Source organism: Metasolibacillus sp. FSL K6-0083, from assembly GCF_038630865.1.
Classification (GTDB): Bacteria; Bacillota; Bacilli; order Bacillales_A; family Planococcaceae; genus Metasolibacillus; species Metasolibacillus fluoroglycofenilyticus.
The window spans coordinates 807,401-1,268,773 of the sequence record NZ_CP152046.1 but is presented as its reverse complement, the minus strand read 5'-3'; the positions used below and the strand labels follow the sequence as shown (position 1 = coordinate 1,268,773).

General features: G+C 38.8%; 469 protein-coding genes, 5 pseudogenes, 4 riboswitches and 1 other annotated feature (1 of these 479 running past the window's edge). Of the genes and pseudogenes, 378 read left to right on the top strand and 96 right to left on the bottom strand.

Annotated features, from left to right (window positions below; translation table 11 throughout):
* On the bottom strand, positions 1 to 85 hold the 5' end (the start) of the coding sequence (locus MHB51_RS06100) for an ABC transporter permease (protein ID WP_066171112.1). 257 nt of this gene lie to the left of the window's left edge; only the first 85 of its 342 coding nucleotides appear in the window; its start codon is at positions 83 to 85; its stop codon lies beyond the left edge, outside the window.
* 484 nt (positions 86 to 569) lie between these two features.
* Here MHB51_RS06100 and MHB51_RS06095 point away from each other — a divergent pair, with 484 nt between their 5' ends.
* From MHB51_RS06095 to MHB51_RS06085, 3 genes are all read left to right on the top strand, one after another.
* A complete protein-coding gene (locus tag MHB51_RS06095; RefSeq protein ID WP_066171109.1) occupies positions 570 to 788 on the top strand; it encodes a YneF family protein in 219 nt (72 codons plus the stop codon).
* 217 nt (positions 789 to 1,005) lie between these two features.
* Positions 1,006 to 2,187 (top strand): acetyl-CoA C-acetyltransferase, encoded by a 1,182-nt coding sequence (locus MHB51_RS06090; RefSeq protein WP_342559224.1) that lies wholly within the window; start codon positions 1,006 to 1,008, stop codon positions 2,185 to 2,187.
* A 9-nt stretch (positions 2,188 to 2,196) separates the two neighbouring features.
* Complete coding sequence (locus MHB51_RS06085) at positions 2,197 to 2,454, top strand: YqkE family protein (protein ID WP_066171103.1); 258 nt, start codon at positions 2,197 to 2,199, stop codon at positions 2,452 to 2,454.
* Between the two features lie 164 nt (positions 2,455 to 2,618).
* Here MHB51_RS06085 and MHB51_RS06080 read toward each other — a convergent pair whose 3' ends face one another.
* Both MHB51_RS06080 and MHB51_RS06075 read right to left on the bottom strand, forming a co-directional pair.
* The gene (locus MHB51_RS06080; RefSeq protein WP_066171100.1) at positions 2,619 to 3,086 is read right to left on the bottom strand and encodes a VanZ family protein; all 468 of its coding nucleotides are present in this window, start codon (positions 3,084 to 3,086) and stop codon (positions 2,619 to 2,621) included.
* Positions 3,083 to 3,973, bottom strand: a complete 891-nt coding sequence (locus tag MHB51_RS06075; protein WP_342559223.1) for an aldo/keto reductase — start codon at positions 3,971 to 3,973, stop codon at positions 3,083 to 3,085. Before MHB51_RS06075 ends, MHB51_RS06080 begins: the two co-directional genes overlap by 4 nt.
* Before the next feature lie 69 nt (positions 3,974 to 4,042).
* Between MHB51_RS06075 and MHB51_RS06070 the strand changes: the two genes are divergently transcribed.
* The 12 genes from MHB51_RS06070 to MHB51_RS06015 all read left to right on the top strand — a co-directional run bounded on the left by MHB51_RS06070 (position 4,043) and on the right by MHB51_RS06015 (position 14,866).
* Complete coding sequence (locus MHB51_RS06070) at positions 4,043 to 4,582, top strand: NUDIX hydrolase (RefSeq protein ID WP_342559472.1); 540 nt, start codon at positions 4,043 to 4,045, stop codon at positions 4,580 to 4,582.
* Between the two features lie 76 nt (positions 4,583 to 4,658).
* Positions 4,659 to 5,171, top strand: a complete 513-nt coding sequence (locus MHB51_RS06065) for a hypothetical protein (protein ID WP_107942358.1) — start codon at positions 4,659 to 4,661, stop codon at positions 5,169 to 5,171.
* Between the two features lie 209 nt (positions 5,172 to 5,380).
* Complete coding sequence (locus MHB51_RS06060; RefSeq protein WP_066171088.1) at positions 5,381 to 5,836, top strand: Fur family transcriptional regulator; 456 nt, start codon at positions 5,381 to 5,383, stop codon at positions 5,834 to 5,836.
* A gap of 295 nt (positions 5,837 to 6,131) precedes the next feature.
* Positions 6,132 to 7,034, top strand: coding sequence for a site-specific tyrosine recombinase XerD (xerD, locus tag MHB51_RS06055; RefSeq protein WP_066171083.1), 903 nt, complete (start codon positions 6,132 to 6,134; stop codon positions 7,032 to 7,034).
* Between the two features lie 125 nt (positions 7,035 to 7,159).
* The gene (gene deoB / locus MHB51_RS06050; protein WP_342559222.1) at positions 7,160 to 8,338 is read left to right on the top strand and encodes a phosphopentomutase; all 1,179 of its coding nucleotides are present in this window, start codon (positions 7,160 to 7,162) and stop codon (positions 8,336 to 8,338) included.
* Between the two features lie 13 nt (positions 8,339 to 8,351).
* Positions 8,352 to 9,656, top strand: a complete 1,305-nt coding sequence (locus tag MHB51_RS06045) for a pyrimidine-nucleoside phosphorylase (RefSeq protein ID WP_342559221.1) — start codon at positions 8,352 to 8,354, stop codon at positions 9,654 to 9,656.
* 301 nt (positions 9,657 to 9,957) lie between these two features.
* Complete coding sequence (locus tag MHB51_RS06040; RefSeq protein WP_107942360.1) at positions 9,958 to 10,311, top strand: anti-sigma factor antagonist; 354 nt, start codon at positions 9,958 to 9,960, stop codon at positions 10,309 to 10,311.
* Entirely contained in the window at positions 10,304 to 10,744 is a 441-nt protein-coding gene (gene spoIIAB / locus MHB51_RS06035; protein ID WP_066171071.1) for an anti-sigma F factor, read from the top strand. The genes MHB51_RS06040 and spoIIAB overlap by 8 nt, the downstream gene beginning before the upstream one ends.
* Entirely contained in the window at positions 10,728 to 11,528 is an 801-nt protein-coding gene (locus MHB51_RS06030) for a SigF/SigG family RNA polymerase sporulation sigma factor (protein WP_082799117.1), read from the top strand. Before spoIIAB ends, MHB51_RS06030 begins: the two co-directional genes overlap by 17 nt.
* Entirely contained in the window at positions 11,525 to 12,967 is a 1,443-nt protein-coding gene (locus MHB51_RS06025; RefSeq protein ID WP_342559220.1) for a spore germination protein, read from the top strand. The genes MHB51_RS06030 and MHB51_RS06025 overlap by 4 nt, the downstream gene beginning before the upstream one ends.
* A gap of 76 nt (positions 12,968 to 13,043) precedes the next feature.
* Positions 13,044 to 14,363 (top strand): diaminopimelate decarboxylase, encoded by a 1,320-nt coding sequence (gene lysA / locus MHB51_RS06020; RefSeq protein WP_342559219.1) that lies wholly within the window; start codon positions 13,044 to 13,046, stop codon positions 14,361 to 14,363.
* Positions 14,364 to 14,512: 149 nt separating this feature from the next.
* Complete coding sequence (locus MHB51_RS06015) at positions 14,513 to 14,866, top strand: GNAT family N-acetyltransferase (RefSeq protein ID WP_107942364.1); 354 nt, start codon at positions 14,513 to 14,515, stop codon at positions 14,864 to 14,866.
* A gap of 354 nt (positions 14,867 to 15,220) precedes the next feature.
* Here MHB51_RS06015 and MHB51_RS06010 read toward each other — a convergent pair whose 3' ends face one another.
* A complete protein-coding gene (locus MHB51_RS06010) occupies positions 15,221 to 15,760 on the bottom strand; it encodes a DUF309 domain-containing protein (RefSeq protein WP_342559471.1) in 540 nt (179 codons plus the stop codon).
* Between the two features lie 129 nt (positions 15,761 to 15,889).
* On the opposite strand from MHB51_RS06010, the gene MHB51_RS06005 reads away from it, so the two are divergent.
* From MHB51_RS06005 to MHB51_RS05920, 18 genes and pseudogenes are all read left to right on the top strand, one after another.
* On the top strand, positions 15,890 to 16,672 hold the full coding sequence (locus MHB51_RS06005) for a segregation/condensation protein A (RefSeq protein ID WP_066171054.1): 783 nt from the start codon (positions 15,890 to 15,892) through the stop codon (positions 16,670 to 16,672).
* The gene (gene scpB, locus MHB51_RS06000; protein WP_107942367.1) at positions 16,638 to 17,225 is read left to right on the top strand and encodes an SMC-Scp complex subunit ScpB; all 588 of its coding nucleotides are present in this window, start codon (positions 16,638 to 16,640) and stop codon (positions 17,223 to 17,225) included. The genes MHB51_RS06005 and scpB overlap by 35 nt, the downstream gene beginning before the upstream one ends.
* Before the next feature lie 12 nt (positions 17,226 to 17,237).
* Positions 17,238 to 18,203 carry a D-alanyl-D-alanine carboxypeptidase family protein gene (locus MHB51_RS05995; RefSeq protein WP_066171048.1) on the top strand — a complete coding sequence of 322 codons (966 nt, stop codon included), beginning with the start codon at positions 17,238 to 17,240 and terminating at the stop codon, positions 18,201 to 18,203.
* A 250-nt stretch (positions 18,204 to 18,453) separates the two neighbouring features.
* On the top strand, positions 18,454 to 19,680 hold the full coding sequence (locus tag MHB51_RS05990) for an IS110 family transposase (protein ID WP_342473200.1): 1,227 nt from the start codon (positions 18,454 to 18,456) through the stop codon (positions 19,678 to 19,680).
* 695 nt (positions 19,681 to 20,375) lie between these two features.
* Positions 20,376 to 21,737: a HAMP domain-containing sensor histidine kinase gene (locus MHB51_RS05985; RefSeq protein WP_342559218.1), complete on the top strand. Its 1,362-nt coding sequence runs from the start codon at positions 20,376 to 20,378 to the stop codon at positions 21,735 to 21,737.
* 18 nt (positions 21,738 to 21,755) lie between these two features.
* On the top strand, positions 21,756 to 22,436 hold the full coding sequence (locus tag MHB51_RS05980; RefSeq protein WP_342559217.1) for a response regulator transcription factor: 681 nt from the start codon (positions 21,756 to 21,758) through the stop codon (positions 22,434 to 22,436).
* 25 nt (positions 22,437 to 22,461) lie between these two features.
* A pseudogene (locus tag MHB51_RS05975) lies at positions 22,462 to 22,986 on the top strand (CueP family metal-binding protein).
* A 17-nt stretch (positions 22,987 to 23,003) separates the two neighbouring features.
* Entirely contained in the window at positions 23,004 to 23,735 is a 732-nt protein-coding gene (locus MHB51_RS05970) for a sulfite exporter TauE/SafE family protein (RefSeq protein WP_342559216.1), read from the top strand.
* Positions 23,736 to 24,019: 284 nt separating this feature from the next.
* Positions 24,020 to 24,754, top strand: a complete 735-nt coding sequence (locus MHB51_RS05965; RefSeq protein ID WP_066171043.1) for a pseudouridine synthase — start codon at positions 24,020 to 24,022, stop codon at positions 24,752 to 24,754.
* 96 nt (positions 24,755 to 24,850) lie between these two features.
* On the top strand, positions 24,851 to 25,387 hold the full coding sequence (gene resA / locus MHB51_RS05960) for a thiol-disulfide oxidoreductase ResA (protein WP_066171039.1): 537 nt from the start codon (positions 24,851 to 24,853) through the stop codon (positions 25,385 to 25,387).
* 11 nt (positions 25,388 to 25,398) lie between these two features.
* Positions 25,399 to 27,051, top strand: a complete 1,653-nt coding sequence (locus MHB51_RS05955; protein ID WP_342559215.1) for a cytochrome c biogenesis protein ResB — start codon at positions 25,399 to 25,401, stop codon at positions 27,049 to 27,051.
* On the top strand, positions 27,048 to 28,280 hold the full coding sequence (ccsB, locus tag MHB51_RS05950; protein ID WP_107942374.1) for a c-type cytochrome biogenesis protein CcsB: 1,233 nt from the start codon (positions 27,048 to 27,050) through the stop codon (positions 28,278 to 28,280). Before MHB51_RS05955 ends, ccsB begins: the two co-directional genes overlap by 4 nt.
* 681 nt (positions 28,281 to 28,961) lie before the next feature.
* A complete protein-coding gene (locus MHB51_RS05945) occupies positions 28,962 to 29,678 on the top strand; it encodes a response regulator transcription factor (protein ID WP_066171025.1) in 717 nt (238 codons plus the stop codon).
* Positions 29,671 to 31,443: an ATP-binding protein gene (locus MHB51_RS05940; protein ID WP_066171022.1), complete on the top strand. Its 1,773-nt coding sequence runs from the start codon at positions 29,671 to 29,673 to the stop codon at positions 31,441 to 31,443. Before MHB51_RS05945 ends, MHB51_RS05940 begins: the two co-directional genes overlap by 8 nt.
* 165 nt (positions 31,444 to 31,608) lie before the next feature.
* Positions 31,609 to 32,136, top strand: coding sequence for an RNA polymerase sigma factor SigX (locus MHB51_RS05935; protein ID WP_342472780.1), 528 nt, complete (start codon positions 31,609 to 31,611; stop codon positions 32,134 to 32,136).
* On the top strand, positions 32,136 to 33,353 hold the full coding sequence (locus MHB51_RS05930; protein ID WP_342559214.1) for a hypothetical protein: 1,218 nt from the start codon (positions 32,136 to 32,138) through the stop codon (positions 33,351 to 33,353). The genes MHB51_RS05935 and MHB51_RS05930 overlap by 1 nt, the downstream gene beginning before the upstream one ends.
* A 1,454-nt stretch (positions 33,354 to 34,807) precedes the next feature.
* Positions 34,808 to 34,984, top strand: a riboswitch (FMN riboswitch).
* Between the two features lie 258 nt (positions 34,985 to 35,242).
* Positions 35,243 to 35,827, top strand: a complete 585-nt coding sequence (locus tag MHB51_RS05925; protein WP_066171012.1) for an ECF transporter S component — start codon at positions 35,243 to 35,245, stop codon at positions 35,825 to 35,827.
* Between the two features lie 54 nt (positions 35,828 to 35,881).
* Entirely contained in the window at positions 35,882 to 36,331 is a 450-nt protein-coding gene (locus MHB51_RS05920) for a GNAT family N-acetyltransferase (RefSeq protein WP_342559213.1), read from the top strand.
* 38 nt (positions 36,332 to 36,369) lie between these two features.
* On the opposite strand, the gene MHB51_RS05915 is transcribed toward MHB51_RS05920, so the two are convergent.
* Positions 36,370 to 36,549, bottom strand: a complete 180-nt coding sequence (locus tag MHB51_RS05915) for a hypothetical protein (RefSeq protein WP_342559212.1) — start codon at positions 36,547 to 36,549, stop codon at positions 36,370 to 36,372.
* Positions 36,550 to 36,714: 165 nt separating this feature from the next.
* Positions 36,715 to 38,382 (bottom strand): ABC transporter substrate-binding protein, encoded by a 1,668-nt coding sequence (locus MHB51_RS05910; RefSeq protein ID WP_066171006.1) that lies wholly within the window; start codon positions 38,380 to 38,382, stop codon positions 36,715 to 36,717.
* A gap of 92 nt (positions 38,383 to 38,474) precedes the next feature.
* Here MHB51_RS05910 and MHB51_RS05905 point away from each other — a divergent pair, with 92 nt between their 5' ends.
* The 8 genes from MHB51_RS05905 to MHB51_RS05870 all read left to right on the top strand — a co-directional run bounded on the left by MHB51_RS05905 (position 38,475) and on the right by MHB51_RS05870 (position 45,125).
* Positions 38,475 to 39,665: an MFS transporter gene (locus tag MHB51_RS05905; protein ID WP_342559211.1), complete on the top strand. Its 1,191-nt coding sequence runs from the start codon at positions 38,475 to 38,477 to the stop codon at positions 39,663 to 39,665.
* 114 nt (positions 39,666 to 39,779) lie between these two features.
* Positions 39,780 to 41,033 (top strand): UV damage repair protein UvrX, encoded by a 1,254-nt coding sequence (locus MHB51_RS05900; RefSeq protein WP_342559210.1) that lies wholly within the window; start codon positions 39,780 to 39,782, stop codon positions 41,031 to 41,033.
* Positions 41,034 to 41,107: 74 nt separating this feature from the next.
* Positions 41,108 to 41,458 (top strand): YolD-like family protein, encoded by a 351-nt coding sequence (locus MHB51_RS05895; protein ID WP_342559209.1) that lies wholly within the window; start codon positions 41,108 to 41,110, stop codon positions 41,456 to 41,458.
* Entirely contained in the window at positions 41,433 to 41,780 is a 348-nt protein-coding gene (locus MHB51_RS05890; RefSeq protein ID WP_342559208.1) for an aconitate hydratase, read from the top strand. The genes MHB51_RS05895 and MHB51_RS05890 overlap by 26 nt, the downstream gene beginning before the upstream one ends.
* A gap of 91 nt (positions 41,781 to 41,871) precedes the next feature.
* Positions 41,872 to 42,993, top strand: coding sequence for a helix-turn-helix transcriptional regulator (locus tag MHB51_RS05885; RefSeq protein WP_342559207.1), 1,122 nt, complete (start codon positions 41,872 to 41,874; stop codon positions 42,991 to 42,993).
* Positions 42,990 to 43,190, top strand: coding sequence for a PLDc N-terminal domain-containing protein (locus MHB51_RS05880; protein ID WP_066170990.1), 201 nt, complete (start codon positions 42,990 to 42,992; stop codon positions 43,188 to 43,190). The genes MHB51_RS05885 and MHB51_RS05880 overlap by 4 nt, the downstream gene beginning before the upstream one ends.
* The gene (locus MHB51_RS05875; protein ID WP_342559206.1) at positions 43,187 to 44,080 is read left to right on the top strand and encodes an ABC transporter ATP-binding protein; all 894 of its coding nucleotides are present in this window, start codon (positions 43,187 to 43,189) and stop codon (positions 44,078 to 44,080) included. The genes MHB51_RS05880 and MHB51_RS05875 overlap by 4 nt, the downstream gene beginning before the upstream one ends.
* Before the next feature lie 262 nt (positions 44,081 to 44,342).
* Complete coding sequence (locus MHB51_RS05870; RefSeq protein WP_066170983.1) at positions 44,343 to 45,125, top strand: ABC transporter permease subunit; 783 nt, start codon at positions 44,343 to 44,345, stop codon at positions 45,123 to 45,125.
* Between the two features lie 264 nt (positions 45,126 to 45,389).
* On the opposite strand, the gene MHB51_RS05865 is transcribed toward MHB51_RS05870, so the two are convergent.
* Entirely contained in the window at positions 45,390 to 46,163 is a 774-nt protein-coding gene (locus MHB51_RS05865) for a glucosaminidase domain-containing protein (protein ID WP_342559205.1), read from the bottom strand.
* A gap of 514 nt (positions 46,164 to 46,677) precedes the next feature.
* Here MHB51_RS05865 and MHB51_RS05860 point away from each other — a divergent pair.
* Together MHB51_RS05860 and MHB51_RS05855 are read left to right on the top strand one after the other, a co-directional pair.
* The gene (locus MHB51_RS05860; protein WP_107942383.1) at positions 46,678 to 47,412 is read left to right on the top strand and encodes a polysaccharide deacetylase family protein; all 735 of its coding nucleotides are present in this window, start codon (positions 46,678 to 46,680) and stop codon (positions 47,410 to 47,412) included.
* Between the two features lie 115 nt (positions 47,413 to 47,527).
* Positions 47,528 to 48,388: a YitT family protein gene (locus MHB51_RS05855; RefSeq protein WP_342559204.1), complete on the top strand. Its 861-nt coding sequence runs from the start codon at positions 47,528 to 47,530 to the stop codon at positions 48,386 to 48,388.
* Positions 48,389 to 48,727: 339 nt separating this feature from the next.
* Here the strand turns inward: MHB51_RS05855 and MHB51_RS05850 are convergent, their stop codons facing one another.
* Positions 48,728 to 49,783 (bottom strand): LLM class flavin-dependent oxidoreductase, encoded by a 1,056-nt coding sequence (locus MHB51_RS05850; protein WP_107942385.1) that lies wholly within the window; start codon positions 49,781 to 49,783, stop codon positions 48,728 to 48,730.
* Positions 49,784 to 49,785: 2 nt separating this feature from the next.
* Positions 49,786 to 50,730, bottom strand: a complete 945-nt coding sequence (locus MHB51_RS05845) for a ring-cleaving dioxygenase (RefSeq protein ID WP_342559203.1) — start codon at positions 50,728 to 50,730, stop codon at positions 49,786 to 49,788.
* Between the two features lie 252 nt (positions 50,731 to 50,982).
* Between MHB51_RS05845 and MHB51_RS05840 the strand changes: the two genes are divergently transcribed.
* Positions 50,983 to 51,966, top strand: a complete 984-nt coding sequence (locus tag MHB51_RS05840; protein ID WP_342559202.1) for a ring-cleaving dioxygenase — start codon at positions 50,983 to 50,985, stop codon at positions 51,964 to 51,966.
* 13 nt (positions 51,967 to 51,979) lie between these two features.
* Positions 51,980 to 52,597: a nitroreductase family protein gene (locus tag MHB51_RS05835; protein WP_342472772.1), complete on the top strand. Its 618-nt coding sequence runs from the start codon at positions 51,980 to 51,982 to the stop codon at positions 52,595 to 52,597.
* Between the two features lie 393 nt (positions 52,598 to 52,990).
* On the opposite strand, the gene MHB51_RS05830 is transcribed toward MHB51_RS05835, so the two are convergent.
* Both MHB51_RS05830 and MHB51_RS05825 read right to left on the bottom strand, forming a co-directional pair.
* Positions 52,991 to 53,770 (bottom strand): SDR family oxidoreductase, encoded by a 780-nt coding sequence (locus MHB51_RS05830; protein ID WP_342559201.1) that lies wholly within the window; start codon positions 53,768 to 53,770, stop codon positions 52,991 to 52,993.
* A 169-nt stretch (positions 53,771 to 53,939) separates the two neighbouring features.
* Positions 53,940 to 54,188: a ferredoxin gene (locus MHB51_RS05825; RefSeq protein WP_066171718.1), complete on the bottom strand. Its 249-nt coding sequence runs from the start codon at positions 54,186 to 54,188 to the stop codon at positions 53,940 to 53,942.
* Positions 54,189 to 54,528: 340 nt separating this feature from the next.
* Between MHB51_RS05825 and MHB51_RS05820 the strand changes: the two genes are divergently transcribed.
* The 8 genes from MHB51_RS05820 (at position 54,529) to MHB51_RS05785 (ending at position 63,658) form a co-directional block, all read left to right on the top strand.
* A complete protein-coding gene (locus MHB51_RS05820; RefSeq protein WP_342559200.1) occupies positions 54,529 to 56,886 on the top strand; it encodes a response regulator in 2,358 nt (785 codons plus the stop codon).
* 14 nt (positions 56,887 to 56,900) lie between these two features.
* Entirely contained in the window at positions 56,901 to 57,269 is a 369-nt protein-coding gene (locus MHB51_RS05815) for a response regulator (RefSeq protein WP_066171716.1), read from the top strand.
* 14 nt (positions 57,270 to 57,283) lie between these two features.
* Positions 57,284 to 58,318: an HD domain-containing phosphohydrolase gene (locus tag MHB51_RS05810; protein ID WP_066171713.1), complete on the top strand. Its 1,035-nt coding sequence runs from the start codon at positions 57,284 to 57,286 to the stop codon at positions 58,316 to 58,318.
* A gap of 257 nt (positions 58,319 to 58,575) precedes the next feature.
* Positions 58,576 to 59,598, top strand: coding sequence for a helix-turn-helix domain-containing protein (locus MHB51_RS05805; protein ID WP_342559199.1), 1,023 nt, complete (start codon positions 58,576 to 58,578; stop codon positions 59,596 to 59,598).
* A complete protein-coding gene (locus MHB51_RS05800; protein ID WP_342559198.1) occupies positions 59,599 to 61,035 on the top strand; it encodes an ATP-dependent DNA helicase RecQ in 1,437 nt (478 codons plus the stop codon).
* A 72-nt stretch (positions 61,036 to 61,107) separates the two neighbouring features.
* The gene (locus MHB51_RS05795) at positions 61,108 to 61,773 is read left to right on the top strand and encodes a LysM peptidoglycan-binding domain-containing protein (protein ID WP_066171705.1); all 666 of its coding nucleotides are present in this window, start codon (positions 61,108 to 61,110) and stop codon (positions 61,771 to 61,773) included.
* A 136-nt stretch (positions 61,774 to 61,909) separates the two neighbouring features.
* Positions 61,910 to 62,665, top strand: coding sequence for a metallophosphoesterase (locus MHB51_RS05790; protein ID WP_235616007.1), 756 nt, complete (start codon positions 61,910 to 61,912; stop codon positions 62,663 to 62,665).
* 12 nt (positions 62,666 to 62,677) lie between these two features.
* Entirely contained in the window at positions 62,678 to 63,658 is a 981-nt protein-coding gene (locus MHB51_RS05785) for a YpdA family putative bacillithiol disulfide reductase (protein ID WP_066171701.1), read from the top strand.
* Positions 63,659 to 63,943: 285 nt separating this feature from the next.
* Here the strand turns inward: MHB51_RS05785 and MHB51_RS05780 are convergent, their stop codons facing one another.
* Entirely contained in the window at positions 63,944 to 64,915 is a 972-nt protein-coding gene (locus MHB51_RS05780; RefSeq protein WP_342559197.1) for an asparaginase, read from the bottom strand.
* Between the two features lie 245 nt (positions 64,916 to 65,160).
* Here MHB51_RS05780 and prsW point away from each other — a divergent pair, with 245 nt between their 5' ends.
* The 50 genes from prsW to MHB51_RS05530 all read left to right on the top strand — a co-directional run bounded on the left by prsW (position 65,161) and on the right by MHB51_RS05530 (position 109,998).
* Positions 65,161 to 65,835, top strand: a complete 675-nt coding sequence (prsW, locus tag MHB51_RS05775) for a glutamic-type intramembrane protease PrsW (RefSeq protein WP_066171696.1) — start codon at positions 65,161 to 65,163, stop codon at positions 65,833 to 65,835.
* Between the two features lie 146 nt (positions 65,836 to 65,981).
* Positions 65,982 to 66,779 (top strand): spore cortex-lytic enzyme, encoded by a 798-nt coding sequence (gene sleB, locus MHB51_RS05770; protein ID WP_107942396.1) that lies wholly within the window; start codon positions 65,982 to 65,984, stop codon positions 66,777 to 66,779.
* A 9-nt stretch (positions 66,780 to 66,788) separates the two neighbouring features.
* Positions 66,789 to 68,066 carry a PepSY1/2 domain-containing protein gene (locus MHB51_RS05765; RefSeq protein WP_342559196.1) on the top strand — a complete coding sequence of 426 codons (1,278 nt, stop codon included), beginning with the start codon at positions 66,789 to 66,791 and terminating at the stop codon, positions 68,064 to 68,066.
* A gap of 87 nt (positions 68,067 to 68,153) precedes the next feature.
* Positions 68,154 to 68,804, top strand: a complete 651-nt coding sequence (locus MHB51_RS05760; protein WP_107942397.1) for a flagellar brake domain-containing protein — start codon at positions 68,154 to 68,156, stop codon at positions 68,802 to 68,804.
* 260 nt (positions 68,805 to 69,064) lie between these two features.
* Positions 69,065 to 69,736, top strand: a complete 672-nt coding sequence (gene cmk / locus MHB51_RS05755; RefSeq protein ID WP_066171685.1) for a (d)CMP kinase — start codon at positions 69,065 to 69,067, stop codon at positions 69,734 to 69,736.
* Positions 69,737 to 69,835: 99 nt separating this feature from the next.
* Positions 69,836 to 70,981 (top strand): 30S ribosomal protein S1, encoded by a 1,146-nt coding sequence (rpsA, locus tag MHB51_RS05750; protein ID WP_066171682.1) that lies wholly within the window; start codon positions 69,836 to 69,838, stop codon positions 70,979 to 70,981.
* A 235-nt stretch (positions 70,982 to 71,216) separates the two neighbouring features.
* Positions 71,217 to 72,527 (top strand): ribosome biogenesis GTPase Der, encoded by a 1,311-nt coding sequence (gene der / locus MHB51_RS05745; protein ID WP_066171679.1) that lies wholly within the window; start codon positions 71,217 to 71,219, stop codon positions 72,525 to 72,527.
* A gap of 16 nt (positions 72,528 to 72,543) precedes the next feature.
* Positions 72,544 to 73,557: an NAD(P)H-dependent glycerol-3-phosphate dehydrogenase gene (locus MHB51_RS05740; protein ID WP_066171676.1), complete on the top strand. Its 1,014-nt coding sequence runs from the start codon at positions 72,544 to 72,546 to the stop codon at positions 73,555 to 73,557.
* A 311-nt stretch (positions 73,558 to 73,868) separates the two neighbouring features.
* Positions 73,869 to 74,129, top strand: a complete 261-nt coding sequence (locus MHB51_RS05735) for a DUF2768 domain-containing protein (RefSeq protein ID WP_235616008.1) — start codon at positions 73,869 to 73,871, stop codon at positions 74,127 to 74,129.
* Positions 74,130 to 74,154: 25 nt separating this feature from the next.
* Positions 74,155 to 74,871, top strand: coding sequence for a hypothetical protein (locus MHB51_RS05730; RefSeq protein WP_107942401.1), 717 nt, complete (start codon positions 74,155 to 74,157; stop codon positions 74,869 to 74,871).
* Positions 74,872 to 75,153: 282 nt separating this feature from the next.
* On the top strand, positions 75,154 to 76,632 hold the full coding sequence (gene spoIVA / locus MHB51_RS05725; RefSeq protein ID WP_107942402.1) for a stage IV sporulation protein A: 1,479 nt from the start codon (positions 75,154 to 75,156) through the stop codon (positions 76,630 to 76,632).
* A 190-nt stretch (positions 76,633 to 76,822) separates the two neighbouring features.
* Entirely contained in the window at positions 76,823 to 77,095 is a 273-nt protein-coding gene (locus tag MHB51_RS05720) for an HU family DNA-binding protein (RefSeq protein WP_042477970.1), read from the top strand.
* A gap of 559 nt (positions 77,096 to 77,654) precedes the next feature.
* Positions 77,655 to 78,224, top strand: a complete 570-nt coding sequence (gene folE, locus MHB51_RS05715; RefSeq protein WP_066171665.1) for a GTP cyclohydrolase I FolE — start codon at positions 77,655 to 77,657, stop codon at positions 78,222 to 78,224.
* 56 nt (positions 78,225 to 78,280) lie between these two features.
* Positions 78,281 to 78,505 carry a trp RNA-binding attenuation protein MtrB gene (mtrB, locus tag MHB51_RS05710; protein WP_066171662.1) on the top strand — a complete coding sequence of 75 codons (225 nt, stop codon included), beginning with the start codon at positions 78,281 to 78,283 and terminating at the stop codon, positions 78,503 to 78,505.
* Between the two features lie 51 nt (positions 78,506 to 78,556).
* Positions 78,557 to 79,303 (top strand): heptaprenyl diphosphate synthase component 1, encoded by a 747-nt coding sequence (locus tag MHB51_RS05705; protein WP_342559195.1) that lies wholly within the window; start codon positions 78,557 to 78,559, stop codon positions 79,301 to 79,303.
* Positions 79,304 to 79,318: 15 nt separating this feature from the next.
* Positions 79,319 to 80,023, top strand: a complete 705-nt coding sequence (locus MHB51_RS05700) for a demethylmenaquinone methyltransferase (RefSeq protein ID WP_066171656.1) — start codon at positions 79,319 to 79,321, stop codon at positions 80,021 to 80,023.
* A 19-nt stretch (positions 80,024 to 80,042) separates the two neighbouring features.
* A complete protein-coding gene (gene hepT, locus MHB51_RS05695; protein ID WP_066171654.1) occupies positions 80,043 to 81,017 on the top strand; it encodes a heptaprenyl diphosphate synthase component II in 975 nt (324 codons plus the stop codon).
* A gap of 85 nt (positions 81,018 to 81,102) precedes the next feature.
* A complete protein-coding gene (gene ndk / locus MHB51_RS05690) occupies positions 81,103 to 81,519 on the top strand; it encodes a nucleoside-diphosphate kinase (protein WP_066171651.1) in 417 nt (138 codons plus the stop codon).
* A 548-nt stretch (positions 81,520 to 82,067) separates the two neighbouring features.
* The gene (locus tag MHB51_RS05685) at positions 82,068 to 82,274 is read left to right on the top strand and encodes a hypothetical protein (RefSeq protein ID WP_066171647.1); all 207 of its coding nucleotides are present in this window, start codon (positions 82,068 to 82,070) and stop codon (positions 82,272 to 82,274) included.
* 12 nt (positions 82,275 to 82,286) lie between these two features.
* Complete coding sequence (locus tag MHB51_RS05680; protein WP_342472755.1) at positions 82,287 to 82,532, top strand: hypothetical protein; 246 nt, start codon at positions 82,287 to 82,289, stop codon at positions 82,530 to 82,532.
* Positions 82,533 to 82,542: 10 nt separating this feature from the next.
* Positions 82,543 to 82,800, top strand: a complete 258-nt coding sequence (locus MHB51_RS05675; RefSeq protein WP_066171644.1) for a hypothetical protein — start codon at positions 82,543 to 82,545, stop codon at positions 82,798 to 82,800.
* 77 nt (positions 82,801 to 82,877) lie between these two features.
* Positions 82,878 to 83,648, top strand: a complete 771-nt coding sequence (locus tag MHB51_RS05670; protein WP_107942404.1) for a protein-glutamate O-methyltransferase CheR — start codon at positions 82,878 to 82,880, stop codon at positions 83,646 to 83,648.
* Positions 83,649 to 84,013: 365 nt separating this feature from the next.
* A complete protein-coding gene (aroC, locus tag MHB51_RS05665) occupies positions 84,014 to 85,195 on the top strand; it encodes a chorismate synthase (protein WP_342472752.1) in 1,182 nt (393 codons plus the stop codon).
* A gap of 1 nt (position 85,196) precedes the next feature.
* Positions 85,197 to 86,285, top strand: a complete 1,089-nt coding sequence (gene aroB, locus MHB51_RS05660; protein WP_342559194.1) for a 3-dehydroquinate synthase — start codon at positions 85,197 to 85,199, stop codon at positions 86,283 to 86,285.
* Complete coding sequence (aroH, locus tag MHB51_RS05655) at positions 86,282 to 86,644, top strand: chorismate mutase (protein ID WP_066171634.1); 363 nt, start codon at positions 86,282 to 86,284, stop codon at positions 86,642 to 86,644. The genes aroB and aroH overlap by 4 nt, the downstream gene beginning before the upstream one ends.
* Before the next feature lie 19 nt (positions 86,645 to 86,663).
* Positions 86,664 to 87,764: a histidinol-phosphate transaminase gene (hisC, locus tag MHB51_RS05650; protein WP_342559470.1), complete on the top strand. Its 1,101-nt coding sequence runs from the start codon at positions 86,664 to 86,666 to the stop codon at positions 87,762 to 87,764.
* Positions 87,761 to 88,858 (top strand): prephenate dehydrogenase, encoded by a 1,098-nt coding sequence (locus MHB51_RS05645; protein ID WP_066171631.1) that lies wholly within the window; start codon positions 87,761 to 87,763, stop codon positions 88,856 to 88,858. The genes hisC and MHB51_RS05645 overlap by 4 nt, the downstream gene beginning before the upstream one ends.
* Positions 88,859 to 89,206: 348 nt before the next feature.
* Entirely contained in the window at positions 89,207 to 89,884 is a 678-nt protein-coding gene (locus tag MHB51_RS05640; protein ID WP_066171628.1) for an HAD family hydrolase, read from the top strand.
* 11 nt (positions 89,885 to 89,895) lie between these two features.
* Positions 89,896 to 91,188 (top strand): 3-phosphoshikimate 1-carboxyvinyltransferase, encoded by a 1,293-nt coding sequence (gene aroA / locus MHB51_RS05635; protein ID WP_066171625.1) that lies wholly within the window; start codon positions 89,896 to 89,898, stop codon positions 91,186 to 91,188.
* 325 nt (positions 91,189 to 91,513) lie between these two features.
* On the top strand, positions 91,514 to 92,767 hold the full coding sequence (locus MHB51_RS05630) for a tetratricopeptide repeat protein (RefSeq protein ID WP_342559193.1): 1,254 nt from the start codon (positions 91,514 to 91,516) through the stop codon (positions 92,765 to 92,767).
* Positions 92,768 to 92,782: 15 nt separating this feature from the next.
* The gene (locus MHB51_RS05625) at positions 92,783 to 93,334 is read left to right on the top strand and encodes a ReoY family proteolytic degradation factor (protein WP_066171618.1); all 552 of its coding nucleotides are present in this window, start codon (positions 92,783 to 92,785) and stop codon (positions 93,332 to 93,334) included.
* A gap of 159 nt (positions 93,335 to 93,493) precedes the next feature.
* The gene (locus MHB51_RS05620) at positions 93,494 to 93,943 is read left to right on the top strand and encodes a DUF2487 family protein (protein ID WP_066171614.1); all 450 of its coding nucleotides are present in this window, start codon (positions 93,494 to 93,496) and stop codon (positions 93,941 to 93,943) included.
* Positions 93,944 to 94,212: 269 nt separating this feature from the next.
* Positions 94,213 to 94,716: a ubiquinol-cytochrome c reductase iron-sulfur subunit gene (locus tag MHB51_RS05615; RefSeq protein WP_066171613.1), complete on the top strand. Its 504-nt coding sequence runs from the start codon at positions 94,213 to 94,215 to the stop codon at positions 94,714 to 94,716.
* 22 nt (positions 94,717 to 94,738) lie between these two features.
* The gene (locus MHB51_RS05610) at positions 94,739 to 95,413 is read left to right on the top strand and encodes a cytochrome b6 (protein ID WP_066171610.1); all 675 of its coding nucleotides are present in this window, start codon (positions 94,739 to 94,741) and stop codon (positions 95,411 to 95,413) included.
* A gap of 39 nt (positions 95,414 to 95,452) precedes the next feature.
* Positions 95,453 to 96,250, top strand: a complete 798-nt coding sequence (locus tag MHB51_RS05605) for a menaquinol-cytochrome c reductase cytochrome b/c subunit (protein WP_066171607.1) — start codon at positions 95,453 to 95,455, stop codon at positions 96,248 to 96,250.
* A 295-nt stretch (positions 96,251 to 96,545) separates the two neighbouring features.
* Positions 96,546 to 97,145: a DUF1405 domain-containing protein gene (locus MHB51_RS05600; RefSeq protein WP_066171604.1), complete on the top strand. Its 600-nt coding sequence runs from the start codon at positions 96,546 to 96,548 to the stop codon at positions 97,143 to 97,145.
* A gap of 55 nt (positions 97,146 to 97,200) precedes the next feature.
* Positions 97,201 to 97,881: a zinc metallopeptidase gene (locus MHB51_RS05595; RefSeq protein ID WP_107942410.1), complete on the top strand. Its 681-nt coding sequence runs from the start codon at positions 97,201 to 97,203 to the stop codon at positions 97,879 to 97,881.
* Between the two features lie 123 nt (positions 97,882 to 98,004).
* Positions 98,005 to 98,343 carry a nucleotide pyrophosphohydrolase gene (locus MHB51_RS05590; protein WP_066171598.1) on the top strand — a complete coding sequence of 113 codons (339 nt, stop codon included), beginning with the start codon at positions 98,005 to 98,007 and terminating at the stop codon, positions 98,341 to 98,343.
* Positions 98,340 to 99,134: a 4-hydroxy-tetrahydrodipicolinate reductase gene (dapB, locus tag MHB51_RS05585; protein WP_342559192.1), complete on the top strand. Its 795-nt coding sequence runs from the start codon at positions 98,340 to 98,342 to the stop codon at positions 99,132 to 99,134. Before MHB51_RS05590 ends, dapB begins: the two co-directional genes overlap by 4 nt.
* Before the next feature lie 16 nt (positions 99,135 to 99,150).
* On the top strand, positions 99,151 to 99,555 hold the full coding sequence (mgsA, locus tag MHB51_RS05580; RefSeq protein ID WP_066171593.1) for a methylglyoxal synthase: 405 nt from the start codon (positions 99,151 to 99,153) through the stop codon (positions 99,553 to 99,555).
* Between the two features lie 20 nt (positions 99,556 to 99,575).
* Positions 99,576 to 100,712 carry an N-acetyl-alpha-D-glucosaminyl L-malate synthase BshA gene (bshA, locus tag MHB51_RS05575; RefSeq protein ID WP_342472742.1) on the top strand — a complete coding sequence of 379 codons (1,137 nt, stop codon included), beginning with the start codon at positions 99,576 to 99,578 and terminating at the stop codon, positions 100,710 to 100,712.
* The gene (locus tag MHB51_RS05570) at positions 100,709 to 101,863 is read left to right on the top strand and encodes a CCA tRNA nucleotidyltransferase (protein ID WP_342559191.1); all 1,155 of its coding nucleotides are present in this window, start codon (positions 100,709 to 100,711) and stop codon (positions 101,861 to 101,863) included. The genes bshA and MHB51_RS05570 overlap by 4 nt, the downstream gene beginning before the upstream one ends.
* Positions 101,844 to 102,824: a biotin--[acetyl-CoA-carboxylase] ligase gene (locus MHB51_RS05565; protein ID WP_342559190.1), complete on the top strand. Its 981-nt coding sequence runs from the start codon at positions 101,844 to 101,846 to the stop codon at positions 102,822 to 102,824. The genes MHB51_RS05570 and MHB51_RS05565 overlap by 20 nt, the downstream gene beginning before the upstream one ends.
* Positions 102,825 to 103,452: 628 nt before the next feature.
* The gene (gene panB / locus MHB51_RS05560) at positions 103,453 to 104,289 is read left to right on the top strand and encodes a 3-methyl-2-oxobutanoate hydroxymethyltransferase (RefSeq protein WP_342559189.1); all 837 of its coding nucleotides are present in this window, start codon (positions 103,453 to 103,455) and stop codon (positions 104,287 to 104,289) included.
* Positions 104,290 to 105,141, top strand: coding sequence for a pantoate--beta-alanine ligase (panC, locus tag MHB51_RS05555; RefSeq protein WP_342559188.1), 852 nt, complete (start codon positions 104,290 to 104,292; stop codon positions 105,139 to 105,141).
* A gap of 3 nt (positions 105,142 to 105,144) precedes the next feature.
* Positions 105,145 to 105,528: an aspartate 1-decarboxylase gene (gene panD / locus MHB51_RS05550; protein ID WP_042478024.1), complete on the top strand. Its 384-nt coding sequence runs from the start codon at positions 105,145 to 105,147 to the stop codon at positions 105,526 to 105,528.
* A 116-nt stretch (positions 105,529 to 105,644) separates the two neighbouring features.
* Complete coding sequence (locus MHB51_RS05545; RefSeq protein WP_201261889.1) at positions 105,645 to 105,785, top strand: RAxF-45 family protein; 141 nt, start codon at positions 105,645 to 105,647, stop codon at positions 105,783 to 105,785.
* A 96-nt stretch (positions 105,786 to 105,881) separates the two neighbouring features.
* Positions 105,882 to 107,669 carry an ABC-F type ribosomal protection protein gene (gene abc-f, locus MHB51_RS05540; RefSeq protein WP_342559187.1) on the top strand — a complete coding sequence of 596 codons (1,788 nt, stop codon included), beginning with the start codon at positions 105,882 to 105,884 and terminating at the stop codon, positions 107,667 to 107,669.
* A 112-nt stretch (positions 107,670 to 107,781) separates the two neighbouring features.
* A complete protein-coding gene (abc-f, locus tag MHB51_RS05535) occupies positions 107,782 to 109,236 on the top strand; it encodes an ABC-F type ribosomal protection protein (RefSeq protein WP_342559186.1) in 1,455 nt (484 codons plus the stop codon).
* Between the two features lie 306 nt (positions 109,237 to 109,542).
* Positions 109,543 to 109,998 (top strand): NUDIX hydrolase, encoded by a 456-nt coding sequence (locus tag MHB51_RS05530; protein ID WP_107942419.1) that lies wholly within the window; start codon positions 109,543 to 109,545, stop codon positions 109,996 to 109,998.
* 194 nt (positions 109,999 to 110,192) lie between these two features.
* Here MHB51_RS05530 and MHB51_RS05525 read toward each other — a convergent pair whose 3' ends face one another.
* Together MHB51_RS05525 and MHB51_RS05520 are read right to left on the bottom strand one after the other, a co-directional pair.
* The gene (locus MHB51_RS05525) at positions 110,193 to 110,885 is read right to left on the bottom strand and encodes an AIM24 family protein (RefSeq protein ID WP_342559185.1); all 693 of its coding nucleotides are present in this window, start codon (positions 110,883 to 110,885) and stop codon (positions 110,193 to 110,195) included.
* Positions 110,886 to 110,963: 78 nt separating this feature from the next.
* Entirely contained in the window at positions 110,964 to 111,620 is a 657-nt protein-coding gene (locus MHB51_RS05520; RefSeq protein WP_342559184.1) for a hypothetical protein, read from the bottom strand.
* 127 nt (positions 111,621 to 111,747) lie between these two features.
* On the opposite strand from MHB51_RS05520, the gene MHB51_RS05515 reads away from it, so the two are divergent.
* Both MHB51_RS05515 and MHB51_RS05510 read left to right on the top strand, forming a co-directional pair.
* On the top strand, positions 111,748 to 112,188 hold the full coding sequence (locus MHB51_RS05515) for a MerR family transcriptional regulator (protein WP_066171558.1): 441 nt from the start codon (positions 111,748 to 111,750) through the stop codon (positions 112,186 to 112,188).
* A complete protein-coding gene (locus MHB51_RS05510) occupies positions 112,175 to 112,528 on the top strand; it encodes a DUF4260 domain-containing protein (RefSeq protein WP_066171555.1) in 354 nt (117 codons plus the stop codon). Before MHB51_RS05515 ends, MHB51_RS05510 begins: the two co-directional genes overlap by 14 nt.
* A gap of 32 nt (positions 112,529 to 112,560) precedes the next feature.
* Here the strand turns inward: MHB51_RS05510 and MHB51_RS05505 are convergent, their stop codons facing one another.
* Positions 112,561 to 112,980 (bottom strand): universal stress protein, encoded by a 420-nt coding sequence (locus MHB51_RS05505; protein WP_342559183.1) that lies wholly within the window; start codon positions 112,978 to 112,980, stop codon positions 112,561 to 112,563.
* 13 nt (positions 112,981 to 112,993) lie between these two features.
* Entirely contained in the window at positions 112,994 to 114,412 is a 1,419-nt protein-coding gene (locus MHB51_RS05500; RefSeq protein WP_342559182.1) for a SulP family inorganic anion transporter, read from the bottom strand.
* A 154-nt stretch (positions 114,413 to 114,566) separates the two neighbouring features.
* Between MHB51_RS05500 and MHB51_RS05495 the strand changes: the two genes are divergently transcribed.
* Positions 114,567 to 115,103 carry a DUF2179 domain-containing protein gene (locus MHB51_RS05495; RefSeq protein ID WP_066171543.1) on the top strand — a complete coding sequence of 179 codons (537 nt, stop codon included), beginning with the start codon at positions 114,567 to 114,569 and terminating at the stop codon, positions 115,101 to 115,103.
* 506 nt (positions 115,104 to 115,609) lie between these two features.
* Here MHB51_RS05495 and MHB51_RS05490 read toward each other — a convergent pair.
* Entirely contained in the window at positions 115,610 to 115,999 is a 390-nt protein-coding gene (locus MHB51_RS05490) for an effector binding domain-containing protein (protein WP_342559181.1), read from the bottom strand.
* Between the two features lie 58 nt (positions 116,000 to 116,057).
* Positions 116,058 to 116,948 carry a YafY family protein gene (locus MHB51_RS05485; protein WP_342559180.1) on the bottom strand — a complete coding sequence of 297 codons (891 nt, stop codon included), beginning with the start codon at positions 116,946 to 116,948 and terminating at the stop codon, positions 116,058 to 116,060.
* Positions 116,949 to 117,059: 111 nt separating this feature from the next.
* On the opposite strand from MHB51_RS05485, the gene MHB51_RS05480 reads away from it, so the two are divergent.
* The 7 genes from MHB51_RS05480 to MHB51_RS05450 all read left to right on the top strand — a co-directional run bounded on the left by MHB51_RS05480 (position 117,060) and on the right by MHB51_RS05450 (position 122,846).
* Positions 117,060 to 117,950 carry an acetamidase/formamidase family protein gene (locus tag MHB51_RS05480; RefSeq protein ID WP_342559179.1) on the top strand — a complete coding sequence of 297 codons (891 nt, stop codon included), beginning with the start codon at positions 117,060 to 117,062 and terminating at the stop codon, positions 117,948 to 117,950.
* Positions 117,951 to 118,253: 303 nt separating this feature from the next.
* Positions 118,254 to 119,675, top strand: a complete 1,422-nt coding sequence (gene proS, locus MHB51_RS05475; RefSeq protein ID WP_342559178.1) for a proline--tRNA ligase — start codon at positions 118,254 to 118,256, stop codon at positions 119,673 to 119,675.
* A 404-nt stretch (positions 119,676 to 120,079) separates the two neighbouring features.
* Positions 120,080 to 120,799: an ABC transporter ATP-binding protein gene (locus MHB51_RS05470; RefSeq protein WP_066171528.1), complete on the top strand. Its 720-nt coding sequence runs from the start codon at positions 120,080 to 120,082 to the stop codon at positions 120,797 to 120,799.
* Positions 120,796 to 121,542, top strand: a complete 747-nt coding sequence (locus tag MHB51_RS05465; protein ID WP_342559177.1) for an ABC transporter permease — start codon at positions 120,796 to 120,798, stop codon at positions 121,540 to 121,542. The genes MHB51_RS05470 and MHB51_RS05465 overlap by 4 nt, the downstream gene beginning before the upstream one ends.
* Before the next feature lie 162 nt (positions 121,543 to 121,704).
* On the top strand, positions 121,705 to 122,088 hold the full coding sequence (locus tag MHB51_RS05460; protein WP_342559176.1) for a group-specific protein: 384 nt from the start codon (positions 121,705 to 121,707) through the stop codon (positions 122,086 to 122,088).
* Positions 122,075 to 122,602: an RNA polymerase sigma factor gene (locus tag MHB51_RS05455; RefSeq protein WP_342559175.1), complete on the top strand. Its 528-nt coding sequence runs from the start codon at positions 122,075 to 122,077 to the stop codon at positions 122,600 to 122,602. Before MHB51_RS05460 ends, MHB51_RS05455 begins: the two co-directional genes overlap by 14 nt.
* Complete coding sequence (locus MHB51_RS05450; protein WP_066171517.1) at positions 122,592 to 122,846, top strand: hypothetical protein; 255 nt, start codon at positions 122,592 to 122,594, stop codon at positions 122,844 to 122,846. Before MHB51_RS05455 ends, MHB51_RS05450 begins: the two co-directional genes overlap by 11 nt.
* A 173-nt stretch (positions 122,847 to 123,019) precedes the next feature.
* Here the strand turns inward: MHB51_RS05450 and MHB51_RS05445 are convergent, their stop codons facing one another.
* Together MHB51_RS05445 and MHB51_RS05440 are read right to left on the bottom strand one after the other, a co-directional pair.
* A complete protein-coding gene (locus MHB51_RS05445) occupies positions 123,020 to 123,814 on the bottom strand; it encodes a GNAT family N-acetyltransferase (RefSeq protein ID WP_066171513.1) in 795 nt (264 codons plus the stop codon).
* Positions 123,815 to 124,253: 439 nt separating this feature from the next.
* Entirely contained in the window at positions 124,254 to 125,417 is a 1,164-nt protein-coding gene (locus MHB51_RS05440) for a PLP-dependent aminotransferase family protein (RefSeq protein ID WP_342559174.1), read from the bottom strand.
* A 180-nt stretch (positions 125,418 to 125,597) separates the two neighbouring features.
* On the opposite strand from MHB51_RS05440, the gene MHB51_RS05435 reads away from it, so the two are divergent.
* The 4 genes from MHB51_RS05435 to MHB51_RS05420 all read left to right on the top strand — a co-directional run bounded on the left by MHB51_RS05435 (position 125,598) and on the right by MHB51_RS05420 (position 128,354).
* Positions 125,598 to 125,969, top strand: a complete 372-nt coding sequence (locus MHB51_RS05435; RefSeq protein WP_066171508.1) for a DUF423 domain-containing protein — start codon at positions 125,598 to 125,600, stop codon at positions 125,967 to 125,969.
* 238 nt (positions 125,970 to 126,207) lie between these two features.
* The gene (locus MHB51_RS05430) at positions 126,208 to 126,735 is read left to right on the top strand and encodes a sigma-70 family RNA polymerase sigma factor (RefSeq protein ID WP_342559173.1); all 528 of its coding nucleotides are present in this window, start codon (positions 126,208 to 126,210) and stop codon (positions 126,733 to 126,735) included.
* Positions 126,716 to 127,828: a hypothetical protein gene (locus MHB51_RS05425; protein ID WP_342559172.1), complete on the top strand. Its 1,113-nt coding sequence runs from the start codon at positions 126,716 to 126,718 to the stop codon at positions 127,826 to 127,828. Before MHB51_RS05430 ends, MHB51_RS05425 begins: the two co-directional genes overlap by 20 nt.
* On the top strand, positions 127,821 to 128,354 hold the full coding sequence (locus MHB51_RS05420; protein ID WP_342559171.1) for a hypothetical protein: 534 nt from the start codon (positions 127,821 to 127,823) through the stop codon (positions 128,352 to 128,354). The genes MHB51_RS05425 and MHB51_RS05420 overlap by 8 nt, the downstream gene beginning before the upstream one ends.
* 73 nt (positions 128,355 to 128,427) lie before the next feature.
* Here MHB51_RS05420 and MHB51_RS05415 read toward each other — a convergent pair whose 3' ends face one another.
* A complete protein-coding gene (locus tag MHB51_RS05415) occupies positions 128,428 to 129,417 on the bottom strand; it encodes a M23 family metallopeptidase (protein ID WP_342559170.1) in 990 nt (329 codons plus the stop codon).
* A gap of 1,475 nt (positions 129,418 to 130,892) precedes the next feature.
* Between MHB51_RS05415 and MHB51_RS05410 the strand changes: the two genes are divergently transcribed.
* The 6 genes from MHB51_RS05410 to MHB51_RS05385 all read left to right on the top strand — a co-directional run bounded on the left by MHB51_RS05410 (position 130,893) and on the right by MHB51_RS05385 (position 138,638).
* A complete protein-coding gene (locus tag MHB51_RS05410) occupies positions 130,893 to 132,206 on the top strand; it encodes a nucleotide sugar dehydrogenase (RefSeq protein WP_235616014.1) in 1,314 nt (437 codons plus the stop codon).
* A gap of 11 nt (positions 132,207 to 132,217) precedes the next feature.
* Positions 132,218 to 133,648: a polysaccharide deacetylase family protein gene (locus MHB51_RS05405; RefSeq protein ID WP_342559169.1), complete on the top strand. Its 1,431-nt coding sequence runs from the start codon at positions 132,218 to 132,220 to the stop codon at positions 133,646 to 133,648.
* A 5-nt stretch (positions 133,649 to 133,653) separates the two neighbouring features.
* A complete protein-coding gene (locus MHB51_RS05400; protein ID WP_342559168.1) occupies positions 133,654 to 135,516 on the top strand; it encodes a glycosyltransferase in 1,863 nt (620 codons plus the stop codon).
* Positions 135,513 to 137,264: a polysaccharide deacetylase family protein gene (locus MHB51_RS05395; RefSeq protein WP_342559167.1), complete on the top strand. Its 1,752-nt coding sequence runs from the start codon at positions 135,513 to 135,515 to the stop codon at positions 137,262 to 137,264. The genes MHB51_RS05400 and MHB51_RS05395 overlap by 4 nt, the downstream gene beginning before the upstream one ends.
* A gap of 21 nt (positions 137,265 to 137,285) precedes the next feature.
* Positions 137,286 to 138,326, top strand: a complete 1,041-nt coding sequence (locus MHB51_RS05390) for a glycosyl hydrolase family 18 protein (RefSeq protein WP_066171488.1) — start codon at positions 137,286 to 137,288, stop codon at positions 138,324 to 138,326.
* A gap of 105 nt (positions 138,327 to 138,431) precedes the next feature.
* The gene (locus MHB51_RS05385; RefSeq protein ID WP_342559166.1) at positions 138,432 to 138,638 is read left to right on the top strand and encodes a hypothetical protein; all 207 of its coding nucleotides are present in this window, start codon (positions 138,432 to 138,434) and stop codon (positions 138,636 to 138,638) included.
* Between the two features lie 81 nt (positions 138,639 to 138,719).
* Here the strand turns inward: MHB51_RS05385 and MHB51_RS05380 are convergent, their stop codons facing one another.
* Positions 138,720 to 139,268: a flavodoxin family protein gene (locus tag MHB51_RS05380; protein WP_066171485.1), complete on the bottom strand. Its 549-nt coding sequence runs from the start codon at positions 139,266 to 139,268 to the stop codon at positions 138,720 to 138,722.
* Between the two features lie 147 nt (positions 139,269 to 139,415).
* On the opposite strand from MHB51_RS05380, the gene MHB51_RS05375 reads away from it, so the two are divergent.
* Complete coding sequence (locus tag MHB51_RS05375; RefSeq protein WP_107942436.1) at positions 139,416 to 140,591, top strand: MFS transporter; 1,176 nt, start codon at positions 139,416 to 139,418, stop codon at positions 140,589 to 140,591.
* A gap of 60 nt (positions 140,592 to 140,651) precedes the next feature.
* Here MHB51_RS05375 and MHB51_RS05370 read toward each other — a convergent pair whose 3' ends face one another.
* Positions 140,652 to 141,491, bottom strand: a complete 840-nt coding sequence (locus tag MHB51_RS05370; RefSeq protein WP_342559165.1) for a TetR/AcrR family transcriptional regulator — start codon at positions 141,489 to 141,491, stop codon at positions 140,652 to 140,654.
* Positions 141,492 to 141,583: 92 nt separating this feature from the next.
* Here MHB51_RS05370 and MHB51_RS05365 point away from each other — a divergent pair, with 92 nt between their 5' ends.
* Together MHB51_RS05365 and lpdA are read left to right on the top strand one after the other, a co-directional pair.
* The gene (locus tag MHB51_RS05365; protein WP_066171477.1) at positions 141,584 to 144,673 is read left to right on the top strand and encodes an efflux RND transporter permease subunit; all 3,090 of its coding nucleotides are present in this window, start codon (positions 141,584 to 141,586) and stop codon (positions 144,671 to 144,673) included.
* 244 nt (positions 144,674 to 144,917) lie between these two features.
* Complete coding sequence (gene lpdA / locus MHB51_RS05360) at positions 144,918 to 146,255, top strand: dihydrolipoyl dehydrogenase (protein WP_342559164.1); 1,338 nt, start codon at positions 144,918 to 144,920, stop codon at positions 146,253 to 146,255.
* Between the two features lie 793 nt (positions 146,256 to 147,048).
* Here lpdA and MHB51_RS05355 read toward each other — a convergent pair.
* Positions 147,049 to 148,335: a replication-associated recombination protein A gene (locus tag MHB51_RS05355; RefSeq protein WP_066171463.1), complete on the bottom strand. Its 1,287-nt coding sequence runs from the start codon at positions 148,333 to 148,335 to the stop codon at positions 147,049 to 147,051.
* A 215-nt stretch (positions 148,336 to 148,550) separates the two neighbouring features.
* Here MHB51_RS05355 and MHB51_RS05350 point away from each other — a divergent pair, with 215 nt between their 5' ends.
* From MHB51_RS05350 to MHB51_RS05330, 5 genes are read left to right on the top strand one after another with little or no spacing between them, the layout of a single operon-like run.
* Complete coding sequence (locus MHB51_RS05350) at positions 148,551 to 148,970, top strand: Rrf2 family transcriptional regulator (RefSeq protein WP_066171459.1); 420 nt, start codon at positions 148,551 to 148,553, stop codon at positions 148,968 to 148,970.
* A 12-nt stretch (positions 148,971 to 148,982) separates the two neighbouring features.
* Positions 148,983 to 150,125: a cysteine desulfurase family protein gene (locus MHB51_RS05345; protein ID WP_342559163.1), complete on the top strand. Its 1,143-nt coding sequence runs from the start codon at positions 148,983 to 148,985 to the stop codon at positions 150,123 to 150,125.
* 53 nt (positions 150,126 to 150,178) lie between these two features.
* Positions 150,179 to 151,300 (top strand): tRNA 2-thiouridine(34) synthase MnmA, encoded by a 1,122-nt coding sequence (gene mnmA, locus MHB51_RS05340; protein ID WP_066171452.1) that lies wholly within the window; start codon positions 150,179 to 150,181, stop codon positions 151,298 to 151,300.
* 44 nt (positions 151,301 to 151,344) lie between these two features.
* A complete protein-coding gene (locus MHB51_RS05335; protein ID WP_066171449.1) occupies positions 151,345 to 152,004 on the top strand; it encodes a tetratricopeptide repeat protein in 660 nt (219 codons plus the stop codon).
* Between the two features lie 55 nt (positions 152,005 to 152,059).
* Positions 152,060 to 152,572, top strand: coding sequence for a TraR/DksA C4-type zinc finger protein (locus MHB51_RS05330; protein ID WP_342559162.1), 513 nt, complete (start codon positions 152,060 to 152,062; stop codon positions 152,570 to 152,572).
* 147 nt (positions 152,573 to 152,719) lie between these two features.
* On the opposite strand, the gene MHB51_RS05325 is transcribed toward MHB51_RS05330, so the two are convergent.
* Positions 152,720 to 153,010: a hypothetical protein gene (locus tag MHB51_RS05325; RefSeq protein WP_066171443.1), complete on the bottom strand. Its 291-nt coding sequence runs from the start codon at positions 153,008 to 153,010 to the stop codon at positions 152,720 to 152,722.
* A gap of 23 nt (positions 153,011 to 153,033) precedes the next feature.
* Positions 153,034 to 153,789 carry a phosphoribosylformimino-5-aminoimidazole carboxamide ribotide isomerase gene (gene hisA, locus MHB51_RS05320; protein ID WP_107943085.1) on the bottom strand — a complete coding sequence of 252 codons (756 nt, stop codon included), beginning with the start codon at positions 153,787 to 153,789 and terminating at the stop codon, positions 153,034 to 153,036.
* 493 nt (positions 153,790 to 154,282) lie between these two features.
* On the opposite strand from hisA, the gene MHB51_RS05315 reads away from it, so the two are divergent.
* From MHB51_RS05315 to mtnN, 14 genes are all read left to right on the top strand, one after another.
* A complete protein-coding gene (locus tag MHB51_RS05315; RefSeq protein ID WP_342559469.1) occupies positions 154,283 to 156,691 on the top strand; it encodes an ATP-dependent RecD-like DNA helicase in 2,409 nt (802 codons plus the stop codon).
* Positions 156,692 to 157,320: 629 nt separating this feature from the next.
* Positions 157,321 to 159,981, top strand: coding sequence for an alanine--tRNA ligase (alaS, locus tag MHB51_RS05310; RefSeq protein WP_342559161.1), 2,661 nt, complete (start codon positions 157,321 to 157,323; stop codon positions 159,979 to 159,981).
* A 203-nt stretch (positions 159,982 to 160,184) separates the two neighbouring features.
* Positions 160,185 to 160,457: an IreB family regulatory phosphoprotein gene (locus MHB51_RS05305; protein WP_066171433.1), complete on the top strand. Its 273-nt coding sequence runs from the start codon at positions 160,185 to 160,187 to the stop codon at positions 160,455 to 160,457.
* Complete coding sequence (gene ruvX, locus MHB51_RS05300; RefSeq protein WP_107942446.1) at positions 160,454 to 160,876, top strand: Holliday junction resolvase RuvX; 423 nt, start codon at positions 160,454 to 160,456, stop codon at positions 160,874 to 160,876. Before MHB51_RS05305 ends, ruvX begins: the two co-directional genes overlap by 4 nt.
* A 134-nt stretch (positions 160,877 to 161,010) precedes the next feature.
* On the top strand, positions 161,011 to 161,301 hold the full coding sequence (locus MHB51_RS05295) for a DUF1292 domain-containing protein (protein WP_066171427.1): 291 nt from the start codon (positions 161,011 to 161,013) through the stop codon (positions 161,299 to 161,301).
* Positions 161,302 to 161,467: 166 nt separating this feature from the next.
* Entirely contained in the window at positions 161,468 to 161,983 is a 516-nt protein-coding gene (locus MHB51_RS05290; RefSeq protein ID WP_342559160.1) for a DUF1292 domain-containing protein, read from the top strand.
* A gap of 544 nt (positions 161,984 to 162,527) precedes the next feature.
* Positions 162,528 to 163,646, top strand: a complete 1,119-nt coding sequence (gene mltG / locus MHB51_RS05285; protein ID WP_066171421.1) for an endolytic transglycosylase MltG — start codon at positions 162,528 to 162,530, stop codon at positions 163,644 to 163,646.
* Positions 163,647 to 163,935: 289 nt separating this feature from the next.
* Positions 163,936 to 164,568 carry an O-methyltransferase gene (locus MHB51_RS05280; RefSeq protein ID WP_342559159.1) on the top strand — a complete coding sequence of 211 codons (633 nt, stop codon included), beginning with the start codon at positions 163,936 to 163,938 and terminating at the stop codon, positions 164,566 to 164,568.
* 5 nt (positions 164,569 to 164,573) lie between these two features.
* Complete coding sequence (locus MHB51_RS05275; RefSeq protein WP_342559158.1) at positions 164,574 to 165,506, top strand: peptidase U32 family protein; 933 nt, start codon at positions 164,574 to 164,576, stop codon at positions 165,504 to 165,506.
* Positions 165,507 to 165,524: 18 nt separating this feature from the next.
* Complete coding sequence (locus tag MHB51_RS05270; protein ID WP_342559157.1) at positions 165,525 to 166,802, top strand: U32 family peptidase; 1,278 nt, start codon at positions 165,525 to 165,527, stop codon at positions 166,800 to 166,802.
* Positions 166,803 to 167,438, top strand: coding sequence for a uridine kinase (udk, locus tag MHB51_RS05265; protein ID WP_066171408.1), 636 nt, complete (start codon positions 166,803 to 166,805; stop codon positions 167,436 to 167,438). It abuts the gene before it with no gap.
* Positions 167,439 to 167,943: 505 nt separating this feature from the next.
* Positions 167,944 to 168,435, top strand: a complete 492-nt coding sequence (gene greA / locus MHB51_RS05260; RefSeq protein ID WP_066171405.1) for a transcription elongation factor GreA — start codon at positions 167,944 to 167,946, stop codon at positions 168,433 to 168,435.
* Between the two features lie 132 nt (positions 168,436 to 168,567).
* The gene (locus MHB51_RS05255; RefSeq protein ID WP_342559156.1) at positions 168,568 to 169,383 is read left to right on the top strand and encodes a YrrS family protein; all 816 of its coding nucleotides are present in this window, start codon (positions 168,568 to 168,570) and stop codon (positions 169,381 to 169,383) included.
* Between the two features lie 29 nt (positions 169,384 to 169,412).
* A complete protein-coding gene (gene mtnN / locus MHB51_RS05250; RefSeq protein WP_066171402.1) occupies positions 169,413 to 170,105 on the top strand; it encodes a 5'-methylthioadenosine/S-adenosylhomocysteine nucleosidase in 693 nt (230 codons plus the stop codon).
* 552 nt (positions 170,106 to 170,657) lie between these two features.
* Here the strand turns inward: mtnN and sigK are convergent.
* Both sigK and pssA read right to left on the bottom strand, forming a co-directional pair.
* Entirely contained in the window at positions 170,658 to 171,359 is a 702-nt protein-coding gene (gene sigK, locus MHB51_RS05245; RefSeq protein ID WP_042478132.1) for an RNA polymerase sporulation sigma factor SigK, read from the bottom strand.
* 257 nt (positions 171,360 to 171,616) lie between these two features.
* Positions 171,617 to 172,156 (bottom strand): CDP-diacylglycerol--serine O-phosphatidyltransferase, encoded by a 540-nt coding sequence (gene pssA / locus MHB51_RS05240; protein WP_342559155.1) that lies wholly within the window; start codon positions 172,154 to 172,156, stop codon positions 171,617 to 171,619.
* Positions 172,157 to 172,459: 303 nt separating this feature from the next.
* Here pssA and MHB51_RS05235 point away from each other — a divergent pair, with 303 nt between their 5' ends.
* From MHB51_RS05235 to MHB51_RS05180, 12 genes are all read left to right on the top strand, one after another.
* A complete protein-coding gene (locus MHB51_RS05235) occupies positions 172,460 to 173,242 on the top strand; it encodes a phosphatidylserine decarboxylase (protein WP_066171395.1) in 783 nt (260 codons plus the stop codon).
* A gap of 396 nt (positions 173,243 to 173,638) precedes the next feature.
* On the top strand, positions 173,639 to 174,157 hold the full coding sequence (locus MHB51_RS05230; protein ID WP_066171392.1) for a YqeG family HAD IIIA-type phosphatase: 519 nt from the start codon (positions 173,639 to 173,641) through the stop codon (positions 174,155 to 174,157).
* On the top strand, positions 174,157 to 175,260 hold the full coding sequence (gene yqeH, locus MHB51_RS05225) for a ribosome biogenesis GTPase YqeH (protein WP_066171389.1): 1,104 nt from the start codon (positions 174,157 to 174,159) through the stop codon (positions 175,258 to 175,260). Before MHB51_RS05230 ends, yqeH begins: the two co-directional genes overlap by 1 nt.
* Before the next feature lie 19 nt (positions 175,261 to 175,279).
* Positions 175,280 to 176,104 (top strand): shikimate dehydrogenase, encoded by an 825-nt coding sequence (gene aroE / locus MHB51_RS05220; protein ID WP_066171386.1) that lies wholly within the window; start codon positions 175,280 to 175,282, stop codon positions 176,102 to 176,104.
* 86 nt (positions 176,105 to 176,190) lie between these two features.
* On the top strand, positions 176,191 to 176,496 hold the full coding sequence (yhbY, locus tag MHB51_RS05215; protein ID WP_066171383.1) for a ribosome assembly RNA-binding protein YhbY: 306 nt from the start codon (positions 176,191 to 176,193) through the stop codon (positions 176,494 to 176,496).
* A 12-nt stretch (positions 176,497 to 176,508) separates the two neighbouring features.
* A complete protein-coding gene (locus tag MHB51_RS05210) occupies positions 176,509 to 177,090 on the top strand; it encodes a nicotinate-nucleotide adenylyltransferase (RefSeq protein ID WP_107942453.1) in 582 nt (193 codons plus the stop codon).
* Positions 177,068 to 177,628: a bis(5'-nucleosyl)-tetraphosphatase (symmetrical) YqeK gene (yqeK, locus tag MHB51_RS05205; protein ID WP_342559154.1), complete on the top strand. Its 561-nt coding sequence runs from the start codon at positions 177,068 to 177,070 to the stop codon at positions 177,626 to 177,628. Before MHB51_RS05210 ends, yqeK begins: the two co-directional genes overlap by 23 nt.
* Before the next feature lie 7 nt (positions 177,629 to 177,635).
* Positions 177,636 to 177,980 carry a ribosome silencing factor gene (gene rsfS, locus MHB51_RS05200; protein ID WP_342559153.1) on the top strand — a complete coding sequence of 115 codons (345 nt, stop codon included), beginning with the start codon at positions 177,636 to 177,638 and terminating at the stop codon, positions 177,978 to 177,980.
* The gene (locus tag MHB51_RS05195) at positions 177,980 to 178,717 is read left to right on the top strand and encodes a class I SAM-dependent methyltransferase (protein WP_342559152.1); all 738 of its coding nucleotides are present in this window, start codon (positions 177,980 to 177,982) and stop codon (positions 178,715 to 178,717) included. The genes rsfS and MHB51_RS05195 overlap by 1 nt, the downstream gene beginning before the upstream one ends.
* 423 nt (positions 178,718 to 179,140) lie before the next feature.
* The gene (locus tag MHB51_RS05190; protein WP_342559151.1) at positions 179,141 to 179,752 is read left to right on the top strand and encodes a helix-hairpin-helix domain-containing protein; all 612 of its coding nucleotides are present in this window, start codon (positions 179,141 to 179,143) and stop codon (positions 179,750 to 179,752) included.
* A 70-nt stretch (positions 179,753 to 179,822) separates the two neighbouring features.
* Positions 179,823 to 180,398: a ComE operon protein 2 gene (locus MHB51_RS05185; protein WP_066171365.1), complete on the top strand. Its 576-nt coding sequence runs from the start codon at positions 179,823 to 179,825 to the stop codon at positions 180,396 to 180,398.
* A gap of 118 nt (positions 180,399 to 180,516) precedes the next feature.
* Entirely contained in the window at positions 180,517 to 182,679 is a 2,163-nt protein-coding gene (locus tag MHB51_RS05180) for a DNA internalization-related competence protein ComEC/Rec2 (RefSeq protein ID WP_342559150.1), read from the top strand.
* 216 nt (positions 182,680 to 182,895) lie between these two features.
* On the opposite strand, the gene MHB51_RS05175 is transcribed toward MHB51_RS05180, so the two are convergent.
* Positions 182,896 to 183,066: a YqzM family protein gene (locus tag MHB51_RS05175; protein WP_082799124.1), complete on the bottom strand. Its 171-nt coding sequence runs from the start codon at positions 183,064 to 183,066 to the stop codon at positions 182,896 to 182,898.
* A 205-nt stretch (positions 183,067 to 183,271) separates the two neighbouring features.
* Here MHB51_RS05175 and holA point away from each other — a divergent pair, with 205 nt between their 5' ends.
* Together holA and MHB51_RS05165 are read left to right on the top strand one after the other, a co-directional pair.
* Positions 183,272 to 184,285 (top strand): DNA polymerase III subunit delta, encoded by a 1,014-nt coding sequence (gene holA, locus MHB51_RS05170; protein ID WP_342559149.1) that lies wholly within the window; start codon positions 183,272 to 183,274, stop codon positions 184,283 to 184,285.
* Between the two features lie 287 nt (positions 184,286 to 184,572).
* A complete protein-coding gene (locus MHB51_RS05165; RefSeq protein WP_107942459.1) occupies positions 184,573 to 185,520 on the top strand; it encodes a c-type cytochrome in 948 nt (315 codons plus the stop codon).
* Positions 185,521 to 185,660: 140 nt separating this feature from the next.
* Here MHB51_RS05165 and MHB51_RS05160 read toward each other — a convergent pair whose 3' ends face one another.
* The 3 genes from MHB51_RS05160 to rpsT all read right to left on the bottom strand — a co-directional run bounded on the left by MHB51_RS05160 (position 185,661) and on the right by rpsT (position 187,189).
* Positions 185,661 to 185,948, bottom strand: coding sequence for a YesK family protein (locus tag MHB51_RS05160; RefSeq protein WP_066171353.1), 288 nt, complete (start codon positions 185,946 to 185,948; stop codon positions 185,661 to 185,663).
* Positions 185,949 to 186,126: 178 nt separating this feature from the next.
* Positions 186,127 to 186,822, bottom strand: a complete 696-nt coding sequence (locus MHB51_RS05155) for a response regulator transcription factor (protein WP_342559148.1) — start codon at positions 186,820 to 186,822, stop codon at positions 186,127 to 186,129.
* Positions 186,823 to 186,940: 118 nt separating this feature from the next.
* Positions 186,941 to 187,189, bottom strand: a complete 249-nt coding sequence (gene rpsT / locus MHB51_RS05150; protein WP_066171347.1) for a 30S ribosomal protein S20 — start codon at positions 187,187 to 187,189, stop codon at positions 186,941 to 186,943.
* Between the two features lie 165 nt (positions 187,190 to 187,354).
* Here rpsT and gpr point away from each other — a divergent pair, with 165 nt between their 5' ends.
* The 6 genes and pseudogenes from gpr to MHB51_RS05120 all read left to right on the top strand — a co-directional run bounded on the left by gpr (position 187,355) and on the right by MHB51_RS05120 (position 194,503).
* Complete coding sequence (gpr, locus tag MHB51_RS05145) at positions 187,355 to 188,374, top strand: GPR endopeptidase (RefSeq protein WP_342559147.1); 1,020 nt, start codon at positions 187,355 to 187,357, stop codon at positions 188,372 to 188,374.
* Between the two features lie 53 nt (positions 188,375 to 188,427).
* Positions 188,428 to 189,252, top strand: a complete 825-nt coding sequence (gene spoIIP / locus MHB51_RS05140; RefSeq protein WP_066171339.1) for a stage II sporulation protein P — start codon at positions 188,428 to 188,430, stop codon at positions 189,250 to 189,252.
* 292 nt (positions 189,253 to 189,544) lie between these two features.
* The gene (locus MHB51_RS05135; RefSeq protein WP_342559146.1) at positions 189,545 to 191,113 is read left to right on the top strand and encodes a family 10 glycosylhydrolase; all 1,569 of its coding nucleotides are present in this window, start codon (positions 189,545 to 189,547) and stop codon (positions 191,111 to 191,113) included.
* Positions 191,114 to 191,529: 416 nt separating this feature from the next.
* Positions 191,530 to 193,359, top strand: a complete 1,830-nt coding sequence (gene lepA / locus MHB51_RS05130; RefSeq protein WP_066171333.1) for a translation elongation factor 4 — start codon at positions 191,530 to 191,532, stop codon at positions 193,357 to 193,359.
* A 139-nt stretch (positions 193,360 to 193,498) separates the two neighbouring features.
* Positions 193,499 to 193,597, top strand: a pseudogene (locus tag MHB51_RS05125) (peptidase E); the annotation flags it as partial.
* Positions 193,598 to 193,651: 54 nt separating this feature from the next.
* Positions 193,652 to 194,503 carry a pentapeptide repeat-containing protein gene (locus MHB51_RS05120; protein ID WP_342559145.1) on the top strand — a complete coding sequence of 284 codons (852 nt, stop codon included), beginning with the start codon at positions 193,652 to 193,654 and terminating at the stop codon, positions 194,501 to 194,503.
* A 33-nt stretch (positions 194,504 to 194,536) separates the two neighbouring features.
* Here MHB51_RS05120 and MHB51_RS05115 read toward each other — a convergent pair whose 3' ends face one another.
* The gene (locus MHB51_RS05115) at positions 194,537 to 195,571 is read right to left on the bottom strand and encodes an ElyC/SanA/YdcF family protein (protein WP_342559144.1); all 1,035 of its coding nucleotides are present in this window, start codon (positions 195,569 to 195,571) and stop codon (positions 194,537 to 194,539) included.
* A gap of 170 nt (positions 195,572 to 195,741) precedes the next feature.
* Here MHB51_RS05115 and hemW point away from each other — a divergent pair, with 170 nt between their 5' ends.
* The 7 genes from hemW (at position 195,742) to MHB51_RS05080 (ending at position 203,690) form a co-directional block, all read left to right on the top strand.
* Positions 195,742 to 196,881, top strand: coding sequence for a radical SAM family heme chaperone HemW (gene hemW, locus MHB51_RS05110; protein ID WP_342559143.1), 1,140 nt, complete (start codon positions 195,742 to 195,744; stop codon positions 196,879 to 196,881).
* A 201-nt stretch (positions 196,882 to 197,082) separates the two neighbouring features.
* A complete protein-coding gene (hrcA, locus tag MHB51_RS05105) occupies positions 197,083 to 198,102 on the top strand; it encodes a heat-inducible transcriptional repressor HrcA (protein ID WP_066164132.1) in 1,020 nt (339 codons plus the stop codon).
* A 23-nt stretch (positions 198,103 to 198,125) separates the two neighbouring features.
* Complete coding sequence (gene grpE, locus MHB51_RS05100) at positions 198,126 to 198,659, top strand: nucleotide exchange factor GrpE (protein WP_066164129.1); 534 nt, start codon at positions 198,126 to 198,128, stop codon at positions 198,657 to 198,659.
* A gap of 108 nt (positions 198,660 to 198,767) precedes the next feature.
* Positions 198,768 to 200,600: a molecular chaperone DnaK gene (gene dnaK, locus MHB51_RS05095; RefSeq protein WP_066164127.1), complete on the top strand. Its 1,833-nt coding sequence runs from the start codon at positions 198,768 to 198,770 to the stop codon at positions 200,598 to 200,600.
* Positions 200,601 to 200,764: 164 nt separating this feature from the next.
* Positions 200,765 to 201,880 (top strand): molecular chaperone DnaJ, encoded by a 1,116-nt coding sequence (gene dnaJ / locus MHB51_RS05090; RefSeq protein ID WP_107942467.1) that lies wholly within the window; start codon positions 200,765 to 200,767, stop codon positions 201,878 to 201,880.
* Between the two features lie 21 nt (positions 201,881 to 201,901).
* A complete protein-coding gene (prmA, locus tag MHB51_RS05085; protein ID WP_342559142.1) occupies positions 201,902 to 202,840 on the top strand; it encodes a 50S ribosomal protein L11 methyltransferase in 939 nt (312 codons plus the stop codon).
* 106 nt (positions 202,841 to 202,946) lie between these two features.
* Positions 202,947 to 203,690: a 16S rRNA (uracil(1498)-N(3))-methyltransferase gene (locus tag MHB51_RS05080; RefSeq protein ID WP_066164117.1), complete on the top strand. Its 744-nt coding sequence runs from the start codon at positions 202,947 to 202,949 to the stop codon at positions 203,688 to 203,690.
* 409 nt (positions 203,691 to 204,099) lie between these two features.
* Here MHB51_RS05080 and MHB51_RS05075 read toward each other — a convergent pair whose 3' ends face one another.
* Both MHB51_RS05075 and MHB51_RS05070 read right to left on the bottom strand, forming a co-directional pair.
* Entirely contained in the window at positions 204,100 to 204,531 is a 432-nt protein-coding gene (locus MHB51_RS05075) for a stage III sporulation protein AH (RefSeq protein ID WP_342559141.1), read from the bottom strand.
* 512 nt (positions 204,532 to 205,043) lie between these two features.
* Positions 205,044 to 205,382, bottom strand: coding sequence for a hypothetical protein (locus tag MHB51_RS05070; protein ID WP_342559140.1), 339 nt, complete (start codon positions 205,380 to 205,382; stop codon positions 205,044 to 205,046).
* A 1-nt stretch (position 205,383) separates the two neighbouring features.
* On the opposite strand from MHB51_RS05070, the pseudogene MHB51_RS05065 reads away from it, so the two are divergent.
* From MHB51_RS05065 to MHB51_RS04870, 40 genes and pseudogenes are all read left to right on the top strand, one after another.
* Positions 205,384 to 205,583, top strand: a pseudogene (locus MHB51_RS05065) (IS5/IS1182 family transposase); the annotation flags it as partial.
* Positions 205,584 to 205,863: 280 nt separating this feature from the next.
* On the top strand, positions 205,864 to 207,213 hold the full coding sequence (mtaB, locus tag MHB51_RS05060; protein ID WP_107942471.1) for a tRNA (N(6)-L-threonylcarbamoyladenosine(37)-C(2))-methylthiotransferase MtaB: 1,350 nt from the start codon (positions 205,864 to 205,866) through the stop codon (positions 207,211 to 207,213).
* Positions 207,214 to 208,179: 966 nt separating this feature from the next.
* Positions 208,180 to 210,429 (top strand): excinuclease ABC subunit UvrA, encoded by a 2,250-nt coding sequence (locus MHB51_RS05055; protein WP_342559139.1) that lies wholly within the window; start codon positions 208,180 to 208,182, stop codon positions 210,427 to 210,429.
* Between the two features lie 250 nt (positions 210,430 to 210,679).
* On the top strand, positions 210,680 to 211,348 hold the full coding sequence (gene deoC / locus MHB51_RS05050; RefSeq protein ID WP_066164108.1) for a deoxyribose-phosphate aldolase: 669 nt from the start codon (positions 210,680 to 210,682) through the stop codon (positions 211,346 to 211,348).
* A gap of 265 nt (positions 211,349 to 211,613) precedes the next feature.
* Positions 211,614 to 211,787 carry a 30S ribosomal protein S21 gene (rpsU, locus tag MHB51_RS05045; protein ID WP_004227078.1) on the top strand — a complete coding sequence of 58 codons (174 nt, stop codon included), beginning with the start codon at positions 211,614 to 211,616 and terminating at the stop codon, positions 211,785 to 211,787.
* A 267-nt stretch (positions 211,788 to 212,054) separates the two neighbouring features.
* Positions 212,055 to 213,485, top strand: a complete 1,431-nt coding sequence (locus tag MHB51_RS05040; protein ID WP_342559138.1) for a PAS domain-containing sensor histidine kinase — start codon at positions 212,055 to 212,057, stop codon at positions 213,483 to 213,485.
* Positions 213,478 to 214,056, top strand: coding sequence for a response regulator (locus MHB51_RS05035; protein ID WP_342559137.1), 579 nt, complete (start codon positions 213,478 to 213,480; stop codon positions 214,054 to 214,056). Before MHB51_RS05040 ends, MHB51_RS05035 begins: the two co-directional genes overlap by 8 nt.
* An 80-nt stretch (positions 214,057 to 214,136) precedes the next feature.
* Positions 214,137 to 215,369: an ethanolamine utilization protein EutH gene (eutH, locus tag MHB51_RS05030; RefSeq protein ID WP_066164099.1), complete on the top strand. Its 1,233-nt coding sequence runs from the start codon at positions 214,137 to 214,139 to the stop codon at positions 215,367 to 215,369.
* A gap of 26 nt (positions 215,370 to 215,395) precedes the next feature.
* Entirely contained in the window at positions 215,396 to 215,737 is a 342-nt protein-coding gene (locus MHB51_RS05025) for a BMC domain-containing protein (protein ID WP_066164095.1), read from the top strand.
* 10 nt (positions 215,738 to 215,747) lie between these two features.
* Positions 215,748 to 216,248: a EutP/PduV family microcompartment system protein gene (locus MHB51_RS05020; protein WP_066164088.1), complete on the top strand. Its 501-nt coding sequence runs from the start codon at positions 215,748 to 215,750 to the stop codon at positions 216,246 to 216,248.
* A 17-nt stretch (positions 216,249 to 216,265) separates the two neighbouring features.
* Positions 216,266 to 217,684, top strand: a complete 1,419-nt coding sequence (locus tag MHB51_RS05015; RefSeq protein ID WP_342559136.1) for an ethanolamine ammonia-lyase reactivating factor EutA — start codon at positions 216,266 to 216,268, stop codon at positions 217,682 to 217,684.
* Positions 217,685 to 217,690: 6 nt separating this feature from the next.
* Complete coding sequence (locus MHB51_RS05010) at positions 217,691 to 219,058, top strand: ethanolamine ammonia-lyase subunit EutB (RefSeq protein ID WP_342559135.1); 1,368 nt, start codon at positions 217,691 to 217,693, stop codon at positions 219,056 to 219,058.
* 9 nt (positions 219,059 to 219,067) lie between these two features.
* The gene (gene eutC / locus MHB51_RS05005; RefSeq protein ID WP_342559134.1) at positions 219,068 to 220,048 is read left to right on the top strand and encodes an ethanolamine ammonia-lyase subunit EutC; all 981 of its coding nucleotides are present in this window, start codon (positions 219,068 to 219,070) and stop codon (positions 220,046 to 220,048) included.
* An 11-nt stretch (positions 220,049 to 220,059) separates the two neighbouring features.
* Positions 220,060 to 220,710, top strand: coding sequence for an ethanolamine utilization microcompartment protein EutL (gene eutL, locus MHB51_RS05000; RefSeq protein ID WP_066164072.1), 651 nt, complete (start codon positions 220,060 to 220,062; stop codon positions 220,708 to 220,710).
* A gap of 16 nt (positions 220,711 to 220,726) precedes the next feature.
* Positions 220,727 to 222,220, top strand: coding sequence for an aldehyde dehydrogenase family protein (locus MHB51_RS04995; RefSeq protein WP_342559133.1), 1,494 nt, complete (start codon positions 220,727 to 220,729; stop codon positions 222,218 to 222,220).
* Between the two features lie 15 nt (positions 222,221 to 222,235).
* The gene (locus tag MHB51_RS04990; RefSeq protein ID WP_042478217.1) at positions 222,236 to 222,523 is read left to right on the top strand and encodes a BMC domain-containing protein; all 288 of its coding nucleotides are present in this window, start codon (positions 222,236 to 222,238) and stop codon (positions 222,521 to 222,523) included.
* Positions 222,524 to 222,941: 418 nt separating this feature from the next.
* Positions 222,942 to 223,532, top strand: a complete 591-nt coding sequence (locus MHB51_RS04985) for a phosphate propanoyltransferase (RefSeq protein WP_066164066.1) — start codon at positions 222,942 to 222,944, stop codon at positions 223,530 to 223,532.
* Between the two features lie 12 nt (positions 223,533 to 223,544).
* Entirely contained in the window at positions 223,545 to 224,414 is an 870-nt protein-coding gene (gene pduL, locus MHB51_RS04980) for a phosphate propanoyltransferase (RefSeq protein WP_066164062.1), read from the top strand.
* Between the two features lie 34 nt (positions 224,415 to 224,448).
* Positions 224,449 to 224,733: a EutN/CcmL family microcompartment protein gene (locus MHB51_RS04975; RefSeq protein WP_066164059.1), complete on the top strand. Its 285-nt coding sequence runs from the start codon at positions 224,449 to 224,451 to the stop codon at positions 224,731 to 224,733.
* Positions 224,726 to 225,079, top strand: a complete 354-nt coding sequence (locus MHB51_RS04970; protein WP_342559132.1) for a BMC domain-containing protein — start codon at positions 224,726 to 224,728, stop codon at positions 225,077 to 225,079. Before MHB51_RS04975 ends, MHB51_RS04970 begins: the two co-directional genes overlap by 8 nt.
* Positions 225,079 to 226,023, top strand: a complete 945-nt coding sequence (gene mdh / locus MHB51_RS04965) for a malate dehydrogenase (protein ID WP_066164052.1) — start codon at positions 225,079 to 225,081, stop codon at positions 226,021 to 226,023. Before MHB51_RS04970 ends, mdh begins: the two co-directional genes overlap by 1 nt.
* A gap of 264 nt (positions 226,024 to 226,287) precedes the next feature.
* Positions 226,288 to 227,616: a nodulation protein NfeD gene (locus MHB51_RS04960; RefSeq protein ID WP_342559131.1), complete on the top strand. Its 1,329-nt coding sequence runs from the start codon at positions 226,288 to 226,290 to the stop codon at positions 227,614 to 227,616.
* Positions 227,617 to 227,620: 4 nt separating this feature from the next.
* Positions 227,621 to 228,616, top strand: a complete 996-nt coding sequence (gene floA / locus MHB51_RS04955) for a flotillin-like protein FloA (RefSeq protein ID WP_342559130.1) — start codon at positions 227,621 to 227,623, stop codon at positions 228,614 to 228,616.
* 33 nt (positions 228,617 to 228,649) lie between these two features.
* Entirely contained in the window at positions 228,650 to 229,141 is a 492-nt protein-coding gene (locus MHB51_RS04950) for a hypothetical protein (protein WP_107942480.1), read from the top strand.
* Between the two features lie 313 nt (positions 229,142 to 229,454).
* Entirely contained in the window at positions 229,455 to 229,688 is a 234-nt protein-coding gene (locus MHB51_RS04945) for a hypothetical protein (RefSeq protein ID WP_066164039.1), read from the top strand.
* The gene (locus MHB51_RS04940) at positions 229,660 to 230,778 is read left to right on the top strand and encodes a sporulation protein YqfD (RefSeq protein ID WP_342559129.1); all 1,119 of its coding nucleotides are present in this window, start codon (positions 229,660 to 229,662) and stop codon (positions 230,776 to 230,778) included. The genes MHB51_RS04945 and MHB51_RS04940 overlap by 29 nt, the downstream gene beginning before the upstream one ends.
* Before the next feature lie 11 nt (positions 230,779 to 230,789).
* The gene (locus tag MHB51_RS04935) at positions 230,790 to 231,749 is read left to right on the top strand and encodes a PhoH family protein (RefSeq protein ID WP_107942482.1); all 960 of its coding nucleotides are present in this window, start codon (positions 230,790 to 230,792) and stop codon (positions 231,747 to 231,749) included.
* A 448-nt stretch (positions 231,750 to 232,197) separates the two neighbouring features.
* Positions 232,198 to 234,297 (top strand): HD family phosphohydrolase, encoded by a 2,100-nt coding sequence (locus tag MHB51_RS04930; RefSeq protein WP_342559128.1) that lies wholly within the window; start codon positions 232,198 to 232,200, stop codon positions 234,295 to 234,297.
* A gap of 11 nt (positions 234,298 to 234,308) precedes the next feature.
* A complete protein-coding gene (gene ybeY / locus MHB51_RS04925) occupies positions 234,309 to 234,785 on the top strand; it encodes an rRNA maturation RNase YbeY (protein ID WP_066164027.1) in 477 nt (158 codons plus the stop codon).
* Positions 234,785 to 235,135, top strand: a complete 351-nt coding sequence (locus MHB51_RS04920) for a diacylglycerol kinase family protein (RefSeq protein ID WP_342559127.1) — start codon at positions 234,785 to 234,787, stop codon at positions 235,133 to 235,135. The genes ybeY and MHB51_RS04920 overlap by 1 nt, the downstream gene beginning before the upstream one ends.
* A gap of 22 nt (positions 235,136 to 235,157) precedes the next feature.
* On the top strand, positions 235,158 to 235,577 hold the full coding sequence (locus tag MHB51_RS04915; protein WP_066164022.1) for a cytidine deaminase: 420 nt from the start codon (positions 235,158 to 235,160) through the stop codon (positions 235,575 to 235,577).
* Positions 235,552 to 236,469, top strand: coding sequence for a GTPase Era (gene era, locus MHB51_RS04910; RefSeq protein ID WP_066164019.1), 918 nt, complete (start codon positions 235,552 to 235,554; stop codon positions 236,467 to 236,469). The genes MHB51_RS04915 and era overlap by 26 nt, the downstream gene beginning before the upstream one ends.
* A 1-nt stretch (position 236,470) precedes the next feature.
* Entirely contained in the window at positions 236,471 to 237,157 is a 687-nt protein-coding gene (locus MHB51_RS04905) for a YjjG family noncanonical pyrimidine nucleotidase (RefSeq protein WP_342559126.1), read from the top strand.
* A gap of 154 nt (positions 237,158 to 237,311) precedes the next feature.
* Positions 237,312 to 237,713 carry a cytidine deaminase gene (locus MHB51_RS04900; protein WP_107942486.1) on the top strand — a complete coding sequence of 134 codons (402 nt, stop codon included), beginning with the start codon at positions 237,312 to 237,314 and terminating at the stop codon, positions 237,711 to 237,713.
* Positions 237,714 to 237,976: 263 nt separating this feature from the next.
* Positions 237,977 to 238,738 carry a DNA repair protein RecO gene (gene recO, locus MHB51_RS04895; RefSeq protein WP_066164010.1) on the top strand — a complete coding sequence of 254 codons (762 nt, stop codon included), beginning with the start codon at positions 237,977 to 237,979 and terminating at the stop codon, positions 238,736 to 238,738.
* Positions 238,739 to 238,818: 80 nt separating this feature from the next.
* Positions 238,819 to 239,964: an acyl-CoA dehydrogenase family protein gene (locus MHB51_RS04890; protein WP_342559125.1), complete on the top strand. Its 1,146-nt coding sequence runs from the start codon at positions 238,819 to 238,821 to the stop codon at positions 239,962 to 239,964.
* Complete coding sequence (locus MHB51_RS04885) at positions 239,961 to 240,995, top strand: acyl-CoA dehydrogenase family protein (RefSeq protein ID WP_342559124.1); 1,035 nt, start codon at positions 239,961 to 239,963, stop codon at positions 240,993 to 240,995. Before MHB51_RS04890 ends, MHB51_RS04885 begins: the two co-directional genes overlap by 4 nt.
* Positions 240,996 to 241,008: 13 nt before the next feature.
* A complete protein-coding gene (locus MHB51_RS04880; protein ID WP_342559123.1) occupies positions 241,009 to 241,818 on the top strand; it encodes an enoyl-CoA hydratase/isomerase family protein in 810 nt (269 codons plus the stop codon).
* A gap of 40 nt (positions 241,819 to 241,858) precedes the next feature.
* Positions 241,859 to 242,455 (top strand): dienelactone hydrolase family protein, encoded by a 597-nt coding sequence (locus MHB51_RS04875; RefSeq protein WP_342559122.1) that lies wholly within the window; start codon positions 241,859 to 241,861, stop codon positions 242,453 to 242,455.
* A 205-nt stretch (positions 242,456 to 242,660) separates the two neighbouring features.
* Positions 242,661 to 242,852: a hypothetical protein gene (locus MHB51_RS04870; protein WP_342559121.1), complete on the top strand. Its 192-nt coding sequence runs from the start codon at positions 242,661 to 242,663 to the stop codon at positions 242,850 to 242,852.
* A gap of 231 nt (positions 242,853 to 243,083) precedes the next feature.
* Here the strand turns inward: MHB51_RS04870 and MHB51_RS04865 are convergent, their stop codons facing one another.
* The 5 genes from MHB51_RS04865 to MHB51_RS04845 all read right to left on the bottom strand — a co-directional run bounded on the left by MHB51_RS04865 (position 243,084) and on the right by MHB51_RS04845 (position 246,805).
* Complete coding sequence (locus MHB51_RS04865; protein ID WP_342559120.1) at positions 243,084 to 243,686, bottom strand: response regulator transcription factor; 603 nt, start codon at positions 243,684 to 243,686, stop codon at positions 243,084 to 243,086.
* Positions 243,676 to 244,056 (bottom strand): ATP-binding protein, encoded by a 381-nt coding sequence (locus MHB51_RS04860; RefSeq protein ID WP_342559119.1) that lies wholly within the window; start codon positions 244,054 to 244,056, stop codon positions 243,676 to 243,678. Before MHB51_RS04860 ends, MHB51_RS04865 begins: the two co-directional genes overlap by 11 nt.
* Complete coding sequence (locus MHB51_RS04855; protein WP_342559118.1) at positions 244,016 to 245,743, bottom strand: hypothetical protein; 1,728 nt, start codon at positions 245,741 to 245,743, stop codon at positions 244,016 to 244,018. The genes MHB51_RS04860 and MHB51_RS04855 overlap by 41 nt, the downstream gene beginning before the upstream one ends.
* Positions 245,744 to 245,755: 12 nt before the next feature.
* On the bottom strand, positions 245,756 to 246,463 hold the full coding sequence (locus MHB51_RS04850) for a class 1 isoprenoid biosynthesis enzyme (protein WP_342559468.1): 708 nt from the start codon (positions 246,461 to 246,463) through the stop codon (positions 245,756 to 245,758).
* 177 nt (positions 246,464 to 246,640) lie between these two features.
* On the bottom strand, positions 246,641 to 246,805 hold the full coding sequence (locus MHB51_RS04845) for a hypothetical protein (protein ID WP_342559117.1): 165 nt from the start codon (positions 246,803 to 246,805) through the stop codon (positions 246,641 to 246,643).
* A gap of 338 nt (positions 246,806 to 247,143) precedes the next feature.
* On the opposite strand from MHB51_RS04845, the gene MHB51_RS04840 reads away from it, so the two are divergent.
* Entirely contained in the window at positions 247,144 to 247,830 is a 687-nt protein-coding gene (locus MHB51_RS04840; RefSeq protein WP_342559116.1) for a hypothetical protein, read from the top strand.
* Positions 247,831 to 248,349: 519 nt separating this feature from the next.
* Here the strand turns inward: MHB51_RS04840 and MHB51_RS04835 are convergent.
* Positions 248,350 to 248,754 carry an isochorismatase family protein gene (locus MHB51_RS04835; protein WP_342559115.1) on the bottom strand — a complete coding sequence of 135 codons (405 nt, stop codon included), beginning with the start codon at positions 248,752 to 248,754 and terminating at the stop codon, positions 248,350 to 248,352.
* A 367-nt stretch (positions 248,755 to 249,121) separates the two neighbouring features.
* Here MHB51_RS04835 and MHB51_RS04830 point away from each other — a divergent pair, with 367 nt between their 5' ends.
* Together MHB51_RS04830 and MHB51_RS04825 are read left to right on the top strand one after the other, a co-directional pair.
* The gene (locus tag MHB51_RS04830; RefSeq protein ID WP_342559114.1) at positions 249,122 to 249,736 is read left to right on the top strand and encodes a hypothetical protein; all 615 of its coding nucleotides are present in this window, start codon (positions 249,122 to 249,124) and stop codon (positions 249,734 to 249,736) included.
* Positions 249,737 to 249,746: 10 nt separating this feature from the next.
* The gene (locus tag MHB51_RS04825) at positions 249,747 to 250,301 is read left to right on the top strand and encodes a hypothetical protein (RefSeq protein ID WP_342559113.1); all 555 of its coding nucleotides are present in this window, start codon (positions 249,747 to 249,749) and stop codon (positions 250,299 to 250,301) included.
* Positions 250,302 to 250,367: 66 nt separating this feature from the next.
* Here the strand turns inward: MHB51_RS04825 and MHB51_RS04820 are convergent, their stop codons facing one another.
* The 7 genes from MHB51_RS04820 to MHB51_RS04790 form a co-directional block, all read right to left on the bottom strand.
* Entirely contained in the window at positions 250,368 to 250,781 is a 414-nt protein-coding gene (locus MHB51_RS04820) for a hypothetical protein (RefSeq protein ID WP_342559112.1), read from the bottom strand.
* A gap of 362 nt (positions 250,782 to 251,143) precedes the next feature.
* Positions 251,144 to 251,671, bottom strand: a complete 528-nt coding sequence (locus tag MHB51_RS04815; protein ID WP_342559111.1) for an isochorismatase family protein — start codon at positions 251,669 to 251,671, stop codon at positions 251,144 to 251,146.
* 79 nt (positions 251,672 to 251,750) lie between these two features.
* On the bottom strand, positions 251,751 to 252,767 hold the full coding sequence (locus MHB51_RS04810) for a ThiF family adenylyltransferase (protein ID WP_342559110.1): 1,017 nt from the start codon (positions 252,765 to 252,767) through the stop codon (positions 251,751 to 251,753).
* Positions 252,764 to 253,528 (bottom strand): thiazole synthase, encoded by a 765-nt coding sequence (locus MHB51_RS04805; RefSeq protein ID WP_342559109.1) that lies wholly within the window; start codon positions 253,526 to 253,528, stop codon positions 252,764 to 252,766. The genes MHB51_RS04810 and MHB51_RS04805 overlap by 4 nt, the downstream gene beginning before the upstream one ends.
* A 2-nt stretch (positions 253,529 to 253,530) precedes the next feature.
* Positions 253,531 to 253,743 carry a sulfur carrier protein ThiS gene (gene thiS / locus MHB51_RS04800; protein ID WP_342559108.1) on the bottom strand — a complete coding sequence of 71 codons (213 nt, stop codon included), beginning with the start codon at positions 253,741 to 253,743 and terminating at the stop codon, positions 253,531 to 253,533.
* A 5-nt stretch (positions 253,744 to 253,748) separates the two neighbouring features.
* The gene (gene thiO / locus MHB51_RS04795) at positions 253,749 to 254,858 is read right to left on the bottom strand and encodes a glycine oxidase ThiO (protein WP_342559107.1); all 1,110 of its coding nucleotides are present in this window, start codon (positions 254,856 to 254,858) and stop codon (positions 253,749 to 253,751) included.
* 12 nt (positions 254,859 to 254,870) lie between these two features.
* Positions 254,871 to 255,401, bottom strand: a complete 531-nt coding sequence (locus tag MHB51_RS04790; protein WP_342559106.1) for a thiamine phosphate synthase — start codon at positions 255,399 to 255,401, stop codon at positions 254,871 to 254,873.
* A gap of 72 nt (positions 255,402 to 255,473) precedes the next feature.
* Positions 255,474 to 255,581, bottom strand: a riboswitch (TPP riboswitch).
* A gap of 326 nt (positions 255,582 to 255,907) precedes the next feature.
* Here MHB51_RS04790 and MHB51_RS04785 point away from each other — a divergent pair.
* The 4 genes from MHB51_RS04785 (at position 255,908) to MHB51_RS04770 (ending at position 260,786) form a co-directional block, all read left to right on the top strand.
* Positions 255,908 to 256,456 carry an ATP-binding protein gene (locus MHB51_RS04785; RefSeq protein ID WP_342559105.1) on the top strand — a complete coding sequence of 183 codons (549 nt, stop codon included), beginning with the start codon at positions 255,908 to 255,910 and terminating at the stop codon, positions 256,454 to 256,456.
* A 202-nt stretch (positions 256,457 to 256,658) separates the two neighbouring features.
* Complete coding sequence (locus MHB51_RS04780; RefSeq protein ID WP_342559104.1) at positions 256,659 to 257,261, top strand: hypothetical protein; 603 nt, start codon at positions 256,659 to 256,661, stop codon at positions 257,259 to 257,261.
* A gap of 91 nt (positions 257,262 to 257,352) precedes the next feature.
* A complete protein-coding gene (locus MHB51_RS04775) occupies positions 257,353 to 258,663 on the top strand; it encodes a methyl-accepting chemotaxis protein (RefSeq protein ID WP_342559103.1) in 1,311 nt (436 codons plus the stop codon).
* Positions 258,664 to 259,175: 512 nt separating this feature from the next.
* Entirely contained in the window at positions 259,176 to 260,786 is a 1,611-nt protein-coding gene (locus tag MHB51_RS04770; protein WP_342559102.1) for a glutathione ABC transporter substrate-binding protein, read from the top strand.
* Positions 260,787 to 261,039: 253 nt separating this feature from the next.
* On the opposite strand, the gene MHB51_RS04765 is transcribed toward MHB51_RS04770, so the two are convergent.
* Positions 261,040 to 262,428, bottom strand: coding sequence for a glycine--tRNA ligase (locus MHB51_RS04765; RefSeq protein ID WP_107942499.1), 1,389 nt, complete (start codon positions 262,426 to 262,428; stop codon positions 261,040 to 261,042).
* A gap of 381 nt (positions 262,429 to 262,809) precedes the next feature.
* Between MHB51_RS04765 and MHB51_RS04760 the strand changes: the two genes are divergently transcribed.
* The 10 genes from MHB51_RS04760 (at position 262,810) to MHB51_RS04715 (ending at position 272,994) form a co-directional block, all read left to right on the top strand.
* Positions 262,810 to 263,439: a helix-turn-helix transcriptional regulator gene (locus tag MHB51_RS04760; RefSeq protein ID WP_235616047.1), complete on the top strand. Its 630-nt coding sequence runs from the start codon at positions 262,810 to 262,812 to the stop codon at positions 263,437 to 263,439.
* An 8-nt stretch (positions 263,440 to 263,447) separates the two neighbouring features.
* Positions 263,448 to 264,260, top strand: coding sequence for a pyruvate, water dikinase regulatory protein (locus MHB51_RS04755; protein WP_107942500.1), 813 nt, complete (start codon positions 263,448 to 263,450; stop codon positions 264,258 to 264,260).
* A 409-nt stretch (positions 264,261 to 264,669) separates the two neighbouring features.
* Positions 264,670 to 266,490 (top strand): DNA primase, encoded by a 1,821-nt coding sequence (gene dnaG / locus MHB51_RS04750; RefSeq protein WP_066163960.1) that lies wholly within the window; start codon positions 264,670 to 264,672, stop codon positions 266,488 to 266,490.
* 32 nt (positions 266,491 to 266,522) lie between these two features.
* Positions 266,523 to 267,647: an RNA polymerase sigma factor RpoD gene (gene rpoD, locus MHB51_RS04745; RefSeq protein ID WP_066163957.1), complete on the top strand. Its 1,125-nt coding sequence runs from the start codon at positions 266,523 to 266,525 to the stop codon at positions 267,645 to 267,647.
* Between the two features lie 362 nt (positions 267,648 to 268,009).
* Positions 268,010 to 268,558, top strand: coding sequence for a hypothetical protein (locus tag MHB51_RS04740; RefSeq protein WP_342559101.1), 549 nt, complete (start codon positions 268,010 to 268,012; stop codon positions 268,556 to 268,558).
* Between the two features lie 498 nt (positions 268,559 to 269,056).
* Entirely contained in the window at positions 269,057 to 270,199 is a 1,143-nt protein-coding gene (locus tag MHB51_RS04735) for an acyl-CoA dehydrogenase family protein (protein ID WP_107942503.1), read from the top strand.
* A 142-nt stretch (positions 270,200 to 270,341) separates the two neighbouring features.
* On the top strand, positions 270,342 to 270,671 hold the full coding sequence (locus MHB51_RS04730; protein WP_066163948.1) for a cytochrome c: 330 nt from the start codon (positions 270,342 to 270,344) through the stop codon (positions 270,669 to 270,671).
* A 167-nt stretch (positions 270,672 to 270,838) separates the two neighbouring features.
* A complete protein-coding gene (locus tag MHB51_RS04725) occupies positions 270,839 to 271,537 on the top strand; it encodes a tRNA (adenine(22)-N(1))-methyltransferase TrmK (RefSeq protein WP_066163943.1) in 699 nt (232 codons plus the stop codon).
* On the top strand, positions 271,534 to 272,655 hold the full coding sequence (locus MHB51_RS04720) for a Nif3-like dinuclear metal center hexameric protein (RefSeq protein WP_342559100.1): 1,122 nt from the start codon (positions 271,534 to 271,536) through the stop codon (positions 272,653 to 272,655). The genes MHB51_RS04725 and MHB51_RS04720 overlap by 4 nt, the downstream gene beginning before the upstream one ends.
* A 141-nt stretch (positions 272,656 to 272,796) precedes the next feature.
* Entirely contained in the window at positions 272,797 to 272,994 is a 198-nt protein-coding gene (locus MHB51_RS04715) for a hypothetical protein (RefSeq protein WP_066163937.1), read from the top strand.
* 9 nt (positions 272,995 to 273,003) lie between these two features.
* Here MHB51_RS04715 and MHB51_RS04710 read toward each other — a convergent pair whose 3' ends face one another.
* The 3 genes from MHB51_RS04710 to vrrA all read right to left on the bottom strand — a co-directional run bounded on the left by MHB51_RS04710 (position 273,004) and on the right by vrrA (position 275,765).
* On the bottom strand, positions 273,004 to 273,171 hold the full coding sequence (locus MHB51_RS04710; protein WP_082798956.1) for an aspartyl-phosphate phosphatase Spo0E family protein: 168 nt from the start codon (positions 273,169 to 273,171) through the stop codon (positions 273,004 to 273,006).
* 479 nt (positions 273,172 to 273,650) lie between these two features.
* A complete protein-coding gene (locus MHB51_RS04705; protein ID WP_342559099.1) occupies positions 273,651 to 274,619 on the bottom strand; it encodes a 4-hydroxy-3-methylbut-2-enyl diphosphate reductase in 969 nt (322 codons plus the stop codon).
* Positions 274,620 to 275,315: 696 nt separating this feature from the next.
* Positions 275,316 to 275,765: a VrrA/YqfQ family protein gene (gene vrrA, locus MHB51_RS04700; RefSeq protein WP_154098162.1), complete on the bottom strand. Its 450-nt coding sequence runs from the start codon at positions 275,763 to 275,765 to the stop codon at positions 275,316 to 275,318.
* Positions 275,766 to 275,938: 173 nt separating this feature from the next.
* Between vrrA and MHB51_RS04695 the strand changes: the two genes are divergently transcribed.
* The 3 genes from MHB51_RS04695 to dacB all read left to right on the top strand — a co-directional run bounded on the left by MHB51_RS04695 (position 275,939) and on the right by dacB (position 279,794).
* On the top strand, positions 275,939 to 277,240 hold the full coding sequence (locus MHB51_RS04695) for a DEAD/DEAH box helicase (protein ID WP_066163925.1): 1,302 nt from the start codon (positions 275,939 to 275,941) through the stop codon (positions 277,238 to 277,240).
* A gap of 12 nt (positions 277,241 to 277,252) precedes the next feature.
* Positions 277,253 to 278,140, top strand: coding sequence for a deoxyribonuclease IV (locus MHB51_RS04690; RefSeq protein ID WP_066163922.1), 888 nt, complete (start codon positions 277,253 to 277,255; stop codon positions 278,138 to 278,140).
* Between the two features lie 232 nt (positions 278,141 to 278,372).
* Positions 278,373 to 279,794, top strand: a complete 1,422-nt coding sequence (dacB, locus tag MHB51_RS04685; protein WP_342559098.1) for a D-alanyl-D-alanine carboxypeptidase/D-alanyl-D-alanine-endopeptidase — start codon at positions 278,373 to 278,375, stop codon at positions 279,792 to 279,794.
* Positions 279,795 to 280,118: 324 nt separating this feature from the next.
* Here dacB and MHB51_RS04680 read toward each other — a convergent pair whose 3' ends face one another.
* Positions 280,119 to 280,358, bottom strand: coding sequence for a hypothetical protein (locus MHB51_RS04680; RefSeq protein WP_082798955.1), 240 nt, complete (start codon positions 280,356 to 280,358; stop codon positions 280,119 to 280,121).
* Between the two features lie 104 nt (positions 280,359 to 280,462).
* On the opposite strand from MHB51_RS04680, the gene MHB51_RS04675 reads away from it, so the two are divergent.
* The 10 genes from MHB51_RS04675 to MHB51_RS04630 all read left to right on the top strand — a co-directional run bounded on the left by MHB51_RS04675 (position 280,463) and on the right by MHB51_RS04630 (position 287,196).
* Positions 280,463 to 281,209: an ABC transporter ATP-binding protein gene (locus tag MHB51_RS04675; protein WP_107942508.1), complete on the top strand. Its 747-nt coding sequence runs from the start codon at positions 280,463 to 280,465 to the stop codon at positions 281,207 to 281,209.
* 13 nt (positions 281,210 to 281,222) lie between these two features.
* Positions 281,223 to 282,074: a metal ABC transporter permease gene (locus MHB51_RS04670; protein ID WP_342559097.1), complete on the top strand. Its 852-nt coding sequence runs from the start codon at positions 281,223 to 281,225 to the stop codon at positions 282,072 to 282,074.
* Positions 282,071 to 282,490: a Fur family transcriptional regulator gene (locus MHB51_RS04665; protein WP_107942510.1), complete on the top strand. Its 420-nt coding sequence runs from the start codon at positions 282,071 to 282,073 to the stop codon at positions 282,488 to 282,490. The genes MHB51_RS04670 and MHB51_RS04665 overlap by 4 nt, the downstream gene beginning before the upstream one ends.
* Positions 282,491 to 282,825: 335 nt before the next feature.
* Complete coding sequence (locus MHB51_RS04660; protein WP_342559096.1) at positions 282,826 to 283,479, top strand: bifunctional adenosylcobinamide kinase/adenosylcobinamide-phosphate guanylyltransferase; 654 nt, start codon at positions 282,826 to 282,828, stop codon at positions 283,477 to 283,479.
* Positions 283,480 to 283,491: 12 nt separating this feature from the next.
* Positions 283,492 to 284,259, top strand: a complete 768-nt coding sequence (gene cobS, locus MHB51_RS04655; RefSeq protein ID WP_342559095.1) for an adenosylcobinamide-GDP ribazoletransferase — start codon at positions 283,492 to 283,494, stop codon at positions 284,257 to 284,259.
* Positions 284,232 to 284,822 carry a histidine phosphatase family protein gene (locus tag MHB51_RS04650; protein WP_342559094.1) on the top strand — a complete coding sequence of 197 codons (591 nt, stop codon included), beginning with the start codon at positions 284,232 to 284,234 and terminating at the stop codon, positions 284,820 to 284,822. Before cobS ends, MHB51_RS04650 begins: the two co-directional genes overlap by 28 nt.
* Positions 284,774 to 285,178, top strand: coding sequence for a bifunctional adenosylcobinamide kinase/adenosylcobinamide-phosphate guanylyltransferase (locus MHB51_RS04645; protein WP_342559093.1), 405 nt, complete (start codon positions 284,774 to 284,776; stop codon positions 285,176 to 285,178). Before MHB51_RS04650 ends, MHB51_RS04645 begins: the two co-directional genes overlap by 49 nt.
* Positions 285,175 to 285,666, top strand: a complete 492-nt coding sequence (locus MHB51_RS04640) for an ECF transporter S component (RefSeq protein ID WP_342559092.1) — start codon at positions 285,175 to 285,177, stop codon at positions 285,664 to 285,666. Before MHB51_RS04645 ends, MHB51_RS04640 begins: the two co-directional genes overlap by 4 nt.
* A 3-nt stretch (positions 285,667 to 285,669) precedes the next feature.
* A complete protein-coding gene (locus MHB51_RS04635; RefSeq protein WP_342559091.1) occupies positions 285,670 to 286,350 on the top strand; it encodes a hypothetical protein in 681 nt (226 codons plus the stop codon).
* Between the two features lie 252 nt (positions 286,351 to 286,602).
* Complete coding sequence (locus MHB51_RS04630; RefSeq protein ID WP_342559090.1) at positions 286,603 to 287,196, top strand: DUF3298 domain-containing protein; 594 nt, start codon at positions 286,603 to 286,605, stop codon at positions 287,194 to 287,196.
* A 1-nt stretch (position 287,197) separates the two neighbouring features.
* Here MHB51_RS04630 and MHB51_RS04625 read toward each other — a convergent pair whose 3' ends face one another.
* From MHB51_RS04625 to MHB51_RS04600, 6 genes are all read right to left on the bottom strand, one after another.
* Positions 287,198 to 288,190: a hypothetical protein gene (locus MHB51_RS04625; protein ID WP_066163893.1), complete on the bottom strand. Its 993-nt coding sequence runs from the start codon at positions 288,188 to 288,190 to the stop codon at positions 287,198 to 287,200.
* The gene (locus MHB51_RS04620) at positions 288,190 to 288,525 is read right to left on the bottom strand and encodes a PadR family transcriptional regulator (RefSeq protein WP_066163891.1); all 336 of its coding nucleotides are present in this window, start codon (positions 288,523 to 288,525) and stop codon (positions 288,190 to 288,192) included. Before MHB51_RS04620 ends, MHB51_RS04625 begins: the two co-directional genes overlap by 1 nt.
* A 140-nt stretch (positions 288,526 to 288,665) precedes the next feature.
* Positions 288,666 to 289,415 (bottom strand): peptidoglycan editing factor PgeF, encoded by a 750-nt coding sequence (pgeF, locus tag MHB51_RS04615; protein WP_342559089.1) that lies wholly within the window; start codon positions 289,413 to 289,415, stop codon positions 288,666 to 288,668.
* 15 nt (positions 289,416 to 289,430) lie between these two features.
* Positions 289,431 to 290,342 carry a methyl-accepting chemotaxis protein gene (locus tag MHB51_RS04610; RefSeq protein ID WP_342559088.1) on the bottom strand — a complete coding sequence of 304 codons (912 nt, stop codon included), beginning with the start codon at positions 290,340 to 290,342 and terminating at the stop codon, positions 289,431 to 289,433.
* Positions 290,343 to 290,683: 341 nt separating this feature from the next.
* Entirely contained in the window at positions 290,684 to 291,286 is a 603-nt protein-coding gene (locus MHB51_RS04605) for a hypothetical protein (protein WP_066163883.1), read from the bottom strand.
* 463 nt (positions 291,287 to 291,749) lie between these two features.
* Entirely contained in the window at positions 291,750 to 293,141 is a 1,392-nt protein-coding gene (locus MHB51_RS04600) for an L-cystine transporter (RefSeq protein ID WP_066163881.1), read from the bottom strand.
* A 141-nt stretch (positions 293,142 to 293,282) separates the two neighbouring features.
* Here MHB51_RS04600 and MHB51_RS04595 point away from each other — a divergent pair, with 141 nt between their 5' ends.
* From MHB51_RS04595 to MHB51_RS04575, 5 genes are all read left to right on the top strand, one after another.
* Positions 293,283 to 293,969 carry an O-linked GlcNAc transferase gene (locus MHB51_RS04595; RefSeq protein WP_342472660.1) on the top strand — a complete coding sequence of 229 codons (687 nt, stop codon included), beginning with the start codon at positions 293,283 to 293,285 and terminating at the stop codon, positions 293,967 to 293,969.
* Between the two features lie 20 nt (positions 293,970 to 293,989).
* On the top strand, positions 293,990 to 294,550 hold the full coding sequence (locus MHB51_RS04590; protein WP_342472659.1) for a DNA helicase: 561 nt from the start codon (positions 293,990 to 293,992) through the stop codon (positions 294,548 to 294,550).
* Between the two features lie 12 nt (positions 294,551 to 294,562).
* Positions 294,563 to 295,195 carry an esterase gene (locus MHB51_RS04585; RefSeq protein WP_342559087.1) on the top strand — a complete coding sequence of 211 codons (633 nt, stop codon included), beginning with the start codon at positions 294,563 to 294,565 and terminating at the stop codon, positions 295,193 to 295,195.
* On the top strand, positions 295,192 to 295,623 hold the full coding sequence (locus MHB51_RS04580; protein ID WP_342559086.1) for an HIT family protein: 432 nt from the start codon (positions 295,192 to 295,194) through the stop codon (positions 295,621 to 295,623). The genes MHB51_RS04585 and MHB51_RS04580 overlap by 4 nt, the downstream gene beginning before the upstream one ends.
* 298 nt (positions 295,624 to 295,921) lie before the next feature.
* Positions 295,922 to 299,563: an InlB B-repeat-containing protein gene (locus MHB51_RS04575; RefSeq protein ID WP_342559085.1), complete on the top strand. Its 3,642-nt coding sequence runs from the start codon at positions 295,922 to 295,924 to the stop codon at positions 299,561 to 299,563.
* A gap of 612 nt (positions 299,564 to 300,175) precedes the next feature.
* Here the strand turns inward: MHB51_RS04575 and MHB51_RS04570 are convergent.
* The 3 genes from MHB51_RS04570 to MHB51_RS04560 form a co-directional block, all read right to left on the bottom strand.
* Positions 300,176 to 300,748 carry a hypothetical protein gene (locus MHB51_RS04570; protein ID WP_066163869.1) on the bottom strand — a complete coding sequence of 191 codons (573 nt, stop codon included), beginning with the start codon at positions 300,746 to 300,748 and terminating at the stop codon, positions 300,176 to 300,178.
* 15 nt (positions 300,749 to 300,763) lie between these two features.
* Positions 300,764 to 301,870 carry a flavodoxin-dependent (E)-4-hydroxy-3-methylbut-2-enyl-diphosphate synthase gene (gene ispG / locus MHB51_RS04565; RefSeq protein ID WP_066163865.1) on the bottom strand — a complete coding sequence of 369 codons (1,107 nt, stop codon included), beginning with the start codon at positions 301,868 to 301,870 and terminating at the stop codon, positions 300,764 to 300,766.
* 203 nt (positions 301,871 to 302,073) lie between these two features.
* Positions 302,074 to 302,403: a hypothetical protein gene (locus tag MHB51_RS04560; RefSeq protein ID WP_066163862.1), complete on the bottom strand. Its 330-nt coding sequence runs from the start codon at positions 302,401 to 302,403 to the stop codon at positions 302,074 to 302,076.
* A gap of 103 nt (positions 302,404 to 302,506) precedes the next feature.
* On the opposite strand from MHB51_RS04560, the gene glsA reads away from it, so the two are divergent.
* Positions 302,507 to 303,442: a glutaminase A gene (gene glsA / locus MHB51_RS04555; protein ID WP_066163858.1), complete on the top strand. Its 936-nt coding sequence runs from the start codon at positions 302,507 to 302,509 to the stop codon at positions 303,440 to 303,442.
* Positions 303,443 to 303,732: 290 nt separating this feature from the next.
* Here glsA and MHB51_RS04550 read toward each other — a convergent pair whose 3' ends face one another.
* A complete protein-coding gene (locus MHB51_RS04550; protein WP_066163851.1) occupies positions 303,733 to 304,245 on the bottom strand; it encodes a DUF1189 family protein in 513 nt (170 codons plus the stop codon).
* A 336-nt stretch (positions 304,246 to 304,581) separates the two neighbouring features.
* Between MHB51_RS04550 and MHB51_RS04545 the strand changes: the two genes are divergently transcribed.
* Positions 304,582 to 305,058 carry a DUF456 domain-containing protein gene (locus tag MHB51_RS04545; RefSeq protein WP_107942522.1) on the top strand — a complete coding sequence of 159 codons (477 nt, stop codon included), beginning with the start codon at positions 304,582 to 304,584 and terminating at the stop codon, positions 305,056 to 305,058.
* A gap of 113 nt (positions 305,059 to 305,171) precedes the next feature.
* Positions 305,172 to 305,777: a superoxide dismutase gene (locus tag MHB51_RS04540; protein WP_066163841.1), complete on the top strand. Its 606-nt coding sequence runs from the start codon at positions 305,172 to 305,174 to the stop codon at positions 305,775 to 305,777.
* A gap of 192 nt (positions 305,778 to 305,969) precedes the next feature.
* On the opposite strand, the gene MHB51_RS04535 is transcribed toward MHB51_RS04540, so the two are convergent.
* Positions 305,970 to 307,022: a hypothetical protein gene (locus MHB51_RS04535; RefSeq protein ID WP_342559084.1), complete on the bottom strand. Its 1,053-nt coding sequence runs from the start codon at positions 307,020 to 307,022 to the stop codon at positions 305,970 to 305,972.
* 120 nt (positions 307,023 to 307,142) lie between these two features.
* Here MHB51_RS04535 and MHB51_RS04530 point away from each other — a divergent pair, with 120 nt between their 5' ends.
* From MHB51_RS04530 to phoU, 8 genes are all read left to right on the top strand, one after another.
* A complete protein-coding gene (locus MHB51_RS04530) occupies positions 307,143 to 307,538 on the top strand; it encodes a VOC family protein (protein WP_342559083.1) in 396 nt (131 codons plus the stop codon).
* A 196-nt stretch (positions 307,539 to 307,734) separates the two neighbouring features.
* On the top strand, positions 307,735 to 309,951 hold the full coding sequence (locus tag MHB51_RS04525; RefSeq protein ID WP_342472651.1) for a penicillin-binding protein 2: 2,217 nt from the start codon (positions 307,735 to 307,737) through the stop codon (positions 309,949 to 309,951).
* Between the two features lie 166 nt (positions 309,952 to 310,117).
* Positions 310,118 to 310,531 carry a hypothetical protein gene (locus MHB51_RS04520; protein WP_066163824.1) on the top strand — a complete coding sequence of 138 codons (414 nt, stop codon included), beginning with the start codon at positions 310,118 to 310,120 and terminating at the stop codon, positions 310,529 to 310,531.
* A gap of 440 nt (positions 310,532 to 310,971) precedes the next feature.
* A complete protein-coding gene (locus MHB51_RS04515) occupies positions 310,972 to 311,961 on the top strand; it encodes a PstS family phosphate ABC transporter substrate-binding protein (protein WP_066163819.1) in 990 nt (329 codons plus the stop codon).
* Positions 311,962 to 312,036: 75 nt separating this feature from the next.
* Entirely contained in the window at positions 312,037 to 312,978 is a 942-nt protein-coding gene (gene pstC, locus MHB51_RS04510; RefSeq protein WP_066163816.1) for a phosphate ABC transporter permease subunit PstC, read from the top strand.
* Between the two features lies 1 nt (position 312,979).
* On the top strand, positions 312,980 to 313,858 hold the full coding sequence (gene pstA / locus MHB51_RS04505) for a phosphate ABC transporter permease PstA (protein WP_066163813.1): 879 nt from the start codon (positions 312,980 to 312,982) through the stop codon (positions 313,856 to 313,858).
* Between the two features lie 12 nt (positions 313,859 to 313,870).
* Positions 313,871 to 314,698: a phosphate ABC transporter ATP-binding protein PstB gene (pstB, locus tag MHB51_RS04500; RefSeq protein WP_066163810.1), complete on the top strand. Its 828-nt coding sequence runs from the start codon at positions 313,871 to 313,873 to the stop codon at positions 314,696 to 314,698.
* A gap of 18 nt (positions 314,699 to 314,716) precedes the next feature.
* Entirely contained in the window at positions 314,717 to 315,376 is a 660-nt protein-coding gene (gene phoU, locus MHB51_RS04495) for a phosphate signaling complex protein PhoU (protein ID WP_066164495.1), read from the top strand.
* Between the two features lie 142 nt (positions 315,377 to 315,518).
* Here phoU and MHB51_RS04490 read toward each other — a convergent pair whose 3' ends face one another.
* Positions 315,519 to 317,066: an amidohydrolase gene (locus tag MHB51_RS04490; RefSeq protein ID WP_342559082.1), complete on the bottom strand. Its 1,548-nt coding sequence runs from the start codon at positions 317,064 to 317,066 to the stop codon at positions 315,519 to 315,521.
* Between the two features lie 160 nt (positions 317,067 to 317,226).
* Between MHB51_RS04490 and MHB51_RS04485 the strand changes: the two genes are divergently transcribed.
* The 4 genes from MHB51_RS04485 (at position 317,227) to MHB51_RS04470 (ending at position 320,577) form a co-directional block, all read left to right on the top strand.
* Positions 317,227 to 317,769 carry a biotin transporter BioY gene (locus MHB51_RS04485; protein WP_066163803.1) on the top strand — a complete coding sequence of 181 codons (543 nt, stop codon included), beginning with the start codon at positions 317,227 to 317,229 and terminating at the stop codon, positions 317,767 to 317,769.
* A 39-nt stretch (positions 317,770 to 317,808) separates the two neighbouring features.
* Positions 317,809 to 318,011 (top strand) — a binding site (T-box leader).
* 51 nt (positions 318,012 to 318,062) lie between these two features.
* A complete protein-coding gene (trpE, locus tag MHB51_RS04480) occupies positions 318,063 to 319,427 on the top strand; it encodes an anthranilate synthase component I (RefSeq protein ID WP_342559081.1) in 1,365 nt (454 codons plus the stop codon).
* Entirely contained in the window at positions 319,424 to 319,999 is a 576-nt protein-coding gene (locus MHB51_RS04475; RefSeq protein ID WP_342559080.1) for an aminodeoxychorismate/anthranilate synthase component II, read from the top strand. Before trpE ends, MHB51_RS04475 begins: the two co-directional genes overlap by 4 nt.
* A gap of 152 nt (positions 320,000 to 320,151) precedes the next feature.
* Positions 320,152 to 320,577, top strand: coding sequence for a universal stress protein (locus MHB51_RS04470; RefSeq protein WP_066163795.1), 426 nt, complete (start codon positions 320,152 to 320,154; stop codon positions 320,575 to 320,577).
* Between the two features lie 303 nt (positions 320,578 to 320,880).
* Here MHB51_RS04470 and MHB51_RS04465 read toward each other — a convergent pair whose 3' ends face one another.
* Positions 320,881 to 321,744 carry a helix-turn-helix domain-containing protein gene (locus MHB51_RS04465; protein WP_066163792.1) on the bottom strand — a complete coding sequence of 288 codons (864 nt, stop codon included), beginning with the start codon at positions 321,742 to 321,744 and terminating at the stop codon, positions 320,881 to 320,883.
* A 184-nt stretch (positions 321,745 to 321,928) separates the two neighbouring features.
* Here MHB51_RS04465 and MHB51_RS04460 point away from each other — a divergent pair, with 184 nt between their 5' ends.
* From MHB51_RS04460 to MHB51_RS04350, 23 genes are all read left to right on the top strand, one after another.
* Positions 321,929 to 322,756 carry a serine/threonine-protein kinase gene (locus tag MHB51_RS04460; RefSeq protein ID WP_235616017.1) on the top strand — a complete coding sequence of 276 codons (828 nt, stop codon included), beginning with the start codon at positions 321,929 to 321,931 and terminating at the stop codon, positions 322,754 to 322,756.
* Between the two features lie 434 nt (positions 322,757 to 323,190).
* Positions 323,191 to 325,362, top strand: coding sequence for a transcriptional regulator (locus MHB51_RS04455; protein ID WP_342559467.1), 2,172 nt, complete (start codon positions 323,191 to 323,193; stop codon positions 325,360 to 325,362).
* Positions 325,363 to 325,612: 250 nt separating this feature from the next.
* Positions 325,613 to 326,038: a membrane-associated protease 1 gene (locus MHB51_RS04450; RefSeq protein WP_066163783.1), complete on the top strand. Its 426-nt coding sequence runs from the start codon at positions 325,613 to 325,615 to the stop codon at positions 326,036 to 326,038.
* 277 nt (positions 326,039 to 326,315) lie between these two features.
* Positions 326,316 to 326,738: a DnaJ domain-containing protein gene (locus MHB51_RS04445; protein WP_342559079.1), complete on the top strand. Its 423-nt coding sequence runs from the start codon at positions 326,316 to 326,318 to the stop codon at positions 326,736 to 326,738.
* A 15-nt stretch (positions 326,739 to 326,753) separates the two neighbouring features.
* Positions 326,754 to 327,332, top strand: a complete 579-nt coding sequence (locus tag MHB51_RS04440; protein WP_342559078.1) for an FHA domain-containing protein — start codon at positions 326,754 to 326,756, stop codon at positions 327,330 to 327,332.
* 21 nt (positions 327,333 to 327,353) lie between these two features.
* Positions 327,354 to 327,878: an FHA domain-containing protein gene (locus MHB51_RS04435; protein WP_342559077.1), complete on the top strand. Its 525-nt coding sequence runs from the start codon at positions 327,354 to 327,356 to the stop codon at positions 327,876 to 327,878.
* Positions 327,879 to 327,884: 6 nt separating this feature from the next.
* Positions 327,885 to 328,724 carry a protein phosphatase 2C domain-containing protein gene (locus MHB51_RS04430; protein WP_342559076.1) on the top strand — a complete coding sequence of 280 codons (840 nt, stop codon included), beginning with the start codon at positions 327,885 to 327,887 and terminating at the stop codon, positions 328,722 to 328,724.
* 28 nt (positions 328,725 to 328,752) lie between these two features.
* Positions 328,753 to 330,369 (top strand): serine/threonine protein phosphatase, encoded by a 1,617-nt coding sequence (locus MHB51_RS04425; RefSeq protein ID WP_342559075.1) that lies wholly within the window; start codon positions 328,753 to 328,755, stop codon positions 330,367 to 330,369.
* Entirely contained in the window at positions 330,369 to 331,646 is a 1,278-nt protein-coding gene (locus tag MHB51_RS04420) for a normocyte-binding protein (RefSeq protein ID WP_342559074.1), read from the top strand. Before MHB51_RS04425 ends, MHB51_RS04420 begins: the two co-directional genes overlap by 1 nt.
* A complete protein-coding gene (locus tag MHB51_RS04415) occupies positions 331,643 to 332,332 on the top strand; it encodes an iron-dependent peroxidase (RefSeq protein WP_342559073.1) in 690 nt (229 codons plus the stop codon). The genes MHB51_RS04420 and MHB51_RS04415 overlap by 4 nt, the downstream gene beginning before the upstream one ends.
* 20 nt (positions 332,333 to 332,352) lie before the next feature.
* Positions 332,353 to 334,998: a molecular chaperone gene (locus MHB51_RS04410; protein ID WP_342559072.1), complete on the top strand. Its 2,646-nt coding sequence runs from the start codon at positions 332,353 to 332,355 to the stop codon at positions 334,996 to 334,998.
* A gap of 21 nt (positions 334,999 to 335,019) precedes the next feature.
* Positions 335,020 to 335,793: a DNA and RNA helicase gene (locus tag MHB51_RS04405; protein ID WP_066163759.1), complete on the top strand. Its 774-nt coding sequence runs from the start codon at positions 335,020 to 335,022 to the stop codon at positions 335,791 to 335,793.
* 17 nt (positions 335,794 to 335,810) lie between these two features.
* Positions 335,811 to 336,446, top strand: a complete 636-nt coding sequence (locus tag MHB51_RS04400; RefSeq protein ID WP_342559071.1) for a hypothetical protein — start codon at positions 335,811 to 335,813, stop codon at positions 336,444 to 336,446.
* Positions 336,443 to 337,864: a hypothetical protein gene (locus MHB51_RS04395; protein ID WP_342559070.1), complete on the top strand. Its 1,422-nt coding sequence runs from the start codon at positions 336,443 to 336,445 to the stop codon at positions 337,862 to 337,864. Before MHB51_RS04400 ends, MHB51_RS04395 begins: the two co-directional genes overlap by 4 nt.
* A gap of 11 nt (positions 337,865 to 337,875) precedes the next feature.
* A complete protein-coding gene (locus MHB51_RS04390; RefSeq protein WP_342559069.1) occupies positions 337,876 to 339,006 on the top strand; it encodes a pentapeptide repeat-containing protein in 1,131 nt (376 codons plus the stop codon).
* Between the two features lie 13 nt (positions 339,007 to 339,019).
* Positions 339,020 to 339,568, top strand: a complete 549-nt coding sequence (locus MHB51_RS04385) for a serine protease (protein ID WP_066163749.1) — start codon at positions 339,020 to 339,022, stop codon at positions 339,566 to 339,568.
* Positions 339,569 to 339,594: 26 nt separating this feature from the next.
* The gene (locus MHB51_RS04380; protein ID WP_082798950.1) at positions 339,595 to 340,005 is read left to right on the top strand and encodes a DUF4280 domain-containing protein; all 411 of its coding nucleotides are present in this window, start codon (positions 339,595 to 339,597) and stop codon (positions 340,003 to 340,005) included.
* A gap of 18 nt (positions 340,006 to 340,023) precedes the next feature.
* A complete protein-coding gene (locus tag MHB51_RS04375) occupies positions 340,024 to 341,481 on the top strand; it encodes a contractile injection system protein, VgrG/Pvc8 family (RefSeq protein ID WP_342559068.1) in 1,458 nt (485 codons plus the stop codon).
* Positions 341,481 to 342,791 carry a DNA/RNA non-specific endonuclease gene (locus MHB51_RS04370; RefSeq protein ID WP_342559067.1) on the top strand — a complete coding sequence of 437 codons (1,311 nt, stop codon included), beginning with the start codon at positions 341,481 to 341,483 and terminating at the stop codon, positions 342,789 to 342,791. The genes MHB51_RS04375 and MHB51_RS04370 overlap by 1 nt, the downstream gene beginning before the upstream one ends.
* Before the next feature lie 19 nt (positions 342,792 to 342,810).
* Positions 342,811 to 343,266 (top strand): immunity protein YezG family protein, encoded by a 456-nt coding sequence (locus MHB51_RS04365; protein ID WP_342472638.1) that lies wholly within the window; start codon positions 342,811 to 342,813, stop codon positions 343,264 to 343,266.
* 359 nt (positions 343,267 to 343,625) lie between these two features.
* Positions 343,626 to 343,973: a hypothetical protein gene (locus MHB51_RS04360; RefSeq protein ID WP_342559066.1), complete on the top strand. Its 348-nt coding sequence runs from the start codon at positions 343,626 to 343,628 to the stop codon at positions 343,971 to 343,973.
* Positions 343,973 to 345,160, top strand: coding sequence for a polymorphic toxin type 28 domain-containing protein (locus MHB51_RS04355; RefSeq protein WP_342559065.1), 1,188 nt, complete (start codon positions 343,973 to 343,975; stop codon positions 345,158 to 345,160). Before MHB51_RS04360 ends, MHB51_RS04355 begins: the two co-directional genes overlap by 1 nt.
* Position 345,161: 1 nt before the next feature.
* On the top strand, positions 345,162 to 345,563 hold the full coding sequence (locus MHB51_RS04350) for a contact-dependent growth inhibition system immunity protein (RefSeq protein ID WP_342559064.1): 402 nt from the start codon (positions 345,162 to 345,164) through the stop codon (positions 345,561 to 345,563).
* A gap of 425 nt (positions 345,564 to 345,988) precedes the next feature.
* Here the strand turns inward: MHB51_RS04350 and MHB51_RS04345 are convergent, their stop codons facing one another.
* Entirely contained in the window at positions 345,989 to 346,210 is a 222-nt protein-coding gene (locus tag MHB51_RS04345; protein WP_342559063.1) for a helix-turn-helix transcriptional regulator, read from the bottom strand.
* Between the two features lie 122 nt (positions 346,211 to 346,332).
* Between MHB51_RS04345 and MHB51_RS04340 the strand changes: the two genes are divergently transcribed.
* Positions 346,333 to 346,785, top strand: coding sequence for a DUF4365 domain-containing protein (locus MHB51_RS04340; protein ID WP_342559062.1), 453 nt, complete (start codon positions 346,333 to 346,335; stop codon positions 346,783 to 346,785).
* An 89-nt stretch (positions 346,786 to 346,874) separates the two neighbouring features.
* Positions 346,875 to 347,204, top strand: a complete 330-nt coding sequence (locus MHB51_RS04335; protein WP_342559061.1) for a hypothetical protein — start codon at positions 346,875 to 346,877, stop codon at positions 347,202 to 347,204.
* Positions 347,205 to 347,289: 85 nt separating this feature from the next.
* Here the strand turns inward: MHB51_RS04335 and MHB51_RS04330 are convergent, their stop codons facing one another.
* Complete coding sequence (locus MHB51_RS04330) at positions 347,290 to 347,508, bottom strand: helix-turn-helix transcriptional regulator (protein WP_342559060.1); 219 nt, start codon at positions 347,506 to 347,508, stop codon at positions 347,290 to 347,292.
* A 202-nt stretch (positions 347,509 to 347,710) separates the two neighbouring features.
* Between MHB51_RS04330 and MHB51_RS04325 the strand changes: the two are divergent.
* The 4 genes and pseudogenes from MHB51_RS04325 to MHB51_RS04310 all read left to right on the top strand — a co-directional run bounded on the left by MHB51_RS04325 (position 347,711) and on the right by MHB51_RS04310 (position 350,823).
* Positions 347,711 to 348,493, top strand: a pseudogene (locus tag MHB51_RS04325) (recombinase family protein).
* Positions 348,494 to 348,644: 151 nt separating this feature from the next.
* On the top strand, positions 348,645 to 349,883 hold the full coding sequence (locus tag MHB51_RS04320; RefSeq protein ID WP_342559059.1) for an IS110 family transposase: 1,239 nt from the start codon (positions 348,645 to 348,647) through the stop codon (positions 349,881 to 349,883).
* A gap of 83 nt (positions 349,884 to 349,966) precedes the next feature.
* Entirely contained in the window at positions 349,967 to 350,299 is a 333-nt protein-coding gene (locus MHB51_RS04315; RefSeq protein ID WP_342559058.1) for a hypothetical protein, read from the top strand.
* A 14-nt stretch (positions 350,300 to 350,313) separates the two neighbouring features.
* Positions 350,314 to 350,823, top strand: coding sequence for a hypothetical protein (locus MHB51_RS04310; RefSeq protein WP_342559057.1), 510 nt, complete (start codon positions 350,314 to 350,316; stop codon positions 350,821 to 350,823).
* Between the two features lie 447 nt (positions 350,824 to 351,270).
* Here the strand turns inward: MHB51_RS04310 and MHB51_RS04305 are convergent, their stop codons facing one another.
* Positions 351,271 to 351,474, bottom strand: a complete 204-nt coding sequence (locus MHB51_RS04305) for a helix-turn-helix transcriptional regulator (protein ID WP_066163742.1) — start codon at positions 351,472 to 351,474, stop codon at positions 351,271 to 351,273.
* 438 nt (positions 351,475 to 351,912) lie between these two features.
* Between MHB51_RS04305 and MHB51_RS04300 the strand changes: the two genes are divergently transcribed.
* The 18 genes from MHB51_RS04300 (at position 351,913) to MHB51_RS04215 (ending at position 368,544) form a co-directional block, all read left to right on the top strand.
* On the top strand, positions 351,913 to 352,290 hold the full coding sequence (locus MHB51_RS04300; RefSeq protein WP_342559056.1) for an immunity 22 family protein: 378 nt from the start codon (positions 351,913 to 351,915) through the stop codon (positions 352,288 to 352,290).
* A gap of 68 nt (positions 352,291 to 352,358) precedes the next feature.
* A complete protein-coding gene (gene istA / locus MHB51_RS04295; RefSeq protein ID WP_342559055.1) occupies positions 352,359 to 353,903 on the top strand; it encodes an IS21 family transposase in 1,545 nt (514 codons plus the stop codon).
* On the top strand, positions 353,903 to 354,655 hold the full coding sequence (istB, locus tag MHB51_RS04290; RefSeq protein ID WP_342558633.1) for an IS21-like element helper ATPase IstB: 753 nt from the start codon (positions 353,903 to 353,905) through the stop codon (positions 354,653 to 354,655). Before istA ends, istB begins: the two co-directional genes overlap by 1 nt.
* A gap of 208 nt (positions 354,656 to 354,863) precedes the next feature.
* Complete coding sequence (locus MHB51_RS04285; protein WP_342559054.1) at positions 354,864 to 355,157, top strand: DNA/RNA non-specific endonuclease; 294 nt, start codon at positions 354,864 to 354,866, stop codon at positions 355,155 to 355,157.
* 11 nt (positions 355,158 to 355,168) lie between these two features.
* Complete coding sequence (locus MHB51_RS04280) at positions 355,169 to 355,657, top strand: immunity protein YezG family protein (RefSeq protein WP_342559466.1); 489 nt, start codon at positions 355,169 to 355,171, stop codon at positions 355,655 to 355,657.
* Positions 355,658 to 355,896: 239 nt separating this feature from the next.
* Entirely contained in the window at positions 355,897 to 356,961 is a 1,065-nt protein-coding gene (locus MHB51_RS04275; protein WP_342559053.1) for a polymorphic toxin type 15 domain-containing protein, read from the top strand.
* Between the two features lie 12 nt (positions 356,962 to 356,973).
* Complete coding sequence (locus tag MHB51_RS04270) at positions 356,974 to 357,516, top strand: T6SS immunity protein Tdi1 domain-containing protein (RefSeq protein WP_342559052.1); 543 nt, start codon at positions 356,974 to 356,976, stop codon at positions 357,514 to 357,516.
* 660 nt (positions 357,517 to 358,176) lie between these two features.
* The gene (locus MHB51_RS04265) at positions 358,177 to 359,298 is read left to right on the top strand and encodes a pre-toxin TG domain-containing protein (protein WP_342559051.1); all 1,122 of its coding nucleotides are present in this window, start codon (positions 358,177 to 358,179) and stop codon (positions 359,296 to 359,298) included.
* A 19-nt stretch (positions 359,299 to 359,317) separates the two neighbouring features.
* Positions 359,318 to 359,734: a hypothetical protein gene (locus tag MHB51_RS04260; protein WP_342559050.1), complete on the top strand. Its 417-nt coding sequence runs from the start codon at positions 359,318 to 359,320 to the stop codon at positions 359,732 to 359,734.
* A 12-nt stretch (positions 359,735 to 359,746) separates the two neighbouring features.
* Positions 359,747 to 360,169, top strand: a complete 423-nt coding sequence (locus MHB51_RS04255; RefSeq protein WP_342559049.1) for a hypothetical protein — start codon at positions 359,747 to 359,749, stop codon at positions 360,167 to 360,169.
* Positions 360,170 to 360,595: 426 nt separating this feature from the next.
* Positions 360,596 to 361,648 carry a pre-toxin TG domain-containing protein gene (locus MHB51_RS04250; RefSeq protein ID WP_342559048.1) on the top strand — a complete coding sequence of 351 codons (1,053 nt, stop codon included), beginning with the start codon at positions 360,596 to 360,598 and terminating at the stop codon, positions 361,646 to 361,648.
* Positions 361,649 to 361,678: 30 nt separating this feature from the next.
* The gene (locus MHB51_RS04245; protein ID WP_342559465.1) at positions 361,679 to 362,197 is read left to right on the top strand and encodes a SecY-interacting protein Syd; all 519 of its coding nucleotides are present in this window, start codon (positions 361,679 to 361,681) and stop codon (positions 362,195 to 362,197) included.
* Positions 362,198 to 362,244: 47 nt separating this feature from the next.
* Entirely contained in the window at positions 362,245 to 362,457 is a 213-nt protein-coding gene (locus MHB51_RS04240) for a bacteriocin immunity protein (protein ID WP_342473158.1), read from the top strand.
* 409 nt (positions 362,458 to 362,866) lie between these two features.
* On the top strand, positions 362,867 to 363,289 hold the full coding sequence (locus MHB51_RS04235; RefSeq protein WP_342559047.1) for a hypothetical protein: 423 nt from the start codon (positions 362,867 to 362,869) through the stop codon (positions 363,287 to 363,289).
* A gap of 40 nt (positions 363,290 to 363,329) precedes the next feature.
* Entirely contained in the window at positions 363,330 to 364,712 is a 1,383-nt protein-coding gene (locus MHB51_RS04230) for a pre-toxin TG domain-containing protein (protein ID WP_342559046.1), read from the top strand.
* A 28-nt stretch (positions 364,713 to 364,740) separates the two neighbouring features.
* Entirely contained in the window at positions 364,741 to 365,187 is a 447-nt protein-coding gene (locus MHB51_RS04225; RefSeq protein WP_090919084.1) for an SUKH-3 domain-containing protein, read from the top strand.
* An 821-nt stretch (positions 365,188 to 366,008) separates the two neighbouring features.
* Positions 366,009 to 367,256, top strand: a complete 1,248-nt coding sequence (locus MHB51_RS04220; protein ID WP_066163736.1) for an MFS transporter — start codon at positions 366,009 to 366,011, stop codon at positions 367,254 to 367,256.
* Positions 367,225 to 368,544, top strand: a complete 1,320-nt coding sequence (locus tag MHB51_RS04215; protein WP_342559045.1) for an alkaline phosphatase family protein — start codon at positions 367,225 to 367,227, stop codon at positions 368,542 to 368,544. The genes MHB51_RS04220 and MHB51_RS04215 overlap by 32 nt, the downstream gene beginning before the upstream one ends.
* Positions 368,545 to 368,771: 227 nt before the next feature.
* Here the strand turns inward: MHB51_RS04215 and MHB51_RS04210 are convergent, their stop codons facing one another.
* Genes MHB51_RS04210 through MHB51_RS04200 form a run of 3 tightly spaced genes read right to left on the bottom strand, consistent with a single transcriptional unit; the run spans position 368,772 to position 370,154 of the window.
* Positions 368,772 to 369,242: a glutathione peroxidase gene (locus tag MHB51_RS04210; RefSeq protein ID WP_107942551.1), complete on the bottom strand. Its 471-nt coding sequence runs from the start codon at positions 369,240 to 369,242 to the stop codon at positions 368,772 to 368,774.
* 19 nt (positions 369,243 to 369,261) lie between these two features.
* Positions 369,262 to 369,774 carry a hypothetical protein gene (locus MHB51_RS04205; protein WP_342472602.1) on the bottom strand — a complete coding sequence of 171 codons (513 nt, stop codon included), beginning with the start codon at positions 369,772 to 369,774 and terminating at the stop codon, positions 369,262 to 369,264.
* On the bottom strand, positions 369,771 to 370,154 hold the full coding sequence (locus MHB51_RS04200) for a hypothetical protein (protein WP_066163728.1): 384 nt from the start codon (positions 370,152 to 370,154) through the stop codon (positions 369,771 to 369,773). Before MHB51_RS04200 ends, MHB51_RS04205 begins: the two co-directional genes overlap by 4 nt.
* 267 nt (positions 370,155 to 370,421) lie before the next feature.
* Here MHB51_RS04200 and rpmG point away from each other — a divergent pair, with 267 nt between their 5' ends.
* The 4 genes from rpmG (at position 370,422) to MHB51_RS04180 (ending at position 373,603) form a co-directional block, all read left to right on the top strand.
* Positions 370,422 to 370,571 (top strand): 50S ribosomal protein L33, encoded by a 150-nt coding sequence (gene rpmG, locus MHB51_RS04195; protein WP_008408521.1) that lies wholly within the window; start codon positions 370,422 to 370,424, stop codon positions 370,569 to 370,571.
* A gap of 82 nt (positions 370,572 to 370,653) precedes the next feature.
* The gene (locus tag MHB51_RS04190; protein WP_342559044.1) at positions 370,654 to 371,241 is read left to right on the top strand and encodes a 5-formyltetrahydrofolate cyclo-ligase; all 588 of its coding nucleotides are present in this window, start codon (positions 370,654 to 370,656) and stop codon (positions 371,239 to 371,241) included.
* Positions 371,238 to 371,444 (top strand): YqgQ family protein, encoded by a 207-nt coding sequence (locus tag MHB51_RS04185; RefSeq protein WP_066163724.1) that lies wholly within the window; start codon positions 371,238 to 371,240, stop codon positions 371,442 to 371,444. Before MHB51_RS04190 ends, MHB51_RS04185 begins: the two co-directional genes overlap by 4 nt.
* 260 nt (positions 371,445 to 371,704) lie before the next feature.
* Entirely contained in the window at positions 371,705 to 373,603 is a 1,899-nt protein-coding gene (locus MHB51_RS04180; RefSeq protein ID WP_066163722.1) for an LTA synthase family protein, read from the top strand.
* Positions 373,604 to 373,854: 251 nt separating this feature from the next.
* Here the strand turns inward: MHB51_RS04180 and MHB51_RS04175 are convergent, their stop codons facing one another.
* Positions 373,855 to 374,034 (bottom strand): DUF2759 domain-containing protein, encoded by a 180-nt coding sequence (locus MHB51_RS04175; protein WP_066163721.1) that lies wholly within the window; start codon positions 374,032 to 374,034, stop codon positions 373,855 to 373,857.
* Positions 374,035 to 374,189: 155 nt separating this feature from the next.
* Between MHB51_RS04175 and MHB51_RS04170 the strand changes: the two genes are divergently transcribed.
* On the top strand, positions 374,190 to 374,837 hold the full coding sequence (locus MHB51_RS04170) for an MBL fold metallo-hydrolase (RefSeq protein ID WP_066163719.1): 648 nt from the start codon (positions 374,190 to 374,192) through the stop codon (positions 374,835 to 374,837).
* A gap of 56 nt (positions 374,838 to 374,893) precedes the next feature.
* On the opposite strand, the gene MHB51_RS04165 is transcribed toward MHB51_RS04170, so the two are convergent.
* Positions 374,894 to 375,136, bottom strand: coding sequence for a DUF2626 family protein (locus tag MHB51_RS04165; RefSeq protein WP_066163718.1), 243 nt, complete (start codon positions 375,134 to 375,136; stop codon positions 374,894 to 374,896).
* A gap of 745 nt (positions 375,137 to 375,881) precedes the next feature.
* On the opposite strand from MHB51_RS04165, the gene comGA reads away from it, so the two are divergent.
* The 10 genes from comGA to gcvPB all read left to right on the top strand — a co-directional run bounded on the left by comGA (position 375,882) and on the right by gcvPB (position 384,478).
* The gene (gene comGA / locus MHB51_RS04160) at positions 375,882 to 376,871 is read left to right on the top strand and encodes a competence type IV pilus ATPase ComGA (protein ID WP_342559043.1); all 990 of its coding nucleotides are present in this window, start codon (positions 375,882 to 375,884) and stop codon (positions 376,869 to 376,871) included.
* Positions 376,852 to 377,922: a competence type IV pilus assembly protein ComGB gene (comGB, locus tag MHB51_RS04155; RefSeq protein ID WP_342559042.1), complete on the top strand. Its 1,071-nt coding sequence runs from the start codon at positions 376,852 to 376,854 to the stop codon at positions 377,920 to 377,922. The genes comGA and comGB overlap by 20 nt, the downstream gene beginning before the upstream one ends.
* Positions 377,923 to 377,944: 22 nt before the next feature.
* Positions 377,945 to 378,262, top strand: coding sequence for a competence type IV pilus major pilin ComGC (comGC, locus tag MHB51_RS04150; RefSeq protein WP_066163714.1), 318 nt, complete (start codon positions 377,945 to 377,947; stop codon positions 378,260 to 378,262).
* Between the two features lie 98 nt (positions 378,263 to 378,360).
* The gene (locus MHB51_RS04145) at positions 378,361 to 378,693 is read left to right on the top strand and encodes a hypothetical protein (protein WP_342559041.1); all 333 of its coding nucleotides are present in this window, start codon (positions 378,361 to 378,363) and stop codon (positions 378,691 to 378,693) included.
* Positions 378,694 to 378,790: 97 nt separating this feature from the next.
* Positions 378,791 to 378,985: a hypothetical protein gene (locus MHB51_RS04140; protein ID WP_342559040.1), complete on the top strand. Its 195-nt coding sequence runs from the start codon at positions 378,791 to 378,793 to the stop codon at positions 378,983 to 378,985.
* A 32-nt stretch (positions 378,986 to 379,017) separates the two neighbouring features.
* Positions 379,018 to 379,413 carry a hypothetical protein gene (locus MHB51_RS04135; RefSeq protein ID WP_066163708.1) on the top strand — a complete coding sequence of 132 codons (396 nt, stop codon included), beginning with the start codon at positions 379,018 to 379,020 and terminating at the stop codon, positions 379,411 to 379,413.
* Positions 379,414 to 379,613: 200 nt separating this feature from the next.
* Positions 379,614 to 380,147, top strand: a complete 534-nt coding sequence (locus MHB51_RS04130; protein WP_066163704.1) for a shikimate kinase — start codon at positions 379,614 to 379,616, stop codon at positions 380,145 to 380,147.
* A 148-nt stretch (positions 380,148 to 380,295) separates the two neighbouring features.
* Positions 380,296 to 380,388, top strand: a riboswitch (glycine riboswitch).
* A 169-nt stretch (positions 380,389 to 380,557) separates the two neighbouring features.
* Positions 380,558 to 381,658, top strand: coding sequence for a glycine cleavage system aminomethyltransferase GcvT (gene gcvT / locus MHB51_RS04125; RefSeq protein ID WP_066163701.1), 1,101 nt, complete (start codon positions 380,558 to 380,560; stop codon positions 381,656 to 381,658).
* Positions 381,659 to 381,678: 20 nt separating this feature from the next.
* Complete coding sequence (gene gcvPA / locus MHB51_RS04120) at positions 381,679 to 383,025, top strand: aminomethyl-transferring glycine dehydrogenase subunit GcvPA (protein WP_342472592.1); 1,347 nt, start codon at positions 381,679 to 381,681, stop codon at positions 383,023 to 383,025.
* A complete protein-coding gene (gcvPB, locus tag MHB51_RS04115; protein ID WP_066163697.1) occupies positions 383,018 to 384,478 on the top strand; it encodes an aminomethyl-transferring glycine dehydrogenase subunit GcvPB in 1,461 nt (486 codons plus the stop codon). Before gcvPA ends, gcvPB begins: the two co-directional genes overlap by 8 nt.
* Before the next feature lie 287 nt (positions 384,479 to 384,765).
* On the opposite strand, the gene MHB51_RS04110 is transcribed toward gcvPB, so the two are convergent.
* Complete coding sequence (locus MHB51_RS04110) at positions 384,766 to 385,149, bottom strand: rhodanese-like domain-containing protein (RefSeq protein WP_066163695.1); 384 nt, start codon at positions 385,147 to 385,149, stop codon at positions 384,766 to 384,768.
* Between the two features lie 368 nt (positions 385,150 to 385,517).
* On the opposite strand from MHB51_RS04110, the gene MHB51_RS04105 reads away from it, so the two are divergent.
* The 8 genes from MHB51_RS04105 to MHB51_RS04070 all read left to right on the top strand — a co-directional run bounded on the left by MHB51_RS04105 (position 385,518) and on the right by MHB51_RS04070 (position 393,437).
* Positions 385,518 to 386,621 carry a glycerol dehydrogenase gene (locus MHB51_RS04105; RefSeq protein WP_342559464.1) on the top strand — a complete coding sequence of 368 codons (1,104 nt, stop codon included), beginning with the start codon at positions 385,518 to 385,520 and terminating at the stop codon, positions 386,619 to 386,621.
* A 567-nt stretch (positions 386,622 to 387,188) separates the two neighbouring features.
* The gene (locus MHB51_RS04100) at positions 387,189 to 388,094 is read left to right on the top strand and encodes a zinc ABC transporter substrate-binding protein (RefSeq protein ID WP_342559039.1); all 906 of its coding nucleotides are present in this window, start codon (positions 387,189 to 387,191) and stop codon (positions 388,092 to 388,094) included.
* Between the two features lie 9 nt (positions 388,095 to 388,103).
* A complete protein-coding gene (locus MHB51_RS04095) occupies positions 388,104 to 388,832 on the top strand; it encodes a metal ABC transporter ATP-binding protein (RefSeq protein ID WP_107942560.1) in 729 nt (242 codons plus the stop codon).
* Between the two features lie 11 nt (positions 388,833 to 388,843).
* Entirely contained in the window at positions 388,844 to 389,713 is an 870-nt protein-coding gene (locus MHB51_RS04090; RefSeq protein ID WP_107942561.1) for a metal ABC transporter permease, read from the top strand.
* A complete protein-coding gene (locus MHB51_RS04085; protein WP_342559463.1) occupies positions 389,713 to 390,582 on the top strand; it encodes a metal ABC transporter permease in 870 nt (289 codons plus the stop codon). Before MHB51_RS04090 ends, MHB51_RS04085 begins: the two co-directional genes overlap by 1 nt.
* A 234-nt stretch (positions 390,583 to 390,816) precedes the next feature.
* Positions 390,817 to 391,596, top strand: coding sequence for a biotin/lipoate A/B protein ligase family protein (locus MHB51_RS04080; protein WP_082798973.1), 780 nt, complete (start codon positions 390,817 to 390,819; stop codon positions 391,594 to 391,596).
* Positions 391,597 to 391,608: 12 nt separating this feature from the next.
* Positions 391,609 to 391,980, top strand: coding sequence for a DUF4181 domain-containing protein (locus MHB51_RS04075; RefSeq protein WP_342559038.1), 372 nt, complete (start codon positions 391,609 to 391,611; stop codon positions 391,978 to 391,980).
* A gap of 569 nt (positions 391,981 to 392,549) precedes the next feature.
* Positions 392,550 to 393,437, top strand: coding sequence for a DMT family transporter (locus tag MHB51_RS04070; protein ID WP_066163678.1), 888 nt, complete (start codon positions 392,550 to 392,552; stop codon positions 393,435 to 393,437).
* 65 nt (positions 393,438 to 393,502) lie between these two features.
* On the opposite strand, the gene MHB51_RS04065 is transcribed toward MHB51_RS04070, so the two are convergent.
* Positions 393,503 to 394,387, bottom strand: a complete 885-nt coding sequence (locus tag MHB51_RS04065) for a DUF1385 domain-containing protein (protein WP_201261926.1) — start codon at positions 394,385 to 394,387, stop codon at positions 393,503 to 393,505.
* Positions 394,388 to 394,559: 172 nt separating this feature from the next.
* Between MHB51_RS04065 and MHB51_RS04060 the strand changes: the two genes are divergently transcribed.
* The 5 genes from MHB51_RS04060 (at position 394,560) to MHB51_RS04040 (ending at position 398,243) form a co-directional block, all read left to right on the top strand.
* Positions 394,560 to 395,009 carry a hypothetical protein gene (locus MHB51_RS04060; RefSeq protein WP_107942564.1) on the top strand — a complete coding sequence of 150 codons (450 nt, stop codon included), beginning with the start codon at positions 394,560 to 394,562 and terminating at the stop codon, positions 395,007 to 395,009.
* 32 nt (positions 395,010 to 395,041) lie between these two features.
* Positions 395,042 to 395,470, top strand: coding sequence for a type II 3-dehydroquinate dehydratase (gene aroQ, locus MHB51_RS04055; protein WP_066163672.1), 429 nt, complete (start codon positions 395,042 to 395,044; stop codon positions 395,468 to 395,470).
* Between the two features lie 17 nt (positions 395,471 to 395,487).
* Positions 395,488 to 396,546, top strand: a complete 1,059-nt coding sequence (locus MHB51_RS04050; protein ID WP_066163670.1) for a Xaa-Pro peptidase family protein — start codon at positions 395,488 to 395,490, stop codon at positions 396,544 to 396,546.
* 17 nt (positions 396,547 to 396,563) lie between these two features.
* Positions 396,564 to 397,121: an elongation factor P gene (gene efp / locus MHB51_RS04045; RefSeq protein ID WP_066163668.1), complete on the top strand. Its 558-nt coding sequence runs from the start codon at positions 396,564 to 396,566 to the stop codon at positions 397,119 to 397,121.
* 108 nt (positions 397,122 to 397,229) lie between these two features.
* Positions 397,230 to 398,243: a nitronate monooxygenase gene (locus MHB51_RS04040; RefSeq protein ID WP_342559037.1), complete on the top strand. Its 1,014-nt coding sequence runs from the start codon at positions 397,230 to 397,232 to the stop codon at positions 398,241 to 398,243.
* A gap of 405 nt (positions 398,244 to 398,648) precedes the next feature.
* On the opposite strand, the gene MHB51_RS04035 is transcribed toward MHB51_RS04040, so the two are convergent.
* On the bottom strand, positions 398,649 to 398,810 hold the full coding sequence (locus tag MHB51_RS04035) for a hypothetical protein (RefSeq protein ID WP_342559036.1): 162 nt from the start codon (positions 398,808 to 398,810) through the stop codon (positions 398,649 to 398,651).
* A gap of 732 nt (positions 398,811 to 399,542) precedes the next feature.
* Here MHB51_RS04035 and MHB51_RS04030 point away from each other — a divergent pair.
* The 8 genes from MHB51_RS04030 (at position 399,543) to accC (ending at position 404,319) form a co-directional block, all read left to right on the top strand.
* Complete coding sequence (locus tag MHB51_RS04030; protein ID WP_066163666.1) at positions 399,543 to 399,752, top strand: stage III sporulation protein AC; 210 nt, start codon at positions 399,543 to 399,545, stop codon at positions 399,750 to 399,752.
* Positions 399,753 to 399,754: 2 nt separating this feature from the next.
* Positions 399,755 to 400,129, top strand: coding sequence for a hypothetical protein (locus MHB51_RS04025; protein WP_066163665.1), 375 nt, complete (start codon positions 399,755 to 399,757; stop codon positions 400,127 to 400,129).
* A 3-nt stretch (positions 400,130 to 400,132) separates the two neighbouring features.
* Positions 400,133 to 401,044, top strand: coding sequence for a stage III sporulation protein AE (locus MHB51_RS04020; RefSeq protein ID WP_342472583.1), 912 nt, complete (start codon positions 400,133 to 400,135; stop codon positions 401,042 to 401,044).
* Positions 401,041 to 401,178 carry a hypothetical protein gene (locus tag MHB51_RS04015; RefSeq protein ID WP_161485061.1) on the top strand — a complete coding sequence of 46 codons (138 nt, stop codon included), beginning with the start codon at positions 401,041 to 401,043 and terminating at the stop codon, positions 401,176 to 401,178. The genes MHB51_RS04020 and MHB51_RS04015 overlap by 4 nt, the downstream gene beginning before the upstream one ends.
* A 50-nt stretch (positions 401,179 to 401,228) precedes the next feature.
* Positions 401,229 to 401,630 (top strand): hypothetical protein, encoded by a 402-nt coding sequence (locus tag MHB51_RS04010; RefSeq protein WP_066163661.1) that lies wholly within the window; start codon positions 401,229 to 401,231, stop codon positions 401,628 to 401,630.
* On the top strand, positions 401,627 to 402,163 hold the full coding sequence (locus MHB51_RS04005; RefSeq protein ID WP_066163660.1) for a SpoIIIAH-like family protein: 537 nt from the start codon (positions 401,627 to 401,629) through the stop codon (positions 402,161 to 402,163). Before MHB51_RS04010 ends, MHB51_RS04005 begins: the two co-directional genes overlap by 4 nt.
* Before the next feature lie 285 nt (positions 402,164 to 402,448).
* Positions 402,449 to 402,943 carry an acetyl-CoA carboxylase biotin carboxyl carrier protein gene (accB, locus tag MHB51_RS04000; RefSeq protein WP_066163658.1) on the top strand — a complete coding sequence of 165 codons (495 nt, stop codon included), beginning with the start codon at positions 402,449 to 402,451 and terminating at the stop codon, positions 402,941 to 402,943.
* Positions 402,944 to 402,957: 14 nt separating this feature from the next.
* Positions 402,958 to 404,319: an acetyl-CoA carboxylase biotin carboxylase subunit gene (accC, locus tag MHB51_RS03995; protein ID WP_066163656.1), complete on the top strand. Its 1,362-nt coding sequence runs from the start codon at positions 402,958 to 402,960 to the stop codon at positions 404,317 to 404,319.
* Between the two features lie 232 nt (positions 404,320 to 404,551).
* Here the strand turns inward: accC and MHB51_RS03990 are convergent, their stop codons facing one another.
* Positions 404,552 to 405,037 (bottom strand): hypothetical protein, encoded by a 486-nt coding sequence (locus MHB51_RS03990; protein ID WP_066163654.1) that lies wholly within the window; start codon positions 405,035 to 405,037, stop codon positions 404,552 to 404,554.
* 332 nt (positions 405,038 to 405,369) lie between these two features.
* Here MHB51_RS03990 and MHB51_RS03985 point away from each other — a divergent pair, with 332 nt between their 5' ends.
* On the top strand, positions 405,370 to 405,777 hold the full coding sequence (locus MHB51_RS03985) for an Asp23/Gls24 family envelope stress response protein (RefSeq protein WP_066163653.1): 408 nt from the start codon (positions 405,370 to 405,372) through the stop codon (positions 405,775 to 405,777).
* Positions 405,778 to 405,985: 208 nt separating this feature from the next.
* Here the strand turns inward: MHB51_RS03985 and MHB51_RS03980 are convergent, their stop codons facing one another.
* Entirely contained in the window at positions 405,986 to 406,744 is a 759-nt protein-coding gene (locus MHB51_RS03980; protein ID WP_066163650.1) for an SDR family oxidoreductase, read from the bottom strand.
* Between the two features lie 164 nt (positions 406,745 to 406,908).
* On the opposite strand from MHB51_RS03980, the gene MHB51_RS03975 reads away from it, so the two are divergent.
* The 5 genes from MHB51_RS03975 to MHB51_RS03955 all read left to right on the top strand — a co-directional run bounded on the left by MHB51_RS03975 (position 406,909) and on the right by MHB51_RS03955 (position 412,635).
* Positions 406,909 to 407,469 carry a TetR-like C-terminal domain-containing protein gene (locus tag MHB51_RS03975; RefSeq protein ID WP_066163648.1) on the top strand — a complete coding sequence of 187 codons (561 nt, stop codon included), beginning with the start codon at positions 406,909 to 406,911 and terminating at the stop codon, positions 407,467 to 407,469.
* A gap of 43 nt (positions 407,470 to 407,512) precedes the next feature.
* Complete coding sequence (locus tag MHB51_RS03970; RefSeq protein WP_342559035.1) at positions 407,513 to 408,019, top strand: RNA polymerase sigma factor; 507 nt, start codon at positions 407,513 to 407,515, stop codon at positions 408,017 to 408,019.
* Complete coding sequence (locus MHB51_RS03965) at positions 408,006 to 408,941, top strand: hypothetical protein (RefSeq protein ID WP_066163644.1); 936 nt, start codon at positions 408,006 to 408,008, stop codon at positions 408,939 to 408,941. Before MHB51_RS03970 ends, MHB51_RS03965 begins: the two co-directional genes overlap by 14 nt.
* Before the next feature lie 55 nt (positions 408,942 to 408,996).
* A complete protein-coding gene (locus MHB51_RS03960; protein WP_342559034.1) occupies positions 408,997 to 410,496 on the top strand; it encodes a carboxypeptidase M32 in 1,500 nt (499 codons plus the stop codon).
* 210 nt (positions 410,497 to 410,706) lie between these two features.
* Positions 410,707 to 412,635, top strand: a complete 1,929-nt coding sequence (locus MHB51_RS03955; RefSeq protein ID WP_066163642.1) for a TaqI-like C-terminal specificity domain-containing protein — start codon at positions 410,707 to 410,709, stop codon at positions 412,633 to 412,635.
* Between the two features lies 1 nt (position 412,636).
* On the opposite strand, the gene MHB51_RS03950 is transcribed toward MHB51_RS03955, so the two are convergent.
* Entirely contained in the window at positions 412,637 to 413,323 is a 687-nt protein-coding gene (locus tag MHB51_RS03950; protein WP_066163638.1) for a hypothetical protein, read from the bottom strand.
* Positions 413,324 to 413,327: 4 nt separating this feature from the next.
* Positions 413,328 to 413,552, bottom strand: a complete 225-nt coding sequence (locus MHB51_RS03945) for a helix-turn-helix transcriptional regulator (RefSeq protein ID WP_066163636.1) — start codon at positions 413,550 to 413,552, stop codon at positions 413,328 to 413,330.
* A gap of 243 nt (positions 413,553 to 413,795) precedes the next feature.
* Here MHB51_RS03945 and MHB51_RS03940 point away from each other — a divergent pair, with 243 nt between their 5' ends.
* Positions 413,796 to 414,350 (top strand): hypothetical protein, encoded by a 555-nt coding sequence (locus tag MHB51_RS03940; RefSeq protein ID WP_342559033.1) that lies wholly within the window; start codon positions 413,796 to 413,798, stop codon positions 414,348 to 414,350.
* A 182-nt stretch (positions 414,351 to 414,532) separates the two neighbouring features.
* Here MHB51_RS03940 and MHB51_RS03935 read toward each other — a convergent pair whose 3' ends face one another.
* The 4 genes from MHB51_RS03935 to MHB51_RS03920 form a co-directional block, all read right to left on the bottom strand.
* The gene (locus tag MHB51_RS03935; RefSeq protein WP_154098159.1) at positions 414,533 to 416,200 is read right to left on the bottom strand and encodes a cbb3-type cytochrome c oxidase subunit I; all 1,668 of its coding nucleotides are present in this window, start codon (positions 416,198 to 416,200) and stop codon (positions 414,533 to 414,535) included.
* Positions 416,178 to 416,678 carry a cytochrome c oxidase subunit II gene (locus tag MHB51_RS03930; protein ID WP_066163632.1) on the bottom strand — a complete coding sequence of 167 codons (501 nt, stop codon included), beginning with the start codon at positions 416,676 to 416,678 and terminating at the stop codon, positions 416,178 to 416,180. Before MHB51_RS03930 ends, MHB51_RS03935 begins: the two co-directional genes overlap by 23 nt.
* Before the next feature lie 30 nt (positions 416,679 to 416,708).
* Positions 416,709 to 416,834: a hypothetical protein gene (locus MHB51_RS03925; protein WP_342559032.1), complete on the bottom strand. Its 126-nt coding sequence runs from the start codon at positions 416,832 to 416,834 to the stop codon at positions 416,709 to 416,711.
* A gap of 210 nt (positions 416,835 to 417,044) precedes the next feature.
* Complete coding sequence (locus MHB51_RS03920; protein WP_066163629.1) at positions 417,045 to 417,503, bottom strand: chemotaxis protein CheX; 459 nt, start codon at positions 417,501 to 417,503, stop codon at positions 417,045 to 417,047.
* 535 nt (positions 417,504 to 418,038) lie between these two features.
* On the opposite strand from MHB51_RS03920, the gene MHB51_RS03915 reads away from it, so the two are divergent.
* The 5 genes from MHB51_RS03915 (at position 418,039) to MHB51_RS03895 (ending at position 426,535) form a co-directional block, all read left to right on the top strand.
* Positions 418,039 to 421,647: a dynamin family protein gene (locus MHB51_RS03915; RefSeq protein ID WP_342559031.1), complete on the top strand. Its 3,609-nt coding sequence runs from the start codon at positions 418,039 to 418,041 to the stop codon at positions 421,645 to 421,647.
* Between the two features lie 248 nt (positions 421,648 to 421,895).
* Complete coding sequence (locus MHB51_RS03910; RefSeq protein WP_066163625.1) at positions 421,896 to 422,702, top strand: sulfurtransferase; 807 nt, start codon at positions 421,896 to 421,898, stop codon at positions 422,700 to 422,702.
* Positions 422,703 to 422,805: 103 nt separating this feature from the next.
* Entirely contained in the window at positions 422,806 to 423,621 is an 816-nt protein-coding gene (locus MHB51_RS03905) for an MBL fold metallo-hydrolase (RefSeq protein ID WP_342559030.1), read from the top strand.
* A 67-nt stretch (positions 423,622 to 423,688) separates the two neighbouring features.
* A complete protein-coding gene (locus MHB51_RS03900; protein ID WP_342559029.1) occupies positions 423,689 to 425,131 on the top strand; it encodes a stalk domain-containing protein in 1,443 nt (480 codons plus the stop codon).
* Positions 425,132 to 425,416: 285 nt separating this feature from the next.
* Entirely contained in the window at positions 425,417 to 426,535 is a 1,119-nt protein-coding gene (locus tag MHB51_RS03895; protein ID WP_342559028.1) for an FAD-binding oxidoreductase, read from the top strand.
* Positions 426,536 to 427,163: 628 nt separating this feature from the next.
* Here the strand turns inward: MHB51_RS03895 and MHB51_RS03890 are convergent.
* Both MHB51_RS03890 and MHB51_RS03885 read right to left on the bottom strand, forming a co-directional pair.
* Positions 427,164 to 427,976, bottom strand: a complete 813-nt coding sequence (locus tag MHB51_RS03890; protein WP_107942577.1) for a S1C family serine protease — start codon at positions 427,974 to 427,976, stop codon at positions 427,164 to 427,166.
* Between the two features lie 12 nt (positions 427,977 to 427,988).
* A complete protein-coding gene (locus tag MHB51_RS03885) occupies positions 427,989 to 428,726 on the bottom strand; it encodes a TSUP family transporter (protein ID WP_342559027.1) in 738 nt (245 codons plus the stop codon).
* A gap of 440 nt (positions 428,727 to 429,166) precedes the next feature.
* Between MHB51_RS03885 and MHB51_RS03880 the strand changes: the two genes are divergently transcribed.
* Positions 429,167 to 430,372 carry a malic enzyme-like NAD(P)-binding protein gene (locus MHB51_RS03880; RefSeq protein WP_342472565.1) on the top strand — a complete coding sequence of 402 codons (1,206 nt, stop codon included), beginning with the start codon at positions 429,167 to 429,169 and terminating at the stop codon, positions 430,370 to 430,372.
* Positions 430,373 to 430,635: 263 nt separating this feature from the next.
* Here the strand turns inward: MHB51_RS03880 and pepF (MHB51_RS03875) are convergent, their stop codons facing one another.
* Entirely contained in the window at positions 430,636 to 432,438 is a 1,803-nt protein-coding gene (gene pepF / locus MHB51_RS03875; RefSeq protein WP_342559026.1) for an oligoendopeptidase F, read from the bottom strand.
* Positions 432,439 to 432,923: 485 nt separating this feature from the next.
* Positions 432,924 to 434,729: an oligoendopeptidase F gene (gene pepF, locus MHB51_RS03870; RefSeq protein ID WP_342559025.1), complete on the bottom strand. Its 1,806-nt coding sequence runs from the start codon at positions 434,727 to 434,729 to the stop codon at positions 432,924 to 432,926.
* A gap of 215 nt (positions 434,730 to 434,944) precedes the next feature.
* Between pepF (MHB51_RS03870) and chrA the strand changes: the two genes are divergently transcribed.
* Positions 434,945 to 436,108, top strand: coding sequence for a chromate efflux transporter (gene chrA, locus MHB51_RS03865; protein ID WP_342559024.1), 1,164 nt, complete (start codon positions 434,945 to 434,947; stop codon positions 436,106 to 436,108).
* Positions 436,109 to 436,186: 78 nt separating this feature from the next.
* Here the strand turns inward: chrA and MHB51_RS03860 are convergent, their stop codons facing one another.
* Positions 436,187 to 436,870, bottom strand: coding sequence for a phosphoribosylaminoimidazolesuccinocarboxamide synthase (locus MHB51_RS03860; protein ID WP_066163609.1), 684 nt, complete (start codon positions 436,868 to 436,870; stop codon positions 436,187 to 436,189).
* Between the two features lie 264 nt (positions 436,871 to 437,134).
* Complete coding sequence (gdhA, locus tag MHB51_RS03855) at positions 437,135 to 438,505, bottom strand: NADP-specific glutamate dehydrogenase (protein ID WP_066164476.1); 1,371 nt, start codon at positions 438,503 to 438,505, stop codon at positions 437,135 to 437,137.
* Between the two features lie 180 nt (positions 438,506 to 438,685).
* Here gdhA and MHB51_RS03850 point away from each other — a divergent pair, with 180 nt between their 5' ends.
* From MHB51_RS03850 to MHB51_RS03835, 4 genes are read left to right on the top strand one after another with little or no spacing between them, the layout of a single operon-like run.
* A complete protein-coding gene (locus MHB51_RS03850; protein ID WP_342473154.1) occupies positions 438,686 to 439,153 on the top strand; it encodes a YaiI/YqxD family protein in 468 nt (155 codons plus the stop codon).
* Positions 439,146 to 440,438, top strand: coding sequence for a D-serine ammonia-lyase (locus MHB51_RS03845; RefSeq protein ID WP_342559023.1), 1,293 nt, complete (start codon positions 439,146 to 439,148; stop codon positions 440,436 to 440,438). The genes MHB51_RS03850 and MHB51_RS03845 overlap by 8 nt, the downstream gene beginning before the upstream one ends.
* Before the next feature lie 24 nt (positions 440,439 to 440,462).
* A complete protein-coding gene (locus tag MHB51_RS03840) occupies positions 440,463 to 440,813 on the top strand; it encodes a DUF4181 domain-containing protein (protein WP_066163605.1) in 351 nt (116 codons plus the stop codon).
* A 32-nt stretch (positions 440,814 to 440,845) separates the two neighbouring features.
* Positions 440,846 to 441,478 (top strand): TetR/AcrR family transcriptional regulator, encoded by a 633-nt coding sequence (locus tag MHB51_RS03835; protein ID WP_066163603.1) that lies wholly within the window; start codon positions 440,846 to 440,848, stop codon positions 441,476 to 441,478.
* Between the two features lie 118 nt (positions 441,479 to 441,596).
* Here MHB51_RS03835 and MHB51_RS03830 read toward each other — a convergent pair whose 3' ends face one another.
* Both MHB51_RS03830 and MHB51_RS03825 read right to left on the bottom strand, forming a co-directional pair.
* Positions 441,597 to 442,049 (bottom strand): SRPBCC family protein, encoded by a 453-nt coding sequence (locus MHB51_RS03830; protein WP_066163601.1) that lies wholly within the window; start codon positions 442,047 to 442,049, stop codon positions 441,597 to 441,599.
* A 36-nt stretch (positions 442,050 to 442,085) separates the two neighbouring features.
* Positions 442,086 to 443,714: an FAD-dependent oxidoreductase gene (locus tag MHB51_RS03825; RefSeq protein ID WP_342559022.1), complete on the bottom strand. Its 1,629-nt coding sequence runs from the start codon at positions 443,712 to 443,714 to the stop codon at positions 442,086 to 442,088.
* Between the two features lie 264 nt (positions 443,715 to 443,978).
* Between MHB51_RS03825 and MHB51_RS03820 the strand changes: the two genes are divergently transcribed.
* From MHB51_RS03820 to MHB51_RS03775, 10 genes are all read left to right on the top strand, one after another.
* Complete coding sequence (locus MHB51_RS03820; RefSeq protein WP_066163597.1) at positions 443,979 to 444,650, top strand: adenosylcobinamide amidohydrolase; 672 nt, start codon at positions 443,979 to 443,981, stop codon at positions 444,648 to 444,650.
* Positions 444,647 to 445,600 (top strand): adenosylcobinamide-phosphate synthase CbiB, encoded by a 954-nt coding sequence (cbiB, locus tag MHB51_RS03815; RefSeq protein ID WP_342559021.1) that lies wholly within the window; start codon positions 444,647 to 444,649, stop codon positions 445,598 to 445,600. Before MHB51_RS03820 ends, cbiB begins: the two co-directional genes overlap by 4 nt.
* A complete protein-coding gene (locus MHB51_RS03810) occupies positions 445,575 to 446,648 on the top strand; it encodes an aminotransferase class I/II-fold pyridoxal phosphate-dependent enzyme (RefSeq protein ID WP_342559020.1) in 1,074 nt (357 codons plus the stop codon). Before cbiB ends, MHB51_RS03810 begins: the two co-directional genes overlap by 26 nt.
* A gap of 133 nt (positions 446,649 to 446,781) precedes the next feature.
* Entirely contained in the window at positions 446,782 to 447,636 is an 855-nt protein-coding gene (locus MHB51_RS03805; protein WP_342559019.1) for a hypothetical protein, read from the top strand.
* 176 nt (positions 447,637 to 447,812) lie between these two features.
* A riboswitch (cobalamin riboswitch) is annotated at positions 447,813 to 447,995 on the top strand.
* A gap of 184 nt (positions 447,996 to 448,179) precedes the next feature.
* The gene (gene metE / locus MHB51_RS03800) at positions 448,180 to 450,471 is read left to right on the top strand and encodes a 5-methyltetrahydropteroyltriglutamate--homocysteine S-methyltransferase (RefSeq protein WP_342559018.1); all 2,292 of its coding nucleotides are present in this window, start codon (positions 448,180 to 448,182) and stop codon (positions 450,469 to 450,471) included.
* A 13-nt stretch (positions 450,472 to 450,484) separates the two neighbouring features.
* Positions 450,485 to 450,676, top strand: a complete 192-nt coding sequence (locus MHB51_RS03795) for a hypothetical protein (protein WP_066163586.1) — start codon at positions 450,485 to 450,487, stop codon at positions 450,674 to 450,676.
* Between the two features lie 373 nt (positions 450,677 to 451,049).
* Entirely contained in the window at positions 451,050 to 451,283 is a 234-nt protein-coding gene (locus MHB51_RS03790) for a hypothetical protein (protein WP_066163584.1), read from the top strand.
* 3 nt (positions 451,284 to 451,286) lie between these two features.
* Complete coding sequence (locus MHB51_RS03785) at positions 451,287 to 451,838, top strand: histidine phosphatase family protein (protein ID WP_066163582.1); 552 nt, start codon at positions 451,287 to 451,289, stop codon at positions 451,836 to 451,838.
* A gap of 14 nt (positions 451,839 to 451,852) precedes the next feature.
* The gene (locus MHB51_RS03780) at positions 451,853 to 452,314 is read left to right on the top strand and encodes an NUDIX hydrolase (protein ID WP_066163581.1); all 462 of its coding nucleotides are present in this window, start codon (positions 451,853 to 451,855) and stop codon (positions 452,312 to 452,314) included.
* A 620-nt stretch (positions 452,315 to 452,934) separates the two neighbouring features.
* The gene (locus tag MHB51_RS03775; RefSeq protein WP_066163580.1) at positions 452,935 to 454,359 is read left to right on the top strand and encodes an AAA family ATPase; all 1,425 of its coding nucleotides are present in this window, start codon (positions 452,935 to 452,937) and stop codon (positions 454,357 to 454,359) included.
* Between the two features lie 659 nt (positions 454,360 to 455,018).
* Here the strand turns inward: MHB51_RS03775 and MHB51_RS03770 are convergent.
* A complete protein-coding gene (locus tag MHB51_RS03770) occupies positions 455,019 to 455,963 on the bottom strand; it encodes a rhodanese-related sulfurtransferase (RefSeq protein WP_342559017.1) in 945 nt (314 codons plus the stop codon).
* A gap of 151 nt (positions 455,964 to 456,114) precedes the next feature.
* Between MHB51_RS03770 and MHB51_RS03765 the strand changes: the two genes are divergently transcribed.
* From MHB51_RS03765 to MHB51_RS03755, 3 genes are all read left to right on the top strand, one after another.
* Positions 456,115 to 457,257 (top strand): glycerate kinase, encoded by a 1,143-nt coding sequence (locus tag MHB51_RS03765; RefSeq protein ID WP_342559016.1) that lies wholly within the window; start codon positions 456,115 to 456,117, stop codon positions 457,255 to 457,257.
* 111 nt (positions 457,258 to 457,368) lie between these two features.
* A complete protein-coding gene (locus MHB51_RS03760) occupies positions 457,369 to 457,824 on the top strand; it encodes a Dps family protein (RefSeq protein ID WP_066163574.1) in 456 nt (151 codons plus the stop codon).
* Between the two features lie 232 nt (positions 457,825 to 458,056).
* Entirely contained in the window at positions 458,057 to 458,245 is a 189-nt protein-coding gene (locus MHB51_RS03755; RefSeq protein ID WP_107943090.1) for a hypothetical protein, read from the top strand.
* Here the strand turns inward: MHB51_RS03755 and MHB51_RS03750 are convergent.
* Together MHB51_RS03750 and MHB51_RS03745 are read right to left on the bottom strand one after the other, a co-directional pair.
* A pseudogene (locus MHB51_RS03750) lies at positions 458,240 to 458,427 on the bottom strand (hypothetical protein); the annotation flags it as partial. The gene MHB51_RS03755 and the pseudogene MHB51_RS03750 overlap by 6 nt on opposite strands.
* A 247-nt stretch (positions 458,428 to 458,674) precedes the next feature.
* Positions 458,675 to 459,016, bottom strand: a complete 342-nt coding sequence (locus MHB51_RS03745; protein ID WP_066163573.1) for an ATPase — start codon at positions 459,014 to 459,016, stop codon at positions 458,675 to 458,677.
* A gap of 728 nt (positions 459,017 to 459,744) precedes the next feature.
* Here MHB51_RS03745 and MHB51_RS03740 point away from each other — a divergent pair.
* Together MHB51_RS03740 and bioB are read left to right on the top strand one after the other, a co-directional pair.
* Positions 459,745 to 460,335, top strand: a complete 591-nt coding sequence (locus MHB51_RS03740) for a biotin transporter BioY (RefSeq protein WP_066163571.1) — start codon at positions 459,745 to 459,747, stop codon at positions 460,333 to 460,335.
* 15 nt (positions 460,336 to 460,350) lie between these two features.
* Positions 460,351 to 461,349 (top strand): biotin synthase BioB, encoded by a 999-nt coding sequence (bioB, locus tag MHB51_RS03735; RefSeq protein WP_342559015.1) that lies wholly within the window; start codon positions 460,351 to 460,353, stop codon positions 461,347 to 461,349.
* Positions 461,350 to 461,373 lie beyond the last annotated feature (24 nt).

Below are 461,373 nucleotides of genomic sequence, written 5' to 3'. Positions count from 1 at the left end.
ATAGTAAGCCGAGCATTGGTCCAAGTAACGCTAAGGCAATTAGAAAAGCAATGGAGCCTCCGATAAAGTAAAGAAATTTTTTCATTTTGTTGACCTCCTTTTGTTGATACCTTTATGTTAAAGGAAGTTTGTTTTTTGCATAACGACCTGTAAATGTATCTTTTTCTAGGTCTGGGGACTGAGGTGAGATGAGACCTATTTATGGGGCTATCCGAAAAGTACATTTTGTTTTGCCACCGCATTGAAATCAATGTTTTCATCGCTTCACTTTTACTGAAAGCTAACACCGCTAAAGCCAATGTTCATCCCATTTTTAAAAGAGGCGCTTTCTATTTATATGAACCAACATTTTGTAAAACATCATTGCTACTGTCCAAAATGCCGGCTATGCACGGCTTTTTGGACAGCCTCATTTGTATTTATTTTTCATAATGCAATATAGGAGTATTTAGAATATACTTGTGATAGAAATCAAGAGAAATAACAATAGAAAGCGCAAATAAAGTAGTGTATAATGCTTTGTGGAGAGTTTTCTCGTGAGATAGGTAATGGAGGAGGTAGGTTTAACGATGACATGGGCATGGATTCTTGGAATTATTGTTGCTTTAATTGCTGGGGTTGCATTGGGCTTCTTCCTTGCGCGTCAATATATGATGAAGTACTTGAAAGAAAATCCACCGATAAATGAACAAATGATTCGTGTTATGATGGCTCAAATGGGACGTACACCGTCTGAAAAGCAAGTTCGTCAAATGATGGCACAGATGAATAAAATTCAAACTAAATAAGTAAGAGAGAAGATGTCTGTAAAATAAGCGGGCATCTTTTTTTATTGCTGAAATTACTAATTAAAAATGCAGATAGTCAAAGAAATTCGCAAATACTTCAGATTTGCTTGTGCCCTCTATTTTTAAACCCCTATGTTTCACATATAAATTTGAGAGGGAATTTGGTAAAATAATTATGTGCAAACAAAAGGTCTGATGAATTTAAGGGGGAAATGTGATGACAAATGAAGTAGTAATTGTAAGTGCTGTGCGAACGGCGATTGGAGCTTTTCAGGGGACTTTAAAGGATATACAGGCACAGCAGTTGGGGAGTATTGTTATAAAGGAAGCGATTAAGCGAGCGAATATTGAGCCGCAATTCGTGGATGAGGTTATAATGGGCAATGTTCTTGCAGCGGGGCTTGGGCAAAATCCAGCGCGTCAGGCTGCGTTAAAGGCTGGTTTGCCTTATGCAGTGCCAGCAATGACGATTAATAAAGTGTGTGGCTCAGGGCTGAAGGCAGTGCATTTAGCAGCGCAAGCAATCGCGCTTGGGGATGCAGAAATCGTTGTTGCAGGTGGCTTTGAAAATATGAGCCAAGCACCATATGTTTTGAAAGATGCACGTGAAGGCTTCCGTATGGGCGACCAGAAGATTGTTGATACGATGATTCATGATGGACTATGGTGTGCACAAAATGATTACCATATGGGAATTACCGCAGAAAACTTATGTGATAAATACGAAATTACACGCGAGGAGCAGGATGCTTTTGCAGCGCGTTCACAGGCGAGAGCTGCACAGGCGATTGCTGCTGGCAAATTTGAGGCTGAAATTGTGCCTGTAGAAATACCACAGCGTAAAGGTGAGCCGATTGTTTTCGCACAGGATGAATATGTTAAAGCCAACTCGACAGTGGAAAAGCTCGCAGCGCTCCGCCCAGCATTTAAAAAGGAAGGCTCGGTTACAGCAGGTAATGCATCGGGCATTAATGACGGTGCGGCTGCACTCGTATTAATGTCTAAGAAGCGCGCACTTGAGTTAGGTTTAACGCCGATGGCAACAATTATTTCTAATGCGAGCGTAGGGGTTGACCCACAAGTAATGGGCACAGGCCCAATTAAAGCGGTGCAAAAGGCGTTAGCGAAAGCTAATAAATCATTACCAGACATGGATTTGATTGAAGCGAATGAAGCTTTTGCAGCACAGGCAATTGCTGTTGACCGCGAGCTGCAATTTGACCATGATAAACTCAATGTGAATGGGGGCGCAATCGCATTGGGGCATCCAATTGGTGCGAGTGGGGCGCGTATATTAGTAACATTATTACATGAAATGCAAAAAAGAGATGTTACACTCGGACTTGCTACATTATGTATCGGTGGCGGGCAAGGTGTTGCGACGATTGTACAACGGTAGGTGAAAAAAATGGCTAAAAAGAAATTTGGTCAAAAGCAGGCAGCACAGCCGAGGCTTGAGCAAGAAAAAGCACCGACATTGCAGGAGCAGCTAGGTGGCGATGTGCTTGCAAAGCTAAAGGCAACGAAGCAGGCGCTTGTAGATAAAGAGCAGGCTGCTGAGGAAGAGCGTCAAGCAAGGCTTGCTTTTGAGCGCAAGCAACGTGAGAAAAATATGAGCTTTGAGGAGCTGCTAGAGCAGTACGGCGATAAAGGCTCGAAATATTAAATAAAAGGCGGAGCGGGGGCATTTAAAAAGTTGAGTTATTCTTTGTTACAGCGAAAAATGGGTTTTCATTATTTTATTTTAAAATGAGTTACCTGCTTTTTTATCAAAGACAAACGAAACGTCCCAAAAGCAGGGGAAGTACTGCCTTTGGGACGCTCCTCTCCTTATTTTTTTAAGAGGCGTACAATAATAGCCGTTATAACGACGAAAAATAATGCACCAAAGCTATCGAGCAAAACATCTGAAAAGACACCTGTACGTCCAGGAGAAAAGGCTTGTCTAAGTTCGTCTAGTGAGGCGATTAAAAATACCGTTGCCACTGCCATCATAGCGGGGAAGAACCATGTAAGCTTGCGATAAAGTAAATAAAGAATAACTCCAACAATACCGAAGCCAATAAAATGTGTGGCTTTCCGAATTAAAAATTCTACAAAATAAAAATACCCTCTTGATTCCACGGAAATAATAGTGCCCCAATAAGGAATTTTAAATAGACTTAGCGTTTCTTCAAAGGGCTTATTCGCTAATAACACGCGAAGCTCAGGTACAATTGTTTGTTGCTGATAGCTCATATTGGATGACAATGCAACGATGACGAGCGCAGCAACTAGAAGGAAAATATATTTTTTCATCGATGCTCTGTGTAAATATCCTTCTTTATCTGTTCTGTTATCCCATCAATTGCAGGTAAATCTTTTATTACATAGTAAGCAGCAATATTTTCCAGCAATTGTTGCTTTGTGCTTGCTCCAATAACGGTTGAAGCGATGGCTTTATGCTGTAAGTTAAAAGCTAGTGCTAAGCTATGTAATGAACCATACCTAGCTTCTAAATCTGCTAGTAGTGTTGCAAGCTCCTGTTGTGAATAACTCATATAATCTTGCAAGCGAGAGCGCCACTCTTTTGTTAATAAGCCTTTGGCAATAGAGCCGCGTGTAACAACAGAAACGCCGCTTGCTGTAAGCGCTGAAAACCATTCTTCTGCTCTTCGATCAAGCAGGCTATATTGCATCATATTACTAAGTGCATACCCTTTTTCGGCAAATGGCATAAAGACATTTGGTCGAATCGAGGAAATACCATAAGCACGAATGAAGCCTTCTTTCTTTAATTCTTCAAATGTATCAATCACTGCATCTAAATCATCTGTTATTGTTCCACCATGTAGCTGATAAATATCAATATAATCTGTTTGTAGCCGCTTTAAGCTATCTTTTACAGCACTTTTTATATAGCTTGCGGAAGCGTCCCATGACCAGCCCTCTTGCCCTTTTTCAAAACGATTGCCGACCTTCGTAGCGAGAATGACGTTATGGCGATGAGGCTTTAAAATTTCGCCAACAATGCGCTCATTTTCGCCTTGCAAATATAAATCTGCTGTATCAAAATAATTGATGCCTGCATCAAGTGCCGCCTCTATAATAGGCTGGGCTTCACCGATATTTGCTGGCAAGGACATACAGCCTAAGCTAAGCTCAGAAATTTCAATATTACTCGTTCCCACAATTCTTTTTTTCATGGAATACACACCTTTCTATATATAATGTTACAATGGATTTATCTTGTGCGACAAGTGGGGCGAATCAATTTGAATAAATTTGAAGAAAAAACAGTTTTATCACAGCCTATTTTTAAAGGGCGAGTGATTTCGCTGAAAGTAGATGATGTGCTGTTACCAAATGGTGAGATGGCAAAAAGGGAAGTGGTGAATCATCCTGGGGCAGTCGCAATTATTGCGCTGACGGATGCGGGCAAATTATTAGTTGTTGAGCAATATCGCAAGGCACTAGAGCGCTCAATTATAGAAATTCCTGCTGGTAAGCTAGAACCAGGGGAAAAGCCGGAAGTGACAGCGAAGAGAGAGCTTGAAGAAGAAACGGGCTACACATGCGGGGAACTTACATATTTACAAACATTCGCAACCTCGCCTGGCTTTGCGGATGAGCTAATTCATTTATTTGTAGCACGTAAGCTTATTCCATTAAAGGAAAAGGCTGCTCTTGATGATGATGAATTTGTGGAATTAATGGAAGTAACGTTAGAAGAAGCAGAGGAAATGATGACGAGTGGCGCTATTTATGATGCGAAAACCGCCTATGCTGTAATGTGGTTAAAAAATCAAAAATAATGCATAGAAAACGATTTTAACATATTTGCATATCAGCCTTGGACTAGCATAAGTTGGTTGTAAAGGAGGCTGAAATTTGCGGACAAGCATTATAATACAATTAACAAGTATGATTGTCGTTGGTTTTTTAAGTGGGGTTGCTTGTTTTTATATATTTAGCTTAGAGCAAGCAATTGCACTCATTCAGCTAATGGACGGGCGTATATTGCAAGAAGAGGCACCTAGCGTCATGCAAACGATATTACCAGTGGGTTTCGCAATTGCGGTTGTACTATTATTTGCAACACATCCTTTTTGCGCATTTGTGGCAAAATGGTTAATTGCGTTACGAGCGACGTTTCTAGGGTTTAGCTCCATGTATTTATTGACGCAACAAAAATCTTTACTTGCATACGGTATATGGTGGTTTCCTTTTCAGTTCATTTATTGTATTTTACTATTAATGATTTGTTTAGGTATTTCGACGAAAAGACCGATGCGTTTTGCGAAAAAAGGTACTGCGACATATAGACGAATGCTAGCAATTATACTATTATTTTGCATACTTGCATTATTAGAAATGCTTGTTATATCGTATGTGTTTAAATAGATTGCAGGCTATAAGATTTCCATATCAATGCTAGAGTCGCCATATTGGGAATAACAGCCTGTAAAAAAACTCGATTGATGAAGCTAACAATCCATGGGCTGAAAGGTCATTTTATACTGATAGCAAATGAATTATTTAGATAAAGCATCATTAACTTGTCAGTCGTTTTACTCATTTGGTATAATAAGAGGAGTTTAGGAGGGCGTCACATGGAGAGCCGTATTGATCGTATTAAAAAACAACTGCATAGTGCTAGCTATAAGTTGACGCCACAGCGTGAAGCGACAGTGGCCGTTCTGCTTGAACATGAAGAAGATCATTTAAGCGCAGAAGATGTTTTTTTGCTAGTAAAGGAAAAAGCTCCTGAAATAGGCTTAGCGACTGTATACCGTACGTTAGAATTATTAACTGAGCTAAAAATTGTTGATAAAATCAATTTTGGTGACGGTGTATCTCGTTATGACCTGAGACAAGAAGGAGCAGCACATTTTCACCATCATTTAGTTTGTATTGAATGTGGTGCAGTTGATGAAATTCAAGAAGACTTATTAGAAGATGTAGAAGCAGTAGTAGAAAAACGATGGAATTTTATCATTAAAGATCATCGACTAACATTTCATGGTATTTGTTGGCGATGCCAAGACAATGAAGATTCAAGTGAGTAGAAAGAAAGCTGTCTAAAAAGTTATTTTAAGACAGCTTTTTTGCACAGAAGTAAATGTTTAACTTTTTTCAGTGTGTGGCAGGACACCTGCTGACAAAGAGGAACTCAGTCTTAGAACACCATGTCCTGTGGTAACGACTGAGTAACCAACCTCAGGCGAATGATATAGATTTTAGGGGATTTTGGACTAAAACTAGCCGGGGCATAATTGATTATAGAAGCGGAGGGTGTTGGAAAAGGTTTTGCCTTTCCTGACAGCCCTTTTTCATTTCTACCTAAATTTTAGGAGGGATTTAATGACGAATGTATTTCAAGATGCGATTGCAGATTATATTCATTTCATTCGCGTAGAGCGTCAATTATCTGACAATACGCTCGTCTCATATGAGCGAGATTTAGCAAGCTATGCTGCATTTATTCAGGCACAGCAGCTACCATCCTTCAACGAAGTAACGCGTGCAATTATTTTATTGCATTTAGAGGCGCTGCGTGCAGCAGGTAAAACACCGCGTACAATTGCGCGTCATATTTCATCAATCAGGTCGTTTCATCAATTTTTATTAAGGGAAAAAGTAACGACAACTGACCCAACTGTGCATCTTGAAATGCCACAATTGGAGCAAAAGCTACCAAAAGTTCTCTCAACACAAGAGATTGATGCACTGATTGCGGCCCCAGACCTTTCAAAGGCACAGGGAGTTCGCGATGTCGCCATGCTAGAGCTGTTATATGCAACAGGGATGCGCATTAGTGAGCTCATTGAGCTTGATATTACCGATATTCATTTAACGATGGGCTTTGTGCGTGTATTTGGTAAAGGCGGGAAGGAAAGAATTATTCCACTCGGTCGCGGTGCGATTGCTGCCTGTGAAAATTATTTAGGTCGAGCACGTTATGAGCTACAGGGCAAATATCCAAAAACTGACGCGTTATTTATTAATCGTAGAGGGAAAAGATTAACTAGACAAGGCTGCTGGAAGCTATTGAAAGAGCATGCACGGCAGGCAAATATTCAACATGAAATTACGCCGCATGTGCTGCGCCATTCCTTTGCAACACATTTAATTGAAAATGGAGCAGATTTACGGGCGGTGCAGGAAATGTTAGGTCATTCAGATATTTCGACAACACAAATTTACACACATGTGAGCAAAACAAGATTATCAGAAGTATATAAGCAATTTCATCCTCGGGCGTAATTGACCATAAATCTAAGTGAAATAGCTTGGAAAATTAAAAAATTTCACACAGTCGGATGTCTGACCTTTATTTTTAAATTATTTTTGGTAAAATATATAATAGTAAGAAGGAGGTCGTGCAATTAATGAAAGCGTTTAAAAAGATACATGTAATTGTAATGGATTCAGTAGGCATCGGGGAAGCACCGGATGCACATAAATTTGGCGATGTTGGTTCAAATACTTTAGGTCATATTGCAGAAGAAATGAATGGTTTAAAGATGCCTACGATGGAAAGTTTAGGCTTATCAAATATTCGAGAGCTACAAGGTATTGCAAAGGTAGACGAGCCAAAAGCATATTATGGCATGATGCAAGAGGCGTCCGTAGGGAAAGATACAATGACTGGTCATTGGGAAATCATGGGGCTTAACATTGACAAGCCATTTAAAGTGTACCCAGACGGCTTTCCACAGGAGTTAATTGCACAATTAGAGGCGCGTATAGGACGTAAAGTATTGTGTAACAAGCCTGCGAGTGGTACGGCGGTCATTGACGACTTTGGACAAGAGCATATGGAAACAGGCGCAATAATCGTCTATACATCTGCTGACCCTGTGTTACAAATTGCAGCACACGAGGAAATAATCCCTTTAGAGGAGCTTTATAAAATTTGTGAAATTGCTCGCGAATTAACATTGCAGCCTGAATATTTAGTAGGGCGTGTCATTGCACGTCCGTTTGTTGGTCAACCAGGTAACTTTACACGTACGGCTAATCGACACGACTACGCATTGACACCGTTTGGTCGCACAACGATGGCGGAAATGAAGGATGCAGGATTGGATGTCATTGCAATTGGGAAGATTTCCGATATTTTCAACGGCGATGGTGTGACAGAGTCAATTCGTACGAAAAATAATACAGATGGCATGGATAAAATGGTAGAAGTAGCACAGCGTGATTTCCGAGGTATGAGCTTTTTAAATTTAGTCGATTTCGATGCCAATTTCGGTCATCGTCGCGACCCAATCGGTTATGGTGAGGCACTAGAGGAATTCGACCGTCGCTTGCCGGAGGTATTATCTAAATTAGGTGAAGATGATTTATTGCTTATTACAGCCGACCACGGCAATGACCCAACATTCCCAGGCACAGACCACACGCGTGAATACGTACCTTTAATCGTTTATTCACCGCGCTTTAATGGTGGGGCAGAGCTATCATTACGCGAAACATTTGCAGATATTGCAGCAACAATTGCTGACAATTTTAAAATCGCTGCACCTGAATTTGGCACAAGTTTTTTGCAACGATTGAAATAGGGGGGCTTGACTAATGAGAATGGTAGATATTATAGAGAAAAAACGGGATGGTCAAACATTAACGACAGAGGAAATTCGTTTTTTCATTAACGGCTATACGAATGGTGACGTACCAGACTATCAGGCGAGTGCATTGTTAATGGCGATTTATTTCCAAGGAATGGCTGATCATGAATTAGCTGATTTAACGATGGCAATGGTTGAGTCTGGCGAACAAATCAAGCTAACAGAAATCGATGGCATTAAAGTAGACAAGCATTCGACAGGTGGCGTAGGGGATACGACGACATTGCCATTAGCAGCGATGGTAGCTGCTGTAGGTGTTCCTGTTGCTAAAATGAGTGGTCGAGGCTTAGGACATACAGGTGGTACAATTGATAAATTAGAGGCGATTGCTGGCTTTCATGTTGAGCTAACGAATGAACAATTTGCGCAGCAAGTAAATGATATTAAGATGGCTGTTATTGGACAAAGTGGCAATTTAACACCTGCTGATAAAAAGCTTTACGCATTGCGTGATGTAACAGCAACGGTATCAAGCATTCCATTAATTGCAAGCTCGATTATGTCGAAAAAAATCGCAGCAGGTGCAGATGCCATCGTACTTGATGTAAAAACAGGTGATGGCGCTTTTATGAAAACAGCCGATGATGCGAAAATGCTTGCTGAAGCGATGGTACGTATCGGCAACAATGTTGGTCGTAATACGATGGCCATTATTTCAGATATGAGCCAGCCGCTTGGATATGCTATTGGCAATGCGCTTGAAATTCAAGAGGCAATTGATACGCTAAAAGGGCATGGACCAGCAGATTTGAACGAGCTTTGTTATACGCTTGGCTCGCAAATGGTCGTGCTTGGTGGTAAAGCAGCAACAATCAGGGAAGCGCGTGCAATGCTAGAGGAAGCTGTGGCAAATGGCGCAGCACTTGAAGTATTGAAAAAATTTATCACAGCACAGGGTGGAGATGCCACTGTTGTTGATGAACCAGCGCAGCTCCCAAAGGCTGCTTATGTAACGGAGCTTGTGGCGAAGGAAGCAGGCTACGTAGCAAAAATCGAAGCAGATGATATTGGCACAGCAGCGATGCTACTTGGCGCAGGGCGTGCAACAAAGGAATCGGAAATCGATTTAGCAGTAGGATTAGTGCTACGCAAAAAAGTTAGTGATTATGTAGAAGCGGGCGAATCACTTGTGACAATCCACGCAAACCGTGAGCAAATCGATGATGTCATCGAAAAAATTTATGCGCATATTCATTTGACACAGGAGCCAGTCGCTGCCCCAAAGTTGATTGAAGCGATTATTACAAAATAGTAGATAATCTAGCCTATAAAATCGGAGCAAATCCGATTTTATAGGCTTTTTATGTGCAAATGAGGAATAACCCTAGTAACATAACCCCCTAAAAATAAAGAAAACATCAAAGATTGAAAAGCTCTCTAAAAAAGCTCTTTTATATGTGATAAAAATCAAATTTAATGTTTAAAAATCATGCAGCTTTCCCATACTTTGACGTATAGGCACTAGTTTTAGCGAAGTGGCACTAGTTTTGTCAGATGTGAAGGGAAAAGTCGCTCGTCGTAGAATTAGCGATTAGACGAGGAGGCGAAGTATTATGAATTATGAAATTACGGTGTACCCGGAGCAGATTGCCATTATTCGATTATACGGAGAGCTTGGTCATCATGAAACTGAAAAGGTGCGGGCTCAAATTTCGAGAACGATACTGCAGGGACATGTGACAACACTCATTTGGAATTTGGCTGGTCTGCAATTTATGGATAGCTCAGGTGTTGGCCTAATATTGGGAAGAATGCGGGAGCTTAGCATCGTGGGTGGTCAAATTATCATTTTAAACCCTTCATCGACAATGCAGAAAATATTCCAATTTTCTGGACTTGCGCCATATATTATGCATGCAGATGAACAGGCAGCGATTTCACATATAAGGGGGATTGTTCATGGATAACGAAATGACATTATCATTTATTGCAAAAAGTGAGAATGAAAGTTTAGCAAGAATGGCAATTATGAGCTTTATTGCACAGCTTGATCCAACGGTAGACGAGCTGTCTGAATTAAAAACCATTATTTCAGAAGCTGTTTCGAATGCGATTATTCATGGCTACGAGGAGGATGGAAAAAGTGTTGTCACAGTGCGGGCAACATTGACAGGTGATACCGTGCAAGTGAGCATTCAAGATTATGGTAAAGGAATTAGTGATGTTGCGCAGGCGATGGAACCTTTATTTACGACAAAGGCGGCTTTGGAGCGTTCAGGCATGGGCTTTACAATTATGGAAAGCTTCGCGGACGAACTTGTTGTGCAGTCTGTTGTAGGCGAGGGGACAAGCGTCGTTTTTACAAAAAAAATATCATCAGCACATGCGTCAGTCATGTAAAGGGGTGGGGACAATCGAACAGTCTTCAGAAGTATTGTTGACGCAGGCGGAGATGCGAGCATTAATTGAACGCTCGCAGCAAGGGGATATTGAAGCGAGAAAGCGGATGATTGAAGGTAATACACGACTTGTTTGGTCGATTGTGCAACGTTTTTCCTCGCGAGGTGTTGAGCTAGAGGATTTATTTCAAATTGGCTGTATTGGCTTAATGAAATCTATTGATAAATTCGATTTATCCTATGAAGTAAAGTTTTCCACATATGCAGTGCCAATGATTATTGGCGAAATTCAACGCTTTTTACGCGATGATGGTATGGTAAAGGTTAGTCGTTCCATTCGTGAATTAAATTATAAAATTCGCCATGCGACAGAGGAATATATGAAGACGAATGAAAAGCCGCCCTCCATTTCGGAACTAGCAGAGCGCTTAGGTGTGACGCAGGATGACATTTTAATTGCAGCGGATGCGATGCGTGACCCAGCCTCTTTACATGAGCAGCTATTTGAAAATGATGGGGACTCCATTACATTAATGGACCAAATGTATGACGAAAAGTCGCAGCTTCCGTTTGAGTATATTCCGCTGAAGGAAATGCTTACAAAGTTAGATAAACGAGAGCAATCGATTATTTATTTACGCTATTTTGCAGATTTAACACAAACTGAAATAGCAGAGCGTCTCGGCATTTCGCAAGTGCAAGTATCGCGTTTAGAGAAAAAAATATTAGCACAGCTGAAGCAATGGATGGATGTGACAACTACGAAAAAGGCAGTGAAAAAATGACGAATCAGCTTTTTACATCTTTAGAGCAGGCACAGCAACATTTGAAGGAGGTTTTAGGGGAGGGCGAATCGTTTGATGTTTGTATAAAGCCGGTTTTTGTACGCAATATGGAAGTGCTCTCAGTTTATATTTCCGGGCTAGTAGATAGTGAAACATTATCAAATTTACTAGCGGAATTGCAATTTGAGGAGCGGGAGCATATTGAGGATGAGCCCGCATATTTCGATGCGCATTTTAACCATCATGGAAAAGAGCCAGTAGAAACACTTGAGGACTTTTTGCTAGGAGTATTAAGCGGTCGAGTTGGTCTAGTAACATCACATGGTTATTGTTATTGTGCAGAGTTTCGTAATTATCCGGGGCGCAATCCAGAGGAGCCTGATAACGAGAAGGTCATTCGTGGGTCGCGGGACGGCTTTGCGGAAAATATTATGCAAAATACAGGATTGATTCGACGCAGAATTCGAAGTGGAGATTTGCGCTTTGAGCTTTCACAAATTTCTAAGCTAGGAAAAACCGATGTTGCGCTCTGCTATATGAAGGATTTAGTAAATGAAGAACATCTTCACTGGTTACGGGAACGCTTTCAATTAATCGAGCATGATGGTTTAACGATGGCGGATAAATCTTTAGAGGAGTGGCTGTTTAAGCAAAAATTTCATCCGTTACCATTCGTCCGTTATTCGGAGCGACCGGATATTGTGGCAGCGCATGTATTAGAAGGGCATATTGCGATTGTTGTTGATACATCACCTTCTGTTATGTTGATGCCAGTGACGATGTTCCATTTCTTACAACATGCAGAGGAATATCGTCAAGCACCGCTAATTGGCTCGATGATGCGGCTTCTACGTTACTTTGCAGCATTGCTTAGCTTAGTATTACTTCCAATGTGGTATTTATTTGCGAAGGAAAGTCATTTATTACCTGAGACACTTTCCTTTTTAGGTATATCGGAGCCATCTGAAGTACCGCTGTTTTTGCAAATTTTAATTGCAGATTTTGGAATTGAATATTTGCGTATTGCGGCCATTCATACACCGACGCCTCTTTCGACCGCAATGGGGTTAATTGCGGGAATTGTTATTGGACAAATTGCAATTGATGTAGGGCTTTTTTCAAGCGAGGTAGTATTATATACAGCGATTGCTGCAATTTTTACATTCGCCATACCGAATTATGAGTTAAGTATTTCCATTAAAGTTTTCCGTATTTTTTTACTCATTATGACAGCATTGTTTGAGGCTAATGGGTTTTTTATTGCACTATTTATTATATTTTCGTATTTATGTGCATTGCGTCCGATGAAAGTACCATATATGTGGCCACTCATTCCCTTTTTCCCAAAGGCCTTTATGCGTGTTTTTATTCGTTTTCCAATGTCTGATGATGCGCTTAGACCGTATATTGTTGGTGCACAGCAGCGAAAACGAGCATAATGTACATTGCACTTTTGTTCCCTCCTATGGTAAAGTTCTCATATACTATTTTTGAGCGGTAATGGAGGAGAGCAGAGTGCATTTATATGGGACACAGGACATTTCAAGTGATGGGCATTTAACGATTGGTGGCGTAGATACAGTAACGTTAGCAAAGGAATACGGGACACCGCTATTCGTTTATGATACGGCACTAATTCGTGAGCGTGCTAGAGGCTTTATTGATACATTTAAGCAATTAGGTATCAAGGCGGAGGTCGCTTATGCTTCAAAAGCGTTTTCTTGCATTGCGGCATATCAGCTAGCGGCACAGGAGAATTTATCGTTGGACGTTGTATCAGGTGGTGAATTATATACTGCCATTAAAGCTGGATTCCCAGCAGAACGCATTCATTTCCATGGCAATAATAAATCATATACAGAGTTAGAACTTGCATTCGATACGAAAATTGGTTGCATCGTTGTCGATAATTTTTATGAAATTAGCTTGCTCAAAGAAATTTCAGAGGTAAAGCAGCAGCCGATGCGCATTTTATTACGTGTAACGCCAGGTGTAGAAGCACATACGCATGACTTTATTACGACAGGTCAAGCCGACTCGAAATTTGGCTTTGATTTGAATAATGGGCAAGCAGACCGCGCCTTTGAAGAAGTACGCGAGCACAAGTTTTTACAGCTTCTAGGCTTACATTGTCATATAGGCTCACAAATTTTTGAAACAGATGGCTTTAGCCTAGCTGCTGGCAAGCTAATGAAAAAAATTGGTGAATGGAAAGAGCAGCATGGCTTTGAATGCACGGTATTAAATTTGGGCGGAGGCTTTGGCATTCGTTATACTGAGGAAGATAAGCCACTTGCGCCACATATTTATGTAGCTGAAATGATTGACACTGTACAAGCAGAGGCAGCTGCGTTAAAATTAGCGATGCCGGAGATTTGGATTGAGCCAGGTCGCTCGCTTGTCGGTGATGCAGGAACATCACTTTATACGGTTGGTTCACAAAAAACAGTGCCAAATATTCGTGAATATATCGCGGTAGATGGTGGCATGAGCGATAATATTCGCCCAGCACTATACGATGCGAAGTATGAGGCCGTTATTGCAAATAAAGCAAATGCGCCGAAAAGCAGCACTTATACAGTGGCTGGGAAGCTTTGTGAATCTGGGGATAAATTGATGGTCGATGCTGCACTACAAAAGGCGGAGTCTGGTGATATTTTAGCTATGTTTTGTACAGGTGCCTACGGTTTTTCAATGGCTTCAAACTATAACCGTGTGCCGCGTCCAGCCGTTGTTTTTGTAGAGGCGGGTGAACACCAGCTAGCGATTCAACGTGAAAGCTATGATAATATTGTGCAAAACGATCTCCCGTTAGTATTGAAAAAGGGTGAGTAGTCGTTGAGAATATCAAAGTGGAAACTATTAATTGGATTAGTATCATTTATACTATTTTGGGGTTTGATTTATATTTTTGTAATCATTCCACTTTTCTTTAGTTAATGAGCACAATCGTTTCGTATAGCAGAAAATGAGGAAATATAAAAATGTTAGTAAAATATAAAAAAGCGTTTGAAAAAATTGCAATGGGTTTAATTTCGTTAATGCCGAACTGCAAAGATTCAAAGCAATTAATGGAAATTGTTCAGCATTATGAGCAGACGCCAGATTGGCAGCTTTATTTATGGAAACAGGACGATGAATTTGTTGGTACAATTGGTGTAGCTGTAGAAAATGGGATAGCTACAATTCAGCATATTTCCATTATCCCTTCTTATCACGGCGAAGGAATTACTGCTGAGATGCTTGATGAATTGCGTGCTTTAGGCTGTTATGATAGCTTGCAGTATAATGATGAAACTGCGCCATTTTTGCAACGCCATTTATTAGATGAGGAATAATGACAGAGAGGGTGTGAAGAAGGGCTGTCGCAAAAGGTAGCTTTTTCTTGCGATGCAGTGAAAATTTCACTTTCATTCGGAGGAAAACCCGCTAGACGCAGTGCTTCTCCCATATTCAAAGAAAACTCCTGTTATTTTAATCGACGAACACTTAGAAGGAACACCACAGACAGCGACCAAAAAGCCAGCTATGCACGGCTTTTTGGTCGCCCTGTTTTTCCCCCCCGCATGGAAATAAATGTTTCCATCACTTCCCTTTTACTGAAGGAGTACACTGCTAAAGCCAATGTTCATCACATTTTTAAAAGAGGCGTTTTCTATTTTTAGGTGTCAACATTTTACGAAACATCATCGCTACTGTCCAAAATGACGGCTATGCACGGCTTTTTGGACAGCTCCGTTTGCTTTCATTTTATGTTTAGCGCTCAGCTTCTCCAAACGCTCTGCAACGATATCGGAGCGGTCGCGTAGCTTATGTTTATCACGTAAAAACGTGTGGGGAACTGGCTCTAACTGAGCGATTTGCACCGTAACTAGCTGAGCGAATTGTTCATTTATAATTGTTAGTTGAAATGCTTGAAAAGTCTCGCCTGCTTGAATTGCATAAATTGACTTTGAAAGCTTCTGTAAGACATCAGCTTGATTTACCATGTCGAAAAAAGGTGAATTGCTTTGCAGGCATTTTTTTGCCTTTTGCAATGTGCGCAATGCCCCATTTGTATTGCCACGACGCCAATGATATAAGCCTGTTGCTAGTTGGACGAAGCCTACAAGAATATGCTGTCTATCGCCTGGTGCAATTTCCTTCCAGTATTCCTCTAACACTTCATGGCATTCAAAGTAATCTTCATTGCCATTGAAATAAGCGCAATATTGCACGAATAATGGATGCATAACACTCACCTTTCCTCTTTACGAAATACATATTAAAATAGTATCATAACAATTATGCCTTGGCGAAGCTCGAATATATGCTTACGACTAGGGAGAATACCTCGACATATAACGACAGGTGGTAATCAAATGTCTTATGAAGTAAAGCTTGAAGCATTTTCAGGACCACTCGATTTATTATTGCATTTAATTAATCGTTTGGAAATTGATATATATGATATTCCGATGGCCGAATTAACAGCGCAATATATTGACCATATCCATGCAATGCAAGTGTTAGAGTTAAATGAGGCAAGTGAATATTTAGTTATGGCAGCAACGTTGCTCGCAATTAAAAGTAGAATGCTGCTGCCTATTCATGAAGGGGAGATGGAGGATGCGGAGTTTGAGCTTGACAGCGCGGACCCGCGTGACGAGCTTGTGGCACGCCTAATTGAGTATAAAAAATATAAAGAGGCAGCAACTCAGCTACAAGTGCTCGAAGGAGAGCGAGCACAGGTGTATACGCGTCCACCTGCAGATTTATCTGTATTTATGCCGGATGAGCAACTGGCATTATTCGATGCGAATGTGAATGTTTATGATATGCTCGCAGCATTCCAAAAGCTACTGCGTCGTAAACAATTAAGAAAACCTTTACAAACGAGAGTAGCAAGGCAAGAAATTTCTATACGGGAAAAAATGCATGCGGTTGTTGCCTCTTTAAAGAAAACAGGTGGACGTGCGCTATTTTCAGAGCTATTCCCTTATGAGGATAAGTCAACCTTAATTGTTACGTTTTTATCGCTGTTAGAATTAATGAAGCGCCAAGTCGTATTAGTGGAACAGCAGCGTAATTTTGAGGATTTGACAGTGCTCTTACAGAAGGAGGAAATCGATGATGAATCGGGAGACGTTGATGAGCAAAATTGAGGCACTCCTTTTCGTTGTTGGAGATGAGGGGATGACGGTACGTCAGCTAGCTAATTATTTAGATGTAGAAGTTATGGATGTTGAAGCAGGACTAAGTGAGCTTGCAACGCAATATAATGAATCAAAGACATCTGCTATAACATTGAAACAATTGGCGGGTACATATCAATTAACAACAAAACCAGAAATGGCAGAAACGATTAAAAAGCTTGTGGATAACCCAACAAGCCAGCTATTAACAGCGGCATCAGTCGAAGTGCTAGCAATTATTGCGTACAAGCAGCCAATTACAAGAATAGAAGTGGAAGATTTGCGAGGAGTTAAAAGTGAAAAACCAATTCAAACACTTGTTTCAAGGGGGCTTATTCAAGATGTCGGACGTGTAGAAGGAACAGGACGCGCCATTTTATATGGTACAACGAAGGAATTTTTAAATTATTTCGGCTTGAAGGACATAGCAGAGCTACCACCTTTACCAGAGGGACATGATATGGAAGAGGAGCAGGAAGCCGATTTATTTTTAACGAAATTCCAAGAAGCATTTAATGACTAAAGGAGTGGATATTTGAAAAAGTGGCTATGTGTCGTATTGCTTTTCGTTTTATTGCAGCCTTCAGCACAGGCAGCAGGACACGCATATGCGGTAATTGATGCGCAAACAGGTAGGATGCTAATGGGGGCGAATGAGCATGTGAGATTACCGATTGCAAGCTTAACGAAAATATGGACAGCTTTAATTGTTCTTGAAAACAGCGAGCTGCATGATAAGGTGACAATTTCAGAGCGCGCTGCACTAAGTGAAGGCTCTTCTATTTATTTGGAAAAAGGGCAGACGTATTCAATTGAAACATTGCTTTATGGTCTTATGTTGCGCTCTGGCAATGATGCGGCATATGCGCTTGCCGAGCATGTGGGAGGCTCTGTGGAGGGCTTCGTTTATTTAATGAATGAGCGCGCACAGCTAGCGGGCTTGTCGGCTACAAAGTTTAGCAATCCATCTGGCTTACACAATGAGGAGCATCTTTCCTCAGCTTATGATACCGCGCGTATGCTCCAAATCGCGATGCGCAACGAACAGTTTAAAAAAATCGCCTCAACCGTTATTTTTAATGGCGAGCAAAGCTGGAAAAATAAGCATCGCCTTTTATCAGAAAATAACGGCGCAGTTGCAGGCAAAACAGGCTATACAAAAGTAGCGGGTCGCACGCTTGCCACCTATTTTCAAAAAGAGCAAAAACACTTTATTGTTGTGACATTAAATGAATCAAATGACTGGCGCGTGCACACTGCGCTTGCTGACCATATCGCTAGCAATTACGCCGAGCGCACCTTAGCGAAAAAAGGAATATATACAGTAGCAGGCGAAAAAATAACGGTTAATGAGCCGATAAAAATGCTTGTGACGAAAGCGGAAGTGCGTGATATGCAGCATGTTGTCTATTTGCCAACAGACCCCCATAAAAAGGAAGCGATATGGTATGTATATGATAAGGGGCGCCCTGTACACGCTGTAGCTGTACAAAGAGAATAAGAAAAAAAACATACTAACATTAGTAGTACAAACCAAGGCCATGGTTTGTGCTACTATTTTTTTATAGTAGAAGTGAAGGAAAGTCGAACAGCTCTTGGGATCATTTTAGAATCCGTATTAAAAACCGACTGACTTCACACCCTTATTTGAATCAGTTTAGTATGTTGGGTCCAAGAGATCGTGTAGAAGAAAATGGAATCGGTAAGGCACTGTGAAGACTTCTATGATTGGCTAAAAAGGAGAAAGTATGATGAAACATGTGGTTGCGTTAGATGTGAGTAAAGGAAAAAGTACCATTGCGATTTATAATCCGTATCGTCAATGTGAATTTGAAGGTGAACTGAATCATACACGTATGGACTTTGAACAATTACATAAGCGAATGAAAGAAATAGCGGAGCGTGACGGTCAAGCACCTGAAATCGTTTTTGAAGCGACAGGTGTTTATTCAAAACCATTGGAAACGTTTCTAATCGATTATGGCTACACCTATTGTCGGATGAATCCACTTGAAGCGAATCTACAAATGGCTTCGATGCGTCGAAATAAAACCGATAGTAGTGATGCGCATGAGTTAGCGAAAACCCATTTTAAAATGGAGCGTGAGCCGACCTATGTGCAGGATGATTATTATGAACAGATGCGTGGACTTACACGTTATTATGATGAGATTGATGAAGAAATCACGCGATTAAAAAGTCGAATGCATGCGTTATTACATTTGAGTTTTCCGGAGTTGGAAGCACTCATTACACCAAGTTCGGCCCTGTTTTTAAATATTGTTCAGCTCTATCCACATCCAGCCCTGTTACTGGCGCATTCGAAAACAGTCATTAAAAATCGGTTAAAAGCCAATACACGAAAAAACCTATCATTCGCACGTGCTAAGGCAAAAGCAGAATGTTTACTAGAGGCTGCTCAAAATAGTTATCCAGCCATTAAAGCTACCGATATTCGTTGTGATCAAATTCGTGACTACGCAGCTCGTATCATGGATTTAGTTGAGAAGAAGGAAACACTTGTGAAACAAATGGTGGAGATGTCACAGGAACGCAAAGAATACCAAGTGCTTCGTTCGATTCCGGGCGTTGGCGATACAACAGCTTGCCGATTAATCGGTGAATTAGGGGATATTCGCCGCTTTCAGAATGCGAAACAACTAAATGCGTATGTAGGTATTGATATTATGCGTTATCAATCGGGTAACACGCAGTATCGTGATCGTATCAATAAAAGAGGAAATAAGAAGCTACGAAAGATTTTATTTTTTATGATTTGTACGATGATTACGTTACGGAAAAAGACTAACAATCACCTGGTAGATTATTACGATAAATTAAAAACGCAACCTCAGAGAAAGCCTCATAAGGTTGCGATTGTCGCCTGTATCAATAAGTTTCTGAAAATGACGTTTCAGTTAATGACACAAGGCATTCTGTACGATTATGAGTCCGCACTACCAGCTCAGAAATCGTAACCAAAGTAAATTAACTATAGCACAATGACCTTTCGAAAAAAAGAAAATTCGTGAGGTCTCTTTGGCATGCGCAATTTTTTTGTGAGGGTGGGGGTACCCCCACCCTCACAAAAAAGTCTTTTCAAAACTTTAATTATTTTCTTAAAAACTATTGACTGGAGGTAAGAAGGGCTGTCTGAAAAGTCATTTTGAGAAAACCTCTTTGCGGTGAGAACAGTGACAATTGATTGTGAATGCCGTATGAGTGAGTGTTTTTAGCAAATATTTAATATGAGAGATGGGGCTGTCCGAAAAGATATACACTTTTCGGACAGCCTCTTTAATATGGATAGGAACCTGAGAAAATTATAATTAGTTTAGCCATTTAAAACTGTTTCGATAGATAGTAAAGAGCCACCTGCTAACTTTCAGGGGGAAGGATACAATTTCAGTTGAACCGAATCAAATGGTTAAGCACGTTGTAAAATTTAATAATAAAAGGATTTATAATTCTTTACAGCTGTTTTACAGGTAATAGGAAGAAGGGGCAGGCAGAAGTATAAAGGAGAGGGCTCTAGACTAATCAAAAATTATGAGGTAAGACACCTTCAGCATGAAAGTATTTTACTTATGAAATAATTTTCTTATTTCTGCATAATTTTTTCATATTTATTGATTATACTTGTCTTTACATGATTAGCTGGGAGGGAGCAGTTGTGAATAAATTATCTACAAAATTAGCAATTAGCTTCTTTTTAGTTGTGCTAATAATGGAATCCATTCTGATGTACTTCCTTCATAAAAGCACGATTAATACAAGGGTGGAGGAGGAGTTTTCTTTACTATTAGCAAATGGTTCAAATCATCGTGATGTGCTTGTTGGGTATTATTCAGAAACTACTTTGAGGCACATTTCTTTAATGGAGAAGAATGGCAATCGAGAAGTGATGATTACGAATAAACATGGTGATATTATAAGCAGCTCAAACCCTTCACACATGGTACAGGAGGACGATCAATTCTTCATTAAGAATCTTCACACTGAAAAAGACGACATCATTATCTCTGATTGGAGAAGTTCTGCCTATATCGTCAGTGTTCACCCGTATAAAGTGGATGAAGAGCGTTCGGACTTTGTGATTATGCTGCAAAACACAAACTCGCTTAATCAAATGGTAGATAAAATGAATATGCATTTTGTTTTATCAGGCATTGTAGGCTTTATTGTACTATTTATCATCTATGTCATGCTATCAAAAATCATTACGAGACCTTTAATGCGCATGAAGGAAGCAACAGAAAAATTAAGTAAGGGAAATTTTAAAGTGAGCTTGCCTAATTTGGGAAAGGATGAGCTTGGTGAATTATCGCACTCCATTCATAAGCTGGCGAACGACCTTGAACACTTGCAAAACGATAGAAATGAGTTTTTAGCAACGATTGCACATGAATTAAGTACACCACTTACTTATTTAATAGGTTACTCAAGAATTGCGATGAGAGAGGAAATTAGCGTAAATGAACGTCAACGCTATATTGAAATTATTGGGGAAGAAGCAAATCGTATGAAGGATTTAGTGAAAAATTTATTGGATTTGGCTCGCATGAATGAGACGACATTTGATATATATAAAGAAACTTTTTTTGTCAGACCATTTTTAGAAAATGTTTGTAAACTTGTTGCATCCTCTTACAATTTAAAAGAAATAAAACTAGAGCTAGCTTGTGAGGAGCGGCTTCAAGTTTATTCTGATCAAACACGCTTAGAGCAGATTGTTCTAAACCTATTGGATAATGCATTGAAATATTCAAATAAAGATTCAATTGTTGTTTTACAGGCTGAAGAAAAAAATGGGAAAATAGTTATTGCTGTAAAGGATACAGGGATTGGCATTCCAGTTGAAGAGGTTGAATATATTTTTGAAAAACTTTATCGAGTGGAGAAGTCACGTTCTCGTTCAAATGGAGGTTCTGGAATAGGCTTAGCGGTAGTGAAGGAACTCGTTGTAGCACTTGGCGGAACGATTGAAGTGAAGAGTAAAGAAGGAAAAGGAAGTACGTTTACAATTACAATTTAAAGGTGGTATTGAAGTACAATGCATACTGTTCTTTTAATTGATGATGAGCAGAGGATGTTAGATTTAGTGGAACTCTTCCTACTACCACAGGGTATGAGATGCTTGAAGGAAACAAGTGGTGAAATAGGGCTCGAAATACTGAAAGAAAAAGAGGTTGACCTTGTCCTTTTAGACGTGATGATGCCTTATATGGATGGTTGGCAAGTATGTGCAAAAATTCGCGAATTTTCAAATGTCCCAATTATTATGCTAACAGCACGTGCCGATAAAATTGATTTAGTAAAAGGGTTGAATTTAGGTGCTGATGATTATATTGCTAAGCCTTTTGATGAAAGGGAATTAATAGCAAGAGTGAATGCACAACTACGCCGTGCTTCAGAAAATAGCAAATCCTCAAAAGCTGTTATTCGCTTTGAAAAGTTTATTTTAGATACGGAAATGTACGCCCTACACTACGAGCATTTAACGACACAGCTCACATACAAGGAGTTTGATATCTTAAAAGCACTTATTTCTAGACCTTTTAAAACCTCCGCACGCGAAGAATTATTAAATGTTGCATGGGAATATGAGACTGAAATAGATATCCGAACAGTAGATTCCCATATTCGAAATTTAAGAGAGAAGTTAAAAAAAGCTGGTTTTCCAGCAGATACGTTTTTAAAAACAGCGTGGGGAATAGGGTATAAATGGAATTAAGATGTTGAAAATGGAGGGAAATAAAATGAAGCATAAGCTAATTTTAGCTCTAGTAATGAGTGGGAGTTTATTAACGGCGTGCGCGCAAGAGAAGGAGGCAGTGAAGAAAATTGAAGCAACAGAAATAAAAGAAATGGTGCAAGGTTATACGGCACGCAATATCACTGCAAAGTCCGCGTCTATTACCGCTACACAGTTAGTTGTGACAAACGATGACGAAGAAAAGGAAGTTTATGAGTTACCAAAAGAGGAGTTTTTTGTGTCCATCGCACCTTACATAAATGAAACACATCCTTGTCATAACCATAGCTTAACAGGTTGTCAAGGAGAGTTAGTCAAGGAAGAATTTGATATTTATATTGAAGACTAAAAGGGCAATGTTGTTGTAAATGAAACATTGCAGACGGGAGTAAATGGATTTATTGACTTATGGTTGCTGCGTAATCAAACATATCAAATTAAAATACAGCATGGTAGTAAGCTGGTTGAATCTGAATTTTCTACTTTTGATAAGGATGGTACTTGCATTACTACACTACAATTAACTTAAAGAATTAGGGGGATGAAATGTCGAGTTTTTTGTCTCAAATAGGTCAAATGTTGAGTGAGCCGTTATCTTTATTTTTAAATTCATATAATCATTCGCCAATTATTGCTGCACTGTTACTAGGGCTAATTGGTGCAGTCGCTCCGTGCCAACTTACGGGGAATATTAGTGCCATTACATTGTATGGTAACCGCACGATTCAAAAGAATGCTAGCTTAGGCATTATTACTTCATTTATTGCTGGTAAAGTAGTTGTGTACAGTATAATTGGATTATTTGCTTGGCTATTTGGTCAAGCATTTGAAACAGCATTAACAACATATTTTCCGTTGTTTCGAAAGGGCATTGGTCCATTGTTAATTTTTACTGGACTCGTGCTGATGGGCGTTTTAAAATTAAAGTTTTTAAATCGCATAACAAGTCATATGCCATTGAAACTAATGCAGGGGAAATTCGGCTCATTTTTATTAGGCGCTAGTTTTGCGATTGCATTTTGTCCAACAATGTTCGTCATCTTTTTTGTCTGGCTTATGCCCATCATTGCTTCAAGCTCTTACGGCTTAGCATTGCCAGCCGTTTTTGGTATTGCAACAACAATTCCATTATTAATTGTTTTATATCTCATCTGGTATTTTGATGTAAAGGGCTTAGTAATGAAAAAAAGCATGAAAATCGGAAGACTACTTCAACAAATAGCAGGGGGATTACTCATTATTGTTGGCCTTTTCGATACGATTACTTATTGGGGCTAAAGGTACTCAATCAAAGGCATAGATAAATTGCGAAATCTCCAAGTTAACTATAAGTAAGGATAAATTAATTGAAAAAGCGTTAGCCAAATATAGAAAATCAGCATCACCACCACATGAAAGGTGCTGATTTTTTACTTGGAGCTTTATCATGTGACAAATTTGTCACGTCTAAATGTGAAATAAAGCTATTTTTCTTTAATAATGGCGCAAAGTGTGACATAATTTTCAACAGGTTCAGGCGCAAATGAAAGGGTTTTCGAACAATCAATCAATGAGGTGATCTTATGGAACGATTACAAAAAGTGATTGCTTATGCGGGTGTGGCATCCCGTCGTAAAGCAGAGCAGCTAATTGTAGAAGGAAAAGTAAAGGTAAACGGTAAAGTTGTCAAGGAGCTGGGTACGAAAGTATCTAACTCTGATACAATTGAGGTAGAAGGTGTAAAGCTTGAGAAGGAAGATAAAGTGTATTTCCTATTATACAAGCCAAGAGGCTATATTTCGGCAGTAACAGACGATAAAGGACGTAAAACGGTAACGGATATTTTTAAAAAACATGTGCATCAACGCATATTCCCAGTAGGTCGCTTAGATTACGATACAACGGGCTTATTGTTGTTAACAAATGATGGGGAGTTTTCTTATTTGTTAACACACCCTAAGTTTAAAATTGACAAAACATATATTGCGCGTGTGAAAGGTGTGCCGACAATCGAAGGCTTAAAAAAGCTACAGCGCGGCATTAAATTGGAGGACGGCAAGACGGCTCCAGCAAAAGTAAGCATGACATCATTTGATGAGCAGGCGGGCAAAGCGATTTGTGAAATCACTATTCATGAGGGGAAAAACCGCCAAGTGCGTAGAATGTTTGAAGCAATAGGAACGCCCGTTGTAAAGCTGAAGCGAGAGCGCTTTGCTTTTTTAGATTTAACAGGTTTAAGCCCAGGAGAGTACCGAGAACTGACAAAGCATGAAGTAAAATTGCTGCGTGTATTGGCTGAAACAGGGAAGATTGAGTAAACGTTCATAATTCATTCAAAAGTGCTTTATATTAAAAATTTGTTATTTGTTATAATAATAGGCGGGAGTAGACTGTGTGAGGAGGGTTATACGCAAATGGAAAAAAAGAAAAAGCGTTCAATTATGCGCGGTATTATTTTAGGTGTATTACTCGCTGCAATTGTTTATACGGTTTATACGACAGCGACAAAAGATAAAGTGGAAATGCTAAAGGAAGGGTCGAAAGCGCCTGACTTCGAGCTTGTTGATTTAAACGGTGAAACACATCGCTTATCAGATTATGAAGGAAAAGGTGTGTTTTTAAACTTCTGGGGTACTTGGTGTCCTCCATGTGAGCGTGAAATGCCAGCGATGGACCGCCAATACGATGCATATAAAAGTCAGGGTGTTGAAATGTTAGCAGTTAATATTGCGCAATCTGATTTTGAAGTGCAAAGGTTCATTTCTAATTTAGGGGTCGATTTCCCTGTTGTTATTGATAAAACGAGAAGTGTGCAAAAAGCATATAACGTAGGAGCAGCTTTGCCTGCGACGATTTTAGTGACACCAGACGGGAAAGTGAAAAAAATTATTACCGGTGAAATGAGTGAGGCAGATATCGCTTCATATATGGAATCCATTAAACCGGAATAGGAGTTTGACAGATGGAAAAAATCATTTGTACTTGTAAGCATGAAAATCCAATTGGCACAAAGCTTTGTGAAAAATGTGGACGACCGTTAACGGTAGAGGAGCAGGAAAAACAAGTAGTTGATATGCGTTATGACGGTATTGCAATTCGCTCTAAAACGCGTAATAAATCGCTTATCGATAAAATTTGGAACTTTTTCTCTAGCGTTAAAGTAGGGGTTACTTTAATTATTATTACGCTTATTGCAGCGTCAATCGGAACGATTTTCCCACAGGAATTTTATGTGAATGTTGCAACAGATGCTGAAAAAGCAGCATATTACAAAGATGTCTATGGAACAATCGGAACGCTTTATTATAGTTTAGGTCTGTCCGATTTATATTCATCTTGGTGGTTCCAAGTAATTGTTGGAATGCTAGCTATTTCGATTATTGTAGCAAGTATTGACCGAGGTATTCCGTTACATCGCTCTTTAACAAATCAGAGAGTAAAGCGTCATACGAGCTTTATGAAACGTCAGCGCGTCGTAGCAGAAGGACAGCCTGCTGAGCAAGCGGATAAAACGCTTGATTTAATTGAACAGCAAATGCAGCAATTAAAATACAAGGTACGTCGTGAGGACAATGCATTATTTGCAGAAAGAGGACGCTTTGCACGTTATGGTCCGTATATTAATCATCTTGGGTTAATTATTTTTTTAGGTGCCGTTATGCTACGCTTATTGCCAGGCTTTTATGTTGATGAGTCGATGTGGCTACGCGAGGGTGAGACACGTGCCATTGATGGAATGGACGGCTATCTTTTATACAGCGATAAATTTATTTTAGAAACGTATGATAACGACCCGCAAGGCGAACAGTTACGCCAAGGCGTCAATGTTGTTGCGAAAAACTTCCAAACAAATGTAACGCTCTATAAGCAACAAGAAGGTGCCGTTCCTGGACAAACAGCGGATTTAGAGGAAGTGAAATCCTATGAAATTCGTGTCAATCATCCATTAAAGCATGATGACTATGCTATCTATCAAATGGACTATCGCCTAAACGAATTAAAAGTTATGAATTTTGAATTGCAAAATAAAGCAACTGAAGCATCGTTAGGTGAAGTAAGTATCGATTTAACGAATCCGCAAAAAGAATATATTATCGATGAGCAAACAAAAGTAGAGCTTGTTTCTTATTTGCCGGATTTCTCAGGCTTTAAGGATGGTGTGCCACAAACGGCTACACCATATCCAAATAATCCGGCATTTATTTTCCGTATGTTTACACCTGAAACGCCAGAGGGTGAAACGAGCTTTGTGGCGATTCGCGAAACATTAGAGCCATTAGGAGATAATCAATATAAAATGAAGTTTGCTAGTGTGGAAACACGCAATATGTCCGGCTTGACGATTCGCAAAGATAAATCGATTCCAATTTTATTTGTTGGGGGCTTCATCTTTATGCTAGGTGTTGTCATCGGTTCATATTGGAGCCACCGTCGTTTATGGGTGGAGCAGTTAGAGGATGGGACAGTGCGTCTTGCTGCACATACAAATAAAAACTGGTTCAGCATGAAAAAAGACTTAGACGCTGTTACAACACATGCTTATTTACCACAATACGTGGACCAAGTAGAAAAAGAACAAGAACAAAAGGAAAAGGAAGGTGACAACTCCTTATGAGTTTACTTCAGTTAAGCGGCTATCTATTATATGCTGCATTCATTTGTTATTTAATCGCTACAATCTTGTTTGGTGGTGCAATTAAACCATCAAAAGTAAAAAATGCACCAGCCTCTGCTGAGAAATGGGGCAAGCTAGCCATTACGATAACGATTATTGGCTTTGTTTCAAATATTGGCTACTTTATTACACGCTGGATGTATACAGGACATGCACCTGTAAGTAATATGTTTGAATTTACGACAGCATTAGGTATGTTTATTGTTGGGGCATTTATCGGAAGCTACTTTATGTACAGAGTAGCTGTAATCGGGGTTGTAGCATTGCCAATTGCTATTATAATTATTGCCTATGCTGCGATGTTCCCAAGAGAGGTTAGTCCATTAGTTCCTTCATTACAAAGTCATTGGCTAACAATTCATGTTATTACGGCTGCTCTTTCTCAAGCTGTATTAGCGATTAGCGCCGTTGCAGGATTAGTTTATTTATTAAAGCATGTAGATGTGAAAAGAGCTTCAAAGGAACGCTTTTTCTTAGAAGCAGTTATGTTTTCTTTAGTGCTTGTCATTGGCTTCGTTGTGTCTTCTGTTACATTTGGTGCAATGGGCTATAGTGCAACATATCAATATGTCGATAAAGAGGGTAACACAAGCCGAGTTGAATATCATAAGCCCGCTATCTTTGGGATGAATAAATATGTAGAAGTAGAGCTAGTTGATGCAGAGAATAAAATATATGAGCCTGTGGCTAAAGAAAATCAATCATTCCAACCATTAGTAGAGATGCCTCCACTTGTGAATGCTAAAAAATTGACAACAGTCTTTTTCTCTCTAATATTTGGTACTGTTATTTACTTGCTTATTCGCTTAATTACACGTCGCTCAATTTCGGCAATACTTCAACCATTAGTGAAAAAGGCAAATTCGCCACTTATGGATGAAATCGGATATCGCTCGATTTTAATTGGCTTCCCAATGTTTACATTAGGTGCATTAGTATTTGCCATGATTTGGGCTCAAGAAGCATGGGGACGCTACTGGGGTTGGGACCCTAAAGAGGTATGGGCTTTAATTACATGGCTATTCTATGCGGCATTTTTACATTTACGCCTATCAAAAGGCTGGGAAGGTAAAAAATCAGCATGGCTTGCTTTAATTGGTTTTACGATAATCATGTTTAATTTGGTGTTCGTTAACCTAATTATCGCTGGCTTACATTCATATGCATAGTAAGGAGCGCCTAAACAGCCGTGCAGTTGCCGGCTGTTTAGACGCTTTTGTTTGCTGTTTAGATAAAATGTTAGTTCGGTGAGGCAGAGAGTACTTTTGGGAATATGAAAACATAGAGGCTAGCAGTAGTTCCTCTAAGTAAAGGGGGCGCTGTTCAAATCTCGCCTTTTTTGGTATTTGAGGAATATATATTTTCAAACCTGTTGATTATGTAAATATTGTCTATTTATTAGCGTGTTTATAGGGGGAAATGCCTTTCAATAGGCATACACTCGTTGATTGGAGTGAAGGGGCGACTCCATTGGAATCAAAGGTAAGGAGGCTAAGGTCGTCACGTACTGTGGCAACGCCTCCATGACCAACATCGTGTTGACCTCGAGCTGAAAATCTATTTATTTCGGCATTCACCGAAATAAATTAATGGAAGCCGCATCCCCCGTAACGGAAATCAATGAATTACTAGGTAATCTCTGTGAAATAAAGGCTAATTAACACGCTTGAGCTACTTTCCCTAGAAAAGCTAACCAACTCGCTATTTTTGAAGTATCACCAGAAAAAATAATCATAAAGCGTTTCGCTAAATATGTGATATTATGTCGTATTAGGACATTCCTTTCCTTTTCAATTTGGTGTTGAAACGTTACAATAGAAGATGTAGAAAGTAGGAAAGGGGATACACCAGTGTCTGAAAATATTTCTGTATTAGTAGTAGATGATGAAGATCGTATTCGCCGTCTATTAAAAATGTACTTAGAGCGTGAAGGATATATTGTAGATGAGGCTGAAAATGGGGAAGAGGCAGTTACAAAGGCATTTGAACATGATTACCATTGCATTCTTTTAGATATCATGATGCCTGAAAAAGATGGTCTACAAGTATGTGAAGAAATTCGTGAAAAGAAAACAACACCAATTATTTTACTGACAGCAAAAGGTGAGGAAGCAAACCGTGTACAAGGCTTTGAGCTTGGCGCTGACGATTATATCGTGAAACCATTTAGCCCGCGCGAAGTGGTGCTACGCTTAAAAGCTATTTTACGACGTTCAGCAGCATTTGCACCTGTTTCAAATGGCTCGACTTCCAAAGATTTAGTTGTATTTCCACATCTAACGATTGACCATGATGCCCATCGTGTTACTGCAGACGGTGTAGAAGTAAATTTGACGCCGAAGGAATATGAACTTCTTTATTTTCTAGCTAAATCACCTGATAAAGTGTTTGACCGTGAGCAATTATTGAAAGAAGTATGGCATTACGACTTCTTCGGTGATTTACGTACTGTAGATACGCATGTAAAGCGTTTACGTGAAAAGTTAAATCGCGTGTCTGAAAGCGCAGCGAAAATGATTGTAACGGTTTGGGGCGTAGGCTATAAATTTGAGGTTGTGAATGAATAGAATATGGAATAGTATTGTCGGGAAGCTGTGGGGAACCATATTGCTTCTCGTTTCCTTTGTATTATTTATCTTCACGGTGTTCATGCTGGAGTTTTTAGAAAATTATCATAGTGCCAGGGCCGAAGAGACATTGCGCCAAACTGCCTCGACAATTGCGAACATTGTTGATGGCGATTTAACAGATAATTCACCCTATGAAATTATTCGCAGTGTATTACACGAGGGGACAAATGCGCTCATTGTAGAAAATCCTGATGGTGCTGTTTATGCCATTCAAGAAGGAATTAATCAAGAGGGTATACAAGCGCAAATTTTACAGGATAAAGCGTTCGAAAATATTTATGCAAGTAGCCAGCCAATTTTGCAGGAAATGATTTTACCATCACAAAAGAATGAAGATAAGATGGAAACATACGTTGTACTCGCGTTTCCATTAAAGGGTGATGCGGCTTTACATGGTGCAGTGTTTATTTATCAAAATCCAGATGCCATGCATGAAACAAGTAAGGAAACGACAAAAATTGTCTTTATTTCAGCGCTTATTGCTTTTGTCTTAACGACGTTTTTTGCCTTTTTCTTATCAAGTCGTATTACTTATCCTTTAAGAAAGATGCGTGAGTATGCCTTTGAAATCGCAAAAGGCCGCTTCGATTCACAAGTGCCGACAACACAAAATGATGAAATTGGACAGTTAGCTGTTGCTTTCAACCAAATGGGGCGTCAGTTGAAGCATCATTTAGAAGTAATTAACCAAGAAAAAGAGCAGCTATCGAGTATTTTAACATCGATGACAGATGCTGTAATTACGTTTAATCGTGACAGGACGATTTTAGTTAGCAACCCGCCAGCAGAGCGACTTTTGCAAAAATGGTTTGTTGCGAAAGGGGCACAGAGCACAAAGCCTATTCCTGCTGAAATTTATCATATGCTTGACCATGTGCTCGATTTTGAGGATAAAATTGAAGAAGAAATTGAAATGGATGGCTCCTACTATAGCATTGCCATTAGCCCGCTTTATAGTGGGGAGCTTGTGCGTGGTGCAGTAGCTGTTATTCGCGACCAAACAGAGCAGCATCGTTTAGAAAAGCTACGCTCTGATTTTATTGCCAATGTTTCACATGAATTGCGCACACCCATTGCAATGCTGCAAGGCTATTCTGAAGCTATTTTAGATGGCGTAGTTATCGATGAAGATGAGCGCAATGAAATGATTAAAATTATTTATGATGAGTCACAGCGAATGGGACGACTTGTCACAGATTTACTTGATTTAGCACGAATGGAATCAGGACATATGCGCTTATATAAAAATCTCATTCCACTTGTACCTGTGCTTGAGCGCATGACGCAAAAATTCGCACAAGTAGCAAAGGAAAAGCATGTAGATTTGCGCTTCATCACGAATATCGAAGAGGATGTAGTGATTAATATTGACGAAGACCGCATTGAGCAAGTGTTGACAAACTTGGTTGACAATGCACTGCGCCATACACCTGTTGATGGTGCTGTAACAGTGTCCGCAACTTATGAAAAATCCTATGCAAAAATCGAAGTGCGAGATACAGGAATTGGTATTCCAAAAGATGATTTACCATATGTTTTTGAGCGTTTTTATAAAGCAGATAAAGCGCGAACACGCTCCAAAGGCGGTACAGGGCTAGGTTTAGCGATTGCCCGCAATATCGTTGAGGCACATAATGGAAATATTGCGGTAACAAGCGTTGAAAAAGAAGGAACTGCATTTACTTTTTATTTGCCATTGTAATAGAATAAAAGGGTGTGGGAAATCGGATTTTCCCACACCCTTTATCTATTTAAGAAGGTGAACTATGAATTTTTAAAGTTTAAAATAAGAAGAAATTCCCAATATATAAAATGAAACTTTTTTACTGGATGTACGACTAATTTTATGAGGATGGAGGTGGAATGGATGAAAGAGTCCATTTTCCATCGATTATATGATGAATATCACCAAGATGTATTCCAATTCCTAATCTATTTAGTGAAAAACAGATCTATAGCAGAGGATCTTTCACAGGAAGTATATATTCGTGTGTTGAGAGCTTATGACAAATTTGAAGGAAAAAGCTCGGAAAAAACATGGCTCTTTTCTATCGCTAAAAATGTTGCTATCGACTATTTTCGCAAAAATAATGTGCGAGAAAGGCATACGTTTGATGCCTTTGAATGGGAAAGTGAACAGCTCGTTTCTCCAGCTCGTACACCAGAGCAATTTTTAGAAATGAGTGAGGATATGCGTCAGCTACTAGAGGCATTAGAGCTATGCACTGGTGATCAAAAGATGGTCATCGTTATGCGTTATTTTCAAGATTTGTCGATTGGAGAGACGGCTGAAATTTTAAGCTGGACGGAGAGCAAAGTGAAAACGACACAGCATCGCGCAATTAAAACATTGCGGGGTATTTTAGAGCAGGATGGAAGGGAGGTAAATTCGTGATGAAGACGAAATGGGATGAAGAAAATATTGAAAAGCTTTTGATGCAGGCACCAAAAATCCAAGACCACCGTTCCAAAGAGGATGTTTTTGCAAAACTCCAAGCTGCAGGTGCTTTTGAAGAGCAGCAGCCAGTTCAAAAAACTGTGCGTCGTTCATATAAACGTATTACAAGCTTTGTAGCAGCAGCTGCTGTTACGTGTGCAATTGGTATTCCTATGTTTTTAACGATGACTGGAGAAGAAACTGACAAGGGAAGCGATGTTGCGCTACAGGAGATGGAAAATTACGCTAGCGATCGTGCAAATGTTGACAATCATACCAGTGAAGCTGATGCTGCAAAGGAGACAGCTAAGGAAGAGGCAGCAACTACTTTTTCAACAACGGAGGATATGTCCGAAGCACGTGCAATGACTCCGATTGATTCCACTGCTATTTATGATGATGCAGTAGGTGAAGGGGAAGTATTTACTGTTAGTCTGGCAGGGGACGAGGATGTAAGTATCCCATCTGCAATTATTATTCCAAAAGAAAAACTTGTTGAGGATTTTGGTACAGAGGAGCCTACACAAGTTGATATGTATAATTTATATGCACCAAAGCTCGATGAAGAGGCGTACGGATTTGAGGACACTCATCCGATTGAAGGGGAAATTACTGAAAGCGGACAAGAGCTGATAATTGCACTTGAAAATCAAGAGGGCTATTCAACTAAAAAAAGCATCAAAACATTAAGAGAAACATTTCCTCAATACGAGGAAGTGCTTTTGGAGCAAAATGCCCATGCTGATAATATAGAAACAGCAACAGTGCCTTTAAATCAAAACTATAGCTATTATTTATTTACACAACAAGGGAAAAAATATTATGTACAGCAGCCTCATGCGATATATGAACATGTAGACGAGGCGATTTACGGCATGGTTGGATTCAGCACAGAGCAGTATGAATCCGCTATTATTGAGGGGATTAACTTTACCGTAACTGTCACAGATAATGTCCATGTAAAATTTGAAGAGCCATTGGACTTAGAAGTGCTAGATTATAGGCGAGCAAAGCAAATGCTAGAAGCTATTATGCTAACAGCTGCCGCATTCCATCAACAAGTTGTTTTTGAAAATATTATACAAGCAGCATGGGATACCTTTGATTTTACAAAGCCACAGCCAATCCCTGTAGCGCCAAATGAATTACCACTCGATATAATAGAAGGTACCTGAATAGCATGTGAATACGCCGCTTTCAGGCACCTTCTTGCTTTTGATGAAGTGTTCACTATTTATCCCGCATTAACGGGCAGTAAACCGCCCACTTCCAGACTTAAGTGAAAAATCGGTTGAAAGATAAGTGGGAGGTCGACTGCCCGTAAAAGCCCGACTGGTTCAACTAACAATCCGTGGAGAAAAGCCTCCACAGATTGAAGTTTCACTTTATCCCGCATTAACGGGCAGTAAACCGCCCACTTCCAGACTTAAGTGAAAATCGGCTGAAGGATAAGTGGGAGGTCAACTGCCCGTAAAAGCCCGACTGGTTCAACTAACAATCCGTGGGAAAAGCCTCCACAGATTGAAGTTTCACTTTATCCCGCATTAACGGGCAGTAAACCGCCCACTTCCAGACTTAAGTGAAAATCGGCTGAAGGATAAGTGGGAGGTCAACTGCCCGTAAAAGCCCGACTGGTTCAACTAACAATCCGTGGAGAAAAGCCTCCACAGATTGAAGTTTCACTTTATCCCGCATTAACGGGCAGTAAACCGCCCACTTCCAGACTTAAGTGAAAAATCGGCTGAAGGATAAGTGGGAGGTCAACTGCCCGTAAAAGCCCGACCGGTTCAACTAACAATCCGTGGAGAAAAGCCTCCTCAACTAACAATCCGTGGAGAAAAGCCTCCACAGATTGAAGTTTCACTTTATCCCGCATTAACGGGCAGTAAACCGCCCACTTCCAGACTTAAGTGAAAAATCGGCTGAAGGATAAGTGGGAGGTCAACTGCCCGTAAAAGCCCGACCGGTTCAACTAACAATCCGTGGAGAAAAGCCTCCTCAACTAACAATCCGTGGAGAAAAGCCTCCTCAACTAACAATCCGTGGAGAAAAGCCTCCACAGATTGAAGTTTCACTTTATCCCGCATTAACGGGCAGTAAACCGCCCACTTCCAGACTTAAGTGAAAATCGGCTGAAGGATAAGTGGGAGGTCAACTGCCCGTAAAAGCCCGACTGGTTCAACTAACAATCCGTGGGAAAAGCCTCCACAGATTGAAGTTTCACTTTATCCCGCATTAACGGGCAGTAAACCGCCCACTTCCAGACTTAAGTGAAAATCGGCTGAAGGATAAGTGGGAGGTCAACTGCCCGTAAAAGCCCGACTGGTTCAACTAACAATCCGTGGGGAAAACCCTACTGATTGAAGTTTCACTTTATAAAAGGCTATTTCAATCTTTTTAACTTCTTTCAGCAGGTGTCCAAACACCTGCTGAATTATTGGAACTCGGTCTAAGAAAAGACCATATTAAAATAACGACGGAGTGACTAACATCGTGTTGGTTAGATTTGCGGCGGATGTCGCAGATTTTTCTAACGGTAAGGGTATGTATAAAAAGAATTCCAAGCAAAAGGGTTTACTTTTAAAAAGTTTCTTTTATAATAGAGGGTGTAACAACAAATTTAATATTGATTCATCTTCGGGGCAGGGTGTAATTCCCGACCGGCGGTAATTGAAATCGCAATCTCCGACCATTCACTTGGAGGTCATTGCTTTCGTATTTCATAAGCCCGCGAGCCCGCTTTTGCGGTGCAGGATTTGGTGAGATTCCAAAGCCGACAGTATAGTCTGGATGGGAGAAGGTGAAGGCGCAGTCGTCATTTCTCGGAAATGTCGTATTTTGCTTTAAAAAAGTCTGGTAATATAGGCTTGTTTAAATGCGGAAATTTATGACAAAAACGCTTTGGCAGCATGCTTTTTAAGCATGGTCGAAATTAGTAATACGACTTTTTTAAGCTTGCCTATTTCTCCCTTATACAATTTATTGTATAAGGGTTTTTTCGTGAATGGCATAGGACTGTCCTTTCTTCTTGCAAGAGTGAATCAGCAAAGAGGAGAGATTTTTTATGCGTAAGCAAAACTTGAAGTTACGTTCAACTGTAACAATCGCAATGCTAAGTAGCATCTCATTTTTATTAATGATGCTCGATTTTCCACTGCCGTGGTTTCCAGTATTTCTAAAAATTGATTTTAGCGATGTACCAGCGTTGATTGCAGCGATTACAATGGGACCAGTTGCTGGTATTGTAGTAGAATTGATTAAAAATATTTTAGATTGGCTGTTTAAAGGAGCCCCAACAGGTGTTCCAGTAGGACATATGGCGAATTTTGTAACAGGTATTTTGTTCATTTTGCCAACTTATTATTTTTATAAAAAATTCAAGACGATTCCTGGCTTAGCAGTAGGTTTAGCAGTAGGAACGTTTGTGATGTCTATTGGTATGAGTATACTGAACTATTTTGTGTTTTTACCAATGTATACTTATTTCTTAGGCTGGGGCTCATTTGATATGTATGAGACAATTGTACTTGGTATTTTACCGTTCAATATTATTAAAGGGATTATTATATTAACTGTTGCGCTGCTCCTATTCCGCACGATGAAAACATGGATTGACAAGCAGCAGTCCACCTATTTATCATTAAAATAATCACAAGCCGAGCTGCTCTATAAGCTCGGCTTTTTTATAAGGAAGTGAATAAAAATGATTCGAATGCTCACAGCAAATGAACAACTACCGATGGACTTGCTTTTATTAGCGGATCCATCAGAAGAAATTGTAATTGATTATATAAAACGTGGATACTGTTATGTGGCAGAGCGTAATGGACAAATAGTTGGTGTTTATGTGTTGCTACCAACAAGACCACATACCGTAGAGCTTGTCAATGTAGCAGTAGATGAACAATGGCAAGGGCAGGGAATAGGTAAGCAGCTTGTGCTACATGCGATTGAAAGTGCAAAAATGGCACAATATAAGACAATTCAGCTAGGCACAGGTAATTCTAGCATTGATCAGCTTGCGCTTTATCAAAAATGTGGCTTTCGCATAGTTGGCGTAGATCGCGATTTCTTTATCCAGCATTATGATGAGCCGATTTTTGAAAACGGAATTCAATGTGTAGACATGATGCGGTTAGAAATTGTACTTTAAGTTTGAACAAGCTGTCTAGAGGTGTTTTCATTTTCCGTTTATCTAGTCGTATGGCTTGGACTTTGAGCGATGACGGTAGCTACAATAATTAAAATATTTGTTGACGGGGCTGTCCAAAAAGCCGTGCATAGCCGGCATTTTGGACAGTAGCGATGATGTTTCGCAAAATGTTGATTCATATAAACAGAAAACGCCTCTTTTAAAAATGGGATGAACATTGGCTTTAGCAGTGTACTCCTTCAGTAAAAGTGGAGCGACGAAAACATTTATTTCAATGAGGTGTCAAAAAGAATGGACTTTTCAGACAGCTCCGTCATCGGATTATTTATAGGCTATTTTCGATACTTTATATACAAAAAGAGGCAAAGCTCGTTATTGCGACGCTACATTTGTTTTTGATAAATTTTGCGATAGTCAATTTTGCCATGTGTATCGAATTGAATATTATAAAATGGACGGTCTTTTCTTATATAAAATACGTGTTGGCGATGTGCTAAAAATTTTAGCGTAAAGGTGTTAATTAAGTGTTCTTCTATTTTATATAACAGATTCATTGCTTGGCTGTCATCTTGGCACATAGTTGCTTGCTGGAGCAATGCTTGCACTTCCGCATTGCTAGAAAAAGCACTAATAGGAGAGCGCTCGCTGTCTAATCCATATAACCAGCCAAGTAGCTTGTCATCCCCAATTGCAATACCACCAACAAAAATATCGTAATGCTGTACACAATAGTCTGCCGATGCATGGAAAGGCATAAGTGTTAATTCGTGTGGGATGTGATGGGCTGTTAAAAATGAGCTTAAAATTTGTGCTTCCCGCAAATGGTTGGCATGTGGCCGAATTTGCTGTACACCGATACGTAAATAAGGAAAATCAAGTGTCGGTAGCGGAAGCGGTGATTGCTGTTGTCTGTTATTTGTCGTTAAAAAGCTAGTGGCTATTATTTCACCTTCTTCTGTTAAGCAGTAGCTTGCTGCATCAATTGCCTCAAATAATGCACGTCGATACTTTTCATCCTGCAATGGCCCACGTGCCGCATTGAATATAATAAAATCGGCTCCCTGCTCTTGAAAAACGATTTTTTGTTGTGCTATATGTGCAGCAAAAGGAAGTGCACTGATGCCAAACTGTTGAATGTTTTCTGTAAAAAGAATATCCACATCATCAATCCATGGTCGCTGCTTAAAATATTTCGGAAATACGGAGAGTCGCATATGTTGCTCATTTTTCTCAGCGATATAAAATGCACCGCAACCAGGCGGGATGCCTTTTGCACCTTCTTCAATCCATTTTACAGGTATAATAGAAAAGCGATAACTACATAGTATACGAGGGAATAGCATTGTTGGCTGTGCAAGCTCTATTGTAAAATGATATGGGCTTGTCACAGTCAATCGCGCCTCTGGTAATAGTTTTCTCATACAAGCGCGCTTTAAGGAAGCAATGACATCCTCGCTTGTGAGCTTTGTTCCATTGTGAAAGTAAATATTTTTACGCAATGTAAAAGTCCATTTTTTTGCGTCGCTTGTGTGATAGCCGTAGACTAAATTAGGTTGCACACGCTCTGTTTCTATACAATAAACAAATAAAGGCTCATGTATTTGATTGTAAAAATGCATATCGTGCCGAGAGTTGCCGTTTAACGGGTCATAATGAAGCTGAATATTTGGATAAGGATAGCGAAAAACATCGCGTTCCTCCTCATTTGAAAAGCCGTAACGTTGCTGTAGCCAATTTTCTACTTGTGGATGTGAAATTACATCGTGCTCTTGTAATAGTGCATAGGCCTCTTTAAATTGTTGCTGCTCCCAATAATGGTCGAATGCTAAATAAATAGCTTCTAGCTTTGTTAGCTGTAAAAGCACTGTAGGCTTTTTCCCACGACCTTGTGTAGTATGCCATTTTAGCCATCCACGTTCCTCACATTTTTTTATAAGCACCTTCGCATAGCGTGCAGAGCAGCTCCATATTTGCGCTAACTCTGCAATAGATGTTGTGCTACTTTGTCCGACTTCAAAACGCCCATATAGTTTTAAAATGTATTGAAACATAGCTCCTCCTTTAAAAGGTGAACAATAAAAATAAAGTGCTCACTTTTTGTTCCTCTATTTTTATTTTACACTAAATTGCAGGAGGTGCTTAGATGAATTTATATCATAATCGTAATTTTTTATTGTTGTACATAGGGACAATCGCATCAACGATAGGCTACCAGCTTTATAATTTTATTTTGCCACTTTTTATATATGATTTAACAAAATCGGCACTGGCAATGAGTACGATGCGTATGATTGATTTTTTACCGAATATTTTGCTAGGCATGCTTGCAGGGGTGCTTGTTGACCGTATGAATCGCAATAGGATGCTTAAATATACAGGTTTTATTAAAGCGGTGCTTGCGACATTGTTAACTGTCATTATTTTGTTAGATACCGTGCAGCTTTGGCATATGTATATTTTAGGTTTTTTCATGGCAACTGTTAGCTATACATTTGGGAATGCGCAACATGCGATTGTGCCACAGCTCTTTGAGAAGTCGTTGATGACTGAAATTCAGGCTAAATTTTCGTTTATTAATACGCTGTTTTCAATAGTAGGTCCAGCAATTGCAGGGATGTTGCTCGTTTTTATTGCCTATGATTATTTATTTATTGTTTATGCATTCTCGTTAGTTGTTATTTGGTTGAGTGTTTTTTTATTAGACGCGACACCAACACCGGAAAGAGCGCATAAGCAATCTATTTTAGCCGATATGAAAGAGGGATTTATCGAGCTATTCGGTAATAAAACATTATTTTATCCGACGATAGCTATTTTATTTAGCAATTTAGCGACGAGCTTTGTCATTGGGGTGCAAGTTTTTTACGTAGTTGATGTGCTACAGGAAACGAAGGAGCAGCTTGGATTTATGTATTCAATTGCTGCTATAGGAGGTCTTATAGGTGCTAAATTTATTCAGCCTCTACGCAGAAAATGGACGCGCGGCAAAATTTTTACGACAATTTATTTAATCGATAGTTTCGTGCTGCTGTTATTCTTTTTTGCGACAACCTGGTGGCAGCTTGGTATGTTATTGGCTATTCGTACATGTACAACAATCATTATCAATATTATTTATTTAGCCATTCGTCAAGAATCAACACCGAATCAGTTATTGGGACGTGTTGCAGGCACATCCTCTATGTTTATGAAGCTTGCACTACCTGCTGGTTTATTTATTGGAGGAGTATGGGCGGAGACGCTACCAATTCCGTATATTTTCCTTCTTTCAGCTTGTATCGTCTTTGCTATTTATATTGTGCTGACAAAACAGCAATTCAGTACAATACAGTAATTTTAGGATTGTCGGGTATATGCTCTGACAATCCTATTTCCTATATATACCACTTGTAAAAACAAACGAATGTTCGTAAAATAAGAACAAACGTTCTTTGGAGGAGTGGTTAATTTGTATGCTAATTGTCCAGACCGCGTAATTGTCTGTATCGATATGAAATGCTTTTATGCAAGCTGTATCGCAATGTTGGAAGGACTTGATGTGGAGCAGGAGCCGATTGCGATTGTTGGAAATCTTCATCAAGCAGGCAGCATTGTACTCGCTGCCTCACCACCGATGAAGCAGCATTTCCATATTAAAACGGGCAATAGACGTTATGACATACCAAATCATCCGAGCATTAAGCTATTTGAGCCGAAAATGGATTTCTTTTTACAAATGTCGATAGAAATTACGAAGTTAATCATGCAATTTGTTCCGCGTGAAGCCATTCATGTGTATAGTGTCGATGAAAGCTTTATTGATTTAACAGGTACTGAGAAGCTATGGGGTGCACCAGAAGAAACAGCGATGACGATTCGGCAAGCGATATACAATCAATTTGGTATTCCGTCCGCTGTTGGCATGGGTCCAAATATGTTAATGGCAAAACTAGCGCTCGATTTAGAGGCGAAAGCAACAGGCTTTGCGAAATGGACTTATAAGGACGTGCCACAAAAGCTTTGGCCCATTGCTCCACTATCGGAAATGTGGGGGATTGGACGACGTATGGAGTATGCTCTAAATAAAAAAGGGATTTTTAGTGTTTATGATTTAGCACATGCGAATCTTAAAATGCTTGAAGATGAGTTTGGCATTATAGGAAACCAATTGTATTATCATGCGTGGGGCATTGATTTATCGACATTTGAGGAGCCAGATACGAAGGAGCCGATGAGCTTTGGCAAAGGGCAAATGCTTATGCGTGACTACCATACGCATGAGGAGATTTTAATTGTTTTACTGGAGATGTGCGAGGATATCGCAAAAAGAGCAAGGATGGCTGGCTATATTGGAGCAACTGTTTCGCTTGGCGTTTCTTATAGCCGCTCGGCGCTGGAAAAAAACTTTTATCGCTCTAAAACAATGATTGAGCCGACGAATGAAACAATGAAAATGTATGAAACTTGTAAAGAGCTATTTAACATTCATTTTGCAGAACAGCCTGTGCGTCAGCTTTCTGTACGTTTATCTAATTTACAGCCACATGGCAGTATTCAGCTCGATTTGTTTGATGAGCAAAAAGAGCAACGGCAAATGCTTGGCTATACCATGGATGCGATTCGCGAGCGTTTTGGCGCTACCTCATTACTGCGAGCTGTATCATTTACGACAAGTGGCACAGCCATGCAGCGTGAGCAACTTGTCGGTGGACATTTAAAATAAAGTAAATTGTTAAATTCAATTATGCAGAGGCTTAATTCATCAGGTTGTTAATATAGGATAAAGGAGTGAACGTGATGTTGCGTGACCGAGGGAATAAAAAATGGTCTGCCATGATGCTGAGCGAGCATATGGAAATGCTGCGCAATTTAGAAAAGGAGCAGATGAAAGAGTATCCTTTAGAACGTGCGGAATGGGAGTTAGAGCATTTGCAACAAACTGTGCAATACGCTCTTCAAACAAAGGCAATAATTTGCCTTATTTTATGGCAGGGGTCGTCTTTTCATGAAGTCATCGGTGTTATTACAGCGCACCAGCAGGAAATGCAGGAGCTAGTTGTTACAACATCTACGCAAACGAAGCGAATTGCTATTTCCTCACTTTATTCAGCACAATTAATGGATGAGTATGATGATTCACTGCAATGAGCGTCAGTTGGTCCATAAGTTTATTATTTTAGAGCTGACAATGCGCACATTACAGTATGATTTTTCACTGCTGTCTACATTAAAAATGCATAGATTTTATACACATATTATGGAGAAACTCGTCAAAAAATTGCGCTTAGAATACGAGACACATAAGCAATTATTGAAGAAACAAGGCATACGCTTTGTGCAACTTGTGAAAGTAAATGAATATTTTTGTGATGTGATACTGGCAACATCAGGTGAGGATTTAACAATACGCTATGCCAATCAAACATTAAAAAAAGAGGTAGAGCGGTTGATTTTACTTTATTTTGAGTAAACTAACGGTTGACTTGTTCTACGAAAATAAACAAACTCTCGCTAGGTAATTGGGCGAGGGTTTTTTATAATGAAAGTAAGGAGGCGGGAGGATGGAGCATTTTCAATTTGCTATAAAGCTAGCTACGAAACGAAAAGAATTAGGCGTGACACAGGAGCAGGTGGCACAGTATGTAGGTGTGTCAAAGGCAGCGGTATCGAAATGGGAAAAGGGGCAGAGCTATCCAGATATTACATTGTTGCCGAAGCTCGCAACTTATTTTAATATGACGATTGATGCATTGTTAGGCTATGAACCACAAATGACAAAGGCACATATGCGAAAAGTGTATGCGACATTAGCCGAAAAATTTAACAAGCATAGCTTTGCTGAAGTACAACAAGAGATGGAGGAATTGCTTGCGGAATATTATGCGTGTTTTCCTTTTCTTCTACAAATGGCACAGCTATATTTGAATTATTATAAGCAGGCAGATGATTCTGGAGCGATTTTACAGCGAGTAGATGAGCTATGTCAGCGCATTATGGAGCATTGTAGTGATGTGAAGGTTATTTATGAAGCAGAGATGCTGTTAGCCTATGTCAAACTGGAGCAGGGGCAATTTGAGCAAGTGCTAGAAATTTTAGGTGAAGAGGCGCGTATGCAATATGGCTCGGAGCATCTTATTGCTATGGCACTATCGATGCGTGGCAATCAAGAGAAGGCAAAGGAAATATTGCAGGTGAGCATGTATCAGCATATGCTTGGCACAATTAGCAGTGCTACAAATTTATTGCAATATGAAGTAGAGAATCCAAGTCATTTTGATGAAACTGTTCAACGAGTTGAGGCAATGTTGCAGTTATTTACAATTCAAAGATTAAATATGAATGCTGGGCTTGTCTTTTATTTACAGGCGGCGGCAGGTTATATACAGCAACAGCGTGAGCAACAGGCAATCGAAATGTTAGAGAAGTATTGTCAAATATGCTTAAATATTAAATTTCCAATCGAGCTACGTGGAGATAGCTATTTTTACCTGCTAGATAATTGGATTGCCAACAATATTCATCTCGGTGCACAAGCGCCACGCGATGAGCAGTCCATTAAGCGTGATTTACTTGCAAGTATTACAAAGCAGCCTGTTTTTGCAAGTGTTGTGCAGCATGTAAGATTACAAAAGATGCTATATAGAGTAGCGCAATATTTACAAATTGAGGAGGAGATTGTGTGAGTGAGCTTCAACAAATACCTTGGGCATTAGTAGCGCCAATTTTAGTCGTGCAGTTCATTTTAATGATTGTTGCATTGATTGATTTAAAGCGTATTTATGCAACTAATGGACCGAAATGGATATGGCTAATACTTATTTTAATTAGTGGTATATTAGGTTCCATTGCTTATTTCATTGTTGGGAGACGACAGGCATGACATTATTACAAGTTGAGCAATTGACAAAAAACTTTGTGGGGAAAAATGTGGTGGACGGCGTAAGCTTTGAATTAGAACCGCTAACCGCCACAGCACTTATCGGTCCAAATGGTGCAGGGAAAACGACGACGATGTCAATGATTGTAGGGTTGTTACAGCAAACGAGCGGTACGGTTACGATGCAAGTAGTACAGGATATACGGGGGAGCGTCGGCTTTCTACCACAGTATCCACAATTTTATCCTTGGCTATCGGCTTTAGAATATGTAGAAATGGTTGGAAAATTGAGTGGCGTGCCTGCAAGGGGCTTGCGAGAGAAAAGTATCAAAATGCTAGAGTATGTAGGATTAGGTGATGCACTACATAAAAAAACAGCAACTTTTTCTGGGGGAATGAAGCAGCGTCTCGGTATTGCCCAGGCAATTATTCACGAGCCAAAGCTGTTGCTATTAGATGAGCCTGTATCAGCGCTGGACCCTATTGGACGACAGGAAATAATGAATTTATTAAAAGAATTGCAGCAGCAGACAACGATTTTATACTCAACGCATATTTTGCATGATGCCGAAAAAATGACGGATCAGGTGCTATTTATGAAAAATGGACAGTTAGTAGAGCAAGGTTCATTAGTATCAATTCAGCAAAAGTATGCTGACCCAAGATATCATATACAATTTGTCCGGGAGCAGGAGGCTGCGAATTTCGCAGTGCGTTACGCAGGACAGCTTGATGGTCTTTCTGTTTATTTACCAATACAGCAGACGATGCAGCAAGTACTACAATTATTGGCTACAGAACAATTAGAGATTGTTAAAGTGGAGCGTGTAACAGCAAGCTTAGATGAAATTTTTATTTTGATTCAGCAAATGTCGGATACCCCAAAGGCGTAACAACAAGAATCGAATAGTTAACTGACTATAAAGTGAAACTTCAATCAGTAGGCGCTTTTTCCACTGAATGTTAGTTGAACCAATCGAGCTTTTACGGGCAGTTGAATTCCCATCTATCCTGAAGCTGATTATCACTGAAGTCATGATGTAAGGGGGTTACTGCCCGTTACTGTGGGATAAAAATAGAGTCCTCGACGACTGTTGCAAAGAGCTTGCTGAAAGTGTCGGTAGAGGCATAATTGATGAGAAAGGTGGCGTAGCAATGACACAATTTTCGGTATTGCTGAAAAAAGAGTTTTTAGAAAGCTGGCGTAGCTTTAAATTTTTATGGATACCACTCGTTTTTATATTTTTAGGTGTTACAGAGCCATTAACTAATTATTATATAGAAGATATTTTAGCAGCAGTTGGCAATATGCCGGAAGGCTTTGAAATGCTTTTTCCTGAGTTGACTGCGGCTGATATTTTATTATCAACAACGGGACAATATCAATTGATTGGGCTACTTGTTTTAATTAGTGCATTTATTGGCTCTGTAAGTCGGGAGCGCCATAATGGAACCGCGACATTATTATATGTTCGCCCAATTTCAGCAGCAGTTATTTTTATGAGTAAATGGATGATGGCTTCCATCGTTAGTATAGTAAGTGCAGTACTAGGCTATTTGGCAAGTATGTATTATACAGTCATTTTATTCGGCTCGGTTGCCGTTGATGATTTTGTAAAAATGCTATTAACCTATTGTGTCTGGTTAGTGCTTGTAATGGCCATTACAATTGCAATGAGCGCAGCATTTCAAACAGGTGTGGCAGCAGCAATTGCTATTATACTTATACCAGTCGGTCTATTTGTTGACTCGGCAATTGGAGGATTTTGGACTTGGACACCTTGGAAACTAGTGAACCATGGGTTAAGCTTTGTGACTGACACAATTATTATGGCTGATTTTCAAATGACATTGCTCTTTACAGTAATTGCAATTATTAGTTTTAGTGGACTCGGCATTTTAGCAACAAAGCGTAACTGGCGTTTAACAAAGGTATGAAGAAATGTCTGAGAGGGCGTGTCTGAAAAAATATTTTGAGACACGCCTTCACGACGAAAATAGTGACCATTTATCCCGCATTAACTGGCAGTAAGGCGACCACTTTAAGGCTTGAGTGAAAATATGCTAAAGGATAAGTGGGAGAACAACTGCCCGTAAAAGCCCGATTGGTTTAACTAACAATCCGTGGAGAAAAGCATCCACTGATTGAAGTTTCACTTTATTGTGACAACCACTGGAGCCCGCTTTTTTAGATAACTTTTATTATTGGATAGGCGTTTCATAAATCATCAATGTTTGCCCTTCCTGTAAAGAGCTTGATTGGAGCTTATTCCACTGTTTCAGCGATGTGATGCTCACATTATAGCTTTCTGCAATACTGTTTAAAGAATCATCTGCTGATACAGTGACTGTTGTTTTATTTTCAATTGGATAATCATATTGAGTGAGGTCATATTGTTCAATTAATTGATTTAACTTCTGTTCATAATTTGTATCGGTAGCATAAGTACCTGTTAAATAGCTTGTCACATCACGATAAGAGGAAGTATTACTTTTAAAGGTAGCGTGATAGAATGCTTTATCCCATGACACACCATTGCGTAATAAATTAGCATAATCTCGCAAGGAAGCCTCATAGGAGGGGTATTTCCGAAATTCATCTAAAATCGTTGTTAGATTACCATTTCCATCGTCCTCTTGTGTTTCCAACGTTACAGAGTTATTTTTATATTTGCCCTTAATACCAAATAAATTGTAATTCGGCTCAGTAGCAAGCCCACTTTGTCCTTTATTACTTTCTAAAATTGCCTGTGCAAGCATAACGGATGCATATAAATCATTTTCAGCAGCTAGCTTACGTGCAGTCTCTCCGATTGTGCCAATAAACTGCTCAACGCTTAAATCCTCTTCGATCGTCTTAGGAATGGACTGTTCATATTGATTAGAAGAAAAAATAGTAAGTAATGCATATATTCCAAGCACAAATAGCATAATAACAATGCCAAGCGTGAATAATAGTCTTTTTAATCGTTTCATACGTACGAGCGCCCTCTCTTTTTTATTACTATTAAAAGTTTAGCATGATAAACTTTATCATGCAAAAAAGGGAGGAGGGAAATTTTTAACTTCTTTCAGTATATTTATTTGCGACGAGTAATCGCAGAAGCGTATGTTTTTATACCGAAAGCGTAGCGACAAATCTGATTTGTACCGATAGCAAGGCGACAGATACAGGTAGAGAAGTCTCGCACCTCAGTGAACTTCTACCAAATAGCTTGATAAAGTGAACCTTCAATCAGTGGGGGTTTTCCTACATCCCCCACTGATTGGTAGTTTCACCAATCGGGTTTTTACAGGCTGTTTGATTCCCCACCTAAACATCTTGGTTTTACCTGCTGATTTGAAGTGAGGGTCTTACAGCCTGTTAATACGGGATAAATCTGTCGTATCCACTTGCTAAAAAATACTACATAGTGCTTTAAAAATAAGGGCATTTTTTTGTCGCATCCTACAAATACTATTAATAAAATATTATATAGGATGTGACGTGTTGAAAAAAATATACGTATTCATATCACTAGTGCTTTTGCTGGCTATCATTAGTTTTTTAACAACAAAGGAAGAGGCGGCCGCTAATCGCAGTAGGCAATATTATGAAGAAGCGGGGCAAGTTGTTTGGGATATTCATACAGATCAAAAAGTTTTGGCGCTTACATTTGATGATGGTCCCCATAAAGAATATACATCTGAGATTTTAGATTTGCTTGCATTGCATAAGGCGAAGGCTACATTTTTTATTATTGGTGAAAATGCCAAGAAAAATCCCGAGCTTATAGAGCGTATAGACACAGATGGACACGAAATTGCCAATCATACGTATACGCATCCTTTAAAGACGACAGTACCTAAGTTACTGAAAGAAATCGAACAAACTTCGGAACTTCTATATCAAATTACGGGGAACAGACCTAAGCTATTCCGTCCTGTTGGTGGGCAGTATACGGATGCGATGATTGATGCCATTGCAGATTCAGGCTATAAAGTTGTGATGTGGTCATGGCATTTGGATACGGAGGATTGGAAGGAGCCAGGAGTAGAAAAAATCGTTCGTATAGTGAATAGTGCCAAAGAAGGTGATGTCATCCTATTTCATGATGGAGGAGGCAATCGCGAGCAAACGGTTGAGGCGTTGAGGCAGGTTTTACCAAAACTACAGGAGCAAGGCTATACATTTGTAACGATTTCAGAATTATTAGCAATACAGCAATCTACTATTCAAAAATAAAAAGGAAGCCCCACATGGACAAAAGAAATTTTTAATGTGGGGCGTTTTTACTTTTCTCAATAACCAAATTGCGTAATAATAGAAAAGTAAAAATGAAAGAGGAGTTGGTTTATGGATGGACATAGGTGCGAAAGGTGAATTTATTCGCCGTGCAATATTCATTATTATTGGAGCAGCGATTGCTGCTTATGGGCTAGAGGCAGTATTAATTCCAAATGCGGTGATTGATGGTGGCGTAACAGGTGTCGGCATTATGGGGAACTATCTTTTTGGTGTTCCACTAGGTGTTTTACTGTTCGTCTTAAATTTACCTTTTATATATTTAGGCTACAAGCAAGTAGGGAAAACTTTTGCGATACTTAGCTCGATTGGGATTGTAACTTTATCGATTTCAGCAGTATTAATGTCTGGCATGGCGCCTATTTTAGGTGAAAAAGACCCTTTGCTTATCGTATTATCAGGAGGGGTTTTGCTCGGTGTTGGAATTGGTATCGTCTTACGTAATGGTGGCGCACTAGATGGCTCGGAAGTACTTGCTGTACTTATATCACGTAATATACCTTTTTCGGTAGGGGATGTTATTTTATTTATTAATGCCTTTATTTTTACAGGCGCAAGCTTTATTTATGGCTTGGAAAGTGCATTATACTCTGCTGCTACATACTATATTGCAAAAATTGTTATTGATGTGATTCAAGTAGGGCTTGAAAGCTCAAAGTCAGTACAAATTATTAGTAAAAATGCACGAAATATTGGACAAGCACTTCAAGACCGACTAGGACGTGGTATCACATACACGTCAGGTACTGGTGGATTTTCAAATGAACCAGTAGAGTTGATTCATTGTATCATTACTCGAATGGAGGAAAGTAAAGTTTTAACAATTGTCAAAGAACATGACCCGAATGCCTTCATTGTTATTACAGACGTAGCCGAAGTGCGCGGCGGTAGCTTTAAGAAGAGAAATATTCACTAAAAATAGGGGCTGGGGCTGTCCAAAAAGCCGTGCATAGCCGGCATTTTGGACAGTAGCGATGATGTTTCGCAAAATGTTGATTCCTATAAGCAGAGAACGCCTCTTTTAAAAATGTGATGAACATTGGCTTTAGCAGCGTTATCCTTCAGTAAAAATGAAGCGATGAAAGCATTGATTTCAATGCGGTGCTAAAACAAAATGGACCTTTCGGACAACTCCAGCCCTTTGTTTCTAGATAAAATATTCGCTAAAAACATCTGCTTCTACTTTATTTGTCACTATCCTCATCGCAAAATGGCTTTTCAGACGACCCTACGGTGATGTTTCAGCAAAGTTTTGTTATTGCTTTGTGTACTTTTTAATCGCAGGAATAATTTCGTCCCCAATTAATTCGATATTTTTCATTATTTGATTGAAAGGAACACCGCCGAAGTCAATTTGTGCCATGAAGCGTTGTTGACCGAATAATTCATACTGGTAGAGCATTTTTTCAATAATTTGCTGTGGGCTGCCGACCATGAGAGCATCCTTTGTATTGCTACCAAGCTCAACTTGGTGGCGAGGATAGCCACTACCCCGAATCGCTAGAAAGCCGCTGTGTAAATGCGGATACATTTCGTCGATTGCTTGTTGTGTTGTTTCTGCCACATAAAATAAGCTTGTTGTTGCGATTGGTAGGTTGGCTGGGTCGAAGCCGCTTTCAGTTGCAGCGTCACGATATGCATCGACGGAAACTTTAAAGTTTGCAGCTGGTCCGCCTAATGTTGTGAGCATCATTGGCACACCCATATGTCCCGCTTTAATTGCGCTTGCTGGCGGACCACCAACTGCCCGCCAAATCGGCAATGAGCCTTCCTTTGGCTGTGGATAAATCACCGCATTAATTAAAGGTGGACGGAATTGTCCTTCCCATGTAATTTTTTCTTTTTCGTTAAGTTTCATTAATAGTTCTAGTTTTTCTTCGAATAAATCCTCGTAATAAGCTAAGTCATAGCCGAATAGCTCATAAGCGCCAACGCGAGAGCCACGCCCTGCGACAATTTCAGCACGCCCATTTGAGATTAAGTCAATTGTTGCAAAATCTTCGTATACACGTACAGGGTCAGCTACACTTAAAACAGTAGCAGAGCTCGCGATTTTAATATGCTTTGTAGCCTGTGCGATTGCTCCTAAAATAACCGTATGTGCCTGTGAGGTAAAATGTGTTTGATGACTTTCACCAACAGCAAATACGTCAATACCAGCCTGTTCTGCTAGTGTACTCGCTTCGATTAATTCTTGAATACGCTGCTGTGCTGAAATACGCTCTCCAGTTAATGGGTTAGCCATATGGTCACCTAAGGAATAAAGTCCAAATTCTATCCCTTTAGTTGGGTCAATGCGGTAATTTTGCATGATTATTTGTCTCCTTCGATTGGCTTTAAGTGCGCTTCAATTTCTGTACGACGCCCTTCTAAAAATGGTGGCAAATCTAATTTTTCGCCTAGTGTTGCTATATCTCCGTCAATTGTAAAGCCTGGGCCGTCAGTTGCAATTTCGAAAAGAATACCATTTGACTCGCGGAAATATAAGCTTTCAAAATAATAACGGTCGATAATGCCTGATGTGGGAAAGCCGAGCTCTTTAACACGCTCATCCCAATAAGCGAGCTCTTCATGATTGCGCACGCGAATGGCTAAATGATGAATGCTGCCACGACCGGGCTTTTCACTAGGACCATCCAGCTCTTTAATGACGATTTCACCAAAGGCTTGCCCTTTAATTGATTGAAAAACTGCTTCATCTTCTGTGCGACTTATTTCTTTGTAATTAAGCATTTGCAATGTGCTCGCGATTTTATCAAGGCGTTTCACTGTTATTTCTACAGTACCCATACCTAAAATTTGATGCTCTGCAGGGACAGGCGATTTAGCCCATGTTTGCCAGTAATCAATCACTTCGCCATTTGCGGCAAGGAGTACTATGCGTAAACCTTCCTCGTCCTCAAAATGGAGGGCAGGGCGGTTGGCATATGTCGTAATTTCACCATGTTTTACATTGTAGTTCGCCAAGCGTTGTTGCCAATAAACTAAGCTGTCTTCTGTAGGGACAAGTAAACCAATTTGTGTGATAGCATTTGTGCCACGGTGTGTTCGTCCAATAAAAGGCATTTCAAAAAATGATAATTCTGTACCTGGGCTACCTGTTGTGTCCCCATAAAAGAGATGGTACATCGATGGGGCATCTTGATTCACAGTTAGTTTTACACGGCGCAACCCTAAAATATGACGATAAAAATGATTATTTTGCTTCGCATCTTTTGTTAGCATAGAAATATGATGATGTCCTGGAATCGTATACATATCAATCGCTCCTTGTATGTTGTTGCTTCCACTTTACTACTTGAAAATTGAATATGCAAGAAAAATATCTCGAATTCAAGATATTTTCTTCTAAGTGATTGACAGCGTTAAATATGTATGGTAAATTTATCTCGAATTCGAGGTAATTTGAGTTTTAGGATTGGTTAGCGGGATTTTTCAGCATATTAGTGGAAAGTTAACAATAATCGACAAAACGGATTATGAACCAATACGATATCGGAGGAATGACAAATGAATCATTTAAAAGGAATCCATCACGTAACAGCAATTACAAGCAGTGCAGAAAAGAACTATGAATTTTTCACATACGTATTAGGGATGCGTTTAGTAAAAAAAACGGTCAATCAAGATGATATTCAAACATATCATTTATTTTTTGCTGATGATAAAGGTTCAGCAGGAACAGATATGACGTTTTTTGATTTCCCAGGTATTCCAAAGGGGGTACATGGTACAAATGAAATTTCAAAAACATCATTCCGTGTACCAACAGATGAGGCACTTAATTATTGGGCAAAGCGTTTTAATCGTTTACAAGTAAAGCATACAGGTATAAAAGAGCAATTTGGTAAAAAAATATTATCTTTTGTCGACTTTGATGAACAGCATTATCAGCTCATTTCCGATGAAACAAATAATGGTGTTGCTTCAGGTACTCCGTGGGAAAAGGGACCGATTCCATTAGAATATGCAATTACAGGATTAGGTCCAATATTTATTCGCATTAGTGATTTTTCTTTCTTCAAGCAAATGTTAGAAAAAGTAATGCTATTTAAAGAAGTTGCACAGGAAGATTCGTTCCATTTATTTGAAGTGGGCGAAGGCGGGAATGGCGCTCAAATTATCGTAGAGCATAATACGGTACTGCCGAATGCACGTCAAGGTTTTGGAACGGTACACCACGCAGCATTTCGTGTGGAGGATCGTGCAATGCTAGATGAATGGCAGACGCATTTTGAAAGCTTTGGTTTGCATACATCAGGCTATGTCAATCGCCATTTCTTTGAGTCGTTATATACTCGTGTTGCACCACAAATTTTATTTGAGCTAGCAACAGATGGTCCAGGCTTTATGGGGGATGAGCCGTATGAAACGCTAGGGGAAAAGCTTTCCTTACCGCCACTTTTAGAGCCAAAGCGTGAGCAAATTGAACGCTTAGTACGACCAATTGATACTATACGTAGCACGAAAAATATCGAAAAAGAGTATGAATAAGGGAGCTAATCATATGGAATTTCAACAACTAATTGAGCAGCGTCGTTCAGCTAATAACTTTTTATTAGATGTCCTGATTACTGAGGCTGATTTAAAAGAAATTTTTGATGACGTGAAATATACGCCAACAGCTTTTAATTTACAGCATGCGCATTATTACGCTGTGATGGATAAGGAGAAGAAGGAGCAAATACGGGAAGCAGCTAACGGTCAATACAAGGTGCATAGTGCCTCCGCTGTTCTTATCGTAACAGGTGATCGCTATGCCTATCGGCAGACAGAGTGCTTGAATCAAGGGATGCGTGACTTAGGCATCATTACAGAAGGAGAGCTACAAGACCTCATTAAGGAAAATACGGTCTTTTACGAAGGTCGAGGAGAGCAGTTTATGAAGGAGGAGGCTATCCGTAATGCCTCGTTATCTGGGATGATGTTTATGCTGGCAGCTAAAAATCGAGGTTGGGATACATGCCCGATGATTGGCTTTGACCAAGAGAAAGTGCGTGAGCTTCTGCAAATTCCTGCTAATCAAGAAGTTGTATTAATGATTACAATTGGCAAGGAAAAGGAAAAAAGTCGCCGTTTAAGAGGCTATCGCAAGCCAGTAAACGAGTTCGTGCAATTTATTTAAGGGGAAAGGCTTCGAAAGAGCAGTGTGGTGGCCTGCTCTTTCGACGCTTTTGATAGTGCTATTTTAAAAAATTCACTCGTTAAAATAGCAAGAAGGTTCTTTGAAAACGAGAGAAACACTGAATTTAGCAGCATTTTTTTGAATTTAAAATAAAATGAGCGTAAAGTGGATTTTTCACTGCGCTGGGGGAATTTAATCTTTTAAGACAGCCCCACGTGCAAAATGAGATATCTTTTTGATGTTTTCACTTTTATGTAAGGGAAACCCTGCTAAAGCCAGTGTTCATCACATTTTCAAGGGAACCCCTCTCTGTTTTGCTGAGCAAACAATTTATCCAAAGACCAATAAAAGCGTCCAACAAGCTGGCAACCGCATGGCTTGTTGGACGCTTTTTTATCCCATAATATTGTAGCCAGAGTCTACATATATCGTTTCGCCTGTTACGCCACGCGATAGTGTGCTGAGCATTACAATTGTCATGTCTGCAACTTCCTCTTGGTTTGTGTTGCGCTTTAATGGCGATTGCTCTTCGATTTTGTGTAAAATTTGGTTGAAGCTTGGTACGCCCTTTGCTGCTAATGTACGAATAGCACCAGCAGAAATTGCATTGACGCGAATATTATCTGCGCCTAAGTCAGCCGCTAAATAACGCATAGCTGCCTCTAAAGCTGCCTTTGCGACGCCCATGACATTGTAGCCGTCTAATACGCGCTCTGCTCCTAAGTAGCTCATCGTAACGATGGAAGCACCATCCGCTAAATAAGGCTTCGCTGCTTTACTAACAGCAACTAATGAATATGCGCTTGTATCTTGCGCGAAAGCATAGCCTTCACGTGAAGTTTCATGGAAGCGATTTTTTAAATCCTCTGCATGCGCGAAGGCAACTGAATGGACGATGCCATGAATGTCACCAAACCGTGTGCTAATTTGCTTGAAAGCTTGTGCAATGCTGTCATCGCTATTTACATCACACTCGATAACAGCCGTTTTATAGTCTGTATAATCAGCTAGCATTTTTTCAATTTTTCCTTTTGAACGTTCTTTTCGGTACGTGAAAATAACGTTTGCGCCTACTTCAAATAATTTTTTTGCAATGCCCCAAGCGATGCTACGCTCATTCGCAACACCCATCACAACAACATTCTTATTTTTTAATTGTAAAATATCCATCATTTGCACTCCTTTAGTACAATAATATCTGTTATTAGTACCAACTACTAAAAATAACTATAACACGATAAAAAAAAGCACGCAATAGATTTTTTTCTACTTGCATGCTCTGTATAACACTTGTCATCATTATTTTGGAAATCTCTATGAAGTTTGAGAGATTCACCAAATATTATTCAAATTTTAATGAGTCACCGTCAAATGTTTCGTCAGCTACTTTAATAGAATCTGTTGGGCAACCTTCAAATGCGTCTTGCATATCTTCTAATAAATCTTCTGGAACAGCACATGTTCCCATATTATCGTCTAAAATAACGAAGGCAATCCCTTCATCATCGTAATCATAAATATCTGGTGCCGCAGCGCCACATGCACCACAAGCAATACATGTATCTTTATCGACAATTGTATATTTTGGCATTAGATTCTCTCCTTTTTTTCCGTTCGCTTTCTGATAAGCTTCTTTCTTATTCTATAGTGGTTCACTATACTTTTCAACAGGCAATACTTGATTGTCATAGAAATGTCTAAGTGCGTAGCAATTGTGTCAGGCATGACAAGGACTTGGAGAAATGATTATAATATGGAGTGAAATGAGAATTTAGAAGGTATTTTAATTAGTACAAATGTATAAAAAGCTGTGGAGAGAAAGCGTTCAATTTTATTTTGGTTTAAATATTGTTGGAATTAATCCGATACAAATACAGAAAAAAGTTTAGGCAATTAATTTTCGTGTTGACCTAAGAATAGGGGGTTTTTTTATGGAACATATACACGGATCTCATGACACAATATTAGTCATTTTCTCATATATTGTTGCTGTTGCAGCAGCATATACGGTATTAGATTTAGTTGGAAGAATTAGTAATTTAAAGGGGAGATCTAGACTACTGTGGCTGCTATTTGGAGCGAGTGCTATGGGGCTAGGTATTTGGTCGATGCATTTTGTAGGGATGCTGGCATTTTCACTACCAGTACCTGTTGCCTATAATATTATTATTGTCATTATTTCAGTAATAGCTGCAATTATTGGCTCGTTTATAGCACTGCATTTAGTCAGTCGTAATAGCCGGTTAACATTGCCGCGCTTATTAAGCGCTAGTGCTTCATTAGCTACTGGAATTGTTGCAATGCATTATATTGGTATGGAAGCGATGCAAATTGGTATTTCTTACGATTTATCTTTTGTTGCTTTATCTATAATAATTGCACTTTTAGCATCTTTTGTTGCTCTTTTATTGGCATTCTTTTTTAGAAATGGAGAGGGGAATCCGAAAACATTTGCCAAGCTCGGAAGTGGATTAATTATGGGGGCAGCTATTGCTGGTATGCATTATGTTGGGATGCACGCAGCGCATTTTTACATAGATGAAAATATGAAATCTAGTACAGGAGTCGTTTTTAATCAACAGTTTCTAGGCTATTTCATTTCAACTGGTACATTGTTTTCATTAATTATCTCTTTGCTTGGTATTTATTTATCGAATAAAATCTCGTTTAAGGATTCCGAAATTGAAGAGAAAACAAAAGAGATATATAAGATGAATGAAGAGCTGAAGGAGCTAAATAGCAATTTGGAGCAATTAGTAAAAGAACGCACAGCGCAGCTTGAACAGGCTCATGATGAAGCGATTAAGGCAAATATGGTAAAAAGTAAATTTTTAGCGAATATGAGCCATGAGTTACGCACGCCTCTTAACGCTATTATTGGTTATAGTGAGATGCTGGCAGAGGAAGCGGAAGATATGGGGGAAACATTATTTGTTGATGATTTAACTAAAATCCGAAATGCAGGAAGCCACTTGCTTTCATTAATAAACGATATATTAGATATTTCAAAAATTGAGGCAGGCAAAATGGAGGTATATTTCGAGAAAGTTGCGATTCAGCAGCTTGTACAAGATGTTATTGCTACAGTTAAGCCACTTGTAGACCAAAATAATAATGAATTAGTAGCGCGAATAAGCGATGGCGAAATGACAACAGACGTGACGAAGCTAAGGCAAATTTTAATTAATTTGATTAGCAATGCAAGTAAATTTACGAAAGATGGCATAGTTACAATTACGGTTGAAGAAGAAACGCGCAAAGCGCAAGCAGGCTATAGCTTCTGTATTCAGGATACGGGAATTGGTATGACTACTGAGCAAGTAGACAAGCTATTTCAACCATTCACTCAGGCAGATGCTTCCACAACGCGAAAGTATGGTGGCACAGGGCTTGGTTTAGCAATTAGCCAAAGCTTTAGTGAAATATTAGGCGGAGCAATTAGCGTTGAAAGTGAAGTGGGTGTTGGCAGTACGTTTACATGCTGGCTACCGATGTCAAAAGTAGAGGAATCCATGATAGTCGATAAGGAAGATGTGCATAAGCTTGAAAAGAAAAGTAAAGTAAATGTTTTGCATATTGATGATGAGCCATTGAATCACCAATTAATGAAGCATTATTTAGCAAAGGAGGACTGGACGTTAGCTTATGCCTCAAATGGTCAGGAAGGGCTGGAAATGGCGAGAAAGCTACAGCCTGAAGTGATTTGCCTAGATATTTTAATGCCGAGCATGGACGGTTGGAGTGTGCTAACGGCTTTGAAAAATGATGAGGAGTTACAGCATATACCCGTCATTATTTGGTCGATGGTGAAGGATGAGTCTTTAGGCTATTCCCTTGGCGCATCTGAATATTTAACAAAACCAATTAATAAAGAGTCGCTAGTAAGTGCGTTAGAGCGTTATGTTACAGAGAAGCAGCAATTGCAGGTGCTTGTTGTAGAAGACGACATAATGACAAGTGAATTGATGACTAAATTATTAAATAAAGAAGGTTATGCTGTTACGCAGGCACGCAACGGTCAGCATGCAATTGATTGTGTGAAAAATGAAAAGCCACAACTGATTTTACTTGATTTAATGATGCCTGAAATGGATGGCTTCCAATTTATTGATGAATTAAGGAAAATAACGGAATGGCGTGATATACCTGTTGTTGTCGTAACTGCTAAAACATTGACCGGAGAAGAGCATTTGAAACTGAGTAGCTATGTTGAGAGCATCGTGCAAAAAGGGATGATTAAACATAAAATGCTGCTGGAGAAAATCGAGGAAATTTTAATTAAAGAATAAAAGGATTTGATGGAATGCAAACTATTTTGCTTGTAGAGGATAACGATATGAATCGTGATATGCTGGCAAGAAGATTAACTCGAAAAGGTTTTTTTGTAGTGGCGGCAGAGGATGGACAACAAGGAATTGACTATGCGATAGCGGAGCAGCCAGCATTGATTTTAATGGATTTAAGCTTGCCGGTAGTTGATGGCTGGGAGGCAACGAGGCAATTGAAGGCGAACGCAATGACGAAGCATATTCCCATCATTGTTTTAACAGCACACGCAATGAAAGAGGATGAGGAAAAGGCCTATCAAGCAGGCTGTGATGACTATGATACGAAGCCGATAGTACTAGAGCGTTTACTTGAAAAAATGACGAAAGCGTTAGCAGGTAGATGAATGGAGCGGGAAGAATGGAAGAAATAAAACAAGCAAAAATTTTAGTCGTTGATGATCAAGAATATAATGTCAGCCTATTAGAGCGCATTTTACGTCGTGCAGGATTTGAGCATATATATAGCACAATGGACCCTTTTCAAGCAGGACCTCTCTTTGAAGAGAAAAATCCCGATATTGTTTTACTTGATTTGCATATGCCAGGTTTAGATGGTCTTCAAATACTTCAATCGATTCGTAGTAAAGATGCGGTTTTGCCGGTATTAATGCTGACGGCAGACTTAACACCAGAGGCTAAGAAGCAAGCTTTTCAAGAGGGGATTAGCGATTTTTTAACGAAGCCTATTGATCGAATTGATCTTGTTTTACGCATAACAAATTTATTACAAACACGTGTACTCTACGGTCAGTTACGTATGCAAAATCAATTATTGGAAGAGAAAGTACAGCAAAGAACGCAGGAGCTACAGCAGGCAAAATACGAAATTTTAAATTTATTGGCGAAGGCATCAGAGTATCGTGACGATGAAACGGGCGAGCATACAGAGCGTGTCGGTCATTTATCTGGCTTGATTGCAGAGCGTTTAAATTTACCAAAAGCTGAGATAGAGCTTATTCGTTTAGCAGCCCCTTTACACGACATTGGGAAAATCGGCATTCCAGATCATATATTGCTAAAGCCCGGGCGCTTTGAGGCGGATGAATTTGAACGGATGAAAACACATACGACAATTGGTGCAGATATTTTAGCGAATAGCGTGTTTTCAACGCTGAAAATGGCACGCAAAATTGCGATAGCGCATCATGAGCGCTGGGACGGGACAGGCTATCCAAACGGAATTTCAGGTGAGGCTATTCCAATTGAGGCGAGAATCGTTGCATTAGCAGATTTCTATGATGCACTAACACATGAGCGTCCATATAAAAGGGCGTGGACACCAGAAGAAACAATGGTGGAAATTCAAGCGCAAAGGGGCAAGCATTTTGACCCAGCCGTTGTCGATGTGTTTGTGGAGCTTTACAATGAGAAGTTAATCGTCGAACACGTATAAAAGAAAAGGGCTGTAGGAAAATTGGGCGCTAGCCTGCATTTCCCTACAGCCTTAAATTAAGCTTGTGAATTTACAAGAATTTTAATATGATTTTTTTCCTTCATTAAACGCTTCAAAGCCCTCTGTTACTACTTCATCTAATGCGATGCGCTTTGTCACAATTTAAAATGTAAAATAGAGAATTAGCACTTAATAGGTTTTTTCTGTTAGCTGCGCTATACTGGAAGTAAATTGTCGAATGAAGGTGGGAGGCAGCGTTGATTTTTCAACAAATTTTACTAGCAATTTTCTTAAAATTAAATAATGAAAGAACCGTAGCCTCTGCTTATCATTTGCTGCGTGGTAAAAAGTCAGGGCAAACAATACAGGATGCTGGCATTTTTTCCTTGCATGCTTATTTTAGTCTGCTGCCAAAACTTTCAAGACAAAAATTTAATGAATCTGTTCAACTTTTTGTGGAAGCGAACTATTTGCATATGGATGAAGCTGGTTATTATACATTGACAGCTAGTGGGATAGAGCAGGCGAAAAAGGGCGTTCCTTGCACCTTTGACGGTTGGCATTATCGGGGCAACGAGCATATTTTTTATGCGCGTCTTTCTCTTATTGTGCAAGCATTATCTCATCAATCAGCGAAGATAAAAGCGTTTATCCCCATTCAACGCGATGAAAAAATACAGTATTTTGCACGTCAATTTTTAAGACGTCACCAATATCAAGCTGGGGCTTTACAAGTGTTGCTGTTGCAGGAAATTACGGATAGCTTGGAATCATTGGCTGTAACAGAAGAGCAGCGAGAGCTATTAATCAATCGTTTAACAGGTGTCGATATGCCCGGTCTTACATGGCAGCAGCTTGCCTATCATGCAGAGCGTACGGAAATGGATGTCCAGCTCCTTTATATTTCCGCTTTACATAATTGGCTGCAGCATATTACACAGTATCCGTATTTAGCTGATATTGCGCAGCAGCTCCGCATTCGCATGCCACTAACAGACTCGGCCTTTCAAACAGCAAGGCTTTTTGAGCAAGGCTTTTCGCTCCAGCAAATAGCCCATACAAGAAATCTCAAGCAAAGCACGATAGAGGACCATTTAGTTGAGCTAGCGATGCACGATGCCACTTTTCCAATCGAGCATTTTATTAAGCAAGAGGAGCTTCTACAGGTGCAACATGAGATTTCATCACGGGCTACGAAAAAATTAAAAGTATTACGTGAGGCTTTACCGCATCTTACTTATTTCCAATTGCGTTTAGTATTAGCGAGAGGGGGCAATTAAATGTTGGAGCAAGCATTGCAAAAGCATTTTGGTTATACGAGCTTTCGACCGGGGCAAAAAGAAGTAATTGAGCAGCTTTTAGCCGGACAAGATGTCATTGCGCTATTACCAACAGGTATGGGGAAATCCATATGCTACCAGCTCCCAGCCTATTTATTAGATGCACCAGTGCTTATTGTTTCCCCGCTATTATCTTTAATGCAAGACCAAGTGGACCAATTGAAGCAATTTGGCGAAAAGCGTGTTATAGCTCTAAATTCATTTTTAACAGCACAGCAAAAGCGCTATGCTCTACATTTCTTACATGAATATCGCTTTATTTTCGCATCCCCAGAAATGCTGATGCAACCTCAAGTAAAGGAGCGCCTTAAGGAGATGAAGCTTGGGCTTATCGTAGCGGATGAGGCACATTGTATTTCGCAATGGGGCTTTGACTTTCGTCCTGATTATTTGCGTTTAAGTGAAATCATTCCAACGAATAATAAACCGCCCATTTTAGCGTTGTCTGCAACGGCAACTAAAACGGTATTGCAAGATATTGAAACCTATTTATCAATGCAGTCTCCTTTTTATTTTTTACATTCAGTGAATCGCCCGAATATTCATTTAGCAAAGCGTTTTTTTCAACAGAAGGATGAAAAAATCAAATGGATACTTGAGCATGTTCAAACGACAGAGGGACCAGGCATTATTTATACGCAATCGCGCGGTAAAACAGAGGCGCTTAGCTTAGCGCTTCTCGAGCGTGGGATTGCAGCGGCGGCATATCATGCAGGCAAGGAGGCGGAGGACCGCCAATTTATTCAGCAGCAATTTTTAGGCGGCAAGTTAGATTGGATTGTGGCAACAAATGCATTTGGCATGGGTGTACATAAAGGTAATATTCGTCAGGTGATTCATGAATTTATGCCATCAAATATTGCGAATTATATGCAGGAAATTGGTCGTGCAGGTAGGGACGGACAGCCGGCAGTAGCGACATTGCTCTATGCAGATGGAGATGAGCAATTTTCTCAATTTATCGTGACGGAGGATTTGCCCAAAACTCAGCATATTGAACAATATATGAGCTACTTGGCAAACGGACATAATCCGATACGCCTGCTTGAGGCTGGCGGGATTTCTGAAACGGCTTTTCGTGTTTTGCACTATTGGATGCAGCAGGAAAGTAGTGAAGCTGTGCAAATACGCTTGCAGCAAATGGAGCTAGATAAATATAAAGCGGTACAGGAAATGCTACAAGTCGTACATTCGACTAATTGTATGCGCGAGCAAATTGTTCATTATTTCGGTCAACAACTAACTGAAAAAACGGCGAATTGCTGCCAAAATTGTGGTCTTATTTTTGAAGAAATACTTACTGCACAATTAATTATTGAAGAGCCAGACCAGCAATTAACATGGCAGGAGCGTTTGCAGCGAATACTGCTAGGGTGAAGCGCGATTGATTTTTTTGTAGAATTTAGTCATAATATGTTTATAGAATAGTAGTGTAAGGAGGGGTGTGTTGTGACACAAGAAAATTATAGAGAAAAAATTGAAGAGCACCGTCAAGAAATCGAATTTGATGGTCGATTAGAAAGAAAGTCACGCACAAGTAAAAAACCTAAAAAACGAAAAAGCCCACTTATTCGAAATATGACGATATTGTTTATATTTATACCTTTACTTGTATTAGGCTATGTACATTTCTTTTATGAGCCGAAAAGTTTAGCAGTGGAAAAGGATGGTTCGGTCACAGTGGAGCCGAACAAGCCATCTATTGAAAATAATGAACAGCAAATAGCGGCAGCCGAAAAAGAGAAGGCTGAGCAAGAGGCAGCGGCACAGGCTGAAAAGGAAGCGGCAGCGAAAGCGCAGGCTGAACAAGAGGCACAAGCAAAGGCGCAAGCCGAAAAGGAAGCGGCGGCGAAAGCACAGGCTGAAAAAGAAGCACAGGCAAAGGCGCAAGCCGAAAAAGAGGCAGCAGCAAAAGCACAAGCTGAAAAACAGGCGAAGGAAGATGCAGAAAAGCTAGCCTCATCTCAAACACATGTCGTTCAGCCAAATGAAAACCTGTATCGTATTTCTTTAAAATATTATAATAATGGAAACGGCGTGCAAAAAATTATGCAAGCGAATAATTTAAGCTCAGAAAATATTGTCGTTGGACAAACACTTATTATTCCGCAATAAGATGAAAAAATAATAAAGCAAATATTAACGAATGACGTGTTTTTTGTAATATACTAAGAGGGCTACCTAGAGGGATTTAACCTTTCTAGGTAGCCCTGTTTCCGTAAGAAATGCCATCGAATAGGGGTTTTAAAGTGTGAAATTCATATTAATAGGAGTAGGAATTATTTGCGTATGTATTTGGTATATGTGGCGTCAAGCATTTGAAAATAATGTGCGTCATCATCCTTTACAACTGCAAGGTCAAACCCCTCAAAGCTTGCGTATTTTTTTTATTTCAGATATTCATTTGCGTCTCATTAACCAACAAATGCTAAAAGCAATCGGAAAAGTAGAGGCGGTCATTATCGGCGGTGATTTATGCGATAGGCGTACACCATTTGAGCGGGTGCGCAGCAATATTGAACAGTTGCAGCAACTCGGTCCTATTTACTTTGTCTGGGGAAATAATGACCATGAAGTAGGAGAGCAACGCTTACGTCAGTTATTTGCTGAAATGGATGTGACAATACTTGAAAATGATGCGCAATTACTCGCAGGGCAAAATCGCATATGGCTTAGCGCCATTCAAGATACATCCACAAAAAAATATAGCTTTGAGCAGGCATTTGCGAAATGCCAAACGGATGATATTACATTTTTTATTTCACATAATCCGCAAGTTTTTTATCGTGTAGAGCGTTATTTTACACCGCAGCTAATGATGGGTGGACATTTGCATGGCGGACAAATTCGTTTTTGGAAATTCGGTGTGCATCCGAAAGGCTCTTATTCTGTGCGAAATGGAGTGCCGACGCTTATAAGCAATGGCTATGGTACGACATTATTGCCATTGCGCTTAGGTGCGAAGCCAGAGTGTCACGTAATCGATGTGACAATTGAAGAAAAGTAAGGAGAATGAAGTATGCATAAAGTAGACGCTTTAATTGTCGGTGGTGGTCCCTGTGGCTTGGCAGCGGCAATTGAGTTACAGGCGATTGGTTTACGTCCTGTTGTGATTGAAAAAGGCAATATCGTTAATTCGCTGTATAATTACCCAACACACCAAACATTTTTCAGCACGAGTGAAAAATTAGCGATTGGTGATGTACCGTTTATTGTGGAGGAACGAAAGCCGAGGCGCAATCAAGCACTCGTTTATTATCGTGAGGTTGTGCGTGCAAAAAAAATTAATATTCACCGCTTCGAGAAGGTTGAAAAGGTAGAAAAAAGTGGCGACAACTTCAAAGTTACAACGAGTAAAGCACTATATGAAACACCATATGTCATCATTGCAACAGGCTATTATGATAACCCAAATTTTATGGGCATTACAGGTGAGGATTTGCCAAAGGTCTATCATTATTTTAAAGAGGCACACCCATTTTTCGATACTAAGGTATTGGTTATTGGTGGTAAAAACTCGGCTGTAGATGCCGCGTTAGAGCTACAAAAGGCTGGGGCACATGTTACAGTCGTTTATCGTGGGAGTGAATATTCGCCGAGTGTCAAGCCATGGGTGCTACCAGAGTTTGATGCTTTAGTTCGCTCAGGTGAAATTGTGATGCATTTTGATAGCGAAGTAAAAGCGATTTATGAAGATGAAGTCGTTATTTCTAAAGCAGGCAAGCATTTGCAAATTGCGAATGATTTCGTCTTTGCAATGACAGGCTATCACCCTGACCATGACTTTATTCACGCAATGGGTGTCGAAATTGACGCGGCAACTGGTCGCCCGCATTTTAATGAGGAGACAATGGAAACGAATGTTGCAAATCTATTTATCGCAGGTGTTATTGCGGCAGGTAATAATGCCAATGAAATCTTTATAGAGAATGGACGCTTCCATGGTGGGATGATTGCGAAGGCGGTTCAGGAGAAATTTAAAGCACCACGACGTCCTTAAATATAGTAAGCTCCTAATTTGATGTGAGGAATTTTTCATTCATCTTATTAGGAGCTTGCTTTTTGTTATAATTATTTATAAAGGTGTTGTCCGAAAAGTTCATTTTGTTTTGATGCCGCATTGAAATAAATGTTTTCATCGCTTGAAGGATAACACTGCTAAAGCCAATGTTCATCCCATTTTTAAAAGAGGCGTTTTCTGTTTATATGAATCAACATTTTGTGAAACATCCTCGCTACTGTCCAAAATACCGGCAACCGCAAGGTTTTTTGGGCGCTTTTATAGTTAGAAAAAGTCCTTCAGCTCGACAGGATGATGCACTTGGTTTAAGCCGATTAATAGCTTTAGGCGAGCTTTTTGACCATTGATGCCTGTAGCGAAAATAACACCTGCATCTTCTAGTTGCTTGCCTCCCCCCTCATAACCGTAAACCCCTTCTGCAATACCGTTAAAGCAGCGTGATACAAGAATGACAGGCATACCGTTTGCTACAAGTGTTTTGATACGTTTTGCCACGGCAGGTGTGACATTACCTTGTCCAAAGCCCTCTAACACAAGTCCGTCGTATTGTAATGTAGCCACCGCATCAATTAAATCGGCTTCCATCCCTGCATAAGCTTTTAGGAGAGCGACGCGCTTTTCTATTTTTTCAACTTCTACAAATTGGCGCTTTACAGGCATATGATGGATATGTACTGTCTTTTTTGTAATTAAGCCAATAGGGCCATATTGCGGGCTTTGGAAGGTATTGACGCTAGAAGTCGATGTTTTTGTAATATTAAATGAATGATGAATTTCATCATTCATAACAACAAGTACCCCTTTTTCACGTGCTTCCTTTGAGCAGGCTACACGCACTGCCTCTAATAAATTATATACGCCATCTGCTCCAAGTTCATTGGAAGAACGCATTGCCCCAGTTAGAACGATGGGGAAATTATAGCGTGTTGTCAAATCTAAAAAGTAGGCTGTTTCCTCTAATGTATCTGTACCATGTGTAATCACTACTCCGTCAATTGCATATTTATCAACATGCTCAGCAATACAATTGCGCAGCAGTAGCATTTCGTTTGGCGTAATATGTGGTGACGGCAAATTAAACGCCTCTACTTCGATAATATTAGCGTAGGTCGAGAGCATATGCTTCTCTGCCCTTAGCGGGTTTTGCTCGTTTAGCATAACTGCGCCTGTGTCCGCGCTCATTTTCATTGAAATCGTACCACCCGTATGAATTAATAAAATCGTTTTTTTTGACATAAAAAAATCCCCTTTTGAAATCAGTATGAATGCATTTAATGTTATAATAACAATATCTAAATAAATTGTTAAGGAATGTTTTACCCCGCATTAACGGGCAGTAAGACAAACTTAAGTGAAAATACGCAAATGATAAGTGGGAGGCCCGTAAAAGCCCGATTGGTTCAACTAACAATCAGTGGGGAGGAGGAAAACCTCCACGGATTGAAGTTTCACTTTATCTATATAGAAAAGGAGCTTACTATATGTTCATACTATTATCAGCAGCGATAGCTCCAGCACTAGCTCTTTTAGGCTATTTTTATATGCGCAATCAAATGGCTACAGAGCCACGTAGAACGCTTATTCAAGCATTTTTATACGGGGCAGTGGTGACATTTCCTATTTTATTTATTCAATATGTGGTGGAAGAAGAACGAGCGCTTACCTCTCCATTTATGACCAATGTTGTGTTTACAAGTACGATTGAGGAATTTTTTAAGTGGCTTATTATTTTTATTCTCATTTTTAGACATATTGAGTTTGATGATCCATATGATGGCATTTTATACGGTGCGGCTGTATCACTCGGCTTTGCTACTGTTGAGAATGTGTTATATTTATTATCGTTTGGCTTAGATACAGCCTTTGTGAGAGCATTACTTCCTGTTTCAAGCCATGCATTGTTTGGTGTTGTAATGGGCTATTATTTTGGGAAAAATAAGTTTTCCAATAATGATAAAGAAAAGGAATATTTATTTTTATCGTTATTTATTCCGATTGCGTTGCATTTTAGCTATAATTTGATTTGGACGCTAGGTGGCAATTTTATTTACTTAATGGTGCCGTTTATGCTGTTTTTATGGTGGTTTGGCTTACGTAAAGTAAAGCTTGCCCATCAACATTTAATTGAACATTTAATTGAAAACAATCGACATTAGAAGGTATTTGAAAAGTAGGCAGACACGCCACTTTCCAGATACCTTTTGCTTTTTTGTTAGGAAAGCTCTGCTCCAATTAGAAAAATAAATATCAGATGTATAAATCAAGGCGCACTTCGCATGCTATGAAAAAAGGAGAGGTGTGCATGAGAAAAAAATTATTCATTATTTTCTTGCTAAGTATACTCTTTTTGCAGCCGCAGCAATCCGATGCCTTTTCGGCACAAGTGATTCAGCGCGGTGCTTTTGGAGATGATGTTATTGAGCTGCAAGCCCGTTTGCAGTATATAGGTTATTATCATGGCAAGATTGATGGCAAATTTGGTTATGGCACGTATTGGGCATTGCGTGAATTTCAACAGGACTATGGCTTAGAGGTAGATGGTATTGCGGGTAACACAACAAAACAAAAGCTAGTTGGACAGTCGAACTATAACGAGAGTTTTGTTAAAGAGCAAATTGCGAAAGGTAGCCATTTTACACACTATGGTGGTATGCCACTTGAACATCAAGTAAAAGGAGGCAGTAGTAGTACGGAAAGTAGTAAAAATAATTCCAATAGTGGTTCTATGCAGCTTCCCCCTAACTATACAGAACGTGATTTGCAACTGATGGCAAATGCCGTTTTTGGAGAAGCACGCGGCGAGCCATATGAAGGACAAGTAGCAGTGGCAGCAGTTATTTTAAACCGACTTGAATCCCCCGATTTCCCAAACAGTATTTCCGATATTATTTTTCAGCCGCTTGCTTTTACAGCAGTGGCAGACGGTCAAATTTGGTTGACGCCAAATGAACGAGCAAAACAAGCTGTGCTTGATGCAATGAATGGTTGGGACCCAACGGAAAATGCACTATACTATTTCAACCCGAAAACAGCGACGAGCAAATGGATTTGGACACGTCCACAAATTAAGCAAATAGGTCAACATATCTTTTGCTATTAGAGGTGAAGTATGAGAAATGCAGTTTATTTATTAGGTATTGTTGTATTGATTTTAGCTGTTTATGCGTACGATGTAACGACAAAGCAGCGTTCATTGGAAAGGGCTGTACATGCCCATTATACGAATGAGTTAACGAATGCGTCAGAAAAGCTCTCTTTATTGCATTCTTCTATTGCAAAATCAATGCTTTTTCAAGATGAAAATGCATTACACAAAGAGCTTGATACGATTTGGCGTGTAAGTAGTGATATGCGTAATGCAGTTTCACGCCTGCCTTTACATCAGGATGTAGCAAATGATTGGATGCGTTATTTAGGCCGTATTGGAGATGAAGCAAAACGTACTGCGGCAACGAAAGATGCAACAGAATGGCGAAAAAAGATGGAAGCAGTGAATGGCAATTTACATGCCTTAACTGAAGAATGGACTGTTGCTACAGCAAATTACTTTCAGCAAGATGGCGACTATAGAAAATGGTCGAAAATTACATCTGATGAAGTAGGAAATTCAAACTTTGCGAAAGTATCAGCTGATTTGAAAAGTTTTAATGAAACCGACTTTCCTTTAACGGCAAGCGAAAGTGATTATCAGAAAAAGCGTGAGCTACAGCATTTAATGGATGAGCCGTTAACGAAGGCACAAGCACTTGAAAGATTGCAAACAGTATTCCCTTTAATTAGTGATGCAACAATGACTGTTACAAAAAGTCGCGATGATGCCCCGTATCCGTTTTATCATATTCAATTTGTTAGGGGCTCGCGTATAGGTTATGCCGATATTACAGAAAAGGGTGGCCATGTTTTATCATTTTTACTAGAGCGCCCAATGAAAAATACTGCTTTGTCGCATGAGGAAATTGTACAAGCAGCAGAAAAAATAATGGCAGATGCAGGGTTTGAAGATACAGTCATCACAGAAATGAGAGAAAATCATATAGCATGGCATTTTGTTTTCACACGTAAAGTAAATGATGCGCTCGTCTACCCTGATAGTGTGCAAGTGAAAATTGCAAAGGATAACGGCGAAGTGCTCGGTATTAATGCTATGGAGTATATCCAAAAGGAAACGATTAAAGAGCAGGAGCTAAAGCCAATTGATTGGTCGGCATTTTTTGGTGAAGGCGTTGTAATAGAGGATGAAAAGAAAATTTACACAGAAAATGATGCATATGAACTACGTCTATGCTATGAAGTTATTGCACGACTACCGGATAAACAGTATGATACATTCCGTGTTGTTGTAGATGGCACAACACATGAAGTCATTCAAATTGATACATTAACCTAAGTTGGCATTGAAGAATAATAATATAGATAATTTGGAAACCGCGTGCGATAATAGACATAGAAAATGTAAATGCACGAGGAGAAAATCATGGAATTAAAAATTGGAACGATGTTAATGTTAGAGCCAATGTATACAGAGAGAATGGAGAAATTTAGGTGTAAAGTGGTGGAAAAGGATGACGATCTTATTTACGTGGATTATCCAATCAATGATTTCACGAAAAAAACAGCATTTTTACTGGATGGAGCACAGTTCCATGCCGTATTTTATACGGAGGGTAATAGCTATAGCTTTACAACGAAAGTGATGGGGCGGAAAAACGATCGTATACCGATGGTGATGCTTTCATGTCCGCCAGCCAATGAATTTACAAAAATTCAACGAAGAGAGTTTGTACGGATTGAAACACCAATTGATGTAGCGGTAGAATATGATGGGACTTTCTATCAATTTATCGCGCAAGATATAAGCGCCGGAGGGTTATCTCTGCGTTTAACTCAACCGACCAACTTTAAGGAAAATGATACGGTTCAATTAACAGTTGTACTTCCTTTTGTCAACGGTGAGATAAAGTATGTACAAACAGATGCGCGCGTTGTTCGTATTTATGAGGAAAACGGGATGCAAATTGCCTCAATGCAACTGACAGATACGGATGATGTTGATAAGCAGCATATTGTGCGTTTATGCTTTGAGCGCCAATTGCTTCAGCGCAAAAAAGAATTAAACGAATTATAAAGTGAAACTTCAATCAGTGGAAGCATTTCCACGGATTGTTAGTTGAACTAATCGGGCATTTACGGGCAGTGAATCTTAGAACGGAGAGTCATACTGCCCGTTAATGCGGGGTAACACAGAGGCTGTAAGGAGGGGCGTGTCTTAAAAGAAATACTTTTTGGACAGCTCCTGTTCCTTACAGCCTATTTTCAAGTTATTTGGCTAACGATTGTCTCTTATTTCATATATAATGGAATGGTAAGGAAAGTAGGGATATATGAATGACAAAACAAATTCAAATTGCAATTGATGGCCCAGCAGGTGCAGGGAAAAGTACGATTGCGAAAATTGTAGCGGAAAAATTAAATTTTACATACATCGATACAGGAGCGATGTATCGTGCTGTAACGCATAAAGCGCTACAACAAAACATACAATTAGATGATAGCGACGCGCTAGAGAAGATGTTAAGTGCAACAAAAATCGAGTTGGCACCGTCTAATAATGGTCAACTTGTTTACGTAGATGGTATTGATGTATCGGATGTTATTCGTACGAATGAGGTAACAGCGAATGTTTCGCAGCTAGCTGCACATGCTAATATACGTGAAGTTTTAGTTGCGATGCAGCAGCAATTAGCTGCAAGTGGCGGTGTTGTAATGGACGGGCGAGATATTGCTACACATGTTTTAAAAGAAGCGGAGCTAAAAGTATTTATGTCTGCCTCGGTAGAAGAGCGTGCTCGTCGTCGTCACCTTGATAATGAGCGTCGCGGGATTCAATCATCTATTGAGCGTTTACAAGAAGAAATTGCCCTTCGTGATAAGTTGGATAGCGAGAGGGAAGCTTCACCGTTAATTCAAGCTGCTGACGCAGTGTATTTAGATACGACCGACTTAACAATTGATGAAGCAGCAGAGGCAATTTTGAAGTTAGCGCATGATGTTATGTAAGCATAATTGTAAGATTTTTTTATGACAAAAGGGGAATTTTTTGTTTTTATTCATTATTTCGAATAAAATAAAAGTGGAACATGCGAAGGAGGGTTACATATGTCTGAAGAAATGAACTTAGGATTAGAAAAGGAATTTCATGAAGGAGATATTGTGAAAGGTACTGCGGAGCAGGTGGACGATAAATCTGTTACGGTTTCGATTGAGGGTGCCCCGTTTGAAGGGATTATTCCAATTAGCGAGCTTTCAAGCTTACACATTGAAAAGGCATCTGATGCAGTTTCAGTAGGCGATGTGCTTGAATTGATGATTACGAAAGTGGAAGACGAAGCATATGTGTTATCTAAGCGTAAAGTAGACGCATTGAAAGCATGGGATGATTTAATCGCGAAATTTGAATCAGGTGAAACATTTGAAGCTGAAGTAAAGGATGTTGTAAAGGGCGGTCTAGTCGTTGATTTAGGCGTTCGAGGCTTTGTCCCAGCATCGTTAGTAGAGGATTATTTTGTAGAGGATTTTGAAGATTATCGTGGCAAAACGATGCGCTTTAAAATTACTGAGCTTGATAAGGAGAAAGGTCGCTTAATCTTATCTCACCGAGCTGTTGTGGAGCAAGAAAAAGCCGAACAGAAAAAGCAAGTAATTGAAAATATAAAACAGGGTGACGTGCTAGAAGGCAAGGTACAGCGTTTAGCGGCATTTGGCGCATTCATTGATCTTGGCGGTGTAGATGGGCTTGTACACATTTCACAAGTCTCTCATGACCATATAGACGATGTTTCAACTGTTTTAACAGAGGGGCAAGCTGTTAAAGTAAAGGTTCTTTCTGTTGATGCAGACAATGAACGTATTTCATTATCGATTAAAGATACATTACCTGGACCTTGGGAAAATATCGAGGAGCGCGCAGCAAAAGGCTCTATTTTAACAGGTACAGTCCGCCGTCTTGTGTCGTTTGGTGCTTTCGTGGAAGTATTTTCGAATGTAGAAGGACTTGTGCATATTTCACAAATTTCACATAAGCATATTAATACGCCACACGAGGTATTAAAGGAAGGGCAAGAGGTACAAGTGAAAGTGCTAGATGTGAATGCAGCAGAAAAGCGCTTATCACTTAGCATTAAAGAGCTTCTTGAAAACCCAGATAAAGAGGAAGAGTTCGATTACGAATTACCAGAAGAAAACACAGGCTTCTCGTTTAGCGATGTAATCGGTGACCAATTAAAAGGTTTTACGAAAGAATAATAAATGTTTATAGACTGTTGGAATCTTCCAGCAGTCTATTTGTCTTTTTAAATCAAAGAAAAGTTAAGCAACTACAGAAATTTAAGGGCAGCGGATTTTATTTGATTTTCTCGCACTATCTACGTGTTTTCATCTAGCCTCACTTCTCCTTTTTACTTTACCGCATTACATGCTATAATAGAAAAATTCGTGTATAATTACGTAGAGATTCGAAAGTTGGAAGGATGAAGTACAGATGACAAAACCAGTAATCGCCATCGTAGGTCGTCCGAACGTGGGAAAATCAACAATATTTAATCGCATTGTTGGAGAGCGTGTTTCCATTGTGGAAGATATTCCAGGTGTCACGCGTGACCGTATTTATAGTTCGGCAGAATGGTTAACACATGATTTTAATATTATTGATACAGGTGGAATTGAAATTGGGGATGAGCCGTTTTTAGAGCAAATTCGCCAACAAGCAGAAATCGCTATCGACGAGGCAGATGTTATTATTTTTATGACGAATGGTCGCGAAGGTGTAACGGCTGCCGATGAGCAAGTAGCGAAAATTTTATACAAAACAAAAAAGCCAATTGTACTCGCTGTAAATAAAATTGACAATCCAGATATGCGTGAAATGATTTATGATTTTTATTCATTAGGTTTTGGTGAGCCTTGGCCAATTTCAGGCTCACATGGCTTAGGTTTAGGTGATTTGCTTGATGAGTGTGCAAAGCATTTCCCGCAAGAGGATGAGGCGCAATATGATGATGATGTTATTAAGTTTTCATTAATTGGCCGCCCGAATGTAGGAAAATCCTCTTTAGTAAACGCTTTTTTAGGACATGACCGAGTAATCGTGAGCAATATTGCAGGGACAACACGTGATGCCATTGATACACCGTATACGTATGATGGTCAAGAATACGTTATTATTGACACTGCGGGTATGCGGAAAAAAGGGAAGGTGTACGAGTCTACTGAAAAATATTCCGTATTGCGTGCACTTAGAGCTATTGAGCGCTCCGACGTTGTTTTAGTCGTATTGAATGCGGATGAAGGCATTCAAGAGCAAGATAAAAAAATCGCGGGCTATGCGCATGAGGCTGGGAAAGCAGTAATTATCGTTGTGAATAAATGGGACGCGATTGAAAAAGATGAAAAAACAATGAATTTCTATACACAGCAAATTCGTGAGCATTTCTTATTTTTAGATTATGCACCGATTGTTTTCGTATCTGCGAAAACGAAGCAGCGGGTACATCAAATTTTACCTGTTGTGCAGCGGGTAAGTGAGAATCATTCAATGCGTATCCAGTCATCTATTCTAAATGAAGTGATTGAGGATTCTGTTGCTCGTAATCCAGCACCTGCTGATAAAGGACGTCGTTTGCGCATTTATTATGCAACACAAGTGGCGATTCAGCCACCGACTTTTGTTGTATTTGTAAATGAGCCGGAATTAATGCACTTTTCATATGAACGTTTCCTTGAAAATCGTATACGTGAAACATTTGATTTTGAAGGAACGCCAATTCGCTTAATTACTCGCGCACGCGATTAGTTTTGGAGGGGAAAAGATGGAGCGAATAACGGTTTTAGGAGCTGGCTCTTGGGGGACGGCGCTTGCCATTGTACTTGCAGAAAACGGGCATAACACGCTTCTTTGGACGCACCGAGAAGACCAAGCACAAGAAATTAATAAACAGCATACAAATAAAAAATATTTACCAAATACGATATTGCCGCAAAACTTAGTAGCGACGGCTAATCTCGCACAAGCTGCAGAGCACGCATCAACAATTGTTGTTGCTGTACCAACAAAGGCGATTCGAGAAGTGTGCGGCAATCTAGCTCATTTGCTACAAAAAAAGACGCTATTTGTTCATGTGTCAAAGGGCATTGAACCGGATACTTTACTGCGCATTTCTGAATTGATGCAAGAAAGCATCGGGGACAATTTGATTGAGGATATTGTTGTCTTATCAGGGCCGAGCCATGCGGAGGAAGTTGTTTTACAACATCCAACGACAGTAACCGCCGCATGTGAAAATTCTCTTTCAGCCGAAAAAATACAGGACTTATTTATGAACGGTTACTTCCGCGTTTACACGAGCGAGGATATAACAGGTGTTGAGATTGGTGGGGCCTTAAAAAATGTCATTGCATTAGCAGCAGGAATTACAGATGGCTTAAATTATGGCGACAATGCCAAAGCAGCACTTATTACGCGTGGCTTGGCAGAAATAACTCGACTAGGTGTAAAAATGGGTGGGAATCCGTTTACCTTTGCTGGCCTAACCGGTATGGGCGACTTAATTGTGACATGTACGAGTGTGCATTCACGCAATTGGCGCGCAGGTAATATGCTTGGAAAGGGAATGCCGCTCGCTGAAGTTTTAGAGCAAATGGGCATGGTTGTGGAAGGAATTCGAACAACGAAGGCCGCACATCAACTTGCTTTGAAATACGATGTTGCAATGCCGATTACTGCTGCCCTTTATGATGTGTTATTTAGCGACAAAACGCCGAAAGAGGCAGTGGATGAATTAATGATTCGTATGAAAAAGCCTGAAATAGACGAGTTCCAATAAAGGGGAGCTTTTCCTCAACGCCGACTAAATTGGCAATAGGGGGAAAACCTCATGCCTTGTAGTATTGACCGAAAGTAGCTTTTTACAGGCTATTAACTCCAAGTTTCGCTAACGATTTTGTACAGCCCGTTAATACGAAACAAAGTGTCATAAATTATCCATAAATGGCTTGGGCTTTTAATAATAAAGGGTTGTTCTGAAAAGTTTGTTTATCAACTTTGAGGACAGCCCTATTATTTTGTTTAGCAGCACTATATAATTTACAATGGTGTAGAGATAGGACGGAGTTAAATAGAAAGGCGGTTTTAGTAGTGAATCATCAAATTATGGACGCATCCTACTTATTATTAAATACAGCACGTGGTCCATTAGGACATATACCTGCGCTTGATGTTATGTGGATATCATTTTATTCGATTGGCTTATTGTTTCTTTCTCTTTTAATTATTTCAGCCACTCGTAAATGGGTCAATAATATCGTATTATCGTTTATATTAAAATTAATCGCTTATGTTATGCTAGCTATTGGCTCTTTTTTAATGGTATTAATTATAGCGACATGGCCGAATTAAAAGATTGTAGAGGGGAATTTTTAGAATGAAAACAAGATGGATAATGCTTGCTACCGTATTTTTATCCACGCTTCTACTGACAGCTTGTGCGTATCCAGAAGAACGTAAAGTAGAAAATCAAGTACCTGACGTGGATCAATTAGCATCAGTACAACGTGCAATTACCGAGTATCAAGCAGATACAGGTGTTTTACCAATAAAAACACGCGATATGGATACAGATATTTTTATTAAATATTTAGTTGATTTTGACAAGCTTGTTCCAAAATATTTATCATCTCCGCCAGCTAATTCATTTGAAAAAGGTGGGATTTTTCAATATATCATTTGGAATCCAGAAGAAAACCCAACAATTAAACTTGTCGATTTACGTGTCCCAGAAAGACTTCGAGAAGTAAAAATACGTTTTATTGGTACGAAATACCCGCAATATAAAGATAGTATAACGCCGTATATTTATACAATTGATTTCAAAAAAATAGGTTATAAGGAAGATGTGACAGTGGCTAGTCCATATTCTAATAATCAATTACCAGTAATTGTTTCTACACAAGGAGAACTATATGTCGATTATTCAATCGATTTATATCAATTTATTAAGGAGCAAGGACTGACACCGCAGCAAGGGGACGATATTCGAATGCTATTAGTAGAGCATTATCCTGTTGTACCTGCCTATTCTTTGCCATATACAGTTGATGAAAACAATGAGCCAATCTTTATGTATGAGCCCCAAAAATAATATTATCAAGGGGGATAGTAACAATTTATTGTGACCACCGCAAAAGTAGTGTTTTTAGCGAATATTTAATATAGAAGCAAGGGGCTGTCCGAAAAGATATACATTTTTCAGACAGCCCCTTCAACAATTTTAACAAGCCTGTTAATAAAATATCCCTAAAAACCTTGCAAATAAACAACTTTAAAAGAGATTACAAGAAATCATTTAATAACACGTTATAAGGTCTTTTTCATATTTGCAGCTAGATAGGCATAAGTTTATACAAGTAAAGGAGGAGCGCCTATTAGCGAACAAATTTTTCAGCAGCTTGCAGCACGAACAAATGGGGATGTGTATATCGGGGTTGTTGGTCCCGTCCGTGTAGGAAAATCAACATTTGTAAAAAAGGTAATGGAATCTCTTGTTTTACCGAATATTATGAGTGAAGATGATCGTAAACGCGCCTTGGACGAGCTACCACAAAGCTCACCGGGACCTGTCATTATGACAGCAGAGCCAAAGTTTGTTCCTGCAAATGCAGCACCGATTGCTATCGGTGACAATGGTTTAAGCTTCCGTATTCGCCTTGCAGATTGCGTCGGTTATATTATTGATGGGGCAAAAGGCTATGAGGATGAAAATGGTCCAAAATATGTGCATACACCATGGCATACAGAAGCAATTCCGTTTCAGGATGCTGCTAAAATCGGTACAGATAAAGTAATACGTGACCATGCTAATATTGGAGTAGTCGTAACAACTGATGGTACGGTTAACGGGATAGAGCGTCAAGCTGCTGTCGTAGCAGAAAGAGCGATTATTGAGCAATTAAAGGAAATTGGAAAACCTTTTGTCATTGTTATAAACAGCTCGATGCCAGCGAGAGAGGAAACACGCAATTTACGCAATGAATTATTTGAGACATACGAAGTACCGGTCATTGCAACATCAATTGACCAGCTAACAACCTCTGATATTGCTTATATTTTACAGGAGGCTTTATATGAGTTTCCAATTGAATATATTGAGGTTGAAAAGCCTGACTGGGTAGATGTGCTTGATAGTACACATCATATTAATGAATCATTAGCCGTAGCAGCAAATGAGATGGTAGGGCATGTAGAAAAAATTCGCGATGTTGAAAAGGCGACAAATTTTTTGAAGGCCTTAGATTTCGTAGAAAATTGTGAAGTGGAGCGTGTCGATGCAGGGCTTGGTGTTGTAACGGTACGTTTAACGATACAAAATGATATTTATAAAGCAATCTGTAATGAATGGCTAGAGCATCCAATCGACACGAAAAAAGATTGGCTATTATTTATTAAAGAGGCGTCCGAGGCGAAGAAGGCACAAGCTCGCTTCCGAGATGCGATTGAGCAATCACGTGTAGAGGGCTATGGTGTGACATTACCGACATTAGATGAGTTTGAACCAAATGAACCCGAATTAATTAAGCAAAATAATTTTTATGGTGTTCGTATGAAAGCGACAGCACCGTCTTATCATATTATTCGTGTCGACATGGAGTCGGAGTTTGCGCCGTTAATTGGTTCAGAATTTCACAGTCAGCAATTGTTAAAAGATTTACAATATGCGTTCGAGCATGACCGAGAATCTTTATGGCAAACCCAATTATTTGGTACGCCATTGCATGAAGTATTAAAGGAAAGTATTCGTTATAAAATGAATACTGTACCAAAAACTGCTAAAAAGAGAATGCGACAAACAATTGAGCGTATGGTAAACGAAGGCGATAGAGGGTTAATTACATTTATTATCTAGTAGTAAAAAGTTCCTTTTCAATAACAGGACGACGCTATTTTTAGGCGTTTTGTCCTGTTATTTGCATTTTCTTAAAAAAAAACGCTAATATTCGGACAAACATAGCTAAATTAAGTTGCGTAGCGGTTTTCTATGTGTTACTCTTTTTACATGATTTAGGTTCAGGACCCTTTGAGAGGAGGTGAATGGTGTGAATAAAACAGAATTAGTAAACTCTGTTGCTGAAGCTGCAGGTCTTTCTAAGAAAGACGCTTCTAAAGCGGTTGAAGCTGTATTTGATACAATTCAAGGTGCTCTTGCAAAGGGTGACAAAGTACAATTAATCGGTTTTGGTAACTTTGAAGTACGTGAGCGTGCGGCTCGTAAAGGTCGTAACCCACAAACTGGTAAAGAAATCGAAATCGCTGCAAGCAAAGTGCCTGCGTTCAAACCGGGTAAAGCGCTTAAAGACGCAGTGAAGTAATTTCCGCGTCTGTGCAGTTACATAGAGCAGCCTTCAGTATAAGCTGAAGGCTGCTCTTTTTCGTTCGTAAAAAGATTATAAAACTTTGCATTGCTGATAACGTTTAACTTCTTTGAGCGCATGTTTTTTCGACAAGTAATCGCAGGGGTGAATGATTTTTGTACTGAAAGCAAGACGACAGGTACAGAAGTATCCCGCCTGTATACGTGGCGAGATGAACGGAAGCATTTAAGATAATGACGGGGTGACCAATATCATGTTGCCCCAAGCTCAGGCGGATGTCATAGGATGTGACGGTTTTAGGTTAACTTCCACCAAACAGGTTGAAAAAGTCTGGACGCAATTACGACGAGGCGTAATTGATACAAAGGTGAATCCCCGTCGCACAGTTGTTCTTTACAAGATAGCACAGTCTAAAACTTTCGGGGGATAATCAAAGCGAAAAGCGAGCACAAGTATAATTGCTATCTTTCGATAAGTGTTCTTTGAACTTATTGTGAGGATATGCTACGATTCATTTGTTAGAAACGTCAATGTAACTTAATGATGGAGGCCATATATGTCGAATGTTGATTTAGCAAAAATTGAAGAAGCAGTAAAAATGATTTTAGAGGCGGTAGGGGAAGATGCCCAGCGTGAGGGACTTCTTGATACACCAAAGCGCGTAGCCAAAATGTATGCTGAAATGTTTAGCGGCTTAGCGCAAGATCCGCGCGAGTATTTTAGCACTGTATTTCATGAGGAGCATGAGGAGCTTGTGCTTGTAAAGGATATTCCATTTTACTCGATGTGTGAGCACCATCTTGTACCGTTTTATGGTAAGGCACATATCGCATACATACCGAAAGATGGCAAAGTAGCTGGTTTAAGCAAATTAGGGCGTTGTGTCGAAGCTGTAGCACGCAGACCGCAGTTGCAGGAGCGCATCACTTCAACGGTAGCAGATACGATGATGGAAATGCTACAGCCAAAAGGCGTTTATGTTGTAATTGAGGCAGAGCATATGTGCATGACGATGCGCGGCTTAAAAAAGCCAGGCTCAAAAACAGTGACATCTGTAGCGCGTGGAATTTACGAAGAAGACGAGGTAAAGCGTAGAGAGGTTATTTCGTTTATTCAAATGTCTTAATTTCTGTCATTTTGTGATATGATAGATAAAGAAAATCTCGGGTGGGGGAAAAGCAAATGACACAACCAGAATATATTGTTATTGAGGCGCAAGAAGACGGTGTTCATGTAATTGGTTTGACACGTGGTTCGGATACAAAATTTCATCATTCAGAAAAGCTTGATGCAGGGGAAGTGATGATTGCTCAATTTACAGAGCATACATCTGCAATGAAAATTCGTGGCAAGGCAAAAATCCACTCTGCGCATGGAACGATTGAGAGTGGCTCGAAAAAACAATAGGCACCGTATATTGGGGGCTTAGTTACTTTAACGAAATGGAGTAAGAGATCTATGCATGCAACAACTATCCAACAAGCAATACAACAATTAAAAGAGTCTATTTTCGTGCGTGTTCGTCATAGAGCTTTACTGCAATACATAGAGGCCCCAAGCGTTGATGAAACTCAGCTGTTTTTCTTACTTTTACCATCTTTAAACGGAGAATTATGGCATGACGAACTACAGGAGAGTGCAACAACTGTAGGAATCGTTCAAGCCTCTTTGTTTGAACATGATAAAATTAAAGAAAAGGATGCTACATCAAAGGAGCAGCAATTAACTGTATTGTCCGGCGATTACTATAGTGGGCGCTACTATGAAATATTAGCTCGTGCGGGAAATATAGCACTCATTCAAAAATTAGCGCAAGGTATTGTTGAGCGTTGTGAGCAGGAAATTGTTGCATATGAGGATACATATCGAACGATGGAGCAGTGGGTTGACAGTTTATGCTTGATTGAAACGGCGATAATTCGGAAATTTTATGAAGCGCATTCCTTTAGTAAATATAGTGCTGTTATGATGCATGCATTAACAATACAGCGTTTACAAAACGAAATGTACACTTTACGTGGGCATGCCCCAACAGCCGTGGGACGAGCGATGGAAAACTGTTTCGGACAACAAGAGCTAACACATTTATTGACAGTTGCAATTGAAACACAGCAAAAATTATTAACAGATGAGCTTGCTACTTTACAATTATCAGAGGCAGTACAGCAATTTATTTGGCAAATCGTAAAAGTTGAAACGAGATAGAAAGGTTTTGAAAAGATGACGAAATCGAAAGAGGAACGTGTGCACGAAGTATTTGAAAGCATTTCAGAAGGCTATGATAAAATGAATTCCGTAATTAGCTTTCAACTGCATGTGAAATGGCGTAAAGACACGATGAAGCGAATGAATGTACAACGCGGGGCAAAATGTTTAGATGTTTGCTGTGGTACAGCAGATTGGACGATTGCACTCGCAGAAGCTGTCGGAGAAACAGGTGTTGTAAAAGGCTTGGACTTTAGCGAAAATATGCTAAAGGTCGGTGCGGAAAAAGTGAAGCCTTATCCACAGGTAGAGCTTTTGCAGGGGAATGCAATGAAGCTGCCATTTGAAGACAATACATTTGATTATGTAACGATAGGCTTTGGACTTCGCAATGTACCTGACTATATGCAGGTACTGCGAGAGATGAACCGTGTATTAAAGCCAGGTGGCATGGCCGTTTGTTTAGAAACCTCACAATCTGAAATTCCAGGTTATCGTCAACTTTTCCGTTTCTATTTCAAATATATTATGCCGTTTTTTGGCAAGCTATTTGCCAAAAGCTACAAAGAATATTCATGGCTACAAGAATCTGCAAATGATTTTCCCGGTATGAGACAGCTTGCGTTTATGTTTAAGAGCGCAGGGTTTGAGCGAATTGGCTACAAAGGATACAGTGGTGGAGCAGCGGCAATGCATCAGGGCTTTAAAAAAGAAATTTAGTGGGAGAAGGTTTGTTCAAGTGGAAAAGATGAAGTTAAAATTACTCTATGCTGACTTAAAATCAGATATAGAAATCATCGAAACAGAATTAGAAAAAGCGTTGAACTCGTCTTCACACTTGCTAAACGAGGCTTCACTACATTTGCTGCAGGCGGGAGGGAAGCGCATCCGCCCAGTATTTGTCTTGCTTAGTGCGAAATTTGGCGATTATCAAATTGAGCGGATGAAGTATATCGCTGTTCCTTTGGAGTTAATCCATATGGCTTCACTCGTACATGATGATGTCATTGATGATTCAAATATGAGAAGAGGCAGAAGCACTGTTAAGGCGCAGTGGAACAATCGTGTCGCGATGTTTACTGGCGACTTTATTTTTGCGCGTGCTTTAGAGTATGTCACAGTAATTGATGACCCACGTGCACATCAAATATTGGCACGTACGATGGTAGAGCTTTGTAATGGGGAAATCATTCAAATCGAAGATAAATTCCGGATGGATCAACATATAAAAGATTATTTCAGACGGATTAAACGAAAAACGGCATTGCTTATCGAATCGAGCTGTGAGCTTGGGGCGGTCGTAGGTGGAGTAGATGAACAAAATACACGCCGTTTAAAGCGCTACGGCTATTTTGTTGGGATGAGCTTTCAAATTATTGATGATATATTGGATTTCACAGCAACGGATAAAGAGCTCGGCAAGCCCGCTGGTAGCGATTTATTACAAGGCAATATTACACTGCCGATGTTGCTTTTAAAAGATGATGCAACAATGCAACCTTACTTGCAAAAGATTATTGCAGGTACGTTAACAGAAGGAGAGCGTATGAAAATGCTACAGTACGTTCGTCACTCTGATGCAATCAAGCAAGCAACAGCAATTAGCGATAAATATTTGCAAAAAGCTTTAAAGGAAGTAGAAGCATTGCCAAACAATCCGATGAAAAAAAAGCTGCGTGACGTAGCGCTCTTTATTGGCAAGCGGAAATTTTAGAAATAGTTGCGTTTACAAGCTTATTTTGGTACTATTTATCGGTAGGTGTAAGCCTGTTTTAGTCAAAACTAAGGAGTGTTTTATGATGGCAATCGAAAGAACTTTTTTAATGGTTAAACCAGACGGCGTTGAGCGTCAAGTAATTGGCGATATCATTGACCGTTTTGAGCGTCGCGGCTTCGAAATGAAAGGCGCTAAATTAATGAACGTATCTCGCGAATTAGCTGAGAAGCACTATGCGGAGCATTCAGAGCGTCCATTCTTTGGCGAGTTAGTAGACTTCATCACTTCTGGTCCAGTATTTGCAATGGTATGGGAAGGCGAGTCTGTAATTTCTTTAGCTCGTATTATGATTGGTGCGACAAAACCATCTGAATCTCAACCAGGTACAATCCGTGGTGACTACGCTGTAACAGTATCACACAACGTAATTCACGGTTCAGATTCATTGGCTTCTGCAGAGCGTGAAATCTCACTTTGGTTCGAAGGCGAGTTAGTTTAATACAAATACAAGAAGAGCGTCCAAAAAGCCGTGCAAAGCCGGCTTTTTGGACGCTTTTACTTGGTGTTATAAAATGCGAGCTTCCTTTGAAGCCGTGATGAACACGGAGTTTAACAGTGGTTATCTAAAGTGAAAGGGAAGGGGCTGTGCAACAAGCCCTGCATAGCCGGCATTTTGGATAGTAGCGATGATGTTTCGCAAAATGTTGATTCCTATAAACAGAGAACGCCTCTTTTAAAAATGGGATGAACATTGGCTTTAGCAGCGCTATCCTTCAGTAAAAGGGAAGCGATAAAAACATTTATTTCAATGCGGTGTCAAAACAAAATGGACTTTTCGGTCAATTCCTCGTCAGCCATTTACACTTTCTAAACCACAATAATAGCCCCATTCTACTTTATTCAACTTAAGACGAAATACCTTTAGCCTGAAAAAACTTTCCAACAAATTTACACTAAAATGAAACGTTATTACGAAAATAACGTATAATCAATTAAGAACATTTTCTTAATTACATTATCCGATTGATAGAAAGGAAGAGAAAAAATATGTGGCTTGGAATTGTCGTCATTGTTGTTGCAGGTATGTTGACTGATACATTTCTAAAAAATAAAAAAATGAACTTAAAAAGAATTGAAAAGGAAATTGAACTAGAAAAGCTGCGTCTTGAAACATTTGAAAAAGAAACAGAAAAGCTAAAATTAGAATTACAAAGTGAGAAGCAGGCTTTATTAGAAATGCAGCATGAAAAGTAGAGGAGGGATAGCTTGGTTGAAGAAATGCGATTACTAATTGGCTTTTTTGCAGTTTGTGGAGGTCTTGCGATACCAATAATAGCTATTTTAACGACCCATAAACGGAATGCTATGAATCTGAAAATTCAAATGATTGAAAAAGAGACGGAGCTTGAAAGATTGAAGATGGAAAGCTATGAGATTGAAACGGAAAAGCTACGTTTAGAGCTACAGCAAGAAAAGCAAACTTTATTAGAAATGCAGGATAAGGAAAGGTAGGGGTGATTTTATGATAGCTATTATTATCACGTTAGGAACTATGGGATTGCTGACATCGATACCATTAGTAGCAATTATGACAGCACATAAACGTTCATCGATGAAATTGCAACTTAAAATGATGGAACAAGAAGCAGAGCTTGAAAAATTAAAAATGGAAAGCTATGCAATTGAAACAGAAAAATTGCGCCTAGAGCTTGCACAAGAAAAACAAGCCTTACTTGAAATGGAGCAAAGTAATCGCCTGTCACATAATGATTCTAAATAGTTTCACAATTTCTATTTCAGTTGCATAAAAATTCAGCTATAATAGAGCACAAAGGTTTGTTGGAGGGCGATGTAGCTATGACGGATTATGAGCAGTTTATAGAGGGGATAAAACGAAAAACAGGCATCGATTTAGCGTTATATAAAGAAGCGCAAATGAAGCGTCGTTTAACGTCTTTATATGAGAAAAAAGGGTTCCGTAATTTTGTAGACTTTTTAGCAGCATTAGAAAAGGATCGCGATTTAATGAATGAATTTTTAGATCGTATGACGATAAATGTTTCTGAATTTTACCGCAACGGCAAACGCTGGGAAGTATTGCAAAACAAAATTTTCCCGCTGCTTTTACGCAATAACAAACGTCCGAAAATTTGGAGTGCAGCTTGTTCTACTGGGGAGGAGCCTTATAGTCTGGCAATGGTATTGTCGCATCATATTCCATTAGCACAAATTGGTATATTGGCTACGGATTTAGATGAAAATGTTATCCAGAAGGCAAAGCTTGGCTTATATCCAGAGCGTTCACTAGCGGAAGTGCCAAAAGATGTACAAGCAAAGTACTTTGAAAAAGAAGGGCAATTTTATAAGGTGAAGGATGAGATTAAACGTACTGTAACGTTTAAGAAGCATAATTTGCTAAAAGATTCATACGAATCAAATTTTGATTTGATTGTTTGTCGTAATGTGATGATTTATTTTACCGAGGAAGCGAAGGATGAAATTTATGCGAATTTTAGTAAGGCGCTACGCCCTGGTGGAATTTTATTTGTTGGTTCAACAGAGCAAATTTTCAATCCAGCACGTTATGATTTCGAGGTAGAGGATACATTTTTCTATCGTAAAAAATAATAATCAAGCGAAAGTACATATTTTGGGTGTAGCTTGACAATAGATTAACATCAGCAATTGTGTAATCACGAGGGGTGTCGGGAAAGTAGGCTAATGCCTCCATTTCTCGACACCCATCCGTATATTATCGAAGTATTTCATTAAGTAAGGTTGAGCGAATCAATAAAAAACATGCAAAAGGCTTGATTTCAAAATACTTATCAAATCCAAATGATGGGACGGTACAAGCAAATTATTTTTAGCTAAATTTGGCTATAATTACACGGTGGCGTCATCGATTTTGGAAAACATGCTTTTTTTTTATCGAAAATATGTTATAGTGAAAAATACATATACTTTAGCGAGTTGAAGGGAGAAAGTGTTTTATGCGTTACTTAACAGCAGGAGAGTCACATGGACCACAATTAACAACTATTATTGAAGGGTTACCATCCCTATTACCATTAACAGCAGAGCAAATTAATCATGATTTAAAGCGTCGTCAAGGTGGACATGGTCGCGGTCGTCGTATGCAGATTGAAACGGATACAGTTGAAATCGTAGCAGGCGTACGCCATGGAAAAACACTTGGCTCACCTGTTGCGTTAGTCGTTACAAACGATGATTGGAAGCATTGGACGAAAATTATGGGGGCGGAGCCGTTACCAGAGGATATAGACCCGGATGAAGTGAAGCGCCAAATTTCACGTCCCCGACCAGGTCATGCAGATTTAGTTGGTGGGATGAAATACGGACACCGCGATTTACGCAATGTTTTAGAGCGTTCGAGTGCGCGTGAAACAACTGTACGTGTAGCAGCAGGCTCTGTTGCAAAAGCATTATTAAAGGAGTTAGGCATTTCAATTGTTGCACATGTAACAGAAATTGCAGGGATTAAGGCGGACCCCTCTTTACTTGAAGGCAAAACAGCCGATGAAATTCGAGCAATTGTTGAAGCGGATGCTTGTTATTGTATTGACCCTGTAGCTTCAGCAAAAATGGTTGAAACAATCGATGCAACGAAAAAAGCAGGCGATTCAATTGGTGGCGTTGTAGAGGTTATTGTTGAAGGATTACCAGCAGGTATCGGCTCGTATGTGCATTATGACCGTAAGCTAGATGGGAAATTAGCGGCTGCAATGTTGTCAATCAATGCCTTTAAAGGTGTCGAGTTTGGCATTGGCTTTGAGGCTGCAAGACTACCGGGCTCGCAAGTGCATGATGAGATTGTTTGGGGTGAGAATAACGGCTATACACGTGTAACGAATCGTTTAGGTGGCTTAGAGGGCGGTATGACAACAGGCATGCCAATCGTTGTACGCGGTGTTATGAAGCCAATCCCAACTTTATATAAGCCATTACAAAGTGTTGATATTGAAACAAAAGAGCCATTTAAAGCGAGTGTAGAGCGCTCCGATAGCTGTGCAGTACCAGCAGCATCTATTGTTGCAGAGCATGTTATTGCCTGGGAAATAGCTAAAGCTGTTGTTGAACAATTCCACAGCGACCAGTTGCCACAGCTGAAGGTACAGTTAGATGAAATGAGACGCTATACGAAGGAGTTTTAATATGAATATTTCTGTCAAAACGACGTCGCATACGTATGAAGTGATGATTGGTCATCGTATTTTAGCAGAGGCATTCGCTAAATATCAGCAATTATTTGCTGAAGCAGACCAGATTATTGTGTTAACGGATCAACATGTTTGGCAGGCGCAGGAAAAGTATTTTACAGAAAGTAGCTCATTCCCTTTTAAGTCGTTTATTATGCCAGCAGGCGAAAGCTGTAAAAGCTTTGACAACTATGAGGCTGTGCAAACATTTTTACTTGAGCAAAGATGCACGAGAAAATCGCTTATCATCGCATTTGGTGGTGGGGCTGTCGGGGATTTAGCAGGCTTCGTCGCGGCAACTTATATGCGAGGAATTGCATTTATTCAAGTACCAACAACTATTTTAGCGCATGATTCGGCTGTCGGTGGCAAAACTGCAATCAATCATCCACTAGGGAAAAATATGATTGGTGCATTTTATCAGCCGCAGGCAGTCTTATATGATACAGCACTTCTTTCAAGCTTACCTGAGCGCGAAGTGTTGTCGGGTATGGCTGAAGTGGTGAAGCATGCGATGATTTCGGATGCAAAGTGGCTAGAGGAAATGCTACAAGGCGATTTAATTGAGCTTCCAGAGCAGCTACTAGCCGAGTATTTAGCTTTAGGTATTCGTGTGAAAGCGAATATCGTTGAGCAAGATGAAACGGAGCAATCGGTTCGTAAATATTTGAATTTAGGGCATACGTATGGGCATGCGCTTGAAGCGGCAGCAGGCTATGGTCGACTAGCACATGGAGAAGCTGTGATGATTGGCTTAGTGTATTGCTTATTATTGAGTGAGCGCTACGGTCAAATAACGCGTAATTTTACGAAACAATTTTTCCATTTTGCTGTAGCGAGCGGTTATCCGTTTGCGGCAGTAAAGGATTATTCGTTTGACGAACTGACAACGTATTTAGTAAAGGATAAAAAGGCAGAATATGGTGAACTACAATTTGTCTTGTTACAGGCAATCGGTGAGCCATTCGTGCAAAAAATAGAGTTAGCTGTCTGCCAAGAGGTAGACAATGAGCTGAGAAATTTAATAGCGGAGGTAGTTTCATGATTCGTGGGGTAAGAGGAGCAACAACGATTGTAGCAGATAAACAAGAGCTTGTATGGGAAGCGACGGCGCAATTAGTGCAAGAAATGGTCAAAGTAAATAATATTGATGTAGAACATATTGCCTCTGTAACGGTTTCAACAACGACTGATATTACATCGGCATTTCCTGCGAAGGCAGTACGCACATTAGAAGGTTGGCAATATGTGCCGATTATGTGTATGCATGAAATGGATGTAGCTGGTGCATTACCGCTTTGTATCAGAGTGTTAATGCTTGTCAATACAACAGTGGCTCAAAAGGACGTCCAACATATTTATTTGAATGAGGCAGTTAGCCTGCGTCCTGACTTAGTACGTTAGAGAGGAGAATGAAACGATGATGAAGTGGAAACAACAAATATTTGATATGAAGCCATACCAACCAGGTAAGCCAATTGAAGAAGTGAAAAGAGAATATGGGCTAGAAGAAGTAGTAAAATTAGCCTCTAATGAAAACCCATTCGGCAGTTCACCAAAAGTAGCTGAATTTTTAAAGACAAACGAGACGAATCATGCCATTTATCCAGACGGCTATGCGCAAAAATTACGTACAGCTGTCGCCAATCATTTAGAAGTAAAAGAAAGTGAGCTTATTTTTGGCAATGGCTCGGATGATTTAATTGCAATTATTACACGTGCACTTTTATATCCTGGGGTCAATACAGTTATGGCTGACCCATCATTCTCCCAATACTGGCACAATGCTGATATTGAAGGGGCGGAAATCCGCAAAGTACCTACAGTTGACGGACGCCACGATTTACCAGCGATGCTTGCCCAAATTGATGAGCAAACTTCTGTCGTTTGGATTTGTAGCCCAAATAATCCAACAGGAACAATTGTTACAGATGCTGAATTACAGCAATTTTTAGCACAAGTACCAGCACATGTGCTTGTTGTATTAGATGAGGCATATATTGAGTATATTAATGACCCTGCCCATAAGAATACACTGCCGTACTATCGTCAATATAATAATTTGATTTTACTGCGTACATTTTCTAAAGCATATGGTTTAGCAGCATTCCGTGTTGGTTACGGTATTGCGCAGGAGGATATTATCGCGAAGCTTGATGCGGTGCGCGGGCCATTTAATAATACGGTGTTAAGCCAAGAGGTGGCGATACTTGCGCTGCAGGATCAAGCATTTATTGAAAACTGTCGTTTGGCAAATGAAAAAGGGAAAGCACAATATGTCGATTTTTGTCAGCGTCATCGCTTAAACTATTACCCGTCACAAACGAATTTCATTTTATTTGAAGTAAAAGCAGATAGCAATCTGGTGTTCCAAGAAATGATGAAACGCGGCTTTATCATTCGTAGCGGTGCGGCGCTTGGTGTGCCTGGTTATATTCGTGTAACAATTGGCACAGAGCAGCAAAATGCCAAGTTTTTAGCATTACTTGAAGAAGTGTTGCAGGAGCAAGGTGTTTTAGTGTGACGAAAAATGTATTAGTTATTGGACTAGGGCTAATTGGAGGTTCTGTTGCCCTTGCCTTACAAAAGGCTCCGCAAGTGAAAGTGTTTGGCTATGATGCTTTTATTCAAACACGTGCGATGGCTAAAACGCTGCAAGTTGTACATGAAGTGGTGGACGACTTACAGCAGGCGGCTGAAAGGGCTGATTTTATCATTTTCGGCACGCCGGTCAATGCAACGCTTGATTGGATGGACAAAATGCAAGCATGGACATTGAAAAAAAATGTGATTGTGACGGATACAGGAAGCACAAAAAGCTTGATTATGGAAAAAGCCCAAGCATTACAAGCGAATGGAGTTACATTTATCGGCGGACATCCAATGGCAGGCTCACATAAAAGCGGTATTACAGCAGCAAAGCCGCATTTATTTGAAAATGCTTATTATATGCTTACACCACAAGCGAATGAGTTAGAGACGAATATAGAAAAGCTCGAAGCTTTGTTAAAATATACACATAGCAAATTAGTACGAGTGGATGCTAAGGAGCATGACCATATGACAGCAGTTGTCAGTCATTTCCCGCATATTGTGGCGGCTTCTCTTGTCCATCAGCTCTATCAAGAAAATGCACAGTTTCCTATGACGAGCTCCATTGCGGCTGGGGGATTTCGCGATATTACTCGCATCGCTTCAAGTAATCCTTTACTTTGGCGAGATATTACAGTGCAAAATCGCGATGAGCTTATCGGACAGTTGAATCAATGGCTGAAGGAAATGGATGCTGTTAAAAATTTATTAGAAGAGGGCGACGTTTCCCTAATCGAGCAATATTTTGCAATGGCCAAGGAAGTACGTGATGAGCTACCGATTTCAGCTGGTGCTTTCTATACAACCTTTGATTTGTACATCGATGTTCCTGATTATCCGGGGGTTATTTCGGAAATAACAGGTTATTTAGCAGAGGATAATATTAGCATTACAAATATTCGTATTGTTGAGGCACGTGAAGATTTATTCGGTATTTTAGTCATTAGCTTCCAAAATGCAGAGGATCGAGAACGCGCAGTGAAATGCATTGCACGCCATGCTAATTTTGAGACATTTATTTCCTAGGGTGGGGGCTGTCCAAAAAGCTGTGCATAGCCGGCATTTTGGACAGTAGCGATGATGTTTCATAAAATGTTGATTTCTATAAACAAAAGAACGCCTCTTTTAAAGATGGGATGAACATTGACTTTAGCAGCGTTACCTCTCCCGTAAAAGGGAAGCAACGAAAACATTGATTTCAATGCAGTGTCAAAATAAAATGGACTTTTCGGACAACTCCTATTGGAGGTGTTGTACTGTGGAATTAGCACCTTGAAAATTTGTGAAAAATGGGTTTGGCGGTGTTTATTCCTGAGTGAAAGAGAAGCGCTGGAGTCGGCTTGTTGAACGACCATTTTTAAATAAGGAGGAGTTATGACAATCAAATCTGTGCTGTTTGATTTAGATGGTACATTGCTAGACCGTGATGCTTCATTATTGCATTTTGTTGATGCGCAATACGAGCGCTATCTTCAGGCTTTAGGACATATTCCAAAGCAGAAATACATAGAACGTTTTATAACATTGGACAATCGAGGGTACACTTGGAAAGATAAGGTGTATGAGGAGCTAATTGTTGAGTTTGCTATAACAAATATTAAGGCTGAACAACTTTTAAATGATTATGTGACAAACTTTAGTAATTATTGTGTGCCATTTCCCGCGGTTCATAAAATACTGCAATGGTTGAGAGAGCGATATTATAAATTGGGGATTATTACAAATGGAATAGGTCAATTTCAGCTAAATAATATACGGGAACTTGAAATTGAGCAATATTTTGATGCGATATTAATTTCTGAATGGGAAGGTATTAAAAAGCCATCTGCAGAAATCTTTTTAAGGGCATTACAAAAATTAGATGTGGCAGCTAAGAATAGCATATTTATTGGGGACCATCCTGTAAATGATATAGCAGCAGCTCAGGCAATTGGGATGCTAGGCATTTGGAAAAAAGATGCACATTGGTCTGATGAGGTAAGTGCTGATTTTGTTGTTGAAAATTTATCAGAAGTGACAGACATTATAAATAGGCTAAATCAAAATACTTAGGAGGGCTCTCAATGGAAGCGAAAAAATTAAATTATGAAAAGCCAAGCCTACAAGGGACAATTACGGTGCCTGGTGATAAGTCGGTATCGCATCGCTCGGTGATGTTTGGGGCAATTGCACAAGGAACAACGACAGTTGAAGGCTTTTTATTAGGAGAAGATTGTTTACGAACAATTGACTGCTTCCGAAAGCTTGGTGTAGAAATTGCTGTGGAAGGCACAAATGTGACGATAATTAGTGAGGGTATTGACGCATGGCAAGAGCCAACAGAAGTGCTTTATACGGGTAATTCGGGTACGACAACACGTCTAATGTTAGGCCTCCTTGCAGGGGCAAAGTTACATACAATAATGACAGGTGATGCTTCAATTGCCAAACGTCCAATGCGCCGCGTCGCAGACCCGCTTCGTTTAATGGGGGCGCATATTACTGGACGTGAAAATGGGCAATTTACACCTGTTGCAATTCAAGGCAAAGAGCTTACAGCAATTGATTACACAATGCCTGTTGCAAGCGCGCAAGTAAAGTCAGCTATTTTATTAGCTGGATTGCGCGCACAAGGAACGACGATTGTGCGTGAAAGCGAGGTTTCACGTGACCATACAGAGCGCATGTTACGCCAATTTGGTGCACAGGTAGATGTGGAGGATGGTGTTGTCTCATTTGAGGGTGGTCAAACGCTTACGGCAACACATGTAAAAGTACCTGGTGATATTTCCTCAGCTGCCTTTTTCCTTGCAGCAGGTGCAATTGCTAAAGACAGTCGTATTCTATTGCAAAATGTCGGCATCAATCCAACACGAGATGGCATTATTAGCGTGCTAGCCGAAATGGGTGCGAATATGACTATCAAAGTGGAGGATGAGTTAGCAGCAGAGCCAACTGCGGAGGTGCTAATTGAAAGCTCAGCGCTTAAAGGGATGACAATTGAAGGACAATTAATCCCTCGTTTAATTGATGAAATTCCGATTATTGCCTTGCTTGCGACACAGGCACAGGGGACAACAGTTATTAAAGATGCTGAAGAGCTAAAAGTAAAAGAAACCGACCGTATTAGCGCGGTTGTTACAGAGCTGAAAAAGCTTGGAGCTACTATTGAAGCGACGGAGGATGGCATGATTATTTATGGACCAACACCGCTTCATGGTGCTGCCCTAAAATCTTATGGTGATCATCGTATCGGCATGATGGCAGCAATTGCTGCGCTGATTACAGAGGGAGAAGTACTATTAGATGATGCCGATTGTATTGCCGTATCATACCCAACATTTTTTGAGCATATAGATGCCTTACGTCAAAAATAAAGAAGAGGGTTGTATGAAAGCAGGCTAGCACACAGCTTTCATACAACCTTTTCTTTTTTGCGAAATACGAACCATTAAAAAACAACTAATGGTTGAAAACACTAGTATCGCCGCGATTTCTTTCACACCCAAAGCAATTATAAATTTGTGAATATAACTTATTATTAAGAAGGGGAAAAGGATTGCTTTGAAAAATATACCAGTATATTAGAAGTGACGATGTATGGAAATACTATGAAAAAGTTTAGCTAAGTATTTTTTCTTGTTTGATAGCTGCTTGTCATGTAGCATAGGGAATGACTTAAGAAAGAAAAGGTGAAGTACTGTGGCAAACATCAATCAATTACAACAAGCAATGCAAGAGGGAGATTTGCAGACAATTGATCAACTGCTAGAGCCATTTTTAATGAATGCGGAGCCAAATGAGCAATATGAAATGACTGAATTGTTTATGCAGTATGGCTATTTACAGCAGGCAAACAGAGCATTAGAGCATTTGCAATTTTTATTTCCTGAAGAAGCGCAGCTCACAATCGACAGAGCCAATGTGATGATGGAAATTGGCGAGGAGGATCAGGCGCTCGACTTGCTTTTATCAATTGATACAGAGGCAACTGAATATCCTCAAGTGCTACTTACTTTAGCAGACTATTATCAAATGCAGGGGCTATTTGAAGTTGCAGAGAAGCGTATAAATGAAGCAATTGAGTTGCTTCCAAATGAGCCATTGCTACAATTTGCAAAGGCAGAGCTCCTATTTGAGACAGGGCGCTTTACAGAGGCAGCTCGTATTTATGAAGAATTGTATGCAGCGGACAAGGAATTTGCCGGCGTAAAACTTGCTGCACGTCTAGCGGAAGTGTATCGTGCGGGTGCAGGCTATGAAAGAGCACTTGATTATTATATGGAGGCGCTTGAGGACGAAATTTCACCAGATATGCTATTTGGCTCAGCTTATGCTGCATTCCAAACAGAAAAATATGAACTAGCCACAAAGCAGCTTGAAGATTTAAAGGAGCTTGATCCAGATTATTTTTCTGCGTATTTATTGTTGGCAGAAAGCTATGCTATGTTAGAGGATAATAAGCGCGCATATAAAGCAATTCAAGAGGGACTAGCGCGTGACGAGTATGATAAGACACTCTTTTTATTTGCGGGGAAGATGGCTTTGAAAAATCATCTACCTAATGAAGCGATTGAGCATTTACAGCAGGCAATCGCTTTAGACCCTGAATATATGGAAGCGATTTTAGTACTGATGTCGATTTATAGTACAGAAGAGCAGTATGAGGCGATTATCGATTTGTATGAGCAGCTGGAGCAGGAGCAATTTGATTGGACGGCTTTAGCGCCCTTTGTGGCGGAAGCATACAATCAAGAGGAACAGTTCGAAAAAGCATACGTTATTTACAAGAAAGCATATAATGATTTTAAGGATGATGAAGCATTTTTAGAAGCGTATAGTTATTTTCTAATTGAAGATGGCAAGCGTGATGAAGCCAAAGAAGTTGTGATGAGATTAATGACGTTACAGCCTACAGAACAACAGTGGGTAGATTTATACGATAGCTTTGAGTAAAGGGGGCATTGCAGCATGGTATCATCCGTCCCAATTGCAGATAAAAAGATATTTGTGCGATGGTTTTTAAAAAATTATCAATTGAAGCGCAGGGAATGTGTGTGGATTTTAAATTACTTATTAAGTGATGAGAAATTGTTGGAAAATGTTTGCTTTGTAGAAGAAGCACATTACTGCCCACGCGCGATTGTGATGTCCTCTGTTGAAAGTAACGGCGTACCTTTTCGCTTTTATAAAGGCAATATTATGACAGCAGATGCGGAAAAATCATTTCATGACTTACGGTTAAATCCAGATGAGATGATGTATATTCAAATTAATTTTCCAAATATTCCACCTCACCAAGTATATTTAGCTGTGTTAGAGGAAAATCCTTATATGCCGAAGTATTTGCATATTAGTGAAAAAGATCGCATTTTAGCAGAACAATTATTAAAGGACAGTATGCGTGCCTTTCAAGAGGAGAAGCTTTTAAAGGAAATTGACGAAGCGCTTGACAAAGGAGACAAAAATCGCTTTTTTGAACTATCAAGCTTATTACAAGCATTACAACATGTGCAAAAGTAAGCGCAGACGAATTCTTTGCGCCGAGGATGGTGGCATGTCAATGTGACCACCACAGAAGCATAAGATTTTATCGAAATAATTTAGCAAGGGCAATTTGGATTATCTGAAAAGGCATCACCTTTTCAGATAATCTCCATGCTTCATTTAGGGGGAAATAAAGTGTTTTTTAATGCGAAAGATGTAGAACAATTTCAAGCGCAAAAGCAATTTATCGATACAGCGGTTGTACCACTATTAAATATGGGCTTAGAGCCACAGACAATAAGACATAGCAGTTCGCAGGCGGAATTCCTAATGTCCTTAACCTCATTTATTGAACAGCAGTTTAGAGGAAGATTGATGCTTATTCCACCAATTACTTATTTGGAGCAAACAAAGCAACAGGTAAATCTTGCTGTTTGGAAGGAAGCGCTCGAAAATGTGGGCTTTAAGCATATTTTCTTCGCTACATGTGACCACGGGTGGACGAGCATGCAAGACGACTATAATATTATTTGGTTACCGGCTATTCCTTTAGAATCAATGGATGCAAGTATGAAGCAAAAAATTCTAGAGGATCAGCTAAAGCTCGTCATTCCGAACTTAACCGCTGAGTGGACAAGACAGTAGTTATTTTATTAGAAATAGACTATCTACTCATTCAAAAGAAAGTCTTTAGTGGATATTGCAAATTTTGTAGGATGTTTTTTGGCTAAGTGGTGAAAGAATCAAAAATTGCGTTAACAAGGGTATAAATGTTTTGCTTCATGAAATGTTCACAAAGTGTCGAAATCAACCGAATGCTGTATTGACCAACTTATTTTATTGATATATCATAGATATGTCCTAGTATTACTATTTGTAAAAGTATTGACCTTTTAGTTAGAGGGGGGAAAAGAGTGAGTAATAATCGAGTAACGCGACGTCAATTTTTAAACTACACTTTAACTGGTGTTGGTGGATTTATGGCGGCGGGAATGTTAATGCCAATGGTACGTTTTGCTATTGACCCGGTGTTACAAACAAAAGCAGATGGAGACTTTATTTTAACGAGTCAAAAAGTTGCAGATATTACGGAAGAGCCTATTAGTGTAAACTTTACATTCGAACAGGTAGATGCTTGGTATAAATCGGATGTAACGGAGGCAGCTTGGGTATATAAGAGCGGTGATCAAATTGTCGCACTTTCACCTGTGTGTAAGCATTTAGGTTGTACAGTTAACTGGGCTGGCGATAGTGCACATCCAGACCAATTCTACTGTCCTTGCCACGCTGGTCGCTATGAGAAGAGCGGTAAAAACGTAGCAGGTACACCACCTCTTGGCCCACTTGATCAATATGAAGTGGCAGAAAAAGATGGTTTCTTAATGCTTGGGAAAAAAATCGCAAATAATTTAGGCTAATTAGTTAGGGGGTACGATATCAGTGCTAAACAAAATTTATGATTGGGTCGATGAGCGCTTAGATATTACACCTATTTGGCGTGATATTGCCGACCACGAAGTGCCAGAGCACGTAAACCCTGCCCATCACTTTTCAGCATTCGTTTACTGTTTCGGTGGATTAACATTCTTCATTACAGTAATTCAAGTTTTATCTGGTATGTTCTTAACAATGTATTATGTACCGGACGTAGAAAATGCTTGGAAGTCAGTTTATTATTTACAAAACGAAGTAGCGTTTGGTGAAATCGTTCGTGGTATGCACCACTGGGGAGCTTCATTAGTTATCGTAATGATGTTCTTACATACGCTTCGTGTATTCTTCACAGGCTCATATAAAAAGCCTCGTGAATTAAACTGGATTGTTGGTGTAGGTATTTTTGGTGTAATGCTTGGATTAGGTTTCACGGGTTATTTACTTCCTTGGGACATGAAAGCATTGTTTGCAACAAAGGTAGGTATTGAAATCGCAGCATCTGTACCGTTTATTGGTGAAATAATTAAGATTTTATTAGCAGGTGACGCTGAAATTCTAGGAGCGCAAACGTTAACACGTTTCTTCGCGATTCATGTATTCTTCTTACCTGCTGCGTTATTTGCTTTACTTGCGGCACACTTTATCATGATTCGTCGTCAAGGTATTTCAGGACCACTTTGATTTAACAATGTTTTGATGATTTTTTAAGGAGGGGACACTATGCAACGCGGAAAAGGTATGAAGTTCGTTGGTGATTCGCGAATTAAGTCGAATAACCGTATGCCGAACAAGCCTAAAGATTATTCCGAGTATCCAGGGAAAACAGAAGCTTTCTGGCCTGATTTCTTATTAAAAGAATGGATGGTAGGGGCTGTATTCTTAATCGGTTACCTATTATTAACTGTCGCTCACCCTTCACCACTTGAAGGTCCGGCAGATCCAACTAACGCTTCTTATATTCCGTTACCGGACTGGTACTTCTTATTTATGTACCAATTATTAAAATACACTTATGCTTCAGGTCCATACAATGTGATTGGAGCAATTATTATTCCAGGTTTAGCATTCGGTGCTTTAGCGCTTGTACCATTCTTAGATACAACGCCAGAGCGTCGTCCATCTAAACGTCCATTACCAACAGCATTTATGTTATTAGCTGTTGCGTCAATGATTTATTTAACTTGGGAATCTGTAGCAAACCATGACTGGGAAGCTGCTAAAGCTCAAGGTGTAATTACAGATAAAGATTTAGGATTATTGCCTGATGTAGAGATTGATGAAACCTCTCCAGGTTACGAAATTTTCCAAGCGCAAGCATCTTGTATCGGCTGTCACGGTGGTGACTTAGCTGGTGGAACAGGTGCACCAATGCTTTTAGGTAATGAATTAACTGCTGAAGAAGTAAAGGAAATCGTAACAAATGGTCGTGGTGGTATGCCAGGCGGCACATTTGATGGTACTGACGAAGAACTAGACCAATTAGCAGAATTTATTGCAAGCTTAAAAGAAGCAAAATAATTCGAGAAAAGGCTGTCCAGAAAGAAAACTCTTTCGGGACAGCCTTAATTTTCTATATAAAATAAAAATGGTTGTTAGTGTTATACTAAAGTATAGCGCAGAGTTTTTAGTTTGCTGTTCTTTAATACTGAAATCATTAGCGTAAAGGACATATCAAAATTGTTTTTTAAAATTATCCTTTTTCGTTTAAAATAATACATAGTATAACTTAAAGCTATATCTGTTCATTATATAAGTCTGCGTGTTTTTAGCTCTCTATTTCAACACGCCTCGTTTAAAATGAAAGGAGCCACCTATGCAGCAACTATTTTTTCAGTGTTGGCACATACTGACAAATAAAGCATTTTTAATTTTATTGCTTATCATTAATATTGCAGGCACAATTTATGGCTATTATTGGTATGGTTATCAATTAGCATCGACTGAGCCCATTTTTTATATTTTTGTTCCTGATAGTCCGACAGCAAGCTTGTTTTTCTGTTTTGCTATTATCGGCTGGTTATTAGGAAAAAATTTTAAATTGATGGAAGTGCTTGCACTTATCACTTTAATAAAATACGGTATTTGGGCTGTTGTTATGAATTTATTAACCTTAGCAGAAACAGGCTCTATTGGACCAACAGGTTGGATGCTTGTATTTTCACATTTTATGATGGCTGTACAAGCGGTGCTTTATTTGCCGAAATATCGCTTTCAATTTTGGCATATTGCGGTAGCTGCCATTTGGACATTGCATAATGATGTAATTGACTATGTATTTGGGCAGATGCCGTATTATCGAGTAATAGATCAGTTCGCAAATCAAATTGGTTATTTCACATTTTGGTTATCCATTGTTTGTATCATAATTGCTTACTTTACATATAAAAGGGGCAATTATTTGCATGAACTGTAAAAACTATTTAGAATAGTACGTGGAAATAAAGTTAGAGGGGAAGAGAATAAAAAATATGGCAATGTATATTGTTTATTTTGCGATTGTGTTAATTTTACCAATTTATGCACAAATGAAAGTAAAAAGCACGTATAGAAAATTTGCACAAGTGCCTGCTGCTAAAGGAATGACTGGTGCTCAAGTAGCACGCATGATTTTAGACCAACATGGCTTGACAGATGTGCGTGTTGTTCCAACGCAAGGTTTTTTATCTGACCACTATAATCCGGCGACAAAAACGGTAGCACTATCTGAGGATAACTACTACAATACTTCTCTCGCTGGTACAGCAGTTGCAGCACACGAAGTAGGGCACGCAATTCAACATAAAGAGGCGTATTCATTCCTAACAATGCGTGCAAAATTAGTACCTGTAGCAAATATTTCATCAAATGCTTCTTGGATATTTGTATTAATAGGTATTGTGGCACAACAATCAGGTTTATTATTATTAGGTATTGCATTATTAGCGGCTGGTGTACTATTCCAAATTGTTACACTTCCAGTAGAATTCGATGCATCGAAACGGGCGATGAACGAGGTCGTTGCACTTGGCATCATTGGAAATAACGAAGAACGCCCTGCGAAAAAGGTTTTAAATGCAGCAGCAATGACATATGTAGCGGCTGCAGCTGTAGCTGTATTAGAGCTATTACGTTTAATATTAATTTATACAGGCATGCGCTCAGATGATTAAATAAAAGGAAACGAGGCTGTCTGAAAAGCGTGCGAAAGCACTGCTTTTCAGACAGCTTTTCTATTTTCGATGTTTTGACAAGATGAGGCGAAATCTATAAATTAAAGAGTAGGGAGTGATACGATGACAACAGAAATAACGATGCAGCATTTACAACAACGTGTGGATGATTATATTGGACAGTTCAAGGAAGGCTATTTTCCACCTTTTGAGCTATTAGCACGATTAACGGAAGAGTTAGGCGAATTGTCGCGCGAGGTACAGGATGTGTATGGTCAAAAAAAGAAAAAGGCAACAGAGGATAGAGGGAGCATTGAAGAAGAGCTTGGGGACTTTTTTTTCGTCCTTGTATGCTTTGCTAATGCACAAGGAATCAAGCTCGATGAAGCACTTTTACGCGTTCTCCATAAATTTGAAACACGCGATAAAGATCGTTGGACGAGAAAGGAAGAGCAAGCATGATAAAAGTAGCTATTGCAGGTGCACGTGGAAAAATGGGCATAGAGGCTGTACATACAGTAATGAAGCATAAAGGCTTGATGCTTGTAGCGGCACTTGATTATAAGGAAATAGGCGCAACACTGGGAGAACTCGAACAGTTTCCGGCAGACTATACAGTGCCAATATTCACAAGCTTTGAGGAGCTTATTGAACAAACGAGGCCAGATGTATTCATTGATTTAACAAATCCACAATCAGTCTACGAGCATACGAAGCAAGCTTTATTACATAAAGTACGACCTGTTATTGGAACAACAGGGTTTACAGATGAGCAATTAGAGGAATTAACACAGCTGGCGCGAGAACAAAAAATAGGCTGTATTATCGCACCTAATTTTGCTTTAGGGGCAGTCTTAATGATGAAATTTGCAAGAGAGGCAGCTAAATATTTCGATGATGTTGAAATTATTGAAATGCATCATGATAAAAAGCTAGATGCGCCAAGTGGCACAGGTGTAAAAACAGCACAAATGATTGCTGAGGTACGCCAAGGAAAAGTACAGGGACATCCTGAGGAACATGAAACAATTACAGGTGCACGTGGGGGCGATTTTGATGGCATGCGCATCCATTCTGTACGATTACCGGGTCTTGTTGCACATCAGCAAGTTTTATTTGGTGGGGAGGGGCAATTGCTAACAATTCGCCATGATTCTTTAAATCGCCAATCATTTATGAACGGTATTGTCTTTTGTGTTGAAACCGTAGTAGGTATTGAACACCTTGTATATGGGCTTGAAAATATACTATAGAATGGACTGACAAAAAATGAAAATCGCATTAATTGCACATGATCGAAAAAAGGATGATTTAGTCCAATTTGCTATTGCATATAGTGATATATTAGTACAGCATGATTTATATGCTACAGGAACAACAGGTACGCGCATTCAAGAGGCGACAGGATTAGCCATTCAGCTATTTCGTTCTGGACCACTCGGTGGTGACCAGCAAATAGGTGCAATGATCGCCAATAACGATATGGATATGGTGTTTTTCTTCCGTGATCCATTAACAGCGCAGCCACACGAGCCAGATGTAACAGCGCTCGTTCGTTTATGCGATGTGTATCATATCCCCCTTGCAACAAATATGGGAACTGCAGAAATTTTATTAAAAGGCTTGCAGGAAGGGCTAGTGGATTGGCGTCTAATTGCAGAGCGTAGAAAATAAGTTTGATATGGAGGGGTACAATGAAAAAGCTGAAAATTGGTATTACATGCTACCCAACAGTTGGTGGTTCGGGTGTTATCGCAACAGAGCTTGGCAAAATGCTTGCGGAGCGTGGCCATGAAATTCATTTTATTACATCGAGCGTACCTTTTCGTTTAAATAAAATTTATTCAAATATTTTTTTTCACGAGGTTGAAGTAAACAATTATTCTGTTTTTCAATATTCACCGTACGATATCGCATTAGCAAGCAAAATGGCAGATGTAATACAGAATGAGGAGCTCGATATTTTGCATGTACATTATGCCGTGCCGCATGCTGTATGTGCCGTACTAGCAAAAGCAATGTCGAAAAAAGATGTGCGCATTATTACAACATTGCATGGGACAGATATTACTGTTTTAGGGCAAGATTCAGGTCTGACACAGGCAATCAAATATGGCATAGAACAGTCGGACATTGTCACGGCTGTTTCCAACGCTTTAAAGGAGCAAACATATGAGCTAATCGACACGAAAAAGCCAATCGAAACAGTTTATAATTTTGTTGATGAAAATATTTTTAAGCCCTTCAATGCGGAATATTTGAAGGAACAGTTTGGCATTAAGCCATATGAAAAGGTGTTAATTCATGTCTCAAACTTCAGAAAAATTAAAAATTTGCCGGATGTAATTGAATCGTTTATGAAAGTGCGGATGCAAATGGACGCAAAGCTCATCCTAGTAGGAGATGGTCCTGAAAAGCATCGCGTAATGGAGCAAGTAAAAAACACGCCGTATAGTGGAGACGTGTTGTTTTTAGGGAAGCAGGAAAATATTGCGGAGCTATATGCGATTAGCGATTTGAAGCTGCTATTATCTGAAAAAGAGTCATTTGGCTTAGTTTTATTAGAAGCGATGGCTTGTGGGGTCCCTGGCATTGGAACAACAATTGGGGGTATCCCAGAAGTAATTGAGCATGGTCGGAATGGTTATCTTGTTGCACTACACGATACGAATGCGGTAGCAGACTATGCAATTTCGTTGCTACAGGATGAAACAAAGCTTCAACAATTTCGTGATGCCGCTACCCGAACAGCACAGGAAAAATTTCAATCGACAAAAATTATTGAGCAATATGAAAGCTTATATGAGCGCCTATTAGGAATGATGCAATGATGTGGAAAGCAGCAAAGCGAGTAATTGAAAAAATAGAGCAGGCGGGATTTGAGGCAGTTTTTGTCGGAGGAGCAGTTCGAGATTTCATTATTGGGCAGCCAAATAACGATGTCGATATTGCTACAAGTGCTTTGCCAGCAGAAATCAAAGCCATTTTTAATGAAACAATTGATGTTGGTATTGAGCATGGGACCGTATTAGTGTTAGATGAGGGTGAACCAATTGAGGTAACGACTTATCGTACGGATGGGCTTTACACAGACCATCGTAGGCCAGATGCAGTTACATTTGTCCGTAACTTAGAGGATGATTTAGCGCGGCGTGATTTTACGATGAATGCGATGGCAATGACGCGAGATGGTGTAATTATTGATTTGTATAATGGGCAAGAGGATATTCAGCGTAAAGTGATTCGTGCAGTTGGGCAAGCTGAGCAGCGTTTCAAGGAAGATGCTCTACGTATGATGCGGGCGATTCGTTTTAGCGCACAGCTTGGCTTTACAATTGAATCTACTACATTGTCAGCAATTCAATCATTGGCTGAGCAAATTCAATATGTAGCGAGGGAGCGTATTCATGCTGAATTAAATAAAATATGGACAAGCCGTTTCCCTGTACAAGGAGTTGTGATGCTCCGACAAACTACATTAAATCAATTTTTGCAAGGCACATTTGTAGTAGCTGATTGGAAGAGCTTTCAAACAGAAAATCCACTCGTCGGCTGGGCCTATTTTTACGTATTAAATGAACAGGAGGCATTTTTCTCCTACTATAAATGCTCCAATAAGGAAAAAGAATTTGCCAAGCAAGTAGCAGAGGCCTATGGAAAATTGCAGGCTAGCTGGCAAGTGCTTGATTATTTTTATTATGATATCGAAGTGCTAAACACGGCTTTCGATATTGCGCTCTGGCGTGAACAGGAAATAGCTTTATCCAAGCATGAAATTGCGCTGAAAAAAGCACAACTGCCAATTGCGACAGCGCAGCAGCTCGCAATTAGTGGACGTGATGTAATTGAATGGGCGCAAAAAAAGGGCGGTCCATGGCTAAAAACTGCGTTAGATGCAGCACTATACGCTGTATTAACAAGGCAAGTAGAAAATAACAAAGAGCAATTAAAGGAATGGTTTTATGACATCTATAAAGGATAAAATATTGCAGCGCTTTTTAGCCGCGGCTGGTGAACCAATAAGCGGCCAGCAGTTAGCCGACGAGCTACTCGTGTCAAGAACGGCTATTTGGAAGCATATGCAAGCGCTCCAACAGGATGGTTATACATTTGAAGTCATTAAGAAAAAGGGCTATAAATTAATTGCTAAATCAAATAGGCTTGATGAGATGCAAATTGCTGCCCATTTGAAGACGGCTCGCTATGGTCAAAAAATTTATCATTTTGATGAGGTAGAGTCAACGCAAATTGTAGCGCACGAATTGATTCGTAATGGCGCGGCAGATGGCACGGTAGTCATTGCAGAAAAGCAAACAGCGGGACGTGGTCGAATGCAGCGCCCGTGGGATTCGGCTGAAGGTCAAGGTGTTTGGATGACAACAATCATCCGCCCGAATATTTTACCGCATCAAGCACCGCAGTTTACACTTGTCGCTGCTGTTGCTCTTACACATGCGATAAGAGAAGTATGCCAAAACTTTAAGCCAGCAATTAAGTGGCCGAATGACATTTTAATTAACGGCAAAAAATGTGTCGGCATTTTAACGGAAATGGTGGCGGAAGCTGACCGAATACAAGCCCTCTTAATCGGTACAGGTATTAATGTCAATCAACAGCCAGAGGATTTTTCACAGGAGGTACGTGGCGTTGCAACATCGTTAGCCATTGAAGAAGGCAGAAAAATTGATCGAGCCCTTTTTGTTGCAAAATATCTCGGCCATTTGGAACAGTTGAGTGATATCTATGTAAAAGAGGGCTTTGCTCCAATTAAAACACTTTGGGAAGCAGCATCAAACACAATTGGCAAGCATGTGCGTGCAACGACATTACGCGAAGTTATTGAAGGTCAAGCAATCGGCATTACAGAAGCGGGTGTTCTTGAAATTCGCACAGCAAATGGCGAAATCAAAAGCGTTTACTCAGCAGATATCGAAATTCAATGAAGCGGCAGATGGATGAGCGGAATTGGCAAATATATTTGAGAAGCTGCAAATAAATTGAGAGAAGCCGCAAATAAACAAAGGCAAGTCGCAAATATATTTTAGAAAACGCAAATAACTTATAAAAAAGCGCAAATAAATCAATGAAATTTGCAGATATTCCCTAAGAAAAGTGCAAATATCTTCAAAATAATAATTAAAATTAACAAAACATTGTACTGTACGTTTTCATCAAAACTTGTTATAGTATGGCTAAGGACAGTATCTGTATAGAACTGTACCGATAGTGCAATTTAACTTGATTCAGCAAAATCCCTTATTTTTAAAAATAGCGGGATGAATGCTGGAAAAGTAACTAAGCCAGAGGAGTGCTTAAACCCTAGCTGATTCAAGTTAAGCCTTCGGCGGATGTCACAGATTTTGAAGGGGAGCTTTCGAGTTAACTCGAAAAAATCTGGACACAATTACGTCGGGGCGTAATTGATTGAATAACAGTCTGCCTTGATCTAATTAGACAGGGACGGAAGAAAACGGAGCGTTCATAATTTTTACAGTACAACGCAACCCTTCTGTCCAATTTTGGATAGAAGGGTTTTTTATGTTTTCTTCTCACACTAGAAGGAGGATTCATATGAAAACAACAAGTGAATTTTTGAAAATGAAGCAGCAAGGTGAAAAAATCGTAATGATTACAGCATACGATTATCCGAATGCTAAATTTTCAGAGGATGCAGCAGTAGATATGATTTTAGTTGGTGATTCTTTAGGGATGGTTGTGCTTGGCTATGAGTCAACGATGCGTGTCACAGTCGATGATATGATTCATCATAGTAAAGCTGTGCGACGTGGCGCACCAAACACATTTATCGTCGTTGATATGCCATTCGGTTCTTATCATGGCGATATGAATGACACATTGAAAACGGCTGTACGCATGATGCAAGAAACAAATGCGAATGCATTGAAGCTTGAAGGAGCAGGCGATGTGATTCCTGTCATTAAAAAGCTAACAGATGCAGGCATTCCTGTCGTAGCACACCTAGGTTTATTGCCACAATCAGCAGGTGTACTTGGTGGCTACAAAGTGCAAGGAAAAACAGCAGAGCAAGCACAGCAATTAATTACAGATGCGAAGGCTTGTGAGGCTGCAGGTGCAGCGGCAGTTGTTTTAGAATGTATCCCACATCAGCTAACAGAGGCGATTTCACAAGCTTTAACAATCCCGACAATCGGTATTGGTGCAGGCGTAGAGGCAGATGGGCAAGTGCTTGTTTTCCATGACCTAGTGCAGTATGGCAAACATCATATCCCGAAATTTGTTAAAGCCTTCTCGCACGTAGGGGATGAAGTAGAGCATGGCATTACAAGCTATGTGCGTGAAGTGAAGGCGGGAACATTCCCAGCAGTGGAGCATCAATTTACAATGAAGGATGAAGAGCTTAACCAGCTTTACGGAGGCGTCAAATAAATGAAAGTTGTAACAACAATTGCGGAATTAAAGCAATATGTTCATCAGGCAAAGAAAGAGCAAAAGTCAATTGGCTTAGTTCCGACGATGGGTTATTTACATGATGGACATTTAACGCTAGCTCGCACAGCAAAGGCAGACAATGATGTAGTCATTATGAGCATATTTGTTAATCCTACCCAGTTTGGACCGAATGAAGACTTTGAATCCTATCCGCGTGATTTACCGCGTGATACAGCGTTAGCACAATCAGCAGGTGTCGATTTAGTTTTTGCTCCGAGCGTAGAGGAAATGTACCCAGCGGATGGCGGTATACAGCTACTGGCAGGACGCCAAGCGACAATTTTATGCGGTGCAAGTCGTCCGGGACATTTTGATGGTGTCATACAGGTCGTTGCAAAGCTATTTCATTTAGCTGAGCCGACGCGTGCTTATTTCGGACAAAAAGATGCACAGCAAGTTGCGATTATTGAAACGATGGTACGTGATTTTAATTTTCCGCTAGAAATTCAAACAATTCCCATTGTTCGTGAGGAGGATGGACTTGCAAAATCGAGCCGCAATGTTTATTTGTCGGAGCAAGAACGAGCGCAAGCACCAGCGATTTTTGCGGCATTAAATTTAGCGCAGCAGCATTTTTTACAAACGAAAAATGCTGGGGAAGCAATTGGTATTGCAAAGCAGCATATTACAAAAAATACAGCAGGTCGCATTGATTATTTACAGCTTTTAAGCTATCCTGATTTAGCAATCGTCACACCACAAACGGAAAAATTTTTACTAGCAGTAGCTGTTTATATGGGTAAAACAAGATTAATTGATAATTTAATTTTTTCACTAAAAGGGGAATAAACAATGTTTCGCATGATGATGAATAGTAAAATACATCGCGCACAAGTAACACAGGCAGATTTAAATTATGTTGGCTCTATTACGATTGATGAAGATATTTTAGATGCGGTAGGAATGTTACCGAACGAAAAAGTGCATATCGTCAACAACAATAATGGTGCACGCTTTGAAACGTATATTATCGCAGGTGAGCGAGGAAGTGGCGTTATTTGTGTGAATGGTGCAGCAGCACGACTCGTGCAAAAAGGCGATATCGTAATTATCATTTCATACGTCTATGTAGACGCCAACGAGGCTCGTGACCATAAGCCGACTGTGGCAATTATGGGAGAAAACAATACAATTAAACAAATGATTAGCTACGAGCCAGAAGCAACGGTGATGTAGGAAATAAAAAAGTGAAATCGCATTATGGTTTCACTTTTTTTCATCATATTTTCTTCCACAATTCATTCATTTATGTTACACTATAAGCAATTCTACTAGAACGGGGGTGAAAAAGAATGATTCAAAACGCTATGACTACAGGTGTAAAAGTGGATACTGCAATGTACTTTGCACGTGTAATTACTTTTGATTTTGCGTCTAACGGGACAAGTGTGTCCTTTTTTAAGCAAATCAAAATACGAAACGTAGCGGATTAACCATTCTTTTTCACTATAGTGAGGAAAAGACTGCATGTTAATGTGCAGTCTTTTTTGTTGTTTAAAATGCTTTTTCCGCACGTTCTTGGAGGCATAATGATGCAAATAAAAGCAGAGAAAATCCACAAAACAATTGGTAGCAATGAAATTTTCGTAGGTTTACAGTTAGAAGTTAATGCGGGAGAACATATTGCCATTGTAGGACCAAATGGCTGTGGTAAAACAACCTTGCTACATATATTAGCAGGCGAAGATACAGCGGATGTAGGTCATATTATTAAAAGTAAAGACGCAACAATTGGCTATTTATATCAAATATCAAATTACCCGAACGATACAGTGAGAGGCGTATTAGCGCAAGCCTTTGGGCCAATTTTCGAACTGAAAGAAAAGATGGAGAAGCTAGAGCGGCAAATGCATAATGAGGAAGTTACGCCAAAGCTTTTACAACAATATGGGCAAGTGCAGGAGCAATTTATCCAGCAGGGTGGCTATGAAATAGATTCACAACTAGCAGCAATTGCGAACGGATTAGGAATTGCTACTCTTTTAACACAGCCATTTGAGGCGTTGAGTGGCGGTGAAAAGACGAAGGTGATGCTAGGTCAATTACTATTGCAAAGCCCATCTATTCTGTTATTAGATGAGCCGACCAATCATTTAGATATGGATGCCATTGAATGGCTTGAAAACTATGTGCAAAACTTTGAAGGCATTGTTATCGCTGTCTCACATGACCGCCAATTTATGAATCAATTTGCACATAAAATTATCGAGATTGAGGATGGGCAAGCATTTACTTATCAGGGCAATTACGATGCCTTTGTTAAGCAAAAGCAGGAGAAAATTGAACAACAATTTGCCCAATATGAGGAACAGCAGAAAAAAATCAAAAAAATGCAGGAAACGATTAAGCGTTTAAAGCAATGGGCAAATGAGGCTAACCCACCGAGTGATAGCTTACATCGTCGAGCGAAAAGCATGGAAAAGGCATTGGCACGTATAGAGCGTGTAAAAAAACCGACAAGCACGAAAAAAATGAACCTAGCATTAACGATGTCCGAGCGTAGTGGCAAAGAGGTGCTGTCCCTTGAAAATATTACACATAGCTATGGACGTACATTATTTTTAAATAGTCATTTAGCGGTTTATTTTCAAGATAGGCTAGCGATTGTTGGCCAAAATGGCTGTGGCAAATCAACTTTATTAAAAATGGTAACAGGTCAGGTCGTTCCACAGCAAGGACTTTGTAAGCTCGGTAGCAATGTTAAAATAGGCTATCTGTCACAACAATTCGATTACAGTAATATAGAAATGCGGGTAGTTGATGCCTTTCGAGATATAGTAGCTATATCTGAGGCAGAGGCAAGACATAATTTAGCGCAGTTTTTATTTTACGGCTATGATGTTTTCAAAAAAATAAAGGATTTAAGCGGTGGCGAGAAAATGCGCTTACGTCTCGCGCAGCTCATGCATCAGCAAATTAATTTATTATTGCTAGATGAGCCAACGAATCACCTTGATATTGAATCACGTGAGGTGCTAGAGGATACATTAGAAGCCTTTGAAGGTACGATTATCGCTGTCTCACATGACCGCTATTTTTTGCAAAAGCTATTTACGAAAATAGCCTGGATTGAGCAGCAACAGCTCACTGTCTATGAAGGAGACTATGAATGGGCAAAGGCAAAACGTGAAACCACTTGCCAAGTTATTGAAAAAGTCCATGTAGAGAAAGTTCAACGAAAAAAGCAATTCTCTATTTTAGAGCAAATTGAAAAATTAGAAATGAAATTAAAAGAGCCAACACTTCCTACCACTCAGCGCACAAAATTAGAGCAACAGCTAGAGGCATCGTATGAGAAGTGGTTATTAGAAGAATAGGAGGTGAAAACCAGATGTGGTTATTATATTTATAAGCCGATACGAGTTGTAAACAGCTCGTATCGATAGTCACTATCGGTACGAAAAAATATTTTTTCGGAGGTAGTGCAAAATGGAACAATTGCAATTTGAAATAAAACAATTAACACATAATTATTTAGATAAAAAAATTTTAAAGATTCCTTATTTAGCAGTGCATCAACTACAGCGTATTGGCATCGTAGGGAATAACGGTGCTGGCAAAAGTACATTGCTTAAGCTGCTGGCAGGAAGGATTTCCCCGACAATAGGACATATAAATAGCTTTGTTGATGCACTCTATATGGACCAAATTGATTTGCAAGTGGGAAATCATATTGATTATGCATTGCAAGGGAAGCTGAATGTTGGTGCACAGCATGCCCATTTGAGTGGAGGTGAGCAAACTCGATTGAAGCTAGCGGAGCTTTTGTCGACATATGCTCCTTGTTATTTATTAGATGAGCCGACTTCGCATTTAGACCAAGATGGCATTCAGTTTTTGATTGATGAATTGACTTACTATTATGGGACACTTATTATTGTCAGTCATGATAGAGCATTGTTAGATGCTGTTGTCGATACAATTTGGGAAGTGAAGAACGGCGCAGTACATGTTTATACAGGCAATTACAGCGCCTATAAGGAGCAAAAGGAACTAGAGCGTCAAATGCAGCAACAAGCTCATGAGACTTATATCAAAGAGAAAGGTCGATTAGAGGCAGCCGCCGCAGATAAAATGAAGCGCGCGGAGCAAATGGCGCAGGCAAAAAGTATGTCACGCAAAGAGGCGAAGGCAAAGCCAAATCGCATGTTTGAAACAAAGTCGAAAGCCTCTGGACAGAAGGCTTTGCACAGAGCAGCAAAGGCGATGGAGGAGCGCGTGCAGCAATTACAGGCAGTTGAAAAACCTGAAGCTGAGCGCATATTTCATTTTGCCCATCAGGCAATTACGGAATTGCATAATAAAGTGCCAATTTTGGCAAATGATTTTACGCTAACAGCTGGTGATAAGCTGCTATTACAACGCGTCTCTTTTCAAATTCGCCAAGGTCAAAAAATCGCTATTACAGGCGCTAATGGTAGCGGTAAAAGTACATTGCTGAAGGCCATTGCAGAAGGGGCAGAAGGTATTGATATATCGCCAAAAGTGAAAATCGGTTATTTTAGGCAAATGAGCTATCAACTTGAAGCAGCTCAAACATTGCTGCAATTTGCGAAGTCGCATGCTGTCTACGATGAAGGCTTTTTAAGAAAGGTATTAGCTGCCATGCATTTTACACAAACTGATTTGCGCAAAAGTGTTCGCGATTTAAGTGGTGGTGAAGCGATGCGCCTACAGCTTGCTTTGTTATTTGTTGGGGATTACAATGTATTATTGCTCGATGAGCCAACTAATTTTTTAGATATTACATTACTGGAAGCGTTGGAGCAATTTATTTTAGGCTATCAAGGCACTGTGCTTATTGTGTCGCATGACGCAAGCTTTTTAAAGCAAACAACAACAGTGCGTTACCATTTAGCAAAGCAAAAATTAATTTTGCAATAAATGAAAAGGGCGTCCAAAAGGCTATGCATTTACCGGCTTTTGGGCGCTTTTGTTTGTAAAAAACTGCCTTTGAAAACCATCGATCATGAGAAATTATCTTTATGCTCAATGCAAAGGGAAAAACTCAAAATAACTTTTTAGACAGTTCTTTCTTTTTTGAGTATGCTTTATATAATACTTTCGCTTTTATAAGAGGATTTTTGAAATATTTAACAAACGTAGAACAAATTCTTGAACAATTCAGTAGTTACCCGTTTTAAAGGGAGCACCGTTTAATATTGTTGTTACAATAGGAGATGAAGTAGATTGGGATATATTAAAGAATTACGAAAAATAGTAGGCAGTCGCCCACTGATTATGGTCGGTGCTTGTATTATTATTATGAATGAACAGAATGAAATTCTTTTACAACATCGTAAAGATAATGATTGCTGGGGATTGATTGGAGGTTCTATGGAACTTGGAGAATCTTTAGAGCAAGTCGCTTATAGAGAGATGTTAGAAGAAACAGGTTTGAATGCGAAACAACTTACTTTGTTTAAAATATATTCCGGTGAAGACTTCTATTATCAGTATCCGCATGGAGATGAAGTTTACTTAGTTGTAGCAGCTTATGAGTGCAAGAGCTATACAGGAATGTTACGACATGATAAGAAAGAAGCGTTTGAAGTGCGATTTTTCCCATTAAATCAATTGCCATCGAAGTTTAATCCAGCAGACCAACCAATATGGATGGAATATTTAAAAAGAGGGCTATCCTAGAAGTCAAACTTCTCCTCAGCGCAGTGAAAACCAGCTTTACCCTTATTTTAAATTCAAAAGAAGAAGGCTAAATCCAGTGTTTCTCCCATTTTCAAAGAAACACTACTCCATTTTATTTAATGATTTCTTTGATGAAATATCACCGAAGCATCCCATAAGCAGTGCATTGCCTACTTTTGGGACGCTCTTCATTTTTAACCCTGTGCTTGCATATACACTTCCTCATACGGCTGGACGATGACGAAGCCGTCCCCTTCGAAACGCATTTGGAAGGATTCCCCGCTGCCTCGACCGATAAATGTTTTAAAGGAAATATCTGTTTGGAATTCAGGTTGTAAATTGCCTGACCATGCTACTGTTGCATTTGGGTCGGTAATAATGGGTTTACCGGGCGTTACGCGCAAAGTTAGAGGCTCGTAATGTGTCGTAATCGCAATAAGCCCTGTGCCTTCACAGCGAATATTAAATAAACCACCAGCCATCATACCAGCAACTCTTTTCATTAATTTAATCTCATGCTTAATTGTTGGTTCAAAGGCAAGGAGATCATTACCATTTACGTAAATAGCTTCATTTTGCAAATGCAAAATAATAATTTTCTTCCCGCTATCGGCTAAATAAAGCTTGCCTTTACCTGTTGCCTTCATAAGAGAAGCGCCCTCGCCTGTAAAAGCTTTTTTAAATAAAGTTCCAAGCCCATGCTCTAAAATACCCTCACGCTCAAATTTTATTTTCCCATTGTAGGCAACCATTGAGCCTGCTTTTGCCCAAACAAGATTTTCTAAATTGACTTCTAGCATGCGCGGAGTTTCTAGCTCAAAAAAGCCTTCTCCACGATCTAGCTGCTCTGTTTCCTTAATAAATTGTGAAATTGAATATTTATTCATAATGCCACACCCTTCCGTTTTTTACATATACGTATAAATCATATGAGAAGTTTCAAAAATAGATTACGGTTCATGCCATCATCGTGAGGAACGTTTTCCATTAAATATAGATAAATGGCTTGCAGAATACAATATATCAATGACTACAATAATTGCCCAAATCATAGAAGCATGGTATAAAAATTCGCTTGGATAAGGGGAATTTTTGAACTGGTCTGTTGTAAACCATTCACCTATCGTGGAAATATAATAACCAAATTGCGAAAACGATTCCATGCCAATTGCCCAAAAAATAAGCTGTGCGATAACAAAAATAATTACATGTACCGTTGTCATAATAATATCTTTACGCTTCTTATAATGAGGGTTCTTCTCTTTTGCAATGATTTGATGGTCCTTTGCTGTTAATAAATCAATACCGCGATAATTTCCTATTTTTACACGCATCCATCTATCTAATTTTTTGAAATCATTTAAGCCGAAAGTGACAGCATAAAGTACAAATATAGTAATGAGAATTGTAAAGTTAGAAATTTCACCAGTATAGTTATAAACTATCCACGCAATTGCAGCTTCAAAAGCCGTTACCGCAATAAATAATAGGATAAAGAAATTGCTTGCTTTGCGCTTATTAAAGAAATATCTTGTAATACCGAATAACACTAGTGAGACAATGGAGATTACTTCTGCACTTATAAATAATGCCCATTGGTAGGACAGTAAAAATGTCTGCATGATGAACATCCTTTCAATAATTCGTCTTGCTTAACATATACGTACAATGCTGTGACAAGTTTCAAAAAAATACTTGACCTTGGAGTATGCTCCAATGATAGTGTGGGTATAGAGAGGGGGAGCAACGGTGTTAATAAAACAATTTGCAGCAAAATATTATCTATCACAAGATACGATTCGCTATTATGAAAAGGAAGGTTTATTAAGCCCGAAGCGCTTAGAAAATGGCTATCGCTTTTATGATGCATCATGCGAAAGAAATATTAAATTCATTCAGGTGATGAAAAAAATAGGCTTTTCCTTACAGGAAATCAAGCTATTGCTCATTTTAGATGGGCAGCCGATGAGTGAGGAGTGCAATCAAGCGTCCTCTAATTTATTTGTAAATAAAATAAATGCTGTGGAAAGACAGCTTGCATTTTTTACAATTGCCTTGCAAGCATTAAAAATGGCAGAAGGTTTAGTACAAGAAGGAAAATATGAATCAAATAAACAAAAAGTGAATGAGACAATCGAACAAATGTATCGAGAAATAGAGGAGGGCGAAAGGAACGATGACTTTACGTAGCTTAATAAAATGGGAGTATGGAATCAATTTTTTACTGCTACTCGCAATTTATATTTATCTCGATTTTTCTGTGCTATGGTTTTTCCTCTGTTTGCTTGTGCCCGATATATGCGCTTTAGGCTATGTCATGAATGAGAGAATCGGTGCAATCCTATACAATGTTGGACATAGCTTTATATTGCCCTCTACTTTATTGACGATAGCGCTACTAACAAGCTTCTCATTTTTGCTCCCAATCGCACTGATTTGGCTAGCGCATATTTTCATGGATCGCGCTTTAGGCTATGGCTTGAAATATACGACAGGATTTAAGGACACACATATACAAAGAATTTTATGAAAAGCATTTTCATAAAATTCTTTGTGTAAGCACTATTTTACAATTAATGCAGGGCAGTTGACACGTTTCATTACTTTATGGCTAACGCTGCCTAGTACCATCTCCTGTAAGCCATTTAAACCACGGCTACCGATGATAACAAGGTCAACTTGATTGTCGTTCGCATATTGAATAATTTCAGGTGCGGGCTCTCCTTTTAAAATGGTTACTTTATAAGAAATATGATGTTCCTTCAATAGCTGTTCAACTGTTGCTACTTTACGGCGGCGTTCCAATAAAAGGCTTTCGGACGATGCGCTGTGTAAATGCTCAGCCCTTGCATTGTCAAAGCTTGCGACATAGACGATATTAACAACTGTGTTTGCTGAGAGTCGCGCAATTTTTACAGCTTCCTTCGCTGCCCGTAACGCATTATCCGAGCCGTCTGCTGCTAAAACGATGTGCTGATACATAAAAAATCCCCCCCTATGAAAAACTCGTTAATTTTTGATAAAGTGCCTGACTCGCTGGGTTCATGCCGATTACTGTAACAGTTTGTCCCTTTTCCTCTAGCTTGCTAATAACCTTTACAAGTGCGCCGACGCTCGATTCGTCCCACAGATGGCTGCTCGTTAAATCGATTGTAATATGTGGCTCACGAGCTTGCTCTAGCTGCTCGACAAAGGCTTTTGTTGAAGCGAAGAAGAGCGGACCCTCAATCATATATATGCCATTATTTTCTGTAATATTGACCTTTGAAATTTTTGCAACGAACAGTAGAGCACTAATAATAATGCCCGTTACAACACCGATAGCTAAATTACCCGTATAAAGTACAATGACAATCGTAATGAGCATGACGAAAACCTCTCCTTTTGGAGCAGTTATCGAATATTTCAAGGAGCCCCAATCAAAGGCCGTTATCGCGACCATCACCATAATACCTGCCAGCACAGGCATCGGAATATCTACAACAATGTCACCAAGCACAACAATTAAAAACATGAGAAAGATACCAGAAACAAGTGTCGATAAACGTCCGCGCCCACCTGATTTGACATTAATCATCGATTGTCCAATCATCGCACAGCCTGCCATGCCACCGAAAAAGCCGTTGACGATATTGGCAATACCTTGACCACGTGCCTCCATATTTTTATTCGATTTCGAATCTGTCATATCATCTAAAATTTGTGCAGTTAATAGCGATTCTAACAAGCCTACAACAGCAAGTGCCAATGAATAAGGTAAAATAATTTGCAAGGTTTCGAGTGACAACGGAATATCAGGTAATAAAAATACAGGTAAGCTTGTTGGTACAGCACCTAAATCGCCGACCGTTTTCAAATCAAGCTGAAACACAAAGGCTGCCGCTGTTAATAACACAACAGCGATGAGAGGTGCAGGAACCATTTTGAAAACCTTCGGAATAAAATAAACAAGCCCAATCGTAATAAATAAAAATAAGTATGTCATGCTATTGCCCCCAATAAAATGAGGCAGCTGTGCCATAAATACTAAAATGGCTAAAGAATTAACAAAGCCTATCATCACAGCGTTGGGAATAAAACGCATCAGCTTGGCAATCCCAAAAATGCCCAAGAAAATTTGAATAATGCCTGTTAAAATAGTTGCCGCTAGTAAATATTGCAAACCATAGTCTGCGACTAAATCGACAACAACAATCGCCATTGCACCAGTCGCAGCAGAAATCATCGCAGGACGTCCGCCGACAAATGCGATAACTGTAGCAATCGTAAACGAGGCATACAAGCCGACCATTGGGTCAACACCTGCCATAATCGAAAAGGCGATGGCCTCAGGAATTAGTGCAAGTGCAACAACGATTCCTGATAAAATATCCGCACGAATATTGCCAAGCCATTGCTGTTTTACAGTGTGCATATTGCACTTCCTTTCTACTAATAAGTACGCTTAACATCATATCACGAAATGTCACCTTTTGAATGATGAATAAATGCAACGGGAAAAAGAAATTGACTTTCCTTGTTTTCAGCCATACAATAGCAGAAAGTTTTCTAGTGAAAGGACTGTGTCTATGAGCAATATTGTCTTAATTATTATTTTGCAATTGATTTACGTACCTTTTTTAACATTGCGTACAATATTTTTAGTGAAAAACGTAACCTTCCTAGCGGCTATTTTCGGTATGATTGAAATGTTAATTTACGTATTCGGACTTTCACTAGTTTTTAGTGGCGACCAAAGTATTTTAGCGATGGTTGTCTACGCTGTAGGCTTTGGCCTAGGTATTTTTTTAGGCGCAAAGATTGAGCGAAAGCTAGCGATTGGCTATGTTTATGCAACGATTAATACACAAAAGAAAAACGATGAGCTCGTTGCTTTTTTAAGAAATGCAGGTTTTGCAGTAACGATTTATGTCGGTGAAGGACGCGATAGCGAACGCTATAAATACGAAATTTTAACGAAGCGCAATCGCGAGCCAGAGCTTTTTCAGATTGTGGAGCAATTTGAACCCAATGCCTTCATTATTTCCTATGAGCCAAAATCCTTTAAAGGCGGCTTTTTAGTAGCGCGTATGAAGCGAAGGGATAATAAAAATAAATATTCGTGAAGGCTGTCTAAAGTTTTAGACGGCTTTTGTTGTAATGAAATATTAGCTGATGGACGAGCTAGAAAAACAGCAGGTGATTCTGATACACTGTTAAAATAGTTCTTTCATTCAATTCTACTTTCAGGTTAATGAGCGAATTTGAGTAATTTACGAGCGAATTTGGCAGACTTATGAGCGAATTCGTTTAGTTTATGAGCGAATCAATACTTTCGACCTACTGATTTCGAGTAAATGCTTTGTTCTGATTTACAAATTCGATATATGGTATTATTTGTTATATAATACAATTATTTTTTAAGCTAAGATTTAGAAATCTTGAAGAGCGGCAGTACATTGGGCTAGCTGCTACAGCCTATTAGTATTTTGCTATTTATGGCTGTCGTTTTGATGGGCATTAGCATTAATATAATGGCGAAAAAGCAGGTACATGAAAAGAGGCAGCCTCTTGTATATTTGAAGAGGCTGCCAATTCGCCGATAAACTTCAGAAAAGCACTGATATATTTTTTACTCCTTCACAGACAGATAAATTTTCACTGTGCCGTCTTGTGCATAGTATTCAAAATCTGTTTTATAGGCCCTTGCGATGTCACTTTGCCAAATTTCAGTCCATGCAAGAAAAACACCATTTTCTTGTGATGTATCGACAACGATTACTACATATTCCCCAGTAGGTATAATGACACCTTCTTCACTTGCCCCATTCACTTCTGTGCCAATATATAAATCATAATCGCCAGTAAAGTCACTTTCATAATTATGATAGATGGCAAAAATATCTCCTTGCAAGCCGCTAGCCATTACATTCTCCCAAAGCTGCCCAATCGCTTTTGGGGTTGCATTATTTGTACGAATGCCTGTACCAACAATGTGTTTCTCTGTGAAAAGTGTTTTCATATTAATAACCTCCTTGTTTCTACACTTAGCATAGCGAACAAAATATGACAACTGTCTGTCAGCTTTCCAAAATCTTTTTAATTTCTTCTAAATGCTTTTGCTGAAGCCAAGCGGGTGCAAGGATTTTCACTTTACTGCCAAACATGCGAATAAAGGGAAGAATATCATTTGTTATATCATAATGAAATTTTGCAATAATATGCTCTGAATGAATAGCAAGCTCCTCCTCTGTGAAAAAATCGTAGAGCTTGCCATGTTCACTTAGCCCGAATTGTAAAATGATTTGCTCAAGTTCAACAGGTCGCTCAGTTGTGGACACAAGAAGAGGCTGTTTGATAGTTGCTTCAATAGTTTCCATTGTACGGATTCTTGTCAGCTTAAAAAATCGATAAGCCTCTCGCAGCTGACAAAAGGCCTCTGCATACCAGCTCCCGTTTTGTAAATGTAGCTTGATAGGCAAGACCGTGCGTGTAGTAAAATGACCATTTTGCGCTACGTATGAAATTTCAATTGCTTGTTCATTTTCAATAAAGGCTAAAAGCTGTTGTATTTTATTCTTTGTCTGTTGTTCAATAATATTTCGGTGCAATGTTGCGTTCGACAATGTAAAGCTAATATCATACTCTTCTTGAAAAAGAGCAAGCTTTTGCTGTAAATTTGCAAGCTGCTGTTCTTCAAAAAGCTCATTTCCAAGTGTAATGCCATCCATTACTAATTTCTTTTCCGTATCACTAAATGTTAATTTATTAAGCTGATAACGGTCAGCCAATGTAAAGCCGCCGTTTTTACCTAGATGTGACACAATCGGAATACCTGCTGCACATAATGAGTCGATATCTCGATAAATTGTTCGTTTGCTTACTTCTAGTCTTTCAGCTAATTCATCAGCAGTTACGATTCGTTTATGCAATAAAAACACAACGATGGCAAACATTCTTTCTACTTTCATTGTTACAACCTCCTTCAATGCACTTCTTCAATTATACAGCTATGCTTGTTGCTTAATTATCTACAGAATAATACAAAAATTTGCTATTATAAAGCTAGGAGGGGATTGAAAATGAAGCATTTTATTTCTAAAGAACATGCAATTTATGCCATGAGTGCAGACAATCAACCTGTGTGTATAGTGCAAAGTGGAGACACGGTTGTGTTTGAGGCGTATGATTGCTTCACAGACCAAATTACAAGCGAAGATCAAGTAGTTGAGGCACTTGATTGGAACAAAATTAATCCGGCGACAGGACCTATTTTTGTAGAAGGAGCTAAGCAAGGCGATGTATTAGAAGTGGAAATTCATACAATTGATATTGGTGATACTGTAACCTTAATGACTGGTCCTGAATTAGGCGTACTCGGTGATGAGTTAGATACAATGACGATTAAACGTGCGCCGATTATCGATGACGAGATACTGTTTACGGAGGATATAAAAATCCCAGTTAACAAAATGATAGGTGTCATTGGCACAGCGCCGGCAAATGGTGCCATAAGCTGCGGTGTACCTGATGCGCATGGGGGCAATATGGATACAACAGCCATTACAGAGGGCGCAAAGCTCTATTTGCCGGTTAATGTTGAAGGGGCTTTGCTTGCACTAGGGGATTGCCATGCGGCGATGGGCGATGGTGAAGTATCGGTTTGTGGCGGAGAAGTGCCTGCGCAAGTAACAGTGACAGTGCGCGTTCTGAAAAATCACACTGTGCCAACCCCCTACTTAATTAAGGATGATGCGATTAGCACTATTGCCTCAGCGAAAACATTGGATGAAGCTGCGGTGATGGCGACGAAAAATATGGTGCGCGTTCTTAAGCAATCGACCGCATTAACAGATGCGGAGGCAATCCATTTATTATCACTTGCAGGACAGCTGCGCATTAGTCAAATTGTTGACCCGAATAAAACAGCACGGATGGAGTTGCCGCTGCGTTATTTGAAAAATTTCCCGTGAGTAGCGATTGAAATGATGTGATTCATTTGCTATGATTGAATGCAAATATTTAATTCGTTGATGTGCCCAAGTAAATAAAGAATTGTGAAACAGAGAGTATAGCAAGAGCTGAGAGCTATATCACCGCTTCTTTATTGAAACCTAGCACGGAGAAGTGCCGACTCGTTGCCGTTATCCAACGTTAGAGGGCTTTAATTGATTAAAGCTAAAAATAGGTGGTACCACGTTTATTATGCATAAAGACGTCCTAATTCAGGATGGCTTTATGCTTTTTTATTTTTGAATTAAAGGAGTGTATTGTTTATGCAACAAGAAAATGAATTTACGAAATGGTATTTGAAAACAATTCAAGATGCGGAGTTAATGGATTATACACCTGTTCGCGGCTGTATTACGTTTCGACCAGATGGCTATGAAATTTGGGAGCATATTCAAGCTGCTATGGACCAGCGTTTTAAAGAAACAGGGCATCGCAATGCTTATTTCCCGATGTTAATTCCTGAATCATTTTTCGAAAAGGAAAAGGACCATATTGAAGGCTTTTCACCTGAGTTGCCATGGGTGACGGAGGCGGCAGGAGAGCCTTTGGAGGAACGATTAGCTTTGCGACCAACATCTGAAACGATGATTGGGCATCTTTATGCAAAATGGGTGAAAAGCTATCGTGATTTACCACTGCTGTTAAATCAATGGGCGAATGTTTTCCGATGGGAGAAGAAAACATTGCCGTTTATCCGTACATCGGAGTTTTTGTGGCAGGAGGGACATACTGCACATGAAAATGAGAAAGAGGCGCGTCAGGAAACGATGCAAATGCTCGCAATTTATAAGGAGGTCGTAGAAAATATTTTAGCGATTCCTGTATATGAGGGCACAAAAACAGAGTCAGAGCGATTTGCTGGTGCTGTTGATACATTTTCAATTGAAGCGATGATGAAGGATGGCAAGGCGGTACAGGCAGGTACATCTCACTATTTAGGGACAAAGTTTGCAGAGGCCTTTGATATTAAATACCTTAACAAAAATAATGAGCATCAGTATGTGCATACGACTTCTTGGGGTACTTCGACACGACTAATTGGCTCAGTCATTATGGTGCATGGCGATGAAAAAGGATTGGTTTTACCACCGAAAATTGCCCCAACACAGGTCGTGCTAATGCCAGTCGGTCCATTTAAAAAGCATCCAGAAATTTTAGAGAAGCTTGAGGAAATTCAACTAGCTTTAAAGGGTAAAGGCATCCGTGCGAAGCTAGATGATACAGACCAAACAGCAGGCTTTAAATTTAACAAATGGGAGCAAAAAGGCGCTGCTTTGCGTGTTGAGCTAGGACCTCGTGATTATCAAAATGGGCAAGCGATAGTTAAAGCGCGTGATGAAGAGGAGAAACAAACAGTGAGTTTGGCACAATTAATCACAGTCATTGAGGAAGAGCTTGAAGTCATGCAGACACGTCTTTTGACAAAGGCGCGCGCGTTTAGAGATGCCCACTCTCATACGGCAATCGACACAATGACACAGCTTGAGCAGCATATCGAAGCAAACAAAGTGCCAGGCTGGATTTTAGCAGGCTGGTGTGGCAGTGTGGAATGTGAGCAAAAGGTAAAGGAACAAACAAAATTCACAACACGTAATATCCCATTCAATTCGCCTATCGAAAAGAAGACATGCATTTGCTGTGAGCAACCAGCTCAGCATACGGTTTGGTTCGCTAGAGCTTATTGATGATGGTTGAAATTCCCTTTCATTCTTTTTATCCCGTATTAACAGGCTGTAAGACCCCCACTTCAAAACAACAGATAAAATCAAGATGTTTAAGTGGGGGATCCAACAGCCTGTAAAAACCCGATTGGTGAAACTACCAATCAGTGGGGGATGAAGAAAACCCCCACTGATTGAAGGTTCACTTTATACTACTTATAAGTGAAATGGTAGGGAAAAATATAAAGGCTATCTGTCTAGTAAATATTTGCAGTGAAAGAAACATCTCTAGAAAGAAGGCGCATTGAAATGTTAAGTACATTTCAATGCGCCTTCTTTGTTTTTTTATTCCAGACTACAAAAATAAAATGAACTTTCTTGAACTCCCGTTTGTATAGTAAGTAAATAAATAAAGAGGGCGTGTTCGAATGAATCTTTCTTTACAAGACATTGTGAAAACATATAATGGGCAGGGAGTTTTAAATCGATTTTCTGCCACATTTTCAGCAGGAGGCTGCTATTTGTTGCTAGGGGAAAATGGCGCAGGGAAATCGACGCTAGCAAAATGCATTGCGGGAGATATTGTTTATGATAGCGGGACAATGCATTATCAACGTAACCGCTTAGTAGCAGAAGATGTAGCGATACAGTACCAAGCATTTGATAGCTATAGCCATTTGAAAATTGCTGAGGTAATTCGTCTTTTTCAAGCGTTGACAGGGAGTTCAAAGGATTTAACAGAGCTACATAACTTGCTAGAACTTACTACATATAGCCATGTTTTAGTAAAAAATGCCTCTGGTGGTCAACGCAAGGCATTGTCAATTTATTTAGCGTTTTTATTAAATAAACCAATTATTTTGCTTGATGAGCCGTTTGCAGATTTGGATTTAATGAAGAAAAAACAGTTTGCTGCCTTTTTACAAAAGGAGATTAAACAGTCGCAGTGCATTATCATCGTAATTAGCCATGAAGTAGCAGGCTTTGAATCGCTATTCGATGCGATTTATATTTTACAAAATGGTCAGCTAGCAGATTACGGTACATTAAATGTTTTGGAGGAAAAATACCCGAACTCTATGCTTAAGGGTATTGAAGGCATTTATTTTGAAGTAACAGGAAAAGTATTAGGAGGGCGAGTAGGATGATAAAACAAATTACACACACATTTATGTTAGAAAGCATGCGTAATTATGGAGTAGGCTTTGGCAATGTGTTACCAGCATTTATTTTTTTTATCATGTCCTTTATTATAAAGTTTGTTGTTAATGAGGAAACATTTCAATACATGGTGAAGGGACAGTTTTTGCCAGTCTCAATTTTGCTGCTGCTATTCTCTTTTGCTTTTTCGAGTGCTACGATTTATTTAGCAGATATGAAGGCAAATCGCACATTTGATTGGCTAAAGCGTACAAAAGTTGTACCTTCTACTTATTATATTGGGATGGGTATCGGTGTATTTGCATTAGTAAATATTGCATTAATATTGTTATTAGGTTGCTATAAACTATTAATTGATATTACTTGGAGTAATTTTTTACTTATATTATTAATGTGCAATTTCGTTTTGCTTGCATTATATCCATTAAGCTTTATTTTGGCAGGGCTTTTTAAAAATGGCAAAGTGGCACAAAGTATGCTTGTGCCAACGATGATTTTATTGATGTTTTCGATAACGATGACAACGATGTTCTTAACGCTTGCGGGCAAGGATCCGCAGCAATATTTTATTTTTTTAGTGTGGAATCCAATGCTTTATTTGAATGATAGCTTACAATATTATTTAGGCTTAACGACAAATACATGGCTTCCCTTGTATCAGTATTGTATTATTTTGGCAGGTTGGAGCTTAATACTTATGCTGATTGCACGCAAAGTTTATCCCGTATGAACAGGCTGTAAGATCCTCCTTCAAAAACACCAGATAAAATCAGGCCGTTGAAGTGGGGGATCAAACAGCCTGTAATAACCCGATTGGTGAAACTACTAATCAGTGAGGGGATGAGGACCCCCACTGATTGAAGATTCCCTTTATCACAGATAGGAGGAAAGAATGATGGGAGCTGGCTGGATTGTTTCGCTAATTGTTGGAGGGCTATGGATAATTATCATTTTAGCAATTATTATACCCTTTGACAGAAAGCATATTGTACGAGAAAATCGCAAAATTAATTATCGTAAAACGACGATTTATTTGCGCTGGAATGTTTTTGATACATTAATATTTGTTTTAGGCATTTATACAATTGTTTGTGTGCAGGCTTTAAATATGCTGATTTCAGGAGGGGAAGATGTAACGAGCCCTTATGTTCAATTTTTTACAAATCAATCACAAGTATGGGTGATTATTATTGTGATTTATTCATTTGTACGTATATCAAGCACTTTAAAATCCATCAAAGCCCACTTGGAGGATGAGCTAGATGATGACAAATGAAGATTTAATGTTTGCTTATCAAAAGGGGGATGCTGAGGCGTTTAATAAGCTGTATAATCAATTGTATAAGCCTTTGTACAGCTTTTTATTTCGCTATACAGGTGAGGAACAGTTAAGTATTGATATTGTACAGGATACATTTGAGCAGCTACAAAAAAAGCGGCAAGATTTTGATGTGCAAAAGGGCACTGTAAAATCATACATATTTCAAATTGGCTATCGTTTATTAATTAATAAGCTTAATCGTAGGAAAAAGTGGCGTAGCTTTTTTCCATTTTTAGTACCTATGCAGGTGACTTCTTTTTCAACGGAGGATAAGCTTGCGGTGCAGCAAGCGATTGCCAAGCTACCAGAAAAGCAGCGCGGTGTTATTTTACTTGCGTACTATCATGATTTGCAGCAGGATGATATTGCTAAAATTTTAGCGATACCTGTTGGGACGGTTAAGTCGAGATTACATCAAGCATTAAAGCGTTTAAAAGAGGAGTTGGAGGAGGATTTTCATGCTGAATAAGGAATGGAAAAAGGAGCAAAAGCTACAGCAGCACCTTGACCAATTTGAGGTGCAAATCCCTGAGAAGCTAGCGACCTATAAAAAAAGTCGCTTAGACCGTTTTATTACATATTTAGGTTCACCTGCGAAAGACCCATTGGAGAAATGGAACAGTACATCAGCAGGCTACACAGCACTGCGTATTATGCCGATTGTTTGCGGGTTAGTACTGGCAATTGTGCAGTGGCTAAGCATTGGAATATAAGTTGAAAATAATGAGTAGCCTGCGAGCATTCAATAGGCTGTATTTATTTTTAATTAAAAGGAAAAGCTACACACCCTAGTGTTTATCATATTTTTTCAGAGAAACTCTTCTTTATTATCGACAAAGGCGTCCAAAAGCAGGCAATGCACTACTTTTTGGATGCCCTCGCCCCATTAGTTTTTATAACGTAACATATTCCAAAAGCCGATATCCTCAAAGCCTAGACGTTTATAAATAGCACCAGCGGCAGGGTTGTCATAAAAAAGGCACAGTGATTTGCCTTCGTCTAGTAGCTCGCTACAAAGCTTTTGCATACATTTTGTGGCGTAGCCTTTTTTCTTATAGTTTTCAAGTGTAGCAACAGCAACAACCATGGCGGATAGGCTGTTTTCAGCTGTCGTCGAAGCTGTTGAAACCATTACACCGTCTTCTCGCATAAAATAAGTGCGTCCTGTTTTGCTTTCTAATACGCGTAGCTTTCCCTCAACTGTAATGGGGCTGCCTTCGAACTCAGGAATGGTCGATAATAATGCAATATTTTCCTCAATTTCGTCGCGTGTAAGGAGTTCAACATGTTGTAACTCTTGCTCCTCATAAATTTTTTGCAACTCCGTACATTTCGCATAATAAAGCTCTTGTTTTTTGAACAATTCTTTATGAATATAGGGCTCAAGCAGGTCTGTAAGATGCTTGAGACCAGATAGCTCAGTCATCTCGTCGTCGCTGTTTATAATAGCTGCAAAGCCTTGTACATCAAAGGCTCCTTGTGCATAAGGGATATAGTTGCTCTCGTATTTTAGCAGAACAGCGATTAGCTCCTCTCCTTCAAACTGTCCCCAAATTTTTTGAAATGGCTGGTCGTAGCCAAATGCCTCAATATCTCCAATAATGAAAAGATTTTCAGCGGGCTGCTGTTGGACGAGTGCCATGCAAATGTCGTGGTCTGCTGTAGTCAAAAGTCGTATCATGGTATCTCCTCCTTAAAAGGTAAATTAATGCAATGATAGAGAAAAAGTTTCCATATGTCAACCGTATTTTAACAGAAATTTTGCAAAACGTAGAATAAAAAAGCGAGGGGCAATGCCCTCACTTTCATTCGCAATAAATCGATTCAAGCTCACTCTTATTTAAGGTTAACACCGCTAAAGTCGATGTTTTCCCTCATTCTCAAAGAAAGCTTATATTTTTTTCATAGGAACTACCATTTTATCCCGCATTAACGGGCAATAAGCCTCCTACTTCAAGACTTAAATGAAATCGGTATAAGGCTAAGTGGGAGACCAACTGCCGGTAAAAGCCCGAATGGTTCAACTAACATTCAGTGGGGAGAGCGCCCACTGAATGAATCCAAACAGCCCCCACCAGCGTCCCCAAAGTGGGCAACTGCACGGCTTTTGAGACGCGACTTTACAAAATGCTGCCTAAGCGTTTAATACCTTCCTCAATAATTTCAGGTGTGGAGTTTGTGTAGTTGAGGCGCATTGTATGAACATCGCCCGGATTTATATAAAACGGATTCCCCGGTACAAATGCGACTTTTTGTTCCATCGCTTTATTGAAAACATCCATCGCAGAACGCCCATCATTCATCGTTGCCCAAATAAACATGCCGCCTTGAGGCTTTGTATATGAGACATGGGTAGGGAAATATGTTGCCATTGCTTGTAGCATAGCATCCGACTGTGTTTTATATAAATCTTTAATCTTTTGAATATGCTGCGGTAAATCATTATTTAATAAATAATCTGCAATGATATATTGCGAGAAAATATTTGTATGCAGGTCTGTTGCTTGCTTTGCTGTTTCAATGTGCTGTAATAGCTCTCTATTTTTCGTAATGATAAAGCCAAGACGCATGCCCGGTGTGACAGTTTTTGAGAAAGAGCCAAGCAGCACGCTATTTTCCATTTTTCCTGCGGCGATATAAGGTAAATGGTCACCTTCGAAACGGAGCTCACCGTAAGGATCATCCTCTACAAAAATAACATCATGGCGTGAAACAAGCTCATACACTTGCTGACGTTTTTCAAGCGAGTAAGTAAGACCTGTTGGATTTTGGAAATTTGGTACTGTATAAATTAGCTTTACATTAGGTTGCTGTAATGCTTGCTCAAGCTGCTCTAAATTTAAGCCGTCCTCCTCTAATGTAACAGGATAAAATGCAGGCTCAGCCATTGTAAATGCTTGAATTGCGCCTAAATAGCCGGGCTCTTCAATAATAATGCCATCCCCTTTATTTACAAGTACTTTTGCTAACAGCTCCAATGCTTGTTGCGAGCCTGTTGTTAATAAAATATCATCTGGATGAATTTGCAGACCATATTGACGATTATATTTATCGGCAATATATTGACGCAAAGGCAAATAGCCTTGGGTTGAGGCATATTGGAATAGTTTGGCACCATGTTGTTTCATTGCACGGTCGATGGATATATGAATATCCTCTAATGGGAATGAAATGGGGTTCGGTAAGCCGCCTGCAAAAGAGATAACATCATTCGCTTCGGTAACTTTTAAAATATTTCGAATAAATGAAGAGGGGGTATTTAAAATTCTGTCTGAGTACTGCATCGTGTAAACAACCTTCTTTGTTTTAATTTTTCGAAAATTATAACACTTTTAAATTAGCTATACAATATAGTTTGTGAAAAAAATTACAAGCAAGCTTTTTTAGCAAAGAAAGTAGAAAATGCTAGCAAAATAGGCGTATAATAAATGAGGTGAATTTAATGTAGAAAGAAGGTTACTATTATGACGTTTGCTTTAGTAATAGGTGCTAGTTTTGCTTTGTTAGCAATTGTGCTAGGTGCATTTGGTGCACATGCGTTAAAAGATAAATTTCCAGAGCCGCGCTATGCTGCGATTTGGGAAACAGCTGTACAGTATCATATGTATCATGCATTAGGGCTTGTAGCAGTTGGAATTTTAGGCTTTGATGTCATTCTCGGTACGACAAGTGTTTTACAATGGGCAAGCTACTTAATGGTAGGGGGTATCTTGCTATTTTCTGGTAGTCTTTATGTTTTAGCTGTGACAGGTGTGAAAAAGCTAGGCGCGATTACACCGCTGGGCGGGCTATTATTTATTGGCGCATGGGCATGTGTAATTATTGCAGTTATATAGCTTCTTTTAGCAATGTTTATGCAGTAGTCAAATTATTTTTGTAGCGATAACAAGGCGGTAGCTACAAAAGTTTTTTTACGAATATTTCATATAGAAGCTCGGGCTGTCTGAAAAGGAATACCTTTTTGGGCAGCCTTATTTTTTATTGTAGGATTTTGAGAAATATCAGCAATTTTTTAAAATAGTGCAAGCTAAATTCGTAAAATTACAGTCTAATTTATAGAGAGAGGTGAAAAATGTGAATGAACGGCTATTAAGACAAGCACAAAGGGGGGATGATGAGGCATATATTAAGCTTTTTCAGCAGTATGAGCAAGAACTGTATGCGATGGCCTATGTGTATGCCAAAAATAAGGATGATGCACTCGATATTGTGCAGGAATGTGCTTATCGTTCTTATAAAGCCATCCAACAATTGCGGGAGGAGAATTATTTTAAAACATGGCTTATTCGCATTTTAATCAATTGTGCGCATGATTTACTGAAAAAGCGACCACATTATGAGGAATTGCACGATACAGATTTAATAGAGGAGCCAGTCGCACTTGATACACAGTTTACATTGCAAAGTGTAATGGAGCATTTATCAATAGAAGAAAAGCATGTTGTATTACTGAAGTATTATGAGGATTTTACATTTGAGCAAATTGCAGATATTTTACAGTTAAAGCTCGGAACGACGAAAACGATTTTATATCGTGCATTGAAAAAATTAAAGGCAAAGCTAGAGGAGGAGGGCATGATAGATGAAATCTTTGAAAGATGAAATGCGCCAAATTGTGCAGCCAAAAGACTTACATAAACGTGCTATGACAGGTATTCAGCGGGCGGCAAGGGAGCAACGTCGACAAAAGTGGCTACCGACTTTTTTAAGCGTTTCGTTGACAGCCGCAGTCGTTTATTTCATTTGGCTTGTCTCAACAACCTCGCCTGAACAGCAAAATAATCAAGCGACGACGCTGCAACATAATTTACTAGGAGCGTATAGCGCTTATTGGATAGCAGGACTTATTACAGCACTACTGCTTATTTTTGTGATACTTATTGCCAAACGTTATAAAAGATGGCGTAAAAAATTGGCACTTATTATGGTCATTATGCTGTCATGGATTTGGAACAATGCCTACTATGAAGAGCAGCAGTTACCGCAACCTTATGTTTATCCATTATCGGTGAATGTGACGGAAGAACAAAATATTAAATCCATTTATGTTCATGCAATTATTAATAAAGGAGAATTTGAAAAAACGATACAGATAATTACTATTAATGATATTAAACTCCACGTAAATGGAATAGGCGGTCTTAGCTTAGGAAGCACAGCACATCATATAACGACTGATGCTACACTTGACTTACAAGGCAATGAATTAAATAGTTTAATGAAGGAACGCACACCGATTGAAGCATATGCTATTTTTTCAGACGGTCAAAAAATACCTTTCGATATCCAATTTAAACAATTTGAGAGAGGTAAAGAAACAGAGAGTAGTGGATTTGAAATTGACTCAAATCAAAATAATAAGGATTTGTTTAAAACAGAACTTACAACAGTGTTAGACATTATCCCACCCCCAATTATAAGTAATTATAAGTTAGAAAATGATGGTGAAGTAATTAAAAGTGTTGGTATGGGGGAGGAACAAGAAATCGATTTATTACCATATCCGATGAAACGGGAATTACTTGAGTTATCTTATTGGGTAAACGAAGAGAGAGAGCTGAGAAGCTATCAAAATTTATATTTTATAATTGAAACGACAGACGGTACTATTAATAAAATGGTAAATATCCTTTTCCCTCCCTTTTCTCGCGATGTCGTCAAAAAAGTACGACAGGAGATGATGGAGCATGAATGAACAATGGCAAATCGCATTGAAATGGCTACTTAGAGGATTGATTTTCTCAGTGTTTACATTTTTTCTACCATATATATATATAGTACCAATTTTGATGATTTTATATGCTGTATTAAAATTCCCTGAAAAAAGTAAACTAAAAACAATTGTTTCTATTGTTTTACTTCTTATGCTTTTGGAGCAATTGAGACCTGAAAAATGGTATACACATGATGTTATTTTTGCAAATCGCCTCAGTTGGATAACACCTGTCTTGCCATATTTACTACTGCTATTTATTGTTTATTTACTTAAACCACTTTCGGAGAAAACAGACAGCATGCGAGAATATAAGAAAATGGAGCACTTTTGCACAGTTGTTGTTGTCACTTCGTTAATCGCATTTTCTTTCGGTATGAACGTAACTGAGAATTCCCAATTGCTAATTATTGTTGGAGCAGGTCTTTTCTATATAGCAGCCTTAATTACAGTTATTCATTTTTTAAGATTTATGCTGCGCACGGGGGTATTGTTTTTGAAAAACTAGCGCTTTGCCCATTCGTACAAAGATAAGGAAAGCACATGAAATCAAGAAATAAACCTCTGATTTCATGTGCTTTTTATTGCCCTTTTTTTGCTTGGCGCTCCCAAATGAGTAGTGATGGAAATGGGTCAAATGCCCATTCATTACGCCCATCAAACTTATACATACCATAATGTAAATGAGGTGGGAATTTACCAGATGTTCCTTCCTTACCATAGCCGGAGCTGCCAACATAGCCTATTACAGTGCCTGGCTCGACAATATCACCAATGGCTAATTCGGGATGGAAGGAGGATAAATGTGCATAATAATGATACGTATTATGCAAATCACGGATGCCAATGCGCCAACCGCCGTATTCATTCCAGCCCATTACTTCAATAACACCGTAGGAGGTAGAGTGAACGGGCGTTCCGTAACTTGCAAATAAATCAGTGCCTTCATGCATTCTCTTGCCACCCCATCCACGGCTTGCTCCCCAAGTACCTTTGTAGCTGTAATTTGTTCGGATAGGAATAGGAAAAGCACGCTCGGCTAAGGCGACGGTGTTGTACTTTTTATAAATAGATGCAATGACATGAATTTGATTAATCGTCTGGTCATTCTCATAATATTCCTCTAATGCTGCTTGAAATGTACCTGCTGTGGTGTGTGCCTTGTGCAAATACCTAACCAATGTACGCAAAACATCTGCGTCTTGTGCTTGATCTGCGATACCGTCATTATTGCCATCTAGTCCATTACCTCCGAAATAAGCGATTGTTGCAGGCGATGTATCTTGCATAGAAGGGTTAAATGGACCAGTCCAAAAATGTGTAGGGAATTGCATAGAAATAATACCTTCACGTGTTGGTAAGTCTTTACGTACGGCTTGGATATTTCGTTCATATTGATCGATAGCAGCAATATAATACCAGGGGACAATTGGGCTTTCGAATTCATAATAATAGGCCATTCTTTGTGCATATATTTCATCTTGTGAAGGTGTTTGCTGTGCACTGCTGGATGGTATTGCGAACAATTGGCTAAGCAGTACGAAACAAAATATTATTTGGAAACGTTCCATTCTACATTCCCTCCATTCTACACGTATAACATAACCAATTTTTTTGATTTTATGAGTGATATTAAGGACTTGTAAATGAATAAGCTTAGGAATGCGGATTAATCGCTTTTATGTAAGAAAAATACATGTAAAATGATTGCCTTTGTTTAAAATCAAATTGTATGAGAATTACTGAATAAATAAACCATCAATATCTGCTGTTTTTTCAGCAAAATCTTATTATAGCTACGTTCAAATAAAGAATTGTTAATGAATAAAGGTGCTGTCCCAAAAGCCATGCATAACCGGCATTTTGGACAGTAGCGATGATGTTTCACAAAATGTTAATTCATATAAACCGAAAACGCCTCTTTTAAAAATGGGATGAACACAGTATTATCCTTCAGTAAAAGGGAAGCGATGAAAACATTGATTTCAATGCGGTGTCAAAAAAATGGACATTTCGGACAACTCCTAGTTTTATCCCGTATTAACAGGCTGTAAGACCCCCACTTCAAAACAACAGATAAAATCAAGATGTTTAAGTGGGGGATCCAACAGCCTGTAAAAACCCGATTGGTGAAACTACCAATCAGTGGGGGATGAAGAAAACCCCCACTGATTGAAGGTTCACTTTATTGTGTCCACAAACGTGCATTTGAAAATGTTTTTTAAAAAAGGAGCGTCTTATAAAAATTAATTGAAGCCTGCGTCCTCCGTAGCGGAAATGAACAAATTACTAAGTTTTCTCTATAAAACAATCGCTAATTAACCACTCGATAAAAATTATTTTTTAATTTTAATTTTTTAACCTAATTTTAACCTTTGCATGTTATTTTTTAGTTTATATGTTCTAAAAGAGGGCTTTACTGTAATTCGATAAAATGAGTATGTTCAGTTTTAGTTGAGGTTTCTCCTACATAATTATAAAGAAGATAGCGAGGAATTGCGAAACGAAAAACTATCTAGCTTTTTCGAATGCTGGCACTCTTCAATTTACAATATAAGGTGCAGTGAATAGCAAAATAGATTTTGAAATACACCCCAATAGTATAGGTGTACCCTTTACAGATTACATAGGAACAACGAAAGACGTCATTATCTCCAACATAATTAATGGTAGACCAGTGACGAGTATCATGTATTCTGTCTTTTCTTATGCGCCCTTTCATCCATATGAACAAATGATTAGCTCCTACGGACTGAAGGTTCAATACGTATTGTAACTAAAAGTTTAGACATTATTTTGTGATTATACTCTATTATGGTTAGACTGATTCACGGCTACGAGATAATGTAGAGGGCTTTATATATGGGCATTCCTAAATCAAGCTTAATTAATATGGGCACTTGTAAGTAAAAATAAAGAGAATAATAAAAATATATTAATTAATGGTATTTTTACGATTATTTGTATTTTTAAAGGAATATATAGACCTATTTGTATTTAGAAAGCTCAGTCGATATTTAATCATATAGGAAAAAGGGGTGGTTTTTTGAATAAAGAAATATGCAAAGAAGTATTTACTTTAATAGAAAAAATAAAAAGTAAAAAAGCAATAATTGGCATTGTTGGACTTGGATATGTAGGTCTTCCTTTAGCATTAGAAGTGACAAAGAACGGATTTTCTACGCTTTGCTTCGATAAGGATTTAACTAAAATTCATCAGCTACAGCAAGGAAGTAGTTATATTACAGATTTACAATCAGCAAGAATACAGGAGGCGATAGCGAGCCAGCGTTTTATTCCAACTAGTCAATTTGAGCTACTTCATCAAGCGGATATTATTGTCATTTGTGTCCCAACGCCACTAGGTGAGCATGGTAATCCAAACATTACTTATATCATTGAAGCTGTTGAACAAATCGGACAGCATATGAAGGAAAATACACTAATTATTTTAGAAAGCACTACGTATCCTGGAACAACAAGGGAGGTTGTGGCTTCAGCAATAGAGAAGCATGGCTTTACAGTGGGGAAAAACAGCTTTGTAGCTTACTCTCCTGAGCGAATAGACCCGGGCAATAGAAATTTCAATGTAACGAATACGCCAAAAGTGATTGGTGGAATGACATCACATTGTCAAGAGATGAGTAAGTTATTTTATGAGGAGGCTTTGCAAACAAAAGTTCATTGTGTATCTACTCCAGAAATTGCTGAGATGGAAAAGCTTTTAGAAAATACATTTCGGCAAGTAAATATCGCATTAATAAATGAACTAAGTAAAGTGTGTTATACGATGGGCATTGATGTATGGGAAGTGATTGATGCGGCTGCAACGAAGCCGTATGGATTTATGCGATTTGCACCGGGACCAGGAGTTGGGGGACATTGTATTCCTGTCGATCCGAAGTATTTATTATGGTCTGGTCAGCAGCATGGTACGACGATTACATTAATTGATGCTGCAGATAAAATTAATGAATCAATGCCTAAATTTGTTGTTGAACGATTGGCAAGCTATTTGCAGTTGCAGAATAAAAAACTTGAAGGTGCAAGGATTGTAGTCGTTGGTGCTGCTTACAAGCCAAATATAAATGATATAAGAGAGTCGCCAGCATTGCCAATTATTCATTTATTGCAAGAACAGCAATGTGAAATTCATATTATTGAACCTTTTATTAACACCGTACAGGGGATTGAAACAGAGCAACTCACTGTGGAATTAATACAGCAAGCCGATGGTGTACTTATTATAACGAATCATTCTTCCATCGATTATCGATTAATTGATAATCATGCGTCTTTAATTTTCGATACCCGTCAAACAGATTTTTCGTTTAACAATGTAAACTATTATAAATTATAAGGAGCTTTTCTATGCGAAGGTTATTATTTTACAGCATTATAGTTTTCTTATTTTTATCAGGCTGTCAATCTGATACAAAAAAGAGCGCAATTGAGGTAGTTGAACCCTCAATTGATGTTGTTCAATCAGATGGAACATTAAGCGAAGTCATTCGCGACTCTAACATATTGCAGCCGAAAATGGCGTTGACCTTTAATGGGCTAGCAGATGAAGAAACGATGTTACATTTGTTAGAGCAGCTTGATGCACTATCAATACATGCTACCTTTTTCATTGAAGGGATGCGTGTAGCGCAAGAGCCAGACCTTGTCAAACACATTGTAGCACAAGGGCATGAAGTGCAGAGTGGCACATTATCATTTGAGGATATGACGACGTTTAATTATGAGCAGACGTACAAAGATTTGCTTCTGACTAATCAAATTTTTGAACAGCATTTAGGCTTTACTCCCCAATTTGTGCGCAGTCGCTCTGGGGATGCTACAGAAAATATGCAGTCGGCAGCAGCGATGCTTGATATGACAGCGGTCATTGAATCTTCAATTAACCCTCAAGATCGTAAGATGCAAAGTGCTGAAGAAATTGTAGCGTATATCGAACGCTTTATAAACAGTGGGGCAATCATTCATTTAAACACATATATTAATCCTGCTATTATTGATGCCATCCCTTTATTAGCGCAGTCTTTAGAGCAAAAGGGTTATACACTGACAACATTGACGGACGTCATTAATAATAAATATACGGTAAAACAATTAGAGGAAATTGATGGTTATGACAAAATTCAATTTAATTTAGATTATGAAAATGTTGAGCCCTTTATTTATTACCGAAAAAACACAGCAAAAAAAGAGATTGCTTTAACATTTGATGATTGGGCAAGTGAAGAGCAAACAAAGAAAATATTAGATGTTTTACGTCAGTACGATATAAAAAGCACATTTTTCTTAATCGGCAGTGGTGTTGAAAAAAATCCACATATAGCAAGGCTAATTATGGATGAGGGACATGAAATAGCTAGTCATTCCTATAACCATTTGGACGTAACACAAATGACTCCAGAAGAGTTACAGGAAGATTTGATTAAAGCACATCGCGCATTAACGTATGCATTGCAGGAAGCGCCATTACTTTATTTTAGACCAGCACAAGGTGTAATGGATGAAAGAACGGCAAAAATAATTGCCGCTACAGGGATGGAAGTAACCGCACTCTACGATATTGCCTCGTTTGATTGGAATATAGATTATTCTGCTCAAGATATTTATAAACGAATTATGGAACGAGTAGGTCCAGGGAAAATTATTGTGATGCATGTTTTAGATGATACGCAGACAGTAGAGGCGCTGCCATTAGTAATTGAGCAATTACAACAGCAAGGCTACACTTTTGAAAAACTCTCTACATGGATTGAACAAGATTTTGATGAGAAAGTAGATTGATACGGATGAAAAAAACAAAAGAAATATTAATGACACCAAGAGCTGATAGACGTATTTTGTCAAATATCCCTGATCCAGAAAATGTACGAAGCTTAGTTAATCGTCGAGGAGCTGCTTATCAGCAGTCCGAAGTTAATATAACAGATGTGAATGAAATCTTTCGCTTACAATCATTAAGTTTGCGATATATTTCTGCCTTTCCCGTAAAAATTTTGCCAACACGCAAGCAAAAGAAAATCTCGCATCACTTTTATTCTGAAGATATTTCGGTAACAGGTATTCTTATTTATTCTGACGTACCAAATGCTTTTCGAGTAGATGAAGTAACGACGATGCGCTTTAAAATCCCAGGTGGTGTAATGCCAGAGGGCTATGAAGCGAATGTTAAAATACAAGCAAAAATGATTCGGGCATTTGAAAAAGAAGTAGATGGTAAAACACGCTATTATTATGCATACGAATTTTTGCAGCCTTTAAATGAATATATGGTGAAAAAGCGTTGGGGTATGTCAATCTTTGTTGCAAGTTTAGTGCTGTTCGTTGTCGCGCTTATTGTTGTGTTAATGCGTGCAGAGAGCGTTATTTACTTCCAATTCAATAAATTTTTATACTTTTATAGTATTATTGCGGCGACATTTTTATTAAGCCGCTATCTATTCGGCATGCTGTTTCGCAATGTTCCAATTAATCCAGATTATGAGCCTGGTGTATCGATTATTATTCCTGTGTTTAATGAGGAACAATGGATTCACCGTACCATTTTAAGCTGTATTAATCAGTATTACCCTGTCGACAAGCTGGAAGTGATTGTTGTAGATGATTGCTCCACTGATAAAACAGAGGAGAAGGCAAAGGAAATGATTGAGCTTATTAATAACGAGGGAGAACGCTTTAAAACGAAAGAGCGTTTGACATTTTATAAGCTGCCTCAAAACGGTGGAAAGCGGGAAGCGCTTGTTGCGGGGGTGCATATGGCGAAGCATGATTTAGTTGTATTTGTTGATTCTGATAGCTTCCTAGAACCAAATGCGATACGCAATATTGTGCAGCCTTTCCAAGACCCTAAAATGGGTGGAGTAGCTGGGCGTACTGAAGTAGAAAATAAATTTACTAATGCTTTAACAAAGCTCCAAACGGTCAGATATTATATCGCTTTTCGTATTATGAAAGCAGCAGAATCATGGTTTGATACAGTTACTTGTTTATCAGGACCTTTAGCATGCTATCGTAAAGACCTTGTCATAAAAAATGAAGAGGCATGGCTAAATCAAAAGTTTCTTGGTCAGCCAGCTACATTTGGGGACGATCGTAGTATGACAAACTATATTTTAAAAACACATCGCACAGGTTATCAAGATAATGCGGTATGCTCTACGATTGTTCCATCTGATTCGAAGTCCTTTTTATCACAGCAAATGCGTTGGAAACGTTCATGGCTAAGAGAGTCATTACGTGCCTTCACATTTATGTGGAAAAAAGAGCCGTTTATGTTTTTATTTTTTATTGTTGGTTTAATTGTGCCGATTGCCGCACCTATTGTCGTCGTTTACAACTTGCTTTGGGTGCCAATAACATATGGTATTTTCCCAACAACGTTTCTTGTAGGGCTACTTTTGATGGCAATGCTAATGAGTTTGGCACATTTATATTTTAGGAAAAGTAAACTATGGGCATTCGGCTTTATCTTCGTTTTGTTTTACGAGTTTATTTTACTATGGCAAATGCCTGTTGCTTGGGTGACATTTTGGAAATCAACTTGGGGTACTCGTGAAACACCGCAGGACGTGTTAGAGCGAGAGAAGAAGCAGGCAAGAAAAGAAGAACGTAAGAAGAAATGGAAAAAGAGAACTATAGGTGAGAATGAATGAGAAAAAATAATACAGTGCTAAATCCACAAAGTAAAAACCGTAAAAAAGTCATTCGTTCCATCATTCAGGCGGTTATTGTAATCTTACTTGCGACCATTTTAATTCGTGCTATCTTTTTAATCAATAAGTTTGAAGAAGAAACGATACCATTGATAAATGAAGATGGCTTTGTTGCTCTATCATACTTTGGGGTTAGTAGAGGGGAATCACCAAAATATGTATCGAAGGGCAATTTAGACAAACAATTATCATTACTAGAAAAGCAGGGCTATCAAACAATTTCACAGCAGGATATTATCGATTTTTATGAGCAAGGCAAACCATTACCTGAAAAAGCTTTATATTTATCGTTTGAGGATGGACGAACAGATTCGAGTATTTTCGCTCAAAAAATATTAGAAAAATTGAATTACAAAGCAACGATGTATACGTACGCCAATAAAATGGATACGAAAGATACAAAATTTTTAAAGCCTAAGCACTTGAAATTAATGGAAGATAGTGGATTTTGGGAGCTTGGGTCAAACGGCTATCGCTTAACGTATATTAATGTTTTTAACGATGAAGGGCAATCGTTAGGCGTTATTGATGAAAACGATGTGCCTGACAAAATGATGATTGAATACTATAATCATTATTTAATGGATTTTATTCGTGACGAATATATGATTCCTACAGAAACAAGAGCGGAAATGGAAGCCCGTATTGCAACAGATTATCAGTTAATGCATGATATTTATACAGAAACCTTAGATGAAATGCCAAAAGCATATGCGATTATGCATGCAAATTCACTTTACAATAATATGGATTCGCTCGTGGAAAATGCGAATGATCAGCATATTAAAGAGCTGTACAAAATGCATTTTAATCTGGAGCAGGATGCTTATAACGAGTCAGATGCAGACATTTATAATTTGAGTAGGCTTCAAGTTTCACCATATTGGTCAACAAACCATCTAATGATGAAAATTCAGCAAGCTAGTAATAAAAATGTTGAATTTGAAATAGGTGATTCGAAGCTTGCAGAACAATGGACACTTGCAAATGGTGCAGCAGAGTTTTTAAATAATGAGATTATTTTGACATCCTTGCCAGCAACAGAGGGCACATTATTTTTAAAGGAAGCAATGCCAGAATCCTATAATTTTGAATTTGATTTTTATGGCAATGTTGTTGGAGAGCAGTCTGTTTATATTAATTATGATGCTACGACGAACAGCTATATTCGCGTAATGCTAAAGGATAATGAAATCATTATCTATGAAAAGCAGCCGAATAAACAAGAAAGTGAAATAGAGCGACATATGCTTGCAGAAGTAAAATGGAGTGGAGAGGATTATGCCTTCAATAAGGCGACGGTGTATTCTTATAATGATACGCAGCGAGGCTCACGCATTGATGAAGAGGAATATCCACGCAATTTAAAAAATCGCCGCCATTTATCACTGCAAGTAGGGCGAGGCGAGTTTAAACTAACGGTAGATCAGGAGCTATCAGCAAATATCTCGATTAATGATACAATCCAAGGCGGGCAAATTGGTTTTGGCGCATCGTATTCTAAAAAAGATACGACGCATGAGCAATATGCGGATGATATTTATGATACAGTGATAGAGAATATCAAAATAACAGATGTCGAAGAACAAATCGTATTTACAAACCAATATACAAAATTTGACCGAGTAAAGTATAATATAACTACATGGTTTAATAGTCTAGTAGATTTCTTCATTGAAACCTTCTAAAGCTCTGGAGGGCTTATAAAAATGAAAAATATATTCACTTTTTTTGCTATAGCAATTGTTGTACTAGCTGGATGTAGTAGTAGTGAGGCGAAGAAGAGTCACCAAGAGGAAGCAAATAAACCTAAATTATCAATTTGGCTCCCAGAATGGCAATTAAAATCAACTGTAGAAAATATTGAGAATTCCGCTGAAGGTTTACAAAGTTTACGTGTTTTTGGTGCTTATTTTAATGCGCAAGACCAGCCATTTTTAACGGAAACAGCAGAAAAAATTCACAAGCATATGTATGATAATTTTCGAGATAGCCACTCAATACTTTTAACATTTATTAATGATTATGTTGTAGAGGGTAAACCTTCCGTCCAAAAAGATAGCACGCTGCTGCATCGCCTTGTAAAGGATGAACAGGCGAGAAAAAAGCATATTGACGATATAATTGCTCTGACCGAAAAGTTTCCTGTCGATGGCGTAGAAATTGATTATGAGAAAATAGCTAAAGAAGATACAGCCAATTATATTTTATTTTTGCAGGAGCTTTATACGGTATTGCAAAAAAGAGGTTTATCAATGCATGTCGTCTTAGTGCCAAGCTTCCCATTTGAAAATCCTTTGCCAGATGGGCCGAGCTATACAGTAATGGCATATAATGTGCATGGTTATCATAGTGGTCCAGGTGCAAAAGCAACATTTACATTTTTAGATCAGCTGCTTGTAAAAATGGAAAAATCGAACCAGCACTTTAGTATTGCCTTTGCAACAGGTGGTTTCACATGGCCGAAAAGTGGTAAAATAATCGCTTTAACAGGGGATGAAGCAGAAAAATTAATCGCTTCAACAAAATCGGCAACAAAGCGTGATAAAGATAGCCATGCTGTATATTTCCAATACAGTGATAAAGGAATGGATTATGAGGCATGGTATGCAGATGCGGAAACTTTACAAAAATGGATTACCTATGTACAAGAAAAAGACGCAAAATACGAGCATTTTGTATTATGGCGTGCAGGTGGCTTAAGTGCGGGTGCTGTTGAATGGATTGCAACACATGAAAATAAGGAATAAGTAGACGAAGGTGTCCAGAGCCCTCTTTAAAAAAGTCGATTTGCCACCAAAATGTGGTGAAAATCGACTTTTTTCTTTAAAAGAAAAGTATAAACTTTTGCTTCAATGTCAAAGCAAGTAGGCGAGGTGACTTTCTACCGAAAAGTGCCTGTCAAGCCAGCAATGAATCCCCCATGCAAGCCACCGCGAAACAGCACGTGGCAGCTAAAAAATAGCGAACCGCCAATAGAACCGGCGAAAGCGCCAATAGACTTACAAAAACCGCCAATAGTAGACGACAAGCCGCAAATATATTCAAAAAAGGATAAATAGGTTTATGTTTTAGTATTTGAATCGCGGCCCTTGGCACAAGAAAATAGGGAGTGTTGCTATTTCCCTTGAAGGCGCAGCTTGTTAGATGCCTTGCTTCAGTTGTTGATTCAAATAATGCGCCTGCTGAATTGCTTGCAGGTCGCTGCTAATTGTGCCGGGCTTACGTGCTTCTCCAATAAGATAAGAATAAAATTCGATGCCTAAGAAGTCGAATGTGTACTGACATTGCTGAATAAGTGGCAAGCCTTTAATACGTGGTTGGTCGCCACCAACTGCGATAACTACAGCCTTCATCGTTTTTAAATGCGCTGTAACATTTGGATAGCGTGTGTCGCGGATGGCATGGCTAAAGCGGTCAATCACATTTTTCATTGTGCCAGACATACTGTACCAATAAATCGGCGTTGCTAAAACAAGCATATCGCTTCTTAAAATCGCCTCCAACACCTTCGTATAATCATCGTCGACAGGATGAAAGCCTTCAGGTGTATGACGTAAATCTTCAATTGGCTTGATGTGAAGGTCTTTTAACTGAATTGCCTCATAAGGTAAATCCTTTAACGCTAAATGAGCCAATTCTTCACTATTGCCATCATTTCTTGTACTGCCTGTTAATAGTAAAATTTTCATCTACATACCCCTTTTTCATGTTATCTGAAAGTAACTATCCTAACAAGCTATAGCTTTTCACATAAATGTAGTATATGCTAAAAAGATTATTGTATTGACGAAATTATTAGGAAATTTCAAATTTAAAGGACATGAAAGGATGCGTCAATGAAACCGTTATATTATTTTCATCCACTGGTGTGGATTATTTTAAGTGGCACTATTTTCACACGAATTGCTAGCTTTATGACAATGCCATTTTTAGCGATTTATTTACATAATGTGCATCATGCATCGCCGATATTAATTGGTTTTACAATAGGTGTCGCGCCACTCTTTGCGACATTTGGTGGTTTTTTAGGTGGTTACTTAACGGATCGCTTTGGTCGTAAAATTGTTATTATTATAACAATTTTTGTTTGGGGAAGCGTGTTCTTTGGCTTTGCATTAACGACTTTTGCACCAATATTTGTTCTTTTAAATGCCATAAATGGGCTATGTCGCTCCTTTTTTGAGCCTGCGACACAGGCATTAATGATTGATTTCACAGAAAATGAGAAGAAGAGACGGTTATTTTCGGTACGCTATACAGCCATTAATATTGCGGCGGTTATTGGACCGTTAATTGGGGTAATGATTTCGACTTTAGCAAGCCCGGTTATTCCATTTGTTGTGACGGGTGTTATGTACAGTGTCTATGGCTTGTTTTTACTTAGCATACTAAATAAATACGAGATGCGCCAAAAGCGATTGGAGAACGGGAAAAATATTAAGGTCATTTTACATGTTGTTTTCTCTGACTATAAACTATTGTTATTTTTAGCTGGTGGTACATTGATAGGTTTGGGCTATGCCCAGTTTGATTCAACATTACCACAATTTATCCAGCTTACATTAGAGGATGGTGTGAAACTTTATTCATTACTCATTTCATTGAATGCGGTTGTTGTTTTAATTTTACAATTACCAATCAGTATATTGATGGAGAAAATTTCAATTTTAACATCGCTTATTATTGGTATCATTTTCTTTGCATTCGGCTTAATGATGTTTGGAATAGCGAATGCGGCTTGGTTATTTATTGTAGCGTTAGTTATTTTTACGATTGGTGAAATCTTCACTTTTCCTATGATGAATGCTGTTATCGAAGAAATTGCACCTGAAACCCAGAAGGCTACTTATTTAGGAGCATCGCAATTAAAAAACATCGGAGGCTTTATAGGGCCTGTGTTAGGGGGCTGGTTATTAACTCATTTTCAAGGTCAGCTATTTTTCATCATCGCATTACTTGTGTTAGTAAGCATCCCATTTTATAAACGTGCATTTCATTTACCAAATAGCTGATAAGTGATTTTAAAATTTCCGTATAATGAGGTTGTCCGAAAGCAGGCTAGTGTGCCGCTCTCAGACAATCTTTTTTATATATTTTCTAACGAGATAACAAAACCAATTGCATACGGGGTCTGCCTGTAAATTAGCAATCATTCCTTGTAAAATGGCTACGCGTGGATGAGGGGATTGTAACTGCTCAGTAATAATTGTTACTGAGTCTTGCAGCAATTCATCATCTAAATAAGAGCGTAAAATCCCTGCTTCCTGCAAAATGTTCTCTAATGTAACTAGTGGGTCTGCTGTTGTATGCAGGGCAACCATTTCCTTTGTAATAAAAGGCGTTTTTGTATGCATTGCAATAATAGTTGTTTTCTCTACAAGTGTTTTGGCAAGCGCTTGTAAGTCATAAGGATAATCGCTAGCCTTTTGAAACATATGCTCCGCATAGCCAGAGATAAAGCCGCGAACAATGATAGCTAAATCATAAACATGCTGTGCTGATTGGGGATAAAGCTCTAGCAAAATGTTTTCAATTAGCTTGTTCATCATCCGATCGTAATGCGCCATTTTTTGTATCAGCTCTTCACTCATAAACTGCGTATGCTCTTTGAAAAAAACAGAGGCTAATATGATATGCTCCTGGACGATTGAAAATGTATAATAATAGTAATTATAAAGCTTTTGTTCAGGGTTTTGGCCTTCATTGACTGATTGGTCAATTCGCGATGCGACATCTTTCACAAAATAGTCAATAATTGCGATAATAAGCTCATCTTTTGACTTGAATGATAAATAGAAGGCTCCTTTTGATATGCCACAAGCATCTGTTATTTGTTGAACGGAAGTAGCGTCAATCCCTTTAGCAGCAAAGAGTTGTGCGGCCGTTTCTAAAATAAGTTGCTTTTTTGACATAATTTTAACCACCTTTCTTAATTGACAACTGACTGATTAGTCATTATTATAGGATTTGTGAAAAAAAGTGTCAAGGAAGGGTTGGTATAGACGTGCGTTCTTTAGTGAATTTTGTTGTAAAAAACAAATTAGCTGTATGGTTATTAACGATTATTGTTACCGTTTCAGGTATTTATTCAGGAACTAGAATGAAGATGGAGTCAATTCCAGATATTTCGATTCCATATTTAATTGTAGTTGGTGTTTATCCAGGTGCAACACCAGAGCAAGTAATGGATGATTTATCCATTCCATTTGAGAAAAAAGTGGAAAGCTTAGAGGATGTGAAATCGGTATTTTCAACCTCATCATCTAACGTTTCGCAAGTACAAATAGAGTATGATTATGGCGTTGACATGGATGAAAAGAAGCGCCAATTAGAGTCTGCTTTAGATGATGTGGTATTGCCAGAAGGAGCACAAAAACCTTCTATTATGGCAATCAGCATGAATATGATGCCTGTTGCTGCACTATCAGTGAGTAGCTCAAAAGAGGATATTGTAGAGCTTACTTCAACAGTTGAAGATATTTTACTTCCTAAAATCAACAAAATTGAAGGCGTTGCATCAGCTTCAATTACAGGTCAGCATATTGAACAGGTTTCATTCAAGTATGATGAAGCAAAGATGGCTGAGCTAGGCTTGACTGAAGAAACTGTTAAGCAAATGATTCAAGCGAGCGATATGGCATTATCGCTAGGTTTATATGAGTTTACAGTAGGTGAGCAAGCTGTTTCTGTAGATGGTAAAGTAAAATCGGTTGATGAGCTAAAGGAGCTACTTATTCCGGTTACGCCATCAGAAACGAATCCATCTCCATTTGTTCGCTTAGGTGATATTGCGACAATTGAAGTGGAAGGTAAAGTACAATCCATTTCACGCACAAATGGTGAAGATTCTATTGGTCTTCAAATAATTAAAGCACAAGATGCAAATACTGTAACAGTAGTAAATGCAGTAAAAGATTTAATTGAAGAAGAAACGAGCAAAATTGATGGTTTAATTATTGATATATCGCTTGACCAAGGAAAACCAATTGAAGATTCTGTATTTACAATGATTGAAAAAGCGGTATTCGGTGGTGCGATTGCCGTATTAATTATTTTACTATTTTTACGTGATTTCAAATCGACGATTATTTCAATTATTTCAATTCCGGTTTCTGTATTTATGGCATTGCTATTATTGAACTGGATGGATATTACGTTAAATATTATGACTTTAGGTGCGATTACAGTGGCGATTGGGCGAGTGATTGATGACTCCATCGTCGTCGTTGAAAATATTTATCGACGTATTCACCTAAAGCAAGAGAAATTAACAGGTCGCGCTCTTATTCGTGAAGCGACAATTGAAATGTTCAAGCCAATTTTCTCATCTACATTAGTAACCGTAGCGGTATTTGCTCCACTTATTTTTGTAGGTGGTATGATTGGTGAGCTATTTATGCCGTTCGCTTTAACGATGACATTTGCTCTAGGGGCTTCACTGCTCGTAGCAATTACAATTGTACCAGCGTTATCTCACTACTTATTCCGCAAAAAAATATATGGTGAGAAAGTAGAAAGCCAACATAAAGAGGCTGGCAAGCTAGCATTATGGTATAAAGGCATATTAGAAAAAGCATTAAATCATAAAATTATTACGTCAACAATTGCAATTTTAATGCTTGTTGGTTCACTAGCATTAACACCGTTAATTGGCTTTAGTTTCCTAGGTTCGCAGGAAGAGAAGGTTATGTATTTAACTTATACTCCAGCAGCAGGTGAGCTGAAGGATGAAACTGAGGAAAATGTAAAAATTGTTGAACAGGAATTATTGAAGCGCAAGGATGTCGAGATTGTGCAAATTTCGATTACGGATGCTGAAAGTGCTGACCCAGCTACGATGATGATGGGTGGCGCTGGTGGTGGGGCATTAATGTATTTAATTTTTGACCCAGATATGAAGGATTTCCCTGCTGCTCGTACGGAAGTAGAAGATTATGTGTTTAATATCGGGCAGAGCGGTGAATGGAAGTCACAAGATTTTGCTTCAATGAGCATGGGCTCTAATGAAGTAAGCTATACATTGTATAGTGAAAATCTTGATAATTTACGTACATCAGTTCAACAAGTAGAGGACGCATTGCGTACAGTTGATGGCTTGGAAGATATTAAATCAGACAATGAAAACCCTTATGTAGAGCATGTTTTAAAAGTAGAACAGCAAAATGTTCTTCAATATGGCTTGACGACAGCTCAAATTGTGATGGCTCTAGCGCCACAAGGGACAACTGAAACATTAACGACTGTCGAGCATAACGGAAAAGATATTAATGTAATTGTAAAGCGCGAAGCGAAAGCTGCTGCTAAATCAATTGATGATATTTTAGCGACAGAAATTCCAACTGCACTAGGTACAACAATGAAAATTGGTGATTTAGTAGAAGTGGAAGAAGGAACTACTTTAAATTCATTAACTCGTTCAAAAGGTGAATATTTCGCAACAGTCAGCGCGAAAATTACCGACAATGATATTTCAAAGGCTACTACGGCGGCTGATAAAAAAATTGATGAATTAGATTTACCAAAAGGTGTAACAACAGGCGTTTCTGGTGTTGCAGCAGATATGGAAGAAGCGTTTACGCAATTAGGTATTGCGATGCTTGCTGCGATTGCGATTGTCTACTTCATTCTTGTTGTGACATTCGGTGAAGGTTTAGCACCATTTGCGATTTTATTCTCATTACCATTCGCGGTAATTGGCGCATTTGTTGGTTTATTCGTAACAGGTCAAACAATTTCAGTATCAGTTATGATGGGGCTGCTCATGTTAATTGGTATCGTTGTCACGAATGCGATTGTCCTAGTTGACCGTATTATCCATATGGAACGCGACGGTATGACGATGCGTGAGGCAATTTTAGAAGCTGGTATGACACGTTTACGCCCAATTTTAATGACAGCAATCGCGACAATCGGTGCAATGTTACCAATGGCATTCGGTAGCGCAGGCGGCGGTCTGATTTCAAAAGATTTAGCGATTACAGTAATCGGTGGTTTACTATCTTCAACATTATTAACATTAGTAGTTGTACCGATTGTGTATGAATTACTTTCAAAAATGCTGAAGAAGAATCGTAAAGATATTGAGACGAATTAAAAGGGGATTGATGTCCAAAAAGCGTGCTGAGGCACTGCTTTTTGGACTTTTTGTTTATGTTTTATGAAAAAATGACTTTCCACCAACTAGTTCGAAAAAACCTGGATTAAAGTTAGTTGAGGTGCAATTTTTGTATGAAAGGTATCTTCCTTTAAGAGGACGGTCTTGATTTTCCATTATATATGCATTTCTTATGGCAACAATAAATAGGAAATGGTATCGTAGTAAAAAAGGAGGAGAGGTTATGGAGCATTATCATATTGCCATTATTGGAGCTGGCCCCGGTGGCTATGTTGCAGCGATTCATGCCGCGAAGAGCGGCTTAAAGGTGGCGCTGATAGAAAAAGATAAAGTCGGTGGTGCTTGTTATAATGTTGGCTGTATTCCTTCAAAAATTATGCTAGAGCATAGTAAATTAGTGCAGGAAATTCGCCGCGGCACGGATTGGGGCATTACAGTGCCGACAATCGATATTGATTTTCCTAAATTAATGCAGCGTAAAGATGCCGTTGTAGCAGAGCTATTAGATAATATCGAAGGCTTTATTGAAAGCGCCCAAATTACGATGTATCGTGGGGAAGCAAGTGTGACAGCGGAGCGTAAAGTGATGGTAGGTGAGCAAGCGCTTACAGCTGACAATGTGATTTTAGCAACAGGTAGTCGTCCATTTGTGCCGCCTTTTAAGGGAATCGAAACCGCAAGTTATTATACGACGGACACATTTTTCGGAGTGAAGGAGCTACCTAAGCAACTAACAATCGTTGGCGGTGGTGTCATCGCAATTGAAATGGCCTTTGCATTAGCGCCAATGGGAACGAAAGTGACTGTATTAAATCATAGTAAAGATATTTTACAAACAGAGGAACCTGATGCGCGACCTTTAATTCGTCAACGTATGGCACAGCTAGGCATTGAACTTGTCACAGATTTCACATTTGAAGAAATTCGCAGCAATGAAATACATACATCTATAGGAACATACGTATATGACCACCTTTTATTTGCCACAGGTCGCCGTCCAAATACACAAATTGCAGAAGCTTTGGAATTAAAAATGGAAGGTCGCTTAATTGCAGTTAACAATCATTACGAGACGAGCATTCCAGGCATTTTTGCGATTGGTGATTTAGTTGGTGGCTTCCAATTAGCGCATTCTGCAAGTGCGGAAGGTGTGCATGCAGTAGATTATATTTTAGGCAAGCATCCGCGCGCTATTAACCAACAGGAAATTCCGCGCTGTGTCTACACACACCCTGAAATTGCAACATTTGGAATGCTAGAGCACGAAGCACCAGCAGACGCAATCGTTACAAAAATGTACTTGCCGACAAATGCTAAAGCATTGCTTGAGGGAAATATACAAGGCTTTATGAAATTTGTAGCAAGCCCTGAAGGTGATATTTATGGAGCCTGTGTCGTTGGAGATGGCGCTACGGAGATGATTAATGCTATGCTTGCATGTAAAATTACAGGTGGCTCTGTCAAAGATTTAGCCCGCATGATTTTCCCACATCCAACAGTAAGTGAGCACATCGGTGATGCGGCACGCGCTGTCTTTGGTAAAGCAATTCATTTGAAATAATAATAATAGTTTGGTATATTGAAATTTAGGTGCCAAACCTATGTAAAGCTCAAGCTTTACAACAGAAGCCTCCACTAACAGCACGGATTTGCTGGGAAGCTTCTGCAAGAGAGCAGGGAGATGAGCCCCTGCTCGTTTTTATTTCTCCTCAAAATCTTGGCCTAGTGAAATAGGTCACTACAGCCATCATGTAAAAGAAGAAATTCGACATGATTAGTACAACTAAAAAATCATATTGCAAAAAGAATGCCTGTATTAAAATTGTGAAGGAAATGGCTAAAATTAAAGCATGTTTAAGTTTCCCTTTCTTGCTAAAATAAGTTTGGAAAATAATAAAAGTAAAAGTCAGAAAAATCGGGAAATAAAAATTCGCTAAGTCTTGAAGAAAAGCCATCTAATTCCTCCCCTTCATCTTTAATTTAACTTCTTTAAGGGAAACATTTTTCACAGGAAAGCTCACTTTGTCATGAGCATTCTCTGCTTTCACTACAATTAAAGTGTGTATGCCTAATAAAAAAATGTTTCATTCTGTAAAAAGCTAATGAACAACCGTTGTTTATGTAATTAACATACTTGTAATTTACTGTAATTATAAGTGTGTTTATTTTAATTGTCCAATCAAATTCTTTCGTTTTGGCAGCGCATTAAAATAAAGCTCCTCTATCGCAAAGGAGAAACACCGTTAAAGTTGATGTTTCTCTCATTCTCAAAGAAGGCCTACACTCTTTTCATCCGAGTTAACCCTGTACCAAAACACTATCAAAAGCGTTAAATAAGTCGGCAATCGCACGGCTTATTTAACGCTTCGAAATGATTTAAGTTTCTCGTAAATCCCCGCCATGCGCTTTTCTTCCCCAGCAATAACAGGCTTATAAAATTCTGTGCCAACAAGTTCATCAGGTAAATATTGCTGATTGACCCAGCCGCCAAATGTGCCAATCGGTGTGTCGTGCGGATATTGATAGCCGACATGTCCAAGTGCTTGAGCCCCTGCGTAATGAGCATCTTTCAAATGGTTTGGGATTTCCCCAGTTTTCCCTTCATGAATGGCTGCTGTGGCAGCATCAAGTGCTTGATAGGCAGAATTTGATTTATCGCTTAAGCACATTTCGACGACAGCGGCAGCGAGCGGGATACGTGCCTCGGGTAGCCCAAGCTTCCCAGCGGCGTCTGTGGCAGCGTTAACATGTGCACCGACTGCTGGATTAGCAAGCCCAATATCCTCATAGGCAATGACAAGCAAACGACGACAAACAGCTACTAAATCACCAGACTCTAATAGATGCGCTAAATAATACAATGCGGCATTTGTATCGCTCCCGCGAATGGATTTTTGCAAGGCGGATAATAAATTATAAAAATGAGAGCCGCCTTTATCCCCATAGACACCGATGCGTTTTGCTAAATGTTCTATTGCGCGGTCGTTTAGCGCTGTTACCCCATCCGTTTCATCGGAGGCGTAATAAACCGATTCCAATAAGGTTAATGCTTTACGCGCATCGCCGTTACTTGCTACTGCTATTTTTTGTAGCTGCTCGTTCGTAGCGGAAACGCCAAGCTTTCCGAGACCTCGCTCCTCATCTGTTAGCGCTTGTTGCAATAATGCACTGACATCCTCAATTGTTAAGCGTGTGAGCTGTAAAATTTCTCCACAGCGTGAACGGATAGCGGGGTTGACACTATGAAAAGGATTTTCGGTTGTCGCTCCAATTAAAACGATGGAGCCATTTTCAACATGAGGAAGTAATGCATCTTGCTGCAATTTATTAAAGCGATGGATTTCATCTAAAAATAAAATAACCTTGCCTGACATTCTGGCATCCATCACTACTTGCTCGATATCGCTTTTTCCTGCTTGAGTGGCATTTAAAGCGAAAAATGGCAGCTTTGAGCTACCTGCAATTGCGCTAGCAATGGATGTTTTGCCTACACCAGGTGGTCCATATAGCAGTATGGATGGCACGTGACCATTTGCAATCATTTTATAAAGGGCACTTCCCTTGCCAATAATGTCCTGTTGTCCTACAATTTCGTCTAAATTACGTGGTCGCATTTTATAAGCTAAAGGTTCATTGTGCATGTATACCACCAACTTTCTACGTCTATCATCATTTTATCACGTACGGATTGAAGCTTCACTTTATAATAGTGTATTTTCAATTGGAAGGAAAGTAGATACTTCAAATAGAATTTGTATGAATGAAGTCGAAATTTGTATGCATTTCCGAGTGGAATAACAGGAAATGTGTTATAATTAACCGAATGAATGGACTAGAAAATTAGAGGTGTTATGATATGAAGATTTCTACAAAAGGTCGATATGGCTTGACAATTATGATTGAATTAGCGAAGCATCACGGAGAGGGACCGATACCACTTCGTCAAATTGCGGCTGAAAAAGATTTATCTGAAGCATACTTGGAACAGCTTGTTTCGCCGTTACGCAATGCAGGTTTAGTAAAAAGTGTGCGCGGTGCATATGGCGGCTATATGTTAGCAAGCCCACCAGTTGAAATCTCCGCTGCGGATGTGATACGTGTGCTTGAAGGGCCAATCCAACCAGTAGAAGGTATTGAAGATGAGGAAGCACCACAACGCGAGCTGTGGATGCGTATTCGTGATGCAGTGAAAAATGTGCTTGATACGACAAGTTTAGAAGACTTAGCACAATATACAGAGGTATCCCCTACAGACGGCTATATGTTTTATATTTAAGGAGTTTACAAAATGACAACAATTTATCTAGATTATGCTGCAACGACACCGATGCTAAAAGAAGTGATTGTTGAAATGAATGCTGCAATGGAAACGGTGTACGGCAATGCATCAAGCATACATACCGCTGGCCGTGAAGCGCGCAAAGCATTAGATGCAGCAAGGGCTATTTTAGCTCAACAGCTAGATGCAACGGCAAATGAAATTATTTTGACGAGCGGTGGAACAGAGGCGGATAATATGGCAATCTTTGGTGTGGCCTATGCACGTCAGCACGAAGGAAAACATATTATTACGACAGAAATTGAACATCACGCTGTACTACATGCGTGCGAAAAATTAGAGCGTCAAGGCTTTAATGTAACTTATTTGCCTGTTGACGAAACAGGACGCGTTGCCGTTAGCGATGTTGAAAAGGCGTTGACAGATGAGACGATTTTAGTAACAATCATGTATGGCAATAATGAGGTTGGTACATTGCAACCGATTGCCGAAATTGGTAAGCTACTAAAGCAGCATTCTGCGACTTTTCATACAGATGCTGTACAAGCATTCGGCTTAGAGAAAATCAATGTTGAGCAATTACAAGTTGATTTATTAAGTGCCTCTAGTCATAAAATCGGTGGACCTAAAGGAATTGGTTTGCTATATGCAAGAGCAGGTACGAAAATGGACAGCTTGATTTATGGCGGCTCGCAGGAGAAAAAGCGCCGAGCGGGAACTGAAAATATTCCAGCAGTTATCGGCTTTGCCAAGGCAACACAGCTAGTAGTGGAAACGCAGCAGCAAACACGACAAGCATATAACCGTTATAAAGAGCTATTAATTGAAGAGTTTACGAAGGCAAATATTGAATTTACAGTAAATGGTCATTCGGAATATATGTTACCGCATATTTTCAATGTAACATTGCCAGGCACAGATGTAGAATCATTTTTAGTCAATTTAGATATGGCAGGTGTTTTTGTGTCGAGTGGCTCAGCATGCACAGCTGGTTCCATCGACCCATCCCATGTGCTTGTTGCAATGTATGGCAAAGATTCAGCAACACTTCGTAGCTCCATCCGTTTTAGCTTTGGTCATGACTTAAATGATGAGCTTGTACGTGAGGCAGGCAAACGCACAGTAAATATTGTCAAACGTCTTGTGAAATAATAAATGCTTCGCGCCTTTTACGCGACAGGGTTTTAAATGAAAAGGTGATATCAATGATAGAAACAAGGAATCCGTCTGAAATTCGAGTAGTAGTTGGGATGTCAGGAGGGGTCGATTCATCAGTTGCTGCGTATTTATTAAAACAGCAGGGCTATGATGTAATCGGTATTTTTATGAAAAACTGGGATGACACAGATGAAAACGGTGTATGTACAGCTACCGAGGATTATGAAGATGTTATTGCTGTATGTAACCAAATTGGCATTCCATATTATGCAGTGAATTTTGAGAAGCAATATTGGGACAAGGTATTTACCTACTTCCTTGAAGAATATAAGGCAGGGCGTACGCCAAATCCAGATGTGATGTGTAATAAAGAAATTAAGTTTAAGGCGTTTTTAGAACATGCGATGAACTTAGGGGCAGATTATTTAGCGACAGGTCACTATGCGCGTGTTGAGCGGCGTGATGGAGAAGCGGTAATGCTGCGCGGTGTTGATAGCAATAAAGACCAAACTTATTTCTTAAATCAATTATCGCAAGAGCAGTTAGAGCATGTGATGTTCCCAATTGGTCATTTACCGAAGCCAGAAGTGCGTAAAATTGCGGAGGAAGCAGGACTTGCAACGGCGAAAAAGAAGGATTCTACAGGTATTTGTTTTATCGGGGAGCGCAATTTCAAGGAATTTTTAGGTCAATATTTACCCGCACAGCCCGGGAAAATGGAAACATTTGATGGTCAAGTGATGGGGCAACATGATGGATTAATGTACTATACATTAGGTCAGCGTCACGGTTTAGGTATTGGCGGTGACGGGGAACCTTGGTTTGTATTAGGGAAAGACTTGCAACGCAATGTATTATATGTTGGGCAAGGCTTCCATCATGAGGCTCTTTATTCAACGGCATTATCTGCTGTAAAAATGAATTTTACATCGCAAAAAGAGTTGGCAAAAGAATTTACTTGTACAGCAAAATTCCGCTATCGTCAGGACGATTCACCTGTAAAGGTCGAGCTGCGTCAGGATGGCACTGCTTATATCGAGTTTGCGGAGCCGGTACGTGCTATTACACCGGGACAAGCGGTTGTCTTGTACGATGGAGATGTATGCCTAGGTGGAGGAACAATTGACGAAGTATTTAAAAATAGTGAAAAACTAACATTTGTAGGGTAAAGGCTGCTGTTAAAGCGGTCTTTTCCCTTTGGAGGAGATAGGCAATGAATTTTAACGAGCAAGGCATTCAAGCCTTTCAAGAAAAAAAATATGAGGAAGCGGCACAGTTTTTTACACAGGCGATTGAGACAGAGCCAAATGATGCACTTGGCTACGTCAATTTTGGCAATTTATTAGCCGTATTGAACGATATAGAACGAGCAGAGCGATTTTTTCAAAAAGCGATTACGGTTGATGAAAAATCAGCTACCGCTTATTATGGCTTAGCAAATTTATATTATAATGCAGGGCGTTATATTGAAGCAGCAAAGCTTTATCAAAAAGCGATTGAGCATGGCATTGAAGGGGCAGATGCTTTTTATATGCTTGCTAAATCATTTGAGCGTGAAGAACAGCATAAGCTGGCATTGCCGTATATGCAGCGTGCTGCGGAGCTTGCGCCAACAGACTTGCAAATTCGCTTATCTTACGGTATTTTACTATGCACGCTAGAAATGTTCGATTTGGCAAAAAATGAATTGCAGTTTGTGATTGACGAGGATTGGAATAATGCAGATGCGCATTATAATTTAGGTGTGCTATATGCGGTTTCGACAGAGCAAACCGAGGATGCGCTCTATCACTTAAAGCAAGCGTTCACATTGCAGCCTGAATTTGACCAAGCGAAATATATTTATGATATGGTTAGCCAGCGCTTTAATTAAATGAATAGCACCCGCTCTTTTTCAGCATACTACTCGAAAAAGGGCGGGTTTTGTTATGTTAACAGAAAAACAGCTATTAAAATTGCGCAAAATGCTACTTGTACAAAAAGATGAGGTAACGAAACATTTACTTGCTAATGAGCAAACGAGCTTGCGTGATTCTGTAGATGAATTATCTACGCTAGCGAATCATCCAGCTGATTTAGGAACGGAATTATTTGAGCGTGAAAAGGATATTAGCCTTCATGCCCACCGCCATGATGAGCTTGAACAAATTGAAAAAGCGCTTGCTCAAATGGATGAAGGAACATACGGCGTTTGTGTCATTTGCAAGCAGCCGATTGACTACGACAGATTATGTGCAATTCCTTTTACCAATGTTTGTATCGAGCACAGTGAAGCTGTCGAAAAAATAACAGCACAGCCTGTTTTACATCCTTTTCACGATGAAGGAGTAAATGCTCTTGAAATTGCGATGGAACAAGGTAATTTGGATGCATATGACAATCAGGAAGTAGCAGATTATATTGATGTGGAAGAGCTAGCTATAGAGAAGAACGTGGAATAAAATGAAATTAATTTAGAGAGATAAGAAAATCATTTTAAAATTTAGGAGGTTTTTTTACCTTTTCAAGAACGATAATATTTCTAACTAACAGCAAGTAGGGGCGACCAAAAGGCGGTGCTATGCACGCTTTTTAGTCGCCCTATTTTATTATGGTTGGCTAATGACCGCATCCAATTTATAGCGCTTATTAAATTCGTCAACGAAAACCTCTAAATCGATGGCCACAATAATGTACGGCTCACTTTGATAGTCGCGCAAATAGCTGCATGTTGCTTTCAATGATTTCGAAAACTCTAGAAGCATTAATTCATTTTCTAGGTGAACACGTATTTCCTGTGTTTTATTGCGTAAATTAATTTTGAAATAGCGCTCTTCAACAATGCGCTCTAAGTTTGTATCATCAAATGGAAAAATTAAATTTTGATATCGAATATACATATTTGTTAGGCTTCCTTTCAATTTTACTTATTACAATATTGTACAACCTCTTGATATGCTAAGTTGCCACCGAAAATATCAAGTGCTGAGCCGATTGTAATATGGAGTTTCCCATTTGTAATGGCTTCGAATTTTTGCAAATCTGCCAGTGAACGAATACCGCCTGCATAGGTTGTAGGGATTGTTGTCCATTCAGCTAAATCACGCACTAAATCTTCCTGCATACCTCCGCGTTTTCCTTCTACATCTACCGCATGAATAAGCAACTCATCACAATAGTTTTCAATCATCTGGATGGATGCAGCATTTACTTCAAAATCGCTAAATTTTGTCCATTTATCCGTCACTACAAACCATCTCCCATTTCGGCTTCGACAGCTTAAATCTATGACTAAATGCTTCTTGCCGACAGCTATGACAAGCTCGTTTAATCGTTCTAAGTCGAGTTTACCATCATGAAAAATATAAGAAGTAACAATCACATGGGAGGCGCCTGCCTCAATAAAGTGAGCAGCGTTTTGCGCTGTAATGCCGCCACCAATTTGCAGTGCATTTGGGTAAGCCTGCAATGCTTGTAATGCGGCCGCTTCATTGCCTGGACCTAGCATTATTACATGCCCGCCAATTAAATTGTCTTGTTGAAATTGCTTGGCAAAATAGCCAGCATCATACTCTGAAACGAAATTCTCGATAACACTTTGGTCGGCATAACCGAGTGTACTGCCGACAATTTGTTTTACTTTCCCATCGTGTAAATCAATGCACGGTCGAAACTCCACCGTCATCACAGTCCTTCCCAAAAAAATTCTATATGTCTATCATACCATTGGAGAGGAATTGAACATAGTTAAAGATAGAATGTTCGTGCGGTAGAATATGAAAAAAATGAAGTATAAGGTGAATAGGAACGAGCAATAAATTATGCTAAACTAACGATATAAAGTGAAAGTGTAATTAATGGCAATGCTACATATTTGTTAGTTTTCATCAATCGAACGCATTTTGCAGTTAAACTTCCGCTTGTGTTTTTCAATTGATTCCGCATTGACGGACAGTAAGCCTCCCGCTCCAAGACTTAAGTGAAAATATGCTAAAGGATAAGTGAGGGATTAACTGCCCGTAAAAGCCCGATTGGCTCAACTAACAATCAGTGGAGGATGAGGAAACTCCCCACTGATTGAAGCTTTACTTTATTTAAGCCCTGAGATGGGGCTTTTGGATTGAGATAATAATTTCAACAATCAATATTAATGCAGAGGAAAGGGGCGCAAACTGGTGGAGAACTTAAATTTATTTGAGCTAGAAAAACGCTTTGTACTAGGTCGCCCAATCGTCTCTATTTTTCATAATGCTACAAATATGTATTCTATCATACGTGTGAAAATTCAAGAAACAAATTTAGCTTATGAAGAAAAGGAGATTATCGTTGTTGGCTATTTTCCGCCGCTGTCAGAGGATGAGCTTTATCGCTTCACAGGCAATATAAAAACACATCCCAAATACGGAGTACAGTTTCAAATTGAGACATTTGAAAAGGAAGTACCTGCTACGGAACAGGGTGTTATTCAATATTTATCAAGCGATTTATTTATAGGGATTGGTCGTAAAACGGCTGAAACAATTGTTGAAAAGCTTGGTGTCGATGCATTGAAAATAATTATGGATAATCCGAGTGCACTCGATGTGATCCCGAGATTATCTGACGAAAAAAAGCAAACAATCGTTGACGTAATCGAACAAAATTTAGGCTTAGAGCGTGTGATGATTCAATTAAATGAGTGGGGGTTCGGACCGCAGCTCGGCATGAAAATTTATCAAACATATCGCGAGGACACAATCACTCTATTGACAGAAAATCCGTATCGTTTAATCGAGGAAATAGAGGGAATTGGCTTTGGACGTGCCGACGATTTAGGCTCAAAGCTCGGCATTACAGGCAATCACCCTGACCGCATTAAAGCAGCTATTTTTCATGTTTTAACAGCAGCCGCATTATCCGATGGGCATGTTTATTTAGAGGCGGAGCAGGTGCTGCCGACAGTTAAGTCAATGCTAGAACAAAGCCAGCGAGTTGAAATCCCATTTGAGGCAATTTCGCAGGCTTGCATTGAAATGCGTGAGGAGAGCAAAATTTGTGGTGAGGAAACGCGCATGTACTTACCATCACTCTATTTTAGTGAGGTGGGCATCGCCTCGAAAGTTTTAGAGCTTGTAGCGAACAATAAGAAGCAGTCGCATTTTTCTAAGGATGAAATTTTAAAGGCAATTGGCGAGCTAGAGGAGCGTGATGGGGTACAATATGCACCTTCGCAAGTCGCAGCAATTGAGTGCGCTTTGCAAAATGCGGTAATGATTTTAACAGGTGGACCGGGTACAGGTAAAACGACTGTTGTGAAAGGGCTTGTAGAAGTATATGCAGAGCTACACGGCCTGTCGCTTGACCCAAAAACATATGCTAAAAAAGAAGAGCCATTTCCTATTATATTAGTAGCACCGACAGGACGAGCCGCCAAGCGTTTGGCTGAATCTACCAGCTTACCTGCAATGACAATTCATCGTTTATTAGGATTCACAGGTCAGGAAAAAGAAGAAGAAACAGAGCGTGAAATCACAGGACGTCTTGTCATTGTAGATGAAATGTCAATGGTCGATACATGGCTTGCGCACCAGCTACTCAAAAGCTTAGCAAAAGATGTCCAAGTGGTTTTTGTTGGTGACCAAGACCAGTTACCGCCAGTTGGACCGGGGCAAGTATTGAAGGACTTATTAACATCAAAGCAAGTGCCAACTGTGGAATTAACAGATGTTTACAGGCAAGCAGAGGGCTCAACGATTATTGATATTGCCCATCAAATTAAGCAAGGTACAGTTCCGCCTACAATAACTCAAAAAACAGCAGACCGCTCCTTTATCCAAGCATCGACTGGGCAAATTGTGAGCGTTGTCACACAAATTGTCAAAAGTGCAACGGCAAAGGGTCAGGCGATACGTGATATTCAAGTGTTAGCACCAATGTACAAGGGACCAGCAGGCATTGATGCATTAAATAAGCAAATTCAAGAGCTTGTTAACCCGAATGACGGCACGCGTAAGGAGTTAGCATTTGGCGATACCGTTTATCGCATTGGTGATAAGGTGCTACAGCTTGTCAATCAACCAGATAGCAACGTATTCAATGGTGATATGGGGGAGGTTGTTGCGATAATAAAGGCAAAAGAAACGGTGGAAAAGCAAGATTTGCTCGTTGTCTCATATGACGGGATTGAAGTAACGTATCAGCGCGGTGACTTAAATCAAATAACATTAGCATACTGCTGCTCCATTCATAAATCACAAGGCTCTGAATTCCAAACGGTTATTATGCCAATTGTACGCGGTTACTCGAAAATGCTGCGTCGCAATTTATTGTATACAGGGATTACGCGAGCAAAAAACTTTTTAATTTTGTGCGGAGAGCCAGATGTGTTAGCACAGGGCTTAATGAAAACGGATGATTTACAGCGTTTTACAAGCCTGACTGCCCGATTAAATCCAATGGATGAAGAAATTGTTGAAGTAATTGCTGAAGCACAAGAAAGCTATACAACATCTACGCCACCTATTTTAAATGCAGAAACAGCTCCCTATATTCATCCGTTGATTGGTATGGAGGGCATCGCACCATCAGATTTTATGAAATAGGGAATACTTGTCTTGGACGTAACGACATACTCGAATGAATCACTAAAAAATCTAGTCAATGCGTTGACAGCATATCAACTATTGCATATAATTTAGGCATAATAAAAACAAAACGATGATGGAACAAGTAGGCTTTAATGAATGTTTAGAAAGAGATTTCCAGGCTGCAAAAATCTCCATACATTATCGCTGAACAGCTACTCCAGAGTGCAACTAATCCTTGCCGTTTGCTTACGTTACAGGCACTTGAGATATAAATTGCTGCTAAGTAGTTTATAAATTAGGGTGGTACCGCGAAATAATGTCTTCGTCCCTTTTTGGGATGGGGGCTTTTTTTATGTTCATTCAGCAGAAAGCTCCCAGCTCCACAGGTGTGAGATGAAAGCATTTAATTCAGTATGTGGTACGAAACTCACTGATAAAGAAGAGCCCAATCTAAGAACATCGCATACCAAGATAACGACTAAGTGACCAACTTCATGTAGGCTTAAGCCTTCGGTGGATGTTAGGGGGAAAAGGAATAAATTGTGCAAGTACAATCCAAAATCCCGATGCGTAATTGGTTTAAATTGAGTAAATCATTGATTGTCCATCATTCACTATTTTTAATATTAGGAGGAATTTTAGCTATGAAAGCAACAGAAATTCGACGCTTATTTTTAGAGTTTTTTAAAGAAAAAGGGCATCATCACGAGCCATCAGCGCCTCTTGTGCCCATTAATGACCCGACATTATTATGGATTAACTCGGGTGTAGCGACATTAAAGCCGTATTTTGATGGTCGTATTATTCCAGAAAACCCACGTATTACAAATGCCCAAAAATCAATTCGCACAAATGATATTGAAAATGTCGGTAAAACAGCGCGTCATCATACGTTTTTTGAAATGCTAGGGAACTTCTCGATTGGTGATTATTTCAAAAAAGAATCGATTCACTATGCTTGGGAGTTTTTAACGGATAAAAAATGGATGGGCTTTGACCCTGAGCTTCTGTCTATTACAGTGCATCCAGAGGATGAAGAAGCTTATAATGTTTGGCGTAATGAAATTGGCATTCCAGAGGAGCGCATCATTCGTTTAGAGGGCAACTTCTGGGATATCGGGGAAGGCCCATCTGGTCCGAACTCTGAAATTTTCTATGACCGTGGTGAAGCATATGGTGTTAACACGCCAGAGGAAGAAATGTATCCAGGTGGGGAAAATGAGCGTTATTTAGAGGTTTGGAACCTTGTATTTTCTCAATTTAACCATAATCCAGACCATACGTATACACCATTACCAAAGCAAAACATTGATACCGGGATGGGCTTAGAGCGTATCGTTTCAGTGGTCCAAAATGTACCAACAAACTTCGATACAGATTTATTTATGCCGATTATCGAAAAAATCGAGGAATTTGCAAACCGCTCGTATAAACGTCCGCATGAAGTAAATTTAAGTGAGATTTTTGGTTCACAGGAAGATATTAATACACCATTTAAAGTAATTGCAGACCATATTCGTACAGTTGCCTTCGCTATCGGCGATGGTGCATTACCATCGAATGAGGGACGCGGCTATGTATTACGACGTTTATTGCGTCGCGCTGTGCGTTATGCAAAGCAAATCGGTATTGAAAAGCCATTTATGTTTGAGCTCGTGCCGACAGTTGGAGCAATTATGCATGACTTTTACCGAGAAGTACAAGATAAGCAAGAATTTATTCAACGCGTTATTAAAAATGAGGAGGTACGCTTCCACGAAACATTGGATGGCGGCTTAGCTATTTTTAATGAAGTAGTCGCAACACAAAAAGCAGCGGGAGAAACATTTATTCCTGGTGCTGACGCATTCCGTCTATATGATACGTATGGCTTCCCGATTGAGCTAACAGAGGAATATGCGGAAGAGGTAGGAATGACTGTTGACGATAAAGGCTTTGAAGTAGCGATGGAGGAGCAACGTGAGCGCGCACGTGCAGCACGCCAAGATGTTGATTCAATGCAAGTGCAAAATGAAGTATTAGCAAATTTAACAGCGCCAAGTCAATTTATCGGCTTTGATACATTAACAGCAGAGACAAAGGTGACAGCGATTGTGATAGATGGTCAAACAGCAAACGTTGCATCAGAAGGTCAAGAAGCGTTAGTAATGCTTGCTGAAACACCATTTTATGCAGAAATGGGTGGTCAAATTGCGGACCATGGCTCTATTTCTAATGATAATTTTACAGCTTTCGTTAAAGATGTGCAGAAAGCACCTAACGGACAGCCATTACACACAATTATTGTGGAATCTGGTGAGCTACATCTAGATGATGCAGTACACGCGGCAGTAAACCGCGCAGAGCGCAATTTAACAATTAAAAACCATACGGCGACACATATTATGCATCGTGCATTAAAGGATATTTTAGGTGAGCATGTTAACCAAGCGGGTTCTTATGTAGGTCCAGACCGCCTACGCTTCGATTTTTCTCATTTCGGGCAAGTGACGAAGGAAGAGCTGGCACAAATTGAGCGCAAAGTAAATGAAATTGTTTGGGATGATATTGCGGTAGTCATTGCTGAAATGTCGATTGATGATGCAAAAGCAATGGGAGCAATGGCTTTATTCGGTGAGAAATACGGCGAGGTTGTACGCGTTGTATCTGTAGGAGATTATTCAATTGAGCTATGTGGTGGTATTCACGTGCAACGTACTTCAGAAATTGGCTTCTTTAAAATACTTTCTGAGGGCGGTATTGGGGCAGGTACAAGACGTATTGAGGCTGTCACAGGGAAGGGTGCTTATTTCGCTACGAAGGAAGAGGAAGCTGTTTTAGTAGAGGCGGCAGCACAATTTAAAGCAAATCCAAAGGATTTAGTAGCGCGCGTAACAGGTCTGCAAGCTGATTATAAAGAATTGCAGCGTGAAAACGAATCGTTGTCACAAAAAATAGCGAACGCACAAGCTGGTGCAATTTTAGATGCGGCACAAAAAGTGGGCGATGTAACAGTTTTAGCGACAAAGGTAGATGCAAAAGACAATAATCAATTGCGTCAAATGATGGACGATTTGAAATCGAAAATGGAAAAGGCAGTCATTGTTTTAGGGGCTGTTGACGGTGAAAAAGTCATGCTTTGTGCGGGGGTAACGAAAGATTTAGTAGGTGGAAGCTACCATGCTGGAAATATCGTAAAACTTGTTGCGGAGGCTTGTGGTGGTAAAGGTGGCGGTCGTCCAGATATGGCTATGGCTGGCGCGAAAGACGGCTCAAAACTTGAACAAGCGTTAGATTCTGTGTATGATTATGTAAAAGGCATTTAATTTTTCCGGTGGGCATCTACATGCTCTCTGAAAGAAATGAATGCCTCCGGCGGATATCATAGATTTTCAGAGTGAGTTTGGGAAAATCTAGATTAGAGTTAGTCGAGGCGTAATTGAACTTGTATTTATAATCAAGTATAATGAAGAAAAAGTGGAGATGGGCAAAATCCATCTCCTTACTTTCTGAAAGCGGGGTGCTGGTCTTGAGTTCGTTTGATCAAACAATGAAATTTAATTTTCCAGAAGAATCAATGGAACAAGAAGTAAAGCAAGTGATGTTAAAAGTATACGCATCATTAGAAGAAAAAGGCTATAATCCAACAAATCAAATTGTTGGTTATTTGTTATCTGGTGATCCGGCATACATCCCTCGCCACCAGGACGCACGAAATTTAATCCGTAAGCTTGAGCGAGATGAGATTTTAGAGGAACTCGTGAAATTTTACATTAGGAAGAATAATGAGGCGACAAAATGAGAATTATGGGATTAGACGTCGGCACAAAAACTGTCGGCGTCGCAATTAGCGATGCGCTTGGCTGGACAGCACAGGGGATTGAAACGGTAAAAATTGATGAGGAGCAAGGCCAATTTGGTCTTGAACGCATTAAAGAGCTTGTAAAGGAATATGCTGTAACGGAGTTCGTTGTTGGCTATCCGAAAAACATGAATAATACTGTTGGTCCACGAGGCGAGGCTAGTGAGAGGTACAAAGCGCTTCTAGAGGAAGTCTTTGCATTCCCCGTCACATTATGGGACGAACGCTTGACAACAATGGCTGCGGAGCGCATGTTAATCGAAGCGGATGTCAGCCGTAAAAAGCGTAAGCAAGTGATTGATAAAATGGCAGCTGTCATGATTCTGCAAGGATACTTGGACAGTAAAGGGACTGTCTAAAGATTACTTCTTTGCTAAAGAAGCATCAAAAGTAAAATTTCTTTACTTTGATGTGTAAAATAATATTCATTTTGTATAATGAATAGATAATAAGAATGAGGCTATGCCTAAATAACATGAAGAGGTGACTGGTAATGGAACAAGAACAACGTCATATTACAATCATTGATGAAAATGGTAATGAACAACTTTGCGAAGTGTTACACACATTTGATTCAGAAGAATTCGGTAAATCGTACGTTTTATATTCTTTAGTAGGTGCAGAAGAGGATGATGAAGGGCAAGTTGAAATTTTTGCGTCATCATTCACACCATCTGAAAACGGTGAAGATGGCGAGTTAGAGCCAATCGAAACAGAAGCTGAATGGGATTTAATTGAAGACGTATTAAATGCATTAGAGGATGAGTTCGACGACGAGGAATAGCAGTCAGTCACTTCATGGATAGCAGGGGAGGCGGTATGCCAACTCTGCTTTCTTTTTGAGCATTAAAGCAAGGCTAATAATCTAGTTTTGACAGGCTGTTGCCACCTTTTCAAGTTAGATGTTGGAATCTACAGTCGATTAATACGGAATAAAGGAGGAAATGATAATGGACGAACAGTTTTTTAAATTATTGAATGATGCTGGTGAGGAAGTGGTGTGCCGTGTCATCTTTACATTTGACGCAGAAGAGCATTCATATGTGCTTTATACAATTGAAGGTGAAGATGATGGTGAAATTTCGGCACTGCGCTGCGAATTAAATGATGCTGGTGAAGTAAGTGATTTTGCTCCACTTGAAACAGAAGCTGAATGGGAAATGGTACAGGAAGTGTTAAACACACTAGTTGATGAATTTTCGGAGGATCAAGCGAACTATATGACATTAACAAATGAGGACGGCGAGGATATTTATTGCCGCATTCTACATCGTTTCGATGTAGAAGGGAAAGCCTATTTATTTTACGCAATTGATGAAGAGGGAGAAGAGCCTTCTGAAGTATTTGCTTCTGCCTATATCGCAGGTGAGAATGGTGAAGTGACAGAGCTATTACCAATTGAATCGGAGGCTGAATGGGCAATGATTGAAAAAGTACTTGCTTCATTGGCAGAGGTTGCGGAATAAAGAAAGAGATAAGGGGGCGTCTGAAAAGACATTTTGAGATGCCCCTTTTGTGACTACTGGCAAAAGTAAGCAAATATTTAATATGGGAGATGGGGCTGTGGGAAAAGGTATATCCTTTTCCCACAGCCCTAATTTTATGTTAAAGTATTTTAAAATGTAGTGGGTTTCAGTAGCCTTGAAATATGTCCAAAAAGGTAAAATTACTTATTTCGTCATTAACATCTGTTCATACATGTAAAGGAAGCGTTTGAAGACTTGTTAAAAAAGTGAACACTTTTCTAAAGGAAGTGATATGTTAAAAGCAGCCTCCTATTTCAGTTGTCACCTTTTGTATTATCTTGTATGATATGAAAGAGAAATTAAAGTGAAACTTCAATCAGTGGGGGATCATCCCTCACTGATTATTAGCTTTCACCAATCGGGTTTTTACAGGCGGTTTATCAGATGCTTAAAATTTGCTAGCGATATACAAAAGAAATGCTCCTGCGGTCACTCATCGCAGAGCAAATTATTGCCTGTTAATACGGGATAAGGGGGTTGACCCGTGGATAATGAATCAAAAAAGCAACAAATGTTTAACAGCATGAAACGCAAGAAAAAAGAAGTAAAAATTGTTCGCCGTATCGTGATGATTATTACTTTAATTGCACTTATCGTAATCGGAGTAGGTGGCTACTCGGGCTATAAATATGTAAACTCTGCGTTGCAGCCAGTTGATCCAAATGCAACTGCTGAAATTGCGGTTGAAATTCCGATGGGCTCTGGTGTCACATTAATTTCAAAAACACTAGAAAAAAATGGAATTATAAAAAATGCACAAATTTTTAAATACTATGCGAAATTTAAAAATGAATCACAGTTCCAAGCTGGTAATTACAAGCTAACAAAGGCTATGACATTAGATGAAATTATTGAAAGCTTGAAAACAGGGAAAGTTTATCGCGAGCCAGTATTTACGATGACGATTCCAGAAGGTTTAACCTTGGAGCAAATTGCAACGGTCATAGAAAAAAATACAAATTTCACTGCACAGCAATTTATGGATAAAGTTACAGACGCTACTTATATTGAGAGCTTAATCGGATTATATCCAAACTTACTAACAGAAGATATTTATAATGAAAATATTCGCTATGCGCTAGAAGGCTATTTATATCCTGCGACATATCCATTTTATGAGGAACAGCCTTCGCTTGCAGTTATTATTGATACGATGCTGAAGGCGACGAATGATATTGTCATGGAGTATCGCTCTATTATAGAAGAGAAAGAAATGACGATACATGAGCTATTGACATTTGCTTCACTGTTGGAGGAAGAGGCTACTGCACAAACCGACCGTGAAACAATTGCGAGTGTTTTTTACAATCGTTTAGCAATTGATATGCCATTGCAAACAGACCCAACTGTCTTGTATTCACTCGGTTCGCATAAGGATCGCGTGTTATACGAGGATTTAGAGGTAGACAACCCTTACAATACGTATAAGAATAAAGGTTTACCACCAGGACCAATTGCTGGAGCAGGTAAAGTCTCAATTGAAGCGGCATTGAACCCATCTCAGACGGATTATTTATACTTTTTAGCCGATAAAGATGGGGTAAATCATTTTGCGAAAACATATGAGGAGCATTTAGCGAATATTGAGCAGTATTTACGCTAAGATGAGGGGCTGTAGAAAGAGTAAAGTATCCTTTAATAATTTAGACTATATAGTCAAATGAGAATAGGAAAACATTATTCGCATTCTTTCGCCATTCGTGCTATCATAGATGTTGTTTTTTAAAGAATATATTGAAATACTAATAAGGCTGTCCGAAAAGTCGTGGAATATGGATTTTTCGGACACCCTTCTATTCATATGGAGTTACATGATAGGCGACAGGCGTAAACACATCGTTTCGCTTTTTCTTTTTGTTAAAAGGACGCCTGTCTAAAAGGAGTATAAACAAATGGAATTATCAGATACGTATATTGCATCTTTTATACAGCCGCGTAATGTGCTACTACAGGAGATGGAGAAGTTTGCCGAGGAGCATCATGTTCCAATTATGCAGCTTATTGGCATTGATGCATTAAATCAATTGCTACGTATTCAAAACCCAGCAAAAATTTTAGAAATCGGTACAGCTATTGGTTATTCGGCGATTCGAATGGCACTTGCTTTACCGAATAGCCATATTACGACAATTGAACGTGATGTTGAGCGAGTACAGCACGCTCGTAATTTTATTGCTCGTTCAGAAGTAGCAGAGCGTATTAAAGTTATTGAGGGGGATGCGTTAGAAGTAGATGTTGCTTCGTTAGCCTCACCGTTCGATGCTGTATTTATTGATGCGGCAAAGGGGCAATATCAAAAGTTTTTTGAAAAATATTCTCCACTTGTACCATCAGGTGGTGTACTTTACATTGATAATATGTATATGCATGGCTTATCAGATTTAGAGATGAAGGAAGTACCGAGAAGAAAGCGAACGATGATTCGCAATTTACACAGCTTTACTAATTGGATTTTACAGCACCCAGATTATACAAGTGCGTTTTTCCCGATTGGTGATGGTCTATTAATTTGTTTGAAGAGGTGAACAAGGTGAAAAAACCTGAATTATTAGTAACGCCGCAATCAATTATGCATATTAAAGCATTAATCGAGGCAGGTGCGGATGCATTTGTGATTGGTGAGCAACAGTTTGGCTTACGATTAGCTGGAGAGTTTCCCGTAGCCGAAGTGGAAGAGGCGACAAAAATCATTCACGCTGCAGGTAAAAAAGTGTATGTGTCAGTCAATGCGCTATTCCATAATGACCGCATCGAGGCATTAGAGGCGTATTTACAAGAAATGCAGCGTATCGGTGTAGATGCTCTATTATTTGGAGACCCAGCTGTCGTTATGGTTGTGCGAGAGTTAAATATTACGATACCTTTACATTGGAGCCCTGAAACAATTGCGACAAACTGGTTCCAAGTGAATTATTGGGGAGAGCGTGGTGCGAAGCGAGCTGTTCTAGCACGCGAGCTTTCGCTAGATGAAGTAGTTGAAATTAAGGAAAATACGACGCATGAAATTGAAGTGCAAGTACATGGAATGACATGTATGTTCCAATCGAAACGAAAGCTGCTAGGCAATTACTTCCTATACCGAGATGAAGTAATGGCAATTGAAAATCGTAAAGATAGTAAAAATATGTTTTTACATGATAAAGAGCGTAAAAATAAATATCCTATTTTTGAAGATATAAATGGCACTCATATTTTTTCGCCAAACGATATGTGTATTATTGATGAATTAACGGAGCTTTTTGAAGCGGGTATTGATTCATTAAAATTTGATGGGATATTGCAAAGTTTCGACTATGTTGTAACAGTAACAAATTTATACCGTCAAGCAATTGATGCCTATTTCGAGCAGGGTGAAGAGGCATATGAAGATTTGAAGGACGAGCTTCTAGCGAAAATTGAGGAAATTCAGCCAGAGCTACGCCCATTAGATACAGGCTTTATTTATAAAGAAACAGTATATTAAGAAAGGGGAGCTTATGTCATGCTGCAGTTAATTCAAAATGATAAAATAAGCGAAATAATCGATGGCAAACGTGTCATTACAAAAAAGCCAGAGCTATTGGCCCCTGCAGGTAGTCTAGAAAAATTAAAAGTTGCGGTTCATTATGGAGCGGATGCAGTATTTATCGGCGGTCAGGAGTTTGGTTTACGCTCAAATGCGGGCAATTTTTCAATTGAGGAGATGGCTGAAGGTGTCCGCTTCGCAAATAAATATGGTGCTGTTGTTTACGTTACAACAAATATTTTTGCACATAATGAAAATATGAATGGACTTGAAGAGTATTTGCAGGCAATTGAAGGGGTTGGTGTGCGCGGTATTATCGTAGCAGACCCACTAATTATTGAAACTTGTCGTCGTGTTGCACCAAAGTTAGAAATTCATCTTTCTACACAGCAATCACTATCCAACTGGAAGGCGGTCAAGTACTGGAAGGATGAAGGTCTACATCGCGTCGTATTAGCGCGTGAGGTTGGGGCAATTGAAATGCAAAAGATGAAGGAAGAAGTCGATATTGAAATCGAAGCCTTCGTACATGGGGCAATGTGCATAGCTTATTCAGGTCGCTGTACACTGTCTAACCATATGACCGCACGTGATTCTAACCGCGGAGGATGCTGTCAATCTTGTCGTTGGGATTATGATTTATATGAGCAAGTAGATGGTGAGGAACAGCCGTTATTTAAAGATGGCGAAGCACCGTTTGCGATGAGTCCGAAAGATTTGAAATTAATCGAATCTATTCCGCATATGGTTGAGCTAGGCATTGATTCATTAAAAATTGAAGGGCGGATGAAATCAATTCACTATGTGGCGACAGTTGTGTCGGTATATCGTAAAGTGATTGACGCCTATTGTGCAGACCCAGAAAACTTTGAAATAAAAAAAGAATGGCTGGAGGAACTATCCCGCTGTGCCAATCGTGCAGCTGCTTCTTCATTCTTTGAAGGGGAGCCTAGCTATAAGCAGCAAATGTTTGGTTTCCATGCAGGCAAAGTGAAATGGGATTTTGCAGGGCTTGTGCTTGATTATGATAAAGAGACAGAAATGGTGACGATGGAGCAACGCAATTATTTCAAGCCAGGAGATACGGTTGAATTTTTTGGTCCAGATATTGAGACATTCCAAATGACAGTTGGACAAATTTGGGATGAGGATGGCAATGAATTAGATGTTGCACGTCATCCACTACAAATTTTAAAATTCAAAGTGGATCGTCCATTAACAAAACTAAATATGATGCGCAAGGAGAATGACTAGATGGCAAAGCGACCTGTAGTTATTGGTATTGCTGGTGGCTCTTGTTCAGGGAAAACAAGTGTTACACGTGCCATTTACGAAGTTTTTAAAGACCATTCTGTTGTAGTAATTGAGCAGGATTATTATTATAAAGATCAAAGTCATATGACGTTTGAGGAGCGTTTGCAAACGAATTATGACCATCCTTTAGCGTTTGACACAGAGCTTTTAATTGAACACACGAATATGCTTCTAGAGCGTCAGCCAATTAATAAACCAGTTTATGATTATGTTGAGCATACACGTGCGAGCGAAGTGATTCGTGTCGAGCCAAAGGATGTTATTATTGTTGAAGGTATTTTAGTGCTTGAGGATGAGCGTTTACGTGACTTAATGGACATTAAATTATTTGTTGATACGGATGCTGATTTACGCATTATTCGTCGAATGCAGCGCGATATTAAGGAGCGTGGTCGTACAGCTGATTCCGTTATCGAACAATATTTAACAGCAGTGCGCCCAATGCACAATATGTTTATCGAACCGACGAAGCGCTATGCAGATGTCATTATTCCAGAAGGTGGGGATAATGGGGTTGCAATTGATTTAATGGTAACAAAAATCAAAACAATTCTTGAAACTGAATCAAATGTATAATATGATAGGGAAGTATTTACATTTAAAGATGCAGTTTCACTGTATTGCAATAGAGAAAAAACAGTTTAAACCGTAAATTTCAGATTAATTACACCGAGGCTAACTTTTGTTCAAACTTTCTACTTAAAGTAAGCGGGGGAAGTCATTTTAAAATCTGTGACATCCGCCAAGTCGAGATAACTAACTGAAAATATGGTAGATACAAATAGAATGGGCGGGCAGCTTCTAATGGAGCCCGCTCATTCATACATTTACTAGCAACATACTTTATCTAAAATACAACAGGTGGCGTAAAGCCCGTTAAAATAAGAGGAACACCATCTAAAAGAGCGAAAATGATGAAGAATCTCTAATAGATGTGGCTTTAGGTTAACTTTCTCCATTAAGCTTGAGAAAGTGTGGACGACATGTAATTGATTAAAGTATGATTTCTAAAAAGTAAACGATTGCATAAAATATGAAAAAAACAAATGTACAGTTTTAGAACAATGGAGGAATGAGTATTATGTCAAATGAAAAACAATACCCAATGACTTTAGCGGGGAAAGCTAAATTAGAGGAAGAATTAGAGCACTTAAAAACAGTAAAGCGTAAAGAGGTAGTAGAGCGCATTAAAATTGCTCGTAGCTTCGGTGATTTATCTGAAAACTCAGAGTATGATTCAGCAAAAGAAGAGCAGGGCTTTGTTGAAGGCCGTATCTCAACAATTGAATCAATGTTACGCAATGCTTTAATTATTACAGAGGACGAGTCAGCAGCAAGCGACACAGTCACTTTAGGAAAAACAGTGACGTTCGATGAATTAATCGACGGGAAGCGTGCTGATTTTGAAGAATCATATACAATTGTAGGTTCAGCTGAGGCAGACCCATTAGAGGGGCTTATTTCAAACGATTCACCAATTGCCAAAGCATTAATGGGGCACCGAGTGGGCGACAAAGTAAAATTAACAACTCCAGGTGGAGATATGGAAGTAGAAATTTTAAAAATTGGCTAATTGATTGAGCAAGACTTTCATAGCTATTTGAAGGCAGTTCAGCAACTTGTTTTAAAATAAATACGGAATAGAAAGTCCGAAAAGTAATGGCTACTTTTTGGGCTTTTTCATACATATTCGTGCAACATTCTGGTGGATTGTTTATTAGCATCGGAACTTTGTTTACAAGTAGCGCGTCATGCTATCATAAGTAAAGAGGCGAAAATGACAGCTAAACATAAAGGAGCGAAATGTATGGCAGATTATGAACAAAATAACTATTCCCGTTCACAACGTCGTCAACAAAAGAATAATAGTATGAATCGTTTACTAAACTATTTAATTGCGCTCGTTATCGTATTAATAGGTATCGCGAGCTATATTATTTTTTTCACAGGCGACGATCAAGCGGCTGAGCAAGAGCCAAATGAACAGCAAACAGATGAACATGCAAATGATGTAAATACAAATGATAGAAATGAGCAAGATACGGATGCGAATGACGTTTCTCAAAATCAATCAGATGATTTTAATGAGAGTAGTGCATCACATGAAACGGATGAATCGAATTTATCAAACGATTCGCAGCAAACAGGGCATTCTTCAGAAGATTCTACACAAGAAAATATAGCAATGCCATCTACGGACCCACTTGTAGATGAAGTGATAGTTAATCCTGATTGGCAGCCAACAAAAACGGCGCAAACAGAGCCGCATACGTCTGTTTTTAAAGAGGGGCATATCGATTATGAGGAAAAGTTAGCGACTGTTTTTGCAGCTACATCGCTATCAGCGGATGATAGTATTGTTTGGAATTTTAAAAATAATGGAAGTGCAAATACAGCAATCGCAGTTGTTTCTTCAGCCGACAAAACAGAGAAATACCGTGTAAGTATTGAATGGGTTGCAAATGAGGGCTGGAAGCCTGTAAAATTAGAAAAGCTTAACACAATTGAAGGGTCATGGTAAAAGGTGACTTATTGTAGGAGGAAACATAAATGAAAATTGCAGTTATTGGTGCAATGGAGCAGGAAGTAGAACTACTGCGCGCGGCACTAACGAATACTACTGTGACAACAATCGCAGGTTGTGAGTATACGGCAGGTACATATGAAGGAAAAGAAGTTGTACTATTAAAAAGTGGTATCGGAAAAGTGAATGCTGCAATGTCGACTACATTATTGCTACAGCAATTTAAACCGGATGTTGTTATTAATACAGGCTCCGCTGGTGGTTTTGATGCCACACTTGAAGTGGGGGCGGTTGTTATTTCGGATGAAGTGCGCCATCATGATGTCGATGTCACAGCTTTCGGCTATGAAATAGGGCAAATGGCAGGAATGCCCGCTGCCTTTCAGGCGGATGAACGTTTAGTAAATATTGCCAAGGAAGCAGTTGCTGAAGTGGGTGAGCATGCATCGGCAGTAGGGTTAATTTGCTCAGGAGATGTATTTATGCATAATCCGGCTCGCGTCGAACAAGTGCGTCAGCATTTCCCTCAAATGAAGGCGGTGGAAATGGAGGCAGCGGCTGTTGCACAAGTTTGTTATCAATTTGCAACTCCATTCGTTGTTATTCGAGCATTATCTGATATTGCTGGAAAAGAATCGAATATTACTTTTGATGAATTTTTACCAACTGCTGCTAAGCATTCGACAGAGGTCGTACTAAAGGCAATTACAAAGCTTTAGCTTTTTTTACATGGGAAGTGTTAAAAAAGTCACAGTCAGACTATTGTTAAAAATGATACGATAAAGCTATAATAAATGACTAGTCGTGAGGAGAAGATATTTATGGTATTTATTGCGACAGCAGCAATTATGGCGACAGTAGTATTAATGCTTATTATTTCAGCAGATATACATGATAATGCTGCATAAAGAGAGCGTCCAAAAAACCGTGCAGTTGCCGGCGTTTTGGGCGCTTTTGCTAATGTTTGCTTATGAAAATAAAGAAGGTCGACTTTGAAAACGAGAAAAACAACAGCTTTTGCGGTATTTCCCATAAAGAAAAGAAAGCCTTTCTTTCAATGCGTTGCCAAAACAAACTTGCCGTATCAAACAGCCCATTCATTTAAAAAACACGATGAGTGCTCAATAAACTTGCAACGGAGCTACTCAATTTAACTAAAAGGCAATACGGCTCACAAAAGCCTATCGCTTTTTAATGAGTGCTTCATTTTAAAAAGCATCACTGCTTGCGTCCAACAAGTCGGCAACTGCACGGCTTGTTAGACGCCATCCCTAATCTTTCTGATTATGTTTAAATTGCTGATAAAGTTTAATCAAGGCTCTTTTTTCAATGCGTGATACATAGCTTCTCGATATATTGAGTTTTTTTGCAATTTCCTTTTGCGTTAATGGCTCTTGGTGCTGCAATCCATAGCGATACGTAATAATTTCCAGTTCTCGTTCATCTAATGTATTTAAATAGGCGTACAGCTGCGCAAAGCGCTCCTGCTGCTCTAAAATATCGATTGCGGGCTGTTCATCTAACTGTAATAAGTCGCGAATTTGTAATGATTGCCCTTCGTAGTCAACGCCAATGGATTCAAAAAGTGAAATATCCTTTTGAACCTTTTTTTGTGCGCGTAAATGCATTAGTATTTCATTTTCAATACATCTTGCCGCATATGTGGCGAGCCTTGTTTTTTTGTCAGGCGTATAACTAGCGACCGCCTTCATTAAACCGATTGTACCAATGGAAATATAATCATCGAGCTGTTCGTGAGGAGGATGGAATTTTTTAACGACATGTGCAACAAGTCGCATATTGCGCTCAATTAAATCAAGGCGCGCTTGTTCATCCCCAGCTAAATATTTTTCTAGTACTTCTGCTTCTTCTTCACGAGAAAATGGCTTAGAAAACGCCTGCCCCTTTAAATAGCCGAGCAATGAAGGGAATTCTAACCATAGTTGAATGAGCGAAAAAAATATACCGCTCAAAATGCTTCATCCTTCCGCCTTTTTAGCAGTATATGTCGATTTTTAGCACTTCATGAAAAGGATCATCTGAAAATTCATTTTGAGATGATCCTTTTGCGCCGAGGATGGTGGCATGGAATGCGACCACGGCAGAAGCACAATGTAGTGAAAATGTAATTGATAGGCTAGCGATATCTGAGGTGGTCTATTTGCATCGAATAATAAAAAGCAAAGGCTATCTGAAAAAGTTACTACTTTTTCAGATAGCCTTTATGTTGTTAAACTTTTTTTAATGTAAATGTGCTAATCATTAACAACGCTAGTAATGGTGACACGATTAAATAAAAGACAGGTGAAAAAATTGGCACTAAGAAAAATGTAATCGTTAATAATGTGCCTGCTGCTGTAATCGGTAGTCCTACAAAGTAACCAGATGATTCCGTGCAATTAAAGCGCGCTAAGCGGAAGGCGCCACATGTAATGTAAAAGACTGTGATAAACATACCTGGGAGACCAAAATTCGAGAAAATAATTTCATACATTAAAATTGCAGGTGCGACACCGAATGAAATGATATCTCCCATTGAATCGAGCTGTTTACCGAGCGCGGATTCCTGATTGTATTTTCGAGCGACTTTACCGTCGTAACGATCTAAAAATGCTGCAATAAAAATAAATAGTACACTATAGTTATATGCTTCGTTTAACGATGCCATAATAGATGCACCACCAAACGATAAATTTAGAAGCGTAATTAAATTGGCAGCGTTCGATTTTATTTTCTTCACAGTTAAATCAACTTTTTGGAGAAGAAACATTAGAAACACTCCTTCGACTGAATATTTTTCTATTATACTGTTTTAAGCGCTAAAATGATAGAGCTTTAAAATATATCTACTTTTCTAATAAGCTGTTAAACTATATAATAACATAGCATTATTTTGATGTATTCAACTAAATTACTTACTTCCCACTAAAAATAGGTAGTAAAGGCTTTCCAATACGCTAAGTTACGAGCGGGCTTTGGCGGATTGTTAGCTTCACTAATCGATTTTTACAGGTTTGTTATCTCTTACTCAAACAAGCCTGCTATATGGAATAAATGCAACGGAGGATTCATGATGAAAGAAAAAATTTATCAACAACTCATTGAATTGACGAATGGTCAGACAAGTTCTAGCATCTTAATGAAATTTGCAAAATCGGGCTATAGTAAAAATTTTATTCGAAGCTATAGTAAATTATACGATATTAATATAGAAGAAGTTTCAAAAAAAATGGAGCAATTTCAAAGCTTGCATGATTTTTTTACACGCGAGCTAAAAGTAGATGCTCGCCCAATCAATCAAGATGCCTCACTACTCGCTAGTCCTGTTGATGCAAAAATAGAGGCATTTGGAGAAATCAAGGAACAACTCATTTTAACAGTAAAGGAAAAGCCCTATTCGCTTGTGGATTTATTAGGTAATGAAGAGGCAGCGCGGCGCTACGATAAAGGACAATATATCGTGTTTTATCTAAGTCCAGCAGATTATCATCGCATGCACAGCCCTGTTGATGCCTATGTGGAGAAGCAATATGTTCTCGGTCGAAAATCATATCCCGTCAATCAAGTTGGCTTGCAATATGGTAAAAAGCCAATTAGCCATAATTATCGTATGGTAAGTGAGCTTGTCTATGGCAATGACGCACATGCCGCCTTTATTAAAGTAGGTGCGACATTTGTCAATTCCATCGTTTTAACGAATACGACAAAGACATGGAAAAAGGGAGAAGAAGTCGGTTATTTCTCATTTGGTTCAACTGTTGTGATGCTGTTTGAAAATGCAACGATTTCTTTTCACGAAAATATCGTGCAAGGGCATGCGATTAGAATGGGAGAAGCCTTTGCAACTATGTTATAATAGCGAAAGAATATGTAGGGTTTCACAGCTTTAAAAAGCAATCTCAAGTTGTCGCATAAAACATTTTTTGTTATCCAAATAGAGTGAAACTTCAATCAGTGAGGGTTTTCCTCATCTCCACAGATTGTTGATAGAGGAACACAAGCTAAGACCTTCGCATCCTGCGAAAATGCTTGTGTGACCAACATCGTGTTGGCCTCAATCGGGCATTTACGGGCAGTTGATTCTTAAGTCGATTTTCACTCAAGTCTTGAAGTAGGCGTCTTACTGCCCGTGAATGCTGGATAAAAAATCATAGATGCTGTGAGAGAAGCAAATGGCTGTCTGGAAAGTGGTGCGTTAGCCTACTTTTTGGACAGCCCTTACATTCGCAATATATTTAAAGGAGTAAAGATATTGTATAATTTTTTATTACCAGATGCTTATGTGAATAGCGTGCATGAAATTACACCAGAAATCTTAAATGAGCTGGGCATTAAAGGGATTATTACCGACTTAGATAATACGCTTGTGGAGTGGAATCGAGCAGACGCGACGGAGGAAATAATGACATGGCTCGAGCAATTACAGGCTGCGGGTATTCGTGTTATTATCGTATCTAATAATAATGAAGAGCGCGTGCAGCATTTTGCTAAACCGCTCGGTATCCCTTATATCCATCGTGCTAGAAAACCGCTTGGTTCCGCATATTATGCGGGTCTATTACAGCTACGATTACGACGTAATGAGGTTGCGATGGTTGGAGATCAGCTATTAACGGATATTTTTGGTGGTAAACGTCAAAAGCTATATACATTTTTAGTGCGCCCAGTGGCTGAATCAGATGGGGTAGTTACATTATTTAATCGCTTTATTGAGCGTAGAATTTTTAATGATTTAAAACGTAAAGGAATTACAACTTGGGAGGAAAAATAATGGTCGAAATGCCACAATGCATAGGCTGTGGAGCAGTGATTCAAACAGAGCATAAAGACAAGCTAGGCTATGCCCCCGCCTCGTCTTTAGAAAAGGAGACAATTATTTGTCAGCGCTGCTTCCGCTTAAAAAACTATAATGAAATTCAGCCTGTTAACTTAACGGATGATGATTTCTTACGCATTTTAAACGGCTTAGGAGAGCAGCAAGGGCTCATTGTCAAAATTGTCGATATTTTTGATTTCAACGGTAGCTGGCTGCCTGGGCTTCATCGCTTCGTTGGTAAAAATCCCGTATTGCTCGTTGCAAACAAAGTGGATTTATTGCCAAAGTCGGTGAAACCGCAAAAGGTCATTAATTGGTTAAAGCGAGAGGCGAAGGCACTTGGCTTAAAGCCTGTTGATGTAATGCTTGTTTCTGCGCATAAAGGAAAAGGTATGGCAGAGGTTGTCGAGGCGATTGAAGCGCACCGTGCAGGCAAGGATGTTTTCGTTGTCGGCTGTACGAATGTAGGAAAGTCAACCTTTATTAACCGTATTATTAAGCAGGCAACAGGTGAAGGAGAAGTCATTACAACCTCTCATTTCCCAGGTACAACATTAGATATGATTGAAATTCCGCTGGACGATGGTGCGGCACTTTATGATACACCGGGCATTATAAATCATCATCAGATGGCGCATTATTTAGATGCTAGCGAATTGAAATATATTATGCCGAAAAAGGAAATTAAACCAAAGGTCTATCAGCAAAATGCTGGTCAAACATTATTTATTGGTGCGCTTGCTCGCTTTGATTTTATTAGAGGAGAGCGCTCTGCCTTTACTGTGCATGTAGCAAATGATTTACCAATTCATCGCACAAAGCTTGAAAAGGCTGATGATTTATATGCGGAGCACAAAGGAGAGCTATTAGCACCACCGACAAAAGAATTTATTGGGCAATTGCCTGAGCTTGTGCGTCATGAATTTTCAATTAAAGAAGCAAAAACGGATATCGTCTTTTCTGGGCTTGGCTGGATTACAGCACAGCATGCCAATGTAGTTATAGCAGCATATGCCCCAAAAGGAGTGCAAGTATTTATTCGCCCGTCATTAATTTAACGTTAGAGGATGAGTAGAGATGAAGAAATGGTTTGCAGTAATTGGTGACCCGATTAGTCATTCAAAGTCACCAACAATGCACAATGCTTGGTATTATGAAATGAATGTCGATGCAGCATATATACCGATTCATGTGGAGGCTAGCCAGCTACAGCAAGCGGTTGCCTCGCTGAAGCAGTTAGGTGCATCGGGTTGGAATGTAACGATACCGCATAAAGAAGCAATAATTCCGCTATTAGATGAGCTAGATGAGCAAGCTGAAAAAATGGGTGCTGTTAACACGGTTGTAAAAACAGCTGAAGGGAAATATAAAGGCTATAATACGGACGGCGCAGGCTTTGTTCGTTCATTAGAAGATGCCGTTAGTACAGCGCATAAAGAAAAAGAAATTTTGTTAATCGGTGCTGGTGGTGCTGCGAGAGGCATCGCCTTTGCACTATTTGCAGCAGGCTATAAGCAGATAACAATTGCGAATCGTACCATTGCTAAAGCAGAGTCGATTATAGAGCAGCTCGGCTGTGGTCAAGCGATTTCTTTAGAGCAGGCTGAGAATGAGCTACACGAGTATGCGATTTTTATTCAAACAACACCTGCTGGCATGACAAGTGGCACACTTACATTACCTTTTTCCTTAGACAAGTTTCCACAAGGCGCTATTGCAGCTGATATTGTCTATAATCCGTTAATGACACCTTTTTTACAGGCTGCAAAGAGCAAAGGTGCAACGATTGTCAATGGATTGGGGATGTTTGTGCATCAAGGGGCGATTGCCTACAATTATTGGCTAGGGCATTATCCAAATACAGCGAATACGATGGCTGAATTAACAGCACAATTAAAATAAAATATGGAATTGGGGTAATGAATTTAATATTTTTAACCCTTCAAAAAAACATAAACGCCCGATTCCACAGGAGGATTTATATATTTATGTTAACTGGTAAACAAAAGCGCTTTTTACGTGCTGAGGCACATCATTTAGACCCGATTTTTCAAGTAGGGAAGGGCGGCGTCAATGATGCGATGCTTGCACAATTGCGCGATGTATTAGAAGTACGCGAGCTTATTAAAGTGCGTATTTTAGATAATTGTGAGGACGATAAACATGAGGTAGCTGAAGCGCTAGCACAAGGTACAAGAGCGGAGTTAGTTCAATTAATTGGCTTAACAGTTATTTTGTATAAGGAATCACGTCAAAATAAAAAAATTATATTACCGAAGGCGACACAAAAGTAAGGTGAATAGTTAATGAAACGAGTGGGAATTTTAGGGGGCACATTCAACCCACCACATAACGGTCATTTGTTAATGGCGAATGAAGCTTTTCATGCGTTAAAGTTAGATGAGGTGCGCTTTATGCCGAATGCCATACCGCCACATAAAGAGGTACAGCTACTTGCAACAGATGAGCAGCGAATACAAATGCTTCAATTAGCAATTTCAGATGTACCTTATTTCAAGGTAGAGAAGAGCGAGCTGGAAAGTGGCGGCATATCCTATACGTATAATACAATGCACTTATTGCAGGAGCGCGAGCCTAATACGCGGTTTTATTTTATTATAGGTGGCGATATGATTGACAGCTTGCATACATGGTATCATATTGAGGAGCTTGTCACTTTTGTACAATTTGTAGGGATTAAACGACCAGGAACAGAAGCAACAACAACGTATCCAGTACAATTACTAGAGACACCTGAAATGAATTTGTCTTCTACAGTTATTCGCCAGCGCTGTCAAAATGGTGGGCCATTAAAGTATATTGTACCAGAGGCAGTAGAGGCATATATTCGAAAGGAAGGTCTTTATGGAGCGCGAAAAACTACTTGATGCAATAAAACCACGTATGCCAAAAAAGCGTTATATTCATACAATTGGTGTAATGGAAACTGCGATTCAGCTAGCGAAGCGTTATAATGAAGATGCAAAAAAAGCAGAAGTAGCAGCGATTTTACATGATGTTGCAAAATATGCTGATGAGGAATGGATGCGAGAAATTGTTCGTACACATCAGCTAGGAAATGAATTGGTTGCTTGGGGCACTGAAATTTTACATGGACCTGTCGGTGCGTGGATAGCGCAAACGGAATTTCAAATTGCAGAAGCAACGATTTTAAATGCCATTCGCTACCATACAACAGGGCGCGCGAATATGACGAAGTTAGAAAAAATACTTTTTATAGCAGATATGATTGAGCCAAATCGCAATTTTCCGGGTGTTGATGATTTACGTAAAGTCGCACAGAAAGATTTAACAATCGCGATGCGTACATGTATTCATCATTCGGTGGCACATTTAATAAAGATGGAACTGGCGATTTATCCACAATCAATCGAATGCTATAACTACTATATAAGAGAGGATTAAATAATTAATGAATGATACATTATTACAATTAGCATATAAAGCGGCAGATGATAAACATGCTGAGGATATTGTTGTATTAAATATGCACAGCATTTCCTTACTGGCGGATTATTTTATTATTTGCCACGGTAATTCAGATCGCCAAGTGCAGGCGATTGCACGTGAGCTTCAAGAAAAGGCACACGAGAATGGCTTTGAAGTGAAGCGCGTTGAAGGCTTTGATACAGCTCGCTGGATTTTAGTTGATATAGGCGATGTTGTTGTTCATATATTCCATAAAGATGAGCGTACCTATTATAATTTAGAGCGCCTATGGGGAGATGCACCTCAACTAGACGCACCTGAACTGTAATGGCTAGCTACGAACGATTTGCGCAGGTTTATGATGCATTAATGACAGATATCCCATATGACGAATATGTAGAGTGGATAAAAGCCTATGCACCACAAGCCAAATACCCAACTCTATTAGACATTGGCTGTGGCACAGGTGTGCTTGCGGCGCTATTAGATGAGGCTGGCTATCAAGTAAGCGGTATCGATTTGTCTGAGGAGATGCTGATGGTAGCTAGCGCACGATTTGCAGCAGCGAATAAATCAATTCCATTAATCTCGATGTCGATGGAGCAACTAGAAGGCTTTCATGAGCTAGATATCGCCATTATCCCAATAGATTCGATAAATTATTTGCGTGAGGAGCAGGCTGTTATTGAAACATTGCAGCGTATTTATGATAGCTTACGCCAAGGTGGACAATTGTTTTTCGATGTCCACTCGCTTTATAAAATGGATGAAATTTTTCTAGAAAGCCCGTTCACTTATGATGATGGAGAAATTACTTATGTTTGGCATACAGAGCAAGGAAAAGAGCCGCATTCGATTTATCATTACATGACTTTTTTTGCAGAAGCGACTGAGGGCTTATATGAACGCTTTGATGAGGAGCACTACCAACGTACATTTGCCCCAGAAAAGTACGAAGCATGGCTTTATGCAATCGGCTTTAGCGAGGTGCATATAACAGCCGACTGGTCGACTGAACAGCCTGAGGAGGAAAGCGAGCGCATTTTTATTCGCGCGATAAAATAGGTAAGGGGCTATTTAATTTCTTTCAGCGGGTGACCAAACCACCCGCTGATAAAGAGAATCCCCCGACATACTGGGTGACCAATATCGTGTTGACATATGCCTCCGGCGGACGTCACAGCTTGGAAAAATCTGAGCGTAACTGATAAAGTTATTTAGCTTGATTTAGCAGAAGTCCCACACTTCTATAAAGTGGTGAGAGGAATGCTCTATTTCAGTGGCTGGACAAGCAGCATCATATTGATTCGGATAGGAGAGATTTTCTTCGCAAGCCGGTTCGAGGTGAAATTGCTTATGATGTTTGCAAAGCTATTTTAGATAGCCTCGCCTTTTTACATAAAATAAAAGGGCTTTTCATCATTGGTAAAATCTTGTATAGTGAGGGTAGCTCCATATGAATTTACCTCCTTCTTAGAGAGGTGTGGTATGCAACGATACCTTCAAAAATACGGTAAAAGGGTGCTACTCCCCAGTGCACTTATCATTGGACTCCTCTATTTTTTTCTTCAACAAAACCATTCAGCAACAGTAGAAATCATTCCTGCGACTGTGCAGCTCGAACAAGCTAGCGAAAACGATTTGGAAGAGGTAATAAGCGTTTTAGCCGTAGTTGTCGATGTAAAAGGGCAAGTTAAATTTCCCGGCGTTTACGAATTAACGAAAGAACATCGCATTATTGATGCCATTCAATTAGCGGGTGGTTATACGGAGCAAGCAGACACGAAAATGATTAATCATGCCCAGCGCCTACAGGATGAAATGGTGATTTATGTGCCTTTTCAAGGAGAAGAGATGGCAGAAATAAATTTTGTTTCACATCCAAATGGTCAAAACAAAACCTCGACAAAGGTAAATATTAATACTGCAGATGAAGCATTGCTAATGACTATACCCGGCATCGGGCCAGCTAAGGCACAGGCGATTATTAGCTATCGCAATGAAGCTGGGAAATTTCAAACGATTGATGATATAAAAAAAGTGTCTGGTATTGGCGAAAAATCCTTCGAGCGAATAAAAGATTTAATTAAAGTGAACTAATTCTACAACCCCGTTGCGCCAATTACACGAAAAGACTAAACTAAAGTTAAGAAATTTTGGAGGTTGTCATATGGAGCGTATTACGTGGGATCAATTTTTCATGGCACAAAGCCATTTATTAGCGTTAAGAAGCACATGTACAAGGCTTGCGGTTGGCGCCACAATCGTAAGGGAAAAACGCATTATTGCAGGTGGCTATAACGGCTCCATTTCTGGAGACGAACATTGCATTGAGAAAGGTTGCTATGTTGTTGACAATCATTGTGTGCGTACAGTACATGCCGAAACGAATGCTTTATTGCAATGTGCTAAATACGGTACACCTGCGAATGGAGCAGATTTGTATGTAACCCATTTTCCATGTCTGCCTTGTACAAAAACGATTATTCAAGCAGGTATAAAAAATGTTTATTATGCAAAGGATTATAAAAATAATCCCTATGCATTAGAGTTATTAGCGAAAGCCGATGTCAATGTGAAGCATATTCCATTCGACGAAGCAAAAATTGACTTTTTGCAGGAGGAAAAATTGCAACTATTATTGACGATGCTTGAAAAATTGCGTAGCTACGGTGCTTCTCAAGAGGAATTGCATCCTTTAGAAGAGAAGGTGAATGCGCTTTTTGGTCAATTACTTAAAAAATAAATGGTTATACTATGCCATAGTAGTTCTCATTGCAGTAGGTGCAGCATTTGAGTCACTATGGCTTTTTTTATGGCTTGCTGTGCTTTTTGCTTTTTGTAAATATAAGCGACTACCACACATGCATTTAATGTGGTTAACAATTGTTTGTGTTGCTGTTTATTGCTATACAATCTGGCAAATAAATAAGTTAGATGCGCCCTTCGAAATGCCTATAACGCTTAGTTGGACAGGCGACTATAAAATTGATGGTGCATCACTGCGCGGCTTCATGAAGGCAGATAATGGGCGGAAGTTTTATGTGCATTATGAAATGAATAACGAGCAGGAAAAGAAATATTATAGCGAATATTCCTTAGCGGGTCAAAGTTTTCTAGTAAAAGGGGAATTAGTAATTCCTGAAATGCCAGCACATCCTTATAGCTTTGCTATGACTGAGTATTTAAAGGGTAAGCATGCGCGCGGGGTTTTAGAAATTTCCTCTATGGGCATTATTGAAAAGGAGCATTCTATCACAAGCCTTTTAACCCAACAACGCTTTCAAATGCTGCATCATATAGAAAAAAGTTTTCCTGCGAACCTTGTTGCAGAAGCGCAAGCTTTATTAATCGGCTCGCAGGAGCAAGTTGATGCCGAATTGAATAGGGCTTATCAAAAGCTTGGCATTACGCATTTATTTGCCATTTCTGGGTTGCATGTCGCGCTCCTTTCCAAGCTATTTTTTGAGACGCTTTTACGTATGCGCATTCGCAAGGAACTAGCGACGCTTTTACTATTAATTCTTTTACCTACCTATGCAATAGTGGCAGGTGGAGCACCTTCTATTTGGAGAGCTGTTCTTGTCGTGGAAATTGTTATGTTAGCGCGCTATTTTAAATGGCGACTGTCTGCTTTGGAAGCAATGGCAATTAGCTTTATTGTTTTTGTTATTTGGCAGCCTGCTGTCTTGTATCAAATTGGCTTTCAATTATCTTATTTGGCAGCGCTTAGTTTAATTTTATCATCAAAGCTACTAGCAGCCTTGCAAGGTATACTCGCCCAAACATTTATGATGACATGCGTATGTCAAGTGCTTGTTTATCCATTGTTATTACTGCATTTTTATGAAATTAGCTTATCCTCTTTTATCGCCAATATTGTTTTTGTCCCTTTATTTTCTTTCGTGATTTTACCGCTGAATTTATTATTTCTGTTATTGACCTATATATGTAAGCCGCTTGCGGAATTGGCGTTTTTCTTGTATGAGCCGTGTCGTTTGCTGTTAACGGAGTTTATTCTTTTTGTACAGAGCATCCCTTATCAAATGTGGGTTGCTGGCAAGCCCACAACAATTGTTCTGTTATTGCTATTTAGCAGTTCCTGCATAGCGTTGTATTTTTTACAACGACAAAAATGGCATCTTGCTATCGCAGTGCTTATTGTACCAGCGTTTATTGTGCAACTGCTCCCTTATACAAATAAGCAATTGCTCATTTCCTTTGTTGATGTGGGACAAGGTGACTGTATTGTAATTGAGTTGCCTTATCGCAGGGCAGTCTATGTTATAGATACAGGCGGCTTGCTACGCTTTGAGCAAGAGGAGTGGAAGCGGCGTCATAATAAATATGAGGTGGGACGTCAAATTGTTGTGCCATTTTTAAAAGGCAAAGGAATCGGAAAAATCGATAAATTAATTTTGAGTCATGCCGATGCCGACCATGTAGAAGGTGCTGAAGAAATATTGCGTGAAATAGCAGTACGTGAAGTACATGTATCGCCTCGTTCGTTAGAAAAGGCTGTTATGTTTGATTTTTTACGAGAGGCAGAGAAACAGAAATTAATCATCCGAGAACAACTGGTAGGCGATGCTTGGGAAACAGAAAATATCCAATTTCGCTATTTATGGCCAAAGGATATTGAATACGAGGGCAATAATGATTCGCTCGTCTTATTAATGGAAGCAGATGCACTAAAAGTATTATTAATGGGTGATTTAGAGCGCGAAGGAGAAATAGCGCTGCTACAAACCGCTTATGAGGACATTCGCGATGTCAGTATATTAAAGCTTGGGCATCACGGGAGTAAAACATCAAGTATTGATGAATTTGTTGAGGCAACGAATCCACAGTTAGCCATCATTATGGCTGGGAAAAACAATCGCTATAACCATCCGCATCCCGAAGTAGTTGCACGTTTACAGAACAACAATATTTTTTATTTAGTAACAGGCGAAGTAGGAACGATAACAGTCAAATGGGATGGTAATAAGCTAACATATGAGACAATGGCAATGCATTTTGAATGACGAGACAGGTATCTAAAAGACGAAAGCATCATGAGATACAATTGAAAACACATTTTGATTTATTCATTTTAAAGCTAATAGCAAAGGCTTTAAAATCATTGTATGTATACTTTGGAAAATAAAATATATTAAACTAAACGGAAATTAATTCAACAAAAAAATTGTCCGAAAAGCATTGCGTTCGCATGCCTTTCAGACAATTTCTTTTTTCAAAAATTAGCGAGTAGCTACTTCTACAATCATTGCGATGATGAACATTATTGTAAATACCCCAAAAGGTACGACGAAGCCAATACCAGCATCGATAGCATCATTGCGTTGAGAAGCGCGACCGCGGCCTTCAAATGGGTTTTCTGTTACGTAATTTGGATCGTTATGACCTGCCATATATATCCCTCCTACTCTTTTTCAATTATAAGTCAAGCCATTGCAAAAATCCATATGCAATCGAACTTTCCTCGCCATAGTATGTGCTAAATTGTCGCAATTTTGTCGGTGCCAGGCACGCAAACAATTCTGACAATTTTGTGCGCCCCATTGCATGAAGAGAAATGTTATACTAGGGTCGATGAAGTAAAAGAGGGGTTTCGTGATGATTACAAAAATTTGGCAAGATATAAAAAAAGGGGATATTGCACCTGTTTATTTGATTGTTGGCGAGGAAACGTATTTTATAGATGAGACGATAAAACGTTTGAAGGAAGCGTTAAGCGAGCAGGAGGAAGTCGAGATGATTCCTTTTGATTTAGCTGAGCAGCCTGTAGATGTTGTAATAGATGAAGCAGACACATTGCCTTTTTTTACAGACAAAAAATTGATTATTGCTAAAAATGCTTCTTTTTTAAAGGCGACAGAAAAAGGGAAGGAAAAAATAGAGCATGATTTAAAGCGTTTGGAAACTTGGTTGTCTTATCCTACCGATACCGCAGTAACTGTTTTTATAGCGCCGTATGAAAAGTTAGATGAACGTAAAAAAATAACAAAGTTAATGAAGGAGCATTCGGTTTTAATTGCTGCTGAAACACCGAAGGAGCAAGATTTGTATGTGTGGATTAAGCATGAAATCGAGGCTGCGGGAAAAGCGATTGATGACGGAGCCGCAGTGAGATTAGTGGAAACGGTAGGTGCCAATATGTTGCAGCTAAAAATGGAGCTAGAAAAAATGGCGCTTTATTTAGGGCAAGAGCATGAAATAACGGAAGCGCTTGTAGAGGAGCTTGTCGCGAAAACTTTAGAGCATGATGCCTTTAAAATGTTGAATGCTTATTTAGGCAATCGACAGGCGGAGGCGTTAACGATTTATCATGATTTATTACGCCAAAAAGAGGAGCCAATTATGCTCGTTGGCTTGCTAGCTTCAAATATTCGTACAATGAGCCAGGCGTTTTATTTATTAACAAAAGGCTATCATCCACAGCAAATTGCTAAACAGCTAAAAGTCCATCCATATCGCATAAAAATGATACTTGAGCAGCGCAATCGCCCATCAGCGGAGCGATTATTACAGGCGCTCAACGCACTTGCCACTGTAGATTTACAATTAAAATCAGCAAGTAACAACCGAGCACGTATTTTAGAGCTATTTTTAATGAAACCTCTCCTTTAAAAGGAGGGGCTTTTTGATGAACTAGAAGATGAAAACTATAAAATTCAAATCTAAGAAAGCGATAGGGCTGTTTGAGAGATTATTTCGGAACAGCCGCTATAGTTTTCATCTAGAACTTTTTTCATAAACAATATTCTAATTATACAGATGGAATATGAAAATTTGATGAAAATAAAATATTGTTCTATATCATTCTTAGAACTTTGGCAATCTAATGGAAAATGATGCAAAAGCCATTTTTTCCTATTCCTTTCTAGTATGCTGTAGGTAAAGGAGGAGGAACGATTATGAGAATATTTCAAGTAGTATTAATCGGGCTTGGTATCATTATTTCAATTGGAATTGGTTCTTATGTTAATCAAAAGTTTGTTTCAGAAACACCAGAACCAATAGTGGAAACTCCCATACCAGTAAGTACAAATCAAGTAGCTACAGCAAGTAACTTATTTCCTAAAATTAGTATGGATGACGTGCCAGACAATAAAATGAAAGAAGATATTATTTATGGCTTTAATCTTTTTAACGAAACACATATTTATGCGGAAGAGAAGGTTGGGGCCAATTTGTCTTGTACGAGTTGTCACGCAGGGGCTGGTTTAGATGAAAATGTAGCATCCCTTGTAGGTGTAATGGCAGATTATCCAAAATATATCGCTCGCTCAGGTGATATTGTAACAATTGAAGAACGGATTAATGGCTGTATGGTTCGAAGCATGAATGGTGAAAAATTTGAAGTAAACAGTGATGAGCTTGAAGCAATGGTTGCCTATTTTAAATATATTTCTGAAGGTGTGACAATTGGTCAGGAACGACCATGGGCAAAATCAGCAGATATGAAAAAGGTGCCGACACCAAGCGTGACAGATGGGGAAAAGCTATATCAACAATCATGTGTTGCTTGTCATGCAGTAGATGGGACCGGAAATGGTGCGAACACAGGCCCGGCTTTATGGGGACCAGAATCATTTAATGATGGGGCAGGTTTAGGGCGTATGTCAAAAATGGCTGGCTATATTCAAGCATATATGCCTATAGGTGCGGCTGGCTCTCTATCTGATCAAGATGCAGCAGATTTAGCCGCTTATATTTTATCTCAAGACCGCCCAGAGTGGACGGGTCATGATAAAGATTGGCCACAAGGTGGAAAACCTTCTGATATTATGACGAAGGAGCGACGTGACCAAGTAAAAGATGGTACGATTAATTGGGAAGAAGTATTAGCAGATTTTAAATAAACTGACTTAAGGAGGCGTCCAAAAAGCTTTGTATAACTGGCATTTTGGACGCTGACAATGGTGTTTTAGCAGTAAAGAAACGAAATTCTTCCTTTTCATGTACTTACAAAAAAAATGACTTTTTTAACTTGCCACCCCAATTAATTTTGTTTGCCAAAAAAGTAACTTGTGACACTGTTTATAATACGACCTATTATTGTTCCTACGAGAATAGAGGCCCCAATAAGCCCATAACCCATACCACTCCAACCACCTATAAACAAGCCGATAATAACAATACCTATGCTTATTATTAGTAGCCCATAAAAACTAATACTAAGATACTTATCTTTCTTCTCTGGAATAAATTTTTTCAAAAGTATCGATGCGACAACCAAAAGCACAGTTGCTCCGAACGCAATATAAATAAAAATTTCAAAACCTTCCATTAATTTAACCCCCTTACTGTATTCTACCACAGTAATATCTGTCAAAAAGCAACAAGGTTTACGAAAATAGACTTGCTTAAACATTATCGAAAATGTCTTAAAGGCAGGCGGTGCAATGCTTTTGGGACAATCGCCTTTTTATTAACATCAAAAGAGCAAAGTATAAATTCAAGAAAGCTTATTTTATTTGATTGCCGTCAAGATATTTATAACCTAAGCCTCGAACAGTTATAATTCGAGTTGGATTTTTAGGGTCATTTTCAATTTTAAGTCTTAATTTTTTGATATGTGCATCAATAGTGCGGTCTAATACTTCTCGTTCAATATTTGGGTATAAATGTGTAATTAAATCCTCGCGAGAAAGGATAATATTAGGATGATTCATGAAATAATATAGCATCATAAACTCATGTTTTGTCAAACTGATTTGTTTACCGTTTAGTAAAACCTCACCTTTTCGTGGTTTAATACAAAGCCCTTTATTTATTATTTTTTGACAAAATAATCCTGTTCTACGTAATACAGCTTCAATATGGGCAAGTAGTTCCTCTAAATTGATAGGCTTTACTAAATAGTCATCTGCGCCCATTTTTAAACCGTTAATTTTATCTTCTATAGTATGTTTGCTACTCATCATAATAATAGATATATCATGCATGTGATGATTTCTGACCCATTCGCAAAAAGCTTCTCCACTCATTCCAGGTAACAGTAAATCAAGTAAAATCATACATGGATAATCTGTATCTAGCTTTTCCATGGCTTCTTCAGCACTGTTTGCAATGGTAATATCATATTGATGATTTTGTAAAAAATCACTAACGACAGAGCACCATAATAAATCATCTTCTACAATTAAAATTTTTTGATTCATTTCAATCACCCTAAGTTAATAATAAAGTCTGTTCTGGAAAGAAATCGAATGATAAAAAATACCCCAAAAGTTAGATTTTTTCTAACCTTTGGGGTGCAGCATCATCATAATATATGACTTAAGCTTTTTTAGCTAAACGAGATTTTGTACGAGCAGCTGCGTTTTTGTGGATAAGACCTTTACCAACAGCAGTATCAACTGCTTTAGAAGCAGCAACTACTAATTCTTGTGCATTTTCAGCACCAGCAACTAAAGCTTGCTCAGCTTTTTTAACTGCAGTACGCATAGCAGATTTTGCTTGAGAGTTTGCTTCGTTTGCTTTTGCGTTAACTTTAACACGTTTAATAGCAGATTTAATATTTGGCATAACTTTCACCTCCTAAATATTAGGTACGAGATGAGTATCTTCTCACTTATTTCATGTGTCAATACAACAAAAATCATTCTACCAAACCCCAAGCTTAATTGCAATACATAAATGCAAAGAATATTTACTTGACAGTTTGACCACACTAAAAAATGAGGTGAAAATATGGAACAAGTAAATTGGGGTAGAACAGATTTAGTAGATGAAACAGATGAAGTGTTAACGTATGAATCCCAGCAACAGAAGGAAAGAACAGCGCGACAAAGTGGGGTTTTGATGGAAGAACTGCGTGAGCAGCGCGTTGAGATTACGAAGGTAACTGTATCAAAAGAAGGAGAACAGCAGATTGGCAAAAAGCAAGGAACATATATAACACTGTCGATTCCAACGCTTTACCCAAGTGATACGAATGGCTTTACACAATTGCAGCAAGTTTTGCAAAAATATATTGCCATGCTGTTAAAAGATATTCATTACCAATCTCCAAATAAAATACTTATTGTAGGGCTAGGTAATAAAACGATTACACCAGATGCAATTGGACCGATAGCAATTGATGAGTTACAAAGCGCATTTTCAGAAAATCCGAATGAACAGTTCATCATGTATGCGCCGGGGGTAACGGGGCAAACGGGCTTTGAAACGAGTGAATTTGTAAAAGCCTTAGCGGAAAAAATTAAGCCAGCTGCCGTTATTGTTATTGACGCACTTGCGACAAGGAGCAGTAAGCGACTATGCCGTACGATTCAATTAACGGATACAGGCATTCATCCGGGTTCTGGTGTTGGCAATCAGCGTGCAGAAATATCAAAAGAGGTGCTTGGGATTCCTGTATTAGCTATCGGTATTCCGACTGTCGTGGAGGCGACTGTGCTAATAGCCGATGCAGTTGATATGGTATTTCGTTCGATAGCGGCGCGTATTAGCGAGCGTGAGAAGCCCTCTGGTAAACTTTCTGTAACAGGCTGGCGCTCAGATACGCAGAATGCCGATTTATCATTAGTGAAGCCGATTTTTGGTGAATGGTCGACATGGTCAATTGATGATAAAAGACAGTTATTTGAAGAAGCATTTCATGCACAGGAGCGCTTTATCGTCACACCAAAGGAAGTCGATATATGGCTTATGCAATATGCGCTATTAATTTCAAACAGTTTATTCCATTTAACTACAGCGGATTCATAAGTTCTAAACATTCTTCTCCTTCCATAGAGTAGTGGAAGGAGGGGATGCAAGCTATGAAAGTGATGCAACGCTTTTTTCTGCTGCTCTTTGTTTTATTTTTACTACCAATTATTATGGGACAGCTTCCTTTTCCGAATAACCATGTGGCTATAAAGGAAACTGAATCTGAATCTGTACCAGAAAAAAAGGTCGTTTATGCTGCTGCAACAACTATCAATCCTAGTCCTGTAAATGCCACGCCTAAACCTTTGGAAATTCTGTTTGTTTACACGCATTCTCATGAGGCATATAAGCCTGTTGTAGAAAGTAAAACAGGTATGCAGGCAGTGTATGATGAGCAAACGAATATTTTTACAATGCAACAGGCAATGCTTAATCATTTCCAATTAAATAATTTGCAAGGAACTGTGCTGGACGTTGATGTGATGAATGTAATGAAGCAGCAAGGGGCAGATTTTCACCAAGCATATCGAGTTGTGCGTCCGTATATTCAAGAGGAGCTGGCAACAAATTTATACGATTTAGTAATCGATTTTCATCGTGACGCAGTTGGAAGAAAGGTGACAACATTAGAAACACCTGAAATGAACTTTGCAAAAGTCGCGTTCGTTGTTGGGTTAGACCACCCAGGCTATGAAGGGAATTTGACGTATGCTGAAGCACTGCATACAGCAATGAACAATATTGTACCCGGAATTTCAAGAGGTGTGATGAAAAAGTCTGGTGTAGGTGTAGATGGTGTGTATAATCAAGATTTATTTCATAAAATGCTGTTAGTAGAGCTTGGCGGCATTGATAATACCGAAGAAGAAATTTTGCGTACAGTAGCAGTATTGGCACAGGCTATTGCAAAAATTAATGCGAATGAGAAAATATAGTAAGAAGGCATATCGTCATACTGCTGAGGTAGATTATTTTATCAAGATTCAGCAATTTTTTCTATGAAGTTGGTTACCTCAAAGCAAATGAATCTGTTACACGCACACAATTTGTAGCGATTATGTATTGAGCAATGTATATTATTAAAAAATAAAAATTCTGTCGAGAAAATAGTTAGTAGCTTTCTCGGCAGTTTTTTTGCATTTTCCCATCGCTGAAATGCTTGATATTCTAGCATGTATCTAGCACTTGTCGTATACTAAAATAGGAAAATAATCATGTGGAGGAATTATGAAAAGAAAACATAGTAAATGGAAATTTGTTAGTTTAGTCTTGATAATTTTTATTTTATGCCTATCAACAGTTGCTGTTAATCCAGTGTCAGCAAGCACTGAACAACCGAAGACGGAAATGCGTGCTGTCTGGATTTCAACAGTTCTTAACATCGATATGAAAGCGGGCATGACGAAGGAGCAATACATAACTTGGGTACGTCAAACATTAGATAAATTAAAAGCAAGCAAGTTAAATACGGTTATTTATCAAGTAAGACCAACAAATGATGCGATGTATCCATCGAAGCTTGCACCGTGGTCTTCTTATATAACAGGGAAAAAGCAAGGAACAAATCCGGGTTACGACCCACTGGCGATTATGGTAGAGGAAGCACATAGACGGGGGATGGAGTTACATGCATGGATGAACCCGTATCGTGTCACAATGCCTAGCCAAAAATTATCAGACCTCGCTTCAAATAATGTGGCAAGAACAAATCCGGGCTGGGTTGTTAAATATGGTAAGCAATACTATCTAAATCCCGGTTTACCAGAAGTACAAAACTATTTAGTAGAAACAGTAAAAGAGCTAGTAGCCAATTACGATATTGATGCAGTTCATATGGATGATTATTTTTATCCATACAAAATTGCGAAAGAAGCCTTTCCAGACCAATCTGCCTATAAAAAATATGGCGGCTCCTTTAAAAAGGTGGAGGACTGGCGACGAGATAATGTCAATCAGCTTGTAAAAAAGCTATATATAGCTATTAAAGAGACAAAGCCACATGTACAGTTCGGTATTTCACCATTCGGTGTATGGCGTAATAAATCGGTAGATAAAACAGGAAGTGATACGAAAGCGGGCGTCAATAATTATGATGATTTATACGCGGACGTAAGAACATGGATTAAAAATGGCACGATTGATTACATTGCACCACAAATTTATTGGTCAAGAACATTATCTGTTGCCAAATACGGAACGTTGTTAGATTGGTGGAGCCATGAAGTACAAACATATACAAAAACGCATCCCGTTCATCTATATATTGGACTTGCTGATTACAAGGTTGGCAATGATAGTGATGCAGCGTGGAAAAATAAAATGGAGCTACCAAATCAAATACTTGCTAATCGCTCAGAAAAAACAGCGGCTATGGGGCAAATGCATTTTTCTTTAAAAAGTATGGAAAGCAATAAATTAGGCTATGCAACGATTGTTAATCAGCAGCTATATAACTATACAGCATTGACACCGGGTACGGTTTGGGATAATACGACGGCGCCTGCCGAACCAACTTTTGTACAAGTGACGAAGGAAGCAAGTGGTCGTAAAATTGAAATTATAGATGAAAATGCGATACAGCCACGCAAATATGTAATCTATCGTTTTGTAGGAAACAGTGAAGGCTCCTATGATAATCCTAAAAACATAGTGGATGTTGTTTATAATATGAATGGTATTACCGCATTTGTGGATAAGACAGCTCTTGCTAAACATAGCTATACATATGGTATTACTGCTATATCTGCCACAGGTGTGGAAAGCAAAAATGCTTTTGTGGTGAAAGAAGGCAAATGACCAGCCTATTTTAGGCTCTTCATCTCGAATCACCCGCACATTCGCAATGGATACAGGAATAGGTAAAAACTTTGGATGTTAACAAAGAAAAACTATCCTTCCTGTATTTTTTTATTTTGTTGCTTAATTCAGTAGATGCCTAAAGAGCTCCCTGTAAAAACATTATAATAACTAGGAGATAAACATTATGTTGACTTAAAACCGCAGGCGTGAGAAATTCTACTTGTTTGCTCAAAAAAATCTGAACTAGTATTAGTTAAAGCACATACGAATATGTCTTATTTTACATAATCAAAAAACAATCTAAATGTGCTGAGTTGTTGATACAATCGCATTCCCATTTAGTCTAATGTTGTGCTTTATGTATTGTTCATAGTATAATTTAATATAGTTTACATTTAGGAGAGAACATATACATGAACCGAGAAGAACGTTTGAAACGACAACAGAATATCCGAAATTTCTCGATTATCGCCCATATCGACCATGGGAAATCGACATTAGCGGACCGACTTTTAGAATCAACACAAACAGTAACACAGCGCGAAATGAAGTCGCAGCTACTTGATTCTATGGACTTAGAGCGTGAGCGCGGCATCACGATTAAATTAAATGCTGTCCAATTAAAATATTTAGCGAAAGATGGAGAAACGTATACATTCCATTTAATTGATACACCGGGGCACGTCGATTTTACGTATGAAGTATCGCGTTCCTTAGCGGCATGTGAAGGAGCTATTTTAGTTGTTGATGCGGCGCAAGGGATTGAAGCGCAGACATTAGCAAATGTTTATTTAGCTTTGGATAATGACCTAGAAATTCTACCGGTTATTAACAAAATAGATTTGCCTGCTGCTGACCCAGAGCGCGTCAAGCAGGAAATTGAAGATGTTATTGGTTTAGATGCATCAGAGGCAGTTTTAGCATCAGCTAAGGCCGGTATTGGGATTCAGGATATTTTAGAGCAAGTTGTAGAAAAAGTGCCTGCGCCAGCGGGTGACCCTGAAGCGCCGTTGCAAGCCTTAATTTTTGACTCTGTTTATGATGCATATAAAGGTGTTATTATTTCAATCCGAATCGTGAATGGTACAGTGAAGCCTGGCGATAAAATCCGCATGATGGCTACTGGTGCAGAATTCGAGGTAATTGAAGTAGGGATTCATACACCAAAATCAGTGCCACAAGCAGAGTTAACAGTTGGGGATGTTGGTTATTTAACGGCTTCTATTAAAAATGTTCAAGATACACGTGTTGGTGATACGGTAACATTTGCAGGCAGTAAAGGCGCAACAGAAGCATTACCGGGCTATCGTAAATTAAACCCAATGGTATTCTGTGGCTTATATCCGATTGATACAGCAAAATATAATGATTTACGTGAGGCGTTGGAGAAATTAGAGTTAAATGACTCTGCATTACAGTATGAGCCAGAAACTTCACAAGCACTTGGCTTCGGCTTCCGCTGTGGCTTCTTAGGCTTACTGCATATGGAAATTATTCAAGAGCGCATCGAGCGTGAATTCAATATTGACTTGATTACAACAGCACCATCTGTTATTTATGAAGTATTTATGACGGATGACACGTCGCTTCGTGTTGATAACCCATCGATGATGCCAGACCCACAAAAAATTGATCGCATCGAGGAGCCTTATGTAAAGGCGACAATTATGGTGCCGAATGATTATGTTGGCGCAGTAATGGAGCTATGTCAAATGAAGCGCGGTAATTTCATGGGTATGGATTATATCGATACGACACGCGTTAGCATTCAATATGAAATCCCACTTTCGGAAATCGTTTACGATTTCTTTGATTATTTAAAATCAAATACGAAAGGCTACGCATCATTTGACTATGAGCTTATTGGCTATAAGCCATCAAAGCTTGTAAAAATGGATATTTTATTAAACAGCGAACATGTCGATGCACTAAGCTTCATCGTCCACCGTGATTTTGCTTACGAGCGCGGTAAAGTAATTGTAGAAAAGCTGAAAGAATTAATTCCTAGACAGCAATTCGAAGTGCCTGTACAAGCGGCAATCGGACAAAAAATCGTCGCGCGTTCTACAATTAAAGCCATCCGCAAAAACGTTCTAGCAAAATGTTACGGTGGAGATATTTCTCGTAAACGCAAGCTTCTTGATAAACAAAAAGAAGGTAAAAAGCGCATGAAGCAAGTAGGTTCTGTAGAAGTTCCTCAGGAAGCATTCATGGCTGTGCTGAAGATGGACGACCAGAAATAACTAATAATCGAACATTTTATTATCGACAAAGTCTGCCAATTAATTTCTGTTATTGGCAGATTTTTTCTTGATTTAGTTAAACATTTTTCTTCAACTTGATAGAATTAGCTTAGGTGAAAATAAAGAGGAGGCATGCAAAATGAAACAAATAATTGCGATGGGTGGCGGTGGTTTTTCAATCGAGCCGAATAATCAGTTGCTAGACCAATATATTTTCAAGCAAAGTATGATAAGCAAGTAACCGAAATAGAGCTTAAGCCAACCTATCTAGGTGCTGAATGGGAGGAATAAAATGGAGAGTAAAGCAGCTGAAAATATTAGGGGAAATTTAAAAGCGGATTGTACGAAATGCTTTGGGCTGTGCTGTACAGCGCTTAATATTGTTGCATCGAGTGATTTCGCTATGAATAAGCCTGCTGAAACACCTTGTTCTAATTTGCAAAAAGATTTTCGTTGTAAAATACATAAAAATTTAAGGGCAGAAGGATTTAAAGGATGTACAGTATTCGATTGTTTAGGGGCTGGACAAAAAGTTTCTCAACATACGTTTGATGGACAAAGCTGGCAGGATTATCCTGAGGTTTCTCAAAAAATGTTCCGTGTATTTCCGATTATGCAACAACTTTATGAAATGATTGCCTTTGTGGCTGAAGCATTGACATATCCAATTTCACATTCAATGAGAAATCAGTTAGACAAACAGTTGGGCAAGTTGCAGAGCCTAACAAATATGGACGCTGACTACTTATTAGCATTAGATATTATCGGCTGTCGGCAACCAATCAATGAACTGCTTTTAGAAACAAGTGAGTATATCCGTAGTGAGCTAAGTTCAAACGTTTTTAAAATAAAAAAAGGAAAACAATGTCGAGGTATAGATTGGGTTGGCAAAAATCTGAAAGGGAAAGATTTAAGAACGACCGATTTAAGAGGAGCTTATTTAATTGCGGCAAATTTGCAGGATTCGGATTTAAGGGGCGCTGATTTTATTGGAGCCGATTTACGCGATGCCAATTTAAGAGGAGCGAATCTTTCTACGGCTATGTTTTTAACGCAAATGCAAATTAATTCGGCGCATGGTGACAATCGAACGAAATTACCGGCCCATATTCAGCCTCCATTGCACTGGCTGTCTGAAAAATAGCATAGTCGCTCATTTTCTAGACAGCCCTACTTGCTAATTTACTAAATAAATGAGTAATGATAATAATGCTGCAAAGAAGAAAACAATACTAATAATAATCAAATGACGTTTTTTGCCCATCACAACAATTGCAACATACTCGCGAATCATAGCATTCGGCCAATAGTAAAAGGCCGTTTTTGCGCCGATTCCTTGGCTGTTTAAACCTGCTTGCCGCGCATACAAGCCTGCTCGAAATAAATGAAAATTATTCGTAGTGAAAATGCTGTTATACTTAGGCTTTAATGAATCCATAATTCGCTTAGAAAAAAGCATATTTTCATACGTATTGACAGATTTATTTTCCTGCATAGTGTGCTTAAGCGGAATTCCTTTTTCGAGCGCATATTTTTGCATCGCCTCCGCCTCTGGAAGCCCTTCATTTGGACCTTGACCACCAGAAAAAATAATTGTCGGAGGCGTTGTCACCTTAGCCTGTTTATGATAAAAATCAATTGCCTTATTAATCCTACTTGCCAAAAGTGGCGGTACTTTATCATTGATTAAACCGCTGCCTAATACGATAATGAAATCCTGGTGTAGGCGTGGGCGATTAAATTGATATAAAAAATAAGCAGATAGAAAGTTTGACACATGGAATAAAAAATACATAATAACAAAAGAAGTTGCTGCAAAGAATGGTTGAAATTCTAATGGAAATCGACCTGTTAAGTTGAATGACCCTATAATAAAATAGGCAACAATAGCAAGACCTAACAGCAATGTTAAGGAATTGGCAAAACGTCGCCCTTCTCTACGCATTAAAGTGCGGGCATTCAAAAATAATGCGACAGTGAAAGCTACTATTGCAAAAGGAATTAATAGGAGCAAGGCAGCGATAGGTATAATAATAGCGAGCTTCAATATATACTGCTCAGACGATAATGAGACCGCTAAGCAAAATGTTAAAAAAGTAATAAGGAAAAAGTTAAATAGAAAGCCATTGATTATTTTTCTAGGGTCTATTAAATATGAAATAAGAAAAATAATAAACAGGGAAAGCGGGATAATTCCGAGATATAAATACAAAGTGAGACACCTCCACCAATTATGATGAAGGCTAAAGAACAATTCGTCAATGCTCTATGTAATTCGCCGTAACGTAATGAATCAGTTTTATCAGCGCTGTTTTTTCGTTATAATTGTAGGAACTCAAGTTGTAATTTGCACAACCGACTTAAAAAAGGGAAGTGATTTTAATGGCTAGAGGTGTTTATATTCATATTCCCTTCTGTCATCAAATTTGTCATTACTGTGATTTTAATAAAGTATTTTTTAAAAATCAGCCAGTAGATGAATATATTGAGGCACTTGGACAAGAAATAGCGATGGTTGTAGAGCAGCATCCAGAGGCATTTCAACAAATTGAAACGATTTTTTTAGGTGGAGGAACTCCAACCTCCTTATCTGCAACACAAATTAGTCGATTACTTGAAATTATTCGAAACTTTATCCCGATGCAATACGTAAAAGAGTTTACATCGGAAGCAAATCCAGACGAGTTGACGCGAGATAAGTTGCAAGCATTGCATGCTGGTGGTGTGAACCGATTAAGTATGGGTGTACAGTCCTTTGATGCCGAACTGCTAACGAAAATCGGACGTACACATAGCAATTCACATGTATATGAGGCGATTAAAACAGCGAAGCAAGTAGGTTTTGACAACATAAGCATCGATTTAATGTATGGTCTACCTGGGCAAACGATAGAGCAGTGGGAGCAAACATTGCAAGCAGCCTTAGCGCTGCAGCTACCACATTTTTCAGCCTATTCATTAATCGTTGAGCCAAAAACTGTGTTTTACATTCAATACGCAAAAGGCAAATTGCATTTACCGACACAAGACTTAGAGGCGGATATGTATGATATGTTATTGCGTGAAATGGAGGCAGCAGGCTTAGCGCAATATGAAATTAGCAATTTTGCACGTGATGGCTTTGCCTCTGTGCATAATAAAATTTATTGGGATAACGACGAGTATGCTGGCTTCGGTGCAGGCGCACATGGCTATTTGGCGGGGGTGCGTTATTCTAACCATGGTCCAATTAAGAAATATATTGAAACAGTGCAATCAGGTGTGCGTCCAATTATTCATGAGCATGTCGTTTCATTAGAAGAAAAAATGGAGGAGCAAATGTTTTTAGGTCTACGTAAAGTAGAAGGTGTAACATTTGAGTCATATGAAAGGAAAATGCATGAATCGATGCAAAAACGCTATGGTGACGTAATTGAGCAGCTTGTGAAAGAAGGGCTTTTACAACAGGACGAGCATGGAATTCGTCTAACTCGAAAAGGGCGCTTTGTAGGCAACGAGGTATTCCAACAGTTTTTAGTTTGATGATTGGAAGCATTAGCTATAAAAAACGCTTAAATGGAGGGCTACTCTATCTTGCAATAATAACAAATAACTGCCTCAAAATTACTTTTCAGACAGCGATTTGTTAAATCGAGCGATATGGTTGACATCAATTTAGAGATTTGTTAATTTATTAGTAGTATTAGCACTCCATTAAAACGAGTGCTAACAGAGGTGATCAAAGTGCTAACAAATCGTCAGTTGCAAATTTTACAAGTAATTGTAGATGATTTTGTAACTTCTGCTCAGCCTGTTGGTTCACGTCAAATATCGAAGAGAGAGGGTATTATGTATAGCCCCGCAACGATTCGCAACGAAATGGCGGATCTTGAGGAGCTTGGCTTTTTAGAAAAAACCCATACTTCTTCAGGACGTGTGCCGTCTGAAAAGGGCTATCGTTTTTATGTCGATCATTTATTACAGCCTCATATGATTCGTGATGAAGAAATAAGTCAAATTCAATCTGTTTTCAATCACCGCATTGGTGAAATGGAGGAGCTTATTCGAGAATCAGCTAACATTTTGTCGGAATTAACGACATATACAGCGATTTTACTTGGTCCAGATGTGCAGCAGCATAAAGTGAGAAAATTTCAAATTGTGCCGCTCTCAGAGCAAACAGCTGTTGCAATCGTTGTAACAGACAATGGTCATGTGGAAAATCGTGTTCTAACTTTACCGCAAGGATTTAGTCCTTCGGATATTGAAAAAATGGTCAATATTTTAAATGACCGCTTAATCGGTGTGCCGCTGCATGAGCTACACATCAAACTCGAGGCTGAAGTGCTAAGCTTATTAAAGCAACATATTGCTGCAGCAGATTCAATCGTTCAATCATTAGTAGATGTTTCAATAAGTCAAAAAGAAGGAAAAATCTATTATGGTGGTAAAACGAATATGTTAAACCAGCCGGAGTTTCATGATTTGAATAAAATTCGTATGCTAATGGATTTGATGGATAAAGAAAGCCAACTGCAAACTTTATTCCAGCCAAATCAAGTAGGTATTCAAATTCGCATTGGCTCTGAAAATAATCTTTTAGCAATGGAAAACTGTAGTGTGATTACGACGGCCTTTTCAACTGGTGAAGAGCAACATGGTGCCATTGCGATTATCGGGCCAACACGGATGGACTATCGACGTGTCGTCACTTTATTAGAGATGATGCGTAGTGGTCTAACGAGCGCCTTAACGAAACATTAGCAACGATTGAAGGAGGATATAGGGTGTCAGAAAAAGTGGAAAATCAAGAACTAGAGCAACAAATTGCTGAAGAGGTAGAGGAAGCCGCTACCCCACTAGATGAAAACGAGCAAAAAATCGCAGAGCTTGAAGCAAAATTGGCAGAGCAAGAGGATCGTTATTTACGATTGCGAGCTGACTATGACAATATGCTACGTCGCAATAAATTGGATAGAGAGGCGGCAGAAAAATTCCGTGCACAAAGCTTATTAACGGATTTAATTGCTGTACTAGATAATTTAGAGCGTGCCCTACAAGTGGAAGTTACATCAGAAGAAGCGACGTCATTATATACAGGGGTTGAAATGGTGTACCGTCAATTCATAGAGGCAACAGCGAAAGAGGGATTAGAGGCAATTCCTGCTGAAGGGGAGCAATTTGATCCGAATTTCCATCAAGCTGTTATGCAAGAGCAGGATAGCGAGAAGGAATCAGGCATTGTTTTACGCGAGTTGCAAAAAGGCTATAAATTAAAAGACCGCGTATTAAGAGCGGCGATGGTTTCTGTAAACGAATAATTGATAACTTCATTTACAGCGCATAATTGTCAGTAAAACACTGCATATTCTATGCGTTCATAATAAATTAATTATACTTGTGTTTAATTATTAGGAGGAAAATTTCAAATGAGCAAAATTATCGGTATTGACTTAGGTACAACTAACTCTTGTGTATCTGTATTAGAAGGCGGAGAACCAAAAGTAATTCCAAACCCAGAAGGTAACCGTACATCACCATCTGTTGTGGCGTTTAAAAACGGTGAGCGTCAAGTTGGTGAAGTGGCAAAACGTCAATCTGTAACAAATCCAAACACAATTATGTCAATTAAATCAAAAATGGGGACTGCTGACAAAGTAACTATTGAGGACAATGATTATACACCACAAGAAATTTCTGCAATGATTCTTCAATATTTAAAAGGCTATGCTGAAGATTACTTAGGTGAAAAAGTAACGAAGGCTGTTATTACAGTTCCTGCTTACTTTAATGATGCACAGCGTCAAGCAACAAAAGACGCTGGTAAAATTGCGGGACTTGAAGTAGAGCGTATCATTAATGAGCCTACAGCAGCAGCGCTTGCTTACGGTTTAGATAAACAAGATGAAGACCAAAAAGTACTAGTATTTGACCTTGGTGGTGGTACGTTTGACGTATCGATTCTTGAACTAGGCGATGGTGTATTCGAAGTATTAGCGACAGCGGGTGACAACAAGCTTGGTGGCGATGACTTCGACGACAAAATTATCGCTTTCCTAGTGGAAGAATTCAGAAAAGAAAATGCGATTGATTTATCAAAAGATAAAATGGCTATGCAACGTTTAAAAGATGCTGCTGAAAAAGCGAAAAAAGATTTATCTGGTGTAACATCAACACAAATTTCATTACCATTCATTACAGCAGGTGCTGATGGCCCACTACACTTAGAAGTAACATTAACGCGTGCGAAATTCGATGATTTAACTCGCGATTTAGTAGAGCGTACAATTATTCCAACACGTCAAGCATTATCTGATGCAGGTCTTTCAGCTTCTGAGCTAGATAAAGTAATTCTTGTTGGTGGTTCTACTCGTATTCCTGCTGTAGTGGAAGCAATTAAAAATGCAACAGGTAAAGAGCCACATAAAGGTGTAAACCCAGACGAAGTAGTAGCAATGGGTGCGGCTGTACAAGGCGGCGTTTTAACTGGTGATGTAAAAGATATCGTGTTATTAGACGTAACACCGCTATCATTAGGTATTGAAACAATGGGTGGCGTGTTTACAAAATTAATCGACCGCAACACAACGATTCCTACATCGAAATCACAAGTATTCTCTACAGCTGCGGACAACCAACCAGCAGTAGATATTCACGTATTACAAGGGGAACGCCCAATGGCAGCAGACAATAAAACATTAGGTCGCTTCCAACTAGCTGATATTCCACCAGCACCACGTGGCATTCCACAAATTGAAGTAACATTTGATATCGATAAAAACGGTATCGTATCTGTTAAAGCGAAAGATTTAGGCACGAATAAAGAACAAACAATTGTAATTCAATCCGACTCTGGCTTAACGGATGAAGAGGTTGAGCGTATGGTGAAAGACGCTGAAGCAAATGCTGAGGCAGATGCAAAGCGTAAGGAAGAAGCAGAGCTACGCAATGAAGCGGATCAACTTGTATTCCAAGTGGATAAAACAGTAACGGATTTAGGAGAGCAAATTTCTGAGGATGAGAAGAAATCTGTGGAAGACGCTCGCGATGAATTAAAGGCAGCTTTAGAAGCTGGCGAATTTGAAGGAATTAAAGCAGCGAAAGAAAAATTAGAAGGTATTTTACAACCGCTAGTTATGAAAGTTTATGAACAAGCTGCTGCTGCAGCTCAGGCTGCACAAGGTGATGCAGATGCAAACACAGACAAAAAAGATGACGGTGTTGTAGATGCTGACTTTGAAGAAGTAAAAGACGATAAATAATCGTAAAAAAAGCCAAAGACCGCTTGCGGCTTTGGCTTTTCACTGTTCAAAAACTGCCCCGTATGAATGGATGATTTTTTCATTTGCATAGTATAAATTTAGAGCAGTTTTTGTCGTCACATGGTAAAATAAACTTTATGCAAAAAAGATCGGAGTGTAATTAGATGAGTAAGCGCGATTATTATGAAGTGCTAGGCCTTGCAAAAGGTGCCAGTAAGGATGAGATAAAAAAAGCATATCGAAAACTGTCGAAGCAGTATCACCCAGACATTAATAAAGAGCCAGGTGCTGACGAAAAATTTAAAGAAATCGCAGAAGCATATGAAGTGTTATCTGATGAGCAGAAGAAAGCACGCTATGATCAGTTTGGTCATGAGGACCCGAATGCTGGCTTTGGTGGTGGTGGATTTAGCGGCGGCTTTGGCGGCTTCGAAGATATTTTTAGCTCATTTTTCGGTGGCGGTCGACGTCAAGATCCAAACGCACCGCGCAAAGGTGACGACCTGCAATATCGCATGAATATTAATTTTGAGGAAGCGGTATTTGGCAAGGAGGCAGAAATTGAAATTCCAAAAGATGAGCCTTGTGACACATGTCATGGCTCAGGGGCTAAACCGGGTACAACACCTCAAAAATGTTCTCAATGTAACGGGGCAGGGCAAATTAATCAAACAGTTGATACGCCATTAGGTCGTATGGTAAATAAGCGAAGCTGTCCAAGTTGCCGTGGCGCAGGTAAAATTATTGTAGATAAATGTACAACGTGTCGTGGTGCAGGTACAGTTCAAAAACGCAAGAAAATTAAAGTAACAATTCCTGCTGGTGTAGATGATGGACAGCAATTACGTGTTGCAGGTCAAGGGGAGCCAGGTGTTAACGGCGGTCCCGCGGGGGATTTATATATCGTGTTCTACGTGCGCAACCACGAATATTTTGAGCGTGATGGTGACGATATTTATTACGAATTAAAGCTAACATTCCCTCAAGCAGCATTAGGCGATGAAATTGAAGTGCCTACAGTCCATGGAAAAGTGAAGCTGAAAATTCCTGCAGGCACGCAATCTGGTGCACAATTCCGCATTAAGGACAAAGGAATTAAAAATGTGCATGGCTATGGAACAGGTCATCAATATGTCGTTGTAAAAGTGATTACACCAACAAAGTTGACAGAAAAGCAAAAGCAATTATTGCGTGATTTTGCAGAAATTAGCGGTGATATTCCAGAAGAACATGGTAGCTCCTTATGGGATCAGCTAAAGAAAAAATTTAAGGGTGAATAATTTTAAGAGGAGTGGTTGCAAGTGAAGTGGACAGAGTTGTCAGTTTTAACAACACATGAGGCAGTAGACGCTGTATCAAATATATTGCATGAGGCAGGTGCGAGTGGTGTTGTTATAGAGGATTCAATCGAATTAACGAAGGAAAGAATTGATCAATTTGGTGAGATTTATGCATTAAATCCAGATGATTTCCCGAAAAATGGTGTAGTAGTAAAAGCATATTTATCTGCCACAAGCTTTTTAGCTGAAACGGTTGAAGAAATCCGACTTGCAATCGCGAATCTTGTTAATTTCGACATAAATATAGGTGAAAATTTACTAACGACAAATGAAGTGCAGGAGGAAGACTGGGCAACAGCTTGGAAACAATACTATCACCCAGTAAAAATTTCAGAGCGCTTTACAATCGTCCCAACATGGGAGGAATACACGCCTGTTTCAACAGACGAGTTAATCATTGAGCTTGACCCCGGTATGGCTTTTGGTACAGGGACACATCCAACAACGGTCATGTGCTTACAGGCGCTTGAAAAAGTTGTCCAGCAGGGGCAAACGGTTGTTGATGTTGGTACAGGGTCAGGTGTCCTATCAATAGGTGCAGCAATGCTTGGTGCAGAAAAAGTGCATGCACTTGACTTAGATGAAGTCGCTGTAAAATCTGCTCAGGAAAACACGCAATTAAATAAAGTTGAGCATATTGTTAAAGTATTCCACGGCAACTTATTAGACACAGTGAAAGAGCCAGCAGATGTTGTCGTTGCCAATATTTTAGCTGAAATTATTATGAGCTTCACAGATGATGCTTTTTCCATCGTAAAGCCGGGCGGTGTTTACGTAACATCTGGTATTATTGGTGCGAAAAAAGATGATGTCAAAGCAGCTCTTGAAGCATCAGGCTTCCAAGTGGAAGAAATTTTAATGATGGAAGATTGGGTAGCGATTATTTCTCGTAGACCTTAATGCGAGTAGGAACGCAAATATAGAAACAATCTGGGGTTTTGGCTGTCGGGAAAGATGAAATCTTTCTTGGCAGCCACTTTTCTCTTCATAATTAAGGAGCGATTATATGCAACGATATTTTATTAATGAACAGTTTGACGACAAGGCACAGCTAGAAATTATTGGGGAGAGTGCCAAGCATATAAGCAAAGTCATGCGTATGCAAATTGGTGATGAATTAATTGTTGTAACAAATGGGGAAGCGTATATTTGTACAATTGTTGTTTTGGATACAACAATTATTGTAGAAAATACTGGTCGCACAGTTGCATCACCAGAAATGCCAATTAAAGTTGATATTGCATGCGGTTTACCTAAAGGTGATAAACTTGAACTCATTACGCAAAAAGCGACAGAACTAGGTATGCACGCGTTAATTCCATTTGCTGCGGAACGTTCCATTGTCAAATGGGATGATAAAAAAGGAGAGAAAAAGACTGAGCGCCTGCAAAAAATTGCGCAGGAGGCAGCCGAGCAATCGCACCGTACATATGTCCCTAGCATTTCTCAGCCTATCTCATTCAAGCAATTGCTTGAGCTAATACCTAAATACGATGCCGTTTTCATTGCAGATGAAGAAGATGCAAAGCAATTACAACGTACAAAGTTTGCGGATAAGCTAAAAAAGGTGTATGATAATAAATTGGAATCAATATTATGTATTTTTGGTCCAGAAGGAGGCATATCGCGTCAAGAATCTGCTAGCTTATTAAAAGCAGGTGCTGAAACGATGTCGCTTGGTCCTAGAATTTTACGTGCAGAAACCGCACCATTATATGCGCTTTCTGCCATTTCATATGAATTTGAATGAAAGAGGTGTCGAAGCCTTGAGAACAGTAGCATTTCAAACTTTGGGATGCGGGGGAGTAAACAGACTTACGATTGCGTAGGAATGTAGATGTATCAAGGGTTCAATAGCTTGGAAAAAATCACTTGAAATTTGGAGTTTCAAGTGATTTTCTCGTTATACAATGATTTTTTCAATAATAATTTGCTTGAAATCAGACAACATCTCTCTGCCCATAGCATCCGAAAGTTCTCGATAATCAACAAGCCTAGAATTTTGCATTTGTTACCAAAAATGATTAAACGGCTTGAGCCCTTTAGAATACAGGGCTCAAGCCGCATAAAGCATCTTTATTATTTTCCCTGACTACTTGATAGGGAGCAGTTCATTAGCAGTATTTGTGGACTTTTATGTATTTCCAAACAAGCTCTAGTTAACTTAATAAGAAACTGTTCCACAACGTTTCATCAACCATAAAAAACCCCTCGTGTGAACAGCCAGCCAACAAACACTTATCATTTTGATAAAACATTAAGTCTTCTGGTAATTTTGGGTTATGCCACTCAAAAAGAGAATTGCTCTTTTCTTTTAAAAATTCACTTGCAGCATCGTTTATCTCAAAATAAAAAACATATGCTGTATTACCCGCACCAAGTGCTGTTGTCTCCCATTTTGATTGTATATTGGTTTTGATTAAATTTCCTTGAATTTTAGTAATCAGATTAGTGATATAATCAAGGCGCTCCTTTTCATTTTTCATCATTTGTCTATTTTCGACAAAAGCAAAGTAATCGCAATGTTCAGATAATATGTTTATTAATTTTTTATACTCTTCACCTATTACATTTTTGTTTATTATTAACATATGAATGCCTCCAGCGTATAACTTTTTTTATAGCAATTTTTATCTTTTGATAATTATTAAACTCTTCTACTCTTTTAATTAAAAGTATAACATTTCCAAACCTTTGTTTGGTGATTTTATTTAAATCCGCGTTTTTCTGATATTACTCTTTTTGTATAATCGCTTGAGCAACTTTAACTTCCCCCTAGATGAATTGGAGTAGATTTGCGTTCAAGTGTATTAAATATTCTAAATAACTCTGAAATCACTTTAAATATGTGTGCTTGAGTCCGCTCTAAATTTCCGCTAGCAAAAAAACCCAAAACTATGTATAAACCAATTAGGATTGACGTTTACAATAGTTCGGATATTTCTATAAAAGATACATTGTTATGTTAAATTTTTAAATTGAAATTTTTTAGAATCGGTGGCTCCCAAATAAAATCATATATTTGTTTAAAACTAAATTTAACTACTTGTCTTTAACAAACTTATAAGTGAATATACTAAAAAACATCTAAGTTTAGAATATGTTAGTTTTTCCAAATATTACCTATGTACCATGAATGACCATTTCCGTTTACAAAAATCCCTCGTTCTGCATCAAATACTTCTCCGTGATAATGCGGTAAATATCTAGGGAAAGGCCCATGTTGTTCAGGACCTCTTACAATAGTTCTAAAAATACTTTTTGCATAGGTCTCGGTTCTACCAAAAACACTTTCATCCAAAGCCAATCGAGCTCGAGCCTCAGCTTCAGATATTCCAGGACCAATTACTACTATACTCTGTTTAGCATCACCGTTTGGTAAGTGGGTCCAAGCAGCATGATATTTATGATTTGGATACTTATTTGTTATTTCAGCGAACATGCTTTGGCGAGATATCCCAATTGAACCGAAATGGGGTATCAAGAAAATAGTGACGGTTAAAACGCGTTCTGGTATGGCTTCAAGGGACATTTAGCTGTCTCCACAAAAAGCCAATACATTGTGGCTCGATTGATGTCATCCAGCAATTTAAGTGATAGTAAAGCGGTAATTTCCTTACTGAAAAAGGTAGTTGAATTAATATCGAACCATACTTATGTTTCCTTTGGCTTTTCTCGCACGTGAGCTAGAAGAAATCAGAACTATTCTCAGTGAAAGTATTTGAGGCTTTATGAAGCTTATTTTATAATGGAGGATGGAACAAAGAAATAATATTGTCATATTCAGATGGGATATATAAATAGGAAGAAAATAAAAAAAGAAACGAGCGAAATTAAAAACTAGGCTCATTTCATTTTTTTATGCTATTATAAAACACGTTGATAATTTGAACATATAAAGCAATTTCGAAAGGATGATATATATGAGTAACAAGCTTCGAAAAACCGTGGCTATGTCTACATTAGGTTGTAAAGTTAATCACTACGAAACTGAGGCCATATGGCAATTATTTAAAGAGCAAGAATATAATCGCATCGACTTCGAACAGCAGGCAGACGTTTATGTCATTAACACTTGTACAGTAACGAATACAGGGGATAAAAAATCACGTCAAGTTATACGTCGTGCGGTACGTCGTAACCCTGATGCAGTTATTTGTGTAACCGGCTGTTATGCTCAAACATCGCCAGCGGAAATTATGGCAATACCGGGTGTTGATATCGTCGTTGGTACACAAGACCGTCATAAAATGCTCGGCTTAATTAAGCAATATCGTGAAGAGCGTGAGCCAATTAATGCAGTGCGTAATATTATGAAAAATCGCGTCTATGAGGAATTAGATGTACCCGCATTTACAGACCGTACACGTGCATCTTTAAAAATTCAAGAGGGCTGTAATAACTTCTGTACATTTTGTATTATTCCATGGGCGCGTGGCTTAATGCGTTCACGTGATCCGCAGGAAGTTATTCGCCAAGCGCAGCAATTAGTTGATGCAGGCTATTTAGAAATTGTTTTAACGGGCATCCACACAGGTGGATATGGACAAGACTTTAAAGACTATAATTTAGCGCAATTATTACGTGATTTGGAATCGCAAGTGAAGGGTTTAAAGCGTCTACGTATTTCTTCAATAGAAGCATCACAGTTAACAGATGAGGTAATTGAAGTGTTGCGCAATTCAAAAATTGTTGTCAATCATCTTCATATACCAATACAGTCAGGCTCAGATACTGTTTTAAAGCGTATGCGTCGTAAATATACGATGGAATTTTTCGCAGAGCGCATTACAAAATTGGCTGAAGCATTGCCAAATCTAGCGGTGACATCTGATGTTATCGTTGGCTTCCCAGGCGAAACAGAGGAAGAGTTTATGGAAACATATAATTTTATTCGTGATCATAAATTTTCGGAATTACATGTATTCCCATACTCTAAACGTACAGGCACACCTGCAGCACGTATGGAGGATCAAGTGGATGAGGAAATTAAAAATGAGCGTGTACATCGCTTAATCGAGTTAAACAATCAACTCGCAAAAGAATATGCATCTCGCTTTGAGGGGGAAGTAATGGACATCATCCCTGAGGAGCGCTTCAAAGAAACAGACAACGAAAATTTATATGTTGGCTATACAGATAACTATTTAAAAGTTATTTTTGAAGGTGCAGAAGAGATGATTGGTAAGCTTGTCAAAGTAAAAATTACAAAAGCGGGCTATCCATATAATGAAGGACAATTTGTCCGCGTACTAGAAGAACAAATGCAATAACAATGAGAGATTGAAGGCGTCCAAAATGCCGTGTAGTTGCCGGCTTTTTGGACGCTTTTGTTGATGTTTCTTCAAAAAATTCACTCGGATAGAATAGCAGAAGATTCATTGGAAAGGAGTTGTCCGAAAAGTCCATTTTGTTTTGCCACCGCATTGAAATCAATGTTTTCATCGCTTCCCTTTTACTGAAGGAGTACACTGCTAAAGCCAATGTTCATCCCATTTTTAAAAGAGGCGTTTTCTGTTTATAGGAATCAACATTTTGTGAAACATCATCGCTACTGTCCAAAATGCCGGCTATGCTCGGCTTTTTGGACAGCCCCATGAACGTGAATAAGTGAAAATTGACATTTCATTGATTACGCAAGACGAGGCTATCTTTTTAGATAACTCGAGTTTTCCATTTTTCACTTGAAATGAAAATCACTTAGAAGGACGTGTGCTTTCGATATATTTCAAGGTTGCCAAAATCCTTCCTATATTTTATAGCGCACCATCCACACAAAATCTAAAGCTCTAGTTCTTATCTTGCCATCTACTTAAACTTACGATAAAGTTAGAAAGCGATTAATCAATTATGCCTCGACTAACTCTAGTTCAGGTCTTTTCGAGCTTGCTCGGAAACTGCTTTTGGAAATTTATGACATCAGATGGGGGCTATAGGCAACAAGATGTTGGTCACTCAGTCGTTATCTTAGTATGCGATGTTCTTAGACTGAGTTCTTATGATGAGGTTGTCCGAAAAGCTTTTTTATTTCACCTCCGCATTTAAATAAAGGTTTTTATTGCTTTATTTTTATTGAGGGTGAACACCGTTAAAGCCAATGTTCACCTCACTTTCAAAAGATTTCTTCTCTATTTAGTTGAGTCAATCTTTTGTCAAACATCATCGCCGCTATCCAAAATGCCAGCTATGCACGGCTTTTTGGACAGCCTTAAGAAGTTAAATTTAAAGGAGGAACTTCCATGGAGCAAACTTATATTGAAATTGTCAATGCTAGAGAAAACAATTTGAAAAATGTCAGCCTACAAATTCCGAAAGGGCAGATTACTGTTTTCACAGGAGTTTCAGGCTCTGGGAAATCATCAATCGTTTTTGATACAGTTGCTCAAGAGGCTGGTCGCCAATTGAATGAAACGTATAGCAGCTTTGTGCGCACATTTTTACCGAAATATCGTCGCCCAGAGGCAGATGCAATTCATAATTTATCAACGGCGATTGTTGTGGACCAAAAGCGCTTTGGTGGCAATGCGCGTTCGACATTAGGCACGGCTACAGATATTAATTCGCTGCTGCGACTGCTATTTTCACGCTTTGCGAAACCGAGCGTTGGCTATGGAAATGCTTATTCCTTTAATGACCCAAGTGGAATGTGCTTACAATGTGAAGGGATTGGGAAAATCATTACATTGAATATAGACACAACATTAGATAAAGAAAAATCATTAAATGAAGGGGCGATTTTACTGCCAGGCTTTGGACCGGGAACATGGCAATGGAAGGCATATGCTGACTCGGGCTTTTTCGATAATGATAAAAAAATTAAAGATTACACAGATGAAGAGCTACATCAATTAATGTATGCGGAGCCACAAAAAGTTGTTGTTACCTATCAAAATAGTGAAATAAATGCAATGTACGAAGGCGTTGCTGTGAAATTTATGCGTCAAAATGTCAAGACAGATAAAGATACGACAAAGGCTGCGGCGAGTAAGTTAGAGCAATTTACGACGATGTGTAGCTGTCCTACATGTGATGGAAAGCGCTATAACGAAAAAGTGCTATCCTCGAAAATTTTAGGCTTGTCCATTTATGATATGACAGCGATGCAGCTTGATGAGTTAATGGCTACTTTGCAAAAAATTGAGGAACCACTCGCACAGCAATTAGTCGGAGGTATAACGGAAAGATTGCAAAGCTTATGCGATATTGGTCTTGGCTATATGACGTTAACGCGGGAAATGCCGACATTATCAGGTGGGGAATCACAACGAGTCAAAATGGTTAAATATTTATCGAGTAATTTAACAGGTTTAATTTATATATTTGATGAGCCGAGCACAGGTCTGCATCCACATGATGTTTATCGCTTAAATGATTTACTTATTAAATTGCGTGATAAAGGCAATACCGTCCTCGTAGTAGAGCATGACCCTGATGTTATCCAAATTGCAGACCATGTTATTGATGTTGGTCCTGCTGCTGGCTCCAAAGGTGGACAAATTATGTTTAGCGGTAGCTATGAAGAGCTTTTAACATCCGATACATTAACAGCGCAATATTTAAAATCAGCAGCAATAGTCAAGGCAAATCCGCGTCCTGTAGCAGAATTTTTAGAGAGCGAAACAAGCTCTTTACACAATTTGAAAAACGTTAATCTACGTGTGCCAGTAGGGGTATTGACTGCTGTGACAGGGGTAGCTGGTTCTGGTAAAAGTACGCTAGTGCATGAAGTGTTTGCTAAAAAATATCCTGAAGCGATACGCATTGACCAAAGTGCTGTACATGCCAACAGTCGCTCGAATCCTGTTACTTATACAGGTGTTATGAATTCAATTCGCAAAGCTTTTTCGGATGAAAACGCTGTTGAGGCAGGTTTGTTCAGTTATAATTCAACGGGGGGCTGTGAGGGCTGTGGTGGTACTGGAACAGTTGAATTGAATTTGTCATTTATGGATAAAGCAGAAGTAATTTGCTCTGAATGTGATGGCACACGCTACAAAAAGGAAGTACTTCAATATACGTATAAGGACAAAAATATTGTAGAAGTAATGGATATGACAGTGGCAGAGGCAGTAGAATTTTTTGAGGCGAAGGATATTAAGCGCAAATTAACAAGCTTAAATACAGTTGGTTTGTCTTATTTAACTTTAGGGCAGCCGCTAAATACATTATCTGGTGGAGAATGCCAACGCTTAAAGCTGGCAAAGGAAATGTCGACAAAAGGGAATCTATACATTTTAGATGAGCCTACAACAGGCTTACATATGTCTGATGTTGCGACAATTTTAACGATTATGAACAAGCTTGTAGACAAAGGAAACACAGTAATTGTTATTGAGCATAATTTGGATGTAATTCGCCACAGTGATTGGATTATTGATATAGGTCCTGAAGGGGGAATCGGTGGCGGAGAAATTTTATATGAGGGTCCACCCGCTGACATTGTGAGCTGTGAACGCTCGATTACGGCTAAACATTTGACGCAAGAATAATAGAACTAGAACGGTGCTTGTACAGTGAGCTAAAATACCACTGTGCAAGCATCTTTTGTATTTTTATTGAGCTAATTTTAATGCCTTTTTTAAACTTTAAAATGAATAAATGATTATGCATTAAAACGAATTTTCCCGTGAGATTTAGTATGTGAAAAGAAATTCACGCTTTTTTATTTAACATTTCTCTTTCAAGGGTAAACTATGATATAGTTGTACGTACAACATATATTTTAAAGGAGCTATCATCATGACTCAAAATTATGCAAAAATGATTGATCATACTTTATTAAAGGCGGATGCTACACGGGGGCAAATTGCGGAAATTTGCGCGGAGGCAAAGCAATATGATTTTGCCTCAGTTTGTGTTAATCCAACATGGGTTAAGTACAGTGCGGAGCTTTTAGCAGGTACTGATGTGAAAGTATGTACAGTAATCGGCTTCCCATTAGGCGCTACGACTTCAGCGGTCAAAGCATTTGAAACGAAGGATGCCATTGCGAATGGTGCTGGTGAGATTGATATGGTTATTAATATTGGCGCACTCAAAAATGGTGAGTATGATATTGTGCTGAATGATATTAAAGCGGTTGTAGAGGCTGCAAATGGAACACTTGTGAAGGTGATTATTGAAACATGCTTCTTAACAGACGAAGAGAAGGTGAAAGCATGTCAATTATCTGTTGAAGCAGGTGCAGACTTTGTAAAAACATCAACTGGCTTTGGAACAGCAGGTGCAACAGCGGAAGATATTGCTTTAATGCGCAAAACAGTAGGACCAGATTTAGGTGTAAAAGCTTCTGGTGGTGTTCGTAGTTTAGAAGATATGAAAAAAATGGTTGAGCACGGAGCAACGCGTATTGGAGCAAGCTCTGGCGTTGCAATTATGAATGGTTTAACTTCTGAAACTAACTATTAAGCGCCCTGCCGCACGCTGAAAAGAGGGTAGATATCACAGATTTTGAAGCGTGATCTGCGTGATGCAGGTCAGTTAACCGGTGTCATAGGACATGACGGTTTTAGATTGTTAGCTCGAAAAAATCTGGGTATAATTATGCCGAGACGTAATTGAAATGTGATAGTTTTTATTGACTGACTGCTAATCTTGCGTTATAATTTTTTAGTACACACTAAGGATTTTATTAGTGTTGTATTGACGTGTGTTCGGAGGGAGGGAAAGAGAGATGTCAAAAACTGTCGTTCGAAAAAACGAATCGCTTGAAGATGCTCTTCGCCGCTTCAAACGTACTGTATCAAAAAGTGGTACAATTCAAGAAGTTAGAAAGCGCGAGTTCTACGAAAAACCTAGCGTAAAACGTAAAAAGAAATCAGAAGCTGCACGTAAACGTAAGTGGTAATTTTTTCCTAAAATCCCTACGTTCAAAACACGCAATTTTATGATTCACTGAGCAGACAACAATGATACACCCCAATTTTTACATTGTAAAAATTGGGGTGTTTTGCTTTCGATAAAGTAAATTTATTGTTAGATAAATCTATAAATTTCTTAAAAATGCACAATTTTTGCTCGTAAAAAATAAATTATTATTGAAAAATGTATAGTATTATGGTTATAATAATGACAAAAATCCAGCACAATTTTGTGTATTTTGTAACAGGGGGTTTTGGGCCTGTCAAATATCGAAAAGCTTTGCAAAAAATATACGAGTCTATCAACGGCAGATATTGCAAAGTTGCAGCAACTAGAAACGACACTAGCGTATTATGCTGAATTGGCAGAATGCTATATGTTCATCGATTGTCTCGTTGAGGAGCAGTCACACGCAATTGTCGTGGCAGAGGCATTCCCTAAAAAGCAAAATAATTTATATGAGCAATCGGTCATTGGCAAGCTTGTTTTTGAAAGCTTTGAACCCGCGGTATTTTCTGCTTTTAGAAAAGGTGAAAGGGCTTCTGTGTCTAGGGCAATTACACAGGAAGGAATTACGGTTGAGCAACACGTCATTCCCATTTTTAACGATGATGAGCAAGTGATTGCTGTCTTAATTAAGGAAAAGCGGATGGCAGTAAAGGAGCAAAACGATGAAGTTGTGCAGCAAATGCCTTTTGCATTGATTGAGCATATTGTGAAGCCTGATTTTCAACCAGTTCCTGTCGTTTCAGACTTGCTAGTAGAATCAATTATTTTAACGAATCATGAAAATAAAGTGATTTATACAAATCCTGCTGGCTATCGTTTTATATCCGAGTTATCAGGACGTGATTCGTTTGATAATATTGCGTTAAATGAGATTTTTCCATTTCTTCAAGAAATATATGATAAAGACGACGATGTCTTTTTCATTGAAATTACGATTGATGGAAAATCATTTATTGTCAAGAAAATTCCTATTCGCAATCAAAGTGAAAAGGTGACGCTCTTAATCATTCATGATTTGACCGAGCTGAAATTGAAAGAGAATGAGCTAATGATGAAAACTTTCGCCATTCGTGAAATTCATCATCGTGTGAAAAATAATTTGCAAACGGTCACAAGCTTACTCCGTCTGCAAATGCGCAATGCGGTATCAGCATCACATACAGTGGCCTTTCAAGAAGCTTTAAATCGGATCTATAGCATTTCCTCTGTCTATGAACTCATTTTAGAAAATGAGGACAATGCAGAAGAAAAGGTAGATGTCATTGCATTAGCTAGAAAAATTGGTGACAAAATGATTGACACAGCACATAGCGCTGATATTCAATTAAGAGTGCATCATAATGATTTACAACTGTTTTGTCACTCTAAAAAAGCGGTATCACTTGCACTAATTATTAGCGAGTTATTGCAAAATGCATTGAAATATGCTTTTATAGGTCGTAAGGAAGGTTTAATAAATATTCACTTTTATCAAGATCATTCGGTTATTTCGCTCCATATTTCCGACAACGGCGTCGGTATGCATGAAGCGAAGCCATCATTAGGAATGGAAATTATTACGCGGCTTGTCGAATATGACCTAGCGGGTACATTTACGATTATCCCTAGCGATAGAGGTACACATACTCAAATTCAGTTTCCTGTATGTGAGGAGGTATTTATTCTAAATGACTAGGAAAGTAATGATTGTTGAAGATGAATCGCTTATTGCAATTGACCTACAATATATTTTAGAAGATAATGGCTATGAGGTTGTAGCACATGCGAAAAATGGAGAAATAGCGATTGAGTTAGCCTATCTCCACAAACCGCACCTCATACTGATGGATATTAAAATGCCAAAACTAGATGGTCTAAAAGCAAGTAAAATTATTGAGCAGCAGTTTGATATACCAATTCTTTTTATCTCGGCATATAGTGAAAAAGAATTGCTATCCTACATGAAGCAAGATAATGTACTTGGCTATGTGATGAAACCTTTCTCAGAGAAAAATGTACTACCAGCGTTGGAAGTCGCTTTTCATCAAATTGAGAAGTTTGACCGTTTAAGTGGGCAACTACAGCAGGTTCAAAATCAGATGGAAAAACGTAAAGTCATTGAGCGAGCTAAGGGATTGCTCATGCAGCTAGAAAATATTAGCGAAGAAGAGGCTTACAAAAAAATCCGCAATGAGAGTATGCGGACACAGCAGGAAATGGTGCATATCGCACAGCAAATTATCAATACCCAACAAGTAAATAGCTAAGCAAAGGCGCTTAAAGAAAAAGTATTTTTCTTTAAGCGCCTTTTTTATATAGATAAAACAATAAAGGGGTGTATGAGTCTATGGAAATGATAGGAACGGTCATCGTTTATATTATTATGATTTGTGCAGTATTAGGCGCAATCGGAGCAATCCGAGATGCGGAGTATGGGATTGGAAAAGAGTTCATGAATGGTATGCATACGGTAGGTCACATTTTCGTGCCTGCAGCGGGTATTATGGCGTCCATTCCATATTTAACTTGGTTTATTAGTAATTTTATTAGCCCCATTTTCGAAATGATTGGTGCGGATCCAGCGATTGCAGCAACAACCATTTTAGCCTCAGATATGGGCGGTTATCAGCTAGCAAATGCCTTGAAAACATCCTATGAAGGCTGGGTAATGGCATTAGTTGTTGGTTTTATGTCAGGGGCGACGATTGTATTCTCCATTCCGATGGGACTTGCAATGTTAGACAAACGTGACCATAAGTATATGGCGTTAGGTATTATGGCTGGAGTTTTAACGATACCGATTGGTGCATTTATTTCGTCTATTATGATTGTGACATTCAATACGGAAGTTCGTGAAATTATTAGCACAACAGAGGCACCTACATATGTGTTTGCAATTTCTGTGTTACAAATTTTAATTAATTTACTGCCGTTATTTATTTTCGTTATTTTAATTGCACTTGGTTTAAAGCTCGTTCCAAATGCGATGATTACAGGCTTTATGTTATTTGGACGCATTATGGATGCTGGAATTAAATTAGTACTTGTGTTCTCAATTGTCGAAATTTTCACAGGTCTTTTCTCAACAATCTTTGGCGCATGGGGCTTTGACCCAATTATGGCGGACGAAGCTGACCAATTCCGAGCATTAGAAACAGCCGGTTATATAGGAATTATGTTAGCGGGTGCATTCCCAATGGTTTATTTGATTCGAAAATATGCATCAAAACCATTGGAAGCTGTTGGCGGCAAGCTTGGTTTATCATCAGCGGGAAGCGCGGGTCTTTTAGCAACAGTAGCTAATATTTTAGCGATGTTTACACTTGTGCGTGATATGCCGCCAAAAGATAAAGTTATTAATATCGCATTTGGTGTTTGTTCCGCATTCCTACTAGGTGACCATTTATCGTTTACGGCAAACTTCCAGCCGACAATTATTTTACCAGTTATCGTTGGTAAATTATTAGCGGGTATTATCGCGATTTACTTAGCGTACAAGCTATCAGTACCAACTGCTTTAAAACTAGAGCAGGAAGACCGTAAAGCTGGCGTAATTAAAGAAAATGAGTATTTAACTTAAGTAAAAAATAGTAAGGAGTGAGTGGTGTGGGCGAGGAGAAAAAACGATTTATACAGGAGTTTGTGCCTGGTAAACAACTAACATTGAGTCATTTAATTGCGAACCCAGATCCTGATATGTTTCAAAAATTAGGTATACAGGAGGCAGGTGCTTTAGGCATTATGACTTGTACACCAAGTGAAACAGTGATTATTGCAGGAGATTTGGCAACGAAATCTGCCAATGTCCGTCTTGGCTTTCTAGACCGTTTTACAGGGAGTCTTGTTATTGTTGGCAGCGTATCAGAGGTGGAAATGGCGATGATTGAAATCAATCGATTTTTATCTGAAAGCTTAGGCTACACACCATCACGAATTACGAAATCATAGGAGTGCCCATATGAAAAATCGCGTGATGATTATAGGTGGCGTTCAAGCTGGAAAGTCGACGTTAATGAATGCGTTATTAGGAAAAAATAGCTCAGCAAATAAGACACAGGCACTTGTCTACGAGGATTGGATTGTAGATACACCGGGGGAATATATTGAAAATCCATTGTATTACAGGAATATTATGGCGACATCGTTAGAGGTAACACATGTAATTTATTTGCAAGATGCGACCTCCTCTCGCACTGTTTTTCCCCCACAATTTAGCTTGGGTATTCCAAAAATACAAATCGGTGTCATTACAAAAATTGACCATCCACAGGCTGATGCGGAGCGAGCAGCAAGCTTATTGAAAAATGTAATGATGCGAGGGCCGATTGTTAAAACATCTGCACTAGAAAAACGAGGAATTGAGTTTATTGCACCGTTAATTGAATTAAATGACACAGCAGCAATTAAACAATTTGTGTTAGATAGTGCAAGTCCTTATCTCGAATATTGCGAACCGTGAATGGGGGGAAGGGTGAATTGACAACAGAAGAAATTTTGAGTGCAGGTATCGATATTGGTACGAGTACAACAAAAATGGTCGTTAGCCGCTTCTTATTACGCAATGTAGCAGGGTTAACACATGTGCCACGTATTGAAATTATTGAGAAAAAGCTCGTACATCAAAGTCCCATCATTAAAACGCCCTTTAAAAGCAAAGATGTAATTGATATGGAAAAAATACAACAATTTATTTTTCAGCAATACCAACTAGCAAATGTGTTGCCAGAAAACATTTCAACAGGTGCAATTATTATTACAGGTGAATCGGCAACGAAACACAATGCCAGTGAGGTAGTGCATACCATTTCAGATAGTGCAGGAAATTTTCTAGTAGCTACTGCTGGTCCAGACTTAGAAGGCATTATTGCGGCAAAGGGCTCGGGTACCGTACAGCAATCAAAGAAAACGGGAAAAGTGATAGCCAATATTGATATTGGTGGGGGTACTGCAAATATTGCAGTCGTTCAGTATGGAGAAGTAATAGGCACATGTACAATGCATATTGGAGGGAGATTAATAGAGTTTCAAAATGGCGTCATCCACTCTATCTCACCACCTTTAGAGCGTTTGATGCAGCGCTGGGATAACCCTTTAAAAATTGGTGATGCAGCAAATGACCCACGCATTGCCGAGTGTATAGAGGAAATGGTCACAGTGCTTGCACATGTGCTAACAGGTCAATTAACTAATGCGCAACATCCGTTATTATTAGGGCATTTACCAAATTGGTCTAAGCAAGTAGAGGCTGTCGTTTTTTCAGGTGGTGTAGCCGCTTGTATTTACGAGGATAATTGCTCCATGCGCCAATATGACGATATCGGTGAAAGATTAGCAAAAGCGTTGCAACAGCATGTGGGGCTGCAATCATTTTTATGGATAAAGCCAGAAGAAACGGCACGAGCTACTGTGACGGGAGCAGGTACACAAACAACCGATATTAGTGGGGCGACGATTCAGGTTGATGCGGCTGTCTTACCATTAAAAAATGTGCCTGTTTTCCAGTGTAATATGCATGCGTCAATGGCTAATATTAACAGCATTGTTGCAAATGCAGTCGCACAGGCAAATACGCTTTTTTCTGTGCAAGAAAGCCCTATGCCTTATGCGCTCTATTTTAGCCAGCTACCATATTTGAGCTTTCAAGATGTACATGAGCTATGCCAAGTCATTTTGCAGCAATTCACCTCAAGGAGCACGATACCGATTATTTTAATTATTCAATCGGATTACGCTAAAGTAATTGGCCAGACAATTCAATCAATTAATAAGGAAGTGCCAATTATTTGCATTGATCAAATTAAGGTAGAAACAGGTGATTATATCGACATCGGGGAAGTGCTGCCATCTGGCGTAGTACCTGTTGTTGTCAAAACACTTGCATTCCACTCACAGTAAAGGAGGATGGACGTGAATTTATCAGTTATATTGGGTGGAGAAAGATATAATTTTAAATCGCTAAAAGATGTGATGGCGAAGGCCAATGAAGAAAAATCAGGCGACCGTCTCGCGGGAATCGCAGCCGAAACGGTGCAGGAGCGCATCGCAGCGAAGGCTGTATTAAGCGAATTATTAATAAAGGATATTCGAGAAAACCCACTTATTCCAGAGGATGATGAAGTATCACGCATCATCGAGCAGGATGTCAATGAGCAAATTTATGGAGAAATTAAAAATTGGAGCATTGAGCAACTGCGTGAATATATTTTATCGAATGATACAGGCGACAGAGAGTTAAAGCGTCTGAGCAAAGGAATGAATTCCGAAATCATTGCGGCTGTGACAAAGCTTATGTCCAATTTAGACCTTGTACATGCAGCCAATAAAGTAGAAGTTTTATCAACATGTAATATTACAATCGGGCATAAGGGTACATTGGCATCACGCCTACAGCCGAATCATCCAACAGACAATATCGATGGAATTATCGCCTCATTGAAGGAAGGTTTGTCTTACGGAATTGGTGATGCAGTTATCGGTATTAACCCTGTAGATGATTCAGTCGAAAGTGTAAAAAAAGTATTGCATGCGACAAAAAACTTTATCAATGAATGGGATATTCCAACACAAAACTGTGTGCTAGCACATATTACGACACAGATGAAGGCCATTCAGCAAGGTGCACCAGCAGATATGATTTTCCAAAGTATTGCCGGCACAGAAATCGCAAACCGTTCCTTCGGTATTTCCGCTGATTTGATTCGTGAGGCTGAGGCATTAATTAAAAAGCAGGGCACAGGCACTGGTCCGAATTTATTTTATTTCGAAACAGGGCAAGGCTCCGAGCTTTCGGCCGAGGCGCATTACGGTGTTGACCAACTAACGCTTGAATCGCGTAACTACGGCTTTGCTCGTCATTTTAATCCATACATCGTCAATACGGTTGTAGGATTTATTGGTCCGGAATATTTATACAACAATAAGCAAGTAATTCGAGCAGGGCTTGAAGACCATTTCATGGGTAAAATGCATTGTTTACCGATGGGTGTGGATATTTGCTACACGAACCATATTAAAGCAGACCAAAATGATGTTGAGGATTTAAGTGTGCTATTAACTGCTGCTGGTGTCAATTTTATTATTGCTGCGCCAATGGGAGATGATGTCATGCTGAATTATCAATCGATGAGCTATCATGATGTAGCGACATTGCTGCAAACTTTAGGGAAAACACCCGCACCAGCCTATTTAGCTTGGCTAGAGAAAATGGGCATTTATGAAAACGGTCGTCTTTCTTCAAGAGCAGGCGATATATCGCTGTTTGAAAGGTAGGTGGATCACTTGAATGAGGAATTAGTAACCAAAATCACACAGCTTGTGATGGAGAAAATGAATGGCAAAACAGTAACACAGCAAGTAGCTGAAGCAGCGCAAAATAATGCAACATTGCGTCTTCTTGAAACGCCTGAAACGATTGAGACATCGCCTGTTGATAGTTCGTTAATCAAGCTGTACAACAACGCGCCGGCAAGAGAACAAGTATTGCCAATGGATAATGAAGAAGGAAATTTAACAAATGCGCAAGCAAAAGTCTTTCAATTTGAAGTAGATAGCCCTTCTGAAAGTGTGCAGGCAGCCCGCAAGCATACACCTGCAAGAATTGGTGTCGGCAGAGCGGGGACAAGGCCAAAAACGAAAACATGGTTAAAATTCCGCCTCGACCATGCAGCGGCAGTCGACGCTGTTTACGGTGAAGTATCTGAGGAGCTACTGCAAAAATTAAATGTATCTACAGTAACTACGAGAGTAACAGATAAAGAGGAATATATTACGCGACCTGATTTAGGACGCAGACTGTCCGATGAATCGAAAGAATTTATTCAAGCGAATTGTAAAAGCAACCCACAAGTACAAATTATTATTTCCAACGGTTTAAGTGCAAGTGCTGTTGAGGAAAACGTCATGGATGTCTATTTATCATTACAGCAAAGCTTGACTAATTTGAATATCGAAATTGGTACGACGTTTTACATTGATAAAGGGCGTGTAGCCTTAATGGATGAAATCGGCGAAATTTTACAGCCTGAAGTAATTGTGTACTTAATTGGTGAGCGGCCAGGGCTTGTCTCTGCGGAGTCGATGAGTGCTTATTTATGCTACAAGCCACGAATCGGTACTGTTGAAGCAGAGCGTATGGTTATTTCTAATATTCACAAAGGGGGCATCCCGCCTTTGGAGGCTGGCGCTTATTTAGGAACAGTTGTGCAAAGAATTTTACAACACAAGGCAAGTGGTGTAGCGCTTGTCGAGAAAGAAAGCTAGGAGGTAAGCAGATGAATCCTCAAAAAATAATGGCTGAAATTTTGGCGCTACAAATTATTCCACGCGTCAATCAGGAGCTTGCTGAACAGTTCTCACTAAAGCCCCATCAAAAAAGCTTAGGGCTTGTGACATTAACAATTGATGATGTTGGCTATGTAGCGTTTGATGAAGCGACGAAAAAAGCAGATGTCGATGTTGTCTACGCAAAAAGCTTTTATGCAGGAGCAGCTCATGCCTCGGGTCCGTTATCAGGAGAGGTGATTGGCATCATTGCTGGTAGCTCCCCAGATGAGGTGCGAAGTGGGCTTGATGCGATTGAACAAAAAGTACAATTCGACACCTATTTTGAAGCTATTTTAGGAAATGACGGACATGCCCTATTTGCGCATACGGTGGCAAGCTGTGGCACATATCTTGCGGAGCAGGCAGGAGTGGAGGTTGGCACAGCAATTGCTTACTTGATTGCCCCGCCACTTGAAGCAGTAGTAGGTCTAGATGCAGCTTTAAAGGCGGCAGATGTTGAGCTAAAAGTATTTTTCGGACCTCCGTCTGAAACAAACTTTGGGGGCGGCTTATTAAGTGGCTCACAATCATCTTGCCAAGCAGCAGCCGATGCATTTAAAGAAGCCATCGAAAACTTGGCAAGAAATCCAATAAGCTAGAAAGGAGGCGACGCAAGTGCCTACATTAGACAAAGATTTATTAGCAATACAGGAAATGCGTGATGCGGTGAAAAAAGCAAGTGAAGCACAGGCAGCCTATATGCAATTTTCACAGCAGCAAGTAGACCAAATTGTCAAAGCGGTAGCCGATGCAGCTTTTAAAGAGGCGGACCGACTTGCGAAAATGGCTGTCAGAGAAACAGGCATGGGCGTTCCTAACCATAAAAAAATAAAAAATGAAGTAGCTTCAAGAGACCTTTATGAAGATATTAAAGACTTAAAAACAGTAGGTATCGTTGGCTATGACCGTGCTGCAAAGGTTACTGAAATCGCAAGTCCATTCGGCGTAATTGCAGGTATCGTACCAACGACGAATCCTACATCAACGGCTATTTTCAAGGCGATGATTTCATTAAAAACGAGAAATGCACTTGTCTTAAGCCCACATCCGTATGCTGTGAAATGTACAGCGGAGGCTTTAGATGTTTGCCGAATCGCGGCCGAGCAAGCGGGTGCACCAGAGGGCTTGTTACAATGCTTAACGATGGCCTCCATGGACGCAACCCAGCAATTATTAAAGCATCCACAAATCAATTTAATTTTAGCAACAGGTGGCGGGGCATTAGTGAAGGCTGCCTATAGCTCAGGTAAGCCCGCATATGGTGTTGGACCAGGAAACGTACCAGCCTACGTTGAAAAATCAGCCAATATTGCTAAGGCAGCACAGCATTTAGTGCAAAGTAAATCATTTGATAACGGAACGATTTGTGCAACGGAGCAAGCGATTATTGTTGATGAATCAGTTTCGGAGCGATTACTTACAGAGCTTCAGAAAAAGGGAGCCTATATTTTAACAGCGGAAGAAAAGCAAAAAATGGAGAAGCTCATTTCTCCTACACCGGGCAGGGTCAACCCTAAAATTGTTGGAAAATCAGCCGCTTGTTTGGCTGACTTATTAGGCATTACAGTGCCAGCCGGTACGAAGGTGCTTATCGGTTTAGAAACAAAAGTAGGAAAAGAAATTCCGTTTTCACTTGAAAAATTATCGCCAATTTTTGCCCTTTATACTGTAAAGGATAGCGTAGCGGCAAAGCAAGTAATGATTGATTTGTTAAACATTGGCGGACGTGGACATACATGCTCAATTCATACTGAAAATGCAGCGTTGGCGGAGCAGTTCGCAGTTGAACTGCCAGTATCACGCATTGTTATTAACACTCTATCATCTATTGGCGCAGTGGGAGGAACAACAGGATTAGCACCATCCTTCACGCTAGGCTGTGGGACGTTTGGTGGCAATATTACATCAGACAATGTCACAGCAAGGCATTTAATCAATATTAAACGTATGGCTTACGGCACGAAAGATGTAACTGTGCCAGAACCACAGTACGAGCCGCTAGAGGCGATTGTAGAAAAGCAGGTTGCCCAAGCAGGAGAAGTTAATGCTGATATGGTGCAGCAAATTGTTGATCAAGTATTAAAACAAATTACATTACAAAACAACTAATTGGAGGAATGACAAATGAACAGAGAAGGTACAGCTTTAGGAATGGTAGAAACAAAAGGACTTGTAGGAGCAATTGAAGCAGCAGACGCAATGGTAAAGGCGGCAAGCGTTAATTTAGTAGGGAAAGTACATGTTGGAGGTGGAATTGTTACGGTATTAGTGCGTGGTGATGTTGGTGCAGTAAAGGCGGCTACAGATGCGGGTGCGGCTGCTGCAGAGCGCGTTGGCGAATTATTATCAGTACACGTAATTCCACGTCCACATAATGAATTAGAATTAATTTTACCAAAGCTCGACGCATAGTTCATTCAACGATACAGGCTGGGGCTGTCTAGAAAGCGGACGAAAGCAAAACTTTCCAGACAGCCTTTATTAGCTGGTTTAACGTCTTTCAGCAATGTTTACTGTGAAGAGTAACCGCAGGAACAGATGTTTTTGTACCGATAGCGTAATGACAGGTACAGAATTCACCACCTCTAGAGGTGGTGAGATGAATGCAAGTATTAGACCGATTTCAGCGAGTGTTCAAACACCCGCTGAATCATAGGAACTCAGTCTAAGTACATCGCATACCTGAGTGACCAACATCGTGTTGGCCTAAGCTCTGGTGGATGTCACAGGACGTGACAGTTTTAGGTTAACTTCCACTGGTTAGCGTGAAAAAATCTAGACGCAATTACGCCTTGGCGCGTATTAGTATAAATGAATTGAGGTGACTCGCGTGAGCCTAGTGACAAAAACAATCCCAGTAGCGATTTCGGCACGTCATATACATGTGTGTGAAGAGGATTTACAAGCACTTTTCGGACCCGATGCCACATTAACAAAAGATTTTGACCTTTCACAGCCGGGGCAATATGCTGCGAAGGAAAGAATATCGATTGAAGGACCAAAAGGAGCTATTCATAATGTGCGTATACTTGGACCTGTCAGACCAGCAACACAAGTAGAAATTAGCCAAACGGATGCGGTGAAATTGGGTTTAAATCCGCCTTTAAGACAGTCAGGCGATATCGAAAATTCAGCAAGTATAAAAATTAGCAATGGCGACAAATCCATTACAATAAAGCAAGGTGCCATTATTGCACAAGCACATATCCATATGACAGAGCAAGACGCGCAGGAATTTAATGTAGAAAACAATGAAGTTGTTACCGTTGAGGTTGAAAGCAAGCGCCCTATTACATTGCGTGGTGTGGTCGTTCGCGTCTCAAAGGATTTCAGCCTTGAAATGCATATTGATACAGATGAAGCAAATGCTGGCTTTATTGAGCAGCAAGCAAAAGGAACAATTATAAAAACAATGAAGTAAGGAGGAGGTTGGATGCAGGAAAATTTAGTGCAAAAAATTGTGGAAGAAGTGCTACAGCAAGTGTTGAAAAATCAGCCTTCCCTTCAGCAGCACGATGATAAAATTCCAGTTGGCGTATCAGCGCGACATGTTCATCTAGCACAGGCTGAGGTTGAGCAATTATTTGGCAAGAGCTATCAGCTTACACCGAAATTCGAGCTTTCACAGCCAGGTCAGTTTGCAGCAGAGGAAACAGTTGTTATTGCTGGACCAAAGGGCTCGATTGAAAGGGTAAGAATTTTAGGTCCGGCTCGCTCTTTATCTCAAGTAGAGGTTAGCTTTACTGATGCTATTAAACTAGGCTTAACACCTCCCCTGCGCATTTCTGGTGATATAAAGGGTTCAAGTCCCATTACCTTAATCGGTCCAAAAGGAAGTGTGGTGTTGAAGGAAGGGCTAATTGTTGCGAAAGCTCATATTCATATGACGCCAACTGATAGCGTTCGCCTCGGCGTGACGGACGGACAAAGCGTGCAAATAAAGCTTGCGGGCATTCGACCAATTATTTTATCGGATGTGATGATTCGCGTGTCGGAGCGTTACCGTTTGGAAATGCATATTGATACGGATGAGGCAAATGCAGGCTTCATAAAGCAAGGAGCTTTAGCTGAAATCGTTCAAGGCCCAACGCTTGAGCGAGGGGAGACGCAGGTTGCTCAGCCAGTTAACCAAATACCTGAACAGCAGTCAGCCTATCACTTCACGAAAAGGTTATTATCGCAAGTAGATGTAGCTGCAATAACAGAGCAAGAAATCATTGTTTCTAAAAAGACGATTGTGACAGCATTGGCATATGACAAAATTCGGGAATTAAATAAAACGTTAACGATTCATAAAGAATAAATGGCTTAGCTAATGCAGAATAGAGGGTGAGCAAATGCAAATGGGAAGAGTGATTGGGAATGTTTGGGCTACACGTAAGGAAGAAGGGTTAAATGGCTTAAAATTATTAATCGTTCAACCAATTGATTCAAACCAACAGCCAATACGAACTGAACTTGTAGCTGCAGACCGCATTGGCGCAGGTATAGGTGATGATGTTCTTATTACAAGTGGAGGGTCGTCACGCTATATTATGAAGGATAATCCACTGCCAATTGATGCGGTCATAATTGGAATTATAGATTCTACAGAAGTAATGCGAGGTGAAGACAATGAGTAGTGCAATCGGTATGATTGAAACAAAAGGGCTAGTCGGCTCTATAGAAGCAGCAGATGCTATGATTAAAGCTTCAGATGTCACGATTGTGAAGCAGGAATTTATAGATGGTGGTATTGTCACAGTCGTTGTCCAAGGAGATGTTGGCTCTGTACAAGCAGCAGTTGATGCGGGTAAGGCAGCAGCGATGCGTGTTGGTGAATTGTTATCCGCACACGTTATTCCACGACCAGATGTGGATGTATTCCAAATGATTAAAGGGGCAGAGACACCGAAAAAAAAGCCAGCGCCAGCACGCGCAAAAAAAGCATCAGAGGTAGCTCCTAGCGAAAATGGCGGTGAAGTATAATGCCATTTCAAAAACATAAAATTGCAGTAATTGGAGCCGGGCATACAGGGGCAACACTTAGTTTGTTTTTAGCTCAAAAGGAATTAGGCGATGTTGTACTTTTAGATATTCCTGATGCTGAAAATCCAACAAAGGGAAAGGCGCTCGACTTGCTACAAACAGGTCCGATAGAGAAATTTAATGTGTCTGTTAAAGGGACAAGCAACTATGAGGATATAGCAGGTGCTAGCATCGTTGTTATAACTGCCGGCATTCCGCGTAAACCTGGTATGAGCCGCGATGACTTAGTAACAACAAATGCTAATATTATAAAGCAAGTATCTGCGCAAATTAAGCGTTATGCACCGAATAGTATCGTGCTTGTATTGAGCAATCCTGTCGATGCGATGACATATGTTTGCTATAAGGAAACTGGCTTCCCGAAAAACCGCGTAATTGGGCAATCTGGTGTGCTCGATACCGCACGCTTTAATGCGTTTGTTGCACAAGAGCTACAAATTGCACCAGAGGATGTGTCAGGTTTTGTGTTAGGTGGACATGGAGATGAGATGGTGCCATTAATTCGCTATTCATATGCGGGTGGCATTCCCCTTGAGAAGCTAATTCCCGCACAGCGCTTAGCGCAAATTGTGGAGCGCACACGCAAAGGTGGCGGTGAAATCGTCGGCTTACTTGGCAACGGGAGTGCTTATTATGCACCCGCTGCTGCCTGTGCGCAAATGGTTGAAATTATCATGAAAGACCAGCGTAAAATCATCCCATCAATCGCCCTATTAGAAGGTGAGTATGGCTACAACGATTTATTTTTAGGCGTACCAACAATATTAGGTGGCAATGGGATTGAATCCGTTATTGAGTTACAGCTTACAGCAGAAGAAAAGCAGGCACTTCAACATTCAGCAGAAGCTGTGGAGCAAGTGCTTGAGATTTGTCGTAATATTTAAGTGATTGCCTGAAAAGTAGCGTGTTCGCACTGCTTTTCAGGCATTTTTTGCTTGTTGCCAAAATATCGAGGAATCTTTGAGGAAATAGGGCAAGCGCAAAAAGAACCTGAAAACCCCTCTTCAAAAAATAAGGGTTCACTTTAGGCTTATTAATATGAAATAAGTTATACTTAAATTAAAGTAATGTTTTTATACTTTTTTTGAAACTTTTATGCATACTAATCGTATAAACAGTTAATCAAATTTTTAGAAAGGAGAGACGTCATGAAAAGGACACGAATACTGAGCTGGTTAGTACTTCTTATGCTGTCAATTGTCCTAGCTTTCCCTACGCAAACATTTGCTAAGAGCAAAGTATATCATGTGCCAGTTGAAAATAATGTTGAAAAAGGTTTAACAGCTTTTTTACAACGTGCATTCCAAGATGCAAAAGAACATGGTGCGGAAGCGATTGTGCTTGAAATACATACACCAGGTGGCTTCACAGACGCAGCAGAAGATATTGCAAAAATCATTAAGCAATCCGAAGATATGAAAGTCATTGCCTTTATTAATACGAAAGCGCATTCAGCAGGGGCGCTTATCGCGTTAAATGCAGACAGTATTTATATGACGCCTGATGCCACAATTGGTGCAGCAGGTGTTGTGGATAGCGCTGGCAACGCGGCAGAATTAAAGGCGCAAAGTGCTTGGATTAAACAAATGATTGCAGCAGCAGAAAGCTCAAATCGAGATCCGCAATATGCACAGGCGATGGCAGATTCATCGCTAGATATGAGTGAGTATGGGGCACCGAAGGGAGACTTCCTTACTTTATCTGCTGAGGAAGCGCTTAAAGTAGAATACTCAAACGGCACTGTGAAAAATTTGCAGGAAGTGTTAGAGCGGGAAAATTTAGCGGACAGTATAGTCATTGATTTAGAACCAACTGTTGCTGAGCAAATTGCTCGTATCGTGACAAATCCAATTGTTATACCAATACTTTTATCGATTGCCAGTCTCGGTTTAGTTATTGAGCTCTATTCACCGGGCTTTGGCGTAGCAGGCGTGATGGGCTTGTCCGCACTTGGATTATTTTTCTTCGGTCATTTAATTGCTGGTATTGCAGGCTATGAATCGATTTTACTACTAATTATTGGTATAATTCTTATAGTTGCGGAATTTTTCGTCCCCGGTGGCATTGTTGGTATTATTGGAGGTGCTTCAATAGTATTAAGTTTGCTTTTAGCAGGTGCTAATTTTGTCCAGATGGGGTATTCAATTTTAATTGCGCTGTTAATCGCAGTTATAGGAATGGTGATACTTATGAAATTCTTTGGCAAAAAATTGCATATGTTTAACAAGCTTGTGTTAAAGGATGCAACGACGACGGAGGAAGGCTATGTGTCCAATGTCAATCGACTTGAGCTTATCGGCAAAAAAGGTAAAACGCTGACACCGTTTAGACCAGCAGGTGTTGTTTCCATTGATGGGGAGCGCGTTGATGCAGTGTCAGACGGCAGTTATATTGATGCTGGTAAGCATGTAGAAATTATTAAGGTAGAAGGCTCACGCATTGTTGTGCGAGCAGTATCAGAAGAAACGGAGGAATAATAGTATGTTTGTTGAAGCAGGTGTAATTGGTTTAACGATAATTATCGTTGCTATTTTTATCATTCTAGCTATCTTTTTCACATTCGTTCCAGTAACGCTGTGGATTAGTGCGTTAGCAGCAGGTGTTCGTGTAAGTATTTTCACATTAATCGGGATGCGACTACGTCGAGTAATTCCATCGCGTATTGTTAACCCTTTAATTAAAGCGCATAAAGCAGGAATTGAAGTAACAATTAATCAGTTAGAATCACATTATTTAGCAGGTGGTAATGTTGACCGCGTAGTTAATGCGTTAATTGCTGCGCACCGTGCGAATATTGAATTATCTTTTGAGCGTGCCGCTGCGATTGATTTAGCAGGTCGTGACGTTTTAGAGGCAGTACAAATGTCGGTTAACCCGAAAGTAATTGAAACACCATTTATCGCGGGTGTGGCAATTAACGGGATTGAAGTAAAAGCAAAGGCACGTATTACAGTACGTACAAACCTTGACCGTTTAGTCGGTGGTGCTGGTGAGGATACAATTATTGCCCGTGTCGGGGAAGGGATTGTATCGACAATCGGTTCTTCAGCATCGCACTCTGTTGTATTAGAAAATCCGGATTTGATTTCACAAACTGTATTAGCGAAGGGCTTGGACTCCGGTACAGCCTTTGAAATTCTATCGATTGATATCGCGGATGTTGATGTAGGTAAAAACATCGGTGCTGAATTACAAATTGAGCAAGCACAGGCGGACAAAAATATTGCACAGGCGAAAGCGGAAGAGCGTCGTGCGATGGCCGTAGCAACAGAACAAGAAATGGTAGCTAAAGTTCAAGAGATGAAAGCAAAAGTTGTTGAAGCAGAGGCTGAAGTACCAATGGCAATGGCAGAAGCTTTACGTTCAGGTAACCTTGGTATTATGGATTATATGAACTATAAAAACATTCAAGCGGATACTATGATGCGTGATTCAATTGCGAAATCAACAAATGATGATAATACGCAGAACAAATAGTGTATCGTCTAAGTTAGAAGGGAGGTTGCTTAAGTGGAGTCTTTAATTATCCTTATTGTGCTTGGGATTATTTCCTCATTGCTCGGTAAAAAAGATAAGTCCAAAAACACGAAAAGCATGCCACCATTTAATGAGCAATCAAAACCTAATCGTGAGCCACGCCAAGCCAAGACAACACCAACTAGGTCTTTAGAGGATTTCGCGAGTGAAATCTTTGGGCAGCTTGAACAAAAAAAGGCTGAGGTAGAGCAGCAATGGAAAGAAATTAAGCCCGTTGTGCCAGTGCGAACTGAGCGAACTGAGCGAAAAATAGAGCCGATTGTTGAAACGGTAGAGGTACCAAAAGTAACCTATGAGAAGACGGTAGCACGTCCAAATATTGAACAATCACTACGTGTGACGCAAATGAAGGAGCGAGAAACAGCTGTTTTTACAGCTCCTACGACAAAGAAAGCACTTGTTCAGGCAATTGTTGCCGCGGAAATTTTAGGTCCGCCAAGAGCAAAGCGACGACAAGTACGATAACTTCTTTTAGAAGAAATTCCTTATCTCTATAAATGGCGAGATGAATGCCTGCCGTAGGCCTTTTCAGCGAGTGCCAAAACACATCTTGATACAAGGAGCTCAGTCTAAGTATGCTACTTTCTGTGGCAACGATTGAATGTCTAACATCATGTGGTTTAAGCTCCAACGGATGTCACGTGATGTGCCAATTTTAGATTCACTTCTACCAATTAGCTCGAAGAAAATCTGGACGCAATTACGTTGACGCCTAATTAATCTTATACATGCCTCCTTTTTCTAATGCATATAGTATGAGAAAGGGAGGCTGTTTTTTATGAAAAAATTATTTCAAATGGCTGCAATATTTGAAATGACCAATTTTAAACTGCTTAAATGGCATGGGAATTATCGCATACTAGCTGCATCTGATGCGAGTTGCTCGTGTATGATAGAAGATTATGTTGTGCATATTAAGGGAGAGCAAATTACTGTAACTGTATTGGCGACAAATGGTTTTACCGTATCATGTGAAAAATTACATGCACTACAAATTGAAAAGCATGCATAATATTGATTATCGCCGTGTTCGCGTATCGGTGCAAAAAAATCAAAAAACAAATGATTTACTACAATATTTACATAGCCATCATGTACCGATTTATCATGTGCGTTCGACAAAAGAAGTGCTACAATTTGAATTGGCTCGCCAGCATATCGCTATATTGCGCAAAGCACGCAGTAAGCATCGTGTCAAATTGAAGTTACACTATTTAACAACAGACGAGCTACTTCCAAAGCGATTGATGACAATTGTTAGTTTACTTTGTCTATGGCTCATACCGTTACTTTGCAATTATTGGATATGGGAAATTGATATACAAGGAGATACACCAGAACAAAAGGCTGCAATCGAGCGTTTAGTGCAAAAGGAATTTGCTGCACCTATTCTAAAAAAACGCTTACCGACAGATCAAGAGGTACGAGAGTTCATTATGCAAAACTTTCGCGAGTATTCATGGGTGCATGTTGCGAAAGTAGGAAGTAAAATGACCATCCGTCCACAGCTCGCACCGAAAAATGAAATGAAGGAAAATAAAGATGGCTATTATCATCTTATTGCTGGTAGCAGTGGTGTCATCACCCATTTTGATATAAAAAGTGGTGAGCGTAAAGTAACGCCAAATACGACAGTATATAAAGGGGATACACTCGTATCTGGGCTGATGCTAGTAGGGGAAAGACAGCTTTTAATTGGTGCAGTCGGTGACGTTTATGCAGACTATTGGCTAGAGAGCGAGTTTACAATCCCGCAAGAAGTGCAATATGAAGTTGTAACAGCAGAGGCTTGGCACTTTACGTTTACTCCTGAAGGGCTACCAACAGAAATAAAAGCACTACCATTGCCTGAATGGTTAGCGCGTTATATACGTGTTGCTAAAATAGAGACGAGAGAAAAAATAGTTGAAACGTTGACAGAAGAACAGATTGAATCGCGAATTATGCCATTGCTGCATGAAAAAATGGTACAATCATTACCAACGAAGAGCATTATTAAAAAAGAAAACCTTTTACACATTCAATTTGTAGATGGTAAAGTAAAGGGGAAGGTTCTATATTTAATCAATGAAAATATTGCCAAACCTTATCCTATTAATTAAGGAGCGTTAGGATGTCAGAAAAAATTTCACAATTACAGTTAGACAATCCGAATGAAGCAGTTATGTTATTAGGCATGTCGGATGCAAATATTAAATTAATTGAAGAAACGTATAAAGTACAAGTTATTACACGTGGGGAAGTAGTACAAATTGCGGGCGATGATGAGGCACAGAAGGAGCAGGCTAAATCCGTGCTACATGCGCTACTACAGGTGATTCGTAAAGGGATTAATGTTGACCAACGGGACGCATCAACAGCAATTGAAATGGCCAACAAAGGTACAATCGAATATTTTGCAGAGCTTTATGAGGAAGAAATTGCACGTAATACAAAGGGCAAGCCGATTCGTGCGAAAACGATTGGACAGCGAGAATATATACGTGCCATTCGCCATCGTGACTTGATTTTCGGCATCGGCCCAGCCGGTACAGGTAAAACCTATTTAGCTGTTGTTATGGCAACACAGGCTTTAAAAAACGGTCATGTGAAGCGCATTATTTTAACAAGACCTGCTGTTGAAGCTGGTGAGTCGTTAGGCTTTTTGCCAGGTGATTTAAAGGAAAAAGTTGACCCTTATTTACGCCCGCTTTATGATGCACTACATGATATTTACGGCGTAGAACAAACGCAGCGTTTAATTGAGCGTGGTACAATTGAAATTGCGCCATTGGCGTATATGCGCGGTCGTACATTAGATGATGCCTTCGTTATATTAGACGAGGCACAAAATACAACGCATCAGCAAATGAAAATGTTTTTAACACGCCTTGGCTTTGGTTCTAAAATGGTTATTACTGGGGATAAAACACAAATTGACCTTCCGAAAAACACGGAATCGGGTCTGATTATTGCGGAACGTACACTGAAATATGTCAAGGACATACATTTCCAAATTCTTGAGCAAGGGGATGTTGTGCGTCACCCACTCGTAGCAAAAGTAATTCAAGCATATGCGGAGCAGGAGCTGTAAGGAGTAAGCTGTGCACCGATTTTTGAAAGCAACTTAACGACATAAATTGCTAAGGGCTGCTAGAAAGTCAGGGAGAGTTGTGACTTACTAGCAGTCTCTTTTTAGCTATTCCACTCAATTATGCCTTGGCTAGCTCTCGTCCAAATTTTTTCACGCTAACCAGTGGAAGATAAACTGACCTGCATCACGCAGACCTCCCTTCAAAATCTGTGACATCCGTCGAAGGCATAACTTTTTAGCGATTATTTGAACACTTGCTGAAAATCGGTTTAATACTTGCATTCATCTTGCTACCTAGAAAGGTATGAAAGTTTTTACGCTATCTGTACAAAATATGTGCTCCTGCGATTACTCGCCGCAGAAAACATTGCTAAAAGAAGTTAAAATGACACGAAATAAGCATGAAATCACGCTCAAAAATTGGTAAAATAATAAGTGGAGGTGTGCAATGAGAAAACAATTAAAAAACATAATGCAAATCATTCAATTTCGTTATTTTTTAATATTAGTCCTCTTAATTACAGCAACTATTCAATTTTTGTTTATGGCAGGCAATGTAAGGGGCATTACATACGATATACAGTTGCTGCAGCTAGCACCCGAAACAATTCGTTCTGTGAAAACTGTAGAAGATTCGGTGAAAACGGAAAGGGAACGTGATAATGCGGAGAAATCTGTTGAGCCTGTCTACGTCTTCAATGAGGAAGTAGCAGACCATCGTACAGCCATTATTACATCTGTTTTTGATATCGTGCTTGATGTACGAGAAGAGACAAAGGATGATTCAATTGAATCAAGAGTAGAGCAATTAAAAACAAGTTTAAAAGATATTACGGAATCACAAACTTCAATAAGTATTAGCAATACACAGCTTGAAGTATTGTTAACGATTGACGAGGAGCTATTAAATAATACGCGTGATAGTTTAGCACAGCTCGTATCAAATGCGTTAGACCGACCATTCCGTAAAGAGCAAATCTTAACAATTCGCAATGAAATTGATAGTAAAATACGTCAGCAATCAGCAATAGCGGAGCCGTTACTTAATACAGTTATTACACTTGGACGAGCTGCTATTGTCGAAACAGAAGTGCTAGATGAAGAAAAGACCGAGTTGCGCGTTCGACAAGCACGCGAAATGGTTGAAGCAACACGTATTTTACAAGGTCAAATTATCGTGCAAGAAGGGGAGCTTATAGACCGTGAAGTATACCGACAATTAGAGTTGCTAGGTATGCTAGATACGAAGGAATCTTTAAAGCCGATTTTTGGGTTACTCATTTTAATTTTCTTGCAGATGGCCTTTATTTATATCGTTTTTGACCGTTCAAAAAAGCCGATAGCCAAACGTCGAAACGAGCTGCTTGTTACAACAATAGTTTATACAATATGTCTTATTATTATGAAATTAATTAGCATTGTAGCGGATAATTTTGATGTGATGATTGCCTTTTTATTCCCAGTTGCTTTAGCGACAATGCTTGTTCGCTTGCTTGTGGATGACCGAGTGGCATCAATTGTAACGGTTATGACGGCGACATCAGCAGGTGTCATGTTCCATAGTGGCTATGCTGCTGTGTTACAAATGGATATTGCCTTGTACATAATGTTTGGCGGTTTTGCGACGCTATTTTTCATGCGCAATCTTGAAAAGCGCTCATCATTATTGCAGGCATGTGGCATTCTCTCAGTTATTAATATTTTATTTATTAGTTTTTATTTATTAATGTCTCAGTCGGGCTATGGTATCACCGAAATAGGCTTCTATTTGACGGCGGCTATCATTTCAGCAGTGCTTTCCGGTGCGTTGACGATGGGGTTATTACCGTTCTTTGAGTCGGCATTTGGCATTTTATCAACAATGCGCTTGATTGAGCTATCGAATCCAAACCATCCATTACTTCGCAAATTATTAACGGAAACGCCGGGTACTTACCACCATAGCATTATGGTAGCAAATTTGGCGGAAACAGCTTGTGAAGCAATTGGTGCGGACGGGCTATTAGCGCGCGTCGGCTGTTATTACCATGATGTCGGGAAGACGAGAAGACCTTCCTTCTTCATTGAAAATCAGATGACAGGTATTAACCCGCATGATACATTACCTCCACAATCGAGTGCAGATATTATTATTGCACATACGACGGACGGCGCAGAGCTCCTGCATAAGCATCGCATGCCACAGGAGATTATTGATATTGCGTTACAGCATCATGGCACAAGCTTATTGAAATTTTTCGTATTTAAAGCGAAGGAAGAGGGCATGAATGTTGATGAGGCAGCGTTCCGTTACCCAGGACCAAAGCCGCAAACGAAGGAAATTGCTGTTATTAGCATTGCAGATAGTGTAGAAGCTGCGGTACGATCCATGAAGGAGCCGACTGCTGACAAAATTAAAAAGCTAGTACAGTCCATTATTCAGGACCGCGTGCAGGATGACCAATTTGATGAATGCGATATATCATTGAAGGAATTAAAAATTATTGAAGATGTGTTATGTGAAACATTAAACGGTACATTCCATTCACGCATCGAATATCCAAAATAGGAGGTTTGCAAATGGCGTTAGAAATCGATTTTTTAGATGAAACGGATTCGGTTCAAAAAGCGCATATCGATTTAGTCGAGCGCTTATTGCAGTATGCGGCAAAAGAAGAGCAGATTGATGATGGTAGCGAACTATCAATTACATTCGTTACGAATGAAGCCATACATGAAATCAATCGAGAGTACCGCGATAAAGACCAGCCAACAGATGTTATTTCCTTTGCTTTAGAGGAGCTAGGTGAAGGAGAAACAGAAATTATTGGTGAAGGTCTACCACGTGTTTTAGGAGATATTATTATTTCGGTCGAGCGTACACAGGAGCAGGCGGAGGAGTATGGACATTCTTTTGAGCGAGAGCTAGGCTTTTTAGCACTCCATGGATTTTTGCATTTATTGGGATATGACCATATGAATGAACAAGATGAAAAAGAAATGTTTGATAAACAAAATGCAATTTTGTCGTCCTTCGGGCTAGGGCGCGAGGCATAATGGATATCCGTAAATTTTTACGCTCCTTTTTCTATGCCTTTCAAGGAATACTGGAGGCGGTAAAGGAGCAAAATATGCGCTTTCATGTAGCAAGTGCCTGTATCGTCATCGTTGCAGGCTTATTAACAGGCTTGAGCGTGATAGAGTGGCTAATTATCGTTTTAGTCATTATTTTAGTTATTGGTGCGGAAATGATGAATTGTGCAATCGAACGAGTTGTCGATTTAGCAACATCAGAAATTCACCCTTTAGCAAAGGCTGCAAAGGACGCAGCAGCAGGCGCGGTACTTGTATTTGCGATTGGCAGTGTTATAATCGGAGTACTCATTTTTTTCCCGAAATGGTTTTAATGTGATATAGGAGGCAAAAAGAATGGATAAACATACATTAATGGAGCAATCAAAGATAGCGCGTGAAAAGGCGTATGTACCTTATTCAAAATTTCCAGTAGGCGCAGCACTTTTAGCAGAGGATGGTACAGTTTATTTAGGCTGTAATATCGAGAACGCCGCATATAGCATGGCAAACTGTGCAGAGCGAACGGCAATTTTTAAAGCGGTATCTGAAGGTGTGATGAAATTTAAGGCGATTGCTGTAGTAGCAGATACGGACAAGCCTTGCTCACCATGCGGGGCATGCCGTCAAGTGATGAGCGAATTTTTCCCAGCAAGTATGCCAGTTTATTTAACAAACTTAAAAGGTGATGTACAAGAAACGACAGTAGGTGAACTGTTACCGGGTGCATTCACAACGGAGGATTTAGATTATGCAGCAAGCAAACAGTCCCTATAAATCGGGCTTTATTTCCATTATTGGTCGACCGAATGTAGGGAAATCAACATTTTTGAATCGTGTTATCGGACAAAAAATTGCAATTATGTCAGATAAACCACAAACGACACGTAATAAAGTGCAAGGTGTATTGACACTTGAAAATTCGCAAATGATTTTTATTGATACACCAGGTATTCATAAGCCGAAGCATAAATTAGGCGAATTTATGTTGAAAGTATCTAAAAATACATTGCGTGAAGTGGATGTTATTTTATTTATGGTCAATGCAGAGCAAAAAATCGGTAAAGGTGATGAATTTATTTTAGACCTTTTAGCTGGTAATAAAACGCCTGTCTTTTTAGTCATTAATAAGATTGACCAAGTTCATCCAGATGAGCTTATTACAATTATTGAATCCTATAAAGATAAATACCCGTTCAGCGAAATCGTGCCGATTTCCGCGCTACAAGGAAATAATGTCGAAAATTTATTAGCAAAGCTCGGTGAGTATTTACCTGAAGGACCGCAATATTATCCTGCAGATCAAGTGACCGATCATCCAGAGCGTTTTATTATTTCAGAGCTGATTCGTGAAAAGGTTTTGCATTTAACACGTGAGGAAATTCCCCATTCGATTGCAGTTGTCATTGATAAAATTAAGCGTGATGAAGAGCATGAACATATGATTCGTGTACAAGCAACAATCATGGTTGAGCGCGATTCACAAAAGGGCATTGTCATTGGCAAGCGCGGTGCATTACTAAAGGAAATCGGTACACTGGCACGTAAAGATATCGAAATGCTTCTTGGCTCAAAGGTATACTTGGAGCTTTGGGTAAAGGTGCAAAAGGATTGGCGCAACAAACAAACACATTTACGTGACTTCGGCTTCCGTGAGGATGAGTATTAAAATGAAAAATTACGATATTATTTATTTCGATATCGATGATACACTTTTTGATTTTACTATATCGGAGCAAGAAGCTTTTAAAAAAGTTTTTAGCAAATATAATTTGTTAAATAACTTAAAATTGTATGAAAAGAGTTATCGAGAAATTAACAAAGTGTTATGGGAAGATTTAGAACGAGGAAAAATAAGCTTAGTGGAACTAGGTTCAGAAAGATTTAGGAGATTATTTTTAGAACACGAACTTGAAATGGACGCAGTTGTATTCAATCAAGACTATTTGAAATTTCTTGGCCAACAAACCTATCTCGTTCAAGGAGCCGAAAAAGTTATTGAAGCTTTGTCGCATAAGCGATTAGCCATTATTACGAACGGTTACACAGATGTACAAACATCTAGAATTAATCATTCCTTTTTAGAAGGTAAATTTGAGCATATTATTATCTCTGAATCCACAGGGTTTCAAAAGCCACAAGCTGAAATTTTTGATTATGCTTTTAATAAGCTGCAAATTACAGAAAAATCAAATGTCCTAATGGTAGGTGACTCATTGACTTCTGATATTCAAGGTGGAATTAACTACGGTATTGATACATGTTGGTTCAATCCTAAATATAAAGAAAATACTACAAATTTAAAGCCTACTTATGAAATAAATCAGTTAGAACACCTGTTGCAAATTGTGAAATAAGTGTATAGTATTTTAGGCGATAATATTGAAATTTCTGTAGCGTTATCATTTCCTAATTTTGAGTCAGCTTATGTTTCCTGTGATAAGTGTTTAATAGGGGAGCAGCGGGTGTAGGAAACGCCTGTCGCTAAATGAATTGGGAGGTAATATCGGCATGAATATTGAACAAAAACTCTATCAATCAGCAATAGACTTGATAGAAAAAAGATACCCTTCTGGTTGGGGTGGGGCTTCGGCAATGTACACTGAAGATGGTCAAATTTTAACTAGTGTAGCACCAGATATTATCAATGCTTCTACTGAATTGTGTATTGAAACGGGTGCAATTCTTGAGGCACATAAACTTAATACAAAGGTTACTCATACTATCTGTATTGTAAGAGAAAATGAAGAATCCGAATTTACAATTTTAACCCCTTGTGGTGTATGTCAGGAAAGACTTTTTTATTGGGGAGAGAGTGTAAAAGCAGCTATAACTAACCAAGATGGTAGACTGGAGTATAAAACATTAAAGGAAATCCAACCATATCATTGGTATAAAGCTTATGAAAAGTGATTGCTAAACTAGCTCATAGAAGCTTGTATAGAGACATCTCTTATAAGATAAACATAACCTTTTATTAAGACATACCAAATTATAAACAAATATTGATTAAACATATAAAGGGTGTTGGGAAATTTTTAGTTTTCTCGACACCTATTCTCATTTTCTTAAGAAAAGTATTATATAAGAAATGAATGTTTCAAAATCAATCTATTTTTACGTGAAACATAGATTAATCTAGTCATTCACCAAAATGAAGTGGAGGTGTGTTATAAATGTTGCATAAATGGGAGGGAATTGTTCTCAAGGCTAGAGCATACGGAGAATCCAATAAAATTGTCACATTGCTGACACGTGAAGCAGGTAAGGTAGCCGTTATGGCACGTGGTGCGAAAAAGCCGACTAGCCGTTTAGCAGGTATTACTCAACCTTTTATGTACGGCCTGTATTTAGTGCAGCGAACAACGGGGATGGGCACTTTGCAGCAGGGGGAGCATTTGAATGCGATGCGCACAATGCAAACTGATATTCATGCAACAGCCTATGCAAGCTATGTCGGTGAGCTGGTCGACCGTTTAGTAGAAGAGGGCGAGCCTCAGCCATTTGCCTTTGAAGTAGTAAGGCAAGCATTACTTGCTATAGATGAAGGCTATGACCCTGAGGCGATTGCTTTATTCGTTGATTGGAAAATGCTGCCCTATGCAGGCGTCCAGCCAATTTTACAAGCTTGTGCAAGCTGCGCATCAACAGACGGTGAATTTGCCTTCTCCTTTTCACACGGAGGTTTTTTATGCCATCGCTGCTTCCATCATGACCAATATATTATCCGACTCTCGCCAACGCAGCTCAAGCTTATTCGGATGTTTTATATGATGCCAATTGAGCAAGTCGGCAAGCTAGATTTAAAGCCCCAAACGAAGATGTTTATTAAAAAAATTGTGACAACAATTTACGAAGAGCAGACAGGGATTCGCTTGAAGTCACGTAGCTTCATTGAGCAACTCGGTGCCTGGCACGCAAACAATTCTGAAAATTAAATACAATTCGAAATTATTAGACATCTATGTGTAGCAAGCGATAAAATAAGGGGGAAGCATGACAAAAGGGGATGGGAGAAATGAAATTACCAGTTGTGCATTTTACGCAAGAGCAGGAGCAGTTTCGGTTAGAGGTGCGTGCTTTTTTACAGCGTCACCTCAAGGAAGGGATATTTCGAACGAAGTGTGATTCATGGTTAAGTGGAAGTGACCCTGTTTTTTCTAAATTAGTAGCAGAACAGGGCTGGATTGGGATGACTTGGCCGCAGGAGTATGGTGGGGGCGAGCGTAGTACGATTGAACGCTATATATTGACAGAGGAGTTTTTGGCTGCGGGTGCACCAGTTGCAGCCCATTGGTTTGCAGATAGGCAGACAGGTCCTTTGCTATTGCGCTTTGGTACGGAGGAGCAGCGTCAATTGTTTTTGCCTAAAATTATTCGAGGGAATTGTTTTTTTGCGATTGGCTTAAGTGAGCCGAATAGTGGCTCTGATTTAGCATCTGTCCGTACAAAAGCAGAGAAGGTAGAGGGTGGCTGGCTTGTGAATGGGGCGAAGACGTGGACGAGTAACGCACATGATGCGCATTATATGGTGACACTTGTGCGTACTGCACCCTATGACCAAGCGTCTAAGCACAGTGGCTTAAGCCAGTTAATTATTGATTTGCATGCGCCCGGTGTGACGATTACGCCGATTCCTTATTTAACGGGAGAGCGACATTTTAACGATGTATTTTTTGAAAATGTGTTTGTGCCAGATGCAATGGTTGTTGGCACGATTGGTAATGGTTGGGCACAGGGGTTAGCGGAGCTTGCCTTTGAGCGCAGCGGTCCAGAGCGTATTTTAAGCACATTTCCGTTATTGAATGAACTAATTATTGAATTAAAACAGGCATATGACACTGTTGGTTTAGCTACTGCTTCCAGGCTATTAGCAGAAATGTGGAGCTTACGCAATTTATCAATTGGCGTAGCACAAGTATTGGAGGAAGGCGGTGAGGTGGCAATTCCAGCAGCACTTGTAAAAAGCATTGGAACGAAGTTTGAACAGAAAATACCCGAAATTGCACGCCTACTTGTCGCAACATACCCACGCTTGCAGGCAGAACGCGCCTTTGACCGCTATATGGCGGAATCAATTCTACATGCACCCGGCTTTACAATTAGAGGTGGCACATCAGAAGTGCTATATGGCATTGTCGCAAAGGGGGTTGTTGCACAATGAGTGAAATGCTGGAATTTGTAACAGAGGTCGTTGAGAAAATATATAAAGGCCTTATTACAAAGGAAACTGTTGACTTACTAGAGGAAGGTAAATGGGCTACTACATTATGGCAACAGCTAGAGGATAATGAGCTATTGAAAGTCGCGATAACAGAGCAGTACGGAGGAGCAAATGGGGATATAGCTGATTTACTAGCACTCTATCAACTAACTGGCTATTATGCCGTACCTGCACCTGTACTTGAGCATACGCTCGCTAATTTTATTTTGGAATACGTAAGGCTTACACCGTTTGAATCTATTACAACGATTTCTTTTAACGACAAGCAGATGCTAACAATGACAAATGGCAAACTTGATGGCAACATTCCCAATGTGCCGTGGGCGAGAAGTGCACAGCAGCTCGTAACTTTTGCTCAAGAGGGGGAGGTGCTGAAGCTAATTGCCGTAGGTCTAGCACAAGCAAGCATTGTACAGGCAACAAATTTAGCAGCCGAGCCGCGTGATACAGTGAACTTCCAGCAAGCTGAAATCATTGCACAAACGGAAATCAACGAGCAGCAACTTCAAAAGCTAATCAAATATACGACAGCCGCAAAGCTAGCTGCACTGAGTGGTGCTCTCGATAAAGCCTTTCAGTTATCAGTAAGATATTCAAAGGAACGTGAACAGTTCGGTCGCCCGATTCATCGCTTTCAGCTTGTGCAGCAGCACTTGGCTAATCTTGCAGGAGAGGCAGCAATTGCGACGGCGGCGATTGAAAATATGGCAGGGGCATTAGTAAATGAGACCGAGCGCTATGAAGTAGCTTTCACAAGCATTCGTTTAGACGAGGCAAGCAAAATCGTAGCAACTTCTGCTCACCAAGTTCATGCGGCAATTGGTGTAACCTATGAGCATAGCCTACAGCATTACACGCGTCGCTTATGGGCATGGCGTGAGGAAGGCCTTACAACGCATTACTGGCAAAAGCAACTGGCAGATGATTTGCTACAAGTAGAGAATGTTTGGTCATGGATGACAACGAAATAAGGGGGACTTGAAAATGGCTGACTTATTATTCGATGTACAGGACGGAGTTGCGACAATTACGCTCAATCGCCCTGAAGCAATGAACGCTTTTAGTGAGGATATGCTGACGAGATGGATTCGGGCACTTGAGACGGTGCGCGACGATGAGGCAATTCGTGTGCTAGTCGTTAAGGGCAATGGCAAATGCTTCTGCGCAGGTGGTGATATTAAAGCGATGGCAGCAGGCAAAGGTTTTTTTGACAGTGAGGACGACATTACATCGACAGCGCTCGCCCGCAAAAATTCTTTATGGAAGCGCGTACAGCGTGTGCCACTGCTTTTAGAGGAAATTGATAAGCCAGTCATTGCCCAAGTGCATGGCTTTGCATTTGGTGCAGGGCTTGATATGGCTTTAATGTGTGACATTCGTCTTGTCGCACAGTCGACGAAATTTTCGGAGAGCTATGTCAATGTTGGGATTGTGCCGGGAGACGGTGGCGCGTACTTTTTACCAAAGTTAGTAGGGATTGATAAAGCATTAGATATGTTATGGACAGCACGTGTACTGTCAGCGGATGAGGCAAAGGAGGCGGGACTTGTCACATTCGTTGTGCCAGATGAAGAACTTGAACAATATACGCGAAGCTATGCACAAAATCTTGCGAATGGACCGACAACCGCCATTCAATTTATTAAGCGCGCAGTATACCAAAGCCAAACAATGTCCTTACGCTCATCTCTAGACTATATTTCCTCGCAAATGGGGCTCGTTACAGAGCTTGCTGATTTTAAGGAGGGCGTGCAGGCCGTTGTGGAGAAGCGCAAGCCAAAGTTTACAGAGTGAGGAGGAAGGGCTGTAGGATTATCCTATAGCCTTTATATGAATGAAGTTTATAATCAATAATCAAGCAAATCGAGTCGTTGTCGTACTCCATGAAATATATGGTATTAATCGTCATATCCAATCATATGCACAGCGTTTAAGCCAGATGGGCTTTGATGTAGTATGCCCGAATATGTTGCAAGACGACAATGTTTTCCCATATGAACAGGAACAACAAGCTTATTACAATTTTATGGAGCATATAGGCTTTGAGCAAGCAGCACAGCAAGTTAAAATACTATTAGAGGAACTCGTACAAAAATATAGAACTGTCTATATAGTGGGTTTTAGTATCGGTGCGACAGTAGCGTGGTTATGTAGCGAATTAAACGGAATTCAGCATATTATCGGCTATTATGGCTCACGTATCCGCAGTTACCTAGATATCACACCACATTGTCCAGTGACATTATTTTACGGAAATGAAGAAAAATCATTTGATGTAAAGATTTTGATTGAAGCTTTACGGAAAAAAGAAGTGCGGGTGTTTGTGTTTGAAGGAGCACATGGCTTTGCGGATACATACGCGAGTACTTATAATGAAAGCGCTAGTCAACAAGCTTTGCGGCAAATGGTGTATGTTTTGGTGAAGCCTTAGATAGCAGTGAAGGGGTTGGAACATTTTGATTGATTTAAATAAGTTGCTGTATCCATATTTGTAGAGAGGGTGGTGAGAATTACTAAAAAAAAACTGCTAATAGGCTTATTAACTATTATTATTATTTTCCCCTTTTTATACGTGCAGATTAACAAAATTGTATATGTTAATAGGGTAATGGAGTATCTAGTTGAAGAGAAGGGCTATGAGAAAGAAGAAATACAGTCCATTAAAGGTGTGGGGGAAGAAGTTACTAGCATTTTATGTAGCAGTTATTTTTAAAAACGAGCCCAATGTAGAGTATACGTATTTTGCTCATAGTAGAGTTATTGAATTTAGAATAATGGACGATACATTAATAACAACAGATGAACTAAAAAATTATGAACCATTTTAGTAATATCAATAATAGGATTGACGCTTGTACAGATATATTAAGTATAATTATCTTGGTGATGTTCTGTTTTTTTGTATGGATCCTACTTTAAAAGAAAGTTGTTCAAGAAATGCTTGCGAAAATCGCATAAAGATGTAAGTCCTCAATTAAATCAAGCATATTAATAGCGTGGTACCTCCAGTATGATAGGTATATCGGATAAAGGAGGTACCCCCCCTCTTATATCTGCAACTAATTCCTTATCAAACCCTTATCCATTGCTTTCATTACGATTTGCATCCGATTGTCCACATGAAGCTTGCGCATAAGCGAGGTAATATGATGCTCCACTGTGCGTTTACTAATATTAAGTGTTTCACTAAGTTCTATATTGCTTTTGCCTGTTGCAAGTATACGCAAAACTTCCTGCTCTTTTGGTGTTAATAGAAAATCTACTTGTCCCTGTACGAATGAAGGAAATGCGGAGCTTCCTTCATACACTACTTTAATTGTTGCAATTAGCTCCCGAGGTGGCTGATCCTTAGCAATAAAAGAGCGAGCTCCTGCATTATATGCCCCTTGCAAATAGGCATCATCGTTATAACCGGATAACATAATAATGGCTAGCTCTTTATTATCTTTTAATAGCTCCTTTGTTAAAAGTAAGCCATTATAGCCTTTCATTTGAATATCCATTAAAATAATATCTGGTTGAAGTTGTTTGATTGTTTCAGCAAGTGTGCTAGGATCTGAAACCATGCCTACAACTTGTATTTCCATATCATTTTCTAATATCTTTTTTAAACCTTCAAGTACGATGATATGATCATCTACTAACAACACATTAATCGTCATTTGATTCACTCCTTTCAAGAAATAGCGAAATTGTTACTTTCGTTCCTTGCTGTAACTCGGAGGTAATAACCATTGTGCCAGCGAACTGCTCTGTTCTGCGCTGCAAGGTAAGTAAGCCAAAGTGCTGTTCTATATATAAATAGTCATCATCTGGTAATAAAAAGCCGTGTCCATTATCTTCTATTATCGCAACAATGGAATCTGGGTATGCCTTAAGAGATATCAAAATTGATGTAGCATCGGCATGTTTCCCTGCATTTTGTAGCAGCTCTTTAATGCTACGATAAAGATGTTTGGCAAGCTCTGGTGGCAATATGGTATCATCTAGCTCACAAAATAAATCGATTGGGACTTGATATTCTTGCTGCATGCTTTTTTTTTAATGATTGTAAGCTTAATGTCAGTCCTAAGTTTTCAACAATTGTAGGATATAAATCCTGACACCTCTCACGAATAGTAGAAATGGTTTGTGCCAATGGCTCATCTAAAGCTTGATAGGATGAAGTAGCACGTACTTCATATAATAATGCAATTAGCTGCTGTAAAATATCATCGTGTAAAAAGATAGAAAGATTTTTTCGCTCCTCTTCCACACTGGCAAGCAATCGTTTATTTGTATGTCGCATAAGTGCTGATGCATGTTCGGCTGATCTTAACTCTTGTTCAAGTTGTACTAAAGCTTGAGCATGCAAAAATAATTGTAATACCTCAAAATAAATGCTCTCTAGTAAAATTAACTCATCTTTCGTCCATTCAGCCAAATTCATTTTTTGTCCAACAACTACAAGTCCAAGTAATTTAGATTCATCTGTAATCGGTAATAGATGATAAGGATATTGGTAATTTATTTGGCTTGTATTTTCATATTTTTTTAGCAATGACTGAATATCCTGCTTCTCCAAAAGCCCAGTATCATACAAAACAGTTGCCACAGGGCTAGCCCAAATAACGGCAACATGTTGCACATCAAGCATACGCTGTATTAGTTTTACCGTATGTTCCGCGCAAAGCGGTAAAAAGGTTTGGTGATACAATTCTTTGAGCATCTGTCTACGTTGTTGATGCATGGCAATAAGCTGTGCCTCTATGCGCGGTTTTTCCAAGCGTCTTAGTCCTTTATATATAAGAAGAAAAAGGATGGAGCCACTTCCTAAAATAACCGAACTTTGCATAATTTGTTGAGTTGGTAGCCCCACAATAAAATATAGAATGGCAACTAACACACCAAACATCAAGACAAATGCACTTACAGGTATCAATACTCGATTAGCCAAATAACTAAAATCAAAAACTTCCTGTTTTGTAAGCAAATACATAAGTGTAAGAGGGAATAAGATGATGGTAAGTATCATGTAATTAAAAGGCAATTTGACTAGATGGAATAGCCCATCTAAAAGTAAATTTGCTAATAATGGACTAAAGGATATAACAGAACTAACAAGAAAAATTGCTAATTGATTACGAATCCATTTTGTATTGAAGCGCCATAATCGAATAATTAAGACAGTGCATGAGAGTAGCGCAATCAATAGGTTTGTAATTAATAAAATAGGAATTAGGCTACTGAACAAGGTACTATCTTGAAGGCTAAATAACCATTTAACTATTTCTAAAAAATTAATAAAAAGAGTAAGTCCAAAGGTAAACCATTTTATTTGATAGAACCATTTTGCTCTACTTGTCATAGGGAAAAACTCAAAAAAGTATAGTAAAAAATAAGCAGAAAAGCTCACAGCAAGTGTTTCAATTTCATAGGTGATAGGAATTCTATAACTTGAAGGTTTTGCATAAGTAATCGCAATTCCTGCAACAGACATTAAATAAAAAAAGCGCTGTATGACAATGGATTTTGGCTTTTTCGTATACGTATAAAAGCCAATTATTAAAAATGCTGCTCCAATGAAATAAGTAGAATCATTATATAGAGTAATGGCTATAAAATCCTTAATATTGGAATTTTCTATACTTGTATAAGGCAGGCGATATGCATAGCCATGCCAAAAAGCAAATAGCCAAACCGTCAGTAGTGCTATAAATAGTAAAATATGTCGGTACATGATTTAAAACCTCTATTCAATCATTGCCATGATATGTACAATTTCTTGCGGTTTATTTGGATACTGTTGCTGTAATAATATTTTTGCCTGTTTCCTATATTGTCTAGCTAAAATTGTACAATAATCTATCGCACCTGTTTCTTTTATGTATGTTTGGACTTCTTCTACATTAAAATTAGAACGTTGCAATTGTGCCCTTAACCAACCATCATCTTTTTTCAATGCCATAATAAGTGGCAAGGTCGCTTTTTTCTGTTGTAGGTCATTTTTATTTGATGCAAAAATATCCCGTATATCATTAGCTAATTGCGCTACATAGCCAATTGTTGTTGCAATTTCAATTAAGGCTGGATTTTGTTTTGTATTATACAGCTCAAAAATAAGCTGTATAAAGGAGCAGGATTTTTTCTCTACCATTTGAAAGTAGAATTGCTCTGTCGCAGTAGGATGATCAGCGGTGATTGAAATATCTAGCCATTGCCCATTGCTTGCCTGCTGTAATTTTTGATAAATACAGTTCCAAGTTGCAAGTGATGACGATGTTGTTTCTTGCGTAAACAAATGAAGTGCTTCTATTAATAAGGCAGGTGCTAAAATACCTTGCTGCGCAGGTGACAATGATTGCAGATTATCTCCATCTACAAGATCGTCAAATAAATCAGTTGCTAGCATTAGTAATTCCATTGCAGCTGCTTGAGAAACAGAAGATTCTTCCGCAATTAAATTGGAAATATAATAAGAAAACTCTCCTCAAGTGAACTGGCTATTTTCGCAAAATATTTTCCCTTCATTATGTAATAAATTTAAAATTATTTGTTTCATTTCAAAATGCAAATCACTTGTTGTTAGAAAGTCTTGAATAAACAGTTGAATTGTTTCTCGAACTGTCATAAGAAATCAAGTCCATGTTGGTGAGATAAGGCGAACTTTTGTATTTATCTGCTCTTGCAATGATTGAAATGTATCAGCATCCAATACTTCCTCAGCATATGCCCATTCCGCTTGTCCAATAAAATTTTTTTCTTTAAAAAGTTGAATAACTTCCCATAATTTTTGATTCATTGTTAAAACCTCCTAAATTATTTCATTTATGTTATTTTAACATGGTCCTAAATGAATGTATATCCGTATTTACCGCAATAAAATAAATAATAAAAATTGCGGTAAATACGGATATACAAGGTTTTTTTGTTTTGTTAAAGTATGGATAGCAACATAATCAATACTTTTATAAACAATCTGGTGCGCAACAGTTGTTTGAGATGTGCGTGAGTATTGAATGAGTTGGGATGTGGTATTACAAAAATGTAAAATGATCAGATTCTATGATGTATAGGATATATAGTTGAACACTAAAGATGATTTAATGAGGATTAATATTAAGTAGAGGAGGATTTAAAATGCGTAAAATATTCACAGTTTTTCTATTGACAATTTTACTTTTATCTACTACAAACACGACATTTGCTCAAAGTTATGAGTCAACAACATCTATGATTGAAAAATTCAATAACAATGGTGTAGAGTATACATTTGATGATGTTCTATCTTTAGAACCCTATATTCAGGTAAAAGATAGTTTGTTTATCTTCGATGTTGAGGCTGCTAACGATGCTGGGGTAGAACAAGAGTTAATTAAGGGACAACAACAATATTTAGATTTTTTAAATCAGCAAGCTAAAGACAATATCTTGTCTATATCTGACGATCTAACTATTCAAAATTTATCCGATAATAATAACTTATATCAAAGTACTTCTATTACAACATTTGCAAAATGTACACCCAAAGGTATAAATACGAATCCTCAGCAGCACTGGTGGGGATACAGTGTAAAAACAGATAGTTGTGTTACTGCTGATATTATTGTAGAACTCAATACAGTGGCAGCAGGTGGTACTATAGCAGCAGGTAGTCTTGCTTTTCTAGGTATCTTCTTTCCACCATTACTTATTCCAGGAGCTATTTCTGGTGCAGGAGCAGGATATTTCTGGTTATTGGCAACTCGTTTAGATGCTAATAATAATGGTAGAGGGGTTACAACTGATATGACTTGGGCTCTTGCTTTTGATATTACACCTCAATAATAAAAGAAGTATAATAGAACATATATTTTGTTTAATTGTCATTTTATTTCATTTACTATAAATAGAGAATAATGTTAGGAACTAGTTTAGCTGAAAATTGATATAAATTTGACACTTATGATTTTGTATATAATAATTATCAAGAAGAAAGTGAGCTGTTGTCGATGAAATATAGAAAAATATTGATATTTTGTTTAATCATTATCTTATTTTCATCGTGTATGTATTTTGGAACAATGGCTATTTTGCAAAAAAGAAATGATTTTGTTCCTATTTCATTACTTTCCTCCACATTTTTATTGCTTATTGTGATTTCATATTCAAACTTCAAAAAGAGAGAAAAATGAGCAATCAGCTAATAAGAAAAAGCAACTGCTACAAACGGGCAGTTGCTTTTTCTATCTTAATTTTCCCAATACTCCTCCATCTCTACCACTTCAATGACATTGGACCAATGCAGCACAGTGCCAACAAAATCCTGAATATCTAAGCCTGTCATTTCGTAGGTGTCTGCATGATTCACAGTATTTGTTGCATTCTCGATAAGGTTGTACGGAAGCCACGATCATAAGCGGCGATAGCTGTAAATTGGCAGCAAAACTCCGTGTTAAAGCCTGTGATATAGACATGATTAACACTGAAACTCGCTAAAAGTTCTTGCAAGTCTGTTTGATAAAAGGCACTTGGTGTTTTCTTTGTGACAAGATGCTTTATATAGGGCTGAAAGCGGGTAATAATGTCAGCACCCTTACTAGCGTGATAGAGCACGCTCTCTTTTTCATCATCCATATGTTGAATGAAAATAATTGGTTTTTGTTGCGCTTGAAATTTTTCAATTAATAGCTCGATATTTGCTAATGTATCATCACATTGTGTTAAATCGACTAATCCATTTTGTACATCAATTACTAATAGAGCTTCCATAATTACCTCCTCAAAATTGAATTTAAATTGAGGCTACTGTAAATGGTGGTGTTTTCATATAGCTGTCCTCTCCTTAAGTATTGTTTATTAGTATATTCTATATTACACTTGTTTTTCCTTTATAAATAGTATAAATTTTTGTACTGTCAAAAAGATAGTAATAGAAAAATGTAAACATCAGTCCACTTTTACTACTGCCTTGTTTTCAGATGATTAGTTTGATTGTAATTTTGGATGTGTCAGCACCCATAATTTTAAAATTCTCTTGTTTTGGGAAATTTCCATTTTTACGAAACATTCAATCTCTGCATTCGTATAAATTATTAAATTGCATTAAAAGGAGACAGCTATAAGGTTAAAGTAATTTATGAATGAATATTATAATGGTTTGAGGCTCTCCCCAAATTTTTATCATCAGTGGAAGCAAGCCATTCATATTGAATTAGGTCAAGGACTCTATCAATTTCATGGTGACAAGTTAAATATGGCGAGGCTTCATAAAGTTGAACAGCAAGTTTTTGAAATAATGGAACTACTTTTTGAAAAAACAGATGATATCATTGTCGTTATCAGCTCATACCCGAAAGATAGAAAAAAAACAACATATCCTAATTTTTTTCCGCGCTATGTGAAAAATCAGTGGAAAAAGTATGAACTTCATATAGAAGAATATATGTGGCAATTTGATGAGGATGCATTACGTATTCAACAAATGGAGCTTTTTTGTAAAGTAGCAGATTTAAAATTACAGTGGCTTTTGAAAACGTGCATTCATAAGGATTTTCGTCCTTTAAAGCAACGACTAAGAACAAGACATAGTATATATGCACCAGATGTATTTTTAGTGAACATGCGTACAAAGTGCATTTTCCATTTATATGATGACCGTGGCTATGAAATAATGAATGCAGATGAGAACTTACATAAAGAGCTACTGAGTTATTTAACAAAGAGGGGACCTCAACAAAATGATGACAAATAGAAGAGGCATAATGCGAAAACGGAAATTGATAGTAATAGCAATAGCGGCTTTTGTGTTATTTTCCACTGTGTTTTTCCCATATTCAATTCCAAGTGTATATCCTGCTGTCCCAGTGAAAGTAGGTGAAATGCACCAGCAAAAATATAATGAGGATTTTGCAGTATTTCAATCATTGTTTGAAGAAAGAGCGATGCAGCCAGATTATGTTGTGTCATATTCAATTTCTTTATTGAATTTGTACGAGATGGATTGGTTAACAAATACCGATTATCATATGAAGCGCATAGAATGGGAGCAGCTTTTAACAAATATTCAATCGATTAAAAATGAACTTATCCGCTTGAGCTTTAGAGTAGAAGGGCTTTCGGAAGAGGCAAAAATGTATTTAGAGCAAATGATAGATTCAACGATGCGAATTGAAGAAACTGTAGCTTATCATGTAAATAAAAAATCCACTTATTCACGGAAGCATATCAGTGTTACGATTCGCAATTTACAAAATGATATTGCCTCTTCTTTAAGTCTTTATATTCACTTTAATAAAACTTATCAACCTACAATATGAATTGAAATTAAATCATATTGTGGCATCTTAAGTTTAAATTATTTATCATTTGTATTCATGTCTGATTCAATCAGTAAATGTTAATTTAAATGATTCTTCATTATTCCCCCATGTAATAATAACATTCAAATCTGAGTTTTCATTGAGTAACAATACTTCTGTATGGGAGCCATTTGATCCGAATACTGCTTTATTTTCATCGTCCAAATTTAATAAAGTAATTGGCAAAGCTCCGCCGCTATTACTTAAAGGTGTTTCAAAACGAAAGGCAATCTCATCAAATTTCTTTAACTCTTGTTTATTTCCTTTATAGTAGTACTGAAGGCTATAATCATATGAATTGTCAGAAGTGTTTGTAACTGTATAGGTTACGTGCCAATTTTCACCTTCTCCTTCATAGGTAAGTATATCTTTTTTTGTACATGCGCTTAAAAATAAGACAAAGAGTAGCATACTAAAAATCAATAGACCCTTTTTCATGATGATTTCCTCCTTTGTAATTGATACTTATTATTATATTTTAGTGTTAAATTGGAATAATGTATATCCGTATTTCCCGCAATAATATAAATTACGGAAATTATGGTAAATAATATGAATAACATTTCCATGCGAAAATTGTACGCAACAGTGGTTTGAACGTGGAGAAGTGTTGTATTTCAAATGTATTGATTCATAAATAAAAACCCGAACGATTACAAAACACTAAAATGAGTGTTTCATAATATAGTTCGGGCTTTGCAGGGGATATTCGCCCTTTCCATATGCTTACAAAACCAAGTATCCTTTTCCATTAATTCCGAACGGAACTTCTACATAACAAAGGCAGCCATCTTCTATATTTATAATTGAGTTTCCAAATATTCCTCCATATCAAGCACCTCAATAACATTCGACCAATGCAATACAGTTCCGACGAAATCTCGGATATCTAAGCCAGTCATTTCATAGGTGTTGGCGTTGTTTACTGTATTTGTAGCATCCTCGATAAATGTTGTGCGGAACCCGCGGTCATAAGCCGCAATCGCTGTAAATTGACAGCAAAACTCCGTATTAAAGCCTGAGATATATACATGCTCAATATTTAAACTTACTAACAGCTCTTGCAAGTTTGTTTGATAAAAAGCACTTGGTGTTTGCTTAACAACAAGATGCTCAATATATGGCTGAAAGCGTGCAATAATATCAGCCCCTTTTCCTGCATGGTGGAGCACACTTTCTTTGGCATTATCGGTATGCTGAATGAAAATAACAGGCTTTTGCTGTTCTTGAAATGCTTGAATCAATTTTTCGATATTCGCTAATGTATCATCACAGTGTGTGAGATTAACCAATCCATTTTGTACATCAATTACTAATAAAGCTTGCATATTGTTTCCTCCTCAAAATTGAATTTAAAATGAGGATGTAGTAAATGGTGGTGTTTTCATATAGTTGTTCTCTCCTTTATTAAGCAAAATATTGATAATAGACGCTTTTTGCCTGTTGTATGTCGGCAGTGCCGTGCACGAAAACGCGCCCATCCTTAAATGCGGTGAGCTGATAATTTTCTACATTGAAGCTAATGAGAAAATCATTGAAATGTGTTATTTTCTCGGAAGTTAGCTGCTTTTTTAGCGCATATAAATCACGCATTTTATAAACAGGGCGAATTTGCACTGTGTCGCGACCACATAGTGAGGCAAATTTTGTTGTGGCATTGGGCTGCAAAAATGGATATGTTGGTTTTTCTCCGCATGTTGGGCAGATTTGCTTTTTTAGTGCATCCACCTTGATAGAGGAGAAGGTGTTTTGCCACACATCAATTGAAAAAACGCTTCCGCGCATCGCGGTTTCATTATTTGTTAAATATTTCAATGCCTCTGCTACTTGTAGAGCTGCTGTTACTTGTGAGGCAGAGGCTAAAATCCCTGCCGTGTCACAAGTTGGTCCTGTAGTAGGTAATCCACCCATTATACAGTGCAGGCAAGCAGTTTTTCCTGGCTTAATGAAAAAGGAAAGGCTGCTTGATGCAACGCACGCACCATAAATCCATGGAATCCTGTATTTATGAGCAATATCATTGATGATAAAACGAATATCGAAATTATCTGTACCGTCAATTATCAAATCAATAGATTGTGTTGCTAGTATATGCTCAAAAAGTTCGACATTGGCTTCCTCGTTATAAGCATGGATTGTCAATGTATGATTAATTCTCTGTAAGCGTCTTTTAGCGGCGGTCGCTTTTGGTAAACGGGCGGTCACATCGGCTTCACTGTATAGCATTTGACGCTGCAAATTAGATAAGTCGACGAAATCTCGGTCAATCAGCGAAATCTCACCAATCCCTGCCCGCACTAGCAAATCAGCAATTGTTGCACCAAGTGCTCCGACACCAACGATGAGGACATGCTTTTCAGCAAGAAGCGCTTGTCCAGTAGTGCCAATTGGAAGAAAGCGCTCCTGTCTTGAATAACGGCTCACCTGCTTATACCTTCTACTGGACTAGATGCTGTTGCATACATTTTTTTCGGTATGCGTCCAGCTTCAAAGCTTTCGCGTCCAGCAATAATTGCATGCTTCATAGCTGAAGCCATTTTTACAGGGTCTTTAGCTCCTGAGACAGCGGTATTTAATAATACGGCATCCGCGCCAAGCTCCATCGCCTGAGCCGCATCTGCAGCGGAACCAATACCAGCATCAACAATAACGGGCACCTTTGCTTGCTCGATAATAAAGGATAAATTAAGTGGATTGACGATTCCCATACCTGACCCGATAGGAGAAGCACCTGGCATAATAGCGTGACAGCCTAAATCTTGTAGGCGCTTTGCTAGCAACACATCATCGGAAGTGTATGGTAAGACGATAAAGCCTTGCTCCAATAGCATTTCTGTAGCACGTAATGTTTCTACAGGGTCCGGTAGTAATGTTTGATTACAACCGATGATTTCGACCTTAACCATATCACATAAACCAGAGGCTTTCGCAAGGTTAGCGATGCGCACAGCCTCCTCTGCATTTTTCGCGCCTGCTGTATTTGGTAAGAGTGTATAGTTTTGTACATCGATTTTTTCTAAAAAATTTGGCTGTGTTGGCTCAAAAATATTCATACGACGCACAGCAAATGTTAAAATTTCTGTTTCAGATACTTCCACCGCTTCTTTCTGTGTAGCAAAATCTTTAAATTTCCCTGTGCCTAATAAGAGGCGTGAATTAAATTGATATGGTCCGATATGTAGCATGATTATCCTCCTCCTACAAATTGTACAATTTCGATATGGTCATCTGCTTTAATTTCCTTGCTGTCACGTTCCGCAGGCTGTAAGATTTCCGCGTTTACTTCAACAATGGCAAGCTCTTTATTGAGCTGTAAATGTTCTAGTAATTGGACAACAGTTGTAATAGATTTTGGTACTTCCATATTGTGACCGTTGACGTATAAGCGCAAAATGCACACCTCCTTTAAATCGTAAAGCGTTGCAATGAAAAAGGCGCTAACCGTTGCTTTGCTACGCTATCACCCAATAAGAATTGACTAAACAAAAGCCCAGTAATGGCACTTAATAAAATACCGTTGCGATAATGTCCTGTGCATATAAATAAATTGCTATATTGCGTAGTACCCATAATTGGAAGTCCGTCTATTGTTTGTGGCCGCACACCACACCAAGTTTCGACAATCTCAGCCTTCGTTAATGATGGCATTATATGAATAGCTCGGGATAATAAAGAATAAATGCCACCGACAGTTACTGCATCATCTTCTAGCAGAGGATAGCTCGTAGCACCAATCAATAAACGATTATTGTGCTTTGGTACGATATAACAGCCATCTGTTGAAAAAATGGTTGCCTTCGGTAGCTGTGCCGCTTTTACCATTAAGCATTCCCCTTTTACTGGGTGCACCGGGCAAGTAATATGAAGCTTGGCTGCAAGCTTCGCTGTCCAGGCACCCGCAGCCAAAACAGCTTGCTGAACAGCGTAGCGCTTAGAGGCTGTCTGGATATGTGTAACTTGTTGTTGCTTTTTCTCTATCGCAATAACTTCCTCTTCAATTATATTTGCGCCAAGCTTCTGTACAGCAAGTGCTAAAGCCTTTGTTAAATTTCTTGCATTTACTTGATGGTCCTCGTATATATGGAAGCCCTCTGTAATAGAATGACCCAATAAAGGTTCGTATTGCTGTAACTCTGTTTGATTTAGCCATTGTACAGAGGTAGGGCGGTCCTGATATAAAAATTGATACTGCTGCTGCAAATTTACTCTATCTTCCTCAGCAGCTGCAATTTTAATTAGCCCGGAAGGTAATAAACCAACTTCTTGCCCAGTTAAATGTAATAGCTCCTCGGCGAGTGCTTTGTGTAGCTCTCGACTTTCCAGTGCTAAATGATAAAGGGGCGAAGGTGTGTGAAATTCATTTTGACCACCAAGCATACCCCCAGCAGCGAGTGATGCTGTCGTTGTTTTTTCTGTATGGAAAATCGTCACAGGCTGTTGCTGTTTTAATAATTGATAGGCGATAGATAATCCAATAACCCCACCACCGATAATCGTAAAGCCTTGACACTTCATAAATTGCTCCCCTTAGTTAAAAAACATTGATATTGCGGCATAGCCCTGTGCGCCGACCTGCATCACTTGTTGTGCATTGCTGCTTGTTATACCACCGAGTGCAAGCACGGGTATTTTGACAGTACGGCATGTTTCAGCAAGTGCCTGAAGCCCTTGCGCTGGTACATTTGGTTTACAGGTTGTTGGAAAGACAGGAGAAAAGTATAAATAATGCATACCTCTTTCAGCACTTTGTAACGCTTCAGCCTTTGTATGCGTAGATTGCCCACATATAAAAGGATGCTGTGTCACATTTACAGCCTGATTTGCTGCAAAATGACAGCCAAGTAAGTCGTATTTGTAAGCGAGCTCCACATATGTATGAATGATTAATTGCTTTGCACTTATACCAGCCTGTAAAAGTGCGGCAATTGCGTTATCGATTTCAGTAAGTGAGAGCTGCTTTTCGCGAATAATAATGGCATCAACACGAGTAGCGACATCCTTTATTTGGTCAATTGTTTGTGGTGTAAAGCCTTGACCACTTGTAATAGCATGAATCATTTTAGTTTCCTCCAATAAAAAAACGTTACTTCTCCCATAGGAAAAGTAACGCTTACTTAAAAAATCGTAACAAATAATAGGCGACCACTTTCCTACGCTAGTATCAACTAGATCAGGTTCCAGGAATCCCAAAGTTTACTTTGATCTCAGCCGTTCACAACGGCACCTCCAGTGGATGGCTATGCAATTAGTTAACAATATAGCATATGTTTTCTAGAATGTCACGATGGAATTATCAGTTAATTCATTACTATTGAAATTTTAGTAAAACGATTAATGCAAACGCAATGATGTTTTTCAAGGGAAAAGTAATTTTGTGAATGGCTGATTTCCGACATATTTTAATAAAATATTCTAGCCATTTCCCCATATTTGGTATTAAATAAAGTATACATAAAAGAAAAATCCCTGATTAATACAAATGGATTTCGTAGAATAATTCGTTTGAAAAAGCACTGTTAGTTGGGATAAGGAGCAGTAGAATGCTTTATAGAGGGGGAATGGAAATGTACTTTATACAAATGTCTGGCTTCCCAGGTTCAGGAAAATCTACACTGGCCAGAGAAATCGCTAATAGAATGGGCTTTATCATTATTGACCACGACATTGTAAAATCTGCTTTATTAAATTCGATTGAAGCAGACAGCTCTTTTGATGGAAAGCTTGCCGGGAAAATAAGCTATACGATTGATTTTTCATTAGCTGATTTTCATCTATCTCAGGGGCACAGTGTGATTCTTGATAGTCCGTGCTTATACGAGGAAATGATTGAAAAGGGAATAAAATTAGCTCAAAAATATGATGCAGAATATAAATATATTGAATGCTACCTTGATGATTTTGAGGAAATCAATCATCGTTTAAAAAGCAGAGAAAAGATGCCCAGTCAAATTAGTGAAATTCGTTCGAAGGAAGGCTTTTATGCTACGCTTAACAGTGCAAAAAAGCCAACCGATTTCAAATGTTTAGTAGTTGATACAAGTCAGCCGATAGAAAGATATATAGAAAATGTCATTCGTTATATTAAATTTCGTATGCCAAGGGGAATTAAATAGGATTAAAGTAATTTATCCCTAAGACGCTTACGGTTAAGTGGGAGCCCCACTGCGCATAAAAGCCCAATTGGTTCAACTAACAATCAGTGAGGATGAGGAAAACCCCCGCTGATTAAATTTTCTCTTTATATAATAATCATGGTTGTGAAATTATAAATGTGGATGAAAAATTACATAAAAAGCTATTAGATTTTTTCAAAGAATGGAGGCATCAATCAAAACCATGATGAAGGCGAAAAGGGGAGGAATAATACGAAAACTGAAGCTTTTAATTATTGGGCTACTAGTTGCTGCGCTGTTCTCAGGCATTATCTTTCCATATTCAATTTTTAGTGTATATCCGACTGTCGCAGTAGAGACTGATGAAATGCGTCAGCAGAAATATAAGGAGGATTTAGCGGTTTTGCAATCGCTATATGAGGAAAAAGCGCTGCAACCAGATTATGTTGTGTCTTATTCGATTTCCTTATTGGCATTGTATGAGATGAGCTGGCTGACAGATTTCAATAGACCTATGAAACGTGCGCAGTGGGGACAAATTTTAACAAATGTTCAATCTGCCAAAAATGCTCTTATTCATTTAGGTTTTCAAGAGTCGATGCTTTCAACTGAGGCGAAAATGTATTTAGAACAAATGGTCGATTTATTAATGCACATGGAGGAAACAGTAGCTTATCATATAAATAAGCAGGGTACTTATTCGCGCAAACGTATAAATATTGCGATTAGCAATTTACAAAATGATATCGCCTTTTCATTAGGGCTCTATACTCGTTTTTGGCAAGAATATTATAATGATAAATAGGACTAAGTGATTGGGTGAGGAGCAACTATTTTACTAATTTTAATGTTTATTTTACAATGATAGTAGATTTACATAGGAATGGGGAGCAGCTATGGTAAAAGAAAAATTATTTTCTCGTGAAATAAAATTTTGGAAAAGTTTAATATTTAAAATGATTTTAGCGGTAGGGCTAAGTTTATTTATTAGCTCACATATTTCACAATTTATTAGTTTACAAGTTAGTAAAGTAATTGAATTAGATGGTATTGCGGGCGTTGTAATTAATACATTCATTTCATTATTTATCGGAACAGTAATTATTGCGCTATGTACACGCTATATTATTTTAAAGCGAATGAATCGAGTACTAAAGGCAATGGCACAGGCAGCTGATGGTGATTTAACAGTACGTATTGACGATAAATACAAAGATGAAATAGGGCAATTGTCGACAGAGTTTAATCATATGCTAGAGCAAATCGGAACAGTGATTGAAAAAGCAAATAAAGCCTCGACAGATGTAACAGCTTATACTCGAGAGTTTGCGGCGATTACAGAGCAAAGTAGCACATCTGTCGAAACGATTTCTAACTCTATTCAAAGTATGGTCGTTGGCGCAGCGGGGCAGTTAGAGCAGATGCAAAAATTATCAGAATCATCGGATTTAATTAGCAAAGAAATGGGTCAGGTATCCTCTGTCGTCCAAGATGTAGCAGATGTAGCGGCTGAAACGAACCAAAAAGCAGATTTAGGAATAGAGCTAATTGAGCAAACCATTGAAAAAATGAATACAATTAAGAAGTCTGTGAATGAATCGACAGAAGTTGTCAATGCATTAGGCGAGAAATCGAAGGAAATTAGTTCGATTTTAGCGTTAATCACAAGCATTACAGATCAAACTAACTTATTAGCTTTAAATGCTTCAATTGAGGCAGCACGTGCTGGAGATGCCGGAAAAGGGTTTGCAGTTGTCGCGGATGAAGTAAGAAAATTAGCAGAGGAATCGGGTAGAGCAGCTGATGATATTCGTACATTAGTTGATGATATTTTAAGCCAAACATCCAGCGCGGTAACAGCAATTAATAGTGGTACAAAGTATGTGGAAGAAGGACGAGCATCGGTTGAACAAACTGGGGAAGCCTTTAAAAATATCGTAGAATATGTAGCTAATATTAGTACACGTACAAATGATGTAACAGACATTGTGCGTACAGTAAATAATAAAACAAATGAAACGAGCCATGTAGCGAACGATATTGCGGAAATTGCAAATGGTATTACGCTAAGCTTACATAATATTATGCGTTCTGCTGAACAACAAACAGCAGCTAATGAGGAAATTGCAAGCTCTGCAAATGTATTGGAAACGATGGCGAATGACTTACAGTCGGAGATTAGTCAGTTTAAGGTGCAATCGTACTAAAGGATGGCGTCTGAAAAGCTATTTTGAAACGGTCTCTTTGCAACGAGTCAATCTTTTATGTGTCGAAAGTGAAGCAGCAGGTACAAAAATGTTTAGCAAATATTTAAGATAAAAGCTTAGGCTGTCCGAAAAGGAATACTTTTCGGACAGCCTTTTTGGTAATTTAGTAAAAGCTTACTCCACCTATAGACGATGGATAATCAATGGAATTATTATGCATAAAAAATTTTCCGTTTATTATTTTAAAATATTTTATTGAATAGAGAGAGTAATGATTTTTATTTTCTGCATAAGAGAAAGAAGTTGTGTATTAAGTGATATTGTAGAGAATTTTTGATTGTTTATCAGAGTGGGTAATTTAAGTTCTTTATTTTTCTAATAAAAAAATTATATTTATAAAAATAAAAATTGAATAAAAATTTAGAATATTCATTGAAATATTCTATTAACAATGGTAGCATTTAGTTTGAATTCCTTAAAAATAATAGGGAAGTAAAAATGGAGGTATACTAATGGGAAAATTGAAAGGATTACTATTTTTGGTATTAATGCTGCTTTCCGTAATTCTTGTTGCTTGTAATAGTGACGATGTGGAAAATAGCGAAGTTAATACAGATGCAAATACTTCGGGTGAGCAAACAGAAGCGGTTACTGGTGGCGACCTAGTATTGGCGACACTATCAGATGCGGCAAATCTTGACCCACATTTATCAACAGACGTGCCATCTGCCTCCGTGTTGTCCAATATTACAGAAGGACTTGTAAAGAAAAATCAAAACGATGAAATTGTAGGGAGTCTAGCGGAAAGCTGGGAAGCAATTGATGATGTAACTTGGGAGTTTAAGCTTGTAGAAGGTGTTAAATTCCATGATGGGGAAGATTTTAATGCGGAAGTTGTAAAGAAAAACTTTGAACGTTTATTAGATCCAGAGATTGCAGCGCCACGTGCGTTTTTATTTGAATCTATTAAAGAAGTTGAAGTTGTTGATGAATATGTAGTGCGCATTCATACGCATTATCCATTCGCTCCACTTATTAACCACTTGAATCATCCAGTAGGTGTAATGATTTCACCAGCACAAATTGACGCAGATTATGAGTCGATGGCTGCTGGTAATAGCCCGGGGCAATTAGTAAATATGGAAGGGCCAGTTGGTACAGGCTTTATGAAGTTTGATTACTGGACAGCAGGGGCGGAAATCAAGCTTGTTAATAACACAGAATATTGGGGGCAAAAGGCATTTGTCGATTCTGTAACAATTAAAGTTATTCCAGAAAGTGCGACACGTGTTGCGGAGCTAGAAACAGGAAATGCACATATTATCGAACCAATTCAACCGAATGAAGTGGCACTTGTTGAATCTTCTCCGAACAGTGTAGATGTTGCACCAGGTTCGTCTTTGTCATATGTTGGATTCAATGTAGAAAAAGAGCCGTTTAATGATGTTCGAGTACGTCAAGCAATTTCGATGTTAGTTGATCAACAAATGATTATTGATGGTATTTATGATGGCTTTGGGGAGGCAGCAATCGGTCCTTTAGCGCCAAATGTATTTGGCTATGATTCTACTTTACAGCCGTTAACATACAATCTTGAAAAAGCGCAACAATTGCTGACAGAAGCAGGATTTACAGATGGTTTTAAAACAACAATCTGGACGAATGACAATCCACAGCGTCAGAACATTGCGATTATGCTGCAAGAAGAGTTAAGAAAAGTTAATATTGATGCTGCTATAGAAGTTGTGGAATGGGGAGCATATTTAGCAAAAACAGGCGCAGGTGAGCATGATATGTTTATTTTAGGCTTATCTAACCCAGTGGGAGATGCGGATTACTTCCTAACACAATTATTCCACTCTAAAAATAAGGGAGACCCGGGTAACCGTACTTTCTATGAAAATGCAGAAATTGATTCACTATTAGATCAAGCGCGCGAAGAAATTGATACAACAAAACGTTTAGCGTTATATAAAGAGTTGCAAGAGCGCTTAATCGAAGAAGCTCCAATGGTTTATGTGCACCACCAAGCCTATTTATCTGGCGTGAGTGAACAAATTGAAGGCTATTGGATTAACGATTCTGGTCACCATAAATTACAAAATGTGAAGTTCGTAAAATAAAACGAAAAGCGCATGAAATCAAAGTGTTTGAATTTGATTTCATGCGTTTTTTTATTTAGCCACAAATTAATGACTTGTAGAGAAGAAAGACCTTATTGATTAGGTCTAAAGTACTGATTCGCTCATAAACAAGTGACTTTCGCTCGTAAAGTAGGAGAACTCGCTCGTAAAATCCGCAAATTCGCTCATAACTCCGATGGATTCGCTCATAAAACGCAGGGAGGGGAAGCGCGCCGCTTCCCCTCAACCCATATTAAAATTGTAAGTGCTTTGAGATGTAAGCTTCTACTTCTGTTATCGGCATACGGATTTGGTCCATGCTGTCGCGGTGGCGTACTGTTACTTGGCCATCTTCTTTAGAGTCGAAGTCGTATGTGATGCAGAAAGGTGTGCCGATTTCATCTTGGCGGCGGTAGCGTTTACCGATTGATTGGGATTCATCGAAATCCACAGGGAATGCTTTGCGTAAGTTTGCCCATACTTCGCCTGCTTCCTCTGATAGTTTTTTCGATAATGGTAAAACAGCCGCTTTGAATGGTGCTAGAGCAGGGTGGAAGCGTAGAACTGTACGCTTATCATCACCTTCTAGCTGCTCCTCATCGTAAGCGTCACATAGGAATGCTAATGTTACACGGTCAGCGCCTAATGATGGCTCGATGCAGTATGGCACATAACGTTCATTCGTTACAGGGTCGATATATGTGAAGTCCTCACCAGAGTGCTCCATATGCTGTTTTAAATCGTAGTCTGTACGGTCAGCCACACCCCATAGCTCGCCCCAGCCAAATGGGAAGCGGAATTCGATGTCTGTCGTTGCGTTTGAATAGTGAGAAAGCTCATCTGCTTCATGGTCGCGTAGACGCATAGATTCCTCTTTCATGCCAAGGTTTAGGAGCCAGTTTTTGCAAAACTCTTTCCAATAAGCATGCCATTCTAGGTCTTCACCTGGCTTGCAGAAAAATTCTAGCTCCATTTGCTCGAATTCGCGTGTACGGAATGTGAAGTTACCCGGTGTAATTTCATTACGGAATGATTTGCCGACTTGCGCGATACCGAATGGTGTACGTTTACGCATTGAGCGCTGTACGTTTTTAAAGTTAACGAAAATACCTTGTGCTGTTTCAGGGCGTAAATAGATTTCATTCGATGAAGATTCTGTTACACCTTGATGTGTTTTAAACATTAAGTTGAATTGACGGATATCTGTGAAGTCGATTTTACCGCAATCTGGACAAGCTACCTCTAGCTCCTCCATCTTTGCCTTCATTTGCTCAAAGCTCATACCGTCAACGATAATTTCCTTACCTGTTTTTTCTAAAGAAGCATCTTCGATTAATTTATCGGCACGATGACGTGCTTTACATGCCTTACAATCAATCATTGGGTCGTTGAAGTTTCCAACGTGACCAGAAGCAACCCATGCCTTTGGATTCATTAAAATAGCTGCATCTAAGCCAACATTATGTTCAGACTCTTGAACGAACTTTTGCCACCAAGCTTTTTTAATATTGTTTTTTAACTCCACTCCAAGTGGACCGTAATCCCAAGTGTTTGCTAAGCCTCCGTAAATTTCAGAGCCTGGGAAGACAAATCCACGATGCTTTGCAAGTGATACGATTGTTTCCATTGATTTTTGTGTCATGAAAATACCTCCTATTGTCATGCCCGTTGGAACGAAAAAAAGCATTCGTCTCCGGGCGTATTATGCCCAGGGACGAATGCTGTCATGTACAGAATCCGCGGTTCCACCCTGATTGCTCAAACATCGCTGCTTGAACCTCTTTCGAAAAAATAGCTCCTGAGTGCCGTTTCTCTTTTCGGCGTAGGCTTGCACCAATCCCTACTCGCTAAGGTGAAAAGATACTTATAGCTCAATCATCGCTTAATATATATGGTTTAGTATACAACAAAATTTTTTTTGTGCAAGTGCTATAGCCCCAATTCTTTTCTTCGCAATCCACTTTGAAATAGTATATAATAATAACGTAATCAGTATAACATTATTAAAAGCAGGTGAGTCAAAATCGAACTCAATAAACGTCAAGACGCTATTTTGCAAATTGTAAAGGAAAACGGTCCAATCACAGGAGAGCAAATTGCAGAGCGTTTAAGCTTAACGAGAGCAACATTGAGACCAGACTTAGCAATATTAACGATGGCTGGTTTTTTAGATGCAAGACCACGTGTTGGTTATTTTTATGCAGGCAAAAAGAACACAAAGACATTAACAGACTCCCTTATGAATTTAAAAGTAAAGGATTTTCAATCTGTACCAGTCATTGTTTCTGAAAATATGACCGTTTATGACGCTATTTGTCATATGTTTTTAGAAGATGTAGGTACGTTATTTGTAGCGGATCAAAATAATTGTTTACAAGGTGTTTTATCACGTAAAGATTTATTGCGTACGAGCATCGGCTCACAAGACTTGAATAAAATTCCTGTACATATTATTATGACGCGCATGCCAAATATTGCGTATTGTACAAAAAGTGATTTTTTAATTGAAGCTGCTAAAAAATTAATTGATCGTGAAATCGACTCTTTACCTGTAGTAAATGAAACGGTGAATGGCATTGAGATTATTGGTCGATTAACGAAAACAAATGTGACAAAAGCCTTCATTTCACTTGCACAAATTCATGAATTGTAGGTGATGTTTTGGATAATCTGATTTTTTTTGTTGTCTCAGATTCTGTAGGTGAAACAGGGGAATTATCAGTTAGAGCGGCGGTTAGTCAATTTAGACCGACCTTTCAAAATGTAGAAATTCGCCGTTTTCCACGCATTAAAAGCTTTGAAGAGCTTCACGAAGTTGTGCAACTCGCTATACAGGAAAAGGCAATCATTGTTTATACATTAGTAGAAAAAGAGATGCGGCAAAAGCTCTATGCCACTGCTTTAGCACAACATGTCGCAGCGATTGATTTGCTCGGTCCGATGATAGAGCTATTGGAGAATTCAATCAAACAGGCACCATTAGAGCGACCGGGGCTTATGCATAAATTAGATGATGATTATTTTAAGCGGATTGAGGCAATTGAATTTGCGGTAAAGTATGATGACGGTCGAGACCCGCGCGGTGTGCTACTTGCTGATGTCGTTTTAATAGGTGTTTCAAGAACATCCAAAACGCCTTTATCACAATATTTAGCACATAAAAGCTTAAAAGTAGCAAATGTGCCACTCGTACCAGAAGTCGACCCACCAGCTGAGCTTTTTGCAGTAGACCCTAAAAAATGCTTCGGTTTAATTATTTCACCTGAAAACCTCAATGGCATACGAAAAGAGCGCTTAAAAACGCTCGGCTTAAATGATGATGCGATTTATGCACAGCATAATCGCATTCAACAGGAAATTGAACATTTCACTCGTGTTGCTAACCGTATTGGCTGTGAGGTAATCGACGTGACAAACACAGCAGTGGAAGAAACAGCAAATGTTATTTTGGATAAAATACGTGCAAGGGCATAAGCTACCTCTATCCGAAAAGGATGAGGTTTTTTAGTGTGCTAACAAAAATGTATGGCTAAAATGAAATAATTGTTTTATAATAATAAAATTGTGGTAAAAATATTTAGAAGTAGAGATATTTATCTTGATTTAGTGAAAAATGCCCATCTTAAAAGATAAGTCAGATGAATGCTCCATTGGATATTTGATTTATGTGAATGGTAGGGCACTCGCTAAATTCAAATAAAGCCTCCGGCAGATGTCACAAATTTTGAAGAAGAGTTTTCGAACTTACTCAAAAAATCTGAACTAGAGTTAGTTGGGGCATAATTGGCTGTACAACCCTTGCGATTATTTTTTGTCGTATAATAGAGGATTTTCAAGATATATCTCGAATTATGTTTATGTAACAACTGAAAATGGTGATGGAATGACCAAAAAAATACCTGAACAATTAATTGAACAAATTCGTTCACAGTCGGATATAGTTGATGTTATTAGCGATTATATGCAGCTGACGAAAAGAGGACGTAACTGGTTTGGTTTATGTCCGTTTCACGGGGAGCAAACGCCCTCCTTCTCCGTTTCGCAAGATAAGCAAATATTCCATTGCTTTGGTTGTGGGGCAGGTGGGAATGCAATTACATTTGTGATGGATATTGAAAATATAACATTCCCAGATGCTGTTGTGAAACTTGGTGAACGAGCAGGCGTCCAATTAGATGCAGAGCTTACGACTAGTGCACAGCCTGCAAAAACCATTTCAAAAGCCGAAGCAAATATGCGACAGGCACATGATTTTGCAATGGAGTTTTACCATCATTTATTAATGAATACCGAGGATGGGGAAGAAGCTTTACAATATTTATTGAATCGCGGCTTCACCGAGGAGTTAATTGAAAGCCATAAAATTGGCTGGGCATTGCCTTCATGGGATTCACTTACTACATTTCTAGAAAGAAAAGAATTTTCATTAGAAGAAATGGCTGAATGTGGACTTGTGATTCGACGGGAAAGTGATGGTTCTTATTTCGATCGCTTTAGGGGACGAATTATGTTTCCAATTCGCGACGATAATGGGAAGGTGATTGCGTTTTCAGGGCGAATTTTAAATACAGATGCTGAAGAAGCAAAATATATGAACAGTCCTGAATCACCAATTTTTCATAAAAGCGAAATACTATACAACTTAGATAAAGCGCGGGCTACAATTCGAAAAACACGTCAGGTTGTTCTAATGGAAGGATTTGTCGACGTATTAGCAGCGACAAATGCAGGCGTTACGAATGCAGTTGCGACGATGGGCACATCGCTTACACCACAGCATATCCAAAGGCTCAAACGCTTAGTGGAGCAAATTACGGTTTGCTATGATGGGGATTCTGCTGGAATGGAGGGAGCGCGTCGCTCAAGTCAGTTGCTAAAGGCTGAACGCTTAAAAGTAGAGGTGGCTGTTTTACCGGACAAGCTCGACCCAGATGACTATATACGTCAATATGGTGCTGAAGCGTTTAAAACACAAATAATTGACAAGCCCCATGCTTATATTGCTTTTATGATGATGTATGCAAGGCGCAATAAAAATTTTCAATTTGAAAATGATGTGCTGCAATACGTACAAGAAGTGCTAGAAGAGCTTGTTGGGGTATCTTCACCAATAGAGCGTGATTTATATATAACGCAGCTTGCGAATGAAACATCTATTTCTCAAGAAGCTATTTATGCACAATATCGAAAACTAGAGGCAACAAAGTCAAAACGCTATAAAGATGAACAAATACCGCTGCATGAAGTTGCTCCAGTACCATTGACGCAGAAGCCGTTAACTGCAACGGAGCGCGCAGAACGACTACTGCTTTCACACATGCTTCACAATGTGCATGTAGTCGATAAGGTTTTGCAGAGTGGCGAGGAGCCCTTTGTAAGAGATGAGTATATGGCTGTTTTTGTTCGACTAATCGGCTTTTACGAGGAGTTTAGTACAGCCGATTATCAACGGTTTGTAGAGGTAATTGAAGATTCAGAGTTACGTAAAATTGTCATGGAAGCTGCATTAGCAGAACGAGCTCCAGATTATGCAGAGGCAGAAATTGCAGATTGCTTAAAGCATATTAAAAAACATCGCATCCAGCTTGAAATTGACACATTACGTCAAAATCAGTCGGAAGCAGAAAAGATGCATGAATATAAACAAGCAATGGAGATTATGCAAAAGATTGTCCATTTAAGAAGAACTTTAGCGACGATGTAACTCGATTCGTTTTTTTAGAAGGAGGAAGGTTTATGGCGGACAAATCAGAACGCTCAAAAGAAACAGTAAATGAACTATCGTTAGAGGAAGTAAAGGCGCTTCTTCAAAGTAAAGCAAAGACAGAAGGCGAAATTTCGATGAAAGAAATTTCTGATAGACTAGCTGCTTTTGAGCTAGAAAGCGAAGAAATCTTCCATTTTGCGGAAAATATCGAAAGTCACGGTATTACGGTAGAAGGTAAAGAGGAATTCGAAGAAGATGCGTTGTCTAAGCAAGAAGCGAATGAAGAAACATTTGACTTAAACGATTTGAGTGTGCCACCGGGTGTTAAAATTAATGACCCTGTGCGCATGTACTTAAAGGAAATAGGTCGTGTTGATTTACTTTCTGCTGAAGAAGAGATTCGTTTAGCGGAGCGTATTGAGCAGGGCGATGAAGAAGCGCGTAAACGTTTAGCGGAAGCGAACTTGCGTCTCGTTGTATCGATTGCAAAGCGCTATGTTGGTCGCGGCATGTTATTCCTAGATTTAATCCAAGAAGGAAATATGGGGCTTATTAAAGCGGTTGAAAAATTCGACCATCGCAAAGGCTTTAAATTTTCTACTTATGCAACATGGTGGATACGCCAAGCGATTACACGTGCAATTGCTGACCAAGCTCGTACAATCCGTATTCCTGTGCATATGGTTGAAACCATTAATAAACTGATTCGTGTACAGCGTCAATTACTACAAGATTTAGGACGTGAGCCGTCCCCAGAAGAAATTGGCGAGGAAATGGACTTAACACCTGAAAAAGTGCGTGAAATTTTAAAAATTGCTCAAGAGCCTGTTTCACTTGAAACGCCAATTGGTGAAGAAGATGATTCACATTTAGGCGATTTTATCGAAGATTCTGAGGCACAATCACCTTCAGACCATGCAGCTTATGAGCTTTTAAAGGAACAGCTTGAAGATGTGCTTGATACGTTAACTGACCGTGAAGAAAACGTACTTCGCTTACGTTTTGGATTAGATGATGGACGTACAAGAACACTTGAGGAAGTGGGAAAAGTGTTTGGCGTTACACGTGAGCGTATTCGTCAAATCGAGGCGAAGGCACTGCGTAAGCTACGTCATCCGTCCCGTTCAAAACGTTTAAAAGACTTTTTAGAATAAAATAAAGGGCGCTCAAAAAGCCGTGCAGTAGCCGGCATTTTGGGCGCTTTTGATGGTATTTTAGCAAAAAAGTCCGCCTATGAAAATAGTAAGCGCTAACTTTGAAAATGATAGGACATTAGATGCTTGCTCTAAGTAAAAAGAATGACTAGCCTCAATGCTCCTTGCACTCTCCAATCAAACACAAGCGCCGACGCAAAGAATGTCGGCAACCGTACGGCATTTTTCCGCCACCTCCCACAAATATTTACTAAAACTATGAGTGAAATTTAGTGTAGATGTTACTTTTTGCCGATGTTAGAATAGGAATGTTTTCATTATGATAGAACTATACATAACAAAATGGTTTGGAGAGAATAAAGATGTCGAACCAACGAAAGCAAATAATTATTAATGAAATAACATTTTGGAAGCAAAATAAGCTACTGCCTGAGCATTATTGTGATTTTTTAACGACGCTTTACACTGAAGGAGAGAAGCAAACAGAAATACAGGGCAAGGCCTCTCAATCTGTAATAGCACAAGAAAAAAGAAAGGCATTAGCTAAATATTCAATAATGCCGATAATTGCTATTATTTTTATTATACTTCTTTTCACGATGAATGCTGTTTGGCTAGTTGCTATTTTTACAGCAGTCTTGGCTATAGGTTGCTTGATTGGTGCTTTTTACGTAGCTAAAAAAAATCAATTGCTATCACCATTGCTACATTTAACGGGTGCGTTATTGCTATTAGCGGTGACGGTGCAAGTTTGCATTACCTATTTCCCACATAACATTACCGTCCTATATATAGCATTATTAGGAAATTGCCTGCTATGGTTTATTTCAGGCTTAGCCTTGAAAATTGTCTATTTTACAGTATCAGGTATTTTAGGAATGCTAGCTATCGGGATTTATTTCTTTTTATAATGGTTCAGTAGAAAACGCCCACCTCTATAGGTGGTGTGATGAATACTTAAATTGTCTTTTATAGAGGCGTCCAAAAAGCTGTGCATAGCTTTTTGGACGTTGATGCTGGCGTTTTGGCAAAAAATTTGCTCCTATAAAATAGAGAGAGCTTTCTTTGAAAATGCTAGAAACACAGGGTTTAGCAGTGTTTCTCCAAAATGAAAGAGAAGAAGAAAAATTCCCCTTTCCATGCGATTGCTATACAAAATCATTTTTTTGACAGCTCCATCCTAGTAAGACTCCAGCGGATGTTAGGGATTTTGAAAGGAGTAAATTGTGCGAGCGTAATTCAAAATCTCGACGCAATTACGCCGAGGTGTAATTGGTAATATTTTTAAACCTAAAAATCAGTTTTTCATATGATGAAAGCTGATTTTCTTCTTTTTAGTTCGAAAATGCTGTTAAAATGCAGCTATTTCTTATAGAATAAAAGTGTAAACATACAAAGGGGTGGACATAATGTTTTTTGATTTAACAGATGAGCAACGTATGATTCAACGCACAATGAAAGAATTTGCAGATGAGGTAGTGGCACCGGGCGCTATTGATCGCGACAGAAAGAAAGCGTTTCCAAAAGAGATATTTGAGCAATTAAGCAAGATGGGGATTATGGGATTGCCATTCCCAGAAGAGTACGGTGGTGCTGGAGCAGATACAATTAGCTTTGCCATTGTGACGGAGGAGTTAAGCCGCGTATGTGCTTCGACAGGCATTACATATTCCGCTCATATTTCTTTAGGAGGAGCACCTCTTCATTTATTTGGCACGAAAGAACAAAAAGAGCGTTATTTAACGCCAATTTGTACGGGAGAATCCTTCGGTGCTTTTGGTTTAACAGAGGCGAATGCGGGTTCTGATGCAGGTGGTACTGAAACTCGAGCGGTACTTGCAGATAATCAATTTACGATTAATGGCTCAAAAATGTTTATTACAAATGCTAGTTACGCCAAGCATTTAGCATTAACGGCCATCACAGATATGAAGGATGGAAAAAAGGAAATAAGTGCGATTATTGTACCGACAGATGCTAAAGGATTCACGATTAAGGATGAATATGAAAAAATGGGCTTAAATGCCTCTAATACGACAGAGCTTATTTTAGAAAACGTTGTTGTACCAGAGGAAAATTTACTTGGTACAAAGGGGAATGGCTTTAAGCAATTTTTACAAACATTAGACGGTGGACGTATCGGTATTGCGGCAATGGCTGTAGGTATAGCACAAGGCGCTTTGAATAAAGCTGTACAATATGCTAAGGAACGTAAGCAATTCGGCAAAGCGATTGCTGATTTTCAGGCGACACAATTTAAACTAGCGGATATGGCAGTAAAGGTGGAAATTGCACGTACATATGTGTACAAAGCGGCTTGGTTAAAGGATCAAGGACGTCCTTTCAGCAAAGAAGCAGCAATTGCTAAATATTACGCATCCGAGATGGCGATGGAAGTGTGTGATGAAGCAATCCAAATACATGGCGGTTATGGCTATATGCGCGAATATGAGGTAGAGCGATATATGCGTGATGCCAAGTTATTAGAAATCGGTGAGGGAACTTCTGAGGTACAGAAGCTAGTAATTGCAAGACATATTTTGACTGATTAATAGTTAGATGGCGAAATTGTTACAAACAAAGTAAAACTTATGCTTTAGGGCTTTCCGTTTTCAACTGAATGCAGTACAATGATTATTGTTGAATAGATTCTATCATATAGAACCAAAATGACTAACAAGGGAGGTAAATCGAATGAAAAACAATCCAGTTTTTCCGTACATCTTAATTTTAGCATTCGGTATCGGACTTATTTTCTTCATGTCAATAAACGGTGCTGGAGGCAACGAAGAGGCTGAAGGCGGCGAAACAACTGAACAAACAGATGGCGCAGCATTAACGGCTGGTTGTATTGGTTGTCACGGTGGCGATTTAACAGGTGGTATGGGACCAAATTTACATGGCATAGCACTATCTAAAGAGGAAATCGTTGATATTTTAACGAATGGTAAAGGCGCAATGCCTGCAGGTACTGCAAAAGGTAACGAGGAAGCAGTAGCTGAATACATTTTATCTTTAGAATAATCGGTGTAGTTGTGTCCTATTCATGAAACAATATGAATAACGCAAAATGATTAATCGGCTTAACCCCAGTTACTTGGGGTTGAGTCGATTATTTTTTTCTTTAACTCGGCAAATGATAAGCTTTTCTACTATAATAGAGTGGAGATATTGCAGAAAAGAGGTATTTTATGAACGCGCAAAAGCTATCTAAACGATTAGAAACAGTAGCCTCCTTCGTACCAACAGGTGCAATTGTAGCAGATATCGGGAGCGATCATGCTTATTTACCGTGCTATTTAGTGCAGCAAGGCATCGTTTCAGGCGCTATAGCAGGTGAGGTTGTGAAAGGTCCATACGAGTCTGCGCTACGTCAAGTGCGTGCGGAAGGGTTAACAAATAATATTAAGGTGCGATTAGCTGATGGTTTAGCCGCTGTTGAACAGGGGGATGAGGTTGATACGATTACAATTGCAGGAATGGGTGGTCCTTTAATTGTCTCGATATTAGAAAAACATCCGGAAGTGCTACGTTCAGTGACCCGCTTAATTTTACAACCAAATATTCATGCAAAAGTTATACGTGAATGGGCATTAGCACATGGCTGGGCAATTTTAGATGAAGTAATTTTAGAGGAGGATGATAAAATCTATGAAATACTCGTATTACAGCGCGGAGCAATGCATTTAACATCTGCTGAAATTTTACTGGGGAATCATTTAATTGCACAGCGTTCAGCTACCTTTGTGAAGAAATGGACGAAGGAAATAGATAATTGGCAAAGAATTTTACAGGATTTGAATAAAGCAGAAACAACGCCTGAAATACAAGCGAAGAAAGAGGAGCTACAGATATTAATTCAACTTGTCGAAGGGGTGCTATCATCATGAAATTAGTGAATGGAAATGAAATTATTCAATTGTTCGAAAGCTGGTCACCGAAAAAGCTTGCATGTATGCCAAATGACCCAATCGGACTAGCTATTGGGACAGTGAATAAAACGGTAACGAAAGTGCTTGTTACTCTAGATGTAACGATGGCAGTAGTGGAGGAGGCAATCGAGCAAGGCTGTGAGCTAATTATTGCCCATCATCCACCTATTTTTCGTAAGCTAAGTCATTTACGAACAGATACACCAGCTGGACAGCTTTACGAAAAATGCTTAAAGCACGATATTGCAGTTTATGCAGCCCATACGAATTTAGATGTTGTAGAGGGTGGTGTGAATGATTTACTGGCGGATGCGTTACAGCTTGAAAATCGCAAAATTTTAGAGCATACATATAGTGAGCAGCTCATAAAGCTAGCTGTATATGTGCCTGCTGAATATGCAACGACAGTAAGAACAGCCCTAGCTAATGCGGGAGCAGGGCAAATAGGTGCTTATGATACATGCAGCTTTACGACGGCTGGTGAAGGGCGTTTTCGTGCTTTAGAGGGGGCCAAACCATTTGTAGGTGAAATAGGTGAAGTAAATATAGAGCCAGAGCAAAAAATCGAGGTTGTCTTCCCAAGCAGTCAAAAAAATCGTGTATTAAAAGCGATGCTTAATGCACATCCATATGAGGAGCCAGCTTATGATGTATGGGCAATGGCACTCACGACAAACGAGGCCGGCTTAGGTCGTATCGGCACGTTACAGGAGCCCTTAACATTGCAGCAGTTTGCAGAATTTGTGAAAGTACAGTTAAATGTTCCTTGCTTACGGGTGGTAGGTGATTTACAGCAAACTGTGGCAAAAGTAGCTGTCGTAGGCGGCGATGGTAATAGTTATATTGCAGCCGCAAAACGTGCAGGTGCAGATGTCTTTGTCACAGGAGATATCGGCTTCCATATGGCGCAAGATGCGGAGGTCAATGGGTTAAGCATTGTAGATCCAGGACATCATGTGGAAAAGGTTATGATTAAAGGTGTTACGGAGAAAATGACAGCGCTATGCAAGGAGAAAAAACTGCCTGTACAATTTATCGAGTCGACAATTCATACAGAGCCGTTCCAATTTATTTAAAAAATTGGGCTAAGGGAGAGCAGATGTGCATCTGTCTTTTCTTTAGCCCTTTACATATTGATGTCTACGGGATAATCACTTAATGATGTTACATTGCAATTTCAAGAAGAGCACGATAAAATTTGACTTGAGGTGAAAAACATGAGTATCGGTTTAGCGGGTTATTTAGTATCAATTTCTGGTTTATTTGTTGTGTTAACGACGATTTTTAATGTCCTACCTACTACATCAGTAGCGATGCGTGTTATCTTTATTAGCATCGGTATGATTTTTGCAATTGGAGGCAGTGTATTGCGTTATACGGAATATCGAAAAGAGCGTAAGCGAGCACAGCAATAAGTTTACTTGCTACGAAGCTCTTTTTAAGTATATGTTGAGTAATGTATCTAATTGCTGGCTGGATTCAACTACTTTTGGATGTGTGTAGCCTAAGTCCTTGGCTATTTTATACATTTGCTTTCTTTTTAATTCGATTCTATATTTCAGAATCGTTTTCTCGAAAAAGTGTTTCAACATGATGATAGAACTCCTTAAATTTGATTGATATATGTATTGTATATTACTTTAAATGAAAATAATGTCACATTGTGTGCGGAATTCGAAGTTCACAAATTTGTCAAAATTACGTCGGAAATGAATGGTTACTTGTTTTGTTATGAAAGTGTACAGAATTTTTTAGCAAGAAATGTCGAAGAATTTTGTCGAAGGTACAAAATAATAAGAAAGCAGTCCAGAATGTGTAACATTTTCTGGACTGCTTTATTTTTAACTTCTTTCAATAAGCGGTGAGACACCTGCTAAGACTACTGCAATATGTGCGTAACGACTGAGTGACCAACATCGTGTTGATTCAAGTGGCATAATTGATTAATATATGCTAAACCGTGTGCTCTTGTAGTTGCTGGCTTTTGTTATACTGAAAAGATGATTTTTGCATCCTCATTTTAAATTGAAAAAACGTCTGAAAAGCAGTGCTTTTCAGACGTCCTCGTCTATTAATAGGGCATTATTTTTTCTACAGGCTTAGGCTCTTTAATTTTTGGTAATATTTTATCAAGTGTTACAGTGCGAGTAAGCTCGTGAGTTGACGTATCTGCAGGGTCGTATTTTTCTAAAAAAGCAATAACTTCTTTAACGATTGGCGTCGGTGTAGAGGCACCTGCTGTTACAGCAACTGTTTCAATCCCTTCTAGCCATTCTATCTTGAGCTCACTAATATCGGCAATGCGGTATGATTTCGTATTGGCAATTTCCTCCGACACCTGTGTTAAGCGATTGGAGTTGTTTGACATAGGGTCCCCAACAACGATTAGTAATTCCGCTGCCCCTGCTTGCTCTGCTACTGCCTCTTGTCGTACTTGTGTAGCAAGGCAAATTTCTTTATGCACCTCGATATGAGGGAATTTTTGCTGTAGGCTGTCCATTAGTGTGGAAACATCCCACTGGCTCATCGTTGTTTGGTTCGTTACGAGCAATTTTTCATTTGTAATATTTAACTGCTCCACATCTTTAACAGATTGAACAAGATGAACATGTTCAGGAGCTACGCCAATTGCACCTTCTGGTTCGGGATGTCCCTTTTTTCCAATATAAATAATGTCGTAGCCTAATGCCGATTTTTCACGAATTAAATCATGTGTTACGGTTACATCAGGGCAAGTCGCATCGATTGAAATAAGCCCTTTTCGTTTTGCAATCTCGCGAATTTCCGGCGAAACACCGTGCGCGGTAAAAATAACAGTGCCTTGCTCCACTTGTTCAATAATTTCTTTACGGTTTTCCCCGTTCAGTGTAATAATACCGTCCTTCTCAAAAGCATCCGTAACGTGTTTATTATGAACAATCATCCCTAAAATATAAATAGGTCTTGGTAAAGATTTATCTAATGCAGCATTGCGCGCGATGACCATTGCGTCAACAACGCCATAGCAATAACCACGTGGATTTATTTTAATTACTTTCATTGTTCAAACTCCTTTCGCTTCACTGCCTCTATTATAGCAAATGACGCCTAGTGAATACAAAAGTTCGTGTTTTTAAGTCATTTATTGAATGGAAGGAGCTTGTACACCTATAATAATAGATTTAAACATCTATATAGAAAGCTTATATTTCAAAGGTTTTTGTAAACAAAAATTAATTTGAAGCTGCTCTATTGGATATTTGCTAAAAAAAGCAGTCCAAATAACTTCCACGTTATAAAGGGAGTTGTCCCAAAGTCCATTTTGTTTTGCCACCGCATTGAAATCAATGTTTTCATCGCTTGAAGGATACCACTGCTAAAGCCAATGTTCACCCATTTTTAAAAGAGGCGTTTTCTGTTTATCCCGTATTAACAAATTTGTTTGCGACGAGTAACCGCAGGAGCACAGACCCCCACTTCAAAATAGCAGATAAAATCAAGATGTTTAAGTGGGGGATGTGCGAAAACCCCCACTGATTGAAGGTTCACTTTATAGGAATCAGCATTTTGCGAAACATCATCGCTACTGTCCAAAATGCCGGCTATGCACGGCTTTTTGGACAGCCCCCTGCTTTCTCATGTACAACGTATTTAATATAAAAAATTGAGCACTTCAGAAAGAAAATTCTTTCCAGACAGTGCCCCTCAATCAATATTCAAGATTTTATAGCAGTGAGACAACTCCTTAAATTCTCCTTTAAGGCTCGAAGGGTGGCTGATAAATTCTTGGCACAGACGGACGTGTTTGACGCTCAAGTGGTCTACTAGAGCTTTCTGCATTCCTGCCTTTAATATCCTTATGCGGCGCATGAATCGTGCTGGATTCATTTGGTGAATTGCGGAAGCCTCGATACATTCGCCAAAGGGCTGGTAAATTTTTAATCATTGGTGCAGCTTGTTGCACATAAGGTGTGAATTTTTGGGCATTATTCATAAAGCTATTAGCAGTTTGCAAAAAGGTTTCCCATTTTGGTGTGGCGGCGGCTGCTTGAGCTGCCTGTGCCGCCTGCATAGGCATCCCCATTCCCATTGGCATTGGTGGGGCAAATGCATTAGCACGCATAAATGGTGCAAAGCCTCTTGGCATGAAACCATACGGGGGAGCAGAATAAGGCATAGGCATTTGGAAATACGGTAACGGGCGCATAAAACTCTCCTTTCTATCTGCACATCAAATGGACACTATGGTGGATTTACAACTATCATATGCAAAGAATGTCACATGGGTTCTGAATGAAAAAGTTTACAACATCGTTGCTTGATTAGGCACGTAAAACAGTATTTCATGGTACAATAATAAAGATTTAAGGAGGAGCGATTATGTCGAAATATACAGATTATCAATTAAAACCTTTTTTGCAGGACGCTATTGCAAAATTAGGCTTTGTTGAACCAACACCGATTCAAAAAGAAATGATTCCACTGGTGCTAAAAGGCAAGAGTGCTATTGGACAAGCGCATACGGGAACAGGGAAAACGCATAGCTTTTTAATTCCAATTGTGCAGCGTTTAGATGAAAGCAAGCAAGAAGTACAAGCCGTTATTACTTCACCAACGCGTGAGCTTGCACAGCAAATTTTCGATGCATTACAGCAATTAATCGAAGGAACAGAAATCCAAGCAAAATTATTTATTGGTGGTACGGATAAACAGCGTTCAATTGATAAATTAAAAACACAGCCGCACATCATTGTCGGCACACCAGGCCGTATAAAAGATTTAGTGAAGGAAAATGCGCTGCTTGTGCATACAGCAAATATCCTTGTTGTAGATGAAGCTGACTTAGCATTTGATATGGGCTTTATTGAAGAGATTGATGGCTTTGCTAGCCATATGCCTGAAAGCTTAGAAATGTTTGTATTTTCAGCAACAATTCCAGAAAAACTGCAACCATTTTTAAAGAAATATATGGAATCACCTGTTCATATCCATATGAATGATAAGCGACCAGTGGCTGAAAATATTGATTTTTACTTAGTGCCTGTTCGCTCAAAGTCACGTGATGCGCGCTTGTTAGATGTTATTAAAAGTATCAATCCTTATTTAGCCATTATTTTCTGTAATACGCGTAAAACAGCGGAGCACGTAGCTGGCTATCTAGCTGAGCAAGGTATTCGCGCTGGGCAAATTCACGGTGATTTGAGCCCACGTGATCGCAAAAAAATGATGAAGCAAATTCGTGATTTAGAATACCAATTTATCGTTGCGACTGATTTAGCTGCGCGTGGTATTGATATTCAAGGTATTTCACATGTTATTAATTATGAGATACCAGAGGATTTGGAATTCTTTATTCACCGAGTAGGTCGTACAGCGCGTGCCGGCAATAAAGGGACGGCGATTACACTATTCAAACCAGAAGATGAGGACGCATTAGTTCGCGTCGAAAAAATGGGTATTCCATTCGAGCAAAAAGATGTGAAAAATGGTGAATGGATTGAGCTAAAGGATCGTCACCAACGTCAAAATCGCGTGAAGCATGAAAATGAAATTGATGCGAAAGCAAAGGCACTTGTGCGTAAGCCGAAAAAAGTAAAGCCAGGTTATAAGCGCAATATGAAATGGGAAATGGAAAAAATAAAAAAACGTGAACGTCGTTTGAAAAATAGAGGTCGTAAATAGGGGGATTGAAGTATGTTATTAGGTTCGCACGTATCTATGAATGGGAAAAAAATGCTGCTAGGTGCTAGTGAAGAGGCATTAAGCTACGGTGCTAATACGTTTATGATTTATACTGGTGCGCCACAAAATACGCGTCGCAAGCCTATTGAAGAGCTAAATATTGAGGCAGGACTAGCACATATGCAGGAGCATGGCATGCAAAATATTGTAGTCCATGCACCATATATCATTAATCTTGGAAATACGACAAAGCCAGAAACATTTCGCCTTGGCGTAGACTTTTTACAAGAGGAAATTAGACGCACAGCAGCAATCGGGGCAACACAAATTGTTCTGCATCCAGGTGCACATGTTGGGGCGGGGGCAGACGCGGGTATTGCTAAAATTGTGGAAGGCTTAAATGAAGTATTATCTGAGGAGCATCCCGTGCAAATCGCACTGGAAACGATGGCTGGCAAAGGGAGTGAATGTGGTCGTACATTTGAGGAGCTCGCGCAAATTATTAGCGGCGTAACAAATAATGAGCGCCTTTCAGTTTGCTTCGATACTTGCCACGTCCATGATGCTGGCTACAATATTGTCGATGATTTTGATGGGGTTTTAAATGAGTTTGATAAAATAATTGGCTTAGACCGTTTAAAAGTGTTGCATATTAATGATTCGAAAAATGTGCGTGGTGCAGCAAAAGACCGCCATGAAAATATCGGCTTTGGCGAAATTGGCTTCAATGTATTGAACTATATTGTGCATCATAACCAATTAATGCACATACCGAAAATACTTGAAACACCTTTTGTTGGGGCAGATGCAAAAACGAAAGCAGCACCATATTTATATGAAATTTCCATGCTACGTGATGCAGAATTCCGACCAGCGTTAATAGATGCAATGCGAGGCTAAATAATCAACGCTGTCGGGGCTGTCTAGCAAGTAAATTATTGCTAGGCAGCCCTAAATATTTGCTCACCGATACCCCAATCTATGACTGTTAAGGAAATAAGAGATATTACAGATGGTTTGTGTGATTCACAGATAATCTGTAAGAATGTGCAGATAGCTCATAAAAAATCGCAGTACACTTAAAATAAGTAATATGAAAGGGGGAGGGCGAGTTATTCTCGCTAAATAATAGATGAAAAAAATAACGCAAATGCTTCTAGTTTGTTTACTTTTGATAGGGTTACCTATTACAGCGAACGCACATATGCTTGACCAAGCGATAACGAAAAATATTGGCAAATCACATACAAGTGTGTCATTGCGCTCTTTAACAACTGGTAATGTTTTATATGAGCATAATGGGCAAACGTTGATGAAGCCTGCCTCCACATTAAAGCTCTTAACAGGAAGTGCCGCCTTGCATGTACTAGGGCGCGATTATACATTTTCAACAGAGCTATTTATAGATGGTGTAATTGCAGATGCAACATTATATGGTGATGTATACATAAAGGGTGGCGGGGATCCTACATTACAGCAGCAGGATTTTCTCACTTTTGCAAAAATATTAAAGCGCCACGGCATCCGCAAGATACAAGGCAATTTGTATGGAGATGATAGCGCATTTAGCGGCAATGCATTGACGCCGGGAATCGCTAAGGAAGATGAAACAGAATATTATGCGGCAAGAATATCTGCCCTAACAATGTCTCCGAACACAGATTATGATGCTGGGACGGTTATTGTACAAATAACAGGTGATAAGACTACACAGCCCCCAAGCTTTAGGGTTTTACCAAATGCGAGTGGAATGAAGATTGTCAATCAAGCAAGGACAGTTGCCAAAACAGGCAAAAATACATTAACAGTGAAAAGGCAATATAGCTCTAACACAGTTATTATTGCAGGTAATATTCCACAAGGGAGCACGGTGAAGGAATGGGTAACATTACAAGACCCAACGATTAATACGTTGCACGCCATTAAAAATACTTGGCAATCAACAGGTTTAAACATTTCACAAGTAACAGTTGGACGCAAAGTTATACCTGCAACAGCATCAAAATTATATACAAAAGAATCTTTGCCATTACATAAGCTTTATCCTGTTTTTATGAAGCTAAGCAATAACAGCATTGCAGATATACTAGTAAAAACCTTAGGATTAGAAATGTACGGTGAAGGCAATACAGAAAATGGAGTAGCTGCTTTACGCGATTATGCGTATTCTTTAGGCTTAAACACGAAGCAATGGCGTTTGGAAGATGGTTCAGGTATGTCACATGCAAACCGGGTTTCTGCCAATGAATTGACAGCCTTACTAGCAAAAATGCAGCAGCAGTCAATTTACACTAATTTTTATCAAGGCTTACCAATTGGTGGGCAGGAGGAGCGCTTTGTCGGAGGTACTCTGCGCAAGCGCTTTGATACAAATGCACTTAGAGGACGTGTTGTCGCTAAAACAGGTAGCATTACAAATGTTTACACATTATCGGGTTATGTAACAGCTAAAAGTGGACGCCAATATGCATTTGCCATAATGACTGACAAGAAAAATGCGCAGGCTTTGAAGCAAATAGACCAGCTAGTAGAGGTTATTATTCAGCATTATTAATGAGAGAGGCGAGGCTGTCCAAAAAGCCGTGCATAGCCGGTATTTTGGACAGTGGAGATGATGTTTGACAAACTATTGAATCAACTAAATAGAGAAGACATCTTTTAAAAACATGATGATCATTAGCTTTAGCAGTGTTGATTTTCAATAAAAGTGGAACAATGAAAATCATTATTTTATGCGGCATCAAAATAAAATAGGTTTTTCAGACAACCCCGCATTTCAATGATGTTACATTAAAATAATGGCTATTGAAAATAGAAAAGATTTTTTTGCATTTGAAATAATTTACTATGCCGATGAGAAGCATACAGCCTCGTTCTTTTAATTAAGCAATTGCATTAAATTTTTTCTTTTCTCTTTCCCAATAATTTTATCGACGCTTTTTAAAACATCTTTTGGAATGCCGCTAAAAAGCCAGCTCATATTGGCGCGCGCTAGCAGTGGGCGTAATTGCTTAATTTCTTTGGTGGACAGCTCGATGCCACTTTGTTTCTTTATAAAGGCTTGCACCTGTTGGTCATTCGCATCCATAAAAAAACGCATTAATTCCATTTGATTCATTTATTCATCCTTTCAAGCGTTTTACCTTTACAAATCACAAAAAGTCTACTATACTTTCAAATTGTAAATCGTAATGATTTTGAATTAGAAAGAAGAGAATGAATATGACAAAACCGATTATCCAATTACGCAATGTGTCATTTCAATATGATGGTACACAAGCTTTGAATAATATCTCCTTTCAAGTAGAGCAGGGAGACTTTTTAGCACTATTAGGTCCGAATGGGTCAGGTAAATCAACATTGTTAAAGCTTATACTTGGTTTATTAAAGCCAGCAAACGGTGAAATCGAACTGTTTGGTCAGCCGATACAAGCATTTAAACAGCGACAATGGATTGGCTATGTATCGCAAAAATCAAATGCCTTTAATTCAGGCTTTCCCGCAACAGTTGCAGAAGTTGTCAGAAGTGGCTTGACGAAGAAAATGGGTTTATTTAAGCGTTTTCCAAAAGATGTTGATACACGTGTAGTAGAAGCATTAAGAGCAGTGGGAATGGAAAATTTTGCGATGCGTAATATCGGACAACTATCTGGTGGGCAACAGCAGCGCGTTTTTATTGCACGAGCGCTTATTGCCGAACCGAGGCTACTTATACTTGATGAGCCGACAGTTGGTATCGACCATGAAAATGTGCAATCGTTTTATGATATGCTCGTTAAACTAAATGAGGAACGACAAATTACAATGATTTTAGTTACGCATGATGTGGATATTGTATCAGAACATATTAGCCATGTGGCATGCTTAAATAAAACGATTCATTTTCATGGTTATAAAGATGACTTTGACCATATCTCACAGCAAAAGCTTGATGCGTGGTATGGCCATAAAGTACGAAAGATCCACTAGGAGAGGTAGCAGGATGATAGAAGCAATTTTACGTTACGAATTTTTACAAAATGCCTTTTTTTCAGGGCTAATTATCGGCATTATTGCACCTTTACTTGGCGTATTTATTGTTGTGCGTAGGCTATCGCTTATTGCGGATGCACTGTCACATGTTACGCTTGCAGGGATTGCAGGTAGCTTATATATAAGTCAAAGCTTTGCGGCAATGGCTTTATTGAACCCAATCTATTTGGGCATTGTCGCTTCTGTTAGTGGCTCGATTTTAATAGAGCGTCTACGCCGTCTGTATAAGCATTATGAGGAGCTGGCAATTCCGATTATTATGTCGGGAGGAATCGGCTTAAGTGCAATTTTTATATCATTGGCAAGCGGCTTTAATACGGATTTAATGAGCTATTTATTTGGCTCAGTATCCGCTGTGTCGCGGCAAGATTTATGGATTGTTTTAGCGATTGCAGCAGTTGTTGTTGTCTTTTTACTGTTATTTTTCAAGGAATTATTTGTCCTTTCTTTTGATGAGGAATACGCAAAGGCAAGTGGACTGCCGGCAAAGTGGATTCATTTATTATTTATGGTAGTTGTGGCGCTTGTGATTGCGGCAAGTATGCGCATTGTAGGTATTTTGCTTGTATCGAGCTTGATGACATTGCCTGTTGCTGCAGCGATGCGTCTGGCCAAAGGCTTTAAGCAAGCAATCATTTACGCGATTCTTTTTGGCGAACTAGCGGTAATTATAGGACTTGTTAGCGCCTTTTACTTAAATTTAGCACCGGGTGGAACAATTGTTGTCACATCGATAGTCATATTATTATGTGTGATACTTACAAAAAAATTTAAAACACAAGCAAAGGAGGCAGCGCTATGAATTTGACACGTGCATTGGAAATTTTAAAGGATAATGGCTATAAAAAAACGGATAAGCGGGAGCTCATCTTGAAAATGTTTGAAGAGACGGATAAATATTTAACGGCTCGCGATTTATTAGATGTTTTGAAAAAGGATTTTCCTGGGATGAGCTTTGATACAATTTACCGTAATTTAGCAACATTTGTCGAGCTCGGCATTTTGGACGAAACAGAGATGCAAGGGGAACGAAACTTCAGAATGCATTGTGAATCAGAGCACCATCATCATCACTTTATTTGTCGTGAATGTGGTAGTGTGAAAGAATTACCTTTATGTCCGATGGAATTTCTTGGTGGGAGCTTGCCGAATTTCGAAGTTGAAGCACATAAATTTGAAGTGTATGGCAAATGCCCAGATTGTGTTATCGTGCAGTAATAAATATGTTATAATGACTGAAAAAGGACCGTCTGAAAAGTCATTTCACTTTTTTCACGATGTTTACTGCACCGATAGTGTAGCAACAGGCACAGAAGTCTTCCACCTCGTGTAGATGGCTGAATATAGGAACTTAGTCTAAGAATATCGCATACTAAGATAACGACTGAGTGACCAACATCGTGTTGACCTAAGCTTCGGTGGATATTACAGATTTTAAGAGGTGTTTTCGAGCAAGCTTGAAAAAAATCTGACCTAAAGTTGCCGAGGCGTCATTGATAGATGATTCCTTTGCGATGGAGTATTGTGGCCACCGCAGAGGCAGGGGATTTTTTGTGGGTATTCAATACATCAGTGGGGCTGTCCGAAAAGATATTAGCTTTTCGGGCAGCCCCCTTTTTAGCATTAACTATTTTGGTGGTGGGATGATGGGACGTTTAATATTTGTGACAGGCGGTGTTCGCAGTGGGAAAAGCGCATTCGCGGAGCAATATGCACAGCAGCTTGCGGCAACTAATGATAGCCGTTCTTTGACCTATATTGCGTCAGGAGTAGCCTTTGATGCGGAAATGCAAACAAGAATTGCCAGACACCAAGCAGACCGAGAAGCTAGCGAGGCTATTTGGCATACGCTCGAAATACCAGATGTATTAGAAGAAGAGCTATTCGTATTTGGGAATGCTAAGGTTGTGCTATGGGATTGCTTAACAACATGGCTAGGGAATGTGATATATAAAACAAGCTCAAATAATAAACAAGCTCATGCCATTTCACATTACATTAAATCATTCAAGCAATATATTGAAAAGTGGAAAGAACAAGATATAATTATTTTACTTGTTTCTAATGAGGTATTAGACGAGCCAGCATCGCAATATGAAGAAACAGAATTATATAAGCAATTATTAGGCGAGCTTCATCAATGGATTGTGGCACAATGTGATGAAGCCTATGAAATAGACCATCGATTAAGTAAGCGTTGGAAGTAAGAGGAGGTAAAAATGAAGCATTTCTTAACAGGGCTACTCCTTAGCTTGCAGTTTTTTAGCGTGCTGCCAATTAAGCGAGAACTATCTTTAACGAAAAAAAATGTGACAGCCATGTATATACTTATGCCTCTTCTTAGCTTATTGACGGGTGGAGCGCTTATAGGATTTTTGACTATAAATAATTACTGGCTACAATTATCGCCATTATTAACAGCCGCCATTTTAGTCGTAGGTATGATTGTCATAACAGGTGGTATACATACAGATGGGTTTATCGACACAAGCGATGCTTTTTTTTCCTATCGTGATACAGAAAAGCGTTTAACAATTTTAGAGGACCCAAGGGTAGGAGCCTTTGGTGTTTTAGCAGTTGTCTGTTTATTATTGCTAAAAGTGGGATTTCTCTATGAGGCTTTATTACGTGAAATTAATCTTTTTTACTTTATTGCAATTCCTCTTTTAGCACGTGTTGCGATGCTACTTTATTTCATTACAATGAAAAGCGCAAAAACAACAGGATTAGCTGCTTATTTTAAGGAGCGAGTGCAGACAAGAGCAGTAATTGTAGCCTGTGTTTTTTATAGCCTGCTTGTCATTAGCTTTGCACTGTATATGGGCGACTGGTCACTACTTGCTTTATATATTATGATGCTATGTAGCCTGCTTTTCTATCGCCATTGGTCAAATAAAAACTTTGCAGGAATGACAGGGGACTTACTTGGTGCACTTTATGAAGGGATGGAGCTTGTGCTATGGGGGACGCTATTACTATTCATTTAATTCGTCACGGTAAAACGCAGGCGAATACTGAACGAAAATATATTGGGCATACGGATGAACCAATTTTGCCATTGCAGCCGGTGCACATTGCCGTACAGCCTACCATTGTTTATGGAAGTGACTTAAAACGCTGTCAGCAGACGGCAGCCTGCTATTTTCCGCAAGTACCTTATGAGGCGAGCGCGGATTTACGTGAGCTTGATTTTGGGCAGTTTGAAATGAAAACATATGAGCAATTAAAAGACGACCCACACTATAGAAAATGGTTAGCAAATCCTGCGCAAGTAACACCTCCATCTGGTGAAAGCTTTCAAGCGTTAAAAGAACGAGTAGGGCATGCTGTACAACAAATTATTACAGGGCCAGGTCAGTATACCTTCGTTGTACATGGAGGGGTGATTCGTTTATTGTTGGCACAGTTTTCACAGCAGCCATTTGAAGGCCTACATGCAGAGCATCATCTACTATATAGCTGCTATTGGTCACATTTTTCTGCATGGAAGGAGGGAGAGCGATGCACGTCTATATCGGAGGTGCCTATAATGGTAAACGACAGTATGTAAGACAGCATTATAAACAGCAGCATATTTTTGAGGGACATTTACCAGAGCCGACTGCTTTTAGGCAGCAAGATGTTGTAATCCTAGGACGCTTTGAAGAAATGGTCAAGCGGCTTGCCCATTTAACAGAGGATGAAATTGTAGCTATATTAATGGAGAAATTGCAGCAGCTAGATGCTCAGGCAACAGTAGTATGTATTTGTACAGATATGGGAAGAGGCATTGTCCCACTAGAGAGAGAGCAGCGATTTCTACGAGATACTTGTGGTAGATTGTATCAAGCGATGTTTGCATATAGCGAGCAAGTGACACGCATTTGGTACGGTATTCCGCAAATAGTAAAGGAGAAGGGACTATGACGAGAGAAAATTTACGTTTTATCGTTTTAACGGCATTATTAGCAGCCTTATGCGCAATAGGAGGGCTTGTTAAAATACCTGTTTTTATCGCGTCAGCCGCGCTTGATTCGGCTCCAGCATTATTAGCCGCCTTTGTGCTGCCGCCTATTTATGCAGGCTTTGTGGGTGCTTTAGGACATCTGGCAACAGCGCTAAGCTCAGGAATGCCGTTCGGCTCATTTCATGCTATTATTGCATTTGAAATGTTCACGATTATTTGGATTTTTGCACGTTTACATAAAGCGGGCTTTGCTAAAACGAAATGGGCTTGGATGCTTGTCGCAAATGGTTTTATAGCTGCATTACCATTTTATTTTTTAATTTCACCAGCCTTTTACATCGGTGCATTGCCGGGTTTATTGCTTGCTACAGTCATTAATATTGGAGTGGCTATTGTCTGTGCTCCTGTACTCCAACGTGTGAAAAAAATGGTGAAATGGGAGGGGTAAGCAATGCGAAACGCTATCCGGCTTGATTCCACAACCATTTTAACAATAGACAATTCAGGGTGTATCGGTGAAAAAGATGCTGACTATGTTCAAGTGCCGAATGAAATTGTCGCTTATTTTGCAACGCGAGTGGCACTTTTAGAGCAATGGTGCGCTGGAGCCGAGCCAAGTCATTTAGTATTAGCGAACTTTACAGGAGAAACTGCTTGGGCTGACTATGTGAGGGGCTGTCAGCGACAATTTGAAGAAATCGGAAAAGACTTACCACCAATTGTAGGCTCAACAGAATCCAATTTTTCTGCGTTGCAATCAGGCTTAAGCTTAACGATGATTGGAAAAAGGAAGTTTACACCAACAATTGTAAATTGCCACTACTTTGTAATTGGGCAACCTTTAGTAGGGCAGCAAGTAATGGAGCATAGACAAGATGTGGCAAATTTACGCGAGCTTTATACACTGTTACAGGCAGATGTTATTAAAGCATTATGGCCCTGTGGCTCTAAAGGAATCAGTGTGGAAATCACTGCGTTTACAGGGCAACGATTTGACTGCACTGTAGATATGAAGAGCTCCGCTGGTCCCGCAACAGCTATTCTTGTTGCTGTCGAAGAAACTAATATTGAGCAGTTATATCAAGCGATATCGGCGCCGATTTATCGTTTAGAAAAAATCGAGGCTTTCTAAAACGAATGAATTATATTTAGTACGATGAAAATATAATTTTACTTATTCATTATAAACGGAAGGGTGAAGATGTTAGATTTACTGTTTACACTCTTTTGAAACGAGCTACTGTACTTTTTTAAGTTTAATAAAACGTCCGAGAAGCAGTGCTCCGCACGTTTTTCGGACGTCCCTCATGGATAAAAGACTTTTGACTAGCATACAATGTCAAAAATGAGAAAAGAGTTGGTTTTTTTGTCTTTTACATTTCCAGTGACAACGCAAACGCATACTGTCCAAAATACGCCACAGCAAATTATTTACTATCCTCAAGCAATACAAATGCATAATCCTTCATTACAATTTTTTATTAATCAAACAATCGTCCATGAAACGCAGCAATTAATAAATAAACAAGCAGGTAGTATGCCTTCTACAATCGAGCAAATGCTAGGCACATATGAGCTGAAAAATAATCAGCGCGATGTGCTCAGCTTAACGCTATCGAACTATGTTTATTTTTATCATGCCGCACATGGGATGACGGTTGTTCAACCGCTGACATTTGACTTGAAAAAAGGAGAGCTATGTCAGTTGAAAGATTTATTTAAACCAAATAGCGATTATGTCAACGTCATATCTCGGCATATTAAGGAGCAAATAAAAGAGCGCAATATCCCAGTAATTGAGCCATTTACGACCATTTCACCAAATCAATTTTTCTATATTGCAGATAAAACACTCGTTATTTTCTTCCAATTATACGATTTGGCACCGTATTATTATGGCTTACCAATGTTCCCAATTTCGGTGTATGAACTTGCCGATATCGTAGTAGAAGATGGACCACTTGGGAGAATGATGTAAGTTATATTTTTGCTTTATGAAAGCCTTTATAAATATCAATACAAGTTGTAATGATAATTGTAATTATTGTCAAAATAACGATGTAGCTTAGACTTTGCTCGATTTTTATAGTAGCGATATTCATTAAATTAGCTAAATAAGGAGCAAGCTCAGCATTTATTAAATTTGTGTTGCGAATGATAATAATAAAAATGACAACACTAATTAATTTAATTATAAGATTTGCTATGGCCATATTCATTGTCCATACCCGAAGCTTCAGTTTGTATAAAAGTAGCACAATTTCCAATGCAATAGCTAGTAGGAAAAATGGGGCGAATGCCAACAAAGTTTGTTGCTGGAAAATAGGCATAACGAACAGCAAATTACCACTGTCAGTAGTTTGGTGTATACCGATAAAATGCCCTGCTGTGAAATAACAAATCGTAAAAATAATAAACCAGCCAAATTCAAATAATATTTCACCGATAGAAATTCCTTTTTTATCAGGAATTATTTGTACTTTGTCTAACTCCTCTACTGTCCATTCTTCATTCACCGTTAAATTTCTAACACCGCTACGCTCTAAAATAACAAAAGTAATTGTTATCCAAAACAACACATGCAATGCCACCATGATTAAATCTACAATACTAAAACTCACAAATTTAATTAAAATTGCTAGAATAGATTGTACTTCATTAAGTAATAAAATATTTTGGACGACTTGCACAATAAGCGTTATTAATAGTGCCCATGGCAATATCAATTTAATTGTATCGACGTATGAATCATACAGCGAAGGTCCAATTAAATAACGCGCTTCATCACGATAATTTGCAGCAAGATGAGCAGGGCTACCAAGCTTTTCTAAAGCAAGCTTAATATCGTCTGCACTGTAATTGTCTGGTAGCATATCTTCAATTGTTGATGTCAGCTCAAGTGCAATATCATTTCGGCTTTTTTTAGGTAATCTACGTGTTACCTCATACACATACGCTTCAATTAACTTCATTATTTATCATCTCCTTGTAACAAAGTATTTAATTCACTTGCTAAAGTTAGCCATTCTGTTTTTAGCTGCTCAAAAATTTCATTGCCATAATTGCTAATTACGTAATATTTACGTGGTCTGCTTTCAGTTGTATCCCAACTACTTGTGACAAGTTCTTGCTTTTCTAAACGTCTTAGCAGGGGATATAGCGTGTTTTGTTCAATACTAACGCCTGCTTGTTCTAAGCGCTGAACAAGTGAATAGCCATACTGAGGTGTTTGTAATTGGCTTAAGACGGCTAAAGTCAACGTGCCGCGTCTCAATTCTATTGTGAAAGAATCAATTAACGAGCTCATATAATCCACTCCTTATATACTGTGTATAGTACAGTATAGTGTATTGTATGTCAATGTATGTTATCTTGATTACAGTTTTGCAAATTTCTTTAAAAAAACCGCCTGAAATCGGAATTTTGATTTCAGGCGGCTTTTCTATTTTATTTACGTACAACAAAAATCATATGTCTACCACAAGTTTTTTGTTGGCGGTAGGAGAAGCCATGTGCTGCGTCGTATGTACATGTTCGGTCGAGCTGTATATTTTCTGTTGGCACACCAGCTAGTAGACATTGCTGTCGTACGGTGAATTGATTGTCGATATGATATTTTTTTGTTGGCTTATGAAAGTACATAAAATCATCAGCATAGCCAAGCGCTTGAAACTGCTTATATACATCTGCATCTACTTCAAAGCGTTGCTGACTTAACGCCATGCCAATTTGCACGTGAAAATCAGTAGGGTTGTTTCCTTCCTCCATTAATTTTTGTAGCAATTTTGCTGTAATTTCTTTCACAGTTCCTTGCCAGCCACTATGAATTACGGCACATAAACCTGTTGTGGCATTCGTTATGATAACAGGCACGCAATCTGCTGTAAAAATCGCGAGTACAATTCCTTGCTCATACGTATACAGGGCATCCGTTTGCGGGATGGCAGATGCTTGATTTTCTGCGCCGTTACCTTTTTGGGATTTCGTTATCTTTTGAAAGTTTGCACTATGTGTTTGTTCTGGGCAAACAAAATCTTTTAGTAAATAGCCAATTTCGTTAGCAAGTTGCTGGCGATTTTGAAGAACAGTCAGTGGGCTTTCAGATGTGTAAAATGCCATATTATTGGATTCCATGCTATCGTTCTTCAGTGTTATTCCAGCTAAAAAATGCTCGTTATTCATATAAAGTTGAAGCATTAGCGTACAACCCCTTTAAATTCTCTCAATAAATTCATTTGTGTTTTTTTCCAATGATTCAGCAGTTTGGGCAATATATTGAAAGTGATTTACTGTTTTTTCAATTTGCTCTGTGCTGCCCTGCACACTTTTTGTTATAGCATCAATACTAGTCGTGACGGAATTTATTCTATCAATAATACGGTCAACATTATCCTTTACTTCGCCAATCGACTGTGAAACCTTTGTTGATAGATTGCGTACTTCCTGAGCGACAACATTGAATCCTTTGCCATGCTCACCTGCACGAGCGGCCTCAATTGCCGCATTTAGCGCAAGTAAATTTGTTTGTGCAGCAATATCGCGAATGGTTTTGACGACATTGGTAATGGACTCCGCTTCTCGCTGTAAAGCTTGCAAATTTTGTTGATTTATTGTTGACTCTTCCTCGATATGCTCAATGTTGCTCAGCAAAGTGATGCTATCATTATGGCCGATTTGGGATTTTTCATTTAATGTTTCCGACATATCTTTTAGTTGATTTGCTAAAGAATTCACATTTTCCATTCTTTCTGTAATGTTTAAAGCGATTTTACTAACACCAATCACTTGACGACCATTATCAGAGAAAATAGGCATATAAGTTACTTCTAGCCATATTTTTTCTCCAGAAACATGTTTTCGTATAACTTTGTCTTTATAAGAGTTCCCTTGTTCTATATGTCTCCAAAACTCTTTATATGAAGGGCTTTCAGAAAATTCAGGAAAGCAAAATTGGCTATGATTTACCCCGATTAATTGTGTTGCTTTGTAGCCGAGCATCGCAGCAAACTGCTCATTTACATATTCAACATCATGATTTAGATTAAAGCGGACAATTGCTAGATTTTTTTCTAAAGATTTTACAACATGTTGGTCTGTCACTTGTTCAATTTGTTTGTTTATCATATATAGCCTCCTCTTTGTAGCCTATAAAAATAATGCTCGTTATAGTTTAGTGTAATGAAAAAGCATGCATCTGACTAGTAATTTTTTCTTATACATATTAAAACTTTAATCAATTACGCCTTGGCGTAATTGCGTTGGGATTTTGAACGATGCTTGCACAATTCAAAATCCCTGACATCCGCCGGAGGCTTAAATTTCAGCGAGTGTTTGGACACCCGCTGAAATTGGCCTCATACCTGTGTACCTGTCGCTACGCTTTCGGTACAAAAAATATTGCTGAGAAACGTTAAAAAAACTACATAAATCATAATTGATTCCATGTAGTTCCATTGACATATAGTTTAATTTTCCACCACAATATTTTTTTTATGGAAGTGCGTTGAAGCCTCATCGTAGCTATTTTTAATAAGGCGCTCTAGCGTGTTTTCTTTCGTCAAAATCGGCATGATGATTTTGACGATGGCTGCTTGATCTTCCACGAATTGACGAACCTCTTCGTCGCTGCCTTTGTGTGCCTCAAAATAGGAGCGACGTCTATTGCGAATAATAATATCCTCGCGGTTTTCTGCTAATAATACTTCTGTTAGCCATTGGCTTAAAGCTTCTGCAAGATAAAGTGCTGTAATGAATAGTAACTCGGTAGCTATATCAGGATGTGTTTTAATAAATTTGAAATAATGATCATTTTTTAATTCATCTAAAATGATAAAATTGCTTGAATAATAGAGTGTTTTTTCTACTGATTCCAAAATGAGATATTCATCTGGTTGCAAGAGTAGCCAAATATTAAATGCAGCAACCCAAACATCGTTTGAGCTAATGGTTCCCGCTTGTGGAATTGAATGATATTGCGGTAATTTTCTTGCTAACGCTTTAAACTCATTTACTAATAAATCATCTTCTAGAAATAATAAACTTTTTTCAGCTGTAACTGTCTCAAACATCCTTGCTCACCTCACTCGGCTTACTAATCTTTACCACTATTGTATCGTTTCCAATTTTTTATGCAATATATTTACCTGAATTTAGTACAAGAGTTGCAGTTTAGCGTTCAAAAGACCGTGTGTTAGTCGTCCTTTTGAACGTTTTCGATGGGATTTTGTCAAAATGCTCACTTGGTAGAATAGTGAGGGGATTCTTTGAAAATGGATGATTTAGTAATGTTTCTTCTAAGCGAAAGAGAAGAAATGAAAAACTTACTTTCCAGAAGCTTCATTAAAATAAAAATGGGGCTGTCTAATGAGTCGCATAGTTGCCGACTTATTAGACGCTCCCATTTTTCGTCTACAATAAAAATTCAATTTTTACTTCTTCATTTTATACGAAGGAAATTTGTTATACTTAATATTTTCCTATTTTCATAGAAACCTTTGTTATTTTATCGAGCGAGCGCTTTGGACGCTTTTATTATGCATCGATTAGTTGTTTAGTAGCTGAGGGTGTATCATAGGCTTCTTTATCAAGTTCTCCTGTTACACGAGCTGTAGCTACACCTGCTGTCATCGAACCACTTACGTTTAATGCTGTACGCCCCATATCAATTAGTGGTTCAACAGAAATTAAAACACCTGCAAGGGCAATTGGTAAATCAAGTGCAGATAGTACTAAAATAGCGGCAAATGTTGCTCCACCACCAACGCCTGCAACACCGAATGAACTAATTGCTACAACGATAATAACTGTTGCAATAAAGACTGGACTGAGCGGATTAATACCGACAGTCGGTGCAATCATAATAGCTAGCATAGCAGGGTACACACCAGCACAACCGTTTTGTCCGATAGATAGACCGAAAGAAGCGGAGAAGTTTGCAATTCCTTCTGGAACCCCTAAGCGGCCTGTTTGTGTTTGAATATTTAATGGCAAAGCACCTGCGCTCGTACGAGATGTAAAAGCGAATAATAGCGTTTCCGCTGCTTTTTTCACATATGTGAATGGGTTTAAACCTGTTAATGTAATAATCAACAAATGAATGATAAACACAATAATTAATGCAACGTATGAGGCAATAACGAATTTACCTAAATTGAAAATTGCCCCAAAATCACTTGTAGCAACAGTGCGTGCCATAATTGCTAAAATACCATATGGCGTTAAGCGAAGTACAATGCGCACAACCCCCATAATAAGGGCATAAATAGCGTCAATACCTTTTTTTATTGTTGCTGCAGTTTCCTGATCTCTACGTGACACTGATAAATAAGCAAAGCCTAAAAATGCAGAGAAAATAACGACAGCAATTGTTGAAGTTGAACGAGACCCTGTTAAGTCAGCGAATGGATTGGCTGGGAATAATTCCACAATTTGCTGTGGTAGCGATGCCGCAGCTAAAGATTCAGAGCGTTCTACGAGTGATTCACCACGTGCAACTTCTGCATCACCTTGTAATATTTGTGTTGCATCTAGATTAAAAACGGCTGTTGTTGTAATACCAACCGCTGCTGAAATTGCTGTTGTTCCAATTAAAATAGCTAAAATGAGTGCAGCCATTTTTCCGAAGTTTTTACCAACCTTCATTTTTGTGAATGCTACTAAAATAGAAATAAAAATAAGTGGCATAGCAATCATTTGCAATAATTTGACATAGCCTGTTCCGATAATATTATACCAAGGAACTGTATTTACTACTTCCTCAGCACCGGAGCCATAAATAAACTGTAACACTGCCCCAAGCAAAATACCTAAACCTAATGCGATAAAGACACGTGTTGAAAATTTAATATTCTTTTTCTTTAAAGCATATAAAATACCGATTAACACAAGTAATGCGATAATATTTATCAGTACAATGAAATTCATTAATAATAACCTCCTAGTTATATTTACTTAGCATATTGTATTCTATTCCTATAAAGTGTATTAGTCAAGTAGGGATTAATAATTTTATTAAAAAATTTTTGCTTGAATCATGTATACTAAAAAGATAGGGAGTGAAAAGTATTGAAACTGGAGCAATTATTTTATAATGGACAATTACATGCCTGCTTTCAAAAGGCGCAGTTGCAGCAAGATTCACCATTTGCACAGCAGGTGATTGCATTGTATGAACGTTATCAATTAGCAAATATTCCTCGCTATACAATGCGTGAAGAGCAAGCAATCGAGAGGGCAGATGAGACATATGTCGAGCAGGACGAAGTATTAGCTATTCGCGAAATTACTGAGGAAGAGCAGTTTGTAGCAAGAACACGTCAACTTGAAGAACGCGCGCGTACTGGAACAGACCAAGAGCGAGCGCAATCCTTTTTTACACAAGCACAGCTTTTTTTATTTGCACATCATTATGAGGAAAGTGTTCATTGCTTTTTACAGGCTGTTAAATATAATCCAAATAAAGCTGTTTATTATGGTTTAGCAGCGCAAACAATGCAGCGCTTAGATTACACACCGTTTGAGATATTAGGCTATTTGGAGCGAGCGATTGACTTAGATGAACAAAATGCTCGCTGGCATTGGAATCGGGCACTTATTTTAGTAGAGCTATATAAAAGCTTGCAACATGATGCGTTTTTAGAGCAAGCACTTATTGCATTGGAAGATGCATTGGCCTGTTGTCGTCAGGAACAAAAGTCATTAAAGGGTGCGATTGAAAACACACTTGAAAATATGAGACAATATATTTTTTAACGTAAAAGGGAGTGTAGAGTTTGCGAACACAGCAAGAAGTAAACCATTATATTGAAGAATTAATGTTTCTGCTAACACAAAAAGCAGATGTAGCACAATTCGAAAAAACAATTAAACAAAATATTGCTACTAAAAAAGAGTCCGCGGCAAATGAGCAAGACTTTTTTGACCGTTTAATGTTAAATATTACGTACTTTGTTGAAAATAAAGCAGCATGGATAAAAATTTTACGCGCTACATATGGACAAGGACAAGTGCCAGCAGTGTCCTATATTGAAAGCGAATCGCTCGCACAGCAAATGCGCATCCGCCAATTTGTTTCTGAAAAAATGGAGGATTATACAAAATTATTCCATAGCCAATATAAGGCCTTAAATGTCACAGAGGAAGCAGTTATCTATGATTATGCGTATGCATCAGTAGAGCACTCGCTGCGCTATGATTTTTTAACCTATTTAACAATACAGCCACAGGCAAACGTAGTGTTAGAGGGAGATTTTGAGGAAACATTAAAAATTATTGAGGGCTATGTAGCCTATTATGCTGATCAGTTTGTCAATCGCATGGAATTAACAGAATAGGAGAAAGTAGCGATGAAATCACCATATATATTTACACATATAGCACCAAAGGAAACGGGCGAAAAGCCCGCTATCTTTTTATTGCACGGCTTAGGTAGCAATGAGCAAGATTTATTACAACTTGTTGAAAACATGCCGTTTGACTGTCATATTTTTAGCTTGCGCGGTCCGATTACGCATCCACCAGGCTACGCCTTTTATACATTTGAAGAGGAAGGTCTACCGAATCAGGATGTCTTTGACCAAGTTGTACAATTTACAAAACAATTTATTGAAGAAGCAATCGTAGAGTTTTCATTGAAAAAGGAAGCGCTATATGTCATGGGCTTCAACCAAGGCGCAGCACTTGTTCAGGCTTTAACTGTTATAATGGGCGATACGCTTCACGGGGCTGTAGTTTTAAGCGGCTTTGTCCCTCAATTTGTAGTAGAGGAATATCGCAAACTACCATTAGGCAATGTCAAAATGTTTATTGCGCATGGGGAGTATGATTATGTTTACCCACTTGCATGGGGCAAAGCTAGTGCAGAATTCTTCGAGGAATACGGCGCACAAATAACCTTTAAAACATACGCGGATGGGCATGGAGTAATCGCGGAGGAGTTGAACGATTTGATGGCTTGGTTTTCAGAGGTAAGCAAGTGAATTGTCTAGGCTGTCATTTAGCAAACAAAAAAGCACCCGTTTATGTAATATTTGAAAACGAGCATGTATGCTGCATTTTAGATTGCGCCCCTTATAATGAAGGACATGTGTTAATCTTGCCTAAAAAACATGTATGTTATTTCGATGAGCTTAATAGAAACATGTCAGCTGCAGTAATGGAAGCGACACAGCTTATATCAAAGACAATCAAAACGTTGTTTCAGCCAGATGGCATTACTGTATGTCAAAACGGTGGCGCTTTTGATGAATTAACACATTTCCATATGCATGTTGTGCCAAGATATGAAGGACAACATTTTGCAGATTTCTTTAGGGAAAGCGAAGAAGTTCACGTAGGTGAACAAAAGCTAGTGAAAACGCAAACACATATGGTTAATATGATTAAAAGCTTAGAAAAAACAATTTAAAACCTAATTAAGCACAGGAATCTTGTTAAAATTCGAGAGTTCCTGTGCTTTTGTTATTTGCGGCGAATAAATAATAAAGTTGTTTAATGGAGTCATTTAAAAATGTTAGCCATGCAATTCTATAAACAGCCCAAAATATTGAATAGCATTTGTATGAAAAGCAACTAAACACCGCTTTAGGTGCATTTTCCAACAAGGAGTAATGAAAAAATAAATCAACTTTTTTAACCTAATTTTAACCTTCGCACTATATAATGTATCTACGAGACAACAGAATCAAGCGAAAGGAGCAACAAATATGCAACGAAAAACAAAGCTAACTCTTGTACTTATAGCGATTGTTGTTTTGTTTATGCAAACGTTATTTGGTAGTTTACCAACAATGGCAATTGAGAATTTGTCTAGTCAGCCTTATTATGCAGGGAAAACGGCGAAAAGTCCTATAGTAGAACAATTGGTAACGGCTTCCCCTGATAGTGCTACCATCCAAATGATACAAACGACAGCGGATAGTACGGTTATTTATGTCGATGCAGCAAAGGAAAACGGTGGCGGTGGCATAGATTGGGCAACCGCCTATAACGATTTACAGTCAGCACTTGATGAAGCATCCAGTAAATTAAATGCAGGGGCAACGGCAGTAGAAATTTGGCTAGCACAAGGTACGTATAAACCGACAAAAAAAGTTGGGGGGACAGATAATCGCTATAAAACCTTCCAAATGCAAAATAATGTAGCCATTTACGGAGGTTTTAGTGGTACAGAAACCGAGCGAATAGAACGCGATTGGGAGCAGTATCCAACGATTTTAAGTGGTGATATTGATAACAAACCAACCGATACTGCAGGAAATAGTTACCATGTATTCTATCATCCGGATGGCTCGCAGTTAAACGCTACAGCCATTTTAGACGGTGTAACGATTACGGGGGGAAATGCAATAAATCGTAGGGGAGGCGGCATGCATAATTATAATAGTAGCCCCACGCTAACAAATGTTACTTTTGAGGGCAACACAGCATCTGATGGAGGCGGCATGCATAATTATAATAGTAGCCCCACGCTAACAAATGTTACTTTTGAGGGCAACACAGCATCTGATGGAGGCGGCATGCATAATTATAATAGTAGCCCCGCGCTAACGCATGTGACATTCAGTAGCAACACAGCACCATATTCTAGAGGAGGCGGCATGTACAATATTGGTGGTAGCCCCACGCTAACAAATGTTACTTTTGAGGGCAACACAGCATCTGATGGAGGCGGCATGTATAATGATAATAGTAGCCCCACGCTAACGCGTGTGACATTCAGTAGCAACACAGCAACATATTCTGAAGGAGGCGGCATGTACAATATTGGTGGTAGCCCCAGGTTAACAAATGTCATATTTGATAGTAACACAGCAAAAATTGCTGGAGGCGGCATGTCTAATAGTAGTAGTAGCCCCACGCTAACACATGTGACATTCAGCAGCAACACAGCAACATATTATGGAGGCGGCATGTCCAATAGTAGTAGTAGCCCCACGCTAACACATGTGACATTCAGCAGCAACACAGCAACATATTTTGGAGGCGGCATGTACAATAGTAGTAGCAGTCCCACGCTAACAAATGTCACTTTTGAGGGCAACACAGCATCTTATGGAGGCGGCATGTCCAATAGTAGTAGTAGCAGTCCCACGCTAACAAATGTCACTTTTGAGGGCAACACAGCATCTGATGGAGGTGGCATGTACAATTATAATAGTAGCCCCACGCTAACACATGTCACTTTTGAGCACAATACAGCAGCAACTTATGGAGGCGGCATGTCCAATAGTAGTAGTAGCCCCACGCTAACAAATGTTACTTTTAAGCGCAACACAGCAACATATTATGGAGGCGGCATGTCCAATAGTAGTAGTAGCCCCACGCTAACAAATGTGACATTCAGCAGCAACGAAGCGCATTCTGGAGGCGGCATGTTCAATAGTAGTAGTAGTAGTAGTAGTAGTAGGCCCACGCTAACAAATGTCACAATGAGTGGTAATGAAACAACACTGAATAAAGGAGCCATCTATGGTGGCAGTCCAAAAATAGACAATAGTATCATTGCTGGCAACAATGGCGAGCCAGCGCTTCATTCAAGTGTTAACGCGATGATTGAAAACAGTTTACTGGATGTAGAGGAAAGTGGGAATATTTTAGCTAAGTTCCATCAGTCAACAACGGATATACAATCCGTTGCGTATACACCAGAAGCTATTTTTATAGACCCAAGTCAACACAACTATCAATTACGGGCAGGGTCGCCGGCCATTAATAAAGGAAATAATGCGTTAAATACACAATCAACTGACCTTTTAAACAATCCACGTATTCAAGGTAGTTTCATCGATTTAGGTGCATATGAGTCGGAATTTGCTTATCATGTATTCTATGATGCAAACGGCGCGACAGGTAATAGACCAGTTGATCAAATGACTTATAAACAGGGCGACACTGTAACTGTACAAAATAATAGTGGCATTTTAGAAAGAACAGGCTATACATTCGAAGGCTGGAATACTGAGGCGGATGGTCAAGGACTCGACTATGCTGAAAATACTACTTTCATAATGGGTACCCAAAATCAACTACTCTATGCGAAATGGACAGTGGAAACCTATCTAGTAACCTTTGAATCAAACGGTGGCAGTGCTGTAATCGCACAGCAAATACCGTACAATACGCAGATAAGTGAACCCACTCCACCAAGCAAACAAGGGCATACATTTGTTGGATGGTATAAGGATGCGGCATTCACTGATGAATGGGGTTTTGCGACGAATGTCGTAACCGAGGCGATTACACTCTATGCGAAATGGACAATGAATCCAACATATACAGTGATTTATGATAGAAACGGGGCAACAGGTGGTACTGTGCCACAGGATCATCAAGCATATGAAGAAAATGCTAGCGCAACAGTGCAGGGCAATAGTGGTCAGCTTGTTCGAACGAACTATACGTTCAAGGGCTGGAATACGCAAGCAGACGGCAAAGGGATATCTTATGCTGAAAATGCAATCTTCCAAATGGGGCAAGGGAATGTCACACTTTATGCCGAGTGGACAGCAAATCCACCAACAACAGGTGGAGGTAGTAATCCAGCCCCTACATTAAACGACAATAATTACTCGCCACCAACAAAGGTGAGAATCACATTGCATGCGAACGGTGGCACAGCGATAGCACCAATCGACATAAGCTCTCATACAAAAGTTGGCAATTTACCTGTGCCAATAAGGGAGGGCTATCGCTTTGAAGGTTGGTATCAAGATGAGGCATTGACAAAACGATGGGAAGAGGAAACGATTTTGCGAGAAAATATTTCGCTCTATGCAAAATGGACCGCATTACCTATAGAGCAACCTGAACCCTCACAGCCAGCACAGCCAATCATACCATTTCATGATGTAGAAAGACATTGGGCAAAAGAGATGATTGAGGAACTAACAGCCCTCGGTATTATCCAAGGCTTTGAAGATGGTACTTTCCGTCCGAATGCTCCGATTAGTCGTATGCATGTGGCAGTGCTACTAACAAGAGTATTTTCACTAGATGCAGTGAGAGAAGCAGATGGTTTCTCGGATGTACCGTCCACACACCCTTATTATGAGGCGATTCAAACATTGCAACAAGCAGGCATTATAGACGGGGCAAATGGTGCGTTTCTCCCAGCAGAAAATATGACGAGAGCGCAATTAGCTAAAGTGCTTGTGGGCGTGCTTGAGCTAACACCAGAAGGCACAAGTTCCTTTGTAGATGTGGCTAGCTCCCATTGGAGTGCTGGTTATATTGCGACGCTAGAGCGCGAAGGGATTACACTCGGTGATAACGGCCAATTCAGACCGAACGAGCCTGTCACAAGAGCGCAATTTGTCGCATTTTTATATCGGATTATGAAAAAATAGCAAAAAATAAAAAACTTGAAAGGATGTTTCTTTCAAGTTTTTTTGTGCAAAATACAATGCAAGACTTCTGACGATGTCGCTTCTATCGTTTTATCGTCCCTCACATACAATTTGACCTATGGATCTCCACAGCCACACGTTTTGATTATCTAAAATCATCCAGTATTTTAAACGACTTTATTGTTACAGCCATTGATTCTTATTTAGTGACCTTGCAAAAAACTAAGTAACTATATTACTTCACCGTCCAGTAATGTAGTTGGTGTAATGTGTTTTCAGGGCTTCAACATGAAACAATTATATTATGGAGTATCAATAATAATGATTTTCACGGGAATTGGGTGAATAATTACTTTAGGACTATAATTGCGTTCCTTTAGCTAGTTTTTTCATATTAGCTAGTCCTGGTGCGTATGCTAGTTTTAGAAAGGGCAGGGGTGTATGCGCATTGATGATGAGCTACTAGAAAGGCTCGGTGTTTATTTTGTTTATCACGAAATTTATAATCAATATGGCATTACATTTGAAAGCTTTGTGGACAGGTGGTTGCGCGGGATTTTGGACATCTAAAAAGAAAGCTGTCGGACTTACCCCCGACAGCTTTTTAGGTCATTAAAAATTTCTACGAATCCAATCGTTTGCTTCAATCCAATTGTTCACGCGAATCACTTTGTTAGGGATTGCAAGCCTATTATAAGGTGTATCGAATAGAATAACGGGAATGTCTAATTCTTCTGCAAGCATCACAGCATTGTCATGCTTATCCTCGAAAAATACATCGACACCATGTTGCTTCGCTGTAGACAACTTATCATGGCTGCCAATCAATTCGATATGATCATACGGAATGGCATGTGTATGAAACCAATTTTTTGTTATATCAAGAACATTTTCACCACGTGCAGAAATGTAAAATAGCTCGTAGCGATTTTTCCAGTCATTTAAAATGGATTTCGCATTGTCTGCAAGCTCGCTCGCTGCATAAAGCTGAGGCTCATTTGTCGCAAACCAATGAGCAAATTCATCCCGGTCGACAGGATGCGGGAATGCACTTAAAAAATCATATTCTACGACATCGTCAAGCGTAATATGAACATTGTATTGTTTATTAATATGTGGAATTAACGTTGCTGGACAAGTAACAGTGCCATCAATATCAATGCCGAATCTCGTTTTTTTTGTCATTGTCATCACGCCTTATTAAGCACGAGCTTCTTCCGCTGCTCGTTTTTCTGCCATTTCGGCAGCAAGCTTATCGATTTCTTTTTTCAATTCCTCAACCATCGTCTCTTCAGGAACTTTGCGGACTGTTTTGCCTTTCATAAATAGCAAGCCTTCACCGCGGGCACCTGCGATACCGATATCAGCCTCACGCGCTTCACCCGGACCATTTACTGCGCAGCCAAGCACTGCAACCTTTAATGGAACATTTAGCGTGGAAATATATTCCTCCACTTCATTAGCGATGGATATTAAATCAATTTCAATGCGTCCACATGTTGGACATGAAATAAGTGTCGCCATATTAGAAGCAAGACCAAATGATTTTAATAGCTCACGTGCTACTTTTACTTCCTCTACTGGGTCAGCAGATAAGGAAATACGCAATGTGTTACCAATACCTCTTGATAAAATAGCACCAAGACCAGCCGCTGATTTTACAGTACCTGCAAATAATGTACCCGATTCTGTAATACCTAAATGTAATGGGTAATCGAATGCTTTTGCTGCTTTTTCATATGCCTCGATTGCAAGGTTTACGTCAGATGCTTTCATCGATACGATAATATCGTGGAAATCTAAGTCTTCTAAAATTTTAATATGATGTAGTGCAGATTCAACCATCCCATCTGCTGTAGGATAGCCGTATTTTTCTAAAATATGGCGCTCCAATGAACCAGCATTTACACCGATACGAATAGGAATATTTTTTGCTTTTGCTGCATTTACAACCGCCTCTACTTTTTCACGACGACCGATATTACCTGGATTAATACGTACTTTATCTATACCATTTTCAATTGCCTTCAATGCGAGCTTATAGTCGAAATGAATATCTGCAACAAGTGGAATATGGATGCGCTTTTTAATTTCTGCGATTGCATCCGCCGCACGTTCATCTGGTACAGCAACACGTACGATTTGGCAGCCTGCTTCCTCTAAACGTAAAATTTCTGCTACAGTTGCCTCCACATCATGTGTTTTTGTTGTACACATGCTTTGGATGAATAATTCATTGCTGCCACCAATTGTTAAGTTTCCTACGCGTACGGGGCGTGTATTGGAACGGTGAACGATTTCACTCATATAAATTCTCTCCTTTTTGGGCTTACAAAAATCAATTGCACGATTGTGCAACTGCCTTCAAGTTTTCGTAATATGACGCAACACAACGATTTGTTGTTGCATGACAAAACGAATGCTCGAAAAAATACTCTCACAGTCACTATTTTAGCAGTGAAAATAAGCAAGGACAAGAATTAACTACGGTGTTTCAGAAAGAGAGCGCTTTAAAGACATTTATTTTCCTTTTGTTTGCGAATTGGTAATTTTATCAACTCACCCGGAACAAGCGATTGCTGTTGTAAATGTGGATTTGCCTTATAAAATTCAGCAAGGCGTTCAGGTGATGGAGCATCAGAAGGAGTTGCTGCAAATAAGCTGTAAATCGTATCGCGAGGCTGTACTCGAACGATAACATTATGCCATTCGTAATCGATTTGTTCCTCGCAATCTTCTTGAGCATAAAAGGAAGCAAGGGGCAGTGTCCCTTCCTGTAAATCTATTTTGACGACTGTCGCAATAATAAAAAATAATATTGTAAAAATAATATAACGCATAGTAAACCTCCTAAAAAATAGAGTAGCGATACTATTTCATGTCTAATTGGTGTATTCTATTCTTGACAATCGACATTTATTAATTTTTGGAGGGAAATAAGAGATGCAACAATTACAGCAATTTCTTCATGATGCACAGCCATTTTATAAAGAAGGGCATGTTGCTACATATATACCAGCATTAAGTAATGTTGACCCAAAGCTATTAGCGGTTTCATTAATTGATGGGAATGGTAGAGCATTTCAAGAAGGAGATTATGAGCATTTTTTTACTTTACAGAGCATTTCGAAGGTCATTAGCTTTATTTTTGTTTGTGAAACATACGGTATTGAACAAGTCCTAAAATATGTTGATGTAGAGCCAACAGGCGATCCTTTCAATTCAATTATTCGCCTAGAAAGTCATCAGCCAGGCAAACCCTTTAATCCAATGATTAATGCGGGCGCTATTACAATTTCATCGATGCTTCCGGGTGAGCAGGTAGAGGAAAAAGTGAGCAATTTGCAAAGCTTTATCCAAAAAATTACGAATGAACGATGTGAGGTGAGTGAAGAAGTCTTTACTTCTGAATGGGAAACAGCCTACCGTAACCGAGCGATTGCCTATTATTTAAAGGCAAACGGCTATTTGCAGGGCGATGTAGAAATGGCTTTGGAAGCCTATTTAAGGCAATGCGCTTTATTGATTAATGTAAAGCAGCTCGCAATGATTGCCTTAGTTATTGCAAACGATGGTTATCACCCGCTATTAAAGCAGCAAATTTTTGATGCTAAAATCGCGAAAATCGCGAAAGCACTTATGCTTACTTGCGGTATGTACAATGCATCTGGCAAATTTGCAGCATTTGTTGGCTTACCAGCAAAAAGCGGTGTTTCTGGTGGCATTTTATGTGTTGCAATGGATGCGCAAATTGAACAATTACAGGGCACGATTGGTATCGGGATTTTTGGCCCAGCAATTGATGCTGTAGGAAATAGCGTAGCTGGTATGAGGTTTTTAGAGGAACTATCAAAGCATTATCATTTAAGTATTTTTTAGTGGTGGCGAGGCTGTCCCAAAAGCCGTGCATAGCCGGCTTTTGGGACAGTAGCGATTATCTTTCACAAAAATATTCACTCATAGAAATAGAGAGCCACCTTTAAAGCTATGATAAACACGGGCTTCAACGATTTTTACCTTCGATAAAAGGGACTTTTCAGACAGTCCCGTAGCGTTTATGTTTTAGCCGCATTATAAAAGGAAATCATTTATTTAAAAAGGTTGCAAATAGTGAATCAAGCAGTTTTTTGAATTTGAAAAAATCTCGTTTTCGTTGTCTTTAACGCTCATTACACTCGAGGCATTTTCGGGTATTTCGTTATTGCCATTAACAGCATTGTCATCGTCACAACAATAAATAATAACATCGAGATAACTGAAGGGATGACGAAGAAGCTTAAAACGATGGATAAAATTACTTCCCATGTAATGGCAAAGGCGGCTGTGCGCCATACTTGTCGATACTCACCGCGCCGTTTCAACGGCTTTAAAAATAGTTTTCCTGCATAAGCATAAATGCTAATTTTAGCAAATAAAATAAGCGTGTTCATAACGAATAAAAAAACAATTGAAATTATGTAAACGAGCCACTTTAAATCACTGGCAAACTCCTCTATCTCTTTATAAGAGAAAATTTGTTCCACCTCGGTATTAAAAAACTTTCCTAGTGAAAAAGCAGTCATTGCTGTAATGAGCAAAAAAACGTATTGAATCACTTTTCCAATCGGCATAATTCTATAGGCAGCAAGCTTTTTCGGCTCGTACAAGCTTGCAAGAAAAAGCTGTGAATGTTTTAATTTCATTTTATACTCTCCTCCAACAGTCAGTGTATCATGAAAAGTATAACAGGAAAATAGAAAGCGCCATCTTGAAACCATTCAATCAATATAGACGTAGATAAAGTGAAACTTCAATCAGTGGAGGTTTTCCTCATCCTCCACTGATTGTTGATAGAGGAACACAAGCTAAGACCTTCGCATCCTGCGAAAATGCTTGTGTGACCAACATCGTGTTGGCCTCAATCGGGCTTTTACGGGCTGTTAATCTCCTACTATCCTTTGTGTATTTTCACTTAAGTCTTGAAGTGGGCGTCTTACTGTCCGTTAATGCGGGATAAATAATGATAAGGAGTTGAATTCATGGATATAATCGCATGGGTATTAATAATTGCATGTTTCATCATTAGTTTTATAGGGCTTGTTTATCCAATTATTCCATCTGTTTTATTTATTGCGGCAGGCTTTATTGTTTATGGCGTGTTTTACACATTCTCCTTGCCGTGGTGGTTCTGGGTAATTGAAGTGCTGTTTGTCGCTTTATTATTTGCAGCTGATACGATTGCCAATTTAATCGGCGTTAAAAAATTTGGGGGCTCAAAAGCAGGGATGTGGGGAAGCACAATTGGATTGCTTATAGGGCCATTTGTAATTCCTTTTGCAGGTATTTTAATCGGTCCATTTTTAGGGGCAGTCATTGGTGAAATAGTTGTTGAGAGAACGACATTGAAGCAGGCAGTTCGTACGGGTGTTGGCTCAGTTATAGGTTTTTTAACGTCCGTCGCAGCAAAAGGTACAATTCAAGCAATTATGATTATTATTTTTGTTTTTGCGATTTAGTTCCGTCAAAAGACCGAAATATTTGTTCTTAAGTTTTTTTCATTGAAGGACTGTACCAATTTTGATAACCTTATACATGAAGGATGATTTTTCAACTTGAGGAGGAATTTATAATGGCTTACGAATTACCAAAATTACCTTACGCATATGATGCATTAGAACCACATATTGATGCGCGTACAATGGAAATCCACCATTCAAAGCATCATCAAACGTACATTACGAATGTAAACGCTGCATTAGAGGGTACTGAATTTGCAGGTAAAGATGTAAACGAATTAATTGCAAATTTAGATGCACTTCCAGCTGACAAACAAACGGCTGTACGCAACAACGGTGGTGGACATGCTAACCACACATTATTCTGGGAAGTAATCGCACCAGGCGGTTCAAATACACCAGTTGGTGAAGTAGCAGCTGCAATTGACGCAAAGTTTGGTTCATTCGATGCGTTCAAGGAAGAATTTGCAAAAGCAGCTACAACTCGTTTCGGCTCAGGTTGGGCTTGGTTAATCGTTGATGGAGATGGCGTTGCTGTAACATCTACACCAAACCAAGATTCACCTGTAATGGAAGGCAAAACGCCTATTTTAGGCTTAGACGTTTGGGAGCATGCATACTACTTAAACTACCAAAACCGCCGTCCAGACTACATCGGTGCATTCTGGAACGTAGTAAACTGGGATGTCGTAGAAGCTAAATTCCAAGCGGCAAAATAATCGTTATCTTTTCAATACTAAATCCCCCTCTGTAAAAGAGTTGGTACTAGCGTAGGAAGATAAATGAAATTAAAAATCAAAAGAGAATCAGAACATACAATTCGTATGTTTCCCTGATTCTCTTTTATTTTCCCTAACATATCGGTATAGCAAGGTTTACATGCTTTTAAAACCACAAACAGTATGAAAAAATTATAGAGAATGTAATTGCGGGTGTATTTTCTTTAAAATATCTTCGGTATTTGACATGATTTCATGAAATGTTTGCTCTTTGAAGTTAAAATGCCACTTATAGAGAGAATTGTATATGCCGTATGTATTTTTTGTTTTCTTCCCCGTTTTAATAGGAGAATTTTCGCAAATTGTTGCTATCTTCGTTCTAAAATCAGCTAAAGCCTCTCTCTGTATTGGGTTTGTATTATCGACTTTTACTTTTAGTACGAGTTCTTCATAATTGAATTCCCAATAAAGTGAAAGTGGCTTATCGTTATAGACAATCGATTTCCAACCGGGCGTCCAATTCATTACAGGGTTATTACTACCACTGTAAATCTCCCATTCCTCAGGCATATTCGACTCCATCTTGAGTTGATTATAAAGATAATAAAATAGCGAGAACCAGATTCTATATCCATTTTCTAACCAATAATTTGTATCCCAAAGATTATCTGTTGCAAGTAGGAATTCACTTATTTTTTCTAATCGTGCTTTTTCTTCAATTAGAGATTCAATCCAATCGAAATATATTGTATTTTGTATTTGCAAATGATTGAAAAAGTGAATAATCTCCTTAATTCGGCAAACGGAAAAGTTCTTATTTGGTGGTACTGTGCATACTTGTGAAGACCCGAAAAGAAATAACATAAAACATGTGTCCTTATCGCTATTAATTGTGCTCACAAAATCTTGGAATGTGCCATCAAGTTGTTTATCATAAGGAATTGAATCGACTTTCATTTCGATAACAATGTATTTCGATTGACCAGAAAATAAATTCACTTTGATGACCAAATCAATTTTTCTTTTGCGCCCAAAAGAAAATTCAGGTGTGCAAATAATAGATTCGATATCCTGTTTATTAAATGTTATTGATTTGCCGCAAAATGCAAATAATTTTTTTAAGACAGCGTATTTATTATCGAGTGAAACAGAATTATTTTGGGAATCCATTATCCATTTAATCACGCCTGTATGTACTTTTTCTAATTGGTAACCTACTACATTTACAAAGTTGTTTTTCTTCAATTTGAAATCACTCCATCTCCAATGCTTCTATCATTATACCGCTTGTTGCCTCTATAATGTTTACAATTAATCAATCAACATGTATAGTAAGAAAAAACTGACAGGAAAAGGGGATGGAGTATGGGGAGATTAATTCATTTTGAAATTCATGTTAGCGAGATGGAAAGAGCAAAATCATTTTATGGAGAAGTGTTTGGCTGGACGTTTCAAGACTGGAGCGATTATACAGGGATGCCCTATTTTGGTGCAGTGACTGGAAGTGAGGAAGAACCCGGCATTAACGGCGCATTAATGCAGCGTCAAGGCGCAGAGCCAGAAGAGAATCAACCAGCAAATGGTTATATAAGCACAATGGTTGTAGTGGATTATGATGCAACTGAATCCAAAATCTTAGCAAATGGCGGTAAAGTAGCGAAGGCGAAGCATGCGCTTCCGGGTATGGCATGGCAAGGATATTACAAGGATACAGAAGGCAATATATTCGGTATTCATCAAACCGATGAAAATGCGAAATAGAACTTGATGAAGCTGCCTGAAAAGTTATTACTTTTCAGGCAGCTTCTTTGTCGTCTAGCTAACATCTAATGCGAAAAGGAATGAGTTGCAACTTTTTCATATTGTTAGCGTCACAAAATAGCGGTAATTCTCTTTTTTCTAGCGTATACAGATGGTATACTAAATCTTATGGAGTAAAGGAGGGGAGGCATTTCAGATGCGAAAAGTACAAAAGACAAAAAATAATCAAAATCCTAAAGCAAAGCAACGAGCTAATCTTACATTTCGAATGAATGTCCTTTTCTTTTCAATTTTTATTCTGTTCTCAGCACTTATTTTTCGATTAGGTTATTTGCAAATTGTTAAGGGCGAGGAATATGTGATGGAACTTGAACGCAAAGAGGAAGTGCGAGTAAATACGAGTGTACCACGTGGACGCATTTACGATCGTTACGGTCGAATTTTAGTAGATAATCAGCCAGAAAATGCGATTACATATACAAAAATGCAAACGACAAAACAAAAAGATATGCTTGAGGTAGCGATTGAACTAGCAAAATTAATAGAACAGCCGACAAAACGTGTTACTTACCGTGATAAGCAGGATTTTTGGATTTTACTAAAAAATGAAGATGCGTTAGCCAAAGTAACAAAGGAAGAAATGGATGCGTATCGTGCTTCTGATGAAACGCTTGATGAGAAGCAGGTGAATGCAGAAATGGATCGCCGTATTCGTGAGCGTATCACTGATGAAGAATTAGCACAGCTGACAGATTTTGATTTAGAGGTGCTTGCTATTTATAGAGAAATGGCATCAGGCTACAATTTATCACCGCAAATTATTAAAAGTGAAGGCGTAACAGACGATGAATTTGCTCGTGTTTCGGAGCGTTTAGCTGATTTACCAGGCGTCAATACAACGACAGATTGGAAGCGTGTTAGGTTATCGCCGCTTGCACTTTTAGGTCGAACAACTGTACCGAGCAAAGGGATACCCAAAAATAAGCTTGATTTTTATTTAGCTCGTGATTATTCACGCAATGATCGCGTTGGTGAAAGTTATTTTGAAGCGCAATATGAGGAAATATTGCAGGGTGAAAAATCCGTCGTTAAAAATATGACGAATAAAAAAGGGCAAGTTGTTGAAATTCAAACGACATATGCTGGTGAGCCGGGAAAAGACTTAATTACAACGCTTGATATGGAACTACAGGCAGAGGCGGAGCGCATTGTTGAGGAAAAACTGCTTGAGTTAAAGTCGCTAGGCTCTTCAAGTCTATTAGACCGTGCATTTTTTGTAATGATGGACCCGAATACGGGAGAGCTTTTATCCGTTGTAGGTAAAAAAATCGAAAAGGACCCTGAAACAGGTGAAAGCTACATTATTGATTATTCATACGGTGCATTTACAACTGCCTACGAGGCAGGCTCTAGCATAAAGGCTGCAACTGTATTAACCGGCTATTCAGAAAATGTGTTGAGCTTAAATACGACAATGATAGATGAACCGATTAAGCTATTAAACACAGACCCGAAAAGCTCCATTTTTAACCGTGGCAGCCGTATTGCAATGAATGAGCTTAAAGCATTAGAGCGCTCATCGAACTCGTATATGTTTAAAATTGCAATGGCAATTGGTGGAAAAAGCTATACGTATAATATGGGACTTAACTTGCGTGATGATACATTACAAAGAATGCGCAATGGCTACTCGCAATTCGGTTTAGGTGTACCAACTGGCATCGATTTACCGGGAGAATTTGCTGGTTATCAAGGGATAATGGATACGCCGGGTAAAATTTTAGACTTAGCTATCGGACAATTTGATACGTATACACCATTGCAGTTAGCACAATATATTTCGACAGTTGCCAATGGTGGCTACCGCGTACAGCCTCGTATGTTAAAGGAGATTCGTAAACCTTCTACAGACGGGGAAACATTAGGCGCACTCGTTCAGGAAGTAGAGCCAACAATTTTAAACCGTATTTCGAATACAGATGCTGAAATCGAGCAAGTGAAAAAAGGTTTGCGACAAGTTTATGTTGGTTCCCAAGGGACTGCATATAGATCATTCCATGATGCGCCATATACGGCAGCAGGTAAAACTGGTACGGCAGAGGTAGTATATTATGGACCGCAGCGTGATAAATTTGGGACGAATACAACGACTTTAACACATGTTGGCTTTGCGCCATACGATAACCCACAAATCGCATATGCGGTTGTCATTCCGTGGGTAACGACAGATTTCAGTGTGTATTTAACGCAAAATAATGAAATCGCACGTGAAATCGCAGATTACTACTTTGAACTACAAAAAAAATATGAGCAAAATGGAATAAAAGAAAGCTCAGCAACACAAAAAATTCTTGCGCCATTTTCTGAAGAGCGTCTTGATGAAGATGAGGAGCAGAAAACAGCAACAGAATAGCGTTATAATAGCATAAGGGGCTACTCAAAAAAGAAAATCCTTTTTGGGTGGCCCCATAGTTAATTAATCAGTACATAACAGAGTATTTTAAATAGCTATTTTCTATATTAAACATTGCCGAAAATCGGATATAAACTGCTTAATTAAAAGAAGAAAGGATTTTACTATGCGAAAAATTTTATATCACATTATTGTGTTTTTAGGGGCGATAAGCAATGCATTTATGATGGCACGCTTAAATGTAGGACCTGCTATATTAATTGGTACGACAGTTGCTTATGTTGTTGTATTAGAGGGGCTCTTTTTATTTTTAGAGCCACGTTTAGCTGTTGCTGCACGTAAACGCAATTTAACAACATATCCATTTTTGAAAAATTTGATTGATGCAAAAAAAGCAACTGTTACACTTAAAACAGGCGAAGTTATTTATAATGCTTCATTTAATGGCTACAGTAACCCGAAAGACGCTAACACAATTAAGCTAGATATTACACAGCCAAAAACTAAAAAACAGCCAGAGAAGATAGAAACGCGAGATGTCTTATTAACACATATTAAAGAAGTGAAAAAAGTATTATAGGAGGCATTTTAACTTGGTGAAAAAGCTTCTATAATAGTAAGGACGTTGTTCCCATCTTTCTTGAGGAAACTTTTACATTAAATAAAAGACAATTATAGACTTCATTTACTAGTGTATATAAATAAAATGAAATCAGTTCTTTTAGATGATGATTGATTATCTATTTTCAAATAATTATAGAAATCTAACTTCTTTCAACGGGGGTTCAGACACCCGCTGAACGCAATTACATTTCAGCGTAATTGACTATAAGGTTGCTATAACAAGCGAAGGGCTCTACTATACAGGATATTTTGTATAGAGGAGTCTTTTTCTATTTACAAAACTTCTACACTACTTTACACAGCCTTAACATTGTATTTAAATTCACTCAACAAAAAGTCTTTATAGTAATGAATGTAACAACAACTGACTACGAAAGTTATTGGAGGACTAGACAAATGAGTAAATGGAAGTACGCAGGCAAGGCAGCAGTATTAAGTGCAGCATTATTATTAGCAGCATGTGGCGGAGATGATTCTGAATCAACACCAAACACTGATAATGCAGAAAATGTAGAAACTGGTGGAGCACAAAACGCAGAAGCTGGTGACGCACAATTAACAGGAACGGTTGTTGGTGATGGTTCATCAACAGTTGCACCGATTACTGAGGCACTTGTTGAGGAGTACGCTGCAGTACAAGGGAAAGTTCAAGTATCTGTAGGGGTTTCTGGTACTGGTGGAGGTTTTGAAAAATTCATTAATGGAGAGACAGACTTCTCGAATGCTTCTCGTCCGATTAAAGATACAGAAGTAGAGAAATTAGCAGAAGCAGGTATTGAATATACAGAGCTTGCTGTAGCATATGACGGATTATCTGTTGTTATTCACCCTGAAAACACATGGGCGAAAGACTTAACAGTTGACCAACTAAAGCAATTATGGATTGAAGACGGTACAACGAAAAAATGGTCTGATATTGACCCATCTTGGCCAGCTGAAGAGGTAGTCTTCTACGCACCAGGAACAGATTCAGGTACTTACGATTATTTTGATGAAGTAATTTTAGACGGTGAAGATTTAGTGAAATCAGCTACTTTATCTGAAGATGACAACGTATTAGTACAAGGTGTTATTGCAGATAAAAATGCCATCGCATTCTTTGGTTACTCATACTATATTGCGAATGAAGGTAAATTACACGCTGTTTCTGTAAATGGTGTAGAGCCAAACAGCGACACAATTGAATCAGGTGAATATTCACCATTATCTCGTCCATTATTTGTTTATGTGAAAAATGAAGCAATGGCAACTAACGAAGCAGCTTATGATTTCTTACGCTTTACATTAGAAAATGCTGGCGATATGGCTGAAGAAACAGGCTATGTACGCTTACCGGCTGAAGAGTATACAAAAGGCTTAGCTGCTTTAGAAGCATTAAAAAAATAATGCATCAAGCAACATCTAAGAATGTGTGCGTAAAGCACACATTCTTTCCTTAAACGGAAAGGAGTTTATCGACAAATGACCGGAAAAGCAAGTGAGCAATCCGTACAACAAATGATTGCAAAATCCCGTGAAAGAAAGGGTAAAAAACTAGTAGAAAAAACAATGCCTATATTGCTTTTAGTAGCGGCAGCATTATCTGTACTAACGACTTTTGGTATTGTTTTTACACTTATTTTTGAAACGTTTGAGTTTTTTCAGAGAGTATCAATAACTGATTATTTATTCGGTACAGAATGGCTTCCATTCTCAGGGAAAGAGCCTTTATATGGCATATTACCACTTGTTTTTGGGACATTAAAGGTTACTGGCATCGCTGTATTAGTAGCAGTACCATTTGGTCTTGGTGCGGCGATTTATTTAAGTGAATATGCATCTGATAAAACGCGCCGTATTATTAAGCCAATTTTAGAAGTACTTGCTGGTGTTCCAACAATTGTCTATGGATTCTTTGCATTGACATTTGTCACACCGCTTTTACAGCAATTGATACCATCGCTGAAAATATTCAATGCGCTTAGCCCGGGGATTGTTGTAGGGATTATGGTTTTGCCGATGATTGCATCACTGTCAGAGGATGCGATGAGCTCTGTACCGAACTCTATTCGTGAAGGTGCACTTGGACTTGGTGCAACAAAATTTGAGGTAGCGATTAAGGTAGTCTTACCAGCCGCGTTATCGGGGATTATTGCCTCTATCGTTTTAGCGATTTCACGTGCTATCGGTGAAACGATGATTGTATCGCTGGCAGGTGGGTCAACACCTAAATTTGATTTTGCGGTAACAGATTCAATTCAAACAATGACAGCATACATCGTACAAGTATCAACAGGTGATGCTGGCTATGGTACAACAATTTATTATTCTATTTATGCAGTAGGCTTCACATTATTTATTTTCACACTGATTATGAACCTGCTTGCACAATATATTTCAAAACGCTTCAGAGAGGAGTATTAAAATGAAATATTTGAATGATACTGCTGTAATGAAGCGCATGAGCATGCGACTAAAGATGAATAAAGTATGGAAAACTATTTTTATTGTCGCAACAACTTTTGCTTTAGTAGCTTTATTAATATTATTAGCGCGAATTCTTTCACAAGGATTAAGTCATTTAAACTTTGGCTTCCTAACGAATTTTGCTTCACGTGTACCTGAAAAAGCGGGAATTAAAGCGGCACTTATCGGTTCTTTATGGCTAATGGCTGTTGTCGCACCAGTTTCCATTATTTTAGGTGTAAGTTCAGCGATTTATTTAGAGGAATATGCGAAAAAAAATCGTTTCAATGATTTCATTCGCATTAATATTTCCAACTTAGCAGGTGTACCTTCCATTGTATTCGGTCTATTAGGATTAACGATTTTCGTTCGCTTATTAGACTTAGGAAAAAGCATTTTAGCAGCAGGCTTTACGATGAGCTTATTAATTTTGCCGATTATTATCGTTTCTGCACAGGAAGCAATTCGAGCTGTCCCGCAGGAGCAACGCGAAGCCTCATATGGTATGGGTGCTACTAAATGGCAAACAATTGTGAAGGTTGTTTTGCCCGCGGCGATTCCGGGTATATTGACAGGGAGTATTTTAGCCCTATCACGTGCAATTGGTGAAACTGCGCCATTAGTAGTTATTGGTATTCCTGTTATTTTACAATTCTTACCTGAGAATTTATTAAGTACATTTACAGCATTACCGATGCAAATTTTTGACTGGGCAAAGCGTCCACAAGAAGAGTTCCAATATGTTGCAGCAGCAGGGATTATCGTTTTAATGATATTGCTAGTATTCATGAACTCAATTGCCATTTATATTCGCAATAAATTCCAAAAACGATACTAACGGAGGGAAATTATGATACAAGTTCAAGAGCAAGTGCAAAATGTGCAAAGCAATGACACTGTACAGTCTGCGCAAGTAAATAGTAAAAATACAGTATTTGAAACAAGAAATTTCGATTTATGGTATGGGCAGCATCATGCGTTAAAAAATATTAATCTTGAAATAAAAGAAAATGAAGTCACTGCGATTATCGGGCCATCTGGCTGTGGTAAATCGACATATGTTAAAACATTGAACCGTATGATTGAGCTTGTGCCAATCGTTAGAACATCGGGGGAAATTAATTACCGTGGGCGCAATATTTTTGGTGGAGATTACGAGGTTGAGGAATTGCGTACACAAGTAGGTATGGTGTTCCAAAAGCCAAACCCATTCCCAAAATCAATCTATGACAATATTGCCTATGGACCACGAATCCATGGCATTAAAAACAAAAAAATATTAGATGAGATTGTAGAAAAATCATTGCGCGGTGCAGCAGTTTGGGACGATGTAAAGGATCGCCTTAACCAAAATGCCTATGGCTTATCTGGTGGTCAGCAGCAACGTATTTGTATCGCTCGATGCTTAGCTGTTGAGCCTGATGTTATTTTAATGGATGAGCCAACATCGGCACTTGACCCAATCTCTACATTGAAAGTAGAGGAGCTTGTACAAGAGTTAAAAACGCAATACTCAATCATCATCGTGACACATAATATGCAGCAAGCAGCACGCATTTCTGATAAAACAGCATTTTTCCTAAATGGTGAAGTGATTGAATTTGATCAAACAGATAAAATTTTCTCAACACCAGCAGATGGGCGCACAGAAGATTACATTTCTGGTCGTTTCGGATAAGGAGGAGCTTATAGTATGATGGCGGTACGTGAACGATTTGAGCACGATATGAAAACGGTGCAAGAGGATTTATTAGATTTATGTAATAAAAGCATTGAAGCTTTAGAAATTTCATTCAAAGCATTTGTTAATAAAGATATTGATAGGGCATTATCAGTGATTGATAATGACATTCATATTAATCGTTTAGAGGAAATGATTAATGACCGTGTTATTTTATTAATTGCGAAGCAACAGCCTGTCGCAACAGATTTACGTCGCTTAATGACGATTGTTAAGGCGGCAAGCGATATGGAGCGTGTAGGCGACTACGCAGTGAATATTGCGAAGGATACAATTCGCATCGGCAAGGATGAATTCATTACAAATATCGAGATATTAGAAGAAATGTCTAAGAAAACAGTTTCGATGCTACGCCAAATTGTAGATGCATTCATTCATGAAAATACATCACAGGCAAAAGAAATAGCGGAGCTTGACGATAAAATTGACGGCTTGTATGGTCAAGCTATTACCGGCTTTATGCAGCTATCTAGCAAGCATCCTGATAACATTTCACAATTTATGTATTTATCCTTTGTTAGTCGCTATTTAGAGCGCTCAGCAGACCATGCAACAAACGTCGCAGAGCATTTATTCTATTTAGTAAAAGGTCAGCACTACGAATTAAATAACTAGAAAAGGGCGTCCAAAAAACCGCGCAGTTGCCGGTATTTTGGACGCTTTTTGTATGACTAAAGCGGATTCGCTCGTTAAATCTTTAAATTCGCTCGTAAAGTCGCGGGATTCGCTCACAAAACACCGAAATTCGCTCATAAAATCAACCATAAACAATTTGCCCGTGAACGACCGTTTTGACTACTTGTAACTGAGGAATTTGCTCGACATCTACTTTAAAAATATCTTCATTTAATATCGTAAAATCTGCTTCAAAGCCTGCCGCGACTTGTCCGCGGCTATGCGCTTTATCAATAACTTTGGCTGGTGCAGTCGTGTAAAGTGCAACAGCCTCATAGCGAGAAATGCACTCAGGAGCATTTAAAACTTGTGCATCACCCATTTTTTTACGTGTTATTGCAGCATAAATACCGTATAGCGGATTCGGGTGCTCGATTGGGGCATCAGAGCCTCCCGCACATACGATGCCTCGCTTTAATAATGATTGTATAGGATGTGCATAATGTAGGCGCTCCGTCCCTAATCTTGCCTGTAAAATATTCATATCTGACTGAATAAATTGCGGCTGCACATCAACAATAATCGGCAATTTTGCAAGCCTTTCAAGCAGCTCATCATTAATTAAGCTACAATGAATAATGCGATCCTTTTGGCCTGCTAAAGGTGGATATTGCTCAAGCAATCCGACAATTGCTGAAATGGCGGCATCACCAATTACATGAACCGCAATCGTTGCGTTTGCAGCACGCGCTTTACGAACGAGCTGTGCTAAATCTTCATTAGAATGAATAAATAAACCACTATTCATAGGGTCATCGGCATACGGAGATGAAAGTGCCGCTGTCCTTCCTCCAAATGCACCATCAATAAAGATTTTCATCGCACCAAGCTCCAGCCAAGTGGAAGGTGTAAAATCAATTTGCTGTAAATCATCCCATGCATCATGATGCTGTAATAAATGTGCCTTGAAGTTTTTATTTTTAATAATATATTCATAGCTTTGTAAAGGTATGGAAGGATGTCCATAATAGCTTAAGTCCTCGGAGTGCCCACCTACAATACCTAATGAATGCAATGATGCAATTGATTTTTCCAAAGCATCATCAACATAGCCTTGCGTAGTTGTTGGTATGCGATGGACGACTAAATATAAAGCACTATCCTTCAAAATCCCTGTTAAATGCCCATTCCTTTTATCAATTAAACCACCAGCAGGATTTGCCGTAGTTTCATCAATATTGACATAGGCAAGTACCAGATGATTCACCATAATTAAATGATGACAACTACGCTTAATGACAACATGGCAGTTCAAGGCATCTAATTCCTCAATCGTAGGAAATGTTAATTGCTCACTAGCGCCTTCATTATAGCCAATTGCAACAAGCCAATCCTCTTCCTTCAATAGTGCAGCTCGTTGCTGCAAAGCCATCATCAGCTCATCTTTAGATGATATATTGCTCGCATCTAAATTTTTCAGCTTTTCTCCATAGCCAATAATATGCAAATGACTGTCGACAAAGCCCGGATATAACACATTTCCTTTTAGGTCAATTAAATGCTGTGCCTTTCCTTGCAAATCAGCAAATGCCCCAGCTTCTAAAATGATACCATCATGTTCTAAAATGGCTTCTACAGTATGCCCTTCCTGCTGCATCGTATAAATTGTCCCACCATACCATAAATTCATATTCATCCTCCATTTTTTGAGTGCCAGGCACACAAACAATTCTGACAATTTAGGCCTGCACGTATTCTAAAAAAATAATAACAAAAATGATTGAATATGCATATCGTTTTATGTTAACTTATATTTATATTAGGTTTACTAAAGCTTGGGGGAAATAGTGATGAATGTTAAAAATTATGTATTAGCAGCATTTGGTGCGGCGATTATTGCGGTGTTAGCACAAGTAACAATTCCGTTGCCGCTTGTACCAATTACAGGACAAACATTAGCAGTAGGACTTGTAGCTACAATTTTAGGTCCGCGACTTGGCACATTAGCAGTGGCTGTTTATTTATTATTGGGTGCGGCAGGATTACCTGTTTTTGCAATGTTTACAGGGGGGCTTGCTAAGTTAGTTGGGCCAACAGGTGGTTATTTGGTAGGGTTTTTGCCAGCCGCGTATTTAATGGGGCTGTACCTAGAAAAAACTTCTTATACGTATGTACAAGCAGCGGTGGCGAATGTTATTGGCATGTTTGTTACTTTACTATTTGGAACAATCTGGCTGAAGATTGCCAATGACTTGTCATGGACAGGTGCTATGATGGGAGGAACAATACCATTTATCATTCCAGGCTTATTAAAAGCTGGAGTTGCTACATGGCTCGGTATTTTCGTGCGCAATCGTTTGAAGCAAGCAAAATTAATCGCTGCAACAAGTTAAAAATGTTTGAATTATGAAAAAAATCACGTTACAATTACGTATAAAGCGATAATGAAAAAATAGTAGCTTATGTTCGTTTTAGAAGAGAGCTAGCGGTTGGTGAGAGCTAGTAGACAGCATAGGTGAATGGATTTTCTAGCTACAAGGAGGAAATGCCTTGTCGTAGTTGCTGACGTTACAAGCAATCGAGTGGGCTAAGCAATTAGCCAATGAAGGTGGTACCACGGCTCTCCGTCCTTTACAGTACGGAGGGCCTTTTTGTGTACAAATGAGCAGAGATAGGGGAGCAGAGCATGACAGAGATGAAGTACGTAATGAAAACATTGCAGGGGGATACTTACACCCCCATCGGCATTTATTCATGCCTACAAGGGCAAAATAAAATGCTATTTGAATCGAATGCTAAATATGCTGAAAGTGGTCGTTATTCATTTATTACGGTCAATCCAGTAGGAGAGCTAATAGGCGATGAGAAAACCTCGACTTTTAATGGAGAAACGAAAAGCATTTCAGTAACCGAGCGTTTAAAAGACGTGCTACCAATTGTCGGAGGGCACTATCCATTTGCTTTTTTTGGTGGAGCGATTGGTTATTTTAGCTATGAAACAGCCTTCCATTTTGAAGCAATTGGGCAAATCGTGAACGATGTCTACAATATGCCGGATGTTCATCTTTATTTTTACGATACATTTATCGTAATCGACCATATTGAGCAAAAGCTATCGTTAGTTGCGGTTGATTTATTTGGAGGCCGCACAGAGCAGCAAATGCAGCAAGCAATTCAGCAGCTTGAGCAGCAAATCGGGCAGCAAATAACGCAAACAATAAATACAGCTGTAGACATTCATTTTTCAGCGACAATGACTGAAGAACAGTTTACAACAATGGTCGAAACTGCGCAGCAACATATTCAGCGTGGGGATATTTTCCAAGTCGTACTATCGCAAACATTTGAAGCGAGCTTTCAGGGAGATGCATTTGCACTGTATCGCAAGCTGCGTGCAACAAATCCCTCGCCTTATATGTTTTACATGAATTTTGATGATGTCATTGTGCTTGGTACTTCGCCAGAAAGCTTAGTAAAGGTACAGGGCGGTGTTGTCACAACAAATCCGATAGCTGGTACGAAGCCACGTGGTGTAACACAGGAGGAAGATGAGCAGCTCGCACAAACATTGTTGAATGATGAAAAAGAGTTAGCCGAACATCGCATGCTCGTTGATTTAGGGCGCAATGATATTGGGCGTGTATGCGAGGTGGGCTCCGTACAAGTGAAGCGCTATATGCATATTGAGAAATATAAATATGTGATGCATATTGTGTCAGAGGTGGCTGGTCAGCTAAAAGAAGGGGCACATGTAGTCGATGTACTCGCTTCAAGCTTACCAGCTGGTACGGTATCGGGCGCACCGAAAATACGAGCAATGCAAATTATTCACGCACTTGAGCAAAAAAAGCGCGGCATCTATGCGGGGGCTGTTGGCTATATTTCTGCTTCTGGCAATATGGATTTAACATTAGCCATCCGTACAATGCTTGTAAAGGATGGAAAAGCTTATGTACAGGCAGGGGCGGGAATTGTTTATGATTCTGTTCCAAGCTTGGAATATGAGGAAACGTTAAATAAAGCGCGCGCATTATTGGAGGTGCGAAAATGATTTTATTAATCGATAACTACGACTCATTTACTTATAACTTATACCATCAAATTGCTGCGTTTGAACAAGAAGTGCGTGTAGTGCGTAATGATAAAATAACACTTGAAGAAATCCGTGCAATGCAACCAAAGGCAATCGTTGTTTCACCTGGGCCAGGTGTGCCAAGTGAGGCGGGGAATGTTATAGATATTATTTTAGAGTTTCACGGGCAGGTACCGATACTAGGAATTTGCTTAGGTCACCAAGCGATAGGTGAGGCATTCGGTGCAAAAATTGTACGTGCAAAAAACATTATTCATGGTAAAATGAGCCCTTTGACACATCAACAGCAAGGCTTATTACAAGGCATAGCACCAAATGAGGAAGTAATGCGTTATCACTCATTAGTCATTGAACAAAATACACTACCAAGCGATTTTATTGTGACAGCTCGTGCGGCAGATGATGGAGAAATTATGGCTATTCAGCATAAAAATTATCCGTTATATGGTCTACAGTTTCATCCAGAGTCTATCGGCACAAAAACTGGGAATCGAATGATTGAGGCATTTTTGAATGTAGTAAAAGAATAATGAACTGTTCGCGGGCATAGGAATCTCCTTATTAAAGCCCGCGAGAAGCTTATATTTGCTTATAAAACTGGTGCAGCAAATACTATTTGTCAGAAGGCGACATCCCCTCTACGTTTTTTTGCTATAATAAAAATAAAAAGGAGGACTATAAAATGACTAATTCCTATAAACAAATTGCAGTTGGTGTTGATTTTTCTGAGCAATCTTTACAAGCACTCCAACGTGCGATAGAAATAGCAAAGCAAAATGAGGCTATTTTACATATTGTAAGCGTAGTCGACACATATTCTTTCGGCTCAGTACAGGCATACGATATAACATACGCACAGCAAGTAAAAGAGGACCGCGAAAAGCAAATAGAGCAACTAAAAAATGAGGCAATAGCAGCAGGCGTGGCGGCTGTTCAGACAACTGTTGAACTCGGCTCACCAAAGGTAATTTTAACGAATTTAAAAGATATTGACCTCGTTATTATTAGTGCAACCGGCTTAAATCGCTTTGAAAAAATGATTATCGGCTCGAATGCAGAACGTATTGTACGAAATGCTAAGTGTGATGTGATGGTAGTGAGAGGATAGTTTAAGTATAGATTTTCTAATAAAAAATGAGTGTCTACTAAAAGGACACTCATTTTTTGTTAAGGCCGATCAGGGATATTTATCGAAGGGGATTCTTCAGAACAATTACTTATCCACAGTTTATTTATTGTTAAACTTGCAGCTTCATATTGCGGAGTAAAAGTAAATACTACTAGTAATGCTAAACATAAAGATAGTAAATTTATTAAATTATTTTCCATAAATAACACCCTTTATTAGAAAATTAAGTAACAACCTTTTATAATTTACCATTTAATATAAAAGATATCAATCAAATAATTACTAATTAAGGTAATTTATTTTCAAATCCTCTATGATTTTCAAGTAATCATATTTGTTTTGTAAAGAATAGATTGTTTTTGCCTGTTCTAAATAAATAGCTGCATTTGTTTTGTCTTGCATAGAGATAAGACAATGAGCTGTTTGGAAAAGTAAATCCCCTAATAAATACAGTGTTTCATGCTCAATACATAATTGGATACCTTGTTTTGACAAGAACAATGCTTCTGTAAATTTTTTGGAGTGTTGGAAAGTGCGAGAAGCGCCAAAAAAAACTCGAATTTTCACTAAATAAGATATTGTTGCATGTTCTTCAATTAAAGGGAGGCATTTTTCATAATAAGCTAATGATTTTTCATAATGCTTTGCCCCGAAATAAACAACTGCAATACTATTCATAATTGCTATTTCTTGTTCAATATTGGGTTTGTCGTTTGCATGTAAGGCCTCCTCGAGTGTTTGGATTGCTGTATCAAGCTGTTGGTGTAAGAACCATTGGCAAATGCCTTTATGCCATAATAAAAATTGTCTGTGCTCTGGTGCTAGCAAAGCCTCTTGTACAAGCTCATTTTGCACAATAAAATACGCAGACTCATAATCATGCTGATGAATTAGCTTACGAATAATATTTTGTGCATCTGATGAATTAAACGAGGCGTTATCAGTGCTAGCCATATCAAAAAAATAATTCATATCAACGCCCAGCCTCTGTGCAATTGCGTATAGTGTAAGACTTGAAGGAATCATTTCTCCTTTCTCAAAATTACTTACCATCGCCTGTGTACAAATGCCATCTGCCAACTCTTTCTGTGTAAGGCCTCTCTTTTTTCGTAATTCCTTTATTTTTTGTGAAATCATATGATTCATAATGGATTTTCCCCTATCCTAAGTATACATATGAATTATTATAACTTATGATAAATGTATTAGGGGATTAATATGCTTATTAATAGATGAATAATAGAAGCGATTTTTGTTTTTCTACAATAAAAATGTATAAATATGAGAGGTGTTATAAAACTATATGACTAATTTGGAGGTTTTCTCTTTTTTGAAAGAATTTTATGTCATCAAAAATTTAGTGAAAATAGGTAATTTGTCTATTGTCTATCTGGCAGAGGATATGAGGACGAATCAAGTACATATTATAAAAGAATTTTATCCACGTGAAATTGCAATTCGGGATATGGACAATCAAACAGTATTAAGTCGTCTTCCATCCAACAAAACAAAATTTAATCAGTTAAAGGAACTGTTTATACAAGAAGCAATCATTTTACAAAAATTAAATTGCCCATATGCTGTAAAATATATTGAGCATTTTGAGGAGAACGGAACAGTTTATATTGTAATGCAGCATTTTGAAGGTATACCATTGAATCAATATAATAATACGAATGATACATACACAACTATATTTTTGTCTTTAATTGAGGCGTTAAATGCGATGCATCAAAAGGGAATAATCCATCGAGATATTAAACCAAGTAATATTTTAATTGCTAGTGATGGTACACCATGTTTAATCGATTTTGGCTCAGCAATGGATTATCGTGTAGCTAAAAATGTACCGATTTTTACTAGTAGACATTATTCTCCTTTAGAGCTTTATTCCAGTAAATCGAAACAAAGTATTCGTGCAGATATATATAGTCTTAGTGCAACACTGTATTATGTCCTCGCCAAAAAGCCTCCTATTGATATATCAGAGCGTCTACTAGAGGACAAGCTAGTAGACATTAAAAAATATAATCCAAATCTCAATTATTTTTTAAGAAAAACAATTATGTGGGCGCTTGCTATAGAGCAGAAAAAGCGATGTTTTTCGTTAAAGTTTATAAAACTTGCCTTACTATATGAGCATTTAATAAAAAAATAGCGATGAAAGGGGCATACAGAAATCATCTATTTGTGCGAAGCTGTTTTAGGGGCAATTTTGTATTTTAATAGCTTATAAGCCATCTTATTTAAAGAAAAGTTGACTAGAAAAAATCTGGTCAGCTTTTTTATTGAGTGGGGAATATGAAAATTAAAATATTTATAAACGTATTTCGTTAATCTAAATTTACGCATTATTAAATATATAATTTGCGTTATTTTATAAAATTATTTATTTAAAAATAAATATTAGGTATAAAAGTTACATTATTTATGTACTAATATACTTTTGGTTATATTATTTTGGTATATACATTTTATTAAAATATAGATATAAATATATTGTGATTAAATATATTTGTAGTCCAACGATTAGTTGAGCTGCCAATTTATACATAAAAGGAGGGAAGGCTGTGATTGAAGCAGCCGAATCTAATGGAGATTATTAATCAGACAAATCGCACAATGCTTTTTGAAGAAATTAATCCAGAAAAGCTCGATTTGCTTACATTAGTTGGAGATGTAAAAGGAATTGACAGCTTGAGTGACGAGAAAATTAAAGAAATTAATGAAAAGCTACTTGTAAAAAGCTTCGATGAATTTTTAGATAAATTTTCGCCTACTGTTTATTCCTTCTATAATGCGGCTAATCAAAAGGTAATGTACACGTTGAAAAAGCCAGAAGGAATTCAGGATGATTGTATTTCTGAAATAGCTATTGACCAAAACAATGACTTTTTAAAAATGCTATTCACGTTAATTGATACGAAGCGTAGCCAAGGGATTACAAATGTTGATTTCAAATTCGAAAACTTACTAGATATGATTTCGCCGAAAAAGGTCATGGATGATATTCGGCAAGTTCGTAAGGAAATTCATTATCTTTACGATGAGTACGACAAGCTAGATGAAGGTGACCCGAAAAAATTAGATACAGGCGATAAGCTAAATATTTTATTTGAGGTTGCAAGCAAAAATTATAACAATGTTATGGCGATGCTGCCGTTAGCTATTGAGGATATTAAAACGAGATTATTGCTTGGCAATAGTCAAGAGGATGGCGAGACGGAAAAGCTACAAATCGGAACATTAACAATCGGTGAGGCGGGAGAGCTAAAAATTATTGAGGCCCCTCAAACAACAGGCACAGATGTCATGTTACTTGAAGAAAATAGTCAGTATGGGTTGAGTACGGTATTTGAAGAAGATTATCAAGCAATTACGGATTCGCCTTCTGCCTATGTCAAGGATTTGGTTGTTCGCACATTTGCACCGCTGCCAGCAATTAAAACCGATTTCAATATTGAAACAGAGGTGCAAAATTACAACACTTACCTAGAATTTTATAAAGATGCGAAGGATGAGTTTGTAAAAACGGTGAAGCCTTTAGTTGAAAAGCTGCTAGGAGTCAAAATGTACTTTGACCAATACACAACGAAAAATAGAGGGATGCAGCCATCCTTACTTATTACAAACACAAAGCTAGATATGCTTGTGAAAAGCAATAATATTCCTCGACTTAGTGCTTATTTGAATACAGTGAATGGCAAAAACGATTTTACAGATACCATTTGGTATGGAATCGTACCGGGTATTGAGCTTGAGGAAACAGGTAGGACGAAAGTAAGCCGAGCGCGCTTTAAAGGAAATGAAAAAACTGCAAAGCAAGAGGGCAATACGATGGAATCACTTTCTATGCTACTTGATACAGTGAAGGAGCATAAAGTGCAAGTTTTCTTCAACTTTATGGCGGAGGTTGAAACGACATTTAATGGAATTGCGACAACTGGTATTGACCGTTTAATTGATAAATGTGCGATGTTAACAAGAAAAGATTATAGCGAATTTGCTATTCCATGTTTACCAAACTTTACAATTATTCCTAAAGATAAATCAGGTGTCATTATTGATACACGGATGCATGCGACAGAAAACGGTGCACAGCTATCGAAGGAAAAAGAAGATATTTTAAAACTTTGGATTGAAGGCGTCTATGTAGGTGCTAGCTATGTTGCAGCAGGTATTGTATCAGCTTATCAATGTCCAGAGTATTTAAAGGAAGCGTCCTTCAGGCAAGTACAAAGAAATTATCCGGGTGTCCGATTTGACATTGAAGCTGGTGACCATGCTTTAAGAGCAGTAACAACGATGGCGAAAGAGATTTCAGGATTTACTAACAATATTAAGGACGCGATTAATAGTAGAAGCTTCGGCTTTGTATTCTCCTCGGAAAATGCACAGCTTCAAGATAAGGATATTAAGCGAATCACGGTATACAAGGCAAGAAGCTTAGCGATGGATGATAATGGATTTGACTCCATTTATAAAACACAGGTGAGCACATATATTGAGCGTATTTTACGTTTTCAATCCGGGGATTTCAAACATGATAATATCGTCAAATTTTTCAGTAATAACCCAAATAGCCAAAAGAGCAAATGGCTTAATGATAAAGGCTATGTAAACTCTATTATTCAAGAGGGAGATGATATTGGCTATGTCATTGATGAAAAAACAAGTCTATGTCAAATCGACCTTGTGTTTAATGGCAATGTGAAAAATCTTGAAGTGACGATTACAAAGGGAACAAGTGCTGTCAAAGCATAATTAAATGAAATGGGATGTTGAAGATTTATTTTGATTCAGCAAGTATTTTTGTATCGAAAGCAAAACGTAAGATACAGAAAGCTCCTATCTTCACAGGTGGCGAGATGAATGCTTAGCAGGTTTTTATTCAAAATGAATCTTTTAACATAAATTATGAGCAGTTTTCTCTCTGAAATGGCACTATTACATAATTTTTGGTGTCAGATGATGGGGAAATTGTTCACAAAAACATAATTAGGAGGAATGAAGAATGGGTTTTGTATTAAAGATTGAAGGGTCAGAGGCAATTGAATTGGGCTTAGACAGCATTATGACGGTGGAGTATGAAACAGATACACCAAATGATTCAAATGCACGCTCTACAGATGTAGGCTCAACTTTAAAAGTGAAGGGGAAAATTTTAACTGCTACAGATGGTGATAATGCAGATGACACGATGAAGCTAGCGCTTTGGTCATTAGTACCAGCTGAAAAAGCAGATTGTTACCGCAAAGTAACATTAGAAGTTATTTCTGCTGATCAAGTAGTGCGAAAAATTCATTTCCCGAACGCGTTTGTAGTTGATTATCAAGAGCGCTTTGGTGATACAGAAGGTGTTGGTGAGTTTTTCTTATTCATCAAGCAGAAAAAAGACAAAACAGACTTAGCGAAAATTGAAGGAGGCTACGCTGTATAACATACAGCAGTAGTTCTGGACTAGCGTTAGTTGAGGCGTAATTGATAGCTGTTTACCAACAAGGATAGCATGTTAGAAATTTTTCTAGCATGCTAGCTTTTTCATATGTACATAAAGTGAAATTTCAATCAGTGTGGTTTTTGGCGCACAGGACGCAGATTGTTCGCTTTCAACAGGGCTTTAATAAGCAGTTAAACTACAATTTATGCGGTTTTAAGGTAGGAATTATACTGTCCATTAATGCTAGCGTAATAGGTAGATTTATAAGGAGGAGCAGATGACTACACATTATGAAACACTAGGCTTGGAGCACAATGCAACGGCAGAGCAAATAAAGCTTGCTTATCGCCAACTATCTAAAAAGCACCACCCAGATAGAAATGGAGGTAGCAAAGAATCAGAAAAGCTATTTTTGGAAGTACAAGAAGCTTATAAAGTTTTGAAAGACCCTGCATTGAAGGAGGCATATGATGCTAAGTTAGCCAAGGGGGGGCAAAGCTTTTCACAGCAGCAAGCATCGGCAAAAGACAGGACTAAAGCCGAGTGGCAGCAAGCGGATTTCAATATGGAAAATATCCAAAGAAACTTTGAGCAATTTTTTGGCTTCAACCCTCAAACGAAGGAGGTTTCCTCAAGCTTAGAAAACAAAAAAAATCCGCTTGATACAACAGAGCTGTTTGAACGGTTTTTCCGAAAATAAAAAAGGAGCATAGCAATGGAGAAATGGACGAGTTTAACAAATACATATAAAAAGCGTCAGCAAGCCTATGTCATGATAAAAGTGATTGATATTTTATTGCTCGTTGTTAGTGCGTTTCTACTATTATATATATTCATTTTAAATAGAGATACTTTATTGCAAATGATTTTAATCATATTCATTATAGCTAGTGCTGCTATTTTTCTTATTTATCACTATGTAGCTACTAAAAAACAAGCACTCGCTCAAACAACTGCTATAGAAAAGCTAGTGCTACTAAATGAGCAAGGGCAGGAAGTGCAGGAATGGTCATTAACAGATGAAACTTCCTTGTTAATTGGAAAAAAGACGGTAGATTACCAGCCAAAAATTGATTTGAGCCATGCGGAGTATGCAGCATTAATTAATACAGAGCATGCCTTATTAAATTGTGTGGACGGTATTTGGTATGTTGAGGATATTGATTCAGTGAATGGCGTTGGAATACGCAAGCCCTATCGCCATCTAACACAAAAGCTAAAGCAAGAAAACCCTTGTGCTATTGGCTATGGGGACATACTTTATATTGCCAATACAAAAATAATTGCAAAATAATCGCGAGTAGGAGATGTACAAATGAGTTTAATTAGATGCACAAACGGCCATATGTTTAGTTCAAGAAGACATAAAAATGTTTGCCCCTATTGCCACGTATTAGTGGAGCAGGAGCCGCGCGCGGTAACGTCAGTATCACCAACAGAGGTGGATGATAAAACAATGCCCTATCTTGGAGAAATGGACGGAATTGACCCTGTAACAGGCTGGTTAGTTTGTATTGAAGGACCACAAATGGGAAGGGATTATCGCATACTGTCTGAGAAAAACTTTATCGGGCGAGATGAGGATATGCATATTCGAATTATTGGGGACAATACGATTGCTAAGCGCAATCATGCAGTCATTGTTTATGACCCAAAAAAGCGTAATTTCTTTCTCCTACCAGGCGATGCCTCAGGCTTGGCTTACTTGAATAATGAGGCAGTATATACACCGACAGAATTAACTGCATACGATGTCATTCAATTAGGAGCGAGCATGTTCCTATTCCTGCCACTTTGTGGTGTGCACTTTGAATGGGAAAATAATCAAAGCGAAGGATGATTGGAAATGGCTACAGCATTACATCCATATATAATAACGCTACTCTTTTTAACAGTGCTGCTCATTCTCGTAGCAATAAGAAGACAGCTTGTATATAAAATAGCTGATAAACGGATTGAGCTTGGCAACGGACAAACGATAGGAAGGCGCGAAGAGCAAGATGATTATTTTGCTACAGTTGAAACGGCTTATGGAACAGTTGCCGTGCTAGCAGATGGAATCAGCGGCTTGGCGAATGGGCGGATGGCGAGCACAATAGCAGTCACAACCTTCATAGAGGAATTGAAAAAGTTAACAACTGTACAACAAATCAGTGACTATTTCAAAGCAGCTGCAACGAAAAGCAATCAGATGATTGTTGAAAATTTACAGGGCTCTAATGGTGGGACAACGCTTGTCGCTGCATTTATTGATGAGCAGGGCTTGCTACATTGGGGCGCCGTTGGGGATAGTATCGTTACGATTTTTCGCAACGGAGAATTTATAGAAGTGAACGAAAAACATATTTTTGAATCTATCTTAACAGAGCGCTATTTGAACGGTGAAATTTCTCAATTAGAAATACAGGAAAATCCGTTTAAAAAGAGGCTAGTCAACTATTTGGGCTATGAAGGTTTTAAAAAAATTGATATTGGTCAGACGCCTATTCCGCTACGTAAGGGAGACAAAGTATGCCTATTGAGTGATGGCGTATACGGCACGCTGACGGAAGTTGAGCTAGAAAAGCTTCTTTCGGAAAATATTCCACCTCATTATATCGCACAAAATATAATCAATGCGGTTGATAATAAGCGCTTAAAAAATCAGGATAATGCAACAATTATTATTTTAGAGAAAACGTGGTAAGAAATCGTGCTGTAGAAGGAGGACGCATATGAGAAAGGAAAATAGCGATTTCCAAACGAGCTTCTTATCTGAAGCAGGCTCCTTTTTGCGAAATAGAGATTATTTTGCGTATACGACATTGGATGACTACTCTTGCTGGGTAGCTGTGAAAGGGCTTGATTCAGATCAGGAGGTAGATAGTGCAAAAATCGCTGTACAAGCCGTATTGGAAAGCTTTATCGCTAAGCCCTCAATGGCGAAGCGCAGCTTGGCAAACTATATGCGGCAAGCACATAAAGTTTTGCAGCAGCAAAGCTTACGTGTGCGATTAAAGGCTAGCATCGTTATCGTCGTTTCGGATTATAGACGAATACGATGTGCTGTTGCAGGGAATGCGCGGCTCTATCATTTTAGAAATGGTATTACGCTATTTAAGAGCAATGACCAAAGCTTGGCACAGGAAATATTTGAGCGCCAGCAGCAGGTAGTCGATACAAGACAGCATGAGGAACGTGACAATTTATTAACCTATTTAGGGCAGCCATCGAATTTTAATCCCTCTATATCACCTAAAATGAAGCTGCATGAGGGAGACGTTCTGCTACTATGCTCAGCAGGTTTTTGGAAGCATGTGGAGGATGTTGAAATGATTGATGCGTTGGAGCTAGCTAAGGAGCCAGCACAATACGTTGATGTCTTAGAGGAAGTGCTATTAAGCAGACAAAGGAAGGTCGTAGATAATTACACAATTGCGGCTATCTTTATTAATAAAGTGTATCAAGAATCCAATAAGAAAAAAATGAAATATATAAAATGGCTCGCCGCAGCGCTTATTACATTGTTATTAGTCGGTGGAGGTGCAGCTTTTTATCAGGCAAAACAAGTGAAAAAAATAGCAGAGTTGACAGTTGATATGAAGGAACATGAGAAAAATGGTAACCTCTATTTCCAAGATGGCAATTATGGCGAGGCTGTAATGGAGTATAGCGAAGGGAGAAATGTAGCGAAAAAATTGAAGGACCCTGTACATAGAAATCTATTAGCAACAAAGCTACGCATTACCCAGCTTATTGTTCAAGGAGATGAGGCAGCAGAAGCGGGCGAATTTGCGAAAGCAATGGAGCACTATGAAAAAGCGAATAAAGAGGGCAAGCTACTTCAAAGCTTTGGGAAGGAAGAGATTGAAAAGCGCATGGCCAATATGGATTCAATTGTTGCAATTGTAGAGGAAACGAAAGAAGGAGACGCACTTTTTAACGCAGAGGATTACAACGGGGCATTAGACATTTATCAAAAGGCTAGAAAAAAGGCAATTGCCATTTCATTTACAGGTGAGCCACAAATTAAAACGAAAATAGAGGAAGCAGAGGGTAAAGTTGCAGAGCTAACAAAGGCACAGCAAGAGCTTCGCGCAGAGGGCTTAGAGAAAAACGGCGACAAGCACTATGCGATGCAGGAATATACAAAGGCAATCGAATCGTACACAGTTGCGCAAGAAATCTATCAGGAAACGGGACTAATTGCAAAAGTGCTAGGATTAGAGCGCAAAATTATGAACAGCAATGATAAATTACATCCTGTACCACCTACTATCGAGGTGTCAAATAATGAAATAGACGACTTAGAGCAAAGTCTCGAAAGTGAAATGTTTAAGGAAGGAAAATAATGTCGATGAAAGAGCTTATGTTGGAACGCCTTAAAAAGATTGAAAACTTAGAACAGCGTCAATTATTAAAGGATATGATAAGCGGCGTTTTTACTAATTTAATCGATTATCAGCAGCAAATGAATGATCGCTTAGAGCAACGCTTATTGGATGAGCTGAAGCCAGATGAGCAACAGTTTGCTATTTACGGCACGGTTATCGCGAAAGAACAATATGACCCAATTCATGAATATTTATTTCCTATAATCCCTACAGACCCAGAGCGCAAAGTTATCTCGATGGAGGAAATAAAGCTTGCTTTCTTGCATCAGCAGCCTGCTATCGTATGCACAATATTTTTACAATGTGACAGCTTGCAAATACAGCAACTATTATCAGAAAATAGGCAGTTTCATGGCAAGCTTCATACGACAGCAGGAGATATAGATATTCAAGTTTACTTAAGGAAGCAGCAAATATATAGCAAGGAGATTGAGGAGCTTTACAATACGTTTCAAGTAAATGGTATCCCTTGGAAAACAATTAATCACCCATATATCCATAAATTTTTGGATGTTCATTTGACTTTTCAGCCTTTACCACAGGATGAAATAGAAATTATCGATATGACAATCGATTTAGAAGAATATGAGCCCTATAAAAAGATGAATATGCTACCGCTCTGGAATATCGAAAGGCATAAGGTGAAAAATGCAGGCTTCCCAGTTCCAGCAATCGACAAGGTCAATTTTGAGCATATGCTTTCCATTAGAAAGCTAGGAGCGGAACATAGTTATTTAGTGGTAGGGGATGAGGCGACGATTCGTTATGTGAAGCGCTCTGAAAATGCAATAACGGTTGTCTGTCCACAGGATAAAGCGGGCATATGGCAGCTTATTAAAGTAGCAAATGTACAGCAGGACAAAATTGGTACACTTGCTTACGAGCTATTTTCGAATCGTCCGCTTGATTGTTTTATGCAAAGGCTATCGGCAAGCCATCCTGTAGCCATTCATACAGCAGGTGAATTGGTGCGACTTATTCATTCTTTCAATTTAGCGGAGCGTTTAGCTTTTATTGACTTTGAAATTATAGAAAATGAAGCGGTAAGCAGCTATAGCTATGCACTAAACCCTTTTTTAACAGAGATTATTAGCAAGCCTCATCATAAAAAAACGATGGTATTGCAGTTCAAAGCATTCAAGCAGGATTTTATTGCAAATGATTTATTAAGCTTTGTTGTATCAGAGGTGCAGCGCCATTTCTATGAATACAACTGCATAGGGGTGTGGCAATGAATTATATTTGGGATTTATTGATTCGTGCTGAGGAGCAAGGTTTTGCTCGCAACGATATTCATTTCATATGCGCGACGAGCTACTCCCCCTATATGGAGCTAAGCCCGCAAGTATTGAATACAACAACAATAGAGCAAACGATAGAAATTAATCCTTATTATCGTTATTCAGAAGTTTTTAAACATTTATTCCAACCTGATAATGTGACGGACATGGAAATACAGGAATATTTGCTTGATATCGTCATTCATTTTTTAGGAGATATAGACCGTATGCAGGGAATGAATCGCAAGGAATATTTCATGCGCTTTTTATTGCAGGAATTCGCCGCCCATACATTTGGTCAAGCCGTTCACTCTTATTGTCAAGCGTTGACAAAGGCGGAGCAGGAAATAGTAGCACTCAATATGATTCGCATGTATCAAACGGGGGATGTCATTTACAACTTTAAGAATACATTGAAAAAGCTGTTTCCTCATTGTGCCGTGTATATAAATTCAGAGAACAAGGATGAGATACTGCTTTATATCGGACAGCGCCAAACAGCGCAGCGGGAGATGAAAATTCAATTGATACGTACTTTATTCATGCCAATCGGCTTTACGCTTGATATTTATTGGACACAGCATTTCGGCATTGTCGATGTAGAGGACACGATGAAGATTGATTATATTGCGCTGTATTAAATACAAAGGAGGATGGCAAGATGAAAGCTAATTATTCCTATAAATTACATACAAATCGACGTTATACAGAGCGCTATATGGTGACATATACACGCGCTGAATTAATGGAAATGACAACTTTTCAGCTACGCAATATTTGCTACAAGGAAAAGCTTGTAAAAGGACTTGTCAATACATTAACAAGAGACCAACTTGTGCAAATGATTTTACGTTATCGTGGCGCGGAGGAGCATTTGTTAATTGAGGAATATGCAGAAGGGGGCTTTGCACGAGTTGAGGCCGCTATGCAAAGCTATTTAAAAACGCCGCTTGCTGATAATGGCAATATTAAAATCCCTGCTAAAATGAGTATTTATCGAGAGATGAAAATAGATGCAACAGATAAATATATTGTAGAAACAGCTGGGCTAGTTGAAGAATCGAATGTACTACTTGTAAATGAGCAGCAAGCGCTATGTGCGATTTTGACATTGCAAAAGGACAAGCAGCAGCCAAATCGCTACTACTTCGTAACAGATGCCGCAATGAATATGCAAAATACAAAAAATAAAAACTATAGCTTTATTTTTTTGAGAAAGCAAGATTCGGATTATTTATACAAAACCTATTACCAAGAGGTTCCACAGCCACCAACAAATTTGCACTATTATAAAGTACCTATATTAGATTTAGAAATTAAGGAGCTTGAAACGACAAATGCGATTTTAGCGATTGATTTTGGCACAACGAATACAACAGCAGGTGCCTATTTAGCGCATGACTATGTCGCATCGCCCTGCTCGCAAGACTTACTTAATAATCGCATCCAGCTGAATCAAATTAATTTTGTCACCTTTCCAGATATGCTTCATCAACAATGGACAGCGGTTGTTCCGACGATTATTAGCGTAGCCGATTGCGCTGACGGAGACCATATTCATTATCACTTTGGCTATGACGCCTTGCAGGTAATGAAAAAAAATAATTACACAACGCTTGCAACGAAATTTCAAGGCATGAAGCGCTGGGTCAATCATTATAACAAAAGCGAAGAAATTATGGATGTTAACGGCAATACAGCGATTGTCCCGCGCAGTCAAATGCTCAGAGAATTTTTGCTCTATATTATACGGACTGCGGAGCATCAATTTAAGTGCCGTTTTCAGCATTTACATATTTCCAGCCCTGTAAAGCTGAAAACGCAATTTTTAGATATGTTTCAGGCAATTCTACCTGAATATCATATTGAAACAACATATGCGCTTGATGAAGGCATGGCCGTTCTTTACAATACAATCGCCAATCAAATAGAAAACAATAGCTTTTTGGATGGCAAAACTTATAAAGCATTAGTTATTGATTGTGGTGGTGGTACAACAGACCTTTCCTCCTGTCAATTTCGCATTGAAGATGGGCGTATCTCTTATAAGATTGATATCCATACAACCTATGAAAATGGAGATACTAATTTTGGCGGCAACAATATTACATATCGAATTTTCCAATTTATGAAAATTGTTTTTGCCAATTACTACAATCGCGGCAAGCGAGCCTATGATATTGATGCCTTAATTGATATTCCAGGCAAAGATATTTATCGTTATGTGGATGAATTTGGTGTGGAGGCAGTCTATGCTCAGTTCGAGCAGGCTTTTTTAGAGGCAGAGCACATCATTCCAACCCGTTTCAAAGAATATGAAAATCGCACGCGCGACGAATATTTACGTGTGCGTAATAATTATTATTTCTTGTGGGAAATGGCGGAGGAAATGAAGAAGGAATTTTTCCGTAAAACGGGCATTTTACGCAGTCGTTTCCACTCGACAATTGATGCAGAGCAAGAGAGCGACCTCAATGTTACAGCAGTCGAGCGCTGGTGTTTATCAATAAAGGAAAACGAACAATTCCAAGACGTATATGACTATCCGAACGTTTACTTCAATATTAAAGAAATTAACCATTTAATCAAGGCAGATATTTACGATATTGTCCGCAAATTTTTAGAGGACTTTTATGAAACAGGTGTGTTAAATGAATACTCCATTATTAAATTAACAGGGCAATCGTGTAAAATTGATGCCTTTCGGGAGGCTTTAAAGGAATTTGTGCCGGGGCGTAGCATTGAGTTTAAACAAAAGGCTGAAAGCGTCGGCAATGTACCAGAGCTAAAGCTTGCCTGTCTGCGAGGGGCGCTACGCTACTTAAATGCAAAAAAAATCGGCATGATTGAGACAAATGTGACAAATGATGCACCTGTTGTACCATATGCCGTAAGTGCATTGACACATAACAAGCAAGAAAAGCTATTAATTAGCAGCCTAGAAAGACTTAATCAAATACACGGGACGATTTCACGTCCGTTAGGTGTAGTCGATGTAGAGTTTTACTTGCACAACCATGAGGATAAATCCTCCTATAAATATGTTTACACAAATCATGCGGAAGATTTTGTTCCAGTGCTGTATGAGCAAATTGCTACATATTACGGTGAGCATATTCCGCAAAATGAAACAGACTCAATTGTCAATGGTGAGGTCAAGTTTTTTGTCTTTGCTAGTCAAGACCATTGGGGCTTTCATGTCGTTCCTGTTGCTCGTCAAAACGAGCAATTATTGCTAGGGAAAAAGCACTTCTTTGCCTTTGAAACAGACTTATCAGAGCTCGATTTCTTTGATGGCTTGAAGTAGTAAGAAACGAGGTGAATCTACATGGTCACAAATAAATACCCCCATTTTCAAAAGGGAAGGATTTTAAAGCGGGGAATGCTAGAAAGCTTGCGCGATTATCCGAGGGACATTGTCGATTTATATTTTCAAAATTATTCAGATGGCATTATTACTGGACTGGATATAACAGTGGATGGCACAAATTTAATAATCGCAAAAGGCATTGTAAAGCAGCAAGGCACTATTTATACGCTAACGACAGATTATACGCTGTCCTACACGGCAACTGAGCGGGAAACAGCACTGCTACTGGAATTCGATGAGCCACAATTGACGCCTGATTATACGGAGTACACAGCAAGGCCATTATTAGTAGATGCTACAGCCGTAATGGATAATACGCTCGAATTGGCACGCTTTAAATTAAAGGCAGGAGCGATGCTACGTGCAAGCTACACAGATTTTGCAGACTTAGCAACAGAGTACAACACGCTTAATTATTTGTATTGCCAATATGCAGGCTTACAGCAAAGCACCTATCATCCAATGCTGTTGAAGTACTATGCGCGAGAGCTGCTTGAAAGCCGTAGCACAAACCCCTACGATATCAGCTTTGCGCTCCAATGCTTAAATCAAGAGCGCATCGAGCGCGAAGTAGTAGATTGGTATATTAGCAGCCGATTAGAGGTAGCCTACCAACCATTATCAAATAAGCAGGCCCACCATTATTTAACGCGCATTTTAAGCAATGGACAAAACAGTAGACGCAGAGCGGATGCACATACAGGTCGTCCTGTACGCATGCTTGTGGATTAAAAGGAGGCTGAATCAAAATGGAATTTTTAGACGAGAAAATACTCGCACTAAGAAATGAAATGCGTGAGCAAGAAAGGCATGAGGAGGCGGTACAAGCAGAGACCGTATATCCAATTGACTTAACGCAAGATTTTATTGTTATCAATAATAAAACGGTCAAAATTCAAACAACTACACTGTTAAACAGTAGCATGACACTACGCATGCCTGCATCGTTTTTTGAAATGTCAAAGGAGCTTGCTGCATTGAAATATCCATCAGAGCACAGGCCGAATATTATTTTCACAGATGAAACGACGACTGTTAATTTAGCCTTTAGCCATACGACAATGGAGTTAATGGATGATGAGGTAGAGCAATTTCGAGACGAGATGGTGGAAGGGATGGAGGAAATGCAGCCAAATGCACAATGGCTGGATTCAGGGACATCTATCATACAAGAGAAGCCGATAAGCTATTTTTCTGTTATTACGCCAGCGATTGATGGAAGGCTGTTTAATTTAATGTTCTTTTGCGCTCTCAATAATTATGCATTCATAGGCACTTTTAATTGTTTAGAGGGAGATTTTGATACATGGCAGCCGATTGCATTAGGAATCATCGATAGCATCCAATTTATGCAACGACAAGATAAAGGAGGGATTGTGCAATGACAGGGGTAACGACCTATCACCAGTTGCAGGTAGAGCCATTTCAGCTTGTAAGTCTGCAAGAACTCACATTAACGAAGAAAATAAATGAGCATGCACATCTATATATGACGGCAATTGTCCCAGATGAAATGCGTGACCAATATGTAGAAATGGCAGAAAAGCAAACGACGATAGAGGTAAATCAGCTTACTGAACAGGGCACATCAACTCCGCTTTTTAAAGGCATGATTTTAGACATAAAAATACAAATGGTGCGCGGTATTTATTATATGGAGATGGGAGCAGTATCTAGCACCTACCAGCTTGATATTAAACAAAATACACGCTCCTACCAAGACAAAGAGATGGTATTTGCAACCTTATTTAAACAGCTAAGTACCACATATACAGGGCTTGATGTAATCGATAAGGCAACAAATAGTGCGAACCTTGAAAAATTTACATTGCAATACCGAGAAACAGACTGGCAATTTTTAAAGCGCCTTGCTTCACGCTTTCAAACAGGATTAGTACCCGATTCCACTTTTGAGCAGCCAAAATTTTATTTTGGTATACCGAATGGGCAGGAGCGAGGCAAGTTAGAGGATTACCATTATACAACGCACAAAAACCTAGCAGACTATTTACGCTATACAGAAAATGGTCAACAAGGCATGACAGAACAGGACTTTTTATATTATGAGATTGAAACAGACGATGTTTTTGCGCTAGGCGATACAGTAACTTTTAATGGGCAGAAGCTCTATGTATATGAAATTTATACAACAATCAAAGATGGTCTATTAAAGCATTTATATACCTTAACGACGGAAAACGGTATGCAGCAAAAGGAAGTTTTTAACGAAGCAATTCCCGGATTGTCGTTAGAGGGCAAAGTGTTAGAGGTGGCAAAGGACCAGATGAAGGTGCATCTTACAATTGATGAACAGCAAGATAAAAGCAAGGCACATTGGTTTCTCTATAGCACACCATATACAGCAGAGGGCAGCAGTGGCTGGTATGCAATGCCAGAAATCAATGATTTTGTTCATGTTTATTTCCCAACACATCAAGAGGAGGAAGGAGTAGCGAGCCATTCGATTCGTAAAAACCGAGAAACAAGCGCTACAAACAAGCTCGATGACCCTGCAACAAAATATTATCGTACCGCCTTTGGTAAGGAAATAAAAATGAGCCCAGATGAAATTGTGATTACAGCACAGGATGGCAGTGTCTTTATTCGCTTAAATGAAGCAAGTGGTATTGAGCTCTATAGTAAAGGGGCTATCCAATTGACTTCACAGGCAGATATTTCAGTGAATGCGAGTAAGAAAATCATTGTCTCTGCTGAGGAGGAAATTTCATTAACATGTCAAGGGAGCAGTATCACAATGGATGGGAATGTCCAAATCTTTGGTCAAGAGGTCAAGGCGAATTAGGGGGGAGAACGATGCAAACAACGGTTATGTCACAGCTTTTTTATGAACAGGAAGTTGCGCAAATGCGATTACGCTATTTGCTTGCATTAGAAGATTATTTCCAAGGAAATAGGGAGCAGCTTATTAGGCAATTTCAGCAGGCTTTTCAACAAATTTGCGAGCAGCTTGTAGCGCAACAAATTCTTCAGCATAAAGAGCCGCTTGGAAATATCACGATTTCGCTGCTGCGTACGGAATTGCTAGAGGGCAAATTTCGCTATGTAGTGGAAGGAACAACAGGCAAATGGTTTTTTGACGCTGCCCCAATTATCACGACTTATGATGCGAGCTGGGCATTACAATTTTTAGCGCAATATATAGTGGAGCTCGAAAAATATAGCAAAGTGTTTGCAGGGACGATTTCCCAGCTAGAAATAGATGGCTTGAAATTACAGGATGTAAAGTATTTTCACCAATATATTGCTAGTCTTGCACGCCTTGCACTTAGAGATGAAGCAGTAAGTACAGCCTATGAACAACTAAAGCGAGAGGCAAACCTTGAAGTGCGCATAGGGGAATTTTTCGATTACAGTGAAACAGTTTATCGTGAAGGAACCCCCACTAAAACCGCAGATGAAGTAAAAGCATGGCTAGGTGAAAAATTGCCCAATGTCTATGCCTACGAGAACTTTCGTCAGCTTGACCTATCCAACGGTATGTACAATGACATAGATTTGCGCTATGCGTTTTTTGAAAATAGCCATCTAGCAAATAGCGAGCTATGTCGTTGTGCATTAATAGGAACGGATTTTGCAAAGGGGAATTTAATGAACGCTAATTTAAGTGCAAGTATGATACATGAAGCAAATTTTAGCCTCTGTCAACTACAAGGTGCAAATTTTCAACAAGTACAGGGGGCAGTGGGTCTGGAAAGTCGCCAACAATGGGACATGCCAGGCTATTACCCCGTTCAATTTACAGGTGCTGATTTAGAAAGAGCCAATTTTGAGCGAGCTGATTTACGAGGTGCTAATTTTATAGGTGCTAATTTATATAATACTCATTTTGCGGGTGCTAATTTAGAAGGCGCAATTTTTTCAAAGGCAGCACAGGCATCGATACAGCTTACAGCAAAGCAAGCAGCCGAAGCTATTTGGCAATAAAGGAGTAGAGGCGATGAACTATTTTATTGTAAGACAGGACCAACGCAACCTACAGGCAGTGGAACCAATAGGAATAACAAAAGTGCTCACAAAAGAGCTGTTAACGGCCGAGCGACTAGAAGAACTAGAGCTAGTCAACCGACAGTTTTCCATAACGACTAAAAAAGCCCCTGATTATATCGACTTTATTGAAAGACCAATTGCATTATTTTCTGACACACTCAAACAGCTTATTGAAAAATATGATACGTGCTTACCTTGGAAATCCGTTGTCTTGGCTGATATTCCAAATGTCCAGCAAACGCTTTACTGGCTAATGATTCCACCTAAAATAGCTTGTTTATCGCCACAAACAGAATTCCATCTCGATGGCACGCTCAAAAAGCTAGTCATTGATGAAGAAAAAGCTAAGCCCTACAGCATTTTTCAAATCGAAGGAATTCATGAGCCATTTATTTTAATCAATATCGAACTGGCTGAAAGCTTATTGCGCAGACAATTTCGCGGTATCCAGCTACAAAGAGTGCAAACAGAGGGCAGATGGCAGGAGTTATTTAACTAATTACTTAAAGAAAGAGGCGAATGAGCATGGCAGAACAACCATTACAAAACAAAGGTGCCGTACAGCTTAGTTATGTTGTAGCAGGTGCAACCTTATCCTGTTCTGAGGGAGACCAAACAAGTACATTGCAATTGCCTGTTAGTCATGGGGTTTTTCTAAAAAATAAGGCGAAAATGAATGAAATGGACTTTCAACCGAACGTTCATGTCCAGCCTTTTGGGCTATGCCAAACATTAGCAAATCCAGCCGTCGCTGCGGCTACAGCAGCTAATAACGGTGTTTTAAAGCCTATGCCCTGCACACCTGTCCTAACAATGCCTTGGATTAACGGTAAAAGTGACCAATTAATTGAAAACTCCCCTGCTTTAACGACGCAATCAACGAATATGTGCTTATATTGTGGAACAATTCGTGTGGAGGATGACGGGCAGGAATAATGGAAAGGAGGAAGGCAGATGAGCAAGCATGAAGCTATTGGATACGGTGAACTAACGCTTGTATCCCCTTATGATGTGCAGACATTACAGGATATACGCCTTAGCCAAGCAGTGAATGACCATGCAAGGCTGGTCTTAACTGGAATCATCCCTGCAGAACAAAAAGACCGATGTATGCAGGAGGCAACGAGTATGGACCAAGTTGAGCTATACCAGCTGAGTAAAGGTAAGCGCGTGCGTCCATTGTTTCGAGGGCAATTAACAAAGTTAGTTGTTCGGATGGTCAGAGGGATTTATCAAATCGAATTAGAGGCAATATCTGCTACAGCGCAGCTTGATTATAAGCAGCAATCCCGCTCCTTTCAAAATGGGCAAATGACCTATGAAGCCATGCTGCGTGAAATCATAAAAAGCTATGCAGGTGCAGATATTATCGACCAAGCATCGAAGGGTGCAAAAACACAAGCATTTATATTACAATATAGGGAAACAGACTGGCAATTTCTCCAAAGATTAGCGAGTCATTTCCGCACAGTACTTGTGCCAGCAGTTGACAGCGCACAGCCTAAATTATGGTTTGGCTTACCGGAAGGGAATATCGTACAGCTTGCGGCGAATCATTATAGCGTAAGCAAAAATCGCATGCTATATTTACAAGCGAAACAAAATGATACAAGCCACCCACTAGCGGAGGAGGATATACTGCATTATAGCGTGACTTCCACACAGCCAGCCGCTTTAGGCGACCGCGTGCATTTCCAAGGCAAGGAGCTCGTCATCGCCAAGTCCATTGCTCGTATGGAGCAAGGAGTATGGACGTATGACTATCATCTCGTCCCCAAAGCAGGTATTTACCAAGCGAAACAAACACTCTCGGCTCATACAGGGATTGCACTACAGGGGAAAGTGCTGGAAGTCAAAAAAGACCAAGTACGTCTTCATTTGTTGATGGATGAAAAGCAAAAGAAAGAGGAGGCGACATGGTTTTCGCTGGCAACCCCTTATAGTGCAGAGGGACATAGTGGCTTCTATAGCCCGCCAGAGGAAGGGGACAGTGTTCAACTCATTGTTCCCTCCATTGAAGAAAGATCAGCTTTTGTGCGACAGAGCTTACGCCAAGATGGCGACAAGAATCCAAAAACGGCTGAGGCTGACACCGCTTACTGGGGCAATGCAAACGGCAAGGAAATTAAGCTTGACCCGCAAGCAGTGACCTTGACTGCGACGGAAGGTGCTGTCTATATCAGCGTACACCAAGACAGTGGAATCGAGGTGCAGAGCCAGCATCCTTTAGCCGTGACAGCAGGCGGCAATCTCGTCCTCACAGGCAACACCATCTCGTGGACAGCGACCGAATCCATCCACTTCACCTGTCGCTCAAGCAGCCTCGTGCTCGATGGCATTGCGGATATTCAAGGACAAGTCGTATACATGACAGGTAGCTCGAAAGCCCCTGTTCCATTAGGGGGTGCCTAATGGGGAAGTTCTGGAAATCGATAGGCAAAGCCATTGCCAGCATTCCTGTCGTAGGAAATGCCATCAAAAGTGCGAAAAAAACCGCACAAAAAGTGAAAACAGAAGTCAAAAAAGTCGCTGAAAAGGTAGAAGCGAAGCTAACCGAATTAAAGGAGAGCGTGGAGGAGCTCCTCGAGGAATTAGAGGAATCCGTAGAAGAAGCACTCGGCAAAGTCACCACCTACGCCCGCAAGTTGCAAAACAACCTAGATGAGCTCGCACTAGTCCAGTGGGTGAAGAATGATGCAAAAAGCTTCGTATTAGCTGCCTATAAAAAAACAAAAAAATGGGTAAAAGGTGGCTGGCGCGAGGGTCTCTCCATCGGCGTCGATTTCATCCCCGTTGTCGGCAATCTAAAAGCCGGCATCGAGGCGGTCATCGGCATCGACCCGATTATCGGACGCAAGCTCAGCACCGCGGAACGCGCCATCGCAGGCGCCGCCATCATCGGCGGTCCACTCGTCAAAGGGGCGAAGCATGTCGGCAAAGGCGCAATGAAAATCATCCCAAATAGCAATAAACTCGTCAACAGCCTCTCGAAACCGCTTGCCAAGCTCAAAGAGGGCGGTCAAAAAGTAGCAGAGAAAGCCACTGCGAAGGCAACGGAGCTAAAAGCCCAAGCCAATGCGATGATGGCCCAAGCGAAGCAAGGCATGCGAGAGAGTATGGATAACGTTGGGCGTGCGCTGCGGGGGAATGAGCCGCAGCTGGCGATGGCGGGTGCGAATGGCGCGAAGGCTAACGGTTCGACAATTCAGATAGATATAAATAAAGGCGGTTCCGGAGTAATTGGGGCCAAAACATTAGTGGAAACAGGGCAACAATTTACAAATGGTAGAAAAAATAAATTGAAACCTGACGTTAGATATAAAACCGGAGAGTACAATTATTTTTATGAAACAGATAATTTAGGTAGGATTGCTAAATTTGAAACAGATAATTTACAATTAACAAAAAGAGAGGAGAGGTTATCCCACAGTAAAAATACGCCTGGTAAAGTGAAAGGTCAAGATCATGCTGGCCATTTAGTGGCTGATAGATTTGGGGGTTCTCCTAAAATTGACAATTTAGTTTCGCAATTATCAAATGTTAATTTGAGTCAATATAAGAAGATTGAGAATAAATGGGCAGCAGCTTTAAACGAAACGCCTCCTAAAAAAGTGACGATTGATATTGAAGTTATTTACTCGGGTGATAATAAACGCCCGGAGAAATTTAAAGTTAACTATACTATTGATGGTGAACCAGAATTCGAAATTCTCATAAATTAATCGAGGAGTGAAAAATAGGATGAAAGAATTCGAAGAACAATTTAGTGAATTACAAGCAGATATGATATCCATATGTATGGAGTATGTAGAAGATAGAGCTGATAAAGTATATATCTATGCTTCATGTGAAGAGAGTGTTATTTCAGGTAGGTTTTTTTATCAGATTAATAATAAATATGTAAAATGCCATAAAGTGAATGAGGCATTGAAGGAAGGAGATGCGAGATATGATGTGTCTCCAAAACGGATGTTTGAGGTATTACATATAATAGGAGACGATATTGAAAAAATTAAAGTACTGTGTGAAGAACACGGAAGAGATATGCCAACGGAGATGAAATTAATATATGATGTTAAGAGTGGAAATTTCAAAGCTGAATATAAGTATGAGTTAATCTATTTTAATGATGATGTTAAAACGGCTGGTGATATCGCGGATGAGTGGTTTGAAGAAGTGAAAAGTAATAATCTTTAATTGTTTGTATGAATAAGCAGCTAAGAGTATGAGGCGATGATTAACTACTTCTAATTGAATTGAACATTGACAGTATAGATTAAAAGAAGATGAAAGAAGTTCGTTAACGTAGGAAGTAAGAGATATTATACGGCTAGAAGAACTAGATTAAAAACACTTGTCTGTTATAAAGAATGGCAAGTGTTTTTATACATAGATGAAGCCTATAGATAATCTCTTTCACTGGCAACCCCTATAGTGCAGAAGAACATAGTGGCTTCTATAGCCCGCCAGAGGAAGGGGACAGTGTTCAGCTGATTGTTCCCTCCCTTGAAGAAAGATCAGCTTTTGTGCGACAGAGCTTACGCCAAGATGGCGCCATGAAACCGAAAACGGCTGAGGCTGACACTGCTTACTGGGGCAATGCAAACGGCAAGGAAATTAAGCTTGACCCGCAAGCAGTGACCTTGACTGCGACGGAAGGTGCTGTCTATATCAGCGTACACCAAGACAGTGGAATCGAGGTGCAGAGCCAGCATCCTTTAGCCGTGACAGCAGGCGGCAATCTCGTCCTCACCGGCAACACCATCTCGTGGACAGCGACCGAATCCATCCACTTCACCTGTCGCTCAAGCAGCCTCGTGCTCGATGGCATTGCTGATATTCAAGGACAAGTCGTATACATGACAGGTAGCTCGAAAGCCCCTGTTCCATTAGGGGGTGCCTAATGGGGAAGTTCTGGAAATCGATAGGCAAAGCCATTGCCAGCATTCCTGTCGTAGGAAATGCCATCAAAAGTGCGAAAAAAACCGCACAAAAAGTGAAAACAGAAGTCAAAAAAGTTGCTGAAAAGGTAGAAGCGAAGCTAACCGAATTAAAGGAGAGCGTGGAGGAGCTCCTCGAGGAAGTAGAGGAATCCGTAGAAGAAGCACTCGGCAAAGTCACCACCTACGCCCGCAAGCTGCAAAACAACCTAGATGAGCTCGCACTAGTCCAGTGGGTGAAGAATGATGCAAAAAGCTTCGTATTAGCTGCCTATAAAAAAACGAAAAAATGGGTAAAAGGTGGCTGGCGCGAGGGTCTCTCCATCGGCGTCGATTTCATCCCCGTTGTCGGCAATCTAAAAGCCGGCATTGAGGCGGTCATCGGCATCGACCCCATTACCGGACGCAAGCTCAGCACCGCGGAACGCGCCATCGCAGGCGCCGCCATCATCGGCGGTCCACTCGTCAAAGGGGCGAAGCATGTCGGCAAAGGCGCAATGAAAATCATCCCAAATAGCAATAAACTCGTTAACAGCCTCTCAAAACCGCTTGCCAAGCTCAAAGAGGGCGGTCAAAAAGTAGCAGAGAAAGCCGCTACGAAGGCAACGGAACTGAAAGCTCAAGCCAATGCGATGATGGCCCAAGCGAAGCAAGGCATGCGAGAGAGTATGGATAACGTTGGGCGTGCGTTGCGAGGGAATGAGTCGCAGCTGGCGATGGCGGGTGCGAATGGCGCGAAGGTTGGAGCTGTGAAGAACAGTGATTCGGTTGTGCAGATGAGTAAGGGGGAAAGTGTTGGTTCGGGGGGAACTTCTAAGGGTACGGTTAATGTTACTAGAGCACAACAAAGAAACCTTGACACTTTAGACAATATAGTAAATAAACATTTAACAGACAAAGATTTTTCAGGGACCTTAAGAGACCTACAAGGTAATCCTGTTCCTAAACCTGGTGGGGGCTATTGGAACCATCTTCAAGAAATGCAGGATTCATATAAAGGATTGGTCAAGATAAGAAAAGGGTTAGAAGGTTCGGTAAAGAACCCAAACTTAGACGCTGAAACAAGAAAAGTATTACAAGATGGTTTGGATAAGGCTAATAAAAATATAAAAAAAATAGAAGACTTATTTGAACCATTTGGAGGGATATAAAATGAAAATAAGGGATATTTATCAATTGCCACAGGGAGAAGTACAAGAAAACTATGCATTGGATGAATGGTATAATACCTTAATAAATAAAGATATTACAGAATTAGATATTAGTGATTTATGTAGAATGATTAAACAGAGTATTTTTATTGAATTAGCAATAGATAAAGCAATAGGGTTTCTTAAGCTTAATCCTCTAGAAGGTGATGTTTATGATGGTCAGTTATTAGAGGTACTATTTTCTGTTGATAGGGAAAAAATTACAGAACAAAAAGAACCACTAAAAGAAGTACTTATGGACGTAAAAGAAAAGGTAGAAATGGATGATTTTATGAGTGATGAGGACTTTAATGAATATATAGACTTAGTAGAGCAATTTTTAACTAAGATAAACTCATATTAAACTTAGACTATTACCTTGATTGGCTAAATACCTTTCAAGGTTTTTTTATTACGATTAAAATAATAAGGTTCAAGGATAATAACTCATAATACGCAATAGCCAATAGTGTTGATAAGATAAAACCGTGCGATGTTCAAAATTACTACTTATGATGGCACTGCCTTCATAAGTAGTATTAAACAATAAAAAAACGTGAGAAGTAAGCAAGATGACATTTTACATGGCGAGGGTAGTAAGCAGTAGGAAATAATAAAAACAAATGATACTGCCAATGCTCGTGGCGATAAACAATAAGAAGTACAAAAAGGTACGCTTGCCCTACGCTAACCAAGCAGGGTGAACAGGGTTTGAACAAAAGGTGTACACAATTTTATTAATAATAACGATAAAAAAAGTCGCTTCTTCCAACACTGGAGGCGACTTTTTTAATCTTTTATGTCTATCAGGTCAATAATTTCTCGAATATCTTCAATCTCTAATGTTTCTGCAATTTTTTCGATATGATGGAAATTAATATTTTGTCTTTTTTGGTTGGCTAGCTCACTTAAAGCGGCATGACGTATATCTGTTAATCGAGACAATTCTCTAAGGGAGATCCCTTTTTGTTTAGTTAATTTATGGATGTTCACTTTAATCTTTTTCACCATAGCTACCCCTACAATCGAATGATATTGACTACAAAGAAAAAGTTAGCATATAATGAAAGAACTAGTGGTACGCATAAGCGTATCGTTTTGGGTGTAGATATATTTTGTAGGGGGAGAGCAAGTTGAAAAAACGTAAGATTAGTGAATTGAACAAATTACAGGTAGGACGTTTTGGTGAGTATGCAACGAAGATGGAGTTTACACTGTATGGTTGTGATGTATATACATCTGAGGTAGATGACAAGGCAATTGATTTTATTATAAGAAAAGATGGGCAATACTATGATATTCAAGTGAAAACATGTAGAAAATTAAGCTATGTTTTTTTACAGAAACATGTATTTACATTGAGAAATAATGTATTTTTAGCGTTGGTGTTTCTTCATGAAGATAAAGCACCTGATTTTTACTTAATACCATCGACTGTATGGGAACATCCGGATGAAGTTTTTGTGAGTCGTGATTATGACCAAGAAGGACAAAAAAGCAAAGCGGAGTGGGGAATTAATTTATCAAAGAAAAACCTGCCAAGACTTGAAGCGTACCGTTTTGAAAATAGTGATTTTTTTAAGTAAGCTGTCAGATAGAATTGTATAACCATTGCCTGCTAGGCGAATCAAAAACACTTAATTTCTTAACTCATAGAAAATTAAGTGTTTTTTGTTTGGAAGTTGAGTGGTTACTTAAAAATTTTCAACTTTTTATTATATATATTATTGTACGAACCAAATTTAAAACAGAAAAGAGTAAGGCTGACATGGTAGAACGTAAGAAAGATGGAGAAAAATTGAGTAAAGAGATGCAGAGGTATAGAAATAAATTAATAGCTAAATATTTTCCAAGAATAACCCTAGAAAATGGGGAAGGCGTATTGTTTCAGCAATTCCTTTGGCCAGAAGCACGAAAAGCTAGACTAGCGGCAATTGATAGATTGGTACAGGAGAAATTAAAGGAAAAGGAAGAAAAAAGAAAAACAAAAAATGAAATGAAATAGATAGAAAAAGCCTTCTGCAAGCCTGCTATGAAGTGGGTTTCAATAGGTTTGCAGAGGGCATAACAGTGAGATAAGGCTTCATTACTTAGTCTATAGGCTCTAATATAAGTAGGTCTTGAATAGACACTTGCAATGTATCACATAAGATAGAAAGTATGCGCATATGTAGACATTTTACAGGGCGGGTACAGAGGTCATTAATTGTATTTGGACGTAAAGAAGCCTGTCGAGCAAGTTGCCGACGGGTCATTTGCTTTTCAATTAAAATTTCGTCTAGACGTAAACGAATAACGGAAGCCATCATCCAACACCCCTTTCATAAATTGTAGTGGCTTGGTATAGTGTACGACCATACTAGAGAAAAAACGACTGTAAAATAAAGGGTTGTGCAAAATTAGGAGAAGGTCGTACAGTATGTTGTAACGGATAGACGTTACACATCAGTTATCCGCAAAAACAAGTAAGCGTTACAGGAACTTTAATTGCTGTAACGGGAGGGGGATAGAATGAGGAAAAATGTAGTTGGTTATGTACGTGTTTCAACGGAAGGGCAAGTACGTGATGGATACAGCCTCATGTATCAAGTGGAAGAAATTAAGCGATATTGTGAGGACAATCACTTGAATTTGCTTCATATCTATGAAGATAAAGGTATCAGCGGAGCCACAGTGGATGAAAATGGGCTGACGATAGAGCGAGAAGGGTTACAAAAGCTATTAGCAGATATGGAATCCGCCCAAGTGAGCTAAGTCATTGTACTGAATACATCCCGTTTATGGCGCTCTGATATGGCGAAAGTATTGATACAGCGTGAGTTGAAAAAATATAACGTCGATGTGAAAGCAATTGAGCAACTTAACTACAGTATTTACACATATGAACCCAATGACTTTTTAGTGAACGGTATGTTAGAACTGTTAGACCAGTACCAAAGGCTTGAAATTGCCTTGAAGTTGAGCCGCGGTAGAAAGAAAAAGGCAGAGCAAGGTGGCTACGCAGGTGGCAGTGTCATATTTGGGTATACAGTGAAGAAAGGGCAAAAAGTAGTCCGTATTGATGGAGAGAAAGCGGTCATTGTACGGCGGCTTTTTGCATTCAAGCACCTTTATCCGCATTGGTCGTTATCTCAATTAGCAGAACAGTTGAATGCGGAAGGACACCGAACAAAGAAAGGGAAACGATTTACGAAAGTGCAAGTGAAGCGCATTTTAGACAGGGAAAGTTTTTATAAAGGCCTGTATACATATGGACAAATACAAGTAAATGGGCAACATCCTGCAATTATTTGAGGGGTTACTTAAAAAAGAGGTGCATTTTCTTATATATATTTGTGTAAAGATGAAAATGGATAGGCTTTCGTACCAATGCGCACGAATAGGTGAACGCTCGAACTAAGGTTGCCGGCATTTTCATTTATTAAAATGACGAGGAGAATGTAGCGTGCATGAAAAACAGAAATATCTATATATTGGCGTAGATTTACATAAACAGCACCATGTAGCGGTGGTGATGGATTGTTGGCAACAAAAGGTAGATGAAATCAAATTTGAAAATAAACCGGCTGCTTTTTCAACCTTTTTATTGGCTGTTTATCAACAAGTAGAGGATGACTTAACCCCGATTTTTGGTTTAGAAGATGTTGGCGGGTATGGGCGAGCATTAGCCAAATATTTAACAGATCATGCGCAAATTGTGAAGGAAGTCAATCCCGCTCTTTCCTATGCGGAGCGAAAAAGCCATATGACCACACAAAAAAGCGATAGTTGGGATGCAGAATGTGTAGCAAGGATTTTGGTAAACAGGCTAGACCAGTTACCAGATGTGAAACCAGATGATTTATATTGGTCGATACAACAGTTAGTGACAAGAAGAAACGGTTTGGTAAAGGCACAAGGTGCTTCAAAGAACCAACTGCATGTTCAATTGAGCCACCATTATCCAAGCTATAAGAAGTTTTTCTCGGAAATAGACGGTAAAACAGCCTTGGCATTTTTGGAACGTTACCCTTCACCCGCTTGTCTGGAAGGACTGACGTTACAACAGCTAACGACCTTTTTATTAGAGGCGAGCCGTAATACATGCTCAGTGAAAAAAGCGAGCGACATTTTAAAAAGGGTGCAAGAGGATGGCAACACCATTAAGGGACATCAAGAAACACAACATTTTTTAATTAGGAGCATTGTCCGAGATATTTCATTTAAAAAGCAGGAAATGCGCATGATAGAACAAGAATTAAAAGGATTAATGAGCTTATTAGATATTCAATTAGAGACGATGCCAGGCATAGATCTTGTGACAGCGTCGGCTTTCATTGCAGAAATAGGTGATATACGCCGTTTCCCAAATGCCAGCAAATTAGCCCGATTTGCAGGGATTGCGCCAGTTTTCTTCGGGTCTGGTGGAAAAGGAAGAGAACAAAAAAGCAAGCAAGGAAATCGGGCATTACACACCTTATTTTATAACCTAGCCGTCCAGCAAGTACAAGTAGCAAAAGGAAGTAAGCGACCAAGAAATCCCGTATTCCATGCTTACTACCAACAAAAGCTAAAAGAAGGAAAAACAAAGGGACAAGCATTGGTATGTATCATGAGAAGGCTTGTCAACATTATATACGGCATGATGAAGCACAAAACCGCCTATGAATTGCCGATAATAAAAGAAGAGAAAGAAGTAGTTTAATAGGTAAAATGATGGCTGATTTTTTATTAGTGGATTTTAAGATTACAACATAGGGTACGGGTAATATTTTAGATAATGGTACAGTGTGGGGAAATATAAAAATAACTCAACCAGTCTATGATGGCACAAAAATACCTAAATCATTTGAATTAGCAGTAGACGGTGAAAAATTTTGGGTACATCCAAATGGAACAAAACATATGGTAGAGTATATAACTAGAGATGCGACTACACATGGAATGCCAATAAATAGCCAAACTTTATTGACAAGCTTCGAAAGCTCTGTTAAGAAAGCTGTTAAGGAAGGTGTCAAATATGAAGAAATTATGAATGTAGGAAATTGGGAGTTAATATTTAGTAAACCACGTGGAGACGGATTACTACCAGTAATAAAGCACGCTGTATATAGACCTTAGAAGGAGATAGGAGTATGCTAAAAGTAACAGAATATAAAGAAAGTCAGCCTATAAATATTGAATATGATCTTTATACACCGATTAATATAGAATTTGGTGCTTGGGATATATCAAAAGAGCAAACGATATATTGGAGAACTGGGGATTTTAAGAAATCTTTAATTGAAATAGGAATAGGGAAATATACAGGAAATATACGTTCTATTACATTGACTTTGAGTGAAAATGTACACCAAATAGAAGATTTGAACTTGGATATGAAAAATATAACTTTAATTAATGGTATACCTAATTTTCAAGTTGTAGAATATGACGATAAGACATATATAGATGAGAACAGTAAATTGAATGTATATATAGGGATTGATAATGTATTAATTTCATTTTCAGAAAATGATACTGTGTCAATTGTGCAAAATGATAATGTGGGATTTGCTTTAGACAAAGATAAAATGGTTTGTGGCATTTTAGTAAGTGGTATGTTAGAACATGAGAAGAATATATTAGAAGAAGCATTGAAATAAAGTATTATGAAATATAAGGAAATTGAACCTTGATTGGCTAACCACCTTTCAAGGTTTTTTGTTGGGGTTAAACCAATAAGAATATAGGATTACAGCTCATAACAGGAGAGTAAAAAAGAAATTAGAATTTGTTGATAAAATAAAGTCATGCCATGTCCAGAATCAAATATCATGAAGGCAGTGCCATCAATGAGTATTACTAAACAATAAAAAGCGTGAGAAGTATGCGAGATGACTTTTTACATGGCGATGGTAGTAAGAGTAGGAAATAATAAAAAACAAATGATACTGACAACGCTCGTGGCGATAAACAATAAGAAAGACAAAAAAGGTACTCTTGCTCTACGCTAACCATCTAGAGGGACGGGGTTTGAACAAAAGGCGTACACAATTTTATTAATAATTACGATAAAAAAGTCGCTTTTTCCAATAACGGAGGCGACTTTTTTAATCTTCCATGTCTATGAGGTCAATAATTTCTCGAATATCTTCAATCTCTAATGTTTCTGCAATTTTTTCGATATGATGGAAATTAATATTTTGCCTTTTTTGGTTGGCTAGCTCACTTAAAGCGGCATGACGTATATCTTTTAATCGAGATAATTTCCTCAGTGAAATACCGTTTTGTTTAGTTAATTCATGGATGTTCACTTTAATTTTTTCGCCATAGCCCTCCTTACAGTCGAATTATATTGACTGCAAAGAAAAAGTTAGCGGTTTAGATGGATTTCTTAAGTTGAAATAGAGGTAGCATCTACCACGGTGCAGTTAAATTGTAAGCGATTACATACTATGCAGGTGCAAATGCCATCGGACAATCCATCCAAGGATACAAAAACAGAACCATTTATAATACAATATAGGGGAATATATTGGTAAATCCCTTTAACATTCCTCAGCTTTGTATTAGCTACCTACAAAAAAACGAAAAAATGGGTAAAAGGTGGCTGGCGCGAGGGTCTCTCCATCGGCGTCGATTTCATCCCCATTGTCGGCAATCAAAGGCGATTACAGAATTGGTCAGATTATCGTCTTGAGGGCGGTTCTGATGCATTACCAGATGGATTGAAAATAAATAGGAGGTAGCTCATGCAAAAAGAAGGTTTTGTATCATTTTGGGTAGGGAAAATTAACTCGTCAGAAGAATTAGACAATTTACTTGAAATTTCTTATACAGAGGATGGGGATTTTATACCATCATTATTTGCTCTTAGTTTTGATATTGAGAGATATGATGATGCTGTTAGAGAAGCGGAGTTTTATGATAATGACGATAACTTGCTTAGTCGATTATTAGAAGGTTTCTCTTATGATAATGTTATTATTCCGAAAATTACCTCACTGTATGGCGAACAGCTGCAAAGTAATTATAATGCTGTAATTCTTCTATACAACTTTAAATATGGGGGGGAGAAAATGAAAACCACTGTTTTTGTTAAGCTAAAACTGAGCCATCAACGCAATTGAAATGAGAGCCACTTTCTATCAAAATAATCCTAACTGTAAAAAGTTAGGGGGATATAGAGGTGATCAGTTTGGAGAAAAAGCAGTTAGTACTGATTGAATACTATCAGCACAATATGAGCCAACGTCAAATTGCAGAAAAGCTTAAAATGTCTCGTAATACCGTAAAAAAATACATTGAGCATGATCTAGCAGCTAGACAACAAGACACAAGGAATTTACCAATCACAGATAATTACGTTACGCCTCCGGCATATAAAAAGCGTAATGGAAAAAAGAGAGCTTTAACAAATACCGTGATGAAACGTATTCGCGAAATGATGAAACAGAACAAAAATAAGCGTGAAGTGAATATGCATAAGCAACAATTAAAGATTATTGATATACATGAAAAACTTTTAGACGAAGGTTTTAAAATTGGCTATACAACAGTTCGCAATTTCGTGAATCGTGAGGAAAAGAAGGAAAAAGAAGTTTTCATTCGCCAAGAGCCAACAGCTGGTCGTGAAATTGAGTTTGATTGGGGAGAAGTAAAATTATTCATTGATGGCAAGCCAAGAAGCCTTTCAATGGCTGTATTTACGCTAGCCTATAGCAATGATCGTTATGCCCGACTCTATGAATCGGAAACAATGGTTTGTGTACAGGACGCACACGTAAAATGTATTGAAGCCTTGGGCTTCGTACCGAATGTTTTTACATACGACAATATGCGTACCGTCGTCAAAAACTTTATTGGTTACGAGCGTTTTATTACCGACGGTATGAAAAGTTTATCCTTGCATTATCATTTTCAGATTCGACTTTGTCAGCCTCGTAAAGGTAATGAAAAAGGCCATGTAGAGCGAAGTGTAGAATATATACGCCGGAAAGCATTTGCGCACCGTGATACGTTTACTTCTTTAGAAGAGGCACAGGAATATTTAGTTTCGATCATCGAAAAATTAAATCATCGTCCTCATTATTTGAAGGAGAAAACACATCATGAATTGATGTTGGAAGAAAAAGCTGAACGCGCTGGCAGCTTAACAGCTGCACCATTCGATTCGGCAGAATTAGTAGAACTACGTGTGGACAAATATAGTACTGTTACCTATCGTCACAACCGATATTCTGTACCTGAGGGGCATGTAGGAGAATATATTAAGTTAAAAGCTCGTGCTGAGGAAGTGCTTCTGTTTAGCGAAGGTGAATGTATCGCAAAGCATAAACGAAGCTGGCAAGTGCATGCCTGGGTGATGAATATTTATCACTATTTAAACACGCTACAAAAGAAAAAAGGTGCCTTAGCCCAAAGTGAATGTTTGAGCCAAGCACCAAAACAAATAAAAAATATCTACCACCGTTATTATATCGGAAATGAAAAAGATTTTCTAGAGCTACTTGTTTATACCAAAGAACGAGATTGCCTTACAAGAGTACTAGAAGTCATTACTGAACTAGAAAAGAACCCTTTGGTTCAACTAACAACTGAAAAAATCATTTTCTTAGCAGAACAGTCAGCTGAAGTACGTACTGTTATAACTGGCCAAGATGATGTCACCAACCAATCTTTAGATAATCTATCTTCGTTAGCAGCGTTATTTCATTCTAAAGGAACAGGAGTGCTTCATTAATGGACAAGCAAAAAGAAATGATTGAAATGTGCAAAGAATTACGTTTACCAAGTATTCGTTCTTTACTTGAACAGGAAGCCTTGTTTGAACAACATACATCACCAGCTGATTTTCTTTATTTCGCTTTAAAACAGGAAATGGAGGACCGTTACGTGCGGGCAAAAGCTAATCGAATTCGATTAGCCAATTTTCCAGAGAAAAAACTGTTAGAAGAATTAGATGTTGAGGCACTGCCGCAAAATGCGGCGGTTCGCCTTCCTCATTTGAAAGAGCTAAAGTTTATTCAGGATAAGCAGAATGTGTTATTAATTGGCTCACCTGGTACTGGCAAAACTCATCTTGCGATTGGACTAGGAATCGAAGCCTGTTTAGCAGGCTATAAAGTGTATTTTACGAGTGTAGCCTCACTTGTGAACCAATTAAAGGAAAGCCGTTCTGCAAGAACGTTACGCTCGTTTGAACTGAAATTTGAAAAATATGATTTAGTCATCATTGACGAACTTGGCTACATTTCATTCGATAAAGAAGGAGCAGAGCTTCTGTTTACGCACTTATCATTACGTGCTGGTCGAGCAGCAACGATTATTACAAGTAATCTAACATTTGAACGCTGGGAAGAGGTCTTCCATGATCCAGTTTTAACATCAGCGTTAACCGATCGACTCACACATCGCGCGCATATCATCAATATGATTGGTGGTTCTTATCGAATTTTAGAAACGAAAGAATGGATGGAACAGAGCAACTTTTAGTGGCTCACATTTTAATTAACAATTGGCTCAAATTTAACTTGCGAAATACAAACCACAATTAATACAAGTAATTTAGAGTTTTTAGGTGTAGTAAAATACTTGTAATATACGTAAAAAACCTCGAATTGTATTTAGTTTTTCGAGGTTTTTTATTACAAGTCATTGTCTAATCAAAACTCAGAATTATAGGCACACGTGATTGATTGCAGTGACACTTAATGATGACGGAGGGCATTTAATCGAAGCTCAGTTTAAAGGACCAAAGGATATTGATAACCTAGTACCACAAAATAGCCAAATTAATCGTTCGGGTGGAGAATGGTTCGATATGGAGACAGAATGGGCGAATGCACTGAAAGAAACACCGCCGAAAAAAGTGACGGTACAAATCAATCCGACATATTCAGGAGATTCAATGCGACCAGACGCATTTGAAGTAATTTATCAAATAGAAGGAAAAAAGCAAGTAGAAAAGTTTATTAAAAACCAAGCAGGAGGCTGATTTATTTGAATATGGAACAAGAGATGAATCGAATTTATCAAAAAATTGCGGAAATTGTAAATAAAATGATTCCAGAAGAATGGGAAAGTTTTCATTATTATGCGCAAATTTCAGCTACAGGAGGTGGAACATATTTTTTCTATAATACATCTGATGATAAGAAAAAATTTATGTACAGTTTATCCATTACATCGTATTTTAATGTTGATGAGGAAGAGTTTGCTATATTGGAAAAAACTCTATTCAAATTAAGTGAAGAATTAAGAGATATTTTTATTCATTATGGACAAGAACCATGGTATTCTTTTACCTTATCACTTGACCGAAATGGGAAATTTAAAATTAATTATGATTATACGAATTGGTTTGAGACAGATTATAGGTTTAGTAAACAAATCACCATATGGAAATATAAGTATTTAGGGATTATACCTACAGATGAAAAACAAAAAGATTTAATCCAAAAGTATTTAGAAGAATACCCAGATAACCCTATTTGATTATAGAGTAGCGAATATTTTATTTACACATAAATAAGGGGCATGTGAGACCTTGATAAAATGGTAAAAAAGTATAGATAGATGCAAATAAAGTGTCAAAAGTTAGAGAAGAAGTCATATAGTCATAAGACGAATAAATAAAAAATAATTACAGCTTTTAGTGACACAAAAATTCAGATAGTATTACCTTATAAGAAGGTAGTATATAGAAAGGGCTTGATTGTTGAATACAACGACAAGTGCTTTTCTACATAAACGAAGCACTCGGCAAAGTCACCACCTACGCCCGCAAGCTGCAAAACAACCTAGATGAGCTCGCACTAGTCCAGTGGGTGAAGAACGATGCCAAAAGCTTTGTGCTAGCTGCCTATAAAAAAACGAAAAAATGGGTAAAAGGTGGCTGGCGCGAGGGTCTCTCCATCGGCGTCGATTTCATCCCCGTTGTCGGCAATCTAAAAGCTGGCATTGAAGCGGTCATCGGCGGTCCACTCGTCAAAGGGGCGAAGCATGTCGGCAAAGGCGCAATGAAAATCATCCCAAATAGCAATAAACTTGTCAACAGCCTCTCGAAACCGCTTGCCAAGCTCAAAGAGGGCGGTCAAAAAGTAGCAGAGAAAGCCATGACCAAGGCAACGGAACTGAAAGCCCAAGCCAATGCGATGATGGCCCAAGTGAAGCAAGGCATGCGAGAGAGTATGGATAACGTTGGTCGTGCGTTGCGGGGGAATGAGCCGCAGCTGGCGATGGTGGGTGCGAAGGCTGGAGCTGTGAAGAATAGTGATTCGGTTGTGTGGATGAGTAAGGGTGAGGGGAATGTAAAGCATTTAGATGATGTACCTAGAATAAAAGAAATTGAAGTCAATTTTAAAAGAAATGTTAAACATGATTCCGAAGAGTTTGCAAGACAATTAAAAGACCAAGAAAAAGGGATGAATGAATTAACGGTTGATGAGTATCTGAAAAATAGAGACAGATATATTGCTGAGGGACGTGCGGTAGAAGGTAATGTTGCTCAACAAACCGCTCGAGAAGAAGCATTTTCTGATAAAGTTGCAGAACTTATGTCTAACGGAAAATCATTTGATGAAGCAGAAAAAGAAGTTAAAGAATGGCTGAATACTCAAGCAGCACTTCATAATCCAGATCAAATTGCAGGAATGGGGCATAAGGGCATTAATTCTTCAATTGGTTCCCAATGGAGGTATAGAATTGACGTTGTTGATGAACAAATAAGAGAAATGGCAAAAAACATGACACCTGAGCAATTAAAAAGCATCTATTTGAATGTTAAACTGACACATTAAGGTGGTTTATTTATGGAGAAAATATTAAATGATTTTAAGATAAACAGTAAAGTTCCTAACGAAATAATAGAAAAATATAAAAACCTTGTTCCAAAAGAAATAATAGAATTGTGGAAAAAATATGGATTTGGAACATTCATGCAAGGTTATTTTAAAAGTGTTAACCCGGAAGAGTACATTGATATTTTAAAAGAGTGTAGTCAAAGATATAGGGATTCTGTAGTGTTATTTTCCACTGGTATGGGAGATTTAGTATTGTGGGCTGACGGTTATGTAAGATTGCTTAATTTTAGATACGGAGTACTTAAAACAGTTATGCCAAATTTTTTATATTTTTTCAAAAGTTTGGATTCGGAAAGGTTTCGGGATGCGTATTTAAAGTGGAAACCCTATCCCGAAGCTGTTGAAAATTTAGGAGAACTATCTTATGAAGATTGCTTCGGCTACACACCTCTATTAGGTTTGGGTGGAGCAGAAAGAGTAGAGAATCTAAAAAAAGTAAAATTGAAGGAACATATCCTTATTATTACTGAATTTATGGGACCAGTTCAGTAGTATTCGAAAGTATGTTACAAAGCTAACCATAAGAACTTGATTATCTTATAAGCAACAAGTATTTTTGCAATTTCTTAGATAGCGGATGGCGATTTTAAACTATCATCATTTGCTCACAGTTTTGACATTGAGAGGTATGATGATGTTGTTAGGGAAAAGGGGTTTTATGATGATAGCGAAAACTTGATTAGTCGATTATTAGAAGGATTTCCTTATGATGAAGTAATTATTCCTAAAATTATTGCACTGTTTGGTAAGCAGTTGCAAAGCAATTATAATGCTGTAATTCTTTTATACAATTTCAAATATGAAGGAGGTAAAATGCAAGCCACAATTAATTCAAATAATTTAGAGTTTATATGCCTTGTAGAATATTTATAATATACGTAAAGACCCAATTGCTTTAAACTTTCTAAATGACCTTGATTGGCTAAATACCTTTCAAGGTTTTTTACTTTACTTTAATCTTATATTAAATCGGTGGATACTTGATTGAAGGAATAAAAAGAGACTTGTTTACTTTAATTCTATTGTAATTATAGTATTTGGTATACTATTAGAAGGGTCTATAAGCAAAATGATACAAACCACCCACTAGCCGAGGAGGATACGCTGCATTATAGCGTGACATCACACAGCCAGCGGCTATTAGGCGACCACGTGCACTTTCAAGGCGAGGAGCTCCTCGAGGAATTAGAGGAATCCGTAGAAGAAGCACTCGGCAAAGTCACCACCTACGCCCGCAAGCTGCAAAACAACCTAGATGAGCTCGCACTAGTCCAGTGGGTGAAGAATGATGCCAAAAGCTTTGTGCTAGCTGCCTATAAAAAAACGAAAAAATGGGTAAAAGGTGGCTGGTGCGAGGGTCTCTCCATCGGCGTCGATTTCATCCCCGTTGTCGGCAATCTAAAAGCCGGCATCGAGGCGGTCATCGGCATCGACCCGATTATCGGACGCAAGCTCAGCACCGCGGAACGCGCCATCGCAGGCGCCGCCATCATCGGCGGTCCACTCGTCAAAGGGGCGAAGCATGTCGGCAAAGGCGCAATGAAAATCATCCCAAATAGCAATAAACTCGTCAACAGCCTCTCGAAACCGCTTGCCAAGCTCAAAGAGGGCGGTCAAAAAGTAGCACAGAAAGCCGCTGCGAAGGCAACGGAACTGAAAGCCCAAGCCAATGCGATGATGGCCCAAGCGAAGCAAGGCATGCGAGAGAGTATGGATAATGTTGGTCGTGCGTTGCGGGGGAATGAGCCGCAACTGGCGATGGCGGGTGCGAAGGCTGGAGCTGTGAAGAGTAGTGATTCGGTTGTGTGGATGAGTGCAAAGAAACCTAAAGACTATTACCAAGATGCAAATGGAAAATGGCACCGACCTGATGGAGGATACGCAAGTAACAAAGAAATGGGTTTGCCTGAACCAAGCGGCATCACAAAACGTTTGGAATATATGGGGAATACTCCTGGCAAAGGTTCTAAAACAGGCAGAGAAGTAATAGAGAGAATGGAAAATGAAATTCCACCAAAAATCCGTACAACACGTGATGGTGAAAAAGAATTTATGGCGAGTGACAATAAATGGTACCCTATAGATCAAGCAGATATGGCTCACCTAACTGATGCAGTTTCGTGGTGGAATAGTACAGGTAGATATTATGGAGCTAAGTCACCGAAGGTTAGAGAATGGATGTTAGACTCCAATAATTATGTATTAGATCATTATAGTTTGAATCGATCCGCAGGTGCAAAGTTAAATGAAACTTACTTGCCGCCAAATAAATAATTATTAGGAGGAATCAATATTGGAACTTAATGATCAATTATATGACGAAATTTTAAAACTATGTAACGATGGAAATACTTTTGTTGAAAAAGGAGAGGATGATAAAGCAATAGAGAGCTATAATGCTGCCTTAGATTTGGTTCCGTTGCCAAAGAGCGATTGGGAAACAAGTACATGGATTTATACAGCATTAGGCGATACTTATTTTTTAAATTATGATTATGAGAACGCAAAAAGCAATTTTTATAATGCACTAAACTGTCCAGATGGTATTTCAAATCCATTTATTTTACTGAGACTTGGGGAGAGTTTATTTGAGTGCGGAGAGTTAGATAAAGCTAAGGAGTATCTATTAAGAGCTTATATTTTAGAAGGCTATAGAATCTTTTTTAATGAAGACGATAAATATTTTGAATTGATTAAGGATATGATTTGAGGGGGGATAAATATGGCCATTTTACAATCGCCTATAAAAGAAGAATTCGAAAATCTTTTAGAAAAAAGTAATGAACAATTTAATAATGGTAACTACAACGATTCTATTGTGTTATTAGAAGAGGCTTGGGATATTATTCCTGATCCAAAAGGTATTTATTGTGAAGAGAGTTATCATTTAGTGAAGGACATCATCTCCACTTGCTTTATAGTAAATAATTTTAAAAAAGCAAAGGAGTGGGCAGATAAAATATTTTTAACTGGATTTGATCGTATAGACTCTGGTGATAAGGAATTTATTGCAGGAAAAGTTGCCTTTGAGTTAGGTGATTTAGAAACCGCAAAAGAATTTTTTAACATTGCCAATAAAAAATCAGAAGGTAGATGTTTTGGAAATCCGAAGAATACTAAGTATCTCAAATTTTTAAAAAGTTAACTGTATAATTAAGAATGAGGGAATTAGAAGATAGATTTATTGAATTGTAAGCAGGTATGATAGTTGAATGTATGGAATATGTAGAGGATAGGGCTGATAAAGTTTAAGTTTACGCTTCTTGTGAAAAAGCGTTATTTCAGGCGACTTTTTGTCTAATTGGTAAATAAGTATGACTTAATATATTCTAACGATGATGTAAAAATGTCTGATTGTATTAACTTTAAAATATTTAGGGAAGAAAATAGAATAAAAGAATTTTTTAATCTATATATAAAGAATAACAGTAAAACTTGAAATTTATCCCAAAATAAAGCGCTTGTCTATCCATTATAAATGACAAGTGCTTTTCTTATATAGTTAGGCAAAGTCACCACCTACGCCCGCAAGCTGCAAAACAATCTAGATGAGCTCACACTAGTCCAGTGGGTGAAGAACGATGCCAAAAGCTTTGTGCTAGCTGCCTATAAAAAAACGAAAAAATGGGTAAAAGGTGGCTGGCGCGAGGGTCTCTCCATCGGCGTCGATTTCATCCCCGTTGTCGGCAATCTAAAAGCCGGCATTGAAGCGGTCATCGGCATCGACCCGATTACCGGTCGCAAGCTCAGCACCGCGGAACGCGCCATCGCAGGCGCCGCCATCATCGGCGGTCCACTCGTCAAAGGGGCGAAGCATGTCGGCAAAGGCGCAATGAAAATCATCCCAAATAGCAATAAACTCGTCAACAGCCTTTCGAAACCGCTTGCCAAGCTCAAAGAGGGCGGTCAAAAAGTAGCAGAGAAAGCCATGACCAAGGCAACGGAGCTGAAAGCCCAAGCGAATGCGATGATGGCCCAAGCGAAGCAAGGCATGCGAGAGAGTATGGATAACGTTGGGCGTGCGTTGCGAGGGAATGAGTCGCAGCTGGCGATGGCGGGTGCGAATGGCGCGAAGGTTGGAGCTGTGAAGAACAGTGATTCGGTTGTGCAGATGAGTAAGGGGGAAAGTGTTGGTTCGGGGGGAACTTCTAAGGGTATAGATAATGCTAATCATCCTATAAGAACTTATAGAAATGCAGATTTGAAAAAATTAGAAGAAAAATATACTGCCGACCCAAGAATTACAGTAGAAATGCCCTATGTGGGTAAGGGTAAACCAGGAACCAATGCAGAAGGTTGGTTACGTGACAAAGACTTTTATTGGAAAGAAATAATGAATAAACATCCAGAAAGTTTAAGTAAAGCAAATAAACAAAAAATTGATTTAGGTTTCGCTCCTATAAATGATAAAACATTTAGAGAACATTTCCCTCAATATGATATGAAGGAATTATATAATGATAAATTAATCCATCATCACGTAGGTGGGGGCGGCCAAGCAGTTGCAGTGCCTTCAAAGTTACACCCAGGAACAGGTGGTATTCATAATGCCGAAAAAGCTGCAGGTGTTTGGGGAAATGATAGTGAGTATGCTAAATTACTTGAAAAATTTTTAAATAAGTAAAGGGTGATAACTTTGTCAACAAAAGAAGCAATGCAGATATACTTTCAGATGAGGAAAGAGGTAGCTGCAGAAGGTTTAGATTTTTTATTAAAAACACCAGTTAGTAGTGATGATAATCTAATAATTTATGAAGGTGAAGCTGATGAGGATGAATATATCTCATGGAAACCTGTAGAAATGGCTGTTTCACAAGATTTTACAAGATTAGAAGATGAATTTGATATAAATTTGCATAAATCAATAGTTGATTATTTTAACTCATATTGGTTTGCAGACTTAGATGGATTTTTTAAGGAGCACTATATTACATTAGAACCTGTCCTACCGAGCACTGGGATAAGTTCCTTCCGAGAGTCTTTGAAAGGATATAAAAAAAATCACGGTGATAGTTTAGAGAAGGTACCTATTGGAATTGAGGGAAATGGTTTGTTAGTGGTTATTGAGAACAAGAGTGGAATAATTCAATTAGAAGATTTTGAAAGGGGCTCATTTGAGTATATTGCTGAGAATATTCAAGAATTAATAGGAAATTTAAGCTTAAAAAGCTAACATTTTATTTATCGTCAATTTGTTTCACCAAGGATGAGTGTATAATTATAGATAAAAAGCTAACTTTTAAGGAATTAGTTGAACTAATAAATAAAATATGTAATCCTAAGCTGTCTGATGAAGAAGTAAGCAAATATATAGAAATTTTAGAAGACAATGTTCCTCATCCAGCCCCTAGTGTCTTAATTTTTTGGAATGAAGAGGATTTATCACCAGAAGAAGTAGTGGAGATTGCCTTAGCGTATGGAGAAGAAAAATAATTGTATTTAGATACACGTATTAGGGGGACCTTGATTGGCTATATGCCTTTCAAGGTTTCTTTTCGTGGGGCTACCTAGTGCCGAATAAACCACTTTTTATTCAGATAGTAGTGATATCCCTTGTAACCCCTACATGATGTTAGATGAAATTATATAGTGCGTACAAATTACTTTAAAATATATGTCCTAATTACTTCTTATCACTATTAGTAAATATCCAAAATATCATCAGATACCACCATTTACATCTTAGAAGACTCTACTCACGTTTTCTCCCGACTGTTTAAAAATTTTCGCAACTTTTACCGTACATAGAACGATTACTATTATGAAGGGGCTACTCCACCTCTCTGTGTATACGGAAGACACCAATTTACAGTTGGAAATATTGGAAAAATAACGAAATAAGATGGAAAATGATAGTGCAGAAGAACATAGTGGCTTCTACAGCCCGCCAGAGGAAGGGGACAGTGTTCAACTCATTATTCCTTCCCTTGAAGAAAGATCAGCTTTTGTGCGACAGAGCTTATGCCAAAATGGCGACACGAATCCGAAAACAGCTGAGGCTGACACCGCTTACTGGGGCAATGCAAACAGCAATGCAATCCAACTTGACCAGCAAGCAGTGACTTTGACAGCGACTGTTTATATCAGCGTACACCAAGACAGTGGAATGGAGGTGCAGAGCCAGCATCCTTTAGCCGTGACAGTAGGCGGCAATCTCGTCCCCACCGGCAACACCATGCGACCGAATCCATCCACTTCACGTGTCGCTCAAGCAGCCTCGTGCTCGATGGCATATCTGATATTCAAGGACAAGTCGTATACATGACAGGTAGCTCGAAAGCCCCTGTTCCATTAGGAGGTGCCTAATGGGGAAGTTCTGGAAATCGATAGGCAAAGCCATTGCCAGCATTCCTGTCGTAGGAAATGCCATCAAAAGTGCGAAAAAAACCGCACAAAAAGTGAAAACAGAAGTCAAAAAAGTCGCTGAAAAGGTAGAAGCGAAGCTAACCGAATTAAAGGAGAGCGTGGAGGAGCTCCTCGAGGAATTAGAGGAATCCGTAGAAGAAGCACTCGGCAAAGTCACCACCTACGCCCGCAAGCTGCAAAACAACCTAGATGAGCTCGCACTAGTCCAGTGGGTGAAGAATGATGCGAAAAGCTTCGTATTAGCTACCTATAAAAAAACGAAAAAATGGGTAAAAGGTGGCTGGCGCGAAGGTCTCTCCATCGGCGTCGATTTCATCCCCGTTGTCGGCAATCTAAAAGCCGGCATTGAAGCGGTCATCGGCATCGACCCGATTACCGGACGCAAGCTCAGCACCGCCGAACGCGCCATCGCAGGCGCCGCCATCATCGGCGGTCCACTCGTCAAAGGGGGGAAGCATGTCGGCAAAGGCGCAATGAAAATCATCCCAAATAGCAATAAACTCGTCGACAGCCTCTCAAAACCGCTTGCCAAGCTCAAAGAGGGCGGTCAAAAAGTAGCAGAGAAAGCCGCTGCGAAGGCAACGGAGCTGAAAGCCCAAGCCAATGCGATGATAGCCCAAGCGAAGCAAGGCATGCGAGAGAGTATGGATAACGTTGGTCGTGCGTTGCGGGGGAATGAGCCTCAGCTGGCGATGGCGGGTGCGAATGGCGCGAAGGTTGGAACTGTGAAGGGTAGTGATTCAATTGTTCGGATGAGTAAGGGGGAAAGTGTTGGTTCGGGGGGAACTTCTAAGGGTACGGATAAAGTTAATAGACAAAAGCAAGTTGAGGTTGCCAAAGATTTTGCAAGAGAGCAATTAGATGAACATGTTAAGTTTCTTAAGAACGGCGGAATCAAAAAACCTATAGATGAAAATGGATTTGGTGGAGGGAAATATAAACCGGATGTAATAAGTGCCGCTGTAGACATAACAAGGGTAGATGGTAAAAAAACTAAAATAACATTTGGTTATAATGGGGCTAGAGAAGGACAATTCAATCCAAGTGTAATGGAACTGCATCCAGACTTAAGTAGGATAGCACAAGGAACAAGGAAGAAAGCCAAAAATGACCCCAAAAATCCTTATAAGGATGATGAGAGTTTCGAAATTTGGCATGTTGAAAATTGTGCTGAGATTCAAGCAGTCAACCAACTATTATGGTCAGGTTCAAAAATAGATGATATATTAATAAGCACGATTAATGGTAATGGGAAATATAAAGCGCCATGTAAAAATTGTCAAGAGACATTTTTAGATTTCATTAATGATTTTCGTGAATAGAACTTTTGAATAAATAGGGAGGATACTTATGCAAAATTTATCAGATGAAACGAGAGATATATTGCTACAAGCGGGATGGAATCCAAATAATAAGGTTGAATTAACCGAAACGGTAAAATTTTTAGAGGCGATGGGATATCAAGTGTTTAACCCAGTGGTGGATGCATTAAGTCAATTTGGTGGGGTTGAATATAAATTTAAGCATCCGGATGGAAGTTTGGAAACCTTTCATTTTAGTCCAGAAGAAGTTGTTGGCGATTACTATGAAAAAGAAGACTTTGAGGAATTTGAGGTACGAGTAAAAGAGCCGCTCGTAGTAATTGGAGAAGCATATCGTGGGAATTTAGTAATGTTTATCTCAAAATCGGGTAAGGTCTTTGGGAAAAATGGTTATTCATTATTTAAGTTTGGAGATGACATATTTGAGGCACTAGATACTCTTTGCTTATTTAGAAAACCAGAAGAAATAAAATAATAAAATTCAGTCATTCTATGAATTGTTTTGGCAACAGGAAAGAGGCTAGTCAGTGTTGAATGAAATATATCATCTTTAATATTTTCCAGAATTAAGATGGGTGTACAGAATGTCTCGGAAATTTAGCGTAATAGCGTTACATGAAACAAGTTAATTATGTTGAATTGTTTTATGGAAGGATTTTTGCGTATCGATTATGATAATATAAATCTAGGTATATTATTTTAGGTAAATATTAATGATAATAAGAGCTATATTCTACGTACAAAGCTTACTTCCAAGTATGAAATTTTTAGGTTAAGTGCAGTATGATATAGAATTACTACGTGGCGACAAATACAAGGTATAATATGACAAAGTCATTTAAAGCTTGTTTACGGTTAAAGATTCCTTGAATTCGAATTAATAACCCATGAAGGCTAGACCATCAAGGAGTGTTATTTTAACAATTAAGCAATAAGAGCGAGAATAGGCGTGATGACAATTTATTTACAAGGACCACTTATGGATGGCATAAGCAACAAACACACGAGATTAAACAAGCTAAAGGGTTTAAACGTTACACTTGCCATGTAGTAAAGCAGATGTCATACTGTCAATACTAAACTAACTTATAAAACTTGCAAATATTATTAAATTTAGAGAATTTATAAACTTAAAGCACTTGATTGTCTATAACAGGCGACAAGTGCTTTTTTGCATGTTTAAATACCTATTTCGTAAAAAATATTTCACTAATGTGAATTTTCGGCCTCTTCATGCTATTTATTTTCAATATAATGATATAATTGCAGAAAATAAGAGATGGGAGGGGGATTTCAATGAAGCTTACGAAAGAAGAAAAGTCTTGGATATTGTATGATTGTGGGAATTCGGCATATTCAATGGCTATTACTACTGCGTTGTTTCCGATTGTGTTTGGGATGTTTAATGGAGTTAACAATATGGATTTAGGTTATTTTAATTCACTTGCTAGTATATTTGTTGCTGTACTTAGTCCTATTTTAGGGGCATTTGCAGATTATAAAGATAAGAAGAAACGCTACTTTACATTTTTTGCGCTTGTCGGGATTTTATCAACTCTTTCTTTTACATTTATTTCGCCTGCAAGCGGACAATGGCAATTACTAATTGTGATGTATATACTTTCGTGTATTGGTTTTGCCGGAGCGAATATTTTCTATGATTCATTTTTAGTGGATGTGACAACAGATGAAAAAATGGATAAGGTTTCCTCGTCTGGATTTGCGTTTGGCTATATATCGAGTGTTATTCCTTTTGGTATTAGCTTAGTTGTTATTTTAATCATGGGAATGGATGCGGCAATTGGCTATCAAATTGGCTTTTTCATTACAGCACTATGGTGGGGATTATTAACAATTCCGATGATTAAGGATGTGAAGCAACGCCATTATATTGAGCCAGAGCCAAATCCAATAGGTCAAAGCTTTAAGCGTTTAGGGCAAACATTTCTACAAATTAAAGATTATAAAATTGTCTTTATTTTTTTAATCGCCTACTTCTGTTACATAGATGGGGTCGACACAATCATAAAAATGGTCGTACCGTATGCAACAAGTATTTTAGGTGAGAACGCACTTGATACATTTATGCTATTAGCTATTTTGCTAGTCATTCAAATTGTCGCATTTCCATGTGCGCTTTTATATGGTTCACTTGCTAAAAAATATTCAACGCGCACGATGATTATAGCCGGTATCACGACATATATCATTTCATGTATTGCTGCGTTTTTCATTTCCGAAATGTGGCATATTTTCGTGCTTGGTATTTTAATTGGCTCTGCACAAGGAGGCATTCAAGCACTTAGTCGGTCTTACTATGGGAAAATCATACCAAAGGAACGGTCAAATGAGTTTTTTGGATTTTATAATATTTTCGGTAAATTCGCAGCTATTATTGGTCCGTTTTTAATGGCTCTGACTACGACGCTGACTGGTGAGGCGAGATATAGCATTTTATCGATTATTCCATTATTTATTATTGGTCTTATTGTCTTTTTAATGCTTCCAAAAGATGCACACTATCAAACAACAAAAGCAAGGTGATTTTATGCAAATACAAAACAAGTATGTCATAGTCGTTTCGTATGATGCTTTTTCAAAGGATAACTGGGAAAGTGCAAAATCGAAACCTAATTTAGCAAAGTTAATCGAGAACGGTGCTTCAACGGATTTAGTACAAAGCGTATACCCCACCCTTACATATGTTATTCATAGCTCTTATGTAACGGGTGTGTATCCAGATAAACATGGTGTTTTCCATAACAATCCGCTTCAACCGTTTGTACCAGAAAACGATCAAAATTGGCACTGGTTTAGAAGTGATATTCAAGTACCAACTATTTATGAGGCTGCTCATAAAAAAGGGTTGAAAACGGCAGGTTTATTATGGCCAGTTTCAGGAAAGGCGAAAATTGATTATAATATCCCAGAAATTAAAGCTGTAAAGAACGAAAATCAAGCATTAAAAATTTTAAAAAGCGGCAGTAAGCTATTTACATTGGCAATGGAATTAAAGTATGGCAAAGTGCGTCAAGGGATTGAACAGCCTTATTTAGATGACTTTACGACATTATGTGCTGTCGATACGATTAAAAACAAAAAACCAAATTTATTGCTTATGCACCTAATAGATTTAGATGATGCTAAACATCTACATGGTACAAAAAGCCCCGAAATTGAAAAGGTCATTAAGCGCATGGACCGTCGAATTGGTGATTTAGTGCAGGCGACGAAAGAGGCAGGCATTTATGAGGAGACAACTTTTATTATTGTTGGTGACCATAGCCAGCTAGATGTTCAATATAAAGTGTACCTAAATCGTTTATTCTATGATGAGGGCCTAATCTATGAGCACAATGGAAAGTTACAGTGGCGAGCATACATACAAAGTGCTGGTGGCTCCGCTTATTTATATATCCAGCCAGGTGATATGGAAGCAGGGAAATTGGCACTAGCCATTTTAGACAAGGCGTTGCAACAAGGTGATTATGGGATTGAAGCCATTTTAAGCACAACTGAACTGAAGGAGCTTCATGTAAGTAGCCAATTTGCTTATATGATTGAAGCGAAGGAAGGCTATGCTTTTGAAGATGACCATTTACAGGAGGCTATCGTTGATTTATATGCATTGGGTAAAAAATATGCGACACATGGCTATTTACCGAATAAGCCAAATTATACAAGCAATTTAATTATTTCCGGTAATCATGTGATAGCTGGCTCGGATATTGGGGAGGTGAGTGTCGTAGATATTGGACCGACGATTGCCTATCTATTAAACTTAGATTTCCCGAATACTGATGGGAGAGCGTTAACGGAAATATTAAAGTAATCGCTAGATTTAATATAAGAAACAAAATGGGGCTGTCCAAAAAGCCGTACATAGCCGGCATTTTGGACAGTAGCGATGATGTTCGCAAAATATTGATTCCTATAAACAGAGAACGCCTCTTTTAAAAATGGGATGAACATTGAAATCCTTCCGTAAAAGGGAAGTGATGAAAATATTGATTTCAATGCAGCGTCAAAACAAAATGGACTTTTCGGACAACTCCACTCTTATAAATAACTTGCAATCTCTTGTTCCAATTTCAATGGCTTGTCTGTTGGGGCGAAGCGTTTAATAATTTGTCCGTTACGGTCAACTAGAAATTTTGTGAAATTCCATTTTACATTTTTTCCGAGCAAGCCTTTTGTTTCCTCCGTTAATCGTTTGAAGAGAGGATGTGCTGCCTCGCCATTGACTGTAATAATTTCGTGCATTGGAAATGTAACGCCGTATGTTAGGCGACAGGCTTCTGAGGCCTCCTTAGCACTATCTAACTCTTGCTTAAATTGATTGGAAGGGAAGCCTAATATAACAAGCCCTTGCTCAGCGTATTTGTCATATAGTGCTTGAAGCTCCTCGAATTGTCCTGTCAATCCGCATTTAGAGGCAGTGTTAACAATTAATAGTACCTTTCCTTCGTAGCGTGCTAATGGATAAACTTCTCCAGTGTCAGTCGTTACATCAATATCATAAATTGTCATATGCAAACTTCCTCCGTTCTTATTGCTGAGCTATTTTTCCAGTTAAAATGCGTGCCATTTGTTCTATTGTCATAGAGGAGTTTAGTTCGAATTGTCCTTTTTGGATAGAGCGTGAATACTCACGTTTGGATAAAAATAGCTCTAATTCACGTCCGTTCGTTAAAATACCTAAATCCTCTACTTGCTTGCCGATATCATAAATAGAGACACCTTCATAAATATAGACAGTTCCACTGACAATGGAATCAACCTTATCTTCTTCCTCGTTTGCCACATCGTTCTTTTTAGCAGTCGAATTGTTCACTTCTTTCTCTGCTTGCTCTTGTGCAGCTATTGTTTGCTGTAATTCAGTAATTTGCGCATTGGCATTTGCGAGCTGCTGCTCGAGCTTTTGAATATGTGCCGCTTGTTCTTTTTTGTCGTCATTTGTTGTTGTATTGCTAAGCATGGGAAGCTGTAGCTGTTTTCCTACAACTAGGAGAGCGCCAACTAAAAATAAGGCAATTCCAAATCCTCTTAAAAAGGTTTTCATAGCTTGCCCCCCGTTGCGAGAATTTGGTGTATTTGCTCCTCTGATAATGTTGAGAGTTTGCTAATTTCAGAAACAGCTAGCCCCTGCTTGTTGAGCTCAAGCACTTGGCTTACTAAAATGCTGTTGATAGGCTGTGCGGCATATGTTTGGCTAGGTGCTGTATAGTGCGCTTGCTTTTTTTTCGCTACTTGGAAATTTGGCTCAAGCATTAGTTCCTCTTCAACAATTTTTAAGCGACGCTTTAATTGATTTGTTTCTTGGAAAATGCTAATTGACAATTCTTCTACTTCTTTTTCTACTTTCTTTGCTGAATCTCGTAAAAATAGAGAAATGATAATAAAGAAAATCCCAATAATCATTAAAATAATTGACAATTCCATGTTGAACGCTCCAATCGAGGCTGCTCAAAAGGGTATTCCTTTTCTGACAGCCTGAACTATTATTATCAATATTTAATAAAACCAATGCTCCTGCGGTTACTCGTCTCAAAATGACTTTTCAGACAACCTCTTGCAATTGTCTTTCATTTTACCATAGAGCAACTTAATATGAAATGATACTAGCTTTTTTTTCGCTTTATGTTATAATGGGAAAGTCGTATAAATCATGCTCAATTTTTATTCTTAATTAGAGTGGGAGGGTTAATAATGCGCGTAAACATTACTTTAGCTTGCACAGATTGCGGCGAACGTAACTACATTTCTAAAAAGAACAAGCGTAACAATCCAGAGCGTCTTGAACTGAAAAAATATTGCTCTCGCGAGAAGAAATACACTCTTCACCGTGAAACGAAGTAATTGCTCAATTAGCCAAAGCCCCGAGTGGTTTTGGCTTTTTACTTTAAATATAGAAGATAATTTCCATAAGTGAGGAATGACAATGGATAAAAAACAAATACGTCAGGAAGTACGTAGCAAGCTAAATGCCATTTCAGATATAGATTACCGGGAGCGTTCTTTCGCAATCGGCAAGCAGTTAATGCAGCAGCCTTCTATTATAGAAGGAAAGACGATTGCTGTTACAATTTCAACGAAGCCTGAAGTCGATACAATTGCTATTATTGAGGCGTTATGGCAACAAGGCAAGACAGTTGCTGTGCCTAAATGTCATCCGAAAACGAGAGAGATGACATTTTACGCAATCGAGGGCTTTTTTCAATTAGAAACCGTTTATATGGATTTAAGAGAGCCGATTCCAACTATAACTGAGCTTATTGAACGAGATACAATTGATGCGATTATTGTGCCAGGAATCGTTTTTGATAAAAAGGGCTATCGCATAGGCTATGGAGGAGGCTATTACGACCGCTACTTGCCAGGCTATCAAGGGACTTTGCTTGCACTCGCTTTCAGCGAGCAATTAGCGGAGCACGTACCTACCGAGGCTCACGATATTCCTGTCCATACAATCATTACAGAAACAGGCTATATTTATTGTACAGCAAATCGAGAGGAGCCAATGAGATGAAATCGATGATTGATATTTATGAGCTATTAAAGCAATATGGCACATATATTTATACGACAGATCGTCTTGGCGATTTAATGCTGATGGAAGATGAGATACGTGAGCTATATAAAGCAGGTATAATAGAGCCTCGTGACTTCCAAACGGCACTTTTATTAATGCGTCAAGAGGCATCCAGAATACAAATGGAACAAAAAGGGTGAAACCTTTTTGCTGAAAAGACGTACTAATATAGGACAATGGAAAATCGTGTATATGACTACAATATTCTGTCTATTGAATAATGCGCGATTTTGTATTGCGAAATTTTATAAAAAGCTTTAAGATAGATTTTGTTTCATTTTAGTAGAAAAAGGGAAATAGATATGAAAGTTTTTGCTCATTAGTGGTGTGGCTGATGAAATAAAGGTGAACAAAAAAATCTTAAAGTAAAGGTTTGGAAATAAAGAAAGGATGTTGAGGAATGAGTTCTATTAGTAAATGGCCTAAACATTCAATTTTAGCTTTTGCAATTATTGCTACATGGATTAAAACAGTGATTGTGTATCAAACAAGCTTTGATATGAAAATTGAAAATGCGATGCAATATTTTATTTTATGGATTAATCCAATTAGCTTTTTATTAATTGCCTACGGATTATCACTATTTTTTAAGAAATCGACTACTCGTAATCGTTATATTTTAATTATGAGTTTAATCTTGTCGATTGTGTTGTATGGAAACGTTGCATTTTACCGTTTCTACAATGACTTTATTACATTACCAGTATTGTTCCAGACGAGCAATTTTGGTGATTTAGGAACATCTGCATTAGCTATTATTAATGTTTGGGATATTTTCTACTTTATCGACGTTATTTTTATTGCTATTTTATTGAAATTTGCTCCGAAATTAAACGGGCAATTAACTATTCGTAAAGATGTGCGCCATGCTTACTTTGTGCTAGCGGCAGCAATGCTTTTATTAAATTTAGGACTTGCTGAAACAGAGCGCCCACAGCTTTTAACACGCAGCTTTGACCGCGAATTATTAGTGAAAAATATCGGTACGTATAACTATCATTTATATGATATTTATATTCAATCAAAGTCTTCGGCACAGCGAGCGCTAGCTGATGGCAGTGAGCTTGTTGAAGTAAACAACTATGTACGTGCAAATCAGGCAGAACCAAACCCTGAGATGTTTGGTAAATATGCTGGGCGCAATTTAATTGTTGTGTCGCTTGAATCATTGCAAAACTTTGTTATTAATAATGATATGAATGGCCAAGAAGTCACACCATTTTTAAACTCGTTGACGCGAGATAAGGATACGTATTATTTTAATAATTTCTATCATCAAACAGGGTTAGGGAAAACATCTGACTCGGAGTTTATTTTAGAAAACTCCTTATTTGGTCTAGGACGAGGTGCAGTATTCTTTACACATGGTGGTAACACGTATAATTCAATGGCAGAACGCCTAGGAGATAACGGTTACTTTACAAATGTCATGCATCCAAATAATAAATCATTTTGGAATCGTGATATGATTTACCAGTCATTAAATATTCAAAAGTTTTATGATGTCAATTCGTATGAGGTTGGCGAAGGTGAGGCAGTAAACTGGGGGATGAAGGATGTTCCGTTCTTCCAACAATCAGTACAGCATATGACTGAAATGCCACAGCCGTTTTATTCACGTCTAATTACATTGACAAACCATTACCCATTCTATCTTGATCCAGAAGATATAATGATTGATGAGTATACGTCCAATTCGGGTACATTAAACCGCTATTTCCAGACGGTTCGTTATATGGATGAGGCATTAAAGGTATTTTTTGATGATTTAAAGGAAAAAGGCTTATATGATAATTCCATTATCGTCATGTATGGTGACCACTACGGTATTTCGGAAAACCATAATAAAGCGATGGCTATGTATTTAGAAAAGGAAGAAATTACACCTTATGACAGCGCATTATTACAATCTGTTCCATTATTTATTCATATTCCAGGTGCAAATGATGGGCAGGTAATGGAAACGGCTGCGGGTCAAATTGATTTACGTCCTACGATTTTACACTTACTAGGTATTGATACGTCGAAGGATATGCAACTTGGTGCAGACCTATTCTCAGAGGACCATGAGGACTTTGTGATTTTCCGTGATGGTCGCTTTATTACAGACAAAGTAGTCTATGCAAGTGATGTATGCTATGACAAAGCTACTGGCGAGCAAATTGATATCACCGCTTGTGAGCCATTAATAGAGAGCGCGGCAACTGAATTAGGTTATTCTGATGCGATTATTAATGGAGATTTATTGCGTTTTTATGATGCACAGACAGGTAATTTGATACGAGACTCAGTGAAATAAAGATAAGTGGGGCGTCCCAAAAGCAGTGTATTACCTGCTTTTAGGACGCCTTTATTGATGTTCATTAAAGGATTAGCTAGACAAAATAGAAAAGGATTTCTTTGGAGATAGAATAAACGCCAGGGTTAGCGACCTTCTTTTGAATCTAACTTCTTTCAGCAACGGCTTTAGGTTAGCTTGATAAATCGGAAAATAAATAAAAAGACGAGCTATACCGTTGTGAAACGGCAGCTCGTCCTCTTATTAGCTATTTAGTGAAGTTTTGGTGGGTATCCAGCGTTAAGAACAGTCATGACAACAAACCATCCGAAGATTGCTGCTGCACCTAGGTTGAAAACAATACCTAGAAGATTTTTTTCTTTAATTGCTTGGAATGTACCAACTACGGCAAAAATAGCTACTAAACCGAAAATAACCATTAATAAGTTCATTAAAAAGACACTCCTTTCGACATCAGAAAATGAATGTCGCAAACAATATTCCTCTTCTATTGTAAATCTTATTATACCTTTTGTCGAGCGGAAAAAGTGACGTTTGTTTGAACTTCGTATACAATTTAGAATGAATCGAATGGAGGTTTTCTATTATGAAGTTGAGTACTCGTACATATCCGCTTGGTCCTATTCAAACAAATTGTTATATTGTGAGCAATAGCGAGAAGCAATGCCTAATTTTTGACCCAGGTGAAGAAGGGGAGCGCTTAATTCGTGAAATTAAAGCAAACCAATTAAAACCAGTAGCCATTTTTTTAACGCATACACATTTTGACCATATTGGCGCAGTTAATGAGGTGCGTGATGCATTTAATATACCTGTTTACGTCCATGAAAAAGAGGTAGATTGGCTAGCTGATCCGATGAAAAATGGCTCAGGTAAATATGCTGAATTACCGAACTATGTTGTAAATGCACCGAAAGAGGAACATATTATTCGACAAGAGCAAGTGTTTAATATTGCAGACTTTACATTCAAGGCAGTATTTACACCAGGGCATTCCCCAGGCAGTATCTCCTATATATTTGAAGAGGATGGCTTTGCGATTGTAGGAGACACATTATTTGAGGGCAGCATTGGACGTACGGATTTAATTGCTGGTTCAATGCCAGTGCTGTTAAAGTCTATTCATGATAAGCTACTCACATTGGCGGAGGACACGATTATTTATCCGGGTCATGGAAATTATACGACACCTGCTGCCGAAATGGAAATGAACCCATTTTTGAATGGCTTTTAAATAATAAAAAAGCGTGGACGAAGTAATTTTACTTTGCCCACGCTTAAATGCTGTGATTAATGCCCTCCACCAGGTACGTGCATAAATGTTGTGTAATATGTGAAACCTGCGAAGAAAATAGTTAAATAAGCACCGAAAATGTACATATACATGCGCTCTGAAAGGTTTAAAAAGCCTAATAATAAGAATAAACCAGTATTACCTACGAATAATAGCGAAACCTCGTACATTCCACCTAAGTAGAACATAATAGCGAAAACACCCGTCCAGAATGCCATAACTTTATACATATTGCTCATGTGTAATTCCCCTCCTTCTATATATAAATACAATCTTCTCCAATCCATTATAAATGATTTCACTGAAGAAAGTAAACTGGAACTTCCACTTTCTTTGTGACAAAGCAGTGTACATTTTTTCTAAAATGCAAAAGTAATTGTAATAGCTAATTATAAAAAATAAAGATTAATGGAAACGTTGATTTTTTCTAAATAAATGAAGGACAATGTTAGTTTGTCAATGCTTTTCCATCGATTCAAACATATAGTGAAAAAGTAGATTACACCTCGGCTAACTCTAGTCCAAATTTTTTTGAGCTGTTTGGTGTAGGTTAACCTAAAACCGTCATGACATGCGTCGACGGTTATTTGACCCGCATCACACAGGCTTCTCTTCAAATCTGTGACATCCGCGGGAGTACGGTGTTGGCGTGGTCTTTGGATTACCAGCGTGCGTCCTGCTACCCATACATTTATCTTTCCACCAATAGAGGTGGGAGACTTCTGTATTTGTCACTTCGCTTTCGATACAAAAATTTGCTCCTACAATAAACTATCACCATCCTCATCGCAAAAAATATAAAGAAGTTAAACCTTTAATAAAAAATAGCGAAATTTGAAATATTGCTATAAAAAAATAGGTCAAAAATTTATTTTGCTCAAACCGCTTTTCGAATGTATTTTCTCCTACTATAATTGCGCTAAGATAGCTAGTTAGTGAAAAATCGAAAGAGAGGTGTGTTGTATAGAAACAGAATCGATTGTTGTGAGAAAAAGTGAGCAATTGATAGAAGAAGCATTGGCATTTAGCGCATCCGATATTCATTTATCCCCAACAAATGACCGCTACAGCGTAGTATTTCGCAAATATGGCAAAATGCATGTAAAAGGTGAGTTACCTCAAGAAATAGCTACAAGAATTATTACGTACTATAAATTTTTATCTGCACTTGATATAAGTGAAAAGCGCAAACCTCAAAGTGGCGCATTTCAAAAAGAATTTGAACAAACCGTTTTTGCGTTTCGAATATCGACATTGCCTTCCGTGCTAGGGAAGGAGAGCTTAGTTATTCGTATTTTAAAACAGAATATGACATTACCACTTGCAGAGCTAAGCTATGACATAAAGATGGCTAGAAAAATTGAACAGCTTGTGCAAAATAGACAAGGGCTCCTGCTTTTTTGTGGTGCGACAGGAACAGGTAAATCGACATCTCTCTACTCTTTAATTCATTATTGCTGTACTGAGTTAAAACGTCATGTCATTTCATTGGAGGACCCAGTCGAGAAAAATCATGAACAAATTATCCAAATACAGGTGAATGAACGTGCAGGGGTAACCTATGCGGAAGGGTTGCGAGCAATTTTGCGGCACTCTCCAGATGTCATTATGATAGGTGAAATTCGCGATGCTGAAACAGCGGAAATTGCTATTCAAGCCGCACTTAGTGGTCATTTAGTATTATCCACTGTTCATGCTAAAAATACAGTTAACTGCCTATATCGGTTAATGGATTTAGGTGTATCGCTAGACGAATTGCGACAAGCTACGGTTGGCATTATCGCCCAAACGCTCGTTGAAACAAAAGTAGAGGATGGCCGCAAAGCAATTTTCGAGCTTTTAAGCGATGTTCATTTATACGAGGCATTTGTTGCTATTGCACATGGGGAGGCTTATTCACTCCACTATCATCACACGCTCGAACATCAAAGATACCAAGTGGAAGGGTCGCCCTATGCACGTTTCACGCATTAATCATCGCTTCATGCAATGTGCTATTCGTCCGAAATTTCAAGTGAAGCGGTTGCCTGAGCTAATCGAACGAATGAGTCAGCTACTTCAAGAAGGCTATACTTTTGCGGATTGTATTACAATGTTACTTCCTTATCATGTAAAGGATTGTGCGTACTGGCAAGAGCTAGTAGATGACTGTTTTCAAAAGGGGCAAAGTGTCACATTTATTTTGCGTCAATTAGGTGTAAAGTCACGGTTTTTAATAGCGATTCAGTTGGCAGAAGCGACAGGTCAGCTTGCAAATACCCTTCAAATTATTGCGCAACAAATGCGATTTCAAGAAAAAATGAAGCTACGTTTTACGAAAATATTATTATACCCCGCACTGCTCTTTACTTTTATCATTTCATTATTCATAGCATTTCGGCTCTATTTTTTGCCAACAATTGAACAAATGCTATACTCAAGAACAATAAAAACTGAAAATACTACAATACAATGGACAAGATTTTTTCTTCATGTCCCAGATTACATTATAATTAGTGCATTTTTCCTCATTGTAATAACGGTCATTGCCTCGATTTATATCCGTCACAAGAGAGTAGATTTACAATTGTATATATTATTAAAAATACCAATATTAAGCTATTTTTGGACCTTACTGATGACGAGGCGGTTTGCACGCTCATTAGGTGATTTATTAGTAAGTGGCATGTCATTACAGCAATCACTCCATTATTTGGAGCAACAAGACCTGCAACCACAGCTCAGCTATATTGCCAAATGTATTGGCGCACGAATCATTTATGGCGATAGTTTAGCACAAACTGTTTTATTAATTGGTTTTTTCTTACCTCGATTCGAGCAATTTATCGAGCATGGCGAAAAAAGTGGGCTGCTCGGTCGAGAGTTGTTAATTTACGCTGAATTGCTTGATCAAAAGCTAGAAAATATTATACACAATACAATGCAGCTTATTCAGCCGATATTATTTTTAATCATTGCTGCATGCATTATCGCCGCCTATTTAAGCATTTTATTGCCGATGTATAAAATGCTCGAAGTCATTTGATTACACTAGGAGGGATGAAAAATTGAAAAATGAAAAGGGCTTTACTTTAGTGGAAATGTTAGTTGTGCTGCTAATTGTTTCGATTCTTATTTTGGTAACTATACCAAATGTAACGAAGCATTTTGCGACCATTGATAGCAAGGGTTGTTCAGCTTATATGACGATGCTACAAGGGCAAGTTGAGGCGTATAAGATTGACCATATGACAACGCCAACTGTTACTGATTTGTTCAACGAGGAATACATCGAAAGTGAGGAGGCGAAATGTCCGAATGGCGAGCTTGTCACAATTAATGAGGAAGGGAAAGTAATACTTGTAGGAAATAGTGAGGAAGGATGAGACGAAATGAGGATGGTTTTACTTTTATAGAAATGTTACTCGTCTTAGCAATTATATCCTTGCTTAGCTTTTTAACGCTTACTTTTTCTCTTCGACAAATGAAGCTTGATATTTATGAAAAAACGATACAGCAGTTTGAGCTTGATTTGCTGGAAATGCAAGCATTGTCAATCAAAAATGGTTTGGCTACGAGGTGCTGGGTTAGGGAAGGAGAAGAATTACAATGCTTTCAACATTATGGTGAATTGCTTATTTCCCGCCACCTTCCAGAGGGGATTACTGCAAATATTTACACGACTAATACGCGAATTGAGTTTACTGGTTATGGAACAATTGTTAATTTTGGAAGAATAGAGTTTTTAATGGGAGAGAGGCGAATGATATTTTCAATTAATTTAGGAAAGGGGAGAATGCGTCTTCTTTCGCAATAATCAAGGATTTTCAGTTGTTGATAGTTTGTTTGGTTTAGTCATTATTTTTTGTTTAGCTAGCACGTTGTTGCCTATGTTAACTCATTTACAGGGAAATTTGGCTAATAAAAAAACAGAGCTCCATGCGAGTGAGGTTGCATTAAATGGCGCTCGTATTGTAAAGCTATACGGTATTACAAGTGGCGAAATGACCATTCAAAAAATACCTTATGCTTGGCATTATAGCGCTGGGGAAATATGTGTTGATTTTGATAATGTAAAGGGGCGTCGACAAAAATGTGTCGGCTTGTAAAGCATATATCCACTCAGAAGGGCTTTACTTTTATGGAGGCTATATTTCAGCTTGGTGCTTTGCTTTTATTCTCCAAGCTTTTATTGTTCATTATCATATATATGTCGCCTCTTTATAAACATAATGCTACACAGGAAGCTAGATGGGAAATGTTTATTGCAGATTTGCAAAATTACATTGTGGCAGCCGATGAAGTTCACATACGCAATGGAGGGGCAGAAATACAAGTTGTCCAGGGAAGTTTAAACCATTATATTAGCAAATCAAGTGAGACAATTCGTGTGCGCTTAAATTCAGGGAATGAAATTTTATTTGTAGGTGTTAGCTCTGTGCATTTTCAAAAAATAAATAGCTATCTTGTGCTAAATGCACAATTGATGGATGGCTCAAAAGAGGAGCGAATATTTATTGTTCCACCTGAAAAATGAACGAGGGGCATTGTTTCCGATAGCGATTATACTGCTATTTCTTATCGCAGGATTATGTATAACATATGCAGCAAATTATCAATCTAAGCTAAAAATTTATAATTCGTTGGAATTCGTCAATGTTCGTGCTACGATAAACATACTAACGAAAATTGGTGAATAGATTGAACTTGATTTTGATGTGATAAGAAGGTGAAGCAATGCGCAAAATTTATTTAGTGGGCTTTATGGGCTGTGGTAAAAGCGCAATAGGTCGAAGGTTAAGCTTTTATTTGAAAATGCCTTACTATGATATGGACAAAGAAATTGTCAGACAGCAGGGGATGACGATACCAGAAATCTTCGAGAAGTATGGGGAGGCACACTTTCGGCGGTTGGAAACTGAATTTTTAGAGAACTTCCGCGATGAAGCGTGCATTATTGCAACAGGTGGGGGCGTAGCTGTAAATGCGGAAAATCGTAAAATTATGCGTCGTACAGGCCTTGTGTTCTTCCTTGATGCAACCTTTGAAGATATATATATGCGCATAAAAAATGATAAAAATCGTCCGATTGTACAAAGTTCTACAAAGGAACAGCTGCATCAGCTATATTTAGAGCGTCGGAAATTTTACAGAGAAGTAGGGCATATACAAGTATTAACTGCTGGGAGAACACTTCGTCTCATTGTGGAATATATAGGATTTCAAGTAAATCGCTTAAAAGGCGAACGAAATAATTTATATGTTCAATAATGTTCGTGTCTGGTTATAAAATTAAAAAATGATTGCGTTTTTATCACATCTAATGTTAGGATATGGCTTAGATAGTGTCTATTCTTTCAAAAAGATATGACGAAGTAGTTTGTAGTTGACAATCTATTTTAAAACATCATTACTGCGGATGATTGTACGGGGAGAGAACGTGATGTGGCGTCGCCGAAGGAGCAAGTAGCTGAGCTATGAATCTCTCAGGCAAAAAGACTCGTACAGGACGCAACTCTGGAGAGTGCTTCTTATTTACCTAAGTAGCCACCAAAGGGGAAAGCCTATTATGTGAAATGATTCAATAATAGGTGTAACTTTCAGGTGCAAGGACAGAGAATTCCAAATACAAGGGATTCGTCTGTCTTTTTTGATGTAATTAATGTGAGGAGGAACGTGGAATGACAGAATTAAAACGCACACCGCTATTTGATGCATATGCACAATATGGTGGGAAAACAATCGACTTTGGTGGATGGGAATTACCAGTGCAATTTTCATCGATTAAAGACGAGCACGATGCGGTACGAAATCGCGCAGGTTTATTCGATGTATCGCATATGGGAGAGATTTTTGTAGAAGGTAACGATGCGCTTGCATTTTTGCAAAAAATCTTATCGAATGATATTTCCAAAATAGCAATTGGTGGTGCACAGTACAGTGCAATGTGCTATGAATCTGGCGGTGTTGTTGATGATTTATTAACGTATCGTTTATCTGAAAATAACTACTTACTATGCGTGAACGCTGCAAATATCGAAAAGGATTTCGAGTGGATGCTACAGCATGTAGAAGGTGATGTAACGATTGTAAATCGTTCAAGCGAGTTCGCACAAATTGCATTACAAGGACCTTTAGCAGAAGAAGTACTACAAACTTTAACAGCAACAGACCTAAAAGAAATTAAATATTTCAAATTCCAAGAAAATGTAGAAATTGCAGGACATCAAGTGCTTGTATCACGCAGTGGTTATACTGGTGAAGATGGTTTTGAGCTTTACGGCACACCTGAGGCAATTATTGCGCAATGGCATAAAATTCTAGAAGCTGGAAAAGAACAGGGTGTCGTGCCAGCGGGTCTTGGTGCACGTGATACACTTCGTTTTGAAGCTGGCTTGCCGCTTTATGGTCAAGAGCTATCAAAAGATATTTCTCCATTAGAGGCAGGGATTGGCTTTGCGGTAAAGCTTCAGAAAGAACCGAAATTTATCGGTCAAGAAGCGTTAATCGCACAAAAAGAAGCGGGGCTGACACGTAAATCTGTAGGTCTAGAGATGGTTGGCAAAGGTATTCCTCGACACGGTTATAAAGTGTTTAAAGATGGCGTAGAAATTGGTGAAGTAACAACAGGCACGCAATCGCCATTAACAAAACGTAATATTGGTGTCGCTTTATTAAATACAGCTTTTACTGAAGTAGGAACAGAAATTGAAATCGAAGTTCGCGGTAAGTTAGTGCCAGCAGTAATAGTGGCAACACCTTTTTATAAGCGATCAAAATAATAGTTGAAAAGAGGGTTCTCATGAAACATCGTTATTTACCAATGACGGAACAGGACAAACAAGAAATGTTAGCAACAATTGGCGTTGATTCAATTGATGCACTATTCTCAGATATTCCAGAGGAAGTTCGTTTCCAAGGGCAATATGACATTAAAGAAGCAAAATCAGAAGCAGCACTAATGAAAGAGCTTGCAGCATTAGCAGCGAAAAACAAGGATACAGCAGCAAACGTATCATTTTTAGGTGCGGGCGTTTATAACCACTACAAGCCTGTAATTGTTGACCATGTTATTTCTCGTTCAGAGTTTTACACTGCTTACACACCATATCAACCAGAAATTTCACAAGGTGAGCTACAAGCGATTTTTGAGTTCCAAACGATGATTGCAGAATTAACAGGCATGGATTTAGCGAACTCATCAATGTATGATGGCGGTACATCACTTGCTGAAGCAGGTATGCTAGCAGCGGGTCATACGCGTCGTAAAAAAATTCTTGTATCGGGTGCGATACATCCAGAATATAAAGATGTTGTGGCAACATACGCATACGGTCAATCAATCGAAATCGTTGCAGTGCCAACGAAGGATGGCGTAACGGATATTGAAGCACTAAAAGGCTTAGTGGATGATCAAACAGCGGCTGTAATGGTACAATATCCAAACTTCTTTGGTCAAATTGAAGATTTAAAAACAATTGGCGAAATTACGCATGAAGCAAAAGGTTTATTTATCGTATCAGCAAACCCATTAGCACTTGGGGTATTAACACCTCCAGGTAAGCTTGGTGCTGATATTGCAGTAGGTGATGCACAAGTATTCGGTATTGCAGAAGGCTTCGGCGGTCCTCACTGTGGTTATTTTGCAGTAACATCAAAATTAATGCGTAAAGTACCTGGTCGTTTAGTTGGTGAAACAGTTGACGAGCAAGGTCGCCGTGGTTATGTATTAACATTACAAGCGCGTGAACAGCATATCCGTCGTGATAAAGCGACATCAAATATTTGTTCGAACCAAGCATTACTAGCACTTGCAGCTTCTGTTGCAATGACGGCATTTGGTAAGCAAGGAATTCAGGAAGTGGCAAAGCAAAATATCGTTAAAACACGCTATGCAAAAAATGCTTTTGAAGCTGCTGGCTTTGAAGTTGCTTACCAAGGTGCACACTTCAATGAAATCGTTGTGAAAACGAAAAAATCTGTTACTGAAATTAATAAAGGCTTAATTGACAAAGGCATTATCGGTGGTTTTGATTTAGGTCGTGTATATCCTGAGCTAGAAAACCATGCGTTAATCGCTGTAACAGAGCTACGTACTAAAGAAGAAATTGACGCATTCGTTGCAGAGATGGGGGCTTACAATGCATAACGAAAACCAATCACTCATTTTTGAAATTACAAAACCTGGTCGTGTTGGCTATAACTTAGAGCCGCTTGATGTGCCAGAATACGATTTAGCAGACTTATTACCAGAAGGCTATGTGCGCGAAGAGGCTGCTGAGCTACCAGAAGTATCTGAATTAGATATTATGCGCCATTACACAGCCCTGTCTCGCCGTAACCATGGTGTAGACTCAGGCTTCTATCCACTCGGTTCATGTACAATGAAGTACAATCCAAAAATTAACGAAGCTGTAGCGCGTTTTAGCGGCTTCGCGAATGTGCACCCATTACAGGACGAATCAACGGTACAAGGTGCAATGGAGCTATTATATGATTTACAAACCTCTCTAGAAGAAATTACAGGTATGGATGAAGTAACATTACAACCAGCAGCAGGTGCGCACGGTGAGTGGACAGCGTTATTGATGATTCGCGCATTCCACGAGGCAAATGGTGAAGGTCACCGTAATAAAGTGATTGTTCCTGACTCAGCGCACGGTACTAACCCAGCATCTGCAACAGTTGCGGGCTTTGAAACAATTACAATTAAATCAGGTGAGGACGGTCTTGTGGACTTAGAGGATTTACGCCGTGTTGTAGGTCCTGATACAGCAGCATTAATGCTAACAAATCCAAATACACTTGGTTTATTCGAAGAAAACATCATTGAGATGGCAAAAATCATCCATGAAGTAGGCGGGAAAGTTTATTATGATGGTGCTAACTTAAACGCAGTTATGTCAAAAGCACGCCCTGGCGATATGGGCTTTGACTGCGTGCACTTAAACTTGCACAAAACATTCACAGGTCCACACGGTGGCGGTGGCCCAGGGTCGGGTCCAGTTGGGGTAAAAGCAGATTTAATTCCGTTCTTACCAAAGCCAGTCTTGGTGAAAAAAGAAGATGGTACATTCCACTTCGATTACAATCGTCCGCAATCAATCGGTCGCGTGAAGCCTTACTACGGTAACTTCGGTATTAATGTACGTGCATATACGTATATTCGTACAATGGGTCCAGACGGCTTAAAAGCCGTGACAGAATATGCGGTATTAAACGCTAACTATATGATGCGTCGCTTAGAAGAATTTTATGATTTACCGTATAACCGTCATTGTAAGCATGAATTCGTTTTATCTGGTCGCCGTCAAAAGAAACTTGGCGTACGTACGCTTGATATTGCGAAACGTTTACTTGACTTTGGCTATCACCCACCAACAGTATACTTCCCGCTTAATGTGGAAGAAGGTATTATGATTGAGCCAACTGAAACGGAATCAAAAGAAACATTGGATGCATTCTGTGATGTAATGATTGCAATTGCAAAAGAAGCAGAAGAAAATCCAACAATTGTACAAGAAGCACCACATACGACAGTTGTATCGCGCTTAGATGAAGCCCGCGCAGCTCGTACACCTGTGCTACGTTATACAAAATAATGGTAAGGGACGTCCCTAAAGCCGTGCAGTTGCCGGCTTTAGGGGCGTTTTTATATTAGTAGGCGGAAAGTACCGATTCGCTCATAAGATGGCTAAATTCGCTCATAAACCGAACGAATTCGCTCATAAATCATCTGAATCCGCTCATAAACTACTCAATTTGAATGCGTTGTCAAAATAAAACGTCGAAAAATGGTTTTGTTATTTTCTTCGGGGTGAACTCTTTAAAGAAACACAAACAATAGCGTCTAAAATGTCGGCAACCGCACGACATTTTAGACGCTATTTTATGCCTTTGATTTAATCTTGCCTGTCCAAGTTCTGAAGCCGCCTTGGAGCTGATAGATTTGATTAAAGCCGCGCTTTTTTAGCATGAGTGCTGCACGTGCGCTACGGCCTGTGTTTTGGCAGTATAAGTATACTGGTAAGTCTGGACGAATTTCTTTGTAGCGTGTGTTGAGCTGTGTTGATGGGATATTACGAGCGCCTAAAATATGTCCAGCATCAAACTCCTTTGCTTCACGCAAGTCGATTAATTGTGCTTTGCGGTAGCCTTGAATAAATTCATCCTGTGTTAAATTCGTTACCGCCTTTTTCAACCGCATTGAGCTAATTAAAATATATACAGCGATGACTGCAATAACGATAAGTAGTGTAATCAAAATTTTCACTGCGAGTAAACCCCTTTCTATTTCTAAAATATATTATAAAAGATTATAGATTAAATGTACAGCGAACGTTGATATAACAGGGTTTTTTATATGCTTTTTGCGGAGTTAAAATATTTTATTTTGATTTAGCAATTGCAGTGATAAGTAACCGCAAAATACAAAGTAATTCATCGAGAAGCTACTAAATCCTACCATTACACAAGATGATGATAATTTTTTTTATTGATAATTAAAGTTTTGAAATAAGAAGATATTCCATATTTTCCTAATAGACCTTCATTATGCATAAGTTGTCTAACTTTTCAGTAAATATTTTCGTGTTTAAAGTAAATAACTATGAAGAAATTCAATTGCAGAGGGGACTTATAATGTTTAAAAAGCCAAAATCCATTACATCACCTAAAAAATTTATAGTCGGTCAAAATTTATTGAAAACATTACCAAATTATACAAAGGTATATGGTGACCACGCTTATGTAATATGTGATGAGTTTATTCTTGAACGTGCCAAGGAAGAAGCTGGTAAGTCTTTTGAAAGTGAAGGCTATAAAAGTGAATTTGTAAAATTTAATTATGAAATTACGCAGGGAGAAATTGATAAACACCGTGAATTAGTCAAACAATCTGGAGCAAACGTAATTGTTGGTATCGGTGGCGGAAAAACATTAGACACAGCTAAAGCAACTGCTTATTATGAGCACTTACCTGTAGTAATTTTTCCGACCATTGCTTCAACTGATGCACCATGTACAGCCCTTGCAGTTATTTATAATTCTGATGGTTCATTCGACCGTTATTTGTTTTTACCATCAAATCCAGATGTTGTATTGGCGGATACTACGATATTAGCTGCGGCACCGACACGTTTTTTTGTAGCTGGGATTGGAGATGCCCTTGCTACTTATTTTGAAGCACGTGCATGTTACCATAAAAATGGTGATAATTTGGTGAATTTAAAACCAACTTTATCAGGGTTAGGAATTGCTAAAATGTGCTATGACACCATTATAGAATATGGTTTTCAAGCAAAAATCGCAGTTGATCAAGGTATATCCACACTAGCAGTTGAAAATATAATTGAAGCGACCATTTATTTAAGTGGTGTAGGCGCTGAAGCTGGTGGCTTAGCTGCTGCCCATGCTATTCATAATGGAATGACTGCTGTTCCATCACTTCATGGTGCACAACATGGTGAAAAAGTAGTATTTGGTGTTTTAACACAGCTTGTCTTAGAAAGTGCACCAAAAGAGGAAATTGAAGATGTAATTCAATTTATTAAAGGGATTGGTTTACCATTAACTTTAAATGATCTTGGTCTGGATGAATTCCGAGAAGAGGAGTGGAGAAAAGTGGCTGAAACTGCCTGTGCCGAAGGAGATACCATGAAAAATATGCCACATCCAGTTACTCCTGATGATGTGTATCAAGCAATTATTGCTGCAAATGCATTAGCAGAGCATTATCAAAATTAGTATCCTTTATATAGCGTTATATATACACAAGCAACCGCAGAAATGTGGTTGCTTTTTATCGTTATTTAGCGGAATTTTCTCCTTTATGAAATTAATAAAAAGCGTATTTATTTTGCTAGCTATTGAGAGGATTTTTTAATGAATTGTTTCGTAGAATACTTGGCACAAAAATTTTTTTAATATTTTAGCTTGCAATTTCTTTCGTTATAGCATATATTTTTCCTTAGGGAAACATATTAGCTCTGCCGAAAGATAGTGGTCATTGCGAAAAATATTCTAATGATTGCTTATGTATTTATAACAAAATTAGTAAGAATCGCGATATTACTTGCTGTTATATAGATAAGCTAATGCTATATGCTTCGGAAAATTTAACTTCTTTCAGTTGGTGTCCAAACACCCGCTGATAAAGAAGAGCACAGTCTAAGAGTGCCACTACACGCGCACAATGGTTGAGTGACCAACATCGTGTTGCCCCAAGCTCCGGTGGATGTCACAGGGCGTGACAGTTTTAGGCTAATTTCCGCTGGGGCAAAATTGATAAATAGAAAGGGAGTTTAGTTGATAATGAAACGGTTTTTAGCAGTTATGGGATTAATTTTATTGTTAGCCGCATGTAGTGATGGAGGAGAGGAAAGAGAAGGAAATGTTGTGGCGACTACAGGACAAATTGGGGATGCGATTAAAATAATAGGTGGGGAGCATTTACAAGTGACGACATTAATGGGGCCGGGTGTAGACCCCCATTTATACAAAGCAACGCAAAGTGATTTAACAAAGCTAGATAGAGCAGAAGTGATTTTTTATAACGGCTTATATTTAGAAGGGCAGATGCAGGATATTTTTAATCAAATGGCTGAGGAAAAAACGGTATTGGCAGTAGGTGAGCAGCTAGATAAAGGTGCATTATTAGCTGATGATGAGGATGCTACATTACATGACCCGCATATTTGGTTTGATATTGATTTATGGAAAGAGGTCGTAGCTGCGATTGGAGCTACATTAGTTGGGGAGTATCCCGAGTACAAGGATGATTTTGAAGCAAATGAAGCGGCATACTTGGCGCAATTAGATGAATTAAAGGAATATGTGACTAGTCGTGTGGAGGAAATTCCAGCACAACAAAGAATCTTAGTTACTGCTCATGATGCCTTTAATTATTTTGGTGAAAGCTTAGGCTTTGATGTAAGAGGGTTGCAAGGCTTGAGCACAGATTCGGAATATGGGGTAAAGGATGTGCAAAATATGGTTGATTATTTAGTAGAAAATAATATTAAAGCTATTTTCATAGAGTCTAGCGTATCGGATAAGGCAATGAAGGCAGTTATTGAAGGTGCAAAGGAGAAAGGGCATGCTGTCATTATTGGTGGCGAATTATTCTCGGATGCAATGGGTGCTGAAGGAACGGAAGAGGGCACGTATTTAGGTATGTATAAATATAATGTCGACACAATTGTCGATTCATTGAAGTAGGTGGAGTAGATGGAAGCTTTAACTGTTGAAAATTTATCGGTTGCTTATGATAAAAAAAAGGTGCTTGAAAATGTCAATGTGTCAGTACCAACTGGGCATTTAGCTGCGATTATTGGACCAAATGGCGCTGGCAAATCGACTTTTTTAAAAGCGATATTGAACCAGCTGCCAAATAAAATTGGCAAGGTGGAGATTTTAGGAAAGTCCTTTTCGCCGAAGAGCTTAGTTGTTGGCTATGTACCCCAACGCAATGCTGTGGATTGGGATTTTCCAACGACAGCGATTGATGTAGTGTTAATGGGGCGCTACGGACACCGTGGGTTATTTAAGCGCCCAACAAAGCATGATAGAGTGCTTGCCATGCAGGCGTTAACGAGTGTTGGAATGCAGGATTTTGCAGAGCGCTCAATCGGTCAGCTATCAGGAGGACAACAACAGCGTGTGTTCTTAGCTAGGGCATTAGCGCAAAATGCAGAGATTTATTTTTTAGATGAGCCGTTTGCAGGGGTTGATGCCGCAACGGAAAAAACAATTATTGAGATTTTAAAAAATTTAAAGGCACAAGGAAAAAGTATTTTTGTTGTTCATCATGATTTGCAAACTGTAACAGAGTATTTTGATTACACTATTTTATTAAATAAAACAATTTTAGCTGCGGGAAAAACAGATGAAATATTTACGAGAGAGAAGCTACAGCAAACGTATGGTGGCAAATTATTAATGATGGAAGCGATGTAAGGAGGGGTAAAATGCTAGCAGGAAATTTACTTTGGGTTTTAATTGGAACATCGCTTCTTGGTATAGCAGCAGGTATTACAGGAACGTTTTCCTTTCTACAAAAGCAAAGCCTAGTCGGTGATGCTGCCGCACATGCTACATTACCGGGAATAGCTATCGCCTTTTTATTGACAGGACAAAAGGAGCTACCTGTTTTAATGCTTGGTGCAGCCATTACCTCAGCTCTTTCGATTTACTGCATCCAATGGATTGTCACATATTCCAAGCTTAAGGCAGATGCGGCAATTGGGCTAGTGCTTGCTGTGTTTTTTGGCGTAGGCATTGTACTATTAACAATTGTCAATCGCAGCCCGCTCGGTAATCAAAGTGGCCTAAATGATTTTATTTTTGGCAAAGCAGCAGCGATGACAAAATCGGATTTAACTTGGTTATTTATGAGTGCGATAATTATTATAGCAGTGAGCCTTTTCATGTATAAGGAGTGGAAGCTTATTATTTTTGACCCAGTCTATGCAAAGGGAATTGGTTTACCAGTAGAAGCATTGAAAGCTTGTTTAACAGCACTTATTGTGATGACGATTGTCACAGGGATTCAGGCGGTCGGTGTAATTTTAATGTCAGCATTGCTTATAATTCCAGCAGCAAGTGCTAAGTTGTGGATGAAAAGGCTTCATACAATGCTATTGTTTAGTGGTATTGCTGGAGGCTTGGCAGGTATTGTAGGTACATTTATTAGCTCACTACGTGTGGGGTTATCGACAGGGCCAATTATCGTTTTATGTGCTGCGAGCATCTTTTTCATTTCCTATTTATTTAGCCCAAAGTCTGGACAGCTAAGTAAATATAGAAGAAAAAACAAATTTCAGCAAGGTGAAGTATGATGATTGAATTTTGGGTTATTTTAACAGGTGTTTTAGTTGGAGCTACGTGTGGCATTGCAGGTGTCTTTTTAATTCTTCGTAAAATGTCGATGATTGCAGATGCAATTAGTCATACAGTATTATTCGGAATAGTAATGGCCTTTATCATTACACAATCATTAAACGGCTTGTGGATGTTAATTGGTGCAGCAATCGCAGGGATTTTGACTGCTTATTTAGTGCAGTTACTGCAATCCTCTGGCATTCAAGAGGATGCGGCAATTGGTGTGACGTTTACGACTTTATTTGCCCTAGGCGTTTTACTTATTACATTATTTGCAGGTAATGTTCATTTAGATGTAGAGCATGTATTAATGGGCGAAATTTCCTTTGTTCCATGGGATAAATGGACAATTTTATCCATCACAATGCCAAAAGCTGTTTGGATGCTGCTGCTTGTCCTAGTAATTAATGTGGCATTTCTTATGTTATTTTATAAAGAAATGAAGCTTTCAACATTTGATTATGTTTATGCGGCGACAATCGGCTTGCCGGTAATTTTATTGCATTATGCTTTTATGACAACAATTTCCTTAACAACAGTTGCTGCATTTGATAGCGTTGGAGCGATTTTAGTTGTAGCAATGTTAATTGGCCCTGCTGCAACTGCGTATTTAATTAGTAAATCGATTAAGGAAATGTTTGTCTGGAGTGTGAGCTTTGGTGTTGTTTCAGCCCTTGTTGGCTACTATGCAGCAAAATGGCTCGATACATCCATCGCAGGGATGATGGCTAGCGTTGTCGGAATATTTTTTATTGTGATATTTATAGTGGATAAATGTCAGCAGCGCTTAAATAAAAAAGCAGTTGCAAATAAAAGGTCTTTTTAGAAATCGGAGGCTGCTTTTGATGCTAGTATTATAATGCTTCAAAAAAGCAATCGCTGTCTAGAAAGTGGTGCGTTAGCCACTTTTCAGGCAGCGCTTTTTTATATTTTTAAACAAATTGTTTACTCATAGTCTATTATCTATGGTAATTTAGAAGAGGAAAGTTTCGTCAAGGAGATGACAGCAGTGGAAAAGTGGTATTTTATTAATTCAGGACCTTGTTCGCCATCCTTTAATATGGCTTTGGATGAGGCATTACTTGATTGGCATAGCGAGGGAAGCATCCCGCCGGTAATTCGCTTTTACGAATGGAACCCAGCGACATTGTCGATTGGCTATTTCCAGCAGGCAGAGCGCGATATTGATTTGGAAGCTGTAAGGCGCCAAAATTTAGGATTTGTACGTCGGCCTACTGGCGGACGAGCAGTGCTTCATGACCAAGAGCTTACGTATTCAATTATTGTGACAGAGGAATACCCAAATATGCCGAAAACGGTAACAGAGGCTTATCGTGTATTAAGTGAGGGTATTTTATTAGGCTTTAAAAATTTAGGGTTGAATGCCTATTTTAGCGTACCAGATACAGAGGAAAAGCAAGAGGATTTAAAGAAGCCTAGAAGTGCCGTATGCTTTGATGCACCTAGTTGGTATGAGCTCGTAGTAGAGGGCAAAAAAGTAGCAGGTAGTGCGCAAACACGTCAAAAGGGTGTTATTTTACAGCATGGAGCCATTTTACTAGAGCTAGATGAGGAAAAGCTATTATCTGTTTTTAAGTTTTCTTCTGACAAAGTGAGGCAAAAAATGCGTGAAAAACTGCCTGAAAAAGCTGTAGCGATGAATCGATTTGTAGACACGCCATTTACAATTCCGCAATGTGTTGAAGCATTTAAGGCAGGCTTTGAAACGTCGCTACAAATTGAACTCGTTCCTCATACATTAACAGAGGAGCAGTTAGCTTATGTGAAGGAGCTAGAAGCAAAGAAATACGCCAATGATGAGTGGAATTTTAGAAAATAATGGAGTGTGCGTATGGAGTATTTAGCTATTTTTATAATTGTTATCCTTTATCAATGGCTGTTCATCCCGATTTTAAAGCGAAAAATAGGTTATATTCGCACCCAAGACACACTGTTTTATCAATATAAAACAAAATGGCAGCTCCCGTTTGAATTAGCTATTATTGCACTTGTTGTGCTATGTATCCTATTATTTACGCCGAAGCTTGCGCTGTGGTCTGTTGTCTTTGTGCCAATTGGCTTTGTCGTGATTTTCGTGGTGCGCGGCATGTTAGAGAAGAAATATGCTGCTGATTTACGCCACCATATTATTTCATTTGTTCAAGCATTAGCGATTATGATTGCGTTTACAAGCATTTTTATTTATAGCATGTTGATGAAGTGAGAGCTGTCCATAGTAAATGTTTGCTAAAAGTATGTGCTAAGGGCGCGTCCCAAAAACGGTAATTCTTCAAAAAGCTAATTTCTTAATAACAAGAGGGTTCTTTGAAAAAGTGAGAAATACTGCGTTTAGCAGATTTTCGTCCGAATATAAATAAATGGGTGGAGTTGGCGTTTTCATTGCATCGTAAGCAGGGTCACCTCGGCATAGGATAAAAGTCGAACCTCTTCCCGGCGCAGTGAAAAATTAGCTTTACGCTCAATATAAATTCAAAAGAAAGCTGCTAAACTAGGTGTTTATCGTATACGCAAAGACATGTTCCTCTATTTTATCTAGAGATTCCTTTGATGAAACATCACCGAAAGCGTCCCAAAGGCAGAAGATGTACTGCTTTTGGGACGCCCTTTCTTTTGTAGTAGTAATCTAGGATTGCTAACAGAGCTACCAAACGTATTACTACAAGAGAAAGGCGGTTTTTTTCGATGAATTATCGAAAAATTTACTTAATTTGTGGGGAAAGCGCAGTGATTTCTCCTTTTTCTGCTATTATGGAACAGTGAGGAGGAACGGAAGTGAAAAAGTATATTGGAGATGCCATGATGCTCACAACAGCAATTGTTTGGGGGAGTGGCTTCGTTGTAACAGCGATTGCATTAAAATATTTAACTGCCTACCAAGTAATGGCAGGGCGTTTTATATTGGCGGCACTTATTTTGTTATTATTATTTGGTTATAAATTGAAGGGGCTACGTTGGTCAGTTGTTTGGAAAGGAGCGGTATTAGGGACAATTTTATATGTTGCTTTTGCTTTTCAAACAGTAGGATTAGAATATACAACCGCATCGAAAAATGCCTTTTTAACAGCAGTAAATGTTGTTATTGTGCCTTTAATTGCATTTGTTTTCTATAAAAGAAAAATTGATGGCTATGAGATGTTTGGTTCAGTTTTCGCTTTAGTGGGGATTGGCTTATTGTCGCTGCAAGGCTCTTTAATGATGAATATAGGGGATATATTAACACTAATTTGTGCTGTAGGCTTTGCGTTTGATATTTTTTATACGAATTATTTTGTGCAAAAAGAGGATGCACTCCTTTTGACGATTGTGCAGTTTGTGACAGCGGCAGCTATTGGTACATTTGTGGTGATTGTGCAAGGAGATATCCCAACGACAATCGCAAAAGAGGGGATTTATTCTATTATTTATTTAGCCGTTTTCTCAACGACGCTTGCTTATGTCTTTCAAAATGTTGCGCATAAATATACGACCGCAACGAAGGCGGCCATTATTTTATCAACGGAAGCTTTATTTGGTACATTGTTTTCCATCTTATTTTTACATGAAATATTGACGTTTAAAATGACGATGGGTGCATTATTAATTATGGTAGCGATTTTAATCGCGGAGCTGAAGCCAGCCTATTTCAAAAAGAGGATGATGGACAAGCTACAGCGACGGTGATGCGTTTTTACATAATAATGAGAAGAAGGGGGCTGTCCGATTTTTGGACAAGCCCCCCTTTTCACTTAATCATGATGCAAAGTTGCAGCCATCTCTGGGTTCTGCTCTACTTCATGTAATTTTTTAAATGAAGCAATAGCTACTTCGACTTGGTCGTCCTTCGGCTCCTTTGTTGTTAAAAGCTGTAGCCAAAGGCCTGGATAGCCTAAAAAGCGTAATACAGGCACACCTCGTAAAGCATTTGTCGCCTGTAGCACTTCGAAGGAAATACCTAATACGACAGGAATTAATAAAATACGGTTGACGATGCGTAGCCATAGTGGGTCTGTTGGTACGAAAAAGTAGACGAACATGCCGACAATGACCGTAAATAAAATAAAGCTAGAGCCGCATCGATAATGCAGACGTGATTGCTTTTGTACATTTTCTACTGTTAGCTCTAAGCCAGCTTCATGACAATTAATCACCTTATGTTCAGCACCGTGATATTGGAATACGCGTTTAATAATCGGTGTCATCGCAATAAGCTGTAAATAGCTCAGTAATAAAATAAGCTTAATTGCTGTTTCTAAAAAGATTTGCCCTGTTTTATTCGGCACCCAAACGGTAAAGAAGTCAGCTAAAATCGCTGGCAGTAATGTGAAAACTAGTTTTCCAAATAAGAATGACAGTACTCCAACAACTGCTACGCCTAAAATCATTTGTAGCTTTGATGGCTCCTCGCTATTTTCCTCTTCCTCTCCGGGCGTTACATCGTAGCGCTCGCTTGCAAATTGTAAATGGCGTGAGCCGAAGCCAGCCGATTCAATTAATGCAACAACACCTCGCACGAAAGGAATCTTCTTTAATTTTTGATACAACGGTTTTTTCTTTTTTTCTACATGAAAATAATCAATCGACTGATCATTGCGGCGTATCGCAGTAATCATATGCTCTTTTCCAGCGAACATAACGCCTTCTAATAGCGCCTGTCCACCATATACGGGTACTTCCTTGCTCACTATGTACACCACTCTCTTAAATAGATTCTAAATTATTGTACTAAATTTTTTCGTAAACGACTACGAAAATGCATACGGCTTATGAATTTTGGTGAAAATACAAAGAAAGGGAGGCATTTCTATGTTATTGGCGATGATTACAAGTATTGTCGGTGCAATTGGTTTTTCGTGCATGTTAAAGTTTTTACATTATTTTAATTTCATTTCTTGGCATCCAATCGGCTTTGTGAAAAAGTGGGAGCTAGCAATCGCACCGTTTACCGCATGGTTTTTGCTAGGGCTATCACTATTTATTTTATTTTTCATTATCTATATTTTACTTCAATATGCTTGGCGTGTACCAGCATTTTTCACTTCTTTAGTTATCGGGCTAGCATTTGCCTTTTTAGCAGAATGGATTATCTATGATTTACCAGCGGAAAAAGCATCCTTTAAAAAATTATCGATTCCATTTATTGTTATAACGATAGCGACATGTCGCTTTGTCATCGAAACAGCACAATTTCATTATTATAATAGAAAATTCGCCTATCGAAATAAGTTGATGTATAAAAACACTATGATAAAATAAAATTATGTCATCAATTAAAGGGGGGATATAGAGTGAAATTGCTCGTATTAAATGGACCAAATTTGAATCGTCTAGGCAAGCGCGAGCCTGAGATTTACGGAACGGAAACTTTAGCTGATATTGAGGCAAGATTGCAGTCACTGGCGGCAAGCTTTCAATGTGAAATTGATTTTCGTCAATCCAATCATGAAGGGCAGTTGATTGATTGGATTCATGAGGCTGAAGATTATAAAATGGCGGGCATTGTTTTCAACCCGGGAGCTTATACACATACAAGTGTTGCTTTACGCGATGCAATTGCATCTGTTAGTGTCCCTGTCATTGAAGTACATATTTCAAACATTCATAAGCGTGAGCCATTCCGCCATCATTCGATGCTAGCAGCTGAATGTGTCGGCCAAATTTGCGGTCTTGGCACAATCGGCTATGATTTAGCTGTACGCAAATTTTTACAACAATAAAAAAGGAGAATAACTTTATGAAATTAACAAAATTACGTCAAGCATTAATCGACGAAAAAATCGATGCCTTATTAATTACAAATGGCTATAACCGCCGCTATATGACAGGCTTTACGGGTACTGCAGGTGTAGCAATCGTGTCAAAAGACGATGCGGTATTTATAACGGATTTCCGTTATACTGAGCAAGCAGCAGAGCAAGTGAAAGATTTCCGCATTGTTCAACATAGTGGCTTAATTGTTGATGAAGTGGCGAATCAGGCTGCACTAATGGGCGTTCAAACGATTGGATTTGAAAAAGAGGCGCTTACATATAGCGCATACGCACAGTACAAAAATGCAATTAAAGCAGAATTTGTACCAACTGCGGGTTTAATTGAAAAAATTCGCTTGATTAAGACAGAGCAAGAGATTAATATTATTAAGGCTGCATGTGAAATTGCAGATCATGCATTTACACATATTTTAGGCTATATTGAGCCGGGGAAAACAGAGCTTGATGTGTCGAATGAGCTTGAATTTTTCATGCGTAAGCAAGGTGCGACAAGCTCGTCATTTGATATTATCGTAGCAAGTGGTGTGCGCTCCGCATTGCCACATGGTGTTGCGACAAACAAAGTAATCGAAAAGGGCGATTTTGTCACACTTGACTTCGGTGCACTATACAATGGCTATATTTCTGATATTACACGTACAATCGCAGTAGGGCAGCCATCCGAAAAGCTTGTAGAAATGTATAATGTCGTATTAGAATCACAGCTACTTGCTTTAGAAAAAGTAGGACCAGGTATGACAGGTATCGAGGCGGATGCAGTAGCACGCGATTATTTAACAGCAAAGGGCTACGGTGAGGCATTTGGTCATTCCACAGGGCATGGAATCGGTTTAGAAGTGCATGAGGGGCCGGGGCTATCGTTCCGTTCAGAAACAGTGTTAGAGCCGGGAATGGCTGTTACAATTGAGCCAGGTGTCTATTTACCTGGAATTGGTGGCGTACGTATCGAGGACGATATACTAATTACGGCAACAGGTAATGAAAAATTAACTCATTCTACAAAAGATTTAATTATTTTATAATTTGGAGGAAAATGAAGATGATTTCAGTAAACGATTTTCGCACAGGCCTAACAATTATCGTTGATGGCCAATTATACCGTGTTCTGGATTTCCAACACGTAAAGCCAGGTAAAGGTGCTGCATTTGTGCGTTCAAAACTACGTAACCTTCGTAACGGTAACGTCAACGAGAAAACGTTCCGCGCGGGTGAAAAAGTGGAGAAAGCGATGATTGATAATCGCAAAATGCAATATTTATATGCGCAAGGGGATGCTCATGTATTTATGGATATGGAATCATATGAGCAAACTGAATTAGCAGCAACGCAAATTGAGGATGAGTTATTCTATTTATTAGAAAATATGGAAGTTCACATTCAATCATACCAAGGCGAAATGCTAGGGATTGAATTACCGAATACTGTTGTATTAGAAGTTGCTGAAACAGAGCCTGGTATTAAAGGCGATACAGCTTCAGGTGGCTCAAAGCCAGCTAAAATGGAGACAGGTTTAATGGTAAACGTACCATTTTTTGTTAATGCTGGTGATAAATTAATTATCAACACAACTGATGGCTCGTATGTTTCACGTGCATAATGAGTGAAATAGCAGGCTGGTTTGTAGGCGTTAAGCTTACGAGCCAGCTTTTTTCTATAGTAACAATAAGTCAAAAGTATTACAATAAGATGGAAGGAGTGATGAGAAATGTTACAGCAATTTCAAATTAATAAACCAATTATTCAAGCACCAATGGCTGGTGTAACAACGCCGCAGCTTGTAATCGCTAGCTGTGAGGCAGGCATATTAGGCTCGATTGGTGCAGGCTATTTAGATGGTGCTGCAACAAGAGAATTTATTCAAGCTGTAAAAAAGGGGACTAATAAGCCTTTCGCTGTAAATTTATTTGTACAAGAAGAGCCGAAAATAGATGTTGCGGTGTTACAGGAGGCACGTGTAGCATTGCAGCCAATATATGATGAACTAAATATTGCCCCTGTACAAACAGTTATTTCGAAGGATGTGTACTCAGAGCAATTGCAAGTTGTCATTGATGAACAAGTGCCGATTTGTTCATTTACATTCGGTATCCCGAGCGCTACGGATATTGAGCGTTTAAAGGCAGCGAATATTTACATAATTGGTACGGCAACTACGCTACAGGAGGCGCAGGCTGTGGAAGCGGCTGGATTTGATGCAGTCGTACTACAGGGCAGCGAGGCTGGCGGTCACCGTGGTACATTTACAGAGCCTTTAGAATTAATCAGCATAGACGATTTATTAGCACAAGTAATCGGTCAAGTGACAATTCCTGTTATTTTAGCAGGCGGCATCGCCACGGCAAGACAGGTGAAGGAAGCTTTAGCACAGGGTGCAACAGCGGTGCAAGTGGGGACAGCATTTTTAGTCGCTGTTGAAAGTGAAGTATCTTCATTGTATAAGCAAGCCATTTTACAGTCAGAAGGTGGCGCGACGACATTGACGAAAGCATTTACAGGCAAATATGCGCGCGGCTTAAAAAACGACTTCACAGAGCGTTTAAAGGATGCGATTGTTGCACCATATCCTATACAGCATCATTTAACGACGGCTATTCGCAAAGAAAGTACAGCACAAGGTCGCCCCGAATTTTTATCGTTATGGATGGGCGCAAACGGCCATCTAGCGAAAGAAGCAACGGTTGCGGATATTGTGGAGGAGTTGTTGCGGGAAGTCAATTAAATAAAGGGAGCAATGATTAAGAGTACAATAATACTACAAATCAATGACGTGCTGACAAGCTTAGGTAGTTCTTTTCGCTGTGCCCCATGATAAAAGCCCGAAAATTGCCATTTGTTTCTGTAAAGAACAAATAATAACAGGAGTAGGCTAACGCTAACGCATACATTTCCTATATTGCTTAAAGATAGGCTCAATGATGAATAAATTTTATTTAATAAATAGCTGGAGACTACACCAAACACGATAAAAATAGCGATGATTCTAACTAATTCTAGTAATATGCGCATATAAAGACTCCTTTCATGAAGAGAACTAATATATTAACGTAAGTTTAAGCTATTATAACAAATGAATAATAAAGGTAAGCTAGAGGCTGCTCATTATGAGTGGCCTCTATTTATTATGTTATTGAAGGGTCTGTGATACAGAAATTCCTTGAGCTTCTGATTTTGCAGTCCCAATAAATATACCATAAGCTGTTACACCAAAGTAATCGTCTTTATGTTGGACGCTAGAGCTTTTTCCAGACTTTGTTTTAGTAAATGTTTTATCATAAGATTTAATCAAAAACCCACCAGTACCTAATCCGTAACCGATATGTTGAAGTTCAGCCGTTGTATCCCCGCTATATTTACTTACAGCATAAACTGTACAATCATATTTATTACTTATAGGAGAACCCCAAAAATTATATGTGCATGAGCCAGTTACTTTTAATCCTGAATTTTCGTAATTAAATGATTTAGTTCCACTAACTAGCCCAAAAGGTTGTATAACATTTGTATTCTGAGTTTTATCGCCATATGTTTTAATAAATTCAGAATCTTCTATATTAAGTGTTTCACCGACCTCATACCGATTAGCAATATCAATTAAATGATTTTGTATTTCCTCTTTACTTAAGTTATTCGAATCTGAGAGAATCGATGCTTCAGTATTATTACTGAATACTAGAGTAAAGAATAAAATTAGAAAGCAATTAAGATAAAATTTAGTTTTTTCAAAATGAAAAACTTCCTGATATGTTTTGAAGCACTAGAGGATATAGTGAATTAAAATTCCTATTTTATCAATCTTACAATAAATTACATAGGAAAAGCTTATAATATATTCCTCTTTTGCATCATGTATATTCCTTAAAATATTTTATTGTTCCCTCGAGGTAACTTAATCCTAACACGCAATTGACTATATCGGTATACATCATGTAGATGGAAGTAGTATCACTCAATTTCACTGACTTGTAGTTCTATCACACTTTTCATCCACATATAATGCGGTACGTAAGGAGGCTAGGCTTTGGAGCTTCAAGATGTACTTCGTGTTGCAGGGGTAGGGCTTGTGATTGCCTTGCTGCATGTATTTTTTGAGCAGACAGGAAAAAAGGAGTTTTCATTTTTTCTATTTTTTATTGCTTATTTGTATATGACAGCAGAGCTCATTCGTTTTTTACGTTTGTTTTTCAATGAAATACTTATTTTCTTTCAATGGCTTACTTCTTCGGGGTGACGATGACAACGATATTTGCTGTTGTAATTTTACTTTTGCTCCTGCAATTAATTAAACAAGCAATCCCTTCACTACATTCTTTATTCACCATTATTTTTACATTCATTTTTCTGCAATTCGTTTTTGTACAATCTATCATACCGTGGGCTCGTCATTTTGTAACCATTATCCAGCATGTTCCCTATGCACTATCCTTACTTTATACAGCTATCGTGTTTTTATTGAGTGAGTTTATGTTTACGTTACTCGTGGACCATGAATATGAAGCGTTAGGGGAGGTGATGCGTATCGCTGTTCGTATCGCACTCGTCACATATTGGATGACCGAGCTAGAACCAGCGATACAAGCATTGTCAAATTTACTCAAAAGGGTGTAGTAAATGGACACGCTTATCAACGTCTTTCGTGAACCAATTTCAAATATTATATTCCTCATTGCAGTTGTCTCATTATACACATTAGTTTTTTTAATTATCGAAGCATTTGTACCTAGTGCAAAATCATGGCTAGAATCTTTATTTATTATTTTGCTTGTTTTGACAATAGGGGAGCTTGTCATAGAAGCTTTTCGAATCATGCGAGAGTTTGCTGAAATTTTATCTGCCTTTTTTTTAGCACTTATTCCCGTACTGACATCCGCAATGATTGTTCTTCAATCCATTTTAGCATTTGTTGCTTGGAGCCCGCTCGTCCTATTTTTATTGCAAATGCTTATGCATATTACGAATAAAGTGATGATCCCTGCGCTACTCGCTGCACTGTTATTTGACTTTTGCAGTCGTTTTGTACAAGGTATTTCTTTTAAAAAGCTAGCTGATTTGTTACGTATGACGTCGATGAGCTTAATTGCAGCATCATCATTAGCACTTTCACTCATCCTAACGATTTCTGGAGTCGCTTTCTTTGCGGTCGATTCTTCTGTCACAACCCCGTTAAAAAAGGTGGTAGAGCAAGCGATTCCCTTAGTAGGGTCAATCGTTGTGCAAGGCTTTTCAATGTTTCAAAAATTTCAAGGAACAGCGACAACAATTACTGGCTTTACAATGATTAGCGCTTTTTCAGTTGCCTCCTTTTATCCAGCAGGCACACTTTTGTTATATGCATTTAGCTGTAAATTGCTTGCCGCAATTACAGAGCCATTTACGAGTTCCAATGTCAGCGGTCTCATTGATGATATAGGAAATACACTATTTGTTTTATGCGCTATTGCGATATTGCTAGCTATTACTTTTATTTTCATTTGGTTATTATTATTTGTCATTATGCAGTTAGGGGTGGGCAAAAATTTGTGATGACGATATTAGCACTCGTTGTAGTTGGACAATGCTTATTATTGATTGCAGATGAGCAAAGATTTATTGTTTATGTTCGCTTGGCTCTCTTCCTTTGTTTTTATGCTTATATCGCAGATTTCTTGCGCATATAAAGGAAAGGCATCTCATATAATGTGGTAATTTTCCCCTAGGGAGCTGTGAAATGGTTGATAAAAAAGGGGGTAAGTTCAAGTATGTGGAGAAGCGATTAAATCTACCATTGATTATTATACCGATACTTTTAGTAGCAATTTTTCTCTTTACGAATCAAAAGACACCTGCAACAAATGGGCAAAATGAAAGTTCACTAGAGCAGACGTTACAAGAAATGGCTGGAGTAGGACAAGTAAAGGTGTATGTGCATTATGAAGGACAAAGCGATGCCATACTAAGCGATTATTTTCGTGCAAAGGAAGGTCGAGTGACAGGCGTATTAATTGTAAGTGAGGGTGCGGTAAAGCCAGCAGTACAGCGCGAGCTATTGCAAGTTGTAAGTAGAGTAATGGAAATACCTGTGCACCGCATAATGATTGTACCGATGCGAAACAAAGGAGATGGACAATGAAGGTAAAGCGTAGAACAGTTTGGTTTTTAACACTTTTTAGTTTAGCGGCAGTTATTGCTGTTTATTATGTATTTGAAAATGATAGAAATCTAAATTTGATGGCGATTTTCTCAGATAGCACAATGCAGGAAACGACATTAACTGGTTTACAAGAAGAAACGAGAGCGGTACAATCTGAAAGCTATTTATTTGAGCAAATGCGGATGGAAGTAGACCATGAGCGCAGTCAATTACGAGAGCAATACACGCAGAAAATTGCCTCAGATCAATATACGGCAGAGGAAAAAAATGAAGCATATAATGAAATGAATGCATTAATCAAGCAGGAATCGGCTGAGGCAATGCTTGAAATGCTAATAAAATCATTAGGCTACTCTGATGCTTTCGTTCGTGTAGAGGATGAGAAAGTAGCAGTAACCGTCATGTCAGATGAAATTTCCAAAGAGGAAGCGAATGAGATTATTTATATCGTCATGTCTGAGCAAGGTGAAGGCGTACAAGTAACAGTAAACGTGCAATCAAATTATTATTGAAATAATAATGTTTATGTGAGGTTTTTTTTAGGCGCTTTTCATAGAAGCGGCTTAATAAAAGCTTCACTTTTATTTTTTAGTTTGCATTATTTAGTCATTAGTCATTTGATGTCTTACAACTACTATAGTAGAAAAATAATTGTCAGAAAAAACAGTAATTTTGTCTTAGATGTGCTGTGTTACGCTAGTTTCTTGGAAATTTACAAATAACTATTTCAAAATGTCCTAATAAATTATAAAATAGTTATCGTAGTTATAATATTAAGCAATAAGGGAGAGTTTATAATGTTCAAAATTCAAGAGATTCGCGAAATTATTAAACTAGTAGATGCTTCATCAATTGACGAGTTCGTATATGAAGAAAACGGAGCAAAAGTAAAACTAAAGAAAAAAGGCAATGTAACAGAAGTTATCGCACCGAAAGAAGTAGTTGCAGCTGTAGCACCAGCAGCACCAGTTGTAGAGGCGGCACCAGCACCTGTAGCAACTCCAGCAGCATCAGCGCCTGTTGAAAAAGCACCTGTAAAGGAAGATACTGAGCTACACAAAATTACTTCACCGATGGTTGGTACGTTCTATCAAGCGCCAAATCCAGAAGCAGCGCCATATGTAAAAGTAGGGGATAAAGTAGGCGAAGAGTCAATCGTATGTATCGTTGAAGCGATGAAATTATTCAACGAAATCGAAGCTGAAGTGAAGGGCGAAATTGTTGAAATTCTTGTAAAAGATGGCCAGTTAGTTGAATATGGTCAACCATTGTTCTTAGTAAAAGCTGAATAAGAGGGGTGCTTTTCATGAAAAAAGTATTAATTGCCAATCGTGGCGAAATTGCAGTGCGTATTATTCGTGCATGTAAAGAGTTAGGTATTGAAACAGTTGCGGTTTATTCTGAGGCTGACGCAGAGGCGTTACATGTGAAGCTAGCGGACGAAGCATATTGCATTGGTCCACGTTTATCTAAAGATTCTTATTTGAGCTTCCCGGCAATACTTGGCGTAGCGCAAAAAACAGGTGCAGATGGCATCCATCCAGGCTACGGCTTCGTAGCGGAAAATGCCGATTTCGCAGAAGCATGTGAAAATGCAGGCATTAAATTTATTGGTCCATCTTCTGATTCAATTAAAATTATGGGTATTAAAGATGTGGCACGTGCAACGATGGAGAAGGCTGATGTACCACTTGTACCGGGAACAGGTATCGTACCAGATATCGAAACAGGTAAGGAATGGGCTGCTAAAATCGGCTATCCTGTTATTATTAAAGCAACAGCAGGTGGTGGCGGTAAAGGTATTCGCGTCGCTCGCACAGAGGAAGAGCTTGTAAAAGGAATTGATATTACACAAAAAGAGGCTGCTGCAGCATTCGGCAACCCAGGTGTTTATTTAGAGAAATTTATTGAATATTTCCGCCACTGTGAAATTCAAGTGTTAGCGGACGGACATGGCAACGTGGTGCACTTAGGCGAGCGTGATTGCACTGTGCAACGTCGCATGCAAAAACTAGTAGAAGAAGCGCCATCACCAGCATTATCTGAGGAACGCCGCGCAGAAATGGGTGAAGCAGCGGTCAAAGCAGCAAAAGCATGTAACTATGAGGGCGCAGGCACAATCGAATTTATTTACGATTACCAAGCAGATAAATTCTATTTCATGGAAATGAACACGCGTATTCAAGTAGAGCACCCAGTAACAGAAATGATTACAGGTGTTGACCTTGTTCAACAACAACTAAAAATTGCCGCTGGTGAGAAATTGCCGTTCAAACAAGAGGATATCAAAATTAATGGTTGGTCAATTGAATGCCGTATCAATGCTGAAAACGCATACAAAAACTTTATGCCATCTGCCGGTAAAGTAACAGACTATTTAGCACCAGGCGGCTACGGTGTACGCGTAGACTCAGCTGTTTACCCAGGCTACACAATTCCACCATACTACGATTCAATGGTAGCAAAACTAATCGTTCACGCGGATACTCGTGAGGAAGCAATCGCTAAAATGAATCGCGCATTAAGCGAGTTCATGGTAGAAGGTGTTCATACAACAATCCCATTCCACCAAGCTTTGATGAACAACGATGTTTTCAAATCAGCGAAATTCAATACGAAGTTCTTGGAAGAAAATGATGTGTTGGGTGTGGCTGAGAAGGCGAAGTAAGTATTTGGGGAATAGGATAGGAAATAGAACACCTATTAAAGTTCGCAATTTTATTACCTTCTAACTTTTATTAGTTAGGAGGTTTTTTTATGTCCAAAAATAAGCAGAGGACAGGGATATTTGAAAGGTACAAAGGACTTACGTGTATGAAGTTTAATTCTTTACGCAAGTCCTGTTTATTCTTAATTTAAGAATTTTTTAACGGGAAAATACTTTTATACATGGTTTTAAGTTAAATTATCTTGAGAATATTAAGTATGGTAAAAATAGCTGCAATAAAAGCAGTAAACTGAACAATAACAATAGGGAGTTTCAATAAAAAACTTTTTTTAGATAGGAACAAATTTCTCAAAACTTTAATAGCACCTATTGTTGTTCCATAGATGCCAAAGAAAAGCAAAATAAGAGTGATTAAGTTAACCCACCATATCGGGAAAAAATAATAAATAGTTGCCCAAGCAATTACTAGGCCTAAGCCTATCCCTAAATCGTCAAAGCCAAGTTTGACAGTTTGGTCTCCTAATTTATTTAGTTCTATTCCAAGGCCAATTATTCCTATAAGTAAAGATAATATGGTTAATAAGTATGAAAAAACTATGGAACCAGTATAGTAGGGGTTAAAATAAAGTAACCCTCCTATAATAAAAAAAGTAATCGAAAGTGCAATTCCTTGTTGTATATCTTTGACCTTGGATTCAACATTCACTGTTTTAGACATAAAACCCCTCCTTTGATTCTTAGATTGAGCTATCATACTGTTTTTGTACTTAACAATTTAGCTTATTAATTAAACTACCGAATAATAGGGCATTTTGAAAAGTGTAACACATCTATCCATTTTTTAAATCTCTTTCTATTTTATCAAGCGGACGCTTTGATGAAACACTAACAACAGCATCCCCAAAAACGGCAACTGCACGGCCTTTGGGATGCCCTACAAAATTGCTATGCAATTGCTAAGCATTTTCCATAAGGAATGTAGTATAATATAAAAAGTGGAAGATGGCTATAGTTAAGTAGCAATGCGAGAGAAAGAGAGGATGGCTGAACATGGCTGAAAAACAACCAACATCATTTGTACAACCAACGCCGACAGGAAAAGAAGAGCTAGGGCAAATTGAGGTAGCACCTGAGGTAATTGAGGTTATAGCGGGTATTGCTGCAACAGAGGTAGAAGGTGTAGCTGCGACGCGCGGAAATTTTGCATCGGGTGTGGTAGAAAAATTCGGTAAAAAAGTGCATTCAAAAGGTATCAAATCTGCGATGTCGGAGGATGGGCGTATTGTTATTGATGTATTTTGCTCAGTGAAATATGGCTTTACAGTACCTAAAGTAGCTAAAGATATTCAAGCATCAATTCGCCAAGCGATTTTTAATATGACAGCAATTGAGACGAGCGAAGTGAATGTGCATATTACAGCAATCCAATTTGATAATGCTAGTGCAAATAAGGCTTAATCAAAAAACTATCTGAAAGTAGTGTAATGGCACGCTGTCAGATAGTTTTTTTTGTTAATAAGACGGTGTAATAAAAATTGCGGTAGCGTCCAAGAAAACCTGCATAACAAGCATTTTGAACGCTACCGATATTATAAATAGCGATGATTTTAATAAAACATCACCGAAACGTCTGAATAGCAGTCTTTAAAACTGCCTTTTGTACGTCTTAATAAGCTGTCCAGCCGCCGTCTGCTGCGATGACTTGACCATTGATAAAGCTTGCATCGTCAGAGCCTAAAAATACGGCTAATGCAGCGATTTCTGAAGGTTGGCCAATGCGAGGGTTAATAGCCATACCAAGCTGTTGACGCTGCATACCTGTTTGGCTAACACTCGTCATGGAAGAAGCGATATTTGTTGCTACACCTCCTGGTGCGATGCCGTTGCAGCGAATGTTTTTGTCGGCATACATAAAGGCTGTATTTTTTGTAAGCCCGACTACTGCGTGCTTAGAAGCAGTGTATGCTGCCCCTGCACGTGCCCCGTATAAGCCCCCCGCTGAAATATTATTCACAAATACCCCGTGACCTTGCTTGAGGAAAATGTCAGTTGCAAGTCGCATCGCCTGCATAACCGCTGTCGTGTTGACAGCGAATACTTTTGCCCAACGTTCATTTACGACCTCACCAACAGGCTCCATTCCATCCATAATGCCGGCATTGTTGACTAAAATATCAAGCTGACCGTATGTTTCTATTGTTTTATCGAATAAGCGTTGTAAATCTTCTTCAGAAGTGACATCTGTATTAATCGCAAAAGCTTCGCCGCCCACCGCTTTAATTTGTGCTACGACTTCTTCAGCACCTGCCAAATTCAAGTCAGAAACGACTACCTTTGCGCCTTCCTTCGCATAGCTCTCAGCAATTGCTAAACCCATGCCTGATGCTGCCCCTGTAACGATTGCTACTTTTCCTTGTAATTTCATGTCTAATTCCTCCTAATGTTAGATGAGTGGATAAACAAAAAATATTGAACATCTGTTCATTAAAAATTATAATCTATAGGTGATAACGCTTTCAATACGCAATAAAACGTAGGATGTTCATTAAGCGACGTTTTATGAAAAAATGTTGAATAGGAGTGTTGGAAATGTCAGTGGATTTGCGAATTATTAAAACGAAAGAGCGGCTGCATGAATCATTAATCGCATTATTAAAAGAAATGCCACTTGAGAAAATAAAAATATCGGTGCTTTGCCAAAGAGCACAAATTAATCGTGGGACATTTTATTTGCACTATGAAAGTGTAGATGCTCTTTTTGCTGATTTTTTTGAGCAAATCATTGCCGATTTGCGCGAAGCTTATTTAGAGCCGTTGCGTACAAAATCACAGTTGAAAATAAAAGAGCTTGACCCGAAAACGGTTCGCATTTTTCATCATATTAAAAAATATGAAAGCTTTTATCGAATCGTATTTTCTAAAAATGTGCCACTAGCTTATTATTATATGCTGCTAGAGCAAATTACATTAAATTTGCAGCAAAGCACGAACGTTTCTAGCTATGATGAGGCGCTGCGTGAATATTTCGTTACATATCAAGCAAATGCCATTATAGGCTTAGCATTAAAGTGGGCACAGCGTGATTTTCAGGAAACGGCTGAGGAATTAAGCGAGATTCTCGTAAAAATTTTACGCAGTAAAAGTGAGTAAAATTTTTATGTCATCCGTCTAATTAAATAAGGGGGGGATGCGCATGCTTCGTATTGAGGAGCACTACGATACATATAGCGAGGAAATATTTCAATTTATTTATTTTTTAGTCGGCCATAAGGAAACCGCTGAAGATTTGACACAGGATACATTTGTTAAAGCATTGAAAAGTAGCATCACCTTTCGCGGGGATGCCAATATTAAAACATGGCTTGTTACCATTGCGCGTAATATCGTTTACGATTACTATAGGCGCAAACGTTTGATTCAGTTTATTCCGTTTATTGTAAACTATGAAGGAACCGAGGAAACATATACACCGGAGGCTTGGTTGCTGAAGCAAGCGGCTGATGCCGAGCTATATGCTGCACTAGGGCAATTAAAATTAGCGTATAGGGAATGCATTGTTCTACGGAAAATTGAAGGTTACTCCATCAAAGAAACAGCAAAAATTTTAAGATGCAGTGAAACACAAGTGCGCAATCGGACAGAGCGCGGCATGAAGGCATTACAAAAGCTGCTTGGGGGTGAAATAGATGAAATTAGATGAACGTTTGCAGCAAATAACGAGAGTGGAATGGGATGAAAAGCAGCGCCAACAGCAAAAGGAATCTATTAAAGCACAGCATTTGCGAACAACTCGCAAGCAATTATTCGCGCGTCAATTGGCGATTGCCTCCATTGCCTGTATTTTATTGCTGTTCTATTTCATTGATGTAAAACATGAGGAGCAAGTGCAACAGCAAATACAGTTAACAGATGAATTACAGCAATTAACAGTGCTATCTACAACGAAGCCCGAGCGTAATTTGAATTTGAATTCAGTTATGTATATGAATAAAAGGTCGACGAATGACCCTCAGCTATTGAAAGATTTTCAACGCATTATAACAGATGTGACGGTTATTGAGCAGGCTTGGGATGGGCAACTGCCCCAGCAAATACAATTGTATCAGCTACTTTTGACCTTTCAAAACGGTCAGCAGCTTTATTTAAAGTTTGCTAGCAACTATGGGGAACGTTTTGAATTATACGACGTTTATGGTGGCAAGAAATATGTATTAACGAATGAAGAGGATGTGTCCGCTCTTTATATATTATTTGAGAGAATTTTGAATCAAACGGTATCGACAAGTTGGAAAAAATACGCGTGGATTGCCTTTTTCAGCATATTAATTATTGATGCCGCCTTCATTAGTAAAAATCGCTATACTCGAGATGAGGATGGTAAAAAGAAAAGCTTACATTGGTCATGGAAAATCATGTATTCCGTTATTTTTGTGACCCCTTTAATTGTTTCTAGCTACTATTTAGGGACGGTGCATATTGGTTTGATTGCTGGTGGCTTAGTACTATCATTATTATTAGCTGAGTATTTTGAGGTGAAAAAAGGAATTAAGCGTGCGAATTGGCTTTGGGCGTTCATGACAATGTTTTTTGTCATATCGGCGATTGTACTTATCTTAATTTGATGCTTTCATTCCGAATCTCGAACTAATATAATAGAGAGGAAAGGGAGGCTTACAAATGACAGTTGAACAACAATTTGTAGATTATGTGAAGAAAATGCAAAACTATGGTGAGGCGTTGTCTGTAATTTATTGGGATATGCGCACAGGTGCACCGAAAAAGGGGTTAGCGCAGCGAGCAGAGGTTGTCGGGACATTATCTGCGGAGCTATTTGCATTGCAAACAGCAGAAGAGCTAGGCAATATGCTTGTAGAGCTCGAAGCAAAGCAAAATGAGCTTGATTTTGTGACAAAGCGTTTGTTTGAAGAAGTGAAAAAAGATTACGATGAATCTAAGAAAATTCCTGCTGCTGAGTATAAGGAATATGTGATTTTGCAGGCAAAGGCAGAAAATGCATGGGAAGAGGCAAAAGCAAAATCTGATTTCTCTTTATTCTTACCGCATTTAAAAGACATTGTAGCTTATCAAAAGAAATTTATTGGCTATTGGGGCATTAAAAATGGCTCAGCTTACAACACATTGCTAGATAAATATGAGCCAGACATGACAACAGATATTTTAGACAAAGTGTTTGGTGAGCTACGCGAAACGATTGTGCCTTTAGTTCAGGCGATTCAAGCATCTCCAAATAAACCAGATACAGCGATGCTCTTTAAGCACTTCCCGAAAGAGGGACAGCGTGCAGCATCATTAGAATTATTGGAAAAGCTAGGCTATGATTTTGATGCAGGACGCTTAGATGAAACGGTGCATCCATTTATGATTGGTCTGAATAGTGGTGATATTCGTGTGACAACAAAGTATGATGAAAATGATTTCCGCTCTGCTGTTTTTGGAACAATTCATGAATGTGGTCATGCTTTATACGAGCAAAATATTGATCCAAAACTAATGGGCTTACCACTCGCTAGCGGTACGTCAATGGGGATACATGAATCACAATCGCTATTTTATGAAAATTTCGTAGGACGCAATGTAGACTTCTGGAAGCGTCATTTTGAAGTGCTACAAAAGCATTCACCAGCTCAATTTGGCGATGTAGCGGTAGAAGATTTCTTAGCGGCAATTAATTTTGTAGAGCCTTCATTAATTCGTATTGAAGCAGACGAGCTAACATATCCATTGCATATTATGATTCGCTATGAAATCGAGCGAGAGCTATTTAACGGCGATTTGCAAGTGGAAGATTTACCACAAGTATGGAACGATAAGTACGAGGAATATTTAGGTGTTCGCCCAGCAAATGATGCAGAAGGTGTGTTACAGGATACACATTGGAGCGGCGGCAGCTTTGGTTACTTCCCATCCTATGCATTAGGCTATATGTACGCTGCTCAATGGAAGCATGCGATGGATAAGGATATACCAAACTTTGATGAGCTATGCGGGAAAGGCGAGCTATTACCAATCCGTGAATGGTTAACAGACAAGGTGCATCAATATGGTGCGCTGAAAAAGCCTTTTGAGCTATTATATGAAGCGACAGGTGAAGGCTTAAATGCACAATATTTAGCAAATTATTTAAAAGAAAAATATACAAAGCTTTACCAGCTATAATAATAAAAGAGGCGTTCGGAAAATCATTTTCCGATGCCTCTTTTCTATCCCATTAGCAAAATAAAAACCTTATTGCTTAAAGCTTCAGTTTATTTCAACATGTTTTTTTAGTTGGATATACTGTATGATAAAAATGTTGACTGTCAAATTAAACTAGCATATCATTAACGTGACTTATAATCTACATTGAAAGTAAGGGGTCTATAAAAAATGGTAGTACAAGAGAAAGAATTGGAATCAAGGATTATGGATTCTTTAAAGTTTAAAAAAGTGTTTAATGAATATTATGCGTTTTTTAAACATACGAAATCAGTAAATATAGTTTCATTATTACCTACAAATATAGTTTTGGACGATTCGCAAACAACTTCAGATAAAAATATTTTAGAGTTTTTCATACGAATTTCATTAGAAATTAATTCTACCTATACTATTGATGAATTAAAGCAAAAAGGGCAATTTTTCACAAGCAATATAGATGTCGTAAAGCTAATAATCAATAATATAATTGATTTTAAATCTGATTCGATTATTGATAAGAAAATTCTTGAACCTTCGTGTGGTACAGGAATTTTTATACTGATGATTATTCAAAGCCTATTTGATAATGGCTACTCGAAAAACGAAATTATAAAATTTGTGAATAACAATATTATTGGTTTTGATATTTCAAATGAAATGGTTTTTTTCACAAAGCTTAATATTTATTGTTTGATGTCATATTTATTTGAAGATTCGAAGCTAATAAACGAATTAAATCCAAAAGTTTTTGTAACTGATACAACTTTTAAGCCTGAAAATAAAATTGAACAGATGGAGATGTTTAATAGTAATTTATATTTTGTAGAAACAGAAGAGGCTAAAAATATTAAAATTAACTGTCTTGCTGATGATGCTTATAAATTTGATTATGTTTTAGGAAATCCACCGTATATTACATTATATGGTAGGAGAAGTGTGAAAAAATCAGAAGAAAAAAGAAATTATTATATTGATAATTATAAATTTGTCCCATCTCATGTGAAGAATGGTAAGTTTAATATGACGATGTTTTTCTTTGAACAATCAATAGACTGGTTAAAGGAAAATGGCTCTATATCATTTATTGTTGATGTCAGTTTATTTGAAACAGCGTATAAATATTTGAGAAAATACATTATAGAAAAGACTAAAATAAAATATTTAATAATTGATTTATCGACATTCGATGGCGTAGGAAGCGGACAAGTGATAATATCTTTACAAAAAAATAGCAATTTAGCTGAAAACCTAGAAAATAAAGTTACTGTTTTAAATTATGAAACAGGCGAAAAACAAATAATACTTCAGAAAAATTGGTATGAAGAGGAAGAGAATAAATTTTCAATTATTGATCATCGGGCTAGTGAAATTTTAAAGAAGATTGAGGAGAAGTCCGTGCCACTCCTCTCTATTTTCCCCGGTAAATCATTGAGAACGTGTACAATGTTATTGGATATGGAGGATAGATTTACCTATAAGGAAAAAATTGAAACACCTCATGAAATTATGCCTTATTATGTAGGTTCAAAGAGCTTAAAAGGGCCCTTTAGCGAACTTAGCTTTGATAAATATTTCGTGTATAACAAACCGTTACAAGACAGAATCAATGATGAATTAAAAGAACAGCTTGAGAAACAAGGAATTAAAAATAAGAAAAGAATTGGGTTAGGGCAGTTAGAAGTATATAAATCACCTAAAATTTTTATTAGGCAATCTGCAAAGCAATTAATTGCAACATTATCCTTTGAAACAGCAGCTGCAAATAATAGTCTATACTGCTTATCTGAGATGAAGGATGATGAAATCTCAGTAAATAAATTAAAAGTTACTTGCGCTCAACTCAATTCCACTATACTTACTTTTTACTCTTTATGTAAAAGAATTATTCGAATTTCAAAAGGGAAACAACCGCAAATTAAGGTTGGTGATTTGAAACAAATTCGACTAACCTTTGACGAAAACATTGTGAATCAACTTTTAGAAATTACCGATGAAATCATTTCAAATACGATTGAAACATCACTTGGTATAGAGCAAATTAACAATGTACTTTTTGATTACTACGGAATAAATGAGGCTGAGAAAAAGTTTATCTTTGAGCATATTGAAATGTACTAAACTACTGTTTTTCCGAGTCCCTATTCGAATTGATAAGTTGGATATAAATATCATCTAGCTTATCAATTTTTTGATTTAAGGCAATGATATTTCTATTATAACTTTCCCTATGCTTTTGAATTAATAATTCAATAAATTGTTCTCTCGTTCTATATTCCGGTTCAGCAGACATATTCACTTGCAGCTGTGGTTTAGGGTTTAATCGAAAAGTATGGTTGACATCTTTCAATGGATAAACCTTTGTATATTTCCCGGAGTGTTCGACGAACTTTAATCCTTCACCATCTTCCTCATAGTAGGCTAGTACAAATATTAAATAGAAATGCCCTTCCTTAATAAATTTAATTACTTTATTCGGCGTTCCAATATCAGGATTACTATCTAATGAAGATGTTTTAAAAGCTTTAAAGTCTATCCAAATTAGCTCTTTTCTTCCCATATAATCAAAATAACATTTGGCGTCATATGGATTTTTAGTTGCTCCTCTAGGTGCTTGTTCGGCATCAGTTAAATACGGATGATTATTGTTATTAATAGAAATCACAAAGTGTTCCTCTAAATAATCGCTTATTTCAGCACCAGCCCTTGCTTTTGCACGGATATTTAAGTGTAGGTTAGCTTGTATAATTTTTTCAACTTCTTGCTCTATGCTTTTACATAATTGTTTTTCATATGCTTTAAAATCCACTATTTTATTCCCCCTTAAAAAAATTAGTATTGAAGAATTCATAAATATTCATATCAAAACCATTGGCGATTTTTTCTAAAGTTTCTATTGTCACATTTCTTCTTCCATTCTCCACACTATTTATATATGTTCTATCTAGACCCGTTTTATATGCTAAGCCTTCTTGACTAATTTCATTTTGCTTTCTTAATTCCTTGATTCTCAGCCCAATTTTATCTTTAATATTCATTTAACCCATCCTTTATGCAAATCTTACCAAGCAAATTTTAGTTAAATGTCGACTTTGAGTCAACAGACTTTGAGTCACACTTCTGAAATTTGTGAAATAAAAAGACTGAGATTTTCTGTACTTCTAACAGATTAAACATTTAGACATGACATACCGATATGGTAAGGTCATCATATGAAATCATCAGCTTATGTAACAAATAAACCTCTAAGTCGTCTACTTCTATAAAAGGAGGGAGCAGCGGTGAAATTGCTTTCAATTATAGGGTTAACAATGCTACTCACAGCTTGTGGAGCCACACAGTCACAACAGGAGGAGCCACCCATGTCAATCTTCAATCAAGCAACAGCGCAAGTAGAGGAGGAGCCGTTTATATTAAAGCTCATCTCAGATAAGGAGCAATATAAAGTAGGGGAAAAGTTGGCCATTCGGGCGGAGCTTATTTATGAAGGGGAGGAGTCAGCTATCAATATAGCACATGGTGGCTCGTGGTTATTTTTAGAGACGACAAATTTAACGGAAGATTATCATTTTGGTGCTGCCATGAATGAACCGCTTATTTATACAAAATTAACGAAGGGACAACCTTTAGTAGAGGATTACGGCTTTTCTGGAGGTGCCTATATAGAAGGGCAGGGCGGTAAGCCGTATAGTGAGGAGCTATTTCAACAAATGGCAAAGATGAACTTTCCACCAGGACAGTATGAAATTAAAGCAACTACCCATTTTGGGATAGATGAAATAATAGGGGATATATATAAACTAGAAGCAAAAATAATTTTTGAAGTGATTGAGTGAAGAAAGCTGCTCCATTTTGCGAATGCAAATTTAATTTTCATTTGTTTATTTTAGTTCAAAAGACAATCCGCTTATTTATCCCATTTTCAAAGAAGCCCCTCTCTGTCTTTAAGGGCAAACACTTTGGAGTTGCATCATCAAAAGCGTCCGCCAAGCAGTGCTTGACGGACGCTTTTTCTACATTACCAAAGATTGTTGAAGCCTTTTGAGCCAGGTGGCGCGTTTTGAATAATATCAATGATTGGAACTGTATAAGCGAAAAGAATAATCGCTAATAAAATAACGCCCCATACTTTAAAGTTTTCAAGTATAGCAGGTGTTTTTTCTGCGCCAGGTGCTAATTCTGCAAGAGGGAAATCTTGCTCGCCCTTTGGTGCAAAAAAGGCTAACTGAATAACTAGATACGTAATTAGGATGATGGCGATGAAGAGAATCGTGCCACCAACAGCCTGGGCAATTTGGTATGGAATCCATTCCATTGCTTGTGTTGCACCACCATACTCAGAGTATTCTGAGCGGCGAGGTGCACCACCAAGTAAGCCAACAATATGCATTGCGCTCGACATGATGAACATACCTGTAGCCCATAAAATACCGACAATTACACCTAAGAAGTTTAGCTTTTTTGTTAGTACACGTCCTGTTAAGTGTGGAATTAGCCAGAAGGCAACCCCGAAAAATGTTAAGGCAACAGTTGTTGCTGCTGTTAAATGGAAGTGGCCAGTAATCCAAATTGTATTATGAACAAGCTGGTTCATTTGGTGTGATGCATTGACAATACCGCCTGCACCACCAGGAATGAAAGCAACCATTCCGATGAAAGGTAGTAAAAATCGACTATCCTTCCATGGCAAAGCTTTAAACCAGCCTAAAAGCCCTTTACTACCTAGCTCACGCCCGCGCAACTCGAACGTCGCAAACATGGCGAATGCTGTTAATAATGATGGCACGGTTACGAAGAATGTTAAAACAACTTGAATGAACTTCCATAGTCCATCGATACCCGGCTCTGTTAATTGGTGGTGAATACCAATTGGCACAGAGAAGATGAGAAATAGTAAAAATGCTAAGCGAGCTAATGCGTCAGAGAAAATTTTTGCACCGATAATTTTCGGTACAATTGTGTACCATGCCATATAAGCAGGTAGTAACCAGAAATACGTAAGCGCATGCCCGAAATACCAGAAAAATGTACGGCTTAAAAGCACATCTACGCGCTCAACCAAACCTAATGACCATGGTAAAAGCATGAATAATACTTCAATAGCAACGCCTAATGTTGCGACAATCCAAAGAAAGTTATTTACCGTCACCATAAATGCTAAGAGGGGAGAAGTTTCACCCTTATTCTCTTTGCGCCAAGCGAAAAAGCGCATAATTTGAGGTGCGATTAATGTCCAAGAACCTACTACTACGAATGTTAAGCCTAAATAGAAAATCCAGTGCGCTTTTAATGGTGCATAGAAAGTAAATAATACAGTGGCTTTGTTTAAAAGTACCATGACAGAAGCTGCTACAGTACCAGCAGTCATAAGCCAGAAGCCTAACCAACCAATTTTGCGTTGTCCGTCCGTAAGAGGTCCTACTGTGCGGCTAATTGCAGCGACTTGGAAGCCTAAAATAAAGAATGTTGTTAAAATAAGACCGAGTAATACACCGTGAACTGTTAAAACCTGATAATAACCAATGCCCCAAGGTAACTTAAATTGACCTGAACGAACTAATACTTGTAATAAACCAGCTAAACCGCCGACAAGCAATGCGATAAATGCAACATAAAAGTTTGCCATGGCTAACTTTGCATCGCGCGGGTCAACCTTCATAATTTTATTCACCATCGTTTGTTGCATTTGGGTCCACCACCTTTAATGTAGAATACATGAATGCATGCCCTGTACCGCAGTATTCATTACATACGATTAAGTATTCACCTGTTTTATTAACGACTGTTGTATATTCAGATATATAACCAGGTTCAAGCATCATATTAATGTTTGTTCCTGCTGCTTGGAATCCATGAATAACATCCTTCGTCGTTGCGATAAATTTCACTTTTGCATTTACCGGTAATTCAATGACGCCGGGATTATAATTGAATGCTGAAGCAATTAGTACGACTTCATAATCCCAATCCTTGCCCTCAACTTTATGGACACCGGGATTGTCAAATGGCTTGAAATCTTCAACTCTCTCATAATCGATAGTTTTTTTAGAGTCATTTGGATGTGAGCCACTGTGGAAAGCACCGATACCTAAAATAATTAAGAAAGCTACTAGCGTACCAGCACCAAACACCATCCACCATTTTTCATACTTATGTAGATGCATTGTTTTCAACTCCTTTAACGTTTAATGTCTTTAAAAACGATCCATAAATAGGCTGAAGCAATAGGCCCATATTAAAATAATGATTCCGCCAAGGGTTAAGGTCATAACAAGCGTTCCTTTTAAGTTTTCTTCCGCCTTCTTCTTTTTCGCCATCATTGTCCCTCCTATTATTAGATGTATATTTCGTACTTGTTTTAATCATATAGAAAACACATACATGACGATGTGATAAAAATCACAGTTGCTACGAAATTTTGTGAAAAAAATGTGAAGTATGGAAAGAGTAATATTTTCATAAAATGAAGGACGAGTTTTCCTCATAAAAACAGCTAGTAGGCATATGCCTACTAGCTGTTTTCGCAGTAATTATTCCTCATCATCAATTGTTAGTAAAATTGTAATGTCACCAATACCGCCGAGCGTTGCAGGGAGACGGAAAGCATGTTGGAAACCGTAAAGTTTTGTATGACCAACCATTACTGTAGGAGGTGTGATATCTAGCTCTAAATTTTCAGTGCCTACATGTGTACAGAGATTGCCAGCAATCATATTGCCAAGCTCGCCTGTAAATGATTCTAGCATTGCCCCCTCTAGTGGCATACCAAACATAGCAGCTCCGATTGACCCAAATGCCTCTGGTGTACTATCAATAATAATACGACCCTTTAAATCGCCAATTAAACCAATGAGTACGCCCATTTCTTGCTGTATGTATGGCTCGGTAGTAAGAGAAGGGGATTTAACATCTATGTCCATTGGTAAAATAGTTTTTAATGAGTGTATTGTCCCATTTAAAATCGTTTGTACATGCTTCGAAGTGCTCATAATATACCACATCCTTTTAGCTAATTTATTCAATAGTATCATGAAAGCATCTAAAAATATAGAATACAATGTGGATTGACGACAAAGAAAAAATATTAGTATAATAGATATGAAAATGATTCTCAGTATCAAATTAAGTGAGGTGTCCCGTATGATTTTTGCGATGACTGGCATCGTAGTTGTTGTATATGCAGCAATAGGCTCATACGTGTTAAAAAATACAATTAAATCGAGTTGACGAAAGGGGGCTGTCCGAAAAGTTTATATCTTTTCGGGCAGCCTTCTGCTTCTCCATTAAATATTTGCTAAATTCTTTGAAAAAGCATTAACGAGAGCGTCTAAATAGCAGACAGTGTACTGTTTTTTAGACATCACCCTCGTTTTTTTCAATTATATAGCGAAATTTTCGAACAAAGCGTGGTACTATATAAAGTGAAACTTCAATCGGTGCTCACACTGTTTGCAAGTAGCGTTTATGGGCGTTCATCGCGCTCAAAATGCAGAAACAATAAGAATAAAGGGGTATTACAGTATAATGGAAGTTTTTGAACAACAATTGCAGGAGCTGCTACAGCAATCAGCAATCCAATACATAATTTATAAAAATAATGAAGATATAGAGCGTATGGAGAAGCTGAATTTATTTGCACGTAAAATTTTACAAAAAGAATATGTTATCGGTTTTGCTGGACATTTCTCGGCTGGGAAGTCGAGCATGATTAATGCTTTATCAGGTGAAGATATTTTAGCAGCAAGCCCGATTCCGACAAGTGCTAATATTGTAAAAGTACATAAAGCAGAAGAGGATTATGCAATTGTTTATATGCATCATGATAAGCCAGTCAAATTTGAGGCAGGCTATGATTTTAAAACAGTAAAAGAGCTTAGCAAAAACGGAGAGCTCGTATCACAAATTGAAATTGGCCATAGCGGCTCTAATTTACCATTAGGTGTAACGGTAATGGATACGCCGGGGGTAGACTCAACAGATGATGCTCATGCGATGAGTACAGAATCAGCGCTGCATATTGCAGATATTGTTTTTTATACGATGGACTATAACCATGTGCAATCCGAGTTGAATTTCCAATTTACGAAGCAATTGATGAAATATAATCCGAATGTCTATTTAATTGTTAACCAAATCGATAAGCACCGAGATGCCGAATTATCTTTCGAGGATTTCCGTAAATCAGTTCATCAATCATTCGCAGCATGGGGCGTAGAGCCGAAAGATATTTTCTTTACTTCATTAAAGGATAAGGAGCATCCGCATAATGATTTTACAAAAGTAAAAAAAATCGTTATGGACTCGATGAAGGATTGGCAGGAGCAGCTTGTTCTGACAGCGAAAAACACGCTGCAAAAGCTACATCATGAGCACGAGGCTTTTTTAGCGCAACAAAAGGAAGAAAGCCTTGAGGAATTTGCGGAGGTGCTGCAGGCAGAAGATTGGGACACTCGCGCAGATATTTTAGAGCAATACGAATATTTAGCTCGTCAAACGACGTTATTCTCATATGAAGAATGGCAGCAAACATTTGATGAAAAGCGCAAAGATTTATTAGCAAATGTAGCTATTATTCCAGCAGATTTCCGTGAGAAGCTACGCAGCTACTTAGAGAGTAAGCAGGAAAACTTTAAAGTAGGTGGGTTATTTAGTGCGAAGCGCAAAACCGCGGAGGAACGAGAGCGTCGTATTGAGGAGGCGAATGCTGCCTACCAAGCGATAGTACAGTCGCAAATTATTGGGCATATAAAAGCATTAATGAAAGAAGCGCTAAGAAATGTTGGTGCTTTAAATGAGGAGCGTGCTACGGCCATTGACCAGCACAGCTTTGCTTTGCCATTTTCCATTATTGAGGAGCAAGTACAGTCTGGTGCACTTGTGACAGGCGATGCTTTATTGAACTTTGCCAACCGTGTGGCAGAAGCTACAAAACGATTTTTCATCCGCACAACGGATGCATGGCTTGAGGAGCAGAAGCCATTATTATCACAAGTAGCAACAGAGGCGAGTGCACCAGTGAAATTAAAAACAGCAGCACTTCAGCCGAAAGTAGATGCGATTCGTCAAATTCAGCAATTTGATGAACAGAAAGCATATAGCGATAAAGAAATGAAGCAGGCGAAAAATGAAACACGCGCATTGGCTAAATCACAAACAGCAAAATGGCAAAGCGATTTTGAACGAGCGTTAGCAGAAATTCGCCCATTTAGTGAAGAGATGTTAGCTAAAGATGAGGAACAGCAAATTGTCGAACATTTTGAGCAGCAACAAGTAGCGAATGCAAGCTACCAAACAGAAGAGGTCATTAGGCAAGCATTAAAAACTGCAAATGCGATTGGTAATGTGCAAGGTTTTGCGGAAGTCGCAAGCTTCTTACAGAAAAAAGTCGAGCGTTTACAAAAGAAGGATTTTACCATTGCATTATTCGGGGCGTTTAGCGCTGGGAAATCGAGCTTTTCAAATGCGCTGATGGGCTCAAAAGTATTGCCTGTGTCACCAAACCCAACGACAGCCGCTATTAATAAAATTCGTCCAGTAACTGCGGAGCATCCACATGAAACAGCAGATGTAAAGCTAAAAACAGCCGAGCAACTGCTAGAAGATATTCAAGGTTCGTATGCCGCGATTGGTTTAACGGTTTCCTCTTTAAAGGAAGCTTATACACGTGCGGAAGAAGGCTTGGCAGTGAAGCTAGTAGATGAACGTTTGAATATTCATAAGTCATTTATTCGTGCATATGCAGAAGGCTATAACGAATTTAAAGAGCAACTTGGTCAAGTGCTACGTGTCAATCGTGAGCAGTTTGAGCAATTTGTTGCACAGGAAAATAAATCGTGCTTCGTTGATAATATTGATTTTTATTATGATTCACCAATTACTAAAATGGGTGTCACACTCGTTGATACACCTGGGGCAGATTCAATTAATGCGCGCCATACAGGTGTAGCATTCGAATATATCCGCAATGCCGATGCGATTTTATTTATTACCTATTATAATCATGCTTTTGCCAAAGCAGACCGTGAGTTTTTAATTCAGCTTGGACGTGTCAAAGATGCATTTGAGCTTGATAAAATGTTCTTCGTCGTTAATGCTATCGATTTAGCAAACACGAAAGAGGAAGAGGAAGATGTAAAAAATTATGTGCGTAGCGAATTGCAACGCTTTGGTATTCGTTTCCCTCGCCTTTATGGTGTATCGAGTTTGCAGGCATTGCGTGAAAAGCAGCAGGCACAAGACTTAGCTTCAGGTATGCCGGCGTTTGAGGAGGCATTCCAGCACTTCTTAAATGACGAATTACAAGCACTTGCGGTTCAAGCGTTGCAAGAGGAAGTCGAGAAGGCGCATGCGCGTTTACATGATTTAATCGTGCAAACGGAGGCGAATCTTTTACGTAAAGATGACCGTTTAGAGGAGCTCACACAGCTGGAGCAGCATATTGAAAAAGCATATACAAGCGTGCAAACCGCGATGTTGGAATCAGACGCAAATCAAGAGCTAGATGAGCTATTATATTATGTAATGCAGCGCGTATACTATCGTTATCCGGATTTCTTCCGCGAAAGCTATAATCCATCGCAATTTGCCGCGATGCCTGCTGCGGCTGCTTTAGAAACATCATTAAAGGAAGTGCTGCAAGCATTAAGCTTCGACTTTACACAGGAGCTACGTGTGACGAACTTCCGCTTAACGCAATTTGTTGAAAAACGCATTGCTGAGCGCTTTAAAGAGGAAGCGCGTAGCTTGAAAGAAATAAACAATAGCTTTGCCTTTCTTGCGTATGAGCCAACAAAGCCGACAATTTTAGAATTTGCCGGCCCATTTACAGAGCATAGTAAATATACTTCTGTTAAATCGCATTTTAAAAACGTTAAAGCATTTTTCGAAAAAAATGAAAAAGAGCATTTAAAAGATGCATTAGAGCAATTAACGAAGCCTGATGCACAGTTGTATTTAGATGCCGAAAAAGCAAGATTACGTGAATGGGTAGCAGGCTATGTAGCAGATGAAGCAAATGCATTATCTCAATATATACGTGCACAGGCACTAGAGCAAATTGCTACGGAGCGCCGCCTGCTACAGGAGGAAAGTGCATTAGGCGAGTGGAAAGAGATTTACGCTCAGCTTAAATAAAGTGAAACTTCAATCAGTGGGGGGTTTTCCTCATCCCCACTGATTGTTAGTTGAACCAATCGGGCTTTTACGGGCAGTTGAACTTCCACTTAACCTTTAGTGTATTTTCAATCATTGGCATATCCCAGATTAGTGATAGCGGAACACAAGGGTTTTCACAGAATGTGAAAACCCTTGTGTGACCAATGTCGTGTTGGTCGAAAATAGATTTTACAGTCTAATAATACGGAGAAAAGGGAGAGATATTTATGGCTAAAGTATTTGTCACAGTGGATGAAATAAAGGAAGAATCGCGTTTTATTGATACGCGTTTTTCTTTGACAAATGCAGATGAAGGGCTGCAATTGTATAAAGAAGGTCATATGAACGGAGCAGTGTACTGGGATCTAAATCGTGATTTATCTGATATGACGAGTAAAGAAGGACGTCATCCAATGCCTAAAAAAGAGCAATTGCAATCATTATTTGAGCGCACTGGCTTGCGTTATGAAGATATCATCTATATTTATGACCAAGGTGGAATGCCGTTTGCGGCACGTGCTTGGTATATGTTGAAGTTTGCAGGTTTCCCAAATGTATATATTGTCAATGGCGGCTTTTCTGCATTAGCAGAGAAGTTTGAAGTAACGACAGCACAAAAAGAATATGCACAAACAACCCTAACTTTGCAATGGCAAGAGCAAATGTATGCAGCGCGTGAGGATGTGAAAAATATAGCTGACGGCAAAGAACAAGCAACATTACTTGACGCACGTGCAGCGAATCGTTACCGCGGAGAGCATGAGCCGCTTGATCCAGTTGCTGGTCATATTCCAACGGCGAAAAACTTTGATTGGGAGCAGGTGAAGAAAGGCGCTTCGCTTGCCCCGACAGAAGAGCTACTTGCAAAAGTAGAAAAGGATGAGGAAGTTGTTGTATATTGCGGCTCTGGTGTCACAGCGTCACCATTATTTGCAGTACTAACAGAGGCGGGCTATGAGCAATTGCGTCTATATGTGGGTAGTTATAGTGATTGGATTACAGCCTATGAAGTAGAAACAGGGGAAAATAAGTAAGAAATGAATATAGAAGTCTTGGTTGTCTAGTGGGGAAGCCCTTTTGGACAACCGCTTCTTTTACGCTTTAAATGAATACTCATTCATAATGGGGGAGAAAAAGATGCTTTTAAAAAAACAGTTTGAGCAAGGGGAATTTAATGGCGTTACTTACGGAAATGGGACAGTAGCCCTTCAAGGCGTTCAGTTAAATGTATATAGCTATATTGTTGATGGTATATGCATTGATACAGGGGCCTATTCTCTACGTAAGCTATTTCAGCAATTTTTAAAGGAGCAGCAGTTCGAGCAAGTTATCTTAACGCACCATCATGAGGATCATTCAGGTAATGCTGCCTTTCTACAACAGCAAGGCTATCCTGTTTATATTGAACGAACATTGCTAAAGGAATGCGCAGAAAAAGCAGCGTATCCATTTTATCGTAAAGTATTTTGGGGGGCGCGCAAAGCGTTTCAAGCACAGCCAATTGCAAGCACATTTAGCTCGAAAACGGCTGAATGGGATGTCATTCAAACACCGGGGCATGCGATTGACCACATTGCATTCCTAAATAAAGAAACAGGTCAGCTATTTACGGGTGATTTATATGTGACAACAAAAACGAGACTTATTTTAAGTGATGAAAGTATACCAACAATCATTCAGTCATTGCAAAAGGTATTAGCATATGATTTTCAGGATGTTTTTTGTAGTCATGGTGGCTTATTGAAAAATGGACGTAAAGCACTGCAAGCGAAAGAGGAATATTTATTAACACTGCAAGAGAAAATACTCTCCCTACATAAGCAAGGTCTCACCGCTAGGGAAATCAATAAACAGCTATTCACGAAAAACTATCCTATTACCCGTTTTTCACGTGGTGAGTGGGATTCGCTGCATATTGTAACATCCATTTTAAAAGAAAAAAAATTAAATTAAGTTTTTTGTAACCTTTTTGCGTATGCTACGACTAATACTGTGAAACGTGCTTAAAGGAGAGAAATAGATGATGAAAAAAGCAATGACAATGGCACTAACAGCTACGTTAGCAACATCTGCAGTTACAGCACCCCTTGCTTTCGCGCAAGACAAAGCAGAGCCAATTTCGAATGAAGTGAAGGAAGAAGTAGCAACAAACTTCATCCAACTAAAAGGTAAATTAGGTAAAATTGAAAAACGTGATAACGGTGCTCTATTCACGACAATTGAACAAGGTGAAAACATTTTCTCATTAGTTATCCAAGAAGACACATTAGTTTTAGATAACACTGGTAAAAAAGCGGATTTAAAAGAGGGTATGTCATTTACAGCATTCGTTAATAAAAATAAGCCAATGCTTATGATTTATCCACCACAGTATAATCCAGAGGTAGTAGTCATAGAAACAAGTGATATGGGTACTGTAGAAGTAGGAATATTTGATGAAAACTTTGTCAATAAAGAAAATACATTAAAGTTAAATTTATCAGAGGAATCACAAATTACAAACTTAGCTGGTGAAAAATTAACGCAAGAGGATATCGTTGGCAAAGAAGCAATTGTTTTTTATGGTCCAGCAACATTTAGCATTCCAGCGCAAACAAGTCCGTATCATGTAGTCGTTTTAGAGACAGTAGAGGCTGAGGTTGTTCAGCCTGAGGAAGAAGTAGCAGACTTTATTGAATTTACAGGTGTCATTGGCGATATTAATACGCGTGAGAATGGTTCACAATTATTAACAAATGAAGACAAAGAAAATCCATTCAATTTAGCAATCGACGAAGACACAATTGTCTTAGATAATACAGGCAAAAAAGTAGAATTGAAAAAAGGCATGAAATTTACAGCCTATGTAGATAGCAGTAAGCCGGTTATTTTAATTTATCCACCACAATATGCACCAGAAGTAATTATTGTTGAAACAGAAGAGGTAGGCTTCGTAAATGTAAGTACATTCGATGAAAACTTCATCAATAAAGAAAATACATTAAAGCTAAACATTGCGGAGGATACTGTTATCACAAACAGAGCGGGTGAAAAATTGACGCAGGCTGATGTGATTAATAAAGAGGCTGTCGTATTTTATACAATTTCAACTCGTAGCATTCCAGCTCAAACGACACCATCAAAAATAGTTGTACTTGATAGCGAGGAACAATCTACAACACCGCCGCCAATTGTTGAAGTGGAAGACATCATATCAGAAATTATTGCACATGACCACTATGAAATTGCTGGTGTAAAAATGGTGCCATTACGCATTTTAGCTGAAGAACTAGGTTATACAGTGAAGTCAACTGGGAATGGGGCAATTTTAACAAAAGGTAATGCTTCATATGAAATTACGCGTGGGCAAAAGGAATATGCTCATAATCGTGCGATTAAACAACTGGAAGCAGCCCCTGCATTACTTGAGAAAAATAAAACATATGTACCACAAGCATTTATTTATAGCTTACGTGGTGAGTAAAAAACCTTTCATCTAGGGCTACCAACCACAATGAAAGGGCGAGGGCTGTCTGAAAAGGCAGCCCTTTTTTAATGCAATAAAATCTGATTTAACTTATTCATTTTAATTTAGAAAAAAAGCCATTAAACCAATATCATGTTTCCAAAGAACATCTTTTCTATTTGGATAATTATACCTTTGATGAGATACTATCGAAACGTTCAAAAAGTCGCCAAAGCACTGTTTTTTTGGACGCCTCGGAATATCTTTTTTAGTATAATAGCATTAGAAGAAAGGATGGTTGACATGGCGAAGCATTATGTAGTAATTGGCGGGGGGATTTTAGGCACATCTACTGCCCTTCATTTAGCTTTGAATAAAGCGCAAGTGACATTGATTGACCGCAACGATATTGGCAAAGCGACAAATGTAGCAGCAGGCATTATTAGTCCATGGCTATCACAGCGTCGTAATAAGGATTGGTATTTTTTGGCAAACCACGGCGCGGCCTATTATCCACAGTTAGTTGAAACATTGGTGGATTTAGGTGAAACGGATGTTGGTTATAAGCAGGTGGGGGCATTGCATATTCATCAAGAAGAAAAGCGCATCGAGCAAATTTTAGCATTAGCAAAAAAACGTAAAATAGATGCACCTGAAATTGGTGAGACGAGCAAATTAACAGCGAGCGAAATTGAACAATTATTTCCATATATAACGGAGCCGTTATATGCAGCATACGCAGGCGGGGGTGCACGTGTGGATGGGCGCAAGCTAACGGAAGCGATGCAAAAAGCAGCCATCAAATTAGGTGCGAATTACATAGAGGGAAGTGCTTCTTTACAGATTGGGAATAGAGATGCTATTTCTGTCACTGTAAATGGCACTCATATTGCGGCAGATGAAATTATTGTAACGACAGGTGCATGGGGTAATGAAACATTACAGCCACTGCAAATTGATATGCAAGTAAAGCCACAGAAGGCACAAATTTTAGAGCTACAGCTAAAAGACAATGAGTCTGAGCATTGGCCTGTTGTGATGGCACCTTCGACATTGTATATGCTAGCATTCGAGGCTGGTCGGATGATGATTGGTACAACGCATGAGGATGATAAAGGCTTTGATGCGCGACCGACTGTAGGAGCAGCCTATGAGATGCTGGAAAAAGCCTTTCAAATAGCGCCGACTTTACAGGAAGCAATGTTTGCTGACATTAAAGTAGGATTTCGACCAGTTGTCCCAAATGCTTTGCCGGTTATAGGGAGATTACCAAATACACCAAATGTGCTTGTTGCCAATGGATTAGGTTCAAGTGGTTTAACAGTAGGACCATATTTGGGAAGAGAATTAGCGAAGCTTGCCCAAGGGCTGCCAACTGAAATTCAGGTGGAAAATTATTGTTTAGCGAATGTCCTGAAGTAGGAATGGCGTCCAAAAAGCCGTGGGGAGTGCTTTGATAAAAGAGCGAATAGGGTAAGCTTTCTATGAAAATGAGAGAAACAAAGAGGGGAGTGGTATTTCTCCTCTTGCGAAAGGGATGAAACAAAAATTTCCCTTTTGCCAATACGATTCGGGCAGCTACACTTTTTCTTAAGAAAAGCACTGTTAAACCTTTTGTTTTCTCGTTTTCAAAGAGAACACCTCTTTGAAAACGAGCTAATTTTTCGCTAAAAAAACCATCGTCAATTGGAGTTGTCCGAAAAGTCCATTTTGTTTTGCCACCGCATTAAAATCAATGTTTTCATCGCTTCCCTTTTACAGAATGATAACGCTGCTAAAGTCAATGTTCATCCCATTTTTAAAAGAGGCGTTCTCTGTTTATCGCGTATTAACAGGCTGTAATACCCCCACTTCAAAACAGCAGATAAAAACAAGATGTTTAAGTGGGGGATCAAACAGCCTGTAAAAACCCGAATGGTGAAACTACCAATCAGTGGGGGGCAAAGCCCCCACTGATTGAAGGTTCACTTTATAGGAATCACCATTTTGTGAAACATCATCGCTACTGTCCAAAATGCCGGCTATGCGCGGCTTTTTGGACAGCCTCACTTCAAAGCGGCTGCAATTCCTTATGTACAAGCTCAATTGGCACGAACAGACCGACGCGACCATGCTTGTCATGCTTTGTTGTCGCAAAGACGACACCTACTACTTGTCCATCCTCAGTTAAAACAGGACTTCCGCTATTCCCTTTATAAATTGGCGCTTGAAGCATCATAACCTGCTCCTGCCAATCCTCTAGCAGCAACGGCTCGAGCACTGTTCCTTCATTGGCGATGCCAGTGAAATAAAGTGGATTACCGATTACATAAACATGCTGAGCGTCTGGCTGAAAAGTATCAGCTAATGGTAAATAGGGTAGTTCCTCTTTCGCTTCAACTTTTAAAATGGCTAAATCAACTGTTGGATTACTTGCCACAATTTGTGCTTGATATAGGCCGTTGTCAGGAAAGATGACAGTAAGCGATAGCGCGTCATCAATTACATGTTCATTTGTTATAATATAGCCGTCTGCCGAAATCGCAAAGCCTGTCCCTTTACTATTTTCGGATGAAATTTCGACAACAGCCTTTTTATATTGTTGGATATTTTCCTGCTGAGATAGCTTTGTTGAAACTTTAATAAATTCAATCGCAGGAATTGAATAAATTTGAAAAACAATCGCAAACGTATTAAATATTAATGCGAAGGCCATTATATAAACGATAAGACGAATGATAGGGCGTTGCTGTCGCTTTTTTGGTTGCCCATTTAATCGTTGTTGTCTTTCTTCCTCCAAAGCTTTTTCTTGCTCTGCTAGCACAAGCTCCAAAAATTCCTCTTCTGTTAACGGTTCTTCTTGGGGCTGTTGTTGCTTATCCATTTGCTACCTCCTTTACGATAACACAAGTAAATCATAAGCTAGTTGTATAATTAAAATAACCGTAATGATGCGCAGTAAATGGCTTGCCAACTTATTGCTAACTTTTCGTGAGAGCAATAGGCCAATTTGCGCACCGATAATGGCACCTGTCATTAATGCCAATGTTTCCATCCATAAAATTTGTCCAGTTATTATGTATGTAATAGCTGCACCAAAGCATGTAGCAAAGACACCTACACGACCTAATACAACAGCTTTCATATAGCTTAAGCCAGCATTGGCATAAATATATAATAGCAATGTTCCACTACCGGGTCCAAACATCCCATCATAAATTCCCACACTAATTAACAGTGCACGTGTGCGATGCTTTAGCTCAAGAACGATTTTTTCACCGAAATTTGTTCTGCCTAAAAATGATAAGGTAAAGGCAAAAATTAGTAAGCATAATGCAATAATCGTTAGCACCTTGCTTGATAATAGCGAGGCAATTAACCCCCCAAGTAAACCACCGATAAAGCAAAGTAAGGCAATTGGGCGTGCCTCTGTAAAAGTAACTTCCTTGTGACGCAGGGCAGAATAGAAATTTGATAATGCACTAACTGCACTAGCAACTTTGTTCGCACCAATTGCAGAGTGGACGGGCATGCCGATTAACAGCATTGTCGGTAATGTAATCAGTCCGCCACCACCAGCAAGTGTGCCAATAATATTGCCTATAAAGCCAATTAAAAATAATAACAGTAACAAAAAATCGCCTTCTTTCTATATGCTTCACTTTACACTATTTTTCAAGGGATGAAAATGTACGTACAAAATAAGGAGATAGGGATAGAGATGTGTCCAAAATGTGACGGATGAATTGAGGGTTTTAGTAAGGACTTTGTGAAGTTTTTCATAATTTCCCTATGAAAATGAATCGTGCATGTTTTCACAAAAAATGCTGTACATAGACGCGAGCTAAAAAATGTAAGCGGTATCTTATTGTTATTTTAAGAAAATAATTTTTTCGTTTGGAAATGCTGTTTTTTATATGTGAAAAATTGAGCAAGATGTTGAAATATATGATTTACCGAGAAAAAAAGTGTATATTCGAAAGGAAATGAAACATTATTATTGACTTAATAATTTCGGGGCGATATGATACGTAACTATAAAGAAAATTCAGATTATTCGAAGGAGAAATGATAATGGATATAATGCAAAAAGGTTTGGAATTACATGAAGAGTATTGCGGAAAAATGGAAATAAAGGCAAAGGTTCCACTTGCTGACCAATATGATTTAAGCTTAGCTTATTCACCAGGTGTAGCAGCACCTTGCATAGAAATTGAAAGGAATCCCTCCCTTGTCTATGACTATACAGTGAAGGGGAATTTTGTTGCTGTCGTAACAGATGGTACGGCTGTGCTTGGGCTTGGAGATATCGGACCAGAAGCGGCGTTGCCAGTAATGGAAGGAAAGGCATTGTTATTAAAACGATTTGCCAATGTGGACGCTGTCCCAATTTGCTTGAATACGAAAAATGTTGACGAAATAGTACAAACTGTAAAGCTTCTTGCACCGACATTTGGTGGCATTAATTTAGAGGACATTTCCGCTCCGCGCTGCTTTGAAATTGAGGATCGTCTCCGTGCGGAGTGCGGGATTCCAGTGTTCCACGACGATCAACATGGGACAGCAATTGTTGTAGGTGCTGGTTTGATAAATGCATTGAAAATTGTTGGTAAGAAGTTTAATGAGGTGAAGATTGTTATTAATGGTGCAGGTGCAGCAGGTATTGCAATTTTACGTATTTTAGTACAGATGGGCTTTACGAATATTTTAATGTGTGACACGACAGGAATTATTTATAAAGGACGTCAAGAGGGAATGAATTCAATTAAAGAAAGCATTGCCCATTTAACAAACCATAAGCTACAGCAGGGTGATTTAAGCGATGCTTTAGTGGGGGCTGATGTATTTATTGGTGTATCCGTTGCTAATTTACTAACGAAGGAACATATTGATTCCATGAATAATGAGCCGATTGTATTTGCTTTAGCTAATCCAAATCCAGAAATCACATACGACAATGCAAAAGCATGGGGTGTACGTGTGATTGGAACAGGGCGCTCCGACTATCCAAACCAAATCAATAATGTGTTAGCATTTCCCGGCGTCTTCCGAGGAGCGTTAGATGTTAGAGCAACAGATATTAATGAGGCGATGAAAATAGCTGCGGTTGAGGCGATTGCCTCACTCGTAACAGATGAAGAATTGAATGAGGAATATATCGTGCCGAAAGCATTTGATGAGCGAGTTGTCGGTGTAGTAGCGAAGGCTGTCGGCAGTGCAGCCATTGACTCAGGTGTCTCTGTACTATTTCAGCAGCCAATAATAGCAGGGCAGGTGTAGCAAAGAGTACAAATAAAAGAAAAGCTCACATGAATGGATAAAATAGGGCAAGTTGCAAATATATCAAAAATTTATAAATAGGAGAGGCTGTCTAAAAAGTAAACCATTCTTTTTACCAGAGAAATTTGATTTTTATTTTTTTGCATTGATTTCAGCAGAAATCTTTTACTTTTCTAAACAGTTATACCTTTCATGAAACACAATTGAAACGTCCCAAAAGCAGTGCCACAGCACGCTTTTGGGACGTTTCCAGAAGATTCACTTTATTCGCCAAGCTCTTCTGTAAGCTTCTCGAGCTCATCAATTAAGCTACCGATGTAGGCGATAGTATTGCGCAAGGGCTCTTCTGTCGTAATATCGACACCTGCCATTTTTGCAAGCTCAACAGGCGTTTTAGTGCCACCTGCTTTTAACATATTAAGCCAGTCTGTTACTGCTGCCTCGCCTTCAGTTAAAATGCGCTGTGAGGCCTCTGTTGCGATAGTTAAGCCTGCAGAGTAAGTATATGGATACAAGCCTTTATAATAGTGTAGCTGGCGCATCCAAGTTAATTCAGCACCGTCTGTTATTTCAATGGCATCGCCCCAAAATTCTTCAAGCACACTGCGCTTTAATTCATTAAGCTTTAATGCATTGACAGAGCCGCCAGCATCGATAATTTCATATACTTTTCGCTGATAAGCACCCTCGAGTAAATGGGTAACGAAGTTATGGTAATAGGTGCGTGAAATCATTTTTGCGATAACCCAGCGCTTAAAGCGTGCATCGCTAGCATTTTGTAATAAATGGTGTGCCATAAGCATTTCATTCATCGTCGATGGCGCTTCTATAAAATACATGGATGGGCGAGCACCGAAAATATTTTGATGTGTATTTGCCAAATGGAAATGCCCCGCATGTCCAAGCTCATGCGCCAAAACAAATACTTGCTTCATCCGGCTTGTCCATGAAATCAATACATATGGATGGTAGCCGAATGGGCTAGAGCAAAAGGCTCCATTTGATTTGCCAATGTTTTGTGCAAAATCAATCCAGCGTTCATCGAAGGAGCGGTCAAGCATTTCTGCATAATCAGCTCCTAAAATAGCGAGACCATCCTTGACATATTGACGCGCTTCCTCGATAGAAACTACTGGTTCATATGCGGGGTCTAAAGAAATTTTTAAATCAGCAAAGGTCATTTGTTCTAAGCCATGAACCTTTTGTAGCAGTTTTGCATAACGACGCATATGCGGAGCAAGTTCAGACATAATTAAGTCGATTTGACGGTCATACAATGTGCGGTCTACTTCCTGGGACTGTAACAAGAAGTCAAAAACTGAATGATAGCCACGTAAATCAGCCTCCGATTTTTCTCGTTGAATATGCGTAGCGTAAGTTTTTGCTGTTGTATGCTGGTAATCACGTAATTTATTGTGGAATGCATGAAAGGCTGTACGGCGAATAGCAGCATCATTTTCGAATTCCCAGTCACCTTCAAATAAGTTATAGCTAAGAGGGTAGGTTTTACCGTTCACCTCGAAATCTGGAAATTGCAAATCTACTAACTTTGTAATGTAGTACAGCTCAAAGGCAGCCCCGAATGTTGTACCGAATGAAGCGAGCGCTTTTTCTGCCTCTGGATGTAGTTGATGTGGCTTTTGCTGCAAAAGTTTATTGATAAAATATGCGTACTGTGGTGCAAGCTGGCTTGCCCCGTGTAAAATGTCCTCATCAAGCTGTAAAAGCTCACTTTGAATGAATGATAGCTTGGAGTTTAAGGAAGAGGTTAGCTGCGATACTTTTGCTGAGCGCAATTGTGATTCGCCATTCGTTTGGTCTACACTTTGTGCAAGAAAGGCGTATGTTGTAATAGGCATCATTTTTTCTAAATATGCTTCATATGCAGCAATGACTTCAATTGCTTTTTCCGCATTTGTAATTTGCCCTTTATATTTTGCTTCAGTAGCGGCTGCGTATTGTTTGGCACTTTCAATTGACTCCTCGAACTGTTGCTCTGTTTCAAATAAATCCTCAAGGTTCCATGTTTCTGCAAGCTTTACTTCATTTCGTTTTAATATTGCCATATAAACTAGCCTCCTATCTTTTTCGTTCAAACAGCAAGAGCTCGGCCGTTCAAAAAGCTGACTCTTCCTAGATACAACGAAAATAAGATTTTTAATAAATAAATCGGGGCTGTCCGAAAAGTACATTTTGTTTTGCCACCGCATTGAAATAAATGTTTTCATCGCTTCACTTTTACTGAAAGCTAACACTGCTAAAGCCAATGTTCATCCCATTTTTAAAAGAGGCGCTTTCTGTTTATCCCGTATTAACAGGCTGTAAGACCCCCACTTCAAAACAGCAGATAAAAACAAGATGTTTAAGTGGGGGATCAAACAGCCTGTAAAAACCCGAATGGTGAAACTACCAATCAGTGGGGGTGTGCGAAGCCCCCCACTGATTGGTAGTTTCACTTTATATGAATCAACATTTTGTGAAGCATCATTGCTACTGTCCAAAATGCCGGCTATGCACGGCTTTTTGGACAGCCCCTCTCTTGTTGTAGTGATTAAATTTCACCAAGCTCAACTGTTAACTTTTCTAGCTCATCAATTAAGTTACCGATGTAAGCGATTGTGTTGCGTAGTGGCTCCTCTGTTGTAATATCAACACCCGCCATTTTTGCAAGCTCGACAGGTGATTTTGTACCACCCGATTTTAAAACATTAATCCAATCTGCTACAGCAGGCTCGCCTTCCTCTAAAATACGCTTCGATACTTGTGTAGAAATCGTTAAGCCAGCAGAATACGTATATGGATATAAGCCCATATAGTAGTGTGGTTGGCGCATCCAAGTTAATTCAGCACCATCTAAAATATCTACTGTATCGCCCCAGAATTCTTCAAGTACACCGCGTTTTAATTCATTTAATTTCCCTGCGTTGACAGAGCCGCCAGCATCAATAATTTCATATACTTTACGCTGATACGCAGCCTCTAATAAATGTGTAACAAAGTTATGATAGTAAGTGCGTGACACGATTGTTGAGATTACCCAACGTTTGAAGCGCGCATCGCTTGAGTTTTGCAATAGGTGATTTGCCATTAGCATTTCATTCATTGTCGATGGTGCCTCGATAAAGTATAGAGAAGGACGCGCATTGTAAATATTTTGGTTAGCATTTGCTAAATAGAAGTGACCCGCGTGTCCAAGCTCATGCGCTAATACAAACACTTCGTTCATTTTACTTGTCCAAGAAATCAAAATATATGGGTGATAGCCGAATGGGCTAGAGCAAAATGCACCTGTTGATTTACCCGCATTGTTTGCAAAATCTGTCCAGCGTTCATCGAACGAACGGTCAAGCATTTCTGCATAGTCAGCTCCCATAACAGCTAAGCCTTCCTTCATATATTTGCGGGATTCTTCCGTTGTGATTTTTGGCTCATAGGATGGGTCAAGTGAAATTTTTAAGTCTGCAAAAGTCATTTGCTCTAGCTTATGAACTTTTTGTAGTAATTTTGCATAGCGGCGCATATGTGGCGCTAACTCGGACATAATTAAGTTAATTTGTCGATCATAAAGTGTGCGATCGACTTCCTGTGGTTGTAATAAGTAATCGAAAACAGAGTTATAACCGCGCAAATCTGCTTCTGTCTTTTCTGTTTTTAAATGTGTATCATATGTTTTTGCTGTTGTATGCTGATATTCGCGTAGTTTGCTATGGAATGCATTAAATGCAGCGTGACGAATTTCTTTATCATTTTCTGGCTCCCAGTCTCCTTCGAATAAATTGTAGCTAAGTGGATAGCTTTCACCATTTGCTTCGAAATTAGGGAACTGCATATCTACTAATTTAGTCGTATTGTACAAGCCATATGCAGCATCAAAAGTTGTTCCAAATGCCGCTAATGCTTTTTCGGCTTCTGGGTGTAGCTGGTAAGGCTTTTGGCGTAATAGCTTGCGAATATAGTTGGCATATTGTGGCGCTTGTTCACTAGCTTGCACTAATACCTTTTCATCAAGCTGTAGAAGCTCACTTTGGATGAAGGATAACTGGGCGCTAATTGCTGAATTCATTTGCCCGATTTTTGCTGCGCGCATTTGTGCCTCACCATTTGTTTGCTCAACGCTAAGGGAAAGGTTTGCGTATGTACCAATCGGCACTAATTTTTCATATAACTTTTCGTATGCAGCGATAACATTGACTGCACTTTCTGCATCTAAAATTTTACCTTTATATGTTTCTGCAATTGCTGCTGCGACAGATTGTGCTTCAACAATTGCCTCCTCAAATTGCTGTTCAGTAGCAAATAAATCTGCTAAGTTCCAAGTTTCCTCGATATTCACTTCACTACGTTTTAATGTTGACATAAAAAGCCTCCTCGTATTCCGATATTCGAAATAAATTGTACCATCATTTACGGAATTGCGCAAAAATTATGACGTCTAATTATCAATTGTAAACAATTTTAAAAGAATATAAATATTGCGTAATACCATTTACATTGTATGCAAAAAAGGAAATAATATTGTTGAATTTGGAAGGTAGTGCTTGCTAATGTCGGTAGAAAGGGATTGTTCATAATATGAGGAAGTATTTCGAGGTGTTTTGGACAGCCTTCAAGCTGGGCTGTACATCTTTTGGTGGACCAAGTGCGCATCTTAGCTATTTTTACGATACATATGTGCAACGTAAGCAATGGCTAAACGATAAGGCATATGCCAATATTGTAGCACTATCGCAATTTCTCCCTGGACCAGCTAGCAGTCAAGTAGGGATTGCCATTGGCTTAGCAAAAGCAGGCTTGTTCGGTGGTATTTTATCGTTTTTAGGATTTACATTGCCATCTGCAGTCATTTTATTGTTGTTTTCCTTGTTTTTCGTGCAGGGGGATTATGGGCTAAGCTTGTTACATAGCTTGAAACTTGTCGCTGTAGCGATTGTAATTCATGCAGTTATCGGCATGGGAAAATCATTTGTTACTGAGTCGAAAGAGAAAATTGTAACACTACTTGCACTAGCAGGAGTGCTGTTGATTGATAGTGCATGGTCACATATTATAGTGATAGCAGGTAGCGGAATATTGAGCTATATGCTGTTTCGGGATAGTGCAATTACGCGAGAGGGGGAGCACTTCAAGCTTGCTTTATCAAAGCGTCTAGGTGCTGCTTGTTTAATTATATATATCGGTTTACTCGCTTTATTACCTACCATGAGTCAATTGACAAAATGGCAATGGCTTGACTGGTTCGAAAGGTTTTACCGTGCAGGCGCACTAGTCTTTGGGGGAGGGCATGTTGTTTTGCCCTTGTTGGAGCGCGAATTTGTTGCTACAGGCATAATGACGGAGGCGAGCTTTTTTGCAGGCTACGGGCTAACACAGGCAGTTCCAGGCCCGCTTTTTACATTTGCAACTTATATAGGGGCAGATATTGGCGGACTATTTGGTGCAGTGTTGGCAACCGTCGCTATTTTTCTTCCAGCCTTTTTGCTTATCATCGGTGCTTTGCCCTTTTGGTTACAGTTTAGTCAAAATCCGAAGCTTGGTGCTATTGTGAAAGGGATGAATGCGGCAGTAGTTGGTATTTTACTTGCTACATTATTTGATCCATTATGGGTAACGACTGTCCTAACTACTAAAGATTTTATCATTGTATCCATATTGTTTAGTCTATTAATGTTTTGGAAGAAACCGTCTTGGTTAGTTGTTTTACTAGGGATTGTAATGGGGCTTGTCTTTACGCTGTAGCATGTTTGATTAGCTGTTTAATAAAAAACAAAACGTCCAAAAAATAGTGCCGCGCACGCTTTTTGGACGTTTTTTGTTTTAAGCAAGCATTATTTTTTCTAATTGTAGAGGTTCAATGTATTCTGTGCCTTTATATACACGCATATTCCCACCTGAAATTTCATCGATTAAGAGGATTTCATTCGTTTTGGCATCGCGACCAAATTCTAGTTTAATATCGTATAAAGTTAAATCTTTTTTAGCAAGCTCGGCTGCAACAAATTTAGAAATTTCAATTGTGCGTTGCTTTAAAATATCGTATTCCTCTAATGATAAAATGCCAAGCATATCAAGTGCGTCCGCTGAAATAGGTGGGTCTTGACGCTCATCGTCTTTAATTGTCACTTCCACAAATGCATCAAGGTCTTGACCTTCCTTTGCATATGCACCATAGCGACGTAAAAAAGAGCCGACAGCTTTAAAACGGCAAATAACTTCTAAGCCATTGCCAAATACTGAAGCAGGCTTGACCGTCATTGTTGCGTCAGTGAAGTTTGCATCTACATAGTGTGTTGGTACACCTTGTTCATTTAGCTTTGAATAGAAAAATGCAGTAAGGCGAAGTCCTGCTAAGCCAGCACCGTCGATTGTTAAACCAACTGTATTCGCGCCCGGGTCGAATACACCATTTTCACCTGTCACATCATCTTTAAACTTCAATAAATAGTGTCCATCTGCTTGTTTAAAGACATCTTTTGTTTTACCTGTGTAAACTAATTCCACAAGAAACCCTCCATTTCACAAAATATAGCTATATTGTAACACGAACGATTATAAACTTGTCTATAGAAAATGTTCGTTTTTGTTACAAATACGTTAAAGAGGGCATTTGAAAAGGCGATTTTTATTTATTCAACCTAAATTCCAAGAAAAGCTACTAGATTTACTGTTTATAACCTTTTAAAATAAATTAACTATTTAAAAAATACTAATAAAACATCCGAAAAGCAGTGCTTCTGCGCGCTTTTCGGACGTCCCTACAGCTTCTTAATAAACACCCTCTGCAATCATACCATTCGCTACTTTCTTAAAGCCTGCGATGTTTGAGCCGACTACTAAATTATTTTGATAGCCATATTTTTCAGCAGCTTCCTTGCTTTCTGCATAAATGGATTTCATAATGTCATGTAATTTCGCATCTACCTCGTTAAATGTCCAGCTATTACGGCTTGAGTTTTGTGCCATTTCAAGTGCTGAAACAGCTACACCACCTGCATTCGCAGCTTTTCCAGGTCCAAATAGGATACCAGCATCTAAAAAGACGTTAATTGCCTCTAAATCGGATGGCATATTTGCTCCTTCAGCAACTAATTTGACACCATTTTCAACAAGAGTACGTGCCGCCTCTCCATTAATCTCATTTTGAGTCGCGCAAGGGAGGGCAATATCGCAAGGAATCGTCCAAATTTTAGAGCAATCCTCGTGGTATTCTGCATCAGGATGATAGTTTAAATATGTGCTAATACGTGCGCCTTTTACTTCTTTAATTTCTTTAATTGCTTTTAAATCTAGCCCCTTTGGATCATAAATATAGCCGTTAGAATCTGAGCATGCAACAACTTTTGCGCCGAAGTGCTTTGCCTTTTCGATTGCATATATCGCGACATTGCCAGAGCCAGATACAATAACCGTTTTATTAATAAACATTAATTTCGCATCATGTAGCATTTCGCTGACAAAATAGACTAAGCCATAGCCTGTTGCTTCTTTACGTCCTAAGGAGCCACCATATTCAGGTTTTTTACCAGTTAACACACCTTGCTCGAATTGCCCGCGAATGCGCTTATATTGACCCCACATATAGCCAATTTCACGAGCGCCAACACCAATATCACCTGCTGGTACATCTCGGTCAGGGCCAATATATCGATACATCTCTGTCATAAAGGCTTGGCAAAAACGCATAATTTCAGCATCGGATTTTCCTTTAGGGTCAAAATCGGAGCCGCCTTTCGCACCGCCAATCGGCTGACCTGTCAAAGCATTTTTGAAAATCTGCTCAAATGCTAAAAACTTCATTATTGACTCATTTACTGTTGGGTGGAAACGGAAGCCACCTTTATATGGGCCTAGCACATTATTAAATTGCACACGATAACCTCTGTTCACTTGTACATTGTTTTCATCATCCTGCCATGCTACACGAAAAGAAATTATGCGGTCAGGCTCGACAATACGTGCTAAAATATTATGGTGAATATATTCTGGATTTTGTGCAAATACAGGTACTAGTGATAAAAAGATTTCTTCAGCTGCTTGTAAAAACTCTGATTCAAAGGCATATTTCTTTTTTAATCTTTCGAACACACCATCGACATATGCTTTTGCTAATTGTTCATTGTGAATTAAATCTGTCATCATAATTTATTCCTCCCTCAAAATACTGTTAGATGTTATAGTATTATGATTTTTCTTGCAATTCAATCAATTTTTATTCGTTTGTGAGGAAATGGCTGAAAAAAAGCCGGCAAAAAATTATATGGAGATAATAAAATAGAAGTAAAAAATGCTTTTTTTTGAAAGGGGAAATAATCGTTGATTCAATTATTAATTGATGCGGATGCATGCCCAGTTATTGATTTGGCGCTATCTGTTTCATCTCAATATAAGATAAAACCAATCTTGTTTTGCGATACTTCCCATCGCATTGAACGTGATAATGTTATAACAATTATTGTGCCAAAGGGACCCGATTCAGTTGATTTTAAGCTAGTGAATACGCTTTCGAAAAATGATATTGTGATTACAGGTGATTACGGCCTAGCAGCAATGTGTTTAGCAAAAGGTGCTTTTGTAGTTGACCATAATGGAAGAGAAATGACAGCAGAAAATATAGACCAGTTGCTAGCTTTTCGTTATGAAAGTGCAAAATTTAGGCGAGCAGGTGGAAGAACAAAAGGACCGAAAAAGCGTACAGAGGAAAACAATATTGCCTTCAAAAAATTTTTTCAACAAATTTGTGAACGCGCCGAAAAATTGAAAGGAGAAATGAATAATAATGCATAATTCATTAACGAATCTAATCGAAAAATTCCCTTTAATTCCATATTTACAGCGAGCTGAACCTGTTTTTTGGCTCAACAATCAAGTAAATGCTACACAAGAATTCCCATTTACGATGGATATTGTATATGACGCAGAGGCAAGGCTAAAACGCTTTGCCCCATATTTTAAGGCTGCTTTTTCAGAAATACGTGATTGGGAGGGAATTATCGAATCACAGGTGATGCAGACCTATTTAGAAAGTGCTTTTCAAATGAAAATAGAAGGAAATCTTCTATTAAAATGTGATCATATGCTACCAATTGCAGGCTCGGTAAAGGCACGCGGTGGTATTTACGAAATTATTAAGCATGCGGAACATTTAGCAATCAGACATGGGCTATTGTCGTTAGAGGACGATTATCGTAAATTAAATGATGAAAGCTTCCGTCAGTTTTTTAAAAACTATAAAATTGCCGTCGGCTCAACAGGTAATTTAGGATTGAGTATCGGCATAATTAGTGCCAAATTAGGATTTAATGTGACCGTGCATATGTCAGCGGATGCAAAAGAGTGGAAAAAGCAATTACTGCGAAATTTAGGTGTGACAGTTATTGAGTATGAGGCAGATTATAGCGAAGCGGTAAAACAGGGGCGTTTGGAAGCAGAGCAAGATAAGACATGCCATTTTGTCGATGATGAAAATTCTCTTGATTTATTTGCGGGCTATGCGGTTGCCGCACTACGTGTGAAGGAGCAGCTTGAGGCACAAAAAATTACTGTTGATCAGGAGCATCCGTTATTCGTTTATATTCCATGTGGTGTCGGTGGTGCACCGGGAGGAATAAGCTATGGCTTGAAGCAACTATATGGTCCGCATGTGCATATTTTCTTTGCTGAGCCAACGCAGTCACCTTGTATGTTACTTGGCATGATGACGGGGTTACATGATGAGATTGATGTTAAGCAAATTGGTTTAACGAATGTGACGGAGGCTGATGGACTCGCTGTAGGGCGTGCATCAAAATTTGTTGGCGCACAGATGGAAACAATTGTGAGTGGTTGTTATACTGTAGAGGATTCATTTTTATTTACAAGCTTGCGACAAATGTATTGCAGAGAGCATATTTTTATGGAGCCATCCGCACATGCAGGCTTTTTTGGACCGATACAGCTTGCTCGTATTGGTGCAGCGTATATAGATAGTAACGGTTTAAAGCCATTTATGCAAAACGCGCACCATCTTGTTTGGTCAACAGGGGGAGATTTAGTCCCGAATGAATGGCGCGATAAATATTTACAAAAATAATGTATTTGAGGAAGGTATAAAGCTGTGATAATTACTGTTTTAATTGTAGGCTTTTTGCTCGCTGGTCTACTCGATTTGAAATTGAGAAAGAAATTTAATATTAAAAAGAATGAAAAGTTTATGGATCAATATGTACACAAAGCTCATTTTGTATTAGAAATGTTATTATGCGCATTTTTTATCGCAAATATTGCGATGCGAGGCTTTAGTGGGAAATATTTGTACTTCCTGTTATTTTTGTTTTTCGCGCTCGTATTCGCTATTCGTGTCGCGCTTGAATATATTTTTATGAAGGAACAACGAAAATATATTATTTCCATCGCCTATGTAGTCGTTTGTTTAGCTTGCGCTACAACCATTTTATTGTTTCTATAATTGCTTTACTGTAAATGAAAGAAGGTTATGTTTTGAGAAAGAAACTTGATAGACGTAAAAGTATGATAGCGGCGGCAACTGAATTATTTGCAAGAAGTGGCTTTGAAAACACAACAATGCAAAATATAGCAGACCAAGCTGAAGTAGGCATCGCCACTTTATTTCGCTATTTTCCCAAAAAAGAAGATTTAATTATTGCGGTTATACAAGAAATTATTGAACAGCAAGTACCTTACTTTGAGAAAATTAGCCAATCGAATAAAAATGGAATAGAGAAAGTTGATGAAGTACTTACTACTTATATTCATTATATTTCAGAGGAAAATCGTGAAACTTCTAAATTATTAGAGGCGTTTGAGCTTTATATTTCTTTTAATTTCGTTGATAAAAGTATGATAGAAGTTATTGAGAAATCCTACGATAAAGTGAGTACTATTATTAAGGAAATTATCGCAGAGGGGAAGTGCGATGGCAGTATACATCTATCAAACAGTGATGAACAAGCATGGGAAACCATTTTTAATTTGTTTGGTACAGCGATAAAAAAATACGCTCTTTATACGTTTCTTCCTAATTCGATATTGTCTGTACCAAAACCACAGGAGTTAATCGTAATAAAGGAAATGATGCTTACATTTTTAAGTAAATCAACTAAAATGCAATAGTTGGAGCAGGTGCTTTAAAATCTTATGTTTTCAGCCTTCAATAGTTGATATTTTCGATAAAAAGGTAAAGGGTTGTCAGAAAGCGGCACGCTAGTTTGCTTTCTGACAACCCTATTTCTTATTTTACTGAATTAATCTCTAATAATTCGTTGACAATTGCATCTGTTAAATCTTTGGCAGTTTGTGGGACGAATTTTACTAAAATTTGATTAATCATAGCGCCCATCATTCCGCCAGCAGTAATATCAAGATTGCCATGCATCATTGTTGTATTTTCATCAATTGCTTCCGCACGGAAATAGCCTCCGCCTTTAAAATTATCAGATAAACCTTTTAAATCGAAAATGACTTCAGAGGGTTCATTCCACTCTTTAATATCTATTTGAAGCTTCACTGTTTTTTTCATAAAGCCTAAATCGCCTTTGAAAGCCCATGTCGATTGGTTTTCACTTAAAATTTCATGCTCGATATAACCTGGCACTAGCGGCGCCCAATTATTCATATCGTGTACGAATTCCCATATTTTTTGAATGTTTAATGGTACTTTTACTGAATGTGTTCCTTGTGGCATATTATGCACCTTCCCAATTGTATTCGATTTGATTGATTATTGCTTTGCGGCATGCTGACCTGCTAAGAAGCCAAACACCATTGCTGGTCCAATTGTTCCGCCAGCACTTGGATAAATAGGACCAAGTGGGTTGCCTGAAGCATTTCCAGCAGCGTATAAGCCTTTAATCGGCTCGCCTTGGAAGTTAACTACTTGTCCATCCTCATTGATTTTAGGTCCACCATTTGTACCAAGTGCACCTAAATAGATTGGTAAAGCATAAAATGGTCCTTTTTCAATTTTACCTAAATTATTGGCAGGGCTACCGCCGCCAGTTGTTAATGCTTCAAATTGAATTGTGCCTCTATGGAAATCTTTATCCTTCTGTTGCTCACAATATTCATTCCATTTGCGTACTTCATCCTCTAAACCATCTGGGTCTACGCCAATTTTTATAGCAAGCTCACGTAGGGAATCAGCTTGATCTACCCATTCAGGTGCAGGGTCACCGGGTGTCATCGTAATAATTAATTCGCGATCTTTTAATTGTTGATCAAAAATCATCCAGTTCGGTCCTTTATTCGGGAAATCAACTTTCACTGGGTCGTAATTGAAAAATGCTCTTGGCATATCATTATATGTAGTGCCTTCGTGTACAAAGCGACGCCCATACTTATTTACAACGATAGAGTTTGGTCCCATACGACCGCCACCTAATTGTGCCATTACATTATCTTCATATTCAAAAGTTGGGTCCACCATTGCAGGGTACCACCAAGCCTCACTCATATTTTCTAGCGCAGCACCGGCCTTCATTGCCATCATAAGTGCATCACCTTCGTTGCCCGGCGGTGTTACAGGATGGGTAAATTCAGCTTTTAAAAATGCTTTTACTAGCTGCTTGTTCCATTCGAAACCACCTGAAGCTAGGATTACTCCTTTACGTGCACGGAAGTAAAGGGTTTGGCCATCTTTCGTTTCCGCTTTTAGACCGATTATTTCTTCGTTTTCACCGATAATTAAATCTTTACCAGCAGTCTCTATCAAAGTTTCAACGCCACGGTCTAAGCATGCTTTAAATAAAGAAGCAATCAATGCTCTACCCATTGTGACAACATTATTTTGCATACGCTCTGCAACTACTTGGAAGTCAATACCGCCAATTGCGCCGCCTTCCTCTAAAGTTAGCGGAGGGAAAATTGGGTTTTGACGTAGCAGATTGCCCCATTCTCCAATTTCATTCATATTAAATGGCACAGGGTCCAAAGAACGTGTGCCTTTCTTCAGTGCTTCATCCATATGCGCATAGTATTCTGGATATTTTTCTGGAGTTTTGAATTTAACCGGTGTATGGTCATGTAAAAATCGAATTATTTCATGTCCTTTATCAACGAAAGTTTCAATCATTTTCTCATCAGCTCTACCAAGTGCAAGGCGCTTAATGTATTGAATTGCTGCTTCACGATTATCTTCAAAACCTTGCTCCATCATATAATGATTGAGTGGAATCCATGGAATTCCTCCTGAAAAAGCTGTTGTACCCCCAATTTGATGTGTTTTTTCTAAGACAAGAACATCAGCATCATTTTCCGCTGCTGCTATTGCCGCAGTTAATGCTGCTCCTCCTGTACCTAAAACGATGACATCAACCTCTTTGTCCCAATTCGTGGGAATTGAATGTGACATAAAAATCATCCCCCTTTATTTTGATAGTGTCACTATCATTATTTGGATTATATAGAAAATTGATTTTTATTTCAATGCGAAATTAAAAATTCAATAGAGTACGTGAAAATACGCTAAAGGATAAGCGAGAGATGAAGTGCCCGAAAAAGCCCGATTGGTTCAACTAACAATCCGTGGAGAAAAGCATCTGCTGATTGAAGTTTCATTTTATAAGTATTACAAATGATAGAGGGCGGTATGCTAAAATAACAAGGAGGTGAAAAAATGCTAACAATCAAAAGACACGATGAGCAGCTCTTTATGATGAAAAGTGAGCAGCCGTTAAAAGTAATCAGCTCAGCAATGATTAATCCTGGTATTGGCTATTATCAATATTTTGTCAATCGAACAGTGGATAAGGACTATTATCCGGACGATGCAAAGCTAGAATATGAGCAATTTTTAAAGCAATATAAAATACCAATGTCAGCAACTGTTGCGATGATGACCGCTGTGCCACAGCATTTTATTATGCAGGATACATACACAGACGAGGCAACAGCTATCACCGTGTTTATTACAGCGGGTTTAGGCAATGCGGTAGATGTGACAAAATCTTATCAATATACATACAGACCGACAGTTGGGACGATTAATATTTTCGTATTCATAGAGGGCGATATAAGCGATGAAGCTTTTATCCAAGCTTATAATTGTATTATTGAGGCGAAAGTAAAGGTGCTGCATGAGTGCCATATAATGGATAGACAAAGCGCTACGATTGCAACTGGAACCTCGACAGATTGTGTAGCCCTCATCGCAACAGAGCGAGGTGAGTTTCATGAATATGGGGGTTCAATTACACGTTTAGGAGCACTTATAGGCAAAGGGGTAGCTGCTACATTGCGGAAAGCGATTGATAGTTATGAGGCGTATCAAAGGGGCGAGCTACAATGAATATCATTATTGTTTGTGTTGCCATTATACTTGACCGAATAATCGGAGATCCGAAAACATGGCCGCATCCTGTTATTTGGATAGGGAAGCTCATTTCATTTTTGGAGCGCCGCTGTAATGGTGGGGCAGCACGCTATCTAAAAGGAGCCGTAACAGCGCTAATTGTCATTATTGTTACAGGGCTTATCGTTTGGCTCATCATTTATTTGGCTGGGCTTGTGTCGCTATGGCTGGCTGCGGTGCTTGAAGTTATTTTTATCGCCATTGCCATTGCACAAAAGAGTTTGAAGGATGCAGCGTTAGTCGTTTATCATGCATTGCAGCGAGGAGATATAGCAGAGGCACGAGTGAAGCTTAGTTGGATTGTCGGGCGTGATACAGAACATTTAGAGGAGCCTGATATTGTTCGTGGTGTTGTTGAAACAGTTTCTGAAAATACAAGTGACGGTATTACGGCACCGATTTTTTATGCGCTGTTCTTTGGTGCGACAGGTGTGTGGGTCTATAAGGCAATCAATACACTCGATTCAATGGTTGGCTATCGTAACGAGCGCTACTGCCAGTTTGGATGCTTTGCTGCAAAGCTTGATGATGTGGCGAACTTTATACCAAGCCGTATAACAGGACTTTTTATTTTACTATGTACGAAAAACGAAGGTCCTTTTTCAATGCAAACGCGACTTCGCTACTGGCTACGCGATGCTAAGAAGCATCCAAGCCCAAATAGCGGCTATTTAGAAGCTGCAACTGCTTTACAGCTAGGCATTCGTCTCGGTGGTGAAAATATGTATCAAGGTAAAACAACGTTTCGTGCGTATATGGGGGAGCCGACCGTAGAATTAAATAAACAGCATATTTTGCACACTATACAGCATCTATACACAGTGACGATTATTTTTACGTTATTAATAGGAGGTGTTATTTATGCGATATCCAGCACATGGAGCTAATCCAAGTACATTGTATCGAGAGTTAGAGCTTGAAATGCCGGAGCAAATCATTGATTTAAGTGAAAACGTTAACTTCTTAGGACCACCAGCAAGCTTTGGGGCTATTTGGACATCGTTATTTCAAGAAATCGCCGCCTACCCGCATGAGGATGCAGAGCCACTACGAAGTCAGTTGGCATACCGATATAATGTAGCGACAGAACATATCGTTATAGGAAATGGTGCGGCAGAAATTTTAATGGCTTTAGCGAGATGTTATGCACGCGAAAAAATTGTCATTGTGCAGCCTTCCTTCTCTGAATATGCACGCACATTGGAGCAGCAGCAGGCTATTATTCAATCAATTGAAGTAGAGGAGCTAACGAACTATTCTTTGCCGATGGAACGATTAAAGGAGGCAATGTGCGGCGCGAAAGCTTTATATATTTGTAATCCAAACAATCCGACGGGTGTTGTAACGCCTAAAAAGCAATTGATTGAACTATTGCAATATGGAGAGCGAGTGGACTGTGACCTTGTTATAGATGAGGCATTTATGGATTGGACAGATGAGACAGAGTCCATGGCGGAGCTGGTAGCTAGCTCTAATCGTTTAATTATCCTTCGTTCTATGACAAAAATGTATAGTATGGCAGGTGTGAGACTTGGCTATGCACTTACACAGCATGCCTTCAAAATAAAGCAAGAGCTACCCCACTGGAATGTCAGTGCAATCTCGATTGCACTTGGTATGCAAGCATTGCAGGAAGAGGATTTCTGTGCAAAATCAAGGCAGCAGGCAGCACAAAGTCGTGCAGTAATTATTCCATTTTTGATGGAAAAAGGCTGCATTGTGACGAAGAGTAAAACGAACTATGTAGCCTTCCGTTTGCCGTCTACATATGATGCGACAAAATTTTATTTCTCACTATTACAAAAAGGAATTGTCCTGCGGCATACACAAAATTTTATTGGTATGGATGGCGAGTGGTTCCGCCTTGCGCTGAAAGAACAGCATAAAATGACAGCATTTCAGCAAGCATTGGAACATTTTTTTAGGTGCAAATAAAGCCATCTTATTTAGCACGAATTACTTGCAGTGTGGAATTTGAAAATTCCCTAAAAAAACGAAAGTAATTTCATACTTTACTCACATTTCTTGGCTATACTGAAAAAGCAGATAGATAATGGGAGGAAAAAGTATGAAAAAAATATTTGCATTTTTAGGGCTATGCTTTTTAATAGCTGCTCAAAGCGTTTCGGCGCATACTATGACAGAGAAAAACATCTATGAGGACGTTGAACCAACTGCTGAAAATGCGCAAAAAATACTATTGTTAAATAGTTTAGGGTTGCTTGGTTATAATGGACAGGATATGAAGCTAGCGCAAGAAAAAAACTTATCACGTATGGAATTTGCAGCATGGGTTGCGGGCTTTTACCAATTAGAGGGGGAAGATTTTGAGCAGCAAGCAAATGCTAGTTTGCAGGAGGAATATGTATCCTCGTTAGAGGGTGATATTACATATAAGGAGCTAAATACAGCGCTTTTCCATAAGGCATTAAATCTTGATGAGCCAGACGCAACAATGACAAAGGCACAATATATCGATTTTATTTTTGCGCATTTGAATGATGATATGGGCGGTCATACATTGCCACAAATGGGCGGCTTCGTTACTGGTCCTACAGGTGTGATTGAAGAAGTAAAAATAGAAGATAAAACAACGATTCTAGTCATCGCTGGTCATGAATATCCTTTATCTGGACATCCGCGTATTTCTGCAACTTCTGACAAGGCAGAGGATTGGATAGGTAGCACTGTTGAGCTGTCTTATTTTACAACAGCAAGTGGCGGTCATAGTCACAGTCATGGTCATGACGACCATCATGCGGAAGAGAATTCTGTAGAAGATATGGCATTGCATTATGTACAGCTACAGCAAACAGCGGCTAATGCAGTAAAGGAAGCAAGCACTAAAAGCGGCTGGCTTATGTCAGCAATTATTGTTGTGATATTAGCTGGATTAGCATTACTGTTTTTAAAGCGTAAATAAAGAGGCTCTTTGCTAATAGAAAATAAAATTGTTGAGAGCAGTGGGGAAGGGCGTGTCTGAAAATCCATTTTGAGACACGCCTTTTTACAGCTTTCTTTAAAACATACTAAAGAAATAAAAATATTAAGAAAAGATAGCACATTTAGATAAAAGTATGATAAAGTAATAGCACAATTGAATAATGTGTAAGAGTTGGTGCCAAGCGAAGGTTTGGCTTAAAAGGGAAGTCGGTGCAAATCCGACGCTGTCCCGCAACTGTAAGTCGGAGCAAATCACAAATGCCACTGGTGGGAAACTGGGAAGGCTGTGAGGCGCTGTGATGACAAGCCAGGAGACCTGCCAATATCTAGTACACACCAAATACCTACGTGGAAATAGGTGGTGAAAAGTAACGATAAATGTTACAAGTACGAGCGATAAAACAAGAGCGAATGGAGTACCATTACGTGTTTTTTTGCGATATATAAATTAATTAGCCATTTTCCGATGAGGGAAAATGGTTTTTTGTTGTAAAAAACTAATTTTGAAAGGTTGGTTTGTAAAATGGCATATGTAACAACAACGATTGGCTATCCATATATTGGGGAAAATCGCCAATGGAAAAAGTCTTTAGAAAAGTTTTGGAAACACGAAATAACAGAAGAGGATTTTCTAGCACAGCAAAAGGAAATTCGTTTAAGTCGCATCGAAAAACAATTGCAGCTAGGATTGAATGTAGTATCAGTTGGCGATTTTACCAATTATGACCGCGTGCTGGATATGGCTGTTATGTTTGGACTTGTACCAAAGCGCTTTAATTGGCAAGGTGGGAAAGTTGATTTGCAAACTTATTATGCTATGGCACGTGGTAATAAAGAGGCAGTCGCAAGTGAAATGACGAAATGGTTTAATACGAATTATCACTATATTGTGCCTGAATACGAAGGGCAACCACTACAGTTAACAGAAAATACAGTGCTTAAGCATTTTATAGAAGCAAAGGCTGCATTTGATATTACCGCAAAGCCGACACTTATTGGCCCTTATACATTTATAAAACTAACAAAGGGCTATGACCGCGTATCTCAAGCGTCATTCGTTTTAGCCATTTTACCTTTATATGCACAAATAATAAAGGAGCTAACTGAGGTTGGCGCGGAATGGATACAGCTTGAGGAGCCGGCGCTTGTTACTTCATTAGATAAGGAAGAAATTCAACTTGTGCAGGAAATATATGCACAGCTCTCTACATCTGTGCCAGAAGCGAAATTGATGTTACAAACATATTTTGAATCCTTATCAGCATACGAGCAGCTTACACAGCTCCCAGTTCATGGTATTGGGCTAGATTTCATACATGGCTATACGCATAATATGAATGCACTACGTCAGCATGGTTTCCCAGCAGACAAAGTTTTAGCTATTGGTATCATTAATGGACGGGATATTTGGCGGGCAAATTTAGCGGAAGTATATTCGACGGTGAAGGCAATTGAGCAACTTTCAGGTGCTAAGGAGCTATGGATTCAGCCTTCGTGCCATTTACAGCATACACCTATTACGACGAAGTTTGAAGCAAGGCTCGATTCGACCTTGCGAGATGCGCTTGCTTTTACAGATGAAAAAATAGTTGAAATTGTGGAAGTAACAGCTTATTTGAATGGACAGGACACATCAACTAATAGCGCCATATCAACAAGCATGAAGGCGATAGAAGCGTTGAAAAACCATCCTATTCGCAACAATAAGGGAGTACAACAGGCAGTTCAAATGATTCAGCAAGCAGATTTTGAGCGCAAAACATCCTATAAAGAGCGTGTGGCAATTCAACAGAAGGCGCTACAATTACCGTTATTTCCTACAACGACGATTGGTAGCTTCCCGCAATCAGATGAAGTAAAGCAAAAGCGCAATGCATGGCGCAAAGGTGATGTAACAACTGAAGTATACAATGAATTTTTAAAGCGAGAAACAGCACGCTGGATTGCAATCCAGGAGGAGCTGGATATTGATGTTCTAGTGCATGGTGAGTTTGAGCGGACAGACATGGTAGAATATTTTGGCGAAAAGCTAGCAGGTTTTGCATTTACTGAAAATGCATGGGTAGTATCTTACGGCTCACGCTGTGTAAAGCCACCAATTATTTACGGAGATGTAGCGTGGGAAGCGCCGATGACTGTGAAGGAAACGCTTTATGCACAAAGCTTAACAAAGCGTCGTGTGAAAGGAATGTTAACAGGTCCTGTAACAATTCTGAATTGGTCATTCGTACGTGATGATATAGAGCGTAAAGACGTGACATATCAAATTGCATTAGCATTGCGTCAGGAAATCGAGGCACTTGAGCAAGCAGGTATTTCCATTATTCAGGTAGACGAGCCCGCATTAAGAGAAGGCTTACCGCTTCGTAAAGAGCAGTGGGATGCTTATTTACAATGGGCTGTAGGAGGCTTTAAGCTGGCGACAGCCAGCGTAAAGAATGAAACGCAAATTCATACACATATGTGTTACTGCGAATTCAATGATTTCATTGAGCCAATTAGTGCCTTGGATGCGGATGTAATTTCAATCGAAACATCTAGAAGTCATGGAGAGCTCATTCGCTCACTACAGAATAACCCTTACGACAAAGGCATCGGCTTAGGTGTTTATGATATTCATAGCCCACGCGTGCCAAGTGAGGAAGAAATGCTGACAATTATGGAAGATAGCTTACAAGTATTAGCACGTAACCAATTTTGGGTAAATCCAGATTGCGGCTTAAAAACGCGTAAGGAGCCAGAAACTGTGGCAGCGTTAGCAAATATGGTAGCAGCAGCGAAAACATTGCGTCAGCAAATCGAGCAAGTAATTTAAAGAGGTGCACAAAATGGATAGACAGGTAGTAAAACATTATGAGCAATTATTAAAATCAAATATTATGCAAAATCAGCTAAATGGTGTTTCAAAAACTTTGCATGAACAAGTGGCGCAGTTAATTGCAAATGATAAAGATGATAAGATTGAAATTCAACTAGCCTATAATAATGTAGTACGAGAGATAGTGGGGGAAGAGCATTAACTTCTTTCAGCATTCAAGGGATGTCCCAAAAGCCGTGCATAGCCTGCATTTTGGGACATCCCTGTCCTTTTTTCTTCAAATATCATCGCTATTAGTTCAAAAAGCGGGATGATTTCACCGTATATTTGTGTAATGAACCATTTGTTATTTTCCTTCCCAGTTATCTTGATATTAGCATAGCAATAATAGTAAAGTTAATGGAGGGCTGTTGGAAAAGGCAAATTTGTTTTGGAAGTGCATTGAAAGAGGAATTTCATTCTTTTCTCTTTTACTTTGAGGAACCCTATGTTACTCTCGTTTTCAATCAGTAAGTTTTTGTCAAAAATTCATGGATACCCCATATGAATGAAAGTGAATAATGGAGGAGAAATATATGAACATCCGACAAGAGGATGATTATGTCATAATTAATGGCTTTAAAATTGAAGGAAGAATTTTAGAAGAGCGTTGTCAACAATGTCGCAGTCAAAAAATTCGAGATGACCAGTATGATGCTTATTTTTGTGCAACATGCAATAAATGGCTTGAGGAAAAATGCAATGACTCAGACTGTCACTATTGCTCACAAAGACCAAATAAACCAATCCCAGAGCAGTACAGGAGATAGGCGATGAATACAATTTATTTCGTGCGCCATGCACACTCATACTACACACCAGACGAATACAACAGACCTTTATCAAAAGAAGGCTGGGTGGAGGCGCAGAAATTAGTAAAAGTGTTTGGAGCATTAGAAATTCACGCAATATATGCCAGTAATTATAAACGTGCCATTGAAACAATTCAGCCGATAGCAAGTGAGAAAAACTTAACGATTATTCAAAAAGAAACATTGAATGAACGCATTTTAGCAACGGAAACGATTTCTGATTTTTTAAGTGGCATTGCCAAAGTATGGGCTGAACCGACTTTCTCTTTTGCAGGAGGCGAGTCAAACATAACCGCCCAAAAACGTGTTATTCCAACTATTGCAAAATTGCTGAACTGCCATAAAAATGAAAACATCGTCGTTGGCACACATGGCAATATTTTAACCTTATTATTGAACTATTTCGATAAACAATATGATATAGAGTTTTGGCAGAGCTTAAAAATGCCAGATATTATCGTAGCAAAATTCGCAAATAATAAATTGATTTCAGTAGAACGGTTAATCTATTAACTTAGGGAGATTACATGCAAACGAAAAATCATGGATATACTTTTTTGAAGTTACTACAGCTTCAAGAAAATGAGCTAGTAAGGCTTGAACCATTAGCAGGCTCGTATGCTATTATTCAAATGAAAGGAAAATGGTTAATTTGTTATAATCGTTGGCGCAATCAATGGGAATTACCAGCAGGAAAGCGTGAAGTAAGAGAAACACCAAGGCAATGCGCGATGCGGGAGCTATATGAGGAAACGGGACAAGTGGTCAAAAAGTTACTGTTTGTTGGTGTAGCGCAAAGTCAGAATATAGAAACTGGTAAAAGCAAATACAACCCCATATACTATGGGGAACTGGAGCAATTAATGCCTTTTACAGTAAATGAAGAAATGTCGCATATTCATTTATGGGATATGGTTGGACAGATAGATGTAATAGATGAACTTGATTTTGCTCTATTACAGTGCTTATCTAAATTTTATTTTAAATAAAAAAAACAAGCCACTAAATCTAGTATTTCCCTATTTTCAAAGGCATATATTTTGCCGAAACACCAAACAAAAGCGTCCAAAATGCCGACTACCGCACGGCATTTTGGACGCCCTTTACCCCAACTTCCCAAATAAACCTTTTCGTGCATCTAGTTCAACTTTGTGACTACAATCATCACATGCAAACCTACCATTCATATTTTGCTTGTACAACTGATACTTGCGAGAGCCTTCTACAATTTTAAAATCTTTTTTGCAACAAATGCAATTTGCTACGTAATAAAACAATTTGCTTCTCCTCGCTTTCCGAAAGATTCCATCCAATTATAACATGTAAATTAATGAAATATTGTGACATAAAATGAACTGATTTTAGGAAAAAGCTTATTTATGGCACAATTCCGTCGTCATATTACTGACAAAGTTGTGGCTAACAGGTGAAGAGGTAAAGGAAGGTGCATACAGACCATCACAGCTTTACCGTTACAATCATCGCTGGGTCTTTGGTTCATTATAAAGACCCTAAAATCAAATATATAGGAATAATCATCATAATTCATAGTTAGCCTTCCACTCCATACCATTATTCGATAGACTAATAAATAGGTGGGTGATATTTAATGAAAGCAATTCATTTACAATCATTGCTTGACGCATATAAGGATTTATCCGAATCTGCCTTTCTACAATATACGCAGCAGTTTGATATGGATAAAATGCGGACGAACGAGCTAGATGATTTGAATATGCTTATTACAGAGTTAGCTAGCGCTGGTGCAGCACAGCTACATCAATTTTTTGTTGGCTATCGAATTAAGCAAATTAGCAAGGAATTCGATTTATTACGTATTGGGAAAAACTATATTGTAAATATTGAGTTGAAGAGTGAAAGTACAGAGCATCGCATACTTAAGCAATTAAAGCAAAATGTCTATTACTTAAAGTTTTTAGAAGTTGATATTTTAAGCTTTACATTTGTTTCATCAACGAAAACACTGTATCAGTTAAAAGATGAGAAGCTAATCAAAGTATCGTTTTTACATCTGCTGCAAGTGTTAGAAAATCAGCAAGCCCGAATGCTGACGAATATTGATGATGTATTCGACCCAATTAATTATCTTGTTTCACCATTTGAGCTACCACATGCATTTATTAATGGGGAATATTTTTTAACCTCTCCACAAATGACATTTAAAAGAGAAATACTTGATTTAGTAGAGCAAAATACATCTGTTGTCATTGATGGAGCACCAGGAACAGGCAAAACATTACTGACATATGATTTAGTAAAAACGTGGAAAAAAGCAGGGAAAAGGGTTGTACTCGTGCATGGCAATGTGTTAAATCGCGGACAGCGTATTTTAAATGAGCAATATGGTTGGGATATTCAAACAGTAAGTGTCATGTCTTTAACAAATATTGATATCGTCGTAATAGATGAGGCTCAAAAGCTAAGCTATGAGCAGCTCCAGCATATTCGAGCAAAGCTTATGCAAAGCAATACACCTGCTGTTTTTTCGCTTGATGCAGGGCATTATTTATTTGGAAAAGGGAAACGAATTGACGTGCTTGGCTATATTGAGAAGCATTTTGATACAAAAATTTATGAGCTTAAAATGGTGATGCGTTACAACAAGGAAATGCAATCATTTGTGCAACAGCTTTTTGACCAACGCTTAGTTATAGGTAAACAACATTTTCCGAATATTAGCGTTCATTATTTTTCGACAAAAGATGCCTTTATCCAACATATCGAAGAATGTAAAAGAACGAAATGGCTTGTTGTAGATTGCTATCACTTCGAGCGACCGACGACACGTGATATTTTAGGGCATGAATTTAATCGCGTATGTGTCATTATTGATAATCATTTCACCTATAAGGCAAATGGGCGTTTGTCAGCTGCTAGAAAAAGTGCGGCAATTGACCCATTGCAAGTGCTTTACCATACAATTATTCGTACACGCAAAAAATTGCAATTAGTTGTAGTGGAAAATGTCACAATACTACAAACGATTATCCATTTATTGAAAAATGAGCATTAAAGGTACAAATTTTAGATGTAGTAACAGAGCTTGTCGAGCACTATAAACTAACTGCTGATTATTTAGAAAAGCATTTCACTCGAAATTAGGAGCATTTTTTGGGGGATTTTACTTAATAGAGAGCAAAAAACGTAAAATGCGTTATGGAAGCATTCAATGCGATTGCAAGAAATGCAAAATATGGCGCTAACGATGCCAAATTTAATCAAATAAATTACATATTTTTATGAAACAACATACCATGTTCAATTCACACAAAATATTCGATTGCTTGTAGGGATTTATGGTAGTAATGCCTTTACTTATCACTGCGTCTAAAAGCGAATTGAAAAATATGGTGAAATTACAACGGTTACACTTTGGAACACATCTGCTTTTCAAGGGTGAATACAAAAGTAGCTAGAAAGCTTAAAATCTGGACTAGATAATGGATTATAGAAGCTAAAGTCGGGGCTGTCCAAAAAGCCGTGCATAGCCAGCCTTTTGGACAGTAGCGATGATGTTTCACAAAATGTTGATTCATCGCCTCTTTTAACAATGGGATGAACATGGGCTTTAGCAGTGTTATCCTTCAGTAAAAGGGAAGCGATGAAAACATTGATTACAATGCGGTGGCAAAACAAAATGGACTTTTCACACAACTCCGATTGCTTAAAAAACTAGGCTTGCTCAAGTGCAGCAATTGCTTGTTGCACTTGCTCCTCTGATAAAGCATGTCTAACAATGTAACGATTGCGTTCATGCTTCGTACATTCAATTGTACAGCCACCTAAATGCTTTGCTTCATTTTCTTCAGATGTTAAAATTTGCTTATTACACTCGGGGTTAGCGCAGTTAATATAGCGCTCGCAAGGCGTGCCATCAAAATGGTCTTTTCCTACAACAACATGCTCTACTTGGTTAATTGGCACAGTTAGTCGTTCATCGAATACATACATTTGACCGTCCCAAAGCTGACCTTTTGTTTCAGGGTCTTTGCCATAAGTCGCGATGCCGCCGTGTAATTGCCCTACATCCTCAAAGCCTTCACGCTTTAGCCAGCCCGAGAATTTCTCGCAGCGAATGCCGCCAGTACAATAAGTTAATACGCGCTTCCCATCAAATAATTCGCGATTTTCACGCACCCATTGTGGCGTATCACGGAAATTTTCGACTTCTGGGCGTATGGCACCACGGAAGTGCCCGACATCATATTCATACGTGTTGCGCACATCTAAAACAACCGTATTTTCATCTTGCATTTGCTCTAAAAATTGTGCAGGGGATAGGTATTCACCTGTAATTTCATGCGGATTAATATCATCCTCTAAGCTTAAATTTACTAATTCAGGGCGAGGGCGTACATGCATTTTTTTGAATGCGTGACCTTCTACCTCATCAATTTTAAAGACAATTCCCTTGAATAATGGGTTATTTTTCATTAATTCCATATAGGCATTTGTCGCTTCAACTGTACCGGAAACTGTCCCGTTAATACCTTCTGCCGCAACTAAAATACGACCTTTTAGCTCAAGGTCCTTACACTGTTGTAAATGCTCTTCAGCAAATAGCGCAGGGTCCTCAATCGTTGTGTAAAAATAATACAATAAAACTCTGTAATTCATAATAGATATTCCACCTTATTCGTGTTTGCAGGACACGTTTTTTTGAAACCGTCTATTAGCATAACAAAAATAAACAAAGTACTCCATCGGTAATTAGGCTGAAATTGATGCTATAATAATTCCAAAAGTACATAGGAAGGGAGTGGGACATTTGAAAATTGTCATTAGCCCCGATTCATTTAAAGGAACATTATCCGCATTTGAGGCTGCAAAAAGTATTGAACAAGGAATAAAAAAACTGAAGCCTAATGCCACAACAGTGCTTCTTCCAATTGCAGACGGTGGGGAAGGGACGCTCGCAACGCTAATTCAATGTACAAATGGTCAATTGAAAACGGCACAAGTCTTAGATCCAATAGGCAGGGAAATTAAAGCGAGCTACGGAATTTTAGGGGATGGTAAAACTTGCATCATCGAAATGGCACAGGCTTCTGGCTTAACATTACTTGGCGAGGATGAAAGAAACCCTAAAATTGCTTCAAGCTTTGGTACAGGACAGTTGATTCAAGAGGCATTAGCTCAAGGCTATAGGGAATTTATTATTTGCATTGGTGGGAGTGCAACAAACGATGGTGGTGTAGGGATGTTACGTGCACTAGGCTTGCGTTTACTTGATGTAGCAGGATTGGAGATTGAAACAACAATAGATGGATTACAGCGAATTCATCATTTAGACTTTACAAATTGGGATAAGCGAATTGCGCATGCTTATTTTTCAATTGCCTGTGATGTGGATAATCCGCTTATTGGTGAGAAAGGAGCTACGGCAATTTTCGGCAAACAAAAAGGTGTACCAGCACATGAAATCGAATATTTTGACAAGGCTTTAACAAAATGGGCTGATGTTATAGAGAGAGAAATGGGAATACAATTACATCATTACAAAGGTGCTGGTGCTGCTGGAGGAATGGGCGGTGCATTAATCGCTTTTTTGAATGGTCAGTTTAATCAAGGGGTAGAGCTTGTATTAAAGCACTTGCAGTTTGAGCAAGCAATTGAAAATGCCGATTTGATTATTACTGGTGAAGGACAATCTGACCAACAAACATTACACGGCAAAGCACCGTTTGGTGTACTTACATATGCCAGAAAGCACGATATACCTGTTGCTTTATTGTCAGGCACAATTTCGGAAGATGACAAACAGATATTAACACAACATTTTCACTATTGTGGCACAGTCGTTCATCATTCTATTACGACAGAGATGGCGATGAAAGAGCCTGCAAAATATTTAACAATGGCCTCTTTTGAATTAATTAGGTCCATTTATCCTAATGAAGTATCCAATTAAAAAATTAAAGCTAACATTGTGCAGTCATTTTCTATGAAAAAATAATAAATGATTAAAAAAGTAAAAAGTGGGTAAAGTATAGTGTACTAAAATACAAAGGAGTTTTTATCTATGTCTAAAAATTTAAACACAAAATTAAACGAGCTTGTATCAACGTATTCTGTACTGTATACGAAATTACACAATTATCATTGGTATGTAAGTGGTCCATCTTTCTTTACGCTACATGAAAAATTTGAAGAATTATATAACGAAACAACATTAAACTTAGATGAATTGGCAGAGCGTATTTTGTCAAAAGATGCCAAGCCTGTCGCAACATTGCAAGAACATTTAGCTCAATCTTTAATTGAAGAAGCAGAAGGGAAGGAAACGGCGGAACAAATGGTTGCTACAATTGTCGCCGATTTTAAAACAATTATGCAGGCACTTAATGAAACGATGTCAATTGCAGCAGAGGAAGGCGACGACCGTACAGAGGATATGTTAAACGCAATGTATCAAAGTATTGAGAAACATACGTGGATGTTAAATGCATATTTAGGTGAAAGTGTGAGCGCTAATTAACAATGTAAGGAATGTTTTTATGCTATAAATTATGAATTTTAATATTAAATTACAGCAGCTTAGAAGGCGTTTGTTTTCTAAGTTGCTTTTTTTGCTAGGCTGTTTTCGCAAAGATTGTTGCTTTTTTATAAATTTCAATGATGTGTAGTATATTAGAAATAGATTATATAAAAAAGGAGATTGAAATACCATATTTGATAACATTTCAAAGATAAAGGAAGGAATGATGACAATGACAAAATTATCTTATAGTGGTTTAAAGTATGGAGAAAGTGATGTGGAAATAAAATTATTGGTGGATATACAAAATGATTGGTGTGAGATAATGCATACTAAGGAAGTATCACAAGTAATGAATAAATCAACAGGTAAATATATCACAGTAAATCGAAATACCTTGAAATGTGAGATTATTTCATAATACAAAATAAATAAACTTTATGCGACTGACTAGATTAGTTGCATTTTTTTTTGAACTTCTAAGCGTCCCGACAGTTGTATAACTTTATGTACAGCCTGAAATAGAAGTTGCTTCACACGTTTCTTGTGAGCTGCTTTTTTAATTTGTTCTCAATATTCGAACCAAAATATGTAAGGGAGAAATTAGAAAAATAAGAGAAGGAATTGTCCGAAAAGTCCATTTTGTTTTGCCACCGCAGTGAAATCAATGTTTTCATCGCTTCCCTTTTACTGAAGGAGTACACTGCTAAAGCCCATGTTCATCCCATTGTTAAAAGAGGCGATGAATCAATATTTTGTGAAACATCATCGCTACTGTCCAAAATGCCGGCTATGCACGGCTTTTTGGACAGCCCCTTCCGGGATTAACAGTAAAAATCTGTTTATTCAATTAAAGAATTGGTGTTAATTCTGAGTTTACAAGTCTTTGAGCATCAATGATAACACCTGAAGCTGTTCGCCCATAAACACTATATAATCCACCAGTTTGATTTGGGGCAATTTCAACTTCATATTGGAACGCGCCCCCTACACCTGGAGTTACAAAGGTAGAAGCATTAGCCGCAGCTGCAAAAGGAGTTGTTGACAATAATTGTCTTGAACCGTTAAGTCTATAAACTCGGACTACTCCAGTTAGTAAACCACCAGTGAGATTGAGAACTTTTACACGAACACTAGTCGCATTAGCAGGTAAGTTTCCTGTATTTTCAATTGGGCCAGTAGTTAAAGGCATGTAATTTTCACCTCCCAAAAATAATGATTTATAATCTGCAGATTACATTTCCATAGTATGAAGTAGCTGACATGTTCTCTAGTCGTATTCATCATATTTTTATAAATAAATAATATGTGTGAATTAATTAGTAGATATTTTCCCCAAAAAACATGTAAACATAGGTGAATTTATATATCAAGGCTTAATGCCCTAATAGAAATACCTAGTAAGTAAATGATATGCCAAATTCGCGTTGTTCTCCCTATCTTTGGAAAGCTTTTGTAGTTCGTTGCCGCATTTGAACGTAACAAAGTAGAAATATTGATATTCGCCCCAAGACGTTTTTAATATCAGTTGATTTAACGTCTTTCAGCAATGTTTTTTGTACAGAAAGAATAGCGATAGGTACAGAAGTCTCTCACCACTATAGGTGGCGAAATGAATGCAAGTATAAGACCAATTTCAGCGGATGTCCAAACACTCGCTAATAAAGAGGAACTCACTCTAAGAAGATAACGACTGAGTGACTAATATTGTGATGACCTAAACCTTCAGCGTATGTCATAGGTCGTGATGATTTTAGGTTAACTCCCACCAATTAACTCGAAAAAATCTGGATGAGAATTAATCGAGTCGCAATTAATAAATATAGTTTATAAAAAAACTATTGACTAAAATTTAATCCTTCATTTATATTTATGTTAACCTTATTTTTTAATTGGTTAACGTAAGTGGAGGTGTAATTAATGGAAGTAGTATCAAAAAGAACAGCTTGGCGTACTTTGGATTTACTTTATTGCAGTGCGTTTGCAACATTAATGATGGTTGGAGCGAATATCACTTCTTTTGTGCCGTTTTTAGTTGCGGGTGGGGTACCTATCACATTGCAAACCTTTTTTGGAGTTTTAGCTGGGCTTGTGCTAGGGCGAGTGAAAGGTGCAGTTGCTTGTACAGTTTATATGTGTATTGGACTAGCTGGCGCACCTGTTTTCGCAAAATTTTCTGGGGGGCCTTCAGCACTTGTATCTCCTACATTCGGCTTTATTGTTAGCTTTATCATTTGCGCTTATATTGCGGGCGCAATTGTTGAGCGCTACCAATCGAGAAAGGCTTATGTAGTAAGCGGCTTAATAACGATGACCTTGATTTATATTTTAGGTACGAATTGGATGTATTTTGCCTATCAGCTTTGGGCTGCTGCGCCGGATGGCTTTAGTTATAAAATGGCATGGGCATGGATGGTTCCGCCGATGCCGAAAGATTTTGTTTTAGCAATCTTTGCAGGATTACTTGCCTATCGTTTACAAAAGACATTGCGAATTTTACCAATCAAGTAGGGAGTGGGGAGCAGAATGAGCTGGCAGCAATTAGCGAATGAAGTGATTGAAGGAAAACTTTTAACAAATGAAGAAGCTTTGGCGATTTTGAGTGTGCCAGATGAGGAATTATTGCCTTTGCTACATGGAGCATATACTATTCGCAAGCACTATTACGGTAATAAAGTGAAGCTTAATATGATTATGAATGCCAAAAGTGGCTACTGCCCTGAAAACTGTGGTTATTGCTCGCAATCATCGATATCAAGTGCACCAATTGAGAAATATCCATTTATCACTAAAGAGGAAATTTTAGCAGGAGCGAAGCAGGCATTTGACAATCAAATTGGTACATTTTGCATTGTTGCGAGTGGTCGAGGACCTACGCGCAAGGATGTTCGTATTGTGAGTGAAGCGGTTAGGGAAATTAAAGAAAAGTATGGCTTAAAGGTATGCGCTTGTTTAGGATTACTTAAGGAGGAGCAGGCGGAGCAGTTAAAAGAGGCTGGTGTTGACCGCTATAACCATAACTTGAATACATCTGCAAGACATCATGATTTTATTACGACCTCCCATACGTATCAAGACCGTGTTAATACAGTGGAGATTGCTAAAAAGCATGGACTGTCACCGTGTTCAGGTGCGATTGTGGGCATGAAGGAAACGAAGCAAGATGTTGTAGATATTGCATATGCACTGCATGCACTTGATGCGGATTCGATTCCTGTTAATTTTTTAAATGCGATTGCTGGCACGAAGCTTGAAGGAACAAAGGAATTAAATCCTCGTTACTGCTTAAAAGTGCTCGCGTTATTCCGTTTTATCAATCCGACCAAGGAAATTCGAATTTCTGGCGGGCGAGAGGTTAATTTAGGCGCACTGCAACCGCTAGGACTTTATGCGGCAAATAGTATTTTTGTTGGCGATTATTTAACGACAGCGGGGCAGGAAAAAAATAAAGATTATAAGATGCTAGAAGATTTAGGTTTTGAAATCGAACTGACGGCCAAGCAGCAAGAGCTATGCCATAGTTAAAATCTAATAGGCATCTGTAAAATA

Excerpts from the sequence above, each read along its gene's own strand:
- MHB51_RS06095 (WP_066171109.1), top strand. The coding sequence starts at position 570 with ATGACATGGGCATGGATTCTTGGAATTATTGTTGCTTTAATTGCTGGG.
- MHB51_RS06090 (WP_342559224.1), top strand. The coding sequence starts at position 1,006 with ATGACAAATGAAGTAGTAATTGTAAGTGCTGTGCGAACGGCGATTGGA.
- MHB51_RS06085 (WP_066171103.1), top strand. The coding sequence starts at position 2,197 with ATGGCTAAAAAGAAATTTGGTCAAAAGCAGGCAGCACAGCCGAGGCTT.
- MHB51_RS06080 (WP_066171100.1), bottom strand. The coding sequence starts at position 3,086 with ATGAAAAAATATATTTTCCTTCTAGTTGCTGCGCTCGTCATCGTTGCA.
- MHB51_RS06075 (WP_342559223.1), bottom strand. The coding sequence starts at position 3,973 with ATGAAAAAAAGAATTGTGGGAACGAGTAATATTGAAATTTCTGAGCTT.
- MHB51_RS06060 (WP_066171088.1), top strand. The coding sequence starts at position 5,381 with ATGGAGAGCCGTATTGATCGTATTAAAAAACAACTGCATAGTGCTAGC.
- xerD (WP_066171083.1), top strand. The coding sequence starts at position 6,132 with ATGACGAATGTATTTCAAGATGCGATTGCAGATTATATTCATTTCATT.
- deoB (WP_342559222.1), top strand. The coding sequence starts at position 7,160 with ATGAAAGCGTTTAAAAAGATACATGTAATTGTAATGGATTCAGTAGGC.
- MHB51_RS06045 (WP_342559221.1), top strand. The coding sequence starts at position 8,352 with ATGAGAATGGTAGATATTATAGAGAAAAAACGGGATGGTCAAACATTA.
- MHB51_RS06040 (WP_107942360.1), top strand. The coding sequence starts at position 9,958 with ATGAATTATGAAATTACGGTGTACCCGGAGCAGATTGCCATTATTCGA.
- spoIIAB (WP_066171071.1), top strand. The coding sequence starts at position 10,304 with ATGGATAACGAAATGACATTATCATTTATTGCAAAAAGTGAGAATGAA.
- MHB51_RS06030 (WP_082799117.1), top strand. The coding sequence starts at position 10,728 with ATGCGTCAGTCATGTAAAGGGGTGGGGACAATCGAACAGTCTTCAGAA.
- MHB51_RS06025 (WP_342559220.1), top strand. The coding sequence starts at position 11,525 with ATGACGAATCAGCTTTTTACATCTTTAGAGCAGGCACAGCAACATTTG.
- MHB51_RS06015 (WP_107942364.1), top strand. The coding sequence starts at position 14,513 with ATGTTAGTAAAATATAAAAAAGCGTTTGAAAAAATTGCAATGGGTTTA.
- MHB51_RS06010 (WP_342559471.1), bottom strand. The coding sequence starts at position 15,760 with ATGCATCCATTATTCGTGCAATATTGCGCTTATTTCAATGGCAATGAA.
- MHB51_RS06005 (WP_066171054.1), top strand. The coding sequence starts at position 15,890 with ATGTCTTATGAAGTAAAGCTTGAAGCATTTTCAGGACCACTCGATTTA.
- scpB (WP_107942367.1), top strand. The coding sequence starts at position 16,638 with ATGATGAATCGGGAGACGTTGATGAGCAAAATTGAGGCACTCCTTTTC.
- MHB51_RS05990 (WP_342473200.1), top strand. The coding sequence starts at position 18,454 with ATGAAACATGTGGTTGCGTTAGATGTGAGTAAAGGAAAAAGTACCATT.
- MHB51_RS05980 (WP_342559217.1), top strand. The coding sequence starts at position 21,756 with ATGCATACTGTTCTTTTAATTGATGATGAGCAGAGGATGTTAGATTTA.
- MHB51_RS05970 (WP_342559216.1), top strand. The coding sequence starts at position 23,004 with ATGTCGAGTTTTTTGTCTCAAATAGGTCAAATGTTGAGTGAGCCGTTA.
- MHB51_RS05965 (WP_066171043.1), top strand. The coding sequence starts at position 24,020 with ATGGAACGATTACAAAAAGTGATTGCTTATGCGGGTGTGGCATCCCGT.
- resA (WP_066171039.1), top strand. The coding sequence starts at position 24,851 with ATGGAAAAAAAGAAAAAGCGTTCAATTATGCGCGGTATTATTTTAGGT.
- MHB51_RS05955 (WP_342559215.1), top strand. The coding sequence starts at position 25,399 with ATGGAAAAAATCATTTGTACTTGTAAGCATGAAAATCCAATTGGCACA.
- ccsB (WP_107942374.1), top strand. The coding sequence starts at position 27,048 with ATGAGTTTACTTCAGTTAAGCGGCTATCTATTATATGCTGCATTCATT.
- MHB51_RS05940 (WP_066171022.1), top strand. The coding sequence starts at position 29,671 with ATGAATAGAATATGGAATAGTATTGTCGGGAAGCTGTGGGGAACCATA.
- MHB51_RS05935 (WP_342472780.1), top strand. The coding sequence starts at position 31,609 with ATGAAAGAGTCCATTTTCCATCGATTATATGATGAATATCACCAAGAT.
- MHB51_RS05930 (WP_342559214.1), top strand. The coding sequence starts at position 32,136 with ATGAAGACGAAATGGGATGAAGAAAATATTGAAAAGCTTTTGATGCAG.
- MHB51_RS05925 (WP_066171012.1), top strand. The coding sequence starts at position 35,243 with ATGCGTAAGCAAAACTTGAAGTTACGTTCAACTGTAACAATCGCAATG.
- MHB51_RS05920 (WP_342559213.1), top strand. The coding sequence starts at position 35,882 with ATGATTCGAATGCTCACAGCAAATGAACAACTACCGATGGACTTGCTT.
- MHB51_RS05915 (WP_342559212.1), bottom strand. The coding sequence starts at position 36,549 with ATGTTCATCCCATTTTTAAAAGAGGCGTTTTCTGTTTATATGAATCAA.
- MHB51_RS05910 (WP_066171006.1), bottom strand. The coding sequence starts at position 38,382 with ATGTTTCAATACATTTTAAAACTATATGGGCGTTTTGAAGTCGGACAA.
- MHB51_RS05905 (WP_342559211.1), top strand. The coding sequence starts at position 38,475 with ATGAATTTATATCATAATCGTAATTTTTTATTGTTGTACATAGGGACA.
- MHB51_RS05895 (WP_342559209.1), top strand. The coding sequence starts at position 41,108 with ATGTTGCGTGACCGAGGGAATAAAAAATGGTCTGCCATGATGCTGAGC.
- MHB51_RS05890 (WP_342559208.1), top strand. The coding sequence starts at position 41,433 with ATGAGTATGATGATTCACTGCAATGAGCGTCAGTTGGTCCATAAGTTT.
- MHB51_RS05885 (WP_342559207.1), top strand. The coding sequence starts at position 41,872 with ATGGAGCATTTTCAATTTGCTATAAAGCTAGCTACGAAACGAAAAGAA.
- MHB51_RS05875 (WP_342559206.1), top strand. The coding sequence starts at position 43,187 with ATGACATTATTACAAGTTGAGCAATTGACAAAAAACTTTGTGGGGAAA.
- MHB51_RS05870 (WP_066170983.1), top strand. The coding sequence starts at position 44,343 with ATGACACAATTTTCGGTATTGCTGAAAAAAGAGTTTTTAGAAAGCTGG.
- MHB51_RS05865 (WP_342559205.1), bottom strand. The coding sequence starts at position 46,163 with ATGAAACGATTAAAAAGACTATTATTCACGCTTGGCATTGTTATTATG.
- MHB51_RS05855 (WP_342559204.1), top strand. The coding sequence starts at position 47,528 with ATGGACATAGGTGCGAAAGGTGAATTTATTCGCCGTGCAATATTCATT.
- MHB51_RS05850 (WP_107942385.1), bottom strand. The coding sequence starts at position 49,783 with ATGCAAAATTACCGCATTGACCCAACTAAAGGGATAGAATTTGGACTT.
- MHB51_RS05845 (WP_342559203.1), bottom strand. The coding sequence starts at position 50,730 with ATGTATACGATTCCAGGACATCATCATATTTCTATGCTAACAAAAGAT.
- MHB51_RS05840 (WP_342559202.1), top strand. The coding sequence starts at position 50,983 with ATGAATCATTTAAAAGGAATCCATCACGTAACAGCAATTACAAGCAGT.
- MHB51_RS05835 (WP_342472772.1), top strand. The coding sequence starts at position 51,980 with ATGGAATTTCAACAACTAATTGAGCAGCGTCGTTCAGCTAATAACTTT.
- MHB51_RS05830 (WP_342559201.1), bottom strand. The coding sequence starts at position 53,770 with ATGATGGATATTTTACAATTAAAAAATAAGAATGTTGTTGTGATGGGT.
- MHB51_RS05825 (WP_066171718.1), bottom strand. The coding sequence starts at position 54,188 with ATGCCAAAATATACAATTGTCGATAAAGATACATGTATTGCTTGTGGT.
- MHB51_RS05820 (WP_342559200.1), top strand. The coding sequence starts at position 54,529 with ATGGAACATATACACGGATCTCATGACACAATATTAGTCATTTTCTCA.
- MHB51_RS05815 (WP_066171716.1), top strand. The coding sequence starts at position 56,901 with ATGCAAACTATTTTGCTTGTAGAGGATAACGATATGAATCGTGATATG.
- MHB51_RS05810 (WP_066171713.1), top strand. The coding sequence starts at position 57,284 with ATGGAAGAAATAAAACAAGCAAAAATTTTAGTCGTTGATGATCAAGAA.
- MHB51_RS05800 (WP_342559198.1), top strand. The coding sequence starts at position 59,599 with ATGTTGGAGCAAGCATTGCAAAAGCATTTTGGTTATACGAGCTTTCGA.
- MHB51_RS05785 (WP_066171701.1), top strand. The coding sequence starts at position 62,678 with ATGCATAAAGTAGACGCTTTAATTGTCGGTGGTGGTCCCTGTGGCTTG.
- MHB51_RS05780 (WP_342559197.1), bottom strand. The coding sequence starts at position 64,915 with ATGTCAAAAAAAACGATTTTATTAATTCATACGGGTGGTACGATTTCA.
- prsW (WP_066171696.1), top strand. The coding sequence starts at position 65,161 with ATGTTCATACTATTATCAGCAGCGATAGCTCCAGCACTAGCTCTTTTA.
- sleB (WP_107942396.1), top strand. The coding sequence starts at position 65,982 with ATGAGAAAAAAATTATTCATTATTTTCTTGCTAAGTATACTCTTTTTG.
- MHB51_RS05765 (WP_342559196.1), top strand. The coding sequence starts at position 66,789 with ATGAGAAATGCAGTTTATTTATTAGGTATTGTTGTATTGATTTTAGCT.
- MHB51_RS05760 (WP_107942397.1), top strand. The coding sequence starts at position 68,154 with ATGGAATTAAAAATTGGAACGATGTTAATGTTAGAGCCAATGTATACA.
- cmk (WP_066171685.1), top strand. The coding sequence starts at position 69,065 with ATGACAAAACAAATTCAAATTGCAATTGATGGCCCAGCAGGTGCAGGG.
- rpsA (WP_066171682.1), top strand. The coding sequence starts at position 69,836 with ATGTCTGAAGAAATGAACTTAGGATTAGAAAAGGAATTTCATGAAGGA.
- der (WP_066171679.1), top strand. The coding sequence starts at position 71,217 with ATGACAAAACCAGTAATCGCCATCGTAGGTCGTCCGAACGTGGGAAAA.
- MHB51_RS05740 (WP_066171676.1), top strand. The coding sequence starts at position 72,544 with ATGGAGCGAATAACGGTTTTAGGAGCTGGCTCTTGGGGGACGGCGCTT.
- MHB51_RS05730 (WP_107942401.1), top strand. The coding sequence starts at position 74,155 with ATGAAAACAAGATGGATAATGCTTGCTACCGTATTTTTATCCACGCTT.
- folE (WP_066171665.1), top strand. The coding sequence starts at position 77,655 with ATGTCGAATGTTGATTTAGCAAAAATTGAAGAAGCAGTAAAAATGATT.
- mtrB (WP_066171662.1), top strand. The coding sequence starts at position 78,281 with ATGACACAACCAGAATATATTGTTATTGAGGCGCAAGAAGACGGTGTT.
- MHB51_RS05705 (WP_342559195.1), top strand. The coding sequence starts at position 78,557 with ATGCATGCAACAACTATCCAACAAGCAATACAACAATTAAAAGAGTCT.
- MHB51_RS05700 (WP_066171656.1), top strand. The coding sequence starts at position 79,319 with ATGACGAAATCGAAAGAGGAACGTGTGCACGAAGTATTTGAAAGCATT.
- ndk (WP_066171651.1), top strand. The coding sequence starts at position 81,103 with ATGGCAATCGAAAGAACTTTTTTAATGGTTAAACCAGACGGCGTTGAG.
- MHB51_RS05685 (WP_066171647.1), top strand. The coding sequence starts at position 82,068 with ATGTGGCTTGGAATTGTCGTCATTGTTGTTGCAGGTATGTTGACTGAT.
- MHB51_RS05675 (WP_066171644.1), top strand. The coding sequence starts at position 82,543 with ATGATAGCTATTATTATCACGTTAGGAACTATGGGATTGCTGACATCG.
- MHB51_RS05670 (WP_107942404.1), top strand. The coding sequence starts at position 82,878 with ATGACGGATTATGAGCAGTTTATAGAGGGGATAAAACGAAAAACAGGC.
- aroC (WP_342472752.1), top strand. The coding sequence starts at position 84,014 with ATGCGTTACTTAACAGCAGGAGAGTCACATGGACCACAATTAACAACT.
- aroB (WP_342559194.1), top strand. The coding sequence starts at position 85,197 with ATGAATATTTCTGTCAAAACGACGTCGCATACGTATGAAGTGATGATT.
- aroH (WP_066171634.1), top strand. The coding sequence starts at position 86,282 with ATGATTCGTGGGGTAAGAGGAGCAACAACGATTGTAGCAGATAAACAA.
- hisC (WP_342559470.1), top strand. The coding sequence starts at position 86,664 with ATGAAGTGGAAACAACAAATATTTGATATGAAGCCATACCAACCAGGT.
- MHB51_RS05640 (WP_066171628.1), top strand. The coding sequence starts at position 89,207 with ATGACAATCAAATCTGTGCTGTTTGATTTAGATGGTACATTGCTAGAC.
- aroA (WP_066171625.1), top strand. The coding sequence starts at position 89,896 with ATGGAAGCGAAAAAATTAAATTATGAAAAGCCAAGCCTACAAGGGACA.
- MHB51_RS05625 (WP_066171618.1), top strand. The coding sequence starts at position 92,783 with ATGGTATCATCCGTCCCAATTGCAGATAAAAAGATATTTGTGCGATGG.
- MHB51_RS05605 (WP_066171607.1), top strand. The coding sequence starts at position 95,453 with ATGCAACGCGGAAAAGGTATGAAGTTCGTTGGTGATTCGCGAATTAAG.
- MHB51_RS05600 (WP_066171604.1), top strand. The coding sequence starts at position 96,546 with ATGCAGCAACTATTTTTTCAGTGTTGGCACATACTGACAAATAAAGCA.
- MHB51_RS05595 (WP_107942410.1), top strand. The coding sequence starts at position 97,201 with ATGGCAATGTATATTGTTTATTTTGCGATTGTGTTAATTTTACCAATT.
- MHB51_RS05590 (WP_066171598.1), top strand. The coding sequence starts at position 98,005 with ATGACAACAGAAATAACGATGCAGCATTTACAACAACGTGTGGATGAT.
- dapB (WP_342559192.1), top strand. The coding sequence starts at position 98,340 with ATGATAAAAGTAGCTATTGCAGGTGCACGTGGAAAAATGGGCATAGAG.
- mgsA (WP_066171593.1), top strand. The coding sequence starts at position 99,151 with ATGAAAATCGCATTAATTGCACATGATCGAAAAAAGGATGATTTAGTC.
- bshA (WP_342472742.1), top strand. The coding sequence starts at position 99,576 with ATGAAAAAGCTGAAAATTGGTATTACATGCTACCCAACAGTTGGTGGT.
- MHB51_RS05570 (WP_342559191.1), top strand. The coding sequence starts at position 100,709 with ATGATGTGGAAAGCAGCAAAGCGAGTAATTGAAAAAATAGAGCAGGCG.
- MHB51_RS05565 (WP_342559190.1), top strand. The coding sequence starts at position 101,844 with ATGACATCTATAAAGGATAAAATATTGCAGCGCTTTTTAGCCGCGGCT.
- panB (WP_342559189.1), top strand. The coding sequence starts at position 103,453 with ATGAAAACAACAAGTGAATTTTTGAAAATGAAGCAGCAAGGTGAAAAA.
- panC (WP_342559188.1), top strand. The coding sequence starts at position 104,290 with ATGAAAGTTGTAACAACAATTGCGGAATTAAAGCAATATGTTCATCAG.
- panD (WP_042478024.1), top strand. The coding sequence starts at position 105,145 with ATGTTTCGCATGATGATGAATAGTAAAATACATCGCGCACAAGTAACA.
- MHB51_RS05545 (WP_201261889.1), top strand. The coding sequence starts at position 105,645 with ATGATTCAAAACGCTATGACTACAGGTGTAAAAGTGGATACTGCAATG.
- abc-f (WP_342559187.1), top strand. The coding sequence starts at position 105,882 with ATGATGCAAATAAAAGCAGAGAAAATCCACAAAACAATTGGTAGCAAT.
- abc-f (WP_342559186.1), top strand. The coding sequence starts at position 107,782 with ATGGAACAATTGCAATTTGAAATAAAACAATTAACACATAATTATTTA.
- MHB51_RS05525 (WP_342559185.1), bottom strand. The coding sequence starts at position 110,885 with ATGAATAAATATTCAATTTCACAATTTATTAAGGAAACAGAGCAGCTA.
- MHB51_RS05520 (WP_342559184.1), bottom strand. The coding sequence starts at position 111,620 with ATGCAGACATTTTTACTGTCCTACCAATGGGCATTATTTATAAGTGCA.
- MHB51_RS05510 (WP_066171555.1), top strand. The coding sequence starts at position 112,175 with ATGACTTTACGTAGCTTAATAAAATGGGAGTATGGAATCAATTTTTTA.
- MHB51_RS05505 (WP_342559183.1), bottom strand. The coding sequence starts at position 112,980 with ATGTATCAGCACATCGTTTTAGCAGCAGACGGCTCGGATAATGCGTTA.
- MHB51_RS05500 (WP_342559182.1), bottom strand. The coding sequence starts at position 114,412 with ATGCACACTGTAAAACAGCAATGGCTTGGCAATATTCGTGCGGATATT.
- MHB51_RS05495 (WP_066171543.1), top strand. The coding sequence starts at position 114,567 with ATGAGCAATATTGTCTTAATTATTATTTTGCAATTGATTTACGTACCT.
- MHB51_RS05490 (WP_342559181.1), bottom strand. The coding sequence starts at position 115,999 with ATGAAAACACTTTTCACAGAGAAACACATTGTTGGTACAGGCATTCGT.
- MHB51_RS05485 (WP_342559180.1), bottom strand. The coding sequence starts at position 116,948 with ATGAAAGTAGAAAGAATGTTTGCCATCGTTGTGTTTTTATTGCATAAA.
- MHB51_RS05480 (WP_342559179.1), top strand. The coding sequence starts at position 117,060 with ATGAAGCATTTTATTTCTAAAGAACATGCAATTTATGCCATGAGTGCA.
- proS (WP_342559178.1), top strand. The coding sequence starts at position 118,254 with ATGCAACAAGAAAATGAATTTACGAAATGGTATTTGAAAACAATTCAA.
- MHB51_RS05470 (WP_066171528.1), top strand. The coding sequence starts at position 120,080 with ATGAATCTTTCTTTACAAGACATTGTGAAAACATATAATGGGCAGGGA.
- MHB51_RS05465 (WP_342559177.1), top strand. The coding sequence starts at position 120,796 with ATGATAAAACAAATTACACACACATTTATGTTAGAAAGCATGCGTAAT.
- MHB51_RS05460 (WP_342559176.1), top strand. The coding sequence starts at position 121,705 with ATGATGGGAGCTGGCTGGATTGTTTCGCTAATTGTTGGAGGGCTATGG.
- MHB51_RS05455 (WP_342559175.1), top strand. The coding sequence starts at position 122,075 with ATGATGACAAATGAAGATTTAATGTTTGCTTATCAAAAGGGGGATGCT.
- MHB51_RS05450 (WP_066171517.1), top strand. The coding sequence starts at position 122,592 with ATGCTGAATAAGGAATGGAAAAAGGAGCAAAAGCTACAGCAGCACCTT.
- MHB51_RS05445 (WP_066171513.1), bottom strand. The coding sequence starts at position 123,814 with ATGATACGACTTTTGACTACAGCAGACCACGACATTTGCATGGCACTC.
- MHB51_RS05440 (WP_342559174.1), bottom strand. The coding sequence starts at position 125,417 with ATGCAGTACTCAGACAGAATTTTAAATACCCCCTCTTCATTTATTCGA.
- MHB51_RS05435 (WP_066171508.1), top strand. The coding sequence starts at position 125,598 with ATGACGTTTGCTTTAGTAATAGGTGCTAGTTTTGCTTTGTTAGCAATT.
- MHB51_RS05425 (WP_342559172.1), top strand. The coding sequence starts at position 126,716 with ATGAAATCTTTGAAAGATGAAATGCGCCAAATTGTGCAGCCAAAAGAC.
- MHB51_RS05420 (WP_342559171.1), top strand. The coding sequence starts at position 127,821 with ATGAATGAACAATGGCAAATCGCATTGAAATGGCTACTTAGAGGATTG.
- MHB51_RS05415 (WP_342559170.1), bottom strand. The coding sequence starts at position 129,417 with ATGGAACGTTTCCAAATAATATTTTGTTTCGTACTGCTTAGCCAATTG.
- MHB51_RS05405 (WP_342559169.1), top strand. The coding sequence starts at position 132,218 with ATGCGAAGGTTATTATTTTACAGCATTATAGTTTTCTTATTTTTATCA.
- MHB51_RS05400 (WP_342559168.1), top strand. The coding sequence starts at position 133,654 with ATGAAAAAAACAAAAGAAATATTAATGACACCAAGAGCTGATAGACGT.
- MHB51_RS05395 (WP_342559167.1), top strand. The coding sequence starts at position 135,513 with ATGAGAAAAAATAATACAGTGCTAAATCCACAAAGTAAAAACCGTAAA.
- MHB51_RS05390 (WP_066171488.1), top strand. The coding sequence starts at position 137,286 with ATGAAAAATATATTCACTTTTTTTGCTATAGCAATTGTTGTACTAGCT.
- MHB51_RS05385 (WP_342559166.1), top strand. The coding sequence starts at position 138,432 with ATGTCAAAGCAAGTAGGCGAGGTGACTTTCTACCGAAAAGTGCCTGTC.
- MHB51_RS05380 (WP_066171485.1), bottom strand. The coding sequence starts at position 139,268 with ATGAAAATTTTACTATTAACAGGCAGTACAAGAAATGATGGCAATAGT.
- MHB51_RS05375 (WP_107942436.1), top strand. The coding sequence starts at position 139,416 with ATGAAACCGTTATATTATTTTCATCCACTGGTGTGGATTATTTTAAGT.
- MHB51_RS05370 (WP_342559165.1), bottom strand. The coding sequence starts at position 141,491 with ATGTCAAAAAAGCAACTTATTTTAGAAACGGCCGCACAACTCTTTGCT.
- lpdA (WP_342559164.1), top strand. The coding sequence starts at position 144,918 with ATGGAGCATTATCATATTGCCATTATTGGAGCTGGCCCCGGTGGCTAT.
- MHB51_RS05355 (WP_066171463.1), bottom strand. The coding sequence starts at position 148,335 with ATGCACAATGAACCTTTAGCTTATAAAATGCGACCACGTAATTTAGAC.
- MHB51_RS05350 (WP_066171459.1), top strand. The coding sequence starts at position 148,551 with ATGAAGATTTCTACAAAAGGTCGATATGGCTTGACAATTATGATTGAA.
- MHB51_RS05345 (WP_342559163.1), top strand. The coding sequence starts at position 148,983 with ATGACAACAATTTATCTAGATTATGCTGCAACGACACCGATGCTAAAA.
- mnmA (WP_066171452.1), top strand. The coding sequence starts at position 150,179 with ATGATAGAAACAAGGAATCCGTCTGAAATTCGAGTAGTAGTTGGGATG.
- MHB51_RS05335 (WP_066171449.1), top strand. The coding sequence starts at position 151,345 with ATGAATTTTAACGAGCAAGGCATTCAAGCCTTTCAAGAAAAAAAATAT.
- MHB51_RS05330 (WP_342559162.1), top strand. The coding sequence starts at position 152,060 with ATGTTAACAGAAAAACAGCTATTAAAATTGCGCAAAATGCTACTTGTA.
- MHB51_RS05325 (WP_066171443.1), bottom strand. The coding sequence starts at position 153,010 with ATGTATATTCGATATCAAAATTTAATTTTTCCATTTGATGATACAAAC.
- alaS (WP_342559161.1), top strand. The coding sequence starts at position 157,321 with ATGAAAGCAACAGAAATTCGACGCTTATTTTTAGAGTTTTTTAAAGAA.
- ruvX (WP_107942446.1), top strand. The coding sequence starts at position 160,454 with ATGAGAATTATGGGATTAGACGTCGGCACAAAAACTGTCGGCGTCGCA.
- MHB51_RS05295 (WP_066171427.1), top strand. The coding sequence starts at position 161,011 with ATGGAACAAGAACAACGTCATATTACAATCATTGATGAAAATGGTAAT.
- MHB51_RS05290 (WP_342559160.1), top strand. The coding sequence starts at position 161,468 with ATGGACGAACAGTTTTTTAAATTATTGAATGATGCTGGTGAGGAAGTG.
- MHB51_RS05280 (WP_342559159.1), top strand. The coding sequence starts at position 163,936 with ATGGAATTATCAGATACGTATATTGCATCTTTTATACAGCCGCGTAAT.
- MHB51_RS05270 (WP_342559157.1), top strand. The coding sequence starts at position 165,525 with ATGCTGCAGTTAATTCAAAATGATAAAATAAGCGAAATAATCGATGGC.
- udk (WP_066171408.1), top strand. The coding sequence starts at position 166,803 with ATGGCAAAGCGACCTGTAGTTATTGGTATTGCTGGTGGCTCTTGTTCA.
- greA (WP_066171405.1), top strand. The coding sequence starts at position 167,944 with ATGTCAAATGAAAAACAATACCCAATGACTTTAGCGGGGAAAGCTAAA.
- mtnN (WP_066171402.1), top strand. The coding sequence starts at position 169,413 with ATGAAAATTGCAGTTATTGGTGCAATGGAGCAGGAAGTAGAACTACTG.
- pssA (WP_342559155.1), bottom strand. The coding sequence starts at position 172,156 with ATGTTTCTTCTCCAAAAAGTTGATTTAACTGTGAAGAAAATAAAATCG.
- MHB51_RS05235 (WP_066171395.1), top strand. The coding sequence starts at position 172,460 with ATGAAAGAAAAAATTTATCAACAACTCATTGAATTGACGAATGGTCAG.
- yqeH (WP_066171389.1), top strand. The coding sequence starts at position 174,157 with ATGGTCGAAATGCCACAATGCATAGGCTGTGGAGCAGTGATTCAAACA.
- aroE (WP_066171386.1), top strand. The coding sequence starts at position 175,280 with ATGAAGAAATGGTTTGCAGTAATTGGTGACCCGATTAGTCATTCAAAG.
- yhbY (WP_066171383.1), top strand. The coding sequence starts at position 176,191 with ATGTTAACTGGTAAACAAAAGCGCTTTTTACGTGCTGAGGCACATCAT.
- MHB51_RS05210 (WP_107942453.1), top strand. The coding sequence starts at position 176,509 with ATGAAACGAGTGGGAATTTTAGGGGGCACATTCAACCCACCACATAAC.
- yqeK (WP_342559154.1), top strand. The coding sequence starts at position 177,068 with ATGGAGCGCGAAAAACTACTTGATGCAATAAAACCACGTATGCCAAAA.
- rsfS (WP_342559153.1), top strand. The coding sequence starts at position 177,636 with ATGAATGATACATTATTACAATTAGCATATAAAGCGGCAGATGATAAA.
- MHB51_RS05195 (WP_342559152.1), top strand. The coding sequence starts at position 177,980 with ATGGCTAGCTACGAACGATTTGCGCAGGTTTATGATGCATTAATGACA.
- MHB51_RS05190 (WP_342559151.1), top strand. The coding sequence starts at position 179,141 with ATGCAACGATACCTTCAAAAATACGGTAAAAGGGTGCTACTCCCCAGT.
- MHB51_RS05185 (WP_066171365.1), top strand. The coding sequence starts at position 179,823 with ATGGAGCGTATTACGTGGGATCAATTTTTCATGGCACAAAGCCATTTA.
- MHB51_RS05180 (WP_342559150.1), top strand. The coding sequence starts at position 180,517 with ATGCATTTAATGTGGTTAACAATTGTTTGTGTTGCTGTTTATTGCTAT.
- MHB51_RS05175 (WP_082799124.1), bottom strand. The coding sequence starts at position 183,066 with ATGGCAGGTCATAACGATCCAAATTACGTAACAGAAAACCCATTTGAA.
- holA (WP_342559149.1), top strand. The coding sequence starts at position 183,272 with ATGATTACAAAAATTTGGCAAGATATAAAAAAAGGGGATATTGCACCT.
- MHB51_RS05165 (WP_107942459.1), top strand. The coding sequence starts at position 184,573 with ATGAGAATATTTCAAGTAGTATTAATCGGGCTTGGTATCATTATTTCA.
- MHB51_RS05160 (WP_066171353.1), bottom strand. The coding sequence starts at position 185,948 with ATGGAAGGTTTTGAAATTTTTATTTATATTGCGTTCGGAGCAACTGTG.
- MHB51_RS05155 (WP_342559148.1), bottom strand. The coding sequence starts at position 186,822 with ATGAATCAAAAAATTTTAATTGTAGAAGATGATTTATTATGGTGCTCT.
- rpsT (WP_066171347.1), bottom strand. The coding sequence starts at position 187,189 with ATGCCAAATATTAAATCTGCTATTAAACGTGTTAAAGTTAACGCAAAA.
- gpr (WP_342559147.1), top strand. The coding sequence starts at position 187,355 with ATGGAACAAGTAAATTGGGGTAGAACAGATTTAGTAGATGAAACAGAT.
- spoIIP (WP_066171339.1), top strand. The coding sequence starts at position 188,428 with ATGAAAGTGATGCAACGCTTTTTTCTGCTGCTCTTTGTTTTATTTTTA.
- MHB51_RS05135 (WP_342559146.1), top strand. The coding sequence starts at position 189,545 with ATGAAAAGAAAACATAGTAAATGGAAATTTGTTAGTTTAGTCTTGATA.
- lepA (WP_066171333.1), top strand. The coding sequence starts at position 191,530 with ATGAACCGAGAAGAACGTTTGAAACGACAACAGAATATCCGAAATTTC.
- MHB51_RS05120 (WP_342559145.1), top strand. The coding sequence starts at position 193,652 with ATGGAGAGTAAAGCAGCTGAAAATATTAGGGGAAATTTAAAAGCGGAT.
- hemW (WP_342559143.1), top strand. The coding sequence starts at position 195,742 with ATGGCTAGAGGTGTTTATATTCATATTCCCTTCTGTCATCAAATTTGT.
- dnaK (WP_066164127.1), top strand. The coding sequence starts at position 198,768 with ATGAGCAAAATTATCGGTATTGACTTAGGTACAACTAACTCTTGTGTA.
- dnaJ (WP_107942467.1), top strand. The coding sequence starts at position 200,765 with ATGAGTAAGCGCGATTATTATGAAGTGCTAGGCCTTGCAAAAGGTGCC.
- MHB51_RS05080 (WP_066164117.1), top strand. The coding sequence starts at position 202,947 with ATGCAACGATATTTTATTAATGAACAGTTTGACGACAAGGCACAGCTA.
- MHB51_RS05075 (WP_342559141.1), bottom strand. The coding sequence starts at position 204,531 with ATGTTAATAATAAACAAAAATGTAATAGGTGAAGAGTATAAAAAATTA.
- MHB51_RS05070 (WP_342559140.1), bottom strand. The coding sequence starts at position 205,382 with ATGTTCGCTGAAATAACAAATAAGTATCCAAATCATAAATATCATGCT.
- mtaB (WP_107942471.1), top strand. The coding sequence starts at position 205,864 with ATGAGTAACAAGCTTCGAAAAACCGTGGCTATGTCTACATTAGGTTGT.
- MHB51_RS05055 (WP_342559139.1), top strand. The coding sequence starts at position 208,180 with ATGGAGCAAACTTATATTGAAATTGTCAATGCTAGAGAAAACAATTTG.
- deoC (WP_066164108.1), top strand. The coding sequence starts at position 210,680 with ATGACTCAAAATTATGCAAAAATGATTGATCATACTTTATTAAAGGCG.
- rpsU (WP_004227078.1), top strand. The coding sequence starts at position 211,614 with ATGTCAAAAACTGTCGTTCGAAAAAACGAATCGCTTGAAGATGCTCTT.
- MHB51_RS05035 (WP_342559137.1), top strand. The coding sequence starts at position 213,478 with ATGACTAGGAAAGTAATGATTGTTGAAGATGAATCGCTTATTGCAATT.
- eutH (WP_066164099.1), top strand. The coding sequence starts at position 214,137 with ATGGAAATGATAGGAACGGTCATCGTTTATATTATTATGATTTGTGCA.
- MHB51_RS05020 (WP_066164088.1), top strand. The coding sequence starts at position 215,748 with ATGAAAAATCGCGTGATGATTATAGGTGGCGTTCAAGCTGGAAAGTCG.
- MHB51_RS05010 (WP_342559135.1), top strand. The coding sequence starts at position 217,691 with ATGGACGTGAATTTATCAGTTATATTGGGTGGAGAAAGATATAATTTT.
- eutL (WP_066164072.1), top strand. The coding sequence starts at position 220,060 with ATGAATCCTCAAAAAATAATGGCTGAAATTTTGGCGCTACAAATTATT.
- MHB51_RS04990 (WP_042478217.1), top strand. The coding sequence starts at position 222,236 with ATGAACAGAGAAGGTACAGCTTTAGGAATGGTAGAAACAAAAGGACTT.
- pduL (WP_066164062.1), top strand. The coding sequence starts at position 223,545 with ATGCAGGAAAATTTAGTGCAAAAAATTGTGGAAGAAGTGCTACAGCAA.
- MHB51_RS04975 (WP_066164059.1), top strand. The coding sequence starts at position 224,449 with ATGCAAATGGGAAGAGTGATTGGGAATGTTTGGGCTACACGTAAGGAA.
- MHB51_RS04970 (WP_342559132.1), top strand. The coding sequence starts at position 224,726 with ATGAGTAGTGCAATCGGTATGATTGAAACAAAAGGGCTAGTCGGCTCT.
- mdh (WP_066164052.1), top strand. The coding sequence starts at position 225,079 with ATGCCATTTCAAAAACATAAAATTGCAGTAATTGGAGCCGGGCATACA.
- MHB51_RS04960 (WP_342559131.1), top strand. The coding sequence starts at position 226,288 with ATGAAAAGGACACGAATACTGAGCTGGTTAGTACTTCTTATGCTGTCA.
- floA (WP_342559130.1), top strand. The coding sequence starts at position 227,621 with ATGTTTGTTGAAGCAGGTGTAATTGGTTTAACGATAATTATCGTTGCT.
- MHB51_RS04945 (WP_066164039.1), top strand. The coding sequence starts at position 229,455 with ATGAAAAAATTATTTCAAATGGCTGCAATATTTGAAATGACCAATTTT.
- MHB51_RS04940 (WP_342559129.1), top strand. The coding sequence starts at position 229,660 with ATGCACTACAAATTGAAAAGCATGCATAATATTGATTATCGCCGTGTT.
- MHB51_RS04935 (WP_107942482.1), top strand. The coding sequence starts at position 230,790 with ATGTCAGAAAAAATTTCACAATTACAGTTAGACAATCCGAATGAAGCA.
- MHB51_RS04930 (WP_342559128.1), top strand. The coding sequence starts at position 232,198 with ATGAGAAAACAATTAAAAAACATAATGCAAATCATTCAATTTCGTTAT.
- ybeY (WP_066164027.1), top strand. The coding sequence starts at position 234,309 with ATGGCGTTAGAAATCGATTTTTTAGATGAAACGGATTCGGTTCAAAAA.
- MHB51_RS04920 (WP_342559127.1), top strand. The coding sequence starts at position 234,785 with ATGGATATCCGTAAATTTTTACGCTCCTTTTTCTATGCCTTTCAAGGA.
- MHB51_RS04915 (WP_066164022.1), top strand. The coding sequence starts at position 235,158 with ATGGATAAACATACATTAATGGAGCAATCAAAGATAGCGCGTGAAAAG.
- era (WP_066164019.1), top strand. The coding sequence starts at position 235,552 with ATGCAGCAAGCAAACAGTCCCTATAAATCGGGCTTTATTTCCATTATT.
- MHB51_RS04905 (WP_342559126.1), top strand. The coding sequence starts at position 236,471 with ATGAAAAATTACGATATTATTTATTTCGATATCGATGATACACTTTTT.
- MHB51_RS04900 (WP_107942486.1), top strand. The coding sequence starts at position 237,312 with ATGAATATTGAACAAAAACTCTATCAATCAGCAATAGACTTGATAGAA.
- recO (WP_066164010.1), top strand. The coding sequence starts at position 237,977 with ATGTTGCATAAATGGGAGGGAATTGTTCTCAAGGCTAGAGCATACGGA.
- MHB51_RS04890 (WP_342559125.1), top strand. The coding sequence starts at position 238,819 with ATGAAATTACCAGTTGTGCATTTTACGCAAGAGCAGGAGCAGTTTCGG.
- MHB51_RS04885 (WP_342559124.1), top strand. The coding sequence starts at position 239,961 with ATGAGTGAAATGCTGGAATTTGTAACAGAGGTCGTTGAGAAAATATAT.
- MHB51_RS04880 (WP_342559123.1), top strand. The coding sequence starts at position 241,009 with ATGGCTGACTTATTATTCGATGTACAGGACGGAGTTGCGACAATTACG.
- MHB51_RS04875 (WP_342559122.1), top strand. The coding sequence starts at position 241,859 with ATGAAGTTTATAATCAATAATCAAGCAAATCGAGTCGTTGTCGTACTC.
- MHB51_RS04870 (WP_342559121.1), top strand. The coding sequence starts at position 242,661 with ATGAGAAAGAAGAAATACAGTCCATTAAAGGTGTGGGGGAAGAAGTTA.
- MHB51_RS04865 (WP_342559120.1), bottom strand. The coding sequence starts at position 243,686 with ATGACGATTAATGTGTTGTTAGTAGATGATCATATCATCGTACTTGAA.
- MHB51_RS04860 (WP_342559119.1), bottom strand. The coding sequence starts at position 244,056 with ATGCAGCAAGAATATCAAGTCCCAATCGATTTATTTTGTGAGCTAGAT.
- MHB51_RS04855 (WP_342559118.1), bottom strand. The coding sequence starts at position 245,743 with ATGTACCGACATATTTTACTATTTATAGCACTACTGACGGTTTGGCTA.
- MHB51_RS04845 (WP_342559117.1), bottom strand. The coding sequence starts at position 246,805 with ATGAATCAAAAATTATGGGAAGTTATTCAACTTTTTAAAGAAAAAAAT.
- MHB51_RS04840 (WP_342559116.1), top strand. The coding sequence starts at position 247,144 with ATGCGTAAAATATTCACAGTTTTTCTATTGACAATTTTACTTTTATCT.
- MHB51_RS04835 (WP_342559115.1), bottom strand. The coding sequence starts at position 248,754 with ATGGAAGCTCTATTAGTAATTGATGTACAAAATGGATTAGTCGATTTA.
- MHB51_RS04830 (WP_342559114.1), top strand. The coding sequence starts at position 249,122 with ATGAATGAATATTATAATGGTTTGAGGCTCTCCCCAAATTTTTATCAT.
- MHB51_RS04825 (WP_342559113.1), top strand. The coding sequence starts at position 249,747 with ATGCGAAAACGGAAATTGATAGTAATAGCAATAGCGGCTTTTGTGTTA.
- MHB51_RS04820 (WP_342559112.1), bottom strand. The coding sequence starts at position 250,781 with ATGAAAAAGGGTCTATTGATTTTTAGTATGCTACTCTTTGTCTTATTT.
- MHB51_RS04815 (WP_342559111.1), bottom strand. The coding sequence starts at position 251,671 with ATGCAAGCTTTATTAGTAATTGATGTACAAAATGGATTGGTTAATCTC.
- MHB51_RS04805 (WP_342559109.1), bottom strand. The coding sequence starts at position 253,528 with ATGCTACATATCGGACCATATCAATTTAATTCACGCCTCTTATTAGGC.
- thiO (WP_342559107.1), bottom strand. The coding sequence starts at position 254,858 with ATGAAGTGTCAAGGCTTTACGATTATCGGTGGTGGGGTTATTGGATTA.
- MHB51_RS04790 (WP_342559106.1), bottom strand. The coding sequence starts at position 255,401 with ATGATTCATGCTATTACAAGTGGTCAAGGCTTTACACCACAAACAATT.
- MHB51_RS04785 (WP_342559105.1), top strand. The coding sequence starts at position 255,908 with ATGTACTTTATACAAATGTCTGGCTTCCCAGGTTCAGGAAAATCTACA.
- MHB51_RS04780 (WP_342559104.1), top strand. The coding sequence starts at position 256,659 with ATGGAGGCATCAATCAAAACCATGATGAAGGCGAAAAGGGGAGGAATA.
- MHB51_RS04775 (WP_342559103.1), top strand. The coding sequence starts at position 257,353 with ATGGTAAAAGAAAAATTATTTTCTCGTGAAATAAAATTTTGGAAAAGT.
- MHB51_RS04770 (WP_342559102.1), top strand. The coding sequence starts at position 259,176 with ATGGGAAAATTGAAAGGATTACTATTTTTGGTATTAATGCTGCTTTCC.
- MHB51_RS04765 (WP_107942499.1), bottom strand. The coding sequence starts at position 262,428 with ATGACACAAAAATCAATGGAAACAATCGTATCACTTGCAAAGCATCGT.
- dnaG (WP_066163960.1), top strand. The coding sequence starts at position 264,670 with ATGACCAAAAAAATACCTGAACAATTAATTGAACAAATTCGTTCACAG.
- rpoD (WP_066163957.1), top strand. The coding sequence starts at position 266,523 with ATGGCGGACAAATCAGAACGCTCAAAAGAAACAGTAAATGAACTATCG.
- MHB51_RS04740 (WP_342559101.1), top strand. The coding sequence starts at position 268,010 with ATGTCGAACCAACGAAAGCAAATAATTATTAATGAAATAACATTTTGG.
- MHB51_RS04735 (WP_107942503.1), top strand. The coding sequence starts at position 269,057 with ATGTTTTTTGATTTAACAGATGAGCAACGTATGATTCAACGCACAATG.
- MHB51_RS04730 (WP_066163948.1), top strand. The coding sequence starts at position 270,342 with ATGAAAAACAATCCAGTTTTTCCGTACATCTTAATTTTAGCATTCGGT.
- MHB51_RS04725 (WP_066163943.1), top strand. The coding sequence starts at position 270,839 with ATGAACGCGCAAAAGCTATCTAAACGATTAGAAACAGTAGCCTCCTTC.
- MHB51_RS04720 (WP_342559100.1), top strand. The coding sequence starts at position 271,534 with ATGAAATTAGTGAATGGAAATGAAATTATTCAATTGTTCGAAAGCTGG.
- MHB51_RS04715 (WP_066163937.1), top strand. The coding sequence starts at position 272,797 with ATGAGTATCGGTTTAGCGGGTTATTTAGTATCAATTTCTGGTTTATTT.
- MHB51_RS04710 (WP_082798956.1), bottom strand. The coding sequence starts at position 273,171 with ATGTTGAAACACTTTTTCGAGAAAACGATTCTGAAATATAGAATCGAA.
- MHB51_RS04705 (WP_342559099.1), bottom strand. The coding sequence starts at position 274,619 with ATGAAAGTAATTAAAATAAATCCACGTGGTTATTGCTATGGCGTTGTT.
- vrrA (WP_154098162.1), bottom strand. The coding sequence starts at position 275,765 with ATGCGCCCGTTACCGTATTTCCAAATGCCTATGCCTTATTCTGCTCCC.
- MHB51_RS04695 (WP_066163925.1), top strand. The coding sequence starts at position 275,939 with ATGTCGAAATATACAGATTATCAATTAAAACCTTTTTTGCAGGACGCT.
- MHB51_RS04690 (WP_066163922.1), top strand. The coding sequence starts at position 277,253 with ATGTTATTAGGTTCGCACGTATCTATGAATGGGAAAAAAATGCTGCTA.
- dacB (WP_342559098.1), top strand. The coding sequence starts at position 278,373 with ATGAAAAAAATAACGCAAATGCTTCTAGTTTGTTTACTTTTGATAGGG.
- MHB51_RS04680 (WP_082798955.1), bottom strand. The coding sequence starts at position 280,358 with ATGAATCAAATGGAATTAATGCGTTTTTTTATGGATGCGAATGACCAA.
- MHB51_RS04675 (WP_107942508.1), top strand. The coding sequence starts at position 280,463 with ATGACAAAACCGATTATCCAATTACGCAATGTGTCATTTCAATATGAT.
- MHB51_RS04670 (WP_342559097.1), top strand. The coding sequence starts at position 281,223 with ATGATAGAAGCAATTTTACGTTACGAATTTTTACAAAATGCCTTTTTT.
- MHB51_RS04665 (WP_107942510.1), top strand. The coding sequence starts at position 282,071 with ATGAATTTGACACGTGCATTGGAAATTTTAAAGGATAATGGCTATAAA.
- cobS (WP_342559095.1), top strand. The coding sequence starts at position 283,492 with ATGAAGCATTTCTTAACAGGGCTACTCCTTAGCTTGCAGTTTTTTAGC.
- MHB51_RS04650 (WP_342559094.1), top strand. The coding sequence starts at position 284,232 with ATGGGGGACGCTATTACTATTCATTTAATTCGTCACGGTAAAACGCAG.
- MHB51_RS04645 (WP_342559093.1), top strand. The coding sequence starts at position 284,774 with ATGCACGTCTATATCGGAGGTGCCTATAATGGTAAACGACAGTATGTA.
- MHB51_RS04640 (WP_342559092.1), top strand. The coding sequence starts at position 285,175 with ATGACGAGAGAAAATTTACGTTTTATCGTTTTAACGGCATTATTAGCA.
- MHB51_RS04635 (WP_342559091.1), top strand. The coding sequence starts at position 285,670 with ATGCGAAACGCTATCCGGCTTGATTCCACAACCATTTTAACAATAGAC.
- MHB51_RS04625 (WP_066163893.1), bottom strand. The coding sequence starts at position 288,190 with ATGAAGTTAATTGAAGCGTATGTGTATGAGGTAACACGTAGATTACCT.
- MHB51_RS04620 (WP_066163891.1), bottom strand. The coding sequence starts at position 288,525 with ATGAGCTCGTTAATTGATTCTTTCACAATAGAATTGAGACGCGGCACG.
- pgeF (WP_342559089.1), bottom strand. The coding sequence starts at position 289,415 with ATGCTTCAACTTTATATGAATAACGAGCATTTTTTAGCTGGAATAACA.
- MHB51_RS04610 (WP_342559088.1), bottom strand. The coding sequence starts at position 290,342 with ATGATAAACAAACAAATTGAACAAGTGACAGACCAACATGTTGTAAAA.
- MHB51_RS04605 (WP_066163883.1), bottom strand. The coding sequence starts at position 291,286 with ATGTTTGAGACAGTTACAGCTGAAAAAAGTTTATTATTTCTAGAAGAT.
- MHB51_RS04600 (WP_066163881.1), bottom strand. The coding sequence starts at position 293,141 with ATGAATTTCATTGTACTGATAAATATTATCGCATTACTTGTGTTAATC.
- MHB51_RS04585 (WP_342559087.1), top strand. The coding sequence starts at position 294,563 with ATGAAATCACCATATATATTTACACATATAGCACCAAAGGAAACGGGC.
- MHB51_RS04575 (WP_342559085.1), top strand. The coding sequence starts at position 295,922 with ATGCAACGAAAAACAAAGCTAACTCTTGTACTTATAGCGATTGTTGTT.
- MHB51_RS04570 (WP_066163869.1), bottom strand. The coding sequence starts at position 300,748 with ATGACAAAAAAAACGAGATTCGGCATTGATATTGATGGCACTGTTACT.
- ispG (WP_066163865.1), bottom strand. The coding sequence starts at position 301,870 with ATGAGTGAAATCGTTCACCGTTCCAATACACGCCCCGTACGCGTAGGA.
- MHB51_RS04560 (WP_066163862.1), bottom strand. The coding sequence starts at position 302,403 with ATGCGTTATATTATTTTTACAATATTATTTTTTATTATTGCGACAGTC.
- glsA (WP_066163858.1), top strand. The coding sequence starts at position 302,507 with ATGCAACAATTACAGCAATTTCTTCATGATGCACAGCCATTTTATAAA.
- MHB51_RS04550 (WP_066163851.1), bottom strand. The coding sequence starts at position 304,245 with ATGAAATTAAAACATTCACAGCTTTTTCTTGCAAGCTTGTACGAGCCG.
- MHB51_RS04545 (WP_107942522.1), top strand. The coding sequence starts at position 304,582 with ATGGATATAATCGCATGGGTATTAATAATTGCATGTTTCATCATTAGT.
- MHB51_RS04540 (WP_066163841.1), top strand. The coding sequence starts at position 305,172 with ATGGCTTACGAATTACCAAAATTACCTTACGCATATGATGCATTAGAA.
- MHB51_RS04530 (WP_342559083.1), top strand. The coding sequence starts at position 307,143 with ATGGGGAGATTAATTCATTTTGAAATTCATGTTAGCGAGATGGAAAGA.
- MHB51_RS04525 (WP_342472651.1), top strand. The coding sequence starts at position 307,735 with ATGCGAAAAGTACAAAAGACAAAAAATAATCAAAATCCTAAAGCAAAG.
- MHB51_RS04520 (WP_066163824.1), top strand. The coding sequence starts at position 310,118 with ATGCGAAAAATTTTATATCACATTATTGTGTTTTTAGGGGCGATAAGC.
- MHB51_RS04515 (WP_066163819.1), top strand. The coding sequence starts at position 310,972 with ATGAGTAAATGGAAGTACGCAGGCAAGGCAGCAGTATTAAGTGCAGCA.
- pstC (WP_066163816.1), top strand. The coding sequence starts at position 312,037 with ATGACCGGAAAAGCAAGTGAGCAATCCGTACAACAAATGATTGCAAAA.
- pstA (WP_066163813.1), top strand. The coding sequence starts at position 312,980 with ATGAAATATTTGAATGATACTGCTGTAATGAAGCGCATGAGCATGCGA.
- pstB (WP_066163810.1), top strand. The coding sequence starts at position 313,871 with ATGATACAAGTTCAAGAGCAAGTGCAAAATGTGCAAAGCAATGACACT.
- phoU (WP_066164495.1), top strand. The coding sequence starts at position 314,717 with ATGGCGGTACGTGAACGATTTGAGCACGATATGAAAACGGTGCAAGAG.
- MHB51_RS04490 (WP_342559082.1), bottom strand. The coding sequence starts at position 317,066 with ATGAATTTATGGTATGGTGGGACAATTTATACGATGCAGCAGGAAGGG.
- MHB51_RS04485 (WP_066163803.1), top strand. The coding sequence starts at position 317,227 with ATGAATGTTAAAAATTATGTATTAGCAGCATTTGGTGCGGCGATTATT.
- trpE (WP_342559081.1), top strand. The coding sequence starts at position 318,063 with ATGACAGAGATGAAGTACGTAATGAAAACATTGCAGGGGGATACTTAC.
- MHB51_RS04475 (WP_342559080.1), top strand. The coding sequence starts at position 319,424 with ATGATTTTATTAATCGATAACTACGACTCATTTACTTATAACTTATAC.
- MHB51_RS04470 (WP_066163795.1), top strand. The coding sequence starts at position 320,152 with ATGACTAATTCCTATAAACAAATTGCAGTTGGTGTTGATTTTTCTGAG.
- MHB51_RS04465 (WP_066163792.1), bottom strand. The coding sequence starts at position 321,744 with ATGAATCATATGATTTCACAAAAAATAAAGGAATTACGAAAAAAGAGA.
- MHB51_RS04455 (WP_342559467.1), top strand. The coding sequence starts at position 323,191 with ATGGAGATTATTAATCAGACAAATCGCACAATGCTTTTTGAAGAAATT.
- MHB51_RS04450 (WP_066163783.1), top strand. The coding sequence starts at position 325,613 with ATGGGTTTTGTATTAAAGATTGAAGGGTCAGAGGCAATTGAATTGGGC.
- MHB51_RS04445 (WP_342559079.1), top strand. The coding sequence starts at position 326,316 with ATGACTACACATTATGAAACACTAGGCTTGGAGCACAATGCAACGGCA.
- MHB51_RS04440 (WP_342559078.1), top strand. The coding sequence starts at position 326,754 with ATGGAGAAATGGACGAGTTTAACAAATACATATAAAAAGCGTCAGCAA.
- MHB51_RS04435 (WP_342559077.1), top strand. The coding sequence starts at position 327,354 with ATGAGTTTAATTAGATGCACAAACGGCCATATGTTTAGTTCAAGAAGA.
- MHB51_RS04430 (WP_342559076.1), top strand. The coding sequence starts at position 327,885 with ATGGCTACAGCATTACATCCATATATAATAACGCTACTCTTTTTAACA.
- MHB51_RS04425 (WP_342559075.1), top strand. The coding sequence starts at position 328,753 with ATGAGAAAGGAAAATAGCGATTTCCAAACGAGCTTCTTATCTGAAGCA.
- MHB51_RS04420 (WP_342559074.1), top strand. The coding sequence starts at position 330,369 with ATGTCGATGAAAGAGCTTATGTTGGAACGCCTTAAAAAGATTGAAAAC.
- MHB51_RS04415 (WP_342559073.1), top strand. The coding sequence starts at position 331,643 with ATGAATTATATTTGGGATTTATTGATTCGTGCTGAGGAGCAAGGTTTT.
- MHB51_RS04410 (WP_342559072.1), top strand. The coding sequence starts at position 332,353 with ATGAAAGCTAATTATTCCTATAAATTACATACAAATCGACGTTATACA.
- MHB51_RS04405 (WP_066163759.1), top strand. The coding sequence starts at position 335,020 with ATGGTCACAAATAAATACCCCCATTTTCAAAAGGGAAGGATTTTAAAG.
- MHB51_RS04400 (WP_342559071.1), top strand. The coding sequence starts at position 335,811 with ATGGAATTTTTAGACGAGAAAATACTCGCACTAAGAAATGAAATGCGT.
- MHB51_RS04395 (WP_342559070.1), top strand. The coding sequence starts at position 336,443 with ATGACAGGGGTAACGACCTATCACCAGTTGCAGGTAGAGCCATTTCAG.
- MHB51_RS04390 (WP_342559069.1), top strand. The coding sequence starts at position 337,876 with ATGCAAACAACGGTTATGTCACAGCTTTTTTATGAACAGGAAGTTGCG.
- MHB51_RS04385 (WP_066163749.1), top strand. The coding sequence starts at position 339,020 with ATGAACTATTTTATTGTAAGACAGGACCAACGCAACCTACAGGCAGTG.
- MHB51_RS04380 (WP_082798950.1), top strand. The coding sequence starts at position 339,595 with ATGGCAGAACAACCATTACAAAACAAAGGTGCCGTACAGCTTAGTTAT.
- MHB51_RS04375 (WP_342559068.1), top strand. The coding sequence starts at position 340,024 with ATGAGCAAGCATGAAGCTATTGGATACGGTGAACTAACGCTTGTATCC.
- MHB51_RS04370 (WP_342559067.1), top strand. The coding sequence starts at position 341,481 with ATGGGGAAGTTCTGGAAATCGATAGGCAAAGCCATTGCCAGCATTCCT.
- MHB51_RS04365 (WP_342472638.1), top strand. The coding sequence starts at position 342,811 with ATGAAAGAATTCGAAGAACAATTTAGTGAATTACAAGCAGATATGATA.
- MHB51_RS04360 (WP_342559066.1), top strand. The coding sequence starts at position 343,626 with ATGAAACCGAAAACGGCTGAGGCTGACACTGCTTACTGGGGCAATGCA.
- MHB51_RS04355 (WP_342559065.1), top strand. The coding sequence starts at position 343,973 with ATGGGGAAGTTCTGGAAATCGATAGGCAAAGCCATTGCCAGCATTCCT.
- MHB51_RS04350 (WP_342559064.1), top strand. The coding sequence starts at position 345,162 with ATGAAAATAAGGGATATTTATCAATTGCCACAGGGAGAAGTACAAGAA.
- MHB51_RS04345 (WP_342559063.1), bottom strand. The coding sequence starts at position 346,210 with ATGGTGAAAAAGATTAAAGTGAACATCCATAAATTAACTAAACAAAAA.
- MHB51_RS04330 (WP_342559060.1), bottom strand. The coding sequence starts at position 347,508 with ATGATGGCTTCCGTTATTCGTTTACGTCTAGACGAAATTTTAATTGAA.
- MHB51_RS04310 (WP_342559057.1), top strand. The coding sequence starts at position 350,314 with ATGCTAAAAGTAACAGAATATAAAGAAAGTCAGCCTATAAATATTGAA.
- MHB51_RS04300 (WP_342559056.1), top strand. The coding sequence starts at position 351,913 with ATGCAAAAAGAAGGTTTTGTATCATTTTGGGTAGGGAAAATTAACTCG.
- istB (WP_342558633.1), top strand. The coding sequence starts at position 353,903 with ATGGACAAGCAAAAAGAAATGATTGAAATGTGCAAAGAATTACGTTTA.
- MHB51_RS04280 (WP_342559466.1), top strand. The coding sequence starts at position 355,169 with ATGGAACAAGAGATGAATCGAATTTATCAAAAAATTGCGGAAATTGTA.
- MHB51_RS04270 (WP_342559052.1), top strand. The coding sequence starts at position 356,974 with ATGGAGAAAATATTAAATGATTTTAAGATAAACAGTAAAGTTCCTAAC.
- MHB51_RS04255 (WP_342559049.1), top strand. The coding sequence starts at position 359,747 with ATGGCCATTTTACAATCGCCTATAAAAGAAGAATTCGAAAATCTTTTA.
- MHB51_RS04245 (WP_342559465.1), top strand. The coding sequence starts at position 361,679 with ATGCAGATATACTTTCAGATGAGGAAAGAGGTAGCTGCAGAAGGTTTA.
- MHB51_RS04235 (WP_342559047.1), top strand. The coding sequence starts at position 362,867 with ATGGAAAATGATAGTGCAGAAGAACATAGTGGCTTCTACAGCCCGCCA.
- MHB51_RS04230 (WP_342559046.1), top strand. The coding sequence starts at position 363,330 with ATGGGGAAGTTCTGGAAATCGATAGGCAAAGCCATTGCCAGCATTCCT.
- MHB51_RS04225 (WP_090919084.1), top strand. The coding sequence starts at position 364,741 with ATGCAAAATTTATCAGATGAAACGAGAGATATATTGCTACAAGCGGGA.
- MHB51_RS04220 (WP_066163736.1), top strand. The coding sequence starts at position 366,009 with ATGAAGCTTACGAAAGAAGAAAAGTCTTGGATATTGTATGATTGTGGG.
- MHB51_RS04215 (WP_342559045.1), top strand. The coding sequence starts at position 367,225 with ATGCACACTATCAAACAACAAAAGCAAGGTGATTTTATGCAAATACAA.
- MHB51_RS04210 (WP_107942551.1), bottom strand. The coding sequence starts at position 369,242 with ATGACAATTTATGATATTGATGTAACGACTGACACTGGAGAAGTTTAT.
- MHB51_RS04205 (WP_342472602.1), bottom strand. The coding sequence starts at position 369,774 with ATGAAAACCTTTTTAAGAGGATTTGGAATTGCCTTATTTTTAGTTGGC.
- MHB51_RS04200 (WP_066163728.1), bottom strand. The coding sequence starts at position 370,154 with ATGGAATTGTCAATTATTTTAATGATTATTGGGATTTTCTTTATTATC.
- rpmG (WP_008408521.1), top strand. The coding sequence starts at position 370,422 with ATGCGCGTAAACATTACTTTAGCTTGCACAGATTGCGGCGAACGTAAC.
- MHB51_RS04190 (WP_342559044.1), top strand. The coding sequence starts at position 370,654 with ATGGATAAAAAACAAATACGTCAGGAAGTACGTAGCAAGCTAAATGCC.
- MHB51_RS04185 (WP_066163724.1), top strand. The coding sequence starts at position 371,238 with ATGAAATCGATGATTGATATTTATGAGCTATTAAAGCAATATGGCACA.
- MHB51_RS04180 (WP_066163722.1), top strand. The coding sequence starts at position 371,705 with ATGAGTTCTATTAGTAAATGGCCTAAACATTCAATTTTAGCTTTTGCA.
- MHB51_RS04175 (WP_066163721.1), bottom strand. The coding sequence starts at position 374,034 with ATGAACTTATTAATGGTTATTTTCGGTTTAGTAGCTATTTTTGCCGTA.
- MHB51_RS04170 (WP_066163719.1), top strand. The coding sequence starts at position 374,190 with ATGAAGTTGAGTACTCGTACATATCCGCTTGGTCCTATTCAAACAAAT.
- MHB51_RS04165 (WP_066163718.1), bottom strand. The coding sequence starts at position 375,136 with ATGAGCAATATGTATAAAGTTATGGCATTCTGGACGGGTGTTTTCGCT.
- comGB (WP_342559042.1), top strand. The coding sequence starts at position 376,852 with ATGCACGTTTCACGCATTAATCATCGCTTCATGCAATGTGCTATTCGT.
- MHB51_RS04145 (WP_342559041.1), top strand. The coding sequence starts at position 378,361 with ATGAAGCTTGATATTTATGAAAAAACGATACAGCAGTTTGAGCTTGAT.
- MHB51_RS04135 (WP_066163708.1), top strand. The coding sequence starts at position 379,018 with ATGGAGGCTATATTTCAGCTTGGTGCTTTGCTTTTATTCTCCAAGCTT.
- MHB51_RS04130 (WP_066163704.1), top strand. The coding sequence starts at position 379,614 with ATGCGCAAAATTTATTTAGTGGGCTTTATGGGCTGTGGTAAAAGCGCA.
- gcvT (WP_066163701.1), top strand. The coding sequence starts at position 380,558 with ATGACAGAATTAAAACGCACACCGCTATTTGATGCATATGCACAATAT.
- gcvPA (WP_342472592.1), top strand. The coding sequence starts at position 381,679 with ATGAAACATCGTTATTTACCAATGACGGAACAGGACAAACAAGAAATG.
- gcvPB (WP_066163697.1), top strand. The coding sequence starts at position 383,018 with ATGCATAACGAAAACCAATCACTCATTTTTGAAATTACAAAACCTGGT.
- MHB51_RS04105 (WP_342559464.1), top strand. The coding sequence starts at position 385,518 with ATGTTTAAAAAGCCAAAATCCATTACATCACCTAAAAAATTTATAGTC.
- MHB51_RS04100 (WP_342559039.1), top strand. The coding sequence starts at position 387,189 with ATGAAACGGTTTTTAGCAGTTATGGGATTAATTTTATTGTTAGCCGCA.
- MHB51_RS04095 (WP_107942560.1), top strand. The coding sequence starts at position 388,104 with ATGGAAGCTTTAACTGTTGAAAATTTATCGGTTGCTTATGATAAAAAA.
- MHB51_RS04090 (WP_107942561.1), top strand. The coding sequence starts at position 388,844 with ATGCTAGCAGGAAATTTACTTTGGGTTTTAATTGGAACATCGCTTCTT.
- MHB51_RS04085 (WP_342559463.1), top strand. The coding sequence starts at position 389,713 with ATGATTGAATTTTGGGTTATTTTAACAGGTGTTTTAGTTGGAGCTACG.
- MHB51_RS04080 (WP_082798973.1), top strand. The coding sequence starts at position 390,817 with ATGGCTTTGGATGAGGCATTACTTGATTGGCATAGCGAGGGAAGCATC.
- MHB51_RS04075 (WP_342559038.1), top strand. The coding sequence starts at position 391,609 with ATGGAGTATTTAGCTATTTTTATAATTGTTATCCTTTATCAATGGCTG.
- MHB51_RS04065 (WP_201261926.1), bottom strand. The coding sequence starts at position 394,387 with ATGTTCGCTGGAAAAGAGCATATGATTACTGCGATACGCCGCAATGAT.
- MHB51_RS04060 (WP_107942564.1), top strand. The coding sequence starts at position 394,560 with ATGTTATTGGCGATGATTACAAGTATTGTCGGTGCAATTGGTTTTTCG.
- MHB51_RS04050 (WP_066163670.1), top strand. The coding sequence starts at position 395,488 with ATGAAATTAACAAAATTACGTCAAGCATTAATCGACGAAAAAATCGAT.
- efp (WP_066163668.1), top strand. The coding sequence starts at position 396,564 with ATGATTTCAGTAAACGATTTTCGCACAGGCCTAACAATTATCGTTGAT.
- MHB51_RS04040 (WP_342559037.1), top strand. The coding sequence starts at position 397,230 with ATGTTACAGCAATTTCAAATTAATAAACCAATTATTCAAGCACCAATG.
- MHB51_RS04025 (WP_066163665.1), top strand. The coding sequence starts at position 399,755 with ATGACAACGATATTTGCTGTTGTAATTTTACTTTTGCTCCTGCAATTA.
- MHB51_RS04020 (WP_342472583.1), top strand. The coding sequence starts at position 400,133 with ATGGACACGCTTATCAACGTCTTTCGTGAACCAATTTCAAATATTATA.
- MHB51_RS04010 (WP_066163661.1), top strand. The coding sequence starts at position 401,229 with ATGGTTGATAAAAAAGGGGGTAAGTTCAAGTATGTGGAGAAGCGATTA.
- MHB51_RS04005 (WP_066163660.1), top strand. The coding sequence starts at position 401,627 with ATGAAGGTAAAGCGTAGAACAGTTTGGTTTTTAACACTTTTTAGTTTA.
- accB (WP_066163658.1), top strand. The coding sequence starts at position 402,449 with ATGTTCAAAATTCAAGAGATTCGCGAAATTATTAAACTAGTAGATGCT.
- accC (WP_066163656.1), top strand. The coding sequence starts at position 402,958 with ATGAAAAAAGTATTAATTGCCAATCGTGGCGAAATTGCAGTGCGTATT.
- MHB51_RS03990 (WP_066163654.1), bottom strand. The coding sequence starts at position 405,037 with ATGTCTAAAACAGTGAATGTTGAATCCAAGGTCAAAGATATACAACAA.
- MHB51_RS03985 (WP_066163653.1), top strand. The coding sequence starts at position 405,370 with ATGGCTGAAAAACAACCAACATCATTTGTACAACCAACGCCGACAGGA.
- MHB51_RS03980 (WP_066163650.1), bottom strand. The coding sequence starts at position 406,744 with ATGAAATTACAAGGAAAAGTAGCAATCGTTACAGGGGCAGCATCAGGC.
- MHB51_RS03975 (WP_066163648.1), top strand. The coding sequence starts at position 406,909 with ATGTCAGTGGATTTGCGAATTATTAAAACGAAAGAGCGGCTGCATGAA.
- MHB51_RS03970 (WP_342559035.1), top strand. The coding sequence starts at position 407,513 with ATGCTTCGTATTGAGGAGCACTACGATACATATAGCGAGGAAATATTT.
- MHB51_RS03965 (WP_066163644.1), top strand. The coding sequence starts at position 408,006 with ATGAAATTAGATGAACGTTTGCAGCAAATAACGAGAGTGGAATGGGAT.
- MHB51_RS03960 (WP_342559034.1), top strand. The coding sequence starts at position 408,997 with ATGACAGTTGAACAACAATTTGTAGATTATGTGAAGAAAATGCAAAAC.
- MHB51_RS03955 (WP_066163642.1), top strand. The coding sequence starts at position 410,707 with ATGGTAGTACAAGAGAAAGAATTGGAATCAAGGATTATGGATTCTTTA.
- MHB51_RS03945 (WP_066163636.1), bottom strand. The coding sequence starts at position 413,552 with ATGAATATTAAAGATAAAATTGGGCTGAGAATCAAGGAATTAAGAAAG.
- MHB51_RS03935 (WP_154098159.1), bottom strand. The coding sequence starts at position 416,200 with ATGCAACAAACGATGGTGAATAAAATTATGAAGGTTGACCCGCGCGAT.
- MHB51_RS03930 (WP_066163632.1), bottom strand. The coding sequence starts at position 416,678 with ATGCATCTACATAAGTATGAAAAATGGTGGATGGTGTTTGGTGCTGGT.
- MHB51_RS03925 (WP_342559032.1), bottom strand. The coding sequence starts at position 416,834 with ATGATGGCGAAAAAGAAGAAGGCGGAAGAAAACTTAAAAGGAACGCTT.
- MHB51_RS03920 (WP_066163629.1), bottom strand. The coding sequence starts at position 417,503 with ATGAGCACTTCGAAGCATGTACAAACGATTTTAAATGGGACAATACAC.
- MHB51_RS03915 (WP_342559031.1), top strand. The coding sequence starts at position 418,039 with ATGGAAGTTTTTGAACAACAATTGCAGGAGCTGCTACAGCAATCAGCA.
- MHB51_RS03910 (WP_066163625.1), top strand. The coding sequence starts at position 421,896 with ATGGCTAAAGTATTTGTCACAGTGGATGAAATAAAGGAAGAATCGCGT.
- MHB51_RS03905 (WP_342559030.1), top strand. The coding sequence starts at position 422,806 with ATGCTTTTAAAAAAACAGTTTGAGCAAGGGGAATTTAATGGCGTTACT.
- MHB51_RS03900 (WP_342559029.1), top strand. The coding sequence starts at position 423,689 with ATGATGAAAAAAGCAATGACAATGGCACTAACAGCTACGTTAGCAACA.
- MHB51_RS03895 (WP_342559028.1), top strand. The coding sequence starts at position 425,417 with ATGGCGAAGCATTATGTAGTAATTGGCGGGGGGATTTTAGGCACATCT.
- MHB51_RS03890 (WP_107942577.1), bottom strand. The coding sequence starts at position 427,976 with ATGGATAAGCAACAACAGCCCCAAGAAGAACCGTTAACAGAAGAGGAA.
- MHB51_RS03880 (WP_342472565.1), top strand. The coding sequence starts at position 429,167 with ATGGATATAATGCAAAAAGGTTTGGAATTACATGAAGAGTATTGCGGA.
- pepF (WP_342559026.1), bottom strand. The coding sequence starts at position 432,438 with ATGGCAATATTAAAACGAAATGAAGTAAAGCTTGCAGAAACATGGAAC.
- pepF (WP_342559025.1), bottom strand. The coding sequence starts at position 434,729 with ATGTCAACATTAAAACGTAGTGAAGTGAATATCGAGGAAACTTGGAAC.
- chrA (WP_342559024.1), top strand. The coding sequence starts at position 434,945 with ATGAGGAAGTATTTCGAGGTGTTTTGGACAGCCTTCAAGCTGGGCTGT.
- gdhA (WP_066164476.1), bottom strand. The coding sequence starts at position 438,505 with ATGACAGATTTAATTCACAATGAACAATTAGCAAAAGCATATGTCGAT.
- MHB51_RS03845 (WP_342559023.1), top strand. The coding sequence starts at position 439,146 with ATGCATAATTCATTAACGAATCTAATCGAAAAATTCCCTTTAATTCCA.
- MHB51_RS03830 (WP_066163601.1), bottom strand. The coding sequence starts at position 442,049 with ATGCCACAAGGAACACATTCAGTAAAAGTACCATTAAACATTCAAAAA.
- MHB51_RS03825 (WP_342559022.1), bottom strand. The coding sequence starts at position 443,714 with ATGTCACATTCAATTCCCACGAATTGGGACAAAGAGGTTGATGTCATC.
- MHB51_RS03820 (WP_066163597.1), top strand. The coding sequence starts at position 443,979 with ATGCTAACAATCAAAAGACACGATGAGCAGCTCTTTATGATGAAAAGT.
- cbiB (WP_342559021.1), top strand. The coding sequence starts at position 444,647 with ATGAATATCATTATTGTTTGTGTTGCCATTATACTTGACCGAATAATC.
- MHB51_RS03810 (WP_342559020.1), top strand. The coding sequence starts at position 445,575 with ATGCGATATCCAGCACATGGAGCTAATCCAAGTACATTGTATCGAGAG.
- MHB51_RS03805 (WP_342559019.1), top strand. The coding sequence starts at position 446,782 with ATGAAAAAAATATTTGCATTTTTAGGGCTATGCTTTTTAATAGCTGCT.
- metE (WP_342559018.1), top strand. The coding sequence starts at position 448,180 with ATGGCATATGTAACAACAACGATTGGCTATCCATATATTGGGGAAAAT.
- MHB51_RS03795 (WP_066163586.1), top strand. The coding sequence starts at position 450,485 with ATGGATAGACAGGTAGTAAAACATTATGAGCAATTATTAAAATCAAAT.
- MHB51_RS03790 (WP_066163584.1), top strand. The coding sequence starts at position 451,050 with ATGAACATCCGACAAGAGGATGATTATGTCATAATTAATGGCTTTAAA.
- MHB51_RS03785 (WP_066163582.1), top strand. The coding sequence starts at position 451,287 with ATGAATACAATTTATTTCGTGCGCCATGCACACTCATACTACACACCA.
- MHB51_RS03780 (WP_066163581.1), top strand. The coding sequence starts at position 451,853 with ATGCAAACGAAAAATCATGGATATACTTTTTTGAAGTTACTACAGCTT.
- MHB51_RS03775 (WP_066163580.1), top strand. The coding sequence starts at position 452,935 with ATGAAAGCAATTCATTTACAATCATTGCTTGACGCATATAAGGATTTA.
- MHB51_RS03770 (WP_342559017.1), bottom strand. The coding sequence starts at position 455,963 with ATGAATTACAGAGTTTTATTGTATTATTTTTACACAACGATTGAGGAC.
- MHB51_RS03760 (WP_066163574.1), top strand. The coding sequence starts at position 457,369 with ATGTCTAAAAATTTAAACACAAAATTAAACGAGCTTGTATCAACGTAT.
- MHB51_RS03755 (WP_107943090.1), top strand. The coding sequence starts at position 458,057 with ATGACAAAATTATCTTATAGTGGTTTAAAGTATGGAGAAAGTGATGTG.
- MHB51_RS03745 (WP_066163573.1), bottom strand. The coding sequence starts at position 459,016 with ATGCCTTTAACTACTGGCCCAATTGAAAATACAGGAAACTTACCTGCT.
- MHB51_RS03740 (WP_066163571.1), top strand. The coding sequence starts at position 459,745 with ATGGAAGTAGTATCAAAAAGAACAGCTTGGCGTACTTTGGATTTACTT.
- bioB (WP_342559015.1), top strand. The coding sequence starts at position 460,351 with ATGAGCTGGCAGCAATTAGCGAATGAAGTGATTGAAGGAAAACTTTTA.